This window comes from Acidisarcina polymorpha, from assembly GCF_003330725.1.
Classification (GTDB): Bacteria; Acidobacteriota; Terriglobia; order Terriglobales; family Acidobacteriaceae; genus Acidisarcina; species Acidisarcina polymorpha.
Genome location: NZ_CP030840.1, coordinates 3,336,471 through 3,797,843 on the forward strand (window position 1 = coordinate 3,336,471; position 461,373 = coordinate 3,797,843).

The following is a 461,373-nucleotide window of genomic DNA, read 5'->3' on the forward strand; positions in this document are numbered from 1 at the left end:
TTGCGAGTTGCTGCAGCTTGCGTAGGCGTTTGATCCACGAAGCATACCGACCATTGGCATGTCTGTAGAGAAGTCTGGCTGAGGAGCTTGAACTGCCGAAGCTGACATTCCAAGTCATCCGCAGAACCATCGCGACGCTCGGCAAGACCAAAGGGCACGTGAAGGACATTCAAGGGATGATGCGGCATTCGAAGGCTTCGACCACCACCGACGTCTATATGCAGTCGTTGGAACCGGAGGTGCGAACGGCTATCAACGCGATTCATGACGAGCTGATGGGCAACGGAACGACCGGCTCGTTACCGCAAACGCCACCAGAGACGCCCGCAACACCTCGCGCAGAGAATCAACGAAATACTCCGCAGCGAGCGCAGGCGCCGAAAAAGGCTGATTCCGGACACGGCGATACGCCGGAGAAAAAGCCGGTTCGTGGCGTGGTTTTGGAATTTGCGACAAGGATGCGACAAAGTCGCGGAAGGGAGGTGCTTCTAAATGATTGAAATAATTGGTGGACCTGATCGGGATCGAACCGATGACCTCTTCCATGCCATGGAAGCGCGCTCCCAAGTCCACCCTACCGCGAAAATCGAAACTGCAGAAAGCTGATCGCCTTCAGACTCGGTTTTCTTCCTTAGGAGCTCTCAAACAGCCTCTCCACTTACGATCTTCGCAGCAATCGACTGAGGATCACCTAGCAACACCTGATAGCGCACATTCGGTAATTTTTCAACCTCGCAGAAATCGTGCAGGCTTAAGCCGCTGGACTTTGCCTTTAGTTGAAGGAAAATCTCTTGCGTAGGCCACATCGCCCAATCAAAGACATCACGAAAATTCCTTCCTTTAGCTTCTGCTGCGCGCCTCCGAGCCATACTCCATTCCTGAAATGCATCATCTTTATCAACTTTTGGTTGAAGCTGAACTGCGACATCAACGTCTCCCAGGCGATCGCTCTCACTCAACATGCTGCCAAATAAGACAACGTGCTCGACTCGATAGACGTATTCTTCAGTGCCATTGACGCGTTGCACACGTTCCAAAAACTGTGCCAAGAGCCTCTCGGCAGTTTTTCGGAAAAGCGGTTTTGCAGCAGATGCACTGGCCAAAGCCTGCCCTTTAGCAGTGAGACGAAAAACTCGGCGTCCATCCCATCTGTCCCCGGTCAGTTCCTCAATAAATTCCAGGCCTTTGAGCTTATTCATAAAGATGGTTGCGGTCCTGGGGCTCAGTACGAGAGCATCCTCGGCTGCCTGAATATAAAAATTCGTAAGCCTATATCGTCTTAGAAAATCGCGTACCTCGAGTGCCGAAAATCCCGCGATGATCTCATCAGAAACAATTCGCATCTTCTCCTCCTCTGGCTGGTTATCACGGCGCCCATTTGCTGGGCCCGTGTCAAAATTTGGGAAAGCATGAAACAGAATTGAATTCGGTCAAACGCGCTTCGTAGAGTTGCGATATCGATTGTCGCTTGTCACTGAATTGGTGCGACTTGGTAGCGAAATCGCCAGCATGGAATTCGTAGTGGATTGGTTTCTCAGCCATGTGGCAATATCGTGAGGGTCAAATCGAATCGAACTGGAGATCTTGAGGGAAGGGATCTCGCCCTTTGCTGCCATCCTGTAGATCTTCTTGATCGACACGTCCAGGATTCGAGCGACGTCCGCCACCCGGAGAGCTTCTTTCTTGCCTTCTACTATTTCGGCTAAGAGCATCGGTTCCTCCGTGGTCCCATGAGAAATGGGATTTTGTGAAAGTCACACCGAATGGAATTTCGGTCAAATTGGGGTACACAGGGTGACAGTTGAGACAAGAAAACGCCGGAGAATGTCTTTAGGCGTTTTGATTGGCAGTCAGTACTCTTAAGGGCTAGCGGCGGTTCAGCTATAGACCAGAGCTCATGCAACGACGGAGACGGACTGGAGCTTGAACCGGTTGTAGCTGGCAAAGCTTGAATTAACCTTTTCGATCATGGTCGAGTTTCTCGCCGGCTTGAGGTAGCGAATGATGCTCTCCAGGTTCGCTTGCCCCATCCAAGTCATCACCGTTCTAAGGTCGACACCTGCTTGCAGGTGAGTTGTCGCAAAGGTCGCGCGAAACTTGTGAAGCCAGAACTCATCGGGATTCAACTTGGCCTTCCCAGCGTTGCGCTTGAGGGCGCGCAGCATGTGTTTGTCACGTGTGTTGTTCGCTGTGCTGAAGACCAATGCCTGAGCCGATGAGCGCGATGTTGGCAGCGACCGGCGATGAGCTTCCAGTATCTCGAGCAACTCGTCGGGAACAGGAACCTCCCGTTCTTTATAGGCCTTCGGTGTCCAGTTAAACTGGGGCTTCCAGCGCATCTCGATGATGTTGGCGTTGAAGCGGACGTTGTTCCAAGTGACGTGCATAGCCTCCTGCTCTCGAAAGCCGCTCATTAGGAGGAAGTCGTAGAGCGTGCTGTAGTATCGCGAGCAGACGGCATGGAGCTTCGACAAGTCCTCTTCTTCGTAGATCGAAACTTCCTGCTCGATAAAGCGAGGATGATCGTTCTTGCCGGTCAATTTCGGCACGCCCTGGGCCTGCAGGAAGGTAAGCACATCGGCGAATTTGTTATGGACCGTGCGCGGAGAGAGCTTCTTAGTATCGCGCAGGAAGGCTGCAAGGCGCAGGAGATCTTTCCGCTCCACCTCATCCAGAAATCTCTTGCCACAGGATTCCTGGAAGTATCGTAGGGAGACGATATATCCCATCCAGGTTTTTCTTTGCCGGCTGAGTTGCATCTCTTCAAGGAAGTCTTCTACTGCGGCGCTAATTCTTAGGCGAGAGTCGTCTTCGATGGGATTGGAAACGATGAGACCGGAGGCGAGCGCATCCAACTCTCTTTGCTTTCGAACTCGGCAATTGTAAGCGGCAGTCGCGTCAGTGCCAACTGAAACACGTCTGCGCTTTCCGTCTTCCGTCCAGTCGAGGTAATAGGCGCCTTCGGGATGCTTTTCCTGGCGTCCATCGACCATCACCGAATCGGGCTTGATGCGGCCGTTAGGAGTGATGACGATAGGGCAGTAGCGCTTGCCCTCCGGGGTGTCGATACGTTTGGTGATATTCACCTGCATGGGACCTTCCCACGGCAAAGTTCGTATCACTGTTCGTATCACTCCTCCCACACGTGGTCAAAAGTATTGATAGGGAAAGGGTTAGATGGTCGGGGCGGAGGGATTCGAACCCCCGGCCCTCTGCTCCCAAAGCAGATGCGCTACCAGGCTGCGCTACGCCCCGACTTCCTCATTGTATCGTAGCGTTCGCGCTGCCAAAGTCACCTGAGATGCAAAAGCATACCCCCTCAATTCTTGGTCAGAGGTGATGAAAGAACCAATCCAGCATCCACGCGAGCACGAGCAGGGGCACCAGGAATATGGCAATTATGGCAAGAACCAGGATCCCGAGAAAAAACCAGTCTTTCCAGGCATGGCGTGTCGGCTGTTCGATGTGACGAACCAAGAGCGCGTAATTGCGGCGGTTTGCCTTCCAGGCGATGTCGAAAGCATCCCCAAGGAACGGGATGGCGCCTATCACCACGTCGAGTGCAAGATTGACGAGCATTCTCACCAGGGTGATGTATGGCACCCCGCGCACCCAGGCGGCGAAGATGAGAATGCAGGAGGCGAGCCCAGCGAGCACATCTCCGATGGCTGGGACAAGGCCGACAATGCCGTCCAAACCAAACCGGATCGGCGTGCCCGGAATTCGGAAACAATCGTCCAAGATGTGGGCTAGCCGGTCAAGATTTTGATTGGTGAAGATCCCGGCAGCCGAGCCTAACCGTGACGGCTGTTCCGGTGTGCCGGGAAGGAGGATCTCGGGCTGTTTCGAAGAGGGCATCCGTCCCCGACCTTTCGACGAGCGTACCGCCATGATTGTATTCCGGATAGAGGTACGAACTAAGCAGGGAGCCTTAGCGTCAGAGGCGGGTGCAGTGACGGCCCACCAAATGCTACAATCAGGAGTCGTACGGCGGCTATAGTTCAGTGGCAGAACGCCGGTCTGTGGATCCGGATGTCGTGGGTTCGACCCCCACTAGCCGCCCCAAAAAACTTCCTATCCAAAGTGAACTAGTTAGAGTTTCAGTGCAATTTCTTGGACCAGCTTGGGCCAATGCTTACTGATAAGAGTATTTTCGGTAAGCCACTGTCTCTCTACCAACGCATCGTCAAATCTTAAAGGCGCGCTCGCACAACTCCCACTACATCTGAATACGATGAGCGCAAGAAGCGGTGGCGACGGTAAGCCCAAACTTACTGCGAGGCGATCGTGGGGGAAATGTTCCGACTTGGAAAAATGTGACCTTCAGGTCAGACCGGCATCCGGCATCGCTTCACAACATCTCGAGCCGGATCTTTCGCGGGGGCTATGGAAACACCCGATCAAGCTCTTCGAAATCCCTTTGCGCACGACAATCGCGGCACGGTTCTCGCAGACATGACCTGGCTCGCGTGCGCGAGAGGGTTCGGGTGAATTTGTAGCTGTCATGCCGTAACTTCTGGCGAAACTTCCTCCTTCATTGTGGATTCACTGCAGTAAGCAGATTCCACCACTGATGGTTGTAAACAACATCCGTATACTCCCACCAGAAGACCTGCGCCGGAGCATTCGTAGCCTTCGTCGCACCCTTCAACATGTCCTCAAGTTGAGCGATCGTTGGGAAGGCGCAGCTCGAAGACGGACAACCACCTTCCCAGGAATCGCTCCAGTTATACGCCTGCAAATCCTCGAAAGTCCCCGTCGCCCCATTTCTCGCGGCTACTGTGTCTAGCCAATCACCATTTGCCTGCTGATCAGCCATCAATCGTCCATTTGTCGGGGTGCTGTTCAACGCACCGACCGGATAATAATCGGTGCCGTAATAATTTAAAGTCCCATCGGGGATATAGCTGTAATACGCCGCCAGTTCAGCCTCACTCGCGCTCGGCAGATTGTAGTAGTCCTCCGTGCCATAGATCGGGTGCGTCGAATCCTCCGCGCGAATTACCTCAGCCAGCGAAGCAAGGTCAGTACCATCTGCCGCGGCTGCTTTTTTCCCCGAGGAACTAATAGGAAAGCCATTCGCCGCATCCTGAATTTCCTCGTCATCAATCATGTATCCCGCCGTCGCCGGAAACCTCTTCAAATAAGCAATGAGCGCCGTTACGAAACACGAATTCGTACAACTGCTGCAAAAGCTGGACGGCAATTCTGTGTCATTTGCAATCAGTGAATAGGATTTCGACCGTAAATACACCGAAAAATCAGATCCGAGATACCAAATGATCTTCACCCCCGAGGTATTTGCCTGATTCGCATACGCAGCAATCTCCGCGTCGGTCCCCCACAAATTGCTTGCATTCAGGATGTAGCGGAAATGCCCTGCAGCTATTTCCGCGATCGCCTTCTCAGTGTTGATGGTCGCGCCCGTACTGCAAGTATTCGGACCGTTATCCGGATTGCAATTCAACCAGATTCCCTGAGGAACCGACGTAATCGCCGTTTCGGTCTTCGAAACTTCTCCCGTCGCCTCATCACGTGTCTCTGCCGCCACGTAAACTAGCTTCCGATCCTGGAAGAGGCTTTTACGCGAGCCGGATGCCAACTCAACGGCGTAATGTCCTTCAGCATTCGCAAGCACGGTATGCGTCTCACTCCACAAAGGTGTGCCGCGAAAAGAGGAATCCTCATAAATCGCGAAACTGATCTGGTGCATTCCATGCACTGGTTGACCGTCGGAGCTGTGAAGCTCTCCATGGAAATGGATGGGTTCTGCCGCGTATGCTCGAATCGCAATCAGAAGGACGGCGGTGAGTGGCAAAATCAAATACTGACGTATTCTCATTGTCATAGCTCCTCGAGAGAAATGCAGATGTTTGGTCGTCTGCGACGGACACGCAACCTAGGCTCTTTGAGCGCGTAGTGTTAAGGCTTCGCACCCCGTCGAACCTGTCCACCGGAGAACGCAACTGCGTTTTTGCGCCATGTCGTCGCCCAAAGCGTAGTGAGCTGAGATCACAGTTGATACAACATAAAGGAAGTTACCATATAGTGGCGAACTGACATGACGACTAATATGGGCACCATGGATCGACGGCCATGGGCGATGACTCGGAGGCTCACCCGAACTTCAGCATTCGGTATCTTGGCTCTGCTTTATGGATTTGGGGTCTTCGTTTCGACCAGGGCGTCAATTCTGCTTCTTAAGGGTAAGGAGTCTGGCCCGAACGGCCATCCTTACCCACCATGGACCATCATTCACTTTGCATCAGCGTTGCTGTTCGCCGTGCTCGCCATGATGCAGCTGGTCTCTGTGGTGAGACGTCGTTATCCCTTGCTTCACCGATATTCCGGCCGGATCGCGGTCGTCTCCGGTCTGATCGCCGCGATCACAGGGGTCTGCATTCCCTTCGCCGTCGTCCCGCCGCGGCCTTTGTTGGAACGCCTCTATATCGTTGTCTATTTCGGCGGTGTCGCTTCCTGCCTGCTGCTAGGACTTCGCGCGGCCAGGCGTCATGACTTCGCCATGCACCGTATCTGGATGATTCGTGCGGTTGCGGCTGCAGGGGCTGTAATGACTCAACGGATCACTTTCCCGATTTTTGTGCTCACCTTCGGCATTCATAGCGAGAGGGCTTTCTGGTCCGAATTTGTGGGTGCCTTCGCGCTTGGCTGGGCCATTAACCTCACGCTGGCGGAATGCTGGCTACGCTGGACGCCTTCGGCGGGACCGTATGTCGTCTGAACGCAATCTCCTCCTTCCTGCCGTCTCTGCTGCAGAGCGGCTGCCGTCGCTCTTCCAACCATGCCCGATGGCGGCCGGCGTATTTGGAAGTTTTTGAGGGGTTGGCGCAAAGCCGGGGAGAAGTGACTTTGCGGCGCACGCTGCGATGGCGCTATCGCTGGCTGTTAGGGGTTGGGACGGCGGCGGACGATGGGGTGACGGCGAAATGCGGTCAGTCTTCGATGAGCCATGTTAGAGGAACGGGCCGCGTCAACCACCTCGGTGTCATCGCGTAACTCGATGGTAGGGCGCTTGATTCCTAAGTCAATGCTCGTCGCGCGGGCACACTTTCCTTTGCCAATGCCGGTCTCCTTCGACCGCACGTGCCACGTGGCTCCCTTGCCAGAGAATGTCTCTTCGAATCGGGCGCTTATCTTGGTATACCGGGATCTCACCTCTACATTGAGTGCGTTAGCGGATTGGCACTCGTCCAGACGCATCCATCCGAGAGGTGCGTTAGATTCACCCGCCGAGAATCAGGGGCACATAGCTTCGGACGTCTTGCAGCAGTTGCTCGCGTGCAATACCAACCTTGGCGCGAAGCTGCAAACCCTGCAATAAGTCCACGAGCGCACGGCTTCGTACCTTGGCAGAGGGTGTGCGAGTCAGGCGGCCAGCCTTCATCTCCTTTTCGAAACGCTTCGCGAAAATATCAGCGGTCGCGGTCAGGCCCTTCGCGACATACGAACGGATCTCGGTTACTCGCTCCGACTGTCCCAGCGCAGCGGCGGCCATCATGCAACCGCCGCGAGCCTCATCCGAAGCGGCGTTGACGGTAGCCTCGCAAAAGCCGGTCACGGCCTTGTGGATGTCCGGCTCCGCTTCAAATGCCGCCATCCTGGGAGCTACATAGGTGATTGCATAGCGCTCGACCGCCTTGAGCAGCAGGGTGGATTTGTCTCCAAAGGTCCGGTATATCGCGGGTTTGGTGACGTTCACGGCCCGTGCGATCCGATCTACGTCAACTCCTTCATACCCATGCTCCCAAAACATCTCAACGGCACGGTCGAGTGCTTCGTCGGGGATAAATCCTTTTGGACGTCCAGGGGCGCGCTTCGCGATATTAGTTACCATTGCGTACGAAACTCCTTGCATTCCAGCAGCTCTTATCGTACTCTCGCGTATGTAATGATTCAAGGCAGATAAATACGGGAGACAGCATGGATAGGTTCAAAGGAAAAACAGCACTCATCACAGGCGGAACCACCGGCATAGGCTTGGCGACCGCCAAATTATTCATTAACGAAGGTGCCCGCGTGATCGTGACTGGCCGCGCCGCTGCAACGATCAAGGCAGCCCAGGCTGAGCTTGGCGATAACGCTATCGTAGCCCGCAGCGACGCGACCTCTCTTCCGGATATGGATGCCTTGGCGGCAAAGGTCAAGGAGACGTTCGGCAAGCTCGATGTGCTCTTCGCCAACGCGGGATATGGTCGATTTATCCCATTTGAGGCGGTGACTGAGGAGGTTTACGACGAGATGCTCAACCTGAACGCCAAGGGCCCGTATTTCATCGTCCAGAAACTGGCGCCGCTCATGCCGGAAGGAAGTTCGGTGGTCTTTACCACCTCGATTGCCAACGTGAAAGGAATGCCAACCTTGAGCGCCTATGGCGCCGCCAAAGCAGCGCTTCGCTCACTGACTCGGAGCCTTGCCGCTGAGTTGTTGCCCCGTGGAATACGTGTCAATGCGGTGAGTCCGGGTCCAGTCGTGACGCCCATACTCCAGAAGGTAGGAATGTCGAAGGAGGCGGAAGATCAGGTCTACCTTCAGATGACCCAAAGCGTTCCGATGAAGCGTATGGGCCAGCCAGAGGAAGTTGCCAAAGCCGTAGCATTCCTGGCGATAGACGCAACCTACACGACGGGAACAGAGCTTCCGGTAGACGGAGGATGGTCTCAACTCTAAGGCGTTCACCGTCCAGACGGGTAAGCTGACATGTAGAACGTTCTTCAATGACTCGCATACCAGTTGCGCACTGGATGCAATAGCGAACGCAGTGGCGGCAGCTCGATCGTCGTCACTTTGCGCTTCGCACAAGGGAAACATCCTTTTCGGCATTTTGACGTCATCGTCGCTTTCATATTGCGGAGCTCTCATCCTGATGGAATGCAAGCCATGGACATCTGCCGACTGATGAATGAGCCGCCTGAGATCTCCCCTATCTGGTGAGCACACCACCGATTTTGCGTTTAGCGAAAATCGCTTCCGGCGACGATAGATGGTCCGAATTGAACCGGTGGCAACTCTGCGCAAAGATCGATCACACGTCACCGCACGTCTCGACAAAACACAGTTTTCGCGCAAAGAAAGAGTATGTAGCGCTTGGTTCACATTCACAATATGAGACTATGACTATTCAGTCCGCCCTTAGATCTCTTAATTGTGCGCGGCGCCGCCTACTCTTCCCGCATCAGCCTAGCAGCGTCCACAGTCACGGCACGGCGGGCAGGAATTAGCGTCGCCGTCAATCCAAGTAAAGCCATCGTCGCAATTACACCGCTCACGACCAAAGGATCGCTTGGATCTGCCTGATATACGATTCGTCCAAGCAATCGGCTGGAAAAGAGTCCCGCGACGAGGCCGACTATCGAACCGGATATCAGCAGGGCCAAGGGCCGACCGATGGCCGAGGCGAGAATCTGCGATCGCTGGGCGCCCAGCGCTATGCGGATGCCCAATTCCTTCATCCGCTTGCTGACACTGTAGGCCGCCATGCCGAAGATGCCTGTGACCGCCAGCATCGCCGCCAGCATTCCCATGATGCCGAGAGCTGCCGCGGCTGTCCGCGCCGGGAACAGTACGTTGCTCAATGCATCATCCCAACTGCGGATTGTGATCGGCGCCGTGGGCGCAATGCCGCTCAACATCCGCTGCAACGAAGCCGCCATGTCGCGAGAAGTCAGGCTAGAGCGCACCACCAGGTTAGTGCTGCTCTGCTCCATCTGTGCTGTCGACACGTAGACTGCGCATATCGGGTCTTCGTTCAGATCTACATACTTTCCACTCTCTGCAACGCCAATGACCTCATAGGAGTCTTTCCATAACAAAAAATGGTTTCCCACGGCTGGACGATTCCCAAACATCTTGTGAGCAAAGGTCGCGTTTACAATGGCCACGCGAGGCGAATGGGCCTCGTCGCGCCACGTAAAATTGCGCCCGGTTAGCAGGCGAGTTCCTGCTGCTTTAAGGTAGTCCGGCGATATCGGATAAACGCGTGTATCAAGGACTTGATTCGATAGTGTCTGATCTACAGTTCCGGGCCAATAAACGGGAATGCCGCTCATCCCCGATCCGCTCAGCGGCAAAAAGTTCACAATGCCCGCGGCCTGCACACCAGGTATGCTTTCCGCTGCATCGATGATCTGCTTCTGTTTTTCAAGAGCATTATCTCCATCAATGCCGACCATGCCGAAATTTACTTTTGCCACCGTTGCTCCTGCGGGCTTGATACCGAGTGGGGCGTGGAGTGCCCGCACCATTCCGCGAATAGCGACCAGCGAAGCAGTAACCAGCAGGGTGCAAATTGCAATTTGAGCACCGAGTAACACGTCTCTTATTGCAAATGTGCGGAGACGCGCCGATTCTGCCGGAGCGCTCTTGATCGCCTGTAGGGGACGGCTTTGCCATGCATGCCAGGCCGGGATCATGCCAAAAAGCAGGCCGCTCATCACGGATAATGCGAGGCCTGCAAGATACACCCCGGCATCGACTGCCACCACGAGGTGTTCAGAGCCCGCACCGAATGGTTGCCACCGGCTCAGGGCACCTAACAATGTAGCTGCGCAAAACATCCCAACCGCGCCACCCAGCAGCGAAACGACCAAGGCCTCGGTCAGGAGTTGCCACAATAATCGCTGTCGGCTCGATCCCAGTGCTACGCGCAACGCCAACTCTCGGCCGCGATCAGCCGCGCGGGCGGCAAACAGACTTGCCAGGTTCGCGCAGGCTGCTGTAAGCAAGAGCAGCGCCAGCAGCATCACGCCGAACAGAAACTGATGGATGAGAACTCCGTCATCACCTTCAAGCCCTGGCCGAATGAGGCGTGCTGATTGCTCTAGGTCAGTCGCCGGGTACTCTTTTTGTAGATCGCGAGCAATGGCGTTGAGATTCTCAGTTGCCCGCTCGGCCGTAACGCCCGGCTTCAACCGTCCGATCACAGCCACCGGTTCGTACAGGCGGCTGTGCAGAAAATCCCAACCTTCCACCTGTTCTTCATTCACCATGGGGACAAAATAATCCGGCCAGAAGAACCGCTCCAGACCATGAAAATCGCGCGGGGCGACGCCCACGACGGTGAACGGATGAGTGCTCAGGCTCACCGTTTTGCCAATCACCTCCGGATCCGCACGGAATTCGTGCCTCCATAGTGCGTCACTCAACACCACGTAGGGAGCTGAACCCGGCCCGTGCTCATCGTTCGCATGAAAAAATCGCCCTATTTCGGGCTGCACACCCAGAAGATCGAAATAGTTTCCAGTAACGTCGTAGCCGGAAACTTCCCGCACCTTGTTGTTCCATTCGAGACCGACACTCGATAGTCCATACACTGCCGCCATTCCGGCGAAAGTCGTGTTCCTCCGGCGAAAATCCTCGAACGCAGGATAAGAGGGACCGCCACTCATCCACTCTTTGTGATAAATCTGATGAACGCTTTGCGGGTCGGCAATCTTCAGAGGATGTAGGATCACGGCGTTCAGCACGCCAAAGACAACGATGTTTGCTCCAATTCCCAAAGCCAGCGTCACCATGGCCGTCACTGCGAACCCTGGTGATCTTTTTAGTTGCCGAAGCGCGAATTTTACGTCGAGCCAAAAGCCCTCCAGGCTTAGCGCGGCATCCGCGCCCATCGTCTTCTCCCGCATGGCTACGGGGTTTCCAAACCTCAATCGCGCGGCGCGCCAGGCTTCCGTTTCGCTTAAACCCGCGCAAATACCTTCTTCTACCGCCATATCAATATGCGATCGCAACTCTTCAGCGATATCAGCATCGACAGCGTCCCGTCGGTTCAGATTTCTCAATCGTGACCACAATCCCATTGCACACCTCACAGGCTTCGCCAAGGACGTACTCTGCTCTTAAGTTTCCAAGCCGCCATGCCCCCATCGCGCTGCTTGTTACGCGTATCGCATAATCGCTCGAACGCGCGATATGCTGCACGATTCCATATCCGTGCATGCGACCCAGCTGCGAGAGAGTTTTGAAACCAGCAAGTCAAGAGATCCTTGTAAATCTTTGTTCGCCATTTTCGACCCCTTGATATCTAGGCTTCCCGAAACGATAGCCCTAGATTCCTAGGTATGTCAATCATCCATTATTCTCGGTTGACTTCCTAAACGTGCCCAACCCACCGGCACATTTGCTCCTTGGGCCCGATGCCTTTGAATACGTGACGAAGGAGATGGAAGCACTTCGCTCGGAATTCGCCGAGTGGGAGGGTGCAACAAGGTCGACCAACTTTGAAGGGCTTGGATAGCTCTTTAGCCGATCAAGTCGGGGAAAATATGGCTACTCAGCTCTAGCGATCTGACGTTTCGAATGGCGCGTTCAAGCTGATGCACTGTTGGGGTAGATCATGGTTGGAATAGATCCAAGGGGACGGCGTCGGCCATAGCTCGATAACCCGCCGGCGACGGATGCAGGTGGTCGCCGCTATCATAGTCCGATCGCAAACGGTCGGAATGGCCGGGATCTGCCATGATCTTGTCGAAGTCGATCACCGCGTCGAAATGTCCAGCTGCGCGAATCCAGGCATTGACCATCTGCCGGTCTCGTTCGTTGGCGGGGCCGGGATGATAGTAGGCGGAGCCCGAAAACGGCATGATGGTTCCTCCGAGTACCTTGATGCCGTGGGCGTGCGCGCGCAGGATCATTTGCTCATAGGCTCCAATCATCTCGCGCACCAGATTCTCGTGCTGGCCTTCCGTGGCGTCGCCGGTCCGCGTCAAAGTGCCAAGATCGTTGATCCCTTCGAGAATGATGAGGTAGTGAGCGCCAGTCTGGGCGAGGACATCACGATCAAAACGCGCGAGGGCGTTCGGACCGAGTCCGTCGGCGAGCAGACGATTGCCGCCAATGCCTTGGTTGAGTACGGCAATCCTATTGGTGGCCGGGTTGGTGGCAGCAGGCTGCTGCAAGCGTGCAGAGAGATCGTCGGTCCAGCGGTCGTTCCCGTTGGTGGTCGCGCCGTGTCCGTCTGTTATCGAGTCTCCCAAAACAACAATGGACGCAGACTCGTGGGTAGCAGACACATCGACCCCTGAGAGAAAAAACCAATGATCAGCGGTGTGAGCGGTGGGTAGTTCCACGGCGGATGCCGGCAATCCTGCCGCCAGGTACGAAGTGGCGCGGGAACCGGGATGGCCAGTCTCCTGGCCTGGCGCGGATTCGATCTGCATTGTGATGGCCAGGTCAATCAACGGTAGCACCGGATAGGCGATCGAATCGGAGAGGTACTCTGCACCCATGGGGATTAGAACGTCCGTCCGCTGGTTGAATGTAACCACCCGATCCGAGGCAGGGTCGATCCTGCTCGTACTCGGCGACAAGGGGTGGGCGATGTGTACGGCAGTCAGGTGGAGAGGCGCAGTGCCGAATGCGTTCGAAATGCGCAAGCGGATCAGCGGTCCCCCAATCGAGAGATGCACGATCTGTCGAAGCGTTGCGTCATGCAGGTCTCCAGGAGGCGCTTGATTGCCGGATTCAGGAACTTGCTGCGAAGAAGCCCACGAACCGACCCATGATCCATTGCCGATTGCAGTGGACGCGATAGATGGATTTGACGGAGCTGGAGACTGCGCGTGTGCACCGAAGGTAGCAACAAGAAAAAGCAGGATGGTAGCGAGGTTCTTCTTCACCACGAATGTCATAGTCTCCGATGGGTGTTCAAGTACAAGAACATAGCTTTCCAAGCGAGGACGGTATTAGACCACCAGCGAAAGCGAATAGTGGGGGGAAGGCGAACCTATGGGAGGAACTCGAGAGTATCCGTGCAAGGAGCCCCATCAAACCCATCACTGGTTCACTCCACTCGCGAGGTAACCGCCGTCGACGGCCAAAATATGGCCGGTCACATAGGAGGCGGCTTCCGAAGCCAGGAAAATGGCTGCGCCGATCAGTTCATCCGGATGGGCGAATCTCTTCATCGGGGTCCTCATCTGCAACTCATTGCCTCGTGCCGTTCGATGGAGCAAGTCGCCATTCATCGCGGTGGGCACAATGCCGGGAGCAATGGCATTGACGCACACGCCATGCGGAGCAAGCTCGACTGCCAGCGACTTTGTGAGTGATCCTACAGCGGCCTTGCTGGCGCAGTAAGCCGCGACCTCATAGAAGGCCACGAATGTGCCAAGCGATGCAATGTTGATGATTCGCCCATTGCGCTGGGCCACCATTGACTGCCCGAATATCTGGCAAGCTCTAAGGGTTCCGGTTAAATTTGTCTCGACGATTCTGCTCCAGTCCTCTTCGGCGCATTCTAGCGTAGGAACACGTTGAGTGATGCCGGCACAGTTGACCAGGATGTTGATCTGCCCCAGGCTCGTGCGCACATCATCATGTAAGGTCTGCAGGGAATTGCGATCGCGTACATCGGCGGGCTTCACCAGAGTCCGGCGGTTGAGGGCGGTGATTTCGGCGGCGGTTCGTTCGACCTCATCGGGACGCCGGGAAGTCGCGACGACGTCGGCGCCTGCCCGTGCCAAGCCTAGAGCGATGGCATGACCGATCCCCGATGTCCCTCCGACGACGACAGCTAAGCTGCCGCTAAGATCAAATAAATTCTCAACCATCTAACCTCCCGAACAAGGAATTGCCAAAGACGAAATGAGCGGATTTTGCAGTGACTAGAATGAATATAGACGTCAAAATACATCGTCACGGCGGTTGCGCTTGGCGACGCGCAGGAATCCAGTTCTTCAGACGCCTGCAAAGCCTTGTTCTTCTACTAAGAGTTTCGAAGAGCTCGCGGTAAACTCGTGACATGACCATCCATATCGGAACATCAGGATGGGCGTACCCCAGTTGGAAGCCGGAGTTCTATCCGCCCAAGCTGGCCGCAAAAAAATTCCTGGAGTACTATGCGGCCCAGTTGAACTCGGTTGAGGTGAACTATACGTTCCGGCAGCTGCCTTCGGAGAAGATGCTTTCGGGTTGGATGGCAGCCACCGGGCCGGGCTTCACCTTTTCTTTCAAGGCTCCGCAGCGAATCACCCACTTTGCACGACTAAAGAACTGTAGGGAGGCGCTGGAGCAGTTCTACCTTGCACTTGCGCCGGTCATAGAGGCGAAGCGGCTGGGAATCGTGCTCTTTCAATTGCCGCCGAACTTCAAGGCCAATGCTGAACTGCTGGAGGAATTTTTGTCAGGGGCGCAGCGCGCTCCGCTCCGGCTGGCTTTTGAATTCCGCCACGAATCTTGGTTTCGCGACGAAATCTTCGACATCCTCAAACGGCATCAGGCCGCACTCAGCGGAGCGGAAAGCGACGAGTTAGAGTCTCCGGATGTCTTGACTGCCTCCTTTCGGTGTTATCGCCTGCGAAAATCCGACTACTCGGCAGCCGACCTGGACCGGCTGGTCACCGAAACGAAAGCGCGCGCGCGGGATGGCGATGTGTTCCTGTATTTCAAACACGAAGAGGCGCCGACCGGCGCGCTCAATGCCGTGCGTTTGCTTCGGCGAGTAGAGGAAGATTGAGAATGGCGGACCTACTGGCCTCTTCCCCGGGCATCCCCGTCGGCGCCTTTCAGCCCCGCCGGATTTTGCGCAATGGTCACGTAATGACTATTACCGGCAACTATATTCCACGACAGCACCAACTCCCGCCAGGGGAGCCATGGTTTGTTGAGGTCGAGCCTGCCTCTGAAGAAAGACGCTCGACGGTGGTGCGTTGTGACTGCGATTGGCAGGCGAAAGAGGTCCGCCGGGAGCGGCTGACCCTGGTTCTGGTGCATGGCCTCGAGGGGTCATCGCGTTCGCAATATATCTTGGGCACGGCGTCCCGCGCTTGGGCTGCCGGCTGTAATGTCGTTCGCATGAATATGCGCAGCTGCGGCGGGACTGACGAGCTTTCGCCGGGAATCTACCATTCCGGGCGCTCCGAAGATGTTGCGGCAGTCGTCGACGGGCTCGTCCGGGAACATGGCTTGCAATCGGTCGCGTTGGTCGGGTATTCGATGGGAGGCAACCTCGTCCTCAAATATACGGGTGAGGCGGGCACGGCTGCTCCTGCTCAGCTGCGAGCGGCCGTCGGTATATCGCCGCTGATGGACTTAGCCGCCTCGTCCAAAGCGTTGCACGAGCTGCGAAACCGGGTGTATGAGTGGAAATTTCTACACAACATGCTGCGCCGCTTTCGCAAGAAAGTAGCACTTTTTCCGGAGCTTTATTCCGAGGAAGGTTTAGAGCGGATCCGGTCGATGCGCGATTTCGATCAGAATGTTGTCGCCCGCTACGGCGGTTTCGCCGATGCTGACGACTACTACCAAAGCGTTGCCAGTTCCAGAGTTGCGGATCGATTTGCGGTACCAACCCTGATTATCCATGCGCTCGACGATCCGTTCATTCGGATGCTCGCGTCTACTCGCGAAACGCTACTTGGCAACGAGCTAGTCACCTTCGTCGAAACGCAGTACGGAGGGCATTGTGCCTTCCTGTCTCCCGATTCGGGCAGCGATCGACACTGGGCGGAGAAGACTTTGGTGCAATGGTTGCTCGCCTTGGACGACCCGTCCCGGGGCGACAACGCTACGGCTGTCGCTAACGAGTTGGCAAGCGGAAGACAGAGCGGGCAATGAGAACAGCCCCGGCTCCGGACCGGGGCTGTCCTCTACGCGCTTAGCACGCCTTAGCCTAGAACCAGTTCCAGAGGTATTGGTTGTAGACTTCGTGGTGATACTGGACCTCTGGAGCCTTCACGAAGGTGCCCAGAAGCCGTGGACAGCGGTCGGCGGAACCCTGCTTGAGATCGGCAAACCTGTCCTTGACGTCATCCCCGAGGATTGTCGAAACCCACTTGGACCCTCGAAAGTCTTCAAGCGCCGTGTAGATATTGTCGGGCAGATACCGATTTGCCGAACGCAGGTTCTTGATCGTCGAGATGTCGCCGTCAAGGCCGGTGCGGAACAGCGAATAGAGCGCGAGATAGGGATTGGCGTCGGGTCCCACGGAACGGACTTCGACCCGCATACTCTTCGAATTGCCGATGGGAATACGGACCATTGAACCCCGGTCAGTCGCTGAGGCCTTGATCTGATTCGGTGCTTCAAAGTGGGGATCGAGGCGCCGATAGGCGTTGACGCTCGAGTTAAGCGGGAGGCAGAGATCGCTTCCGCGGGTCAGAATGCGGTCCACAAACTCCCAGCCGAAAGCGCTGAGTTGTTCCTGGCCTTCCGCGTCCCAGAAAAGGTTGATTCCGTCCTTGGTGATCGACATGTTGGTGTGCATGCCGCTGCCGTTGACGCCGACGACCGGTTTCGGCAGGAAGGAGGCGGTAAATCCGAGGCCGGTCGCGATCTGGCGACAAAGCAGTTTGTAGAGCTGGATCTGGTCGGCGGCCGCGACTACTTCGCCATAGCTGTAGTTGATTTCAAATTGCGATGGCGCGACCTCGGGGTGGTCTTTTTCATTCTCGAAGCCGAGTGCGCGTTGCACCTCGGCGGCAGAATCGATGAACGTCCGCAATGGATCGCCAGGCAGCGAATGGTAGTAGCCGCCCGTGTTCACGTAGTCGAACCTTCCGGTCTGATGAAAATGCCGTTCCGCATCCCGTCCCGCAAAGAGAAAACCTTCGATTTCATTGGCCGCGTTAAGGGTGAATCCTTTTTCGGCGTAGAGCTTGTCGGCATACGCCCTCAGGACGCTGCGCAGATCGCCGGAGTAGGGGCCGCCCTGCTTGTCGATCACCTGACCGAAGACGAAGATCTTGCCAGACCCGAGGATGTCGGCAGGAACCCAGTAGAAGGCGCTCCAGTCGATTCCAAGCCGCAGATCGCTTTCTTTCTGCGCGGTGAACCCACGGATCGAGGAACCATCAAAGGTCAGGTTGTCATAGCTCTTCACGAGAAACTTCTTGTCGTAATCGAGCATGTGCAGGCGACCTTCCAGGTCACTAAACAGCACCGTGACCGCCTTGATGCGTTTCTCGTCAGTGAGGTACTTCAGGCGTTCTTCTTGAATTTTGTCCGCGGCAACTCGATTCTTGCGCTGCTCTTTCGCGGCCAGGTTCTTCTCTTCGAGCTCTTCATATGAGAGCGTCAGGAAATTCCGGATTTCGATCGACATGCGTCTCCTGCTGTGGTGGAGTTATGGCTTTCTTGGGAGCCATTTCTTGCCAAGTTATAGGGTAACGTGGGGGGACAAGGGAGCTGAGCGGTATAAAAAGTTCTGATGATCGGGATAGAAGATGATGATAGTTCCGACATCGTCGCGTGAACCCGCGCATTGCCCGCAAGCTTGTGTTTAGATTTCAAGGACGAGCATCTATGAGAGTCCTCAGCCTGCTTCTCCTTGTCGCCGGATGGTTCCTGGTTGTCGCCGCTATTACCCTTCTCAGGCAGGGTTTCGTTGCAGCCTTTGCCATTGCGGGCGTCGCCGTTGAGTTGCTGGGCCTGATCCTGTTCGCTCGGACGCAAATCCCCGCGCCGCGTTCAGTCGACTCGTTTGTGGAGCGGAGATATTGAATTCGTTTCCGCCGTTTGATCCCAGAATGATCCTTTGCCTGACCTCTATCTTCTTGATCCCGCTGGCCATAGTGGGACTGGCGCTCATGAACGCCGGGTTGGGAAGATCGAGGAATGCCGCCCACTTGCTGGTTTCGACGCTCGGGGTGCTCTCAGTCGCGGTAGCCGTCTACTTTGTCTGTGGCTACGCCTTCCAGGGTTCACCAGGTCTGGCATCGTACTGGTTCAAGACGGAAGGAAAGCAATGGGACTGGATCGGCGGCGGGAAGTTCTTCTTCCGCGGTGTGGTCTTCGACGGATCGCTCCGCTCCTTGAACCTCCTCTTTCAACTCTTCTGCGTTGGTCTGGCAGCCATGATCCCACTCGGCTCGGGAGGAGGCCGCTGGAAATTAAGCGCTAGTGCAATCTCCTCGGCAGTGCTTGCGGGCTGGACTTATCCCTTGTTCGCGCATTGGGTCTGGGGCGGGGGATGGCTTGCTCAGCTGGGCACGAACTTCGGTCTCGGCCAGGGTTTCGTGGATGTGGGAGGCTCGACGACCATCCATGCGGTTGGCGGGCTGACCGGGCTTTGCGTTGCCTGGATTCTTGGTCCACGCCTCGGCAAGTACAGTCCGCAAGGCATGCCGGCGGCCATCCCAGGCCACGACATGGTGATGGCTGGGCTGGGGTGTCTCCTCGCTTTCGTCGGCTGGCTCGGATTGAACTCCGCCGGAGCGGTATTGTTCGCGAATATTCCTCTCAGCCAGGTTGTTCTGGTCGGCGTCAACACTGTTTTGAGTACCGCCTTCGCGATTCTTGCTGCTGCCATCTATACCCGGATACGCTTTGGGAAGCCGGACACTTCGCTTTGTATGAATGGCTGTGTCGGCGGCCTGGTAGCGAGCAGCGCCGGGTGCGCCGTATTGGGTCCGCCTACCGCCGCCCTCACTGGCGCTCTTGCCGGGATCCTGGTCGCTGCCTCAGTCGAGTTCCTCGAACTTCGCTTAAAAGTCGACGACCCCGGCGGCTCCATTTCCATGCACGGGGTCTCAGGCCTATGGGGGGCTATCGCAGTAGCCCTGTTTGCTCCGAACCACGCAGGCCAGTGGCTGGCGCAGCTCACGGGCATTGCGACCGTTCTGGGTCTCGTTCTGCCGTTCTCCTATGGAGTTCAGTGGGGAATCGATCGCGTATGGCCAATGCGGGTCTCTCCCGAAGCCGAGCGCCTTGGTCTGGATCTTCACGAACTGGGTGCAGGAGCCTATCCCGAGTTCATGATCCATGGGGACGAGTTCCTCGGCAGCTGAAGCCCCGCCCTAGGGGCTCTTATTTACTTGACATTTCCAACTCTACATATGTAGAGTTGCGGCCATGAAAGCTCGGCTGTCGCCCCAAACGCTGCGCCTCTTCGAAGCTTTCCTCGTCGCTCCGAGCGAGTGGAGGTATGGCTATGACATCAGCCGGAACACGGGTCTGAAGTCTGGCACACTCTACCCGATATTGATGCGGCTTGCAGAACGGGATCTGCTGGAAACCTCCTGGGAAAGCCCGGAGGCGGGCAAGCCGGCTCGACATCTCTACCGGCTGACCCCGAATGGCTTGCAGTTCGCAAGGCAGCATCGCCTCGCTTTCCCCATCGGACATCTCGGTACGGCGGCATTTGGTGAGGGATAGATGTCGGCTATACGGCGAATCACGATCAAGCTCACACGCATCATCCTTCGGCATGCGCCGGCCGATCGCCGTGAGTGGGCGGCCGCAATGGGCGCGGAGGCAGATTCTATCGAAAACGACTTGGCGGCGCTCCTCTGGCTGCTGGGAAGCGCTGTCGCAATTACCAGGATGTCAGGCCACCCTTCTCGGAAGAGATTGAAGGGGATTTCAGACGATATGGAGGGAGCGATGAAAAGCAACCGGCAAAGGGCCTTAGGCATGTTTTCCGGGGTTGGGATCGCGGTGTTGACAGCGCTCTGCGCATTCAGTCTCTTGCAGCTGTTATTCCATTTGATTCCCTCGCTGAATCCGGCGAGTGCTCCCTGGTTAGCGTGGCTGGTCGTCCTCGCTTTGCCGCAGATCGGCTTCTTCGCTGCGGCCACCGCCTTGTGGCAAAAGAGGAGGTCCATGGCACTAGGCATCCTGCTCTCGGCGGTTTTTCTTGGCGCTCACGTTGCGATCCACCTCGCCACGCACGGCGACGGCCAATAAGATCGGGAGGTTCTCATGGCACCTAATTCCGCCCAAACACGGACGAACACCATCGCACCTTGGCTGAATGTCCTCAGAAATGCCAAGGCAGTCGAATTCTACAAGTCGGCTTTCGGCGCCACCGAAGTCTACCGTCACGATGGCGGTGACGGCATCATCGCGCGACTTTCCATTGGGGGAGCAGAGTTCTGGCTCAGTGAGGAAACTTCAGAGGAGGGAAATTCCACACCGGGATCTCCAAACGGCGGCTCGGCCCGAATGATTCTCACGGTAGCCGATCCAGATGCCGTATTTGCCCAAGCTCGTGCGGCCGGGGCGACCGAGGTCTATCCAGTCGGTGAGCAGCACGGCTGGCGAGTTGGACGGCTGGTTGACCCATTCGGTCACCATTGGGAGATTGGCCGACCCTCCGCGTCACAGGACGGAAATCCGAATCAACATTGAGAGGATTCAGAATGACAAAAAACCGTTCTCTCCCCAGTGACACCCTTCTGCCGCACCTTCAATATCGTGATGTTGTCGTAGCGGTTGATTGGCTTGCGCGAACCTTCGGGTTCAGCGAACACTATCGCTATGGTGATCCGGTCAGCGGTGCTCAGATCTTTCTTGGCGATGCGTTCCTCATGTTGAAGAGAGCGCCGGCTGAGGCGCTACCGGCGCAATCCGTCTGTCGAACTCAGAGCCTGACCGTCCTCGTTGACAATGTGGATGATCACTTCGCGCAGACCCAGGCTGCAGGTGGCAATATCGTCGAAGAGTTACACGAGACCATCTACGGAGAGCGGCAATACGGAGTGGTCGACTTCGAAGCTCACCACTGGCTGTTCTCTCAGCACGCCAGCGATCTTAGTCCTGAAGAGTGGGGCGCCACCACGGTGCAAGCTCCTCGCCATACGACCGAAGCGTCGCCGCGCCCCCGGTTTTGCTATATCGAGATCCCGGCAACTCATGTCGCCGAGTCCATGGCGTTCTACGAGAAGCTCTTCGGCTGGAAGATCCGGCGTCGCGATAGCGATCGTCCTACATTCGACGATGCGCCGGGAAACATCAGCGGAACCTGGGTTCTTGGCCGCGAAGTGGCCATGCAGCCCGGTCTACTGCCGTATATCTGGGTAGACAGCATCGACGAAACGCTGGGATTGGCGGTCGCCTCGGGTGGTGAAGTTGTCTCGATACGAGCAGAGGATGCGAGCGGCGGCGTCATGCGGATCGCCACCTTCCGTGATCCGGCAGGCAATGTGGTAGGTCTTTTTCAGGAAGACTCCCGATCCTAAAAGTCGGCTGCGCGGGCTTGACAAGAGTCCAACGGAGTTGGAACGCCGACTATCGCTCGGCCACCCACATCAGAAGACCGAAGATCACGATCGGGATGAGGGCCAGACCGGCATAGAGCATGGCCTTCTTCTGCCATGGTTCGCGACGCTGCTTCCAGTCCTTGAGCGCCGCTCGATCCTCGATGCCGACCTCCTCGGGATGAGCGAGATCATGGGCGAACTCTCGCGCATTGGGATAGCGGTGTTGCGGATCGCGCTCCATTGCGCGATAAACAATCTCCTGCAGCTCCGGAGAGATAGAAGGGTCATGCACCCGGGGCGGGACGGGATTGTTAAGCAGGCGCTCGTTCATGATGGAGAAGGGATTCGGGCCATCAAAGGGCAGCTTCCCCGTTAGCATTTCATACAGCATCACACCCACGGCGTAGAGGTCGCTCCGGGCATCGCCGCGCTTTCCCTTCACCTGTTCCGGGGAGATGTAGTTCGGCGTCCCCATTACCTGGGTCAGCTTGGCGAACGTCAGCCGCCGGACTCCTTCCCGACCGGCAAGTCCGAAGTCAATCAACTTGATCTTGTCTCCAGGATGTTCCGGGTCTCCGGGAACAACCATAATATTTTCCGGCTTCAGGTCGCGATGGATCACGCCGTGACGATGGATGTAGTCGAGCGCGGCGAGGATTTCCCGAGTGATGCTGACTGCGCGCTCTGGGGGCAGTTTGGGGTGTTCGGAGAGGATGTTCCGTAACAAGCGGCCATCGACCCATTCCATCACCATGTAAACCTGGCTGCGCTCGGAATCCGATGCGGGCTTGATTACCTTCATCACCCCAGGATGGTCCATGGTTTGTCCAATCTGCTCTTCCCGCTTGAAGCGGTCGTAGAAGAGCGGGTCAGACTCCATCTCAGGATGGGGAATTTTGATCGCAACTTTACGGCCATCGTTTAAGTCGGTGGCGCGGAAGATGGAAGCCATCCCGCTGCGGGCAACAAGTTCTTCAATCCGGTAATGATCGAGTTGGTCGCCGGCATGAATGGCATTCATGGAATGGGCATTTTCGGCAATTTGTACAGTCTTCCGCGGTACATGCCGACGCTCTCCACGGCGCGAATACGGATCAATTGAACACTGACATTATCGCTGCCGTCCCGAGCGTTCGCAAGCGCCACCAGCTCGGCCGCAGCGCTCTCCAGTTCGACCGACGGGCTTAGTATGCCGGTCATATCGGCAGGCGCGACCGAGCGGTGGAGTCCATCGGAACAGAGCAGAAGGGTATCTCCAGGAATGAGCAGATGATCGCCGGTGTCGACGCTCACAAACATCTCGTTTCCGAGCGAACGGCTCAGTAAGTTCGCCGTAGTCGCGGCCGCAGCCTGCCGGGCGCTCAGGATGCCCCTACCCAGTTGCTCGTTGGCGATTGTGTGGTCGCGGGTGAGCCCAGTGACGCGCCCGCGCCGGATCAAGTAAGCGCGAGAATCACCAACGTGGGCGACCACGGCGCGGTCATAGCGGATTGCGCAGGCGACAATGGTGGTCGCGATGGACCCTGCAGGAAGGCCGGATCCTGCTGCTTCAAAGACGCGCTGGTTTGCTCTTTGGATAAGCCGCGGAAGAGCAACGGTGAGTGCTTCGCTTGAGGAGATTGAGGGTAGGCCGGTAAGCAGGGTCTCGATGGCGATTCGGGAGGCTATTTCTCCGCCGGCTTGTCCACCGACGCCATCGGCTACGGCAAAGCACCAACCTCGCGCTTCTGCTTCCTCGGGAGTCGCCGGCTGATAAGACCCGCAATAGTCTTCGTTTTGGTCGCGGCTGGGGCCGGTGTCCGAAAATTCTGCGAATTCAAGATCGAGCATGGACGCTTAGAGCAGAAGTATATGTGCCGGAATGTGGTGCTGTATGTTTCCTCGGGGAAGGGCACACAGCCCTGAGGGTCCGCATGAGGAGTAGCTGTGCTTCCGCCTAGACGCTGCTGTTGCTCGTAACTCGCTCCTGAATCAAGGTCGATCTGCCCGTCTTCCTGCTTGAGCGGAGGAAGTAGATACCACCATAAATCGCCCAGACTGCCGCTATCCCCAGCGCGTAGAGCGGCTCTCGCTTAGATCCATACCCCATAAACGGCCCGATGAGGTAGAAAGCCATGCAGGCCAGGTTCGCGAACAGGCCAAACAGGGGGATCGCCAAGTGGAGGATGGGATTGAATTTCGGGTGGCGGTGAAAAGCCACCATGCAAGTGATGCAGCTCAACATGTACAGGACGAAGGTTCCGAAATTCGAAGCCAGCGTCACCATCAGCAGGGTGTTCGGCAGAGCAGCGAGCCGGTCATGCGAAAAGTAGCCGAAGCTCGAGAAAATGCCATGAGGAAGCGCCTGAATCGTAGCATCGGTCGGAGCGCTGGCATCGCCAAAGACTACGGCGACGGCAACGCAGCCTACGATCGCGGAGATCGTCGCCAGCGTCCAGATGGCGCGATGAGGCGTGAGGTTCTTGCTGTGCAAGGCGCCCAAATGTCCGGATAATTCCCTATCCTTGCCCATTGCGTAAGTGACTCGCGCGCCCGTATTCATGCAGGAAAGGGTGGTTCCGATAAGGGCGAGGAAGACCGTGAACGCCTCAATCAGCATGAAGGCGCGCCCATGGCCCTGCCCAAACAACGCATCGCCAACCATAATCATCATGTCGCCGATTGGCGCGGCCGAGCTGGTGGCGCTCTGCATCGTATAACCGCTATTCAGAAAATAGTTGGCACAGAAATATTCGATTAGATAGCAAAAGGCCCCTTGGACAAGCAGCGAAGTGACTACGGCAATGGGAACATCCCGCTTGGGATTCTTCGCTTCTCCGCCCATGGCGGTGACCGACTCAAAGCCGACCAGGATCAGGATGGCCACTGTCGCCTGGATGAACGCCCAGGCAACGCTATGAACGGCGATCACGGATGTTGGAGTCGGATGGGTAAGGAAGTTTCCTTTGTCGTCGGTAGTTGGGTAGCTGATATGGTACGGAACGATTTTGCCGGCTCCATCGACTTTCGGCTGCGGTGTTCCTGAGGAGTCACGGACCACAGTCTCTGTAGTCGCGCCATTGACGGTTGCGCTGGTGGTGGCGAACTCGTAGTTGTAGGCCTCGCCCTTGGTCGCATCGAACTGGTAAGCAATGCTTCCTGGAGGGTGATGGAGGCGGTAGCCGAGCGCCATTACCGAGAAGATGATCAGAGCAGCGATCTGAACAAAATTGATGACCACGTTTACCGAAGTCGCGCCTGAAATGCCGCGATGGGCGATGTAGGCGATCAAAAACGAGAACACGACGGCAATGAGCATCATGAACAGCGGACCGGGGTTCGAGGCGCTCATGAGGTCCGGCCGAAGCGTCCCGACCACATAGCCGCAGAGAATTCCCATCGTGGCGACCATGACCCCGGGGTAAATCCAGTAATAAAGATGGGAGCCCCACCCAACAATGAATTTCGAAAGCCGGGCATAGCGCCACGCCCCATGATGGTTCAGGAAGGCTTGCTCGGCGAAATAGTAGGAACTCCCCGTACCGGGATAAATCTTCGCCATCTCGGCGTAGCAAATCGCGGTAGAAAGACAGAGCAGCAAGGCGACGACAATGCCCATCCACATGGAAGGTGCAGTCGAACCGGTTGTGGCCTGGATGTAGAAGGTAAGCCACAGGAAGGCTCCCGGGGCGATGAGCGCCATCGCGTTCATCGTCAATCCGGTAACGCCTAGACTTTTTCTCATCTCAGGCGTTGGGTTCGTTGCCATCTAGGGTCTCCTTGGGTGCAATTTAGCCCTTTGCAATTTAGCGATACGAGCAAGGCACGGGTATGCCCGGGGATGAGGGTCATTCCAGCCAGCAGAGCGCGTGAATTCTGGGTGAATGTAAATGGTATCGCCGTTTGCCGCTACGCACCGTTTCCATAAGACTTTTCTATTGCATCAATCGAGGACATTTATCCGGAAAAGGCCGTTGGGGGCTGTGCTTCATCGAAAAAGCATCTCACTGAGTGCAAGCCAAAAAAGAGCTCGAAAATTTCTGAGATGGTGATGGAATGGCAAATCAATTAGCACTCGTAACAGGCGCTTCGAATGGTATCGGGTACAACCTCGCGAAGGTTTTCGCGGAAAATGGCTTCGATTTGATTATCGCGTCGCATGGAGAGCGACTGGAGAGCGCCGAACAGGACCTCCGCTCCCTGGGCGTGAATGTAACGGCGATTGAAGCAGACCTTGCCACCTATGAAGGGGTGCAAAGCTTCTGGAAGGGCGTTGAAGCCACCGGACGCCCGGTCGACGCTGCAGCGATCAATGCTGGTGTAGGCGTCGGAGGCCTCTTTGCAGAGACTGATCTGGAGGCCGAGATCAATCTGGTCCGGCTCAATGTGGAAGGTACCGTCCACCTCGCAAAGCACGTGGTCCGTCATATGGTTGGACGAGGTCAGGGAAGGATTCTAGTGACCGCCTCGATCGCCAGCGAGATGGTCGCGCCTCGGGAGGCCGTCTACGCGGCTTCGAAGGCATTCGACTTGTCTTTCGCGAAAAGTCTACGGGAGGAGCTGGCAGGTACTGGCGTATCCGTAACGGCTCTACAGCCGGGACCCACCGACACCGACTTCTTTCATCGTGCCGGTATGGACGATACCAAAGTCGGCCAGGAGGGCAAGCACGCAAGCCAGCCGTACGATGTGGCCAGGCAAGGATTCAAGGCGCTCATGGCTGGCGAGCAGCACGTCTACGCCGCCGACCTCAAGACAAAGATCCAGGGAGCCGTGGCTGACTTTGTGCCAGATTCGGTCAAGGCTTCGATGCACGAAAAGCTGGCGGAACCGGTGGGCAGCAAATAGGAGCAGCCCACCTGCCGAAAAATAGCTAAGGCCACCGAACGTCGTCAGTCTCTGGCGTCCGGTGGCCGGCTTCTTATCAAGGAAGCGATCCTACTTAGTGTTAAACGGACGCTACTTGGTGTTCTTCTTGCCTGCACCTGCTTCAAGCAGCGCTGGCTTTGACAATCCCAGCTTGTTGTCGTCGAATTGCTTCGCCGCGGCGAGCACCTTGTCGCGAGCATACGCGGCGTCATGCCAGCCTTTGATCTCCACGCGCTTTCCTTCTAAATCCTTGTAAATAGAGAAGAAGTGGGTCATTTCCCGGAGCATGTGCGGGTAGATCTCCGAGTAATTCCAGACGTCCCTATATCGTGGATTGCCCTTGCCTACCGCCAGCACTTTTTCGTCGAGCACTCCCTGGTCGAGCATCTCGAGCAGGCCGATTGGACGAACCTCCATCACGCAACCCGGAAAGCTGGCGGCATCGACGAGAACCAGAACATCGAGCGGATCTCCGTCGTCGCTCAGCGTGGACGGGATGAACCCGTAATCCCCCGGATAATGGACCGGCGAGTAGAGGTTCCGGTCGAGCCGGAAGACGTGGAGCTTTTTATCGTACTCGTATTTGTTGATTCCCTCGAGCGGAATCTCTATCACTGCATTGACGACCTCAGGGACTTTTTCCCCGATGGGCAGTTCCAGATAGTTGACCATATTCTCCCTGTCTAAAAAGTATAGAAGTCTGAGGACGGAAAACACTGTTGGTCCAAGAAAAGCATCCGCTATGCGGAAAGAGACAATGTCGTTACGAGTCTATAATCGAGCAGAATGAAGGCTTATGTCTACGTTACATTGAAGCGCAGCGTTCTCGACCCTCAGGGTCAGACAATCCAGAGCGCGTTGAAAAAAATGCAGTACCAAGGCGTGGATGACGTCCGGCAGGGCAAGTATTTCATCCTCACCCTGGAAGACGCGCTCGATGCCGCAACTGCCCACACCGAAGTGGAACGGATCGCCCGCGAGGTGCTCACCAACCCGGTCATCGAAGAATTCACCTTCCGGCTGGAAGACTAGCGTCAAGCCTGCGGAGGGCCCAGTATGTGTGGAATCGTGGGTTATGTTGGTCCTCGAGAGGTAGTCCCGGTCATCATCGAGGGATTGCGGCGGCTGGAGTATCGCGGTTACGACTCTGCCGGAATCGCAGTTGGATGCGCCGGGCAGCCGCTTGAATTACGCCGTGCGCCCGGCAAGCTGCGGAACCTTGAAGAAGTCATCCGGGAACATCCGATCTTTCCCGATGCCAAACACGGCTGCGGAGGGACGTGGGGGGTTGGTCACACCCGCTGGGCAACTCACGGGCGGCCGACCGAGGAAAATGCCCACCCGCACCGTGATTGCACGGGCCGGATCGTTGTTGTTCATAACGGCATTGTCGAAAACTATCTCGACCTTAAACGCGAACTGCAGGCCGAAGGTCACGTCTTTGTCACAGAAACCGATACCGAAATCATCGCCCACCTGATTGAAGAGGAGATCAAGTCCGCCGCCGATTCGGGCAAGACTATGCTGCTCGAAGAAGGCGTCCGGCGTAGCGTCGCGCGTTTGACTGGCGCCTTCGCCATCAGCGTCATATCGGCGGACGAGCCGGACAAGATTGTCGCGGCTAGAAATGGTCCGCCGGCCGTGATCGGCCTTGGGGAGGGCGAATATTTTGTCGCCTCGGATGTTCCCGGAATTCTGCACCATACCCGCGATCTTCACTTCCTTGGCGATGGTGAGTTGGCAGTCATCACCCGGGATGGGGTCCACCTGACCGACTTCGAGGGTGACCAGCTTCCACTCAAAATCCAGCGCATTCTCTGGGATCCGATCCAGGCGGAAAAGGGCGGATACAAGCATTTCATGCTCAAGGAGATCTTCGAGCAGCCGCGCGCAGTACGCGATACAACGCTCGGCCGCATTTCGCTGAATACCGGAACGGTTTTCCTCAGCGAGATGAAGATCAGCGATGAGGAGTTCCGCGACGCACCCCGGATCGACATTGCCGCCTGTGGAACGAGCTGGCATGCTGCTTTGGCTGGGAAATACATGATCGAGCGGCTGGCCCGGATACCGGTAGAGGTGGATTATGCCAGCGAGTTTCGCTACCGCGATCCGATCATCGACTCTCGATCGATCGGCATGCTGATTACTCAATCTGGTGAAACTGCCGACACTCTTGCCGCTCAGCGGGAGATGTTAGCCAAAGGTCTGAAGACCATCGCTATCTGTAATGTTGTGGGCGCAATGGTGGCGCGCGAGGCCCATGGCACGATTTATACGCATGCCGGACCGGAGATCGGGGTCGCTTCGACCAAGGCTTTCAGCTCTCAATTGACAGCGTTGTTCCTGTTTGCCCTCTACCTGGCGCAAACACGGAATACGATCACCGGCGACGAGAGCATTGCCCTGGTCGAAGCACTTACCCGGCTGCCGGGCAAGATTGAAGAGGTGCTGCGGACTGCCGACCTAGCCTGCGAGAAGCTGGCGCGGGTTTATTCGACTGCTCGCGACTTCCTTTATCTGGGGCGCGGTATTCACTACCCCATCGCACTGGAAGGAGCACTCAAGCTGAAGGAGATTTCCTACATCCACGCTGAGGGCTACCCTGCCGGAGAGATGAAGCATGGTCCGAATGCGCTCATCGATGGGACGCTTCCAGTCGTGGTGCTTGCGACCAAAGACGGTGCCAATCATGGGTCTAGACTCCGGTATGAGAAGACCTTGTCGAATATTCAGGAGGTGACTGCGCGGTCGGGCAAAGTCATCGCGATTGCGACCGAAGGAGACGAGCAGATCGGCGACCTGGTCGACCAGGTCATCTATATCCCTCAGGCGCCCGAACTCTTGCTTCCGCTACTGGACGTTGTTCCGTTGCAGCTGCTGGCGTACCATATCGCGGTCCGGCGTGGATGCGATGTCGATCAGCCGCGCAATCTGGCCAAGTCGGTTACGGTGGAATAGCCATCGATCTCTAACCCCAAATCGCTAACCAGGCCTGAAACGAGGTGCTTCGATTGCATCCGCGATACTCGCTTGTTGCGGCTATTTTTGTGTTCGGCCTCCTGAAAGTTGCTTTCGCACAGCCGGCAAGCGAGAGCTCTCTACCCTCCGCGGCTCAGTTGCAGGCTTTGGCCGGCGAATACACCGACGATAGCGAGCCCGACACCCCGCTGAGCTTCTATGAAAAAGACGGCCAACTTGTTCGCGAAGGTCCGCGCACCTTTCCCAGTGAACTGACGGCCGTAAATTCAACCGAATTCTCCTCCAGAGACGGAACCGGCGAGCGCTACCAATTTAAGCTGGGCCCATCAGGTCAGGCTTCTAGGGTCACGGTGATTTCAGGAGGAAGCCCGGGTAAGGAAATCATGCGCCGGACCGGTGATGCCGTTCAGCGAGACTTTCCGCCTTATGAACGCCAAGAGGCGATAATTCCGATGCGAGACGGCGTCAAGCTGCACGCCATCATCCTGAAGCCGGCCAACCAGCATGCGCCCTTGCCCATGCTGATGGCCCGTACTCCCTACGGTGCCGGCGAAACCACGATGGCAAGCTTCTACGCTGACCGGCCCGAGCTGGCTCGTGCGCAATACATTTACGTTTGCGAGGATATTCGCGGCCGTTTCGAATCGGAGGGCGAGTTTTTGATGATGCGGCCGTTGGCCGATCCCAGCGATCCGAAAGCGATCGACGAAAGCACCGATGCATACGACACAGTTGCCTGGCTGCTTGTCAATGTGCCCGGGAACAACGGCCGCGTGGGTGTCATTGGCATCAGCTATCCAGGTTTTCTGGCGATGATGTCAGGGATCGGTCCGCATCCCGCGGTGAAGGCGATCTCTCCTCAAGCTCCCATGATTGATGTGTGGAAGGGAGACGATTTTTTCCATAATGGGGCCTTTCGCCAGACCTATGGCTACGATTACGCCCTCGGCATCGAGAGCGGCAAAGAAAATACTGATGTTCAGTACGGTGACAACGTCGACGGGTACGACTTCTTCCTGGAACGCGGTTCGTTCGCTGAGGACGTCAGGCGGGCTGGCGCCCAGACACCGTCGGGAGCGATCCTGCCGACCTGGCGGCTATTCCTCGATCACCCTGCTTACGACAATGTCTGGTACTTGCGCGGAGTCGAACATCATCTGACTGCCGTAGCTGTTCCGACGCTGACCGTAGGCGGCTATTACGACCAGGAAGATATGTGGGGCCCGCAAGAGGAGTACAGTGTCCTCGAACGGCACGACGCAAATCATCAGAATTTTCTGGTCCTCGGGCCGTGGCAGCACGGCTCATGGTCTTCGTCTTCGCGGCATCTCGGCGCGATCCAGTACGGCGAGCCGATCGGCACCGAATACCGAAAGCAGATCGAAGCGTCTTTTTTCGCACGCTTTCTTAAGGACGAGCCCGGCTTCGATCTTGAGGATACGGCGAGCTTTCAGACTGGGTCGAATAAGTGGAAGCGCTATGCCCACTTTCCTCCCGCGGAGTCTACACCGACGAAGCTTTACCTGAATGCGGGCAAGAAGCTAGGCTGGCAACTTGGTAGCAAGCCAACCAAGTCTTCTTACATCTCCGATCCCAGGAATCCAGTGCCTTACCGTCACCGGCCCATTGAGCCGACTTACGCTGAAGGTTCTCATTGGGGTCAATGGATGACTGAAGACCAGCGGTTCGTGACGCGACGCAAGGACGTATCGATCTGGACCCTCGCGGTCGGCAATGACTTGACTCTCACCGGAGAGGTGATCGCCGACCTGTTCACCTCGACGACCGGCAGCGATGGAGATTTGGTGGTAAAGCTCATCGATCGATATCCCGACGACGACGCCGATCCGGCGATGCGCGGCTACGAACTGATGACTAACGAGGAGATCTTTCGTGAACGGTATCTCAACGGCTTCGATCAACCAGCAGCATTGAAGCCCGGCGAAGTCAGGGAAGTGAAGTATAGTCTCCACGCCGTTGACCATGTTTTCAAGAAAGGCCACACCATCATGGTCGAGGTCCAGAGCACCTGGTTCCCGCTCTACGACCGCAATCCGCAGACGTTTGTGCCGAACATCATGAAAGCGGATCCGGGAGATTACAAGAAGGCGAAAGTGACGATTGTCTCCGACCTGAGCCACCCATCCGGCTTAATCCTGCCGGTAGTGAGTCAGTGAGGCTTGAGCCGGACCTTTCACCGTTTAAATTTTCGGCCGCCGTCGCGCTGGGCGGCTCCCGATTGAAATATCAGCAAGGTTGACGGATGAAGAAGGAAGGCTGCTGCGCTGAATGACAGGCGGCAAGCCGGTGCATCCCGCTGCTTTCGATTGTTGTTCATGGTTCTATTCAAGTCTGGCTGCAAGTGCCGGGCCCGCGATCGAAGATCACCCATCTAGGCGGGGGTGCGTTGGCCTTCTATATCCCAAGCGTCTTGGCTTCGATTTCCTCCAGTGTTTGTCCCTTAGTTTCAGGCACGAACTGCAGAACGAAGACGGCGCCCGCAAGGCAGATGCTGCCATAGATGAAAAAGGTTCCCGAGCTACCCAAAGTACGGTTGATAAATGGGAATGAGTAAGTCAACGCGAAGGAAGAGATCCACAGCGCCGATACGGCAAGAGATACGCCGATCGATCGCAACCGGTTGGGATAGATCTCAGCAATGAGCACCCATGTCAGCGGGGCGAGCGTCATCGCATAACAAGCGATCGCGCAGAGGGTGAGGACCAGTACAGCCGTGCCGTGTACGCCGATGCGGTAAGCGAAACCCGCCAATAGATGCGACACCCCGATGCCAAGGCAGCCGAAAAGCATGAGCGGGCGGCGCCCCAAACGATCGACAACCGCCATCGCTGCCATCGTAAAGAGCAAATTAATCGTGCCGGTAATGACGATGTCCAGGAAAATCTGGTTTGTGCCTATTCCGGCCGTACGATAAACTTCTTCGGCGTAGTTGAAGAGAATATTGATGCCGCTCCACTGCTGCAGGACCGCGAGCACAATGCCGATGAGAAGCGCCTTCCGCACTCCTGGTCGCAACAAGCCACGCCAACTTGCTGTCCTGGATTGCTCTTCGCGCAGGGCAGAGGCAATGCCGGCAACTTGCGTGGTTGCGTAACCAGGATCGCCACCGATTTTTCGCAGCACCGTCTCGGCCTCATGCGCACGTCCTCTAGCAAGCAGCCATCGCGGGCTTTCTGGAATGCCAAAGGCCGCCAGCAGGAAAACAACAGCGGGAATTGCTACGGCGGTGAACATCCAACGCCAACCAGTTTGCACATTCCACGACGCGAGCATCGCTTCATGAGTACTGTTCAGCGGTACCGGACGGGCGATTCGCCAATTGGCAATCTGTGCCAGCAGGATACCCACGACAATGGCGAATTGATTGAGACTTACTAACCGTCCACGATGGGCTGCAGGGCTGACTTCAGCGATATAGAGTGGAGAAATGTTGGAACTTAAGCCAATGGCCACCCCGCCGGCGATACGCCACGCTATGAAGACTGCAAACGTGGATGCCCAACCGGTGAGGATCGAGGACGCTGCAAAGAGGATTGCCGAAACGATCAGAACTGGCTTGCGCCCATAGCGATTGCCGAGCGCTCCGGCGGAGAGTGAACCGGCGAAACAGCCTATGAGGGCGCAACTGTTGGCCCAGCCAATGGAAGCTGCGCTGTCCAGATGAAAATAAATCTCGAAGAACTCGCGCGCTCCTCCGATCACTACCCAGTCATAGCCAAAGAGTAAACCTCCCAGAGCCGCAACCACAGCGATGCCCCACACGTACGCAGTCGCAGACGTGGTAAGCAGGCTGAGATCCTTCTTAGCCGAAACGCTTGGTCCCTGCATGGCTACCAGGCCGCCTGATCGGCGAGAAGATCGCAAACGCCGGCATGGGACCGATCCAGATTGGATATTTCTTCGAGCGCCCGCTGGGCGTCAACTCGTCTCCCCATTCCCAGGAGTGCCTGGGCACGAAGAAACGTCGCAGTGATGTGCTGACGCTTTTGCAAGTCTTCCTCAAAGAGAAGCATCGCAGGCAGCGATGTCGCGAAGTAATCGATCTTTGGCCTCTGCTTTTCCAGTGCGTCCGCAAATGAAAGGATGTTCTTGAACAGTGAATTCGCCTCCTCGCTTCGGCCAAGGCGGAGTAATGACATCGCACTCCAGTAAGTCATCTCTGAAACGGAGCGAACCTGCATCTGCTGGAAGTCGCCGCGCTGATGAGCGGCAGCTTCCCAATGTTGGCGCGCACGAAGCGGATTACCCGCAGCCGACCATGCTTCTCCAAGCCAGAATTCGATATTGCTATGATTCGCGAGCAAGTGCCGGGCTTCGCTCAGGCTTCGCGGCGGAAGATCTGCGGCCTTGAAGTGATCCATTGCAGTGCGCGTATTGTTCGCTCTCAGGGCTATACGGCCCAGAAGCAATTGCGCGCGAACGTATTCGCCCAACACCAGGCCTTCGCCGCCTTCCCAGGGCTGAAACTTCCGGGCCAGCAGGAGCGAAAGAGCCGCGTCCGGCCTGCCGACCTGGTTATAAAGCGATGCTAGCTCAACCGTCAGATCATCGCGCAAAGCAATCATCTCAAGGCAATCCTCAAGATCGGTGAGCCTCTCTGCCGGATCATCACCCATTCGTTTTCTGAGCTGATCCTGTTCATAGAGAATGCGCGCATCGTTGGGCGATGCCTCGCGCGCACGACGGAAGGCTTCGCGAGCACGCTGCGGGTCTGATTGCACGTTGTAGTACGAGATACCCAGATTGCGCCATGCGGTCGAGAAACCCGGGTCCAGCTTGACCGCGTTTTCCCACTGGGCGATCGCTTCATGATGTCGACGCCGGTCATAGAAAAAATTGCCGAGATAGTACGGCGCGCGCGCATCGGACGGGTTGACAGCAATCGCTGCCTCGAGGATCCGCATCTCCTCGAGCCGGCTGGGAAAAACATATGCCGGACTTGCGGCAGCAGCGCATTGCATCAATTCCTGGCTTCGCGTTGGCTCATCGCCCATTGCTTGAGTGGTGGCAATTGCATAGAGAGCGATGGCACCCTCATCGGCTGCGAGAATGCGGCGTGCATCCTCAATCAGGCCGGCACGAATGAGATCAAAGGCAAGGTCCAGCGTTTGTCCCTTATTGGAAGGGGGAATGCCGGTTTCCAGAAAACGACTCCAGGTATCGAGCGGATCGAGCGCGCGCACTGCAGCGAGTGGAGACTCAGCCTCAGCGGAACGCTCTAGCTGGCGCAACACCACGACGCGAAGATTCAAGGCGTTCAAGTTGTCGGCATCCGCGCGCAATGAGCGGTCCAGGTGCTCCATCGCTGCAGCGAGTCGTCGATTTCGCACGTCCATCTCGGCCAGCCGATGAAAGGCGGGACCGCGCCACGACGCTGACCACGTAGCTTTGTAGAAGGCATCGTAGGCTTGGTCATGACGATCCTGAAAAAGAAGCGCCATGCCGAGGTTGTAGTAGGCCTCACTGTCATAGGGGTTGGGATTGCGCATGGTGAGGCGCGCGATTGCCTTGCGCAGATAGGTCTCTGCCGCAGCAAACTCGCCGCGCCTCAGGTGCATGCAGCCAAGTGCATGATTCGCGCGGCTGTCACCTGGGTCGCGGCGCACGGCTTCTCGCCAGTAAGGCTCCGGCGATCGGGTCGCGTGCCGGTATTGCTCTAGATGAAGACCGGTCAGATAAAGCTCGTCGTTCGATCCGATGTCTTCGGGTGGCGGAGGCTCCGTAGCCTCATTGGGCGCAGGCGCGGGAGCGATCTCAGCGGGTGCATAGCGCAGAAGAATTTCGCCCGCTGCTTCCAGTTCGACAACCAGATCATCTTCGCCGCGAGCAAGAGGAAACGCCGTATGGAGCGGCTCTTCTGGTCGAAGTCTGCCACGCCAAACCTCCGATTGCCCATTGGCAACAGCCACATGCACAATTGCGTCGTCAATCGCGTACGTCACCAGCAGGTGGATTCGCGCTTCACCTTCTTCGCGCTCGAGTTGCAACGCTGCGTGTAGGTTGGCGACGTCGGGAACGCCGATCTCACGAATGGGATACCAGAACTGGCTGAAGCTCTTTGTCTCTCCCGGCGCAAGAAAAGAAAAGTCGGGCTGGTTGTCCGTGTAAACCCCAGCCATTAATTCAATGTACGGGCCATCGGCATCAGTGAGGCTTCGATCCCACGCATAGCCAAACTCGTGATTGCCCCATGTCCACTGCTTCTTGCCTGGAGCGATATGATGATCTGCTACGTGCACCATGCCGGCGCGCTTCGCATGGTCATATCCTCCGAAGAAATCCTGTTGCGAGTTGGCGATCATATAGCTGGTCGGCACGGGAATGTTGGAATACCAGCTAAGGTCGTTGGCGGGATACGATCCATCCGGCGCAAAATTGCTGGGCGTCTCTTCGAGCGGTACCCCATGCAGTGCACGTTCGCCATACGGAATGCCGTAGTAGGTGCCGAGACTCTGCGGGAATTCCGTCACGGCCCGCTTAGCATGATCGGCGACGAAGCGGACATCGCCAGGGAAGAACGACTGATACTGCTCGTGAACCCGCGTCGCAACATTCGCCCACCACAAAAATGTCTGCGTGTCCCAAGTGCGGTTGTAAAGCCGGACCTTCAATTCCAAGTAAGCGCGCCCCGGACGGAGACAGACCCCATGCATTCCCTTCATGCGCGACATCGGATCATGGTCGCTGCACCACACGGTGACCGACCCATCGTTTTCACGTTCGATTGCCACTTCCACAGGAAGGAAAGTCGCCGGGCGGTGATGCTGCGGCCAGTTGAACTCGACGCCACCCGAGATCCACGGCCCGGCAAGCCCCACCAGGGCCGGCTTGATCACATTCTGACGGTAGAAGAAGTCGTATCCGTTGACCTTGTCATATCCGACATGAATGCGTCCACCAATCTCAGGCAGAATCATCAGCCGCAGGTATTCGTTCTCAAGATGGACCGCCTGCCACGCATGCTCACACGGCACTGTCGATACACGATCAATTACTGGCATTGGATAAACTTTGCCGCTGCTTCCCTGGTACACGCGTTTCTCGAGGAACAAAGGATTCGGATCCGGCGGCGCGGGATGGTAGGTCTTCATCACGACCGGCTCATGCCAGGCCTTCACTGGCCCGGCTTCGCTGGCCGGCGCTGACGGCAAGATTAGCTCTGGACTGGTTGCCGTTGACAGCACGGACGCTATGGATGCTTCGGTCTCGCTTTGAATCGTCGTATCCTCGAGAAATAAGCTCGAGTTAACGTTACCGCTCCTGGTCGCAGGTGGCAAACCTACTCTTTCGACAGAGCGTTGGCGACATTTTCCAGAGGGGTAGTGTACTGCGCAAGGCTGATGTTTCGTTGACGGCCACTCTGCTTAATCCTGGAGTTGAGTGGCAGTATTCTCGGTGGTCATAGAGAGTGCGGACCTCGTTCGGAGTTTCAGCTTGTGCTCGGATCCGAACTAAAGTCGTTCTCTCTGACGTTTCGATGCGACTACAAAACTGGGCAAGCCGAGGTTAAAGGGCTGACGCGGGTCGGGTTTGATTTCGTGGCGGCAAGGGTCTTTCGGATCTCTCGCGATTACCTGCTGATGCAGCTATTGCTTCGAGCGACTGGCGTTCCGCAGCAACTCCCCAACGCGCCTGGGCGAGGCCGGCGGCGATCATGACCGCGGCGCCGAGGACATAACCGGAAAGTAACGGCCCCCGGGATTGGCCGCCGATGAGATGTCCAAAGATAAGTGGGCCGAAGAGGCCTCCGGCAAGCGTTCCAAAGGCGTAGAAAAGGGCAATACAAGATGCCCGGACTTCCTGCGGAAAGACTTCGCTGACGGTGAGATAAGCGGAACTGGCCGCCGACGAAGCGAAGAAGAACGTCAGCGCCCACCAGACTAATTGCGAGATCACGCTAAGTTTGCCCAGGTAGAAGAGCCAGCTGGACCCCAGAAGCGAGAGACCCGAGAAACAATAGGTGGCGGCGATCATTTGACGGCGGCCAATCGTATCGAAAAATCTTCCGAGAACGACCGGACCAAGAAAATTAGTGCAAGCAATGGGAATGAAGCAGTAGCCGATCCGGGCCGTGTCCACACCGTAATAACGCAGCAGAACTAGAGCGAGCGAGAAAAAGACGGAGTTGTAAAAGAAGGCTTGCGCCGCCATGAGGCTAAAGCCCAGCAAAGCGCGACGCCGGTATGGGCCGGACAAGATACGGGCCAACTGGCGCAGGCTTGAAACCCGCTGAATTTGGACTTGCGTCAGTGCGGATGGTAAGGGAGGCGTCTGAGAAGGAAACAGATTGCCTCGGCCTGCGGCAGACGTTGCCACTGAAGATTCGATCTCCGTAACTACCACCTCTGCCTCCTGAAGCGCGCCGCGGCTCAGCAGCCAGCGCGGACTTTCCGGGATGTATCGCCGCATCACTATGACAACAATCCCCAGCGGCACGCCGGAGCAGAAGGCCAGCCGCCAACCGAGTGCGAGACCGAAGACCTTTGGCGACAGGAAAAGGATGGAGACCAGCGATCCGACGATAATGCCAAGCCAGAAGGTCGCGTTGATCCAGAGGTCGACGCGGCCCCGAAGCCGGGCGGGCACTAGCTCGTCGACAGCCGAGTTGATCGCTGCATATTCTCCACCGATCCCGGCGCCGGTAAGTACGCGGCAAATTGTGAAGCTGAGCAGATTCCAGGAAAGGCCGGTGGCAGCGGTCGCGCATAGATAGAGCAACAACGTTCCGCTGAAGAGTTTGCGCCTGCCGTAGCGATCGGCGAGATGGCCGAAGATGAGTGCACCGCCCACTGCTCCCGCCAGATAGAACGAGGAACTGAGACCCAGTTGCGAATCGCTCAGGGAAAGCGTCTGCGAACTCTTGAGCGCCCCGGCCAGCGATCCTCCCAGGCTGCCCTCAAGACCGTCGAGCAGCCAAGTGACTGCGAGCGCAGCGATCACGCGCTGGTGCCAGCGGCTCCATGGCAGGCGATCAAGCCGTGCAGGAATGTCGGATTCGATGACGTCGGATTCGATGACATCCGAGGTTGGGCTGGACGTCGTTTCGAGCCTCACGGACGGTATTTCTGCTAGTTGCTCGCCTCGCGCGTCAGGAGCCTTCATGAGCATTGCCCAGGGGAGCATCTTGAAGATGTCGACACGGAGCTCTGCTCGCAGAAGCGCTTTAACTTTGTTAAAAGGCCGCTTAACTCAAATGCATCGCCGCCGTCGACCTTGCTTGCATTGCCAGTCCGCATCAATGTGGCTCGCTCCTTTGCTCCTCGCCATCTGATGCCTAAGCGGGCTGTCACGGCGGCCGCTCAATCAAGTCGAACCCTCAAGCGCATTAAGTAAATTGGCTCATATCAATCTTCAGGGAGTACTTTTCACCATGCTCCAATTGTTCATCCCAAGTGACTTCGCGCCCGGTTTCGGCAGCCATACGGCCCAACATGCAGCTGAGCGCGCTTTGGACGCCATCGGCGGTCTGGTTGTGGAATTTGCTGTCGGTGATGCTGGCGATAAAGCTCTTGTCTTTTTCGCTATCAGCATGGGCAAGATTGTCGCTGAAGGCTCCGTTGGCGGCGAAGGTCGCGGGCTGGCTGCCCGAGCTTGGGGCACTGGGGTCCGACCATGTCCAGGCATTTTCGCCGACGATACGCACCGCCCCCGAATAGGGCGCCTCGGCGATGCCGGTGGCCCCGAAGATGCTTTCAGAAACATCAAAAAAACCGTTGTTACCGAACTGGGTCGAGGAGAAGCTGACGCGTACATCGCCGGGATAGGTGTAGATCACCTCGTAGTTGTCCCAGGTATCCCCGGCATGAGTGATGATGTTGCGGCCGCCGCGTGCGACGGCTTTCGTCGGGTGGGCCTGAAGAATCAAGTTGCAGAGGTCGATGACGTGGATGTTTTGCTCGACCAGGATGTTACCGGAGAGAACACGATCCCACAGCCAATTGCGCAACCGCAACTCGTCGGCGGACATTGGCGGCCGCTCCGGATACTTAGAGGCGGGAGCATTGTAATGGGCGGCTACCGAGCCAATCTTGCCAATGTGCCCGGCATGTATGCGGCGAATGATCTCGGCGATCGGTGGCGCGCTGCGCACCTGAAATCCCACGTCCAGACTGAGGCGGCCTTCGGCGCGTTTGCCAATCTCCAGCGCTTGTTTGGCTTGGGCTACATCGACTCCCAATGGTTTCTCGCAATAGACATGCTTGCCGGCGGCAACGACCGCCTCGAGATGTTGGACGTGAAACCATGGTGGCGTCGAGATCTGGATGGCATCGACGCCGGATGCGGCGGCCAGTTCCTCGAAAGCCTTGTATCCGCGGAACATTAGCTTGGTGTCTACAGGAGGTATGCCCAGCGAACGGTTCACGTCGTCGAAGTGGGCTTTGCCTTTGGCGAGCTGATCGGGGAAGATATCGGCGAGCGCGACGATGCGGGCCGTAGTGTTCTTGGCGAACGAGGTTGCGACAGTCGTGCCCCGATTGCCGCATCCGAGGAGGCCCAAACGGACAGCGGAGTTTGCTTCATAGCCAAACGCGGTACGGGATTTAAGCAGCAGGAGACTGGATGCGCTGGTAGCGCCACTAATGAATTCTCTTCTATCCATGGGAGACTCTCTCTCGTCGGTGTCGATTTGTGCTCAGGCAGGCTGCTGGATTTTGGCTAGGATCGCTTCGAGGTAAAGCTTCTCTTGCTTCACGTCTTCAATCTGCTGTGGGCCGGAGGTCTCCCGTTCGATGGTGACCGCACCGGTATAACCCAGCTTATGAAGTTTGGCGAATACTTGGGTAAAGTCGACGATGCCGGACCCGATCAGGACTTCTTCCCCTAGCTTCATGGGGTCGGTCGGCCACTTGCCATCTTTCGCATGAATACTCTTCACGTAGGGGCCAATGATGTCCAGGGCGTCGACCGGGTTTGCTTTGCCGTAGAGGATCAGATTGGCGGTATCGAGCCCGACACCGAGGTTGGGCTGATCGACATCCTTAATTGCCCGGAACATGGTGGTAGGAGTCTCCTGGCCGGTCTCCATCAGAAATTCCTGGCCATTCCCGGCACAATGCTTGGCCAGCTCGCGGATGGCGAGGACGGTCGGTTCGTAGAGAGGGTCGCGGGGGTTTTCCGGAATAAAACCGCAGTGCGTTTGCAGATGGGGAATGCCAAGCTGCCTGGCAAAATCAGAGGTCTGCTTGAGAGCGTCAATACGGGCAGCGCGGCTGGAAGGTGGCACGATGCCGATGGTTGAGGGGCCACCGAGAAAGTCCCACTCGAGCTTGCCGGGGCCGACCACTTCGGCGCTGGTCGCGACGAGCTGATACTTGTCGAGCAGGCCAAGAATCTGGCTGACTACCGCGGGAGAAAACTTCCCAATATAGCCGTCGAGCGAGAGGAAACAGTTGGAGAAGCCCATTTCCTTGACCCGCGAGAAGACAGCCTCCGGGCCCTCCGCCGGCTTGACCAACAGGCCGAGTGCCATCGGGGGAAGTGCTCGCTGCTGGCTCGCGGCGGGGGAAGTCCCCGCTGCCTGTGGATTGGAGGAAGCCGCTACTACGCTGGGCTTCCATGCCTGAGCTGCAATCATTGTCGCCGTGCCGGCGAGGAAGTGTCGTCTTTGCATTCGTCCCCTCTGACTCCTGAGAGTGTAACTGATGTGTCTCGCGAGGAAGTTGTTACCGATCATACAGAGGAGTTGTCGTTTCATTCTCGAGATCCGGGTCAGGCAGCAGAAGCCAACGGGCGGGGCGACATGGTAATTTTTGACTGACACGAACCCCAATTCCGCTGTAGTCTCAGCTTTGAACCCTCAACTGAAAGAGCCTACTCCTTGGCGCGACCGCTTTACACCGCGAGACTCGACCGCAAAGATTGCCTGTCCGAACCGGCCCAGTGCTTCCATCTGGAGTTCAGTATCGATGAACTGCCGGAGTTCGATTTCGTGTCGGGACAGTTCGTTTCGATGGTAGCCGACGATCCTGCCGGCAAGACCCAGACGCGGGCCTACTCGATCGCCTCGGCTCCGAGGCGGAATGAGTTCGACCTCTGTGTGAACCGGGTCGAAGGCGGATTTTTTTCGAACCTGCTCTGTGATCTTGAAGCTGGCGAGACGATTAGGTTCCATGGCCCTCATGGGCTGTTCCTGCTTCGCCAACCGCTGACCGATTCTATCTTGATTGCCACCGGAACCGGGATTGCCCCGATGCGCGGCTTCGCGGAGGCGCTGTTTCCAGCGAATGGCGAAGACCGAAGCCATGGCCGCGATATCTGGCTGGTCTATGGAACACGCTACCCGACCGAAATCTACTATCAGCAGTACTTCGAGAAGCTTGCTGCGGAGCGCCATAACTTCCACTATGTCGCCACCTTGAGTCGTCCACAAGAGGACTGGTCAGGGGGGCGCGGGTATGTTCAAGAGTTTGTCGCTCAAATCGCTTCGGAGCACGCCGCCCGAAGCCACGCCTCCGTCGAACCTACAGCGGCCGAAGGCGGATCGGGCTTCAATATTCACGCGTACATTTGCGGACTGAACGAGATGGTTTCCGCCAATCGCGACCGGCTGATGCAACTAGGCTGGCAGCGCAAGCAGATTGTCTTTGAGCGCTACGACTGATGGAACATCACCACGATCAGAGCGGTACGTCGTGAAACGGAATCAGTATGCCGTGAAGGGCAGTACTAGCCCAAGCTGCTTCCTGGCTGGAGTTCAAGGCTGCGCATAGTAGCCCTCGCGAGTCCGGGCGGTAAGACCAGGCTTGGCGACATGCACTTCGATGTGATGATATTCGTCGGCCCGTTCGGCTGGTAAGGCATCGAACGACACCTCATAGTAATTTTTCGTATCGGCAAGACACTGCTGCAACATCCCTGCAATGTCGGTGGAGTTGATCGCCACGCCCCCCGTTTGAGTGGCCAGTACTTGCAGGCTGAGGTCTGCAATTTGAGTCTGGCTCGACTTGCTGACGCCTTTGACATACTGCTGATAGTAGAAGGTGCGTCCTACTCCTTCGGTGGCCCCGAGCGGGTTGACGGCGTAGAGGGTGATGTTCGCCAACCGCAACTGCGTTGACAGGTCGACGATCGTAGAGAAGAGCTGCTGCTGTTGTTTGTTGTCGAGCTGGATGCCGGGCCCTGAAAGAAGCGGCCATCCCGGGGAGGCCCAGAGAACGATCTTCCTGCCTGGGCGGCTCGCCTCCTGCGCGGCAAGCATGCGGAGCGTGCGAAGTGAGATCTGAAAGCGCTCGTCGGCTCCATACACTCCGGCGGATTGACGAATGCTGCGCAGGCCTACGGCAAACTTCTCAAGAGACTCATTCATTGCTTTGCCGTCCTGAGAAAATCCCTCCTGGATCTGTGTGCCGTTATCGGACATGATTGCAAGCGCCGTTGGATACTGCAATTGACCATCGTTCGCGAGCAGGAAAGTCTTCAGCTCTCCACGCTCGTAGGCGATCTCCTGGTAGGAGGTGTTCACAGCATCGATGACCAGGATGACGCTGATAGGAGCTTGGCCGCCTGCGACTTCCTTAAACGAAGTGACTGGTTGGGCGACCTTGTTGTCGAGGATCGTAAAGTCCTGTTGCTGTAGGCCAGTGACCGCCGGTCCGGACTTCGGGGTCACTACGACATCGAGGTTGATGCGGGGAGTGGCGGTTTTGTGAGGTGAAGCGATTTCCTGGGTGAGAGCAGCCGACGAATACAGCCCGATGCACAAGTAGAGAAGGACGAGAGATTTGCCGTTCGACATGAATTGCCCTCTCATGAGCGCTTTGCCTTAAATTTCGGCGATCCGCTCGTAGCCTTCGAGATAGACGTTGTCCGAACCGGGCAAGTTGCCCCAATCGGGAGTTTCGGATCCCCAAGCAGCCAGATGAAAACAATCTGTTTCCCCGGACCGTAGCAGCCAGCGTTTATCCAATCACCGTAAATTGCTTCAGAGATTCTTCATTCACGGTGAGACCGAGCCCCGGTTTGTGCTCATCCAAGTCGATATAACCATCGACTGGCAGCGGCTCTCCGTCGAAGATGTACCAGAAGAGTTCATTGCCCACTTCGACATCCACCTTAGGGAAGAATTCCGCGATCGGCGAATTTAAGCTTGCCATGACTACGTGGTAATTATGCATTTGCCCGGCATGCGGCACTACGGGGACTTGGAAGGATTCGGCCAAGGCTGAAATTTTGCGCGCCTGACTGATGCCTCCGACCCGGTTTGTATCGAATTGGATGTAGTCCACCGCATTGTTCTCAAGGAGTTCGCGAAAGCCAAAGACTGTGAACTCATGCTCGCCACCAGCGATAGGAACGCGGCCATGGCTTTTCAACTCTCTATAGCCTCGGGTGTCATCAGGAATGACCGGCTCTTCAAGCCAGCGAAGGTGAAAGGGCTCAATGAGGGGCAGCATCCGTTTCGCATAATCGAGCGTCCAGCCCATGTAAGCGTCCGCCATGAGGTCGACTTCATTACCTATCACCTCCCGTACCGCCCGCAGCAGTTCGACATTTTTTTGCATACCCATGGCGCCATCGATTGGTCCCCAGCCAAAACGAAGCTTCATGGCTTGATAGCCTTCGTCCTTGTACTTCTGCGCCTCCTTGCGAAGTTCGGGAAGAGGCATAGCATAGAGCCAGCTGGCGTAGACGGGTATCTTGTCCTTGGTTTGCCCTCCCAGCAGGCGGAAGACAGGCTGCCTGGCGTCCTTGCCGAGCAGATCCCACAGCGCGATATCGATAGCAGAAATTCCCGCCATGGCGACGCCCTTTCGCCCAAAGGCCATAGTGCGGCGATACATCTGCTGCCAAAGATATTCAGTGTCCCAAGGATCGGCTCCAATCAAGAGAGGCTCCAGATAAGTGTCGATCAGGGTTTTCGTTACTAGAGGAGAGAGTGCCGCATTTCCCAAGCCGACCAGCCCGTTGTCGGTAAAGATCTCAACCAGCACCCAGCCATGGAAGGCAAAGTTGGCCATCGATGGCTGCCGAAAGGCGATCAGATCGAGGGGATTTGTGCAGAAATGAGGCGGCAAAGGCAGAGTCTCACCTTGCCACTGCACAACCCGAGTGCGCACTTCGGTTATTTTCATGCGTGGCTCTCAATTTCCCGGCATGCTTCGTAGCTTTTGGTTCAAGGGGCGGAGAAAAAGGATGATTCCGCCGGACAGAATAAGTGATATCGACATGAGCAGAAAGCCGGCACGGGAGTTACCAGTCAAAGCCTGCAGCAGTCCGACGACCCAGGAACCCACGAAGGCGCCTAAAGCGCCACAGCAATTGACCAGGGCAAGTACCTCTCCAACCACATTCCTGGGGAGCGTCTCTGGAATGATCGCCCAAAAAGGGCCGTAGGGCGCATACATGCAGCCGCCGGCAAGGATCAGAAAACCATAGGCCCACCAAAAACTGTGCGCGGCGGTCAGGTAGGAGCCGAGCAGCGCGATCCCCGACAGCACCAGGAATGGCCAGACGAAGCGCTTCCGGCTTAGAGTGCGATCGGAAGCATACGATACCACCAGCATGAGGATGATCGCCAGTAAGTAGGGAACGGCGCTGAGCAAGCCAACTGTCTCGATGCCTTGAGACATCCCGGCATGGATGATCGTCGGCAGCCACAATACGAAGCCGTACAGGCCGACGCTCCAGCAGAAAAATTGCAGGCACAACAGCAACACGCTGGGTTTGCGCAAGGCTGCTCCGAGGTTGGAAGTCAGCGGAATTGCCCGCTGCTCCAGCGCCAGTTCCCGCGTGAGCTGGCTGCAGCTGTCTGGGCTCAACCAGGAGACCTGCTCCGGACGATCGCGGGCCACGAGCAGCCAGACAAAAGCCCACACGACCGACGGAAGTCCTTCAATGACAAAGGCCATCTGCCAGCCTACGGCCTTGATTAAGTATCCAGTAGCAGCAGACATCCACAGGACGGTGATGGGGTTGCCAAGGATGAGGATGGTGTTGGCGCGAGAACGCTCTGCGCGGCTAAACCAATTCGTGAGGAGGATCAGCATGGCGGGAAAGATCAGGCTTTCGGCCACGCCTAGAAGCAGGCGATCCAAGGCAAGCAGCCAGAACTCGCGGATGACTCCGGTCAACGCCGCCAGCAAGCCCCAGGCAATCAGTGAATAGAAGACGAGCCGGGTGACGCTTCTGCGCCGCGCGTAGGCCGCGCCCGGCACCTGAAATAAGAAATATCCCAGAAAGAAGAGCGAGCCCAGAAAGGCCGATCGGGAATTACTGATATTGAGCGTCTTGGCCAGCCCGGCCGCGGCTCCAAACCCGTAATTTGCGCGGTCGAGATAGGCAAGACTGTAAGTGACGAAAACGGCGGGCAACAGGTAGAACCACCGCCGCCGCAGCTGTCTGTGGACCAGCTCCGTGTTTTCCACCTGCCGATCCAGCACACAAGAGTTATAGCAGCTTTTTGGCTATCGGACCTTTGGAACGATGCCTGGAACATTGAGTGCGATTCTGTAGACGCTCGAACTCGCGGTGATGTAGAGCGTCTTGGAATCAGCCCCTCCCCACGCGACATTGCCGACTTTTTCTGGAACGTCGATTGTCCCCAGGTGCTTGCCGTCCGGCGAAAAGATCCAGACGCCTCCCGGACCGGCGCTGTAGAGATTCCCTTGCACATCGACCTTCATTCCGTCGGGAGATCCGGGCCGCGGATCGGAACTTGCGTCAAAAAACAACTTGCCGTCCGTCACTGTGCCGTCAGCCTTGAGCGTATAGCGCATCCAAATCTTCTTTGGCTCGGAGTTGTTGACATAAAGATATTTTTCGTCCGGGGAAAAGACGATTCCGTTGGGGCGAGGCAAGTCTTGAATTAGGAGCTGTAGCTTATTCCGGGAGGGGGGAACGCCCGGCTTCTGGTCGGTGGCGCCGGGGATTCGGTAAACGCCGTTCATCTGAAGCTGTTTGGCAGGATCATTGTCTTTTTGCGTGCGAAGCCCGTACGGCGGATCAGTGAAATAGAGCGACCCATCGGACTTGTACACCAGGTCGTTCGGACTGTTCAGTTGTTTGCCCTGATAGTTATCCGCCAGAATCGTGATCTGGGCTTTTGAGTCGATCTGCTCCAGTCTCCACACATTCCGCCGGGCATGGCCTGCTACGGTGAGCCTGCCTCTCTCGTCGAGTGTCATACCATTGGAACCGGGCTCTGGGCCGCCATATGGCGAAGACCCTTTGTATCCGCTTGGCTGCAGAAACAGGCTCACCTCACCGCCTGGCGTCCACTTGCGAATGCTGTTGCTGGGAATTTCGGCGAACAAGAGGTAGCCAGCGGGAATCCAGACCGGTCCTTCCGTCCATGTAAAGCCACCAGCTACTTTTTCAAGAGTTGCTCGATCGGGGACAATCGCTTCGAGGGCAGGATCTAGGCGTTCTACGGTCGGAGCGCTCATGCTGGATGATGAGGCATCGGGCTTTCCCTGGGAATCAGCAGTAGGGCTGGACTTGACTGGTGCCTTGGTGGAGCAACCGAGAGCCAGATACATCCCGACGCTGACAATTGTACTAAGACTGAGCATTTGAAAAGATCTGGATCGTATCACTCCACCTTCTCCTCTTTGCTGACGACAAACGTTTGCCACGCCGGTGTGACCGTCGGCTAGACAAACGACATTCAGAGACATCGGGAACTTTGAACAGCGCCGATTCTACATCAACGGCTGCTCAAGACCCGTTCCTAGTAGACAATCAGTTGCACGAGAATTGCGCACGGATCAAAAGGACTGCTCTACACTGGACAAGTCTGTCGCATCGCCACGGACGGCATCGGGTCGTTGAATCGAGCATGGCTCTTAACTCAAGGCCTGACAAGCCACGCCGCATCTCGAGAATCCAAATTGTCGCCGTCGCCATCTTGTCCCTCGCAGGGGTCGTCAACTACATCGATCGCGGCTCTCTCGCCATTGCGAATACCACCATTCGTGCGGATCTCGGGATCTCTGCTACTCGCATGGGTGCTTTGCTGTCGATCTTCTCGCTGGCTTATGCGATCTCTCAACTCCCAATGGGAGTAATTCTGGATCGTCTCAGCGAGCGCAAGGTGCTGGGCGCCGGCATTTTTCTTTGGTCTTTGACTCAGACGGCGACCGGCTTCGTCCGCGGGTTTAATTCTTTCGTGGCGGCGCGGATAGGCCTGGCGATTGGGGAGTCGCCATTCGTCGTCTCGGCGGTCAAGACGGTGAACGATTGGTTTGATGTCCGAGATCGTGCCACCCCGATGGGGATTGTTAACTCCGCTACCACGATTGGTCAGGCTATTGCTCCGCCGATTCTTACTTCGGCAATGCTGGCGTTTGGCTGGAGGGGTATGTTCATGCTGATTGGGATTCCGGGTCTGCTTCTCTCTGTGGTCTGGTACGTCTTTTACCGCGATCGCAAGGAGGTGGCCTTGAATGATGCCGAAAGAGCATACCTTGAAGCTTCTGGTACGCGGAGTCAGCTCTCTCGCCTCTCCTTGTCCCAATGGCTAGGCCTGTTTCGTTTGCGAACCATGTGGGGGATGATGCTTGGGTTTGGCGGGATCAACTATACAGTCTGGCTTTACATGTCCTGGATGCCAAACTACCTTGAAGCAGAACATCATGTAAGTGTTAAGGCCACCGGCTTCCTTGCAATTATTCCTTTCTCTTGCGGTGCGGTGGGGATGTTACTCAGCGGCATCCTCGCCGACGCGCTGGTGCGCCGGGGTGTCGCTCCCGTCAAGACCCACAAAATCCTGCTTATCTCAGGAATGACTTGCTCTGCGATGTGTACTTTACTTGTGCCCTACCTTGCCGGGGCAACCAGTGCGGCCTTCGGGATCGGGACCGCGCTTTTTTTCATTTATGTTGCAGGAAATTCAGGATGGGGCCTGATCCAGTCCATGGCGCCGGCCGGAATCATGGCTTCGGCAGCATCCATCCAAAATTTTGGTAGCTTCGTGTGCGCTTCCGCTGCACCCCTGCTGACTGGATGGCTGCTCGATCGGACACACTCGTTCCATTTAACACTGGCAATCTGTTCCCTGGTTTCGGTCCTAGGCGCGCTCTCCTACCTCTTCCTTGTCAAGGCTCCTATTGTGGTCTCTGGCCTCGAAGCGGCAGAGTAACATCAGCTTGTTTCATACCTTGGTTGAACTCGGCCATACCTCGTTGGCGTTAACGTCGGGGCATTGACTTACTTGCAATTGCTGTAAGTGGATCATCGACAAAACGCAACAACGGATTACTCCAACGTTGATACAATCAAGTATGCAAACAAACCGAATCATCGCCGAACTCGATGCTGAGATAGCCCGACTCCAGGAAATCAAGAGCGTACTATCTGGGACAACTCCAACCGCCGCGAAGCGCAAGCCAGGAAGGCCGCGCCTTGTGGCTGCACCTGCCGCGAAGACGCGTCAGCTCTCCACCGAGGCGCGCGCGCGAATTGCCGCAGCTCAGAAAGCGCGATGGGCCAAGGCGAGAAAGGCTGCAAAGGCCACGGCATAAAGAATGGCCGCTTGGGGCGGCCATGTCGTATACCAGTCGTTTATGGAAGACCTAGCGAGGGCTGACCTTGGGGCGGCTTTCGCGCGAGTTAAGACCACCGTCTACCTTGCTGCGAGGTGGCTCTCCTCTGGAGGATCAGCCGCGAAGGCTGACCGGCGTATGCGGAACGGACGACAATTCGTGATAGATCGAGTCTGGTAACTGGATCCCGGCAGCAGCAGTGTTTTCTTCCAAATGCTTGATTGATGAAGTGCCAGGGATTGGAAGAATGACCTTCGATCTTTTCAGCAGCCAGGCCAGCGCGACCTGAAGAGGAGTCGCGTTGAGTTCATTGGATGCTTTGCTGATGGCATCGTGAGCTTTCTTCGCCTGACCCAGAGGAGCCCACGGTAGAAACGCGATATTGTTCTCTTCACAGTAATCGACAATGAAGTCCGATTCGCGGTCGGCAAAGCTATAGCGGTTCTGTACAGAGACTATCGGAACGATCTTACGGGCGCGCTCGACATGTTCCCGAGTTACGTTCGAGAGACCGACGTGACGGATCTTTCCCTCCTCTCGGAGCTTGGCCAGAGCTTCGACGGATGCTTCGAATGAGACAGCGTTGTCAGGAGCATGGAGCTGATGAACATCAATCCGGTCGAGACGCAAACGCTTCAAACTCCCCTCCAGAGCTTCGGTGAGATGCTTGGGGCTGGCATTGTGCGTCCATTGGCCGGGGCCGGGTCGCTCCCAACCGCCCTTGGTGGCGATCACCAGGTTTGGTGGATACGGATAGAGCGCCTCGGCAATAAGCTCCTCCGAGGTGCCCGGACCGTACGAGTCAGCTGTATCGATGAGATTAATATCGAGTTCAACAGTCCTGCGCAAGGTAGCAAGAGCTGCCTCTTTGTCTGCCGGCGGTCCCCAAATTCCCTCGCCGGTAATGCGCATTGCGCCATATCCGAGCCGATTGACCACAAGGTCGCCACCGATCGTAAACGTGCCGGCGGCTGCAGCAGACAGAACTTGCTCCGTACTCATTGAATTCTCCTTTGTCGAATGATGGATCTGGTGGTTAGGTGTTTTCCTGCACGGCCAGGTTGCCTTCCGTGAAGTCTACCCATCGGTACCCAAGACCCGCAAGCAGAGGCTTTCCCGGGATGAAGTCTGGACTCATTAACGATCGGACTGAGCAGCATTCGGCTGCAGACAGTGGCCGACGGAACACGCCTCCAGATAGGTACACACGAAGAAGGTGAGTTCTTGCCGCAGTATGTCGAACTGCTCCCCGGGCGCACTGGATTCTAGCAATCTACGACTAACTCCAGCCATGGCGCCTTGCAGCATGGCAGCTACCAATTGCGGCTCTTTGGTCAGCGGCTCGCAGGAACTTTCCAGCATGGCGACGATCGCCCTGTTGGACCGTGCTCCCGTATGCTGCAGGATCTTCGCTCCGTCCACATCGGAACCCACCGAGTAGAGAGCGACACTGGTTTTCACATCCCTCATCTTGGCCTGAAGGAAGGCAGTGACGAGAGCACTTGCCATTTGCCGGAGAGTGTTACCCTGCCGTTCTTGACAGACTGTTTCGACCGCCTCGGTGACCTCGTCGAGGTGGCGCTTCAAAACCGCCCGCAGCAGCGAACTTTTGTTGGGAAAGTACTGATACAACGTTCCTACAGAAACGCCCGCCCGCAGAGCCACTCGGGTTGTGGTCAACCGCTCCTTCCCGACGTCCAATAAAACCTGAATGGTGGCTTCGAGAATGGCATCGACGCTTGCAGCCGACCGCGCCTGCACCGGGGATTTACGCGGTTCCAAGAGTACATGGGCAAGTCGAGGCAAATGCGAACTCCCAACCAGAAGCTTATTTCATCTAATCACAAGCAAGCAGGCTTACGATGAATGATGACAGAACACAGGAGCATAAGATGACGAACCATATAGACCTTGGCGGCGGCTTTACACTTCCCCATACATCGCTGACATTGAATCGCATGGGCTATGGCGCGATGCAGCTTGCCGGTCCGCAGGTGTGGGGACCGCCACGTGACCTCGACAGTGCGGTTGCCGTTCTGCGCGAGGCAGTTGCGTCCGGCGTGAACCACATCGATACCAGCGACTTCTATGGTCCCCATGTTACCAACCAGATCATCAAGCAGGCGCTCCATCCCTACACGGATGGGCTGGTGATTGTCACCAAGGTGGGGGCACGCCGTGGCGAAGACAAATCCTGGATTCATGCTTTATCACCGCAGGAATTGACGGATGCGGTCCACGATAATCTCCGCAACCTTGGCATCGACAAGCTTGATGTTGTCAATCTGAGGGTCGGAGGGGTGATGGGTCCATCGGCCGAATCGATTGAAGCGCCGCTTACTGTGCTGGTCGAGCTTAAGCGGCAGGGTCTGATCTCTCATCTCGGACTCAGCAACATCAGTCCTCAACAGTTAGCTGAGGCGCAGAAGATTACCGAGATTGTCTGCGTACAGAACCTGTATAACATCGCGCAGAGAAGCGACGACGCTTTTATCGATGACCTCGCAGGGCAGGGCATCGCTTACGTGCCGTTCTTCCCTCTGGGAGGCTTCAATCCCTTACAGTCTTTGGCTCTGGACAAGGCCGCGGCTTCGCTCGATATCACACCAATGCAGATCGCGCTCGCGTGGCTGCTTCATCGCTCGCCGAACATTCTCTTAATACCTGGGACCTCTTCTCCCGAACACCTTCGCGAAAATCTCAAAGCCGCAACGATACAGCTTGCCCCCGAGATTCTTGCCGATCTGGATTCGATTGGCAAGGACACCGCGGACGCCCACAATGCTTACGGCAGCCTGAGAACAGCGTAGTGCTCGGAGAGATGTCGGCGAAGATGTCGATCGCGCAGTATCAGAAGTTGGGGATTCTTCGCGATTTCCATAGGGTTGGATCGAGTGACGAGGCGCTTACCGGTTCCATGAGTTGGGAGCGCCTCACTATGCCTCGGCCGGGGGAGCTGACGCCGGCGATCGCGTTGCCGGTATAGTGAGAATCGAAGACGTATCGAGCACGGAAGATTCGGGGACGCTCCTATTGAAGATTGTTGCTGCGCGGTTGATCGTTTGCTCGCCGGGCCGGAACTTTGTCACGCTGCGCGTGGATACGGACGAGGGTGTATCCGGCCTGGGTGATGCTACGCTGAATGGCCGAGAACTCGCGGTCGCGTCGTACCTTGAAGACCACGTTATTCCTTGCCTCATAGGCCGCAACCCGGCGCAGACCGAAGAGGTGTGGCAATACCTGTATCGTGGAGCCTACTGGCGCCGCGGGCCAATCACCATGACGGCCATCGCCGCGGTCGATATGGCCTTGTGGGACATTAAAGGGAAGGCGCTGAATACCCCGGTCTATAACCTTCTCGGCGGTGCGAGCCGCCACGGCTGCCTGGTGTACGCTCATGCCAATGGCGCCGATATTGCCGAGACCATTGACTCCGTGCAAAAGCACGTTGCGGAAGGCTACCTGGCAGTTCGGGCCCAGGCAGGCGTTCCCGGCATCGCCTCCAGTTATGGCGTTCCGAAAGGCGGCAAACCGTATGAACCAGCTGAGCGCGGCCTGCCGAGCGAGAGCCTCTGGTCGACCGAACGCTATTTGAACTTTGCTCCCAAACTATTTGAAGAGTTGCGGAAGGCCGCGGGAGAGAATCTTCACTTGCTGCACGACGTCCATCACCGGCTTACTCCGATCGAGGCGGCGCGGCTCGGCAAATCGCTCGAACCGTACCACCTTTTCTGGATGGAAGACCCAGTGCCGGCAGAGCTTCAGGATGGATTCGCTTTGATTCGCAGTCACACCACCGTTCCGCTCGCGACGGGTGAAGTCTTCAATACGATTTGGGACTGCAAGGAACTCATTGAGAGACAACTCATCGATTACATCCGCATGGCCGTCGTCCATGGCGGCGGCATCACTCCGGCTCGCAAGGTAGCCGACTTCGCTGCTCTCTACCATGTGCGTACTGGATATCATGGTGCTACCGATCTCAGCCCGGTGACGATGGCTGCGGCACTCCACCTGGGGTTGGCTGTTCACAACTTCGGGATCCAGGAGCATATGCCGCATTCTGGGCTCGTCGATGAAGTTTTTCCACACGAGTATCGTTTTGAAGCTGGGTATATGCATCCAGGAGAAAAACCCGGCCTGGGCGTCGAAATCGACGAGTCTCGGGCGGCCCGGTATCCTTACCAGCGCGCCTACCTGCCAATCGCCCGCAAGCTGGACGGGACACTCACAGACTGGTGAGGCGCACCGAGGTATCGACCCAGCGAAGGTGCGAGTAAAGGAGTTTCGATGCGACTTTTTGTTCGCCTCAGCGCACTCGCGATCCTACTTACAGGGTGCGGGGTTTGGGCTGAAGATGGATCTGCCGCGTGGCTTCGGTATGCACCGGTAGAAGCCGCCAAGTACGAGGGAGTACCCTCCCGCATCGTTGTGCTGGGGAACTCTGTTGTTGAGCGCGCCGCCGGGGCCGAACTTGCCAAGGGACTGAGTGCGATGTTGGCGCGTCCCTTTACCTGGAGCGTTCAACCATTCCAGTTCGGCGCCGCGAGTACAAATGCGATTCTGTTAGGTTCTTACCGCTCGCTCGGGGATCACACGATGGACGAGGCATCCTCATCCATGCCCGGCACTGACCGATACAGCATCCGCTTCTCACGCCAGCGAGGCAGTCATCGGGTATTGATCGCCGGCAGCTCTCCTCAAGCCGAGCTTTACGGGGCCTTCCATCTGCTGGAAGAGATCGGCGCCGATCGAGTGATACCAGAGCACGAGACGCAGGTTGCATCCGCCGCAATCCGTTGGACTGATGAGTGGGACAATCTCGACGGAACCATCGAGCGGGGCTATGCTGGTCCTTCATTTTTTTTTAAAGATGGACACGTACTGCAGGACCTAACGCGGGCTTCAGACTATGCTCGCCTCTTATCGTCGGTTGGCATCAATGGATGCAACGTTAACAACGTGAATGCGGATCTTGATCTGCTCAGCTCGGAACACCTGAGGGAATATGCGCGTATTGCCGACGCCTTCCGTCCCTGGGGAGTGAAGCTTGCATTAAGTGTCGACCTCACCGCGCCCCAGATCGTCGGTGGGCTGCCGAGCTTTGATCCTCTCGATCCAACTGTGGTCGCTTGGTGGAAACAAAAGGTGGATGAGATCTACACCCTCATCCCCGACTTCGGAGGGTTTACTGTCAAGGCTGATTCTGAAGGCCGGTTGGGTCCCTCTAAGTATGGACGATCCCCGGCCGATGCGGCCAATGTGCTGGCGCGTGCCTTAGCGCCGCATGGCGGAGTGGTGCTTTACCGAGGCTTCGTTTACAACAACCATCTCGATTGGCGTGATCCAAAAGCCGACCGCGCCCGGGCTGGGGTCGACAATTTTGTTCGCTTCGATGGCCAGTTTGATTCCAATGTCGTGATCCAGATCAAAGAGGGCCCCATCGATTTTCAGGCCCGCGAACCGGTGAGCCCTCTCTTCGCCGCATTGCGCCAGACCAACATGGCAATTGAGCTGCAGACCTCCCAGGAGTACACCGGGCAGCAACGCCACATGATATGGCTGCCGAGCATGTGGAAGTGGGTGCTGGATACGGACCTACAGGCGGACAACCGCCATACTCCAGTTAAGCAGATCGTGGAGGGCCGGAGCTTTCCGCGCCCAGACGGAAAGTCCCGGCTGGGAGGCTTCATCTCCGTCACGAACGCCGGCGCAGAAGCCAATTGGCTGCACCATCCCATGGCCATGGCCAACCTCTATGGATTTGGGAAGCTGGCCTGGAATCCGGACGAGCCGTTAAGCAGCATCATCGACACTTGGACTCGACTAACCTGGGGCAATGATCCACGCGTGGATCAAGTCATCGATGCTTTGCAGTTGCATAGTTGGCAGGTGTATGAGGGCTACACCGGTCCGAATGGAATGGGAACCTTGACCAACATACTTGGCTACCACTTTGGCCCGGGCATTGAATCGGCGGAACGCAATGGATGGGGGCAATGGTTTCGAGGAGAAAAGGATGGAATCGGCATGGATCGTACCGCAGCAGGAACCGGGTTTGCCCAGCAATATCCGCCGTCGCTGGCGGCGAAGTATGACTCCATCGAGAGCTGTCCAGAGAATCTCCTGCTGTTCTTCCATCACGTTCCCTATGACCACAGACTTCGCAGTGGTAAAACTCTGGTGCAGTCGATCTATGACACGCATTATCTGAGCGCCCGTGCGGCCGGGGAGTATGTTCCCCAATGGATGACCTTAAAGGGGCTTGTTGATGATGATCGTTATCAATTGGTGCTGCGGCTCTTCACCTTTCAGGCTGGCCACGCGATTGTTTGGAGAGATGCTATTGACGACTGGTTCTATTGGCGCTCGCAAATTGCCGATGTCCATGGGCGTGTGGGGAACCACTCCGGTCGAATTGAGGCAGAGACCATGGCGACCGAGGGCTATCAACCGGTAGAGGTAACGCCATGGGAAACCGCGTCGGGAGGCAAAGCGGTCGTATGCCGCTTGAATTCAGGATGTTCTCTAAGTGCAGTGATCACTCAACCAGCAGGACGCTACAATGTCGCCGTGCAGTATTTCGATCTCTGGCGCGGTATCTCGAATTATCAGTTGCTTGTCAATGGAAAGGGCGTCTCTCGGTGGGCGGGAGATGATACGCTCCCGCCGGCACAGTTCGACCCTCATCTGGATGGCCAGACCTCGACGCGCTTCACCGTTCAGGATGTCTGGCTCAAGCCAGGCGACACGCTGATGCTGAAGGGTACCCCCGATCTTCGCGACGATCTTAATCGGTCTAGCAAGGAGGCGGCATCTCCAGGCGCCATCGAGGCGCACACGCTCGAGCAGCGAGACTACCGGGAGTTAGCTCCGGTCGACTACATCCAACTTGGGCCAAATGGCGCAATGACACCGCAGGAATAAAGCAAAATCGTAGTGGTCCGCCGGAGACGGCTCGAATTTTTTCCTAGGAAGGCGGCTGGTGAGTGCCGATATACTTGCCGGCCCACTGGATAAAATATTTCATGTTGGGTGCGTCCGTATGGCCTCCATCGTGTTGCCGCCACGCAAGCTCTCCTTCCAGAAGGCCCTGGTTGAAGGGCGGCATCTTCGCCGAGTGATAGTCGCCCCCAACGTCGAGTCCTCTTGCTCCGAGCAGCACAAAAACTCGACTCGCATCGACGGCAGCCATAAAGCTGCCCTCATGATCGAGCCATTTCGCGTCACCCTTTTCAGGAATTCCGTAGCTGATGAATGTAGGACGAGGCGCGCATAGCGCGATCAGTTCGTTGGAGTCAACCGGGATATCTCCAGGGGTGCTGCTCCCGAAAGTAGCCTCCGACGCCCCGTACTTGAGGAAGTTACCTGCCATCCAATAGTATTCGCTGCCGGTGAGGCTCTCGACCGCTTCGCCGAAGTTGCGCCGCAGCAGTGTTGCACCACCCTTTCCCGACGACCCTACCAGAACCATCGCAAACCGCTGATCGAAGGCCATCGTCACGAGCGCCGCTTTGCCATAGCGGGATACCCCTTCAATGCCAACATGTTTTGCATCCACCGCCGGATCAGTCTCCAGGTAATCAAGTCCACGGGCGGCGCCCCATGCCCAGGCGCGCAGAGCGCCCCAGTCCTCTGGCTTGCGAGGCTTGCCCTGATTAACCAGACCGATAATTCCCGCCCTGAGCCCGGCGCCGTCATCTGCCTGCACGCTCGCCGGATCGAACAATACGAAACCCCAGCCTGCCGCGACAAGCTGCCAGGTATTCGGAGGGTCTCCGTCGGCATTCAGCTGCGGGGGTTGGAATGGCGTGGCTTTCACCGCCTGCCACGCGGGATGATTCTCGAAGACTTCTTTGAGCGACGGATCCTGCCGGATCAGCAGCGCCTTCCATGCTGTGTTCACGCGATCCAGTTCATCGCCGGTCGGCTCGTTTGGCGCCGGGAACCCCGCACGGGCAAACATCATCAAAACCGGGACCGAGCCCTTCGCCCGGGTCGGGGTAACCAGCGTCATGTGGATCTTCACCTTGATTGAGGGATCGGATGAGTTATCGACGACGCCGACAATGTCCTTGGCGACCACCGGCGTAAAGCCGATCATCTCTCGGTCTACTGTTGTGACGGTCCACGTCACTTTCGGAGCATTGTTCGGCACTCGGCCGTAGACGTACTTTTCGAACATCTCGACAAGTTCCGGCCGGCGTACTTGCCACCAAACCTTCGCCGTTACCACCTTTGCTCCGTCGTTTCGTGTGAGCGGATCGGGCAGATTAGGATATGGATTGGCTTTGGATTCATCGTAATTGGCATGGTTCGGCGCCTTTTCGTCGCCGCTAGGCCCAGCCCTCAAGGCTTTGATTCCCAGCTGGTCCATCATGTCTTGATGGTCCTGGTCGGCGGAAACAGTAGCTTCTGGACGCTGCGCCAGCGTCGCCCGCGAAGTCATGAGCGAACATGCCACAGATAGCGATAAAAAAAACGCCTTGAGGGAACAGGGCACGCAATTTCTCCTTGGAATATGCTCGCTCACAAATGATTTACTTCAGGCCATAGTAGCTCCTGCCATAGGGATTTCAAACTGTCGCTTCATGCGGCTAGAGATTATCTTCGAAATCCGCTCTCTTTCTTGTACCGGCGATGGAGTGTAGTTGCCGACGCTGCAAGGTTGTGAATATAGCGTAAACAGCCTCCTCAGTGAGGCGTCATCAGATCAAGGTCATAGGGGGCAGTGTTAATTCATAGCGGCGTGCGGGTTCTGTGACAGGCACTGCGTCCGCTCACCGTCAAGTGTCGGGCATTGGTCTTGGATCTGTCACGCAGGGGCTCACGTCCGCCATCCGGCCCGCGCCGTAACGTGCACATGGGTGATCACTTAGGTTATAGGTTCGTTCCTGCCCGGCCTTCGGCTCCGTGGCACACCGCTTGCAACGCATTGGTGATATGGAATCCAAAGACAATAAGGAATTTCAAGCAAACGGTGCACTCCCAAGTCGCGCTTCGGAGCAATACGATCTAGTCATTTTAGGAGACGGAACGGGAGCGACGCTCGCTGCTTGGACATTCGCCAGCCAAGGACAGCGCGTCGCTGTGGTTGAGCGAAAGTACGTTGGGGGCTCATGCCCAAACATTGCCTGTCTTCCGAGCAAAAACATTATTCATAGCGCAAGAGTGTCGTCCTACTTCCGTCGAGGTAGTGAATTCGGTGCAATTGCCGATCGCTTCCACGTCGACATGCTGGCAGTGCGCACCCGAAAGCGGACTATGGTATCCGGCTTGAACGATGTATATCTCGATAACTTCAAGCAGAACGGAGCGGAATTCATTCTCGGGTCAGGACGTTTTGTAGGGCCGAAAACTCTAGAAGTCGCGCTTGGAGACGGTTCGACTCGCCGACTCCGGGGGACGAATGTGATCGTCAGCACGGGTACGAGGTCCGCCTCCAATGCGATACCGGGCCTCGCTGAGGCCCAGCCGTTGACGCACATCGAGGCGCTCGAACTGGATGCGGTGCCTGGACATCTTATTGTGATTGGCGGAGGCTATGTCGGACTGGAACTGTCGCAAGCAATGAGACGGTTCGGCAGCAAGGTAACGGTCGTTGATCGAAATGACCGTTTGTTGCACTCGGAAGACGACGATGTGACGAGTGCTCTTGCCAGCTTGTTCATGCACGAAGGCATCGACACAATTTTGAACGCGAGATTGAAGCATGTCTCTGGTAAATCAGGCACCGCGGTGACAATTGTTCTCGAGCAAGGTGGAATAGAAAAGACGCTAGTAGGCACTCATCTGCTTATTGCCGCAGGCCGACGTCCAAACACAGAAAATATTGGACTAGAGACAGCCGGGGTCGAGTTGAATGATCGCGGCTACATCAAGGTAAACGAGCGGCTCGAGACGACCGCACCGGGCATCTGGGCCATAGGCGAGGTGGCCGGAACTCCACAGTTCACCCATGTCAGCGTTGACGATTTTCGCGTCGTCCGCGACAACCTAGAAGGCGGCAATCACGTTACGACATGGAGAATAATCCCCCGCACTCTTTTTACGGACCCGGAGCTTGCACGGATCGGACTCACAGAGAATGAAGCCAAGGCGCAAAACATTGCTTATCGTTTGTTCAAAATCCCAATGGAGCGAGTCTTGCGTGCCCATACTCTCTCTGAGACCCGCGGATTTTTGAAGGCGCTGGTAGGAGTCGACAACGATTTAATTCTCGGCTTTACCGCCTTCGCTGTGGATGCCGGCGAGGTCATGGCATCTGTACAGACGGCGATGATCGCTGGGCTTCCCTATACCGCACTTCGCGATGCCATATGGTCCCACCCGACGCTTGCCGAGGGATTAAGTCCGCTGTTCTCGTCTGCGCCCACTTTGCCAACATCATCGTAATTGCAGGAATGAATCACTATCAGTAACTATGCCTCACATGATGTTTCAAGCGCGCTCGCCTCAAGCATTGAGCACGCTTAAGGAGAAGACAGTGAACGACCTCAGGGACGTCTTGGAAAAGACGCAAAGCAATGGCACCGCCATCGGCCACTTCAACATTTCCGATTGGATCTTGCTCAAAGCTGTATTTGGGTCTGCTTACGAATTAAAGGTCCCAGTCATTGTCGGGGCATCCGAAGGGGAGCGCGCGTTCTTGGGTGTTGCTCAACTCGCTGCCACGGTCAGAAGTTTGCGAGAGAAGGATGGCTTTCCCATATTCCTCAACGCCGACCATACGCACACCCTAGATAGCGCCATAGCGGCGGCGAAAGCTGGATTCGATTCCGTTGTATATGACTTGTCCGCGTTGCCGTTTGAGGAGAACGTCAAGCAGACCAAACAGGCAGTCGAGGCGTTGAAATCAATCAACCCCAGGATCCTAGTGGAAGGAGAAATTGGAAATATTGGAACGGGTTCTGATATTCATGAATCGCTGCCAGATCGCTCACTGGAACTCTCCAAGCCGGAGGAAGCAATGCAGTTCGTGGAGAGCACAGGAGTCGATGTTCTCGCGCCGGCAGTGGGCAATAGCCACGGCATGCTACAAGCCATGGTGCAAGGAGATGTGAGAAAGCACCTCGACTTGAGTCGCATCGAAGCCATTAAGCGGGCATCCAAGAGCTTCCTTACGTTGCACGGCGGCTCCGCCACAGAAGACAGCGACCTGCGGAGCGCAATCGCTGCCGGAATCAACATCATCCACATCAACACCGAACTTCGGGTTGCATGGCGGAAAGGTTTAGAAGAGGCCCTCGCCCTAATGCCGCGGGAGATTGTTCCCTACAAACTGCTTCCGTTCGTAGAAGAGTCGGTGAAGCAAGTCGTTCTAGCGCGATTGCGACTATTCAATCAACGGCAATCGGCATCAATAGCCCAATAATCAGGGGCCGAGTGGACTACTAAACCCTTTGCATGGAACTTCGGACGGACCATTCTACGAGCAATGATGATGTTCAGCTTTGGTTGATGTCGATCCTCGCGTTCACTATCTTCTACGTCAATTACATGGTCGCGCCCCTGATCCCGGCATTCTTGCGTGAGTTTTCGGCGCCCACCGATCAACTGAGCTGGCTGCTTGCAGGATACCTCGTTGTCTACGGCATTTCGACACTCGTATTCGGAGCATTGTCTGACTGGTGGGGACGCGCTCCCGTGCTGGTGGTACTTTTATGCTTCGCGGCTACGACAATCTTTATGGTTTCATTTGCGGGATCGTGGCACACTCTTGTCGTCGCAAGAGTTCTTTCAGGCGCCGGGTGCGGCGGAATAGTGACAATCGGCCTAGCCACGGTTGGTGATCGCTATCCGTATGCCGTCCAGGGACGCCCCATGGGCAGGATGTTCGGAGCGATTGCCGGCGGTATTGGCTTTGGCTCAACGCTGGGACCTATTCTGAATCCGATCTTTGGTTGGAGAAACGAGTTTCGGGTCCTTGCCAGCGTATGTTGCCTTGGTGCTGTCCTCATCTGCAAGGATGTCCGCTCATCCATTCGCGTGCATAGAAGACCCATTTCTTTGGGGCGAGTACTTCGGGAGTACTTCGCCATCTTGGACACCCCGCGGGGTGGAAGAACCGTGATGTTCATTTTCTGCAACGGAGCCTTCCACGGCGGGATTTTTGCCTGGCTCGGTCTTCTGCTGACACGTCGGTATCATCTGCATGACACCGGCATCGGTTTAGCCCTCGCGGGATATGGCCTACCTGGCATCTTTCTAGGGACGACGATCGGGGGATGGGGTGATAGTTACGGAAGGCGTTATGTTGTCCCCTTCGGGTTCCTATGGGCTGCGGCATGCGCTTTTCTATTGCTTCCTCACAGTCCCCGCTTCATCGTCGCACTTGTCATCACAGCTCTGTCACTCGGGTTCGATGCGACGCATCCTCTCATGTCTAGCATCACGACTTCGTTGGACCCTCAACACCGGGGACAGATTACTGGATTCGCAACCTTCGCGAACTTCCTCGGAATGGGCACAGGAGCACTGTTCTTTCAGCACCTAATCGTCTTCAGCTTCAACATAGCGATAGCCACCTTTGCATCCATTCAAACTGTATTAGGCCTCACAGCTCTCTACGGCTTTAGAGGGGAGCGCCCCAGCCGGATCCGATCTGCAAAATTGACCACTACGTAGTCTCCGTCATTCGTGCTACTCAGTAAGAACAAACCATAAGAGGTTTGGGATTGCTCTAGTCAAATACCTACGGAGTGGGACGACGTACGTCTAAGACAGATCCATTCGCACGGGGTTAGTCGCCAGAGCGGTGGAGGCAACAGCCGTCTGCGGGAGTCACTCGCCCTCCTCCAGATTGTGACTTGATCTCGTCAATGCTCATGCAGTCAGAGGATTCGTATAGGAGGTGGCCCCGACTGAATTGTCCAGGCCGCCTGGCAAGTGGAAAAGTTTGTCCACAGGGCATACGATCTGCTCGCATCAGGTGGCGTCGTTCCCTTGTGGCGGTTTGTCTATCAAGTCGGCGAGCCTGAACGTATCCGACGCCGCGTCATATTCGAACGCACCATACGCGCCTCCACATCCTGGATGTTCTTTGTCAGCATCGGCTGGCTGATGCGCAATCTGCGAGCCTCTCGTGAAATGCAACTCCTCTGCGAGGGCAATCGCCGACTCCATGAGTTTCGTGTCGTTCTTGAACATGCCGCACCCCCATAAACTCCGGAAAAATAGGGATGGGACATGGCCGGGAGATCTCGGTCAACGAGAAATTATTTCCCCTTAGAAAGCACAAAACAGGCTACTCAGTTGTTTCATATTCAACACGAAGACTGACCTGCCCACCAGAGGCATGCCGACGGTGCTTGAGGACGCGATGCGGAACTGAAAAAGATTCGAGCAAGAGGGGTACGTATTTTTTGTCGGCGTTTGCCAATTCGACGTCCAGCGGGGTCATCGGGCTTCATTTGAGCAGTCTGAATGAAGAAGTCTCCGAGCGGCATACGGAAGGTCCCGAGCAGCGGATCGTTCAGTTGTACGACGCCTTGCGTCCGCCGCTCTACCGGTACCTGATCAACGGCGGCCTTTCTCCTCAGGACGCCGAGGAGGTTGTCCAGGAAGCCTTTCTTCGGCTCTATCGCCACATGCGTAGCGGTGGGGGTGAGGAAAATCTCCGTGCCTGGGTCTATCAGGTCGCCCACAACCTGTCCTGTAACTTTCACAAGGGCCGGCGCCGCCTCGTCGAAACAACTCCTGAAATATGGAAGCAGCTCAGCGAATCGGCCTTCGACCGCGCTCCCGGCCCGGAAGAACAGTTGCTCGAAAAAGGAACTTTATCGCCGCATTCACGATGGGCTCGCAAAGCTTACCCAGTTGCAAAGGGATTGCCTCAACCTTCGCCTGGAGGGATTCCGCTATCGCGAGATCGGCGAAATCCTGAGCATTGGCACATCCACCGTTTCTGGCTCGCTCAGAAACGCCATAACCAGACTCTTAAAGGGGAGTGCATGAAGAAGCGGCACAGCAACCCGGGCAGTGCCGCAGTCGGGCTCTTCATCGGGGACCATCTTACGGAGGAAGCCCTCCTGCGTTCGCTGGATGGAGAGCTCTCCGCCAGGGAGGCCGATGATGTCGACGGACACATTCACTCCTGCTGGTCGTGCCGCAGTCGCCGGCAGGCCATGGGAGACGGCATTGCGGAACTGTTCGAGTATCAGAATGCCGTCACGGCTCCGTATCTTCCTCCTCCCGTGGACCAGCGAACCGTTTTTATCGCTCGTCTGGATGCGCTTGCGGACGAAATGGGCCGTCCATCGCGTTTCCGGGAGTGGCTCAGTGGCGCGCGGCGCCTGCTAAGTCCGGGTGAGATGAGCCAGGTTGGCTGGATTGTCGGAATGTTTGCGCTGTTCGCGCTTCTCCCGGTTGCCTACTTTCTGCATTCTCCTGAAGTTGTTAGTGTCAATGATCTTTTGCTTCGCGCAAAGGCATCGGAGATGTCCTCCTTTCAGTCCGCCTCTGAGCCGGTCGTGGTGCAAAAGCTCCGCATCAGCGCCGGGAAGAAATCGCTGACGCGCACCATGTATCGGGATGTGAAGCGTCATCGAACGGCCGGGCGCACCAATTCCGGCGCGGGCGGCGAGGCGCTGGTCAAGGCGGCTTATTCAAAATACTCCCTGGACTGGGACTCTTCGCTGGATGCAGAGGCATATACCCGCCTACGGGCCTCTCTCCCCGTTCAAAGCGACCGCGTGGCGAGGCTCGGCAACGATCAACTTACGTTAGAGACGACGTACGCTAGCGGAGGCATCGCAGAGACCGATCTGACCCTGCGCACCGCCGACTACCATGCGGTGAAAGAGAAAGTCCGCCTGCAGGACAACAGCGAGATTGAGATTGCCGAGCTCTCGTATGATGTCGTTCCTTTCGGCTCTGTGCCGACCGATGTGTTCGGTAGACCGTCACTTCCCGCCGCAATTCTACCCTCGGTGGTTGCCGCGCCGAGGCCGATACCGCCGGACAGGGCGGTGCTCGCGGCGGCAGAGGTCCAGGTTGAAGTCGCGTTGCATGGGCTTGGCGCCGATCTGGGCGAACAGATCAAAATCGGTGATCATACCGGGCATGAGCTTCTGATCGAAGGCGTTGTCGAAGACGACGCCCGCAAGCAACAGCTCATCGCCGCGCTCCAGGAAATCCCCCATACGCGGCTGCGCTTGGTCACCATCGATGAGGCCGCTCAACGGTCTTCGCCGTCGCCAGCCAAAACGGACTCCTCGCCCCCCTTGTCCATTCAGCAAATGGTCGTCACTGCGCCGCTCCTCGACGCTCAGCTCAATGCCCACTTCCCGGACAAAGACCAGAGGATTGCCTATGTGAATCAGACGCTCTCGATGGCCCAGCTAGCGTCGGCGCGTGCATGGGCGCTGGACCGGCTCGCGGCGCGCCACCCGCTGCCGGAGGTGGCCGTGCTCAACGAGGATGCGCGCCGGCAATTGCAGGTGCTGCTGGCAGACCACGTTTCCGCGCTGCGCGAAGACATCAGCTCCCTGCAAAACCAGTTAGGTGCAATTCTTTCTCGCTCTTCGAATACGCCCGCCGCGAACACCTCGGTGCAAGCGCCACTGACACCGGGAGCCGCCGGGGCCCTGGACTCTTCTGACGATTGGAGGGAGCGAATCCGCCGCATTCGCTCATCGACCGAGGCGATCCACGAGGCGGTCGTCGCCCTGCTGAGCAGCTCGCAGCCCAGCGAACAGAAGGATGGAGCTGCCATCGAGGTGAACCTCCGCACTTCTCTAACCCAGCTGCAAACGGAACTACAGACCCTCGACCAAAGGGTGCATGAAACGAATTTGAAATAAGGAGAAAGACTCGTATGAGGCAATTCATGACGCGTTTGTTCCTATACGTACTCTGTATAGGAGCCCTGCTTCTCAATCCCGCCTCTCGCCTGAACGCGCAGGAGTCGGCCGCACAGATCACCGGCGTCGTCACGGATGCCTCGGGCGCGGTGCTGCCCAACGCCAGCGCCTTGATCGCCAACCAGGACACCGGCACCACCCGCCAGGTCAAGACGAACCAGGGCGGGGAATTCATCGCCCCGGCGCTCGAACCGGGCCGCTACCGCATCACGGTCGAATGCTCTGGCTTTGAGACCGTCGTTTCCGAGGGCGTCGTCTTGAGCATCGGGGAAAAGAAGGGTCTCAGTTTCTCCCTGAGTATCGGCGAGTCGAAGCAGACGGTGACGGTTTCCGGAGGCACCGAACTTATTAACACCACCTCCGGAGATGTGAGTGAAGTCATCGACCAGCATGAGATTACCGAGCTTCCCATCAATGGCCGAGACCCATCGAGCCTGATCTTCCTGAGCGCCGGCATCACCAACGTCCTGCAATCCCCGATCGGCCTTCGTCCGGGTGGAACGGCGATTCCTACCGAGATCAATGCGTCGTCGGGCGGCGGCCGTCAGGGAAGCACATTCTTTCTGCTGGATGGCTCCCCGAATATGGATACCTATATGCCGGAGACCGCGCCGTTTCCCAACGCCGACGCGACCGAGCAGTTCCGGGTCAGCACTAACTTCGACGCGCAATATGGATACGCGCCCGGCGCAGTCGTAAGCATCAAGACCAGGTCGGGAAGCAATCAGTTTCACGGGGGAGTCTTCGAGTTCCTCCGCAACAACGATCTCAACGCCGCAGATTACTTTGCTAAGACAGTCGACACTTTGAAACGGAACCAGTTCGGCGGCTATGTCGGCGGCCCTATCATCAGAGACAAGCTCTTCTTCTTCGCCAACTATCAGGGTACCCGGCAACACTACGCTTCTCAATACAATCAATCCTCGACTCCCACTCAGGCTATGTTGAACGGCGATTTCAGCGCGGTGGGCGCGGCTCTGCCGGCGGGACAAGTACTGAGCACGACACCTTATACGAATCGGCCGAACTTATTCACGACGGTCAACGGAATTCCGGACCAGATCGATCCCGCGCTATTCTCTCCCGCCGCGGTCAAACTTGCGACTACAGCGTTGCCTCTGGGTCAGATAGCCGCCACGGGGCAGGTGAATTATGTGAGTCCCGAACAAGTGCAGAACTATGACGAGGGAACAGCGCGACTCGACTACACCCTGAACGACAACCACCGCTTCTATCTGCGCAGCTTTACGTTGTGGGAACAGCAGCCGTCATCTGCCATCAACGGCAATCTGATGGCGATTCAAGATGCGCAGCAGGGCAAAGACTACAACATCGTTTTGGGACATGACTGGATCATCAACGCCTCCACGGTGAATGCGGCCACTCTCTTTTGGACGGAGGACTATGTAGCTTCCTATGCCGAGCCGAGAGATATCAATGGAAATACAATTTGCCTGTCGAAGTACATTGCGGTGAATGATATCCCGGGCCATTGCTACCTGGAGGGTCTGAGTACGAGCGGATTCGGATCTGGATATAACGCGCTACAGGTTGAAAATCGCCACTCCTATGGGTTGAACGATGCGCTTACCAGAACCATAGGGGCGCACACAGTCAGCGTCGGGGGTAATATCTGGAAGCAGTTCGCGCAGGAGAACGCTGATTATCCCGCGGCGCCGATTGCCGGGTTCTCGAACTACACCGGCTTCGGCCTCGCCGACTTCCTGCTGGGTTATCTGAACAATTTCACCCAGGGGGGTGGAGAGATCGCCAGCGTTAAGGGGTGGCAACTCGGTCTCTTTGCCCAGGACCAATACCGGGTTCTGTCTAATCTGACCGTCACCGCCGGCCTGCGCTGGGACCCCAATCTTCCGCCCTCTACGCCGGGAGAAGGCAGAGGGGCCGCGTTTCGACCGGGCCAGCAGAGCCAACGATTCCCCAATGCTCCAGTGGGACTTGTCTTTCCGGGCGATGCGGGCGTCAACTCCGCGCTCATGCCAACCAGCTATGGATACCTTCAGCCGCGATTGGGTTTCAGCTGGCAGCCAAAGAGTCTTCCGAAGACTGCCATACGTGGCGCGTTCGCTATGTTTACCGGTCCTTTGCCCTACTCAACCTATAACCACACCGCCGACATTGCGCCCTTCAGCCCGGTGTACAACATCAACGCGGCACCGGGAGGCGGATTTATGATTCCCTTCGATAACCCCTGGTCGACATACACAACTACCGGAAATGTCACTCCCTTTCCACCGTTCGCCACCACCGGTTATCTGCCTCCAGGCAATTCTCCCTTCTTGCTGCCGGTAAGCGTTGAGGCTGTTTTTTCGAGTAATTTTCGTGCTCTGACGACACAAAGCTGGGATCTGGCTGTCGATCAGGAGCTCTCGAAGACGATCGCTCTGCATATCGCCTATGTGGGGAAAGAGTCTTATCATCTGGGTACCATCCTCGATCGGAATCCTGGAATCTATTCGACCGACGCGGCGCTCACCGGGCAGCGCCTGAACTATCCGAATTTCAACCAGATCGAAGAAGAGACCAGCCTCGGGACTTCTCCCTACCAGTCCCTACAGGTCGGATTGGAGAAGCGAATGTCCCACGGCTTCCAGGCGAGGTCGAACTTTACCTGGTCGAAGGTCATCGATCTGTCGGCTACCGGCAATATCGCCGTTCAGGGCGGTCTGCCGAATCCCTTCGATATCGGATACAACCGGGGCATTTCACAGCTGAATGTTCCGCTCGTCTCCACCAGCTACTTCGTCTACACCGTGCCCTCTTTTCAGGGCTGGAATCCGATCGCGAGAAACCTGCTTGGCGGCTGGGAACTGAGCTGAATCATCAATGCGTACAGCGGCTCACCGTTCGGCATTTGCGGATGTGGTAACGGCCAGAATGCATCGGGCTCCGACCAGTACGGAGATCGGGCCGATGTCGTTCCCGGAGTTTCGCCCTCGGTGCACCAGGGCAGCCAGCAGCACTGGCTCAATCACTATTTGAATCCGGCTGCGTTTGTGACCAATGCTCCGGGCACCTTCGGCAACACTGGGCGCAACCCGTTCATTTCGCCTACCGTCAACTCCACCGACGCCGCAATGATGAAGAATTGGACGTTCAACGAGCGATACGGTATTCAGTTTCGCTGGGAGATGTTCAACGCCTTCAATCATCCGAGTTTCGGGACTCCGAATACCGACCCGACATCAGCGACTTTCGGACAGATCACCAGCACCGGGGTCATTCCTCCGCGAGTCATGCAGGCAGCTCTTAAACTGAAGTTCTGATCGTGCGCGCCCGCTCGTCGCCGCCCGCGCTCCCCCCTGAGGAGTCGCGGGCAGAGCGAGCGGACGTTCGAATCGCGGAGAGGGCACCTGTACAACTCCAATCCTTTGCATAGAATCCGCCACGCCTCTTTGCGGCAGCTTCCTGAACTTGAGACCTCGCCGCTTTGAGGTCGCGTTTGGCACCTACTCATTCCATAATCCCTTGCAAATGTTGACCTGCAAAGGGAACCGAAAGGACGTTCATGGCCAAGAAGCCAGACAGACAGGATCGAACTTTTCTCACCCGGCGTGAGCTGCTGGCAGGCAGTATAACGAGCATGGTCGCTGGGTGGACACTGCCCCCAACGGCGGCAATGGCGTCTCGGGTGAAGCGCGCATTACGCGTCATCAATATCATGAACTTCATCCGCGCGGAGGAGCCGCGGGAGACCATCGACCTGATGCAGCCGGTGCGAGAACAGATGGCCCTCATCAAAGCCCATAAGCTTCCAGCAACCTGGCTGTTGCAGTATGACGCACTGGTCGAGGGCCCATACGTCGAGTTCCTCAAAAAAGAGATGCCTATCGATCACGAGACCGGAATCTGGTTCGAGATGAATCGCAGGATCTGCGACGATGCGGGCATTGCGTGGCGCGGCAACCCCAAGTGGGAGTGGGATTACCACGTCCCCGTTGCCTACGCGATTGGCTACACGCCGGAGGAGCGCCGGAGGCTGGCCGACACCGCGGTCGCGACCTATAAGCGGGTCTTCGGCCGCGATCTCAAGTCCCTGGCCTCCTGGAACCTTGACGCGGTGACGATCGCACATCTTTCCGACCATTACTTCATGGACGCCTTTGGCAATTGCCGGGACCAGCTGGCTACCGATGGCTTCACCATATGGGGAGCGCCGATCGCCGGATACTACCCCAACCGCAAGAATGCCTGGAGCCCGGCGCTGGAGGAGAAGAACCAAATCTCGACTCCGATGTTTCGCCTGCTCGGACAGGATCCGGTCTACTACTACGACAAGAAGTTCCCGTATCCAGATACGGTCGAACCAGTGTGGCCTTCAGGAAGGTCAGAGGTCTTCATCGACCGGTTTCTTCAAATGATCGATGAGAGCCCGACGCAGGCGTTTGCGTATGCGCAGTTCGGCCAGGAGAACAGCTTCGGCTGGGCGGAGATGCAAGAGGCCTATCCGATGCAGATGGAGAAGCTGTCCCGGGCGCGTACCGGCGGTCAGGTCAGCATCGAAACGATGGGCGAATCCGGCCGCCGTTTCAAGCAGCGTTTCAAGTCAACTCCGACGCAGGCCCAGGTGATGCTTGAAGATCCATTTGGAGAGAAGGCTGTTCCGGAACGGACAGTTTGGTACCAGAGCAAGTACCACCGCGCCAATCTACACTTCCGTGGCGAGCAGTTCTATCTCCGCGATCTTCACGTCTATAACGATCAATTTCCGCAGCCATACCTGGAAGAGCCGGTTAGGAAGCACGGCATTGAACAACGCATGCTCGCTGCTCTCGATGGCTACCACTGGAGCGATGATGAGGTTCGGTCGGGCCGCCCGGGCAAGCGCGCTATGGGCCGCTTCGCTGTTGTCGGAGCAAATGGAGAGGAAAGCTTTCCTGGGATGGCCGGCCTGCCAAAGATTAGCGAGGGGAGCACGAGCCTCGATGCCGATGTTCCTCTATCCGGGGGTGGAAGTCTCAGAGTTTCGTTCCGGGACCGGGATATTACATTCACATTGGTCGAGATGCCTGTCCGCTCGGAACTCACTCTTCTCTTGGAGTGGGCTCCAGACCGCGCCGCCCTTCGGAGCGTTGCGTCGAACCGTCTGAACTATAGCTTTCGCGATTTCGATTATGCTGTCGAGGTCGCGAACGGCAACGCGGTGAAGTTAGCTGATGGAGTAAGGATCGTATCTAATGGGCGCGGCGCCTTGCGATTGATTATGGCACCGTAGCGATTGGCAACGCTTTGGAACCATTCCCGTGGCCAAGCCCGGAAAGTTGAGTGTTTTGTGATTAGACGAGAGTTCATACGCTTGACTTCGCTTTCGGTGGGCGCACTCCCCTTTGTTGGCCTGCAAGGCTACGAAGGCATGTCGGGTCTGGCATCCCGGAAATCGATTAAGGATGTCAGTCTCTATGAAATCTTCCGGGAGCCGGCAAATCAATATCGTCCGATGGTCCGGTGGTGGTGGAACGGCGACCGGGTTGTGGGGGAAGAGATTCTGAGAGAACTCGACGTGTTGCAGGCTGCGGGAATCGGAGGGGTCGAGATCAATCTGATCCGCTTTCCGGCGGAAGCCGATCCGATGAACACGAAAGCTCTGACCTGGATGAGCGATGAATGGATACAGGTTTTAAAGGTGGCGTTGAAAGGTACGAAAGAGCGGGGAATGACCTGTGACATGATCGTGGGTTCCGGTTGGCCGTATGGGGGTGAATTCCTATCGAGGGAAGACCAGACCCAGATGGTAGCGCTCGGCACAAAAAACTTCACCGGACCTGCCCAAGTTCGAATGACTCGCGCGGAGTTGCTGGATGGTGTCAATCCAGCTCTGGTGTCGCCCTACAAGGACAGCGAAAAAGAGCTCTTTGGGCTGACCCTGGTTCCATCTCCAATCTCCACGACGGCCGATGGCATCCGTTTGAACGAACAGGTACGCGATGAGAACATTGAGTTCGATGTGCCGGCCGGAGATCACGTACTCTACTTCCTCGTAAAACTTACCGGTTTCATGGCCGTCATCAACGGAGCTCCTGGCGCGACCGGACCGGTCTTAAATCACTACAGTGAACAGGCTGTTGCGAGATATCTGGACCGCTTGTCGACGAGGTTATCGGCAAAGATCGGTCCACTAGGCGATCATTTCCGGGCGTTCTTCACCGACAGTATCGAGTTGGAGGGGGCGAATTGGTGTGACGATATGTTTGCGGAGTTTCGCAAGAGAAGGGGTTATGACCTCTCGCCATGGCTGCCGTTCGTGCTCTTCAAAGTTGGAGAGATGGGGAATGCAGTCACGGAGGAGTATGGGGCGAAATTCTCTGCTGGGTTCAAGGCGCAGACCGATCTGGTGCGATACGACTTTGAAACGACCAAGCACGAGCTTTTTCAGGAAAGGTTTGTGGGGACGTTTGCAGAGTGGTGTAAGAGAAACGGCGTGAAATCACGAATGCAGGCCTATGGCATGGAGCTCGATGCCATAACCGCCGGCATGATGCTCGATATTCCTGAATGTGAAACATGGATTCGATCGGAGAAGATCGAGGACTTTGGCACCGGCGATTATCGGCAAGGTCGCAGCTACACCATGATCAACAAGTTTGTCTCTTCTGCTGCTCATCTGTCTGGCAAGCAGCTCATCAGTTGCGAGGAGATGACGAATACCGACGACCCATTCCATGCTTCGCTCGAGAGGATCAAGCTTGCCGGAGATCAAAGCATGTTGTCCGGAGTGACACAATCCGTTCTGCATGGCTTCAACTACAGCCCCGCCGATGCGCCGTTTCCAGGTTGGGTGCGCTACGGTACTTACTTCAGCGAGCGGAATACATGGTGGCCCTACTTTAAGCTGTGGGTTGACTATAAGTCTCGTCTCTCGGCGCTCTTTCAGCAGTCAGTCATGCAGGCCGATATCGCGATCCTGCCTCCATTCGCCGACCTCGCATCGAAATACGGCTTTCAGCGCGATCCCTTTCCGAAGACAGTCGATCCTCCCTATCTCTATAAGCTCTGGGAGGTCGTTCATCAGAATGGAAGCGGGTGCGACTACCTCACCGAAGACATCATTCATCAATCAACGGTTGGCCGTGGCAGGCTGCTGTTTCGAGACCGGTCTTACAAGGCCATCTTCTTGCCGGATGTCGAGTCGCTTCATCTCATCACTGCAAAACAGTTGAAGAAGTTCGTCGAATCCGGCGGGACCCTGCTGTGTATCGGCAACCTTCCCCGTCAGGCCTCAGGGCTGGTGAATAACGCGTCAGAGAGCTTAGTCGTCCATGAGGTTTTCCAATCTCTCCGGAAAAGCTATCCACTTCGCACCGCTGTCCTGCACATCGACGAACAGAATCTGGTGAATTGGTATCGCGACCTGCAGAAGAATTATGCACTGACGCCGGACGTTTCGATCGACAGACCCACCGACTTCATCAGTCAGTTACATTACGTCAGCGGAAGCCGTGACGTCTTTTTCTTCTCCAACTACGGCCCGGAGGAGACGCACACATTTGAGGCCACCGTGTCTCTCCCCGGCAAGACTCCCTGGCTGTGGAACCCCGAGTCAGGCGAGCGTGCGCCATATCCAACATCCGGTTCAAAGAACGTGTTGAGCATCACGCTGGGCCCATCCGAGTCCAGACTCATCGTCTTCGAGCCATCCTCTATCGCTGCTGACACCGCCGCTTCTGTGGAAATATCAGACCTCTTGCCTGCAGCGACGGCCCACCCGCGCTATGAGCAAATCATACCCGGACCCTGGAATCTCAAGCTGATTCATGTGAACGGGACAACGCAATCTCGCGTTGTGGAGGCTTTAGTCGATCTCAGTCAGCAGGACGACTTGAAGTCTTTTGCGGGCACCATGATCTACAGCAACCGTTTCCAATTCGACCATCACCACCAACGTGTAATCATCGACCTCGGGCACCTCCACAGTGTCTCGCAGTTGGAGATCAATGGCCGTCACCTCGGCACGCGCTGGTACGGCGTGCATACTTATGACGTATCGAATGCGCTGACATCAGGCAGGAACGAGATCACTATCAGAGTCGTGTCGACACTGGGCGATTATATGAAGTTCCTGTTGACCAATAAGACAGCCCAGGTCTGGAGTCGAGACACGCCACTCTACCCTTTAGGATTGACGCAATCTGTGCGCCTGCTTATTCTTCCGTAGCAAGTGGCGCTTTTTCGACCAGCGCGATCCAATCGGGTTTGCTGAGGCAAGAATTCGGTGGGGGATTTTGGCTGTGAGGTTGAGGCCTATCAGCTTGCCAACAGCAACGCGGCCGGGAAATGCTTCGTCGCGGAAGATCGCCGCCGATCCGCGCACGCCCTCATTTTCGGCGCGCTCAACACTCTGGAAGTGTGATGTCCTCGGTCGCCCACATCGCGTCTGCCGCTCTCACTTTGTCTCTACCGGTGGGCGCTTTCCGCGAAACTTGGGAAAAAGGGTTGGAGAAAACTCAAGAGCGAAATCTTTGAATATCCGGGCGATCTTAGGAACAAAACGGTTTCCCACGTGAACAATCGAGAGGGTATACAAGGTGAACTGCCACTCCGGCATTGCCTCGACCAGCTTACCGCTTCGCAGCAGTTCAGGCTGAACGATTGGTGGCAGCTCCCCGATACCCGTGCCTGCAAGCAACGCCGAAGCAAGACCGGAGTACTCATTGATTGAAAGATAAGGTTGAAAAGCCACCCTTTCTTTTATCTTCAATCGGACGTTTGTGAAATTCCACACATTCTGCGGCCTCCAGAAGGAGAACGCCAGTAAACGATGGGAACGTAGGTCACGAGGCGTTTTTGGCCTGCTGTGTTTGGCGAAATAGCTGGGACTGGCCACCAAAATATGTCGATAGGTTAAGAGCTCCAGAACGCTGTGCGAAGGATCATGTCGATTACGAACCACGAAAGCCAGGTCGATACCTTCGGAGATCGGATCGACAATTCGATCTGTGATGAAGATCTGAATCCTTACGTCTGGATATGAATTCTGGAATGCTCCAACGAGTGGAGCGAGGAACGAATCGGAGATGCTGGGCGGGGCCGAAATTCGCAAGGTTCCAGAAAGTTTGTCTGTGTGGCTTGCGGCGATATTTCCTACGGATTCTCTCAACTCGGCACCCTGTCTTGCGAACTCAAGCACCTCCGAACCGACCTCGGTGAGTCGAAGCTGACGAGTCGTCCGAATAATGAGGCTCACGCCGAGTTGTAACTCCAGGTCTGCAATTCTTCGACTGATCGTAGATGTAGGTATATGAAGTCTCCGTGCCGCTTCCGAGAAGCTTTTCGCTGCGATCACTTCGGCGAAGATTGCAGGGTCGTTAAGATCCGGTTCCATTTTCCCATTATTGCAAATATGTTTTGTCGATTAACCCACTAGTCAACGCGGTAGGGATTCACTAGGCTGAATCAAGCCTGATGTGAGCCGCCCTATGAAATTGAGGAATCACCCATGAAGTATCAAATCTCAGCAATTATCTTCTACTTTCAACCAGTGTGTTGTCTTTCATGGCAACACCACAGGCCCACTCGTACGACAAGAACGACCACGTTGTGGAAGAGCAATTCACAAGGAACGACAAGGCGATTCGAGATGTTATCTCGCACTATGAAGAGTCTTTCAATCGAAGTGATCCCGAAGCCTGAGTCGAACTTTATGCCGACGACGCAGTACTCATGACGCCATCACGAAACGTCATGGAGCAGAGTTTCTAATTGCTCGATCCGCAGTGGAGCTTATATGTGGTCAGCAACCATTCGAGCTGAAGACAACGTGCGGTTCCAACCTGAGGGCAAAACAATCGTCATAGCGACCGGAGCGCATTATCGAAACTGACGCATCGACAGCGTCGAGCACTTCGAAGGTATCGGCGTCTGCTCCGGCGCTGGAACCATTGAAGCAACTCTCTGCGAGTCGGTCCGCCTCTGGCGTCGGCGAGGGCTCTCTGGAGATCAGCTTCGTTCACCAGTTCCTGAGTGAATAGGCACCGAACTGTAAGCTAGGCAAGTCAACGATCGCAGAGGAATCAATGCAGAGGAATCAAAAACGATGAGAGCAGCCTGGTATGAAAAGCAGGGACCGGCGCACGACGTACTTACAGTGGGCGAAATGCCCGATCCCGTCCCAGGAGCGGGCGAGGTTCGCATTCGCGTTGTGGCCTCAGGCATTAATCCCGGGGACACCAAAAAACGAGGTGACGTTTTCAGTCTTGGAATGCCTTACCCTCGCGTCATTCCTCACAGCGATGGTGCAGGCACTGTAGACCTCGTCGGCACCGGAATTTCTGAAGAATTAGCCGGTAAACGTGTTTGGTGCTACGGTGCGCAATCCTACAGGCCTTTCGGCACTGCAGCTGAGTTCACAGTGGTCCCAGCGGATCACGTGGTCCCCCTTCCGGACAATGTGTCGTTCGAAATCGGTGCCTGCCTTGGTATTCCTGGCATCACGGGTCATCGGGCAGTACACGCCACTGGACCGGTCAACGGCAAAACCGTACTGGTGCAAGGTGCCGGCGGCGCGGTGGGAGTTTGCGCGGTCCAACTCGCTCGCTTTGCGGGGGCACATGTCATCGGTACGGTCCGATCCGGCCCTGAAGTTGAGACCGCTCGGCGCGCCGGTGCGCATGAAGTCCTCTTCAACGATGACCAACTGATTACGAACGTTCGAAGGGTCGCGCCGGATGGCCTCGACCACATTGTGGAGGTTGCCTTCGCCGCGAATATTGAACGAGACGTAGAGATGCTGAAGCTCGGCGGATCGTTGGCGACCTACGCCACAAACGATGCGACGCACAGCGTCCCGTTCTGGTCTATGGTGTTCAAGAACATTCAAGTCAACTTCCTAGGCAGCGACGATTTTCCCATTGCCGCGAAGATCGCGGCAGCCAAGGAACTGAGTCGCGCGCTGGAGTCGGGTTGGTCCGGTTTCGAGATCGGGGAACGCGTCCCGCTGGCGCAGATCGTCCGGGCACATGAACTTGTTGACCATCCGGCACGTCCCGGACGTGTCGTCATCGTGATCTAGACAATGAAACCGTAAGTGGCCAAGTTGAAAGTTATAGAACTCACCGACCCTGTTCCTGCTTACGGAGAGGTTCTAGTCTGGCTGCAAGGCGCGGCGCTGAACTTCCTCGACTTGGCAGTGGCCACAGGCAAGTACCCTCTTCCCAGTTTCGCAATCGTCCGAGTGACGGATGGCACGAGCCAAGTCGTCGCTCTCGGTCCGGGTGTGTCAATCTCCAGAGTTTCCTATTACCTCTCGGAGATCCGCAGAGATCATGATGTAGTTGCCTTCATTCGAAAGAACGCGCTGCAACTCCTCCGCGACGTCCGGATCTTCTTTCGGTATAAGCAGGGGGCACGCTGAAGGATGGTGACCTTTGATCCGAAGCGGCGTAGGCCTGAGGAAATTCGAGTCCAACGTAGCCACCGCCGATCACGATGAGGTGTTCTGGCACTTAGTCTAGCTCCAGAACCTCAATATGCGTCATGGGTCTGGGACTCTTGCAGGCCCGAACTGGAGGGATTGCTGCGTGTGTACCAGTTTGAGAAAGAGGCGCTTCGCAGTGAGGGTTCTTTGACCGCCCTCGTTAAGTTTGGTCAGTGCCGATTTTTAGGGGGACGAATTTGGCTTCATCCATTACTAGTTCAGTGCCGGTCGCCTTGTAGAAACAGTACCGAAGTCTGCTGCATGACGCGCAAGATATGCCACCTTCGCGCTCCGTATCTCATTCTTAGCGGGAAGGTAGTTAACATTTGGACAAAGAACCACCGATCCAGCGTCCTCCAATGACCATTGTCTGCTCGCCAGACTGCGCAAGATGCCGCGCGAGCTATTTTCCACCCTCACCGCTTCCTATGATCACGTTCTTGCAATGCGCCGCGCTCATAACCCATCCTTCACAATAGGGTTTGCCGCGAAAACAGAAGCCAGCTTCTGAAGCGAACAAAGAAACAAAGCCTACGCGTGATTAGAATTGCGATTTGCATCCATATACGCTGGAACCCAGAGGGCCATCTGCAACTGCATTGATTTGCACCATGCGAGATGCATCCTCTCAACGTCTGCGGCCGAGTGACCCTTGGCGGCGAAATAAGGTTTAATTGTTTCGTTCATGACTGCAACAAATGCGATGATATCGCTTAGTGGCACCTGAGAAGTGGAGTTCACATCGTCGGTCTGATTTTTCTTGACTGCAGTATGGCGAATTGCAATCTCTTGTTGATAGTTGAGCCAATCCTGATCGTACGGCCTCGTGCAGGTATCCAAGATCCACTGTTGAAAGCGAAGGTTGCTCTTCGCCAGATACTCAGGAATTGGATCCCCTTCTGGTGTCCGAGAGTGTCTGGCGAGGTGGGGAATACTAGCGATAATCCCGCTGCGCCACTGATTCACAATCTTCTCAGTCTGATCCGCCAACACCTCTCCAGCGAGACGTAGAAACTGCCAATCTTGTTCGGTGAAACCAGCGCTAGTCTTCAGACTTTCCAACTCTGCTAGCGAAACATTCGACGGAGCAACCGTCGCCTTCCCATAGGCATAGCCAGGAATGTTCTCAGTTATGCTCTGCATGCGGCCTCCTTGCTATTCACACTCTTGATAGATCCAGTCGAGTGATGCATCTACTTGGCAAACATTGTGCACATATTGAATCAACCGCGCCGATATTGTGTTCCGAAAGAAACTGAAGCATCGCGGCGACAATCCCTTCCAGGTGCGTCTCGAGCGCAAAATGGCCAGTGGGCAGAAGCGCGACCGTTGCGTTCGAGATGTCCTTTTTGAAGGCCTTAGCTCGGGCGGCACGAAGTATGGATCAAACTTGCCCCAAATAGCCAGGAGTGGAGGCTTCGCGGCTCGAAAATACTCCTCGCCCATCCCGCCTGCGCCCAGCAAGCCAAGAACCTCATAGTTGTCCAGTCTCGAACCCGGAGGGAGAGCCATAGCAATGTGGATTATACCGAAGCGGGAGACCACTTTCTCATTCCTACGCTGCTCCGAAGAGTGCAGTAATGTCGGGCGTAAGAGGAGGTCTATCTGTGCATCTCCAGATCGCCACGAGGGTAAATCCATGTCGGAGCCCCGTTGAACTACGCGCAGGGAAAACTGTCGGCTGTAACGAAGCCCGCAAGCCTCGCACCGTCTGGGCAGTCGGTTTAGCGAGAATTTGTGATATGAACGGAATTGACTTTGAGCGAAAAGTCGGCAACTCGGACACTTGCCAACTGACGAATGCAGATATACGAGTAGCCGGCTTTAACGACACGTGAAACGAGGATTAGTAAACATATGCCGGCTTACCAGGACTGGATAATTGAGGAACTATAGCGGCGCCAGCGCCAATCTACCGTAGGCAATGAAGGCCATGATGATGCCGAGGACCAAGCTCATGATGATTGGCGTTTTCTCGGTGTACTTCATGTGAACCCATGATGAAGAGCAGGCTTTCGGGCAGGCGCTTAAGGAGTCCAACTGCGGAGCCAGAGCCCACCTCGAAAACCTGCAAAGACACCCAGGCTGCCGGTTCCCGGTTGGCACGTCCAGCGGAGTCGAATCGAAAGATCCCCTTGCGTTGAAATAACTCGAAACGCCACCGAGGTAGTGGCTGTAGGCGACTGCGCGAGCCACCCATATGGTCACCTTGAGAAAGGCTATGGGCGTTTACTAGGTCCTGATAAACGTGCTTAGCGTTCGCTTGGAAGAAAAGTCGACTTCTCGGACAAATGCCTTTCGCCCAATCCGCTGCGATCGTCGTAATCAAGCGCAATTGAGCTTAAAGAAAAGCTGCGGCTCTCAACTCTAATGAGTTGATCCCAACAAGGCCAGTAGAATTCACTTTGCTTAACTGGCGAATTATGAGCCTCTTAGCTGGTCTTTGGTGCCCGGAGGGGGACTTGAACCCCCACGGCCTTGCGGCCTGCGGATTTTAAGTCCGCTGCGTCTGCCGATTTCGCCATCCGGGCTGGACTGCTCTGCTTATTGAGTGACCCACCTGCCAGGCAGATTCTGCAATGCTACGTCAGAAGCTTGGTCGGCCTACCTGGCGGCGTTTCAAAGAGCAAACAAATTTAGTATCCCACAGCCATTGAGAGGTTGTCAGACGGTCGTGTTGTTGAAGGAGCGAGTGGTCGCTCCCGAATAGACAATCGGCGCCCCCAGATGTCCACGCACGGGGGCGATGATCGTTCTCGCTTCGAAGATGATTAAGCCCGGCCAGAAGCTATTCGCGCATAGTACTCAACCGTCATATCGTTTGGAACAAGCGTGACGGGCTTGAATATTTCAGGCAAGTCTGGTTACTCGTCCTAACCTCCTAATCATCCGGTGAGCCGTAGGGCTTAAACAGATAAGCAGGAGGAAGAATTCCGCCAATCGGTGGTGGACAGATGGAATCCGTTATGGGGTTAAGCAGCGGCTATTCTTCAGCCGACGTGACTAAGGTCCGGAAAGCGATGTGTGTCTTCCTCTGCAATTCGAAAACGATCGAGTGGTTATCTTCGAGACAGCGGTGTCCCATTGCAGGGAGGTCGGTAGCCAAGGCTACTGTACGCGCCTGTACTCGATAGCGCCCTCATGCAGGTAGTATTCGGCGGAGCATTGCTGCGAACCGCAGATCATGGATTCGCTTCCGGCGTATTGCCTGCGGGTAATCAAGCCCAAGGCGCCACAGATCGGGCAGGATAGGACTGCCCAATAGGGGTTGGCCGCCTCGCCCATCGTTCCCGCGTTCTCGAGCACGAACAGCATTCCCGGCTCCATCTGTTCGGGTATCCACTCTTCAAGCATCTGCAATTCGGCTATCATGGCGTCCTCCTGCTGGTTTTGCTATTGAGGTTGGCGTTGGCTAAGGCTTCTCGATCAAGCACTTCAACATCGGGGAAGATTAAACTTGGCGTCCTCGTGGAGCTTAAGCACTCCTTTCAGATGCACCTTCCTTTGTCGCCACTTTTCCTGATGGCTTCTTGGGGATAGCCGCATCCGTTTCGCTCACCCTGGCAACCCGCAACTTCTTCACCGCGGTGCTTAGGCTGATGAGGAAGACGGCTTGCTCCGCATTTTTCAGGAGGTCGAATATCTGCTGGGCGTCCGTCTCGAGATAAAGGCGGTTCCCGTCGATCAGCAGGTGATAGTCGGTCAATGGATGTTCTGCTTGGTCGGAAACTAGATCGGCTAATCTGGCATGAAATTGCTTCTTGAGGAAGCGCAAGACCCGACGGATCTGCTGTAGGGAGATATGCCTGCGCCTCAACTCAAGGATGACCAAAATCTCGGCGAGGTCACTTGGCGAATAGAGGCGCTTCCGGCCCCGGCGAAGCGGAACAATGAGGCGATGCTCATCCCACCATTGCAATTGCCGGGCAGTGGCCCCAGTCAAGTGCATTACCTCGATAGTGCTGAAGCTTCCAGTCAGCATGATGGCGGCATTCCAGCAATCGAATCTTCGTCGCGTCCGTTCCAAACATTTTCGTTCAAAACGTTTGAGCTGATTCTTGCCGGGAAGGTCTTACTTGTCAATGCAAAAGTTGAGAAACGCCCCAGTCTAGGTACGCCAGAGCACAATCGTGTCGCGCTCAAACCTGCGAGAGGCATTCAATTTGCCTTAGTTTGAAGTGCTGTTTGGGCAGCGGCTTGATCGATCGATCGGTAGATGTCCTCATTCCTTAGAATGGCCTGAACGTAGTCGCGGGTTTCCGTAAAAGGAATCGATTCAACAAATTCGTCGATACTCTGATCGCCCGCGGCGCTGCGCCAATCAACCACCCGCGCATCCCCCGCATTGTAGGCGGCGAATACCAGTTCCGGTCTCCCACCGAACTTATCCATTGTTTGCCGGAGGTACCGGCAACCCAGTTGAATATTCACATTCGGATCAAGTAGCTGGTTAGCATCGAAGTGCTTCATGCCTTCCGCCTTTGCCATGGTCTTTCCTACCGAAGGCAGCAATTGCATGAGACCGTAAGCGCTCTTATTTGAGATTGCCATCGGGTTAAACTCCGATTCCTGGCGGATCAACGAAGCGACCATATACGGATCGAGCCCATTCGCGGCAGCGGATGTTTTGATCTGCGACCAGTACGGCTGGGGGAAAAGGATGCGCCAGTAAGTGAGCGGCATCGCAGTAATCGGCGCCGAGCTGTAGAACGGGATTGCCCGCTTGAGCACTCGCATGGCGCGGAACGTCTCGCCGTAGGATGTATAGATTTCCGCTTCGGCAAAGGCACCCCACTCTTCGCTGCCATCACCGGCCTGGATCTCGGCGGCGATGTACTCATTCAACCCGGCATTGGCAAGCAGGCGCGCCTTGACGACGTGGGGATCATCTTCGGGCACGTCGTCGCTAAGCTCAGGGATCATCTCCGGGCGCATCGACGTGAGCATGGCGACATATTCCGGCGAAACCGTGCCAAGCGCCATAAGGCGCTGCTTCGCCTCTGCCGCATAATAGTAATGCTGGTAGACGCGAATTACGGTTTGGTAATAGGCTGCCGCCATCGCCGGACGCCGTTCTTGCTGCTCGTACACTCGTGCTCGCCAGTAGAGAGCTCCTGGTATTTCCTTGCCGCCGGGATAGTAGGCGATCTGCTCGTCCATGAGACGCGCTGCCTCGGAGTATTGCTTCAGCCGGTAGTTCAACCAGGCCGCGCGCCAATGGCTGCTGGGCGAATAGTTAGAGCAATTCGCCGTTCGCTCCGGCTCGCACGACTTGGGAAAGCGCCTTGCCAGATCTCCGTAATATTCGATCGCGTGGGCGTAGTCCTTTCTCAACAGATACATGTTGCCGCTGGAATAAAGTGCCTCGGCCAACCAGGGGCTCTCCGCAAAGCGGCTTCTCATCTGCTCGACGATGTTCCGCTGTGCGTCCCCATCGTCCTTGTCGCGCGCCAACTCCATCAACAGGTACATGCGTCGCGCACCAGTTTCGTCCTGGGTATCGGGAATTCGTTCCAACTCCTGCTTGTTTAGCCTCTTCAGCTTCCAGTCACAGTGGGCAGCAGCGACCAGAAGGGCGTTCCGTGCTTGCGAGCCGGCTTCGGCCGGATCGGCGGCGAGCGACCGGTATTCTTCCCCGGCTTCGTTGAAACGACCTGCCTTATAGAGCGCATCGGCATGGTTGCGCCGCTCTTCGGGGCTAAGCGGCGCCGCAGCCCCCACAATCGCCAATTGCGTCTTCGCGACCTGGGCTTCGTTGCTGAGCGGATAACTCAAGAAGACGCGGCGAAAGAGTTTGGCAGCCGAGTCTGGTTGGCCGGCCATCATCTCTGCCTTCGCTTGGGCCAACTGAAAATCGGCGTGGTTCGCGATCGGCTCTCCGAAATGCGGTTTCAGCCTGGCCAGAGCGGTCTGCGGATCGCCTTCTTCAATCAATGCGTTGGCCTCGAGAACCGGAATGCTTTTGACAAAGATGCTATCCGGGTGCCGTGCCGTAAACCCGCTCAGCACCAGCTCTGCCTCCGGCCACTTACCCCCTTGAAGGTAGGCCTGCGCGGATAAATAGTCAGCGTAGTCGCTCAGCGACTGCCCTGCAGTTGAGGATTTCTTTAAACTGGCAACTGCTTCGGGGAACTTGTGATCTTCGAGATAGGCATGACCCAGGGCCAGATAAGCCGCCGAAGATGCCTCTCCGATATGCGACTGGGCATAGGCCGTCACCCCGGCATAGGCCGCCGGCGACCGCATCGCGGTCAACTCCTGCGCCATCGGGCGCAGCTGTGAAGATGCCACGAAGGCCCGTTGCAGGGAATGACTTTTTGCCAGGGCTTTTGGGGAGAGCGGCTTCCGCTTGCTGTGCTTGGATCGAGTGGCGGTGTGAGCCGCAGTCTTCCGGTGCCCGTTCGAATGGCTGCTGGTCGAATGTTTGGTGCTTCCGGAGGAACCTGCCGGATGTCTGGGCTTCGGCTTCGCTGGGTTCGATTGGCCGCTGGCGAGAAACGCGGGGGCCACTCCCATAATCCACAAGGCCAAAAGATAAAGCAGCCAGCTTTGCGAAAGCCGGGAGAGGGTTCTCACTTTTCTTCTTTTCATTTTGACAATTTCCGCCACAGCACAGCATCCCCTACTAAGACTTTAAGCCGAGATCAGCTGGGAAGTTGTACCTCTTACTTGCGGAACCTCAGTCGTTATGCATTTTGCTCCTGCCTGCCCCGAAATGGTCGTTAGCGCATCACCAGAGATCGCATCATGTCCAGCAGCTCCTCGCCGGATTCCGGCGGACTGAGAAAAGCCCGTTCCAGCAACACCTGTAACGAGGCTTTCGGGGCCCCCGTCGGCATCTCGAGCTCAGCCATTGACCAATCTTCGAAGACCCGGTGCGCCACTTCTCTGTTGCTGAGTACGGCCAGATAGTCATGCCGTTTATCAAATTCGATTCTCGACAGGGTACCTTCGATCACGGACCGAGGCCCCTCCAGGACCTGGGCAAAAAAACCGCCATTAAACAGAAGGGCGCCGGTGATGCCGTTCTGGCTATTGCGACACCTTGAAGATTCCAATATCTTTGCGCACTCCACAGACCGATCTACTTCGTCCCCCTCGATCGTGTTTCTGCTAACGTATACGATTCGAATTAAGGCTTCGCTCATATGCATCCTTATGTCAAGGGGATCAGACGCGAAGCAGCTGGCGTCACTTTAGGCACTTATCGGCGAATCGTGAAAGAGCGAGAGCGCCTCGCGTGCAGGAACGATCAGGCCGCCTGAACTCAGACCTTGCGGGAATCCGAATAGCCAGAGGAGGAACAGCTCTGATGGAATTTGCACCTCCAAACCCTCACTTGTACGTCCCTGCTTTGCCGCCTCAACCTATCCCGTTTACTATGAGCAATGGCGGTTATTCCGCCGCAACCTATCGCTCCCCGGTCAATCGCACTAAGAAAAGGTCAAAATTCTGAAGCCTTCAGCCATGGACACTATCCAATCAACAGGGACCGAAGAGGTTCACCCCGATGTGGCGCTAGTAGCCAGGGCGCGCGATGGGGACTTGCAGGCGTTCGAAACGCTTGTCAAACAATATGACCGGCAAGTCTTTCGCATTGCCCAGCACATCACGCAAAACAAAGAAGATGCGGAAGATGTTGTCCAGGATGCGTTCCTCAAGGCGTACGAGAAACTTCATCAGTTCCAGGGCAATTCAAAGTTCTATACCTGGCTCGTGCGGATTGCCGTTAATGAATCGCTCATGCGATTACGGAAGCGGCGTACCGGACGCATGGTTTCAATCGACGAAGACGTCGAAACCGAAGAAGGTTCGATGCCCCGGGATCTCGCTGATTGGGGACCCGATCCGGAGCAGATGTATGGGCAGTCCGAGCTCGCGGACATCCTTCGGAAGACGATTCAAGGCTTACCTCCCGGATTCCGGGTTGTTTTTACCTTGCGGGACGTCGAGGGGCTCTCTACCGACGAAACCGCAGAGGCTCTTGGTTTGAGTGTTCCAGCAGTCAAATCTCGATTATTACGAGCGAGACTTCAGTTGCGGGAACGGCTCAGTCGTTACTTCCGCAAGAAAAATGGAGAGGGAGTTCAGTGACCTGCTCTGAATTTATGGCCCTGCTTGATGACCTGCTCGACGATGACGTCAGCGCCACCCTACGCGCCGACTTGGACGAGCACCTGAGTGGATGTGAGCACTGCTTCATCACCATGAACACGACTCGAAAAACCATCGAGTTTTACGCCAACCGCGAGCTCTATCCGCTTCCGGCCCCGCTGCGCGAGCGGTTACAAAGCGCAATTCTTGAGAAGTGTCGTAAATGTTGAGCTTTGAGCGCCATTCCCGAAAACTAGCCGGAGATTGACGCCCAGATAGACGCCGAACTAATAGACAGACCCGGTGACCTGGATCCCCGTATCCTAGATGCTCCGTGACCCTGGATGAAGACACTCCGCCGAAAAGTAGACATTAACGGTCTGCATACAGCCCCTGTTCAGGCAATGATTGAAGAAGCCGCAAATGTGATCCGGGCTGGCGGCCTCGTTGTTTTTCCTACTGAGACGGTTTACGGTCTTGGCGCGAATGCCTTAAGTGCCTCAAGCGTGGAAAAGATCTTTCACGCTAAACAGCGCCCTTCCTGGGATCCGCTGATCGTTCATATCGCCGATACCGCCATGCTTTCGAAGGTGGTTGCCGCTCCACTGTCCCACTCCGCGCGGCTGCTCGCCGAAGCTTTTTGGCCGGGGCCTTTGACGCTGCTTCTCCCAAAAGCGTCGAGCATCCCGGATGGAGTCACTGCCGGTCGTTCGCTGGTAGGCGTCCGGATCCCTGCTCATCCGGTCGCCCGCGCGCTTATTCTTGCTGCGGGCGTTCCTATCGCGGCGCCAAGCGCCAACAGCTTCGGTCGTATTAGCCCGACGCTGGCCATCCACGTTCTTGAGGATCTGGACGGCCGCATCGATATGCTGCTCGACTCAGGCGAGACCCTGCATGGGGTCGAGTCGACGGTCGTCGATGTGGCCCAGGATCCCGTAGTTCTGTATCGACACGGTGCAATTCCAATCGAGGATCTTCGTCGGGTGTACGGGAAAATCGAGGACGGGAGCAGGGAAGGGAATTCGGCGCGAATGCCGGAGCCTCCTGAGTCATTGCCTTCCCCCGGATTGGGCATCCGACACTACGCGCCCAAAGCTCGCTTGGTTCCCATCGAGGAGGAGTGGGCGGACTTACCGGAGGCCTTGTATCAGGCTGTCCAGGACGCCGCTGCCGTGAACAAAAGGTTGGGTGTTATGCTCCCATCCGGCTTTCTTTCAAGGTCTCTGCCCGCCCTTCCCAATGTTCTGGTCTTCGATTGGGGAGATTGGACGGACCTGCCAATGCTGGCACATCGACTGTTCGCGGGTTTACGCTGCCTGGATGCCGAGGGTGTCGAGATCATACTCTGCCCTGTCCCGCAGGGCGAAGGAATTGGAGCCGCGATTCGGGACCGTCTCTTCAAAGCTTCCCGGAAAACATAGTAGACAGACGCCGACGCACAACCAGCAAGAATGCCGATCCGGACGCCGTCTTCGGCCTTCTCTAGGTCTTCTGGTTTTCGCCGGACTTATAAAGATACTTTATGCAGGATTTGTAGATCAGAGTGCGCCCGCCATGGCGGACTTTGATCACGTCCTGGTCATACCATTCGATCGTGCCCTCGATCGATTCACCATCATCCAGGACAATCGTCATCAGCGTCTGCGTGTGTATTTGCTTCTGGAAGTAAAACACTTCGGCATGCGAACTCTCTTGTCCCGGGTTGGCGGACAGAGGAGCCGCATGGTGGGCAGTCAATGGAGAATCTCTTCGCCGGTTGAAGAGGCGCGCATTCACAGTATTTTCCGAGAGCGGCGGACGAACGAGCTTGCGCGGTCCAGTTACCGCTGGTGTAGGCATAGTGGCAGGAATCTTGCCGACGGCAACTGGTGCAGAAGCCGCGACTCGCAAATGCTTTCCCCCGGGAGCGGGTATCAGCGATCGGTTAGCCATAAAATTATTCCATTAATCTTCTTAATAAGATGCGGCATCAGGTTGCCAGGTTTACCGTCGTGAAACGACCCAAACCCGGAACGAATCCTCGGCAACGTAAATAGCTCGCTGAGGCAAAGTAATCAGACCTGTTGATTGCCAAAATAGTAGCCCAGGATTTAGTTGGAAGCTAGAGGCAAATGTGAAATAGCTCTCATTTCTTACCTGCATAAACACCAAAATGGGAATTATCTCTCGCTATCGAACAAATTCATTCGCAAAAGCATCGAGGGCTAACGAGCGCAGCAGGTTGCGGCGCAGTCCACTTTCGAGCTGGACCACACCCCCGGCGGTCCTTTCAACCCACTGGAGATCGACGGCAGCAGCCAACTTCGCCAGCTCGGCTGTGAGATCGATATTTCGCACTAGCTGGGGCGCACCCGCCAAGAGCAGCATCAAGTCTTCCAGTAAGCTCATCAATGCGCGATTGAGATCAACCATCTTTTCCTGGCCCTCAGCGCCAGAGCGGTAAGTCTCTGTCATGCGGAAGAGTACTGAGTAGTCGGGCCCGGCGATTGCTCCGCGGACCAGGACCAGGGCATCTTGACGGCTGGCCAGATAGCGTTCCAAAGGGAAAGCCAGTGCGCGCCCGATCGCCCCTTCGGCGAGTCTTGCGACCAGGGAGCGTTGCGACGGCTTCCATTCGGCCCGTTGAGCGGCCAAAATGCCTTCCAAAGCTTCCAGCGGCAGGGCCCCCAGCGTGAAGAGGCTGGTGCGTGACCGAATCGTAGGCAGCAATTCGCCTGGATTCTCCGCAAGCAGCACGATCGTCGCGAACTCCGGCGGCTCTTCCAAGACCTTGAGCAGGGAATTCGCCGCCTCCTTCATAAACCGGGTGCTGGTGAAGATATAGAAGGCCCTCTTGGCCTCGGAGGGGAAGCGATACATCTCGTGAATGACCCGGCGCACCTGGCCGAGCTTAATCAATAATTGGGGCGGATCAGGGGGAACCACGAGGACATCGGGATGAGTCTGGATCAGGATGCGAGTCTCTTTTTTGTCCACCTCCCGCAGCTCCTCGCGGGCGGAGACAGCCTCATCGAAGCGCGCGCGCAACGGTGCGGCCGCTCCAATTCGCACACAATTCGGGCAGACGCCACAGAAATCCGGGAGCTCGCCCGGCTGCCGTGCCTCCAACTCTGAAGGATCGGTGCAATTTGCCGCCTGGGCCAACATCACGGCAAGGGTATATTTGCCCGCGCCGCTCGGGCCGGCCAGGATCATCGCCTGCGGCAGCCGCCCCGAAAGGATGCTTCGGCGAAGCTGCTGAACTACTGCTTCATTTCCGAGAAAGTTACTGAAACCCACGCAACGAGCCTAGCAGAACCTTCTGCAGTTCATCTCCGCAGCTCGGGAACGACCCGGATAGGCCCATCCGGCCGCAGCGTGATCTTGGGCGCCAATCCGATCCGCTGACCAGGCGCCAACCGCAATTTCCAGCGCTGTGCGATGGTGGCTAACAACAGGATTCCTTCCATCCAGGCAAAAGCTTCCCCGATGCATTGCCGATTCCCGCCCCCAAAAGGGAAATAGGCAAACTTGGGTCGACCTGCCTTGACTTCGGGAGCAAACCGCTCAGGGTCGAATCGCAGTGGGTCAGGGAATTGCTCTTCACTTCGCTGCATGATGTATTGGCTGAAGAAAAGGTACGTCCCCGTGGGGAACTTATATGGACCGATCTCGATGTCTCTCGTGGCCTGCCGGCCCATCGCCCAGGCCGGCGGATAGAGCCGCATGGATTCGGCGAAGACCATCTCGGTGTATTTCAAGTTGGGCAGATCGTCCAGCTGCGGAGACCTGCCTTCGAGCACCGTGTCGATCTCGGCATGCATCCGCGCCTCGGCCTCGGGATTCTGACCGAGCAACAACCAGGTCCAGGTGAGCGCGTTGGCCACCGTCTCGTATCCGGCCAAGAAGATGGTCAGCACTTCATCGCGTAATTGCTCGTCGGACATTTTGGCGGCATCGCCCTCCTGCTCGCCTTCCTCGTCGCGCGAACTGATGAGCATCGACAGCAAATCGCCGCGGTCGACTCCGTCCTTGCGGTGTTGCTCGATCATGCGATGGACCACCGAGTCCAATCGCTTGCGGGCCTTGCGGAAGCGCATGAGACCAGGAATCGGCCAGTGCAGCATCGCTTCTGCTTTCGGCAAAGCAATCAGGAAATTGTAGAGATCCATGATGACGTTGACCTCGTCATTGATGGCCTGAACGTCACGCGTGACATCGGTGTTGAAGATGGTTCGCGCAACCACTTGAAGCGTCAGCCGCATCATCTCGGCGGCGATGTCGATCTCGATGCCGGGCTTCCATTCTTCGCGCATCGCGGCCGCGCGATCGACCATCATCGAGCCGTAGTTCTGAATGCGTTGCCGATGAAAGGCAGGGGCGGCGATTCTTCGCTGCCGCCGGTGCACTTCGCCGTCGCTGGTAATCAGTCCCTCGCCCAACAGGATTTTCATCCGCCGCTGAGTGCGCTCCTTGATGAAGTTCTGCGGCTGGTTGATCAGGATCTCCCAGATCAGGCCGGGATCGTTGATGAAAACAATATGACTGGCCCCAAGTTTGTAGTGGGAGATACGTCCATAGTTCGCAACAAGATGCTCGAAGAGCAGGATGGGATTCCCTGGCTTGAAGAATTTCCTCACCAGGTAAAAGGGAAGATTCATCTTCAGGCCGGGAGGATAGCGGTAGCCGCCGCGCTCTTCGACAATCCAGTCGCCCGCAGGAGACGGCGCATCCTTCTCTGATTCTTTCTCTCGATCGTCGGGAGCTTGCAGAACTGTTGCCATAGAGGAAGCCTGGTTTTCGAGAGCAACGAAGCGCGAGTTCAACCGGCGGCTGTTACTTTGAGCCTCGCGGAGAGCTTCGCCTCTACCAGTCTTACGACGTTTTGATGGACTTCTTCAATGGGCTGGTCGCCATCGATTACCACCACACGCACAGGTTCCCGCGCGGCAATCTCGTGATACTTGTCGAATACCCGGCGGTAGAAGGCGTTCCCCTCACGTTCGAAGCGGTTTTCATCGACCTCGCCATTGCGGCTGTTGCGGCGGCGGGCACGTTCGAGAGAGGCTTCAAAGTCGGGCAGCAGGAGGATAGTGAGGTCGGGCTGCAGATCCCCGCACATGGTTTGATGGAGCGCGAGGACAATCTCGCTGCCCAGCTCGCGGCCACCACCCTGGTAGGCTTCGGTCGAATCAGTAAAGCGGTCGCAGAGCACGATGTGCCCATTATCGAGCGCGGGCTGAATGACTTCGGCGATCGCCTGGGCACGGTCAGAAAACATCAGACCTAACTCGGTCAGCGGGGCAAGCCCTTCGGTCTTCGAATCGAGCAGCAGCGCGCGGATGCGGTCGCCGGTCTTGGTTCCTCCGGGCTGACGGGTCACCAGTGGATGCTCGCCGTGCGCTTCAAGCCAGGTAGTAAGCCGGCGGAGCTGGGTCGTCTTCCCCGAGCCATCAAGACCTTCAAAGGTCAGAAAGAATCCTGAATTCATTTCCGGAGTCATACGGTAAGTCTATCGCTGACGGGGGAAGTGCGGTTCATTTGCTGCGGCCCAGGGCGTACAGAAGAGCCTAGCTCGTCCGTCTCAGACGTTCGCATCACTGCTTCCCCGCAGGGCTCCAAGAAATAGCAGAATCCCTCCGCAGACGATTGCGGAATCTGCGACGTTGAAGTCGGGCCAGTGGTAGTTCCAGTGACCGAGAATGATGTGGACTTCAAGAAAGTCGATGACGGTTCCGTAGACCAGGCGGTCGTAGACGTTGCCGATGGCGCCCCCAAGGATGAGAGCGAGTGCGACGGTCGTAGCTGTAAGCTGGCGTCCTAGCTTCAGCAGGAATGCGAAGACCGCGAGTGCGGCGATAATCGAGAAAGCGATCAGCATGATGCGCACCAGCTGCGGTCTCGATGAGTAAGAGAAGAGGCTGAAGGCCGCGCCATCGTTCAGCACGTGGGAGATGCTGAAGACGCCGGGGATGATAGTGCGCGCGCTTCCCAGCTCGATATGGTTCGAAACCCAGACCTTCGTGACGCGGTCGAGCAGGATGATGAGGGCGGATAGTCCGAAGAGCAGCGGCAGCTTGCTGGTGCGGCGCGAAGAGACCAGGGCAGCGGTGCTCATTGCGCCACACTCGCGCTTAGTTCCGCATACCCCATTTCGTTCAGAGCATCCTTGCAACGCTCGCACACCGCTGACCAAGGGCCGTACGAAGCAACACCCGGAATGTATCTCCAGCACCTTTCGCATTTAGCATTCAGGGATCGACCGACTGCCACTTCTACAATGTGCGATCCTTCATCTAATTGCTTCAGAGCAATCTCAGATACATTGAAAAGCTCTTCTAACTGACCTTTGTGGTTGCCTACGAAATAGCTCAGCAGTTCGTACTCCTTATCAGAAGCGCTAAGTTCAACCTTCGCTTCAAGAGCCTTCCCGATTTCCTTCTCGCGTCTGGCAACCTCGAGCTCTTTCAAAACGTCGCCCCGCAGCCTTAGGAGACGCGACCAGTCCTCAAGCTTCTCAATGGGCAATCCAAGGTAAGCTTCAGGCACACTGCCTCGAGTAACTTCAGAAGGGTCAGGAAAGTCCGCTAAGTGCACGCTCGCCGGCCTGCCCTCGACCTTAGGCATGTAACTCCAGACCTCATCCGCAGTGAAGCTCAGGATAGGGGCGACTAGCCGGACTAATGCGTCGGTGATCTTATACAGCGCGGTCTGTGCGGAGAGCCGCTCTTTGCTGGTTGGCGCGAAGGTGTACATCCTATCTTTGAGCACATCGAGATAGAGCGCACTTAGATCGGCGTTGCAGAATTCGTTGATGGCGTGGAAGATGCGGTTGAACTCGAATTCTTCATACCACTTCAGCACCTTCTCGGTGAGCTCTCGGGTTTTCGCGAGCATGTATTGATCGAGCGGCTGGAGCTCTTCGAAGGCCAGCGAATCCTTGGCGGGATCGAAGCCGTGCAGGTTCCCGAGCAGGAAGCGGAAGGTGTTGCGCAGCTTGCGGTAGATCTCTTCGGCAAGGCGCTTCATCAGGGGGACGCTGGCGACGACGTCTTCGCGATAATCGACCGAAGCTACCCAGAGACGGATGATCTCCGCGCCGAGTTGGTCGGCGACTTCGCTCGGATAGATGTAGTTGCCGAGCGATTTCGACAAGGCGCGGCCTTGTTCGTCGAGCGTCCAGCCGGGGGTAGTGACCATCTTGTAAGGCGCGGCCTGCTTGAGCGCGACCGAGTTGAGCAGCGACGACATGAACCATCCGCGATATTGGTCGTTGCCTTCGAGATAGAGATCGGCGGGCTGCTGACTCTCGGGCAGCACGGCGTTCCAGCTGCATCCTGACTCGAACCAGACGTCGACGATATCCATCTCTTTGACGAATTCCTCAGCGCCGCAGCTCGCGCACGTTGTGCCTGGAGGAACGAGTTCGCTGGCTTCGTGGGTGTACCAGGCGTCGGCTCCTTCGCGCTCAAAAAGCGCCACTATTTGGCGATTTAAGGCGCGATTTTCGACGATTTTTGCGCATTTTTTGCACGCTAGAACGGCAATTGGGACGCCCCAGATGCGCTGCCGGGAGATGCACCAGTCGGGGCGGCTTTGGACCATGTTCGAAATGCGTTCCTTGCCCCAGGCGGGGTCCCATTTCACTTTGTCGATTTCGGCCAGGGCGAATTGGCGGAAGGTGGCCGGCAACGGGGAATCGAGATCCTTCGCTTCGCTCAGGATGACAGTTTTCTGCTGGTCGACGTTCCGTTGCGGCATCGGAGTGTCCATGTTGATGAACCACTGCTCGGTGGCGCGAAAGATGATGGGATTGTGGCAGCGCCAGCAATGCGGGTAGGAGTGATAGATGTCCGACCGGCCCATGAGCGCGCCTCGCGACCTGACCAGCTCGATGATGGGGGCGTTGGCGGCGAAGACCCTGAGGCCGTCATATTCCGGCAGCCCGTCGAAGATGCGCCCGGCATCGTCAACCTTGGTTGACTGGTCGAGGCCGTAGCGGCCGCCGGTATAGAAATCGTCGGCGCCATGGGCGGGCGCGGTATGGACGGCGCCGGTTCCCTGCTCGGTGGTGACGTAGTCGGCGTTGACGCCAAGGATCTCGCGGTCGAGGAAGGGATGCTGGAAGACGGTCCGATCGAGCTTCGTTCCCTTGAAGCGGGCGATCTCGGTGGCCAGGGGAAGGTTGCAGGCTTCGCGAGTAGCAGCGGCAAGGGCCTCGGCGACGATGTAGACCTGCCCGTCGAATTCGAGCGCCACGTAGTCCAGTTCTGGATGAAAGGCGACGGCGAGCGAGGCGGGGAGGGTCCACGGGGTCGTGGTCCAGATGATGGTATTGACGGATTTTCCAGCTAAAGCCGCGTCGATCGCTGCCGGGTCGCTTTTGAGCCCATAGCGCACGTAGATGCTAGGGCTGGTGTGCATCTCGTACTCGACCTCGGCCTCGGCGAGGGCGGTGCGGTCGTGGATGCACCAGTAGACCGGCTTCAATCCCTTATAAACAAAGCCCTGCTCGAAGAATTCGAAGAAGGTCTCGGCGATCTTGGCCTCGTATTCCTTGGACATGGTCAAGTAAGGCCGATCGAACTGGCCGAAGACGGCGAGGCGCTGGAACTGTTCGCTTTGCAGGTCGACGTATGTCTGGGCGTATTCACGGCAGGCGCGGCGGACCTCGATGGGCGGCATCTCGAGCTTCTTGCGGCCGAGCTGTTCGTCGACTTTGATCTCGATGGGCAGACCGTGGCAATCCCAGCCGGGAACGTAAGGGGCATCGTAGCCGGCCATGGTCTTCGATTTCACGACGAAATCTTTGAGGATCTTGTTCAAGGCGTGGCCGAGATGGATCGCTCCGTTGGCATAGGGCGGCCCGTCGTGGAGGATGTACTGGCCTTTGCTCGAAGCCTTGCGGGCGGCGCGGATTTGTTGGTAGAGGTCCGATTCCTTCCACGCCTCAAGCCGCTTGGGCTCGTTCTGCGGGAGGTTGGCCTTCATGGGGAAATCGGTCTTGGGGAGGGTAAGGGTCGCCTTGAGCTCTGGCGGCGGTGCGGACATTCTATCTCCTAGCTTCAACCACAAACAGCTTCCGGCGGGACATGCAAAAAGCAGTGAAATCCGGTGGAAGCGTCAACATCTATTGTATCTTTGAGTAGCGTTCCTCAAACGCCCGTGACTTCTGGCGGATTGAGGCGTCTATTAGTGCAAGGCAAAGACCGTCCAGAAGATTGGGCTCGAGAGTCTGCCATTTGCATCCCACTTTGAGGTCGCAGATAATGTTCGACGTTGCGTATTCGTTAAGGAATGCGCCGTTTTTGAACGAGTGGATGAACATTTTCGGGCAACGGTATACAGACAATACGGACAGCGGTCGTCCATAATGGAGTGATGCGCGGAGGGCACCGAGGCATCTAGCCTTTCCCCGCCATATCTGTAGATGAGCCATCAGCTTTTGACACCTCCGGAACTCGATCCCCTTCAATCCGGTAACCGAGGACTGTCCGCCGGCGAGGATGAACCCCATCTGCTCGTCGAAGCGGAAGGTTCGATGTGGGCCTCGCTGATTGCGAACCTGCGCGACGTTTTTTCCCCGGTCAAGCAGCCGCCGCTGCAGCTTACCTCGAAACCGATCGAAGACAACCTGATTGTTCGCGAAGAACCGATCTGGAAGACACTCGGCGCGAGCGTACAGGACCTTTTCTTCCCGCGAAAGCTTCCACCGCTTCAACTTACCTCGCAACCGGTTGCGGTCATCGACCCGATGGCCGGGCAACGGCGGATCGGGCCGGGGATCGCGGCCATTATCCTGGTAGTCGGTTCGACGGTGGCGTTACTGTTATGGGTCAACGTCAAAGTCCGAGCGCTGCCTCCCAAGGCGGTGACCAGTGAGGTTGTGGATCTGAAGCCATATACGCCGATTGCGCCTCCAAAGATGGATCGGATGGGCGGCGGCGGTGGCGGCGGCGATCGCGACCTGGTGCAAGTCTCCAAGGGCAAGCTGCCAAAACTGGCTAAAGAGCAAATCACGCCTCCGCAGATTATTCGCAATGATCATCCCAAGCTTGCGGTTGAGCCGACGATCGTTATGCCGGAGAATGTGCCGCTACCGAATGCCAATATGCCGAATCTGGGCTTGCCGACTTCAACCCAGGTGCAATTGGCTTCGAATGGCACGGGAAGCGGCGCCGGCATGGGAAGCGGCAAAAACGGTGGACTGGGCTCGGGGACGGGCGGCGGCTATGGGCCGGGTTCGGGGGGCGGCACCGGTGGCGGCGTCTATCACGTCGGTGGCGGGGTCTCGCCTCCGACGGTGCTCTCTTCGGTCGATCCTGAATATTCCGATGAGGCGCGGCGCGCCAAGTACACCGGTATCGTCGTGGTCTCGCTGATCGTCGACCCTCAGGGCAATCCGCAGCATGTGCGGGTGGTGCGGGCGTTGGGCATGGGGCTGGATGAGAAAGCGGTCGAGGCCGTCCGGCAGTACAAGTTCAAGCCGGCGATGTTCCAGGGCAAGGCGGTTCCGGTCGAAGTGAATATTGAGGTGAACTTCCAGATTTATTGATCTTGGACTTGCCCGTCGTATTCGCGGGTGGAGTTGGGCGTGTGTTCGTCCGCCTGCAATGGCTATCCCATTCAAGCCGATGCGGCTTAATGGGACACCTTCAACTCTAGCCGCTTGGCTTGAATGGGCGTACGCACCCGCTCGGGTGCTTTGGCTGGATTTTCTTTACAGGGGATGGAAGGCCGGGTTAGAGTTTCGGGGCGGTGCCTGGTTCGCCCGGACACGCTGCCAACCCCAAGGAGAAATTCTGATGCCGTTCCGCTCTCTGGCGCGCGCCATTGCCATGTTGTCCCTAGCTGCTTTCGGTAGTTTGGCAGCCCATGCCTATGATTCGATTGTCGTTTTCGGCGACAGTTATAACGATGTTGGGAACATCTATGCGGCCTCTACGGCGCTCCACAACCCGTATCCTCCGGCGCCTTACTATAAGGGCCGCTTTTCGAATGGGCCGATCTGGGTCGAACACATTGCCAGCGATTGGGGCTTGCCGATTACGCCCTCTCTGCTGGGGGGAACAGACTTCGCCTTTGGCGGAGCGGAGTTGCTGAAACCAGTGGTCGTCGAAGGCTTGCCGATCCCGAGTGTTCCGATGCAGGTCGATGCTTACCTGGCTTTGAACCACGGCAAGGCGGATCCGAACGCGCTTTATGTGCTCGAGGGCGGGGGTAATGACATCCTGAACGCGACGGAGTTCGATCCCGGCAAGCTGGGATGCGCGATCGCGACCGGAATCTATGAACTCGAAAAGAAACTGCGCGGGGCGGGGGCGAAGAATTTCCTGGTTCCCGACATGATCAATGTAGGACAGCTTCCGGCGGCGGGTGCGGGGGGCGCTGCTTTCATCAAGTTCGCCAGCGATACTTCGATCCATGTGAACTGGGAGCTTGCCGGGCTTCTCGATGCCGATATGAAGCTGCCGGGAATTCACATCTACCGGCTTCCGGTCTTCCAAACCTTTCTAGCGGTGGGAAATGCGACCACCCACTTCGGCTTTACCAACGTGACGACTCCTTGCTTGAGTGAGACATTGACGGTCTGCAGCGACCCCGACCATACGCTCTGGTGGGACGCTGAACATCCGACCGCGTTTGGCCACGCGTTCTTTGCGGTGCTGGTCGAGGGTCGCGTTCCCAATCAGTAATTGGCCCGGGGAGTTAGGAGAAAGGGTGTGGCGGATCAGTCGGCCGCCACACTCCGATTGCGGAGGGCTGCGTCGATTTCTTCGTAGTTATAGGCTTCGTGGTCGACGGTTGGTATTTCAGTGAAGTTCTCGCGAATCGGCGGGGATGAGGTATGCCACTCGAGACCGGCGGCGTTCCAGGGGTTGTCTCCGGCGATCGAGCCATAGCGGAGCGACCATACGAGATAGATGGCGACGAGGAAGTATCCCAGGCCCATTGTGGTCCTGGGTGAGCAGCCAGCTTTTCAGGCCATATTCGTCGTTGAGGTAGTTGCGAGGAGACGGCTTGGCCGGCGCCTCGATGGTTGCCGGAATAGCGGCGAGGGTGCTCATTGCACCCGGTTCTTACTTGTCTCGGCATGAGTGACGGCGCGGAAGGCGAGCACGATGAGCGGAGGGCAGTGGGCGCGTGAACCATAACCGGGGCAGGGACCGGCGCAGTTTGGTTTGGATGAGGCGCAGGAAAGTCCTGCGGGAACGGAATTCATGGCTTTCTTTCTCCAGAGTCGATTCTGGAGGGTGTCGGGTAATGCTTCTGTGATCTGGGTCACTGGTGTTTAGCGGCTGAACCTTCGATCCGCTTTGATTTCTGGACGCTTCCGTGTCTGGATTGGGCCGCGTCTTTGGTTTGCGGAGACAAACTTCAATCTTCTTTCCTGGAACTGCGAACCGGGAGGCGGTCTCGGCGATTGGCGAACTCTTTATAATGAGAAGAGCAGGTGAATCCCAGCTTTGACCGATCAGATCGTTATCCGCGGTGCGCGGACCCATAACCTCAAGAACATCGACTGCGATATTCCCCACGGGCGACTGACCGTGGTTTCGGGGGTATCGGGATCGGGGAAATCTTCGCTGGCATTCGACACCGTCTATGCCGAGGGGCAGCGGCGTTATGTGGAATCGCTGTCGGCGTATGCGCGGCAGTTTCTGGAGCGGATCGAGAAGCCGGATGTGGACTTGATCGATGGGCTGGCCCCGGCGATCGCGATCAAGCAGAAGAATTCGACGCGGAACCCGCGTTCGACGGTTGCGACGGCGACCGAGATTTACGACTACATGCGGCTGCTTTATGCGCGCTGTGGAACGGTGCACTGCATTGTCTGCGACGGGATAGTAAAGCGGGATTCGGTCGATGAGATCGCCGCGACGGTTCTATCCATGCAGGAAGGAACGCGGCTGCATGCGATCTTCCCGGTAGAGAAGCAGCTACCGCCGCGTCTTCCGGAGGAAGCCTTGCAGGTGGAAGCGGCGCCGAAGCCAGTCCGCCGTCCGGCGAAGAAAGCTGCTTCAGCGGCAAAGGTGGCGGTGAAGGTGGATCCGCTTACGGAGGCCTTGAAGGAGCGGTTGAGCGACCTTCGGCGGCGTGGCTTCAACCGGCTTTATCAAGACGCGAAGATTTACGAATTTTCGACCCCGGAGTCGATCCTGGAGGTTGATTTTTCGCGGCCGGTTTATGTGCTGGTCGACCGGATTGTGGTTTCGGCGGAGAACCGGGCGCGCATCGTCGATGCGGCGGAGATCGGGTATCGCGAGTCGGGGGAGATCCTTTACGAGATTGTGCCGCGCGAGAGTGGCGACGCGGAGGCGGTTCGGGAGAGGCTGCGCTTCTCAAGCGCCTTCGAGTGCAAGAGCTGTCACCGGATTTATCGCGAGCCGGAGCCGCGGTTGTTTTCCTTCAACAATCCATTCGGCGCCTGTCCGCGCTGCCAGGGGTTCGGCAATACGATCGATTTCGACCTGGACCTGATTATTCCCGACAAGTCGAAGACGCTTGACGAGGGGGCGATCGATCCGTGGACGAGGCCGAAGTATCGAACGCATCAGACCGAGCTGAAGAAGGTTGCGAAGCAGCACGGCATTCCGACCGATGTGCCCTGGTATGACCTGCCGCTGGATCAGCAGGAATTCATTTTGAACGGGAGCGGCTCGTTTGCCGGCGTTCACGGTTTCTTTGCGCTGCTCGAGCGCAAGAAATACAAGCTGCATGTACGGGTGATGCTGAGCAAGTATCGCGGTTACGCCACGTGCCCAGAGTGCAAAGGTCAAAGGCTGCGGGCAGAGGCTCGTGCGGTGCGGCTGAGCGGCAAGAATATCTGCGAGACGGCAGCAATGACCATTCGCGGGGCGAACCAGTTCTTTAGCGAACTGAAGCTGAGCCCGGCGCAGCATGAGATTGCGGGGAGCATCCTGGCGGAAGTCTGGCAGCGGCTGCATTTTTTGGATGCGGTGGGGCTCGACTACCTGACGCTTGACCGGCTGGCGTCGACGTTGTCGGGTGGGGAATCGCAGCGGATCCAGTTGGCGACTTCGCTCGGGTCGCGGCTGGTGGGGGCGCTCTATGTTCTGGATGAGCCTTCAATCGGCCTGCATCCGCGGGATACGGCGAAGCTGATTCGCATTCTCGAGGAGCTGCGCGATCTGGGCAACACGATCCTGGTGGTGGAGCATGATCCGGATGTGATCCGGGCGGCGGATTACCTGCTCGATCTGGGGCCGGGGGCCGGGGAATTCGGCGGGAAGCTACTGGCTGCAGGGACGGTTCCGGAGGTTGAAACGAACCCGGAATCGATTACCGGCCGCTATCTGAGCGGGCAGCTTTCGATTCCCATTCCGGCCCGGCGGAGGGAGCCGGGAAAGGAATGGCTGCGGCTGAAGGGCGCACGCATCCACAATTTAAAGGGGGTCGATTGCGAAATCCCGCTAGGGCTGCTGGTGTGTATTACCGGGGTTTCGGGGTCAGGAAAATCGACCCTGGTGCATGACGTTCTCTACCGCGCGGTGGCCCACGCGCTGGGCGAAACCGACGGCGGCGACCCTTCGAATTTGTATCGCGAGTTGAAGGGCGCGGAGCTGCTGAACAACATCGTCCTGGTCGATCAGGCACCGATTGGACGGACGCCGCGGTCGAATCCGGTGACCTATATCAAGGCCTTTGACGCGATCCGGGAGCTGTTTGCAGCGCAGCCGGAAGCGCAGCGGCGGGGATTTGCGGCGGGACATTTCTCGTTCAACGTGCCCGGCGGGCGCTGCGACGTTTGCGATGGCGACGGTACGGTGACGGTCGAGATGCAGTTTCTTGCCGACGTTGAACTGCCTTGCGAAGAATGTAACGGCACTCGTTACAAATCGAGCACGCTTGAAGTCAAATATAAGGGCAAGAACATTCATGAAGTGCTGGCAATGACGGTCAAGGAAGCATTGCGCTTCTTTGTCGGGAATCCAAAGATCCTGGACAAGCTGGCGGTGCTTGAGGAGGTTGGTCTGGGCTATGTGCGGCTAGGGCAGTCGGCGACGACGCTTTCGGGTGGCGAGGCGCAACGGGTCAAGCTGGCCTCGCACCTGGCGTCGGGCAGGGCTACGGTCCGCTCTACGTCTACTGAGGCGAATGGTACAACGACGGTGAAGAAGGCGAAGAGCCGGGTGCTGTATATTCTCGATGAGCCGACCACCGGGTTGCATTTTGACGACGTGGGCAAGCTGCTAACGGCTTTTCGCAAGCTGATCGACGCGGGCGGCTCCCTGGTGGTTATCGAGCATAATCTCGATGTGATCAAGTCGGCCGATTGGGTTATTGATCTTGGCCCAGAAGGTGGCTCGGCGGGCGGCAAAGTAGTGGCGACCGGAACCCCGGAAACGGTAGCGGCCAACCGGGAATCTCACACGGGGCAATGGCTAGCGAAGACATTGGGGCTAGCGACCGGAAAGGGCGAGGCGGCGGCAACGAGGGCGGCGGCTGCGTCCGCGACAGGAATGTTGGTTTGACGATGAAGCGTAGTGTGGTTGTCCTGGCGCTTGCGCTTGGCGGGGCAGTGATGGGGATGGGGGCGCAGCAAACGCCTCTGCCTCCGGGGACGACACCGGTCGATTCACCGGCCCGCAACGCTGGAGTCACTGCTACCACTCCTCTGGCCGAGGCCGAAGGGCAGATGGCGCTGCAGAACTATGAACCGGCGCGTAAGTTGTTGCAGCCCTGGCTGACGGATCATCCCGCGGACGCGCGAGCGCTCTTCGATGTTGGATATATAGAGGATGCCGAGAATCACCCAGACGTTGCGATCGAAGACTACCAGAAGTCCATCGCTGCCGACGCCAAAGCATTCGAGCCCCGGCTCTCCTTGGGCCTGCTTCTGGCCCGGCGAGACCGCTCTCAGGAAGCGATTGAACAGCTGCGGCAAGCGGTAGCGCTCGAGCCGAATCCTCCGAATCCTGGAGCGCAGGCGCAGGCTTTTCGAGCTTTGGCGCGTCTGGAGCGGACGAGCGACCCTGCGTCCGCGAAGGAGCATCTGCTCGAGGCGCTGCGGCTGGGGCCGGAGCAGCCGGACGATGTTTTGCTGACGGCTGAGATCGCTACGGCGAACGACGACGATGTGACGGCCGAGGCGGCTTACCGCCGGGTGTTGGCGAAGCAGCCGGAGTCCTCTGCGGCGACCGCGGGGCTGGTGCATCTGCTGCTAAAACAGAAGAAATATGCCGAGGCGGAGCCGCTGCTGCGTTCGGCGTTGTCCCGGGATCCGCAAGATCCGGCGCTGAATTCTCAGCTGGCCAGCACGCTGACGTATGAGGGCAAGCAGGGGGAGGCGGTAGGGATTCTCGAGCGGCTGCATCAGATGAAGCCGGAGGATGCGTTGATCGGAGGGATGTTGGCGGACGCTTACACCCAGAACGGGAATCCGGAGAAGGCGGAACCCATTTTGACCGACCTGCTGAAGAAGTCTCCGCAAAATGCCGACTTACTGAGTGCCAGAGGTGAGAATCTGTTGCAAGAGCACCGCTATCCGGAGGCGATAGCGGCTTTGCAGGCAGCGTTGAAGGTGGCTCCGGAGAACGCCGATGACTGGATGAGCCTAGCGATTGCGGCGTCTCAGGACAAACAGTACGCGGTCGTTCTGGAGGCGCTTTCGATGCGGGCAAAATATGCCGAGGAAAATGCCGGAAGTCACTTCCTTCGTGCTACGGCGTACGATAATTTGCATCAGAGCAAGCAAGCAGTGGAGTATTATGAGAAGTTCCTGGCTTCCTCGGCAGGAAAGTTTCCGGACCAGGAGTGGGAGGCGCAGCATCGCCTGATCGCTCTGGGTAAGTCAAACTAGCATATCGTTCCCGTGGCACCCAGGAGGTGCATCATGCGGTTCGTTGCAGTATCGGCAAGTGTCCTGACATTCGCATTTCTTCTGCCCACTCCGGGCGCTTTGGCCCTGGACGAGAAAAACGTCGACCAGCAGACTCTCACTGCCCTGGCAGAACGCGCCAGTCAGGCGACTCCTCGCGAACAGTGCTTTCTCTATGCTGAGCTAGTCCATGACATGACCGAACTCGCTGGGCGGCAGCTTTCGGCGGGAGATGTGCAAAATGCTTCGGGAACTCTGCACACCGTCCAGCAATACGCGGCAAAGATCCACATGGGCGTGGCCAACGATAGCAAGAAGCTGAAGAACGCTGAGATTCTTGTTCGCCATACCGCGTTCCGCTTGAAGGACCTTTTGCAGCAGGCTTCGTTGGATGACCGGCCGACGCTCGACGCCACGCTCAAACAGCTCGATCAAGTACAAGCGGAGATGATGCTGCAGGTATTTCGCAGGTGAAGGATGGGCGGCGGTGAGCCCGACGCCAAGGTGGTGGAGATTGTCCCGCTGGCCTAGATTTCCGAGGAAGCAGCCGGTTGGTTTGATGCTGGGGTGCATGCTGGTTCTCACTCCGGTTTTAGCTCACAGCCAGGCGAAGGGCGATCCGCTCAACGACGCCGAAGTCGACCAGGTACGCGAGGTCGCCGACCAGCCGGTCGAGCGAATCAAGCTGTACATGAAGTTCATCTCCCAACGCACTGATGCGATTCAGGAGCTAGTCGGGGACACGAAGACCCAAAACACAGCGACCAAGCTTCACAACCTGCTTGAGGAATATACCCGACTGGTGGATGAACTGCAGGACAATCTGGACTCCTATGACTCTACCCATAGCGACGTGCGCAAGGCGCTGAAAGAGTTGGTTCCGGCAAGCGAGAAATGGCTGATTGCGTTGAGCAAACCTCCTGCTGACCAGAGTTATGATTTTTCCCGCAAGACGGCGATGGAAGCCGGCCAGAGCCTAGCGGAGCAAGCCAAGAAGCTGCAGGCAGACCAAATTAAGTGGTTCGCCGAACATAAGAAAGACAAAGAGAAAGATGGCGGCGAAGCTTCTGCTCCGAAGTAGTACTTGCAAACTCCGTTTCAGGCAAACATTAGCAACTCTATGCAACACGCTGTTGTGTACGTCAACGGGCGCGTCCACACTAACGGACTTGAGGACTGCGGGATTCTCCAAGAGGGGTACCGACGGGACTTGGGTCATTGCTGAACCGCCGACTGCTACCGTGGCCTGACGAGTGGTGAGGCTGCTACCTCGATGAACAATCTTTCCGTACAACACCGCAAGACCTGAACGATCAAACCTGGTTCGAAGCCGCCAAGCGGAAGGTCGCCAACAAGCGTCTAAGCTACAAACAGCGGGGGCAAGGACGGGCATGCACAAACGCTAATCCTTGCTGGCGGTCTTCCGTTGCGCTTTGATTGCGGTTTTAGCTCGTCCTCTCCTTCAGCCGCCACCTTCGGGACGCGAAAGAGGTTCCTCCTTCCCTCTTGGAAACTCACCCATGTCTTCGTGGTATTTCTATTTAGAATCTGTAAGTCCTCTTGCGAAGCGGGTCTATAAGCACTTGTCCAAACACGAAAGGATAGCGGCTCGGCCACCTTGCACCAAGAAGGAGGCATGATCATTTTCGATAAGCCTAAGAGTGAGGAAGAGGTCGCCCGCGAAAAACGCGAGGTTGAGCAGCACGAATTCGCACGATCTCAGGTCAAAACGAACAGGACATTGGCTAGATTCACGCTTGCTCTGGTTCTCGCGACATTCTGCACCATTGGCGTCGGGGTATGGTAGAGGCTTCATTTCGCAGAGAGCTGCTAACGCCGCTAAGGATGCCGCGGTCGCTGCAAGCGGTGCGCTCTGCGTAGCTAAGCAAACCTTGGCCGAGACTGCGATCAGCGACGCGAATCAAGCGAAACTCGCGCAAGACCAAATCGACACCTCCAGGGAACAATTCAGAAGGGATCAGCGACCGTGGGTCGTCGTTAGAGGAATCGACCTCAATTTCCGGATCAGGCACACCCGCGTCTCGTGACAGCGGTGACTATACTTAATAGTGGAAAATCTCAGCTTTTGACATTCACGTAGCGCGTAGTGGGGTTCAAACAAGTTACGGTCCACTAGAGATAGAAAGGGCTATTTCCTCGAGTAAGGAGATTCGGGAACATGTTGCAGCGTCCGCTATATTCGCACCTGGCGATAGCGCTCCGATACCGGCGCAAATTCCTGTTTCCGAAAAGCAGGCTGTGGAGATACAAGCCAAAACTCTGTGGGTCTATGATTTTGGGCAACATTCATTATGTCGATGCGTTCGGCATCAAGCATCTAACCAGATTTTGTGGGCTCTACGATCCCCCTACCAACCGATTTGATTATTGCGGTCAACATACCTGTGTTGATCGGAATCGTTGACTCCGTCACTGCAAGACCAAAGTATCCCAAAAGATATACCTGTCAAAGTAGTGTGATTACTCAGACCTTAATAAGAGCTTTCCCCTTGGGGAGCGAGTCCCATCCCGACAGGAGGGAACTCGCTCGAACCTCTTTGCAGGCTACCAACCGATCGCAACCAGCAGCGTCCTGGGGCTTTGGCAACCAACGTCAGCCGAGTAGCCACCCGCATCGTCAAATGGGAAGGCATACTGCTGGGCGTTGATGGCGTTGGCGTGAAGGAACTGCGCATAGTAGCTCGCCGGCGCCGTCTGATAGAAGGCGCTGGGATTGCCCCACAATGCCTGGTTGTTCAGCGTACCGTTCGCGTTGAAGGTACCCGCGACGCCGCCGACGTGGCGGTAGATCGCAGCTGAGAGATCGGGGTAACTTCCCAATCCGTCGCCGTTGGGAACCGCCAGCGGAATGGTGATGCCGTTGGCTGCCCAGAGCTGTTCGATCCAAGCGTTGTAGTAGGTCTGATATGGACCGCCGGCGTCGAATCCACCCGCCCCGGGAGAGACGATCCGATACGGAGCCTGCAACTCCGCAAGCGTCTGGAAGTTTGCCGGAACGGAGTTAAGATAGCGTTGGAAGAAGCTTGCCCGGTCCTCGGCAAAGACTCCGGCGGTTTCACCGATGGCAATATCGGTTCCATCGCCGCAGCTTAGCTGGAAGGCGTATTTGAGCCCGAAGGCGTCGACCCTGGTGGAGTTCATATTGATAAAGGTTGAGCCCAGCGTGTACTCGAGGAAGTCCCAGTAGTTGTTCGTATTCTGGTTGACGGCGCCGAGATAGAAGTAGACCCGCCCTGACGCATTGGCAGGCATCGAGAGTGTCGGCTGCGCCGCAATCGAGTTTGTCGTGGTGACACCACCAACGTCAACGCTCCAGAAGACCTCGCTGTCTGGGTATTGTCCGTTGGTCCGGTTGAGGAACTTGATGGTAATGACGTCCCCGGCGGGTGTGGCCGGTATGTTGCTGGCATCCCAGAACGGAGGCGTGTTGGGCGGGAGCGGCAGGGTAGTCGCGCTGACCGGGCCGCCCACATTCGTAGTTCCAGCCGAGCTGCTGGCTTGGACAATGTAGTAGTACTCGGTCGATGCGGCAAGCACGACATCGTTGTAGAAATTCGATTTGGTGCTGCCGACCTGATTGCTGCCGGATGGGGTGAAAGGGGATGTGGGGCTTCGGAAGATGTTGTAGATAACCGGGGCCGGAGCACTCGCTGCCGGGAAGGTAAGATCTATTTCGTTGGCAGACGAAGCCGCTGCCGTCAGCGTAGTGGGAGGGGTAAGGGTGGTGGCGCTTCTTACTCCGGATATTTCCGGAGATACACCATCTTCGTCGGCCGCCTGCACCACGTAATAGTAGGTGGATGAAGGCGGCAAGCCGGTATGGAAGAAAGTGGCGACGGTCAATCCTCTCGCGATCTCGTTGCTCGAAGATGGAGTGAAGCCGCCGGCAGAGCTGCCGTATAGGTTATAGGTGATGTTTGAGCAGTTGGCAGGCGGGGTGATGGGCGCCCAGCTTACCTCTATCGCGGTCGAGGTCGATGGAGCCGCTAACAGGCCTCCAGGCGCCGCTGAAGGAATGGCGATGCAAGATGTGGCCGAATGTGTCTCTGCGCTTGCCGGCGCCGAGGGCGCCGATGCGCCTACTGCATCGACCGCCTCCACGATGTAATGGTAGGTCGTCGAGGGAGTGAGGCCGCTATTGGAGTAACTCAGTGTGGTTAAGCCGCTTGCGATCAAGTTTGCCGATGATGGGGTAAAGCCGCTGGTGGTGCTGCGGTAGAGGTTGTAAGTGACAGGGCAATTCGGCTGGGGAGTAACTCCCATCCAACTTAAGCCAATGATACTGGGCGAGGACGCCACGGCGGTGAGGGCGGTGGGTGGGCTAGATGGAAGCAGGGTGCAACCGCTGGGAGCGCCCCGCACCTCGATTCCCATGACGAGCGGTTGATTATCCGCGCCGACCGTGAAGGAGACGACGATATTGCCGCTGCTGTTGGCCGTGGCCGTGAAGATCTCGACCAGCGCTGCGTTTATGCCGACAGTGGCAAAGATGTCGAGGTTGGTCAGGACGGATGCCCCGTTGATGGAGACGTTGAATTGGCGGTCTCCCGTGGCAGTGAAATAGGTTTCTGCGAAGTGGAGCAGAACGGTGTACTGAGCGCCAGGCGCCAGCCCCGGTATGGTGTAGCTAGATGCTCCAACCCTGCCGTTTTGATATACGCCGGTCGGAGCCGCGTTCGCGCCGGGCTGCGTGAGATTGATGGCAGAGGACACGGTGCCGTTGTCGCCGCCACCACTGTAATATTCGTCGGCAACAAAGGGGTCGTCCCCGCCGCTGGCATTACTTTGCGCAGGGCCGCCGGCTGCGATCGCTACGATCTCCGATGTAGTAGAACCTCGGGTAGTAGCCGACGCTTGCGTCGAGGCGACGGATGCGCCAACCGCGTCGAGGGCTTCGACTACGAAGTAATAGGTTGTGGAGGCTGCGAGTCCGGTTGCAGTGTAAGTGGTGCCGGTAATTCCTTGTCCTACCAGATTAGCCGCTGACGGGGTAAATCCACCGACGGTGCTGGCGTAGACACGATATGAAGTTATGCTGCAACTGGATGGAGGAGTTACTGCCGTCCAACTCAAGGCGACGCTCGAAGAGGACGCGCTCGTCACCAGGCCGGCCGGCGCGGAGGGCACGCTAGTGCAGCCTCCGGAGGCACCCGTGTTACGGATTTCAATGCCGCTGACGAGGGGCTGGTTTGCGGCGCCATCGGTGAACGCGATCACGATATCACCGCTACTATTGGCAGTTGCGGTGAACTGCTCGACGAGCGCCGCATTCAAGCCAACGGCCGCATAGATATCAAAATTTGCGAGCACGGTCGTTCCGTTGATGGCGACATTGAAAACGCGGCTGCCAGCCGAGGTGAAATAGGTTTCAGCGAAGTGGAGCAGGACTGAGTATTGATCGCCTGCGGCTAGTCCCGGAATGGTGTAGGTGAAGATCCCAGCGCGCGCGTGCTGATAGACGGCCATTGGTGCTGCATTCGCGCCGGGCTGGGTCAAGTTAATGGCGGCCGCACTGACGGTGTTATCTCCGCCACCAGTGAAGTCTTCGTCGGCGACGAAAGAATCATCGCCGCCTGCCGAGTTGCTTTCGGATGGGCCGCCGGCTGCAATGGCCAGGACCTCGGCGCCGGACGCGGCTGCCTGCGTAGTCGCCGAGGCAGCAGTCGAGGCGGCCGAGTTGCCGTCCGCGTCCACGGCCTCGACGACGTAGTAATAGGTGGTCGAGGCGGATAGGCCGGTAGAGGAGTAAGTCGTCCCGTTGGTGACCCTGGCGATGAGGTTGCTCGCCGATGGTGTGAATCCGCTATTCACGCTGGCGTATAGGGAGTAGGAGCTGATGGCGCAGTTGGCGGGAGGAGTTACCGCGGCCCAGCTTACGCCTATGGTGCTTGCAGAGGAAGCGGTCGCTTTGAGGCCGGTTGGGGCCGAAGGCACGGCTGAGCAGGAGGCAGTAGACGTTTTAGCACTGGCCTGAGTTGAAGCGGTGGATGCGCCGTCAGCATCCAGGGCTTCGACGACGTAGTAGTAGGTTGTCGAAGCTGCTAGCCCGGTGTTGGAGTAACTCGCGGTGGTGATTCCCTTGGCAATCAGGTTGGCTGCCGATGGAGTAAAACCATTGATGGTGCTGCCGTAAAGGCTATAGGAGCCGATGGTGCAATTTGCCGGGGGAGTTACGGGTGTCCACGTTAAATTGATAACGGATAAGGACGATGCGTTCGCGACGAGTCCGGTTGGGGCGGAAGGCACTGCGCCACAGGTGCCGGAAGGGCTGCGGATTTCGATACCGCTGACTATGGGTTGATTTGCAGTACCGTCAGTAAAGGCGATTACGATTTCGCCGCTAGTGTTGGCGGTGGCGTGAAAGGATTTAACGAGAGCGGCATTGATTCCGACGGTCGCGTAGATGTCGAAGCTGCTCAGTACCACGGTCCCATTGATAGCGACGTTAAAGACGCGATCGCCGACAGAGGTAAAATAAGTCTCGGCGAAGTGGAGCAACACAGTATATTGCTTGCCCGCAGTCAGGCCGGGGACGGTATAGGTGAAGATCCCAGCGCGGGCGTGTTGGTAGACGGCCGCTGGCGCCGCATTAACTCCAGGTTGGGCTAAACTGATGGCGGCCACGCCCACTTGATTATCTCCTCCACCGGTAAAGTCTTCGTCGGCAACAAAGGAGTAATCTCCACCGGTTGAGTTACTTTCGGCGGGTCCCCCGGCAGCGATGGCCACGATCTCCTGCGCGATAGCTTTCGGTGTAGCGGTAACATTGAGGGCCCAGACAATGGTCAAGCCGAGGAGTGTCCGCCGGAAAGTCCATCCTAAGGATTTAGCGTGTTGCTTCGACATGATGTTTCTCCTATCGACTGCAGGTTGTGCGCTGATGTCGGGCATGCTGGTTCGTTTTCAGTCCAATCTCTAGACTTGAGTTCTACCGAGTCGTTCTATCGGACCTCAATGCCGCTGACGATTGGCTGGTTGGCGGCCCCGGCGGTGAAGGCGATCACGAGCTGTCCGCTGCTATTGGCGGTCGCCGTAATTTGCTTTACTAATGCCGCGTTTATGCCCACCGCGGCGTAGATGTCGAGGCCAGGCAGGACGGTGGTGCCGTTGATGGCGACGTTAAAGACCCGGTCTCCAGCGGCAGTGAAATAGGTCTCTGCGAAGTGGAGCAAGACGGTGTATTGAGCGCCCGCGGTCAAGCCGGGGATGGTGTAGGTGAAGACACCGGCGCGGGCGTGCTGATAGACCGCCATCGGTGCCGCATTGGCACCCGGCTGGGTCAAATTGATGGTCACGGTACTTACCTGATTGTCGCCACCTCCGCTGAAATCTTCGTCAGCGATGAAGGGATAGTCGCCCCCGCTCGTGTTGCTTTCTGCCGGACCACCAGCGGCGATCGCCAGGATTTCTGAAGTAGAGCCGCTCGACTGCGTTGTAGCTGAAGCTTGTGAAGATGCGGTCGAGTTACCGTCGGCATCGACCGCTTCCACGACGTAAAAGTAAGTGGTCGATGCGGGGAGCCCGGTGTTCGAGTAGCTGGTATTGGTACCAGTGTTGACAAGGAGGGTGCCGGCCGATGGGGTGAAGCCGCTGGTTGTGCCGCGGTAGACATTGTAGGAACTGATGGTGCAGTTCGCGGGAGGAGTTACTGCTCCCCATGTCAAGCTGATCGCGCTCGACGAAGATGCCGTAGCGGCGAAAGTCGATGGTGCTGCAGGAACGGCACTGCAAGCCGGGCTGCCGCCGGCCTTCCTTATCTCGATGCCATCTACCTTGGGTTGATCAGCAGCGCCTGCGGTGAAGGAGATGATTATCTGCCCGCTGGTGTTGGCGGTAGCGTTGAACTGCTCGACGACAGCCTGGTTCGGTCCTCCGGCAGCAGCGATGATATCGAAGTTCTTGAGGACAGATGCGCCATTGATGCTGACGTTAAAGACCCGCTGGCCAGTGGCGGTCCAATAGAACTCGGCGAAATGGAGCAGGATGGGATAACTCACTCCCGCAGTGAGACCGGGAATTATGTAACTGAAGACGCCGTTGCGCTCCGCTTGATAGACGGCTTCGGGGGCAGGGAAGGTGACGCCTGTTGTGCTGATGGTGTTTGTGGTTCCGGCCGTACTGCCGCCGGTATAGTCTTCATCTGCCGCGAAGGTCCCCTCGGTGGTGGTTGCTCCTGCGGCGATGGCGATAACATCGGACGGAGGAGCGGAGAGCGTCAGGGTAGCGGCGTTGCTGGTGACGGTCTCCTTAGTCGGGCCTATCACAACGACGCTATAGAGTGCACCATTTTCACTCGACACAGTTGCTGGGGTGGTGTAGCTCGACGAATAGGCGCCGGTGATCGCGTTGCCGTTCATGTACCACTGGTAGGTGAAGGGCCCGGTACCGCCGGCTACGACGCTGAAGGTCGCACTGGCGCCGACATTGACGGATTGAGATGCTGGCTGGGTCGTGATCGCGGGCGGGGGGACAGTCGTTCCTGAGTTGCATAAGACTGCGCCGGGATAGTTGTTTGCGACTTGCCAGGTAGCCAACCCAGAAGAAGTCACAAATCCTGCGTCGTTGCTGTTCGAGGGGTCGATGGTGGAAGTCCAGGTGTTCCAGGCTTGTGGGAATGCGCATGAAGGTGAGCTTGCACCGCTGATGGCAAGCGCCTCCGGCTGGGTGGGTAAACGCAGGCCCTGACTGCTGCAGTAGGTCTGAGCGATAGGCTGGGTGTACTGGGCCCCACCGCTTGCATAGGTAGTCTCGGCGCGCTGCCAGGTCAAGTGGCTTGCGTTGTCAAGAACGCTAGTTGGACTCAGGACTGTGTAGCGTTCGCTCGAGCCGCCGCATTGCGCGATGTTATAGATTTGGAATTCGTACAGGGAATAACCGTAGGCTGTGGCCCGGGTTTCGCCGTACATCCGAACATAGCGACCTTGCACGGTGGGAAAGGTGAGGTTCTCGATGCCACCGACTCCATTGGTGTTGTTATAGGCGACGCTCCAGGTTGTGCCAGTAGTCGAGTATTGAATTTGATAAGTGGCCGCATAGGCAGCCTCCCAATAGAGGATGACGTTGTCAAAGGGCTGAACGGAGCCAAGGTCGATCTGGATCCAGGATGGATCGGTGGCTGCTACTGAGGCCCAACGAGTGGTGAGGCTGCCATCGTTCGCCAAATTCGGAGTTAGACCAGCACCTTGCGAGCTGCTTGCTGTCGCAGGCTGGCCAAGAGCGAGGTTAACTCCTGGAGGCGCTATCGTGAGGGTGGCTGGGGCGCTGGCTACGCTCCCGACGGCATTGGTCACAATGACCGTGTAAGTGCCCACATTTGTGGACTGAGCCTGGAGAATGGAATAGGTCGAGGTGGTCGCACCAAGCAGATTTTCTCCATTCAGCTGCCATTGATAGGTGAAGGGAGAGGAACCAGCGACTCCGACAGAGAAGGTCGCTGGATTGTTCGCGAGCACAGAGAGACTGGCGGGTTGTTGAGTGATGGATGGGGCAATGGCGGCATTTACGGTGATGACTGCGGCTGCCGATGTTACGGAATCGACCGGATTACTTACAACCACGGTGAAGCTCTCGCCGCTATTGCTGGAGGTAAGCACCGGTACGGTGTAAATCGAGCTAGTTGCGCCGGGGATGGCTGTGCCGTTCAGCTTCCATTGGTATGCCAATGTGGGCGAGCCAGTGGCAACAACTGACAGCGTCACCGTCTGACCGACATACGCGGCCTGGCTTGCGGGTTGAGTGGTGATGGCTACATCGGCTGCCGCATCCACGGTAAGGATAGCGGCACTTGAGGTTGCAGAGCCTTCGCCGTTGGTGACGGTTACGGTGAAGCTCTCATTATTGGCGGCAGAGGTGGTGGCAGGGGTCGTATAGGTGGAGTTGGTGGCTCCGGCTATGGGGCTTCCATTTAACTTCCATTGAAAGGTGAGTGGGGCTGTGCCGGCGGCGGTCACCGAAAAGGATGCGGTGTGGCCTACGGTCACTGCGATGCTTGCAGGCGGCACGATGATAGCTGGAATGGTAGCGGCCGGCGTAACACTTGGGACGGGTTCGATGGTATAGGTTGCAATGCCGGTGCTCAGACCGGGAGCGGTTGCGGTGACGGTCACTGTTCCGGGAGTGAACTGGCTGCGGATCGTGATCCGGGTCATGCCCCCTTCAACCTGTAACTGAGGATCGCCAGGCGCGTGATAATTCAGCTCGGTATGGCCTGAAGACGTTGAGTATGCGTCGGAGGCTGTGGACACATACTGCTGGGAGCCGCCCATGTAGGTAGCAGGCCCGCTCACCGAAAACGTAATTGTGTCAGAGGCGGTCGGTTCCACATTGCCGTTGGTGTCGACGACACTGGCTGTGACGAAGGCAGCGTCGGATCCGTTGGCAGTGACGGCGAAGCTGCTGCCATCGGGTTTGGCCAACTCGGGTGTAACCGATAGGACGATTTTGCTCTCGGGTCCAGCCGTCACCCTGCTATCAGTGGCGACGACATTTCCAAACTGATCGAGGCACTCCGCCTCCACGGTACCGGAGACCCAGTTCACCATCCAGGAAGTTTGAAATGGCATCAGGGTGGTGGTTTGAGTCAGGTTCGACTGGGAGTTCGATTCCCAGCTATTAGGTGTCTCAACCGCACCTTGCTGAGCGCCATTGATCATCAACCGCACCGATGGGCAATTGCTGAAGACGTTCTCCTGTATGGGGCCGGAGTTCTGATAGGCGCGGTTCCAGTGATGAGCGACGTGGATAACTGGTTTGATGGTGAAGGGTGTCCAGGCAGCTTCGTAGACGTAGTACAGTAGCTTCGGAAAGCGGTTCATATCAACCGAAGAGGCCCCGAGCGAACGGACGCTCGACTGGTAGGCTGCCTGCGAGGATGTATTCAGGTATTTCTGATATTCAGCGTAGAGGCTATCTTCACCGGGAGAATCGGCAAAGTACCATTGAGCCATGCCGAAAGCATTTGCCGCTCGACTTTGACGCCAGTTATCAAGGAAGGGCGCGGAAAAGGCCAATTCATAATCCCATGCCAAACCACGCCCGGTGCCATTACCCCAGTATTCGGATCCCCATGCCGGGTTGTTGGGGAACTCGGACTTAACACCTACTTCGCAGCCTTGCAGGGTACAGCCGAGCATGTAGCCATTGACGGGGTCTGGTGTGCGATCGGCGGCGACCCGCGTATTTACCGGGTCCCATAACTCGTTGATGGCTTCGAGAGCTTCACCAACCGTTTCATTCATGGTGCCGTTGTTCGACTCCCAATCGAGAATGGAGGGATGGCTGCGGTCGCGAATGATCATGTCGCGATGTAACTCTTCTTTCAAGGTGACCTGGTCGGCGGTGGGCGAAGAGAACGCGCCCTCTCCGTCTCCGCTAGGCTGATCGATCATGATGCCGTAGGCGTCCGCCGCATTGACGAACTCTTCGCTGGTGGTGGAGTGGCCGGGGCGCCAGATGTTGCCACCCTCGGCGGCTAACTGCGCGAGGTCGCGCCATTGCTGCTCTTCGGGAACGGAAGAGCCCAGCGCGGGATAGTCATAGCGGCCCGATGCACCCCATAGATACATCGGATGGCCGTTGAAGTATGGGAAGTTATGGTCCCAGGTGATGGTGCGGATGCCGAGCGGGCTCTGAGCGGCATCGACGACCACCCCGTTGACACTGACGATGTGGTAGACCTTGTACAAATATGGCTTGCCATACGTGCTGTTGTTGGGATACCACAAGGTGGGGTTGTTCACGGTGATCTGTTGCTCAAACATCGGAGTCGCGGTGGACGGGAACGTACTCGAAGTCATTGGCGGAACGGTCTGAGTCAGGGTCGGCGCGACTGCGACAACGTTTCCGTTCGCGTCTACAATCTGGGTGGTGAGGGTCACTTGTTGAGAGGTCGTGTTTTCGTTGAGTACATTCGTCTGCACCTCGACAATCGCCGAGTTTGCGGTTGCGGTATTTGAAGAAGAGGGGACTTCGGAGAGCGTCGCGACGTAAGTGCCCCACGTCTTCTGATTCGAGTAGACGTTCACTGGGATATGCACCTTGTTGGTGATGAACATATAGGCGGGCCGGAACAAACCCGCATCGGCTTGCCCGAAGCGATAATCCTGGGAGAAGCCCGGTTGTTCGAACCAGGTATCGTTCCGAGAGACGCTCACGGCGAGCACATTTGGTGTGACGCCATCGGTTTTCACATAAGGAGTGAGATCAACGATGAAGGGGATGAAGCCGACGACGTGCGAGGCTTGAGCATTGGCGGCGACGGCGCTAATTCCTCGCAAGAGGGTGCCGTTGATGTAAACCTGGGCACCGGTGTGGGCGCCTTCGAATTCCACTAAGATCTTGCTGTTCGCATACTGCGTGCCGAGGGTGAAATGAAGACGATACCAGTTACTGGTGCCGTTCAAGTCGCCGTCACCGCCGCCCGAGTCCGCGTTCAGAAAAGAGGTCAATAGATTCGCGGAGTAAGGAATGCCGACTGGCATCCAGGCCGAGTCGTTGTATGCCGTTGTGGCGTACGCAGTCGAGTCAGAGTCTTTTATGTAGAGCCATGGGCTTTGTCCGGGCATGCCGGCCGACAAGTTGATGGTGGTTCGCTGCGACGTTGGAAGAGTGGTCTCGACTTGTTGGCTGCGCGCGCTGGTTGATGCGATCGCGGCGAACAGGATGATTAGCAGCATCACAGTTCGGCGAGACCGGGCCAGACTTTGGGAAAGTCCGAAGAAGCAGTTATTAAGAGGGTCCGCGCTGCTGAACCGCTGGCCTTTTGGACTTGTGGCGACGGAGAGATGGATATACATTGGCGCTCCCTTAACTTCGGCTTAATTGTTAGGCGGACCAGTGGGAAGGGAATGCAGTAAGACAAAGAATCCAGTAAAACGGAGTGCAGTAAAGAAGCTGGCTCCGGTTGCCATCGATGCGGTCGTGTCTTCGATCGCGATACGTGGCCGAGTTTCACATACCAAACATCAGCATGTCGGCGCTGGGATGGCGGTTGAGCCGACGACGTTACGTACGCCGGCTCAAGCTGAGTTGACTTACCTGATTTCAATGCCGCTTGATTTAGGTTGGTCCTTAGTACCCGTAGTGTAGGCGATGACGATCTGTCCGCTGCTGTTAGCCGTGGCTGAGAACTGCTCAACCAACGCCTTGTTGGCTCCAGCAGCGGCGTAGATATCAAAGTTGGTAAGCACCGGTGTTCCGTTGATGGCGACATTGAAGACACGCTCTCCGGATGCGGTGAAGTAGTATTCGCAGAAGTGCAGCAGAACAGTATGGGTGCTGCCGGCAACTAGACCGGGGATGGTGTAGGTGAAAGCGCCAGCACGTTCAGATTGATAGACCGCTGCTGGCGCGGCATTGACGACGCCTGCGGTAGTGATGGTGTTGACCGAGGTATCGGTGCCTCCGCCGCTGAAATCTTCGTCAGCGGCAAACGGCGCGTCACCTCCTCCAGAGTTACTAACTGCCGGCCCTCCGGAGTTAATGGCGATGAAATCGCCCGCCGGTTGAGTGGTTGCGCTAACTTGAGTAGACGCTGCAGAATTGCCATCCGCGTCGACGGCTTCTACGACGTAGTAGTAGGTTTTGGAGGCGCTGAGTCCGGTGATGGAGTCGCTGGGGCTTGTAACTGTCGCGATGAGATTCGACGAAGACGGAGTGAAGCCGCTGGTCGCACTTCCGTAGACGTTGTAAGAAGTGATGGTGCAGTTCTCCGGAGCGGTATCGGCCGTCCAGGTCAAGCCTATCGAGCTTGAAGAAGTTGCGGCGGCTGTGAGCCCTGCAGGCGCTGAGGGAAGTGTGCTGCAAGTACTGCCTCCAGAGGTGCTTCGTATCTCGATGCCGCTTGACTTCGGTTGATCGGCGGCTCCCGGCGTGTAGGCAATGTCGATCTGCCCGGTGCTATTCGCAGTGGCGGTGAATTGCTCAACGAGGGCCTTGTTGGCTCCGACAGTGGCGTAGATGTCGAAGTTGCTGAGCACCGGCGTTCCGTTGATCGCCACATTGAAGACGCGCTTACCGGCGGCGGTCCAATAGAACTCCGCGAAGTGAAGGAGCACCGTGTACTGATTGCCGGCAGTCAGACCTGGAATGGTGTAGGTGAAGCTTCCGGCGCGCTCGGATTGATATACGGCTTCAGGGGCGGCGTTGGCCACTCCAGCTGTGGTGATGGTGTTAGCTGAGGTGGCGCCTCCACCGCCGCTAAAGTCTTCATCGGCGACGAAGGATGCATCGCCGCCGCCCGAGTCACTTACCGCTGGACCACCGGAGGCGATGGCTACGATCTCACTACCGGGTGAAGAGGAAGCAGAGGTTTTCGCGCTTGCTTGCGAAGAAGCAACCGAGGTGCCGTCTGAATTGGTGGCTTCAACAACGTAATAGTAGGTGGTGGATGCCAGCAGACCGGTGTTGGTGTAACTCGTACTGGTCACGCTATTCGATAGCAGCGTGGTCGAGGACGGAGTGAAACCGCTCGTCGTGCTGCCATAAACACGGTAGGAGGTGATGGTGCAGTTTGTGGGAGGAGCTACTGCCGTCCAGCTTAGGCCGATCGAGCTTGACGAAGCCGCAGTCGCGGCCAAGCCGGTAGGCGCAGAAGGAGCCACGGAGCAGCTTCCACCACCGGTGGGCTGCGTGGTGGCGCTGGCTTGCGACGATGGTCCAGACGAGCCGTCTGCGTCCAGGGCTTCCACCACATAGTAGTAAGTGGTGCCGGCTGAGAGCCCGGTGCTCGAGTAACTCGTGCCGGAGATCCCCTTGCCAATTAGCGTGGCCGAAGAGGGGGTGAAGCCGCTGGTGGTGCTGCGATATACGTTATAGGAATTGATCGAGCAGTTAGCCGGAGGCGTGACTGCGTTCCAACTTAGACTGATAGCGGTGGAGGAGGATGCGTTTGCTGATAATCCGGCGGGCGCTGAGGGGATGGCACCGCAGGAAGCACCGCCGCTCTGGATGGCCTCGATGCCATTGATGAAGGGCTGATCCGCACCGCCGTAAATGAATTGCACGATGATCTGGCCATACTTATCGGCCTTAGCGGCGAGTGATGGATCGTAGGCAACATTTTCGCCTCCGGCAGTTTTGAAGACATCAAGCCCGGTCAAGGCCGGAGTTCCATTGATGACAACATTGAAGATGCGCTGTCCGGCCGCGGTCCAGTAGGTTTCGGCGAAGTGCAGCTTGACCGTATAGGACGCGTCGGCAATCATTCCGGTCAGCACATAGGTGAAGGGAACGTAGCGTTGATCTTGATAGACCGCCTCTGGAGCTGAGTTGGCGCCGAGAGTGATCGTGTTTGTGTTGGTGGCTACATCTCCGCCGTTGAAGTCTTCATCGGCGACAAAGCTGCCGACCGCGGGACCACCCGAGTTGATCGCAAGGTCGGTGGTGGTTCCGGGGGCGGCGCCTACGGGATTCGAACCGGTGGCGGGGATGATCTCGATCGCGTTGATGGTGGGATTGAGATCTGCAACGGATGTGGTTCCAGGCGCGGTCTGTAACTCGATGATCCCATTCTCATCCGCAGTGGTGTAGAACTCTTCGGCGATCGCGGTATCTGCGGCGCCGGCAGCAGCGAAGATGTCGAAGTTCGTCAACACTTGATCGCTGTTGATCGACACGTTGAAGTTGCGCTGGCCTGCGGCGGTGTGGGCGAACTCGACAAAGTGGAGGCGGACGTTATAGCCAGCGAGTGGAGTGAGGCCGGTGATGGTCCATGCGGCAGCGCCCCAGCGTTCGGTGTTGTAGACGGCCTGCGGCGCGGGGTTGGTCACCTGAGAGGTGTTGACAGCGGTGAGACCGGAGGGAGGCCCGACGTTGTAGTGGTAATTGGTGTTTCCGCCGAGAACGAAGTTGGAGTTCATGTAAGTGCCGACTGCGTATCCTCCGGCGCTTAATTGCATCCCGGTGCTATTACCGGGCGCCTGAGTGGTCACGGTTGCGTTGGTTGCGCTGGATTCTCCGCCGAAGTTAGCTGAGACTACGGTGTAATAGTAGGTCGTGCTGGGCTGCAGACCGGTATGCACATAGGATGTTGTGGTAACATTCTGCGCGACGAGGGTTGCCAGGCTGGGCGCTGCCCCGGCAGTGGTGCTGGCATAAATGTCGTAGTAGACCCCGGAAGTAGAACTGGCATTCCAGCTAAGACTGACTGCGTTGCTGTTGGTAGCCTTGGCGGTAAGGCCAGTGACGGGGCTTGGCGCCCCCGCAGCCCACTGAGAATAATCAACATAATTGACGACCAGGTTCGAAGGGAAGCCCTGGCCGTTTGGCGTTCCGCCATTTCCGCCGATTCCGGAGCTGAGAATGAAGTTGATTGGCTGATTCATCTCCCATTGATCGGTAGCCCCAATGTTCGCGAGGTTATAGGTCGCATATTGCACACCGTCGAGAAGATAGGTCATGGTGTAGGGCGACCACTCTGTCGTAAAGACGTGGAAGCCGTTGTCGAATGTAGCGTTTCCCGTCAGGTTAATCGCCGAGCTAAGACCACCGTACTCATAGCTGGTTTGCGAATCTGTCTCTCCACCGTGGATTGTGGAACCATTGTGATTGGACGTTTTGGCTTGAATCTCCATCATGTCCAACTCGCCGCACCATGGCCAAGGCACGCCGCCACTGGTGCTGGGGTGGGATGAGCCGGGACCGGTGGCTGCTGGATAGGCATCGGCTCCCAGGGCCCAGAAGGCGGCTCCCATGCCGAGCGCGGATGGATTCTGAATTCTGGCATCGATTTTGCCGTAAGGGCCCGCGGCATAGGTGCTGGTCAGTCTTGCCGAGGTGTATGGGACGGCGTTGTTGGGGTTGTAGGTCATGGCGATCACCAGGTCGCCATTGCCGTCGAGATAGACATTGGACAAGCTGTCGCTGGTGTTTTGTATGGTCCCATCACCCCATACTGCTGTGGGCTGAACGTCGTTCCACCATTGGGAGTGGTTATAGGTGGCGCCGGCTGCGCCGGGAAAGTTGCCGCCCCACACCTGGGTCCACTGGGCGTGCAGAGAAGTTGTGCACAGAACACAAGTGGCCGCAAGGACGATAGCTGCATGCTGGCTGCGGGCGACGAATTTGATAAGGCCCGTTACGATCTGTAGCGCCGACTGACCGGAGTATGCCCCGCTGCGACTTTGGAAGATGCGCTGATTCACAAAAAGCTCCTTGAAGTACTGTGCTGAGAAGTGAAGAGGGAATCGTCTCGACGGGATCTCGCCTGGACCGAGAGTTTGTGAGTCGTCGGTCCAGGTGAGTTCAGTAGTCTTAACGAATTTCGATTCCGCTGACGATGGGTTGATTAGCGGTGCCGTTGGTGAAAGCGATCACGATGTCGCCACTGCTGTTGGCGGTGGCGGTAAATTGCTTGACCAGTGCGGCGTTGACGCCAACTGTGGCGTAGATATCGAAGTTACTCAGCACCGAGGTACCATTGATCGCCACATTGAAGACGCGATCTCCTGCCGCAGTGAAATAGGTCTCTGCAAAATGCAGCAGAACGGTGTACTGGGCGCCCGACGTAAGCCCCGGTATCGTGTAGGTTGAGGTCCCGGCGCGCGCGTGTTGATAGACTGCCATCGGCGCTGCGTTAGCGCCCGGCTGGGTCAGGTTGATGGCGGCGGTACTGACTTGATTGTCGCCGCCGCCACTGAAGTCCTGGTCAGCGACAAAGGCGTAGTCTCCGCCAGTTGAGTTGCTTTCTGCAGGCCCGCCGGCGGCGATGGCGACGATCTCCGCGCCGGAGGCAGCCTGGGTCGTCGCGGCAGCCTGCGTCGAGGCGGCGGAAGTGCCGTCGGCGTCGGCTGCGTCTACGACGTAGTAGTAGGTAGTCGAGGCTGCCAGCCCAGTGTTGCTATAACTTGTGCCGGTGACAGTGCCGGACAGCAGATTGCTTGAGGATGGGGTGAATCCGCTGGTGGTGCTGCCGTAGACCTTGTAGGAGCTAACGGAGCAGTTAGCGGGTGGAGTTACGGCTGCCCAACTTAAGCTGATTACGCTCGAGGAGGATGCGGTCGCTGTCAGGCCTGTGGGCGCGGCGGGAACTGCGCTGCAGGTAGCGGCTGCGGTCTTGGCGCTGGCTTGATTTGAGGCGGCGGAAGTGCCGTCGGCGTCGACGGCTTCAACGACGTAGTAGTAAGTAGTCGATGCTGCCAAGCCGGTGTTTGAATAGGCGGTGCCGTTGGATACCGATGCTAAGAGGTTGCTTGTTGACGGAGTGAAACCGCTGGTGGTGCTGCCGTAGACTTTGTAAGCGCTGATGGAGCAGTTGGCGGGAGGGGTTACGGCTGTCCAGGTCAATCCTATGGCGCTAGAGGAGGTTGCTGTTGCTGTAAGCCCGGTTGGCGAGCCGGGAACTGTGCTGCAGGTCGCGGCAGAGGAGCTTTTGATTTCGATGCCGCTCGACTTCGGCTGGTCGGCCGTGCCATTGGTGTAGGCAATGACGATCTGGCCGCTGCTGTTGGCGGTGGCGGTAAACTGCTCGACGAGCGCCTTATTTGGTCCGACGAGAGCATAGATGTCGAAGTTGCTCAAGACGCTGGTGCCATTGATGCTGACATTGAAGACCCGCTTGCCAGCTGCCGTCCAGTAGAACTCGGCGAAGTGCAGCAACACGGTGTAAGAGGCGCCGGCAGTGAGGCCGGGGATGGTATAGGTGATTTGCCCGGAGCGTTCCGTCTGATAGACGGCCGTGGGTGCGGCGTTGGCGACTCCCGCGGTGGTGATGGTGTTGGCGGTGACGGCCGTGCCGCCGCCGGTGAAGTCTTTGTCGGCGACAAAGGAGGCATCGCCGCCGCCGGAGTTGCTGACCACGGGACCCCCGGAGTTGATGGCCACGACCTCGGTTCCGGAGGTTGCCGCCGAGGTCTCGGCACTGGCCTGAGCTGAGGCCGTCGATGTGCCGTCGGCATCGGTGGCCTCGATGACATAGTAGTAGGTGGTCGAAGCAGAAAGTCCGGTGTTCGAGTAACTCGTGCCGGTCACACTATTCGATAGCAGAGTGCTCGACGAAGGCGTGAAACCGCTGGCAGTGCTGCCATAGATGCTGTATGCGCTGATGGAGCAGTTAGCCGGAGGAGTTACTGGTGACCAGGATATTCCGATCGCGCTTGAGGACGAGGCCGCTGCCGTTACTCCTGCTGGCGCGGATGGAACTGCGGAGCACTTGCCGCCTCCGCTGCCTGGAGTGGTGGCGGATGCCTGCGCAGACGCTGTCGAGGCGCCTGCTCCATCCGCGGCTTCGATGACGTAGTGATAGGTAGTCGATGCGGCCAGGCCGGAATCGGCATAGGACGCAGTCGCAAGGTTCGAGGCAATCTGGTTGGCTGACGATGGAGTGAAGCCGGAGGTCGTGCTGCGGTAGACGCTATAGCTCACCGAGCAGGATGATCCTGCCGTGCTCGCGCCCCAGGCCACACTGATCTGGCTTGCGGAGGTGGCGGTGGCGGAGGGATTTCCGGGTACGCTGGGAACGGCCGAGCAACTCCCGGCGGTGCCTCCATAGGAGGTTACATAGCTGATGTAAGAGGCGGAATCCGCCGTGGTTCCGGCATTGTCGACGGTTGGACTGTCTGATGCGATGGTGTAGGTAATCTGACCACTGCCCGAGAGGAAGACGGTCACGGCGTCGTGAAAGGTCACGCCTTCGGAGACGGGGACGGCGATGCCACTGTTGGCGATGATGTTCACGCCCTGGTTGAAGAAGGAGTAGACGCCGAGCCCGTAAGCGGTGTGAGAGGTCACCGACGGAGAGACGTAGTAGGAGGCATAGCCATCGACACTCCCGTCCATCCATGCAGACTGGCTGGGAACGTCGTAGGGCATCTCACTTTGGTAGAAGATGGTCTCGCCACCCTCTCCGTTCCAGACGACCTGATTTTGCTCATAGTGCTCCACGGCGAGACCCAAGGCGGTGACGTTGTCTCCGTTCACCACCAATCCGTGCTCGCCGACGTTGATGGTCCACCCGGTCGGGGCGTTTCCGTGGTCGGCGCGCCATGCCCAGATGTTGTCCAGGATGACGTTGTCGCTGTCGATTTCGAGGCTGGTGGTTGCGGTTCCGGTAACGGCCCCGCCAATTCGAAAGAAGACGTCGCTGATCGAGGTGGGATTGCTGGCGTGGCTTACGCGGGATGCGCCGGCCACACCCGCCTCAAACAAAACAGGCGAGTTGACCGGACCTGCATCGATGAGCAGGCCGGCGATCTGGACTCCATCGACGTCTGCCACGGAAATGGCGGCTGTTCCGGATTGCGGGACAAGATTCGCATAGCCGAGACCGAGCACGACGGTATTGGCATTGGTTACGTTGATTGAACCGCTGTATTGGTAAATTCCCGGAGTCAGGATGAGGTTCTTGCCTGCTGCCAGGGCGGCATTGATCTGGGAGAGGGTGCTTGAGGGCGTGGCGATGAAGAACGAACTGATGGCCAGCGAGGCGCCAGCGCCCAGGCCCCCGCTGGACCAGCTCGTACCGGAGGAACTGGTTCTCGACGAGGGCGAAAACACCCAATAGTTGCCGCTGCTATCCATGTACAAAAAGGGCTTTTCGCGGCTTACCGGAGTTGTGGGCAGCACAGTGTACGAGGTGCCGGAGCCAAATGGGTTGCTCTGTGCCGGAGCGCCGGAGACGCCGGAGAAGACCATGTTCCAGAGATTTCCCGACCAGCTGCCGATTGAACTGTTGCGGGTATACCACTGCTGTTGAGAACAGGAGCCGACGTTTCCGGTGACCTGAGAGTCGCTGATGAACCCGCCGCTGGCCTCCCCGCAGTAGGTGTTGGTGAGCTCCATGCCGCCGTTGACATACATGCGCCGGAAGTCGGCGCCCTGGGAGACTCCCCACTGCAGCAGATCTCCCGATGGAGGGGTGATGGACATGTTCTCGAGGGATCGCCAGAAGTTTGTCGTCAGGTTGCCGTTGGAGTCGGTCTGATTCGAAGTGAGGTAGCCGTTGCTGATGGTGACGGCGCTAGGGGTCTCGCCGAGACCGGCGACCGATTCGTAGAACCCTACCTCGGCTTCAACTCCGGTATAGGTGCCTGGTGCGAAGAGGACGGCGTAGCGATTGGTGCTGAACTGAGTGTTGGCGTTCAGGGTGTTCAGGGTGGCGTTGATCGAGGAGACGGAATCGCTGGGGGTGAAGACGTAGACGTTGGGACCGAAGATCGTGCTGTTTTGTCCGCTGGCGCTGGATGTCCCGGAAAGCAGTCCAACGAGAGCGAAAGCTGCCACGAAGAGCGTCGCAATACCTAAGCGACGCCAGTCAAAGGTGTGTTTCTCCTGCGGCAAGCTCAGGAGGCTGGCATCCTGAGGATTGGGGGTGGCATTGGAAGGCTTTGCGGTGGTTGTGGGGACAATGCTGTCATCGACCGGAATTTCTGAAAAAGACATTGGGCGCTCCATTTTGCAAGCAATCTTGAACTGAGCCCTGCTGAGGGGCGGAGAATGCAATGGCGCGAGACTCGACGCCGGGATGCTTCACTGGCAAGTGAGTGGGCGTTCATTCACCGATAACGGCAGGCGACTCAGGGAGCAGAGAGCGCTCCGGACCGCGCAGCGTGAGGCGCATAATCCTGGGCTATGGAGAGATTAAGTCTTTTGGTCCTAACAACTAAGGGGTTTGAAGGCGTGCCAAAAACCACCGGAGATGGTTTCGGCAGGTTTTCGAGTTTGGCCGGGCATTCACGACCGTTAATGTGTTAACGGAAGCGTTAATAACACTGGATCAGGTTACTTTCGAGGGTGACTTGATCAGTCTTTACAGGGGCGGGCGCGTCCCTGGCCTCGCGAGAAATGTCTTCCTCAAATGCCCATTGCTATATGGCCGAGAAGATGGTGTATTGGCATCGGCCAAGATCTACGTGATGACGCGCGCGGCGGTGGTACTCATCGTTGAGCGGGGGTGCGCAAATCGCCGGGCTGAGGAATCAGAGGTTGCGCATGTCATGGTATGTTGAGGCAAAGGAGCACTTTAACCCATCTATGTTCACCCTAATCAGAGTGTGTCTCTTGTTGGCCCTGACCTCCGGCCTGAGCCTGTTCGGCGCTGACTTTTCCATGAGGGTGAACGACAAGAATTACCTGGATACTCAAGGTTTCAGCGTGTTCCTTTACGACAGCACGTACCATCCGGTTTTCGTAGATCAAAAGAATACGGCCATGGAGATGATTCTCCACGGCCAGCGCATCGCCACGAACGGCGACGTGCGCCTGATGCCGACGCCTGAGCAGTGGGACCTGGTGGCGACCCTCAAGGGGCGCGAGGCCGATAAAACGAACAACCGGCTCACCGCCAACCTGGCTTTTCCGACGTTCGATCTGAGCTACACCCTGGAGGTAGCGGCGGAGCCAGGCGGCGTCAAGGTCAGCATCAATCTCGACAAGCCGCTACCTGAAAAACTGGCCGGGCGAGCTGGCTTCAACCTGGAGTTCCTGCCCTCGATCTATATGGGCAAAGCTTACCTGGTGGACGGAAGCAAAGCCGGGATCTTTCCGCGGACGCCTGACGATCCGATGGTGAAGGTGATGCCGCTGGCGGATGAACCGAAGAAGGCGTATTACCTGGAAGACTGGGACAAGGCCAAGGGATACACTCAGCCGCTGCCGTTCGCCGAGGGCAAGAGCATCACCCTGGGCGTAGACGACGCGCTGGCCCGGGTCAACGTTCAGTCGGAGACAGCTGACCTCATGCTGTTCGATGGACGAGACCGCGCGCAGAACGGCTGGTTTGTGCTGCGTTCGCTGATCCCCGCGGGCAAGACCACTGGGGCCATCGTATGGCACATCCGGCCGGATGTGATTCCGAATTGGACGCGGCCGCCGATGATTGCGCACAGCCAGGTGGGTTATGCGCCGGATTTCTCCAAAGTGGCGGTACTTGAACTCGACCCGAAGTACAACGGCCCGCAGACGGCCAAAGTGTTGCGCCTGATGGAGGACGGATCGTACAAGCAGGTCTTCGAAGGGCCGATCACGCCTTCAACGCCGTGGCTGCGCTACGTGTATTCGAAATTCGATTTCACCCCGGTCAAAGACCCTGGCCTATATGTCATCGAGTACGCTGACCAGCGGACGGCGCCCTTCCCTATCTCCAAGGATGCTTACGCGAACACCTGGCAGGACAGCCTGGACCATCACCTTGCGGAGCAGATGGACCACGTCTCGGTTCGCGAAGCTTACCGCGTGTGGCACGCGGCTTCGCACCTGGATGATGGCCGCCTTGCCCCAGTGGTCGGGGAGCAGTTCGACGGCTGGAACCAGGCTACGGCAACCGACGGGAAGTACAAAGGCGGCGATCACATTCCCGGGATGAATGTGGGCGGCTGGTATGACGCCGGCGACTATGACCTTGAGGAGCCTGCTCAACTGAACGTAATTCAGAGCCTGGCCCTGGCATATCGCGAGTTCAATCTCAAGTATGACGAGCTTACGGTGGATGAAACCACGCGCGAGGTGGAAATGCACCGTCCCGATGGCGTGCCGGATACGGTCGAGCAAGTCAAGCATGGCGCAGTGCTCATCCTGGCGCAGTTCCACAATATAGGCCACTCGATTCGCGGCACTCACGAACCGGACCTGCGCCAATATACGCACCTGGGCGATGCGGCCTCAAAGACCGACGGCCGCATCTATGATCCGAAACTCGGCCCGAACGAAGTGAAGGGCGACTACTCCGGCAAGCCGGATGACCGCTGGATTTTCTCGACCACGAACCCATTTTTTCAATGGAACGCCATCGCGGCGCTGGCTGCGGCGTCCGATGTGCTGAAGGGCTATGACAACGCATTAGCCAAAGATTGCCTGGATACCGCAATCAAGGCGTGGAACGATGAGAAGGCACACCCAACACCGTATCCGGCGAGCGGCTTTGGGGGCGCCCCGGCGGGAGCTACCGGTGGCGTGCTGGCGGCGTCTCAGGGATCGGTGTCGGGCGCTCGAGGCGGTCACAACGGGCAGAGCAACTCCGGCGCGCCGGCAAGTTCGGGTGGGGCAAATTCTGCGGCGCCAAATCCTGCGACGACAAATGCTGCGACGCCTGGCGCACCTGCTGCTCCGCCCGGCTTCGGGCGTTTTGGCGTTGCACCGGAATGGGCTGCGGCTCTGGAATTAACGATTGCCACCAACGGCGCCGAACCCTATAAGTCGCGTTTGAAAGAGTTGTTTCCTCAGATGATCACGCCGCAGCAGATGGACTCGCGAGGTTGGATGGCAGTGAGGGCATTGCCTTACCTGGATGCGGGCGCGAAGGATCAGATGCGGGAGGCGGTGAAGACCTATATGGCGGGTGTGGACAAGCAGCTGGACGCCACTCCGTTCGGCGTGCCACCCAGCCTAGGCACCTGGGGTGGCTCAGGCGCGGTGGTGGACATGGCCATCCGGATGTACTTCCTGCACAAGGCGTTTCCGGATCTTGTGGGTCCCGAATATACGCTTCGCGCCGTGAATTACATTCTCGGCACGCATCCGGTGTCCAGCACTTCGTATGTAGCTGGCGTCGGAACGGTCTCGAAGACGAAGACCTACAGCAACAACCGCGCCGATAACGCCTACATTCCGGGCGCCGTGATTCCGGGCTACATCATCATCAAGCCGGACTTTCCGGAGTGCATCGACGACTTCGGGTTCCTCTGGTTCGAGGATGAAGCTGTGGTTGCGGGGTCGGCAAGCTGGGTCGTGGCCGGCAACGCGGCAGACGCGATCACGAAGGAAGTGCAACAAGGCCAGTAGTGGAGCGCATTCGAAAGCAGCGATGGATGCACTTCCGGGAGTTGAAGGCGCGGGGCCGTTGCTTTGCACGGCCGCTCTGGCCTGATACCTTGCCAGAGCGGCCGGCTTACTCTAACACTCACCGGGGATGGCCAGTCAGGCTCTATGTGCGAATGCGGCGGAGGGACCAGCGCTTGAGGCGGCCTCATCGCCGAGATCCATGGCTGCGATGAGATCGCTCTTCATGGTAAACACGTGAAGAACCTCGCTGTCCGAAAGAACATCCCCCGCGAGGCTCTTGACGAGCTGGTGCACCCGGACGCGGGTCTTGCCTCCGTCTTCCGCGGTCATAGCGAGCGGTTCGACATGGGGATCGAACTCACCCCACTGTCGAGTCCAATAGGCGCGGATCTCTTCTTTTCCGACGACCTTGCCGCCCTCCGAAGCCTTGGGCCAACTCACGTTCTCGGTCATCAGCGCTAGTGCACCGTCGATGTCCCGCTTGTTGAATGCGGAGTACGCCTGCTCAATAATGGCTTTCGGGTCTCGCATTCATCCTCCTAAAACGGTAGCTTCCCAACTATAACGCTCGGTTCCCAGCCATAACGCCTGCTTGCTAGTGGCCGAAGCGCGTTCCGGCCCGCGAAAATCAGCCTTCCGGATCTACTTCTATCGCGTTCACGAGCGGATAGTTCGTGACGGGCGTGAAGTTCAGCTCCAACGTCCCATGCGCGGTTGGTTTCACATGGCGGATGGTCATGGTAATGGTGCCGCTACTCGATTCTTTCGAGATATCGAAATTGGTCAGCAGGGTCATTCCGTTGCAGTAGACATCGAAGACGCGACTGCCGACGCCGCCTGGGCCGCCGTTTTTTGCACCGAACCATTCTTCAAAGAAGTACATGCGAACGGTGTACTCTCTGCCGGGGACGACGGGCAGCATGTAGCGGAAATGTCCATAACGCTCCCAGCCGTAAAGGCCGGCATTGGCGATTTTAGGAAGAGTATCTGAGTGAGAGGCACGTCTTCCGCCGAGGAAGAAACGCTCGGGCAGCCAGACATTACCGCTGTCGTCGTGGAAAACGGCGGGACCAGCGAGCATCCGGAGAGGCGGTCCAACCTCGGAATCGGTCCGGGTGAGCTCGAGGGCGTTGGCAAAAGCGTCTTCCGATCTGAAATCAAGATGGATCGTGCCGTCGCTCATCGGCCGAATGCCCTCGTAGACTTTGCCGAGCGCGATATCGCTACCACCGGCTTCGTCGACGACATCCAAGGCTTCGGAGATGCGGTCATTGATCGTGTAATCCACCTGACCCGCTCCGACTTTATCTCCCGCGGTGTCGGCGAAGAGCAGTTGCAGTTTATAGATTCCTGGCGCAACGGGGATCCTGCATTGGAACTTGCCTTTACGTCCTTCGCGAAAGATGGCCAGGTCGTCGGTGCCTTGGATATCGTGACCGGAGTGATTGAAGGTGGTCCCGCCTTTGCAGTAGTGTTCGTTGATCCATGACTGGCCGGCAGCATCGACGTAGGGGGTGGTGCTGCTGCCAAAGCGGATGCGCATCAGGGAATCCGCTTCACTGACGACTGAGGCGCTGGCGGCTTTCGATGGGGGCAGGGCCTGCCGCTGCTTGAGGAAGAAGATAATGACGGAGCCAGCGAGAAGGACCACCAGAACTATGGCGAAGGCCACCCACACTCCCGATTTGCGATCGGCTACCGGCGCAGTTTCCTGGATGACGTCGGGCGGCCCGAAGGTGACGGATGGCTGCACAATCGGCAGCTCCGGTTCTTTACGCACGAACTGCAGGACGTATTTGCCGGCTGGAAGCTGAATTTGCACTTCGTGAGCGGCCCCATCGGTCGCGTAATACTGCTCCAGCTTTTTTCGCAGCGCATGCGCGGTGACGCGGACAATGGTGTCGGATTGAGGATCGAACTTCTCGGGACGATGAAGGGCCTGCACCGCAATGCTGTACTCCTTCACCTGATCGGCCGTTCCTGCAAAATACTCTTCCGCCACAAATTCTAAAAAATGCTGAAGGTTAGGCGCCCGCTTCAGAATCCCGGATTGTAAAACGGCTTGCAGTTCGCTTCTCTCTTCGTCCTCTTTGACACGAGGTTCTGAATACGTTGAAGACATCTCCGCGATCTCCTAATGGCTGGACGGCCAAATTATAGCGAATGGCTTGCAAGCTGTGCGCCGGCAGAGTTAACGGCAGATTAACGGTTAGTTTTGCCATAACGACCCGCCACGAAGATGATCCAGGTTACAAAGCTTGCGTGGGCGATTTATGCGGCTCGACAACGTCACTTAAGTCACATTCGAGCGAGAGTCATGGGTTGTGCATGGCACGATTTACAGGATTCAAGTGAATTTTGCACGTTAGGGTTCCGTAGCACGGGCGGAAATTAAGATGAGGCGATCTTCGTCAATCCGCTGGACGATTGAAGGTGGTGCCCACTCACGGAGAGCCGGAGGTCATCGAGGGGCGCGAAGATCGACGGCGAATCGTCAGGTTCGGACTGCGCCTCCTATGAATGTTGAAACCGTTCGCAAGTCGCAGGAGTGAGTCGATGTGGGGTCTGGGCGTGCTTTGGCTTTGACGCATGCAAGAGAAAAGCCTGCTATGGACGGATCCATAGCAGGCTCTGCGTTTTGCGTTGGGTACAGGGTCAGAAGGAAAGACGTGCGTTCAACTGCATGGTGCGTCCGCCTACGGTTACCTGTGAAATGCTGGTTCCGGTCTGCGAGAAGGTGGTGATTCCGCCTGGACCCGGGCTGCTGTCGGGAACCAGTGCCTGGTTTGGTGGGCCGAAGCTCGGGTGATTGAAGGCATTGGTGCTGTCAGCGCGAATCTGGAGCTGGACGCCTTCGCGGAGGGTGAAGGTTTTTCCCGCCGAGAGATTGACAACGCTCAGGCCAGGACCCACGAGGCTATTTCTGCGCATGTCACCAAAGGTGCCATTCGCGGGAAGGGCGAAGGCCGAGGGGTCATACCAGTTTTGTATGGTTCGGTGAAGAGGCTGGGGATTGCCGATCACATTTGGATACCAGCTTCCGGCTTGGGAATAGGAGTTGTTGGAGCCACTGATGTAGGGCGTATACGGATTGCCCGAATTGAAGATCATGGTGGCGGAGACCTGCCATCCGCCAACGACCTCATCGATCAGCCCGTCATGGTTGAGAAGCATCTTGCCTTTGCCGATGGGCAGTTGGTAGACGACGTTGCCCTTAAAAGCATTGCGGGCATCGAAGTTCGACGATCCATAGTTTGCGGACGGTTTGTAGGAGTTCTGGTAGATTTGCGTTCCGCCGATTCCGCCTTCTGCGGCGGAATCCTGATCGTCAAGGAAGTGTGACCAGACGTAGTTGAAGTTGAAGCTGAGGCCGGAGGTCAGGCGCTTGGTGATCGCGGCCTGCAGCGAGTTGTAGTTGGAAATGGCATTGTTGGTGCTGCCACTGATGCTCTCGTAAACAGGATAGGGGCGCGAGTTGGGGCTGTCATCGGGCGCCAGCAAATTCTCTGGGACCTGATTGATATCGACCGGGAAGCTGAGGTTGAAGCCATGGCTGCCCACGTAGGCCATTTCCGCTACCATGTTGCTGCCCACCGTACGTTGGATGGCGAAGTTCCACTGATAAATCTTCGGAACCGGAGTGTGATACTGGTTGTAGGTCACGCCCTGCCCATTGAGCGCGGTAGGGTCGGTGGTGGGTGGAACGTAGGGAAGGTTGGTGCCCGTGGATGAAAGGGTCACAACGGGCGTGATGCCATTCGTCTGGTCGGTTGCACTCCCCTGGGTGATGTAGGCGTTGCCAAGACCGCCGCCGTATACGTTGGTGCTCCAGTCATAGGAATAAACACCAAATCCGCCGCGCAGGGTAGTTGAGGGATCAGGCGCCCAGTTGAAGCCGACACGGGGCAGAACGGTTCCGAGGACATCTGCCTGGAGCGACCTGCGCCCATGTGCGCCGGTGGAGGCATACCAGATACCTCCGTTAGTTCCCGACCCAATATTAAAGACCTCAGGATCGAAGGCGGCGATGTTGTTCTTGACTTCGTTCCATCCGTGGAAGATCTGATAGCGGATGCCGAGGTTGAGGGTGAAGTTCGGCCGCACCTTGATATCGTCCTGGATGAACATCTGTGGCATCTTCAACCGCGCGCCGGATTCAGGCTGCACGCTCGCGTTCCAGGCGTTCACCTGGCCGAGGAGAAAGTCCCCGTAGGCCAGGCCCGTCGTGCTGTCGCCGACAGTGGACTGAGTGTAGGCGCCGGTAAAGGTAAAGGAGCCTGGATTGAATTTGTTGCCGTTTGCCTGATTGGCCTGCCACATCAGGAATTCTCCGCCGAAGTGGATGATGTGCTTGCCGCGGATCATGGTGACGACGTCTGACGGATCGTAGACGAATTCTTTTTGGAAGACCTGGAAGCCGGAGTTCAGCCCATAGCAACAAGCCCCGGCGAGGCTGAGGGTCGGGAAGAGGTCGGCTTTGGCAAACTGCCAGCCGAGTTGCTGGGGGATGCCCTTGTTCAGAGACTCAGGGATGTAGTAGTTCAGTTCCGAGGTGAAGCCCATGCGCGCTTCATTGATCGTCGTCGGGCTAATGTTCCAGACGTCGGAGATTTGGGCGGCATTGCTGTCGACGTCGCCATCGACGCAGTCCATCGGGCAGTAGGCAGTGCCAATGCCTGCGTTATAGGTGGGATTGTCACGCTGGGTGTCGGTCATGGTCAGTCGGTTGTTGGAGGTGATGTCGTAATCGAGCCGCCCGAAGTACTTCGTGTAAGGGAGCTTCACCGGAGCGGTGTAGTAGTAGTTCGCGTTCGGCACTCCCTGAGAAAAACTTTGAGGCGTGGCATTCGGCAGCGGGTAGTAGACCTGAAGCGCGTTCGCCACATGATCGATCAGGTTGGCTGGAATGGTGTTCCCGTAGCCTTCCTGGGCGAACGACTTGCGGCTGACGACGCCATTCACGACGGTCTGCGAGGTTGGGTCGTAGAGGGTCGGCATGCCGGTGAAATCGCCGTTACGCATGGCTTGCGTGGGCACGGTGATGAAGCCGTTGTAGGTGGTGTTGTTGTTGGTCTTATCGAAATTGAAGTAGAAGAACATCTTCTTCTTGAGGATGGGACCGCCGATCGAACCCCCGAAATTGTTGTACCGAATGGGAGTGACGGCGATGGGGGTACCGAAGCCATAGTTGGCGGCGTCCAGCGCGTCATTCTGGAAGTATTCATAGGCTGAGCCATGAAACCGGTTCGTGCCGCCCTTGCTGATCTGGTTAAAGACGACTCCGCCGATTCCGTATTGCGCGGAGAAGTTGGAGGTGATGACCTGGAGTTCGGAAACAGTTTCGAAGATGGAGACATCGGCGTTGCCGCTCGATGGTAAGGTCGTCACTGCGCCGTCGGCAAGGATGGCGCTATAGGGAAGGCTTCCATTGACGGAAACGAACTGCTGAGGATTGTTGCTGCCCTGCCAGCCGTTGGAAAGAGAGGTCCCCTGGGTATTGCCCTGGGCGCCGGGCAGCAGGATCGCAAACGTTTCCCAATCGGTGCCTACATTCGGAAGCTGCGACATGGTGAGGGAATCGAGAGTAGTCGATTGCTCACTGGAGTCGGTATTGAGGAGTGGAACGTCGCTGGTGTTGACGACCACCTGCTGCGTGGCTCCGCCTACGCTCAACTGCATGTTGACTGTGGTTGTCCCAACCTGCAAGGTGATGGGACCGCGAATGGTCTTGCTGAAGCCCTCTTTGGAGACGGTGACGGTGTACGAGCCGGTGACGATCGAGGAAGTGTCATAGAGTCCGGCCTGATCGGTGCTGTAATCCTTGGACACGCCGGTGTTGGTATTGAGAACGGTGACGGTGGCGCCGGGAATCACGGCGCCAGAAGAATCGGTCACTGTTCCACGAATGTCACCGGAGTTCGTGCTTTGTGCATAGCTGCTTCCTGGGGAGAAGAGGGCCAGCAGAAAAGCCAATGCAACCGTAAATCTACATGACGTCAGTCGTTTCATTTGAATTACCTCGTTGGAAGGATTGCGACAGCAAAAACGAACGGTCCAGGGGATTTTATAAACTTACTTACTAAGATTTAATAAGCATGTACCCGAAGCGGGGCAACGTGCAACTACTTTTTGAAGGGAACTTTTACCTGGCCGATCGTCGATGCCGAGGGATCAAAAGCACTCATCTTCCATATAAACAGCATGTATGGGCCGGTGCTCCGGGTATAAGTGAGGACGGTTAGGCGTCAGTAGGCGTGGATCAGTTCGACGCTCACGCCGCCGACTTTATCCGTATCCATATAGTTGTACTGCCCCGAGTCATGTTTTCCGATGTCGCCCCATGCGCCGGCCTGCCACACGGGAAAGCCGAGTTTTTCATAGGCGGCAGCTGCTTTGGGAAGATCACCCACAAGCATGCCAATGTGCTGGACGCCTTCGCCATGACGTTTGAGGAAGTCCTCATAGATATTGGCTGGCATGGGGGGCGGCTGGATCCACTCATAGCTGATGGAGCCGATCCGCTGGAAGCCCACGTCAAACGCCAGAAGAAGCGGCTGGCCGCGATAGCGCGAATCGTCGCGGGGCGTAGCGTGCTCCAGGGCGAAGCCGGGAAAGCCGAGCTTCTGCCAGAATGCTGAAACCGCTGCGGCATCGCGAACGACTATACCGACGTGGGAGACGGTTTGTTGCTCCGAAGGCTGGGGCGCTTCGCCAGGCCAGTAGACGAGGCCAAGTACGTATTTGCCCTGAGATTCAGTGTCGAAGTAGGTGTAGGTCACTGGGGTGTGGGCGATTTCAAATGTGACCTGTTGCAGTACACCGATTCCGAGGCTGGCCATCCGTTGAATCTCTTGATCCATCGCCGCCCTGGTGGGGACCTCATGGACAACAGAGAAGATGCCGTCTTGATGTTTTTCCAGGAAATCGTTGTAGGAATTCAGCTGGCCTTCAGCTGGCTGGAGGAAGTTGACGGTCAGGTTGCCGAGCCGTCCAGTGACCTGCCAGGTGTAGATGGTTGCCGGCTTGCCGTGGTCACTGCCAGTGGCCTTGATATTCGCGTACTTGTGGATGTCGGTCATTCCGAGCGCAGTCCACGCAGGCAGAATCGCATCGATATTCTGAGAGACCCACGTGACCCGGTTGATGGTCTGGTAATATTCAGGCACCTGAGCGCGGCAGGTCCCCGTTAGAATGCACATTACCGTGAGACAGTGAAGAAGCTTCATCTGCTGCTCCTTTTAGAAGTTCACAAGCAAATCGGCCACCAGGAAAAATCGCGCCGTCGGTAAATCCTCGAGGTACATTAGAAGCAACATGCTAAACAACCGTTAGGAAGTAAGCAAGTGAAGGATGTAGATGTCCCATTACAGCGCGATCGAACTCATCCGTTGAACTGATGGGATTGAGTGGCAACTTCTATCCATGGAGGTTTATAGAGTCGATGAAGTCCAGAAAGATCCTGGGTATTTTCCTCTGTCTGCTGCTTTGTGCGGCCCTTTCTTCCGCTCAGGACATTTCGTCCAAGCAGGAAGTAAAGTTTCGGGTGGTGGCGATTGCAGAGCCCGGCAACAAAGACCATCAAGGATTTGTGGAGGCGGCAAAGGCTTATTTGAACAGGCTGGCTGTCGAAAACAATTTTGCCGTTGACTACATCGGCGACACAAAACCCATTAACGACGCCTTTCTAGCAAAGTACAAACTGTTCATCCAATTAAACTACCCACCCTATATGTGGTCGCCGACGGCGCAAGAGGCCATCGAAAGCTATCTCACCGAAGGCAAGGGGGGATGGATCGGCTTCCATCACGCGGCGCTGCTCGGTGATTTTGACGGCTACTCGATGTCGCCGTTCTTCTCGAAGTTTATGGGGGACATTCGCTACACGAGCTACATTCCTGATTTCGCAACAGCGACGGTGCGTGTCGAAGACCCGGCGCATCCGGTTTTGAAAGGCATTCCATCGTCTTTCGTTGTGCAGCATGAGGAGTGGTACACGTGGAACCAATCGCCTCGTCCGAATGTGCGCGTGCTGGCCAGCGTGGATGAATCCACTTACCAGCCCGACAGCCTCATCAAGATGGGAGGCGACCATCCGGCAATCTGGTCAAACGAGCATTACAAGGCCCGCAACGTTTACATCTTCATGGGACATCATGCTGACCTCTTCGAGAATCCCAACTTCGTTCAGATCTTTCACAACGCCATCTTCTGGGCAGCGGGACAATGAACGCCATCTGCGTGCCGATACATAGATTGGAGCCGCAAAGTAGGGGCCCGATCCAGGAACGGAACGGGCCACCGAATGGAGCAAGTGCTTATTGTTTGCGAGGAGGAGTCATTTCCATCGCCCAGATGGATGCGGGGCGCATATACATTCCGGCGCGGTAATTTCCGGTGATGTCCCATGCTTCAGGGGTGCGGAACCAATAGCCCTTGTCCTCGTAAATGACGTGGTAGAGGCCGTGGATGGTCTTCCATGACTGATCTTCCAATCCATCGCTTTTGGCGAGCGCGGCGTAGCCGATTGTGGTTCCTACCCAGACCTCCTTGGCTTCGGCGTTGGTCATGATGCTGCCGTCGGCTTCCATGCCGTTGGCTGCGCCCATGTCGCCGCCGCCGAACTTCATCACGTTGTAGTCGAAGATTTTCTTCAGCGTCTTTTGCTGCATGTCGTACGGAACGATGTCTCCCAGACCGGTGAGATTGGCGTACCACTGGCCGGCGAGCTGGTCGGCTTGAATGGCGTTCTTGGACTCACTACTTGTGTCGTAGAGGAAATACTCCCCATTCCATAACTTCGAGATGTAGGTCTTCTGCGCCTTCAAGAACAGATCGTGGTACTCCTTTTCTGCTTTGGTGTCGCCGAGGATCTTTGCTGTCTCTTCGGTAGCGCGAAGGGCGGCGAGCCACAGGTTGCCGGAGTAGGCGCTGACGCCGGTCACGACCCAGTCGTCGTAGGTCTGGTCGGGATAGCCGCTGTTTTCCGGCACTCCACCGCCGTGATCGAACTGGCGCAGGTACTCGATGGCCATCTTTACGGAGGGCCAGGTCTCCTGCAGGAAGGCTTTGTCGGTGCGCCCGGTCAGGACATAGTCGCGGTAGACCATCAACACGAATTTCGAGTTGAGGTCTTTCCAGTCGTTGGTGTCCTGAATGCCCGGCTCGTTGACAGAGATGAATGGATCGCCCTCCGGCACGCCAAGGTCATGCGGCACGGCGCCGATTTTTTTCGCTTGTGGGTGACGGGCTGGCCCTCGAGATCGCTCTTCCATACCCACATGCCCTGCTCGGGCCACTCTTTGGCGACGGTGTCGGAAAACTCCCGCAGCACTTGCTTATCAACATCCGGCCAGAATTTCAGAAGCGGTAGAGACGCGTAGAAGCGGACATCGAGTGTGCCGTAGTAGGCGTAGTCGAAACACTCCAGCAGGGCAAAGGTGGCAGGCGCCTTTGGATCAGAGCCTGGCTGGCGTCCCCAGAAGGTTCCGCCATCGGTGAGGACGTAGAGTTCGTTGAAAAGCATGCCGCGATACCAGAGAGGCTTGCTCTCGTCGTTGACGTAAGGAGCCTGCCATTTGTCGATCGCGTCGCTCCATTCGGAGGCGTGCAGCAGACCGTCTCTGGCGATGGTCCACGCGTTGGTGCCGGAGGTCCCGTAGAAGTCAGTGTAGCGGCGCTCCCATTTGCGGCCCTCGCCAAACTGGACGAGCGGGAAATCCCATGCAACCACCATGGGGATGATTCTGCTTTCGCCGGGCTTGAGGGTGAAGCGGACTGCGATGGCGCCGCCAAGCTTTTCCTTATCACTGACCCAGCTCTTGTCGTTGTTGTCGAGGCGACCGTCCTTGGAGAACGGCGTCCAGATGGCATGGCCGTCGCCTTCCGTCTGGTACGAGTTGTGATAGGTGATCTCGACTCCAGGCGAGTCGATGGAGGCTATGACGAACTGACCGTCCCACTCGTTGGGCGCAGTGCCAGCGCGCAGTCGGTCGAAGACGATGCCTTTCATCTTGCCGGCGCCGGCGACGTCTTCACTTTTGTAGGTATTGAAATTGCCTTGATTGGGAGCGCCTTTAAAGTCGCGGGTAAAGGTGCGGAACCAGCCGGACATATTTGTCCATGATAAAAGTACGGACACGGTTACAGTTTTGTTCGTCGGGTTGTCGGCATGCCAGCGATAGATGGCGACCGGATAGCTGGACTCCTTGTAGTTGCCGGGGAGGACGGGCGAGAACTGTTCGAGCGTCAGGTGGGCGGGGAACTTGTCGTACTTGTAGTCGAACCACGCCTTGGGATTGAGCGCATAGTAGTTGCCTGCGCCGACCGGGTAGTCCCATTTCCACGATGAAAGCTCGTTGCCTTCGGGGTGGCCGTTCAGAAGCGCCTGCGCAACCGGTGGAGTGTCGCTTCCCGCCTGCTCGAAGACGGCGAACTGGTTCGCATAGATCGGCTCATACTTGTGGACCGCGGCTTTGATGTGCCAGCGATTGAAATCGCCTCGATAGCTGCGAGAAAAGGTGCCTGCACCGAAACCGCCAACCGGGACGCCTTGCCAGTAGCCGTCATCGATGTCCCCGTGAGAGCGGGTGACGCCAGGATTAGCGAGCGGCTCGCCGAGTGGGCGTGTCCATGCGGCCTTGGGGATGTTGTCGCCGCCCCATGCTGCGCCGGTGAGTAGAAGAAACAAAGAACACACTGTTGCAGAGAGCGATGCGAGTTTCAATAAACCTCCGAAAAGCGGGTAGTCCGAGGATGAGAGCTGATGAGTCTTAGAAATGCCGCTTGTCAGAGTCGTCCGTTGAGGTCGACAATGGGTGCGCGACACTTATATAACAAAGATTACAAACTGGTGAGGAAAGCGTGTCAACCAAAAAAATAGGCATCATCATGCACGGCATCACAGGACGCATGGGTTACAACCAGCACCTGCTGCAGTCAATTGTGGCGATCCGGGACCAGGGTGGGGTGGCGCTTCCCAACGGTGACCGGGTGGTGCCCGATCCCATTCTTCTAGGCCGCAACGAAGAAAAGGTGCGCACGCTGGCAAACCGCCATGGAGTGACCCGAGTTGCCAAGGATGTCGCTACGGCGCTAGCCAATCCTGAGGACATCATCTTTTTTGACGCCGGCTCAACGCAGATGCGTGCTGCTCTGCTGAAGCAGGCCATCGCGGCGGGCAAGCATGTGTACTGCGAGAAGCCGCTTTCGGAGACGCTGGAAGAATCAGTAGCGCTGGTGCGACTGGCGGATGCCAAGGGTATAAAGAGCGGCATCGTGCAGGACAAACTGTATCTGCCGGGACTGCGCAAGATCCGGATGCTGCGCGATTCAGGTTTCTTCGGGCGCATTCTTTCAGTGCGCGGCGAGTTCGGCTACTGGGTGTTTGAAGGGGACTGGCAGCCAGCGCAGCGTCCGTCATGGAACTATCGCAAGGCCGATGGCGGGGGCATTATTCTCGACATGCTGCCGCATTGGCGCTATGTGATGGACAACCTCTTTGGCGAAGTGAAGGCGGTAAGCTGCCTGGGCGCGACGCATATTCCTGAGCGAGTCGACGAGCATGGCCAAGCGTATAAGGCCGATGCCGACGATGCCGCGTATGCGACCTTCCAGTTGGCAGGCGGCGTGATCGCGCAGATCAACTCTTCGTGGTCGGTGCGGGTGAAGCGCGATGACCTTGTGACCTTCCAGGTGGATGGGACGCTTGGATCTGCGGTCTGCGGATTGACGCACTGTTACACGCAGCACCGTGTGAACACCCCGCGTCCGGTATGGAACCCTGAGCAGCCGCAGACAATCAAGTTTCAAGAGCAGTGGGAGGAAGTCCCCGACAACCAGGTCTACGAGAATGGCTTCAAGCTGCAGTGGGAGGACTTCATCCGCCACGTGGCAGCGGATACGCCATGGAGATATAACCTGCTGGAGGGGGCGAAGGGCGTACAGCTGGCGGAGCTTGGATTGAAGAGCTGGGCCGAGCGGCGCTGGATCGATATTCCTCCGCTGTCGCTGGAGACGGGAAAATAATGCCTCTGACCATCAAGCTGCCTAACAGCAGCGGCGGTATCGAGAATTACACGGTCGCGAACATGCCATTGCCTGCGCCGGATAAGACTGCACCGCGCAGCTTCAACCGGGTGGCGTACTCGGCGGCGCATGTTGTGGTCAATCCGCTGGCAGATGACAATCCGTGGGTCGACCAGAGCTTCGATTGGGAGCGTACGATTGCTTTCCGCCATTACCTGTGGGACCTGGGCCTGGGCGTGGCGGAAGCTATGGACACGGCGCAGCGCGGTATGGGACTGAACTGGGCGGGAGCGAAAGAACTGATCCGCCATTCGCTCGCTGCTGCGAAGAGCAGGCCGGATGCGCTGATTGCCTGCGGCATCGGCACCGACCATCTGGTTCCCGGCGCGGAAGTGACGGTCGATGACGTCATTCAGGCCTACGAGGAACAGGCCGAATTTGTCGAAGGCCTTGGCGGGCGTCTCATCATGATGGCGAGCCGCGCTCTGGTGGCGGCTGCCAAGACTCCGGAAGACTATGTTCGTGTCTACGACCGTATTCTGCGGCAAGCGAAGGAGCCGGTGATTCTGCACTGGCTGGGAGAAATGTTCGACCCGGCACTCGACGGCTACTGGGGCTCGCGAGATCACCTGGCGGCTATGGATGTCTGCGTGGACATCATTAACCTCCATGCGGAAAAGGTGGACGGAGTGAAGATCTCTCTGCTTTCTGCTGAGAAGGAGATCACGATGCGCCGGCGACTCGTACCGGGCGTGCGGATGTATACCGGCGACGACTTCAACTATGCCGAATTGATCGCAGGCGATGAACGGGGCTATTCGCATGCGCTGCTCGGCATCTTCGATGCGATTGCCCCGGCTGCTTCGTTGGCTTTGGCGGAGCTTGGGGCAGGCAATCAGGCGGAATTTTACGAAATCCTCGCACCGACCGTGCCGCTGTCGCGACATATCTTCAAAGCTCCTACACGCTTTTACAAAACAGGAGTCGTATTCCTTTCCTATCTCAACGGGCTGCAAGATCACTTCTTGATGCTCGGCGGCCAGCAGAGCGCCCGGTCGCTGGTTCATCTGGCGGAGCTGTTCCGGCTAGCGGATGCGGCGCGGGTGCTGCATGATCCGGAGGTAGCAGTAGAACGGATGCGGCGCGTGCTTGCCGTTGGCGGCGTCGCGTGAGCCTGGCGGGCTTGTCGATCAATCTGGCCACGGTGCGTCGCCAGTACAATTTTGCGCAGGCGGTGGACGCGTGCCTCATCCAGGGAATTACCAGTATCGCTCCATGGCGCGACCAGGTGGAGGCCATCGGTTTGCAGGAAGCAGTCCGAATTGTGGAAGCGAATAAGCTGCGCGTCACTGGATTGTGCCGGGGCGGCATGTTTCCAGCAGCGGATAAAGAAGGGCTTGCCGCGGCGATTGACGACAACAAGCGCGCCATCGATGAAGCCGCGGCACTCCATGCAGACTGTCTGGTGCTTGTCGTTGGCGGGCTTCCGGCGGGTTCGCGCGACTTGCCATCAGCGCGGCAGATGGTGACGGACGGCATTGCGGCCATTCTGTCGTACGCGCGGGAGCAGAAGATGCCTCTCGCCATCGAGCCGCTGCACCCGATGTATGCGGCAGACCGCGCCTGCATCAACACCCTGGAACAGGCGCTCGACGTATGTGACCTGCTGGGCGAGGGCGTGGGCGTGGTGGTGGATGTTTATCACGTTTGGTGGGACCCGAGGATCTCCGGACAGATTGCCCGTGCCGGCGCGGCAGGGCGGATCCTGGGCCACCACGTCTGCGACTGGCTGGCGCCGACGCGCGACTTATTGCTTGACCGGGGTATGATGGGCGACGGCGTAATCGATCTGAAAGCGATCCGGGCTGCGATTGAAAAGTCTGGGTACCATGGGCCGCAGGAAGTGGAGATTTTCTCGTCCGAAAACTGGTGGAAGCGGCCGGGCGAGGAAGTTCTATCCACCTGCGCTGAGCGTTACCTAACAACATGCAGGCTATAAGAGCCGGCAGGAGAGAAGCCAATATGTCTTTTACATCGATCAACCCGACGACAGGCGAAGTGCTGAACACCTATCCCGAACATAGCCAGGAGGAGGTAGAGACGCGGCTGCAGAGTGCGTGGGATGGCTGGCAGAGGTGGTCAAAGACACCGCTGAGCGAGCGCACCGGGTTTCTGCTGCGCCTCGCCGACTTGCTGGAGCAGCGCGCTGATGAGTATGGCCGCCTGATCACGCTCGAAATGGGCAAGCCCATTGGCGAGGCCGTAAATGAAGTGAAGAAGGCGGCGACGGGGGCCCGTCATTTCGCGCAGGAAGGACCGGCATATCTTGCGCCGGAGCGAATTCCTGGGATGCCGGGACGCATTGAGTATCAATCGTTAGGGCCGATCCTCGCGATCATGCCGTGGAACTTGCCGTTCTGGCAGGTGTTGCGATTCTTCATACCAACCGCGATGGTAGGCAATTCGGTGGTTGTCAAGCATGCGGAGACGGTGCAGGGATGCGCGCTGGCGATCGAAAAGCTGATCAGCGATGCGGGCGCGCCGGAAGGCTTGTATGTGAACCTTTCCGTGCAGCGAGAGGCAGCGCCGAAGGTGATTGCCGATCCTCGCATTCGCGCTGTGACGGTGACGGGCAGCGTGGCTGCCGGCCGTGCGGTAGCAGAGATCGCAGGCCGCTATGGAAAGAAAGTCGTGCTCGAGCTGGGCGGTTCTGATCCGTTCATCGTGCTGGAAGATGCAGACCTCGCAAAGGCAGCGCAGCTCGGTGTCGTGTCGCGCTACTCCAACAACGCGCAAAGCTGCATTGCAGCGAAGCGGTTCTTCATCGCCGAGCAGGTAGCGGAGACGTTCACCAAGGCATTTCTTGGACATGCCGCGGGTCTGAAGGTGGGCGATCCGCTGCTGACGGAGACAAAGCTTGGACCGCTGGCGCGCAAAGACCTGCTTGCAAATACCGAACGGCAAGTGAAGGCCGCGGTGGCTGAGGGAGCGAGTGTGTTGCTTGGCGGCAAGGCTTTGGAAGGGCCGGGATATTTCTACCCGCCGACGGTGCTGAGCGGATTGCCGCATGATGCGGCTGTGGCTGGCGAAGAGTTCTTTGGCCCGGTGGCGCTGTTCTACACCTTCAAGACGGAAGAAGAGGCTATCCAACTGGCAAATGACAGCGAGTTTGGCTTAGGCGCGTCCGTCTGGAGCCAGAATTCGGAGCGTGCGAATGCGGTGGCTTTGCAGCTTGAAGCGGGAGCGGTGTTCCTTAATGATTTCGTGCGCTCCGATCCGCGCGCGCCATTTGGCGGGATGAAGGCTTCCGGCTTTGGACGCGAGCTGGGCGGGCTTGGCGCGCGTGAACTGACCAATGCGAAGTTTGTCTGGGAACAGAAGTAAAAGGGATAACTTCAAGTGGGTTGGGTCGCTATTCGGAAACGCGCTGAGATCGACATCCAGAGAGAAAGGTAGTACAAGCACAACCAACCTGTGAGCTATTAGCGTCGTACCGACCTGTGGATGAGGCGGGACACAAAGTCCCGCCACGCTTTCTGCGCGACGGGACTTCGCTAGGAGAATGAACCAAGGGCTAGGACGAATGAACCAAGGGCTCTTCAAGCTTTACGACGGAGCTGTCTGCGTCCGGTTCTATACCATGGCGTGGTTCAGTGGTGCTGGGGGTGGTCAGGTTTTCAGTTGCTGTCTTGTGTAGGAACAGGGGACGCTTCCGATTTGACAAATGTTTCTGTATGTCGGATTTCTGATTGAAGCGCATGGTGCCCTCCGATCGGTGATGGTCTGTCCTGAAAGGTGCCCGTCTAGAGCAAGCTGCGAACAGCTGGAGGCGAGGAAGAAATTCGAGTACCCACTTGAAATTCGAGTACCCCCTTATTATACGACTCCGTTGGCAATAAGTTCCTGAAACCCTCCAAGGACCTTACCGGTTTCCGCGCCAGCGGTGCCAGCAGCGTGGACGCGGAAACACCACCGGCGATCGTCCAGAGCAGACCGGTGCCTGCCCAAGCCACGCATCCCAGGAAGTTTCACCTCGTCGCCAACTAACCGTCGCCAACAGGCCACGCCTGATTATCTTTCACGACTTCATCTTCTTGAAGGCGAATTCATCTCCATCTCCATCCGGTTTACTTGCCTGCGCCATCGAGAACCAGCAAAATCCGCGATTTATTCACGGCAAAATAAACAAGTGGGCAGATGGAATGAAACCAGCGTGATCTAGTTATGGGAGGTGTGGCTCACTGAAAGGAGCAACGCCGACTCCAAGCGCACCCACGCCGCCGCGCAACTTTGAGGAGCTCTGAACAATGCGCGTCCCCGCCAGTAGCGTGCTCTTCGAACAGCTTGCACTGCCTCTGCTGCCTGCGCTCTACAGCCACGCATTCTGGCTAAGCCGCAATCATGCAGAGGCCGAAGACATCGTGCAGGAGACCATTGCCAAAGCTCTCCGCGCCTTCAGTTCCTTTCAAACCGGCACCAACTTCAAGGCGTGGATCTTCCGTATCTTGCGCAATACGTTCCTCACGTCGCGCACTGGCATCGCGGCTTCGCGCACAGTGTTTCTGGAAGACCTGGCTGATCTGCTCGAAGTTACGGACACCAACCCGTCCCCGGAAGATCACCTGCTCCGTCTGAACAACCAGGCGGCATTGACCGAGGCGTTGGAACGTCTGCATCCTCAACTTCGTGAAGTTCTGCTACTTTGCGAAGTCGAGGAGCTTAAGTACAAGGAAATCGCCATAGTTCTCGACATTCCGGTCGGTACCGTCATGTCGCGCATTTCTCGTGCACGGCGGACGCTTTACGAAGATCTGCGACAACAGCTCGGGGGGTCGGTATGATTCAAGACCACAAACATCTGAGTCACGATGAAGCGAGCGCCTTCATTGACGGTGAGCTCTCTGCGAGCGCTGCGCTTGACCTTGAGCAACACTTGACCACGTGCCATTCGTGCACCATGCTCATTGTTTCTGCCATGCAGCTAAAAGCTGCCACCGCACGTGCCTACGAGCGCGTTGTTGCTCCGCCTGAGGCGCTCAGCCGCCTGGCCGCGCAACTTCGTCCCGACGCGGCGAAGAGGCCGGCGCGTGTCAGTTTTGGTTTATGGGCCTGGGGCGCTCTGGCCGCAAGCGTGATCCTTGTGGCGTCTTTCATCGGGTGGCGACAAACTCGGCAGTCTAACAACCTCGCTGCGGAGCTGCTCGATCAACATCTGGCTGTCTTATCCAGTGGCGCGCCGCCCGAGGTCATCTCAAGCGATCGTCATACAGTCAAACCCTGGTTCCAGGGTAGATTGCCATTCAGCTTCAACCTGCCCGAGGTTTTGCCTGATGGTACTACGCTCAACGGCGGCGATCTCACCTATCTTCACGGACAGCCCGCGGCGCTACTCCTCTTCAACATCGGCAAGCATCGTGCGTCGGTCTTCCTTATCCAGAGATCCCGAAATGGAAGTGCATCGGTGTCGTCAGGATCTCAGTCCGGATTCGTCATTCAGTACGCCAAGACTCAGGACCTGGGTATCACCGCTGTGAGCGACGTGAATCCTTCCGACCTTGCTCTTCTTATGTCCGCCCTGGTGGAGGCACAATCACCTCGCTAGGCGCGCAGGGATATTCTTCTACCATCCCCGAGGCAGGCACATCCATCGTTGTCGAACGCGACAGTCGAGAAGCAAAACGCCGTGCGTTCCATCGGTTATGTCAACTGGTCATATCAGGCCAATGCGCTCGAGCCGGTCGGCGCCGTCGTACTTGGCAAGTAGCCAATAAACCGGCTACTCATAAAGCTACACTCGATAGCCGCATGTGTTCAAGTAGTTGACTATCAGACAAGTGAATTGGTTCATGTGGCTGTGAGTGCATTGGCGAATTATCGCTAACCCAGACGATGAAGGAGGCTCTCATTGAAGATGAGGTGGAGAGAATGCGCTTTCCCCTCGAGATGATCCGCAACAAGTAGACGACCGATTAGATAGGTAGAAAACGATCTTCCCCTGCTCGCCTCCGCAGTTCTTCCTCCAACTGCTTCTGCGTTTCGACATCGTCGGCGCTGCCGTACCAGCGGATGATTTTTCCATCTTTGTCGTGCCGCGGAGCTCCGCGGGAACGGATCCAGCGCCACTCTCCGCTGGCAGCGCGGACGCGGCACTCCACATCGATGGGCTCTCCGGTGCGTAAAGAGTGTTCGATGCTTTCCGTCACGCGCTCCTGATCGTCCGGATGAAGCCCACGAATAAATCCTCGTCCGCGAGAGTCCTCTTCGCTCATCCCCGTGATCTGCTGCCAGCGCGGACTGATCATCGTTGCCATGCCATGTTCGTCGAGCACCCATGGGATCTGCGGGCTCAACTCGACCATATGGCGATAGTGATCTTCGCTCTCCCGCAGCGCCGCTTCCGTTCGCCTGCGGGTAGTGACATCAACGATTGCTACGGAGATGCCCACCACCTCGTTCGCTTCGTCGAAGGCGGGTAGGTAGGAGACCAGGAAGGTCTCCTCGGGCCGTCCGTCATCCGCTTCGCGCGTGATCTCCACTGCATGGACCGGCGCTCCTCCCAAGGCACGCTGCAAGTGGATTTCAAGCTGAGGATATACTCCCGGGATCATTTCACTGACAAGCCGGCCCAAATGACTGTGGACCGGAGCACCGTTCATCGCTGCGAGCTGCTGGTTGATGCTGATGTAGCGCAACTCAGGGCTGAGAAAGGCAAGGCCCACGGGAGCGCCGTCATACAGGGCCTGCAGGTGAGAGAGCCGCTGGCCAGGAGGGGAATTGTAGGAGATATCCCGCCAGACGCTGGAGTTGGGCCGTAACCGAACAGGCGCCCGCATGGTGATTGCGTCGCTCAGCCGTTCCGCCGGAACGGGCTTACCGAAGAGCCAGCCCTGGCCCATCTCGCACCCCAGCAACAGCAGCATTTCAGCCTGTTCCCCGGTTTCCACCCCCTCAGCAACCGTGGTCAAGCCCAGGCTTTGTCCGAGACCGACGACCGCAGAAACAATCTTGCGGCTCTCCCGATTTTCTGTCATCGAGCCTACGAAGCTGCGGTCCACCTTTAATCCGTCGAAGGGCAACGACTGTAGATGAAGCAGGCTGGAGTAGCCCGTACCGAAATCATCAAGCGCTAAGCGGCACCCGTGCGTCTTGAGTTCCATCGAGATGGCCTGCGCATGCTGCAGGTTCTCGAGCAGAGCGCTCTCCGTAATCTCGATGACCACCCGATCGAGAGGAAATGCAACTGCAGTCGCTGCCTCTAGAATCCGTTCCGGGAGTGTGAGATCATGCAGCATGTATGGGGAAACATTAAAGGCGAGCCACTGAGGCTCGGGCAGCAAGGTGGCGGCCCTGAATGCCTTCTGCATCAACATTCCCGTCAGTTCGCCGATCACGCCTGCTTGCTCGGCAACACCGACAAATGCTCCGGGCAGCACGACGCCAAGACTTCCATGCTGCCACCGGGCCAGAACTTCCATCCCAGCAACTTCGCCTGAATGAAGAACCACAACTGGCTGGAAAAACGGCACAAACTCATTGTTCCGTAGCCCTGCTCGAACTTGTTCAGCGTTCATGTGCATGAGAGAACCTCGCCGGACACCGCCGAAAAAGTATCCGCCTGTTCTAGCCCCTTTGTCGAACCGGTCTCGGTCAGCGCAGTCGTATGCCGCCAGCAATCGTTCCGGTTCTTCGGCAAGTTGCATGGAACGGCTGGGAAAATGCACGCCAGCCGCTCCATGCGTTGAGCGTCGAAAGCAATAATTTACGGTCACGCGCAGATTGGATCATGTAGTATCTCAGCAATTCGTTTCAGCTTGCGCGCCCATGCTCCACGAGTCGTCGATGTTTTTGAACATGGCAGCAAAGCAGGTCGTTTGGAGGAGATCGCAAAACAATGGCAATCGTAAATGCGGGCAGCGCGCGGACCGTTTCCGCTCATCCCGCCGACCATACGAACTACGGCGCGATGGCCATGGTCACCACGCTCTTTTTCGCATGGGGCTTTTGCACCGTTCTGAACGATGCTGTTATTCCGCATCTTCAGTCTGTTTTTGATTTGAGCTACGTTCAGGCGTCTCTGATACAACTCGCCTTCTTTAGCTCGTATTTCGTTTTCGCCCTGCCGGCGGGCAAACTGGTCGAGTGGATCGGCTACCAGCGAACCATGGTCGTCGGGCTGGTCCTGATGGCGTCCGGTGCGCTGCTCTTCGTACCGGCCGCAAGCGTTGCCACCTACGCGTTCTTCCTCTGTGCAGAGGTAGTGCTGGCGGCCGGCGTGACCGTCCTGCAGGTCGCGGCGAACCCATATGTCACCATCCTGGGGCCTCCGGAAACAGCTTCAAGCCGGCTGAATCTGACTCAGGCCTTCAATACGCTTGGCGACAGCGTTGCGCCATATATCGGCGGCGTTTTGATTCTTGGCGGAGCCGCCGCCGCCCTGCCGAGGGGCGAGCATCTCCAGGGAGCGGCCCTCACCGCCTATCGCATTCAACAGGCTGCCAGCATCAAGCTGCCATTTATCGCGATTGCCAGCGCAGCGACGGTCCTCGCGCTCGCTGTCGCGCTCTTTCGTTTCCCTCGCATCGCGATCACTCGCGAATTTCGCCCGACAGATCTGGGTGTGAAGCAGGAACACGTGTGGAACCATCCCCACCTCTATCTTGGTGCGATCGGCATTTTTATTTACGTTGGCGCTGAGGTCTCCATCGGTAGCTACATGGTCAAATATTTTGCCGATCCCAAGATAGCCGGACTGCCCCTGGAAAGAGCCGCAAAGCTGGTTACCTTTTACTGGTTCGGCATGATGGTCGGACGATTCATCGGCTCGGCAGCCATGCAGCGCATCGCCGCAAATAAGATGCTTGCCTGGAGCGGCCTTGGAGCGGGCCTGCTGGTGTTGGCCTCGCTGCTTGGTACAGGTTATTTCGCCGTGGTCACGATCCTTGCCGTCGGTCTTTTCAACTCCATCATGTTTCCCACAATCTTCACGCTGGCGGTCGCCGAGTTGGGTCCCCTCACCGGGCGAGGATCAGGCTTGCTGGTACAAGCGATCGTCGGCGGAGCGGTCTTTCCGGTGTTCATGGGATTCCTGGCCGACAAGTTCGGCATCCACCGCTCGCTGCTGATGCCGCTGCTCTGCTATCTATATGTGATTTATTACGGCTGGAGAGGCTACCGTATCCGGCCAACGGAACCGCAAACCCACCTTCAGGCACTCGTTGAGTAGCTACGCCCATTCTTAGGCTAGTGGACGATTTGTTGACTTCCCGGCCAAGTGACCAAAAAGCCGGTGTGAGTTCGCCACAATTCCGGCGGTAGCATTGGATCCTGGCGCGGTGAGCACCAACTCACCTTTGAGAACCATCACTAGAGTGGCATCTCGTTTATCTCGTCAACAGCCTCGTGGCGCAGGACCAGAGTCTTCAGTTAGAAGCGTAAAGCCGCAACCAGAAGCAATTGTTTTATCAGGTGGTGCTGCAACCCCACCGTAAGATACTGTAGATCGGAGCTGCGTCATGACCTCCTCCACGGGAAACCACTCGGAAAACGCCAACAAGCTTCCCTTGCGCTTCTTCGCTCTCGCTGTCGGACTCATAGCGATCTTCTTTATGCAGTGCATGCTCACCGCAAGAAGAGACTCGCTGAACTGGGATGAATCTCAACACCTCTACTCCGGATGGCTCTCCTGGAAGCACGCGGACTTCGGCTTCAACCCCGAGGTCCCCCCACTCATCAAGATGTGGTGTGCAATCCCCCTGCTGCATCGCCAAATTCAACAGCCCGCCTACATCAATGCTCCTTTCAAGCTCGAAGGCTTCGCCCTCGGGCAGAAATTCATGGCGATCAATGGAATCGACCGCACGCTGATACCTGCGCGGTTCATGGCCGCGCTTCTCTCAGTCATGCTCGCGATTCTGCTTTTCATCACCGCAAAGGAGCTGTTCGGCGCAGCGCCTGCCCTCTTTGCACTCGCGCTCTTTACCTTCGACCCGAACTTCCTTGCCCACGACGCATATGTCACCACCGACATCGGCGCCGCGCTCACCACTCTGTTGGCCGTCTACGCCTTTTATCGATTCACTAAGTGTCCCACAGTGCCCAGAATGCTTCTTCTTGCGATCGCCGTGGGATTAGGACTCACCGCCAAATTCACCGGCGTACTCATCGTTCCTATTCTTGTGCTGATTGCGGCTGCCGAGACTTGGCGCTCGCGTACCCCACGTTCTTCAAACCCGAAGACCGCCTCCGCCAGTCAGATGCTTGTTTGCCTGTGCACCGCCACCGCATTCGGACTTTTCTGCATCTGGGCCATCTATGGCTTTCGCTACCAGGCAAGGCCGGCGCCTCTAGAGTTGAACCCTTCCGCAGCATCGTATTTGCAGGGGCTGAGCTCGCCCATCAGCCGTAACGCAATGAGCTTCGGCGCGCGACATCATCTGCTGCCTGAGGCCTATCTTTATGGTCTGGCCGATACCAAAATTTCCGGCGATGATTACCCGTCCTATTTCTTTGGAAAGATGTACCCTCACGCTCCGCACTGGTACTATCCCGCAGCGCTCCTGATCAAATCGACGATTCCATTTCTGGTTCTTTTGTTCCTAACCGTTGCCCTCATCGTGATGGGGCAGTGGCGAGCGGGAAGGGAGATTATCTTCCTCACCATTCCTGCAGTGGTGCTCTTCGCAGTTGCTACGCTTTCCGTTTTCGGGATCGGATTCAGGCACCTTTTCTCGATCTTTCCCCCACTTTACATACTAATCAGCGGAGCCGCTTTTTACCTCGCAAATCGAGACCGCAGGTGGCGCCCCGCGCTTGCCCTTCTGCTCGTCTGGCAGATCGCTACCGCCCTTTTCTCCATACCCGGCGGCGTGGCTTACGCCAACGAGGCATGGGGCGGCTCGAGCCACACTCATCTCTACCTTTCCGACTCCAACACCGATTGGGGACAGCAACTCAAGATGGTGAAAATCTATCTCGATAAGCACCCTGGAAGGCCCTGCTACTTTGCCTACTTCGCCCAGGGCCCGGTGAACTTCACCGATTACGGCATCAAGTGCCAGCAGTTGCCAACCTCTTCAGGTTCATGGCTGGGATTCCCGCCCATGAGCTTCGCCTCAGGCCCGACCGTCTCCGGAACCATCCTCATCAGCGGGGGAAACCTTGACGGCGTCGACCGTCCGGGTAAGCTCAATCCTTATGAGCAATTCCGGATCTTGCAGCCAACAGCAACGATCGATGAAGCGGTCTACGTCTACGAAGGAACCTTCACCTTGCCCCTCGCCGCGGCATTAAGTCATGCCGAGGCATCGCAGAGCCTCATCCGCCAGAAACGCTACGATGGCGCCCTCGCCGAAGCAAAGCTTGCAACTCAGCTAGCGCCAGAGAGCACCGATGCGCTCACCGCGCTGGGTGACGCCTTGGACGGGTTGCATCGAGCACCCGAGGCGAAAGTCGCGTACGCGGCAGCTCTCCAGGCCGCACAAACCATCGAACCGGAGTTCCAGGTCGGCGCAGTCTCGGCGCTTAAAGCTAAAATCAACGGCGCGCAACCATAAGCCAATTCCGATATTTCTCTAACCTCATGAACCGCCACTACGGAGGTGGGAATCATGAGGAAACCGTTTACGAAGAGAACCAAAGGTCAGAAGGCTCGACCGAGACTAAGCCCGGCATTCCAGATTTAGAACTCTCAAAACTTGCAGTACAACGAAGCCGCTGGTTAGAAGATCATGCGGTCGCGCTACTTGCCCTCGACAGTTTGCATGAACACTCGGGACAGACGCTCAGTTCATATCCACAGCGGAACAAACAATTCACGCTGGTCGCTACTTCCCATTCAGCGATGTGCCGTTCGGGATGCCTACCCGATCCACCATCCTCTGGCCGGAGGTTTCGATGATTTTTCCAGATTATTTCGTCATCGGACGGGATCCGATCTGTCTGAGGTAATCGAGATATGCTTTGAACGTCCCGGGTACGATTCGATAAAACACGTTGAGGCCGTCTTTTCGAGAAGCAATCAGGCCGAGCTCTGTCAGGACCTTCAAATGATGCGAGAGCGTAGGCGGAGAGATATGGCTCTTCGCATGCATTTCTCCGCAGAATAGCTCATCATGCTGAGCTATTTGGGTGTAAATGGCGAGCCGGTTGGGATCGCCCAACGCTCTTCCAATCTGAGCGGCTTCGTCGTCGGTGATTCTTTTCTTGCTCATTTCTATATTCCGCAACCGGCAGGTTTTTCGAACAAATGAATCCTAGTATTTTGATCCACATCGAAATAGTACGCTAGCGAAGACGCTGAGTGCCGGAGCGCCCCCATGTGGATTGTACGACTCGCCCTGAATAAGCCCTATACCTTCGTCGTGGCGGCGATCCTGATTGTTGTCCTTGGACTCTCGGCGATCGCAACGACGCCGACCGACATCTTCCCAAATATCGACATTCCTGTGGTGACCGTCATCTGGTCGTACTCCGGGCTCCCCGCGAAAGAGATGGAGCAGAGGGTTACGACTTTCAGCGAGTTTGTGATGGCGGTCGTCAACGATGTGAAATCCATCGACTCGCAGACGACCAGTGGGGCCAGCGTCATCAAGATTTACTTCCAGCCACAGGTGCGGATCGACGCGGCCATGTCTCAGGTGGGCGCTGCTGTAAACTCCATTCGTTTCCGCATGCCCCAGGGGGTCAATCCTCCGTGGATTTTACGATTCAGCGCTTCGACGGTGCCGATCATTCAGCTTTCGCTCTCCAGCGATACGCTTTCAGAATCTGAGATTTACGACTACGGGCTGTTTCGGGTTCGCCAGCAGTTGACGACAGTTCCAGGAACGTTGCTACCAACTCCGTACGGCGGTGTAGCAAGGCAGATTATGGTCGATCTCGATCAGGACGCTCTTCTTGCCAAAGGGATTACTCCGATAGATGTCACCGCCGCGATCAATGCACAAAACGTGACACTCCCTTCCGGTACGGCCAAGGTTGACAGCCGGGAGTATACAGTCAGCACCAACTCCAGTCCGACCGATGCTCTCATGCTGAATGATGTTCCGATCAAGACTGTCAACGGGTCTCTGGTTTACATGAGGGACGTCGCTCACGTCAGAGACGGCTGGTCCGTGCAGCAGAATGTTGCACGCGCAAATGGCAAGCCGGCGGCGCTTCTTGCCATTATGAAGACGGGTTCGGTGTCGACGCTCGATATCGTCAATCAGATCAAGAACGATGTCCTTCCGGCGTCTCGTGCGGCCGCTCCGAAGGGACTGAAGATCACCGAGCTCTTCGATCAATCCATATTTGTGAAGGCCTCTATCGTCGGCGTATTGCGCGAGGGGGTGATCGCCGCATCCCTAACCGCACTCATGATATTGCTCTTCCTCGGCAGCTGGCGGAGCACGTTGATTATTGCTGTCTCCATTCCGCTGTCGATTCTAAGTTCGATCATCCTGCTCAGCGCGATGGGCGAAACGATGAACACGATGACGCTCGGCGGACTTGCGCTGGCTATTGGAATCCTGGTGGACGACGCGACCGTCACGATAGAAAACATTCACCGCCATATGGAAGATCAGCCTCTTCGCGAGGCCGTCCTAATTAGCGCTTCGGAGATTGCGACGCCAACCCTGGTGTCGACGCTCACAATTTGTATCGTATTTGTGTCAGTGGTCTTTCTGACCGGACCGGCAAAGTTCCTATTTACTCCGATGGCGCTCGCGGTCGTCTTCGCCATGCTTGCTTCCTATGTTCTTTCGAGGACGCTGGTCCCCGTCATGGTGAACTTCATGCTTGGGGCGGAGCAGCATGTCGAACCCGGCATCGACGGCGAACCTGTTCACGAGAGGGCGAGAGGACGCTCCATCTTTGGTCGCATCAACCAACGGTTCAATGAGGGATACTTCTGGGTGCAAGAGCGTTATACGCATGCCCTCGAAAGCGTCCTGCATCACCGGAAGCCAGCGCTGATCACTTCAATCGCCATCATGTCGACGGCGTTCCTGCTGCTGCCCTTTGTGGGCAGGGACTTCTTTCCCTCCGTCGACGCGGGACAGATCAAGCTGCATATCCGTGCGCGGCCTGGGACTCGTATCGAAACCACGAAAGTGCTCTTCAGCCAGGTCGAGGACCAAATTCGCAAGACGATCCCCGCGAATGAAACTGACCTCATCATGGATAACATCGGGCTGACGCCGGAGACTTTCAACTATGCGTTTGGCGATGGAGCAACGATCGGGAGCGCCGACGGCGAGGTGCTTATCGCCCTCAACACCAAGCATCATGGCCCGACGCAAAGGTATGTGAGTGAGTTGCGATCGCAGTTACAGCGGCAATTCCCGGATCTCACTTTCTTCTTCCAGCCCGCTGACATGGTCACGCAAATTCTGAACTTCGGACTTCCCGCCCCGATCGACGTGCAGGTGCAGGGTTACGATCCTGGAAACTATGAGATTGCGCGGCGTCTTCGCGCTCGATTGGCTACCGTCCCAGGAGCGGTTGATGTTCACCTGCACCAGGTCGTCGATGCCCCCGATCTTCATCTCGACATCGACCGCGTCCGTGCAGCGCAGTTCGGCCTCACCCAACAGGATGTGGCGAATAGCCTCTACATTTCGCTAAGCTCGAGCGCCGCGGTCCAACCAAACTTCCGGCTGGATCCGAAGATGGGCATCACCTACACCGTCGCTGCGCAAACTCCGCAGTACAGCATCAACTCAATTAACGCGCTCCAGAATACACCGATTCCGATTCACACCATGAATAATCGGACGGAAGTGCTGGGCAACATGGCCACGCTTACACCGGCTGTTCTTCCGGTGGTGATCAACCACCACAACGGAGCGCCAGTCTTCGACATCTTCGCGAACACGCAGTCGAGCGATCTTGGTTCGGTCGCGGCCAAGGTCAATCGCATCGTGAAGGAAGAGAGCAAGAACCTGCCTCCGGGAACCAAGATCGTCGTTCGCGGTCAGGTAGAGAGTATGAACGAGGCCTTCAACCGGCTTGGTCTTGGACTCGCCTTCGCAGCCCTCATGGTTTACCTGCTGATGGTGGTCAACTATCAAAGCTGGCTCGACCCGTTCATCATCATCTGCGCGCTTCCCGGGGCCTTCTGCGGTATCGTATGGGCGCTGTTTCTCACGCAGACTACATTTAATGTTCCGAGTCTGATGGGCGCCATCATGTCGATCGGCGTAGCGACAGCAAACTCGATACTCCTGGTCACCTTTGCGAATGAACTACGCGCACAAGGCGTGGACCCGCTTGAAGCCGCGGTCAAGGCAGGCTTCACGCGCCTACGGCCGATTATCATGACCGCGTTCGCGATGATCATCGGCATGCTGCCGATGGCTCTCGGCATTGGCGAAGGCGGCGAACAGAATGCTCCTCTTGCGCGCGCAGTCATTGGCGGACTCAGCGTGGCAACCTTCGCTACCCTCTTCTTTGTGCCTTTGATGTTTACCTTGATCCACGGACGGAACGGCGGCGGACGCAACGCCGGCAGCCCTCAGGAGGCCGTATGACCCAGCAGAATGCAACCGCCATTGAAGAGCCGCAGATCGGGGAGCCGCAGATCGGCGGCGAATCTTCCTCCGTGGCCATAAGAATTATTGGGGCCATCATCTTGCTAGTGATCCTTGTGGCAGTGGGCATCTTTCCTCGCATCGCACGACACCGGGAGGCGCTCGCGGCTGTGAACGAATCCGCGACGATCCACCCCATCGTCACGCTTGCCCATGCGGTCAAAGGTGAGCCAAGTTCTGAGCTTCTCCTGCCGGGAAATATCCAGCCGCTCTATAGCGCCAATCTCTTTGCGCGTACCGACGGTTATATCGAACGGCGCAATGTCGACATCGGGAGCAAGGTGAAGACGGGGGAAGTACTCGCAATCATTTCCTCACCTGAGATCGACCAGCAGCTCTTGCAGGCCCGCGCCACCGTCGTGCAGTCCGAAGCCTCTCTGCTTCAAGCTCGCGCCGCGCTCGAACAGGCGAAGGCCAACGCGGAGCTGGCGCGCCTCACCAAGGAGCGCGACCTTCCCCTCGGCAATGAGCACGCGATCTCGCAGCAAATTGTAGACTCTGCCGTCCAGGCCAACGACGCGCGGATAGCGGATGTAGCTGCGGCCCAGGCCAATATCACCGCTGCCGAAGCCAATGTCACCGCGAACCAGGCCAACGTCGCCCGGCTCGTGCAGATGCAGAGCTTCGAACGTATTGTCGCTCCCTTCGACGGAGTCATCACTGCACGCAATGTCGAGCGCGGCGACCTCGTGAGTACAGGAAACGCAGCAAAACCGCTCTTCAGCATGGCGCAGAGCGGGACCTTGCGTATCCAGATCGATGTACCGCAGTCAGAAGCGGTCAACATCCAGGACGGACAAAAAGCAGAGATCGATGTTAAGGAACGTCTCGGCCGCGCGTACACGGGTACGGTGACACGGAGCGCCGGTTCGCTCGACAGTGCCGCTCGCACCATGTTGACGGAGGTCCAGATCGACAATCGGGATGGCTCGCTCTTGCCTGGTATGTATGCACAGGTGAAGTTCACGCTGCCGCAACAGCGCGCGTCGCTCATCATCCCAACCAGTTCGCTGGTCGTCGACCGCGCAGGCATGCACGTCGTCACCGTGAACAAAGATCACACCGTTCATTTCAATCCGGTAGTCGTGGGCAAGGACATGGGGACAACGATCGAGATCCGCAGCGGCCTCAACGGTTCCGAGTCCATTGTGGCGAGTCCCAGTGACTTGCTGAGTGAGGGAGAACATGTCGAAGTCCGCTGATCATCTTTTCCACTCACGATCTTCCGACGAGATGGCTGATGACCACAAGGAAATCAGGGCATGGGTGCTCAGGATTTCGCTCGTCGCCATCGTCCTGCTGGTCGCCGGCTGCAATGTTGGCCCTGACTACAAGCGTCCCGTGGTCAACAACCCTCAAAGTTATCGCGGAGCCCTCGCTCCCGATATCGCAGCGACACCTGGTCGTACGAATGCGGCCCCAGCGGTGTCTTTGGCAGATCAGCAATGGTCGACGATTTTCAAAGACCCCGTACTGCAGAGGCTCGTGGAAGAGGCTCTGAAGAACAATCTGGATCTCCGCATCGCGGCACAACGGATCCTCGAAGCACAGGCGCAGGTCGGCATCACCCGGTCGCAACAATTGCCGAGTGTGAATGCCGGCGGCAGCTACTCCGCATTGCAGCTGCCATCGGGGCTTGCCTTCGCTAATACCAGCGGTGCACCCACAAGCTCGTTCATCAGCGGTGGTGGCTTTAGCGCGTCAGGCGCGTGGAACCTCGATTTCTGGGGGCTGTACCGCCGGCAAACGGAGGCCGCACGGGCTGATCTTCTCTCGACGGAGTGGGCCCAAAAGGCGACCCGATCTGCCCTAGTCGAGGGCGTCGCGGAAGCATATTTCCAGCTTCGGAGCCTTGATGCGCAGCTGGAGGTCACGAACCGCACTATCCAGGCACGCAAGGACTCTCTCAAGCTCGTCAGCGAACTCGAAAAATACGGAGCTGGGTCGCTTGAAGACACACGCCAGGCGGAGGAACTGCTCCACTCCGCGCAAGCTGTTCTCCCCCAGATCCGGCAGCAAATCGCCGTAGAAGAAAATACGATCAGTATCCTTCTCGGACACAATCCTGACGCCGTGGATCGTGGCCTGCCGGTGGATCAGCAGCCTCATCCCGAGGAGGTTCCAGCGGGTGTGCCCTCTCAGCTTTTGGAGAGGCGTCCAGACATTCAAGTAGCCGAGGCAAAGTTGATCGCCGCCAATGCTCGCATCGGGGTCGCGAAGGCGCAGTTCTTCCCGAACATATCCCTGAGCAGTCTTGGCGGCTCCGCCAGCAACCAACTGCAATCGGTCTTCTCCGGCAAGAACGCATATTGGTATGCTGCGGCATCGTTATCTGAACCGATCTTCGACGGCGGCCGCATTCGGAGCAACTACCATCTCTCTCAGGCAGAAGAGCAGGAGATGCTTCTCGAATATCAGAAGACAATACTCAACGCTCTGAGGGACGTCTCGAACTCACTGGTCGCCTATAAGGAGACACGGGAGCATCGCGAGGAAAAGGCCGCGCAGGTCACCGCCGCCGCTGACGCAGTGCGGCTCGCCCGGATGCGCTACTCGGGCGGCAATACCAGCTATCTCGAGGTGCTCACCACGGATACCGATCTCTACGACGCTCAGCTGAACCTGGCACTCGCACAGGAGCAGGAAGCCGCTTCACTCGTCCAGCTCTACGCAGCTCTGGGTGGCGGGTGGCAGCAATAGAGACTGTCGACGGAGACGACCTCTGTAGTGAGCTTCTCTGCAAGAGTCCGTAAAAGCGGCTATACGGAAAACTCGTGTGCGGTGATCGACAAGTGTTTGATTTGCTGAATACACGGCAACTTGGAAGTACGGGCCGTCAATGAGTGAATTGGCGATATGGGACCACTCCGGGAGTTAGCGCCTCTGATCGCCGTACAAACGACCCCCGGTGGATCCGCCCGAAATTGCGCTAAAGTGTCACTTGCTTGGCGCCACATCAGAACGACCTGAACAGGGAGGCGGCTTTCTCAACTATCGATTGGTGTCCCGGATCAGCGCGATGGTATATCGAGGACCTCAATGGTGTTTGCAGGGATGGTGTGCGACCACTCGCCTACTTTCACCGGCACAGTAGAAACGACAGGGCGGATGTGGGCAGGGTCGGTAATCGAATTTGTGTCATTCCAGGTGCTTGCGTGCAGACTTGAGATTTCCGCCGTATGCCCTCCGGGAAGACCCGCGATGGCGAGGGTTTCCGGGGTGCTATGGGCGTTGACGAGCTTGAGATGCACTGTGCCCGTGCTGCTCTCTTTCGTCGCCGAGACGAAGATCCGATCGTCCTCGCGAGAGAGTTTGGCCGCGATCGTCGTATCGCCGAGATGGCCGGCGAAGAGGGCCTGGGCATAATAGCTCGGAGAGCCGTACGCGGTGCCGGCATCGTACCCGATGAGGTCGGTGGGCCACAGCATGGCGCCGGGATTCACGTTGGTGAACAAAGGAGCGTAGGCGGCCATCACGATCAGATCGCTGTTACGTTCAAGCGATGTCATCCAGGCGGCATCGCCCAGCGCATCGCCAAAGTTGGGCGTCGGCGAGCCAGAACGCGTCGCCCACTCGCCAACGAAAACCTTCGGGCCGTCGCGAGGAGCGTTATCGTAGTGGTGAACGAGATCCATCATGTCAGACGGCGACTTATAGTAATGCTCGTCCGAGACTTCGGGGCTGACGACTCGAGTGCTGTATTCGGCGTTGCCATCGGTAGCGATGAGCTTGTACTGCGGATATCTCTGGTGGAGCGCTTGGGCAAACTGCGCGTAGCGCGCTGGGTAACTGCCAGACTTGTCGAGGTAGTCTTCGTTGCCGATCTCGATGTAGTGCAGGACGAATGGAGTTGGGTGACCGTCCTTTGCACGAACCGCACCCCAATGGGTCGAGGTGTCGCCGGTAACGTACTCAATTTCATCCAGCGCCGATTGAACCAGTGGCGCGAGGTTTGGCCCCGGAGTGACATGAGTATGGTCGAGCGCGTAGCCGGCGTTCACGGCGAGCACCGGTTCGATGTGCAGATCTTCGCACCAGGTCAGGTAGTCAAGCAGCCCGACGCCGTCGCTGGACCAGTAGAACCATGACCCGTTGTGGCCAGCCCTATCGACGATGGGGCCAATCGTTTTCTTCCAGTCATATGCGTCGGCGAGTGTATTGCCTTCCAGAAAATTGCCACCCGGCATGCGGAGGAATGCAGGATGCATGTCGGCCATCATCCCCATGAGGTCGGGGCGCAGGCCATTTGCACGGTCGTGATAGGTGGGCTGGAAGAGGCTGACGAGTTGGAGCCAAACGGTTCCCGGATGGGCGACGGAGAGTTCGAGATGGTTATCGGTGGAAGGGGCGATCTTCGCGGTCTTGAGTGTGTACTGGTACTGAGCCCATCCGCCCGGCTGCGGGGTGACCGTGCTGCTGGCCTGAACGGCGCCGGTACGGTTGTTGATCAGCCTAATCGTTATGGGGCCCGGACTGTCGCTGGCGACATGTGCATAGAATGAGCCGATGTAGGTGGTTTCGGCCTTGAGGCCAAAGCCCCAATATCCAGGGTTGGTGAGCCCTACTTCATTCTCGGGGGACGCGGAGGTGATCGAGAGTTTCATGCTGCTGGAGAGTGATTGGGATGGGCCGGAGGTGAAATCGAGTTCACTGGTGCCTTGCGAAGAGCCTCGCCGAACCAGATCCCATGGCGTTGTCCCGGACCAGTCATTGTGGAAGGCACGGTTCTGAACCATCTCCGCATAGAGGCCGCCATCAATTGAGTGGTTGATTTCCTCGATCATGAGGCCGTAGAGGGTCGGGCTGACAGGGGTGCCGGCCTTACCTACGTCGAGGGTGAGACGGAGTTGCTGGGCCGAAAGGGAACTTCCAAGAAGCATAATGGCGAGCGGACAGATTTTCGGAAAGCCTCTATCGAGCAAGACAGACTCCAGTCGGAGGTACATCTGCGTTGGCAATACCATTCTGACATATCACCATGGACAGATAGCGTGATGTGCCTAGAAAAACCTTACACAGAAACGGTAACTATCCCTGTCATCGGAAAACAGTTGAAACACCCCTTATAAATAGGATCGTTTGCGAAGCAAAATGCCACGCGTGCTCAACTGACGATAACAGGCCAACTCACTCGTTGAACCGTCCGATAGTCTACACCTCCGGCAAGTTGCCGTATGACCGGCTTGTCGGACGTGTACATCAAGATAGCTGGTCTGTACTGACAAATTGAGCCGGGACAACGGAGTGTCCCAGTGGTGTATGCTCCTTATTCGCAACATACAGGTATCTCAGTAGTCGCTTTTCGTTCGTCAGAAGATGAACACAGGAGAGGAACCGTTGCAGCCCCTCAAAGTTAGCACTGCCTTCGGCAGCGACCAGTTCATCTTCTCTTTTCTTCCGCGCGTCATGCCACCGCTTCGCGATCCGAGCCGCGCTCTCGGTTGTATCTTTTGCGCGGATATCTCGAAACATCGCTCGCTCCATCAGGCGTTCGTTCTCTCCTGGCGGGCTGTACATGTAAAAGCCGATCGAGCTACGCGTAGCGATCTCTTCGTGAGAGACAATTCCTCCGACTACCAGAGCGTCACTGAACAGCACGCGTCCGCCGGGCTTTAGTACGCGAAACATTTCAACCAACACCTCGGGACGTCCCGGAAGATGGCATAGAACGTCATTCGAGAACACAGCGTCAAATGTGTTGTCGTCAAAAGGTAATCTCTTCGAAGCGTCACACAATTCGAAATGCACCCGGGAAGCAAGACCTCTTGACTGCGCGAGCAGGTTCGCATTGCGGACACCCGGTTGGTTAATGTCCACCCCTATGAGCCGGCAGCCTACTGTTTCTCCAAGGTGCAACGTATATCCCCCCGACCCGCACCCCAGCTCGAGCACAAAGGAATCAGATCGCAGTCCCAACAGTCGCGGGATTTCGTTCGATTCTTGCGTTGTGACCCAGCTCGTTTGGCCGAAATCCTCGCCATAGGTCTCAATGCGCACCGCGCGATAGATCGCTGACTCATGATTTCGATACGCATTATCGTAGAGATCGACTTTCGGTGACATACTTGAGGTTCTCCTTGCAGCTTTGCCCGCGAGAATGGTCAATCCAGCTCCAAACCCAGCAATCTCCTCAGATGTTCCAAGCTGCCTAAGACCGGCTTGGCTGGTAAATGTTATCAGATGGTGCTTTCATCCCGGCCATGCCCCCAGTGTGGCCTCGCAGCTGGATATTGTGAATCCCGAAACTCTGAATGATCCTTGTGTGAAAAGCTAAGCGCTTCGATGACTATTAGGCTTTGCAGTGCTGCTCGACATCAAGTGGCAGTAATTGCTTGCGCTCTTGACCGCCATTCGTTGTCCATGCAATCGTTACAATCGACCTGGGACATACCTTCATGCGGATCGCAGATCTTGTCCTCCCTGTATTCGCCGTAATCCTGTCTGGCTGGATCGCCGGTTATTCCGGCTATTTGTCGCGAGCATTGGCTGACGCTCTGATTCACTTCGCATATAACATCGCAATGCCGGCGTTGCTGATAGTCACAATTGCACAAGAACCAAGCCGGTCGCTGATCGATTGGCGCTTCCTCGTTGCGTTCGGCGGCGGCTCCCTCCTCTGTTTCATCCTCGTATTCGGCATCATGAGCATTCGTATTTCCCGAAGTCTTGCGAGCCGGACGATGTATGGCATGGCGGCATCGATGACCAACACCGGCTTTGTCGCCTTACCCGTGTTGCAGGCCATCTATGGCCCGCGTGCCGTGCTGCCGGCAGCGATCGCCACGGCATTCGTCGCCGTTGTGATGTTTCCGGCGGCCGTGATCCTGCTCGAACTCGGTCAGCAGGATGCGCACGACCCACGCAAGAACCCGATGAGCATGGTGAAGCATGTCGTGCTCAACCCGATGGTTTTATCAATCCTGATCGGCATGCTTTGCTCCGTCTTTGATCTGCGCTTGCCTGGGCCGATTACCGGCTACCTTGGCATCCTTGCGGGTGCGCTTACGCCTTGTGCACTGTTCGCCATTGGCTTGGGGCTGTCGATTGATGGGTTACGAGCCAATATCGGGCCAGCCTCTGTTATCGCGGTCATCAAGCTCCTTATCATGCCTCTGATCGTGTACGGATTAAGCGTGTGGCTGGGCCTAGACCCCCTCTACACGATTGCGGCCGTAATCTGCGCCGCCGTGCCTACGGCCAAGACGGTTTACATTCTCGCGGGAGAGTATCACTGCGAGGAGATGATGATCGCGTCCACTGTATCGATGACGACTCTTGTCTCCGTCGTCTCGCTCGCAGCCTGGATCTATGGGCTGTCCGGACTAGCTACACGCATTGTTGTTCGATGAAGTTTTATTTCTCTCAGATTGTCAGTAACCATGACTTACAAGTAAGCAGGACGTGGATGTCTTGGTCGGCGCAGGCATGCGTCCGTAACCGGCTAGTGTCCGAGTCTCTGACTTACCCTCGGGAGCTTCATTTGCGCAGGGAGGGCGGAACAGATCAGCAGTAGAAGTCGATGCTTTTCAAGGATGAAAACGAGAAAGGCGATGGCGGCGAACAAGCCCGCAGCAGCTTCGCTACGGGCGTGCTGGGTCATGACTTCGGGGATGCTGGACCAAACGTGAGCAGGCTTTCGATTTTGCCGGCCGGCGAGAAGCGAATGCAATCATGGCCTTTCACCGTAACCTTTCCCTCCGGCAGAATGAGCACCCACTTGAAGAGCGCAACCGCGTGATGCGTGGAGACGTTTTCGATGTCAAAGTGGGCGCCGGGATACTGCTTCTGGAAGCGTTCCATATCTTCGATTGCTGCACTCGTACCCCCGACGTACTCCGGCACGAGATATTCCACATTCTCGTCGAAGACCTCCGAGAGAATGCTCTTTCGCTGCGCGTCGGAAATCGGCTTCCAAGTTTCCACATATCTTCGGTAGACGTGCAAGGCTTCTAGATTGGTCATGGTGGTTCTCCTTCTGTCCCTAAGGTAGGCTGTGGCTTCTGTACGGTCGATAGCTGAAACCCCAAATTTATTTACTGAAAACCCAAAAATCGCGGCATTCTAGAGGAATGGATCCGTTTCTCGATGTGGTGCAACTGCTTCGACCCCGAGCCACATTGTGGTCGAAAATTGAAGGCTTTGGCCGATGGGGGCTGGCGTTTCGGAAGCGCGACGATTTGCTTTTCTGCCGCGTGGAGCGGGGCGAGTGTCACTTGCTCCGGCCTCAATTTTCACCGGTTCTACTACGGCAGGACGACTTCGTGCTGATTCATACCTCGACGCCGTTTGTGCTTACCTCAGATCCGTTGATGGTGCCGGAAGACAGCGAAGAGTTGGTAGCGGCCGCGAAGAGTGTCTCGCTGCAACTTGGCGAAGGCACGGAGTCGCCGGTTACGCTGCGCGGGGGCCGGTTTGTTTTCGATACGGCGAATGAGAGCTTGCTGTGGGAGCTATTGCCGTCGCTGCTGCACGTTGCGGCGGACGATACTTCGTCGTGGCGCGTGCGCTCGTTGCTGAGATTGAATGAGATGGAGACCTTGCAGCCGGGGCCGGGGAGCGAGTTTCTTATCGCGCGGTTGATGGAGCTGATCCTGGTGGAGATGCTGCGGCGTGAGACGCCGAAGGTGGATGATCGCTCCACAGGGTTGATTGCCGGCCTGCTCGATCCTGCCATTGCAAATGCGCTTCTAGCCATGCATGGCGAGATTGCGCGCGCCTGGAGCGTAGCGGAGCTGGCGCGTTTGTGCGGCGTGTCGAGGTCGGGTTTTGCAACACGCTTCAAGGACGTGTTGGGAGTTGGACCGATTGAATACCTGATGAATTGGCGGATGGCCGTGGCCAAGGATGAACTGCGACGCGGAAGACGAAGCATCGTCGAGATTGCGCTGGCCGTAGGATTTCAGTCGCCGAGCGCGTTCAGCACATCGTTCACCAGAGCGGTGGGCTGTTCTCCGAAACGGTTTGCTGGAAAAGCCGCTTAACGCAGCAGAAGTCGAGCGATTCTGGCGATCCTGCTCGGTTGCCGGCTGCGTCGCCGCGCACTTGCGGAACTCGCCGTCGAAAGCTTGCAGCGTCGCGAGGAACGCTGGGCCAATGTGGACCTGGTCGGCAAAGGAAACCACCTACGGATTGTCCTTCTACCGAATTGGGTGTAGGAATCCCTCGATACCTGGTTAGCGGCGCCCGGCATCGAAAGCGGTCCGCTATTCCGATGTGTCTGTCAGGCGGGTAAACTCTGGGGGCGTACCCGAGAAACGGTCTGGCACGTCGTCAAGAGGGGCGCCGCAGTATGAATATTCCGCGTCTTGCGCCGCACGACCTCCGCCGCTCTTTCCGGCAAATTCGACCGTATCTGGCCCAACCTCAAAATACGATCTCGCGGTCGAGTTCCAAGAGAGCGCGGCGGAGCTGATCCCGTGTCAGAGTTGTCGTGTCGGTCTCTCGCAGTTGCGTTGAAACCTTCGCTTTGCGCGCAGGATCTTTTGAGAGGAAGTCTTGGTCGACCGCCTCAGCAAAGATATCCCGGAGTTAAGCACACATCTGCAACACCCTGTCCCTGGGTCGTGTTGTAGCGAGCTGTTGAGATGAAGCCGCAAGCTGAACTTGTCGAAGTTCGCCAACGGAATCACTCCAAAAGCTCGATGAGATCGCGTTGAATGAGGATCGTCTTCGTCTTTGACGTCTGCTATCAAGGGATTATTCCATCTTCTGCTACTCATTGAGCGTCGTGAGCAGTTTCAACGCAATCGTACGGTTTATTGATGAGGGCAGGTGCAACGCGAAAAACCAATGGGCTGCGCCGTGTGGTGGCGCAGCCCATTTGTTTGACCCATTGACGCATGATTGGTTACCGGCCTAAGGCATATATATTTGCTTCATTCCAGTGATAATCAACGGGAAATTGAATGTTAGATATAGTAGCTAAGCCATGTAACTAAATGCGCGCCGAAAACTCCTATATGGGCGCACCGACAGGCGTAAAGATACTTGGTGGTGTAGCCCTGAACAATAAGGAGTACGACGATGGTTCCTGCATTTCGTGGGTCTTCCCCTAGCGGAAGAGACCTTAATGTGATTGCTCTTCGCTCACGCATCTATTCCTCCACAAAGCTCTTCATTCTGGCCAGCGCCACGATGATGAGCAGCGTTTTATCTCCAACCGTATCGGCGCAGAATGTTGTGGCGGCGAGACCGCCGGTGTCACCGGAGGCGATGGCCGTGCATGTTCTCGCAAAGCGTCCGGTCGCGAACTCGGTTGCGATAGACGTCGTTGAGCCGGCGGATTGGGTCAACTCGGAACAAGGTCCCGGAGCCGGACCGCGCGATCTCGGTCATCCTGGCTGCGACTTGTTCCCCGCGCCCGCATCCGTCGGCACAGACGTGGGGCTCTCTTATTTCGGCCCTTCCCCCTCCACAGTAAACCCAAGCCTTGTCGGCCCCGTGCAACTGCTTAATACCGGACAGGTCGATGCGACAGCTGGAACGATCACCATTCCGCTTTACAAGGGAAAAGTAAAGAGCACCGGCAAGACCGCTTGGTATGTCCTTACGGACGTTTCCGATCAAGGGGTTGCCCAAGAACTCGGTCTGAACTATTCCGCGAAGCTTAACTTCATCAACGCGGCAGCGAGGACCGGCAACTTGGATGCGGAAGGAAACATTGTGTTCGATAAAGGCACTGTCAACTTCGCGCCGGTTCGCAATATCGTGCCCGGACCCGAGGGAGCGGAATTTCCTCCCAAGTCCGCCGTGCCCGGCGAGACCGGGGATGCGAACTATAGCCCTTACGTCAGCATCAGCAATGCCCAGGGCGTAATCTACAACGCTCCTATGGTCGCGTACGACGTCGATGCCAGCCAGATCAACTTCCCCAAGGGCCACGTGGACTATACCAAGGTTCATGACCAGGTTGTGGCCATCGATCCTATTAACATGACCGTTACCCTGAACCTGATTAACGGTTTCAGCTTCGGCCGCCCGGTTTGGTACATCTCCATGGACGCCAGCATCCCGCTAGCTGCCGCGATCGAGCACAACACCTACGCTCCGTTGATGGGTAAACTGCTTCTGGGTAATGACGACAGCTTTGCTAGCCCGATTGAGCGCATCTTCATCGCCACTAACGGCGTTGAAGGGTGCGAAAATCCTCGACGTCAGGGGTTGTCAGCCGACCTGAACGATGGTCACAGACCGAACAACACATTGGGAGGGATTCCGACAATCGCTCTCGATTACAGCCCGGCCTGGGACGCGAACTTGTATACGTGGACTGACGAGGCCATTTCCAAGGGGTATCGCCAGCAACTTCGTGAAGAGTTCCAGATTCTCACCTACGCGCAAGACGGCTTGATCACCGGAGCTTCTGCTACAGCACCGTTCGGCAGCGCGGGTTTCTCCATTAATTGCCCGATCGTCCAAAGGCTAGATTGATCGAAAGACTGCTTCTGGGATTGTTCGAGCCTGACTTCGTTTGAACAATCCCAGCTTCTCATTCAACGGTCGATCTGACGTAGGCTCTTAACCCTTCAAGCTCTTCGATGAGCGTGTGTGGTTTTATTCGCCACAAACCAAATTAAGCACGACGTTGTAACTTGCCGAGCTGGCTTGTCGGATTGTCCTTGTATAAGAGGAGTGTCTCGTCATGTCGGCTTTTGCCCTTTCATCCGTTGAGCCAGAGGGCCCCCAAAATGCGACTGTATCTATGAGAAAGTTTCGGAGACTACCGCCGTCGTCTATGTTTCGCCCTGATAATTGTTGATTCGGGGTCCGTATGTTTCCGCTCTGCTATTAAGACGTCATGGTACCTTGCTCCAGTCAGAGATCGGGATGGTTGTGGTCAATGAGAGTCGTAGTCCGAGAGAAGGTTACCAAAAAGGAGCAATCATTAGAAATCGAGGAGGGCCGTAACCTTTGCAGCCGTTCTGTTGTCTAAATCAACGTGCTTAAGCGGGAATCATCGGTCGACGCAACCCCGCAGGTCACTCACCAGGGTCGTTCCTGGGTTATCGGCGTTACCAGCTTGTTCTTCATCCTGTTGCAAAGTGCTTGCACGGCTGTCACTGCACTTAGCGGCCTTCGTCTCCTGATAGGCATAGGCTCGCTTGCGGCTGCCGCGACTGGAGCTGAGGTTCTGGCCTCCATCCACGGAGATTTCATTCGAATTCCAATGGAATTGCTGGCAATCGCCGGGTCTCTCGTGAACCTCTATGTTATTTGGCGCATTCGCTCGCTGCGTGGCCGGCCTTCATCGCGATGGAGAGTCCGACCCGTCACATCAGCGAAGAAACGAGCTGAAACAATCCAGATCGCGCTTGCGGTTCTCACCCTGCTTCTGGTGTTTGCCGAGTTGACAATCCATTTCCATCTGCATCACTCGATCTGATCGGTTCACTCTTTAATCCAGCCCAGGCCGGGTGGTGATCGCGGCTCTGATTGCTGATAGTGACGCCCGAGGCGCGAGAACCACTCCGTCCGTTCCGGATCGTCGAATTCCCAGCTCCAGCCATAGCTCCTCAAGATCAACTGTGATCGGCCTGTTCTTCCACTGGTTGTACATGTCAACAAGAACCGTTGTTCCCGTCGCCTTGTCGCCGATCCCGAGGACCTTCAACAGAGGCCACTGTTTGTCGATCGTTCCACCAGTGGCGACGATAGCGCGTAGCGCGTTCTGCAGCCCCTTGCGGTTTTCTGTCTTTCGGCGAATCTCAACATCGGCGACGAGGCAAAACATCGCCCCTCCCCAGTAGGTGCGGCCCCAGCTGTGAGTCTGATCCAGACCGAGATCCCCTCGGTGAGGCTGTCCTTGCCACATGCCCAGGATCATGCCCGCCCACACCTGCCGGACGGGTAGTTGTCCGGCTTGAGCGCGCGCGATCGGCTCGACATATGTCGCCAGGCCTTCCTCCATCCAACTCTGGCTGTCTGGCAACGACGAAAGGGCCGTATGGACAAATTCGTGGGTCATGGTCCAGTCGTCGGCCAGATCTCGCTCGGTCACATGGCGACCGATGCGCATGCGTATGAATCCCTGGAAGCCACCGACGTTTCTCCAAGTTGTACCGTGAATAGAGTTCTCCTGACCGGAGTCGGGAATTACTTGAACACACACCCTCTGAACCGGGAATCTACCGTAGTAGACGGTCACCGCGCGGGCACCCCGCTCGATCCAGGAGAGGAGTTGTGACGGCTGGACGTCCATGTTTCCCGGGACGAGATCGACCTCGATCGTCGCGCCACCAATTGACAGGACTTGCGTCACGCCGGTCATTCGATCAGAGCTACGGGAGAAAGGCATTTTCGCCTCTTTAACTTGCTCCTCACCCGTAAAGCTGCGGGGAGCCAATAGCGCTGACAACACCAGAACCAACAGTGATCGTCTTACCATCGCTATCTCTCCCTACAACAATCGCCGTCGGTTCTACCCTAAGATCCAAGATGGCGACAAGGATCGTGTTTGGATCAGATCTCTCCACATCACCAGATTGCTCCTGAACCTCCTTGGGATTACGGTTTAGCTCAGAGACCGGGTGCGCTGTTGCCGTTGTCCCACAGTACGGGAATCAACAGCTATGCTTCTTTCGGGGTGACAAGGAATGATCAGGGTATGTGCGAAGAGACAGCAACAAACGAGATGTCTCGGCTCGGTATCTCTGAATACCGCTCCTGGAACGCTTGAAGAGTGCTGCCTTGCCGGATCGAGATCCGCCTTCGTCATGCCAAACGTTGTATCTCCTCCTCGAGGCGTACGTGCAGCCGCTCCCCGAAACCCAATGGCAGCTCGAAGACTCGTTCGTCAGCGGTGAGGATCAGAATATTTCGAGTGGAATCCAGAACTGCAGAGCAAATCTCACAGTGTTCCAGATGCAGCTGGACTTTGTTTCGTTCTGAAGCTTTCAGGTTATTGTCGAGGTAAGCAGAGATGTATTCCCAGACTTGCTTGCAGGCTATAACCAAGGGAACCACCTCCGCTTAGGATTGACTTGTTTCAAATGTGGTGCAAGTGCTTTTTGTAACATCATTCGGGCGCGGTGAAATCTGACTTTAACGGAGCTGCGGAGATGTCGATAGCCTCTGCCGATTCATTCACACTCAAGTTCTCTACGTCTGCCCAGGTTCCGGAGGCTTTGAGGAATGCCTCCTGCGCGGCATCTTCTGTGTCGGCCTTGTCCTGGAGCATGGAGAATACCATCGCGTAGACACTTCGCTCATAGGGTCGAGTTAGATCTTGAAAGAGGTGGGTCTCTCCACTCACGATGGAAGCTATGATCTGCATGTCGTCAACAACCTGGGCGGTATTAACCATCACTTGGCTGTACCTACGTTCCAACGTTTTGCGAGCAACGCATCGAGAGAAAATATTCCTGCACCAAACACCAGCACCATGGCGGAAGCAAAGAGAAATGTGTATGGATCCGCAACGTAAAACTTTCCGGGGTCGGAAAACACTGAGAGCAATGCCTCCTTGTCCGCGGTCCAATATGCAACCAGCATGTTTACGGTGAGTACGAGTCCGATTAGTCTCGAACCCAATCCTAAAATGAGTAAAATGCCACCGACAAACTCGAGGCCTGATACGAAGTGCGCCGTAAGTCCCGGGGCCGGCAGGTTGAGGCTCGTGAAAAAGTCGGTCACTTTGTCGAGGTGGTGCAACTTCCCCCATCCCGACTGTGCAAACTGCCATCCCCAATAGAGCCGTACAGCCAGGAGAAACGGGGATTGAAGCTTCAAGATCCAGCCCGAAAATCGCAAATACAAATCGAGCAAAGCCTTCATAACTTCCTCTTTCAAATTCGGGCGTTATCGCGTCGAGCGATCTTGAGCTGCCCAACATATACACGGAAGGTGACATCTTCTCGACTTCCTACCGTTACGCTCAGTTAGAGTTCTTGCTTGATGATTTGTTACAGAGGATCTTGATTGTCTTGCCGTCGGCATGAACATTTAGCGTTTCCAACCCGTTTAGAAAGCTCGTCAACTCTGCGCGGGTCGCCTCTAATGAGCGTCTGCGACCGCACTCACGAGCCTGTGGATCGCAATCGCAGCATCGACATGAACTGCGCCTAGGAGACAGTTATAGGTATTTCCCGTCTCTCAGAGTGGCCGTAACCTTTATCCCTTCGAGCACTCCAATGTGCAGCCCACAGGAAAGTACGAGGGTTACGAATGATTGGCTCCCTCGCTCCTAATTGCTTTCCGGTCGCTGCGATTTCAGTCGCAGCCAACCGTCAATGCCCACGCCGGTAGGCGCGGCTCAACCAATGAAAGGATTAACCTCATGAATCACTCAGTGAAATCGCTCGCTTTGGCCGCTGCGTTCGCAGGCTTGATTGGCGGCACCACCGTTCGCTTGAACGCTCAGACGGCCGAGTCTAACGGCAGTTCGGTTCAGTCCACGCACGCCGGCGTTCTGCTGATCCAGGATAAGCCGCTGCCCAAGCATGCGTGCAAAGGACAGAACGACTGTAAGGGGCAGGGCGGCGGCAAGAATGCCGGCAAGAACGATTGCAAGGGCAAGGGCGGCTGCGCCACCGACGGTTCCAAGCCGCCAAAGGCCGCTTAACATGTCGCGTTGTCTGGAGGCTTGGATTCCTATCAAGCCTCCAGGTTTATCCTTCTTTAAGTGTTCGGAGGGGACACATGCCAGCCAACCGCTTCAATGGGTTCACGGACTACGGGGTCGGGATCGGTCTACGCGTTCCGCACTACGAGCACATTTTTTCACACAAGCCCGTCGTCGACTGGTTTGAGATTATCTCCGAGAACTATATGGTCGACGGTGGCAGGGCGCTGCAGGTGCTCGACGACATCCTCGATCAATACAGGGTCGTGCAGCACGGGGTTTCAATGTATTTCGGCTGTGCGCAACCGTTGAACCGGGAGCATCTGAAACGTCTCAAAGAATTGACACGACGGACAAAGACGCCGTGGCTCTCTGACCATCTTTGCTGGGGAAGCGTGGATGGGCGTTATACGCACGACCTCTTACCGATCCCCTACACCTTCGAAGCTGTGAAGATAACCGCGGCAAGGATCAGGCAGGTCCAGGATTTCCTTGAGATTCCAATCGCTGTCGAAAATGTAAGTAGTTATGCGGAGTTCAACGAATCCCAGATGACCGAGTGGGAATTTCTCAACGAGGTAGTCGAGGCAGCCGATTGCGGAATTCTCCTCGATGTCAACAACATCTACGTCTCTTCGCAAAATCATACTTTCAACCCCTTCGATTACGTCAACAGCGTTCCCGTCGAGCGCGTTGCGCAAATCCATATCGCCGGGCATTCCAAGTTTGAAAAGTACATCCTCGACACTCATGATCACCCGGTGCTGGATCCAGTCTGGAGCCTGTACCAACGCACGATCGAGCGTGTGGGGCATACCGCTACTCTGCTCGAGTGGGACGACAATATTCCTTCCTTTGATGAGGTACATGGGGAAGCGTTGAAAGCAAACAGGTATCTGGAACCAACCGAGACCGCTACGCAAGCCGAAGCGCAGATAGTCTATGAGGTGGTCCACTCATGACACTGCTTGAGTTGCAACGCCGGATGGCGGAAGACGTTATGCGGCCTCTGAGTCCTGATTTTCAAATGCAGACGACGACTGAGGATGGACGTTCGATCGCGGCGATCGCCGAAGGTTACATCAAGCCGAACGAGCGCTTGTCCTCGTTCGACCGGCTTGAGATATACAACCGCCAGTACTGGTTTCGGGTCATCACCGCGGTCGCAGAAGACTTCCCGGCTTTGAATGCGGTTCTTGGAAGCGACGCTTTCGATGTGTTGGTGCTTGCGTACCTTCGCGACAACCCTTCGTCCTCTTTTACGCTCCGCGACCTCGGCTCCAGGCTTCCGGAATGGCTTCAGGATCACGCCGAGTTCACCTCCGGCAACCACGATCTGGCAGTGGATATTGCACGGTTGGAGTGGGCCTACGTGGAGGCGTTCGATCGAGCGGCCATCCCCCCGGTAAATGGTGCGGATTTCGCGGGCTTCGACGGCGAGACAAGGCTTAGCCTCCAGCCGCATTTACAACTGCTCAATCTGAAATATCCCGTGGACGAGCTCGTTCTCGCCGTACATAGGGAGAACGCTCTCAGCGACATCATGAGCAACGCAATCTCCAAGCGGCGCCAAACATCGGAGGCTGACCTGCCGGAATTGCCCCGTCAGGACATCTATCTTGCAGTCCACCGTTACGACAACTCCGTCTACTATAGGCGCATTGATCGCGAAGCCTTTCTCTTGCTGTCCTCTCTTCAGTCCGGCAACTCTCTCGGTTCTGCTCTCGAATCAGCCTTTCAGGATGGCACGTATACCGCAGAGGATCAGACCGCTAAAATTCAGGAGTATTTTGCGCACGCCGCCGAGCTGGGATGGTTCTGTATAGCGACTCCGAAGTAACAGGATCACTTCTCGGCCGGCTTACGCATTGATGCCGTGATCGCCTTATTGCACCGGCAGATCGAGTCCTGCAATGGAAAGGTAGGTGGGTGGAAGTCCCCTGAGGATAACGTAGGCTAATTTTTGCCCATTTCGATTTGAGTTTTGGCGATGGAGGTTGGTACAAGCAGGAGGAGCGAGGCCTCTGGGAGGCTTGTGTGATGGAGCCGACAACGCTCAGCATGGCTCCAGACGTAAAAGATTTCTCATACCGCGGCTCTGATCCTGCACGCAGTTGGTTCCGAATATGGGTACGGTTTTAGCACCATGGAGATCACCGGGCCAATCCATTCTGCAAGAGATACGCTTGGCCAAACGGAGACTTGTATAAGATGGCTGAAACCAGCTTCTTTGCGAAGGTCTTCCATGATGGGTCGCCGCCGTGCCGCCGTTTTGCTTTCGCTTTGTCTCGCTTCGTTGTGGGTTGGCGCATTGAGCCTGTTTGCCCAAACCGTTCCGGATATGCGCTGGCGCATGATCGGGCCGTTCCGGGGCGGCCGCACACGCGCTGCTACCGGCGTTCCCGGCGAGCCGAACGTCTTCTATGTCGGGCAGGTGGATGGCGGCGTCTGGAAGTCAACCGACTACGGCCGCACCTGGCAGCCCATCTTCGACGCACAGCCCTCGCAGTCGATCGGCGCCATCGCGGTCGCGCCCTCCAACTCCAACATCGTCTATGTCGGCAGCGGCGAAGGGTTGCAGCGGCCTGACCTCTCAGTCGGCGACGGCATCTACCGTTCGGCGGATGCCGGCATGACCTGGCAGCACCTCGGGCTTCATGAAGGTCAGCAGATTCCCGCGCTAGCCATCGATCCGCGCGATCCCAATCGTGTCTACGCTGCTGTACTCGGGCATCCGTATGGACCCAACGAGGAACGTGGCATCTTCCGTTCCACCGATGGCGGGGCCACCTGGAAGAAGATTCTCTACAAGGACGCAAATACGGGCGGTGACGACATCGTGCTCGACCCGGCGAACCCAAACATCCTCTACGCGTCCTTGTGGGAGTCGCGGCTTGGCCCATGGGAAGACGGCAATCGGTATGAAGGCACCCACGGCGGCTTGTTCAAATCGACTGACGGCGGCGACACCTGGAAGCCGCTGACTAAGGGGCTTCCGGATAACCTGGTGCAGGCTCATATCGCGGTCGCGCCCAGCGACGAGAAGCGCTTGTACGCGACGATCGCAACGGTTAAGCAAGGCGGGTATGCCTCGGGCGCTGGCCTTGGAGTCTATCGCTCAGACGATGCCGGCGAAAACTGGTACAAGGTGACCGACGACCCCCGGCCGGCGATGAAGATCGGCGGTGGCGACCTGCCTGAGCCAGCTGTCGACCCGAAGAACGCCGACGTCGTCTACAGCGCCAGCATCGTCACCGTACGCTCAACCGATGGGGGCCACACCTGGATGAGCCTGCGCGGCGCACCCGGCGGCGACGATTACCAGAACCTGTGGATCAACCCGCTGCATCCGGAAATCGTCCTGCTCGTCAGCGATCAGGGCGCACTCGTCAGCGTCAACCGCGGCGAGAGCTGGAGCTCCTGGTACAACCAGCCGACGGCCCAGCTTTATCATGTCGCGGTGACCAACACCTTTCCCTACCTTGTCTGTGCGGGCCAACAGGAGAGCGGCTCAGTCTGCACCTCCAGCCGCAGCAACGACGGCACCATCACCTTCCGTGACTGGCACCCGGCCGGGGTCATTGAGTACGGCTACGTCGCACCCGACCCGCTGCATCCGGAGATCGTCTACGGGGCTGGGCGAACCGAGGTCTCAAAGTACAACATGATCACCGGCCAAGTGCAGAATGTGACGCCTTTGCCGACGCACGACCCGGAAATTCGCGCCGACCGCACCGAGCCCATCCTGTTCTCGCCCGTCGATCAGCATCTGCTCTTCAGCGCGACTAGTGTGCTCTTCGAGACAAAAGACTACGGGAAGACGTGGCGGAAGATCAGCCCGGATCTGAGCCGTGAACACTCTGGCCAGCCGGCTTCTTTGCCCGCGTTGCCGGAGAAAGATCAAGCCAAGCGCCGCGGCGCCATCTATTCGCTGGCGCCATCGTTCAAGTCCGTCGACGTGCTTTGGGCAGGAACCGACGATGGGCTTGTCTGGTCGACGCATGACCATGGCGCACACTGGAAGAACATCACGCCGCCTTCGCTGGCCGCGTGGAGCAAGGTTACGCAGATCTCGGCATCGCACTTCGACGACGCGACAGCGTATGTGTCGGTCAGCCGTATGCGCGTCGATGACCTGCAACCATACCTCTTCCGCACACACGACGGCGGCGCCACCTGGCAATCCATCGCCGCCGGACTGCCCGATGGCTCACCCGTCGATACGGTGCGAGAGGATCCAATCTGCAAAGGTCTGCTCTTCACCGGAACCGAGACATCGGTCTGGTATTCGATCGACGATGGAGACCACTGGCAGCCGCTGCAACTCAATCTGCCGCACACATCGATGCGCGACTTGGGCGTGAACGGAAACGACCTGATCGTCGCAACACATGGCCGCTCGTTCTGGATCCTCGACGATATCTCCCCGCTGCGGCAGCTTGCCGGCTTCAACCCCGATGCGGTCACGCTCTTCAAGCCCGGTGCGGCGTACCGCGTGCGGCGCAGCACCAATACAGACACACCTTTACCGATCGATGAGCCACAGGGAGAGAATCCTCCAGATGGCGCCGTTATCGACTATTCGCTGCCCACTTCCATTCGCGGAACAGTCACCCTCGAGATTCTTGATAGAGACGGCCAACTGGTGCGTAAATACGCCAGTACCGACGCGCCCTACGCGACGCCCGAGCAACTGGCGAAGCAGCTCATCCCGCTCTACTGGCTGAAGATGCCCGAGGCGCTCCCTGCCTCAGCCGGCATGCATCGCTGGTTGTGGGATATGCGTGCCACCACCCCCACGGCGACCAGCTATGAGTATCCCATCTCTGCCGTGCCGCACCGCACTCCGCGCGAACCGCAGGGAGTGCTGGCGCTGCCCGGCACGTACACCGTTCGTCTCACCGCCGGCGGCAAGGTACTGACGTCCCCCTTCGTTCTCAAGATGGATCCGCGCGTGAAGGCCTCGCCTGCGGACCTCACTGCCGTGCACACAACCGAGTCGAAGCTTGCAGCGTTGACCTCTTCGAGCGCTGAGGCTGCACTCGAAGCGCATTCGTTGCGCGAGCAGATTGCGAAGCTCACGAAAGATGCCCCCGCCCAACTCAAGGAGTCGCTTAAGCAATCAGATCAACAGCTCGAAACGCTGCTCGACGGTAAGCCAATGAAGCCAGCCAGTGAGGAAGTTCCTGGTCTCGACGATATTTCGAGTGAGGACGCTGAACTCTACAACCAGGTGGGACAGGTGGACGCCGCGCCGACAGCCGCACAGCAGAAGGCCGCGGCGCATGCAGGCGAAGAGACCGAAGCGGCCTTGCGTCAGTGGAACAAGTGGAAGCAAGCTTCGCTTACGAAGCTGAACGGCCAACTAACGGCGGCTCATCTCTCGCAGCTCGACCTGCAACAGCGGCCGGAGACCATGCCCCAAAGCGGTGACGAAGACTGAGCAGACGACAATTTTTCGCGGAGAAGACCATGGCACGCAGGAACCTTACATCCTCAAGGCTGCTAAAGACGTTGCTAGCCGGCGCCTCCGTTATCGCGGTCATGCCGGCCCTTGGGCAGACGGTCTCGCCCCAGATGTACAGCGACATGGACTGGCGCCTGATCGGCCCGTTCCGCGGGGGCCGGGCCGTCGCCGTGTCCGGCATTCCGGGCGATGGCGCCACCTTCTATTTCGGCGCAGTCGATGGCGGCATTTGGAAGACAACCAACGCAGGCACCACCTGGAAGCCGATCTTCGACGGGCAGCCCGTTGCCTCGATCGGGGCGCTCGCGATGGCGCCGTCGAACCCGCAGGTCCTCTACGCCGGTACAGGCGAGACGGACATCCGCTCGGACCTCGCCTCTGGGGAGGGCGTTTACAAGTCGATCGACGGCGGCAAAACCTGGAAGTTCATCGGACTCAAAGAGACAAGACAGATCGCGAAGATCGTCGTTGATCCCAACGACCCCGACATCGTCTACGTCGGCGCGCTTGGCCATGTCTACGGCCCGAATCCCGAACGCGGCGTGTACAAATCGACCGATGGGGGTGGGACGTGGCAGCACATTCTGGACAAAGGTCCGGAGCTTGGCGTGGCAGACCTGGCCATTGCTGCGGGTAAACCGAATGAGCTGTTCGCCTCGCTCTGGAACGCGCATCGGCCGCCCTGGAGCACCTACGCCCCACTGGCGGGCGATGGCAGCGGACTCTATCGCTCCATCGACGCCGGACAGACCTGGCAGACTTGCACCGGCAAGGGCTTGCCGGACGGCAAGTGGGGCCGCGTCGGCGTGGCGGTCAGCTCCGATGGCCAGCGCGTCTATGCTCTCATCGAAGCCGCGAAAGCCGGGCTCTACGTCAGCTCCGATGGCGGCGCAAGCTGGACGCTTGCCAGCTCCGACGCTCGCCTGACCAGCCGGGCCTGGTACTTCAATCGCATCACGATCGATCCGAATGACCCCAACACCGTCTACGTTCCTAACGTCGCCTTGATGGGCTCGATCGACGGCGGCAAAACCTTCACCGTGGTTCGCGGGGCTCCCGGCGGGGACGACTACCACGAGCTTTGGGTCGACCCAAAGGACAGCTCGCGGCTCCTGCTCGCCACCGACCAGGGCACCTCCATCAGTGTCGACAAAGGGAACTCGTGGACTACCTGGTACAACCAGCCCACCGCGCAGATGTACCACGTCATCACCGACGACAAGTTCCCCTACACCGTCTACGGCGCGCAGCAGGATAGCGGCGGTGCAGGAGTCCTCAGCCGTACTGACCACGGTCAGATCACACCGCGCGACTGGTTCCCAGCGAGCGGCAGCGAAAGCGGCTACTTCGCCGTCGATCCGAAGAATTCAGACATTATCTACGTCAGCGGGAGCTATGGCACCGTGCAGCGTTGGGACAAGCTCGTCTCGCTCTCGCAGGACGTGTCGCCATGGCCTGTGCCCATCTTCGGCACAGAGATCGACCAGCGCAAATATCGGGACCCGTGGACTCCTCCGCTGGTCTTCTCGCCCGCCGATAAGACCAGCCTCTACCTGGGCGCGCAGTACGTCCTGCGCACTACCGATGGCGGGCTTCACTGGCAGCAGATCAGCCCTGATCTCACTGGCGGCAAGACGACTGTGCGGACTTCGGCGATCGCCGAGCCGGGCAATCCTTCTGCCGGAAACTCCGTCGGATCACCGCCCGCGCCCACGCTCGAAAATGCTATCGCTCTCGGCTACGGCACGCTTGCGACGGTTGCGCCCTCCTATCTCGACAAGAACTTAATCTGGGCCGGCAGCGACACCGGCGTCATCTCGGTCACACGGGATGGCGGCGCATCCTGGAAAGACGTGACTCCCGCGGCCACGAAGACCCCGTCCATGCTGTGGGCGCGCATCTCGCTCATCGAGCCCTCGCACTTCAATCCTGCCGTGGCCTACGCGGCAGTCAACCGCTACCGAGTCGACGACCGCACCCCCTACCTCTTCAAGACCGCCGATTATGGCAAAACCTGGCAGCCCATCACAGCCGGACTCAGCGACCCGGCGTTCGTCATCGCTGTGCGTGAAGATCCGAAGCAGAAGGGCCTGCTCTACGCCGGAACCGAGTTCGGCATCTACGTCTCGTTCGACGACGGTGGCCGTTGGCTGCCGCTGCAGATGAACCTGCCCGTCACCTCCATACGCGACATGGTCATTCACGGCGACGACCTCGTCATCGCGACCCACGGCCGCTCCTTCTGGATTCTCGACGACATCACCCCGCTCCGTCAGGCCGCAGCTCACGCGGCAAGCGCCACACCCTTCCTGTACAAGCCCGAAGTTACCTTCCGCATCGACAACGACGCCTTTCCGGGCACGCCGCTGCCGCCTGAGGAGCCCACGGCTGAGAACCCGCCCGCCGGCGCTATCCTCGACTACTACCTACCCGCCGAGACTAAGTCGCTCGACCTCAACATCTACGACCAGTCGCACAAGCTCGTCCGCCACGTCTCCTCGGCGATCCCGGCGCAGCCCTCGCACATGGATCTCCCGATCGCCGATCGCTGGTTTCCCGTCCCGCAGCGTCTCGAAACCACGCCTGGACATCACCGTTTCATCTGGAATCTCGCCTGGGGCACCTCAGGCGTTCAGGAAAGCGACGAGCCAGACGATGGAGAAGGCAGCATTCCACGTGGGCCCAAAGTCGCGCCAGGCATCTACACAGTGCAACTGAGCGTCGATGGGAAACCGTTGAAGCCTCAACAACTCAACATCACGATGGACCCGCGCATCCAGGCTACGACCGCCGAACTCCAGCAAAACTTGACCACAGCCTACAAGATTTTCTCGACATCACTGCAAACCCGCCGGGCTCTCGCCGAGATCGACTCAGTGAAGACGCAACTTGGAAAGAACTCCTTCATCAATCCGCAACTCGCCCAGATGCAAAAGGCATTGCTCGCCTCCATAGACCAAATCACCGAGGGCGCCGGCGGGAGCCTCGGACTCGAGCAGGCGAACTCCGAGATCACCTCCGCGCTCAACGCCGCCGAAAGCTCCGACCGTCCCATCCCATCGCAGGTCATGCAGGTGTACTCCGAAGCCAACGCCGCCTCTGCGCTTCGGCTCAAGCAATGGGCTGCCCTCAAGCAAGGCGCTCTGGTGCAGTTCAACCAGCAGCTGACTCAGCAGAAGCTCACACCAATCGCTATCTCTGCAATCGAACACGAAGTCTATATCCTGATGACGCAGTAACCGCCTTTCGGAGATACATGCAATCACGTCCCCTCCTCGTTGCGCTCGTGCTCAGCGCGGCGCTCCATATCCATGCCCAGAGCGTCACCGGGGCCATTCGGGGCATGATCGAAGACCCCACCTCCGCCCGCGTCGCGAACGCCACCATTGACCTCCGGCGCGCCGACTCCTCGCTCGTGCGCCACGTCACGGCCGAGGCCAACGGCGAGTTCCGCGTCCAGGGCCTGCAGCCCGGCGCCTGGCAGCTCAGCATCAACGCACCGGGCTTCGCAACCGCATCGTCGGACGTCAACGTCCTTGTTAGCAGCACGCAGGTCGTCACGGTCACCATGCGCCTCGTCTCCGTGCTTCAAAGCGCCGGCGTCAGCGCAACTGCATCGTCGATCACCACGCAGCGCATCGACGCCGACAGCAACGTCCACCAGAGCATCATTACCAGCGCCGATCTCCAGGCTCTCCCGCTGCCCGCGCGCAGCTTCGCCAACATCGCCTACCTCGCTCCCGGCACCGAGCCGGTCGAACCCTCCGACCCCACCAAAGCTCGCATTACGGCTGTCTCCACCGGCGGCAGCTCCGGCCTCAACAACGAGCTCTCCGTTGATGGCGCCGACGACTCTGACGACTACATCGGAGGCTTCCTGCAGAACATCTCCCCCGACGCCATCGCCGGGTTCGCCATACGCACCGCGCAGGAGGACGCGGACAGCGGCAACACTACCGCCGGCTCCGTGGTCATCACCACCAAGAGCGGCAACAACCAGTTCCACGGGGGCGCCGCCTTCTACGAACGCGCCGCTGATCTTAACGCTCGCTATCCAATCGAGAATCCCGCACCCAATCCCAAGCAGCCATTCTCGCGGCAAAACTACGTTGGCACCCTCGGCGGCCCCGTCGTTCGCGACAAGCTCTGGTTCTTCTCCGCCTTCGAACACGTCCACGAGAACGCCAGCATCGCCTACAGCCCGGGCAGCACCACTCAGTTCGACGCTCTTGCTACCCTTGCCGCAGACGGCCTCATTCCCGGGGTGCCCTTTATCGCCGTCCCCACCTTCGTTCCCATTCCTTTTCGCGACTACTTCGGCTCTGGCCGCTTCGACTACACGCAATCCCAGCGTTCGAGCTGGTATCTCCGCGGCACCGTCGACAGATACACCACGCACAACAATCTCGTGCAGCAAGGCACCCTTCCCAGCACTGGCCTGCGCTCGCGCAACAATTACCTCAGCATGGTTGTCGCCAACGAGTTCGTCTTTTCGTCCAACCTGCTTGGCAGCCTTGTTGTTGCGGGCGTCGGCCTGCGCCTCACCCAGGCGCGCAATTCCGATCTCGGCTTCGCCCTCGCGTTCCCGTTCAGTTCCACCTCGCAAACCATCTCAGGCTTTGAAACCTATGGCGACAACCAGTTCGCTACGCCTATCACCTATTTCCCTTCCATCCGCAATCAGGAGAAGTATCAACTCCGCTACGACCTCAGCTACACCCGCGCGCGGCACGCGCTCAAGTTTGGCGTCAACTTCATCCACGAGCCCGTACTCGGCGGCGCCTTCCCCAACAAACCCGAAACCCTCTACACCTTCCCCGAAAACCCCACCTACTATCTTGCGAATCCGGCGCAGTTCGCCGTCGATTACGCCGCGGGCGCTTCAACCTCCGGAGTCGATGGGGGCAGCTTCTCGCAAGACGTTCAACGCCTCGCCCTCTACGCGCAGGACTCCTGGCACGTGCGCAACCTCACCTTCAACTACGGGCTGCACTACTCCACCACCTTCGGCCTCTTCGAGGCCTCCGGCCGCCCGCAGACGGAGAACCCCGGCTACCTCACCCTGCAGTCGCTTGGCATACCGCTCGTTCGGGGCGCGCCGCACGACGACCATGCGCAAATCGCTCCGCGCTTTGGCTTCACCTACGCTCCGCGCGGAAGCCAATCCACCGTGATCCGAGCTGGTTTCGGCCTCTACTTCGACGACCTCGCTCAAAACGGCTGGGCCACCGCATTTCAGGCTGTCAACACGCTACCGGCTCCCTGCGCCGATCCCATCCAGAACCAGGGCTCACCCGGCTGCATACCCGGCGACTCCGCCGGTGGCGTTGCCAATTTGATTGACCCCCGCTACCGCACGCCCTATGCCGTTCACGTCTCCGCTGGCGTTCAGCACAACCTCAACGCCAACTGGTCCATGACGAGCGACTTCATCCACGAGCAGGGAAACCACGGCTACCGCGCGTACAACTATACCGGCGGCACCAGCCTCTTCACTCCGCAGCTTGCGCCCGACGACCCCAACCAGGCCACCTACGTCCCCGACGTCAACGTCTACCACTCCGACAACCGTTCCAGCTACAACGGCCTTCTGCTCCACTTACAGGGAGCCATCGGCCATCGCGCCAACTTCATCGCGAACTACAGCTTCTCCAAGGCACAAACCTGGGGCTGTGTTCTCGGCGAGCTCTTCGACTACGTCAACGGTGTATGTAACCCGCTCAACCCCTTCGGGCCCGGGGACTACGGGCCATCCGGTGAAGATGTCCGGCACCGCTTCGTCCTCGCAGGTACCCTCAAAGCTCCCGCCGGCTTCGAGATCAGCGGCCTCTCTCAGGCCGAAAGCGCGCGGCCGTTCACCATCACCACCCCCGACAATACCCAACGCATTACCGTCAACAATCAGCCCACCTCACTGGACCAGTTTCGCGCCACGCCCTACATCCAAACCGACCTGCGCGTCAGCCGCCCCATCGCGTTCAGCCGTTGGCCGGAGAGTGCCAAGGTGATGCCCTTCATCGAAATGTTCAACCTCTTCAACCGCAACAATCCCGGCGCAAACTACGTAACCAACGCCGCCTCCATCCCCAACTGCACCGTCATCGCGCCCAATTCTGCCAACTGCACCGCCACCAACCTCAAGCAACTCGGCATACCCGCCGGCGCCCTCGGTGACTTCTTTGGCCCGGGCACAACGGTTGGCATTCCCTTCGCCGCGCAACTCGGCGTGCGACTGACCTTCTAGCGCATGCGCAGACGGCAAGCTAAGGCACAGATGCCCAAACGTTCCAAGCGGAAGATGGATGGGTTTTAGCTGGAAAAGAGTGCGACAGCGCTCCGGCGCTTCACCACGCGGCCTTCTCCGCGTGATCCTGAGCGCGGGTTTGGGGCTCTTGTTCGGCCTACTCGCACCAGAAGCGCCGCAAAAATTCGCTTGTTGGCGTTATGGGTTGGCGGCTCTCGTGACACTTCCGAAACACTAGGTACAGCATACGAATCACGACTTCGTTCGGTTGTGCTTGTGAGGGAACTCTGACGGAGCCAACGCCGACTGGTCTCGTACCATTCGATAATTCTCGGTGAAGGTTCATAAAAAAATTGGGGGAAAGATGCAGTCATCGCAAGTTCACTAAAGCATTCGCCACGACTAGAGGTACTTTTCGACTTAGGGTTTCTGAGATGATTCAAAGTGGGCATCACTGCTCAGCTGGGATTCATTGGGAGGCCATTAGAAATGGCAAAACGATTCATGTTAAGAACTTGCGGAGCTCGGCTTTGTTAACGGGCTCATCGCCGAGCCATTCTCTTTTGCCTCTGTTGCTGCAAATGATGAAGAGTATCGGACGGCCGAATTAATTCTCGACTTGACCCTCTTAGAGTGATCTGATCGAGTGTCATGGTCGATGGCAGATTTCCAACCCTGTTGAATCGAGGTTGGACGAACGACAATGTGTAATGTGCTTTGCGCAACGGAATAAGGACTGATGATCCGAAAGAAGAGACCGGTTACTTACAAATGTTAAACGCTTCGAATCTATTGTCTTCTTTTGGTCGTGTAGCAGACTACTGGTCGCCGAAGGTGGTCGGTCACGTGAATGACCAGTACATCAAAGCCGCGAAGTTAAGGGTCGACTAGTCTGGCATACCCACAAAAATGAAGATGAATTGTTCTTGATCGTACAAGGACAACTTGCCATCGAGACGCCGGAGAATCCAAAGCGACAGCAGAATGAATTGACATTTGCGATACTCTGGCGCACTGTGAAGGTGCCTTGAGGGCACTCCGGCTGCGGGGCGCTATTCCGGCCATTAGAGCTGGAGGTCGCCTTGGGCATTCATCCGAGCGGCAGTTGGTACGCCGATTCTGTCCTGCTCCCCAACCTCTTTGGAGTTCAAGATGAAAACCCTCCCCTCTGCCGCAGTCTCCTTCTTGTTTAGTTTCATTGCCGTTTCCGCGCAGGTCACTCCTTCCGCTGGGAGCATTTCGGATGGTCACGACTTAGCATCAGCTTTGCGAGGTGCTTCGCAGGCGGTTGCCGACGAGTATGGCAAGCTGCCCCTCAGCTTTGAAGCCAACCAGGGCCAGAGCGATTCGCAGGTGAAGTTCCTTTCCCACGGTCAGGGTTACTCGCTCTTCCTCACCGGCACATCTGCGGTGCTGACGCTTTCTAAACCTGGCCCGGAGAGGGCAACGCTCCGGAACTTCCCTGCGAAATTGAGAAGCCAACAGACAGATGTGGTGCGCATGGAAGTTGCCGGAGCTTCGCGCGGCCCGGCGATCGAGGGCTTGGAACCGCTGCCAGGCAAGTCGAACTATCTCGTCGGGAGCGACCCGTCCAAGTGGCACACCAACGTCCCTACTTACTCTAAAGTGAGATACAGCAGCGTCTATCCCGGCATCGATCTGGTCTACTATGGGAACCAGCAGCAGCTCGAATACGACTTTGTCATTGCCCCGGATGCCAGTCCCAAGTCAATTCGGCTGCGCTTCGCTGGCGCCGAAAAGCTTCGGCTGGAATCCAATGGCGATCTCAAGGTGGTCGCCAGCAACGGCGAAATCGCCTTTCACAAGCCGGTAGTCTATCAGATGAGGGACGGCCAGAGGCTACGAGTCGGTGGCAGCTTCCAGCTGAAGGCGAGAAATACGGTCGGCTTCCAGATCGGCGACTACGACCATTCCCGCGAGCTGGTTATCGACCCCACCCTTGCCTATTCGACATATCTTGGAGGTAGCAACCAGGACTCTGTCCTTGCCGTCGCCATCGATTCTGCAGGCAACGCCTATGCGACCGGATATACATATTCCAACGACTTTCCCACCAGCGTCGGCGCGTTTCAGAAGTCCGTCGGACACAACACCAACGGAACCTTCGTTTCGAAGATGAATCCGACTGGCACGGGCCTCGTCTACTCGACGATACTCGACGGAACCGCCGCTGCTTCTGGGGGGTTTTGCGCAGCTTTGGGCAACGCGATCGCCGTCGACGCCTCCGGGTATGCGTATGTCGCCGGATCGACTTCCTGCAACGACTACCCTGTCACGCCGGGCGCGTTCCAGAAGAACATCGATGGTGGGCTCTACATCGACCACAGCAATGCTTTTCTTACCAAACTGAACCTCACCGGAACAGGGCTGATCTACTCCACATATCTGGGCGGCACAGTCACTGGCGACCAGGCCGACTCGATCAAAGCCATCGCTCTGAATATCTCCGGCGACGCTTATGTTGCCGGTAGCGCTATGTCGCACGACTTCCCGGTCACCGCGAATGCCTATCAGAAGGTCAACAAAACTCCAGGAGGATCGCCCGAGGATTCGAACGATACGTCCACGGGCTTTGTCACTGAGATGAACAGTGACGGCACTGGGCTGATTTACTCCACCTATCTCGGCGGCAGCGGAGGAGACATCAACGACAGCTTAATAGGCGATGTCATAGAGGCGATCGCGGTGGATAGCTCCGGCGCGGCCTATGTCACCGGATACACGACGTCGACAGATTTTCCGATTACGCCAGGAGCCTTTGAGGCAGAGAATCCAGAGCCGCAACAGAACCGTAGCGCCACCGGATTTGTGGCGAAGCTGGCCCCCGGCGGGTCGGCTTTGGCATACTCTACCTATTTTGGTGGCAGCGGCGGGAACGGAGGCTTTTCCGTGAATGGCGATCTTCCAACCGGGATCGCGCTGGATGCCGCAAATATGGCTTACGTCGTGGGAAGTACCGAATCATCTGATTTTCCCATCACGAAGGGCGTCCTGGAAACGATCCACATCGCCCAATTCCGGACCGGATTTGTAGCCGAGTTTAATCTCGATGGGCCAGGGCTGGTCTATTCAACTTTCCTCGGCGGCGCGCACGACAACGGCGTCAACGGAATCGCGGTCGGGCCGGTCGGCCTTCCCACTGTGACTGGCTTCACCGCCAGCAAGACATTCCGAATCACCCCCGACGCCTACCAAAAGGTAAACCATTACCGTGGTGAGAGTTTTCCCGAATCAAACGCATTTCTCACCCGCTTGAACGCCACCGGCTCGCATCTGGTCTATTCCACTTATCTGGGAGGGTCCGGCCTCCTGGGCCCGGGGGATAGCGGCACGGCCATTGCCCTCGACCCCATGGGCGACGCCTATTTTGTTGGGTTTACTTACTCCTCCGATTTTCCTCTGTCGCCCGCCGCGTATGATAGGACCGATCGCGCGGCGTCCGCGCGGCCATCGACCGGTTTCATGGCGCGGTTCAACTTCCCCGGAGGCACCACCACCGCTCTCTCTTCCAACGCCAACCCACAGGAGGCCGGCGGCAACGTCACCTTCACCGCCGCTGTCCAGCAAATTGCTGGCGGAGCCGCGCCCACGGGATCTGTGGACTTCGCCGTCGATGGCCATTTCGTTGAAAACGTACCTCTCGATGGCACCGCCCACGCAAGCTACACCGCGACCTCGCTCTCCGTCGGGCCGCACACCATCGCAGTTACTTATCTCGGCGAGCCAGACACCTATACCGCCAGCGGCGGCAGCCTCACCCAGCGGATCACGGGCCAGGTCGCCGCCCCAACCTTCCCCCGCCTGGGAGGCACCTACGCCCTGCCGGTGCCAGTCAAGATCGAGACCGCGACGCCTGGAGCCATAATTCACTACACCACCGATGGATCCGCCCCGAACGCCGCGTCGACGACCTACATCACCCCGTTCACCGTCTCCGCTTCAACCACTACCGTGAAGGCGATCGCCATAGAGAGCGGTGATTCGGCGAGCAAACCGAGCACGGCGATTTACACCATCATTCCGACCGCAATCGTCACCAATCTCTCCCTCGTCTCGTCGCTGAACCCCGCATCGCAAGGCGACGCGGTGACCTTTACCGCGACGGTGAAGGCCGTCTCCGGCCCGACTCCTACTGGGAGCGTCGTCTTCAAGAACGGTGCCACGGCACTCATCAGCGCACCACTCATTAAGGGCGTCGCAACTTTCACGACCTCGGATCTCACGCTCTACGTCAACAGCATCAGCGCCGCCTACACCGGCAGCGCGACGAACGCCTCCAGCGCAGCAAGCATCACCCAGGAGGTCACGCCATAACCAAATATTTGGCGATCTGCTGCGCAGGACAATTCGGGTATGACCCAGTTACAAGCACTTATGGTGCTTTTGACATCCTCGCTCGCCAAGCCAACTTTGCGCTGGGATTTGCCCAAGCGGTGAACAGATAGCTACTCGCTTCTTGCACTTGCCGATCGGGTACACGTTAGGGAAAGTCTTTCGAGCGCGCCTTTTTTCGATAGGACGGTCAGCATTTGGCTAAGCGTCCTATGTCAGGCGAACCCGGAGGAGTTTCTTCAACCGGACCTCCACCAGCTCATAGCTGATAAAAGACATGATCGGCACAACGCTGATCGTGTAGATCATAAAGATGATGAAGGTTACCGGTACGCTCACGCCCCAATGAACAAACTTGTGGCCGATCATTTCGCCAGCAAACATGACCAAGGGGTGAACCAGATAGATGCTATAGCTGATCATGCCGAGGAACTGCATCGGCCTGGTGCAGAGGAAGCGGGAAGTATAGGTTCCATCCTGAAGCGCGGCCCGGAAGAGCACGGCGGCAAAGGCCATCGATGCAAGAATGGATACGTACTGCGCTACGTAAAAGTAGAGCACAAGACTAATCGGAACGGCGACAATCTCGAGCCTGCGGCTCATGTAGAGGCTCGGGAGGAAGCGCGCAAACGCGAGGCCCAACAGGAACGGCCAGCAGGCCGGGAAGATGATGCAGAGGCCGATCGCTAGCAGACCAATCAATGCGAGCGCCGAACGGCGACGTTGCGTCCTGCCAACGATCACCCATGCCGCGGCAACACAGAAGTAGAAGGCCCATTCGTAAGTAAGTGTCCAGGAGTTTCGCTGGACAAGCGGCAGGCCGAGAGGAAGCGCAGTGAAGGTCAGATTGGTAAAGAACAACAAAGTGTAATGGAAAAAATCAATGCCGTGGAGCCACTTGTAGCCGACGAAGGGTCCGATAGAAAAAACTAAAAGGTGAAGCGTGACGAAAAGAGGCATGATGCGCAACACGCGATCGATGAAGAAACGCGTCAAGCTGCGATGGCGGAAGAGGCTGGCTGGGATAACGAATCCGCTAATCACGAAGAAGAGGCCGACAGCCTCACCGAGCGTCTTCCAGCCGACCATCAAAGCCGCTGGCATTCTTGGGAAGAAGCCGGAACCATTGGCCATCAGATACGCATGAACCAAGACAACGCTTGCGGCGGCAAAACCGCGCAGACCCTGGATCGATGGATAGAATTTGTCCGCAGTACGTTCGAACCCTCTCCCAACGATCACCGGTTCCGATGCAACTTGGTTGGCCATACCATTAACCCCACGCGAGATCAGTACTCTTATAGGTGTATACCGCGAGCGAGAGGCGGCCTGTGTTTCTTCCGCGAATGCTGTTCTGAACGGCAGTGGAGGAGGCTTTCAATCGAAGGCCAATCTAAAGTCTCGAGGCTGCAGATTAGATCCTTTTGTCGAGGCGCTTGAATTCAAACCATGAAAGTCGGTAGATACCTCGAACGGAATCGTTTTTCACCGGCCGTCGTCAGTTAGTCCCTGATAATTGTGACGGTAAGATGGGGCGGGATGGAGCACGAGGGATATATACCGGAGAGGTAGTATCTATCCGCGGAGAGCATTGTCCATCGCTTAGACTGCTGGAAGCGCATGTCCTTCACTTCGCTCACGACGATGGAACTGTTTCACGAATTTTAAGAGTCAGACACTGGGGGCAGACGTGGACCATTTTCATAATCGATATAGGTCAGAGAGACATGCGTCCTATTTGAATGCGATGCCACCAGACGAGCGCCAGCAGCTGCTCTATGAATGGAACGCCACCGAGACTCCGTTCCCGACTGATAAGTGCGTACATCAGCTATTCGAGGAACAGGTTGAGAAAACGCCGGATGCAGTTGCTGTGGTCTTCGAAGGGCAGCAGCTGACCTACTCCGATTTGAATGACAGAGCCAATCGCCTTGCCCATCACCTCATTGCTCTCGGTGTCACACCGGACACCCATGTGGCTATCGGCATACAGAGGAGTCCCGAGATGGTGATCGGGCTGCTCGCCATTCTCAAGGCCGGTGGGGCGTATGTGCCGCTCGATCCTGCCTCTCCGATGGAACGGCTCGCCTTCATGATCGAAGACAGTGTCCCGTTGGCAGTGCTGACTCAGCAGTCGGTGCTCCCAGCCTTCGGCCGGCTGCCCGAAACCTTACTCGTTGTGAACCTCGAAGAGGACGCAGGGTTTTGGGGAAGTCAGTCTATGAAGAATCCCGATCCGGCCACCCTTGGTCTCACTTCGCGCCATCTCGCCTATGTTATTTACACCTCCGGCTCCACCGGGAAGCCAAAGGGGGTCGTGGTGGAACATAGAAACATTACCAACTATCTTTTCTGGACATTGAGTGCATATTTCCAGGAAAAGGGATCTGGATCACCTGCGATACACTCGATCGGCTTCGATGGATTGGTTACTACTTTCTATGGACCTATCCTCTGCGGACAGCGCCTGACGTTGCTGTCGCCGGGGAGCGAGATGACGTCTATCGCCCAATTTGGCTCATCGGAACATGCTCCATACACGATGGTCAAGGTTACGCCTTCCCATCTAAAGCTCTTAAATCGGGCTTTCTCTTCCAACGACAAAAACGCTCCTACCCGGATTCTGATGATAGGCGGAGAAGCGCTCGTGCCAGCGGATCTCCTCTTTTGGCAGCAACGCTTTCCAGAAGTAAGGATGGTCAATCATTTCGGTCCCACCGAGACAACGGTTGGCTGCTGCACTTTCGATATCGTCGAACCGCTGGACGGGTCGAGTTCAATCCCGATTGGTCGTCCGATCTCCAATATGCGGATCTACATTTTGGACGAGTGCGGCGAGCCAGTCCCGATTGGAGCCATAGGGGAGATTTACGTCAGCGGCGCCGGCGTGGCGCGCGGGTATTGGAATCGGCAAGAGCTAACGGAAGAGAGATTCCTCGACGATCCGTTCGCAGCCGAGGTCGGCGTCCGGATGTACAGGACGGGGGACCTTGGCCGCTATCGCGATGACGGCAATATAGAGTTTTTGGGTCGCAACGACTTTCAGGTTAAGATCCGCGGCTTCCGTATCGAACTCGGAGAGATCGAGGCTTGCCTGGCACAGCATCCGTCAGTCGGCGACGCGGTGGTGCTGGCGCGGGAAGATATTCCCGGCGATAAGCGCCTGGTGGCCTATTACACAAGCGCCGATCCAAAAGAGCCGAGCATCGGCGCGAGGTTGTTACGGGCACACCTCTCCGGGAAGCTGCCTGACTATATGGTGCCGGCGGCCTATGTGGAGCTTAACGCCCTTCCACTCACTGTGAACGGCAAGTTGGATCGCACGGCGCTGTCTGCTCCGGAGACCAAAGCCTACTCTGTCGGCTGCTATGAAGCGCCGATCGGCCAAGTCGAGGAAACTCTGGCCCGACTTTGGGGCGAGACGCTCGAGATCGAGCAGGTCGGCCGGAACGATGATTTCTTTGAACTTGGCGGCCACTCGCTACTGGCTACACGGCTCGTAGGCCAGGTTGCGAATGTCTTTGGCGTGCAGATTAACGTGGAGGCCCTGCTCTTGGCGCCGACCATCCGCGAACTCGCCGTTCGTGTGACCACCGGTGACGAGTCTCCCGACCCATGGGGGATAGTCCCAATTCAGCCCTTCGGCGACAAAACTCCTATCATCGCGATCAATCATCCGATGATGTATCAAAAGCTTTCTCGCAGCATCGGGACGGATCGCCCGTTTCTTGCCGTCCAGGTGTTTGACCCCTACAATCCTCAAGCGCTGCCCAGCCTCAGCCTGGAAGAGATTGCAGGCGAGTACGTGCGACTTATTCGTATGGCAATCCCATCCGGTCCGTACATGTTGATTGGACTTTGCAATGCGGGACTTCTTGCCTATGAAACCGCTCGGCTGCTCAGGCAGGCGGGACAACCCGTTCCACTGGTTGTGATGGCAGACACCTGGTGTCCCGGTCACCGAGTATGCCTCACCATTGTCCAGCGTATCTTAAGGAAACGAATGAACCTCAGCATCAAACTTCGTCACCATTGGCGTCAGCTGAGGCTCGTCCGAACCGCAAAATTGAGGCTTGAAGAATATCTCGCACAAACCCGAGTCTTCAAATGGACCCGATTTCTCAAGTTGTTGTCTCAACTGCGCCTCCTAGAAGACCCTTCGGCACCCATCGAGATCAATTCGCGAGGAGCGTGGTTCTTACCAGCTCTTCGGAACGCTTGTGCCAACTATCAGGTACCTGCGACCACCGATGACGTAGTTTTGCTCGTAAGTGAGACGGTGCCGAATGCCCATTTCGTAAATCCTACGCTGGGTTGGTCTAATTTCGTAAAAGGCAAGCTATCTCACTATCGTCTGCCGGAGTTCCATAACTATATGTTCAAGAACAACGCTACGGTGGCCCAAATCGCCGAACATCTTGAGCCTTTGCTCAAGCAAGTCGATCTGAATATAAGCCAACTCGGCGATTCCGCCGATCGCAAAGGTCGCCAAGATCGTCGGAAGGTCGCCGAGCACCATGGTAAAGATGGCAGGACGGTACGGCCACTTCAGCACCGGTGAGTTGAGAGGAGCGATGGAAACAATCAGTCGCTCAGATGCACATTCCTCGACGGTGTCCCCGGTATTCTCCCCGGCACGTTTAACCCACAGATATCCAACAGGGTCCCCACAAAAGTCCCCACAATTTTCAGGCCACCGGGTTCGGGGTGGGGGGTGCGGCGGCGAACCGATACAGCGCTATCGGTCCGAACTAAAGAATGAAGTGCGCTCACCGACAACCATGATCCAACGGTCATCGCATCTCCGAATACCAGCGGATTGCATTGTCGTGGTACACCTTGCGCAGAATCTCCGGTGGCAGGGCAAGGCCCTGTGCTTGAATATTACGGAAAATAATCGCCGAGTCCGTCGAGAGAAAGCGCCAATCGCGAGCATAGGTGTCCTCGGCCTCGCGAACCAGCCGCTGCGCATCAGCTCCTGGATAGTAGGTATCGTCGGTGCCGTAAATGAGCCGATCTTGATATTTCGTGAAGAACGCGATCGCTTCAGCGCGCGGCAGCTTCATGATGTAGGGCATGCGCGCGGTGAGGTCGATGGCAAAATTTGGGTACCGATCGAGGGTAGCGGCAATCCGTGGGAACTCGCCCTCCATGCTGCCGAGGTGTGCGCCAACGACTTTGAGGTTTGGATTCATCTGGATCACGTGGTCTCTCGCATTAAGAATCTGGTCCTTTGAGGGCGATCCCGAAATCCGGTACATGTACCACTCTGGATGCTGGATGAAATAAGACGCATCCGAGGCATGAGGGTCGGGCGGCAGCCAGGCAGTGTCTGGATCCGCAATATGCATGATCAGCGTTCTGTGATGATTTGCGATGTCGGCATAGATCGGCGCAAACGCAGCATCGTCAGGCAAAACGTACTTGCCTTTCGCGTCCTTGATCTCCATGCCCACGTTTTTCCAAATCTTGACGGCCACCGCGCCTTCATCAAAGGCGTGGTCAATGCCGGTGATGGCCTTCGCGGCAAAATCCGGTTGATTGAAGAGATACGGGTCAAAGGTCGTACATGCGTAGACCCGGTGGCCACTCTTGTTCACTAATTCGAAGACGTCGGCACTCTCTTGACTCAGCACCTTCCGTTCCGGGTCGGCATTGTCTGAAACAACCATGATGTCCAACGTGTGCATGTCTAGCTTTTGCAGCAGCGCGAAATAAGCCGGGGTGTATCGATAGATATGGGTGTGACTATCGATGGGGCGCACGGCCTTGAACTGCTGAAGCTCCGTCTCGCTGAATCCCTTGCCCCCAGTCCCGCCCTGTTGACCGCGCATGGTGGCCGCGGTCATCACGGCCACCAATAATCCACATTTGGTCTTTAGGTTCATATTTCCCTCGGCGGCACGTTGGAACGCTCTCTGCTTAAAAAACGTACTTCAGCGCAAATTGCAGAATACGCGGGTCACTCGCCGAGGTGATCTTCCCGGCGGTCTCGGAAGAGATGGTCGCATTCGGGTTGGAGAAATTGACCCGGTTGAAAAGGTTGAAAGACTCGGCGCGGAACTGCAGGAAGTGACCTTCAGTTACCCGGAGCGGAATTGGAAACGACCGGTTCAAGGAAAAATCGATGTCCGAATAGCCGGGGCCGCTGAGAAGGTTACGTGCCGTGTCGCCATAGGTGCCGAGCGCGTTAGCTTTGAACGCCGATACATTAAAGAACGCCGCGGCCTCCTGGGCGTGGGACCGCGACGAGGGCAACCTAGGATTGCCAGTGATATCCGCGCGGTCTTTGCCGATGCCGCTAGTGGAGTTGTCAACGCCCGACAGGACTGTGAACGGTTGACCGGAGCGAAGCGTGACGATCGCATTGGCTTCCCAACTGGAAAGCACGCCATTGGCGAAAGCGAAGTTGAAGTGGGTGCGCGGAAGTTGCCAGACACCCGACGCCTTCCACTGGTTGCGGGTGTCGTAGGCACAACGGCCATAATCGGCGCTGCGAACCGGCGTGGCATACACGTCTGAGTTGAAACCGCCAGGATCGGCCGTGCTCATGCAACGAGACCAGCGATAGCCGGTCAACAGGGTGAGACCATGACCCACCTGTCGCTGGAGACTCGCCGTCATCGCGTTGTAATTGGAGGTGCCTATATCCTCGTTGAGAGAGAGCCCCTGGTAGAACTCTCCCATCGGTCTGCGGGCGTTGTAGTTCGACACATTTTGCTTTTGGGTGAGCGCCGGATCATAGATCGCGGCGTTACCTTCGATGGCACCCAGAAGGTGAAAGGCATTGGACCCTTGATACCCGAGCCGGAACAGCATGCCCAGAGGGGCCTGTTGCTCCAGCGTGAGGTTCCACTGCTGAATCGTGGGAGGCTTCATGTCCGGCACAAACGGACCGGCTGCCATCGGAATCTGAAATGGTGTCGTGGGCGGCGTCGGCTTGGTGATCGGGAAGGGGTCCACGTGACCGAGATAAGGATTGGCGGTGCTGGCCGGGTTCGTGATGGTCACATTCACATTGAATGGACTGTAGTTCAGGTTGATCATGTTCGCCGTCATCTGGTCCTGATAAAGGCCATAGCCTCCACGGAGACTGGTCCTCGAGTCACCGAAGACGTCCCAGGCAAAGCCGACTCGGGGATCAAATACGTGATAGTTCGTGTCAATAACGCGCCGAGGGACTCCAGGGTCGCCGGCCAGCAGCAGGCCAGGCGACAACGTCGGATATTGCTGCGAGCGAATTCCAGCTGCATAGGCCGCCGCGCTGAAGATGCCCTCCTGTCGGTAAGCCGAATCAAAGACCGGAACGAACGGGTTCCACCGCACTCCAAGGGTAAGCACGAGCCGCTGGTTCGCGCGCCACGTATCGACTGCGATAGGCAGCAGGAAGCATGCGCGTCGGCACGACATAGAAAGACGCCTGCTGGATGAATTGCGAAGGTGCTCCAAGTAGGAAATCGAGTGCATTGTCGCCGGAAAGGGAGTTGCTGAAGGTGTAGGCGCCATTCCCCTCATAGTCCTGCGCTTTAATGACCTTGCTCCAGAGAATGTCACCGCCAAACTCGAAGGTATGGTTGCCGCGCACCCACGTCCACTGGTTCGAGATACCGCCTTCGGTAGCAGGAATGCGATAAACGCCGGTCCAGGAAAGGGAGAAATAATTAGTAATCCCTAGGCTCAACGCCGTATGCCCAGGGGCCACCAGGTTCGGAATCTGCGCCCCCAGCTCACTCCATCCCGGAAATCCCGGCGCGGATGAGGCAAGGTTGGTACGCCGGCTCATTGAGCCGACCAACGCGCTGGTAAGTCTGGGGCTAAAGTTATAAGTCGTATTGAGAACCGCGAACTGGCTCAGCCAATTCGCCACCGGCCCCGAACCTGAAGAAGTCCCCGCGGTAAGAATGTTTCCGGCAACGGCTGTATTCGGCTCGTCGAGCTTGTCGTAGAGATAGCTCGCATACAGATGCAGCTTGTCGGTCGGCGCAACATCGATGCGAGTCACAAACTGATTACTGTTCTGTTCCAGACGCGATGTATAAAACACCAGGCCCGTGCCGGGGGCCCCCACAGGCAGCAGGGCAAGCAGCCCCTGTGCGATCGGATCGAAGGTCGACGGCGAGATCTGGTTCCCGGCATAGGGAACGCCGGTCGTGGGATTTACCAGCTGCTTCGCGCTCCCTGAGAAGTCGCCGTCGCGCTGGTCCTGGGTCAGAACGGTCGTCGAATTGATAGGGTTCTGCCGGACCGTCGTTCGCTGGTACGAAAAAAACGCAAATGCCTTGTCCTTGCGGATCGGACCACCGATAGTTCCGCCAAATTGGTTACGCTTCAGGCCGTCCTGCGCCGGGGCAAAGTAATTCCTTCCGTTCAGCACACTATTGCGCAGAAATTCGAACGCCGTGCCGTGGAATTGATTCCCGCCTCCGCGGGTCACCACGTTCATCACGCCACCTCCCAGACCGGCAAACTTGGCGCTGAACGTGCTCGTATCCAGGCTGAATTCCTGGATTGCGTCTGGATTGGGAAACACGTTCGCAATCTGCGTGAGCACGTCTTCATTCAGCGCCCCGTCCAGATAAAACGCCGTGGAATCGCCACGGCCGCCGCTCACGCCGACGTAGGCATTTGCAAGATCGGGACGCGAAGCAGCCTGGTTATACGGCCCTGGTGAGGTGACGCCCGACTCGGGAGCAAGCTGGGCAAGCTGCAGCACATTTCTCCCGTTCAGCGGCAGCTGCTGCGTCATCTTGTTGTCGATCACCGTGGAGACAGTTGGCGATTGAAGGTTGACCGCGGCCGCGGAAGCCTGCACCACGACATTCTGCTCCATCGATCCCACTCTAAGCGCGACATCGGCGGTTACATGTTGCCCTACGCCGAGGATCAGGTTCTCCTGCGTATTACTTTGGAAGCCCGCCATGGTGACGGTCAAGCGGTAAGTGTCAGGCGCGAGATTGGTGAACACGTAACTTCCGTCGGCAGATGAAGTCACCTTGTAGGTCGCGCCCGTCGCCACGTCGACGGCCACAATCTCAGCCCCTGAAATGACAGATTTCGTGGTGTCCGTGATTTGTCCGCTAATCATGGCTGAGGTCAACTGCGCGCGGAGCTGCAGTCGACATCCGAGAAGAAGAAAGAGCGTCGCGCAGGCGATTCGGCAAGAACGCATGAAGGGTCTCTCCAAGAGTGGACTGGGTCGTTACGCTGTCGGATAGAGCCAATTCGTAAGGAAACGGGCGTCGAGCAAACTTTCGATTCGGGCTGTAATCGATTGTTTATTGTCTTTTTCCACTCACGTCAAGCTTTTTTTACAAATATTTCAGATTTGTATGAGATCACGAGTCTCTTCTAAGCCTCCTGATGGACGCAGGCTTGAGCTATTGAATCAGTCCGCCAAGCCGCTTTTAGGCGGCCATGCACCCTTCGCATGAATAACCGCAGGGTCATAATCCGTTGACTTTCGAATGGTTACGTTATACAAATCTGCGAAATGCCTGCGGACGTTCCGCAGCGAAAATCGGCCGCAAACCCGTGCCATAAGGAAACAGGGAATAAACAAGGAGAGAAATGTCAACAGAACTTCGGCAACTGCTGGCTGAGAGAAAGAAGCCACACAAATGGCGAGGAATCTACTCCGTCTGCTCAGCCCACCCATATGTTCTTCGAGCGGCGATGAAGCTGGCCAAAACGAAAGGCAGCCCACTTCTGATTGAGGCTACTTCGAATCAGGTGAACCAGTTCGGCGGATACACGGGGATGCAACCCACCGGCTTCGTAGATTTTGTTCACCGGCTCGCCGGCCAGGAGGATTTTCCGCAGGGCAAGCTCATCCTAGGCGGAGACCATCTCGGGCCAAATCCCTGGGCAAGTCAGCCGACTGCCGAGGCGATGGACCAGGCAGAGGTCATGGTCTCCGCCTATGCCGCGGCCGGCTTCACCAAGATACATCTCGACGCGAGTATGCCGTGTGCGGGGGATTTGACGCCACTGCCCGACGCCGTTATTGCCCGGCGCGCGGCCCGCCTTTGCCTCGCCGCCGAAAAAGCAGCTGGCGGCCGAGAACCCCTCTACATCATTGGTACAGAAGTCCCCACGCCCGGTGGCGCGCTGGAAGACCTCGGGCACCTGAAGGTCACCACGCGCGAAGCGGCGTTGCAGACCTTGCAAGTTCACCGTCAGATCTTTGCTGAAAGCGGGCTTGAGCATGTATGGCCACGAGTTGTAGGAATGGTGGTCCAGCCGGGCGTCGAGTTCAACCACGACTCGGTGGTCTTCTACGATCCCAAAAAGGCGGCGCCTCTCGTCGAGTGGCTAAGCGATCAGGTAGGGCACATGGTCTTCGAAGCCCATTCCACCGATTATCAGACTCCGGCAGCGTACGAAAATCTCGTCCGAGATGGCTTTGCAATCCTCAAAGTTGGTCCTGCGCTGACTTTCGCCATGCGCGAGGCTCTGTTTGCCCTGGCGGCGATTGAAGCGGAACTGCACCCTTCCGCGATCACCTTATATCTTCCCGATATTGTCGAGAAAGCGATGCTTCGCAGTCCTGGAGCATGGCAAAGTCATTACCTGGGTTCAGAGGACGAAGTGCGCCTCCTGCGGCGCTTCAGTTACAGCGACCGTCTTCGCTATTACTGGGCTGACCCCGCCATCGAACAGGCGGTGGAAGCGCTGATGGCAAGGCTCGTGGAGCAAACTCTTCCTGAAACCTTGATCAGTGCCTATCTTCCGGAACAGTATCGGCGTCTCCGCCTCAATCTCTTCTCCGTCACACCGGAAGCTCTTGTTCTGGACCGTATTGTTCAAGTCCTCGAACCCTACGCAGCTGCCTGCGCTCCGGTGGCGTGAGGAGAAGCGAACCATCCTCAATCCGGGCTTACCCAGGGTGCTTCTGGCCCATACGAGACGAGCATTGCCGCTTCTGAAAAGAGAATGCTTTTGTTGAATGTTTTGACAAGCTAAAAGTCAAGCCATAAAGCTAACTAATCGCAATCCTACGGATATGTAGTTGCTTTTCTCCCACGGGGGGGTGATCGCAACTACCAATACCAAAGCGAGGGTACTGCATGCGCTCTAGCGGATCGTTTTCATCGATCATCTTCGCCGGCGCTACAGCCGTGTCTCCTATCCTCCTCCACGGCCAGGGGGGACAATTACAGCTTCATGCCAATGAAAGCGATGGCAGTTACACCATCGCCGCCCCGGGGGATACAGAACCGATTCTGCGTGCATCGGCGGGGGTCGAGGTGGCTGGCAACTGGCTGAAGGCGTCGGACTATCCACAACACACGGTCGCAAAGCAGGAAGAGAGCGGCGCGCCTCCGGATCGAGCGAAGACAATCCCGTCGTGTCCTATAGCTGGGATTTTGGCGATGGAACTTCCGTTGAAGGTCAGCACGCAGTCCATACCTACACCAGGCCAGGCAACTATGAGGTAACTCTGACCGCTGTCGGTCTTGAGAAATCAACCGCGACCGCTCGTTCATCCATCTCCATTGCTGGTCAGATGCCGACACGCTTCCATCCCGAGACGCAGCGCAGGCTGCCAGTCGAGAGGAAGTAGAAGACTCCAGCCGCATGTCTCCAGCAAGTACGCCCTATCAACCAGGAAAAAGCCGGGATTGCGACCTGACGACGGTCGCTCACCCAGCTTACTCTTCTTAGTCGATTACGATTGGGTCGCGATCTGCGAGGCTGAACGCTTTTGCCAGTTGCCGCGAGTGAAATCAGGAAATTTCTGTGGGGCGCTTCCGTTTTGGACTGACGAGAGGCTCAGCGGCGACGGGGCCGACCAGGCGGCTGCGTCGTACACGTCCATATCCGGAACCAGGCCCTCACGCATGCATTGCAAGAGTCGGTAGAGCAGGATGTAATCCATGCCACCGTGGCCGCCCAGCTTCTTGGCGATCTCGCCCTCTTTGGTCCACAGCGGATGCTGATACTCCTTATATGCATCAATGCCTCCCCACTGCTCTCCGCCAGCTTGCCCGTCAAAATACACGCGTGGTGGATAGTCCGCGAAGACGCCTTTGGTCCCTGCGATGGTGTTCACTCGATCGTAAGGATGGGGATTCGAGACATCATGCATCACGGTGATCGTCAGGCCGTTTGCGGTCTTGATCAGTGAAGTATTCATGTCGCCGGTTACATAGTGCTCACTCCAGCGAGGGTCCGAGGGCGGCACATGCGCTTTGCGGTACACGTCGAGGCCGCGCTGCGGCGTGCTCATCGAGACGAGATAGTCAAAGCGATCGCCTCGTTGAATGCCCATGTAATTGGCCACCGGGCCCAATCCGTGAGTCGGATAAAGATTTCCCTGCCGCTCCGTATGCACCGTGCGCCGCCAGAGACCCTCGCCGTGATCGGAAAAAAGCTCTTCCCGCAGATCATGGATATAAGCGCCCGATCCATAAAGTAGATCGCCGAACAATCCCTGTCGGATCATACGCAGCACCAGAGTCTCGTTGTAGCCGTAACAGCAGTTCTCCAGCATCATGCAGTGCTTGCGCGTCCGTTCCGAGGTATCCACCAGCTTCCAGCAGTCTTCGATCGTGCCGGCGGCTGGCACCTCCACGGCAGCGTGTTTGCCGTGTTCCATCGCGGCCACGGCCATCTCTACGTGCCATTTCCAGGGGGTTGCGATGATTACCAAGTCAAGATCGTCCCGGCTGACCAGCTTCTCGAAGGCATGATCGCCGTCGGTGTAGACTGTCGGCGGTTTCTGACCGGTCTTCGTTACCAGTGCTTGTGCATGCACGGCCTTTTCCTGCACCACATCGCAGATTGCCGTTACATGTGCATCGGCAGCTAACAGATTCGTGAGCAGGCTTGTGCCCCGGCCACCGACGCCAATAATTCCGATTTTTGGATCGACACGGTTGAAGGGTACGTCGATCATGGTCGACTGCGCCGTCTGATTATCCTGCGCCTCGATACTATTGGTGGAAGATGCAAGCCCCACGCTCACTGCGCTCATGGTGCCCAACCGAATAAATCCGCGCCGCGAGATGGCGCTTGTAACATCTTGTATCGCCTGAGTCATTCGTTGTCTCGAATCTCATGAGTTATTTTCAGCAATAAAACTTCAATCCAGTTGGATCTGCTGAGTAGGTTACGACTCGCCCTGTGATGGATGCTGTGTCCTTCTCCGCATGGGCAACAACAGAGCAGAACAAGGAAAAATGCGGCGGTGGCAAGAAGTCGACGGAAGTGTCATCGGGATCGTATTTCCTTTTCGAGAGTTCATCTCAATCCCGCCATCTTTAGTTTGTTTCGAATTATTTCGGTAAATTATGGAGTCTACGGTCAACTTATGGGGGTGTCAACAGGAAATTCAAACCAAGAAATGTCGTTTATCGCCTGCATTTGCTTACCTGATACCCGCCCACGAACAAGCCGCTCCGCCCTGGTTCGGAAGGAATATCTTGGAAAGCCTGGTTTTCATATGCTACGATTCGAAATCCAAAGAGGCGTATCGTAATCAAGCAGAATACGAGACCCGTCTTATCGATGGCAGGTGACCTCCGATGTCGACGACCATCAGCGCCGAATATATCCAGAGCCCTTCGGCAGCTCCCGCTGACAATCCCTCCGTCCTACCGGTAAAGCGCAACGTAGCCGTCGATGCCTACCGCGGCTTCGTGATGCTCCTGATGATGGGTGAAGTGATGAGCTTTGCCGCCGTCTCCCGCGCTTATCCCGGAAGCCTCTTCTGGCGAGTGCTCGCCTACAACCAAACACATGTCGAGTGGGCGGGGCTGGGCCTCCACGATATGATCCAGCCCTCCTTCACCTTTCTTGTCGGGGTAGCGCTTCCATACTCGAATCAAAGTCGGCTGCGCAAGGGACAAAGCTTCGGCAAGCTGCTGCTTCACACCATCTGGCGCAGCTTCTTACTCGTGGCGCTCGGAATTTTTCTCCGGTCGATCCACAGCACGCAGACCTATTTCACCTTTGAAGACACGCTGACCCAGATCGGTCTCGGCTATTCCTTCGCATTTCTGCTCTCCTTCTGCCGCCCAAAGTGGCAATGGGCAGCATTCGCCGGCATCTTGTTCGCCTACTGGTCGGCGTGGGCCTTGTATCCCGCGCCGGGAGCAAACTTCAATTACGCTGCCGTCGGAGTTCCCGCCGACTGGCACCATAACTTTACCGGCTTCGCCTCGCACTGGAACAAGAACAGCAACCTCGGGCAAGCTTTCGATCTCTGGTTCCTCAATCTCTTCCCGCGCAGTTCGCCCTTTCTCTTCAATGACGGCGGCTATCTCACCAGCAGCTTCGTTCCAACACTGGGTACAATGTTGCTGGGTCTCTTCGCCGGTCAATGGTTCCGCAGCTCAAACCCCAAAATACCGTTGCAACGATTTCTCCTAACTGGCTTGGCATTGTTCTGCGCCGGACTCGTTTTGCATTTCACCGGTGTCTGTCCGATCGTAAAGCGAATCTGGACGCCTAGTTGGACGCTCTTCAGCGGCGGCATCTGCTTCTTTTTCCTCGCTGCCTTTTCCTGGATTGTCGATGTGAAGAACCATACCCGCTGGGCTTTTCCCTTGGTCGTCGTCGGAATGAACTCCATGGCCGCCTACCTGATCGCCCACCTGTGGGAAGGTTTCATCATCAGCAGCCTCCACATCAATCTGGGATATCGCATCTTTCAGGTTTTTGGATCGGGCCTCGAACCTTTTGTGCTGGGCACAACGGTGATGGCAATCTACTGGCTGATCCTCTACTGGATGTACCGCAGAAAGCTCTTCCTGCGCATTTGAGTATGCGCCGTCCCTCGATTAGCGCAGCAGACGGAGCGCGTTTTCGCGAAAGACCTTGAGCAGGACCTCGTCCGGCAGATTCAGTCCATAGATGTTCCACCGTCCCCGTGTCGAAGCGTGCGAGGGATACTTGAAATACTCGTCCTCGGTTTCGAGAAAGCGGAAGTAAAGCCGATACATTGTCTCTTGGGGCAGCAGCTCTGCACCAAACAAAATCCGGTCCGGAAAGCGCAGAAAGAGCCGCCGCGCCGAATACGGCTGGCGTCCCAGCTCCGAAGCCCGCGCGCTGATGTCGATCAGCACATTCGGATAAGTCTCGAGCAGCTTCGTCGCGCGGCTGAGGTCCTCGCCGCTCTCCGCAACATGGGCAGCTACAAAAGTCGTCTTTGGATGCCTCGCGAAGACCCGGTCTCTCTGATCGAGCAGTTCCTCTTTCGAATATTGAGAGCCGTGAAAACCCCACTCCGGATGGGCAGCAAGCTCCTCATACCGTTCATTGGAGGCATCGATCGGCAGAAAGAACGCACTGGGGTCAGCAGTGTGAAACATGACCGGGGTCACCAGCTCCGCGGCCTTGTCAAAGATCGGAGCGAGCCTCTCGTCGTCGATCCTAAAAAGCTCGCCATCGTCGTCTCGAACAAGCAGCCCCAGGTCTTTCCAGAATTGATCCCCTGCGCGCCTCGTTCGACCAGCTGTTCCAGGCGGTCGCACGTCACCCTAGCAAAGTGATTTGCTCAATGCCTGACCGATCCATCCAGCCGATGGTCGCAAACCGGTGCGGGTCGGCGGCGTGGAATTATCGATCATCCGCAGCGCCGCCTCGCCGGTCTGCGTCGTAATATTCACGATGCGCTCAACGCCGCAGGCATCCATCACTTCAAGTACGCGGTCAGGCTCCAGGGCATCCAGGTGATTGTGATAGTCAATGACCGGACCTTCGGCTTCTCGATCTCACGTTCTTCCTTACGAGCATCGACCGCGGTTTAAATTTCCCTAAAGGAAGAGAAACCTCCGCTTTGGCCGTAACCACGGCCACAAACTTGTCTTCGTCGTTCGGTAGAGTCATTGCAGGGAGAGCCTCTTGAGAGTGTCCCGCGCGTTTGCCACTCTAGAGGCTGAAAAAGGATCGGTGAATCAGAAACGAAATAAAACAAAATGGCTGACTAACGTTCGTCCCGACGGCGATTCATTGGTCCCGGCTCGTCCAAATTCCTCGCCGAGGTTGCCGAGGGTGCACGTCGGTCGATGAGCATGTAGATGGCGGCGGTTGCCGCCAGAGGCATTAGACCGGCCACAAGAAAGGCCGGCCCATATGAGAAGCGGTCCGCTGTTACGCCAACGATGTATGTAAAGACGGAGCCCGCCAATCCTGCCGCGAGACCGCTTACCCCCGTAACCGTCGCCACGACATCCTGAGGGAAGAGATCCGCAGGGAGCGTCAGGCCCATCGTCGACCAGCTCGCGAATCCCCAAAGTGCGACACAGATCAAAGCCAATGCGAAATAGGAATTATGCACCCTCGCCGCGGGAATGCCGGCAAGCATGGGAACGCAGCTGATGGCGCACACCCAAAGCCGCGCCTCAAGTACGGGCATGCCCCGCCGCACCCAATAGCCGGAGAGCGCGCCCCCCGTAAAGTTTCCAATGTCAGCGGCGACAAACGGGATCCAGGCAAAGAGTGCGATCCGTTGCAGGCTGAAGCCACGAGCATCGCTCAGGTACTGCGGAAGCCAGAACACGTAAAACCACCAGATCGGGTCGGTGAGGGCGCGACCTAGGACAACACCCCATAGATTCCGCTCCCGCAACAGATTCCCCCAGCGGCCCCACCCAGCGGCTATGGATTTTGCGCGCGCCGTCTGTCCCGAACGAATATAGGTGGCCTCGCTCCCGGTTACTCGCGGATGACGGTCGAGTGGGTGATAAACCCGCAACCACACAAAGAGCCAGATGAATCCCAGTGAGCCGGAAAAGATGAACGCCCATCTCCACCCAACCGAGAGTGCGATCCAGGGAATCGCGAGTGCCGCGATCATTCCGCCAACACTTGAGCCGCTGTCAAAGACTGCGACAGCAAGGCTCCTCTCTTGATCGGGAAACCATTCAGCGACGGCCTTCCCGGCTCCCGGCCAGTTGAAGCCTTCTCCGATACCCAGCATGAACCGAAAGGCAGCGAAACCAAAAGCCGAACTCGCCAGACCGGTAATCATGTTGACCGTCGACCAGAGAATGACGGCTGCCGCCAGCCCGATACGCGTGCCGACAATGTCGAGAATAATTCCGCCGATCAGCCAGGTAAACGCATAGGAAACCTGGAACGCGCCCATAATCTTCCCCAGCTGCGTGTGGGTGAGATGGAACTGCGCCGTGATCATGGGAGATAGAACTGAAAAGGTCTGGCGGCTTATGTAGTTGATGACGGTGGAGCAGAAGAGTACCCAGCCAATGCGCCACCGTACATTCCCGCCGGCACTCTTCCCCGATGTCGTGGGTGGTGTATGCTTCGCTTCGATTGGATTGGTCGGCTGCCCCGGCATGATCTTGACTGGCATCCTTCTTTTTTGGAGTTCAACTCAATGGCCAGTGCAAAATGGAGCGCACGGCCGCAGTCTCTCGGATAGCGCTCCGTCGATTTAAAAGTTCAGCTTCACCGCTCCCTGGAAGATCCTGGCTCCATAGTTGTTGGTTGTGGCTGTGATCTGTCCAAATGTTGGTGAGGTCAGGGAGGTAGTCTGTCCAATATAGCCGCCGCTTTCCGGGGTCGCAAAGTTGGGATGATTTAGCAGGTTGAATGCCTCCAGACGAAGCGCAAGATTCAGACGCTCGTGGATGGGTAAGATTCGGCTCAAGGCGCTGTCGACTTGAAGGAACTTCGGGCCGCGGAACTGGTCGCGCGCCACACTCCCGTATGTTCCGATCGCGTTCGGCGCGAAGGCGCCGGGGTTGATGAACTGAGCGTTGATCGATTGTCCGCTCTTGATCTTGTTATGGGTATACAAAGCAGTCGACGGAACCAGATCAGGACGATCGTTCCCGATATCGGTGAGCGAATTGTCCACGCCCGTGATCACCGTAAAAGGCGCTCCATCGGTTGCATGAACAAGCGGAGCGAACTCCCAGTGATTCACGATCAGGCCCGCAGCCCCGGTGAGCGGAAAATGGCTCGTGGCCACTAGTAAGGTATTGAAGACATGGCGGAAGTCAAAGCCACAATTGGCGCGGTCGGCTTTGATATTGGCTGGGTCCTGCACCGTGACGGCTTCTGTATCGCCGACACTGTCGGCGATGTCGATGCAGTGAGACCAGGTGTAATTGGCCATCAATACAAAGCTCGACGACAGGCGGTGTTGAATGGTCGTGATGAGTCCGTTGTAACTTGAGTTGGCTCCCGTAACCACGAAGGTAGAGCCTTGACCGCCCCCCGCGTAGTAGGGGCCCGCCGCTGGATTCGCAAGCGTCAGGGAAAACCGCGACGCCGTATTGCCAAGCGTCGAGCACGGACCGTCGCCGCAATTGCCGGGAATATAAACCGCGGGACTCATCGGCAACGCGTAGCTGTTGTAGTTGGTCCGGTTGCCGATGTAGTCGATCTGGAACTGCCAGCCATGCGCAAACTCCTGCTGTATGCTTACGGTGTATTGGAACATCACCGGCGGCTGGTACTGGCGCGGCAGAACTATGTACTGCGATCCAGGCTGAAACGCTATATCCGGATTAGGCTTGATCGGCGCGGGAAACGGATTGGTCGTGACCGTGCCGTTAGACCACGGGCTCGAGAAGTTTAAGGGCTGATTCACGGGATTATTCGCGATGGACTGTGAAAACGGCGGGTTTACGTTCATGTTCTGGCCCATGAAGAAATTCACCAGGTCATAGACCATGGCTCCGCCGACACGGAAGACAAGCTTGCCGTCTCCCTTCAGATCGATCGTCGCTCCAGCCCGTGGAGAGAACTGCCAGAGAGAGTTTTTCGTCATGGCTTTGGGAACGCCGGCGTCTCCATAGAACAGGCTGCCCGCCGGGGCGTTGGGATAGACGCTGCTCACGGTGCCATTGAGAAAGTTTTTTATGCTGAACGTAGAGCCGCGGCCAAAATAGTCCGTCGGAAAAAACTCCGGCGCCCAGCGAACGCCGCCGGTCAAGACGATCTTATCGTTGAGGTGATAGGTGTCCATGATGTAAAGGCTCGGAATCGGTGCGCGCAACGCATCCAGCTGCGGACTGCTCTGTTCGAAACTGTTCATCGACCCGGTGAGGAAATCCAGATTTGCATCTGCGCCCGTAGCGCCCGGGCTCTGCCCGGCGGGTCCAAACTGGCTGTAAACGCCACTGAAGTTGAAAGACCCATTGCCTTGATAGACGTTGTTCTCGTTGAACTGGGAACGTACGAATTCGCCGCCAAAAGCGATCTGATGCTTGCCATGCACCCAGGTGATATCGTCCGCAAAGGCAAAGGTATTCACATTGAACGTCGCTGGCGCACCCGAATAGATGCTCCACTTATCGGTGACTTGCAGATTGAGGCTGACCGGCGCGGTGCTGTACATGTCGATGCCCAGGGTGGCCGGGTTGATGCCTTCGGGGGCCGGACCTCGATTGATGCGCCGCCGTGATCCCGTCGCGTGGAAGGTATTAACGAGGTGAGGGGTTGGAATATAGGTTTCGCCCAGCGTGATTGACTGCACACGCTCGTAGTTGCCGGTTTGTCCAGTGATAAGAATGTTGGTCGGCGAGAAAAAAGCCGGGTGCTGGTAGTCATCGATCCAATAGCGTCCATACAGGCTGTGTTGCGCATTGATCGACCAATCCCCGCGGGTCACGAATTGGTTCTCAGTCACCTTCGAGGGAATTGCGAAGGTTACAAGACCGCACGCGTTGGTCGGCGCAGGAAGATATTTGTCTAACGCAAGAGCTGTGACATTGAAAAGAGACGGATCGATATGGTTGTTCGGCAGGAGTGCGCCCGTTTGTGGATTGACCAATTGGATAGGGCTCGTCTGGCAGGCTGAGTTCTCGGTTGCAGAGAAGTCGCCGGCCAGGTTGGCGGCCGTCGGAACATAAGCAGGAGTCAACGACTGGCTTTGGCCGCTGTTGAGCCGCTGATATCCGGCAAAGAAAAACAGCTTGTCGCGAATGATCCTGCCGCCGAAGGTGCCGCCAAACTGGTTCTGATGCAAAGTATCTTTCGATGTCGAAAAGAAGTTCGTCGCATCGATGTAGTTATTGCGAATGAACTCAAAGGCCGAGCCATGCCAGTCATTGGATCCGGAGCGAGTAACCACATTGACGAGGCCTCCCGGGTGCAGTCCACTCTGTGCGCCGAGGTCTGTCGTCTCTACGCTGAACTGCGCGACTGCGTCAGGGAACGGGAAGGGAAGATTGATATTGGTCATGTAGTCGTTGTGGTCGCCCCCATCCAGCCGGTAATCGGTGAAGTTCCCTTGTCCGCCGGCAATGGAGATGACCGCTGAGCTATAGAACGTCTTGCTTCCTTGAACATCATTTCCCTCATTGGCATTCACCGCGCCTCCCATAAGCGTGACGAGGTCGGTCATCTGCCTTCCATTGAGGGGCAGCGCGGTGAGCGTCTTTTCATCGACCGTCTGCTTCAGCGAGCTATCTTCGGTCTGGAGTGCAAGACCAGCGGCCCGCACCTCGACCACCTGATTAACGTTTCCTGGCTTCATGCTCACATTGACAGCTATACTGCTGCCCACATCGAGCACAATGTTCGACTGGCGATAGTGCTGGAATCCTGCAGCGTCTGAGTCGACAAGGTAGTTCCCGATGGGAAGACTCGGAAAGCTGTACAGGCCGGTGCTGCTGCTCGTCGCCGCATGCTTAACCTGTGTTGCAACGTCGGTAGCCGTCACCGTCGCGTTCGGAATGGCCGCGCCGGTCTGATCGAGAACACTTCCCTGAATGCTGCCCGTACCCGCCGTCTGCGCCAGGACTGGCGCTGTGAAAGACAGCATGTACAGACCGAGACTCGCCAGAACGGAAATATACAATTTTGTTTTGTGTGTCACTCTAGTTAGGCACATCGGAGTTCCTCCACGAGTGAATGATGTTTCGGTACTGTTTGGCCCTGAAGAAGCCCTAAGCGCGATCGTTGTTTGGCGACACCTCCCCGCTTGATCCGCTGAGCATTCAAGGTGGGCGGACCCAGTGTTATGTGTCTTGTGTCTTCAGGCGCCGTTCTTCGCGCTCATCCCGGCTGCGGAACAGGATGATCGACGATCTCTTCTGCCGTTGGGTCCCAGTAAAGCTTCTTTCCCGTCAAATACGATTGGGCCGCCATGATGATCACGATTGAGTGAGAGAATCCGTGATCGACTGTGGCGCTCGGCTGGCTGCGGTTGCGCATGGCGGCGAACCAATCGACTACATGACTTACATCGTCATCGTCGGGGCCGAGCGAGTTTGGCGCCGCTGCCCCCGGCACCTGGATCAACTCTTCGGCATCGTTGCCGGTTCCAACGATAGGCACTCCTTTGTAGACAGGGCCGCCACCGTAAGGATCATACTCATCTCTGCCGCCCTCTTTGCTCACCGTGAACAGCGAAGCCCCTTCTCCCCCATAGTTGGCGATCGTGCCGTCCCTGCCCTGGATGCGAGAGAAGCTCCGGTAGCTGTTGCTCATGATGGACTTATAGGTGTAAAGAAATCCCTTCGGATAGGTCACCGCCGCCACGCAGGCGTCAGGATTCTCGCGCCCATCGGTCCAGGTGAAGACCCCGCCATTCGCCACCACGCTGACCGGATAAGCTTCGTCGGTCCACAGGTGCACCAGGTCGCAGCCATGACTCATCCATTGATCGAAGAGTCCGGAAGAGAAGTCCTTGTACAGTCTGAACTCCAGATAGACATGCGGGTCAAACGGACGGTCCGGCTTGCCTAACAGCCAGCGCTTCCAGTCGGTGTCTTCTTCCTTGAGTTGCGAGGGGCGATTGAGCCATTCCTTCCACTCCATGTTGCGGTCCTCTAGCATCTCGCGCGAGACGCCGACGTCCCAGGGGACGAAGCGCCAGCGCTCCTCGTTGACATTCCATTCCTGTTCGACGTGCACCACCTTGCCGATGCGTCCTGAGCGAATAATGTCACGCACAGCGATCTGGTATGGCTGGCTGCGGTGCTGCGATCCCATCTGCACGACTTGCTTCGAGTCCTTGGTCACATCGCGCGCTTCCTTGGCCTCTGACAACACGTTGGCAAAAGGCTTTTCAACGTAACAATCCTTGCCCGCCTTCACCACTTCAGTACATAGCTTTGCGTGTTGAAAATCGCCGGTTGCGATCATCACGCCGTCGATGTCCTGGCGCGCCAGCATCTCTTCGGAGTACTTGTAGATCTGAGGTTCGAGATTGAATGCCGCCCGTACCTGGGCGGCCCGCCGATCGCGCGCCTTGTTCCAGATGTCGCAGACTGCAACCGTCTCGACGGGCGTCTGTTTTGAGGCCAGTTGGACCATATGTACATGGCCATGACTGCGGCCGCCGCAGCCCAGTTGTCCCAGACGTATCCGGTCATTGGAGCCGAGAATCCTTGCGTAGGAGCGGGCGCTCACGCTGGCTGCCAGCAAAGTACCGCCCGCCTGTTTGAGAAATGTCCGTCGATCGGTACCTGAATTCGTCTCTTGCGTCATAACGCCCCCATCGGTCCTGTGCACTTTCTTGTACAGTCCTTGCAGTGCCGGCCGCTTCGCTTCCTGGCGAGGTTTAGTTACCGCGCCAAAAGCTGTGAAGCTCTGCGGCTGAATCCTGATCGAGATAGACGGTCGCATCGGGATGCGTCCGTAGAATCGTGGACGGGCACTTCGTCGAGATATCCAAGGTCAAGGTTTGTTTCATGATCTGCGCCTTTCTTTTTCCCGGCACCGAAACAATCAATTTAGGCACTCGAAAGAGCGCGGGCATCGTGACTGTGATCGCACTCTCGGCCGTGTCTTGAAAAGTAGAGAACCAGCCCTCAGCGACCTGCTGGTTGCGCGAAACCGGATCGAGATGGACGACCTTGACGTCCACAACATCAGCAAAGTCCGCGATTCCTGGATCGTTGAACGCCAGGTGGCCATTCTCCCCGATTCCCAGGAAACACAGAGCGGGTGAGGCCGCAGCTAGATCTTCTGCATAAGTACGGCAGACAGCCTCCGTATCCGCGGAGCTCCCGTTGATTTCGTGAAACTGATGCAGGGAAACTTTCTCGGTCAGCCTTTGACGAAGATACTTCCGGAAGGAAGCTGGATGGTCTGCCGGGATACCGACATACTCATCAAGATGAAAGCCGCGGATATGCTTCCAGGGAACATCCTGGATGCGAGTGAGCGAATCGAGCGTCTCCAGTTGCGATGCTCCAGTGGCAAAAATGACGCCGATAGACCTGTTGTGCGCCAGATCGCGTAACGCTCGGGCAGCAGCTTGAGCGGCAGCTTCGCCCGCCGCCGCCCGAGTGGGATAAACCTCAACCTTCAATGTTCCGACTTCAAAACGCTCGATATCCGTGATCGGACTACCCATGACCCCTCGTCTTTTTTGAATGACCGGCGTCGTCTGGCTCTCGGACGATCTGGTGTGATCTGTAGGTGGTGAAGCGACAGCGAGCCTGCGGTACTGAACGATGTAGACAATCGTTAAATGAAGGCAACAAGCGTGTCAAGAAAATTTGCCCATTAAATGAGAATTATTTCTCAAAATAGCGTGCAAGAAACGCTTGGCTAATTGAGTGGATCAGAAAAATTTCTCGCTATGTATACTGTGTGCGAACAGAGCGCACAATGAAGCATTGCCGCCTGTCCCAACGTGCCATGAAAAAAGACGCACCCAAAAAGAAAACAGGACTTCGCGAAATAGCTGCTTTGGCCAAGGTCAGCGTCACCACCGCGTCGCGTGTACTGAATGGAAATAACCGGGTCGATCCAGCCATTCAGCAGAAAGTGCTGCAGGCCGCGGCCAAGCTCGATGTGGACCTCTCCAAGAGAAATAAAACCAAGGCCCTCGCCTTCCTGCTAAGCAATCGCGCCATGCTGCACGCCTTCCACTCGCGAGTGTTGAAGGGGGCTGAAGCATGTTGCGCCGCCCATGGGTGGGACATGGTTTTTCTGTCATTCAGCTACTCCCCCCACATGCCCTGGCAGGAACTGTATCTGCCGAAGGTCGTGCAGCGCAGAGACATGGTGCGCGCCGTAATCCTGGCAGGCACAAACTCTTCGAATCTGCTGGAACTGTTGGAGCACCGCGGAATCCCCTCCGTTGTACTGGGAAATAATCTCATCGGAGAACCGAAGAAAGCCCGTTACGATGTGATCTTCTCCGACGAGACCCAGGGAAGCCACAATATGACCAGGTATCTCATCCAGTTAGGCCATCGCCGTATCGGCTTTGTGGGAAACCTGCAGCTACCGTGGTTTTCGCGCGGCTTTATCGGATATCAGAAGGCCATGGAACGGGCTGGCCTGCGCCCGGCCCACAGCAGCATCGATTCGGAGGATGATACCGAGATTGGCTATCTCGGCACGAAATTCTTGTTGGCCTCAAACGAGCCTCCCACGGCGATCTTCGCGGGAAATGATCAGACCGCATACGGAGTCTATAAAGCGGTCCGGGATAGCGGCCTCAAAATCCCCGACGACATAAGCGTTGCCGGATGCGACGACACCATCGGAGCCTGGCTCTACCCCGGCCTGACGACCATTCGCGAGTTCCCTGAACACATGGGAAAACAGATGGTGGAAATGGCGATAAAACGGATTTCCGATCCCAGCCTTCCGCCCCAGAGCGTGACCGTTCCTACCGAATTCATCCAGCGGGAATCCTGCCGTGCAATCTCGGATCCGGACGCCACGGCTCTCGAAGAAGCTCTGCAAAGGGTGACAATCGGATGATCGAGTAATCCTCTGAGAGGTCGCTCTGACCCTACGCTATGGTCGCCGTCCCAAAAAACGGACCCAACATTGAGAAAATTTTCTCAAATTGTCTCAAATGGGTCATTTCTTCCGGTAGTATGGCTCAGAACTTGGGGAACGAAACCAAATGATGAAGACCTGGCTTCTGTCGGTGCTTCTCCTGTCATCCTCGGCCTTTGCTCAGAATTTTTCCGGTTTATGGGTCGTCAGCGGCGATGTAGATGATGATTCCGTCACCCCTGCCTGCATGCTCGAGCAGAAAGGGCACATCCTCTCGGGAACCTGCAAATTAGATGGAAATCGTACCGCTGCGGCGCAGGGATCGGTCAAGGGAAAGCAAGCGACATGGAGCTATACCACAACCTACCAGAACACCCCGTTCAAGCTCACCTTGTCCGGGATCATCGGCGAAGACAAGCTGATGCAGGGGACAATCTCGATCGATCCTTCCGGAGCTTCGGGCGAATTCACCGCCGAACGGCAAAATCACTAGTCGTCTCTCCATCTCCCCATCTCCAGCCCTTCAGGACGAACAGCGACCCGTCGGACCCGCTATAGGTCGATTCGCTTTAAACCCCTTTCTTCCAGTCAGCATCGCTCGCTTTCTTCAAACGGAGTGTCAACGAGCCATCCGCATTTGTTTTCTCATGGCAAGCCCAGCGAATTGGCCGGCGCACGCCCTTCACCAGCAACTCGGCACGCAGCACAATCTGCTGGCCATCCAGCCCTCTAGGCAGCAGGATCGAGGCCTCGCGCAAACGCCCCGCGTAAGGCTGACCGGCATCGAGGTTCCCGCCAACCTTGATGCCGTCGAGAGTCTCCGCATAGATTCCCAGCACTCCAGGTACGCCGGCAACTCCATCATTCACGATGGCCAGAATAAGCTCCATCGTGTCGTAGCGCTTTCTCTGCCAGATTAGTGACGGACGAACGCGGTAGCCCATTCGCTGCTCCATGGCGCGGAGTGAATCTGGGTATTTCTCATAGTACCGGCGAATATTGTCAGCCTCGGTCCAAAGCCCAAAGTAGTTCGAACCAATGTCGAGCGCATGATAGCCCGCACTCTCGCGATAAGGCAGCGCGATGGGCCCGCCAATCTGCTGCGGATAATCGCCCGCGGGCTGCTGTTCGCTGTCATGGCCAACAAAAGCAAGCTTCGACTCGGGCAACTTCGCGAGGCAGGCTTTCTCCTCGTCCGCGAACCCAGGCAGCACGTGGTGCCGGTTCGCGCCATCTTCGAGAACTGTCGCTATCCACGGTGGCCGGTTGCTAAGTTCCTCAATCTGCACCGGCTCATCCATGATCAGGCTGTCAGAGCGCAGCCAGCAGCCCGCGCGGACGGCTATGTCCCGTATCTGCTGATTGCCGACTGCGCTGATGTCCGGTTCGGTATTGACGGCCAGAGGAGTCGTCTTCCATGTCTCCATCTGCAGCTCGGTCATCTGAACAAAGGTCTTTTCCGCAGTGAGGTAATCGGGAAACGGGTTGGGAAGATCGTTGGTGTGGCCTTCGCCCCAGAACCCATACATCATCAAGTCCATATACTCCAGTTGCGGATGGCCCTCAAAGCGCGCAGCCAGAAGCTCATTCAAATCGGCAAAGGCCTTTTGAAACTCCGGCGAGTCATAGCGTGGCTCATAGAAGTCGTAGCTGGTGCGATGCTCCTTCGACTTATGACCGATGTTGACGATCGGCACTTTGCCATGCAGGAAGTCGGGAAGGGACAGCTTCTGCGGTTCGATGTTCGGACTTGACAGCTGTATGCGGAAGCTCACGCCGAGGTTATGGCGTTTGGCCGCGTCGAAGGTCGCCTCCCACACCGGCGACAGTTCAAGTTTGCCAGGTCCCGTATGAATGTCGCGCCAGTCGCACCGGATATAGAGAACATCGACGAACGGCAACGCGGCCATCTTTTCAACGCTCTGTTCGAGCGTCTCCACTCCGCATTGGACCCGCAGCGCGGGACCATTCTCTTCCCAGGTGTAGCCCACCAATCCCGTGCCAAAGTTCCGAATATGTTCGCGCGAGGCATGGGTGATGAAGATCGTATACCACCCGTCGTCCTGGCTGACGCCGAAAGGTCCCTGGTCCAGCCTGTTCGTCACAGTCGGGCGCCCGAAGTCATAGCCCTCCCATAGATGATCGGGAACGTCGGCCCTCAGTCTCGGAGCGATGACGCTGCCGACCGTACCCAATAACGCTCCCGATTTGAGGAAGTCTCGTCGCCGCATACAAAACCTCGCGAAAAACTACTGTTGGAATAGAGGGAAAGCGCCCGCTCAAACTTCTTGGCGCAGATTCGGCCGCAAGGTCAGGGAACCATCCTCATTGAGCGTCTGGTGGCAGGCCCAGCGCACCGGATAGCTCATCCCCTTGACTTCAATCTCCGCCTTGAGCTTTGCCCCCTGCCACTTGGTGCCCGCGGGCAATACAAACTGCGCCTGCCGGATCTTGCCCGGCAAAGGATAGCCCGCATCGAGACATCCGCTGGCCAGCTTTTTGCCGTCGTCGCCTTCGACCGTCACGCGTAACACACCGGGAACACCGGCGATGCCGTCGTTCGCGAAGCCGACAATCAATCCAACATTGCCAGCGTCTGCATAGCTCCAGATGAAAGACGGTCTCACCTTGTAACCGATGCGACTATTAATGCGATCAAACCACACGGGATAGGCCTCGTAGTAGCTCTCGAGGTTCTTCGCACTGATCTGGTGAAAGTTCCAGAGCGACCAGTAGTTCGCTCCAATATCCATCACGTGCGCGATCATGTTCTCCGCGGGAGAGATTCCTTCGTGCGCGGTGGTTGGCGTGGGCGGCTTACCCGGCAGCGCCTGTTCCAGCAATGCGCCGATCCATGGCGGCCGATTGCTGAGGGCCTCGATCTGCTCGTTCTCGATAAAAATAGTATCGCTGCGGATCCAGTTGTTGCTGCGTACCGTCCGGTCAAGCACTTCAGAGTTTCCGACGCGGCTGTAGTCGGGCTGAGTATTAGTCAGCAGCGGTGTCTTTGTGAAGCTGTCCAGCTGTACTTCCAGCATTTGGACCCACGTGCGTTCGGCCGTCTGATAGTCGGGGAAAGGATTGTTGGCGAAGGGCCATGTATGCCCTTCGCCCCAGAATCCATACATAAACGTATCGATGAACTCGACCTGCAGGTTTCCATTGAACTCCGCTGCCAGCAGGCCGACCAATTCTTTGAAACACTGCTGAAAGTAAGGATCATCAAAGCGCGGCTGATAGCGGGAGTGCGGATTGTCTAAGAATCGCTGTCCCGCCTTGCGGTCCTCTTTTGCGCTCATGACCAGGTCCACCTTCGGGACCTTATTAAGTACGAAGTCAGGCAGCGCGGCTTCGTGAAAATAGTCTGGCGCACTCATTTGCACGCGCAAGCCAACTCGCTTCCTGTTTTTCTTGGCGAGATCAAACGCCAGCTTGAGATACTCAGGCATCTCCAGCCGGCCAGGGCGTGGCTGCACCTCGCGCCACGTCGGCCGAAGATAGATCAGCTCTCCCAGCGGAAACTTCACCAGCCTCTCGATCTCCTGGTTCACGTCTGGGGACTTGATCTCGTCCGTCCCCATATCGGCGGTGACATAGGTGACCAGCCCTCTGCCATAATTTGAGACCACCGCGTCGGTCGGGGTGGTTGTCATCACCACTTCGTCTCCCGGGATAGCAGCGTCGGGCGGATACTGAGGAAAAGGACCCTGATTCAAACGATCTCGAACCTCGGGACCAGAGCCGAAGTCGTACTTCCCCCAGTCGTGGGCCCGCACCATTCCAGGGGCCTGCCCGGTACTTAGACTAAGGGCTCCGGCTGCGGCAATCCCGCTCTTGAGAAAATCTCTGCGCTGCATTGAAATCAGCTCCTCATGGTTGGAATACGGTGCAGCACGGACGCCGCTCTTTCATTGCCGAACGTCAAAATTGCAGCTTGCCTGCAAATTGGATCTGACGTTGTGGAAGCACAGTCGATGTGATGACGCCGGTCTGGCCTGGTCCATCGGTGATAAATGGATCGGGCTGCGAGAAGACGGCATGGTTGAAAGCATTGAAGAACTCTGCGCGAAACTCGAAGCTCACGCGTTCCGTGATGGGGAAAAATTTGCGCGCCGAGAGGTCCAGTGAGCTCTCCCCAGGCCCTTCCAGAATGTTCTTGCCCGCATTACCGAAGCAATTGCAAGTCGGCACCGGGAAATCATTCGGGTTGAACCACAGCGATGGACCGCGATGCGCCAGGTGGCCATCGCCGATGCGGTCCGTGCGCAGCAAGCCCTGAGAGCCGGTATTCGTCGGGTCGTAGCTCATCTCCGGCGAGAAGGCAAAGCCGGAACGGAAGGTGATGATGCCACCCACGTGCCATCCGCCAAAAGCCTCGTCGAGCATCTTGCCGTTATTCAGGAACCGCTGCCCTTTGCCGACGGGCAATGCATAGTCCACGCTCGTGACCCAGCGATGCCGGTTGTCAAAATCGGAGACGCCTTTCTCCGCCGGCAGGTTATAGCTGTTCTGCGGCCAGGGTGCATTGCAGCAGATCTCCGGCTGATCGTTGATCGATTTGCTGAAGGTGTAAGCACTAATGAAATACAGACCGTTATTCGACCGCTTCTCCACCTTGAGCTGAAACGAATGGTAGGTCGAATTGCCCCGGTTCTCGATCGACGCAAACGGGCCGAAGTTCGGATAGGGACGCAGGGATTGATCGAAAATCGTCTGAGGTGTCGGAATCTGGTTGCGGTCGACCAGAACCTGGAGGTGCGTTCCTTTCGTCCCGACATAGGCCGGAGAGATAAGGATGTCGCCCGGAAGCTGGTACTCGACGTTCATGTTCCATTCGTCGTAAACCGCGGTGCGCGGGTTAAAGTCCTGACTGGTAACGCCGGCGTTGACCGCTTCGTCGGCATTGAGAGCGGGAAAGCCGGTCGCCAGGGTCAACGCCGGCGTCAAACCATCACTGATAAACGTAGGCTCATAAAAGAAAGGCAGGTTGTAGTTGATCTGAAGCGGGTCCCCGGTTCGGATTTCCTGGAAGACAAAAAATCTTCCGAAACCGACCCGCACGACAAGTGGACGATCGGGAAGCGGTTTGTAGGTAAAGCCGAAACGTGGAGCAAAATTGTCCTTCGCTGTATTGGCCAGCTTCGAAGGATACCCGGGCGTTCCCGCAGGGATAATGATCCCCTTTGTATAGTCGAAGTTGCTCTGCCGGTTATGCGCTTCATAAGAAGGCGTCGCATAGTCATAGCGCAGCCCGAGGTCCATCGTCAGACTTGGAGCAGCTTTGAAGATGTCTTCAAAGAATGCCCCATAGGAATGCTGGCGATTGCCATAATAAGATACCGTCGAGATCTTCGAGGAGACCGGCAGACCCAGCAGCGTGTCCGCCACCGCATTGCCGCTGCCTTGCTGGTTTACCGGATCAGCCGCCGTAAACTGCCCGCTATACTCCATGTTGCCGCGTGGCTGACCGATCTGTAACAGATTGAATTGGTCCCAATGGATCTGCGGTCCCACTCGGATCTGGTGATTTCCATGCACCCAGTTCAGGGTGTCGTCGATCTGAATGTCCTGGCTAGTGCTCTTGGTCGGGGTGTACAAAGGCTCGCCAAGACCGTTATATCCGTCGATCGAAAACCACGTCAGGCCATTGACTTGAGGATCGTCAGGAACGCCCGGAATCTGGAGATTGACCGGGGGATAATGCTGTCCATAAGACGGCGAGTTCGAAACATAATGAAGGCGGTTGTATCCGACACGCAGCGCATTCACCAGGTCTGAGGTCAGCAGATGCGTATAGCCCAATACCGCGCCGTTTATGTCTGTCGGCCGGTTCCCGGTGTTGTAGCCGCCTCCATCCGCAATGCCTTCAAACACTGGTGCCTGAAAGCGCTGCTGGGTGCCATACGAATATCGCTCGAAGAGCTGGATCTTCGATGTCAGGCTTTCATCGACCCGCGCATCCATTTGGTCACCGTTGTTGTAGCCCGGCGCATTCACGCGATAGTTGTTGGCAAAGCCCGGGAGGTTGGGCGTCGGGTACAGCGCCGCATAATTCGACCCGATCGAGTTAATGCCCTCATTGATGACGTTCGCCTGTCCCGGGATCGGAAGCCCGGTTGCAGGGTCGAATCCAAACCCGTCTCGGACCGTCTGTCCGTTTACGGTGCGAGTAGTGGCCGGGTTATAAATCTCATTCGTATATACCGGACGACCCAATGGGTCTACGCCGGTCTGGGGGCCGAGAATATCACTGAAGTCGCCCTTGGCCTCCGCGGCCGTCGGCACTGTCGCAAAGTCGGTGTCCGCCGATCCGATCCGTGTCCCTTCATAATCAAGGAAGTAGAAAGCTTTGTTCTTCAGAATTGGACCGCCGATGGTCCCCCCAAACTGGTTCTGTCGGTAGGGAGCCTTCTGGTCGTCAGGAGATTCGAAATAACCACGGGCGTCCAGAACGTCGTTACGCAGGAACTCCCACGCGCTCCCATGGATCTGGTTCGTTCCAGACTTGGTCGTGGCGTTGATTACCGCGCCGCCGCTGCGGCCGAATTCTGCGGAGTAGTTCGATGTCTGGATCTTGAATTCGGCGATCGCATCGACACTGCTTACAAAGGACAGGTCGCCGTTGTCATTGGAGTTATTGTCCACGCCATCCAGCACGAAGTTATTCTGGTCCCCGCGAGTTCCATTCACCGAGAAGTCGCCGCCCGCATTCCCGTTGGTCGGCGTCGAGCCACCATTCACCGGGCCTTCGGTGATCTTCGCCACGCCCGCTGTTAGGGTCGCCAGGTCGGTGTAACGCCGCCCGTTGAGGGGTAGCTGTTCCACCTGCTGGCCGGTAATCACATCTCCCAGGGAAACGGTTTCGGTTTCGAGTAGCGGAGGAGCTCCGGTGACAATAGCTGTTTCCCCCTGCGATCCCACGCGCAGAGTGAAGTCGAGGCGAACGTTCTGTTGCACGTTCAGAACAATGTTATTGCGTACCTGCGTCTGGAAGCCGGCCGATTCAATCGAAAGAGAGTAGCGGCCAATTTCGAGCGGAGTGACAACATAACTTCCGCCTGCATCGGTTTTGGTAACCGTCGCGATCCCGGTATCGGAATTAGTCGCCGTTACCGTGGCCTGAGGGAGGACCGCGCCTGTCGAGTCCTTCACCGTGCCCGCGAACGAACCTGTGTCTACCTGCGCCCACCCACTGACCGCAGTTTCCAGGCAACAAAATGCGACAAGAAATAATGCGGCTTTCTTCAAAGGTTGGCCTCCGCATGATAGCGAAATGTATCTTTAGTTTCATTTTTGTATATCGTCTTGTTTCGCTTGTCCAGAAAAAACGCGCTTTGTCCCAAAGTCTTAGCCGTTTCGATGGAGAACAAAAGTTTCGAAACAAGCCGATAGAAAGCGGTTCCCTGAGAGTACAGGGACCAATCATCGAAAGCCGTACGAGTTTTCTGAAGAGAAAACTGGGCTCTACGCGCCGTGCGTGGTTGCCTGCCCAACTCTCCCAGCCGCGCAGCGATGTCTACACTCATGTTAGGAAAGCGGTCGAGGCTCTCCGGGACATTCGTACTACCTCGGCCTCAACGAAGGCGCGCCGCTCAGCAATGCGGCGTGGCAGGCGGAGTATCTCAAGCCCTTCGGCTCTGACATCTTCCACATCGACGAAGGCTATCAATTCGCGCGTGGGGAGTACGGCATCCCCGATGCCTGGGTCTTTCCGAACGGACTCGGCTCCATGGAGCACGAAATCCGGGGCCTTGGGTTGACTCCGGGCATCTGGACCACCTCCTTCGAAGTCTCCGAACGTTCGTCGGTCTACTTGCAACCTCCTGACTGGCTGTTGAAGAACGCGGAGGGCGAGCCGATTCACGCTGGATATGTCGTCGATCAAAAAGACAAACTCTATGTGCTCGATACCACCAATCCCGAGGCACAGCAGTATCTGAGCTCGATCTACCGCCAGCTAGTGTCTTTACTCCCCTGCTTAACAACCGATATGTACCGAAGTAGCGGTTGCGGTTCAGACTTACACGAGGACGACTTCGATGTTTTGGCTGCGGAGCGACTCGGCCGTCTCCGCGGGAAGGTCGCGATCGGTGATCACGCAGTGAATCGCGGAGGGCGGCACGATGCGCGACAGACTGCGGCGCTCGAACTTGGTGGAATCGCAAACCGCCACAACCCGGCGGGATGCCTTAACCATCGCGCGGTTCACACGCGCCTCGAGCAGGTTGGGCGTCGTCAGCCCTACTTCCGTATCGAACCCGTCCACGCCCAGGAAAAGGATATCCGCATGCATCTCCTGCAACACATCCTCAGCAAGCGGTCCAACCAGCGAAAATGAGTTCTTGCGAAAGCTTCCACCTATGAGGATCACTTCCAGGTCGCTACTGGCCAGATCGGTTGCGATATTCACTGCATTCGTAATGACCGTGAGCTGGGAGAATTTCTTCAACTCTTGGGCAATTGCAGAAGTGGTCGTCCCGGAATCGAGAATGACGCACTGCTCCTCTTCGACCATCTTCGCCGCGGCTACCGCGATCCGCTGTTTTTCCTGGGAATGCTGCTGTTGCTTCTCCTGCAGCGAAGGGTCGAACAGCGCACTGGCTTGCATGCGGAGCGCTCCGCCATGGGTCCGGTGGAGTAACCCCTTTGACCGCAGATATTCAAGGTCTTTGCGTATCGTGATCTGCGAGATGCCAAGTTCGCGCGAGAGCTCACCGACCAGAACACGACCTTCATTCTCAATCAAGGAGAGTATATGCTGCCGGCGTTCATCGATCAGAAGCTGAGTGGGTTCCGTAGAGTGATTTTCTGCAGGGCGCGCCATAGGTTTCGGATAATTTCCTTCGGAGCCTACACCAAACCGGACCGCCAGTCACGCACATATTGGTGTCCGGCCAAATCTACGGGAAAGCTGCCCCGAGTCGTATACCTGACCGGCAGCAATCATCCAAAAGGATTCAACTATGTACATTTAGAAATAAATGCTAATAATACGGAAGCCAAAAACTGCTCCAACTTTGAGAGCCTCATGCCTCAGTTTGATATAACCATCGCCGGCGAAGTCAATCTGGATCTCATCCTTTACGGTCTGGAAGAAGACCTGCCGGTCGAACGCGAGCTCCTGGCCTCGAACTTCGAGATGACCCTCGGCAGCTCGTCCGCGATTCTCGCTCACAACCTTTCCACGTCGGCTTCATCACCTGCTACGGGCCCGATTCTATGGGACGGCTCGCCATGGAGCGGCTCACCGACAGTGGGGTCGACGTCTCCCGCTCCCTTTGCGGCGCAGAGAACGCAAAAACTGGCGTGACGGTCCTGTTGCCCCATGGCCGCTCCCGCAGGTTCTCACCTACCCCGGCGTCATGTTCGACATGACAGTCAGAGATTTGGACATCGACTACCTCGCTTCTGCCCGGCATTTCCATTTATCTTCTTTATTTTTGTTGCGTGACCTCCAGCCAGGCCTGCCGGCGCTCTTTCAGAAATTGAAGCGCCGCGGCCTCACCTCGCATGACACCAATGACGATCCTGAGGACCAGTGGAACGGTGTGCTGCAAGAGCTTCTGCCGTATGTGGATCTCCTGCTCCCCAATGGCGACGAAGCGCGCCGCATCGCCAGGCGCGATTCCCTCGACGAGGCGCTCGATGTGCGGGGAGAGGCGGTCCCGGTGATCGCCGTCAAGCGCGGCCCTGAGGGATCAATCGTGCAACAGGGTAAGCACCGGCTCGATCGTATTGGACGATGCGACAAACGATCGTGGCCTGGCGATGACCAGCTCCTTTACCAATATGCTACTGACCGGCCAGATTCTGGCCCACGCCTGGAGCGCCGCCGAATACGAATCTATCCTCCAGACTCTGGTGGCCGCAGGCGAATCATTTCTGCCCAGGGCCGCCGAACTAGCCTTCAAGCTGTCGCAGCACGGCTACAGCAAAGCATGCTTCGTCGGTTCGGGCGTGCTCGCTGGGGCCGCTTTGGAATGCTCGCTGAAGCTGCTTGAACTCACCGCCGGCAAGGTCCAGACCATGACACAATCCACCCTTGCTCTGCGTCACGGACCAATGGCAGCCCTGGATCGCGACACGCTACTCGTGAGTCTGGGTTCGAGCGATCCACGCCGCAGGCAGTATGAACTGGACCTGCTCTGCGAGATCGGCAGCAAGGATTTAGTCTGCACCCGCGTCGCTGTAGCGACCGATGCGAACCTCTTACTCGCCGACGCTGAATACGTGCTCGCTCCAGAGACCGGGGCCGCCATCCCCGACCTGTACCGGCCGGTCCTCGACGTAGTCTTCGGCCAACTGCTCGGGCTCTTTGCCTCCATCCAGTTGGGATCGAAGCCAGACGTTCCCAGCCCCAACGGAGCCATCAGCCGAGTCGTGCAAAACGTCGAGATCCATTAGAGTAGTTCCCGAGGCCAATGGCTGGGCCACCATCGGCATCCTCCTTGATTCGGGAGGCAGCTCCCCTCCGCCGGAATACTCCTCGCAGAAACAACTTTCAAAAGGCAGCCTGCTGCCCGTAGAGGTCTTCCGAAAGGTGTAAACGGAAAAATCCGTCCGCTCTTGGTGCGCCGTCGCAACGATTTATACCCTAACGAGAACACGTTTGCGCTCTTCGCGGTTCTTAGAGGAGGCTAGTCGGGTGTCGTTATCGCTGAGCTGAATTACTCATCTGTTGGAAAGGCTTGCACGCCAGATAGGGTGAGAGTATAGCCGGGGGCGTGATCCGGAAGGCCCATATCGACTGGCCGCCACAGATCCAGACATCGCCGGCCAATGACATTATGAAGCACAACTGCTTCACGGGCGGAGATCTTGATACTGTAGGGGCCGCCGACGGCAGGCGGGTGGATTTGCAACTGCCAGCGGTGGTCGGCCCGCGACCGCTGAAGCGGTGGTTGCGCCGATCTCGACTGTGACCTTGTCTCCCGGTTCCGACCAAACCCATAGAGTGTTGGCCCTGCCGCGTTGCATGACCATGTCGTCGCCAAAGAGCGGGCTGACGAACAGTAACGGCTTAGGCGCGGTTTGCACAGGCGTTTGAGCAACGGCGCCCGAGACTTAAGAGCCATCCGCAAAAATGGCCATCAAAGCCGCGGCGTTACGATCATTGGCGTATTTCCTTGTTGAAGAATCCGGCAGTCCGAAGAAGGACTGTACCAATCGTGTCCAAACAAAAGCCGCAGGGATAAAGCGATTTATTTGGCTTGCGAACGGCGTGATCAAGTGTGTATATTCCGTATGCCAGAGAACGGTAACTAAAACGTGGCTTAGTCTGCAAGTCCGGTGGCCGAGTGCGTTGACGGAAAGATTGCATGATACGGCTGACGAGAATGGCGTCTTCGTTGAAGGAGACGGGCTTACCCGCTGACAGGACTCTTGCTCGCAACGATTCGATGCTCTCTGGGGCGCAGCCGCCGCCTTCCCAGCCGTTGCATGTCATCATCGATGGCGCAAGACCCACGCGCTTATTACGAAGTATCTTTACAGGCGGTTTCTTGAGCAAGCTGGAGCGTTAGTCCATGAAAGCGTCTGGGCGGATACGCCGGACTCACTTGTCATGTCCCGCGGCATCAAGATTTCTTCGTTTTCTGTGCAGTCAGCTAAGTATTCAAGAAAGGACCTTTGTGAAAACCTTGCGACTGAAGTGCATGATGACCGCACTGACAATAGCTCTCACAGTAGCACCCCGGCTTGCGGCTCAGGTGCAGACGATTGTGCCGCCGGTTATTCCGGGAGCAAAACCGGTGATGGTCGAGCACATCAAGGTCCACGGTACGGCACTGGAAGGCAATCTTGAGGGTGATGCCGTCGATCGCGACGTCATCGTCTTTCTGCCGCCCGGCTACCAGAAGGACAAGCACCGCAGGTATCCGGTCGTGTATGCGCTGCATGGCTTCTTCATCGGGGCAGCGCAGTGGACGGGTGAAATCCACGTGCCGCAGACGATCGAAGGAGCATTCGCGCAGGGCGCGAAGGAAATGATCGTTGTGCTTCCGGACTCGAAGACAATCTACAACGGCTCAATGTATTCGAGTTCGCCGACTACGGGAGATTTCGAGAAGTTCATCTTCCATGATGTAGTGGGTTATATCGACGCGCACTACAGGACGATCCCTAATCGCGAGAGCCGGGGACTGGTAGGCCACTCGATGGGTGGCTACGGCGCCTCGCGTATCGGCATGAAGCATCCGGATGTTTTCGGAGCTCTATACATCATGAGTCCCTGCTGCCTGTCGCCGATGGGAGGTGGCGGACCCGGCCCTGCGGACAAGATGAAAGAGATGGCGATCGCCAACGAAAAGATTATTGCAGGACTAAAATCGCCGTCGGACGCGCCCGCCGCATTGCCGGGCTTCGGTATTGCCCAGCTGGCTACAGCGGCGGCCTGGGCCCCCGATCCAAAGAATCCGCCGCTGTATCTCGACCTACCGACGAAGAACGGCGTTCCGGTGCCGGAGGTCCAGGCGAAGTTTGCCGCCAACTCGCCACTTGCTTTCGTGGACCAATATATTGGGAATTTGAAGCAGTATCACGCTATTTCGATGGATGTCGGCGACCAGGATGGTTTGCGCATCGATGCCGGCAAGCTACACGACGTTTTTGATAAGTATGGCATCGTGAACAGCTTCGAGATTTATTCCGGAACCCATACCAGCGCCGTTGCGGATCGCTTCCAGAATCACGTAATGCCGTTTTTCAGCAAGAACTTGTGTTTCGAGGCAAGCTGTAAGTAGCCCGACGAGAGACGTGTCATTACACACGACTGGAAGATTAAACGCTTCAGCAGGGCACGAAGATCCGGCACTTTGTTACAGCAGCAGGATCCAAGCTTGCCCGGAGGACAGAGCCAGCTCATGAAACTTCTTGCGTTCCTAGTGTTAGCGGCAGGAGTTGCACACGGCCAGGCGGGGTCGCCTCTACCCTCGCTCAAGCAGGCCTACCATGGGTTGTTCCGGATCGGTGCGTCCGTGAACGCAGCGCAGTTCGAGGGCCTCGATAAGATCGCGGACCCTATCATTGCTGCGCAATTCAATACGATCAGCCCCGAGAATGCGCTCAAGTGGCAATCCGTACACCCGAGCATCGGCACGTATAACTTCGATCAGGCCGACCAATACGTCGCGTACGGCGAAAAGTACAAGATGTTTATCATGGGGCACTGTCTTGTGTGGCACAGCCAGACCCCCCGGTGGGTTTTTGAGGATTCAGAAGGTAAGCCGCTCACCCGCGAGGCGCTGCTTCAGCGCATGCACGACCATATCCGGACGGTAGTCGGCCGCTACAAAGGACGCATCAACGGATGGGACGTGGTCAACGAAGCGTTGAACGAAGACGGAACCATGCGCCAGTCGCCGTGGTATCGGATCATCGGCGACGACTTTATCGTGAAGGCCTTCCAGTTCGCCCATGAAGCGGACCCGGGCGCACAACTCTACTACAACGACTACTCTCTTGAAAACGAGGCCAAGCGGAAGGGCGCGGCCGAGTTGATGCGCAAACTCAAAGCGGCTGGAGTTCCGATCACTGGGATTGGCCTGCAAGGCCACGTGAAGATCGACGGCCCGGATGCGATACAGGAGGCGGCAACCATCGAAGCGTTTGCCTCGTTGGGACTACAAGTGAATGTCAGCGAATTGGATGTCGACGTTCTTCCGCGGACGACCAAGTCGGATTCGGCGGATATTTCGATGACGGCAGCCGTGACATCGCAATCCAATCCGTATACTCAGGGGCTGCCTGAGGAGATGCAACAGGCGCTGGCCAAACGCTATGCGGAGTTGTTCCGGGTTTTCGTAGAGCACCACGGCTCGATGGGCCGGGTCACCTTGTGGGGGGTAACGGATCGCGAATCGTGGCTCAACAACTTTCCCAGCCGGGGACGAACGAATTATCCCCTACTTTTCGATCGCGAAGGCAAGCCAAAGCCCGCATTTTTCGCGGTCTTGCACGAAGCGACTAACGCGCGATGAACGGTACGTTCCAGCCCGTTCTCGCACGGCGGCCAAAGCGGCCTATCGCCGTTTGCCCGGTCAACATGATCCGTGGAATTGAGTAAGCGTTTTCCCGGTCATCTCGATTGCAAGAATTCCGACCGCGAAACGCGTTTCCGTTGCCATATGCTTTACGGGTTGCTTGAGGTCCGCATTTAGGGCCCTCCGATAGGGACGCCGACTAATTGGACTCGTCAATGACCTCAATGGCGGAGACGGTGGCATAGTTCCTGATTGGCTCAAACGTTAAATTCAGTTTCCCCTGCGCTGTCGGCTTCAAGTCGTGAAATGTTTTTGTAAGCATATGCAGGCTGCCGACTTCCTTATATATGTCGAAAGCATCAAGAAGCGTGTTTCCATTACACATGACCCGGAATACGCGGCTTCCTGCTCCCCCTTCGCCTTCCCCGAAATAGAGTTCCACAAAATGAAGAACGACCGCATACCGGTCTCGCGGATCTACCGGAAATGCATAGGAAAAATGTCCATACCGCTCCGTGGTATACAAGTCTGCGTCCAGAGGTGCATTTGCGGGAAGGTCATGGGACACGTGCCGGCCGCTCATAAAGTAATTGTCCGGATGCCATAACTGCCCTTTGGCATCGGTGAACGACGTGGGTTGCGCGATCACGCGAATGGGAAGTTGTTTATGCGGCGTCCCGCTCAGAAGCTGAATGGCGCTGAGCGAAGGCGTTCCAACTACAGTACTGAGATGAAGGTGCAACACTCCGTCGGAAGTCGGAGAAATGTCGCGAAGCACCCGCTCGTCGGCAATATTACGGCCCATTGCATCGGAGACTATGTCGAGAGCCTCGAGCGCGAGACGGCCGTTGATTGAGACGTTAAAAATGGATTTGTTTGCGGCATCTTCGGACTGATCCGTGTCTGATGGTTGAACGAAATAGAGGTGAAGTTCATAGATTCCAGGCTTCAGCGGAATATTGTAGGAAAAATCCCCAGCTCTACCGTACCGATAGATGAAAGGATCGCTAGTTCGTGGGAGAAAGACGGCCGGTCGACGCAAGGACCAACCCCCCTGGAAAAACTGGTCCGTCTGCCATACGTCTCCGACGCTATCTCTCTGTGGCGGCCCGGTGTATCCCGCAATCAGGCGAAAAGGAATTGCGACCGAGGACGGTACCGGTGTCCTCGAAGAAGAGGCATCGAACGCAGTTGCGGGGCGGCTCAGGGCTGAACTCTTGACAGCTTCTGCGCGCTTGAAGCGTACAGGTGTGTAGATCGCAAGAACGGCAACGAGTACCGCAGCCGCGCACACGGCATATAACCACAGCCGACGAGCGTAGTGCGCCGCGACGCCAGCCCCTTGAGGCGGTTCGGACGGTTCGCGACCGGTCCTTCGAGCACCGAGAGGCGGTTTATTGCTTGGAAGATCCGGTCGCGGTGTCTTGTGCGTCTGCTGCGGGCCGGGCTGGGATGATGGTTCGACCGGCGAACCAATCTCCGTGCTTCGATCCATGAACACCGGGACATACGTTCCCGGGGGAATCAGAATCTGGATGAAATGGTCTTTGCCTTCGGCGTCGTAGTAGGCCTTCAATCGCTTGCGAAGCCTGTGCGTCTCGACGCGGGCGATCGCGTCCTCACTTGCTACAAACTCGCTCTTCTTTCGGCCAAACACCTCGGTCGCTATGTTGTATTCGGTGAGTTGCTCGCCTTCACCCTCTAGAAACCTCTCCGCGAGGTAGCGCAAAAGGTTGGCGAGACGGGGGGTGCGTTCCAAGTGCGATAGAACTGACTCAAGCTCTTTGCGCTCCACGTTGATGGACGTCTGAACGGAGGTTTCTTGCACAAGGGTCCCCTAATCAAGCCACTTTATGGCTCGATTCTACAGAGGGGCGGCGAGGATGTACAAGCGCGCTCGTCGCGCTGAGACACCGAGCTAATTATCGTGGAATCAATAACGTACGTCTATGTTTCACGCGGCCGTACATCTCGGTACACCTTTAACCTTCCCTATTATTCGACTTTGTCATTAGTGTCCTCCCGTCATTGCGAGAGGGTAGTGGACAGTCGCCAAAATTTTGAAGCATTTGCTCGAAATGGAAACCCATCACAGCGACTCGCGGCACAAAGCAGAAGCGAGTCCGAGGGCAGTGTCCGGAGGAAACGTTTACCTCTTTGTGGATTAGTAGCAGATAGTTCGATTAAGAAGCGGACTTTTAAGGAGAAGCCATTGAGGAAACGAAAGATGAACTTCAACTATACGGTTTTCGGGCAGACGCGGGTTGTACCAAGCCTCATCGTGGCCCTGGTCTTCAGCTTGGTCTTCGTCGCGCCGCAGTCCGCGCGGCCGCAGGGCACCACGGCCACCCTAGGTGGCATTGTGGTCGATCCTGCCGGGGCCTCGATCGCAGAGGCGGAGATCAAGCTGACCAATACAGCTACCGGAGACACTCGCCAGACAACGAGCAATAGTTCCGGAGCGTTTTCTTTTTCCGGAGTGCCCAGCGGCGACTACCAAGTCCGGATCGAAGCGAAAGGGTTTGAGAGCTATGAGCAGACCGACGTTCACCTCGATCCAGGGGATCAGCGAACCATCCGGGACATCCACTTAAAGCTCGGCACGGCGAGCGAGAGCGTCACCGTGACAGCCGCGACAAACCAACTCAATTCCGATTCAGGAGAGCTAAGCAGCACGATTTCCGCCGCCGATATTCAGCATCTGGCCGTCGAGGGCAGGGACGTAACGGAACTGCTGAAGATTCTCCCTGGCATGGCGATTCGCAATGGTACGGCAGCCTATAACGTCAATCCTGAAAACAGATCTTACGATCCGTCCATCGTCAACTTCACCGGCGCGCTGGGCGCGTATGCCGGGAACGGCACACCCGTGAACGGGACATCGCTTTTGACTGATGGCGTCGACATTACCGATCCCGGCTCCTATGGAATTGCGATTCAGAATGTTAACTATGACCAGGTAGCCGAGGTCAAGGTCCAGACGGGAAGTTTCACCGCCGACACCGCGCGTGGTCCGGTGGTCATCAATGCGATAGGGAAATCTGGCGGCGACAAGTTTCATGGGGCGCTTTATACTTACGCGCGCACCTCACAGCTCAACTCGATTGACTGGATCGCCGGTGCAACAGGACAGGGAAAACCCCCGGATAGGCAGATCTATCCCGGTGGCAGCCTCGGCGGTCCGATCCGGATTCCTCATACGAATTTCAACCGGAACAACAAGCTCACCTTTTTTGTGGGCGCGGAGGAATACGCCCAGCGGGATATTTACGCCTACGGCAGCGCGTCGAGCGCCACAGTGAGCGCGCTGGTTCCGACTGCGGGAATGCGCAACGGCGACTTCAGCCAAACCCAGATCGAGCAATACCTTGGACCTTTCTACCAAGTTCCTGTGGCGCCCGGCGCGGCGTGCAATGTCAGTATTTATAACAACCTCTGCAACATTCCTCAGACCGCACCCAACGGCCAACCGGTCGTAAATGGCAATATCGGTCCGTATATGGATGCGGAAGCCAAGCTCATCTTGAATAACATGCCTCTTCCGAACCACACGGTGACGGGTACATCGAGTGGAGACTACAACTGGGTCACGACAAACCTGGTGAATAACAATCTGTACCAAGTCCGCGGGCGGGTGGATTATGCCGTCTCGGACAAAAATAAACTCTTCGCTTCGTATAGCGTCGAGCGTGGCAAGGCCTATCAGCCCGCGACCCAGTATGGTCCGAACGCTCAAACCACGATGGGAGGGCTCAATAGCCCTGGCGACGGCCTCGAGAGCCCGCTTTCATCCCACGTCGCAAGCGCAAACCTTACCACCGTCTTCGGGCCCACTCTCACCAATGAGTTATATGTAGCCGGAGCGTATTTTTCACAAGTCTTCAACGCGAGGGAGCCTGCGGCCTACTCAAAGCTTCCGGCCATTCAGGCTTCAGGAAATCCTTATCAAGGCTTGTACAACAACGGATCCGAAGCCCTGCCCTCGCTCACGGATTATGGTACGGACGGGCTGCCCTTTCTCAACCTTTTCGATCCCACCTTTGGCGGGATCTTTACCAAGAAGCAGATCCGGATGGCGGGAGACAATCTTTCGAAATTGATAGGAAGGCATACATTGCGGGCCGGAGTCTTCTATCAATATTCCAGCAACCCCCAGGCGTCGCAGCAGGGGACCAACGGCTCCATCACCATGTACTATCTTCCTGCTAACTGGGTGGATCCGATTTTAGGAACGGTCTACAACACCGATAGTAACTTCCCCGCCGGAAGCACTCAGGTTGGCACTCCCGGCAACTATGTGGCGGATTTCGCAGAGGGCCACGTTTCCGGCTACAGCCAGAGCAATATCCAAGTCGAATCCAACATGTATTTCTGGAATTTCTCCGGCTATATCCAGGACCACTGGCGAGTCACTCCACATCTTTCGGTCGATCTGGGCATTCGCCTAGAACACTTTACGCCCTGGAGCGATGCTCACGGGGTCGGCTTCTCGATCTTTGATCCTCAGGCGTATGCGGCCGGAACACCCTCGACCTCGCCGGGCATTCTTTACCATAAGATCGATCCCACCGTACCGCTCACGGGCGTGTCTGGCCGGGCCGTGTGGCCAGAACCGCGCGTGGGCTATTCGTGGGATCCGTTCGGGCGCGGCACGACCATGCTCCGGAGCGGTTTCGGGATTTACCGTCAGCACGATTCCTTCAATGATGTGAATAACGCCCTCTCAACCGGGCTCGGCCAGCGCAGTTTTAATTCCCCCACCTTTACCTCACTCGCAACCGTCCATGCTTACCAAAGTTTGGCATCCGCTCCCGGCGCGTTTACGCCGGACCAGAACATCAATGGGTCGCTCCTCAAAGGCGACACCCAACAGCCCGAGGTTATGACCTATAACGCCGCCGTCGACCAACAATTCAACCACGGCCTCACCTTTGAGATCGCTTACGCGGGAAATCGAAGCGAACATCTCTTAAATAGCGCGTTTGAGAACGTTAACGCGCTGCCCGCTGGAGCTCTCTTCAGTGCCCAGCCCAATAGCCGTTCTGACACGGCCGCGACCGCGGGCATGGTGTACCCCTTTTTTACGCCTTCCACCAACAGCCCCGCAAATACCAGCTTGCAGAACATCGACCAAGCGCACATCGATTCCTTCAAAAAATATCCGCTGTATAACTCGGTGAGTGCCCAGCAACACAACGCCTACGCCAACTACAACGGACTTCAGACGGTACTGAATATGCAGGGTGCCCATGGTCGTCTCGGAGTCAACTACACATGGTCCAAGGCTCTGGGTGTCGTGTTCGGTGGAGACCCGACCAATTACGCCAACGACTACAACCTCTTGAACCTCAGCCGGAAGCACATTTTCAATGTCACGTACGGTGTCTGGACAGGGGAGTTAGTCAAGGATCGTCGGCTCGGTATCCTCGCTAACGGCTGGGAACTCTCAGGCTATGCCGGCTTCCAGAGTGGCGCAAACATGCCTTCGCTTTATGGGAACAACTTCGGTCTTGGGGGAACGCTGACCGTTCCGACCGGTACCACTGCGACCCTGCCAGGGCGCAGTCCTTCTACCTGCGCTGCCAACCCGTGCGGAGTAGGTGTGAGTCCCACTCTGTGGATTGGAACGCCCGACGTCAACCTGCAGCCTGCCCTGCTGGGCGCGCCACAGGGTCATGGGCCACATCAATACGCCGACCCGAATTCCTTCGGCCTTCCCGCCTTGGGAAGCAATGGTAGCTTCCACTTCGGTTACATGCCAGCGCCGCCCTACTTCGACGCGGATACCTCCGCATCCAAACGGTTTCGGTTGACCGAAGGTAGCGGGATCGTATTCCGGTTTGCGTCTTTCAACGTCCTGAATCGGCCCAATACGAGCTTCTCCGGTTTGGCGAGCCAGGAATACACTCTTCTTTTCAACCAAACGCAGACTGGTGCAGACCTCGGCAACATCATTAGCGGTGCTAAGACCTCCAGTACAAACTTTGGAACGGCGACCTACAAAACAGGTCGTCGCATCATGGAGATGTCGTTACGTTACGAATTTTAATGACGCTTGTACTCCCACGGGACGGGATTAGCAGGCCCGTCCCATCCTTTTGGGTGTAGTACGCATCTGCAACGACCACAGATCGTCTTTCTAAACGAACTATTCCAAAATGGACTGTCCCCGATATGTCGCAATCGCCTTAGAGTTAGTTCTGCCGATCAACCCGCAAAAGACGTAATTCTTTTATACGGATGCGAGAATTACCGAGGAGCCTTAGAGTGCATGGAGCAGCGGTACGCACGGTGATCTTTCGGACCCTCTGCCTATCTGCGGCAATTATCGTCTTAGGCTGCAGCCTCAGGAGTGTCGTGCCGCAGAAGGCTCTTCCAACCAACTTGTCTCCGATGGGGAGATTTCAAAACCCGATCCTATGGGCAGACCTTCCCGATCTAGATACACTGCGCATCAATCGCGTATGGCAACACCAGGCTGAAGCGTAGTAGCTCCCGAACCCGGCGACGTGAAATACCAGTGTCTTTCAGGGGACGCTGGGGGGACTTCAGAGGTGATAAAGAGGTGGGAACCAATGCAAACCCAAGCAAGGTGGGATCCTCAATCATTACAACCGTTTGTGCCGGCAAACAGCGAAGCCTTACCTACTCATGCAAAGTGGTGCAAAGTGCATTAAAACGCCCTCTCACGGCGGAGAGTACGGGTTTGATCCGCGATGACGCTACAAATGAATCAACAACTTACATCGGTGTTAACTCACTTGACTGACTACGAATCTTAGTTCCGGCGCGGCTTCTGTTGGCTTTTGCAGCGGTGGCCATCGCCGTTTTCGCACTAATGGTCTGGTCCGTTCCCCGGATCTGCTGAATCACCACGGGAGGTGGACTTAAAAAGATGAATCTAACGTTGGAACACCGGCTCTTCGGAAAGTGGTACTTCGCGGCCAACCCGCTTCACTCGGTCTCTTTCTGGGTGATCACGGCGTTCGCCGGCATCCTCGTTCCGGTGGCGGCGGCAAGGGCGTATCCCGCCGGACCCGGCCACCTGTTCGCCCGGACCTTTACCATCGGAATCGCGCTCGGCATTTGGCTCATGCACACCCTCTTCTTGAGGAAGATGCGCGAGCTGAGAACCGGGGAACGCGATCCGCTTGCGGAGGGACTTCTCGTCAAGGCGACCGATTATGCCAGCCGGGTCGTCGTAGTCGCGCTGATGGCGATCGTTGTCATTACGCTCAACTCGCGATAGGCTCGCGCTCATTCGGTCCGTAAAGGAATGCCGCTGGAGGGAGGCTGACGGTTCTTCCTGCACGCGGTAAAGTGTTCTTACGCCTCCCACAGAGCTGGAATTCGCCAGCTGTTCCAACCTCAGCCCCCATGGAAATGAGTCTAGCTCCAACATTGGTCACGCTGTTCGATGAACTTGGAGCGCCTACTCAGGTTTCTCCGCGATCTGTCATTTGCGCGAGCTGATGGCGAAAAATCTCGATCTTGCTCATTAAATGGGTTGTTACTACCTAGCACTCAGTGTATCCGCAGTTGTATTGTCGCCACATCTCGAGTGACCAAAGCGGCATATCAACGCGCTCGCTCATAGCAATTCTCTCTTTCCGTTTGTTATCGACGGAACTTCGGCGTAATACCATCAAGCACTAGCTCAACTGCACGAGTCCTTCTGGAACTCAGATTGGACGAAGCGATTGTGCGTTGCTGATGAGCAATGTGAGCACCCTACACGCCAAGAAGTGCAGAATAGTACAGTCATCATCCCTATCCAGTTCTCGCGCCCCGAGCGTGATTCGGGCGATCCGACAAATTTAGATTTCTATTCGCCGGCTTCCGGCACTTACGTCGAGATCAAGCAAGTTCATACTGACCGGATAGCCGCGCAACTTAGCCTCGTTAAAAGGCCGAACGGCTGCGTTGTCTTGGTGGGTGAGGCTGCGCTAAATGCGTTGTTCGAGTTTGCACAGAGAAAGTTTTGAGATGGATCGTTTTCGTAACGACCTGAACGACCTATCCAAGATGTAGTCGCGGTCGCGCAAGCCGAAATGATGGTATTCCAAGCTGATGCAGCTTCCGGGCCAAGGTGCCGAAGAACCATTCAGTGAAACCGGGAACGCTCGCTTGCTGATCGTCTCAAAGCAAAGCGGATCAAGCGGGCCATCGAAGACAAGAATGCTGCGCACCCGGCGTACAAGGTGGCTTGTCGAGCGCACTGGACGGGCGAGCGGGATACGCATCCTTAAGGGTAGTCTCATCAGGAGCGCATATAGTGTAGATTTGATTGCTACATGAGCTGCCGCTTTTCTGCGATGCTGCACATTCCCGGTGATGTTCGTGACGCTATTGCTTTCTACGAGAAAGCGTTTGGCGCGACGACGGGCTGGAGCACGCCTCCGGGCGAGGATATGGTAGCGCAGCTCATGGTGCAAGGCGCTGAATTCTGGGTACATCCGGCTGGAGCGGACATCGGTAATCCGTCGCCTGCTGAGCTTGGTGGTACGGCAGTGCGGCTGATGCTAATCGTAGACGATCCAGATGCAGTGTTCGATCAGGCTGTGGCGGCTGGCGCGGTGGTGCGATCCCCCATGCAGGACCACGACTATGGTTGGCGCGATGGCTCGGTCATGGACCCATCAGGGCATCGGTGGGAGATCGGTAAGCCGCTCTAGCGGCAGTGATACGCTACCTAGCCGCAGTGGAGCGCCGCGCTGTGCGGTACTGTGTGACAGCTATAATTCCTCGCATGGCAAACTCAGATGTTCCAAATGTCGTAGGCACGTGGAAGGGTATGGTGGTGTGGAACGCTAACCCGTCCCATGTGGTCGTTTTCCTCGACGACACGCGCACTGTTGGTAACCTTGGGCAACAGTCGCCCATGCAGGTCATCGAGGATGTGATCCTGACCAATATCCTTCCAGTCAGACCCCGATGTCTCCTACATCTACCTTATACACCGCTATGGGGAAGCCACGATCACGAGGAATATTCAGTACCCGGGCCAAGGCCGTCGCTGTTCGAGGGAGTCGTCAATAGCGAAAATGGGATTACGCTGGTGACAGCAGGAGAGTCTGGCTACACGGCTCGATGAGCGGCCAGTCAATACCGCGCCAGAAGGCCATCAGGGACTCAATGTTTTGATCAGCGGCATTCTTGCGCTCGAGGGCTATGCCGACCAAATCTACTACAGCACGTTCAGTTTTGGCCGGTATGTCGCCGTTCTGCGAGACGGTGTGACCGATTGGCAGTTTTCGGAGACGCTGCTGCCTTGATGCCGAATGGCCGTAGCCTTGGTAAGCACCTAATCTGGAGTTGTCGGAGCGCTGAAACCAGTTCTTATTCAGCGTACGAGCCCGATAAAGGTGTACGCCGTTAGCCAGCCCAAGACAATCGGCACAACAGCGTAGAGAGCCGTGTACCACGGAGCAGTATTGTAAGTGTGAAAAGGCCAGCGCCAGTCGGATTGCTGGATACACCAGTCCGCTACTGAAAGGCCTCTGGTGACAGACTTGATCGATTGCGTTTTCCAATTGGATCATGCAATTGCCACTGACCTGACCCCCTGAATTCGTCCAGTTCGGAATACGATTTGGACGAAGGAAAGGGGAAGTGCGATGAGCAAGAGTCGTCATACGGAGGCGCAGATCATCACCGCGCTGAAGCAGGTTGAGGCGGGGCGCACCGCCGAGGATGTTGCGCGGGAACAAGGTGTGAGTAAGCACACGATCTATGCCTGGAAGGCCAAGTACGGGGGCATGGAGGTGAGCGAGGCGGAAGAGGTCAAGCACCTGCGCGATGAGAACTCGCGGTTGAAGAAGCTGGTCGCCGATCTCAGCCTCGACAAGGACATGCTGCAATCGGTGATAAGAAAAAACTCCCTGGGCTCGTAGAACGAAGGGCAGAAGTGAGGCGCTTGCTGGCAGAGTTCAAGGCCAGCGAGCGCCAGGTCTGCGAGCTGATGGCGGTGCCGAGATCGAGTGGCCGTTATCGAAGCCAGAGAGATGACAGCCCGCTTCAGGAACGGCTGCGGGAACTGGCGCGGGAGCATCCGCGCTTTTGGCTACCGGCGTCTGCATTTGTACTTGCATGAGGAGATGGGCGTGAACCACAAGAAGGTGCAGCGCGTGTATCGCGAGCTGGGTCTTACCGTGAAGCGGACACGGCGCAAGCATCTGCGGCGGACGCTTCAGCCACGGCCCGTGCTGACGGTGCCCAACCAGGAGTGGGCTCTGGACTTTGCCAGCGACGTTACGGCGGCGGGCCAGCGCATCCGCGTCTTGGGTGTCCTCGACAGCTTCACCCGGCAGTGTCTGGCGTTGGAGGTCGCTACCAGCTTCCCCAGCCGGCGCGTCACCCGCGTGCTCGAACGGGCGATCGCGGCATACGGAAAGCCGCAATCGATTCGCAGTGACAATGGACCCGAACTAACCTCTCGCCACTACCTGGCGTGGGCCATCGAATGGAAGATCGATCTGCTGCACATCCAGCCGGGCAAGCCGACGCAGAACGGAGCCATGGAGAGCTTCAACGGAAAGCTGCGCGACGAATGCCTCAACACAAGCTGGTTCTGGAACCTGTTCGATGCCAGGAGGAAGATCACGGCTTGGAGGACGGAATATAACTCGCGCCGCCCCCACAGCTCGCTTGGCTACAGAACGCCGGACGAGTTCGCGCGGCAGTGGCAGGCTGCTTCGCTTTCAGAAGCAAAGAGTATGGCTGTGGACCAGCCGTATCAAGGCGACCCTGACGGGCTCCGCTTCGCTCCGGCCCTGACACGGCTGCTCCACAGCCAAGAGATCTCTACCTAAGAAAGAAAAGCAGAAAAATGTGAGTTATGATTTCGTACACCAAACTGGACGAAGAATGGGGGCAGGTCACCACGCCATTGATCGATGTCATGCGCCTTGGAGCCCCAAATAACCCGAAGAACAGCCAAAATAAGGAAGCTGTAATACCGATACGGTGCCATCCGGCGGAGCAAAGAAACAATAACTGCCTATGTCGACCAATACCCATGGATCTGTATTCGCATATTCTGAAGCTCGGCGAGGCCCCATGGATCGACGAAGTCCGGATTTTCGGTTCGCGTCGTCACTTGTCGAATGCCAGCTAAGGGTCGGATATAGACCTGCTCATCGTCCCTAACCGCCAAGTCGCAATCGATAAATTGCGCGCCATCATTGACGAGCCCTACATCGACGCGTTTTTGCTCGATGGGCAAGTCGCCGTCAGCGCCATCAATGACACCCGGATTAACTTGGGGCAGGCGGGCAGTGTCAACATCGACGCCGTAACACTCTGGTCGAGGACGAAAGGATGGCTCACCGGGCAGGACTACCGCACTCTTGACGTTATATCCGATAGGGTTCCGGCGATGACCCGGCCCAATACATGTACAAACCCCAATTTCCGAGCGTGCCTGTACGGGCGTTCCGGTCTGTTCATATACGACCAAAGCGCTATTCACCGCTATCTCTAGATCTACGACAATGAACTGATTAGAAGGTGGTCGCATGAAACACATAGCAGCTCTTATTCTGTCGAACGGGGAATACGATGCCCGCCAGAATCCTGTTCCGTTCTGCCTTGCGGTAGCAGTAGTCGCCGCAATCATCGTGAGCATCTGCCATTAGCTGCTGATTTGCGCTAAAGAACCCCAGGAAGTTTCCGGCGGCTCGCAGGTAACGGGGCCACTTCTTGGGGAACGCAGGCCACAGACCAAAATTGAGGACAGGATCCGCCATAACCGACATGGCTTTGACTCCGTAGGCGTGAACATAACCGTAACCGGCGTCCGAGTTGTCAGGCGCATACACCTCGTAATAAAGATCATGGCTGGACGGAAGTGCATCCTCGATGCTGAAGCCCAGCTCTATTGCATCACCCGCCGTGAGATCGACAGTCCATAAATCGATCTGCGATGTCCTGGCGAGAGAACCGCTGACTCTGCCCCCATTGCTGATTGATCCGCCTTGCGCACGGGAGGCGACTGTGAGGCAGGTAAATAGAACGCACAGGATTAGAAGCCGAACGCAGGATTGGAGGCGCACAGTATGCATCCCGATGGGCCTTAAATTGGCCCCGCACGGCCCAGTCCGGCGGTTAGCCCGAATACTAACGAGGATTAAAAGAGCGACAACAGGCATGCCTACGGTCGGGACGACTGGATACATGACGAGAAATCTCCTGATGCGGGGCGTCCATCGCGTGAAACGCCACGGGCCAAGGTTGCCCTAGCTTCCAGCCGAAGTCCAATTAAGTCTTCTTAAGACAAATGTGATCTTTGAATTTAGGTAGATAGCGTGATTATCTTCTTGCTGCAATGGCTCTCTCGATGCGCTCCAACGCAGCCTTCTCATAGGGATCAGCATCTTTTGCTTGAAACGTGTCGGCTGTGCGGGAAGCGAATTTGGAAGCGTCGGCCTCATCCTTTCGTAGCAACGCGATGCGAGCATGGGCTAAGTCAATCCTGGCAGCGTAGTCTCCCAATTCACCCAGAGGGTCATTGATCTTCGGATCCACCTTATCGAGCAATGCTTCCGCCTCGTTCAATCGCTCTGGGCTCGGTCGCGTTGAGCCCTCGAGTTCTCCGATCGCGCATTCTGCTATCGTGAACGTCGCCTGAGCCGCGAAAACCGGCATGGCAGCAGGTCCCGAGCTGGTTTCGCGGACCACCTGTCTGGCATAATCATTGCCCTCTTGGAAATGGCCAGCGCGACACTCGAACATCGCTGCATCCGCCAGACTTCCCATCTCAAAACGTCGGGATGGAGAAGGGAGAGCTCTTTCCGCCGTATACAGCTTCAGGTCGTCTCGGGCCGCCGCCTCATACAGACCCAGTTGACCTTCCGAGGCGGCGCGGTTGGCGAGCGTGGCGAGCGTGAGGTTGTGTTCGGGGCCAAGAATCTTAGTAAATTGGGCAAAGTTGGAGTCGGCTTGAGCAATGGCAGCCTTGTATTTGCCCTGAAGATAAAGCCCCTCCTGAATGTACATTTGGAAAGGGGCGATCGAGGGACTGTCCGCTCCATATGTATTAACGACGCTCTGAACCAGTCCCCGTGCGATGCGCTCCACGGCAGCACCGTTTCCCATGCGCAAGTAGATTCCGCAGATCCTTTTTTTCATAGTAATAAGCAGAAGCGGGTCGAAGCCAGGTGTACCTTCTGCTTTTTGAATAGCCTGCTCGAGAGGAGGGAGACCATCTCCGGGTTTGGAACTCAGTCCAGTGATGCTGGCGCCCACCAGAGCCTCCCAGGCTTGTAGTTCAGGGTTAGGGTCTCGCAATTTAGCAATTAGTGGCTGCTGGCGCGCAAAGCCGGCTTTGGCAGAATCGATGGCGCCGGGAGCAAGACTCACCATCTGGGTGTCCTCGCGCTTCAGTTCGGTGAGGATCGCGTCAGGCGAGAGCTCCCCACTGTCTTCACGGAACCTTTGTGCGGCGACTTCATATTCGTTGTCGGCAGCGGGATACTGGGCACGCGCCCGGAACGCATCGCCGATCGTTGCGTGAAGGCGACCGGCGATGGCCGGCTTGCCCGCGAAGCGTTGGTCGATCCGCGGAAGCGCAGTTTGAATCGCGTCAACCAGGGTCTGGCCGGGGACGTTGGCTCCGGGCACGTTGAGAAAAGGATTGGACTGTCCGAGCAGATCTCGCGCCATAAACCCGTACATCTGTTCAAAGCTCGCCAGACGGGCATCTGCCAAATTCTTCTGGCTCAGCGCTCTACGATAAAGGCTCAAGCTAACACAGAGACCTGCGATCAGAGTCGCAAAAGCGAGAATCATCCAGGGCCGTCGCAGCCGGGCGCGCTCCAGAACTCTCTCAGATTCGTGAGCAGGTTGCCGTGCGGCTTCCGATTTCTCCCATTCGCGGCGTCGCACGTCGAGTTGGTGCAGGCGCCATGCGAGTTCGGACGCGCTGACCAGGCGATGGGCGGGGTCCACCTCAGCCGCCTTCGCTATATCCGCTCGCAGCAGCAGGTCCGGAACCCTGACTTCCCACCCAGGGGACAGCTGCTGAGTGAAGTCGCCAATCACAATCTGGTATAGCAGTAAGCCCAGCGAGTAAACGTCGCCTAGCATTGTAGGCGGATTTCCGGCATGAAGTTCCGGCGCACGATACATCGCTGTGCCCACAGGCGTGCTCTGCGTTTCGGCCGCGCTTCCTCCGGCAACCCCGTAGTCGGAGATATCCATTTCCCGAAGCCGTTGATCGTCAAAGATGGACGCTACACCGAAGTCCGCAATCTTCAAATGCCAGCTTGACGGTGCGGCTCCGTTTGTCTCCCACGGCTGTTCGCTCCGGATGAGGAGAATGTTGCTCGGCTTGAGGTCATTGTGCAGGATACCGACCGAGTGGGCGGCGGCTACTCCGTCCGCAATCTCAGCGGCAAGCTGGATTCGCCGCTCCAGTTTCATTTCTCTGAAATGAGGAGTCGTGGACCACTCCAAAAGATCGACGCCAGCATATTCGCTGGCGATGAAGAACGGTGGATCTTCAAACCAGCGATCCAGGATACGCACCGCCCACTTGGGATGGCCTCCCAGAGCTTTCTCGAGGAGACGTGATACAACCACTTCCCGCTGCAGGGCGCGCAGGTGAATCCCGTCGTTCGCAAATTTGAATACTCGTTGCTCTGCCGTATCCTTCTTCTCGGCCAGCCAGACCGGGCTCGTATCATCCCCGCGCCCGAGCCTTTGCACTACCTGCCATTCGGGCCTGCCTGGAACGGTCTGCCCCGGTTCAAGCCATAAGGACAACGGCGCCGGCTGCTGCCATGGAATGCAGACAACCTGGACCGCCATACGGTAGCCCACCCCCGGAACATTCAGGATGATTGCGTCGCGATCTCCGCCAAACGCCTTGCGCAGCTTCGAAATTGCTACTGCCAGGGACTGTTCGGTGGTATTGCCCCAGACCGTATCGAGCAATTCCTCTTTGCTGACCGTCTCGGCAGGGTGTTCCAATAAGTAAGTGAGTACGTCAAGCGGTTTCGCTTCAAGCTTGACCGGCTGCTTGCGCACGGTGAGCGTCCGGCTGATCTCATCAAACTCGCACCAGGCAAATTGCCACCGACGTCCCGTCAGAATGGTCCCTTTGACCTTGGCCATACTTCGACATCACCCAGAGTTTGATCCGTGCACCGATCGCATCGTGTCGGTAATTCTAAGCGAAGTTCAGGTCTTGGCACTGAGTGGAGTTTAGGGCGCACATTCCAATCGAGTTGTCATTCTTAAGAACTCTTAAGGCTTCAGGCCGCTGAATTCGGGTTAGCGTGATTGCAGTTCGCCGATTGGCTCGCGATTCCAAAGCGGACTGACGCTCCACACGGAAACTTGTCAAAACTCTTGGGCCAGTCGACAGGACAATATGGCTCTGGGACTCGCAAGCTCAATCTACTTCAGCGACGGGCTCGATCCCGATCCCGTTATCCTCGGTCCCGGTGCTATCACACGCAAGGGGTCGAGCAACACACAACCGCATCAGGAGGTGCACTATGCCATCCCCATTTCAAATCGGGCAGAAACTCGGCCAGACCAACAAACCGCTGCCGCCCATGAACAACACTCCTACCGCAATCCGCCAGCAGATTCAAACTGGCTACACCTCTGGCAAGAAAAAGTAGAATCCGCTCCGTGGAATCCGGGCGGCGGTTTCATCTGAGGACTGGCTGGACCACCGCTCGCTTCTGATAACACAAACCCCTTGGCTAGTGAAGGTTGGAAACTGCCGCAAGGTTTGCAGGTGGCATGAGTGTTATTGACTGTATGCATCGTGGCTGTAGGCTGCCCGGCGGCTCGTACTCTGCTTTGAGCCAAAGATCTTTCGGGCATATAGGGCTGCTTCGCACGCTGGAGCTAGTAGGGTTCGCTACAGATTCACGCGGGCGATAGATGTCGAGAGCAGTGATGATGGGCATGGATGCTGCCGCACGGCCGCGGTGACATCGTGGGAGAAGTTTATGAGCGAGGGTTTGCGGAACAGGTCTGTTTTACTGTTGATTTTGTTTGCCGTTACTCGTTGTCTTGGCCAAATTCACCTGCCCGGGGGTATCACAGTGACCGATCCCAGGCAGCAGGGCCGCCCGAACCGCCCAGTGAATCCTCGCGGCAATGTGGGGCGTCCTGATCCAGACAAGGTCTGCCCCCAAATGGAGTCCTGGCTTCAAAGCCTCTCCAAGGAATACCCCGGGGTCGACTTAGCCCACACCGTCTCGGACAAAATTCAACAGATGGCAATCCCTCTGTTCGCGGACGACCCGTTTCAAAAGCAATTCGGGGTCTCCTATTCAAAGCTGTCCGATGAAGACCGCAAGCAATTCTTTTCAACCCACGTGATTCCATGCCAAACCTCGCGGCAATACGCACAGCAGACGATTGTGTTGCAGGTATTCGGCTCCGCGTTTCGACCTGCATCGGCAAGCGTGGGTCCGCTGTCGCCCAATCAGCTGGTACCCGCCCTCGATCGTCTCGCCAGTGCTCGGGCTGCCCTTCAGAAGGATGAGCAATTACTGCAGTCGATGCAACCAACCGCAGAGACTTCTGATCAAGCGGCCAGCTTGCAGGAGAAACGCAAAGACGAACTCGCTCGGGTGTGGCCCAGCGAGAAAACCCAGTTTCTGGCTTCCGTGAAGGATGCCATCACGCGTTCCGCTGAGCCAGCTCTTGAGGCGCATCTTAAACCGCTGCTAAGCGCCCCTGCCAGTCCCGAGAGCGCCGGGCAGTTGAAGGATGCGCCCCGTAAGTATGCCGCCCTCTTTCAGGCCGTTCCCGCTGAGCAGCGTAGCGCTCTCGAAGCGAAGCTTGCCGATCGGCGCAGTCAGGTGCTTCGCGAAATGCTTCCTCCTCAGCAAGCGAAGGCCGATAGTTTCCCCGCAACTCGACAGGGACTGGATGATGGGGCGGAATGGTTCTCCGCCTTTCAAAGCGTTTTCCTTGACCCGCCGGCCATTCCTGAAGCTGTCAGTCTTGCGAAAAGCTACATCACGCGGAGGGAGGCGACACTGGCGAAAATGGCTCCCAGGTTTCGGCAAACGATCGAGACCACAGGCGACCCGGAAAGTGTAGCGTTCCTGTTTGATGATGTTTTCCGGCTCCAGGACGACCGTGAAACGGATGTGTACCGTCAACTTGTCGTTGCCAGAACCGCTCGCGCAGAGATTCTGACGCGGAAAGCAGAACTGGCCCGGCGAGCGGAGGAGGAGAAGGCTGAGCAGGCGGCGTTGCGCCGGGGTGACATTGTGGCCTCCAGTCTGAAAACCGCCGACCTTGCTAATGCCGTATTGTTTCGTGCGCTCTACACGGGCGACTTCGCGCACTCCGGCATCGAGCGGGCAAATGTCATCTTTGTGGACATGTTTGCCGGCTATCTGGAGACATACGGCAAGAGCTGCCCTGCCAATTTGCCTGCAGACAAGGTGGAGATGTCCGTGAAGGAATGCGCAAGGTCTCAGCACCTGGTCAACGGGTATGGACTTCAGGTCAGCCCCGACACCTGCATCGAGTGGAGACGCCGGCCCATCGGTGTTTATGCCGATCCACGCGCCTTTGCGGCCAAGGTCGACCTGGAAGATGCGGCGCAGCGAAACGGGATGCGCAGCTTCTTGCAGGTGCTTGGGTCGAAAGATCCAGTCGGAGACACGGCCGGACAGATGAAGGACATGATCGGCTCTAGCATCTCACTCAGCCGGGACATCCCAAAGTTGATTGCGGAAAATGGATGCACAAGCAAAGCGTTGGCGCGTCTGCAGGAAAACCTGACCCGCTTCGCCACGGGTGAGGATCCAGTTCACCTTTCGGGTTACGTTCCGGACGCCAGCAAAGCCACCAGCGCACAAAACTTGGACACACATAGCTTAGCCGACGACCTGATACGAGCAAACGCCGCCGGCTGGCTGATGAACCAGTACCTCGGGCTCGAGAGCGTTAAGGTAGATGATCAACTAGACACACAAGGCAGGCCCCGCCACATCCACGCGACCTATGATCAGAAGGGAGTGACCCGGCAGGGCGCAGTGGAGATTGCATTCGTCGACGGTGTGCCTTCGTGCCTTTACTTCGAGGACGATCCGGACAACTGCAAGGCTCCCAATCCTTCGATCGTCAGACGCTATGAAAATGGCGAATATCGGAAAAAGAGCGGACGATAACCTGGACGAAGAGTCCGTTAACGATCAGAAAAGTCGATTCAGACAACCCTCAAGCGGCCTCATCTAGGCACAACGTACGCCGCCTTTTTCCCCTCATACTCAACCGGATGCGCCGAGGTTGAGTCCACGGCGACGATCTTGAATTTCCTCGACTGCAGCGTTCCAGAGAACCGCCTGCTCCTTGTCCTACCGAAAGCTCCCTCTTGGCATCGTGCCATATTGGAGTTGTAGTATAGGTTCGTTGTGTTTGCCATTAGACTCTCCACGAAGGCATTCGCTGGCTCTCCGAGAACACATACACCGGAGCGCCAAATTGGCTCCCGCACTGGCCACAACGGTAGCTCACAAACAGCTTCTGGATGAAGGTTGAGCCGCATGGATCACACTGCGGGACCAAGTCCGGTAAGGGCGGGGCCGGTTTCGATAAGCCCAGCCACTCCGTCTGGTCCTCGTGCGACGCGCTAGCCAGCTGCTTCATGGCTTCGATCAGACCTTACTGCATTCGACCAGAGGGCTTGCAGCATGAGCTCGGGACAGCTTGTCAGTGTCGACCTTGATCGGCCGGACCGCAAAGCGGGTGCTTTGCTTGATCTCCTGCAGAATTGACTGGCCTGATGCTTTGTCTTCGATCAGGATGATTCCAGGTTTCCACTCTGCAGCCAAGATTGCCACTTGGCGCTTTAACTCAGGGAAATTCAACCCGTTTCTTGTAACGATGAAGGAGGTAAAAGCCGTCTTGAGCTTCTCCCCTGGAGATACCCAAACTCAAACGAGTGATTCAAAGCTGGGACACGGCATATAAGTTGGGCACAGAGAACGATTACACGAACGCTTCCACCTGGCCGACTGATAACAATATGGAAATGACCATGCGCCACAGCTTCCATCCTCTTGAGAATGGCGATCTGGCTTTCAGGATGCTGATGCACGCGTACGCGATCGCATCCTGATCTTCCATCAGTCGCAGCGGTGTACCTCGCGGCCGCGCTCCGTCGTCTCGAGGATCCACGTGGTAACGCACTTCGAGCAAATGCCTGATTCGGATTCTGACGCATGTTGTTCGTCCCTCTCGACTTCAGGGGTCACCTTTGGACGAATCTCTTTCTTGCCCTGCAGGACATTGGCAAATACCTCGCCTATGGGTATATAGGATTCTGCGTGCTCTCTTCTGTAGACCTCTTCCTCGCGGGCGATTGCGGCTTGCTGCAGAGAACGTTTTCGGCTTGTCATCTTCGCCAAGAGCCAATCACCGATTGCTCGTCTCTCTACGGGCTTGGGGAAGAAAATTCCGACACGCGTATGCGCCGCCTCGTAATCCGATAAATGCGATTTGTCTCCTCGAAGCCATCCAGGGAAGGCGACAGAACGATATGGCTTGGACGGAGAGGCCGGCTATCTGAATGGGCACTCGCTCCCTTATCAGATCAATCCTGAAAAGCCGATGGGATCCAGGAAGACAAGTTGGATTGCAGGGAGGAAGGTCGCCGGCGAGACACTCTATCCAGGCGAAGGAAGGGCGCTGGTCTGCCGAACCCATGACCTTAGACACACGGCGATATCTCGAATGCTCGACGCGATTCCGCCGATCGCAAAGGTCGCCAAGATCGTCGGATGGTCGCCGAGCGCCATGGTAAAGATGGCAGCACGGTACGGCCACTTCAGCACCGATGAGTTGAGAGGGGCGATGGAAACAATCAGTCGCTCCAGGGCCGGGGGAGAATACCGGGGACGTTGGATTGATTGGCTCCTCAGGTAGGACTCGAACCTACAACCCTTCGGTTAACAGAAGAAAGGAGCTCAATTGATGTCTGTTGCTACTGAGATATGCTGAGTTATATAAATCATTGATTTACGTCGGGATTACGGCTCCCTCGACTGATGCTGATTACTCCTGATATGTGCTTAGGGTCCCCGCTAAATCCCCCACAGTTTTCAGGCCGCCGGGTTCGGGGTGGGGGGTGTCTCCTCCGTCGAGTTGGGGCGGTTTGATCGAATGGGAATTCCGCTAATAAGGCCCTGATATTCTGTGAGGCGTTTGCCGAGAATCACCACGCCCCTGGACGTGATCTCGTACTCGCGAATATCCTTGGCGTGATTTCCACCCCGCATCTTGATTACCACCATGATCTTGCGCAGTTGACCATCGATGGATACGTACCGCAGTCGAATGATGTCATCAGTGAGGAAAGAAATTGAATAGGTGCTGAAGGGGAATTCCGTGAAAGACTCATCCACTTCAACTGTGCTTAGAATCGTTACCCCGATCCCAGTCAAAGCGAAGATCATACGGTAAAGCGATTCGCGAAAGTCGGCGCGGAAGCCGGGCGACAGAGCCATTTCAAAGCCGGCAAGGGAATCGATTACCAGACGCTTGGCGCCGATCTTCCGCACCGCATCGAGAATCGAGTGCATGGTTTCATCTACAGAGAGATCCAGGGGGCGCAAATAGAGGATTGTCAGTTTCCCGTCTTTCTGCGGCGTCTCCAGATCCAATCCCAGACTGGCGGCCCGCTCCACATATGCTTGGGGGCGCTCTTCGAAGACCGCCACAATTCCCGGTTCTCCCTGCCGTATGCCCTCCGAAATGAATTGGGTTGCGAGGACAGATTTCCCGGTACCCGAAGAACCTGCTACGAGGACGCTGTCGCCTTCGCGCACGCCACCATCCAGCATCGCGTCCAGTTCCGGAACCCCGAAGGAGAGGCGCCGATCGCCGGGCGGATTCCTCTTGCGCGCGGTCAACCCAAAGGTGCGTGAGAAGGCCTGCACCCCGGCATCGGTTATCCGAAAGGTGTGCAGTCCTGGCACGGAATCCTGACCGCGCAGTTTGATGATCTGCAACTTCCGCACAATTGAATTGCGCTCCGGCGTTTGGCGCAGCCAGAACAGACCATCGGCCACGGTGAAGATGGGATTGTCGCGTAGCTCCTCCTCCGCGTATTCACCAATTAGGAAGGTTGTAGCTTGCCAGCTAGCCAGATAAAGGGCCAGCCGTTGGATGAAGGATTGCAGGTCCATGTCGCTTTCCGGCTTCCGCACCATGGTCCGGAACTAGTCTACAACCACGACGGCGGGGTTAGACTTTTCAACTTCCTTGGTAATCTCCTCCAGGACCGCGCCCAGGTCCTTCTCCAGGACAACCTGACTCAGGTTGATAAAGCGAATGGAGCCGGGCAGCATGGCCGGATCGAAGAACGTGTACTGCTGCTGGTATCGCAGCATTTTTATGGCTGATTCGCCTAGTACCGTGAAATAGAGGGCAGGACGTTCAGGGGTGGCGTTGGCAAAGACGAACTGGTGTGCCAGCGTCGTCTTCCCGCTTCCGGGTGCACCCGCGATGATGTTGAATGAAAATTCCGGGAGACCACCACCCACAATCTGGTCGAGGCCCGGAACTCCGGTGGGTAGTTGGTTGATCTTCACTTTGTCTTGGGTATTCACGCTTTTCTCCCGTTCTCGGAATTGCAATCGTCAAGGGCTGTGTCGGGCCAGGTAACCCGGAGAAGGCTTAACGTTAGAGCTTCGCCCAGGAAGATTAGCAGCAAACCGAGCAGGCGGGAGATGAGAATGATTCCTCCCCCGCCAGCCGCACACTCGGCAGCCCGATCCCTGTCGGTGTCTATTTGATGTTCAATCTCGCTTAGGCCCTCTAATGCTCCATCGGCGGAGATCCGAGCTGCAGCAAGACTGGGAGCTTCCATCCTGGCCAACGCCAAGGCACGAGAAGCCAGCGACTGAAAACCCGCAATTCCAGCGAACTCACCGAGGCCCTGGCGCAGCTTTTCATAGACGCGAAGGGTCGGAGACGCGCTTGGCTCGGAGGTCTCGCCCGCACCGGCTTCATACATGAGAAGTCGATGGGCTAAGTCTCGCATTTCTGGGGTAGCCGTCATGTTTAACCAAGCATCGTTCAAATGAGCAGATTGCAATTGCCGTTACACGCTTTGTTAGAGGATCAGGCGGCAATTCTGTCCTTTGGCGAGCGCCCTAGCGGGTGTGATCTTCGACATCCAGAGTCGCGTTGGGGTAGCGCCGGCAGAATCTCAATTCATGTAGCGATCGGTTTGTAGGTCAGGCAACTCGTCCTGGGGACCGCCAGCTTTGCTTCGGATAAGAGTGAAAACGTCGAGAACCGCGGCAATACTGCGAATGTTCCCCGCAACACTCACCAGCCCATCTTCCATGCCTGCATGCTTATCCGCCAGGGTTTCAATACGTGCGCTCACCTTCCGCAGCCGGTCAATCTCCACCAGAAGGTCGTTGAATGCCGCAGCTATTGCTGGTCCGTCGGACTCAAAGTTTGTCGTGGCCGACTCTGTCCCCAGGTCGACCTGAAGGCGTAAATCCTCGATCAAACCTAGCGTTGTTGCCTCGCCAAGGAAGGTCAGAAAGAGCCCGAGCAGCTGCGCAATCAGAATCATTCCGGCTTCGCCATCATCCGCCTCCCCGTGGCCTTCAATCTCGCCGAGACCGCTCAATCCTCCATTCGCCGTTACCTGCACGGTGTTGAGGTCAGGGGACTCCGATCTTGCCAGAGCCAAGGCACGAGAAGCGAGCGCCTGAAAACCATCAACGCCGACGGTTGCGCTGAGTTGCCGGCGCAGCCTCTCATAAACGCGCACGGTGGCGGGTTCAAATTGCAAAATGGATGCACCTGTATCGGCCTCGCAAGCAACGAGGCTGCGGGCCAAATCACGCGTTTTTTGTGGAGAAGGCATCGTTTCGGTTCTTTGTTTACAAGCTACGTTCGCCTTGAGCATAAAGCATTATCCCGACACGGTTCATCGTACTCAATTCAACGTGTTGCAATCCAAAGATAATTGAAACATTTCTGAAGGATGAGCAAACTTGAACGGGTTGTCCCGCTGCCGGGGAATCCGTAGGGTGCAAGGACTGCTCGTTTGAAGGGAGAAGGTCCAGCTTGACCCCGACTGCAACGGATGATTACCCACCTCCTCCTTTACTAAAATGCTTTTTATACCCCCCGCGCAACCCTCACCAATCACCCCTCACGGGCCGCAACAGTAAGTAGGCCTTCTAAGGTTGAACTTGAAAAGCCACGATTCGATGCCGCCGCTTTCCTTGCGAACGCCGGCGTGGGGAGAAGAATCATCCGATTGGGGCCGAAGAAAGCGCTCCTTTCGCAGGGAGAACCCGTGGACTCGCTCTTTTGTCTTCAGAATGGTCGCGCAAAGGTCACTGTAGTTTCTCCAGCGGAATGCTACTCCTCTTTGCCTCCCTCCCCTCTATCAGGAGATGGCAGCGGATTTGCAATTGTTTGTTGTTGAAGGACTGGCGAACGTCACCGCTAGTGAACCATATCTCCACGGTTCTAGATGGGACGACGGCGTCGAATTGCATCGGCGATGTCTGTCAGCATTCGATTGTGCCGGAGAGGGTTCCGAGATGGTTGAGCAGGTCTGCCTTAACCAAGGTGACGCCGGGGTCCTTGAGGTCAAAGCGAACCGGCATGTCTTCGATCATGGTGCTCCGTCCATTTACCGTGATCGAAACATGCTCAGCGATCGCGGCTATCAGGTCGCGTTTGGTCTGCTCCGCGATGTGCTTTGCGCTCTCGGCGGTATAGGCCTCTACTCTGGCGAGGTCTTCCTTGCTCGGCGCCTTCCAAGCGAAGTAAGCCGCGATGATCGCAGCGACCATGGCCACGCCAGCGACAATGAAGTTTGCAATGTCCATGCGGGTAAGATTATCCCATGGCCACCGATCTGGACGCTTCCCAAACGCATGCACAGGACGCCCTGAACCTTGGCAACCCTCGCAAGATCTAGCCACTTGTGGCGGAGCGGATTAGGGGACTCCGGCCCTGATATCGTTTTGGAATGTACGATACGTCGCTACCATCGACCCCAGAGCCGTGGATTACCCATGCGAACTTCTTGATTTCCGCCATACTGCTGATTCCCGCCATTGGGAATTTCCTCATGGCCATCGCCAAGGAACGAGGAAAGGCAGCAAGGGCTGCGAGAATCGTCAAAGACAACAAAATGCGAGCTGACGTCTTGCAGGCGATGCTCTCGATCAGAGAAAAGGTCCTTCAGGGGGATCAGTTGGCCGAAGCAAAGGCAGACGCTCTCGGCAAGGTAGAGGGTATCGAACGACAAATGAGAAATGGTCTATCCGCAAACGCGACTAAGAACTTCTCCGTGCCTGTGATAGGAGTGCCAAAATGGAGGGTCACATTGGCTCTGTATAAGCCGGTCACCGAGGACCGAGCGAAAAGCATAATCATGCGCGTGGTGTTTCTTTATAGCCTTCTGGTTTTGTTTGCGGCAATGTTCATGGCGATATTCTCGTCGCACCCATCGACGATCTCGGCATTCTGGTACTGAACGTCGGTTCAACGGAGCGTTCGGAAAGGCTGCCTATGGCTGGCTTGGCGCGCGCCTTGGTCTTCTCACAACCGTACTAACGACTGAGGTTGGCACGACGGCAGCCATGTTGACGGTGCTAGCCTTGCATCTTGGACCCACCTTGGGGTTGCTGCCGATCTTGGGAGTAATGCTCAACGGTACGTCTTCCGTGCTGTACGGGACCGTCCCTGAACTTATAACCACTAAACGACTCGAGCGAGCCTTCGCGATTTTCTACACGGGCATTCTTGGCTCAAGCGCGCTTTCTCCTGTGCTTTACGGATGGCTCGCTGATGCGGCAGGGCAGGTCAGGGCCACCGCCGCAGCCGCCATAACGGCCCTCGCAGTCGTACCGCTCATGCTCCTCTTGTCACCCCGGCTGGCACGATCCGCGAACCCCCAGAACCCTTAAGATCTCCGCCGAATGTTTAGACCATTGCTGGGCCGCACCATTAAGGAAGGTGAGCGTCTGCGAAGGAAGGTGAGCGTCTGCGCTTGTGCATCGGGACCCGCAGGTGCGCAACCGGACCCATTTAAGTACCGCTAAGCAAAGGCCGTTGCATTGGCGCAGACCGCTTCACCATCAAAATCTGCTTGCAATCAGGCGACAGACCATACATAGTGACCTTTATAAGAAAAGCGTCTAAGAACATATTGGAAAGGAACTTTGTTGCGACAGATACTCCAGGCTGTAATGTTTTCTCTGCTCGGGCTACAGATCGTAGCCATCCTCTGTGCAACTTCCCAACCCGCATATGCATACGTTGACCCGGGTTCCGGACTGCTTGCATTTCAAATGATTGGCACTACATTTGCAGGAGTGATCTTTGTCATTCGCAAGCGGCTTCGGCGTCTGTTACAAACCAGATTCTCGCGGGCTAAGGTTGAGCGCGTTGTACCCAAATGAGCCCCCTCCGGAAAGCTCCGCAGGAACCTTCCGCGATCCTGCAGGTCGACTTTATGAGCATGATGGACGCATTTTGCGCGAGGTCTACGCCCACTGTGCGCCATTGGTGCTGGCGCAGCTCCAATCGCCGCTTGTACAACGCTGGATTGAACAACGCCGCATGGTTGCGACGCGGGTGCTGTCCTTTGAACCCGGCAGATCGGCTTTCCTTGAGCATGACCGTATCTTCTTTCCTTCCTATCCCTGGGAGTGGACTCCTGGCCAATGGATGGAGTCGGCTTCGCTCACACTCGAACTCTGCCAAGAAGCGATCGCCGGCGGTTTGATTCTTAAAGATGCGACGCCACTGAACATTCTTTTCTCCGGTCCGGTCCCAATGCTGGTGGATGTGCTGTCACTTGAAGAGCGCGATCCACAGAACCCGCTTTGGATTGCCTACGGACAGTTCGTAAGGACCTTCCTGCTGCCGCTTTGCGCATACGTTTATCTCGGGTGGCCTTTGTCCGCCACACTGCAGCGTCGCGATGGATACGAGCCGTACGACTTAGCTCCCTTTCTCCCTCGACTCGGTCGTTGGCGTAATCCCCTCCGCTCCCTGGTCACCCTCCCATGCCTGCTGGAGAGAAATGCCAACGCTGGGCGCCCCCAGAAGCAAGTCTCTGGGGAGCTATCAACGTTCGCCCTTCACCGCCTGCTGCGCTCCACGCGCAAGTTACTGCTAGCTTTGACTCCTGTGCCGCGCTCCTCGCGATGGAGTGCTTACACTGAGACAGCTTCGCACTACAGTTTCTCCGATGATGGCGCGAAGCAGGCATTTGTCCGTAGGTCGCTCGACCGCATCCAGCCCGCCCGCGTTCTCGATGTGGGCGCCAATACCGGTGAATATTCGCGCATCGCGGCCGCGAGTGGCGCCGATGTAGTGGCTTGGGACACTGACGTACAAGCTGCCGATTTGAATTGGCAAACTGCGCGTCGCGACAGCTTGCGCATTCTTCCCATCGTTGCCGACTTTGCTCGACCTACCCCAGCGGTTGGTTGGCAAAATCGCGAGTGTCCCAGCCTGCTCGACAGGGCCAAAGGTCGATTCGACTGTGTCCTAATGTTGGGCATACTGCATCATCTTCTACTTGCCGACCAGATTCCGCTTCATGCCATCCTTGAACAGCTCTCAGGTCTTACCAAGCGCTGGGCGATTCTCGAATGGATACCGAAAGAGGACTCGCAATTTGATGGGTTATGCCGTGGGCGCCAGGAACTCTATGCCCACTTGGATGAAGGGTTCTTCATTAAGACACTGTCCAGCAGATTCTCGTTGCGCGATCGTTGTCACCTCCCGAATGGCCGCACGCTGTGGCTGCTGGAGGCGACCGCTTGAACAAACGACGATATTGGAAGGAGTTGGCTTGGTGTTGTTCTTCGCACAGAACAGGACGAGCCATACACCCTGTGGCTCATCAAAAATGAACAAGAAAGTAGAAATACCTGCCGTCGCATTAGGCGCGACGACCATCTTTCTCACGTGGATTTTGGGTCCTCTGCTTTCGGGAGGGCATGACGCGATTTATCGTTGGAATGGTTCCGCTTCGACGCTCTTCGTTCCTGCCGCGCTGGACTTCTCCTTGTTTTGGCTTGTGTTGACTTGTTTTCTTCTGATTGCGTGCAAGCGCGGTCGATTGCGTGTGGCTATATGGTCGGGAATTCTGCTGTTTACGCCGTGGATTGAGATCAAGAATTGGAGTAGCCTCTCGGGGAACACACCTTCCCCAGCCTTGACTCGCACATTACTTGGCGCGGCGATCTTGGGCCTCGCACTTTTGGTATTGCTTTGGCGTCCGTCGTTCGAGATCTGGTTTGAGCGCATTGTGCACTTTGCGTCTGTGCTCCTTGTTTTCGCAGCGGTGCTTGGGGTCTTCTTCCTGGTTGAACTCGGCTGGTTTGGCTGGCAAGCGCGCGCCTTGGATGTCCGGCGGACCATCGATGATTCAGAAATCCGTCATTCTCACTCCGTCGCTCAGAGCGGAGCTGCAAGGCTGCCGAAGGTAGTTTGGATCATCTTCGATGAGCTCTCTTATCGCCAAGTATATGAGCATCGTTTTCCAGGAGTGAAGCTACCGGCATTCGATCGAATTGGCAAACAATCTTCAGTGTTTACCGATGTCATCCCTGCGGGCCTATCAACCGCCCAAGTTATTCCCACTCTTATGACGGGTGTACTTCTGGATAAGATTCGTTCGTCGCCCGACGGCCAATTATCGGTGCATCATCAAGCCTCAGGGGAGTGGAAGCGTTTCAACGAGCATGACACTGTTTTTCAAGATGCGATATACGACGGCTATGGCACTGCTGTAGCGGGCTGGTACAACCCTTACTGCCGCATTTTGCCGGAGGTTTTAGACCAATGCTTCTGGACCTATAACCGGGCGGCGCCCAATGGAATTCTACCGAATCGGACCGCATTCGCAAATTTGTTAGGCCCGTTGCATTATGCAACTGAAGCGGGCAGGACGAAGGAAGAGCTGACCGCCGGGTATGACATCTCGGACTACCGAGAGATTCTTAATGCGGCGGATCGGATGCTCGGCGATCCTTCGATGAGCCTCGTACTCATACACTTGCCTGTTCCGCACCCTCCGGGAAAGTACAATCGACATACGAACCAATTCACAACGACAAACTCAACCTACATCGATAATTTAGCGCTTGCCGACGAATGCCTCGACCACATTCAGTCCGAGCTTGAGCAATCCGGCCATTGGGATTCGTCTAGTGTACTCATTATGGGAGATCATTCCTGGCGTACGATTCTTGAGCATTCGTTGACAAAGGAGGAGCTGGAGGCCAGCGATGGTGGGCACTTTGATACGCGCCCGTTCTATTTAGTTAAATTGCCCTACCAAGTGACCGGAATCACGATTGATACACCTTTCGCCACCGTGAATACGCGCAGGCTTCTGGATCGCCTTCTCACACACAGCCTGTCATCTCCTGAGGACCTGCATAACTGGACGCAACATCTCCAGCCAGCCAAGATCGGGGAATACCAAGGGACAGTTCTTCCATAACGCGAAGTAAGACGGGTGATTGGCTATTTCGTCTGCTAAATGATTAGGTGTTCATCTGCGGAGTGCTCTTCAGAGTCTTTGGTAAACAGCGGATAGAATTCGGGCAAAGCCCGTTCACCTAGGTCGGAGTTACGTACCTACCAAACGTGAAGCTAGCCATAACTCAGACATTGTCTTATTCCCTTTGTCTGTGAAGACCCTTGTAGCTGATTGTCGCGGACACGCTGGCTATTTAGGTGGATTTAGCTCACTTACCCGAGACTAAGAACACCATTCAGTTGGCTTTCACGGGACGTATTTCGTTGACGATAGGCCGTCCAATCTCTTCAGGGAACGCGTTCAACACGAGCAAACATCTAGCTAAGCCTCATGTTTGCTGGTAAAATTCAAAGAGATATAAGTTTGTATGCGTATGAGTGACCAGCCGGATTTCCCACGGAGAAGAAAGTACCTAAACGGTCACTTGCTACACATGTTCCTCGGCTGGATGGAGGAGCGAGCCGCCGAACGGGTGAGGAGTCGCCGTGCCAATTGCCCCTGGTGACAATATCTGGAATGACCGCGCTCACGGAGGTGGTTGTTTCGGCCAAGTCCATGCGCGCTTTCCAGCCGCAAAGCCCGTTTGAGTCGCAGATCACGCTTTGAAGATGCTAGGCAACTCATGGGTTACAGCGGCATTGTGCCCAGTGAGGACTCCAGCGGCGAGCGAACGCAACGCGGGGGTATCACCAAGACGGGCAACGCACACTTGAGACGCATCGCAGTCGAAGCGGCCTGGAGCGACAGGCTCCGACCATGCGTCGGACCGGCGTTGCTCCAGCGGCAATAGGGAGTTGCGGAAGAGATCAAGGAGACAGCCTGGAAGGCACAACACCGGCGGCACAAGCGCTACTGCAAGCTGGCAGCGACCCGAAAGGATCAGAGAAGTCTCTATGCGACAGGCTTAGCCGGACTCGCGACACTAGTCAGAGGCAGCTCCCGACGGATCAAGATTATGCGGTTTCGACGCGCAAATATCAGACTGATCAATCGTCGCTCAAACACGCTTCGACTGCTGCTTGCCCTGTCCTCGAGAAACAGCAAAAGCAACCGCAACGACAAAAAACAACCCACCGATTCGCAGGGATGGACAGGGTCACTCCATATTGGTGATTTGTCACGCATTGAGAAAGGCTGATCGCGCGAAAGATCAAATGTCCGAGAAACCGGTGGTTCGGACATTTGATCTTTTAAGACCCGGCTACTTGCGAATAGCTTTTGGTGTATGCTCGCAGCTGCCATCGCAAGGTACTGTGGATTAGGCATAGACAGCGTAGATGCGATCCTGGAAGAGCTCATTCGTGCCGGTAAAGAGGAACTTGAAATCCGTCCACCCGCCGAAGCCAACGGTAGTCGGAGCCGAGACGTTGCCGGGGAGTCCATTATCGGTGTAGGAAAGCAGTTGACCCTGGTCGTTTACTGCGTAGATACGGTCTTGTCCAAGTTGGTTCTTGCCGGCGAAGAGGAACTTGAACTGCAACCATCCGTCAAAGCCAACGATGACTGGTGCCGAGACATTCCCGGTATTTCCGTTATCGGTGTAGCAAAGCAGTTGACCTTGGTCGTTCACCGCGTAAATGCGGCCTTGCCCGGTTGCGTTTCTGCCGCCGAAGAGAAACTTGAACTGCAACCATCCGCCAAAGCCAACAATCGCTGGAGATGACACATTGCCGATAGATGCGGCGTCCCCATAGGAGAGCAGTTGGCCCTGATCATTTACCGCGTAGATGCGGCCTTGCCCGTCTGTGTTCCAGCCTCCAAAGAGGAACTTGAACTGCAACCATCCGCCAAAGCCAACGACGACTGGAGACGACACATTGCCGATGGTTCCGGCATCTGCGTAGGCGAGCAGTTGACCCTGCCCGTCCACCGCGTAGATGCGGCTCTGGCCGTAGATGTTTTGACCGCCGAAGAGGAGCATGAAGGCCGACCATCCCGCAAAGCCGACGCCTACCGGGTTGGCTACAGCGCCGGGAAGATTGGGATCTCCATAGGAGAGCAACTGGGGGACGTAGACGCTCTGACTCACGGTTGCGCCTGAGGCGGGCGTGATCTCCCGATAGATGGTGTTGGAGGATTCCCCGGTAGGAGTCTGACGGACGCTGGAGCACTGTGTGCTCGCGGCCTGAACTGCAAGTGCACCCTGGGATATGGAGTAGGTCAGAGTTCCAGCGCCGGACGAAAAGGTGCACGGCAAGCCGGGCGCAGAGACGAGGTCGGCCTGAAAGCCGTAGATCGGAAAGAGGGCGTAATCTGCCGGTTCAGACTGGCCGGCGTAGTTCTTCCACGGCTGGGTGCTGGCTGATTGAACCTTACCGCCTGGATCGGTGATGCTGAAGGTCGCCCCGGTCACGTTTCCGTTGCTGTCGGTCGGGAGTTTGATTGTGATCACTGAGCCCGCAACCACCGTATTCGAAGCCGTGGAGCCAACAACAGTGCCGGTTATGGAGGAGTTGGGAAAGACTGGGAGCCATGGACTCGTATTCGCAGGGTTCGGCGTGTACCTTGGGGGCCACCGTATTTCGGGAGGGTTGTTATTCGGCCCCGCTGTTCGATAGGACTGTGCGCTGGCCCAGTATTGAATTTCAAAGGTGACCTGGTTGTTGGCCACGATGATGAGATATTGAAACCAGTTAAGCTGGCCAACGATTTTTCCCGGGAAGGTTGTGTCCTGGGTTGAATTCGGGGTTATCGCTGTAGGCTGCGGATAGGAATTCAACTGCAGTGAGAATCCCTTGTTGTTCACCTCGATCAAATCCTCGGTGACCTGCAGGGTTACCGTCAGATTCTCGAGATTTTTGCAACCGTTCACCAGAATACTGTTGTTGCTGCCGCCGCCCGCGAAGCCCATATTTGTTTCCCTCTGAGGAGGTAGTGACACTTGGGTGCGAAGCGTTTCGCCACGACTTTATGAAAGTTCACGGGCTTGGCTACCCGAACCAAGTGTTAATTTATGGTGGTACTCCTTCTTCTTGAAATCCTCTATTACATCGGTGAAGACCTAATGCAAAACTGATTTGTATTCACCTGGAAGGGTAGTCGGCCCTTAGCTTGACTGACGAACAGTCAATATGTAATCGCCAACACGCGTGTCGAGGGAGGCCGGCGTGGAAACGTGCATAGGCCTGTTCTCGTGACTTGAGTAAATCCTGGGCGGATTGCTTCCGACAAGCCGACTCGAGTGCGGTGGCGATAACGCAGCAATTGAGGAACCGAAACACGGATGAATACTTCATCCCATTAGCAGAGATTCTGCCTTTGCGACCGAGCAAGGCGCCTATATGCGGACGGCGATATTTGTCGGCGGTGCCGGAACACTTTGGCGAGGTGGGCCTGATCTGCGAAGCCGCAGCGCAATGCAACGTCTGCCAGAGCGATGTCCGTTCCGACAAATGCCACTGTTGCGGCGAAGGACAGTAAAATCGTCTTCCATAAGCCATTCGTCGACCAAACCAAAGGCGGTCAACGCGAGTCCGTTCAGGGACGCTTCGCTTTGCTGAGGAACAATACCGTCAGTACGACCACAACCGCGAGCTCGTGATCGACCCTATCCTCGCTTACTTAACCTAACTTGGGGGATCCGCGAACTCTGGCAATATTCGGTGATGAGATCACCGCGGTAGCGGTAGATGCAGCGGGAAACGTCTACGTTACCGGTAAAGACTTTCTCCACCGATTTCCCTCCCACTCCCGGCGTCATCGAGACGAGTCCTTCGCTTCCAGGAGCGTTTCTTACCGAACTCGACCCCACTCTTTCGACGGTGGTTTATTCGATGTACTTCGGGGGTTACCAAACCCGCCCGTCGGGAATAGCGCTCGACAACTCTGGCGCTGCTTATCTCACCGGTTTGCCGGTTTTTCCTGCCGACCTCATCCGGCGCCTACGATACCAATTTGAGTCCTTCACGACCTCCAGCTTGACCCCGCTAGGCCATGACATCACCTCTGTCTACACCGGCAATGCCACTCACGCTGCAAAGTGTTCACCCGTTACTTGTCCAGCAGATCACCCCTTAACACCGTCCTACGAACCTCGATCCAGGGCAGAAAGTAAGGAGAAAACAGGCAGCCGGCGATCTGACCATTTTGTTTACATAATCGTCCCTTTACTCCGCCTCAGTAGAACCTTGATCGATTGTACGGGGTAGCTGAGATGTCGTGTGTCGTGCGCAGCACTGCTCATTTCCCCAGAATGCCGAAGACCGCAACACCGGTCGGAGTGCCTACGTAGACTCTGCCGTTGGCGATGGTGGGCGTGGCGAAATGGGCTGCTGCCCCAAACAGATCACGGCTGCCAGCCTGCCCGCTGTCGTAATACTTATCGGAAAGGTCTTCAGCATTAAACGCGTATAGGATAAACGGAGTGGTATGCGAGATTGCCCATACAATTCCATTCGCATTACCGTTTGACGATATCGAGGGGGTCGATCCTGGGTATACGAAAGTGGCAGCGCTACGGCTTGCAGGCGTATCCACCAGCGTGGCATTCGAGATGCTAAACGCCTTCAGCGTGTCGTTGACTCCACCGTAATATATCTTGTTATCAAAGTAGGCTGGTGCAGAAAACGCCCCATTTGGTAGAGCATTGCTCAGAACCTGATAGATGAACCCCCCGTTCGGATGATACTTACCAAGATTTATCCGGTTGAACAGGTAGATGTTGTGGTCTTTACCAGCACCAACGCCGAGAAAGTGTAGGTTTCCAGCGTTATCGGTCAGAGAAGGCAACAGAAGAACGCCACCGGAGCCAAGATCAATATCAGCATCTGATTGTTGAACTGTGTTGTCGGTGGCGTAATAATCAAACACCCTGATGCCAGAACCGTCCTGGCTTAGAGCGATAAGAGAATTGCCAAAGTCCTGATGGATAGGCATCCCCCCGGCGTCGAGGGTGGTGTCGAAGGTGCCATTGGCATCAAGAAAATACATATACAGTCCATTTGCCGCAAGACCCGCACCGCTCATCCAAACCGATCCCTCGTTGCCGTTTGGTGTGACGTCAAGGACGGCTGATTGTTGCAGAGTGGTTGCGTTGTAGCCGAGGATCCACCCGGTATAGGGTCGCCTGTCGCAATGTGACGTCCATGAGGTGTAAATAGCACCGTTCCATTCGAGCAATGCTGCTCGCTCGGCATACTGGCCCGGATCGAAAGTCACTTGTCCCGAGCTGCTATTATCCCCTGTCCCTATATACCGAGCTGTTATTTCGGTTGGCCCATTGAACAGTTGAGTTCCGGTGACCAGATCGAGAGCACTGATGCGCTGATGGTAATGGCCGGTCCCATCCTTTGACATACTGACGACGTAGATTGCACCATGCGGGCCCTTAGATGGATCTATCACCGGAGTCGAAGTAACGCCGATCTCAGGCGTAATCTGAGAGCAGCCGTGATCATCGCTGGGCGATTCACCCACCTTAAGAAGAGAGCTCTTCCACAAGGTCGCGCCGCTTTGCGCGTCAAATGCGTAGACAGTATCATGTTCAGTGGCCACATAAAGCACGTTGTGGATTTGATTTCCAATCGTTAGCCCCGGAACATGAAGAGGCTCGGCGTCGACTATACCGTCTGTAGCAAAAAAGCCCAGCTTGCCAAACGTGGAGTAATGCACGGTGGAGAAGCTTAGCAACTGCTCATTGTTATTGAGTCCATTGCGATCATTGTTGACATGCCAGGTATAGATTTGGGCATCTTCGGCATTGAGATACGAGCTATGGCTGGACGTAAAGGTGAGAAGTGATACTGTGATTGCGAGATAAAAAGGGCCTTTGATCGTCATGATGTCTCCCTGTGATGCCCATCCTGAAGTGGCTGGTGAATTGCGCTTCATTCGCTCAATCGCCAAGCGACTTAGGTGGTATCGCCACAGCGGATCCATCTGTTGTGCATCAAGCTTCGTCTTGTGACGCCGGGAATACCGGATTGGTTGGATAGTGCCGGTTTCCTGGTTATTTTAACCTCATCATCAAAAGGTTTAGCGTGCCGATAACGTGTACGTCGATGAATGCCTGCGGCCCATTATCGGACGACGTCCGGCTGCTCCGATCGTGCAGCAGGTGGCCCCTGGCGGGCAGCACTTGCCCAGGCAGCAGGTCTGCGTTTCCGGGCAGCATATCGTTTCGAAGGCTCCCCTGACATACGATTTGAGACGGTGGCGGTTGCGCTCGCAATCTCCCGGGTCAGCCCTTTAGGGTTCTAGGGCTAATACTTCCATTACTGTATTTTCTTCTTCGTTGTTTTCGGTTCAACCTCGTTCCGCACCGCGATCGGTACGCGCAGATCTTGCGCCTTCACGTCGACACTTGGACGGTCCGTCGGTCCCTCGGTCTCTACTCCAAGAAATTCAAATGGTTCGCCGCAATCGGCACACCGGATCTTAACATTAGCCATGCGCGGGCCGCCATCAATCCCGCGATGAACGCTCACCTTGGCCGTGGCCCGGTAGTGTTTGCAGTTCTGCTGAGTCATCTTAGGGTGTCGGTCTCCTTCGGTAAGTGATCGACCTAGAGTCGTGTACGCCGGTAAGGGTCTCATCTCAGACGCGCATATAACACCCCGAAAGCCCCAACGGCTCATCCACAGTGCCCCAATTGAAGTACGAAGCTGCTCCAAAAGGTCATTTCTAACGTCGGCGGAAAGAGCCGCAAAGGTGTCTTCGCAAGCTCTTAGATGCATACCTTTGGACGGAGGAGACCGTGTCATGTCTGACCGCCGAAAGCAGGACAAGGAAAAACTTCTTTGTGATCCTTTCCACGATGATTGGGACCACAGAGATTGCCCAGACATTGCCTGACCCTGCCGTGCAGGAACGCATCCTTTCCAGCACGTGTGAGTTCTTGCTTTCGAGCTTCTAGGCCCCTCAAAAATGGTCTTAGGACAGTCGGAGTAGTCAGTCCACGCCATAAGCTTTCATCGCCGAACCGAAAAACATTCAAGTAGTAAGGGAGAAACTATGTCTCATCACCTCGATTCGCCCATTGCTCGCCAGGACCTCCTCCTCCTTTTTGGCTGACGATCGCAATGATTGAGAGCTTTCATGCCTCCCGTATAGCAGCGGCACGAAAGGACGCACGCGGGATTTCGTTACTTCGGGCTTGCCCGCTTTCTCGAACGTCAGGGGCAACGTCCACGGCAAATTGCTATTCCAAGTGGCTGGAGACGACTCAGATGGCCGATGAGCCCGATCTGGCAAAGAGCATCGAGGAAACGCTGCGCGCCGTCATCGAGACACTCATCGATTGCGAGGAAGGTTTCCGCCTAATCGGCCAGGATCTCAAAGATGAAAGTCTCAAGACCTCATTTCTCGCTGAAGCCCAGACACGTGCCGCTTTTCGCCGAACGCTGGAGGAAACGCTTCATCAAATCGGCGTGGCGGATGCGACTGAGACCGGGACTGTAGTTGGAGCAATCCACAGAAGCTGGGGCGACATTAAGGCAAAGCTCGGAAGCACGGATCGCGACCTGCTGGAGACTGCCTGTCAAGGTGAGGAGTCGGCGCTGCAGATCTATAAACTTGCTCTCGACAAAAAGCTTCTTCTGCCGATCCGTCAGGTTCTCGTAAACCAGCAAGCGCACGTCCAGGAAACTTTGGAGTATCTCCAGGTGGCTGCAGAAGGTCTCGTTTAGAGGCCGGGTGCTACTTCGCCTTACTGGCCTTCCGCTTAGGTTTGGGCGTGCTATGCAGTTCGTCTGTGCTCGAAGACTCCGACTGCTTAGACATCATTTCCTTCACAGACTTGCGCGGCGGTTCGGACTTCTTGCCGTAGGAAGGGGCGTCTTCTGCTTCCGCCCTTGGTCATACTCTTCTTCGTTGCCATGGCCAGAAGGATACGCCGTCAGACGAACATTTGCGTCATCCACCAGATGAGAAACAGCGCCACTACTCCGAGGATTGCGTGTGCGATCCAGTCGCCGGCAGATTTGGGTTTGCCGAAGTTGAACATGGGGCAAGGGTAGCACTCCGCCAACAGACATCGCACGCGGCGTTAAGCTGGGTCTGGGTACTCGCTGAATGTGCCGTAGTCAACGGTCAGTTCTTCCCCGGCCGCCATTTGGCGAAGCCGACCGATCCAGAGTAAGTCCAACCTTACCGATATAACATCGGTAGATGTAGGCTTTCGGCCGTAGAGCAGATGGCGCACTTCAAAGGGAAACAGCCTGTTCTCAGGTGCGATGTGGCAACGCTTCGGGGATTCCGTCAGGGAAGCGTGTTCTATGACATGGTGGCAAATTGACATGAACCGGATTGCCATTTACGTTAGCGTTAGAGAATGAAGTGAATACACCCTTCCATTCAGATTTCTGTGCTCTGGGGCCGGCCGGTCCAGACCTATTGACCTGTTGTTGACCCCGACGGCATTCTCAAGCTCTTTTGCCCTTCATTGAACGGGTACCCAATCATCTTCTGAGTTTAATCCGGAATAAACGGATCAACATCGTCTGACCCGGTGCCGGAAACGAAAGATCAGTCACACCCCCGAAAAAGATCGATCAATATGACAACCAGGCGACATGTTTTGAAGTCAGCAGGCGCGTTCGCAATTGGAGGTGCCCTTCCTGCGATCACGGGATTTAATGCCTTCGCTCTGGGCCTTAAGTCTGGAGCTAGCATCCAGATCGGTGCTCAGACAAATGCGTGGGCGATCAACCCGAAGAATTTCGGGTCGTTTCTCGCAGTACTGGGTCAGGTCAAGCAGGTTGGATATGCGGGATTCGAAACCGGATTTGTCAATCTTCTTGCGGAGTTCGATTCGCCCAATGTTGCGCGGCAGAAGATCGCAGACACAGGGCTGACCTTCTTCGGAATTCACATCTTCCTTCCACCAGACAAAGTTGACCAGGCTACCAGGCTTCCAGGGGCGGCGCTTTACGAGAAGGTCGCGCGTGGCGGAGTTGCGCTTGGCCCGCAACACCTCATTCTGAGTGGAGCTCCATCCAGAACCGCGGACGAGTTGAAGGCTAAAATCGAGGCGCTGAATACTGCTGGAAGATTCAGCAAGAGCTTGGGCCTGCCTTTGGCTTATCACAATCATTGGTGGGAGTTCGATTCGAAGGTCGGAGAGATCGACGCGCTCTATTCGCAAACCGACCCCGCGCTCGTTTCGTTCTTGCTCGACGCGGGTCACGCCTATCGAGGAGGGGCGGATGTTCCAGCCTTTCTGCGTTCTCATGCAAAGCGGTTGGTCGGAGTTCACCTGCGCGATTACGAAGACGGAAAACAGGTTCCTTTAGGGCAAGGCAGGTTTCCGCTGTCAGAAGTAGCCGCCACCCTAAAGCAGCTTCAGTGGAAGGGGTGGGTATTAAATGAAGAAGAGCGCGAAGACGGCACGAAGGGTGGCTTGACCGTCATCGAACCAGCGTTTAAAGCGCTGCAAGGAGTCCTGGCTGAATGAACCGGCGTGACTTTCTCTTCACCGCTGCAACGGCGACGGCTGGTATGAGCGCGCGTTCCTATACTCAGGTGCTCGGCGCTAACAATCGCGTTGGACTTGGAGTCATCGGGTTAGGGCGGCGCGGCACGATTGTGAGTGCAGCCTTCGTTCAGGATGATCGCGTCAGTATTCGCGCGGTCTGCGATATCTATGACGCCCAGACGAAGAGTTATGTGTCCCGGGTGATCAAGAGTTCTCCATCGCCTGCAGCATATGTAGCTTATGAGGAGTTGCTCTCGCGAAAAGATGTGGATGCAGTTTTGATATCGACCCCTGACCATCTTCACGTGACGATCGCGAAAGATGCGCTGAGTGCGAGCAAACATATCTTTCTCGAAAAGCCAACGCTACATCATTGGAGCGAGCGCAGTACGCTGGTAGACGCCGCAGCCACGCACAAACTTGTATTGCAATGCGGAATGCAACAGCGAAGCACCGCGCATTATATTCGCGCGAAGCAAGAGATCTTCAGTCAGCAGAAGCTTGGTAAAGTCATCTTCGCGCGTGCGGTGTGGCACAACTTCCCGTGGCAAACGAGAAACATCAAGCCCGAGCCACAGCCCGCTGGCCTCGACTGGACACGCTTCCTCGGACCGGCTCCGCGCGTTCCTTACGAGAAGGTTCGCTACTCGTCGTGGCGCTACTTTCCCGATTACGGCAATGGACTGCTGGCCGACATCCTTACCCACTGGGCGGACGTAGCGCAATGGATGCTCGAGGACGCGCACCCACAAAGTGCGGCGGCATTGGGAGGAATCTACCAGCTTCACGATGGCCGTGAAAACCCGGACACGGTCAGTGCGATCGTCCAGTATAAAGACTGGAATTTGAATTTCGAATCGTCGGTGCTACCGATCCGGAATGACCAGCCGTCGGTATTCTTCGAGGGCATCGAAGGCACGCTCGACTTATCGCGTGACGGTTTCACCTATACTCCAACCCAGGGCGACGCGATCCAGGTGAAGTCAACCGAGAGCCTCGAGCGTGCACACACGAAGAATTTTCTCGATGCGATCGTTACCGGGAGCACCGTTAGTGCGCCGTTGCAGGCGGGCATCGAGGCGTCGCGGCCGGTGCAGATGGCGCTGCAGTCTTACAGAACGCAGAAGATCGTCTCCGAAGCAGACTTTAGTTAAGGACGAGAAATATGCAGATCAACTGGTTTATCCCCACTACCGGCGATGGACGTTATCTCGGCTCCAGCCATCAGTCTCGGCTTACTGATTATGCCTACCTACGCCAGATTGCACAGGCGGTCGATGAGTTGGGATTTCACGCGGTGTTGCTGCCGACGGGCAATTCCTGTGAAGATTCCTGGGTGGTTGCTTCTACCCTGATGCCAAGCACCAGGCGTCTCAAGTTTCTGATCGCTGTCCGCCCTGGCATCATGTCGCCCACGGTAGCGGCGCGCATGACCGCGACCTTCGATCGGCTCTCCGGTGGCCGGCTCTTGATTAACGTTGTTACCGGAGGCGATCCACACGAGGCAGCTGCTGATGGCGTGTTTCTTTCTCATGATGAGCGCTACGAGGTCACTGGCGAATTTTTGACGATCTGGCGAAAAATCCTTGCCGGAGAAAGCTACAGCTTTCATGGCAAGCATTTAAACGTGGAGAACTCGCGCGTGTATTATCCCGCGACCCAGCAGCCGCATCCTCCGCTCTATCTTGGCGGATCTTCTGACGCCGCGATGCAGATTGCAGCCGCGCACATCGACGTCTACTTGACCTGGGGCGAGCCGCCGACGCTGGTTGCGGAAAAGATCGAACGCATGCGGCGCCTGGCCGCGAGCAAGGGCCGAACGATTCGCTTTGGCATTCGCCTTCATGTGATAGTGCGCGAGACCAACGAAGAGGCCTGGCGCGACGCACGCGAACTGATTCGCTACATCGACAAAGAAACGATCGAACGCGCGCACAAAGGACTGGCGAAGTTCGACTCCGAGGGGCAGAGGCGCATGGCGTCGCTGGTTCAGGGAAGTCCCGACAGCCTAGAGATCAGCCCCAATCTGTGGGCGGGCATCGGCCTGGTGCGCAGCGGCGCGGGCACTGCGCTGGTGGGTGACGCCTCGACCGTGGCCGCGCGCATGCTCGAATACGCCGACCTTGGTATTGAGAGCTTTATCCTTTCCGGCTATCCGCATTTGGAAGAGGCGTATCGCGTTGCCGAACTCCTCTTCCCGCTGCTCCCCGTCGATCACTCGAATGGCGGTACGGAGCGGAAGAGTGTGCGTGCAGCGGCGAACTTTGTGGGAAATGAGTTCCGGCCGGTGAAGTAAGCATCACTGTGAGGCCATACCAAAGCTAATGAGCGTAACCTCCGCAGCCATACAGCACTCTCGCGATGAATCGCCACCGACGGTCGCAGCTGACCGTACTGGGCGCGCTCGTTGGATCGTGCTCTTAATGCTGCTCACGATCACAATCATCAACTTCATCGACCGGCAGACCGTATCGGTGCTCGCGCCAGTGTTGCGCCAGCTACTGCATCTCTCGAACGAGCAATATGGCCGCATCGTCTCTGCCTTTCAACTAGGTATGACCGCAGGCGAATTTCCCATGGGTTGGTTGATGGACCGATGGGGCGTACGTGTCGGTCTGGCTGGTGCGGTGTTGTGGTGGTCGGCTGCGACCGGCACCCAGTCGATGACACGCTCTGGATTGCAGCTGGGGCTCACTCGGTTCTGGATGGGCACTGGGGAGTGTGGGAACTACTCCGGCGGGATGAAGGCAATCTTCAGGCTCTTCGCTCCAGGCGAGCGCACGCTGGCGATTGGGATCTTCAACAGCGGTAGCATGGTTGGCGCCACCATCGCTCCTCCGTTAGTCATCTTCCTAGCTCAGCGTTACGGTTTCCGCACCGCGTTCCTGGTTCCGGCGTTGCTCGGCATATTCTGGACGCCCTTCTGGCTGTACCTCTATCGCGACGTAGCGTCGAAGCGGCCCACATTAACTGTCACGACGTCCCTGCGGACGTTACTGACGCGGTCTTCCGCATGGGGGGTCATGCTTTGCCGCTTCTTCATTGGCCCAGTGATGCAGTTTTACTGGTACTGGATTCCAAGCTATCTCTACAGCGTGCGGCATTTGTCACTTGCGCAGATCGGTCTTTTGGGCTGGGTTCCATTTTTACTCGGAGACACTGGCGGCATTGCAGGCGGCTGGGTTGCCGGCTGGCTGCAGAAGCGCGGATTGAGCATCTACTCGGTTCGACGCATCACGATGTACTCAAGCGCGACGCTCTGTCTTGCCAGCCTGGGGGTGCCATATCTCACGAATACGGCGGCAGCTTTCTTCGCCATCGGCATCGCCGTCATGGCTGATAACTTCCTCTCCGCGAACATGTTTGGAGCGGTAACCGATCTCTTTCCTGATCATGCTGTTGGCCGCGCAACTGGACTCACCGGAGTCGCTGGCGGGCTTAGTGGTCTGCTCTTTCCATTACTGACCGGGCATCTCGTCGATCACGTGTCCTATGCGCCGGTTTTTGTCATGGTCGGGTTTATGCCGCTTATCGGTACCGCACTGCTCTTTCTTATCGGCCGGGAATATAGGAGCCTACAGTGATTGGAGATTTGCTTATGTGCGGTTTGCTCAAACGTTGCATGAGCTCGGAGCCAATGGTATCTTGTGGATGTGAGCGCAATGCAGCTTAACTCGTCGCCCCTCCAACAGGGTCCGGTTATGGTTGTGGATGGTGTGCCTTCTTCCGCCGTTCGTTTATGCTCGTGTTGTTGTTGCCTCTAATCCCTCCCTCCTGCTGATTGCGAGAGCTTCGTCGAGTCTCTAAAGAGAAGCCCTGAAGTATCGACTCGGCAGATAACCTTGCTGACACGTTAAACCTCAGGTCTTTTCAAAGTCAGCAGACCATTCTGGTTAGCTCTTCCTCTCGATGGCAATCACTCTTCCTCTCGATCTCATTCCGAGGCTCCTAAGAGCCCGGGAAGATGTCCCTGAAAGGGAATTCATGTTTTCGACCATACGCAGATTTATGATCGCAGGTGCGGCGGCAGCCGTCGTCCTGCTCCCAGCCGCTTCTCCGCTATTGTTCTCCCAGGCAATTGGCAGCATACGCGGCACTGTCTCCGATGGAAGCGGAGCAGTCATCGCCAGCGCGAGCGTGGTTGCGACGAACTTGGACACCTCGGCAACGCGCACCGTGTTTACCAACCAGGAAGGCATCTACGTTTTTCCGGACCTGGCAATTGGAAACTACTCTCTGCAGGTTAGCCACGAAGGCTTCGAGAGCAAAAAGCGCGACGGCATTCAACTGCTTACCGGTCATACCGTCGACCTGAACATCGAGCTTACAATCGGGAGCACTGCCCAGTCGATCGAAGTGACGACCGCCGCACCATTAATCCAGACGGCCTCATCGAGCGTCCAAACGTCGGTGGAGCAGGAACAGATACAGTCGCTGCCGTTGAACGGCCGGAACGCCCTGCAGTTGACCGTGTTAACACCTGGCACTACGCTGACCAGCGTTGGAACTGAGTCTGGCCAGCAAGACAACGTCGGTCTCACGGTAAATGGCCTGCGGGCCACGCAAAATAATATTCAGCTTGACGGCGCAATCTACAACGATCGTTTTTTTGATTCAGTCCCGATTTTGCCAAATCCCGACGCGTTGCAGGAGTTCACGATTCAGTCCTCGAACTACGGCGCCCAATATGGAGGCGCTGGTGCGCTGGTGCAATTATCAACCCGCTCCGGCACCAACCAAATCCACGGATCAGCCTACGAGTTTTTGCGCAATACGGACTTGAACGCGAAGAATTATTTCCAGCAGACGATTCCTCCATTCAAGTTGAACCAGTTTGGCGGAACGGCCGGCGGCCCTATTATCAAGAACCACACCTTCTTCTTCTTTTCGGCCGAGGACCTGCAGCAACGCTCCTCGCCCAACCCGATCTCGATTACCGTTCCAACCGCGCAGGAACTCAGCGGGAACTTCTCTGCGTTGCTTGCCAAAGGGATCGCCATCTTCAACCCTGCTACGGGTCAGCCTTACCCGAACAACATCATTTCAACTCCGATCAATACTTTATCGGGCAAACTGGCGAATACCTATCTCGTGCCGCTGGCCTCGGATCCGTCGACAGGCATCTTCAACTCGACTTCCAACTCCAACGTCGACAGTACGCAGTACCTGGTCAAGATCGACCAGGTAGTGACATCGAACAACCATCTCAGCGGCAGGTATTTCTACAATCAGGACAACTTCCAGCGGGCCTTCAATGCGCCGCTCGGCTTCTACGCAGAGAATCTCTTCCGCAACCAATCGGCGATCATCACCGATACGCAGGTTTTCGGTCCGACGCTCACCGCGACATTTTCGGTGAGCGCCGGACGTTTCGCCCGCACTCAGATCCCCGAGGCTCCCGGGCTGCAGTCTCTGCAGGACCTTGGACAAAACGTACCTCTTGGCACTCCGGGCGAGTCCATCTTTCCGGGTATCCGCGCGAACATATCCGGTTTCGTAGACATCTTCTCTGGTGGCGCCCTGACGCAGGATTCAACCTTGTTCGATTACCAGGCGTCAGTTGTGAAGGTGCTCAGCGCACATACCATCAGCTTCGGCGGTGAGTTTGAGCGCGACCGGATCGACATGGACGATTACTCTTATACGCCGGGCGACAACACCTTCAATGGCGAACGCACAGCAGCGCCGACCGGTGCCATGCTGCCCACTGGAACCAAAACAAGCGGCTCAGCGCTGGCAGATTTTTACCTTGGTCTCGAGTCACAGTTCTACCAAGACAACGGCCGTAAAGCCTATCTCCGCGGAAACCGGCCATCTCTGTATGCGCAGGATGATTGGAAGCTCAACCGCCAACTCACTGTGAATGGCGGCCTGCGTTGGGACCCGTGGCTTCCACCGACTGATCTGAATGAGACATTAGCGGGATTCGTCCCGGGCCAGCAATCTGCCATCGCGCCGGGTGCTCCGCAAGGGCTTATCTTCAAGGGCGACGCGGGGCTCCAGTCCTCGGTCTTCCAACGGAACTGGAAGGATTTCGCGCCTCGCGCCGGCTTCGCGTGGAACATTGGCGGACGTGGCGTCCAGGTGCTCCGCGCCGGTTACGGGATTTTCTATGGCTTTCCCGAGGGGCTTCTTTATCAAAGGACCGACGCGATGCAGCCAGTGGACTTATATCTAAGCTATCCCGCTCCAGCGCCTGCCTGGGACGACATCTATGCGGGATATCCCGGCGGCGATCCATTTCCTCGTGCCCATGTAGGTCCCGACCAATTCGCAAACTACAAGTTTCTGCTTCCGGTTTCAGGAGGAGTGCTCGATCCAAAATCAAAGGTGAGTTACACACAGTCTTGGAATTTGACCTTTGAGCAGCAGCTACCTCATAACACCGCGTTTTCGCTCGCGTATGTTGGCAACCGGGGTGAACACATTATGGGGTCGAGGCAGTTTAACCCTGCAATCTTCGGCCCGGGCGCGACCGTGGGGAACGAGAACTCCCGGCGGCTCTATCCCGGTTTGGGTGCGGTAGAGCTGGCGCAGTCTTATGAGTACTCCATCTACCACGCCTTGCAGGCTAACCTTGTGATTCACAAGCAACACGGACTGTCGGTGCTGACCAATCTCGTTTTTTCCAAGACCATCGACAACACCTCCAGTGCGATCGAAGGCAACACCGGGCCGCCGAATCCGTTCAACTTGCAGAGCGGGCGCGGCCCCGCCGATTTCGACCAGACCATTCGCTATAACCTCGCCCTGGATTACGCCACGCCTCACGTAGACGTCACCGGTTTCAAGAACGCGCTCATCAACAATTGGCAGATCAACGCAATCGCCAGTCTTCAAACCGGCCTTCCTTTTACCGTGCTTAGCGGCACAGACCGCTCTTTATCCGGTATCGGTAATGACTATGCGGATATTGTGGGAAACCCCATTCGCCCCGCCGGCGTGAGCAAGATCAAAGAGTATTTCAACACCGCTGCCTTTGTGCCGGCAGCAACGGGCACCTTCGGCGATATTGGGCGCAACAGCTTGCGGGGTCCGGGTTATGCCGATGTGGACGCCTCTATCTTCAAAGACCTCTTTGAAGAGGAACCTATCCATGCCCAATTCCGGGCTGAAGCGTTTAACACATTAAATCGCGTCAATTTCACTAATCCTGTGTCCACGTATTCTTCGGGCACTTATGGTCAGATCACCAGCGCAAGTAGTCCGCGGGTCTTTCAGTTCGGACTGAAGCTGCTCTTTTGAAGACCAGCGTATAGCGTTGCGCCCGGCATCTGTGGACAGGAAGGCATTCATGCTTCGGCTCGTTTGAGGAATTCAACCCCAGAAAGTCCCTGATTACGCACACGATGTCCGTAACGTTTCCGCGGCGCTAGCCATCAACATTCACGCCTACGGGACGCGAACCCCACCACCTTTTCTTTTGCTTGCGCTGGAGGATCTGGGCAGAGAGCTTGCTCCGGGGAGAACGCTAATCCTGTACCGGGTTGCGTTTATATGGCGGCCGAGCACCACCTACCGGAAAAGGCACTGGTAAAGAGCCTTCTGCCCCGAACCCGGCGGCCATAAAATACCGGGGAATTTACCGGGGACACTCCGCACAAACCACTAGTAATTGGCAGAAGTCTCAGAGTTTCAAGGGGCGGCGGTAAGTTGCTGATTCGCATATCTCTGTACCACACGGTATCGATAGGCTTCTCCCGGCTGTTAAACGATGTGTTGTAGGTTCGAGTCCCTCTGAGGAGCTCCTGTGCTCGTGGAGCGGTATGCATGCGGGCTTCTTTCCCCGCGCTGCCCCTGGTAATCCTGTTGTGCTGCCTCAAGAGATATGCGTTGACGAGTTAGCGTATGTCACGATATGAGACGGTGACGGCTGCGCTCGCAAGTCAGCCTCCAGGGGTTCTTGGGATAATACTTCCACTACTGTATTATCTCCTTCGTTGCTTTCGGTTCAACCTCGCTCCGTACCGCGATCGGCACGCGCAAATCCTGCGCCTTCACGTCCACGCTTGGACGGTCTGCCGGTCCCTCGGTCTGTATTCTCAGGAATTAAACTGTTACAAACGGTTCGCCGCAATCGCCACAATGGATCTTTACATTAGCCATGCGCGGACCGCCATCAATTCCGCGGAAGGACACTCACCTTGGCGGTGGCGCGGATGTGGTTGCAGTCCTGCATCATCTTGAGAATTCGGTACTCCTTTAGTGAGCGATCGACCAGATCACTGTCAAGAAGTCATTGCCGACGGTCCCCTTCTCCGCGGCCGCGAGATCAGGCTGTATCAAAGCAGCAGTGATCGCTCGCCCCGACTAAGCTCCACGTAAACCGAGATTTTTCATCTCAGCGTGTGCAGGGGACACTACCCCAGGAGCTCCTCCACAGTAACCCCAATGCTTTTCACACAATTGTCTGGTGAGGGCTTCCAATCGGGCGATTAGCTCCCCATTTAGTGAACGATGCTCGATATCGGGCACGGGAGGTCAGTTGCCCACCGGGCCGCTTCGCGCATCTGGGAGAGTCTGGCCGTTGAGTAACCCGGAGGCCTACCTGGCGTCGAGAACGAGATCACAGCAGCAATGGGCCCCTGGGCGGTCTGCTTCCATCGTTTAAGCTCAACACATGCCTACACTCGCTGACGTTGCTAAAGTTGCCGGAGTTGCAGTAATGTCAGTCTCGCGGGTGGTCAACGGAAGCCGACGTGTATCTCCAGAGGTGGAGCGAAAAGTCCGCGCCGCAATTGAGAAAATTGGTTACCAGCCGAACGAAGCCGCCCGGGTTCTCAAAGGAACTCGATCCAGTGTGTTGGGCTTGATAGTTCCCGATCTGGCGGATCCCTTTTTTGCAGGTTGTTGTAACGCAATCCAAGAGGCCGCATGGCTTGCGGGATACATGACGCTGATGGTTGCTTCCGCACATCGTGAAGAGTTGGAGCGGCGTGAAACGGAGATGATGGTACAACGCCACGTCGCCGGCCTTATCGTTGTCGCCGTCGGCGCACACAACGACCACTTCGCTGCCGCTCAAAATAAAGGCGTGCCCCTCGTTGCCCTCGATCGGCCAATAGAAAATGTTCAGTCAGATACTATTACGGTCGACAACTTCAAGGCAGCCGTCCGCGCAACCGAGCACCTGATCGGTCATCAACATCGCGAAATTGTCTGCGTCGCCGATGACGAAAGAATTTACACGAAGTTTGAAAGGGTTTCCGGGTACTCCCGTGCCATGAAAGAGGCTAATTTAGCTCCTCGAGTGTGCCTTGTGGGAGCAATGACTGGCTCAGTCGAGGAACAAGTATCGCTACATCTTGGTTCGAAGCATCCTCCCACCGCAATTTTTGCCGCCAGCAATGTCGTATGCACCGAGATTCTTCACTACTTGCGAGAACACTCGATGAGCATTCCTGAAGATTTAGCGCTCATCTGCTTCGACGACTTTAGCGCCGCAACTTTAGTCACTCCCCCGATCACCGTCATCCAACAACCCCTCGCCGAACTCGGCCAAACGGCGACACGCATGATGCTCGACCGACTGCAAAACGCCGGCGGCATGCCTTCAACGACTATTGAACTGAAGACGCGCCTCGTCCTCAGAAATTCTTGCGGATGTAGTGGAGCAAATTTAGAAGCGGAACCCCGTTTTTCAGTGTCCTAGGAGACAAGGCGGATTCATGAGGTGTGGGCAGTTACTCGACTAGCGAAGGCTTGTGCCGGTAGGTGAAGGCTCGGACGGCCACGCATAATGAGGCAACATCCCCGATCTGCTCCCCTAATCCAGCGGAGACAATGCGGCATTTCGCAGCCGAAGATCTGAGGGCTTCTCTCGACACGACGTCGCGCGCTGGTCCCAGCAGGACCTCGCCAAATCTCGTAGCTAAACCTCCAATCACGATGCATTCTGGATTAAGTAAATCAACCAGGATCGCCATGGCCTCGCCCAACCGTTCCCCAGTTGCCCGAACTATTGCCTGCGCGACCGAATCTCCGGCTCTTAAAGCCTCAGCAACGTCAAGGGCAGTCACATTTGCTGGCGATTGTCCGCTGGTGTCCAGCAACAAGCTCGACTCTCCTCGGATCACGGCGGCGTTCAGAAACATCTGCGCCACCTGGGCCATACCACCACCGCTGGCCCAGCCCTCAACTGTTCCGGCTTTGCCGAAGCCAACAGGTCCGTCTTCAGTCAAACGTACATGACCGATCTCGCCCGCGGCGTTCGAAGCTCCGCGATAGAGTTGCCCGTTCAGGATAAGTCCGGCGCCCAGCCCTGTCCCCATGGTCAGGAAAATCAAATTCTCAGATCCTCGCCCGGCGCCAAAGCGGGCCTCGGCTAAAGCGCCTGCATTTGCATCATTCTCTAAGAAACACGGAACTCTGAACTCTTCTTCCAGCAACGCGCAGATAGGCACGTTCTTCCAGGTGCTTAAGTTGGGCGGGCACTGGATGATGCCTCGCGCCGGATCCAGGGGTCCACCGCAACTCACCCCGATTGCAGCCACTTGAGCCATGGTTATGGACTGGGAGGCAAGTGCTTCCCGGAGGCTCGCGATGATCTTACCTACGGCCATGTTGGGACCCTGCTCCGGTCGGGTGGGAAACGAAAGCCGCGCAACCGTCCGAGGCGGCTCGAAAGACAGAACCACGGCGGTCTTCGTCCCACCGATGTCGACACCTGCGAAAACTCTCTGCATTTCACCTTTATCCGCTCACCAGCTCTGACGGGAAAATTGTCGACAATCGCTTGACAATCTTCAAGTGGCATGGATATCGTTACCCCACTCTAGGTTTTGCCTTGTTGCTTGTCAACAGCGGCTTTTTACCCGGTGAGACTTGATCCAGAGCATATTGCTATCCGTGATGCTCACTCGGATTATGGATAACGTTAGCCAGCCCTCCACCTTTGCGCGAAGATGAGGAGCGAGATCGTGAAAGCTGCACGGCGGTCGCACGAAATTGGTCAGTTTGTTCGTGAAGGTCTTAGGAGGCAAACCATGAAGAAGTTAAATAAGATGACACCGGCATTGATCGGTATCTGGTCGCTCGTGGCTTTAGCAATTACCCTCTATCCGGCTCATCCAGCACTGGCACAATCGGTACGGGGGTCTCTGTCGGGAAATGTTCTCGATCCGTCTGGAGCGGCAATCCCGGGAGCCAAGATCACTGTTGTAGACCCCAATACCGGAGTGACGCGAGAAACGTTATCGAGTGCGGAAGGCTCCTATCGCTTGCCCGAGCTGAATCTGGGATCCTACGATGTCACCGCCTCAGCGGCCGGATTCTCAATCCAGGTCCAACATGGCGTTCAGATTACAATCGACAACATCACTTCGCTCGACATGACGCTGCGGACTGGAAATGTTGAATCCGTCGTCAATGTCGACGCGTCCGCGCCAGGTTTAGAGACGCAATCGTCTGAGGTGGGTGGAACTATTCAGGCGCGCCAGATCGTCCAGCTTCCGCTCGCCTTAGGCGGCGTGGGTGCGCTACGTTCTCCGGAAGCCTTCATATTTCTACTACCGGGTACCACGGGACCAGGATCCGCAAATAGCTTCAACGGTATCTACACACTGAAGATCAGCGGTGGTCAGGCTTTTGGCAATGATGATCTGCTTGACGGAGCCAGTCAGACAAGAAGTGAAAATGGCTCGTCCTTTGACGAAGAGTCGCCATCTGTGGAGGCGCTGCAGGAGTTCAAAGTTATCACGGGCGTCCCTGCGGCGGAGTACGGGCGTACGAGTGGAGGAATTGAGAGCTTCGTCACGAAGGGCGGCAGTAACCAATATCACGGTTCCGTTTTTGACATCTTCCGCAACGAAGCTCTTGATGCAAACACGTGGTTCAACAACGGAAACCTGGCTGCAAACTGCGTAGGCGCGAACGACACTCCGCAGTGCACCAACCTATATGGAAGGCCCGATGATAAGCAGAACGATTACGGAGTGAGCCTGGGTGGTCCGGCAACCATCCCACACCTGTTTAACGCGAGTAACAAAGTTTTCTTCTTCTTCGCCTGGGAGCAACTGAAGCGAACGATCGGAGGAACGCAGGTGAGTACTGTGCCCACGGTTGCCGAACGGGGTGGGAATTTCACGGATCTCTACAATCCGGCAGCGCCTCCAGCCACTGGCAGCACCGCCATCAATCCATGTGACGGCTTGCCAGTCTATCCAGGCGAGGTATTTGATCCTGCGACACAACGGGTAGTGAACGGAACGCCATGCCGTTCTGCCTTTGCAGGCAACATGGTTCCGGCGCAACGTTTTAGCGCCGTGGCAAGTAACGTTCTCAATTACATTCCCCTGCCTACGACATCAGGCCTCTTCAATAACTACTTTTATCAAAGCTCGTTCCCGGTCAACAACACAACATACACCATACGAGTCGATATCAATCCTTCGCCCCGGCAAAAGTTCTTTGCGTCTTACTCGACTCGCGACAATCTTAGAACCTGTTGCGCGACTCCCCTTCTTCCATATCCCGAAGATTCGGGTACCTGGCAACAGAACTTCGACACTCACTTCGGTCGTGCGGGTTGGGACTTCATTTTTACTCCAAACCTTTTGAACCACTTCAATTTCGGGTACAACCGCTCAAATAGCGCTAATTTCGCATATCCGACTCTGAACAACATCAACTACACGCAGGTGCTTGGGATTTCAAATGCACCGTTGTCCAAGAATTTTCCTGGCATTGACTTCGACGGCCGTGACCAGTACCGCAACCTAGGCAACGGGTTGAACAACGACTGGATCGACAACGGATTTCGTTTCAATGACAGCGTCAGTCTAGCGAAAGGACGTAACAGCATTAGCTTTGGGGCAGATTTTCGCATACAGCAGTTCTCACCCCTGAGCTACCCGACGAATTCCCTGATCTACGCCCGTGCCCAGACTTCCTCGGACCCCGCTAATTCAGAGCTCGACGGTAATAGTCTGGCGAGTCTGCTGCTTGGTCAAGTCTCAAGCGGTAATTTTGGAGCGGGGGTGCTTTCAACTCAGCCGCGGTGGACGTCGCGCTACTTTGCATTGTTTGCGCAAGACGACTTGAAGGTGAGCGAGAAGCTGATCCTCAACCTTGGCATCCGCTGGGATGTGGATATTCCGCGTACTGCCGCCCACAGTGTTACGTCCAATTTCAGCCCTAATGCGATTGATCCTGAGTACGGCATTCCCGGAGCTCTCGTCTTCGGCACCCAGTACAAGGGCAATACGCGCTGGGCAGACACCTACTACAAAGATGTTGCGCCTCGGGTAGGATTTGCGTTTTCTCCCTATGGGAATGGAAAGACCGTGTTCCGCGGCGCCGGGGGTATCATTTACGGCCCGCTGCAGTATGCCGATGATGGAAATGGAATGATCGCCGGTTACAAGGTTCAGCCAGTGTTCACAAGCGGCGATGGTTTTTCGTCATCGTTCTTGAGTGACACCGGTTTTCCAGGCTACGTTCAACCGCCGAACCTGGATCCTGGTATCTTCAATGGTCAACCTCTCGGCGACACTTATATCGAGCGCTCATTCGGTAAACCGCCGGTGCTCTATGAGTGGAGCTTGCAGTTACAGCAGCAAGTGGCACAGGATTTGATTCTTGAGATTGGATATCTGGGCAACAAGGGGCAAAACCTGCGGTCGAGTGTGCAGAATCTTAACAACATCCCTCTGAACGCGTTGACCCTGGGTAATGAACTGAATGCCAGTGTGTTAGGCAACACTGAGGGTGTGCCTGCCCCGTTTTCAGGCTTCTACTCGTTATGGGGCGCAGGCGCGCCGATCCAACGTGCGCTCCGCCCATTCCCGCAATACTCGGCAATCGACTCAGGCTGCTGCCTTCAGAACGCAGGCATGTCAACCTACAATGCGCTGCTCGTGTCCTTAAGCCGCCGGTTTCGAAGCGGATTGTCTCTGCAGGCCTCTTACACCTGGGAGAAGAACCTGACCGATGCTGACAGCGCCATTCCCGGCAACGTGACTGGCTGGCAGGTACAAAACCCCTTGAATCTTCACCAGGCAAAGGCACTCAGCGCCGAAGATCTGCCACAGACCTTCGTGGTGGCGCCGCTCTATCAGCTACCCTTCGGGGGAGGCAAGACATACCTAAATCATGGCCCGGCGAGCTACGTAGCCGGGGGTTGGGAAGTTGGCGCAGTTCTGCGCTACGAGTCAGGTCAACCAATCTCATTCTGCTGCGCAACCTCGATACCAGGATGGGATAACAATATCTTCTACAGTCGAGATCCAACCCAACCCCTGGCGAGTGCTGCGTATCGCGCAGGCCGGTTGAACCCCTTTGTCGCGGGTGAGAATAGCTATTTCAATCCTGCTGCCTTTATTGATCCCAACAGCACTGCCGTCAGGGGGGCCGGACCCTACACCTTTGGCAATGTGCCTCGGGTTACAGGAGAAGTGAGAGCGCAGAACTTCTACAACGAAGACGTGAGCATATGGAAGACAACGCCGATCCGTGAAGGTGTCAGTGTTGTATTGAAGGCAGAGATGCTGAATGTGTTCAACCGCCATCAATTCGCAGTGCCCGATACAAATCCAACAGATTCTTCTTTCGGTGTCCCAACCTCAACCATTTCACTCCCGCGGAACGTGCAATTCACCGCACGTGTAAGTTTCTGATCGCGGAAGGGGACCTGCCCCATGCAATAGGGCGCCTCGCGTGGCCGGGTTTCCTCGTCATACGAAGACAGATGTCACTGCTTACCCGGGTGGTAACTACCTGGTAGCATCATTCGTCCCCTTCTTTGCACGAAAGAAAATCATTAACATGACGACACCTCACAAGTCGACACCGGAACGCCTCAGGTTTTATTGCTTGCTTTATGTGGCATTCTTGACGATCTCTGCCGCCCGTTCCCAAATGACAGAATCTGCTTCGGAGCCCCAGGAGAAGCCCATTGTGATTCGAGTTAGTCGGCTCAACAAGCCGCAAGACATACCATTTTCTCTTTTTGGGAGCTTTCTTGAGCCCATCGGTCATTCAACTTACGGCGGTCTTTGGGCCAACGTTGTTGAGAATCCCTCCTTCGAAGAAGGGCTCTGGTCTGCGGAGAATCTCGAGACGTTATGGAACTCCCGTGCCGAACTTCGCGCCGCGTCGTCATTCGGCCTGCCAGCACCGTGGGAGCCACTCTATCCAGCTCAGGGCAGCCGTTATGCTCCAATGCGCGGAGATGCGGCGAATTCAGCACAATCTCTGCTCCTGATGTCTTTGCCAGACAAAGAAGTGGGCGTACTTCAACGGGTCTATCTTCCTGTTCATCGCGAACTCGGTTATAGTGGCAGCCTTTGGCTCAAACATATCAAAGGGAACCAGTCGGTGAAGCTCTCCCTGCGGCGCCATGCACATCCCGGGGAAGTGCTGGCCGCCAGCATCGTGCAGGCCCCGTCGTACGCTTGGAGCAAGTACGCATTTCATCTTGAGTTGAATCGCGGCCAATTGGCGCCACTGGAGCCGTCTGACCTGGTGATCTCCCTCGAAGGAGACGCCCGCGTGCTGGTGGATAACGTGGTGCTAAACCCTGATGACGCTGTGGATGGCATGGACCCGGAGGTGCTGACCTTGGCTCGGGAGCTTCATTCCCCAGTAGTTCGATTCGGAGGTAACTTCACCTCCGCCTATAACTGGCGTGACGGTGTCGGGCCGCCGGACACCAGAGTGAGTAAGTTGAACCTGGCCTGGGGTATACCTGAGTACAACACCTTTGGCACAGACGAGTTCTTACGGTTCTGCGAATTTATTCAGGCGAAGCCGCAAATCGCGTTGAATCTGGGAACCGGATCACCGCGCGAATCGGCCTCCTGGGTCGACTACGTCAATACGCGTTGGGCGGACCACCGCGGTGGCCTTACCTGGGAACTGGGGAACGAACTTTGGGGGGCCTACCAGGTGGGATACCCTGCTGCGACTTTAGCTGCAGCTGCCACCTTGGCGAACAGTGAAGCCGTTCGAAAGGTTGACCCGACGGCCCGGTTGATAGCAACCGGAGGGGACGGAGGTCTCTTCCAGGATTGGAACGCGCGGCAGCTCACTAACCCGGTCGACAGCTTTGATTATCTTTCCAGCCACTTCATCGTGAACGAAGACGTGCTTCTTCCCCAGGCATCAAACGACTTTCGCACGATGGCGATGATCGCCGTTCCCTGGGGCTTGTCAGAGCGGATCCATGAGATGAAACAACAGGCTATTGACGCTCATCGACCCAAGATGCAGTTTGCCTTTACGGAGTGGCTGATGATCGCCAACCGTTCGCATAGCGTACCGAACTACGACAACATGGGAGGCGCGCTGTTTGCTGCCGGATTCCTGAACACAATGATGCGCAACTCAGACGCCGTTTCAATTGCGAACATGACGGGCATCCTTGAGTTTGGCGGGATATGGAAGAAGCGAGAACAGGTGTATGCCTCGCCTGCCTATTGGGTACTGCGGGCCTACGCAAGAGCGAAACCCACGACCTTGCTTAAGGTCGAGTCCACTTCACCAACTTTTAACATATCGAAAGGTGTTACCCAACTGCCGGAGATCATCGCTGCACCCTATCTCGATGTGGTTGCGGCATTATCCGAGAACGGAAGCTCTCTGTTGTTGCTGTGCGTGAATCGCCACGTTACGCGTCCGGAATCCGCGACCATCGATTTTAGTTCCATCGGTGCGGAGAGTGGTCCTACACAAGTGACGACCATCGCCGGCGACGGAGTGCTTGCCGAGAACGACGAATACAGTCCCAACCGTGTGACGGCCGTGACACGATCCGAAAGATTAGAAGCCAGAGGTTCCTATACCTTTCCCAGCGCGAGCGTAACCGTCATTGAAATTGAACTCAAGAAATAGCACTGTGCCCGATGGCCACGCGGAGCACCCTTCAGCACACAAGTCCAATAAATGTAAGCGGCGACCGAAGGAGCGAAGTAAGTCTATGCCAACCACTTTCCAGTCAACGTTTCAAAGAATGTTGTCCAGCACAGCGTCGGTGCTATTCGTTGTCACCATCCTATCTAGCGTGCAACTCGGTAGGTGGTAGTCATGGCCCAGGTGACATCTAGTTCAGAACAACTCGACCTTCTCATGCAAAGGAACATCGATCTTGAGGTTTGCGAGCCAGACGTCAAGCGTGCATTTAATACGATTCGGGAAGCTTTTCGGGCTAAGCATAAGCTCCTCATCTGCGGTAATGGGGGAAGCGCAGCAGACGCCGAACATTGGGCCGGAGAACTGTTGAAGGGTTTTCGCCACAAGCGCCCGCTGTCACCGGAAGATCGCGCAAAACTGCCAGAAAAGCTGACAGCGAGCCTTCAAGGCGCGTTGCCGACAATCACTCTCACGGGGTTTCCTTCTTTAACCACAGCTTTCGGGCATGATGTCGATCCGGAACTGACGTTCGCTCAGTTGGTTTGGGGCTTGGCCAGTCAGGGACGTGCTGATCGGCATTACCACGTGCGGCGATGCAGCCAACGTCTGTGCAGCACTTCAGGCGGCGCGCTCTCGGGGCCTCCGAACGCTAGGTCTGGCGGGTGAAATTGGTGGAACGATGAAAACTCTTTGAGATGTCATCATCCTTGACCCCTCACGCGAGACCTAGGTGATCCAGGAGTACCATCTGGCTATCTACCACTCTTTATCAATGATGCTGGAGGAGGAGTTCTTTAGCCATCAGTAGCGGGGTTCTGGTGCAATCAGATGATGACCGGCCCGGCGCATGGAGCTCAACCGCAGGAGAAAATATGGACAAGGGTTCGAAGAGCAAGGATCCTCATGAGGCTAGATCGAGTTGTTCCCGACGGGACTTCGTCAGAACTTCGGCCACTGCAGTGTTAGGCACAAGCCTTTTGTCGCGTGGGGCACTCGCATCTTCCCTGGTGACAGCGGCGGGCGGTGAGCGTCCCGTCTTACATATAATCGGACACTCTCATATCGATGCCGCCTGGCTGTGGCCGTGGACCGACAGCTCCGACGTTGTACTGACGACATTTCGTAGTGCGCTGGATCGAATGCAGGAAACGCCGGGATTCAAATACAGCCACTCGTCAATGATTCATTATCAATGGGTGGAGAAGGCAGACCCTAAGATGTTTGCCGAGATATTAGCTCGCATTCAAGAAGGTAGGTGGGAGGTCGTAGGTGGTTGGCCAGTCGAACCTGACTGTAACATCCCTTCAACGGAAAGCTTCGCCCGGCATTGTCTCTATGGAAAGACTTACGCCTCGAGAAAACTCCAGACGGATGTTAACGTCGGGTTCAATCCGGACTCCTTCGGTCACGCCGCCGGCCTGCCCACAATCTTGAAGAACGCGGGCTACAAGTACTATGTATTTCTACGTCCGCAAGAGCATGAAGGAGTGTTGCCTCGCCTTTTTTGGTGGGAGGGGTCGGATGGATCCAGGATCATGACGTATCGAATTTACGGCTCCTACGATTGGCTCGCAAAGAACCTGACTGATGCAGCCTCGCACTCATTCCCATCAGGTTGCCACCACGGGGCGTTCTTTCTCGGCGTCGGCGATCATGGCGGTGCGGTGACCAAAGCACAATTGCAGGAAATTGTCGCCCGGCAGACTGACTCCACTCTGCCCGAGCTTCGCTGGAGCACCCTGCGCGAGTTTTTTACCTCGGTCGAGCAATCCATATCAGTCGCTGATCTTCCAGTCATGCGCGGCGAGCTTCAGCACCACGCAAGAGGTTGCTACTCGGCCTGCGGGGAAGAAAAGTTTCAGAATCGCCGTGCCGAACATGAGCTCTTTAATGCCGAGTCGGTGGCGCTGATTTCAACCCTCAGCCAAGGCCGATCTTACCCCGGAACCGAGTTAGCGGGCGCATGGGAACGAGTGCTCTTCAATCAGTTCCATGATGTTCTCGCGGGCACGTCTCTCTATTCCGATTATCAGAATGCTCGCGACGGCATAGGGTACGCCTGCCAGATCGCGATGGAGACGAGCCGTCCTGCTTTAGAGGCGCTGGCAAAGCAGGTAGACCTCCACGATGTACCCGAGGGCGCTGTCTTTGCCTATAATCCTTTGCCCTGGCGGCGGAAGGCATTGTTGGAGTTTCACTATCAGACCAACACGACCACGGAGCACTTCAGCTATCTGAAGGCGCGAGATGGTAGCCAGACACCCCTTCAGATGCGCCCGTCCGACAGCATGACAGACTTCTATCCCCGGCTTTCATCGTGGGTCGATCTTCCCGCGTGCGGATATAAAGTCTTTACACTCGAGCGCGGCGCGCAGTCTGTGGCTGCTGCCTATTCGCAATATACGACTGTCTCCGACAACAGCTTTGGGATTAAATCCTTACGTGCTCCGGATGGTACTGAACTGCTTGCAGCCAACCTTGGGCTGGTCGTTATAGGGGATAAGAGCGACACCTGGGCGCATGGTGTGGCGGCATTTCGCCAGGAGTTGGGACGGCCGACCTTCATCTCTTCCAGGATTGTCGAAGACGGTTCGGTCACTCGAGTGACTCGCCAGAAGCTGAAATGGCAGAGCTCGGATATTATGGTCGACATCGCCGAGTTCTCGGCAAACGATGCAATAGAACTTCGATTTGTTATCAATTGGCAGGAGCACGAACAGATTCTGAAGTTGGAAGTGCCAACGGCATTCCATTCACCTAGAGTGTTCGCCAAGGTTCCCGGAGCGGCCCTTGAGCGCACCGCAAACGGTAACGAAGAGCCTTACCAGGATTGGGTCGCGTTGCAAGGGTCACGCAATGAGCAAGACTACGTTCTGGCACTGGCAAATAGTGCTACCTACAGCTACGATTGCCTGGATGGTCTGCTCCGAACCGTTCTCATCCGCTCTGCTCCATACGCCCGGCATTATCCCAACAAAGTGGCTGAGGACGGCATTGCTGCCTGGCAAGATCAGGGTCGCCAGGAGCGAACCTTCTGGCTGTTGCGGGCAAAGGGAATCTACACTGATCTCTTCCTCGATCGCGAAGCCCGAAGTCTGCAGACGCCGGCCGGATATGTGCTTGACTCGCGACACCGCGGCGACCAACCGTGGGAGCGATCGTACCTTGAGGTGAGCCCGAGCCAGGTTGAGGTCCTTGCCATCAAGCAAGCAGAGGGCGGAGGGCCTCCTCTGCTGCGGTTCCAAGAGCGTTCCGGCCAACACACCCTGGTGCGGATCATCAGCCCGCTCTTCAATTTGAGCCAGGGACTGTCCTTGCTGCCGTGGGAATTAAAAACCATTTCACTCTTGCCCAGTCAAGTAAAGACGACAAGTATCATGGAGTCTAATGGAACGGGTTAAGTGGTAACTAGCGCATGTGAATCCACTTTCTCAGTGCGCTTGTACGGGCGCTCCAGCTGTTCGTATACCACCAAAGTGCTATTCACTGACGTGTATAGAATCAACGACAATGCACTGATAAGAAGGGGGTCGCATGAAACACGTAGCAGCTCTTGTTCTGTGGAACGGGGTGTACGGTGCCCGCCGAAACCGCGTTCCGTTCTGCCTTGCGGTAGCAGTATTCACCGCAATCATTGTCAGCATTTGCCACTAGCATGCTTCTCAAGCCGGCGCTCGAGCCTCGTCGATCGCGGACCACGCCTTCGGGACACCTGGCCACAGACCAGAAAATTGAGGATAAGTATCCGCCATGAACCGACGCCAGTTCGCCGCCTGTCTACCCGTCGCCGGACTGTTGGCCGGCTGTGATTCCGATCAAAGACCATCGGCGGCGGCCACGCTTCTGAACAATGGTCGGGTGCAAGATGCAATGAAGGGCGTGGAGTCCTCCCTCGGCGATCTAGAGGTTAACGTGGACAGCTTTGACAATGAGGACTGGCGGGACGTGGTGCCTGAGATTAAGAGCTCAGTGGATGAGGTAAGAGAGGCGTTTGAGCGCCTCAGGCAGGCTCTTGGTGTTTCGAATGCATGAGTCCCTCCTCGGATTTCGCTTGACATAGGGATTTACCAAGCGCAATTTCTTCTCACTGATTCGTTGGGTCGGCGGACCGGAAGCGAAGCCGAACCAGACTTAAGCAGATCAAACGGGCTGAACCCCTGGGAGTGTTTCCCTTATGTCACCCAATGAGCTCCAAGAGCTTATCCCTGTAGCAAAGACCCTCAACGAAGAATCGGATGGCATTAACGCCACAATCACAGATCTGAACCGAAAACTGTCAGCTCTGAACATCGGAATCGAAGTATGGATCGATCCCGAAGAGGCAGGCTCTTTCCAGTTCGGCTACGCGCGAATCGACAGCGGGAAGGATCAGGCATGGGAACTGGCCCTGCGGCACCGTGATTCCCGTAAAGCGAAGGCCAATTTCGAAGCCGTGATCGCCGAGGGTGACGAACTGATGCCTGGTCCGGCGGAGTCTCTCCTTCGTGCTGCTCGAAATGTGCGGATTGAAGCGCTCGAGGTGGTGCCCTTGATCTTGAGAAACCTCAAGCAGGTAGCTGAGCGGAACATCGAGACAATCAAGAGAGCGAAGCAACTCGCTTCTGAACTCTAGTCTGGACTTGAAATACAGCGCCACGCGGCTGTTAGAGCAGTCGTGTGGCGCTAACCGAAGTCGCCCACGGGAGGGCAACATGGCTACCTGTCACACTATCAGTCCGCTCGATTCGCCTCAAGACACATTTTCCCCTGTCCTCACCCCTGATAAGACCAGAGATCCAAAACACGTTCTGGCCGCCGCGATGTTTAAGGCATCCCTCGAGCTTGCACGGTCCCAAGTGACCCTCGACAAAGAGGGCTGGCGCTGCGCGTCCTGCGGGGCGACGTGCGCCAAGCTGCACAGACTGACCCATGCCCCTGACTGCGCAGTCGAACGCGTCACAGAGGCGTGGGACGCGATTAAGCGATTGATCTCCGAACAGTCTTTCACTGCCTAGAAGTTCTCTCTCGTTCCATCCTCCCGGCGAGCTTCTATGGTCTCGATTCAACCTTTCCGCGCACCTACCGCGTGTAAGCAACCTTTACCAATGCATTTGCATCCCTTTGTTTGAGAAAAGGGTCGCACCTCACGCGACTCGGCCACGCAGAATCTAGGGACGCGCCCGCGTCCCTCTTTTTTGTGCTCAAGTAGTTGTCCGCCGTCGACCCTAGCAGGAAAGTTCGCACCGATGTTCATAGTATTTAACCCTCGCCTCTTCGGCGCGCACCCGTCACCCATTCGAGCCATTGCGTCTCCACCCTTGTTTGTTGGAGATGCTTGTCTCAGCGAGACGGTTTTGCCAACGAACTCAAAAAAAATGGGGGACTCTTACGATCAGAGATTGCACCAAATCCGGGCTTAGGATTTCTCCATTTCTTCGCCTGCCATGGGGTGCAAAGTCTAAAGACGCACGCAAAGCGGTGACTATCGATCGTCACCGCACGAGGAAATCAGAACCGATACTCCCTCCGATGCATGATCCTGATCCAAAAGATGCGTGGGAGGCGAATTGTCCGAGCGGGCGTTTTTGTTTGTTCACATAAATGTATCTAGACAGGCTAATAGCGTGATCATTGAAGTAACTAATATTGATCGCCTCGTTCCCATACTCATCTATGACTATCAACGTGCTTGGATTTGGCCTACTCACAGATAACCTTCTACCTACGACAAAGCCGTTTTCGTCAAATCGAGCGATGATCTTGTCATCAGCGTCGCGAATATCCAGTATTGGAGTGATGACGCCCGGCGACACCTGCTTCAGCTGAAATTGCGGGCGACCATTGACCTCAAGAACAGTGTAAGGAAAATGGTCAGCGAATCCAGTGTAGTCGGGATACAAAATTAGGGTCGAACCCGGAGGAGCTTTTCCCTCGCAGCCATTGTGCGGTGTTACCATCTTCCCCGCTGTTATTCTTCCTGAGTATGATTCAGCTAACTGTTCTTCATGTTCAAAGAGTTTCTTGTTTTGTGTCACTAGGGCACGGAAGCGACGGCGTTCTTGGTGGTTTGTCTGGGATAAGTCATCAATCGTCGCCTTGAATTGCTTCTGGCTAAGTTCGTACGCCCGTGTCAGCTCACCTGCAGTGGCTTCAAACTCAGACTTTTGAGTAGAGGCTATATGGCTAAATTCCGAATTCAGTTCGGCCCTCTGCTTGTTATTTTCGAAGTTGCTCTTACCAATGGAGTGGATCTCGGCCGTAGCTAGAACCATGAGGATGAGCATCCAGGAGACTTTCTCCACTATGTGCATGTCTGTACGAATACTCATGATGCCAGCCGCAGTCGCGAGCAAGCCAACTGAGACACCTGGGGATCGCACCGTATATGCAGCCCATACCGCAATCCCGGTAAACACCAGAACCAAGGCATGTCCCACTCGATCGCTTTTCCATACTGTTTCCGCCCAATCTTCTCGTCTCCCCATGACCGCAATGCTCTCACCTGGGGCTGCCAACGTCGAGGGCGCTTCATCACATCCTCCACGAAGGCATCTGCTGAGTTTCCGAGTACACGCATGCCTGCGCGCCGAATTGGTGGCCGCAGTTGCCGCATCGGAAGCCAGCGCGAAGCGTCTGGATGAAGGGGCGCAACGACTCTTCGATGCAATAGACTCGGCATCTCGGAGGCGGCGGTAACTTCTGAGACGCGCGTTTGAACTAAGCCGCTGGCGCGGCGGATGCTGCATTGGTGGCGGCGCTGGCGGCGGCTGGATTTAGGGTTCGGGTCACAAGGAGGATTTCCTGTGACCCATCTTCGCCAGTTGATACTCGACGAACTCGAGCGTCGTAACTACTCTCCGAACACCGCACGGTCTTACCTGCATGCAGTGGAGAAGTTTGCAAGGCACTTGGGTCGTTCTCCCGAGCAGCTTGGCGCCGATCACGTCCGCGAGTACCAGGTCCATCTGTTCCGCGACCGCAAGCTTTCGGCACGCACCATCGCAGGTCAGACGGCGGCGCTGCGCTTCCTGTTCGTCAAGACATTGCGCCGTCCTTACCTGCCCGACGCGCTCCCGTCTCCTGGCTCTGTGGGTCCAGCAAATTTGATCGACCCTAACGCTGTGCTGTTTATGGGTACCCGGCGCGATTCCGAAACCGAACGCAAGCAACGGAAGCAATTCATTCATCACGTCGATCAAGCAGCCGACGAATGTGCGTGAAGACCTGGTGCGCATCGATCAAAATATCAACATTAAGCCGGATCCAGCGGCCATCGGGCAGCCGCTGAGCGACGAAATCCATGCTCCACTTGTGGGTGGGGCGCGCGGCCTGTCCTATTGGGAGCCGCTGTCGCTGGGCTCGCTCCTTGCGCTTCTGAGTCCGCACGATCAGGCCCTCTTCGGCTGCCGGCGAGTCGCGCAATCGCACCCGGGGCGCATCCTGGGGATCGCGATGATGCTCGTAACGCAAAGTCGCCCGGTTCACCGGGATCAGCCCCGCCGCGCGGCGCTGGCTCAGTTGGTGGGCCTCTTCGGCCCACTCCGCCAGCTCGCGCCGCAAGTAGTTTGAGGGCAGAGGTGTGAACATCTCAAGTTGGATCCGCTGAGAAGGAATGTTGATGGTCCACCCGACATGTTCGGCTCCTTGCGTGCCATTGATCCCCGCAGCCACACTAATAGAATTCAAAACTTCAAATCGGGTAATCCTTTCACATTCTCGGCGTCGGTTGAGACGCTAATGTTGTGCCATGCCCTGGCGTCGGATTCTCGCTTTTCCTCGGCAAAGCGGGCATACTGCACTGCGTCGCTGCCAAGCAAAAGGTGTGCAGGGAGCTGCTCCTTGGAGGCTAGTTGCAGAATGACCTGAGCAACTTTTGCTGGAGCGCTCATCTCATGCCCCCAGTGCTCCTGCAACATCTTAAGAAATGTGCCTACTGAGGCCTCATAGTCGGGAAAAAGCTCAGGTGCGCCAGCGGTTGCCCGCTTCCCCCAGTTCGTCCGAATACCACCTGGCTCCACTGCGCAGACTGTAACGCCGAAGGGGGCCAACTCTGGGGCAAGGGCTTCGGTGAAGCCCCCTACAGCCCATTTTGCGGCGTGATACCCCGCGTTCCCAGGGACCCCCAACCGGCCACCCACGGAAGAGATTTGAAGGATGCATCCGCTCTTCTGCGTCCGCATAATCGGGATCGCCGCTCGTGTCATATAGACAACACCGAAGAAATTCGTTTCGATCAAAGCGCGAAAGCTCTCTGAACTTAGCTGCTCAAAGGGGGCAACATCTCCGTACCCTGCATTATTGACGACAACATCCAGCCGTCCAAAGCTATGAACAGTCTTTTCGACCGCTGCCTTTGCCGCCGCCTCATCTGCCACGTCGAGGGCGGCTATTTGCACCTGCTCGCCATACTGCTTCACCAGATTGTTCAACCGGTGTGGATCGCGGGCGGTCGCCATAAGCCGATCACCCGAAGCAAGAACTGCCTCCGCGATATCGCGCCCCAAACCACTCGCGCAACCTGTTACCAACCATACTTTGGACATCACAACCTCCGTTCTACTGTTTAGATGCAGATCCACTACTTCATTCTACCGACTGGTCGTTTTATTGCATCCTGCCATCCTTGAAGACCACCGTACAGGTTGGGGTCGCTCCGGAAGATGCGGTCACGTTAGGTGTGAAACTCCACCGACTCGTTCAACGCGGATGGGTTGAACTCAGAAGTAATTTCTGTTGCGGTGGGGACGGCGGACGTCACGATGCTATCGATCGCGGTGGCTACTGCGCTGGTTGTTTCACCGCTCTTCACGGCGATTGCCTTGATGGTCGATGTGGTCGACAGAGTGATCGGCCCGGTGTACGTTGCCGAGCTTGCTGTTGGGAGCGCCCCATTGGTCGTGTAGTGGATGATCGCCCCAGGTGTGGCGGTTTTCAAGACTACTTTCACCGGGAGGTTGTAGCTGCCTCCAGGCTGAGGGAAGGTAGGCGTCGCGACAACTCTAGAGACACTCACTGTTGTGACACCGCTATCCGACGGCTCATTGAGCGCGCTTCCTCGATAGCTTGCAACGACGCTGTGGCTGGCTACGCTCAGACCAGTTGCGTAGTACACCGCATAGCCGCCAAATCCTAGCGGAACGCTCTTCACGGTCACTCCATCGACCATGAAGTCCACCGTTCCGGTCGGAATACTGCGGTCCTCCAAGATAAGTCGAGTAGTCGAAGGCCGTTCCCTCTGGATTTATCTTGGTGACAAAGGCATAGGATGGTCTGGCCGTATACGCCTTGGATCTGCGAGGTCGCGGGAATTCGGACGGCGAACGCTTCTATGTCGAAGCCTTTGAAGACTACGTGCGTGACGTCGAAGCGGTTACGGCAGATGTAAAGTTGCGCGAACCGGGTCTCCCCATGTTCTTGCTCGGTCATAGCGCTGGCGGCGTTGTTGCATGCCTCTATACTCTCGATCACGAGGCCGAGTTGACGGGGCTAATCTGTGAGAGTTTCGCCCACGAGTTACCCGCTCCTGATTTTGCTCTCGCGGTTTTCAAGGGACTGAGCCATGTCGCGCCACACGCGCATATCCTGCACCTTCCGAATGAGAGATTCTCTCGTGATCCGAAGGTCGTCGAGGCAATGGACAATGATCCATTGATTGCACATGAGACTCAGCCAACCCAAACCATGGCCGCTATGGTCAGGGCTGACGAGCGACTCAAGAAAGAGTTTCCTCTGATCACGCTGCCGGCTCTGATCCTGCATGGCACCCTTGATAAGAATACGAAGCCAAGTGGCAGCCAGCATTTTTACGACATGGCCGGTTCCACCGACAAAACCTTAAAGCTTTACGAAGGCGGCTTTCACGATCTACTCAACGACATCGATAAGGATTCGGTCATCGTGGATATCAAGAGCTGGATCGATCGGCACATTCCTGTCGCGGCCGGACCCCGAGCTTCGACAGTCCGAGTCTGAAAATGAGAACCAGAAGAGACTTCATAGCCATTACGATGGGAGCTGCTGCTGCATCATTGAGCAGCAGTTCCGGTCAAAGTGCGGTTCTCTCGAAGGAGACAGCGTCCGATCTTCTCACCCCAAGAACGAAAGGCCCACAAATGGTGAACCAAGCGGAAGACCCAAGAATTACAAGAGCGCGGCTTTCCGGCCCTAAACAAGTGACCCGGAATGCGACGGTCGCCGAGCTGGGAGCCGACGGGACACTAAACGTTTTGGCTAAAGGAACTAACGAATGGGTTTGTGTGCCTGGCAACGAGAATAAGATCGGCGAACCGCCAATGTGCATGAACCCGATGGGAATGCGATGGATGATGGATGCCATGCAGGGCAAACCGAAGCCGACGAATGAATCTCCAGGCATGATTTACATGCTTTGCGGAGCAACACAGAGGAGCAATACCGATCCGACCGATAAGACGAGTCCCGCTATACCAATCGGGCCTCATTGGATGATTACGTGGCCCTTTGATGCAGCGGAGAGCGGGCTTCCAACTACGGTCCGCGATAAGGGAGCATGGGTAATGTTTGCGGGAACTCCTTTTGCCTAACTACATATTTGCGGCACCCCTTGGCCAAGACAAATTGCCTTTTCATTGCCGGCGAGCGGCGCAACCAATGGGCTTCCGCAAAACAACTGCACCCTGGTCGCCGGCGTTAAGCCATTGCGCACGCGAGCGCTGTAGACCAGCTTCTTTCCCTCGTAATAGCCGATGACCATGCGGCCTTGGTGATCTGGAGGGAACGGAGAGCTATGGTCACTCAGAGGTTCAAAGCAACAGCGTTACCGGATTGGGCGTCGAAGTAAACGCTAGGCGAAAGGTCGAACCATGAAAACGACGAACTGCAAGGATCTAGGCGGCGTTTGCGATCACGAGCTGACGGCGAGCTCTTGGGACGAAATAGTGAAGCTGATGTACAAGCACGTGATGGAGAATCATCCCGAATTGGCGAACGAGATGGAAGCTCAGCACGAAAAAGACCCGCATGCCTGGGGCAATGAGATGAAGCCGAATTGGGATAAGGCCAAGGAGGTTTCGGTCACCGTCAACTAGGGTCCGACGAGAGCTATGCCACCCGACTATGAGAACCTTTGGCAATACAAGGCGCCGTTCAGCTACCCGGATTGTGGCGAGCATACATTCCAGACGGATGCCAAGCTCAACTCGAAATTCTCGTTCATTGAAGCGGAATGCACCAATTGTGGCCACCCACTGACGAGGGAGGAGATCGTAGCGCAAATGCCGGGTATTTCCCCGACTGCTATGCAGGCTGCGCTTGCGCAAAAGGGGGCGTGAGCAGGCGACCTCGGCGGGTCCGACAAAGGACGGGGCAAATCATTATTCGTCATGGAAGACGACTGCGTCGCACTGCAGGCTCTCCATACGAACTTGCGGACTTCTCCCGATAGGGTCTCGCAACAACACAGATATCAAAGGTCTGACGTCAGTTGACCTAGACAAAGAACATTGGTTGATTGGCTACGAATCAATACGACAGGGTTTCTGAGCGATAGTGAATCGATCGTGCGTCGGCTTCCTTTATGATCTGTTTGGCAAAAGGGTCCCTTTTTTTAAAGGCCAAACGCCCGCAGTTCGCGACCGTAGTCCATCCCGGGAGGTTAGCCTGCAAGGCGTGGTAGATGGAGTACTCATAAGACTGCGCCAGCTCTACCGCACCCAAACCGGGATAGAGCCGCCGGGAGTTCTCGTTCCCCACGGTCGCGCCCGGGCCGAAGATTGCAGGGTTAAACTGCCTCGACCCCATAATGTGTTCACCCCGGTTACCAACATACGCGAGCGAAAACGCGGTGTTATGAGGTAGCTGCTGCTCAAAGGTCAAATTCCAAGACTGTGTGTAACTCACCTTTGATTTTGGATTGAGCACTCCTCCTGAAACCGGAAGCAGAAACTTGTAGTTTGCGAATTGGTCGGGACCTACATGCGCACGGGGAAATGGATCGCCGCCGGATATCCCGCATAGATGTCTTCCCAGGCAGGCGCTGGAGCGGGATAGCTTAGATATAAGTTCACTGGCTGCATCGCGTCGGTCCTTTGATAAAGAAGCCCCTCGGGAAAGCCATAGAAAATCCCGTAACCGGCGCGGAGCACCTGGACGCCACGTCCGCCAATGTTCCACGCGAAGCCGGCGCGAGGCGCGAAATCCTTCCAGTTCCGTTGGAACACCGAGGACTGGAGCCCCGCGTCGCCCTTGAAAATAAGCCCTTGCGGAGCACCCGGCGCGATGGCAGATTGCTGGCCCGGGACGAATCCCACTAATGTCTCATTCAGATCAGTCGGTGGAAGCCACGGGTCCCAACGCAGGCCGCCATTCACAGTGAGTTGGCGGTTAAGCTTCCAATCATCCTGCGCATACAGAGATGGCCGGTTTCCGCGGAGATAGGCTTTACGGTTGTTGTCTTGGTAGAACTGTGACTCGAGACCAAGGTAAAGTCTGCCAGCGCTGAGCCGCTTGTTTTGGTTCCAGTGGGCAGCACGGCACCGGTCGGCGCTGCTGTGCGTTCGCCATTGAAGGTGTTGTCGCCCGGCGTATAAGAGTAATCGTCCATGTCGATCCGGTCACGCTCAAACTCACCGCCGAAGCTGATGGTATGTGCGCTGAGCACCTTCACAACTGACGCCTGGTAATCGAACAAGGTTGAATCCTGCGTCAGGGCGCCACCAGAGAAGATGTCTACGAAACCGGATATGTTCGCGCGGATACCCGGAAAGATGGACTCGCCCGGAGTGCCAAGAGGTACGTTTTGTCCAAGGTCCTGCAGAGACTGCAGCCCGGGAGCCTCGGGGATCTGAGTGCGGGCGAAACGTCCGGCGCTCACCGAAAATGTCGCGGTGAGCGTCGGACCGAAAACCTGCGTATCGGTGATGATCGCCGATTGGTTGCGGAAGAGATTCTCCGCGTAAAAGCCGAGCGGTGCGTTGAAAGCACGCTGGAAGTTGTCTTGATTGTAGGAATACCTGCCGTTGAGATGGTTGTTCGATGTCACTACCTGGTCGATCTTGACCAGGTACTGCGTACTGTCTACGTTGGAGTTGGAAGTCGAGTTGAAGATGCCTGTCGACGGATCCGAGGCCAGCGGCACGAGATAGGTATTCGCCAGTTTGCCCGATAAAGTATTGATCGGAGTTGAAACGATGTTGTTCGGGTAAGGCTGACCCGTAGCAGGGTTGAAGATGGCGATCCCTTCGGCAAGCAACGCAGAGAAGTTCCCGCTGAGTTCCTGCGCGGTTGGAACGGTAATCGAGATCGGGTTGGGCGAGGAGCGTTGCTGCAGCAATCTGGCGGACATTTCCTTCAGCGCTTCGATTTCAGCAATGATTGCGTCCCTTTCGTTGTCCGCGACTTGATAGCTTCCACTGAAATGCCGCGTGTCTCGCGCAGCATTGTTCATTTCTCAAGAATGCCAAAGACCGCAACACCGGTCGGAGTGCCTCCGTAGACTCTGCCGTTGGCGATGGTGGGCGCGGCGAAATCGGCTGCTGCCCCAAACAGATCACGGCTGCCAGCCTGCCCGCTGTCGTAATACTTATCGGATAGGTCTTCAGCATTAAACGCGTATAGAACAAACGGACTGGTATGCCAGATTGCCCATGCAATTCCGTTCGCATTACCTAGATGAAACCCCCGTTCGGATGATACTTACCAAGATTTATCCGGTTGAACAGGTAGATGTTGTGGTCTTTGTCAAACCTCATGACAAGGAGCAGCTCCAGTTTGCCTACAGCCGCGCGGAGGTCCTTACTTATTTTGCCGCGCACATGATGCACGCAGGTGGGGAAGCCCGTGAGCGCGTCTTGAATACCGCCGTTTAGCATTTCACCCAAGTTTCAGCAAGGAGAAAGAACCAATGGCAACACTTGCAGTTACACCAGTCACCGAAGAAAACCGCTATCAGGTGGCGTCCTTCGGCAGTTAAATAGGGGGAGCAGGCGATTTCCAGGAATTTCATTTTCACACCCTAAGATACCCGGAAGTAGACGAGGATCGATTCCGGAGTTTCTGCGGGGCGCTATCAACTGTAGACCCGTTCGATTTGCGAGATGGGGCGTAAAGGCTGGCCAGGTGTCGACTGGAGTGACCTGGAAAAGGTGGTGTGAACAACCTTACCACTGGATTTTGAATCTCTCGAGTAGCGCGAGTCCACACCCTTCGAGGCTCGCTCACACACAGCAGGATCCTGGGGATGCGCCCTGCGTCCCCCTTTTTTCGTGTTTCCTAAGTGATGGTCGTTGACCGCTTAGCAGCCATGCTCGCGCCGATACTCATGGAAGTGGAACCGTGCCTCTTCGGCGCGTTCCCGGGCATTCGTGCAGATATCCGTTGCCACCAAGACATCCTCCGGCTCCCCATTCTCTGAGATGAAGGCCAGTTTGGAGATGGCATCATCCAAGAAACATACCGCTTCGCAATATTCATCAAGCAGTTGTAGCCTGGCAGGACACCACGGGACATGCATACCTGTGAAACTACCATTTCTTGCGCGCTGAGGTCTTAAGCCGCCTTCATTTGGCGGGCACAATTGCTTGAGGATGTTGATCGACCAGGCGCCCATTTCCGGCCGAGTAGAACATCCAAACGCCTAAGCCCAGCAGTAGGCCTACCAGGATGACGGTGCTGAGCACCAGCCTAGCTATGTTCGCAGCACAAAACTCGCCTACTCGAGCCATTGCGTTTCCGCCCTTGTTTGTTGGAGATGCTTGTCTCAGTCGTACGGTTTCGTCGCCGGCGTTGATTTCTGTCACTGTTGCCCATGTGCACCAAACTTGGTCACTGGCTTTCTCCTTTCGTTCGCCTACCATCCTGGGAAGTACTCCGTAGCCGCCGTCGTGGCTGTGTAAATGTGGGAGGCGTTGGCCTTCCACATTTTATACTCCTGCCGCCAGTTCGCCAGAGTGTTGCGCACATCGTTCAGGGTGCGGAACCAGCCAGCGATTTTGCTTCCCAATCCCTTCGACACGCTGGTGCTCCATGTAACTCAATCAGCTCTCGATGAGATCGCCTATGCCCACAAGATACCGCGCGTCGATCAATTGGTTTGGCCGCATGGGCATTTGGATCCTGTCGTATACCACCTAGGACAGACTCTCGTTGCCTCGCTCGATCAACCCAATCACACATCGAAGGTTTTCCTGGACCATATTTTGCATGCTCTGAATTGTCATATTGTCAGTTCGTATGGCGGTTTGAGAATATCGACCCCGCGCTCTCGAGGTGGGCTCTCTCCTCTTCAGATGCGAAGAGCGACAGAGTTCCTGGAGGCGCATCTAGACGGCAATATCAACCTCGATCAGGTTGCAAGAGTGTGCAACTTATCGGTAAGTCACTTTGCTCGGGCCTTCAGGCAAACCTTTCGCAGGCCGCCTTACAGGTGGTTGATTGAACGCCGCGTAGCCAGGGCCAAAGACCTTATCGCGACTTCCCACCTGCCCCTTGCCGAGATCGCCATGCAGTCTGGATTTTCAGACCAAGGTGCACTGAACCGCTCGTTCAAACGAATCATCGGGCTACCGCCGGGAAAATGGCGGGGCGAGACGACCCGGGGCCGCCGCGGTTTAGGAAGTTAAGGGGCATCCGGGCGGTTGGGGGTCCGCAGTAGCACCTCAAGTATCGCGTCAGTCGCAGACCGGATGCGTTGACCGATTGGCAATCGACTCTCTTCAATATCCAGAGGCGCGCCAGGGTTGCCGCCTCATCTGTGCGCTTAGTCAGCTACGGAGTCATCTTCTCCGACATCGGCCAGGGATCGAGTCAATTCGCGTTCAATCATTGGGACTGTCACAGCAACCATATTTGAGTATTGGTAAAGAGAACCGATGATTAGGCGGGAACTCTCAGCGATTGCGTCGGCGGTGTAACCCTGAAAGCCGAATCGTGACGAACTGTGAGCAACTGCTTGAGCACAGCATGCATCCTCTCGGTGGCACGCGTGGAGCAGGCAGTCTACGTGGTCCCATACTCTTGCGGTTTGATCAATAAGTTGCTCTTCGTCGTCCGATAGCGGGCACCTGCATAGAGGGCATTCCATCTTTCCGATGTGCCTGACTTCTGCAACAGAAAAGATCAGTTCTTGATCGTTTTCGCCCTTCCCGATGGTCTTCGCCTATATGCGGCTGCGCATCCGCAACTACGCTCAGGGCTAACAGGATGGCGAATGTGACGACGGCCACGAGAGAGTGTCTTTGCTCGCGCTAGATCGGTCAGCACACCGTCAAGCCGTGCGCTGATTCTCACAAACCTAAGGAGGAAGACTATGCAAGCATTCAGGTTTGTTCGGAACGTTGTGGCGACGTGCGCCACACTAATCGCGATCACCGGTCACGCCCTCAAAGCGTCCGCTCAGACCGTCCCTGCAACAGGAATGAAAACCGTACCACTCGTCCATGGAGCATGGGCAGACGGTTCGAGCTGGTCGAAGCTCATTCCATTGCTGGGGGCGAAGGGCCTGAATGTTGTTGCATTCCAGATTCCGCTGACATCATTCGCAGACGATGTTTCAGCAACCCAGCGTGCCATCGCTCTCGAGGATGGGCGTTACTGCTCGTTGGGCACTCGTACGGCGGGGCTGTCATTACCGAAGCTGGCAACGATCCTAGTTCGGTTCCGATCGGCGTAGGAACGCTCGTAATGAGACCGAAAGCACAGATTCTCCTTTATCTGGGGCCAATGCGGACACGTAGACGAGTCCTGCCACCTTATCGGAAGCGCTAAACCATTTGGTCAGTGCTGCCGTAGCGGGGACGAGTGGCACGGCTGGAGGAAGCCATCCTGGAGGCGGTTGAGTTGGCATCACCAGCGCTGCGACAGGTCATCAACGATCTACAGGCACTGCGAGGTATCGCAGACATTTCGGCTGTGACCATTGCGAGCGAGTCAGGCCAGGTATCCCGCTTCGACAGTGCTCGGCAACTGATGGGTTACTGCGGCGTTGTACCAAGCGAGGATTCCAGTGGTAAACGAACGAGACGCGGAGGCATCACCAAGACTGGCAACGCGCACCTGCGACGCATCGTTGTCGAAGCCGCATGGAGCTATCGTCGTCCGCCAGGTATCTTGTACGGTCTGCGAAGACGACAGGAGAGCATCTCGGAAGAGACCAAGGAGATTGCATGGAAGGCGCAACACAGGCTGCACAAGCGATATTTGAAGCTGGGTGCGGCCGGCAAGGACCAGAGGAAGATCGTCACAGCTGTAGCTCGAGAGCTGCTGGGCTTTATCTGGGCTATTGGTAGCAGAGCAGAGACTGTCTCCAGGCAGCAAGTTGCAGCCTGACAACAACGCAGAACAAAAAACCTCCTAAGAAGGAAAAAGATAGGAACACTATCGATGAACGCTGACATCCATCTCGAACACAGAGCCAGCAGCAGCCAGGGCAAGCACGAAGGAGAATCCTCGCTCGGCCTATGCGACAGGCTCAACCGGACTCGCGATAACAGTCAGAGGCAGCTCCCGATGGATCATGATTATGCGGTTCCGACCCGCGAATATCAGATTGATCAATCGTCGCTCAAAACTGCTCCGACTGCGGCGGACGGCGCGACTGAGCGCGTCGTCGATCTAAAGGACTTTCGCTACGCGGGGAACGATGGCGGATGGATGGGCCTCGACCCTACCGGTGCGCCGTTATTTCTCCGCGATCTGAGCACTTCCGACATCTACTCTCTAACTCTCGAAAGAAAGTGACAGCCTACTACCTGGTGGGTAAAAAGAAGTCGTGCTTGTCGCTCTCATCCCAGAGTCGCGGAACGACCGGATTGGCAGGTGTATGAGTTGCCGACTACACAGACGAGTAGATTGCTCTCAATCGTCATTAATTGAGTTGGCGATGATGTTTATAGAAAGGGACGCTCGGGGTTTTGCGAGATGCTCTCTCGAAACCCCGAGGTCTTGTCACACTCGCCAATTCGGAACCCGCTCAGCCTACAAATCCTTTACAAGGATCATCGTCGCTAAGTGAAAGTACCTCCGAAGCGGCTGTCCACTGCTGTTTTGAGGACTCAATCCAATGGGACACTCGGCCGGAAATTGTCCTTTATCTCTAATCGCGCTCTACAAATTGCCTCCGTCCTGTCCGGGTGATGACGGCGCCCGAGTCCTGACAGATGGCTTGAAATCCGGTCCCGTCTGCATCAATCACGAAGTTGAAGTGAGAAGTGATCCCGCCCCCAGTCTCGGTGAACTCGCCCGTGCAATCATCATTCACCGAATACGTGCCCGTTGCGGTCCCGGGGCCTACGTTGCCGTTTTGGCTCGTACTGAAAATGAAGGTAACGCTGCCATTGCCGTTGAAGTGTTGCACTCCAACCTCGGCATACGGCCCCCACGCTACGGGCGGGATCGGGGCAGCAACGAGCGCCCCGGTGGACGTATAAGCGAAGTGGTGGCTGGCCAGGGTGACGTCAGAGCAGGCAGCCTTCGCCGCGGGCGTAATACCCAGGACGAACGCGCCGCCTGCGGCGATGGTAAGGGCCTTTGCAATAATGCTGAGTTTCATGATGATCTCCTTTGAATTCATAAAATTCCGTGGAATCAGATATCAGACCGTTCGGCCGGCCTGATCTCCTCTTCACTGGTACAGGCGGAATTGGGCGGCACGAACGGCCACGTTTTGATATATTTTTTGTGCCCGCAGGGAAAGGGCCATCCATCGACGCACCTTCCGCAGAGATCACCCAGCTGCTAAAGGCCTGGGGCAGTGGTGATAAAGCAGCACTCGGCCAATTGGTCGAGCACGTTTATCCCGAATTGCGCCGCATGGCCCACCGCTATATGAAGAACGAGTGCCGCGGCCACACCCTGCAGTCCACCGCAATCGTCCACGAGCTCTACCTTCGCCTGATCGATGTGACCAGGGTCGATTGGCAGGCGCGCGCCCAGTTCTTTGCAATAACGGCGCAGATGATGCGACGCATTCTGGTTGACGCGGCCCGAGCCCGAGGTTCTCTGAAGCGCGGCGGCATAGTGGTTAGAGTCAACCTCGATGAGACGGCTGTCTTGTCGCCGGCTTTGGACCGGTCGATCCTTGACTTGGACGAAGCATTGACAACCTTCTCGCTGTCGGCTCCTCGGCAGGCCAGGGTTGTCGAGCTGCGTTACTTTGGCGGATTGACCGAAGAGGAAATTGCTACGGCTCTCATCATCTCTCCGCGTACGGTCAGGCGAGATTGGGATTTCGCCAAGGCGTGGCTGCTTCGAGAGTTAAGCCATACTGTAAGTGACGATAAGAACTCCGGACATGACCCAGGAGCGCTTCCGGAAGATTGAAGAGCTGTACCACGCCTGTCGCGAGGCATCCGCGGACAAGCGCGCTGCGCTGTTAGCGCAGGCAGACTCCGAAGTGCGCCACGAAGTTGAATCGCTTCTCGTCGAGCGAACCGATCACGATTTCTTCGACCGGCCCGCCATTCATAACCCCCTGCAACTGCCAAATGAATCAACCGTCGCCCAATTGACATCCGGCGCCACCCTCGGGCCATACCGCATAGAGAGCAAACTCGGCGAGGGGGGCATGGGGCAGGTCTTCCGCGCGGTAGACACGCGCTTAGGCCGCTCCGTGGCGATCAAGATCAGTCATGGAGAGTTTAGCGCTCGCTTCGATCGCGAAGCGCGCGCCATTTCATCGCTCAATCACCCCAATATCTGCACGGTGCATGACGTCGGCCCTAACTATCTGGTGATGGAATTGGTAGAGGGCGAAACGCTTGCAGAGCGGCTGAAACAGGGTCCCATGCCCATCGAAATGGTGTTGCGCTACGGAGGGCAGATTGCTGCGGCGTTGGCGGAAGCGCATGGTAAGGGCGTCGTGCATCGCGATCTCAAGCCGGGAAACATCATGATCGCGAAATCCGGAGTGAAGGTCCTGGATTTTGGCCTGGCGAAGTCAGGCCACGACGAAACGCTCACTGCGAGCCACATGGTGATGGGTACGCCCGCCTATATGTCGCCCGAACAAAGGCAAGGCCAAACCGCCGATGCGCGCTCCGACATCTACTCATTCGGCCGTGTTCTCTACGAAATGCTGACTGGCACGCGAGTCGGGTCGGTGCGAAGACCTATTCCGTCAACAAAAATGGAAAAGATAGTAAGCCGGTGTCTTGAGGAAAATCCAGAACGTCGATGGCAATCCGCCGCCGAGTTGGAGGCAAGTCTCGCGGACGTGACCGCCTCAGGCAGCCGCGGGAGGAGCGCCCTTGCCGCCGGGAGTGGTGTGAGGAGTTTGTCCGCCGCCTGGTTCTACGCGGGGTTGGCATTAGTGGTAGGCGCTATCACTTGCGGCGTGTATCTATATTCGACCCGTAAATCATCCGCACCGATGGCGACTCAGGATGCGTGGACGCCGCTCACCGACCTCGCGGATTCAGCCGTTTCTCCGGCAATCTCTCCGGACGGGCGAATGCTCGCGTTTGTTCGCGGCTCCAACACTTTCTACGGAGAGGGGCAGGTTTATGTCGAGCTTCTGCCCGGCGGCGAACCCGTCCAATTGACACACGACGGCGTGGAAAAGATGAGTCCGGAGTTTTCTCCTGACGGCTCGCGCATCGCGTATACAACGGTGCCCGGTTTTTGGGACACCTGGGTCGTGCCAGTTCTGGGAGGCGAGCCTCGACTCATGTTGGGCAATGCCGAGGGCCTGACCTGGATCGACACGAAGAACATTCTTTTCTCCGAACTGAAGAAAGGGCTGCACATGGTGCTGGTCACAGCCGGCGAAAATCGTGAGAACAGCCGAGATATCTATGTGCCGCCCCGGGAGAGAGGCATGGCCCACCGCTCGGCAATCTCTCCGGACCACAAGTGGGTGCTTCTCACCGAGATGGACAACGGCGGGTGGCTTCCCTGTCGTCTGGTGCCTTTCGACGGCACTTCGCCGGGGCGGACTGTGGGCCCGACAAAGGGTGGGTGCACGTACGTGGGGTGGTCTCCGGATGGGGGCTGGATGTACTTCAGCTCCGATGCCGGCGGCCACTTTCACATCTGGCGGCAGCGGTTTCCCGGCGGCACGCCTCAGCAGGTTACCTCAGGGGCGACGGAGGAGGAAGGCATTGCTATGGCTCCAGACGGAGGATCGCTGATCACATCCGTAGGGCTGGTGCAAAGTACGATCATGCTCCATGATTCGAAAGGAGAACGGCAGCTTTCGTCAGCAAATTACGCGGTGAAACCCCGATTCTCGGCCGACGGGAAATATATCTTCTACCTGGTTCCTCCGCCCGGAACCTCCGGGCAACTGTTCGGGAGTGGGGAGCTCTTTCGTGTAGGTCTGGAAACCGGCGAAAGTCAGCATCTGCTGCCCGGTTTTTTGATGAACGGATATGCCCTGTTTCCCGACGGAAAGCGAGTCGTGTTTTCCGCAGCCGACCCAAAGGTCCACTCCCGCCTTTGGATTGCCGATTTAGATCTTCGTTCTTCGCCTCGGCAGTTCCCCTCAACCGTCGACGAAGATTCGCCTGAGGTCGACCAGAACGGCAACATTTACTTCCGTGCCGCGGAAGGCGGGTCGAATTTCCTCTATCAAATGAAAGAGGACGGAAGCGACCGCCTAAAAGCACTCCCTTCGTCAATCCTCGAATTCGAGAGCGTTTCGCCCGACGGTCGCTGGGCCGTCGTTGGCGCGTCATCCCAGCATCAGGACCCTCCGTTCGCAAACCTAACAGCATTCCCGCTTGGCGGGGCAACTCCAGTAATTATCTGCCGGGAGCATTGCGAGGCGAGGTGGGGTGATCAAGGGAAAACCTTTGCGGTATTCCTCAATGACAGAGAAGCCGGCAAGACTGTTATTTTCCAGCTTGATGCCGAAGATAGTCTCCCCTCGCTGCCACCTGACGGAGTGGGTTCAGTTGATCATCCCGAGACCCTGAAGGGCACCAAAGTTATCAATAAGATGGTTATTCCAGGGCCGAATCCAGGACAATATGCGTACCTGCTCCGAAGCGTGCATAGAAATCTTTACCGCATTCCACTGCCTTAGTCATGGCGGAAATATAAGCAACATCAGACGAGCCGGAAAAGCGCCGATCCGAAAGTTTCATCTGGGAGCAGGCGAAGGCCGAGTGTTCGAGACCGAACTACCGCGGTTAGTCTTCGACGCAATATCGGTTAGCGATACTGGCCGATGCCTTCATTGAGCCGTCCAGATCGGCCTAAGTTCTGCCATGTTGCCGATAAACGTCATACTCTATCGGAGCTGCTCCGCGGGCGCGAGTGTGTGGTGTAGCAGTGGCGTGAGAGGGGAGTAGGTCGGATAGAGCGGTTTGAAGGAAGGCGCTGGTGCGGTCGGGAGAGGATGTTGGCTATGGGTTTTTAATGCCTATGGGCTGGGTCGACGCGATGGATGAGGTCCGGCAAGTGGAGCGAAGCCTTCTCAGTAGCCACCCGCATTTGGATACGGGGAGGATGCAGCGGGGGTCGTAGAGCGAGTAAGAGGCGCTGTTTTGGGCCGTGAGACACACCTCCAGTAAGCATGCTGCGAAGCACACGATGATCGCCGCTTTGACCTGGCGGCTAGGAAGAGTCAAGCTGATATGCCTCCTTTGCTTCCGCGAAGAATATCTGTGCGGCCGAGAGCCGTGCGACAAGGTGCATGCGTCCATGACAGTGCGGACACTCCCATTGTGTGGGCCTTGCGATAACAGGCGTTTCAGTTGGAGGAGGCTGGTTGAGCAGAGCGCGGCAGAGTGGCAGTATGCGGGCTCGTCTTCGGTTGGCGAGGAAGCCGAAGTAGCGGATGCGGGGAAAGCCTCTGGGCAGGACATGCTGTACGAAGCGGCGCAGAAACTCTGCGGAAGCCAGTATCATCGCTGTCGATGTCCTCGACCTTGATCCGCGCCGCTTCGGTCCTGCGTACTCCAGTGGCATAGAGCAGCACAAGGATCATGCGGTACAAACGGTCGGGCGCGGCTTCGATCAGCCGCACGACTTCCTCCTGGCTAAGCACGGTCGGCAGCTTGTGTGGCACCTTGGGGAAGATGAGATCGTCGAAGGCCAGATCACGCCGCTTCAGTGTGCGCTTGTATAGGAACCGCAGTGCCGAGACGCGCATCTCGACGGTGCTGGGCTCAAGCCTCTTCTCCTGCAGCAGGTATCGCTGATAACGCCGCAGGTGCTCAGCGCCCAGTTGCTCCGGCGAGCAATGGAAATGTTCGGCAAACTGTCGCACCGCACCGAGGTAGCCGCGGATCGTAGAAGGTGAATAGTTGCGCCGCTCAAGCTCGTGCAGCATGCGCTCGCGAAGTTGGGTCATAAACAATCTCCTTCCTATGACCCCTCACCCTAACCCTGCAGGACTCCCTTCGCTACACCACGACTCTCAGTCCGCCGCGCCAGCGGCTTCGTTCAAACCGGCTAATCGGACAAAAGCTATTCTGCTCATTTGGTGCACGATCGCCAAAGCACTCATCGACAATAATCACGACGAACACTTCCTTGGGGCGGAGAGGTGGAGGCAGCGAGCGGAAAAGACATGATGCGTCTGTCTGAATGCGGTTGCAGAGCTGGGCTGTCCGTTTGGTCAGGCTCTCTGGCAAGTCCGATGACGATTACGACAACTAGCTCTGAAACACGATGCCACATATCTCTAAGTGACAGGCCATTTACATTGGGGGTGGTTGGGGCAGTGTTCGCGCACCGCCCCCTTTGGCCAACTGCTGATTACACGTAGGTTACCGTGACGTCCTGTGATGTCGCGTCGTCTTCCGGATCTTCGGCCTTGGCCACGCGTTCGATCTGCGAAGCATAGACCTCATACCGAACGAGCTTGAGGGTTTCGCCGCCAATGGTTTTCTCCCATTTGCTGGTTCGCAACTCGCCTTCGAGGTATACGCGATCGCCCTTAAGGATCATGCGGTCATCTTCTGCTATTAGGTACCAAGCGACGCTATTCGCGCGGAGACGCCAGGAATGATACTGGGCGCTTCGTCATGTGCCTTTTTTACTCACAACGGCCGCTAGATTGGCGAAGGCTATAGTCCGCTCGTTCTCCCGAGCTATGAGGGCAGGCCGTTCTTTGAACTTACGGGATTGTCGATAACGATAGGAGAGGGATGGCTCTTCTCAGTGGTAGGAGAGGTCTGCTCGGCAATGGAAAGATTCTCCGCCTTGATCTCAAGCCGCAGGCGATTGAATGCGCTCATGTATACGTTACCCATCCACACAAGCGCAAACTCCGAGATCAGGAAGCCCCGCCATCCCTGGTAAAGCATCTGAAAATGGGTGAAGAAGAGGAACAGCGCCGTCACATAGTGACTAAAGCAATACTCACATGTGAAGAGGTAAAAGAATTTGCGCTGGTAGAGCGGTTTGCAGTTTTGGCTTCTGTCCTTGCAGTATTCCCTTGGCTCGCGAAATACCTCCTCGTGGGTGATCGTCCATGAGACGCAAGCGACCGGAAGCCCGAGCAATATAAGAACGCCGAATTGGTGCGACAGCTGGTCATTAAGAACAAGCGGGTTCATGGTGTGCCCTCCTACCCTCTGCCTTGCAAAGGCTTCGAAATGGCGCCGATGACAGCCCCCGGCGAGAAGGTGGTAAGGGCCGGAACTATGGCCCTGCCGGAAGGTCGCCCAGGCGGATCGCTGTGCTCCGTTCGGCTCCGAGTCCTTTGGCTTCCAGGAGTATCAGAAGCTTTTCAGAGCGTAGAAACAAATGGCTTCTTCTTAAGAAGAATTGCGGGATTTCGGTCGCCCGGCCAACTACGACACTTTCGGAGGTGAGTGAAGCATGCGTAGCTAGTAGCGCCCAATACTCAGTCTGATGCGGATTCTTGAGTCGCAGTGAGAAATCTGCGCGTTGATCTACAGCTTGTGTTTCATCCAGCTGATCTGGGTGGCGCAGCCACGTTTCACACAGAGATCGCTCAAGAGTCCACGCGCCAGGATTATCTGCACTAGGTCGAGCACATGCGGGAGCGGGTCGCACGCCTGGAACAAGCCATCATGGAAGCGGTGAAGCTGGCATCGCCCGCGCTGCAACAAGTCATCAACGATTTACGACCAACTCACCGGCTGACGACTACTTCGCGGCTCGTGACAGCAATGTTAGGTTTCATGTTGTCGGTAGCACACTTGAACTCAATAGTCCTTCCGCCACTTCGAATTTCGCTCAGTATCCCTTGCGTGAGTGGCGCGCATCCCACCCTTGCGCGGTGGTAAGAAAGTCCTATGATCACGTTCAAAGATAAGCTTCCAGGGCGGCACTGGCTGATGCTAGCATTGGCCGTACTTTTATTTGGTCTCGTAGCTATATTTGTCGACCTGAAGCCGCAGGTGACCGAGAACTTCTTTTTCTCTCCGAGTGATTCCGAATATAAAGAGTCGGCAAGGATTGATAAGATATTTCCTTCCGGCAGCCAGCTGATCGTTAGCGTAGCCGCGTCGAGTGTTTCTTCGCAGCACTACCTTCAGCGGCTGGCACAGTTGACGCGGCAATTGCAGGCGGTTGAAACAGTTAATGGTGCCGCAAGCCTGACTGACGGACCGAAAGACTTTGCGGATGCGGAAAAGAGCCCCTTTTGGAAGCGATTGTTGATTGCGGAGAATGGGCGCTCCAGCAACGTGGTCCTTTTTGCTTCCAACAGAGACGGCGAGGGACTGATCCGCCGGGTCGAAGCGATCGTGGACAAATTCAATGCAAAGGATTTTCGCATTAATATTGCCGGGGCCCAGTATGTGGCCGAGATGATCCGACGAAGTCTGAAGCATGATTTCCGTGTCTTTAGCCTTACGTCTGTGCTCCTGTTCGGAGCGGCAGCTTGGCTTCTCTTTCGATCGTTGAAGCTCACTCTTGGAATTCTCGTGACGTGTACCAGCGCCGTGCTGGCGACGCTGCTCGTCCAATCGGCAGTGGGCGAAAAAATCGGGATCCTGACTGCAAACTTGGGAACAATTGTCTTTGTCGTGACCTTGTCTCACCTGGTTTATATGACGTTCAACTGGCAGACACTTGCGCGTCAGGGAGATGAGGAGGAGGTTGATTCGCGCAGCCTGAGTGCGAAGGCGTGGCGTATGACGTTGCCAGCCTCGTTCTGGTCGATGGTGTGTGCATCGCTTGGGTTCGGAAGTCTGTTGCTGGTGCCGGCCAAACCATTGCGTGAGCTAGGCTACGGCGGCGTGGAGGGAACGGTGATCGCGCTCTGTTGCGCATACCTAATGTACCCGTCATTTTTGGAGTGGGCACGGCCCAAAAAGACACAAACACTGCCTGATGAACGCTGGTCTAAATTTTGGACTAGGAAGTTTGCCTGGCCTTCCGTGGCTATCCTGTTGGTCAGCGTCGGCTTGAGTTTTGGCATATCGCGGCTAAATACCGACCCCAGCCTGCTTGATTACTTCAAGAAAGGCAGGGAACCGCGAGACGGACTTCTATATGTCGACCGCAACGGGGGGTCGAATCCGCTGACCCTGGTGATCGCCGCAGCGAATGGCGACAAGCTGGATACGAAAGAAGAGTACGACAAGATGTGGAATCTGCAGGAGGCGCTCGAAGAGCACAAGGGAGTAGGAACCGTGCTCTCGCTGCCAGTATTGATGGACGAGGGGCATCGTCAGCCGTTTGCCTTCCTTTTCGGTTGGGACCGCCTGCTAAAAATCATGAGCGAAGCGAAGCACGATAGGATCGCGAGCACCTTCGTATCGAAAGATCGTAAGCTGGCGGCCTTCTATCTGCGCATGGACGAGCAAAGGCGGGACAAGCCGCGAGTTGAGGTTGTGAACGATCTAAAATCGATTGTTCGGAAGCAAGGCTTCACACCCTATCTCGTTGGGGGCGTGTATCAGTTGCAGGGAGCGCTGGCGAAGCTGGTAGCGTCAAGCCTCAGAACTGGCCTGATTTGGTTACTAGTATTTTTTACGGGCGTGGCCTTGATCGTCGGCCGGAATATCCGGGTAGCGATCGCCATGATTTTCAGCCTCAGCTTGGTGCCCATCTGGATGCTGGGTGGTATTGGTTTGCTTCGTATTCCCGTTGATATCATCTCCGCGCCCGCTACCAACGTCTGCATTGGAATGGCGATCGATTCGATGGTTCACCTGGTGTTTGGGGTGAAGCGTGCGCAGCGCGATGGCAAAGAGGGCTGGAGCGCGTGGGCAGCAGGCCGTCGTGAGCAATGGCGCGGCATCGTCTATTCAGATGTCATCATCGCGGCCGGCTTTGCCATCTTTGCCCTCTCGAATTTTCCTCCTACACAGAGGTTCGGCCTCGTAGTCGTTGCCGGAACGGTCATAGACATTCTCGCTAATCTCTTTTTGCTGCCGCTGTTGGGGGACGCCGATTTGAAAACACGGCATAGCGTTGCAAAATGAACTGTTTAGATTTTCGGCCCAGTCTCGCGAGAAAGGCCGCAACGTCAAACGACTAAAATTGCCAACTTGCATAGGACCGACCCCTTCTTTCTCCGCGAGACGTTGATAAACTAGACCACGCCTTTGTCGCCCACTGACAGAGGTGGGCGGAAAAAGACGGCTAGGCCATTTGCCTAAGGTTTGGGCGCTTGCGATGCCTTGGCTCTCGAATAGAAAGAAGCTCCGTTCCCGCTCCGCTTGATGACGGCTGGCCCACTTGAGTTGGCTAAGCCGCGGGCGAATGGCCGCCCTGTAAGCGGCATACCAAACCCCTAGCTCGAAAGTCAGCGGCCAAAAGTAGGACTGATTTCCTCGATGCGCCAGATCGGGCCACCCTCATAGAGTGGTCCTTCCTCCCGAACGAAAGCCGGAGGTGCGCCGCTCTGTAGCCAGATGTGATAGTCGGCCGGCTGTTTGCCGATCATCGGTGCGACCATCCCAGAAGCCCCACCCAACTCAATGTGAAGGGTAAAGTCGGTCGCTTGCCGCCGTAATCCCCCAACGGTAAAGGCTAGACTGCCTGTCGGTTTAATAGAGACTAGGATCAGACGCGGCTTCTTGCCTGGTACAACGTATGAAATCTTCGTTTCCGCAGTGGATGGAGGAATGTTCAGCAGGAGATTGGGCGGAAGCCCGTTCGACACGTCGGGTGGCAAGTCCATATGTTCCTTGGTTAACGTGCATGGGAAATGAAGGCCCATGCTGAATGTGGTGGTCGCTGACCAGTCGGAAGACCTCGCGTTGCGTGAAGATGGTGGTGTCGTCATCGATTGATCCGTCACGAAATCGAAAAATAAGCCGCGAAGTGACCCGATCGCCATGAACTATTTGGGTTGATTCACCCGTAGCGATGAGCTTGCCGTCAAGCGTCCGGATAGCAAGAAAACCGTGGCTTGATCCCTGGGCGAAGCGAACGTGAATCGGCTCTGCGTCCGCCAAGCCGGTTAGGATTGCTGCCAAAAGAGAGGTGGCGCCAAGGATACGGGTCAATGAAGCGCACATGAGAGCTCCTACCTGGGTAATTTGAAGACGTCATTCCTCGCTCGTGCGACTCGAGAACATGGATTGTGAGTCTTGGCGTCGAAGACAAGCCGCCAAATCGAAAAAAGGAGACGTCATTTCGTATAATCGAGGTCACATGCTCACTCGGATCTATATTCCCAACTTTGGAAGCGTCGGATCGCAGGCAATAAGTCGCAATCACGTCTTGACGGAAGAGGCCTAAATGCCCGTTGGGTGGGTAGGCATTAAGAGGATTACATCCTCAACGCCGCGGCGTCGGAGCGAACTCTTGGCCTCTAGTTTCACCTCCCCGCTGGGCGAAAAAGTGAAATCGTGGGCTGCGTAGCAAAGGCCACAAAGCCAGAAGTGTTCCAATACATCGGTTTCGCCTTTTCGGGTAATCACTCGCACCACCCGACCGTCACGAAGGTAGTGCAACTGCAGTCTGCAATCTGGATTAAAGCAGCGGTCAATCATGATCGTCCTCTTCAGATCTGCGATGCAGGTGATTTCGAACTCAGTTGCTTGTTCAAAGTTTATGCCACCCCCTTAGCGCGGTAAAAAGCCTTTGATTTATGGTTCCTTCCAGCTCGCTTGAAGATTCCTCGCTTGAGCCTTCCGGTTCGAAATTTCCCAAGAGGCCCGCCCCAGTCTTGTGAGCCCGATTAGCACGATCATCAGCCTCAATTGCGTTCTCTGTACCTGTGTCTAGCTCTTGAATTCCTACTCCTATGACCTAGCAGGTGCTTACATCGCCTTAGAAAAGTACGATGCAGATGGCAGCAACTCGGTTTGTCAAAGTCAGTCGGAACTTAGGGTCGTTGTCTGTTCGTCGGTCATGCTGCCTTGTGGACGGCTGCCTCTGAAAGAGCTAAATGAGCAGCTGTTCTTGAAATATTCGTGGCAGGCATGGCCTTTAAGTGCGACTTTGTAGAGGCTTAGAGATTGATTCGAGCGATTTACCTGCTGCCTTCAGGCCGATCACCCACTCGCAGATGGCGGCGAGAACCATCAGCGTGGCACCAATGAGGAATCCAGGCTGCGAAAAGCTTCATAGCTCCTTTGGCTCGAAGTCTTCGAGGAAATGATCCGCTCCGTCACACTTTCAATGCTCAGGGCTGCCTAACGACCACTATCCTGAGATCGGGCCGCATATCGTCAAGCTGGCGGACCAACTCGGCGCATGGCACATCTTGAAGCCCCCGGGTTAAACGATGAAACAAGGCCCGATGTGTTTGTAAGGCATTCTCAATATAAACAACTCGAACAAGGTAGCACATGGGGTATACGCTGATAGATGACAGTCTTTATTGGTACGGCAGGATGGACTGTGCCGAAGCAGCATCTGCCTCTCTTCTCGGAACGCGCGATGGGTTCGCATCTGGAGGGCTATGCAAGCCGACTGCGGTGCGTGGAGATCAACTCCAGCTTTCACCGGCCGCACCGGCGAGCCACCTGGGAGCGGTGGGCGGCAACCACGCCCGCTAACTTCCGCTTCGCCGTGAAGGCGTCCAAGACCGTAACTCACACCGCTAAACTTGTGAACACAGGCGGCGCTCTGCTGGAATTCTTTGATTCGGTGCGTGGTCTTGGCGATAAACTAGGACCAGTGCTCTTCCAGCTTCCCCCGAAGCTCGCCTTCGACGAAGGTGTTGCACAGGAGTTCTTCATTACTTTGCGAGAATTCCATCCGGGCGCGGTGGCTCTGGAGCCTCGTCATCCGAGCTGGTTCCATCCCCAGGTCGACAGCCTCTTGCGAAGCTTCGAAATCGCCCGCGTTGCCGCCGACCCACCCAAAGGATCTGAACTCGCGAGCCTGCCGGGAGGCTGTTCAGGCCTGTTTTATTGGCGTCTTCATGGAACTCCGCGCATTTACTACTCGGAGTATGACGAGCAATGGCTGCAGACCTTTGCGAAGCGACTACAATTGCTTGAGGCCGGACCGAGGCCGAAGGAGACTTGGGTTATCTTTGACAACACCGCGATGGGCCATGCCACCGCCAACGCCGTCTGGCTCAAAGATGCTTTATCCTCCGACCGAACTGACATTCGCTTGAGAAGCCTGAGTCTAAAGGACGGCTTTGCTGACTAACTACGTGGTCTCCGTAGCGCCGACCTACTCTCTTTCGCGTACGGATCGGTTGTCTTGAAGAGAATCCTGGGATACTTCGACGACCGCAGTGATTGTAGGGCGACTTTCCGACCAGGCTCGGCAGGCTTCCGACAGCTTGGATCATCCCGAGCACCTCGTAATCTCGGAGCGATCCGTCAGTTCGTCCGACGCGCTCGCTTTGAAGCTCGCACCGTCCTGGGGGATGGTAGCAGCCATCCTGTCACCCTCCGAGCAGGCCATAGTACTGCCGCGGAAGAACTGCTTGTGCCGGATTCTTCATGAATCCTCTTCCAACGTCTCTCTCACGGTGTACCCTGCAAGCGTAGACTATGTCGGGCACGAAACAAAGCTTTTGCAGCGCTCAAATCAGAGAAGGAATGAAAAATCTGCTTCAACGATTCTTCCTGCACGCGGCTAAACTTTTATTACGCCTGCTCACAGAGCTGGAATTCGCCTGCCGTTCAACCTCAGCCCCCTGGAAATGAGTCTCATTCCAACATTGGTCACGCTGTTCGATGAACTTGGAGCCTGACTCATGTTTCTCCGCAGTTTTACTCGAGCGAGATGACTGCGAAAAACTTGATCTGGCGGAGCAAATAGGTTATTACTATTTTTCACCCAGTGTGTCCGCAGTTGTCTCGTTTCCACATATTGGAGTGACCAAAGGGCCATATCAAGGCGCCCGCTCCTAGCATTTCTTCTCTTTCCGTTTGTTTGTAACTGACGGAACTTCGGCGTAATACCATCAGCACTCGCGCAACCGCATCAGCCCTTATGGAACTCAGATAGGGGCGAAGCCATTTAGGCGTTACCGGGCGTCTTTGGCTATCTCTTCTGGGACCTCGGCTGGTGGACGCCGGTCTATCTCTTCGCCGCCGGACTGCTTGCCGGATGGCTCTGGCGGGCATTCAAGCGCGGGCGGACATCCGGCATCGTCCTTTATCCATGGATGGCCTTCTGGGTGTTGTTCTGGTTCGGCTGGAACTGCCTCTTTGACGCCCGGGGAATCGTGCTGATCGAGGCATGGATCGCGCTCGCGATCTACGACAAGATTTCATCAGAAACGCATCTGTTGCCCAGTGTGCCCAACGCATTGTTTACTACAGTGCTACTTCCTTCTACACGGCCGGCACGAGCGGCGCTGCTAGCGCTTCGCTTCCGCTCGTGCCGACGGTGAATCCCTAAAGAGGAATTTCTATCGGCTCTCTACTTCCAAGCACAAATCGGCCATGTGCGTCGCCCACCCTCTTTCCTTATTATTCGGGCGCAATTTCCTCTGCCTCGAGTCTATCCAGCGAAAATGACGCGAGTTGTTTAGCCGTAAAGATCGCCATGGTGTCATCTGAGAAGTACACTGCGAGCTGACTACAGTTCACATAATCCCTGGCGATCATTTCGAATTTCAGTTCCACTTCCTCCACCATGTGATCGTAAAACTATAAAGATAACGCCACGCGGGCGATAGATCGAGCACACTCCGCGTGGCGTTATCCGAATCTCGGCCCCAGGTCCTTATTCTCTTCACATCCTCCACGAAGGCATCCGCTGACTCTCCGAAAACACGAATGCCGGCGTGCCAAACTGGTGGGCGCACATGCCGCAGCGAAAGCCTGAAGACAGTTTCTGGATGAAGTCTGAGCCGCATCTCTCACACTGCAGGACCGGGTCCGGTACGGGCGCAGCCGGCTTCGATAAGCCCAGCCACTCAGTCTGATCCTCGTGCGACGCGCCGCCCAGCTGCTTCATGGCTTCGATCAGTCCGTGAGCCTGGTTGCTACCGCGCAAGTAGTTCAGCGCTTGCGTTGTCGAATCCACGTCATCATCGTGGGCACCTGCGGGAAATGTCGACATGACGGTCAGGTAGTCTTCCAGCCACGGTGCCGCCTTCGGTAGGAAGACCTTGCCGCATTCGACCAGAGGGCTTGCAGCATGAGCCCGGGACAGCTTGTCGGTGTCTACCTTGATCGGCCGGACCGCGAACCGAGTGCTGTTCTTGATCTCCTGCAGAAGCGACTGGCCTGATGCTTTGTCTTCGATCAGGATGATTCGAGGTTTCCACTCTGCAGCCAAGATTGCCACTTGGCGTTTTAATTCGGGGAATTCAACCCTTCTTTTGTAACGATGAAGGAGGTAAAAGCCATCCTGAGCCTCTCCCCACGTTGTGCAAACAGAGTAATCGTTCTCTGAGCCCGTCTTGAACGCCGTGTCCCACGACTGAACGATGCGACGAAACTTTGGAAACTCCGTGTATCTCTGCCACCAGGACCGCTGGAAGACGGCGCCCTCCTCAGTGGTTGGGCGGCCTTGATAGAGCGCGTCGAATGCTTTACCGCCGAGAATGGAACGTTTGGACTTAAGATCTGCTAAGTCGAATCGGTCAGGCCAGAGCGCTTCCCCTTCGTTGCGACCGTCACCGTCGACTTCAGCGATCGCCGGCATGTTGAGGTAGTCCCAACCTTCGTCCGGATGCTCCCTGAGCAGCCAGCCAATGAGATCGTCATGCGACCAGCGCGTCTGGATGACCACTACGGCTCCATTGGGGGCCAGACGCGTGTACGCGACCGTGGAAAACCAATCGTGCAGCGTGCGCAGCATAACTTCGCTGCGGGCGTCCTCCATGTTGCGGATTGGATCGTCGATGAGGAGCAAGTTTGCTCCCCGGCCAGTGATAGCTGCCCCAACACCAACAGCGAAGTAATTCCCGCCCGCGGTCGTGGTGAATCTCTTCATGGAGTTCGAGTCTTCCGCGATTTTGAGCTCCGGGAAAGCGGCCTGCGTATAACCATCATTCACAAAGTTTCGGACCTGCCGGCCAAAATCGTCCGCAAGGTCCTGGCCGTAACTTGCCGTAATCACCGATTTGCCAGGATTGCGCCCCAGATACCACGCAGGGAAGATCGTAGTAGCCAGCAGTGACTTGCCATGCCGAGGCGGCATGGAGATGAGCAGGCGGCGAAGGCGGCCTGCTTCTACAGCTTCGAGTTTGCGAATGAGCTTTGAATGGTGCTGGGACAGCTGAAATGAAGGGAACATGAGCGGGGCGTAGGCTGCCAGGCTAAGTCGGGCAAGCGCGAAGACTTCCTCACTTTTGACAGACGTCGATGATTGCATGGCTAAGTGCCTCGTGTTTCAAGTAGCTGTTTGCGATCCGTGCCGCGGTCTCTTTGTCCAGAGTTGCAAAGAACGCCGATCTTGGCTTTGGAAGAATCTCGCCGCGGAGATTTGCGATCTCGAGGCCGATCTTGATTCGCTGGCTGAGCGCGGCCACGGCCGATTGCGTGTGCCCGCGAGTGATCGCCATGGTCTGAACAGACGCGAGGTCCCGATCGCGTTCCTCTAGAAATTCAATAGAAGACATCAGCGCAGCCGGGCGGTGCACCAACGAAGTCGCGGCGGCAGTGAGGTGGTCCTTTCGATGTCGATACAGGTTGCTTTCTGGTAGCCCCACCTCCCGTGCGATCGCCGGGATCGACCTCCCCGCAGTCAGTGCCGCGTCGATCTCGTCACGGCGCCGATCGGTACACACTCGACAGGCTCTCGGCATTGTTCCTCGTTTCTGAAGATCGTGGGGAGCTTTGTGAATACCCAGGGAGCACTTGATCATACAAGCCTTGCCAGGCTCCTCTAAGAAAGGAGTTATAAGGTTCTGACATCGAAGTGCATAATCACACCCTGATCGGTCACCGCCGAGACTGCCGCGCCTCGCCTGCACCCCATGGCGCTGAACACGATGCCCGCGTTTGCTTTCTGTTCCGAGGATAAGCTAACAGCTTCAGCAATGCGTCAAGTTCTTCGAGCCTGACGGGGTGCTGCGCAGCATGGATGGCAGCGACGTCCGGCGCCAAATAAATCAGCGATACATGATCGCTGCTATATCGCGAAGCACATGTTCGCGATGTGGGCACTCGAGCTTTTCTGCCCGAGAACAGATCATGCGGTGCTTCTCTCCTCGAAGATGAGGCGTTCGGAGTTATAAAATACGTTGATCGGACCCGTGACCCCGTGCCGCTGCTTAGCGATGATGATCTCGTCGGCGCCAGTAAAATCCTGCCGATCATCGACGGGCCGATGAAGCAGGAAAACGTTGTGGGCGTCCTGCTCAAGGTTTCCAGTTTCCTTCAAGTGAAAAAGCGTCGGTCGTTCATTGAGGTTACGTGAATTCGCACGACTCAACTGCGAAGCCGCCACGACGGGAATTCCTGCACTTTTCGAGAGACTACGAAGGGCAGCCGAGACCTTGTTCATCACATCGCGGGCATCACGGCCAGTCTCGCTCACGATCTGGATGAAGTCGACAAAGACAATTTTGACGCCGGCCTTACGGATCCAAAGGCGTGCCGTCGCTGTGATTTGACGAGGATTCAAGCTGTCCTGATCGCATACATAGATCGGCAGTTCCGCGAGCGCTCCGGCGCATTCCACCACATGGTTAAACTCAGAGGTATTCATCTCGCGAGGCTCGCGGAACTTGCGCGGCCTTAACCTTGATTCAAGAGACATAAGCCGGCGAAGCAGTTCGCCTTTGCGCATCTCGAGCGACAGGATCAGTACCGGGAAGCCCGCCTGCGCGGCTGCCCGCGCCGCCTGCACGATGAATGAGGTCTTGCCGCGACCAGGATAAGCGCCCACCAGCGAGAATTCACTCCTCCAGCCCGTCGTCACCTCGTCGAGTGATGCAATACCCGTTGGTATGCCGAGTACGGCCTTCTTTGTCTGGCGCTCACGGGCGATCGCATCCAGTTCAGGTTGGATTAAATCTTTCAAGGAGAGCACCTCAACCCCGCAACCCGACTGCACCTCCGCGACGTCGTGTTCGATCGAAGCGATTACGTCGTCCGCCGTTTCATTTCCATAAACTCTCGCGAGAGCCCGCTCGAGCGAGGCCGCAAGGGCTCGCTTTGCAGCCATCGCGCGGAGTGTTTCCAAGTGCTGCCTGACGTCGTAAGTCCGAACCGTGCCCGTCGTGAGGTCGGAAATGTATGTGGCGCCGCCTGCGCTCGATAGTTCATCCGACTGGATGAGTTCCGTCTGGACCGCCGTCAAATCGATTGAAGCTCCACGCCCGTTCAGGCGAACCATCGCCCGAAGGATCCGCCGGTTCCCGTCTGTGAAAAATAGGTCGTCGGTCGCGCCTTCGAAAAACTCAGGCTGCTTCACCTCGAAATTTAGGGCGTGCCCGAGGATTGCGCGCTCTTCGTACTCGAGATGCAATGGCTCAGGCACTCGCCGCCTCCAATCTTAGTTTCTCGAGGGCCCCTGGTCGGACCGCGTTGTCGAGCCGCATGAGGGACTCATCGTCATACCTCTCTTGACTAAACCAGGTTGCTGGGAGAGGGATAAATTGTTGATCGGTACCTTTCGCAGTTTCGCGATCACGGTACAGCTTCACGCGGATTAGGAGCCTCTGCAGAGCTGCTTCGAGGGAGATGTTTTCGGCCTTCGCCACCCTCTCCGCAGCGTGCCGGATTGCTTCCTTCGCCGGTCTTTGAGCTACCCGTTTTGGGTAATTGTTGTAAATCTCCGCGACTGCCGCATCAGTCAACTGATTCATCGCGGCTGTATCTCTCTTCATTGAATGGGAAGACGAAGATGAAGGAGAAGGGGACGTCCTTAAGGGTGGCTGCAAGGATGCCTTCCCAGTAAACTCATTCTTCGCTTTCGGCCTCGGGACATTTGGGTGGTCCAAACTCTTAACTCCGCCCGAGGCGCGGACTTGACGCAATTTCTCATCGCGCACCATGCGACGGGAGAAAAGGATATCGTCAGAAGTTCGGCTGAAGACCTTAAACCGCTCCAACTCTGCCAAAAGAGGCACAAGCTCGGACTCGGTCATGCCCAACATGCGGGCATGGACCTCAGGAAGGATGGGTCGAACCACATCCTCCCCGCCTTCCTTCTGCAGCATCGATAAATGTCCGTAGGGAGCTCCTTGGTGGCAGAGGCAGAGGGTTTCAATACACAGCCCACGAGCTCCAATCGAAACAGCGCGCAAGGCCGTGTCGCGATACCAGTCGCCCGGGTAAAATTGGAAGCTCGGGCGAATCATGCGCCCGCCTTCGCGTACCAGCAGCCACACCCATCGATGGTCTCGTGATGGAGGCGCAGGTTCTCAATCGACAGGATTGCCGTCATAATAGGCGCGACCTGAGCGCTTGGCAGCGCACTAGCTAGTTGCGCAAGCGTCTTGCGGTACTTGCGCAATTGGATCGCAGGGAATTCACACCCCTTCGGGGATTGCATGACGTCTTTGGACATAAATTTTCTCGAGTCGGTACTCCAGGGGCCCGTTACGAGCGGGCCTTATGTTGGTCGTTAAAGTTGCCTAAGTGCCGTCGTCGCCACCCGTAGGCGTTGACTTCTACCGCGCGATCGCCGGTACGTATGAATTTTCAAGTGCCTTTTCCACCATCTCCTCAGTGAACCGGATGTTGCGGCCAATTTTCAGATGTTCCTGTTCCCGGCGCCAAATTTTCTGCCGAATTGTTGCAGGTCGCTTCCCGGTTCTCTCGGCAAATTCATCGACGTTCAAAAAACGCTTGGGACTAACTGTCGGCATGTACGCGTCCTCCTTTCTCCTGAAAATTCATGCGAACTTTCGCATGAATGTCATTGCGGAAGTCCTAGTGCTTCACTAGTATGAATCAAGAGGAATGGCGAATGAGCAAGATCGCAGACTTTCGCGAAGATTCGCGGTATGGTCTCCAGTGGTTTCGTCCGGCATGGCAAAAGGGCGAGTTGCTTAAAGTGAAGCAGCTTTTAAGGGGACAGTCTTTCCCAACTGTGGACGCTGCCACCCCCGCTTATCTAGACGAGATCAAGGATGTGGCTCCAGTGATCCGAGTGAACGGACACACGAGACCATCAGTCCGCATCGTTCGCGGAGCTAGCTACAGTGTTGAAAGTCTTGTCACGGATGCAAAGCGGAGTAAAGATCTTAAGGATTCGCCTCAAGTAAGTTTCGTCACGCTTCAGCGTGACGATGATCTCAGTGCGTTGAAGTTCATCGACACGTTCGGCCCCCTATTCTGGCCGCAGAAGATGTTGGCTGTTGCGGACTGGATACATCTCGACGATTTCTGGGCTCGTCACGCTCGCTTCCTCGCAATTTCCAAGCTCTGGCGTTCTCTTAGGGATGGCGAGCAGGCAATCCAAGACGCCTGGAAGTGGATAGAAGAAAACCTTACGGCAACCAGGATTGCTGGTGAGCCGGATCTTGGAAGCGATCCAACGCAAACGATCGGTACAGGCAAGCGCGTGAATTCGATTGCAGTGCCGATGCCTTGGCAAGCAAATAAGCAGATGCTTAAGGTGCTACCCTCTCTTGCTATGGCGGAAGGGCGTTTCAACGATGAGGTTGTTCGCATCAGTTCCAGCGCCATGAATAGAACGCTTGCGATAGCCCTCATCCAACATGAACTCACCCGCCAAACAGAGAGCGCCAAGACGCTCTGGCGCATAGAAGACGGCGTAAAAAATCTGCGTTGCATACCAGAACGGCGGATCGAGAGCTTGTGGTCCGCCATGTGGGAGATCTTCGCAGCCGAGGCAGGAAGTGGACTATCTTGGCGCTTCTGCAAGGCCTGTGGCAAGCCGTTCTACCCAAAGCGTATCGATAGCGATTGCTGTACAACCGCGGAGCAGTCTGCTTGGAGCAAAAGCAACTACGCCGCGCGCTGGGCACAGAAAGGGAGATGATATGTCACTGTATCGCCGCAAGGGAATGAAGACGTGGACCATGGAGTTTCTGTTCAATGGACAGCGCATTCGGGAGTCTACGGGTGTTAGATCGAAAACGTTGGCCGCAGACATTGAAAAGAAGCGTCGACGCGAATTGGAAGAGGGAACCGCGGGCATTATCAAGCGCAAAGCCCCACGCTTATTCTCGGTAGCGACATCGGAATGGCTCGAAATAAAGAAGAAGAAATGGCGACCCAACACCCTCACGGGTGAGCATGCCAACCTCAAGCACCTTCTTCCGGTTTTCGGCCGCAAGTTGGTGGTCGACATAGAAGCGAAGGATGTTCACAAATATCAGGAAGCTCGCCAGGCGGAAGGTTCAGCTCCGAAGACGATCAATAACGAGGTCGGAACACTGCGGTCGATCCTAAGGCGGTCCGGAACGTGGGCTCGAATACAGCCCGATGTGTCTATGCTCGATCCTGGCGAAGACATTGGTAAGTCGCTAACGCGGGCGGATCAACAGGCCCTTATCGAGGCGTGTGCAAGGTCTCGCTCTCGGTCACTGTTGCCGTTCATTGTTCTCACACTCGAAACAGGCGCACGAAAGAACACCGTTCGCATGCTGCAGTGGAAACAAATCGATTTTGCCAACAGCTGTTTGAAGTTTGGGCGTGATAAAACGTCATCTGGCACAGGTCGGATCGTCCCGTTGAACCAGCGAGCAATGGCAACTCTGTCATTTTGGGCGAGCGAATTCCCAAAAAGACAGCCTGACGACTACGTCTTCCCTTCAGAAAGGTACGGGCTGAATGGCGAGCAGGGGCATCAGAGTGGTCTCGCTCTTCCCTACAACGTAGATGCTACCAAGCCGATGGGCTCATGGAAGACGTCTTGGAGGGCTGCGCTGAGACTTGCGGGGGCAATCCGTTCAGGCGATCCAGAGAATGCCAAAGCGGCGCCGCTCGCCTACAGGATCCACGACCTTAGAGTGACTGCGGTGACACGGATGCTGAACGCCGGCGTACCCATCGCGAAGGTCGCCAAAATCGTGGGGTGGAGTCCGTCGACCATGATCGCGATGTCCAAGAAGTATGGCCAGTTCACAACAGACGATCTGAGATCTGCGGTGGAATCAATCAGTGAGGAAAATAATGTTTTGCTGGGGAGTACCCACCATAATCCCCCGCTATCCACCGAAACGCCGCCGGTTGAGAATGCGCAAGTTGTTGGATTGATTGGCTCCTCAGGTAGGACTCGAACCTACAACCCTTCGGTTAACAGCCGAATGCTCTGCCATTGAGCTACTGAGGAGTGTTGTGGCAGGACGCCACTCTGACCCTCTTAGGTATATCAAAAGGCTGGATAGCGCGTCAAAGAGCGCTCTTGAATCCTGTCGGGATGATGTTGGCGGGTGGGCGACTCCAGGCGCAGTCCTATCGCATCGAGAGCGGGGGCTTGGCTGCCTGCGACCGCCCAGATTGCTGTTCGACTCAAGTCGCAAGTGGCTTGAATGGGGCACCGTGTTATCCGCTCAAGCCGTGGAGCGCTCGAACCCGGCTACCCGCTTACCCAATCAAGGCTAGCTTCAATGGAGCACACCGCGAATGATCCGAGTCGCTTCAGCCAAGTGCAATTGCTCGCGCTACTTCATCATCCCGGTCGAGCGAAGAGCGGTCCCAGCCGGCGGCGTTGGCTGCAGCAGAATAGGTCTCTTGCAGGAAGCTCAGGACGGTGTGGGCTGGATCCTGCGAGTTGAGCACTTCTTCATAGTCGAGCAGAAACTCGCCCAGGCCCGGATCAAAGCGACCTGCTGTTTTGAGAATAGTGTTGCTCAAGCCGGTGGGAACGGGTGCGGCATAGGTGTAGAACGCGGCGCGCCCATAGCCTCCATTTCCGGGCCAGAAGCCGGAGCTGATGACTTCATGCGAGTAGGCTTCCGACTGAATAGCATCCGCGCCGTCGCGGGCCGGAGCGCGGCGGCCGTTGAACCGGGTCACGGCCAGATCGAAGGAACCCCAGAAGAAATGAACGGGGCTGATCTTGCCGTAGAAGTTGGTTGAGGCGCGCTTGAAGAGCGTGTCTGCCAGTCGCAGAACATGCCAGAAACGCTGCGCTGCGTCAGCATCGTAGGAGCGATGTACAGTGTCCTGATCAAAGGGGATGGGACCGCTTATCTCAACCGGGAGCGGATCGATGGCGACATCGACGTGGAGGTCGTTGAGAAGCTGCTGGTATTCCGCATAGAAGGCGGCGACGGTTCGAGGTTCGAGCTTTATCGTTCTGGTTATGCCGGTGCTGACTCGAAAAAGGAGCTCATGGGCGAGAAAATCGAACTCGATCTCGAGCAGATGCCCCGCGTCGATTGGCATTGGCGAGGTCCAGAGTCCCCGAGACGTCACGTAGAGGGGAACGTTCCACCAATGGTTTTGGGTCGAAGTCAGTTCGAGCCGAGTCTTGCCGACAATCTGCATCCACATATGCAAGGTTTCGGCGGTGTCCTTCCACTGGCTCCATTCAAGGGCCGGCCACGGACCGAGGGACAATTTTGGGGCGTGATAGCGCAAGGACACCTCCATGAAACATGATGCTCCGGTCTGCGTAATTTCCTCGGCCTGTTAACCAGGTGCGCCTGGTCTCGGTCCGACTGGTTTTCTCCGACTACTCTATCTTCCTCCGGAAGACCCGTGCTAGGCTTCTTCGACTTCAGTTTCAAAACAATCATAAGTTTTGAAGTAAGTACTCGGGCGCAGAGTCGAAATCCAAGCCAATCTGGGCGCTATCTCGATTTGAATCGAAAGGGCGAAAACAATGAACAGCAAAGCTCTGCTGTCCGCGCTGACAATCATTCTCACCGTTGGCACCGGCTGCAAATCGAGCCCCCATGGTGCTGCGGCCGCGGACGCGATTTACTTCGGCGGCCCCATCATCACCGTCAATGACGCGCAACCAAGTGCGGAAGCGATCGCCATAAAAGATGGCAAGATCCTGATGGTAGGAACAAGGTCCGCCATTGAGAAGGAGCACAAGGGCGCAACCACCCAGATGGTTGATCTCGGTGGCAAGACGCTCGTGCCCGGCTTTCTCGATCCCCACAGTCACTACGTCAGCTCGCTGTCGGTAGCCAATCAGGTGAACGTCTACGCTCCTCCAGTAGGCCCCGGCAAAGACATTCCGAGTATCTTGGCGGCTCTCAAGACATTTCGTGAGGACCACAAGATTCCCAGCGGCGTCGTAATCCAGGCATACGGCTATGACGAAAATATGATGCCCAACGGAGTGGGTCTGAACCGTGACGACCTCGATGCGGCCTTCCCGGATAATCCTGTGATGGTCAACCATGTCTCAATGCATGGAGCCGTACTCAATTCGGCGGCCTTCACAAAATACGGCATCTCGGCGAAGACCAAAACGCCAGCGGGCGGTATCATCCTGCGCAAACCCGGATCGAACGAACCTGCGGGTTTGATCATGGAAACAGCCTATCTGCCGGTTTTTTCTGCGCTGCCCCAACCAACCCGCGAGGAGGAGGTGGAGTGGAGCCGAGCCGAACAGATGCTCTATGCTGCCGCCGGAATTACTACTGCCCAGGAGGGGTTGACCCATGCGTCGGACGTGGCCCTTATGCAACGTGTCGCCGGCTCCGGAGTGCATGTGGTTGACGTCGTCGCTTATCCCTTCATCCTCGACCTGGACGCTGTACTTGCGAACAACCCGGCCAGCAGCTTCGGGAAGTATGTTAATCACGTAAAGCTCGGCGGCGTGAAGATCACGATGGATGGTTCTCCCCAAGGCAAGACCGCTTACTTCACTACGCCTTACCTAACCGGGGGCCCGGGCGGCGAAAAGAACTGGCGCGGTCAACCCACGTTTCCTCAGGAGCAGTTGAATACCTGGGTTAAAAAGGTGTATGACCTCGGCATCCCGCTGAATGTCCACGCCAACGGAGATGCGACGATTGATATGCTCCTCAAGGCCCATGAATTTGCCGCAGCCGGCGATCTTGCCAGACAGCGGCACACTACCGTCATCCACTCCCAGTTCGTTCGCGCCGACCAGTTGGACAAGTATGTCGCCTATTCGATCACCCCTTCGCTCTACACGGAACACACCTTCTACTTCGGCGACACGCACGTCCTCAACCGCGGCAAAGAGCAGGCGTTCTACGAGAGCCCTATGCGGGCCGCGATCGACAGGGGCTTGCGTCCCACCAATCACACCGACTTTGTCGTCGCACCGCTCGATCAGATGTTCGTCATCTGGACGGCAGTCAACCGAGTTTCACGAAGCGGTGTAATCATCGGGCCGGATCAGCGTGTCACTCCTATGGAGGCGCTGAAAGCGATCACCATCAACGCTGCATTCCAATACGATGAGGAAGCGTCAAAGGGTTCAATCGAACCGGGCAAGTTGGCGGACCTGGTCATCCTTTCTGGAAATCCGATAACAACCTCACCCGACGCGATCAAGGATATAAAGGTTGTCGAAACGATCAAGGAAGGTAAGTCCATCTACAAAGCCGACTAGAAGCAATGCGCACCCGTCGCCCTCACCGAGCCAGCGAAAGACGAGCTTGCGGATGGTCCGGCACGGCTACCTTGCACGGCTTGATCCGGCCTAGCCGACAGGCCCATGAGACCCTCAAATTACGGCTGTACCGATGTCGCTGAGCTGCCTTGAAGGCAGGTGCTAATTCGTTGGCAGGTGCTAGGTACGTTCGTCTGCGCCGGCCCGGGCTTGCCGCACCATCTCGACGAGTATTTGCCGAGTCTCCTGTGCAGTTGCGACCTCGCGAAGAAAGTTGATGCGAGCGCCTTTCATGCCTTCCGCGGTCTTGAGGCGCAGGGAGAACCCGAGTCGATCGACGGAGGTCATGGTGGCTTCAGTAGCTTCCAGCTGGGAATGGACGCGCGCCAGCAGAATCATTGCGTCGCTATGGTCGGCGTTCATGTGGGCGAGGATGTCGGGAGCGACCAGGGCGAGCGGATCAGGCGAGGCTTGCTGGTAGGCGTCGGGGGTAATCCAGCCCATCACCCCGAAACCGCCGACGTAATACAGATCGAGCGGCTGCAGGCGAAAGAAGCTGAAATCCGGGAAGTCGACCCAGTAGGCGCTGTTCTCGTGTCGCGCCAGGTAGCATTCCCGAGCGGCCGCGACCTCGCTCGCGGGTACTGGCTCGGCGTGGCCCACCAGGGTCGCCCGGGCAGCGCCGAGCGGGTCTCCTTCGACGGGAGGCTGGTTGATGAAGAGGCTGGCGCGCGGATCCTGCTTGAGATTCTGAGTGTGCATGGCCATGCTGCTGATGAGGAAGATCGGCCGCCCCTCGGGATCCAGTGCATAGGGCATCAGAGAGCCAAAGGGAAATCCCGGATGCTTCCGTGACATGGTAGAGAGCATCGCTATCGAGGTCAGGGAGACGAGGGTCCGAACCCGCTCTGCGTGGCTCGGCTCGGGGATGGGCGGCAAGGAGGGCCCGGTATACGCATGTTGGCGCGGCTCGGCGGCATTCGTGGTTGACATCGAAATTCCCTTCGTTCTTGCATCATGTTAGCCCACGCTGTTTGCTTCTACGCCTCGAGCGTGTAGTCGAACTCATAACTGTGCTGGCCGTCGACGATCACGATGCGCATCGTGCCGGTGAGTCCGGTGAGTTCGCCTGTGCCCGAATCGGGAACGACGACGATGCTGAGGTGCGGCGTTCCGCGGTTCATGGTGGCGGAATGTTGGAGGACAAACGAGCCGGAATGGCCGCTGAGCTTGCCGGTTACCTTTTCAAGAGCGACGTATCCGGCCGATCCCTTGACGTCGGTCTGGACCGAGAGCATCTCACCCTGGCTGGTGGCCTCGAGATCGCCCTTAAACTCCTTGTCGATCGTCATTCGACCCAACTTCGTATCGGAGCTTGGGCCGTCCTGTGGGACCAGCTTGACGGTGAATTCCCCACTGGCAAATGTCATGATTCTTCTCCCGGTGAAAGATCTGCTTGCATCGCTGTCCAGTATAGGGCGCTGGGCGAATGTGCATCTGTATGAGAATGGAGAAGTGACGAGCGTGCGAATGGATAAGTGGCTTTGGGCGGCGCGTTTCTTCAAGACCCGCGCGTTGGCGGCGCGAGCGTGCGAGCTGGGCAGGATCACCTCGAACGGCCAGGCGGCCAAGCCGGCGCGGGACGTTCGCGTGGGCGACTTATTGCTGGTGAGGAACGACGGCGGCGACTTCCAGGTGGAAGTCCTGCTGTTGAGCGAGGTACGCGGGCCGGCAGCGGTCGCACAGACGCTTTACCGGGAGACGGACGCGAGCCGCGAACAGCGCCAAAAGCTGGCGGAGGAGCGGAAGGCGATGCCGCACTTCGAAGCGATGCGAGAAGGCCGGCCATCGAAGCGGGACCGGCGGGAGCTGAGCCGGCTTCGCGGACGAGGATGAGCGCCTGATCGGCCTTGCTATGCTATGGCAGGCTATGTTCGGCCTTTTAACCGGCCCCCTCCAGGTGAAATCGATTGCGGCGATTATGCTCCTTCGGTGATCGTGGTTCCGAGCGTTTTGCCTTCAAAGTGTTGTTCGATTTCTTCGAGGGTCTTGCCCTTGGTTTCGGGGACGAAGAATGCCGCGGTGGAGAAATAGAGCAGGGTGCAGATCGCCCAGAAGGCGAACATCGCGTAATAGCCGTACTTGCCGACGACGGGGAGAAAGACGGCGGCGATGAGGGTCGAGACCCCTTGATTCAGGAGCAGGGCGATGCCCATCCCGACCGAGCGAATACGGGTTGGCATAAGTTCAGAGAGCATGAGCCAGACGACCACTCCTGGACCGAGGGCGTACGAGGCGATGAACAGGCAGAGGCATCCAGTCACCAGCCAGCCGGTGGTCTCCGTCGGCACCGGGCCATAGAGAGCGCGCTCGATAACCAGCGGCGCATTCGGCGCGGTGGGGTCGGGTTGAATGTGCAGGACGGGGTCGTTGTCGGAGCTGAGCACGGTCGCCAGCTTGTCGCCTTTTCCGTAGGAATAGAGCACCGTCAGAACGGTTGAGGTCGACGCCTGGGTGGAGGGAAGTGGTGCGTCCAGGGAATTGCCATGAACAGCGCTCTGAATCCGGTCGCGAATATCGACCCGCTGCGATTCCGAGGCGTGAAAGATGATCGCTCCGGCAGCCAGGGCGATGACGATGCCGCCGGTGCCCATTTTCAGCAGGAACCTTCGCCCCTTGCGGTCGACCAGCGCGATACCGACGAGGGTCATCACGCATTGCAGCACCTTGACGACAACGTCGCCCGAGGTTGCATGGGCCGGGCTCATGCCGGCCTGTTTCAGGATGATCACCAGAAAACCGAGGACGGAATTGATGCCCGTGGTCTGATTCAGCCCCAGGATGACGCATGCCAGGATGAAGGGGATGACGTATCTTCGCTGGAGAAGAGAGCCAGTGGTGCGGGCCTCGGCCTGGCGCTGATTTTCGAGGGCAAGGGCCTGCATTTCACGCATCTGCAACTGGGCTTCGTCTTCTGTTGAGGATCTGCGGAGCGCGGCCAGCGCTTGTTCCTGCTTCCCGCGACGGAAGAGCCAGCGGGGAGTTTCGCTCAAGAAGAAGGAGCCGAGAAAGAAGATGATGCCGGGATAAACAATGGCGAGGAACATGCCGCGCCAGGCGTGATTTTCTGCAGCTACGATGAGCGTCGTATTTCCGGCAGCAGCGGCAATGGCGGCTTCGGCCTGCCGGGTGTAGAACCAGCCGACGGTTGCAGCGATGACGATGCCGAAGGTGAGCATGAATTGAAAGATGGCGGTGCCGCGGCCGCGATTGCTGGCGGCGAGGCACTCGGCCAGATAGAGCGGCACCACGACTGCAATGACGCCGCCGCTGATTCCCTGGAGCAGACGGCCTAGGAAGAGGGGCAGAAATCCCTGGGAGACGACGATCAGCCCGACACTCAGGACAAAGAGCAGGCCGCTGATGATCATCATTTTTTTCCGTCCCAGCCAATCGGCGAGGACGCCGGCCACGAGCGACGAACACATGCCTCCACCCAGGACTGCAGCGACGATGACGGAGGTCTGTTCGACGGAGAGATTGATGGTCTTGTTCAAGTAGAGCAAGGCTGCGGCGATGATGCCGACATCGATTCCGTAGAGCAGGCCACCAAGACCAGCGACAAAGATGACGAGACGTCCATAGCGGACGATGTTGGGCGTTGGTGCAGTCAAGGGAGGCATTCTTAGAACTTAACGCGATCCGGGCTTCTTAGGAAGCGCGGCGCTCAGCGAAGGTGGAGATGGACTCCAGAATAATCTCAGCGATTGCGGGGAATGGAGCGAAACCCTGAGGGCTGGTTGACGCGGACTTATCTGGCTTCGCCTATTAGTCTATATAACGTGATCCGCGCAGTAGCTGTTCAAGGTTATCGCTCATTGCGCGAGCTAGTGCTTCCCTTGGGACCTGGCCGTGCGGCAAGGGACGCATGCCGTCGCGGGGTTAGCAAGGCGGAAGGCAGCCAGACTAAAGCTCGGCTTTGGCAGCGATACCTACGGATACAGCACTGACCTGGGCTGCCCTCAAGAGGAATCCTTTTTGTCAATAGGTGTTATAAGGCAGGTGTTATAAGGCTGGCTCGCGGGAAGGGAATTACCGACCATCGCATTGTTACCGTAGGGTCACTGACGGCTGGCGACAAACAGGCACCTTCCCAATTCCAGACAAGCAGTCACGACTTGGAGATAAAGAGGTACCGGCCTGTTACCGCCCCCGGGCGTGCTAATCTGAGCGCGCACTCTTTCCGAGGGTCGCCATGCGTTACAACCGTTCGGTTCCGCCCTGCCCGGTCATTCCTGTACTCATCTACCCCGATCCCGGTTTGGCGGCTGATTGGCTCGTCAAGGCATTCGGTTTTACTGTGCGGTTACGTATCGCCAATCACAGAGTTCAAATGCGCGCCGGCGAGGGTTGCTTTACGATCGCCGAGGGCGACATCGTTCCAAACCGTTCAAGCGTTGTACAGGTACGTGTCGTGAACGTGCTCACCCATTGCGAGCGTGCCCGGAAGGCAGGGGCCAAAATCCTGACGGAGCCGAAGGATCACATGTATGGTGAGCGTCAGTACAACGCCGAAGACTTCTACGGCCACAGATGGGACTTTACTGAGACGTTAGAAGACGTGGACCCGGAGAGCTGGGGTGGCATCTCGGTGAACCTCTGACCATCTAGGGGAAGCCAAAAACACGAAGGGGGACAGCCTTGCAGCGCGCGACGGCAGCGCCCTTAGTTCTATTGATGCGGAAGGTTAATCAATCTCGACGCGCATCGGAATCCGTATGAGGTCCAACGTAGCGTTGCTTCGAATCTCGGCATTCGGCGATGATCGGGACAAAAACTTGGCAAAGGGCGTTCAGGTCATGGCAGAGGTAAACGAATTCGGCTGATCCGTAACAGGCTTACGACAGCGACCTTTCGAAAGCCGCTTGGGCTCACTCGTAAAACCCGCAAAGCGCCCAAGCGCGATACTCTAAGAAAAGATTGCGGCCGCGCCACTGAGTCTCGCCTGGCTGTCGCATCGCTCAATCGAAACGGGAGGACACGTTGAAGCATTTTGTGATTGCAGGGCTGTTCCTGGCCATGGCATCAAGCCACGCATCAGCACAGGTTAACGCGGGCGAGCAGAAGTCTGATCCAAACCTGCCCTTCACCGTGACCCAAGTCACGACGTTGAGTTTGCCCTGGAGGATCGCCTTCCTGCCCGACGGACGGATGCTGATCACCGAGAAGGTCGGCGGTCTGCAACTGGTCACCCAGCAAGGAGCAAAGACGCCGGTGGCGAACGTTCCGGCCGTTCTCTGGAAGGGCCAGGGCGGGATGCTGGGCGTCTATCTTTCGCCGCACTATTCGAAAGACCACAGCGTTTACCTGACCTATTCGGAGCCGGGTGACGGCGGTTCGAGCCTGGCGCTGGCGCGGGCCCAGTTGAAGATCGAGAACGATTCGGCGAGTCTGGAAGGGCTCCAAGTCATCTGGCGCGACGGCGAGCGCGGCGAGGGTGGGCAGTTCGGCGCAGCGGTCGCTTTCTCTCCGGACAGCAAGTATTTGTTCCTCAGCGTTGGCGAAAGGCAGCGATTTACGCCTGCTCAGGACACCAACCAGCCGCTCGGCAAGATCCTGCGCCTGACGCTTGATGGCAAACCGGCTCCAGGCAATCCAATGGCTGGAAAGACAGGTGCGGAGACTGTTCCCGTCATTGACCCGCCTGAAGATACCGAGGCAGCGAAGACGGCCCCAGTCGTAAGGACGTACAAGTTTCCTGGCCCTAACCTGACGCCATCGGAGACCTGGGCTACCGGAGTTCGTACGCCTTACGGCCTGGCCTTCGCGCCGGATGGACGGCTGTGGGAGCTCGAACATGGCCCGCGGGGCGGAGACGAGTTGAACCTGGTCGAGCCCGGCAGAAACTTTGGCTGGCCGCTTGTCTCCTACGGACACAACTATAACGGCGTTCCCATCCCCAGTCCGGATACGCGCCCTGACCTGGCTAAGCCGGTGATTTACTGGGTCCCCGTCATCGCACCGGGCAACCTCATGTTCTATAAAGGCGCCATGTTCCCGCAGTGGAATGGGTCGGCTTTTGTCAGCGGCCTGGCATCGCAAGCGCTCATCCGCATCACCTTCGACGGCAAGGGCGGAGCGCAGACAGCCGAACGCTGGGACGTGGGCCACAGAATCCGGGATGTGGAGGTCGCCCCGGACGGAGCGCTGTGGATGATCGAGGACGCGAAGCCGGGTGGCCTCTTCCGGCTGACGCCATTGGGCATGGCGGTGTCTACCCCAGCCGCCCAGCCGGCAACGGCTGCCCCGGTTAGCTCCGCGACGCCGAGTGGCTCCTCGGGTACGACGGGCTCCAATGCCGACCACGCAAAGAGCATCATTGCGGACAACAGCTGTCTCTCATGCCATCGCATCGGAGCGGACGGCGGGGAGATCGGGCCGTCGCTGAACGGAGTGGGAACGCGGCGCACAGCAGACCAGATACGAGCGGTGATTGTCAGTCCGCCTGCGACTACCAGCACGGGAACTCCCAATCCTATGCCTGCATACGGGAAAAAGATCACGGGAGAAGACCTGAATAGCCTGGTGCGCTACCTCAGCACACTTCCCTTGAAGCCCTGACGGGGAACGGTTTGGAGATCGGCGCATTAGCGCCATAATTCCGGTCGATCTGCCCCGCTTTCGACGATTGCGGGGCATCGATTTGGCTAAGTTTTCTTCGGAACCTCGGCAGGGTGTATGGATCATGGCGCGGCGTGGCTCCTCCCCGGAGCGCCGGTAGCGCCCATCGACGGTCCGGCCATGGGGATCGCTGCCGACCGCTGAAGGTGCGGTTCTGATAGCCTTAAACTTTGAGCCGGAGAAGATTTCGATGCCAGAACAAAGGGCGCGCAAGTACCACCAGGACCGGGTTGCCGGGACCCTGCGCGATGAAATTACGGCGATGATCGAGGGTCAGCTTTCCGACCCGCGAATCGCCTTCGCCTACGTCAGCCAGGTGGCGTTGAACCCCGGGGGCAAGTCGGCGCTCGTCTACATCACCGTGGATGGCGGTCCCAAAGAAGAGGAAGAGACGGTCGCTGCGCTGATGGACGCGCGGGGCTATATTCGCCATGAACTGTTGGAGCGGACCGGAAAGCGGCACGTGCCGGATCTTAGCTTCCATATCGACCGATCGGAAAAGATGAAGGCGCGTATCGATGAGCTGATGGGCAGAAGCCGCGGACGCAAGAAGCCGGGAGCAGCGTCTGGCGCCGCAACCTCTTCGACTCCAACTTCGGAGTCCAAGTAAGGCCGATTTCGTTCGAGTCATTCATTCAATGACGCCTTGGCGCCATGAATCTGTTAGCCTTAAGCCGTTCAAGCGTTTCACTGTGCAGCCGCGTCGGCGGAGAATCGCAGGGTCCCTGGAAGATTCCGGGCACCGGCAACTGTCGCTCGCAAGCTCCACTCGAGGCGGCTTAGCGGACTAAAACGTCCTGGGCCACTATTTCGACGGATCCACTTAAGTATCGGCGCCGATGGTTGCGGAGCCAACCCCAGACACGGTGCGAGGATTCTTCTGAGTGGCTGCTGAGATATATAGGCCAAAGTCTACGAACGGCAAGAGTGAAACCGGTCTGACTAACGTGGGTATTGGTTCCAGAATCCGGGCTGCCTTCAGCCGGGAAAACGATGTCTCCGCGCGATCCGCCCTGCTCAACACCACGCTGGAGGGGGTGACTCTCTTTTGTTTCACAGCGTTCTTCCTGTTTTATGGCCTGGTGCCTATTTTTGGCGGCGCGGTGCTGGGGCTGGTTGGCGCGGATGAACCGCGCTATGCGCAGGTGGCCCGCGAGATGCTGGCGCGCAACGACTTCATTACCCCGATCCTCTATGGGCAGCCATGGCTGGAAAAGCCGGCGCTTTATTATTGGCGCGCAATGTTCGCCTTCCGCGAGTTTGGCATTCATGACTGGTCTGCACGGTTGCCGTCTGCCAGTTTTGCCTTCACTCTGATTGTGCTCATATATCTGCACATGCGGCGCTTCCGGGCGGGAGGTCAGCTGGATGCAGCGATTATTACGGCATCCTGCGCGGGAATTATCGCGTTCGCTAGAGGCGCTTCGACGGACATGCAGCTGGCCGCTCCCTTCTGCATCGGCATGCTGGGCTGGTATGCATGGTACGAGACCGACAGCAAGTTCTGGCTCTTCGATCTGTATTTTTTTGTAGGAGCAGCGACCCTGGCAAAGGGTCCGATTGCCCCATTCATGGCGATCGCCATCATTCTCAGCTTCGCTGCTCTGCGACGGGAGTGGTCGATCCTCCGGCGCAGCATCTGGATCCCTGGGGTCATCCTCTATTTCGCGATGGTGCTCCCGTGGTTTATTGCCGTACAGCGCCGCAACCCGAATTTCCTGCGAATCTTCTTCCTCGAACACAATCTGCAGCGTTTCGCCACCGATCTTTACAAACATGAACAGGCGGCTTGGTATTACGTCCCTACAATGCTGCTTGGGCTGACTCCCTGGGCGGTGATTGCGGGGGCAGCCCTGGTTGATGCGATCCGCGAATCCTTCGCCGAGTGGCGGGCCCGGCGGGTCAAGATCCGCTATATTGGCCATAGTCGGGCGGGCGACGCGTTTCCGGAGTTTCTTTTGCTGTGGGCGCTTTTCCCCATCATTTTCTTTTCCTTCTCGAAATCCAAGCTGCCCGGTTATGTTCTGCCTTCGATCCCTCCGCTGACTATCCTGGCCGGCGACTACCTGAACCGGAAGCGGGAGCAGGGGCTGCGACCCTGGCTGCTGATCTTCCATGCCATTTCAACCGGCGTGCTTACCGCGGTAGTGCTGTTGTTGCCGCGCTATCTGCTGCATCCTGACGCGCTGCCTGCCAGAAATGCCATGATCGCGGCCGGGATGACGGGTTTCGCCGCGGCCCTGCTCATCCTGGTGGTGGTAGCTAGGTTTGGACTGAAACGTCTACGGATTGCGACGATCATTCCGATCATGGTGCTCTTACTGTTTCTCCTGGGCGTTGGTCCGGTCTTCGGAGTTGGCCCAATGCCTGGATCTAAGGCCATTGCTCAGCTACTCGATCAGACCTACTCGGCGCGACCGCTGGCGCGTGTGCTGCTGCCGCTCCTGGAGCCGGGCGAAGTGCTCGCTGTTTACCGAGTCAGGCGCGACGTCGAATACGGATTATCGTTCTATCGAAACAAAGAGGTATATAACTACGAGCAGGACGGCACGCTCTCGATTCCGGCAGAGCGGCACATTCTCGTGGTTCGTGAGTCTTATGCGCAAGACCTGCGTCAGTTACTGCATGGCCGGTCTTATGAGCCATTGTTTACCTATCCGGCCCAGAATCTAGTTATCTATTCTGTATCAGCGCGAGTCAAATAGTGCAGCAGATCGTTTTCCCGGCATCTCGACGACGCATGACACCGGCCTTACAGTTCGAGATACTCGACCTTCGTCATTTTTCGGCGAACTCGCTTCGTCCTGTTCTGGAGCAGGAAGTGCGACTCTGGGACGATCGTCTACGGTGGGATTATCGCGCCTCTGCCGATCTGCTGCTGCAGTATCTTGATTCCCGGGTTCTGCCCGGCTATGTCGCCATCGAGGATGGCCGGATCTCCGGCTATGTTTTCTGCATTTATGAGGAGAACAAGGCGGTGATCGGCGATGCTTTCGCCGTCCAGGTCCGGAATGCAACGTATTCAGCGACCGAGGTGGAGGTCCGCTTGCTCGATCATCTGGTCGAGTTGCTGATGAACTCCCCGGGCATTGATCGGATTGAATCCCAGTTGCTGATTCATCCCCACGGAGTGCATGCCGAGGTTTTTGAGCGGGCGGGATTTCAGATCTATCCTCGTCTTTTTATGGAGCTCGACCTGGAGTCGCTTCTTGCGATGCAGGCGGCCGATAGCGATAGTTCGATCAAGCCGCTGCCGGCCGGCTTCGAGATCCGGGGTTGGCGCGATGAAGACTTCAGCGGCGCTGGCCGGCTCATTGCTGCGTGCTACGAAGGTCATCTGGATAGCTACATCAATGATCAATACCGGTCGGTCGCAGGTTCATTGCGTTTTCTGCACAATGTGGTGAGGTTTCCTGGCTGCGGAACCTTCGATATCTCCGCCTCCAAAGTCGTTGTCCACTCGAGCACCAAAGCGCTGGCGGCGATTCTGTTGTGCTCGCGGGTAAGAAGCGACACTGCCCATATTACGCAGATCTGCGTTGACCGGCAGCACCGCGGTCTGGGTCTGGGAACCTTACTGTTGAGAAGCTGTGCGGCTGAACTGAGGAAGCGTAACTTTTCGACCCTGACACTTACCGTGACGGAAGGGAACAGCGAAGCAGTGTCGTTGTATCAGACGCAGCACTTCCACACCAAACACGTCTTCGACGCGATGGTCTGGAATCAGCGGAAGATTTAGCGGAAGCTGCGTCTATTTGCATGGCGGGCCCGGCGCCGGAAGCGCTTCGGCCTTCTGCTTCGCTTGCAGGTCGGCGATCAGGTCAGAGATGTAGCGTGTGCAGCGCGGAGAGACGTTCATGAATTCAAGGCCGACATGCCGCGCGGCCCGATTGCATCGAACTCCCCCGGCGACGCGGAAGCGCACACCGTTGACGATCATCACGATCTCGACCTGAGTGCCGCGCTCGAGTGTGAACACGATATCGGTCTTCAAGCAACAGCCACTGGAGCTGAGGTTCTGTACTTCCCCGGTAAAGCATAAGGCGCCTCCGAGAACAATGACCTGAGCGGTTCCGGAACAGGAGAAGCGCGGTGTTCGCCGGCGATCGGCTGCAGCAACGGGCGCCCCCGAGCCGGGAGTGGGGACGATTGCCTGCACGGGCGCAGGTTTCGCTGCGATGTCTGACTTCAGCCGGCCAGTTTCCCTCGGTCGAGGTCGGCTGGCATCGTTTGCGGCAACTTGAGCTCGTCGTTCCATCAACGGTACTATCGGAAACATCAGGCCACATGATGAGTCGTTGAGAAGAATATTGCCTTTCACGACGTGGAATTACGGGAAGGGGACGCTTTGGGCGAGCTTCATTCAGTCCCGGGGGCTTTCTGAGTGACTCGAGCGGCGGCGATTCACTTTCGGCTTTTCAGCGCCGCCTTTCGCCGGCGAATTGGCTGCGGAATGCTTTACTCCGACCGGAGTGCTGTGAGAGGGTTGACCCCGGCCGCCCGCCGCGCCGGAACGATGCTGGCCGCGACCGCCACCAGAGCTACGCACAGAGCCGCCAGGATCATATTGGCAGCGTCATAAGGCTGGACACCATAGAGGGTGGATGCGAGCGCCCTTCCCACTGCCGCCGCTGCCGGAATTCCCAGGGCGATGCCCGCCGCCGTCAACCACAGGCTATCGCGCAGCACCATCCACACCAGCTGTCCGCGCCGCGCCCCAAGCGCCATGCGGACCCCAATTTCGACCGTGCGGTTGTTGATCCTGTAGGCCAACGTTCCATAGAGGCCGGTCGCGACCAGGATTACCGCCAATACTCCAAAGAAGCCGGCAAGGCGGGCAAACAGCAACTGGTGAGAGATAGTCTCCTCATACTGGGCGCGCTGTGTAATGGGCTCGAGCAAAGGCAGATTCGGATCCATCTGCTGCACTACCTTGCGGGCAGCCGGCAGAATGGCGAGCGGATCGCCATGCACCCGCATTTCCATCTGCATTTCGCCGATGACTGGAATTTGCGCATACATATACCAGGCCATCGGGGTCGGTGATTCATCGATGCTGGTGTATTTGTGGTCTTTGACCACGCCGACAACCGTCATCTCGAATTTGCCATTATCGGTGCCGATGTGATGACCGATCGGATTCTGGCCCCGGAAAAAACGTCTTGCGAACTGCTCGTTGATGATGCCGACGGGCGGGGATGCGGCGGTGTCGGAATCGGTAAAATCCCGGCCCTCCAGCACCGGAACGCCCAGCGTATGAAAGAAGTCCGGTCCTGCCACATTGCTGCGTACCGACCTCGATGTCCCGTTCTCCACCTCTGGAACCCTGCCGTCCACGGTCATGTCGCTGTTATTGGACCACCATGAACCAAGGCGCTCCTCCATGATGGTCACGGATTCCACTCCCGGCAGTACTCGCAGTTTGTCCATCAATCGCCGATAGAAGGCGATCCCTTGAGGGACAGACTTGATGTTTGGATTGACGCCGAAGACGACCAGTCCATCGGTCTTGAAGCCTAAGGGAAGATTCTCGAGGTTGCGCAGGGTGCGGATCAGCAATCCTCCCCCGACCAGCAGCACCAGGCATAGCGCCATCTCCAGAGCGACGACCACCCGGCCGGCGCGCGTCTTGCCGGCATCCAAATTCGACGTCGCCACGGAAGTCTTCAAGGCGAGGCGGGGTCCTGCAGCAAGCGCCGCGCGCAGCGGAGCCAGCCCGAAGAGCAGTGCCGCCACCACCAATACACTCAAGGTGAACAGCAGGACGGTCTTGTCGGGCGTCAAACTTGATTCGATCTGCGCCCATGCCGCCAGCGCCTTCACCGCGAAGACCGCAAAGAGCCAGGCCAGCATGCCACCGATCGCTACCAGCAGAAGGCTTTCCGTCATCAATTGCCGGAACAGCTCTCTGCGTTTTGCTCCAAGCGCCAGGCGTAAGGAGAATTCGCGCTGGCGGGTCGCGTTGCGCGCCATCAATAGCATCGCGACGTTGCTCAGGGCGATCAATAGAACAAGTCCCACCATGGCCATCAACATGCGCAGCGGCTTGCCATATTGCTGGTCGTAGCCGGGAAAACCTTCGGCCGCGACCAGACTGAGAGTAGGGCTTTTTTCGCCCGGTTGCGGATTGCCCAACCCCACGTAAGCCGCGGTTTGAAAGGCCGACTGAAGCTGCGCCGCGGCCTGCGCTTTCGTTGCCTGTGGAGCAAGACGCCCGGCCAGTCGGAGACACCACCAGGTAGGATTCGCGATATAGGTTTTGCCATCCTCAGGAGGATTTCCCCAAGCATTTAGCTCAGGACGGCTCTGCAGGGGAATCCAAAAGTCGGTCGACTCTCCCGGTTCGAGTCCTTCAAAGCCCTCCGCCGCAACACCGACGATGGTGATTGCCACGCCGTTGACGGAGAGCGTCTTCCCCAGGATTTCCGGGCTTTGAGCAAAGCGCCGGATCCAATATCCGTAGCTGATCACGGCGACCGGTGCGTGGCTGGTCTCATCCTGTTCGCTAAAGCCCCGCCCGCGCGCCGGTTTCACGCCCAATCCGGAGAAGAAGTTGCCGCTTACCATATCGCCTTCGGCCTCCTCCGGCTGAGTCTCGTAGCGAACGGCGACTTTGCCGGCAGACAAGGGCACGTATGCGATCACCGCCGATAGTCCCCGACCCTGCCGTCGCAAGGCATCGTAGACGGGATAGGAAAATGTCTCGACGGAGTCGATCGTACCTGTCCCTCGCGGCGCGTTTGACGTCCTGAGATACACGACCCGGCCTGGATCGGCGACGGGCAGCGACCGGAGCAGCACCGCGTTCATTACGCTGAAGACAGCGGTATTCGCGCCGACGCCCATGGCCAGCGTCAACACGCAGACGAGCGTGAACCCCGGGGTCTTTCTTAGTTGGCGTAGCGCATAACGCAGGTCATGGAAGATCGTAAACACTTGTGCCTCCGGCGAGTTGGCTAAGAACTACTGAGAGAGCACTTCGCAGGCCAATCGCCAGCAGACAAATTCGTAACTAACCGTCAGATATTTAGATCATGCGGCGCATGTGAGCCGTCTTTGTCTGTTCAAGCGTGAACAATTCCGTTCAATTCTGGACAGCATCTTTGACAAGCTGTGTTCGGTTGCTAGGCGCGAGCACCGTACCGTTATTCGGCGAAGCGGCTGACCGTGGGCGGCAATGGAATTGTCGATTCGGAGGACTTTTCGCCCTCCGCGGCACGCTCTTTGCCATCTCGCCTGCGGCGCACCTCGCGCAGCGCCACCAGGATCAGCCCGGTAAACGTGAATACCAACAAGCCGATTGCCAGGTATCCGTGCAGCTGTGTCATCTCTCCATAAAGCAGGGCGAGTCCGAAAAAGACGAAGAAAACATGCGCGCAAAAGACTTCCAGGGAAGCCTTTCCGAGCGTGAGGAAGGGCTCGACCGCGACCAGGCGCAGGACCGGCTTGCGGAGCCAGTAGAGAACAATCGTGAACGCGACGAGATTGAGCAGGCGCAGCGGACCAATGCTCCATTTGTCCAGCATCGTGCTCAGAGTCTGCTGGGTGAGCCGGCTGCCGAACCACTCGTGGCGTACTCCGATAAAAAACGCGCAGACGACCGCGCAGAGGGCGACGACCTTGCCCGGAACCCGGCTGATCGGCAAGGGCCCCTGGGCGGATTTGGCGCCCAACCACATTCCCGCAATCCAGATCCATTGCCATGCAAACAGGTTGAACGCGCCTGTCTCTTGTAGCGGAATAGGCAGGTGGGTGATGTGTATGACCGCATTGTGGACGGCATCGCGCAATCCGAACTGGGCCAGCAGCCAAACCGCAAGACTCATGGCGATAATGCGGTTCCATCCCCAGCGAACCGCAGCGGAGAGCACCAGCGGCGTACCCGCGAGGAAGATGACGTACATCGGCAGAATGTCCAGCAGAGGAGGACAGTAGAGCAGCAGCACCGAGCCGACGACGGCGACCACCGGATGAGCAATGTAGAAATTCAGGAGGTTGTAGATTGCCGTCCTGTGGGTCGTCACCGCAAGCCCGGCAGCCACAGTAAAGGCGAGGCTTAGCATCAGCAGGTGATAGCCATAGATCTTGAGCGCCCGACGCCAAAGCTTGCTGCGCAGACCGGCCTCGTCGAGCGCGGCCTGGTGGATATAGAGACGGGCCACCAGGAGCGCCGAGAGAAAAACAAAACCTTCGGCGGAAGAGACAAATCCGAACGGCTGATTCACCAGATCGCTGAAATGCGTGGGCAGATGAGTCAGGGTCATCCAGACGAGGAATAAACCTCGAAGGGCGTCCAATTCGGGCTTGCGGGGCAGCTTCGGAAACTTCATTGTCTATGGAGTGGATGCTTCTTAGTGGTTTAGACGATTCACCATCTGAGCGGGTTGCGTGGGCAGGCCCGCGAGATCAATGCGGGTAAGTTCAAAAGAGTTCGCGGGAGAGCACCTGCCTGGCTGCGCGTAAACCGGATCGTATGGCTCCATGGACGGTTCCCCAATGCCCGGTCGTGTCGGTGTGCTCTCCCGCGAAGAACAGTGTCTCGCCGGTCGGCTGGGCCATGACCTCTGAACATTCGAGCGCGCCCGCGGGCGCATAGCTGTAAGCGCCCAAGCTGAACGGGTCGGCTTGCCAATCATGCAGATGCCAGCTTCGCAGCTGGCGGTCGAGAGAGTTCAGAGGCAGCGAGAAGATCTGTTCGAGCGAGCGCATTGCCTGCTCCAGCAGCGCCGCAGGCTCGTTTGCAGGCGGGGCCAAGGCCCGCGGACCGCCAATCCAGCCGATCAACACCGGCGTCGTCAGCGGATACTGGGTCCACCAGGTACTGGGCGTCGTCCGCTCGGCGAAGAGGAATCGCATCTGCGACATAGCCGTCGCCCAGAAGCGGGAGTGGAAGATCAGCACCAAGCGCTGCACTGAACCGAAGGCCAGTTGATCTGCCGCCGCGAGCACGGCATGCGGTACTGGATCGAAGGCCACGGAGCGAGCCTGCAGAACGCCAAGCGGAAGCGTGAGGATGGCCTTTGCTCCCCGCACGGTGGCTTGCGATGCGAGTTGCGCCTCGACCTGGCCTGAGCTCCAACGGATCACCGTCACCGGCGAGTTCAACAAAATATGGGCTCCCGCTTGCTCCGCGGATTCAGCCAGAAACTTTGGAAGCAGATCGTAGCCACCGGGAGCGCGCCACGAGCGACTGCCTTCGATCGCATCCTCTGCCTTCTGCTGGGCGGCCAGTGCCGCGATCCCGATCCGGCTGGCATCGGCGGCGTTAAAGCCCTCGACATAAGACCGTGCGCCTTCAGCCTCTTCCTCAGCAACTTTGTGGCTGGCAAGGTAGGCATCAAAGCTCATGTCTCCTTCCCTCGCCACAGTTGTTTCGAGATCGTCGAGCAAACTCAGGTCATGGTCATCTTCGCATGCAGATAAGTTGCCGCGATGAAAACAGGCATCGACTCCATCGTTCTCTAAGAGGGCGATCTTGGCCTCGTTCAGCAGCCTCAGCAATTCCGGTGGATTCCCGTGAATGAACTCGGCGCCCAGTTCAACCGCCGCTTCGGTCCCTTCCGGATGTAATGTCAGAATGCGCCCGCCGATCCGCTCTCGACCTTCTACCACCGTAACGCGTAGCCCGGCGACGGCTAATTCCCTCGCTGCCGCCAGCCCGGCTACTCCTGCCCCTACAATCAAGATATCGTCCATTGCCATACATTCCAGTATCTGATGCGTTTGGCTCCAGGGCGAATTCGGTAATCCGGGAGTCGCTCGGGGAAAAGTTGCATCGTATAAGTACCGCACCAGAAGCTGCTTTTTCGAATCAGTCTTGAACCTCCGAATACCCAACGATTGCCGGCCACAGGGGGAACCATGGTTGTTCATCGTGCAGAAGAGGCTTCTTTGGGAAAGATTGCGATGGAGAAGGCTCGCTCACGCTGGGCGCAATCGTCATGGAATTTGCAGCGGCTGGGGATCAAGCTCATCGCGCAGCGAACCTGGGAATCCATGACCAAGGACGACCTGACGGGAAGATCCGCGCAGCTGGCTTATTACTTTTTCTTCTCGCTCTTCCCGGGCCTGGTCGCAGCGTCGGCGGTCCTGGGCATGGTGGCAACATCCGGAAGGGCCTTCTCCGACCGGCTTATCGACTATCTAGCGACGGTGATCCCGCCGGCGGCGTTCGATATTGTGTTATCGACCTTCAACCAGACAACGCATGCCAGCAGCGGAGGGAAAGTCGTCGTGGGCTTGCTCGTCGCCCTGTGGTCGGCGAGTGCAGGGACATCGGCGATTCAGGACGCCCTCAACTCCGTCCACAAGGTGAAAGAGCGGCGTCCCTTCTGGAAGGCCCGCCTGGAGGCGGTGCTGCTCACGATCTTTATGGCGATCCTCTTTACCATGGCGCTGACCGTTCTGCTGGGAGGCGACATCGTGGCCGGCTATCTGAGCCATATCGTGAATCTGCCGTTGTTCTTCAGGGTCTTAACCCGCATGCTTACGTGGCCGATTGCCTTTGCAATCTCGGCGGTCGCGTTCGCCTTGGTCTATTACGTTGCCCCTGACGTCGAGCACGCCGAGTGGCGGTGGATTACGCCTGGCGCGACCATCGGCATCGTTTTATGGCTCTTGGTTTCGACGGGGTTGAGAATCTATCTTCATTTTTTCAATAGCTACTCGGTCACCTACGGTTCGTTGGGGGCCGTCATCGTTCTGTTGACCTGGTTTTATTTGAGCGGATTAGCGGTGCTGATGGGCGCTGAAATCAATATGGTGATTGAAGACCTGGCGGCGCGGCAAGGTGAACGGGGCGCCAAAAAAGAGGGCGAAAAAGTACCTCAATCCGAAAACGCTTAGTCTTGGGTCTGAAGTTCCGTCAAGAGCGGACGGAAGGTGAGCGTCGCGCACATCGCTGAGAACGCGGATTCTTCGCTCGCACAGGATGACAAATGCATTGAACGCTCAGGAAGACGAATGCCGCGTTCGTGAATTGGTGTAGTGGATTCACCAGACTCACCCACGGGAGGGTATTTGGTAGAAGGCCCTTTTCGCGATACAGGCAGGTCCCTGCGATGCTACTCGGCGGCGTGCACCTTCAGGATGATTCTTCGATAGGTTGTTAGTCGCGGCGAGCCTTCGTCGGTGACTGCCAAGATGATGTGGGCGATTCCATCTCCCGTACACTTGACCATATTAGGGAGCCAAGGCTCTCGGCAGACCGCGGTGGGGGTGGCGATGGCTTTTGCGCTTGAGCCGCCGGTGATCTGGATCGCTGCGAGGTTGGCGCCGGTTGATCCGGCTTCAGGGTAGTGGAACCACGTGTAGTGGAGTGGCTGGCCATCCGGATCGCGGCTTGCACTTGCATCGAGTTCGACAGGTTTGCCTAAAAATGCGTCGATCAGGAGCGGAGCCGTGCCCGCCTGCCCGTTCACGACCACAACTGGATTGTGATTGGCGTGAGCATAGTCTTTGACGGTCCAATCCATGCGCGCGGCAAAATCATTCTGGAAGGCTTCGCGCCAGCGCCAGATGGTGGCCTGGTCGGAGACGTGTTGCTTTCCATCGACGCCGGCGACCGTGTCCTGTGAGGTGACCCGGAAGAACTCGTCGCCACCCTGTGTCCAGATGGGATGCGTCTCTCCATAGGGCTGGCGGTAAATGTAGCGGCCTCCCCAGCCGCCCCAGTCCGGCCTGCGGTAGGCATTCAAACCATTGTCGATGAGGTTCATGAACGAAGGGGTATCGCCTTCCATGATGAACAGGAAGCGCGGATAGAATTTGCCTAACGGTCCCTTGCTGCGGATGTTGGTTTCGAGCCACTCATTGGTCACGGTCGTCGAATTCGCGCCATCGCCATTGCGGTAGTAGACATCGCCGCTGATCCCCGTCCAGGTCGCATCATAGTATTCCCCGCTGGTGGGAGTCGTTGGCTGAACGATGTAATACAGGTTCGGGAACTCGCGGCGGATCCATGGACCGGCATCGTCCTGGTCGGAGATCGAATAGACACGCAGCTTCGCAACCAGTCGGTCGACCTCTTCAGACGAGCGCTGCGAGCGCAGGTCCTGGAGCGCCTGCGCTAAGGTACCGGCACCACCCCAGATGCAGATCCAGAGCGGCTGCGGGTCGTCGCGGTCGAGAGCGCGAAGGATGGCCTTCGATCCTTCAGAAGACTTACCAGGCCCCGTGGCCGCCAGCCCATAGGCGGGCTGTCCCGGAAAGACGTGTGCATCCAGATAGGCCGCCTCGGGCCAGCCTTGCGCATGCAGAAGCAAATTTGCGCGTACTTCCCCATAGGCCGCGATCAGGGCATGCATCGTTTCGGGATGGGCCGCGGCTTTCTGCCAGGTTGACGTCGTGGGAATCAGGCCTTCGATGTCGAGCTCATTCGAGTAGATCAGTAGACGAACCAGCGACATCTGATCGTCGGGCTCATTGCCGATGTCGCTAATGACGATAACTCTAGGATGTCCAGTGAAGTCGTCGATGTGGGTGGATGGGATCGGCTGGGCGCCGGCCAGGTTCGCGGCAAGCGTTGAACTCATGACGAGCAGGGCGGCTAATCGACCCAACTTCTTGCAGTAACGCGGCACTTGGTTCCTGCTAATCTGCTTGCCTTGCTTCATCGATCACTTTCCGTTACGACGTAGAGCACATCGCTGGAACGAGGGTCCTTCGCTTTAGTCTGGATGACGAGAAGTTGTTTCAAGTAATCCAAACTCGGACATTAGTATGCCGGAACTCCGGTGATACTTTGCCCGATGATGAGCGCGTGAATATCGTGGGTACCTTCATAGGTCTTCACCGACTCGAGATTCATCATGTGACGCATGATTGGGTAGTCGTCGGTGATGCCGTTGCCGCCGAGAATATCACGCGCCATGCGGGCGCATTCGAGCGCCATCCAGACGTTGTTCCGCTTGGCTAGCGAGATGTGTTGATGACCCACCTTGCCCTGGTCCTTGAGCCGGCCAACATGCAAGGCAAGCAATTGCGCCTTGCTGATCTCGGAGATCATCCAGGTCAGCTTCTCCTGCACCAGTTGATGGCTGGCGATTGGCTCGTCGCGGAATTGCTTGCGTAGCAGGGAATATTGGAGCGCGGTGTCGTAGCATGCCATCGCCGCGCCAATCGCTCCCCACGAGATCCCATAGCGCGCCTGGTTGAGGCACATCAGCGGCGACTTCAAGCCACCGGTGTAAGGCAGCAGGTTCGATGCGGGGATATGAACATCCTGCAGGGACAACCCCGAGGTAATGGATGCCCGCAGCGACCACTTCCCATGAACGTCATAAGCAGAGAAGCCGGGGCGATCGGTTTCCACCAGGAAGCCTCGCACCTGGGCGTCCTTGGCGCCGTCTTCGCCCGTCGCCTCTTCTTCCACCTTTGCCCAGATCACCGCCACGTCGGCGATCGAGCCGGAGGTGATCCACATCTTTTCGCCGTTGAGCACGTACTCATCCCCGACCTTGCGGGCGCGGGTGCGCATGCCTCCAGGATTCGAACCAAAATCAGGCTCAGTCAGACCGAAGCAGCCTAATTTTTCACCGGTCGCGAGTTGTGGCAGCCAATAATTCTTCTGTTCATCGGAGCCGAAGGCGTTGATGGGATACATGACCAGCGCCGATTGCACGCTGACAAAGCTGCGCACTCCCGAATCACCGCGTTCAAGCTCCTGAGTCACCAGGCCGTATTCGACGTTTGAAAGACCGGCGCAGCCATAGCCTTCAATGGTCGCGCCGAAGAAGCCCAGTTCTCCCATGGGCTTGATCAGTTCCCGGGGAAAGCGGCCGTCCCGGTTACATTGTTCGATGATCGGGATGAGATTGTCTTCAATGAACTCGCGCGCCGTCTCGCGAGTGAGCAATTCGTCTTCGCTAAGCAGGCTGTCGAAGCTGAGGAAGTCGACGCCTTTGAACTTGAATGCCATCTCTTGCTGACTCCATGGGTAGACCCGGAGTGATCAGCCTAAAGCATTTCCACGTCCACTGCATAGCGAGGCACTGAGGGCGTGGTGTTGATCACTGTGGTCAGCTAGTATGAGAAGACTCACCCTGTCACCCGATCCGGAACTTGGCTATTCCAGATTATCCTTAGCTATTCCAGATAATCTTTGATGAATGGGTCGGTCGAATGCACCAGTTCTTCGGTTGTTCCGTCGAAGACCAGCTTGCGGTCGTGGAGCATGAGGAAACTGGTCTGCGGGTCGAGTTGGCCATCGGGCAAGGGGACCATCTTGTTCTGCTGCTGGTCAAAGTAGTGGGTCGCCATAGTGAAGGCGTCCTGCAGCCGGTGGGTCACCAGCAGAGAACTGGTGTGGGAGACATCACGCTGCTTCACCACGAGCTCGATAATCGTGGTCGAGGTAATCGGATCAAGGCCGCCGGTCGGCGAGTCGTAGAGCAGCAGGTCGGGCTTGCTGACGATCGCCCTGGCAATCGCGACGCGCCGTCGCATGCCGCCGGAGAGTTCTGAAGGATACTTGTCGATGGTGTGCTCGAGTTCCACGAAACGCAGCACTTCGAGAACGCGACGGTTGATGTCTTCCGCCGAGGCATGCTCCTCAATCAGACGGTAGGCGACGTTGTCGCGAACCGTCATGGAATCGAAGAGAGCTCCCTCCTGAAAGACCATTCCGATGCGATCGCGAAGTTTGAAGAGCTCTTCTTCCGGCATCACGTCAATTTCATTGCCGAAGACAAAGATGCGTCCGCTATCGGGACGAAGCAGCCCATTGGCCAGTTTCAGCAGAACGCTCTTCCCGCAACCGGCTGGGCCGAGAACGATCCGCGACTCGCCCGGCATCACTTTGAAGGAGATATCGCGCAGAACTTCGTTCCGATCGAAGCTGATCGATACGTTCTCAAAGACGACGACCGGCTGCTTCGGGTCCTCCGAAGGAGCGGCGGGTCGAGTTAGCTCAGCGGTGGCCATGATCGAAAAAAGAACCATCCGGAACAAACGAAGCTGGTGTCCCGAATCTGAAGTCCATTCAACAAATTAATCCATTCAAGCACTACAAGAAGACAGCAGCGCGTTGCACATGACTGTACCCACTTCGCTCGAAACCCAGATCCTTCGCTTCGCTCAGGATGACGAGCGTTGTGTAGTGAATGAAGGACTCACCACACTAGCGCCCAAAGATGCCGATCATGAACCGGCTGATTACGAAATCCGAAGCGATGATGAGCACCGATGAGACCACCACGGCTTGGGTCGTCGAGCGTCCCACGCCTTGCGTGCCTCCCTTGGTATTCATTCCATAGAAACACCCGATGGTCGCGATGATGAAACCAAAGAATATCGGCTTAACCAAACCCTGCAGGATGTCGGCGTAACGCAACGACTGGTAGGCGGTATGAAAATACTGCGAGCCATCCTGGCCCAGCATGAAGATCGAGACCGCGGCCCCGCCGAGGGTACCGACCGCATCGGAAATGATGGTCAGGAAGAAGAGGACAACGACTGTGGCCACGATGCGCGGACCGACCAGCTTGCGTACCGGGTCGGTGCCCAGGGCGCGCATCGCGTCCAGTTGCTCGGTGACTCGCATGGAGCCGAGCTCCGAAGCCATTCCGGATGCATTCCGTCCGGAGACCATGAGGCTGGTCAACACCGGTCCCAACTCTTTAATCATGGAGAAGCTGACCAGCTGGCCGGTGATTGCGGCCGCTCCGAACTGCGCAAGGGTGGAGGCGGATTGCAGAGCCAGCACTCCCCCGGTGAAGAAACCGGTAAGCAGCACGATGGGCAGCGAGCCCACGCCAATACTGTCGGCCTGGGTAATGAAGTCGGCCAGGTAGCGCGGCCGATTGAGGAACGTGCCTAGCGCACGGGCCGACAGGGTCGCATAGTTCTGGACAGACAGGACCGATTGTTTGGCGACTTCGTCGAGTCTATTTGCAGGCATGGCGATTCAACATGGAGGCGCTCGAACGTTTCTGAGTGCTAGAGCCGAGGTTAACACATGCGCTACGCCGAACTTCCAAGGCTGCGCAGGCGAGCATTTCCCGACGGGGGCTTTCACGAGAAGGCTTGTGAATTGCTCTCGTACAGGACGAACCATTGCTATGTCACGAGAAATTATGGGAAAAGTGTTGCTGGAGGCGAGATTGATCTTGCAACACAATCTGTCTATGGTTACTCTATTGCCAATAAGGAACTAGTAGCAGTCAAGAATGATTCTCCGGCGACGTGGTTGGTTGGCCTTTTATCTGCCGGAAGTCCCGATTGTCTGATTACGCATTTTGGCGGTAGCAATGACAAGAACTGAGCGTCAATGAACGCGCTTCTTGTGTGGTTTTCTGTTTGCCTTTAAGCATCAATTCTCCAAGTTTCTCTCCAGTTTCTTAAGACGGTTGTTCGCACCGCTATGGCCTGCTTAGGCAGGTTCACGCCATAGCTGTGCCGTGGTCCCTCTTTTCAATTCTTCGGACTATTTGTCCGAACTATTTGTTTGTTATGCGGAGCTGAGATCGTGATGAAAATCGTATCGCGGAGTAGTGTCTGTCACGTCCAAAAATCGACGAAGTCATTCCACCAGTTTGTTGGCCCGTGCTTGGCGTTGCTCGCACTTTTCCTCTGGCAGGAAAGCTTCGCTCGAGCGCAAGTCAATGTGTTAACCCAGCACAATGACATCTCAAGATCGGGACAGAATCTCAATGAGACGATCCTTACTCCCAACAACGTGAATGCCACTCTTTTCGGCAAGCTCTTTTCCCAGCCGGTGAATGGCCAAGTTCGCGCGCAACCACTCTTTGTCTCCCGATTGGCGATTCCTAATAAAGGCACTCATAACGTCGTCTACGTTGCGACTGCGAACGACTACGTCTATGCCTTCGATGCCGACAATAATGGCGGAGGGAATGCGAGACCTCTATGGAGTGTGTCGCTGTTGACGAACACCACTCCAGCGGGTACTTATACGTCTGAGTTCGGTGTCATTGGCACGCCCTCCATCAACCTTACGACCAAGACCATCTACCTCGTAAGCTCTGAAGCCAGAGGCAGCACTTTTCTCTTCCGCCTGCATGCGCTCGACCTTTCGACGGGAGCGGAGAAATTTGGCGGTCCCGTCCCGATCGAGGGAACGATCGAGGGGACGGGCAATGGGAGCACGGGAGGGAAATTAACCTTCGATCCTGGATCGCAGTATCAGAGGGCTGGCCTGTTGCTTCTTAACGGAGTGGTTTACATAAGCTTCTGCTCCCAGAACGATGCGGGCACCTGGCACGGCTGGATTTTTTCCTACAATGAACAGGACCTGAACCAAATCAATATCTTCTCGACGACCCGCAATGGTACCGGAGGGGGTATATGGATGAGCGGCGCTGGCCTGGCGGCCGAAGTCAACGCCCCGGACAAGCCATTTGGAAGGATGTTCCTTGCGACCGGCAACGGTAGTTTTACAGCGACCAAGCCCTACTCGAACTCCATGGGCTACTCCATGAGCGTCCTGAATCTCGATCTCAGCAATGGCGTGATGACGGTGAAGGACGAGTTCACGCCGCACGATTGGTCGGTCCGCGAAGCCCAGGACGGCGATGTCGGCTCGGGCGCCCCGATCCTACTGCCCAACCAAACAACCGCTTCGGGAAAGACCTTCAGCCCACTCGTCCAGATGGGCAAGTCGGGCACGATGTACCTTCTGGATCGAAACCAGTTGGGCGGATTCGACGCAAACTCTGATCAGATCGTTCAGGAGATTCAAACTCCCGAGTTCGGTCCGAACAAATGGGGTACCGGCATTTGGGGTGCGCCTGCGTACTGGAATGGCAACCTCTATTTCGGAGGAGCCCAGTATGATCCGGTCGGTTCGCGGGTGGGTGCGAGCCTTGCCGCTTATTCCATCGTGAAGGGACGGATTTCGACCGCTGCCACCAGTCAGAGTGCCGAGTTGTTTTCCTTTCCTGGGCCGACGCCCTCGGTCTCCGCCAACGGCAAGAACGATGGCATTGTGTGGGTGCTGAAGACAGATACGTATACCACCGGCGGGAATGAGGTCTTATTTGCCTACAACGCAAACGATCTTGCCGACCTGCTTTATTCGTCCAACACCCATGCGAGCCGGGACAATGCGGGGCCAGCCGAAAAATTCGTCGTGCCGACGGTCGCCAATGGAAAAGTCTTTGTTGGGGCATCCGATCAGGTCAGCGTTTATGGGTTGTTAAACGATACGCCTACGGCTCCTCCACCCATATTCGTTCCGGACTCAAAGACCTTCCACGGTTCACTTTCGGTTGCCATCGAAGACTCGATCGCCAACTCGACGATCTTCTACACCACCGATGGGACCACGCCGACTACTTCGTCGACGGTTTACCGCGGCGCGTTCACGATCAACTCCAATGAGACCATCACCGCCATCGCGAGTGCTGCTGACTACCTCCAGAGCGCACCGTCCAGTGCGACCTACACCGATTCGGCTGATACCGCCAACCCGGTCTTTTCGTTGTCCTCGGGCGCTTATACCGGCACCCAGAGCTTGAAGATCACCGATAGCACGAAGGGCGCAAGGATCTACTACACCATCGATGGGTCGACTCCCACGACCTCCTCTAACCTTTACTCCCAGCCTTTGAGTGTCTCGGTCTCTGCGAGCGTCCGCGCCTTCGCAGTGGCGCCGGGTCTGAATGCAAGCCCCGTCGTGCTCGCGACCTACACGATCGAACCCCCGTATACGTTCAACTACAACCAGGGATTTAGCGGGAGCCAAAGTACGATTCAGTACAACGGCACCGCCGGGCTCGATGATTTTCGGCTGCAGTTGACTGATGGCGGACAAAACGAGGCGGGGAGCGTCTTTTACAAAAAGAAGGTGAATATTCAGTCCTTCACCACTGCCTTTACCTTCCAGCTCTCAAATCCCCTTGGCGATGGCTTCACCTTTTCTATTCAGAATGAGAGTGCGACCGCGCGCGGCAGCGACGGAGGAGGACTAGGGTACCAGGGCATGGGGAAAAGTCTGGCAATTAAGTTTGATTTGTTCAGCAATGCCGGGGAAGGCCCGGACTCCACAGGCCTCTACCTGAACGGTGCAACACCTACCTTGCCAGCTATTAACCTCAGCGGCACCGGAATCAATCTCCATAGCGGCGACTACATTGATGCCTACATCACCTACGATGGCACCGACCTGACGATGACGCTTACCGACCAAGTGACGCTGGCCTCCTGGTCGCATGCGTTTGCGGTGAATATTCCTTCTGTGGTCGGAGGCGACACTGCCTATGTCGGATTCACCGGCGGGACCGGCGGTTCGTCTTCCAGTCAAAAGCTGACTGCGTGGACCTATCTCACCGGGCCGCTCACTCTGCCCAATTATGCTGCCGGCTTCGACCCGGCAAATCTGACCCTAAATCGGGCAAAGCTCTCGGGAGCAGCTTTGGAGCTAACCAATGGCTATCCGAATGAAACCGCCAGCGCCTATTTCTCGAAGCCGGTGAATATCACTGCCTTCACCGTCGATTTTGAGTTTGAAGTCAGCAAGGGATCCGTACCGCCGTTTGGCGATGGCGCCACTTTTGTCATCCAGAACTCTGAGCTGGTGGCGCGCGGCGGCACCGGCGGCGGACTTGGGTACAGTGGCATTCCCAAGAGCCTCGCGATCAAGCTCGACCTGTATAGCAATGCGGGAGAAGGAAGCGACTCCACCGGCCTTTACACGGGTGGGGCCACCCCTACGGTCCCCACGGTGAATCTCACCCCAAGCCGTGTCGTGCTGAGCAGTGGACATCCCATCCACGCGCACATCACCTACAACGGAACCACGCTTACCTGGACGCTTCGGGACATGACCTCCGGGGCGAAGTTTACCAGTAGCCCTCAGAAGATCAACATTCCTGAAACCGTGGATGGGAACACTGCCTACGTTGGATTCACGGCTGCCTCCGGGGGGGCTACCGCCGTGCAGAAAATCTTGAATTGGACGGTGACCAACCCCTAAGCAAAAGTCCAGTTGGCGGGATGTGGCGGAACTTGGCTGTGAAGGTCCTTCCCTCGGGGAAAGGCCTGCCAGGTTGAGTGGTTTGCAAACACGCAGGTCTCAGATCGGAACGGGCAGCCACATCTGTGGCAACTCTAACGAACTCAGTGCGTCCCGACACCGGTTGGGAGGGGCAGTCACAAGCAGGCGAAGGGTGAGCGACTTGCTTCGGTCCTAGTCCTTGATCCGCTTCTTAATTTCGATGTTCAGACGCTTGATCTTCTGATTCAGCGTGGACAGAGGAATACGGAACTGCTCGGATGTATCGGTTTGGTTCCAGTGGCAGCGTTCCAGCTTGTCGATGATGATGCGGCGTTCGATGTCTTCCAGGATGTCGAACAGGGAGGCATCGCCGTTTTGCTCAAGCAGGCTGGAAGAGTAGCTCCGGCCGGTGAGGTGCCCCGGAAGCAGGTCCGAGGTGATCACTGGTCCGGAGGAGAGCACCACGCCGCGCTCAATGACATTCTCCAGTTCGCGGACGTTCCCGGGCCAATCGTAGTCGAGCAGGGCGCGGATTGCATCGGGGGCGAGAGTGCGGAGGGGCAGCTCGTTTTCCTCGGAGAAGCGCTTGAGGAAATGCGCGGCTAATAAGGGAATATCCTCTCGCCGGGCACGCAAGGGCGGCAGATCGATCGAGATGACATTCAAGCGGTAGTAGAGGTCTTCGCGGAACTTGCCGTCCCGGACTGCCTGGCGGAGGTCGACGTTGGTGGCGGCGATGATGCGCACGTCAACCTGAATTTCGTGGACCCCTCCCAGATGCATAAAGCGTTTGTCCTGGATCACCCGCAGGATCTTCGCCTGAGTGTCCATACTCATATTCCCGATCTCATCCAGGAAGAGCGTCCCGCCGTTCGCGATCTCGAAATATCCCTTTTTCGCCGCGATGGCGGAGGTGAAGGCGCCCTTCACATGTCCAAACAGAGTCGATTCGAGCAGGTCGGTTGGCATCGAACCGGTGTTGACGGGAACGAAGTTCTTATCCCGGCGGGGGGAGTTGGCATGAATGGCCTTGGCGATGAGTTCCTTGCCGGTGCCGCTCTCGCCTAGGATCAGGATGGTTGAGCGGCTGGGCGCCACCTGGGCAACCAGGTCGAAGATCGTCCGCATAGATTCGCTTTTGCCGACGATATTTTCGAAGTTGTAGCGCTGCTTGAGGGCGCGCTTTAACTGGATGTTTTCTTCTTCGGCGCGATACCGGGCGATCGCCGCCCGAATGTCGGCGAGCAACTTCTCGTTGTCCCATGGCTTCTGGACGAAGTTCTGCGCGCCGGCCCGAATCGCGTCCACGACGTTGTTTACCGTACCGTAGGCGGTGATCATGATGACCGGCAGATCCGGGTAACGCTCCCGAATGTGGCCGAGGATCTCGATTCCATTCTGACCGGGCAGGGCCAGATCGAGGAGGACGAGATCGTAGGAGCGCTGGCCGATCGTATTCAGTCCAGCTTCGCCATCGTTGGCGGTATCGACGGTATAGCCTTCCAGCCCCAGCAAGGTCTCGAGAGACTCCCGAATGCCGGCTTCATCATCGATGATGAGGATGCGCTGGGCGGTAGAGCCGCCTGCCGCGGAAGACCCGGACCCGTTCTTCAACTCATCCTGGGGGCCATTGTTTATGTCGGGAACAGTCAGGGTCGCTTCAGGCATTTACTGGTTTCCTTACTAATGGAAATTCTAGATAGAACGTCGTTCCGCGCCCGGCCTGGCTCTGGACGTCGATCTTTCCGGCATGCTCTTGTATGATGCCGTACGTGACCGCCAGTCCCAGCCCGGTGCCGCGTCGCTGGCCTTCTCGAGGCGCACTTTTGGTGGTGAAAAAGGGATCGTAGATCCGCTTCACGTGCTCGGGAGAGATGCCTGAACCGGTATCGGAGATCGATACGCTAATGTGGCCGTTCACCTCGGTGGCGACCCGCAGCGTACCGCCGCCGGCCATGGCGTCCTTGGCGTTCAGGAAGAGGTTGAGAAAGACCTGCTGCAATTTGCCGGGGTTGCCGAGGATGGTCGGCAAAGAACCGTCAAGCGCTGACTCCAGACGTACATTGGATGTTTTGAATTGGTGCTCGAGCAGGTTCAGCGTGTCTTGGATCACGGTGTTGATGTTGATCTCCGTAAAGGCAGTGCCGCTGGTCCTGGAGAAGTTGAGCAGTCCGTTGACGATTTCTGACGCGCGGAAGGTCTGTTGAGTAATTTTATCGAGAAGCGGACCGACTCGCTCGTCGCCCCGCACCTGCTTGGCCAGCATTTGTGCGTAGGACGAGATCACCGCCAGGGGGGTATTCACCTCATGAGCGACGCCCGCAGCCAACAACCCGATCGAAGACAACTTCTCCGCCTGGGTCAACTGGGTTTCCAATTCGACCCGGTCGGTGATGTCGTCCACCAGAACGATCCGGCCGACGGTCGCGAAGTTGCGTGAGACGAGCGGGGCGATAGCGATATTGGCGGTGCGCTGCTCTCCCGCCCGGGTCTCGATCCGGAACTTGTAAAGGTTGTGGACCCCCTGGACCGTTCCCTCTTCGCCTTTGGCGCGGTGGAATTCGGTCACAAAGGACTCCGGAAAGACGTCGCTCAGGAACTTACCCAGCGCTTCGGCTCGAGGCAGGGCGTAGAGCACTTCCATCTGTGCGTTCCAGCTCTCAATCCGCTCTTCAAGGTCGACGGCCAGGATACCGACATTGATCGACTCTACGATATTTTCGTTAAACTCCTTGAGCCGCTCGTATTCGGAGGCCTTCTGTTCGAGACTTGCGTAGAGGCGGGCATTCTGGAGAGCGATGCCGATGTAGCTCGCCAGGGATTCCAGGACCTCGACATCTTCGCTCGACAAGAAATCCGCATCGGCGGTCCGGCCGAGGCCGATGACGGCGATGGTTCGCTGCTGGAGCCGGCAGGGAAGGTAGTAATTCAGGTCCAGCGCTGCTACTGTCCGGCGTTGCGGCTCGGGAAGATTCAGCGCCTGCTGGGTATTCTCGAGGAAGATGTGAGAACCGGAGCCGGGCTGATCGAAATCCAGGAAACCAAGGTCGAGTTCCCGATCTTGCCCTGCCAAGGATGGGGGCAATCCCCGCGCAGCGGTCAGTGTATAGGCGCCGGACTCGTCGGCCAAAAAGACGGCGACCTGGGTGACCAGCAAGGTGCGGGAGAGCCGGTCGACGATCGAGTTCAAAAGCGCGGCCAGATCGGTCTCAGAGCTCAAGCCGCGGCCAAACTCGATCAGCGTCTGGCGGTAGTCATACCGCTTGCGGTCGAATACCTTGTCGATCCGTCCCTGGATGGCGCGCTTGAGCGGATCGAAGAGCTGCGACGCTAGGATGATTGCCGCAATCAGGCCCCAGGAGCCAAACGCCGGCAGCTTGTTGTGGACGAACTCGCCGGCGATGGAGACCAGCAGGAAATACAGGCCGACCACAGCAGCCGTCGCCAGCGTATAGGTGACGCCACGTTTGAAGATCAAATCGACATCCATCAGCCGGTAGCGGATGATCGCCCAGCTAAAGGTCAGCGGCAGGACCACCAGCGAAATGGCCGCCAGCTTCCCAAAAAGGGCAGGAACGGGGATGTCGGTGAGATAAGGAATGATGTAAAGCAGGGTGAACGGCGCAATCGCCAGGACCGTCCCGCGGGTCAGCCACTTCAACTGCTGACGGCGCAGCGGCATGTCAGTTCGCCGGTAACTTATATAGAAAACGCCGCTCGCTAAGACCCAGCAAGTGGCCAGATAAGCGTAGGCGAACTTGTTCAAGCGGTCATCGAGAAGCGCCGTCGCCGACCAGAGGTTGATCGCGGTGATCCGCAGACCGACAATCGCCACCGCCGGAACATAGGTGAGCGCGATCAGCCAGCGGCGGTTTTTGTCGAGCCGCTTGTCCTCGGGAAATGCAAGCGCAAAGTGAAGAAAAAGCGCCGGTTGCAGCGCCGTCGCCAGCACATTGCCCCAATAGATGACCCAGTCAAAGTCGGTAAAGCGGTCGCTGTATTTAAACGAGTACAGAACAAACGAGGCGAGGCAAAAGATATAGAAGTGAGTCGAACGCGGGGCGGTCCAGCGTCGAAACAAGACATAAAGGCCAATTCCCAGATAGACCAGGGCGATAAACCGAAAACCCTGATTTAAGCTGCGGTCAGCGGCCTCGAGGATGACTGCCAGCTCGACCCGGTACCCATCCCGGATCACCGTATAGGTGGCAGTTCCATAAGGCTTGGTGTGGAACATCTGCCGTTCCAGGCTGGCAACGTGCGGCGTGGGATGACCGTTGGCCTCGACCAGCAGGTCGCCGGGCTTGATCCCCGCTCGCTCTCCAGGTCCACCTGAAAAGACCCGGTGAGCCCGTAAACCTCCTGCGGCCTCAAACCATGTGACTCCATCGAAGGGAGTCTGCTCCTGGGCTTCCTGATAAAAGTTGAAACACGCACAAATGACCGCTGACAAGGTGAAGAACGCCAGCAGGACGACAGAGACCCGGATTTGAAAGGACTTCTGCATAACGGGCTCGACGAGGAGAACTCCAAACCAGCTAGAGCATCTTGGCAATCACCGTAGAATTTGCTGGCAGACGCCACATTGGCCTCTTCCATTTGGAAAAGGCCACCTAAGCTTATTCCTTCGGTCGGTAACCTATTGCAAATGCTCTAATGCAACTTGGCTGCCATGATGAAAGAGGGCCGGAGCCGGGTCTCCATTCGAGAGTATACCCTCTAAAATGCAGAGGATCGCAGGCCTTCAAGGCACCAGACACAGTGAGAACCAATTCGGGTGGCAGGCGGAATGAACCGTCTACGGAACTGTTTATCAATATAGTTACCAAGGATCATAGGGTAATATCCTATTTTCCGTAGGGCAAGATTGAGCGAAAGTTTCGTAAACTCGTTCTCAGCGGAGTAGATTTCATGATCGTTCCTTATTGGATCGACGCAACCGGTTTGGCCACTACCGAAGCGGGAACGCCCCCCCGGCTGGCAATCGTTCCATGCCCTCCTGGAGGAGAGCAGCTGCCTGCGTCGATCCAGTCACTCCACAATCAAGGGATTGACACTCTCGTCTCCTTGCTGCGGGCCGACGAAGGGCGGGTCCTCCGGCTCGAGGCGGAGGGTCGAGTCTGTCGCGAGCTGGGAGTGGACTATAAATGGCTGCCGGTTCAGGACCACTCCATCCCTGAGTCGATGGACGAATTCCGGCTGGTCGTTGAACAGATGCAGAACGACTTGAGAGCAGGTCGCGGCGTTGGCGCCCATTGTTATGCCGGCATTGGCCGTTCCTGCCTGTTAATGGCGTGCCTTCTTTGTAGTGAAGGGTTGACTCCGGAAGAGGCCTTTTCCCGGTTGAGCGCGGCCCGGGGGCTGCGAGTTCCCGACACCTGGTTGCAAATCCAATGGGTGGAGCACTTTGCCGAGTCTCTGGCGGGAAAGAGCAAGCAACCCTAGCAAGGGCAGTCCACTTAAGAAATACGTCGGGCGTAAGACCCGGCGCGAACAGACCCGCCCACAATGAGCGCCTCTAAAACTGCGAATCAGCTCGGATTTTTGGGTGGATTGCTGCCGGGATCTGGATTGGCCCGTTCCTTGGCGTAAATGGTATGAGTGATGCGCGGTGGCTCCGGGCCTTTGTGAAAGCTGACGACACGGTCGCGGATGGTGCGATCGGAGGCGGTGAAGCGTTCGCGTTGGCGGAGGTAGTCGATCCAGGATTCCATTACAAATGTCTCATTCAGATGTCGGGGGTCGTCGGCGTCCTGAAAAATACCCCAGCGCATCGCGCCATCGCGCAGGCGGACGTCACGAAGTTTATGGATGGCCTGGACGAAGTCGTTGTAGTCCTCGGGTTCGATGTAGTAGTCGAACATGATGCGAACCGGGCCGTCCGACATTTCCGGTTCCATGACCAGCTGTGGAACCAGGAACTTCGAGCGAAACGGCCGCAGGTCGGGCAGCTCGCCGTGGAGCACGTGCAGACGCAGGCTGAAGGGCAAGGTCAGCAACAAGCCTACGGCGGCAGTGGCGAGCGAGATTGGCGTCGAGGCATGCTCGGCGATCAGACCCCAGACCACGCTGCCGAGGGCCATGCCCCCGGAGAAGACCATTTGGTAGGTTCCGAGGGCGCGGGCCTGGACCCAACCCGGTGCGGAGACCTGCACCGCAAGGTTGAGCGTTGACATGGTGCTGGTCCAGGCAAAACCGGCCATCAGCAGAACCGGAATAATGACCAGCGGAAGACGAACGAAGGCGAGAATCATGAGCGTGAATACGAAGACGGCAGTAGAGACGGCAATAATCATGTCGGCCGAAAACTTCCGCCGGACGCGGGGAAGACTGGTGGCGCCGATCACCGCGCCTAGTCCCATGCTGCCGTTGAGGATTCCGTAGCCGAAGGCGCCCTGGTGCAGGTCGCGAGCGGCGACCACGGCAAGCAATGACCAGACCGCGCTGACGAAGACGGTAAAGATGAACGCCCGGCCGAGTGCCGCCTTCAATGGTGGCGCGTACTGGATGTAGCGAATGCCCGCGCGCATCGAGCCGTAGATTCGTTCCGCCGGAAGCGCGCTCTTGAAGATCGGATTTCGCTTCCATTGATAGAGGACCAGAATGACGCCGACGAAAGAAAGCGAGTTGAGCAGGAAGGTCCAACCCGCGCCGGTGATTGGATGGAGGAACGCGGCCACGGCGAGGCCGCCGAGGGCGGGCCCGAGCGCGCGGGCGAGGTTGAATCCAGCGCTGTTGAGCGCCACCGAGTCGGCGAGCTGTTCTCGGGGCACCAGCTCAGGCATGATCGCCTGCCAGGCGGGGCTGTTCATGGCCGTACCGATGTTCAGCAGGAAGGTGAGGATCAAAAGCACCCAGGGCGAGATGATGTTGAAGAAGGTGAGCACTGAAAGCAGACCGACGGCGGCCAGCATCCATGCCTGCCAGAAGAGCAGCAAGCGGCGTCGATCAAAGATGTCGGCAGTCGCCCCGGCGAGCAGGCCGAGGATGACGACGGGAAGGCTGGCCGCAGTCTGCATCAGCGCGATCAACAAGGGCGAGGTGGTAAGCACGGTCATCAGCCAGGTGCCGGCGGTGTCCTGCATCCAGCCGCCCAGGTTCGAGACCGTCGAGGCGATCCATAGCTTGCGAAAGAGCGGCGACTTGAGCGGCTCGAATCCAGTCGGGTGGGCTTCGGGGACCGGCGGCGGGATGGTAGGCGTGGTTGGAAGAGGCATGAAACAGCGTAACCAGCGCAGGTTCAGGGCAGAAGGACGATTGATGTCATGTGTCGGAGGCCGACCTTAGAAGGCTTTCTCTTCAGGTAAAAGCCTGCCGTGACGGACGCTTCGCCTTACAGTAGCGTACTTCTGCCGGAACAGGATTTTTTATCATGATACCTAGCAATGATGTATTTTCGTTTTAACCCCCTCCGAAACCGCCGGCGGTGCTGGCGTCGCAACCAGCGGTTCGCTCACCGTAATTTCTGATTTCAAAATTGCAACCGAGGTACTGGCCGCTTGCCTAATTCCCCACCCGCTACCATGCGCGACACGCTGATCGGGAGGATCGAGAACTACTTCGAGTTCTCCGTGCTCGGTACCAACTGGCGCACCGAGGTATTGGCCGGCTTCACGACGTTCATCACGATGGCGTACATCGTGGTGGTGAATCCGGCGATCCTGCACGAGGCGGGCATGCCCCTGGCCGCCGTTACCGCGGCGACCTGCCTGTCGGCGGCGATTGGCAGCATCCTGATGGGGGTAATGGCGCGCTACCCGATTGCGCTGGCGCCAGGTATGGGGCTCAATGCCTACTTCACCTATTCGGTCGTCAAAGGATTGGGAATCCCATGGCAGACGGCGCTGGGTGCAGTCTTTCTTTCGGGGGTGGTCTTCGTCCTGCTGACGGTCACCGGCCTTCGGCAAAAGATCCTGCGCAGCATTCCGCATGAACTTTATCCGGCTGTAGCTGGCGGCATCGGCTTGTTTATCGCCTTTATCGGGCTTAAGAACTCCGGCATTATTGTGGCGAACAGCTCAACGATGATTTCGCTCGGCAACGTGCGCAGCCCGGAGACGGCGCTGGCGCTCTTTGGCGTGCTGCTGGTGGCCGCGCTGCAGGTCTGGCAGGTGAGGGGAGGGATGCTGATCGGGATTGTCGGGACGGCGCTCAGCGGCTGGACGCTGGGGCTCGTTCATTGGCAACCGACCCCCTACAATCTCTCCGCCATTACGGCGACAGCCTTCAAGCTGGACCTGAGGGGAGCCTTGCGCTTCGGCATCTTCGAAATCGTCTTCATCTTTCTGTTTGTCGACCTTTTCGACAACCTGGGGACCCTGGTTGCGGTGACCAAGAAGGCGGGATTGATCGGCAGCGATCACGAGATTCCCCGCGTGGACCGGATTCTGCTGGCGGACGCGACCGCGACGATTTGCGGGTCGCTGGCAGGCACCAGCACGGTGACGAGCTACGTGGAAAGCGCTGCCGGAGTGGCTGCGGGCGGCCGCTCCGGAGTAACCGCGATCGTCACTGGACTCCTGTTCCTGGTGGCCTTGTTCGTCGCTCCGTTCCTGGGGGTCCTCCCCTCCGCGGCGACTGCTCCGGCGCTGATTGTGGTGGGCTCGCTGATGCTTTCGACGATTAGCGAAATTCCCTGGCAGGATCCGCTGGTCGCATTTCCGGCGTTTTTGACGCTGATCATGATCCCGCTGACCTACTCAATTGCAAGCGGACTGGGTTTCGGAATGATCGCGTATGCAGGATTGCGGTTGATCCGCGGACGCTTCCGCCGGGAAGATTGGCTTCTTTATGTGCTGGCGATTTTGTTTCTGCTGCGCTTTGTCTATATGGGAAAGGCTTGAGGCCGGGTTTCGAGCTTTATTTCCGCTTCAGTGCTTCGAGGGCGTCGAGAGTGCGCGGCCAGTCTGCTCCCAAGAGCCGGGACAAACTGCGGTCGGCAAGGACTTTCCCGGCGGTTTGGCATTGTGCGCAGTAGTTGGTTTCGTTGTCCGCGTAGCGAATTCGTTGGATCGGTTGGCCGCATCTTGGGCAAGGCTCTCCAAATCGGCCGTGGACGGCCATGTCCTTGCGGAAGGCTGTGACTTTTTCCGGGAAGGCGGTCTGGGCTTCGGAGCGCAGGCGCTCAATCCATAGGCGAAGGGTCTGGCGGGTTGCGGCGAAGAGCCCCTCCCACTCCTCCGGCTTCAGCTTGTGAGTGAAGGCGATCGGCGATAGCTTTGCCGCATGCAGGATCTCGTCGGAGTAAGCATTGCCGATTCCACTCAACAGGCGCGGATCGGTAAGCGCGCGTTTGAGGGTGTGGTTCTCGGTGGAGAGCGCTGCGCGGAACGAGTCGAGATCGCTGGAGAGTACATCGATGCCACCCGGATCGAGCGCCTGAAGCGCCTCGGTGCTGCCGACCACGTGGAGCGAGGCGCGGCGTTTAGAGCCGGCCTCGGTGAGCACGAGCGAGCCATTCGGGAAATCGAAGGCGGCGAGGTTCTGACGCCCAGCGAGTTTTGCACCTCTGGCTCGCCAGTGCAACCGTCCGGCGATCATCAGGTGAAGCACGAGCCATAGATCGCCATCGACGCCGATGGCGATGCGCTTGCCCAGCCGCCGCAGCTCGTGCACGACTCGGCCTTCCGCGGAAGAAATCGGCGGCTGCGCGGTCCTGAGCAGAAATGCGCTGGCGATGCGAACCTGTTCGAGTGGCTGACCGACGATACGCGGCTCGAGAGCGCTGAGGTAGGCGGAAATATCTGGCAGTTCCGGCATGTCGGCAACGATTTCACCGTTACTATACCTCGCGGCGCGAAACTCCGGGTCTGAAGCTGGCTGGCTTCAAGACCCGGCGCGTTGCGGAAGGACGAGTTAGTCCTAGTCTCCGGCCGCGAGTGGTGCCGGAATTGGAACGATCACAGCGGCTGCGGGCACGACGGCGATCGTCTGGCCGTAGACCTCCCAGCTGGAGTGCAGGATCGGACGGACCGCGACCGGCTCCCGCAGGGTGCGGATGTAGATTTTGTCGTAGATGTAGAGCAGCACGGCCGCTTGAAACAAGGCGATGCCCCGGGCGTCGAAGAGCAGGTTCCATCCAAACCAGAACAGAATCCAAAAGCACACCCATGGATAGAGAACAATGCCGATCGTCTTCCCGGACTTGAAGCAGTACCAGGCGTAACCAGCCAGCATGCCAATGGCGAAGGTGTAGACCGGCGTCCACCAGCCGAGATCCGAATAGAGATAGCCAAAGACACCAGCCCAATTGAAACTGTGGTTGAGGCCGGCTTCCTCGAGCGCCGGAAATTCGGAGGTCCAAAGCCCGAAGGAGGTTGGAAGCTGCAGGGTGTGGCGCAGGCCGGCAAATCTCCCATTCTGTAGCAGGAAGGCGAACACGTAGGCTCCGCGGCCCTCATAGGCGCTATGAAGGGAACCGTCCACGAAAGCCGCCAAGCGGTTGAAGGAGACGATTGTATAGCCAAGCATGCTGGTCACAAAGGCATCGAAGTGAGACGCGCCTCGAGCGAACTGCAAGGCAAGGAACGAACCAATCACCGCTCCGGCAGAGATCAGCGTAGTGACTATGAGTTTGCCGGGTCGCGCATCGGATGCCCTGGTCTTCAAGAAGAGGGCGGTGATGCTGAGGCCGGCGATATAGGGCATAAGGTTGGTCCGATCGACAGTGGCGAGGCAAGTGAATAGATCGATGAGACAGCAGATGATAAAGAGGACGTTGAAAGCCCTCTTTGAAGCCTTGCGGAGATTCAATTGACTGGCGCGATACCAGGCCCACCAGAGGACGCCGGTCAACAAGAACAACGATGCGCCCCATCGTCCGTTGGCGTCCGGTCCGTTGGCTGCGGAAATATGTGCTTGCTTCATGACGTTGCCTTGCTGAGAGAGCAGCAGGCTGATGAAGTTGAACTTCGCTCCGATCAGGAGCATATAGAAAAAACAAGCTGAACCGGTGACGAAAAGAGGTTTGGCCAAGTAGGACAGGGGTGAGCTGGTGCGAAGCTTGATTTTCTCAAGGGATCCTCTCGGGCCCTGGAAGCCGAGGATACTGACCGCCTTGACACCCGCGAGAAATGCGATGAGGCACAGGATGAAGTACACCAGGGCCCCGGGGTTGAGGTACATCAGATCGGGCTCGCGGATGTAGTGGGTGTACAGACTCGGAGGAAATACCCATGCGAAGAGAAACAGGAGAAAAGGCGGGATTGCCAAAGCATAAGGGGAGAGTCCATTACGGACGATGGACGACTTCAGAGTGGCCACGGCGTTGTACTTCCTTTGGGAGGAGTACCGACCGTTTCAACGAGTGAGCAGGCGCAAGTTGATCAATGCAGTGCAACAGCGGTCTGATTCATCAATCTGAGTGTTGATAGGACTGATAGTAACCTGAATTGCTTTCGCGGTGGTTCCCGACTGCGGAGTTTTCATGCTGCTTCGTCCCATTTCGGGAGGCTCTCGCTCGCTTTCCTCTGGACTGCCCCGTGTGCTATGCTTCACGTCTTTCAGGGAATCTCCTTGGCGCGGGCGTGGGTCGTTGGTTCGAGCGCTGACGTGGGAGGCTGGATGAACATCTTCTCCGGAACCAATATTCGCAACATTGCGGTCACGGGACACTCGCACTGCGGCAAGACCACGCTTATCTCAGCGATGCTGGCGACCGCCGGGGCGGTTTCTGCCCTCGGTCGCGTTGAGGATGGGACAGCGGTAACGGCCTACGACGAGGAAGAGATTTCGCGCCACATGACGCTCTCAAACGCGGTTGCGTGGTGCGAATGGAACGGCGTCAAGGTGAACTGCATCGATACGCCCGGGTTCAGCATGTTCGTGCATGAAGCCAAGGCGGCGATGCTGCCGGTGGAGTCAGCGGTAGTGCTGGTTGACGCGTGCGCCGGGGTTGAGCCGATGACGACCCGCGTGTGGGGCTATGCGGAGGAGTTCTCTCTGCCGCGCATCCTGGTCGTCAATAAGCTCGACCGCGACACAGGGAAGAGGGCGAGCAGCGGCAGCGACTGTCTGGACGAAGCCCTGGCGCTGCTCGACGGGCTGAGAAATTCGTTTGGCCGCAATGTTGTTCCAGTGCAATTACCGATCGGCATGGGCGGCGCCGGTTCAGGTGCCCCATTTACCGGGGTGATCGATCTGGTCTCGATGAAGGCTTTCCTTTACCCGGCCGGCGGCAACGGGAAGGGCACACTGGGAGAGATTCCTCCTGAGTTGCTGGAAACTGCCAAGTCTGCTCATGAGGCATTGGTGGAGTTGGTCGCTGAGGGAAAGGATGAGCTCATGGAAGAGTTCTTCGCCGAGGGGACGATCCCGGAAGAGCATCTGATCTCCGCCTTGCATGAAGCGATTCGCGAAGACCGTATCTTTCCCGTGTTGTTCACTGCAGCACTACCAAATATTGGCACCGACCGGCTGCTGGAATTTCTGCGTGTGTATGCGCCGGCGCCGGTGGAGCGCGCACCCATCGCGGCACGGTCGAACGCCAGTCAATCCAGGACGGTCGGGAATGGTCATGCGTCCAATGAGTGGACCAACGCGGTGACCGAGATGGTCACTCGACCAGTTGCGGATGATCAGCCGCTTTCGCTTTATATCTTCAAAACCATCTCCGATCCTTTCGCCGGCCATATTTCGTTCTTCAAGGTATTTTCCGGAGTGGTTCGCAACGATGCGGCCATTCAGAACTACAACCGGAACACCATCGAAAGATTTGGGCACCTGGCGATCATGGAAGGCAAAGTGGCTACCAGCGTCACTGAACTTCATGCCGGCGATATCGGCGCCGTCGCCAAGCTGAAATCCACCTTCACTGGCGACACGCTGGGCGACAAAGCGCACGCGATCTTCTTCGAACCGGCGGCGCTTCCCGAGCCGGCGATCGCGTTTGCCATTGAACCGAAGACCCGCGCCGACGAAGACAAACTCGCCACCGGTTTGCACCGGCTCATGGAAGAAGACACCTTAATCCGGTTCTATCGCGATCCGCAGACGCATGAATTCCTGATTGCCGGCACCGGTCAGCAGCATATTGAAGTGGTCGTCTCGAAGCTACGGAAGCGCTACCACACTGAGGTGACGCTGCAAGCGCCGAAGGTACCGTATCGAGAGACGATTCGCGCTGCCGTCGAGGCGCGAGGACGACATAAGAAACAGTCCGGCGGCCATGGCCAGTTCGGCGATTGCGTCATTCGCATCGAGCCGCTTCCGCGCGGCGCCGGCTTCGAATTTGTCAACGACATCTTCGGCGGCGCAGTTCCGAAAAACTACATTCCAGCCATTGAAAAGGGCATTCAAGAGGCAGCCTTGCGCGGCTACCTTGCCGGGTACCCGGTGGTCGACTTCCGAGTCATTCTCAAGGACGGTTCCTACCATGACGTGGACTCAAACGAACTCAGCTTCCGCATGGCGGGCAGGATCGCCTTTCGCAAGTGCATCGAGCAGGCCCGGGCGGCGATCATCGAGCCAATCATGCGGGGGGAAATCGACGCTCCGGAAGTGGCAGCCGGCGTATTGATGGGCGATTTGAATGGGCGCCGCGGCAAGGTGCAGGGAATGGAATCACGCGCCGGCGCTCTGACGCTTCGAGCCGAGGTGCCGATGGCGGAGATGTTGACCTATGGAGCCGATCTCACCGCGATGACCCAAGGACTGGGGAGCTTCCACATGGAGCTGGATCACTACGAGTGCGTTCCGGCCGCGCAGCAAGAAAAGATCATAGCGGCTTCAACCCAGCGACTTCATGCCGATGAGGAGGATGAATAGCAGAAGTAGAAATGGCCTATGGCCAGGAATCAGTCGCCAGAATTCAGTCGTCAGAAATCAGTTCTGCGGCCTTATGGAAAGGCTATCTGGTTAGGGTTTCGCATTGCAGTGACCGGAGAGCAAGCTAGAGACGGGCGAGCAGGTCACTTGTTCTGGCCTCTAATTCGGTCGCGTCTGCTTTGCGTTGTGCGGGCCAACTGCTCCTCCTGCTTTTCGATTTCTGCGACTTCCTCGGGCTGTAGGGTGCGAAGGGTCTCGAGCAGAACTCTGGGATCAAAACTTTCCAGATGATAGTCGGCCCCTTCACAGACGCTGCCCCGCGGACCGGAGATGGCCACCACCCGTATTCTGGGCTGCAATTCCTTGAGGCGGTCAATCAGCTCGTCGCAAGGGACACCATGGATATCTGCATCCATGACAACGCCGTGGATGGCTGGGAATGCGGCCAGTGTCTCTACGGCCTCCTCGGCGGAGTAGGCGGTGATCACATTGAACTTCGCGGTCTCTATGACGAGCTTGCGGGTGGAGATACTGCCGGGGAATTCGCGATCCAGGACGAGAAAACATGGCCTCAACATAGTAGACAGGCTAGCATCCCTCTACGCTGCGGGCGAGTTCTAGCGCAGAATTACCGCCGGCTTTCTCCTGTAGCGCCGTGGCGGCTCAACTCCCCAGAAGCTCAAACAGCTTGGCTACAGTGTCCCAGTTCCGAGCCGTGCTGATGGTTTTCAGCTTCGAATCGAAGTATGCGTTCGTCAGCTTAGTCTTCGCCATGGTGTTAGCCAGGTTGACGTAAATGTCTCGACCTGCCACCACGAAGGTATCGGGCGCCGACCGAGTGGCATCCAGGGACGCCAATGCTGAGTCGGCCGGAGTGTCTCTCAGGAAATAGACATGAAGGCTTCTTGTCTCGCGATCTTTTGAGTCCAAGGGATTCTTGGCCGACGCCATGGAATTGTTGGCCGAGTAGAAGGGATTGTTGGCGAGAACGGTCCCCAATTCTTTTCGTGTCCTCAAAACGACGGGAATGCGAAAGCCCCAGCGAGCTTCTATCTTGCGGCTGATATCGGCGCTTAGTTCCGATTCGTTACTAGCAGTGCCGGTAAACAGAACGTTGCCACTCTGGATGAACGTGCTGACGCCGGTATAACCCAACTGCTCGAAGAGAGTGACCAGCTCTGGCATCGGAATTCTATTCTTGGCGCCGAGGTTGATTCCTCTCAGCAGGGCAACGTACCTCTGGGGGCTTGCCGCTTTACTTTTGGAGGATTCGACCATGGGCGACTCCGATCCAAACGTCTTCGACCTGCCGGTCTCGTCGTTCAGCGGTCGGCTTGCTGACGTTCGGATTGTAGTCTATCGAGGATCCATCAGCACCAGGGCCCGTCAGCAGCAAGCATTCCTGGATTCAGAATCCATGACGCGTCGAAAGCTTGACATGTCGAGCCCAGCAATTCAAGAAGGCGTTGCCATGCCACCGCAGGAAAGGGAAAGCATAATCGCTCCTAACTCAAGGAGACCAATCCGACGCCTAACGACTTCGGCTTCGGCTCCCAGGTGGGGCCGACCAACTCTGGCATCGGCTTTGCCTGAAAGATCTTTCGCGTCTGCCGGGCCATCCATCGTGCCGAACTCTTCGCCTTCTGACGGCGGGCGCTATCGGAGGAAATTCCGGTGCTTGCATACATCTGGCGATAAAGTTTGGAGAGCAGCACGAATGCTACTCGTGCCCGGAGTGTCGGAGTGCAGGCCGAGCGCTTCCAGACCGAACTCCAATCATAAAAGCGGTCCCATACGGCTTGCGTCCGCTCACGGATTTCTTCCGAACTCATCGACGGATGAGGAGTGAACATCTTTGGTCGAATGTGCGGAGGGATGAGCCAGTAGCGGGTGATCGGCGTTCCCTCGACCAGTGTCGGATCGGCGGCCTGCTCTTTTTCCCAACGAAGGAAATCGACGGTTCCAGGAAACGGAGTCATCATGACGAACTGCGCAAAGGTGACACCCGCCTTGAGCGCCATGTCTACGGTCGCCTGGAAGGTGCCCGGCTGGTCGGTGGGCAGACCGAAGATAAACGATCCGAGCACGTGTACTCCGTGCTTTTTGAAGGTTTGAAGCTGATTGGCCAGGTCATCGCCAGAGTAATTGAAGTCTTTGAATACCGACTTTAGTCCCTCCGGGGTCACTGCCTCAACGCCGACGAGAGCACCTTTGATATTTGCTTTACGCATCGCGTCCAGATAGTCCGTGTCCTCGGCTGCTTCCATGGTGATTTGAGTGAAGAAGACCATATCTTTCGGAAGCTTGGCGAGTTCCGTCATTAAAGCGAAACGCTCATCGCGAACCTGCTGCAGCGATTCCAACTTGATAAGGTCGTTTTGCTGGCGAGCGAGGCGGAGATCGGTGAGGGTGACGGGGTAGAAATTATCATCGGCCAGGGCAATGAAGCGAAAGCCTTTGCGGCGCAGGTCGACAATTTCATCGACCACGCTTTGATAGCCGCGCTGCCGCGGCTTCTGTCCATCGGTGCGCCAGACAGAGCAGAAGGAGCAATGCTTGGGGCAGCCGCGAATCGTCTGCACGGAGGCCCACATATACTTACCGGCATCCATCAGATCCCATCGGGCGGCAAGGAACTGGTCGCCCTCGATTTTGCCGCCGTCATAAATGCGTCTGGGATTGCCGGCGAGACATTCATTAACAACTTTTCCCCAAACGACATCCCCATCGCCTTTGACCACGCAATCGGCGGAACCGCGCTCGAAGGGCTCCTCGGGAAAGAGGGTGGCGTGGATGCCGCCGTAGACGACGATGGCTCCGCGTTCTTTCGCCAGACGGCCGACCTCGTACCCGCGGAGGGCATTTCCGGTATGAACGCTGATACCGACGATGTCACCGAGCTTGATGGTTGCGGGATCGATTTGTTCGATGGATTCATCGACAAGGATCGGATCCCCAACATGGCGCGGGGTAGCCGCAGCGAGTACGAAGAGCCACCGCGGCGTTATGACGGCAGTACCGAAGGAATTGTCACTTGGATTGACGAGGTGCACACTCATGGATGGGCCGGTTTACCTTCTCTGCGCTCGCGCGCATTGCACCTGGACGGACGGCGCATCTCAACTAGAGCCTCAATACCTATACAAAACTGTGCAATAAGAGACAGACACGCCGTCGATTGTCGATGGGAATGTGTGCCCTGATCATACAGGCTTCTCAGGAAAATGCTCTGGGATTAAGAAGAAGGCTGACAGGGCGACTATCTGGAGGGTGATTAAGCCGTTTGATCCGGCAGCAGAAACTGCAGCAATGCGGAGTTAAAAGCCGGCGCAGCTTCTACATTCGAGAGGTGGGCGGCAGCCAGTTCGACATAGCTGGCACCAGGGATGTTTTCGGCAAGGTACTTCCCCTCCGCGGGAGGAGTCACGGCGTCATCAGCGCCGGAGATGATCAGGGTAGGTCCTTGTATATTGCGTACATCTTCACGCAGGTCCATGTCGCGGATGGCAGCGCATCCAGCGACGTACCCTTCCGGGTCGGTGGCCAGAAACATCGTGCGGATGCGGGCCACTGTCTCGGGCGCTCGCTTTTGGAAATCTGCGGTGAACCAACGATCGAGCACTAAAGGAATCGCCGCCGCGACGCCGCTTTGACGGACCAGATTGATGCGCGCGTTCCAACTCTGCTCGGTGCCGATCTTTGCGGCAGTGTTCGATAGAACAAGTTTCTGAATGCGCCGGGGAGCATTGATCCCGAGCCATTGGCCGACAGTTCCACCCATGGAAAGGCCACAAAAAGAACAGCTTTGGACCTCGAGCGCATCGAGCAGACCCAGGACATCTCGCCCGGTTTGCTCGATGCTGTAAGGGCCGGGTGGCACGGATGACTGGCCATGGCCACGCTGGTCATAGCGCAACAACCGTAAATGATTTGCCAATCCGGAGACTTGCTCATCCCACATCGTCAGATTGGTTCCCAGACCATTCGAGAGCAGCAAGACCGGAAGGCCCTCCTCGCCATCCCAGCGGAAGAGGATGCGAACGTCTGGGAGATCAAGGAAAGCTTCGGTCGCGCTCACAAAGTAACTCCTCTCATGGTTGCAAAGCACCATCGGGCGCAACAAGACTGCAAAGAAGTTGCCGCTAGTCTTCGTGGTAGAACTGAATGTCCAGTGTTCGTAGATAGGTGTGCAGGCCGGCATCCTGAATCGGCATAACGAAGGCGTCTTCACTCGATTCGTTGACATGTTCATGCCACAGTCCTGGTGGCGTCACGAACGCAGAACCAGTCATCCAATCGACCCGAATGGGATCCTTAATCGTGCCGTCAGCGTCGATCTCCGGGCCGACGAGGGTGTACACACCCGGCTGCGCCTTAACGACAAAATCGAGGGCCACGGACTGATGGCGGTGAGGCAGCTGTCGCGTCCCGGGAGCGATGGTCCCGAACATCGTCCACAGGGTGTGGGTGATGGTCATCGTTTGCTCGAATTGCTTATTTGCCAGCAGCACACTCACCCGGCTGCGCGTGGACGCCGCCGGGTCGTTGCAGGCCGCGTCGAGCTCGGCCATCACGGATTCCCTTGTATAGAGCGTCGGCGCGAACCGAGGATGCGACTGCCGGGCCCCCAGGTAAGAGAAGAGCGGAGAATCGTTCACCATATAAAGGGCAGCTTCATCGACCGCAAAGTGAGTAGCTTCAATGGCCGGCAGGGCAAGAAAGTCTCCAGCCTTCCATTCAATGGAGCCTTCGGAGGTCTCTGAGTACCCTTTGCCGCGAATGACGAAGTAGAATTCGCTGCTGGCGGTACTATGCGTCTTCAAGCGATCGCCGGCCTCAATGCGAAGGAAATGGGCAAGCAGGCTTGGCCCGGTCGCCGGATACGGGGTGTGCAGGTCGGCGCTCAGATCGAGCGGAACGATCCGGCTTGGTCCGGATGAGTAAAGATCTGCCGAGAACTTCTTGATCGGGATGCGGGGAGTAGCGCCGGACTCGATCGGATTGGCTGCCTTGCTGTACTCGAAGATTTGAGCATTCTGGGCCAGCGAGGCAGGGGAAATCTGGGACACTTCTGTGGCGAGAGTCATAAACATCTCCTCCACGCCAGTGTAAACCTGAAGCAATGTCTCCGGGACGTGACCGGATGCGGTTTGAAGTTCACTCCTGGTTCAGGTATCGCTTCGCGGAGCTTCTCGAAGGCGGACTACCTAACTTCTCTCATTCGAAGATCGCCGAGGCTCGGACCCCTTAGGGCATCCTGGTCTCGACATTGCACCCGCACGACTGCCGGATGACAAGCTCGACCGGCAGGACAACTTGCTCTTTCGAGCGAGCCACCTTCTTTCGGGCTAACTGCTCGAACAATAGTTCGGCCGCGACGCGCCCCAGCTCTTGAGCGGGATGACGGACAACGGTGATCGCTGGAACGAAGATATCGGCCATATCGAAATCGTCAAAGCCAATGATGGCGACATCGTCAGAGATCTTGATTTTCAGCTGTGAAAAGGCATGAAGCGCATTCCGGGTAACCAGATTATTGCCCAGGAAGAATGCTGTGGGCGGCTGTCGCCCAGAGATCGCTTTTCGGATGAGGATACAGGTTTCTTCCATGGTGCGGCAGGTGAAGTGCTCACTGGGCGTGAGGCCGGCCTCGCACATAGCGCTCGCATAGCCCCGGTAACGCTCGTTGAGCGTGTAGAGCTTTTCCGATAGGCCGAGAAACTGGATCACCTTGTGTCCATGATCGAGGAGATGCTTGACGGCGGCATGCGACCCGGACCGGTTTTCGACCAGGACGCTGGAAAAGCGTTGCCCCTCGATGGGACGGTCGAGCATGACGATACGGGTCGTACGGAACTCAGGGCGATGCAACTGATTTTTGCCCATGGCTGCGGGGATTACCGCCAGTCCCGCGACACGGTTGAGAACCATCAAGGTAGCCTCGGTGAACTCGAACTGCGCATCCTCATCGGATGTCGCCACGGTCACCGTATAATCGCGCTGCTTTGCGACCAGGCTGATCGCGTGCGCGCAGGTGGCGAAGAAAGGGTCGTAGAAGTTCGGTACGATGATTCCGATCGAATTCGATCTGGCCTGGCGCAGCGAACGGGCAAAGGGATTCGGGCGATAGTTCAGCTTCTTGATGGCCTGCTGAACCCGTTCCCTGGTCTGCGGACTTACAGGCGCACTGTTATTCAGAACGCGAGAGACGGTCATGGTGCCGACTCCGGCGAGTCTGGCGACATCGAGCATTCTCGCCTTGCCTGCTAGCAATTTTCACCTTCCAAGGAGCAATCCATACTAACTCGGATCTCCTTGGCGCCACCCAAAGCTGACGAAACATTTTCTTGACAAGCCTCGCTGCGATTGCTTATCGTCATCCCCACTCGCGATAACGATATCATCGCGATAAAAAAGAGGCGTACACAAAGACCTTTACCGGTTTAGAACAGCGCCGGTCCGCTCTATCGCACGCAGTGCATTCTGTGGAGGAGACGTATGAAAAACATAAGCTTGAGAAGCAAGAATGGCGATTGTGCTCAATGGGCGAGGGACTTCGAACCCAATAGCGAAAGAAAAGCTGGACACTCCAGCAGCACACCGCCAGGCGTTCCCGACATTCGACTGAGCTTGTCTTCGTTGCTTCGATGGGCGAGCGTAGCGTTGTTGGTAGCCTTCTTTGCCGCTCCTCATCTTCATGCGCAGACCGGCCAGATTACCGGCACCATTTCGGATCCATCCGGCGCGTCCATTCCAGGTGCAGACGTCCAGATCATCAATCAGGCAACCGGCGATCTGACTCGCGATGCGGTTGCCGACAGCACCGGCACGTTTCGCGCATTGAACATCCCCGCCGGTACTTACAGGCTAAGAATCAGCGCGAACGGCATGGAGGAATTGGTCCGGACTGGGATCGTTCTCGACGAAGAGCAGACTCTCGGTCTCGGCCAGTTACAGATGACGATTGGGCAGGCTTCGCAGACCGTTACTGTCACCACTGAAACCCCGTTGATTGATACCGCCACCTCCAATAACTCGGCAGTTGTCGACGAGCGGCAAGTGACCGAGCAGCCGTTGAACGGACGCGACTTCGAACAGCTATTGACGGTGCTGCCCGGGGTGGTGACTAACAACAACTCGCAATTCCGGCTGGTCTTCAACCAGACCGATGACTTCTATGTAAATGGGATGCGCGGTACTGCTAACAACTTTTTTCTCGACGGCGTGATCAATACTGACGTAGGTGCGAATGATGGCGAATACACCAACCTCAGCATCGATGCAGTAGGCGAGTTTAAAACGCTGACGGGAAATTTTAATGCGGAATATGGCCGCAGTCCGGGTGTGATGATCCTGGTGAACACAAAGAGCGGCGGCTCGCGCTTTCATGGGACCGTATGGGAGTTCAACCGCAACACCGATTACAACGCAAATGACTGGTTCAGCAATCATCAAGGGTCGGCGCGGCCGCAATTGAAATACAACAACTTCGGCGGGAATATCGGCGGCTATATTCCGATTCCCAAGATCTCTCCCCGAACGAACAAGAAAGCCTTCTTCTTCTTCAACTATGAGGGAACGCGCGCCAACCGGCCGAACGGCGGCACTTATTACACCATGCCGCAGCCATCGATGCTGGGCATCGGAACGCCCAATGGTGAAGCGGAGTTGTCGCCTCTTTACCGCACCGGTTCAATCTGCGATTTCAATGGTGGCAAGACTTGCACACCGATCACGGATACCAACGGGAATATACCGCAGAATGGGCAGGTGTTTGTGCCTGGAACCATCAAGTACAACTCCTTTGGCGAAATCGTAACCGGCACCCCTTACATCAACAATGTAATCCCGGCGAGCGACTTCAATAGCCAGTATGGGGCCATGATCAAGTATTTTACCCCTGGTTACCGGGGTAGCTTCAATCATCCGACCTACACTGGAAACTCCTTTGGGGATGAGCAACAGATCAATTTTCAAGACACCTACACCTTCTATAAAAATCAGTATGTCGTCAGGGTCGATTACAACTTCGGGCCAAAGGCAAACGCCTTCTTCCGGTACGTGGACGACCGCCAGCAAGAGAGCCAGGGTTTCGGCATCTTCTCTGGAAACAGCTTTCCCGTGCTCCCGCAGTTTCGCGAGAAGCCCGGCAAGAGCTATGCCTGGAGCTTAGTGAACGTTATCTCTCCGTCACTGACCAATGAGGTTAGCGTAGGCTGGCTGCACCTGAATCAAGTGGTCGATATTGTGCCGGGAACTTCGAAGTCGCTTTATGACAAAGCAACCCTCGGATTTAATTTCAGCGATATCTATCCGTCCACGAACACCCACGATCTCGCGCCGAATATTAACACTGGTGATGGCTATATTAATATCAGCCCCTTTCCATCTGGATGGACCTCCACCGGCAATACCGTAGTGGTTACAGATGACGTCACCAAGATTCTTGGTCGACATGTCATTAAGTTTGGCATATTCGGTGACCTCAACGAGAACGGGCAAGAGGGAAGCTGGCAGGAAAATCCGTCGCTCAATTTCGGCGCGAGCAACCAAAACCCGAATAACAGCAACTCTGGTATCGCGAATACGCTTTTAGGGAACTACACGACGGTCAGCCAATCGAATATCTATGCGTTCGGCCATTTTCACTTCTTCCAATACGAGGGATATGCCCAGGACACATGGAAGGCGACGCCTCGACTTACTTTGGATTATGGCGTGCGCTATGAATTCATAGGGCCAACTTACACAGTGGCTCCCTTTCACCAGTACTACTTTGAGCCTGACTTCTATAATCCCGCTTCTGCGGTCCAAATCAACACTGCGCCAAATATTCCGGGACAAATACCCACCCAGAATACAATCCTTCCCGGCACTGGCAATCCGTACAACGGTATGGTTCAGGAAGGCACGAATGGATTACCGAAGGGCGGCCTTAACTTCCGGTGGAATAATTTCGGTCCGCGCCTGGGCTTCGCCTATGACGTTTTCGGCGATGGAAAGACTGCCTTCCGCGGCGGCTTCGGCGTGTTTTTCGAGCGCTACCAACAGAATTCCTTTAACTTCGGCGGCATCAGCAATCCCCCTCTGGTCTACACACCAACCTTGTATGGCGGTAACATCGGCAACATTTCGCCATCCTTAGTGAACGGAGCGCCGCTAACTCCATCAGGCGGAATTTTATCAGCAGATCGGGCGGGTCAGATTCCGACCACCTATGGGTACAACCTCGGAATACAGCGGCAGATGCCCTATAAACTTGTATTTGACATGGGCTATGTCGGTAACGTCAGCCGTCACCAAATGTATGATCAGGAGCTGGAGCAGTTACCTCTAGGACTTACGACGAGTACGGACGTCCTCTCAACGGTTAACAATGTGACAGCCGCAATTTTGCCCTATCGGGGTTACACCTCGATCCACTACAACAGATTTGGTGCGAGCAGCGCATATAATGCCCTACAGATCAAAGTCGCGCGCCGGTTTAGCGACCGGCTCACCTTCAACGCGGACTATACGTGGTCGAAGGCGATCGATCTGGATGATGTCGACTATGACGCCGATGTCTTCCCCGACTACACTCAACTCAAGAGGTTCTATGCCCCTGCCGGCTTTGACCGGCGAAATGTGTTTAACTTCCAATACGTCTACAATCTTCCTGATTTCAAGGGACAGAACAAGCTTGTACAGCTTACCGCCGGCGGCTGGGAGTGGTCTGGGGTGACTCAATTCTGGGGCGGTTCTCCTTGCTTGTCTGGTAACAGTCCCACGAACGATGCATGCGACCTTAGTTCGAGCGGTAACCTGGGGAACGGCGGGTTTGGGCACATCCGCCCCGACTACAATGGCGGCGCTATCGTAACTGGTCATGGCCACAATGTTCCTGCTAATCAACTTCCCATGTGGTTTAATCCGGGAGTCTTTTCCTCCCCACCAAACGGCAGCTTCGGTAACTTCCATCGCAACTCCATCTATGGCCCAGGAGTGGAAAACTGGAACATGTCCTTGTTCAAGAACTTCAACTTCACCGAGAGCACCCGGGTGCAATTGAGGTTTGAGGCATATAACGTCTTTAACCATACGCAATGGGGAAATGTGAATGTTGGCCTCTCCGCCCCGACACCTGGAACTCCCTTCACCGGCAGCAACGCCGGTAACGCCGGCCAGATTACAACAGCGCGCGATCCCCGCGTTCTGCAACTGGGAGGCAAGTTCTACTTCTAACCGCACATAATCGTGAAGCTGGCCGGGCTCAGATACACGAGCCCGGCTAGAGTGTTTTATGACAAACTAGGGGTGACATCGGAAGTCACTATGCTCATCAGTCCTGCAAGGATGCGGAAGCGCGCCGCTCATTCCGTGAAACTTCTGGTCGCGCTGGGTTTCGCTGCGCTGCTCGCTAGCGGCCCGGTAGTCCTATCAGCTGCTGACCTAGCAAAGCAGACCTTTGACTCCGCGATGCAGGCACTGCAATCGGGAAAATACCTGGAGGCAGAGGCCGGTTTTCACAAGGTACTGGAGCTCGATTCTCGCAACGTCAGCGCACTAGCGAACCTCGGCATTCTCTATGCGAAGACTCATCGCTATGCGAAAGCGATCGATGCCTATCAGAAGGCGCTACGAGTGAGCCCACAGTTGCGGGAGGTGCAACTTGATCTTGGCTTGGCCTACCTCAAGGAGGGAAGTTATGATCATGCACTTCCGTTCTTTAAACAGCTGCACGATCGTGATCCCAACGACCAGCGAACAGCCATGCTCATGGCTACTTGTTTAGCCTCTGGCAGTCATCCAGGGGATGCTATCGGTCCACTGAAGGTAATGACAGATGCGCCGAATGCGGATCCAGCAGCCATGTATCTTCTCGGCATCGCCTATGCTCGTGCGGGACAGGCTAACGAGGCACAAGATGTCTTCAGCAAGTTATTCGCCAGCAGTGCGACTCCTGCTCAATCCAACTTTCTGCTTGGCAAGGCTTATTATGAGGCTACCAAATTCCGGGATTCAGAAAAGGCGTTCGAGGCAGTGTTACAGGCGGATCCCGCCTTTCCCGGCGCCCACCGCGAGCTTGGCAAGGCATACATAGGACTGTTGCAGAACGCAGATGCCGAGAGGGAGCTAAGACAGGCGATTCAACTGGATCCCAACGATGGCGATGCTTACTATTTTCTGGGCGCGCTCCTCGTTCAGTCCTCTCGCTATGAGGACGGTCTTGTCTATCTAGCTAAGGCGCAGAGTCTTACTCCTGACTCCTGGGCGACGTATTTTTATATGGGGAAAGCCCAGTATGAGCTCAAGCGCAACGCCGCCGCTGTTCCACTGCTACGCCAGGCATCGGAGATGAACCCGGACGATTCAAGTTCGCTCTATCTGCTTGCAAAGGCGCTCCGAGCGGAGGGCCAGGTACAAGATGCGGACGCAACAATGCGCCGGGTTGCTGAACTCCACACCACCGCGATCGAGGCAGAACGCCGGGCTTTGAAGGATGCCGGTATCGTCAATGAACACTGAAGCGCAGTCATATACAGTGATTAATGGGATCCTTCCGTTTGGGCTGCCATCCGATTCAGTCTTTCTGTTACATTCATCAGCGCTCTTCCATCATGATAGGCGCCCTTCCAGATGCTTCCTTTGTCAGTAGTGAGGGGTTTACCATCAGTGTCTATAAGGTTGTAATAGCCGTGATAGGTAGGATCTTCCTGGTAGTTGCGGATGAACTGCAATTGCTTTTGAAATGCCTGCCAATAGACACTGGTATTGCTGCCGTACTTAGAGTGAAGTAGTAGGAGAGTGTTCAATCCCTCCATCTGCACCCACCACTCCTTGAATTTGTCTTCGGGCCGGCCGTCGAATGTTCCATCTCGAAAAAACCCTCCATGGGCGTCGTCCCAGCCATACGCCAGAGCATGGTCGGTGAGCATGCGGGCGATGCGTTCGGTGGTTGGGTCGTTGGTCTCGCCGAGGGCTTCCGCGGCTTCCAGCAATAAGTAGGTCGCTTCAACATCATGACCGTACGAGTCGTGATCAGGTACGGGCCGCCAGTCGCTGGTGAAGAAGAGATTCATGGCGCCTGGCTGCACGGTAACCTTATCGCGCACGATTCCGAGCAGCTCTTGCAGTCGGCGGCGGAGCGTCTCATCCTTCCATACCGAATAAAGCTCGGTATAGGACTCTAATAAGTGGATGTGAGTATTCATGGACTTATAGCCAACGGGGAAGCCCCCGGCCTGCTCGACGCGAACGGCGCTGGGATCTACGAGGATCGGGTTGCCCTCACGGGTTAGCCATTCAAAGTAGCCACCGTTCCGATCGTCATGGGCGTGCTCCTCGACCCAGCGGAAACTACGCTTGGCCTGTTCCAGGGTTTCAGGATCGTGCGTAGCCGCATAAGCCCCAGACAGGCCGTATATGCAGAAGCTGATGCCATACATCTGTTTGCGGTCGCCGAAGCGGGGCGAAATCGTGCCATCATCGGCTAGCCCCCAATAGTAGCCTCCATATTGTTTATCCCACATCACATCGCGGAGAAAAGTCACGCCATGCTGAACGATGGGGAGATAAGCAGCCTTCGTCCGTGGCTCTCTTAACACTGCTTGCGCAGCGATCCAGGTCATTCTGCCTTGCATGACGGAGAATTTTCCTTCGCTCGGCGCCTTCATCCAATCTCGCGTCCAATCGGAATAGAAGCCGCCATGCTGGCTGTCAACCGCACGCGGAAACCAGACATCAAGGACGTCGGTGCGCAACATCTCATGTACCTGCTCGGAGAGAGCGTGATAGCTGGCCGGGGTTGCCGGCAAATAGGTGATCGGGTCGGGGGCCACCGGCGGAGTGTGGCTTTGCGTCTGTGATATCAAACCATTCCAACCAGTCAAACCGACGGCTAGAGCCAACGTGGGATCTAAGAGTCTGCGGAAGGAATGTCTCACGCCGTAGTCTCCTTCGGAGGCTCTCTCAGGAGCTCCAACATCTGGCGATCGAGCTTATGTCCTTGGTAGTCCTCGTATGCGACGTCAGCTCTTCCACTGTCCATGACTCCGAAGTCGCCGCGCAAGTTCCAGAGCGCCCAGCCCCATCCAGCCTGGTTCCAGCACGAGATACAGTCGCGCATCCAGGCCAGGGCAACCTCGTGCGGGGTCTTGTTGTAACATCCCCATTCGCCGACATGCACTAATACGTTACGGTCGGTCAGCGGCTTATACTTGTCGATATATTCCTGCTTGAGCTTGGCGCGATCCCACACAACACCCTTGTCGTCAGTAAGCGGCCAGGTGGGCGTTTTGAATGTTTCAAACTCGTCTTTCGGCACCCAGGTCGCGGTATAGTGACTAACTGCTTTGGGCTGGTAGCCCCGCGTGCTTTGGATGAGGTTCAAATCCGCAAGTTCGATCACCGGACTCTGTCCGATGTTGATGCCGTCCGCAAAGATCATGCGGTCCGAATCTTCCTCGCGTATCGCCTTCACTAAAGCCTGGACGATCTCAACATAACGTTCCTGGAACGCACCTTCATAGGAGCGCATTTTTGGCGGTTCGTTGATGAGGTCAAAGCTCAGGTTTCTGCTCGAAACACTCTTGAAGCGCTTCGCGAAGTATCGCCAGTGATATACGGCCGCCTGGAGAGCGCGATCTCGTTCCGCGGCACGGCCAGTGAAGAGGTCAGCTGGCTCCAGTTCGCGGCCATTGATGCAGTAGCCGGGAATGCGGTGGAAGTTAAGATTGATGTGAATGTTCCATTGGCGTCCGAGGTCGACGGCGCGGTCGAGTCGTTTTAGCGGTTCGGGATCGATGTAGGTCCAATCGGTAGGCTTACCCCAGATCCAATAGGAAAGAGGAAGCCGGGCGAACGTGAATCCCCAATTCGACATGTTCTGAAAGTCGGATTCCTCGTACGCTGGCTTCGTGGACGGATCCGTCTTACGCTGTTGCCATTGAAGATTGAAGCCTTTCCACCGAATTGTGGAACGCGACGCTTGAGTCGAACCGGCTTGTCCCTGGGTTTGACCCATGGTAACGCTATCAGCAGATGCAGCTAGAATACACGCCGCCGTCGCCCCTTTGACGAACGATCTCCTATCCATCGACATCCTTCCTTGATTGGGATCCTGCAGCTTGGCTATTTCGAACGTCTGCGCTGGCGTCAGCACGCGTCGATGCGAAGCGTAAACCAAGCAGTGGCGATGTGCAAGGATTTACCGCGGAGGATTAATTAGTTGCCGTGAGCCAGTAGGTTAGAAGAAGGTTTGTATCACATCGATGACATCGTAGTTGGCATTCAAAACCGGCAAGGACCGCCATTTATCAAAGGTCAAACAAGGATGAGATATGTCGAAGCCAATCATATCTCCGACTTGAAGATCATCCTGGGCGGCAATTTGCAGGTAAGCATGTTGGTCCATCATTTTGGTAAGGGTCCAATGGCTTGGGGCCTGGCGCGGCGCAGCGCAGCCGGGCCTGAAGTGAAGAGCGGCCATTGGCAGGCCGGCATCGAACGCGGCATCTCGCTTGCCCATGGCGACGATCGCCCGGGTGGCTTCCGGCACCGATTGCACATAGGCCCATACTTGAAGCGCGGGAATCAGGCCTGCGCGCATCTGGTGAGCGATTGGATTGCGCTCCTGTATCTTCGCCTGAGCTTCACGATAGACGCCGATGTCGTGAGTCAAATAGCATCCGGGCCTCAAGACGATCTCGGTCGCCGCACCGAGATGGGCGGCGGAGAAGACTTCTGCGACTATGTCGTACCAGGCCGAACCCGCTCCGGAGAGCAAGTGTGGCTTGCGTGCAAAGCGGGCTTCACTGTCGAGCCGCCGGGTGACGTTTACTGCGCGTTCGAGAAAGCTGCGAATAGCCGCTTCGTCCTCGAGGACACCTTCATATATCTCGACGCCGCAGAGGGCGATGGCGCCGCGCCAGCGTGACAGCGCGGTAAGCACCGATATCATTTGCTGCTCGTTGCGCACCCCGGTACGGCCGCCTTCCACTCCCAGTTCGAGCAATACGTTCAGGCGCTGCGCGCGTTCGGAATAAAAAGCACCAAGCTGATCGACCTGCGCCGCTGAATCGACGAGGCAGTAGTATTCAAAGGCGGAGTCCTGTAAGAGGCGAGAGATGATGGCCATGTTTTCTTTGCCAATCAACTGGTTCGCCATCAGTACTCGCCGCACTCCATGATGGAATGCAACCGCAGTCTGATGGGCGGTCGCCAAGGTGATTCCCCACGCGCCTTTCTGTAGTTGCATGTCAAAGAGTTTAGGCGCCATCGTCGTTTTGCCGTGGGGGGCAAGGTTGAGACCATAGGCAGCGATGAATTGGCTCATCCATTCGAGGTTGTGCAACAGCCGGTCTTCATAAAGAACAGCGGAGGGTAGGCTGAGATCTTCGCGCAGCAGATTCCAATTGAGTTCAAGACTGCTGGATGATTCGAGCGCTTTCTCGAAGAAACCCAGTCCTTTGTCGAGTGTCTGGTTTTGTGTTGTCAACGTGAACGGGTAGCCCATCAAGAATAATCTCCAACCGTGATCGCCATAAAATTAAAAAACTTGCGAAACTTCAACCAATCCAGCCTATATCCTGGAAGAGCTTCGATGCAGACTTGCGACACTCTTCTACGAAATGCAAGCGTTCTTGATGGCAGCGGCTCTCCTGCCGAGGCGCTCGATGTGGCCATTCAAGGTGACCGCATCGTGCAGATCGGCGCATCGCTCAAGTTCAAGGCGGTTAAGGAACTGGATGTAGAAGGGCTCGCGCTCACGCCGGGATTTATCGATGTTCATACCCATGATGACTGCGTTGTGATCAGCTCTCCATCGATGCTGCCCAAGCTCTCGCAAGGAGTGACCACGGTGATCGTCGGCAACTGTGGAATCAGTGCTGCTCCTGTGTGCCTACGGGGCGAGCCGACCGATCCGATGTACCTTCTCGGTGACGCAGCCGCCTTCCGCTATGCGACTTTCTCGGAGTATGTCGATGCGGTCCGCCGCGCACGGCCAGCGGTGAATGTGGGCGCACTGGTCGGCCACACTTCTCTGCGCAACAACCACCTGCAGCGGCTAGATCGTTCGGCAACCGAAGCAGAGATCGCGGCGATGCAGAGTCAGGTCCAAGAGGCGCTGGATGGCGGGGCCCTGGGACTAAGCTCCGGGCTAGCTTATCTCTCGGCAAATTCGGCCTCGACTGAAGAGGTGCTGGCATTGGCTAAGCCGCTGGCGGCGGCGAGTGCGATCTACACCACCCACATGCGTTCTGAGACTGAGGCTATCCTCGACGCGATGAATGAGGCGTTCGAGATCGGGCGGCTCGCTCGCGTCCCGGTCGTGATCTCCCATTTGAAGTGCGCAGGCGTTGATAACTGGGGACGCAGCGCAGAGGTTTTGCGAACTCTGGAAATAGCTCGATCCACCCAGAATGCGGGGTGCGACTGTTATCCATACGCGGCTGGTTCCAGTACCCTGGATCTCCGGCAGGTGGATGAGCGCGTCAAGATCACGATTACCTGGAGCACTCCTCATCCGGAGGTTTCAGGCCAGACCCTCGAGAAAATAGCAGCGGTCTGGGGAATCGACCAGCGGCAAGCGGCGCGGCGACTGCAGCCGGCCGGGGCCATCTATCACAGCATCTCCGAAGACGATATGCGTACGATTCTGCGCCACCCAGCTACTATGGTCGGTTCGGATGGGCTGCCGAACGATCCCTTGCCGCATCCCCGCCTGTGGGGCACGTTCCCGCGGGTGCTTGGTCGTTACTGCCGGGAAGAAAAGTTGTTATCCCTGGCTGAGGCCGTGCACAAGATGACGGGCATGCCGGCGCAGCGATTTGGCCTTGAGCAGCGCGGGCTTTTGCGCGAGGGGTACCACGCCGACCTGGTGTTGTTCAATCCTGAAAAGATCGCCGACACGGCCACGTTTTCGGATCCGGTGCGCGCGGCGGTGGGTATTGAAAGTGTCTGGGTGAATGGCGTGCTCTCTTATACTGCTCTAGGCGCTACAGGAGATCGAGCCGGGCGCTTCCTGCCTCGCGGCAAAACTGCGTGGATCCAATAAAGAGACACCGTAACGAAGGACAAAAGAATAAAGAACGCTAGGAGCGTCTATGAGCATCAAGCGATATGGAGTGGCGGGCGGTACGGGTGCGGGCGGACAGCACCTTCCTTTTGCTCGCGCAGTCGAAGCGGATGGCTGGCTTTACGTTTCGGGACAAGTGCCGATGGTAAATGGCGAAGTGATCTCGGGGAATATTGTGGCGCAAACACGACAGGCGATCGCTAATCTGTTGTCGATCCTTCAGGAAGCGGGTTACGGAACCGAACACGTGGTTCGCTGCGGAGTCTGGCTCGAAGATCCACGCGATTTCGCCGCGTTCAATGCGGTATTCAAAGAATACTTCGGCGAACACCCCCCGGCCCGCGCCTGCGTCGTCTCGAACATGGTTGTCGACTGCAAGGTGGAGATTGAGTGCGTGGCCTATAAGGCTCCGGCCGCATGACTGGTAGCTTCTTTATCTCGCGCCGTTCAATCCTCACGGCCTACCGCGGAGGCACGATGCCTGGTTGGCGTCGGCGGCTTGCCGTGTCCTCAGCAGGCCGTCAATTTTCGGCAATGCCCAAACCACTATGATCGATCATCACAGCATCTTCCTACTGGTCTCTGCCGTGATTGCTGTGATCGCTTTGATCCTGCTGATCGCGGTGGTGAAACTGAATCCGTTCATCACCTTGTTCCTCACGGCGCTTTCATTGGCCATGGTGACGGGGATGCCGCTCTCGAAGATCGTGCACTCCTTTGAGACCGGAGTTGGAGGGACGCTCGGACACATAGCGATCGTCGTGGCGCTAGGCACCATGCTAGGCAAGATGATGGCGGAGTCGGGCGGCGCCGACCAAATCGCCTACACCCTCATTAAGCTATTCGGCGAGAGGCGGATTCATTGGGCGATGGTCGTCATCGGCCTGGTGGTTGGTCTTCCGGCCTTCTTTGAAGTCGGCTTTGTGCTCTTGATCCCGATCGTCTTCACGGTGGCCCGGCGTACGCGGACTTCGCTGATCCTGGTCGGCCTGCCCATGGTTGCCGGATTGTCGGTGGTCCATGGATTGGTTCCTCCGCATCCAGCAGCGCTGATGGCAGTGACCATCTTCAAGGCCGACGTGGGGAGGACGATTCTTTATGCATTGATCGTCGGGCTTCCTTCTGCCGTCCTGGCCGGGCCGGTCTATGCGAAGCTGATTGCGCCACATGTCCAGCTTCCTGACGAGAACTCGATGGCTGCACAGTTTGTCGACCATGGCGACGAGCGAAGTCTGCCCGGATTCTGGCTCACCTTGTTCACCATCCTGCTGCCGGTTCTGTTGATGCTGACTGGAAGTTGGGCGGACGTTCTGTCCACGCCGAAGAGCGCCCTGAATGAAGGATTGCGGCTGATCGGGAATGACGATTTGGCGCTGCTGATCGGGGCGCTGCTGAGTTTCTTTACTCTAGGCACTCTACGAGGCTTCTCGCGAGAGACTATCCTGCGTTTCAGCAACGAGTGCATTGCGCCTACCGCAACCATCACTATCCTGGTCGGAGCCGGTGCTGGGTTTGGGCGAATTCTACAGGACAGCGGTGTTTCGGATGCGATTATCGTGGTGGCCATGCACTTCCACGTGCCGATGCTGCTGCTCGCTTGGTTGCTGGCGGCAATGATGCGGCTTGCGACCGGTTCGTCGACCGTGGCCATGACGACGGCCGCCGGGATCGTCGCGCCACTTGCGCTGCACAGCACCGGCGTACGCCCTGAACTGCTCGCCATTTCTACTGGCGCGGGCTCGCTGATCTTTTCGCACGTTAATGATGGCGGCTTCTGGTTAGTCAAGGAGTATTTCGGCATGAGTGTGGCGCAGACGCTGAAGAGCTGGTCGGTTTGCGAAACCATCATCTCGGTCACCGCGCTCATTCTTACCGTCGCCTTGTCGTTGGTGGTTTGAAGAAGAATCGACTACGTTGAAAAGGACGAAGAATGACGGTCAAGAAACCGCAAGAAACATACTCCCGCCGGCGTTTCCTGGCGACGACTGCCGCTCTGGCTATGGCAACCTATGCGCATGGCGAGGAGCAGCCTTCCGCGAACCCTGCTTCTCGAAGAAGAGCAGTCGCGTATGTCGGCACCTACACCGGGGCGGTAGGTAACGGCAGCAACGGTGAGGGTATTTACCTCGTGGAGATGGATCCCCAGACCGGTGCCCTGTCTCCTGCGAGACTGGCCGCGAAGACTCCTAATCCTTCCTGGATCGCCATTCATCCATCGAAAAAGTACCTCTACGCCGTGAACGAGATCGATGACTTTCGCGGCAACAGTGGTTCGGTGACTGCCTTTGCGATGCAGGATGACGGTGATTTGCGGCAGCTGAATGTTGTCAGTTCCGCGGGAGCGGGCCCAGCATATCTCAGCCTCGATGCTACCGGGAGCTATGCGTTCGTCGCGAACTATGGCGGCGGAAGTGTCGCTGTGCTGCCGGTCTCGAAGGACGGGTCGCTTCAGCCGGCGGTCGATGTGCATCGCGATAGCATGGCCCTGGGCAGCACGAAGGCGGCCGATGCGCCGCCTGGCAGCTTTGCCATAAGCGGGCATGACGCCCCACATGCGCACATGATCGCCGCCGATCCGCAAAACAAGTTCGTGCTCGCAACGGATTTGGGTCAGGACAGGATCTACATTTACCGGCTGGATTTGGGAAGCGGGAAGTTGACGCCGCACGAAACCGCGCCGTATGCGATGCTGCCGTCGGGCGACGGTCCTCGTCATTTTACGTTTCATCCAAATGGCCGCTGGTTGTATTCGATACAGGAAGAATCCTCGACCATCGTGTTTTTTGACTATGCTCCGGGGAAGGGGACGCTTGCTGTGCAGCAGACACTCTCGGCGCTCCCGGCCGGTTTTGCGGGATCGAGTTTTGCCTCGGAGATTCTGGTGTCGCCGGAAGGAAAATTTCTGTATGCCGCGAACCGGCTGCATGACACCATCGCGGCTTTCGCAATCGGTGCGGACGGCAAGCTCACTCTCCTGGGGGAGAGCTCGACCCTCGGCGATTATCCCGGCCAATGCAGGATCGAACCCAACGGTAATTTTCTGTATGTATGTAACCGGCGAAGCGACAGTATCACTTCGTTCTGGATGAATCACGACTCGGGTCTGCTCACATTTAGCGGCCAGTACGCCTCCATAGGCAGCCCTGCAAGCATTACTTTCCTGCCGTAGACTGCTAGGTAGCTATGCGACCTACCCATATCGATCAACTCGTTGACCGACTTCCGGCATTAGACAGCCAGCACGTGGATTCGCTTACCCGGCGGTCTTTTGTTAGAGCTGGGGTTGCCGCTATCGGCGGCACTGCATTAGGTCTCGGAGCATCTATGCCCATTGCAGGAGCGGAGGTGAGGGCGCTTAAGACTTCCGGCGAAGAGGGCTCGGCCAAGCGATCGCAAAGGCAGCCATCTTTTATCGATATTCTAAGGCCTCCGGACTCGGTGACGGTTTATAGCGGCTTCGTGAAGACGCTGCCCACGGGCATGATTTCCTTGCAGGGACAGGGACAGAGATGGGTGGCCGGAGGTGTGACGGTCGAAAGCAATCTGGAGAGCGACGGGCTCATCCTGACACTCCAAGCGCCTTCTGCTGCTGTCGCTGCAGTCCATGTACGATGGCTGGCACAGATCAAGTCCAACCTGCTGGTTCTAGGGGACGCGTGGGAGCGAAGCTATGGAGATCTTGGATGGCGGAACGTTATTCCAGAGCGCGTGATGCCCTGGTACTTCGCGACCCACGAAGAGGGCGCGTGTCATGGCTACGGGGTGAAGACCGATGCTCGCGCACTCTGTTTCTGGCAGCTCGATCCAGAGGGAGTGTCGCTGTGGTTGAACGTGACCAACGGAGGCAATGGGGTCGAGCTCGGCGAGCGGCAGTTGACGATGGCTACCGTGGTCACCCGCCGAGGTTCAGAGAGCGAGGACCCGATCGACGCGATTGCCAGCCTTTGCCGGGCCATGTGTGCGCGGACATCCCGGCGAGCTTCTCCAATTTACGGCACAAATGATTGGTGCTATAGCTATGGGCATAGCACGGCAGAGACAATTCTTCGAGATACGGAATTCATCGTTGAGCTTTCACCCACCGGTGGAGTCCGTCCTTTCTCGGTGATCGACGGCGGATGGGAGAACGGCACGCCAGCGTGGCCGGATATGGGCAGACTTGCTTCTGACATCAAACAGAGGCACGCGCGCCCGGGCCTCTGGATTCGGCCGCTTGAGGCGCCGGCAGATTCCGCCCCCCACCTCCTGCTTCCGGATCTTCGCTTCGGCGACAAGCAAGAGCGGGCGCGTGAGTATGCGTACGATCCTACTGTCCCCGAGGCGCTCGAAAAGATTGCCGCCAAGTTGCGACAAGCTGCGTCCTGGGGGTACGAGATGGTCAAGCATGACTTCTCGACCTATGACCTGCTTGGGCAATGGGGGTTCGAGATGGGGCCGCAGCCCACACTGCCGGGATGGTCGCTTCATGACCGAAGCCGAACGAACGCCGAAGTCATCGCCTCGCTCTATGCTCTGATTCGCGAGACAGCCGGAGACCAGATTCTGCTGGATGGATGCAACACCGTAGGCCATCTCGGCCAGGGAGTGTTTGAACTTCAGCGCGTTGGCGACGATACCAGCGGGCACCAATGGGAGCGCACGCGGCGGATGGGAGTGAACACGGCTGCGTTTCGGCTGCCCCAGAATCATGTTTTCTTCACCATTGATCCGGATCTGGTTGGCATCACCGACGCCATCCCGTGGGAGTTCAACCGGCAGTGGCTCGACCTGCTGGCGCGCAGCGGGGCGGCAACACTCGTCTCTCCAGGACCGCCGGCGCGCGGCGTCGAAGAGAGGGCTGCGATCCGATCCGCCTTTCAGATTGCAGCGTCAGGAGGTGTCGGCGCCAAGCCGCTCGACTGGATGAAAACGGGCACGCCGGAGGATTGGGGTTCGAGCCAGCGCGAAAAATCGGACAGGGAGCGCCATTACCGCTGGAGCGATGGTGCAGGGGCGTCCCCCTTTCTGGGGCCGTAGATGGTGCGGTCGAAGGGAAGCTGCTCATACAACTCGCTCATGAGACTCCTGACAGGCGAGCTCCACTGCGCCGTAGAGCGCCGTGTGCTTTCCGAGCGCGGCGGGCACCACGTCCACTCGCGCCTCAAACTCACTCCTGGCAATTAACAGGTGTTCTATGCCGTGGATGCGCTCTCGCCGGCGACCACGCCTCTCAGGTATTTCAGGCTCTCGGCGACGCTGACGGCCGAAGGAATTTCGATCGCTTCGAATTTGATGTCCTGTTCCACAACACACCAGCCACGATAATCATTCTTTGCCAGTGTGTTGAAGAAGACAGGGAAGTCCACATCTCCATGGCCGATGATTGTAAAGATTTTCCGCTCAATGGCCTGATCAAAGGTGAGTTCATCTTTGCGCGCCTGCTGCAGGATATCGAACTCCAGGTCCTTGATGTGGACATGGCGCAGAATGTGCCGGTATTTCTCTGCTTCGCGAGCCGGATCGCCACCTGCGTAGACACAGTGGCCAGTGTCAAGGCACAAGCCCACGTTCGACCCAGAGGCCGCATCAAAAAAAATCGCCGTCTCTTCCGGAGTTTCGACGTAGGTGGCAACGCGCGGATGAAAAACCAGGTCTAAGCCATAGTCGTTGACGAGCTTGGCCAACTCGGCGACGATGCTGCCGACGTGCTTCCACTGGGCAGCGGAAAGGCCTGCGCTTCCGTCGGCGGGCACACGCCCAGAGATTTTGTCTCGCGCCGGCGATTGCTCATCGGCGATGACGAGAAATGGGGCGCCCAGTGCTGACAGCAGATCGACAACCTTGCGTACGTGGTCGATCACTGTGGAAGCCGAGGCTGGATCACTAAGCCGTACCCCCGTGAAGCAACCTATCAATTGCAAGTTGCGCTGCTCTAGCTCAGGCAGCAACAATTCTTCTATTGGAAAGAAACCGTAAGGTCCTAGTTCGATTCCCTCATATCCGGCCCACACCATCTGGTCCAACATTGTTCGATACGACTGTTCCCAGGACGGACCTGGATAATCGAGCACGCCCCAGCTATTCGGAGCACAACCAAACTTAAAGCGAGACTCACCATTCAGTGTCATGTTTCCCCGGAATTCCAAGTGTCCTTGAAGCAAAACAAACCAGTGCTCCGTGCCAGCAAGTTAGAGAGCAAGCTTGAGAGACATCTGGCCGCAACGAGGTGTGGCGGCAGTTGTGGTTCTGGATAAAGATCTGTAGCTATGGCGACTTACTGCTGCGAACTGCGGTTGATTGAGGGCACCGAGTATTCAGCGCGTAATCGCAGGTTCAGGTTTGAGGGAGTTGCGTATTTCCAATGCCTGCCTTCATGTAGAGCTTATCTTTTCGAAGGTCTTCGACAGAGTGAGTGTGATCGGCGGATCCGTCTATTGAGACGACGGCACCAATAGTACCTGCATAACAGCTCATCTGGGCTCCCGGGATAGGAAATCGAAGTTCTCGTGCGAACTTAGCGCCTGGAGTCATACATCGGATTGCAGTTTTTCTTGATTGCAGGTTTGAAGCTAGCGTGAAGGTGGAACATCATTAGAAAAGCGGCTACTAACGGCTTATAAAATCAAGCGAAGGTACAAGTCAAGAAAAATCACGTGGGAGGCAGGGCCTTTCGGGGGCTAACTCGGCAAAATCCCGTATTTCTCCGCAAGGAAGGCTTGCTGTTTTCGCGAAAGCGCTCGTGCAATCTCCTGCCAGGTCAGGACTTTGAGCTGACTTCGGATTGCGGCGCTCGGTATCGCTCGCATGATGCGATACCATTCCTCTATCAGGTCTGGGCGCCTTTGGTCGCACAAGACACAATAGGAGCAGTTCAGTGCTACCGCCGCAAGCACGCCGCGAACGAGTTGGTACGAGGCGACCATTCCTCTCCGAACGGAGAGCGACTCGACGTCGAAGACACTTTCGAAGTCCCGGTATCGCTGCAGCAACGGTAGTTGCGCGCTCTGAAAATCGGCTTCGATCAACTTCGCTTCGATGAGCACATCTCCAATTCGCAGATCGATCTCGGTGCGGTCGATGCCGTTTCTATTGAGTGGCGTATAAGGGCGGAAGCCGAACTCCATGATCGCACGCCGATCAACACCCAGAATGGAGCGAACCGAGTTGCGGGCCAATACACCTGGATAGCAAAACACGTTCATCAGCAATGCGTCGGAGCTGTTGCAACAATCCAACTCCGCGCGGCGCCGCTCCATCTGCCGAGGCACAAACCTTGATCCCGTATACACTTTGTCGAGCCTCTTCCTCCACGCCGGTGTCGCGCAGATTCTCCGATAGGACTCGCGGAGGAAGTTCCCGTGGCAGTCGTTTTCACCCTCGTTATAAATCACGCTGGGAATTTCCCCATACGTCAGCTCGCTGGCATGCTCCTTTGCTCTCAGGAGGTTTCTTGCGCTCAGCTCGCGACGGAGACGAGCCGAGCTGCAAACGAAGTTGAAGTCATTGCTCATCAGTCTTTGTGGCAGCACTGCTGCGGCACGATTTGCCAGCCTGGGCCATGCTCGCTGGGCACAAACCCACACCAAGTTTAGGCGAAGATTCGGCGAATATCAAGCATTTGTCTGGTTTGCTGGCGAGCTCTACTATGGCGCCGATGTTCAAGGCGCGCGATGGATCGCCAATGCAAGTGGTCTGCCGTCTGTATACAGGTGGGTCCAGCATATTGTGTGCGGGCGACGGTGACAAATTCAGCCAACGGGGCTTTTGCTTGCGATTGTTCCTCGGTGAGCCTCCCTATGGGAGCCGGAGACGCACGAGTCCGGGGGAGAAATAGTTTGCCTTGGCATCGCGCCTGCGACTTACCATTGTCAGTGCGCCGTGCGCCCTCGCTACCGGAAACGGACGTAGCCGTCGTGTGTGTCGATCTGCACTGCTTCGTTTGTACTGGGTGGGGAGCAAGAATGGAGGAGGAAATGAATTCGGGGCACTTTAAAATGTCGTTAACGGGAGAAGCGCCAGACAGCGATCTACCGGCTCCGATTGAAGCTTTGTGGTGGGATGCGAAGGGCGACTGGGTTCGCGCCCATGCTCTGGTTGATGAACTCGAAACTACGGATGGCATGGCCGTCCACGCCTATCTGCACCGCAAGGAAGGCTCAGACTGGAACGCAAATTATTGGTATCAACGCGCAGGACGCACCTTTCACCGGCCGTCGCTTGCTGCTGAATGGGAGGCGTTGGTAGACGGGCTGCTGGCTGGCTCGGAGCGCTCGTGATTCGGATTTCCCGGACACGCCATTGCCTCCTAGGAGGGCGCGCATTCCGGAATGTTATGATCCGTCTACGTTGCTATGTTTGGCCGCAGGAACGGCGTAATGGCCTCAAAATGATTCGACGTCGAGCAGAGAGATGTGCCCTCCTTCCCATCCTGCTGGCGACGGGACTGGCCTGCGCACAGACGGCGCCATTGTCCCCGGAGCGGCCTTGGGATGTTGCTCCAGGGCAGGTCCTTGCCGCCCCGCCCCGAACCCCTCCCGCTTTGATTCCGGATCCGTCCAAAACCTACTCATTATCAGAGCTCGTTGACTTTGCTGAGCACAATAATCCCGAGACCCGGGTGGCCTGGGAGAACGCTAAGGCGCGTGCCGCCGATCTGGGTATCTCGAAGGCGAGTCTTTACCCCACTATCGCCGCGGTTGCGCTTGCTGAGACCAATAGGACTGACATCTTTTTTTCTCCCGATTTCATTCGTCAAACGACGGGCACTTTCGCTCCGGGAATCACTCTCAACTACATCATCTTCGATTTTGGCCGCCGGTTGCAGGACGTAGCGATCAGCCGCAGCGGTCTTCTCTCAGCAAATTTTCTATTCAATGATACCCACCGCAGGATCATCTTCGACGTAATGCAAGCGTACTATCGATTGCTCAACGGTAAAGGCCAGGAGGACGCGGCAGAGGCGAATCTCAACAATGCCCAGACCGTCGAGCGGGCAGCTGAGGCAAGACTTGAACAAGGGCTGGCGACGCTACCCGATGTTCTCGAAGCGCGCAGCGCCGCCGCACAGGCGGACTACGATCTGCAGGCGGCGATTGGCGCGACCGAGATAGCGCATGGGGACTTGGCGACCTCGCTTGGCATCTCTCCGACCGCACAGTTCAAGGTCGAGAGCATTCGGGATCTGCCGATACCGACCGAGCTTCCCGACACCGTAGAGGCTTCGATCGATCGCGCGCTCGCGCAGCGGCCGGATCTGTTGCAGCGGGTAGCCGACCTTCGGGCTGCCGGTTCGGAGATCAGGGCTGCCCGTACTGCCTATCTGCCCACCTTGAGCTTCGATGGCAATGGCGGGATTGCAAGGTCCTATGCTCAGCAATTGCAGCAAGCGGGCCTCTATTCGCCAAATCAGGAGTATTGGGATGCAAGGCTTTCCTTGAGCTGGAACGTCTTTGATGGCTTTGCCCGCGAGAACAGGCTAGCGCGCGCGAAGGCCGACCAGAAGCAAGCGAGCGCGGAGCTCAATGCAATGCGTGATCAGGTTGAGAATCAGGTTTGGTCCGCCTACTCCACCGCTAAGACGGCGCTCCGGCAGCAGCGGGCGGCTGCCGCACTACTGGCTGCTGCGAGCGAATCCTACGATGCCGCATTACAGTCGTACAACTTCGGAGTGCGCAGCCAGATCGACGTGGTTTCCGCGCAGCGCGCACTGGCTTCGGCGCGAACTGCCGATGTGAGCGCGCGCACACAATTGTTGACCGGAGTGGCGGCGCTAGCTTTTCAAACGAGCGATTTACTTCATGCAAAAAGGCCATAACATGACAGAAAATCGGGCGCTAAGTCAGCATGCGCGGACGGCGCGCAGGGCCGCCATCGGACCGCTGTCCGTGGTGATGTTGATCCTCTGCGGCTGCTCTCGGGCGCCTTCTTTCAATATCCTTGGATCTTTCTTTCCTGCCTGGATCGTGTGCGGTCTGGCCGGTATTCTGCTCACGGTCGCGGTTCGTTGGCTGTTTGTGCGTTTCAAGTTCGAACAGGATCTATCGCCGCTGATCGTTGTCTATCCGTGCCTGGCAGCATTTTTCACATTTACCCTCTGGCTGTTGTTCTTCAGCTGAGAACGGAGAGGAGGTACGATGCCCGAAGTCGAAGTTGCCGCCAAGCGTCCCCGCCTGGGCAGGATCGTCAGCTTATCGATCATTGCTGCCGCGTTGGTTACGGGGCTGCTCGTGATCGGCGAAACAAACCGAAATCCGCGTACCGACGATGCAGAGGTCTTTGCCAACTTCATCGGCATTGCTCCGCAGGTCGACGGACCAATCCAGCAACTCGCCGTTCGCGACAACGCCTTCATCAAGCAAGGGGAGCTCCTCTTCGAGATAGATTCGCGGCCATACGAATATGCGCTGCAGCGAGCCAAGTCCGACTTCAATGTGCTGGAAGGACAGATCGTCGATCAACGTAGAACGATTGCTTCGCAGGTGAGCGCGGTTGGAGCAGCCGAGGCCAACACGATGAGCGCCGCGGCCAACATCGATCGCGCGGCAGCAGCGGTCAACGAAGCCAAAGCGAACGTCGCGAATGCGAAGGCCGGGCTCGACAGCGCGAGTGCCGAGTTACTCTACACCACCAACAACTTTCACCGGATTGAGCCGTTGCTGGCGAAGCAGTTCGTCACCGTAGATCAGGTGGATCAGGCCCGGACGGCAGTGACCGCCCGCGAACAAGCGGTGCATCAACAACGTTCTCAGGTCGTCCTGGCCGAAGCTCAGGTGCAATCGGCGGAGGCCCAATACGAGCAGGCAAGGGCAGCGGCGCAACAAAGCCACGCCCAACTCAACCAATCTCAACACAGCGTACTCACCATCGATCCGCTCACCGCTCAGCGCGAGGGGCGCGCTTCGGCGATTCGCACGGCAGCGTATAACCTCAACAACTGCAAGGTCTACGCGCCCTTTGATGCGCGGGTCACGAATCTCACCATCTCGCAAGGCGCCTACGCTCACACCGGTCAGCAGGTATTTACCCTGATCGACACCCGGACATGGTGGGCGGTAGCGAATTTCCGCGAAACGCAGATCCGTCATATCGTTCCCGGAATGCACGCCGACGTCTACATCCTTTCGCGGCCGACGATCAAGTATGACGGAGTGGTCGACAGCGTTGGCTTTGGCGTCCAGCCTGATACGACGCTGGTCGGCACATTCTCGTCAAATGGATTGCCCGATGTCCAGCGTTCGCTGAACTGGGTCCACCTGGCCACTCGCTATCCGGTCCGCGTGCGCATCAACGCGCCTGAGTCTGAGCCTTTTCGCGTCAGCGAGTCTGCCGTCGTGATCATTCGCGGAGACGGGAAGACGAGGTAGCGATGCGTAGCGGGGGGAAAGCTCTACCGGTTGCGCCTCAGCCGGCCACGATCGATCAGATAGGAAAGTGGTTTAAGAACTTTCTGGAGAAGGAGTTGTCCCCCTATCCAGGCAGGGGGTGGGTGGTCGCGCGGGTCACCATATCCGCCACGATCGTAATGCTGCTGGTGATGACGTTTCGTTTGCCGAGCGGTTTTCTGGGCGCAATCTTCACTCTGTTCTTGAGCCGGGAGAATCTTGCAGCGACTTTTCGGTCGGGTTTTCGGACAGTCATCGCTTTCCTGCTGGCCACGGCGTATACGGCGGTCAGCGTAGTCATGTTCATCGACGATCCGCTGACTCATTTTCTTTGGGTCGCCGTCAGCCTCTTTCTTTCCTTCTATCTCATCCACATCTTCTCCGACTATGGCACAGCGGCGGCATTTGGATTCATGATCGCGGGCGCAATTCCGTTATGGGATGAGACCACCATCAATGTGAACGAGCGGTTTGAGAACACGCTGTGGCTCTGCTTTGTGGTCGCTATTGGAGTGGTCGTTACGATCGTCGTCGAATACGTCTTTCGGAGCATTCACCCCACTACTGATCTCACCGAAGGCATCGAAGCGCGATTGCAGACCGTGGAAGACGTTCTGAGGAGCGCGGGTGAAGGGCGGCCCCTCCCGGATGAGTCGGAGAAGCGGCTTTCACTCTATACGACTGTGGGCATATCCCGGCTTCGAAGGCTGATGTACCGGTCCGACTATGGCGCGCACTTCAAGGCGCAGATGACCGCTGCCATTGCTCTGCTGGGCCGGCTCGTCGATATCGCCGGCAGCTTCCAACTGGCACTCCACGAACGGACGAGTCCAGTCGAGCCCTCCGACGGCCAGCGCTGCTTACGGTTGGCCGAGGTGTTGGCCGGGTTCCGTGAAGACCTGGTTCGTAGGCAACTTCCCCGCGATAGCCAGCTGCCGGCCGAAGAAGAACCCTCCAACATTCCTTTCCTGGCGACGATGGAAGCTACGGCGGCGCTGATCCCTAAGGCTTATTCGGGTTCCGTATCCATGCAGGAGTTCGTGGTCGCGCCGCTCGATGAGGAGGGCCCCACACGGCTGTTCCTTGCCGATGCCTTTTCGAATCCAGCGCATGCACAATTTGCGTTGCGCGGTACGCTCGCGGCGACGGCCTGCTATGTCACCTACACGGCGATTGCGTGGCCGGGCTTAAGCACCTCGGTCGCGACGTGCTTTATTACTGCCCTTTCGACGATCGGCTCCTCGCGTCAGAAGCAGATTTTGCGGCTGGGGGGCGCCTTCCTGGGCGGATTTGTTTTCGGCATGGGCGCCCAGGTACTCATCCTGCCTTATCTGAATTCCATTGCAGGATTCACCCTGCTGTTTGCCACTGTGACTGCAATCTCGGCATGGATTTCGACTGCGTCCGCCAGGCTCTCCTACCTCGGTGTCCAGGTCGCGCTGGCCTTCTACCTGATCAACTTGCAGGAGTTTACGATCCAGATCTCTCTAGCCATAGCCCGCGACCGGGTCTTCGGAGTGCTACTCGGACTGATCTCTATGTGGCTGCTCTACGATCGTCTATGGGTGAGGAACGCCCTGGATGAAATGCAAACCGTCTTCGCGCGCAATCTGGAACTCTTCGCGCAAGTGGCGGAACAGCTGATCGAAAGCGACCAGGTCAAGGCGATCCTGAAGATCCGTCAGCTTCGCGATCAGATCAACGCCGGTTTTCAGGCAGTTACCGCGCAGTCCGATGCAGTGCTGTTTGAATTTGGCCCCAGCCGCGAGCGCAAGATGCAAATTCGCGAAGATGTGCGGCGTTGGCAACCGACCATCCGGACTTTGTTGCAAGTGCAAATTGCGGCGGCCCAATATCGTACGCAACGGCCGCTGGTGGCGTTGCCCGAGGCGATCGCCGGGGCTCTGGTCGCTTTTCAGAAGGATGTCGCTCGCATGATGCGGATCATGGCAAACGAAGTGAGCGAAAAGCCAGCCGAACCGGCGCCCGAAATTCAAGCCTCCGCCGCCCGGGTGCAGGAGGAGATCCGCAGATATTATGAAGGATCTGGGGAGGAAATCTCCCCAGAGGCGTCGGACGTGATCCGCCTGATCCAGACTTTGGCCGCAATTCTTTCGCCACTGTACCAAGACATCCATGCAACTTTTGCCGTTCCTCGAGAGGCCGGCAATGCTCTACCTCAGACAACTTGAAGAGGGGATGTTCGCATGAGGCGAATGGTAGTGTTGGTCTTCGTCAGCCTCGCTGTGACGCTATTGGGCACTGCTCAGCCTGGGCCAGCCGCGAAGCCATCTGGCGATCGTCAGTTTGATCGTGGCTCTGGACTCGTGCTCTCCAGTCTGACGTCAGTCCAAATCGATAACCTGGTGTTACTGGGAAAGGTGTGGGGCTTTCTGAAGTATCACCATCCCACAGTCACCTCCGGTGAGCTTCAATGGGACTACGAGCTCTTTCGCATCCTGCCGGAGATCCTTGCTGCCCCCGATCAGGCCGCCGCACAGACGTCCATGATCCACTGGATTGGCGGTCTTGGTCCCGTACAGCCTTGTGGCAATTCCTGCGCTACCGGAGATAAGGATGGACCACGCATAGGACACGTCTTGACGCCTGTCCCCATGCTTGCACTTCGTCCTGAAATCGCATGGATCGCGGACGAGGCGCTCCTGGGAAAAGAGCTCGCCCGAGCATTGCAATATCTTCAACAGAATCGTACTGCCGGTAAACAGTTTTACATCTCGCTCGCTCCCGGGATAGGGAATCCGTCGTTCGATCATGAACGTGACTATGTGGGCGTTAAGTTCCCCGATGCTGGCTTTCAAATACTCGCGCTTTATCGCTTTTGGAACATCATCGAGTATTGGTCGCCCAATCGAAATATCGTCGGGGAAGATTGGGATGGCGTACTTCGCGAATTCTTGCCGCGACTCGCGTTAGCTAAGTCTTCCGAGGAGTATCAACTCGAAATGATGGAGCTCATCGCTCAAGTTCATGATACTCATGCCAACCTTTGGAGCTCGCTTTCTCTTCGGCCGCCGGTAGGCGAGTGCAGGCTTCCACTGAGTCTGCGTTTCCTTGGCCAGAGCGCCGTCATCACCGCCGTTGCCTCTCAGGATCTGTCTGCTGTCGGCGGTTTCAAAGTTGGCGATGTGCTTACCGATCTTGACGGGAAGCCTGTCGAAAACCTGCTTCAATCATGGTCGCCTTATTATGCCGATTCAAACGATGCCGCTCGACTCCGGGATATCGCGCGGGCAATGACGAACGGCCCATGCGGTCCGGTCACCGTACGGATTCGGCGAGGGCCCGATCTTCTCACCGTTGCAACGAAGCGGCTCCCAAGCGCCGGCATGACCGCAATCACCAACACGCATGACTTGCCTGGCGATACTTTTCGGCTACTCTCCGATCAAGTGGCTTACCTGAAGCTGTCTTCAGTCAAAGCTGGGGATGCCGTCAGTTACATACAGCGCGCTAGAGATACAAAAGGTCTTATCGTGGACATCCGCAATTACCCTTCGGAATTCGTGGTTTTCGCTCTCGGCTCCCGCTTGGTTAAATGGTCGACGCCGTTTGTCGAATTTACACAAGCAGAATTATCGAATCCCGGGGCGTTTCATTGGACTAAGGGCCCGCTCCTGCAACCAGCAGAACCGCACTATTCGGGGAAAGTCATTATTCTGGTCGATGAGGTGACCCAGAGCCAGGCCGAATACACAGCGATGGCTTTCCGCTCCTCGCCGCATGCCATGGTGATTGGCAGTACGACGGCCGGCGCCGATGGCGATGTGTCAAAGCTTTCCCTTCCTGGCGGATTGAGGACCATGATCAGCGGCATCGGGATCTTCTATCCATACGGTAAACAAACTCAGCGGGTGGGCATTATTCCCGACAAGATCGTAGTGCCCACCATTGAAGGCATAGGCGCCGGTCGAGATGAAGTGTTGGAAGAGGCCGTGCGGCAAATTCTAGGTGCTGAAACTTCGATCGAGACGATAAAGGCGCTTGCAAAGCCTGGGCGCTGAGCGGACGGCCACCTGACAGAGACTAACGTCATCATCAACATACCTGCCCCCCTAAATGGGTAAGAGGAATTACCCCGAGAGTGTCTTTCGAGGAAATCGGTGTTGGGGAACAATCCTATTGCAGCCAGGGAACGGAAATGCTAAGTGCCGAGCCGCATTCTGTGGACTCAAGGGTGACCGCAGTCTGCGAATTCACGGGTGACCTGTATGAAGGATCATGAAGATCGAAGAGTGAAGAACATCGTTCTTGTTCGTGGCGTCTTCGCCGATGGCTCAAGCTGGTCGAAAGTGATTCCGTTATTGCAAGCGCAGGGCTACCAAGCGGTCGCTGTCCAGAATTCATTGACTTCGTTAAAGGACGAAGTGGCCGCTACAAAGAGAATCATTGCACTGCAGGACGGGCCGGTGATCCTTGTCGGCCATTCCTGGGGAGGCACTGTCATCAGCGAGGCTGGCGATGACCCTAAAGTTGCGGCCCTGGTGTGCGGCGCGGCCTATGCTCCGGAGGCCGGAGAGTCGGCAAACGATGCCAGCCAACCATTCGGCTGGACGGACGGGCAAAAACAGATTCGTTTGGACAGCGAGAAATTTGCCGTGCTTACTTCCGAAGGCATGCTGGAGTATGTCACCCAGGGGCTTCCGCTGGCCGAACGTGAGCTTGCCTTTGCGGTTCAGGGACAGAGTTACGGGCCTATGTTCGACGAGAAACTGAAGCTTGCCGCATGGAAGACGAAACCGACCTGGGCGGTCATTTCGACAAACGACCGAATGCTTCCACCGGCGATGGAAGAATCGAGCGCGAAGAAGATGAAGGCGGCGACAACAACCCTGCCGACGTGTCGCATGGTCATCCTCGAAGAGCCGGAGAAGGTCGCAGCCGTGATCGACGAGGCTGCGAAAGAAGCGCTGACGAAGTAGCGAACCAGAGTGTTTGGCTGCGAACGCCTGCTTTGAACGCGTTGTTATCGATCAACCCAATTCGTGAACTCTGCAACCCCGTTCCTAACAAGGAAATAGAATCCACCCCGACGACGCCAAGGAGAACACATGAGCACCATCACAGTAAAAGACGGAACAACGATCTACTACAAGGATTGGGGCAAAGGGCAGCCCATAGTTTTCTCGCATGGCTGGCCTCTCAATGCGGATGCATGGGATACACAAATGATGTTTTTCGGCGAGCGAGGCTTCCGGGTCATCGCGCACGATCGTCGCAGCCATGGCCGCTCCGCGCAGTCCTGGGATGGCAACGAGATGGACACCTATGCCGACGATCTTGCGGCGCTTTTTGAGGCGCTGGACCTCGACAATGCAATCATCGCGGGTCACTCGACCGGCGGTGGAGAAGTAGCCCACTACATCGGCCGCCACGGTTCGCGAAGAATCGCGAAGGCGGTACTGATCAGTGCCGTCCCACCGGTGATGCTTAAGTCGGAGAAGAACCCCGGCGGCTTGCCCAAGGACGTCTTCGACGGCATTCGTACCGGCCTGTTAGACGACCGGTCGCAATTCTTCAAGGACCTGAGCTTGCCCTTCTTCGGCTATAACCGGCAAGGAGCAAAGATCTCTGAGGGGGTCCGCGAAAATTTCTGGTTCCAAAGCATGCAAGGCGGGGTCAAGGGCGAATATGACTGCATCAAGGCCTTCTCCGAGACCGACTTTACCGAGGACCTGAAAAAGATCGATGTTCCCACCCTCGTGATGCACGGCGACGATGATCAGATCGTGCCCTACCTTGACTCTGGAGCGCTCTCGGCAAAGCTGGTGAAAGATGCAAAGCTGAAAGTTTATCCGGGTTTTCCGCATGGAATGCCGATCATCCATGCAGAGCAGATCAATCAGGATCTGCTGGAGTTTATCAAGTCCTAACTTTACGTGAGGGGAGAACTGACAGCTCTCCCCTCACCTAGCACGGTCTAGCCGCTCCTGGCACCGGACGAAGCGCTTGGCTGCTCCCGGGCCTGCCCCGCTCTTCTCCCCAATGCGACACAGCCATCACTTGCACGATTGATGAGCAAATCAGCTCAGACCGTTGATATAAAGTCTATATACTGACAGAAAGTGCCAACGTACGATCAATGGAAGACAAGGAGCTATTTCTGAGCAGACGGAAAGCGTCTTCTACTCCGACTTAGTTCAGCTCGAAGCCTGCACCACATTCTCCCTCTGCGCCAAAGGTCCAGCCCTCGAAATACCCACGCATTGAGTGGAACTCCAGGAACTCAATCAGTCTTAGCCAGTAGTTCACCAGGCCAGTAGTTCACTGCGCCAATAGTTCGCCGCCCGTCCAGCTCCCTATGGTGCTGTCATTCTGTGTGCGAGGTGACGTAATGTCCGGCATCACTTGCTTGATTCTCTTCATCGCAGGAACCGTTAGCCTTGCCCAAAACGTACTTACCCGCAACTACGACAATGCTCGTAGTGGCGCTAACCTGAATGAGACAATCCTCACTCCCGCGAATGTCAGCGGCCTCAAAAAACTCTTCACCGTGAACGTTGACGGCGAGGTCTATGCCCAGCCGCTCTACATGGCTAACCTGACAATTGCGGAGGTCACGCAGAATGTCGTCTTTATCGCAACCATGAACAATAGCGTCTACGCCTTGAATGCCGACACCGGGGCCGAGCTTTGGCACGTACGTTACGGCACCCCAATTAAAACAAAGGACGTCCAGTACCCCAAGAACCCGAATATCAACCCCGCGTCGCCCACCGGGATACTCTCAACGCCGGTGATCGATCCGGCCTCGGGTATTCTTTACTACGATCACGGTGAGGAACTGACTTCAGGGTCCACAAAGGCGTACAGCCATCACCTGGAGGCGATCGACATATATTCCGGCAATAAGCTATTAAACTCGCCGGTGACTATCAGCGAGCCCTTCACGACGGCAGACGGTACCTACAATTTCCTCGCCAAAAGCGAGAACCAACGGTCCAGCTTAGCGCTTGCCAGCGGCAACATCTATGTTATGTTCGCGAGCCACAACGACCAGAGCAATGGCTATCACGGATGGGTCTACGCCTACTCCGCGAGTGATCTTGGCTTCGTTGCCAGCTACATGACCACTACAACTGGAGTCAAGGGCGGCATTTGGCAGGCTGGCTCGGCGCCGGCAATCGATACGGCAGGGAACCTCTACATCTCAGTTGGGAATGGCGACTACGATGTCAGCCCTAAAGGCGTCCAACAGACTGGCGAAAGTTTCATCAAACTGAGTCCGACACTCACGCTGCTCGACTGGTTCACGCCACATAATGCCGAAAACCTGAACTCAGGAGATATGGATCTTGGCTCGTCCGGCATTCTGCTGGTCGGCGACGAATACGTCGTCGGCGGTGGCAAGGCTGGGGTGATCTATGTGGACAACGTCGACAACCTCGGAAAGTTCAACTCGTCTGAGGACCAGGTTCTGCAAGAGTTTCAGGCAGTGTATGGCATGGGCTCAAGTCACATCCACGGGACGCCTGTCTATTTCAACGGCAACATCTACGTTTGGGGCGAAAATGATTATCTTCGCGGCTTCCATTTCTCGAACGGCCTGTTCAACACAAGTCCGTTCGCCGAAAGCAGCATGACAGCGCCCGTCACCCATGACAATGGCGCGATGCCCGGCGGTTTCTTGTCCGTCTCCGCGAACGGCACGACAAACGCGATTATCTGGGCATCGACGCCATACAACGCGAATGCCAGCCAGGCCACAGTCCAGGGAGTGCTCTATGCTCTGGATCCAAATACTCTCAAAGTGCTCTGGAGCGATAAAACCAATGCTTCAAGGGACGACATTGGGATGTTTGCCAAGTTCGTTCCACTGACGATTGCGAATGGGAAGGTCTACGCAGTCAACTTCGGTCCAAAAGGGACGACAGGTGCTGCAGGGCAGTTGGTTGTCTATGGGTTGGCGAATGTTTTGGCCAAAACAGAATAGCAGCCGATCGCGTACAGGTGGGTCCGAACGACGCGGTCCTTCGGCTCATCCTGTATTTGTGGAACTTCGTGTGAAGCCAGATGCTCAGATGGCGCAGTGGCGATTAGATCGTCGCGCAAGCTTTCGTTCACTCGAGTATTCGGCATCCGCTTGAAGCCTACTAATCGCGAAAGCTGATGTCCGGGCAACACATCCCCCGCAGTTGCGACGCTCCGCGTACCGCCTCCTTAGCCTGCCTGAAAGCAAAGAGACGATACGGCTGCTCGAGTATGCACAAGGACAACTGGTTCCATGACCGGTTTTTGATGTCACCTTTGGGTAAGCTCCGGCCTCCCGACGTAGGTGAGATCTTGGTGGATTTGCACTAGCTAACCCATAAATAGTATGAATGCACAAGAGATGCCTAGCTGGTTCGAACGCTTGAGGTAGAAGCGGTCTTTTACAGCCCAACACAGGCGGCTGCTGAGTTATCTGAGTGCGGGGGGAAAAGGAAGTAAGTTGCAGGACAACACACGGGAAGATCGCGATCGTTCGAGGAACATCTTCATGAACATCTGCAGGTCGATCCATCATCAATTGCAAAACACACCGCCCTTTACTACTGTCCTGCTGTTTTGCATGGTCTTTGGCTGTAGCAATCCTGCATCGGCGCCCGGAACTGTATCCTTTCTGGATCAGGAGTGGTCGCAGCCGGATGAATTGTCCAGTGCGGCGCGCGAATCTCAGGAGTTCACCAGGGAAACGGGAATCGCCATTCGGCAGTCGCCGGTTCCCAACACCTTATTCTCTTCGCTCCCGCCTCAGGCCCAACTGGGCCTCTTGCGTAGGTCGCTCCAGGAACGGGGCCCTATTCCGGATGTCCTGGGAATCGATGTCATCTGGCCCGGTATCCTCTCCGACGATTTGATCGATGTGGGGCATGATTTTGCCACCGAACTTTCAACGATGGACCCCCAATTAGTCTCCAGCTACACGGTGCATGGCAAGGTAGTGGCCGTACCCTATCATGCGCACGTCGGCGTTCTCGCCTTTCGAAGCGATCTGCTTCTGCAATATGGGTATAGCCGACCTCCAGAGACCTGGGATGAGCTGGAACAGATGGCCGCCAGAATTCAGGCGGGTGAGCGCGCTAAGGGCAAAAAAGATTTCTGGGGTTATGTCTGGCAAGGTGCGGCCACCGAGGGCTTGACCTGTAACGCCCTTGAATGGCAGGTCTCTGAAGGAGGAGGCCGCATCATCGAAGATGATGGGACGATTAGCGTCAACAATCCTGCTGCAATCCGTTCCTGGCAGCGAGCCGCCCGCTGGATCGGCAGAATCTCGCCGCCTGGTGTCGTGGCGTACCAGGAAGTGGATTCGCTGAGCGCCTGGGACGCCGGGAATGCTGCCTTTATGCGCAGCTGGCAGTGGGGTTACCGTCTTACGCATCCCAGGGATTCGCCTCTACGGGACAGAACCGGTTATACAAGCATGCCTGGAGGATCCGTGGGCCGTGTGGGTACCTTGGGAGGCGTCGGTTTGGCTGTTCCCCGATCTTCAACTCATCCTCGGGAAGCACTCGCGCTCATCCGTTTTCTCATCGCTAAGGAGCAGGAGTCGAAAGTGGATCCGGCTCACTTCGTGCCGATCCCCCCAACCCAACTCTACGACCTGCCACAGATACTGCAGGCCTATGCCCCCTCGACTAGACTGAATCAACAAAACAGCTGGCTGGTTAGCCGGCCTTCGAATGTCACCGGTCGCGCTTATGAAAATGTCACCCAGGCTTACACCCAATCGGTGCATTCGGTTTTGACCGGCCAGAAATCGGCGCCCGAGGCGGCAGCAGAATTGGAGAAGCAATTGATTCGAATAACCGGTTTCCGTCCTGGGCCGCCCAAGATGTGAAAACCATGCCACTATCTCGGTCGGGTGTGTCGGTGGGGCAAGCGCTACCATTGGGCGGAAGACATGGCGCCGGGATGATCCTCAGGAAGCGGGACTGAATGAAATCTTCAGATTATTTCAAAGTTGGTCCTCGGCTGACGCTTGCCTTTGCGCTGCTCATGGCCTTGATTCTGGCAGGGAATGGCTTTGTCATCTGGCAATTTCATGTAGCGAGCATCCAAATCGATCGTCTCACCGCGGCAAATCGACGACTGATTGCGGTAATGCAGCTCCAAGTGGGCCTTCTCTCATTCCACCAGCGGCTGGACGATCTCGCACGGTCAGGCGACGCACACCAGTTGGCCGATGAAAGCGGGGCGTTACGCTTAGCCCTCCAGGAACAGGCTCAACGAGCGGGAATGACCGCCGCCAACCTCGGAACCCAAGTAGATCCGGCTTTCCTGCCAACTCTGAAAACGATCGAAGTCGCTTTGTCAGCACAACTGGACGCCATTAACGACTTAGCGAAATCAGGTGATTGGGGAACTGTGCAGCGCCGTCTAGACAACGAACTAAAACCGATTGAAAGTCAGACTTCAGTATTAGTCGGGAACTTTCAACAACAAGCCAACGCTGAATTGACACAGGCGGTCTGGAGAATGGGAAGCGTGCAGCGGCGGATTTTTTTGGTCGTGCCGATCACGGCAGTCTCGACGTTTTTCATTGCGGCCTTCTTTGGCTGGGCAATGACGCGACGCATAGTTGAACTTCGCCTAGAAGAACGTGTCAGCGAACGAACACGGATCGCGCGGGAACTGCACGATACTCTGCTACAGAGTTTGCATGGATTGATGTTCGAGTTTCAGGCAGCGCGCAATATGTTCCGGAAGCGGCCAGAAGAGGCGTTGCAAGCCCTCGACAGCGCCATTGTCGGAACCGAACGAGCGATCATCGAGAGTCAGGAAGCCATTGAAGATCTGCGCAGCACTGCGACAGCCGAGGATGATCTGGCTCAGTTGATAAAGTTAACAGGAGAGAACTTCGCTACCCCGCGAAGTGAGGACTATGATCCTCCGGCATTTGGACTCACCGTTGAGGGTCAACAACGGGCATTAAGTCCGGTGATCCGAGATGAAGTGTACGGAATCGCGCGTGAACTATTACGGAACGCCTTCAGGCACGCTCAAGCGCGACGCATCGAAGCTGAGATCCTCTACGACGAATACCAGCTCCGGGTGCGTGTCCGCGACGATGGGAGAGGCATGGACCCACAAGTGCTCGAGCAAGGGATGCGTCCTGGGCACTGGGGTTTACCCGGAGTTCGAGAACGAGCACAGCAAATTGGCGGGAAACTCGATGTTTGGAGCGAAGCGGGAGCAGGAACAGAAGTTCAACTGAGTGTTACTGCTTTGGTAGCCTATGAAAAAGCATCGATCCGCTCCAGATTCGAAGGATCGCAAGGGGCTGAAAATCATGAGCATCGATCCTAGCCTGATTCGAATTCTTACGGTGGACGACCATCCTCTTCTTCGTAAAGGGATCGCCGCCCTGGTTAACGCTGAAGACGACATGAAGCTGGTTGCGGAAGCGTCCAGCGGAGAGCAAGCCATCGAGAAGTTCCGAGCCCATCGACCCGATGTGACTTTGATGGATATCCAGCTGCCTGGCGTAAACGGGATCGAGTGCATCATTCAAATTCAGAAAGAGTTCCCGAATGCGCGGATCATCGTTTTGACTACCTATAGTGGCGATGTTCAAGTGGTGCGGGCCATCAAGGCAGGAGCGCGAGCTTATTTGCTAAAAAGACAGGTGCATCGGGAACTCCTTGAGACGATTCGAGCCGTCCATGCCGGACAGCGCCGCATACCTCAGGAGATTGCCGTGGAGCTCGTGGATCGGTCCTGGGATGACCTCACCCCGCGCGAAATTGACGTCTTGCGACTAATCGCCTGCGGGAACACCAATAAAGAGATCGCAGATCAGCTTTCAATCGGGGAAGCAAGCGTGAAAAGCTACATCGCCAACATATTCTCGAAGCTCGACGCCAAGGACCGGGCTCATGCGGTCACCATCGGGTTGAAGCGAGGAATTATCGAGCTCTAGATCCCCCGAAAGACGGAGGCAGAGGCATCCGATTGGGCCTTTTGAAGTTGCCGCCAACATCATAAAGTCAAGACCGGAAAAGGGGTGTTCGTGCAACGTCTTTTCTCCGGGTTTCCCAATGGTTGGCCGGGAAGTGGCCTCCTTTTGCATCGCGTGATCACTGCGGGATTTCTCTTTTATTTGGGCTTTGGTCACATGAATGATGCCGCCGAGTTCGCACTAGTCTTTCCGCGTGTGATCGGAGGATGTGCGGGTTTTCTTTTGCTCCTCGGGCTATGGACCCCCATCTGTGGAACCTCGATCGCGGTCGCTGAGGTATGGATCGCTCTTGCGTTGTCGGACCACAGCGGGGTTCCGATCTTGTTGGCAGCATCAGGCGCCACGCTGGCGATGATCGGGCCTGGAGCATGGTCCGTTGATGCGCGTCTCTTCGGAAGGAAGCATTTCGAAATTCAGCAGCGATGAAGCTTCATCTCCCGCTTAAAACGGTAGCCTCCCCCTGTAAATGGTAGCGTCCTGCCCATTCCTATGGCGGTCCGGCAAGAGTCGATTTGTGGTTGTATATGGCCGGAAGGTCATTCCATACTCACTTCGAACTAAAGAATCCGATTGCCCCCCTCGATCCAACACCGGTTACAGGCGAAGGTGGTTTGTGACCATCAACTCGTGGAAAGGACCCGACTATGACTTCGCCTGCCGAATCGATCCCGAACGTTGAGGGGTTTCATGTTCACCTCGGAACACCGGACGAGCTTCCTGTATCCAGAGAAACGCACGCAGAGGTCCGCTCATCCTCCAGGCAACCGCAGTCACTCTGCTCGCGAGGATATTTGGACCACGTCGCGCGCGCGAAATTCGGAGACATCATCGGCGACAGTCCCGCGCTAAAGATTGCGTTGAACCTGGTGTCCCTCGTGGCGCCTACGAATTCGAGCGTGATGATCCTGGGTGAGACGGGTACCGGTAAAGAGCTTATCGCGCGCGCCATCCACAATCTGAGCGGCCGCCGAGAGCGGGCCTTTGTCAAGTTGAATTGCGCCGCAATCCCACTTGGGCTCCTCGAGAGCGAGCTGTTCGGGCATGAGAAAGGGGCATTCACTGGCGCCGTCGCACAGAAGACCGGACGCTTCGAGCTCGCGCACAAAGGCACCCTCTTCCTTGACGAAGTGGGTGATATCCCTTTGGAACTCCAGGCAAAACTACTTCGCGTCCTGCAGGAGCAGGAATTCGAGAGGCTGGGCAGCAACCGCACCAACAAGGTAGACGTGCGGCTGATCGCAGCCACTCATCGCGATTTAGCCGCCATGGTAAAGCAAAATTCGTTTCGTGAAGATCTCTATTATCGGCTGAAAGTGTTCCCGATCACCGTTCCCGCCCTGCGGCGGCGTGCTGAAGACATCCCAAAACTGGTGTGGCACTTCACCAAGCTCTATGGGCAGAGAATGAACAAGAGCATCGACGCAATACCCACTGAGACTATGGATGCGCTGGTGAAATATCGTTGGCCTGGAAATATTCGTGAGCTGCAAAACTTCATTGAGCGGGCGGTGATTCTCTCCCCTCACACGGTGCTGCGCGCACCCACTAGCGAGCTCGAGCAATTCGGTGTTCACGAAGGATCAAGTTTACCGATGACCTTACTTAACGAGGTGGAACGAGATCATATTGTCCGTGCTCTTGAAGCGAGCAATTGGGTAGTGGGCGGCCGGAATGGCGCCGCAGAGAGGCTGGGAATGAAGCGAACATCGCTGGTTTATCGAATGCGGAAGCTCCGAATTTACCGCCCGATTTCCATCCCCAAAACAAGTGCTTTCGAAGGTTGTGCTTCTTAGGATGAACTCTCTTCTCGCTGCCATGTGAATAGCATGGCCGCAACAGGAACCCGCCACTAAGTGGACATCGATCGCATGTCTGTCAACGAACAACCCTGCCACCGCTTCGCTCTCGAAACTGAGGTTCAGAGATCCATCCATATGCGACGGATAGGAGCCACGGGAAACGCGCGTGTAGTGGCGTGCCGATGAACTCACTTCGTGTCTTCTCCTCCAGGCCTGCATGATCCGCATGAGGCCGGCCAGAGCGCCTTTGCGACCTTAGCTCATTTAATGATAACGTTATCTATATTCAACGTTTTGGTGTTCTTGATCTCTAGACTACGCATGATTTTGTCAGAAACGCTGAATCCCATCCTTGATTCAAAAGCATTCGATCCTATTTACCGGAGATTTCCAAATTCCATGCGTCATTATTCCTTCAGGTCTGTGCTCACAGGCGCCGTCGCCTTTGTGGTCACAGCTGCGACTCTATTTGCTCAAACCATTACCGGCTCAATCAGTGGGAACGTCACCGATCAAAGTGGGGCGGTGATTGCAAATGCCACAGTGACTATTACGAATCTGGCGACTGGCGTGACCACCCGCAGTGTCACCAACGGAGCCGGCGATTACAACGTGCGATTTCTGCAGATCGGCCAATACACCATAACCTTGCATCAAGATGGTTTCGCGGATCAGAAGGTCGGTCCGATCACGTTGGAAGTGGATCAGATAGCCAAGGTCAACGTTCACCTGGGCCTCAGCAATTCAACAGAGCAGGTCAACGTCAGCGCCGACCTTCAGCCTATTCTCGATACGGACAACTCCCGCGTCGCTACCACCTTTACCGCAAGCACGATCGAGAACATTCCGCTCAACGGGCGAAACTTCTCAGCGGTCACCCAGTTTCTGCCGGGCTCGATCAACACTCAGCCACAACAGATGAGCGGAGTCAATGCCATCGAGCGGGACACCAATCAGGGTGGTCAGGTCTCCGTCAACGGCAACCGCGGACAGGCGAACAATTACCGGCTTGACGGCATTGAAATCAACGAGACGATCAACAATACTATCGGTTATAACCCTGCTCCGGAGGCGATCGGCAACCTCACGGTCATCACTTCAAATGCCGACGCCGAATTCGGTAACGTGAATGGCGGCGACATCGATGCAGTGCTGAAGAGCGGCACCAATCACCTGCATGGGGGGGCATTCGGCTACTTGCAGAACGACACTCTAGATGCCAACACCTGGTCGAACAATCTCGCTGGAGTTCCGAAACAGCCCTACACGCAAACAATCTTCGGCGGCACCCTCGGCGGACCGATCAAGCGCGATAAACTATTTTTCTTCGCCGACTATGAAGGCATCCGCTACCACCAGGGCGGTACGCAGGCGGCAAGCGTCATCCCTGCAGCGATGCGCAACGGAGACTTCTCCGCGTTGCTCCCGGATATTCAGCTCTACCATTTTGTTCCCGGTGTTGGCCAGGTAGCATACGCCAACAACCAGGTGCCAATCCTCAGCCCGGCGGCCAAATTTCTATTTGCTCATCCGGAACTCTATCCATTGCCCAATCAGAATGCAGTCGCTGGGACCTTCGGTGTCCTAGATAACTACCAGGGATCGTACCGGAACATCGTTTACAACAACCAGGGCGACCTTAAAATCGATTACACGGTGGGCCCGCACGACACTATCATGGGACGCTACTCCCAGTCGGATGCCGGAGACCAACAGACGCAGGCCCCATTGTTGATTACCTTCCCGACCGCCAGCCAGTATCCCTTCAAGGGCCTGGCGTTCAATTGGGTACACACCTTCTCGCCCTCCATCGTGAACGAGGCGCGCGCCGGTTATTCGCGGGTCCGCTGGATACAGGGTCTTCCCGAGGATCTGACTGGCGCCTTCGGATTGAACGGCAACAGCCTGCTGGGTATCAACGCTGCGCAACCATACCCTGGATTCGCCGATCTCGCGTTCAACGCGCAAACCTCCGGCAGTTCGAATGCGGCAAACGTGCCAACAACGATCGGCACTTCCGGGCTGGCCAGCAATCTACTCGATAACACCTTTACATACGGGGACAACCTGACTATCGAACGCGGCAAGCACACCTTCAAGATGGGTGTGGAGATACTGCGTTATCAGCAGAATGACTTCTATCCAGGAAACAATGGCGCGATGGGCAGCTTCGGCTACTCTGGCAACTTTACGTCGAACGCGACGAATCCCGGCTATTCTGTAGCTGACTTTGTTACTGATCAGGCATTGGTCGCAGGTGTAGGCCAGGTGACCGGCCGCACTGGACAGCGCCAATTCCGCGACGCCGGTTTCTTCCAGGATGACTGGAAGCTGACGCCAACACTAACCGTCAACCTGGGCCTCCGCTATGAATACGATCAACCCATCTATGAAGTGAACAACAAGCAGGCGAACGTCGACCTGGACACGGGAGCGGTGTACACCGCGGGCGAGCAGGGTGCAGGCAAGGTGTTTGGCGACAGCCGCGCTCTTTACAGCCCCACCTATACCAATTTCATGCCGCGTTTAGGATTTGCGTGGCAGATGAATCCACGGATCGTTTTTCGCGGCGGCTATGGGATCACCAACTACCTGGAAGGCACGGGAGCAGCACTGCGCCTGAATTACAATCCGCCGTTCCACGGGTCGTTCTCGGAGACAGCGCAGACGCCGACAACAAATTCTCCGGGGACGCCCATTACCGTCGAGTCCGGTCTGCCGGTCGGCGAATCGGCGCCACCCACCAGCTACAACGCCTGGGACAAAAACCTGAAGCCAGCGTTCATTCAGGAGTTCACCTTTGGCAATGAGATCCAACTCGACAATCAGACCTCGATCGCAATGACGTATCTCGGGCAAATTGGCGATCACCTGGTCGATCCGCGCGCAGCCAACCAGCTTGCCGCCCCGGGGGCTATCGCGCCCTATGCTACTCTCGTCGGGCAGCAAGGGTCGATCGTCGAGACCCAGTCGGAAAGCGTCATGAGCTATAACGCCCTGCAGATTCAGGCCCGCCATCGTCAGAGCAATGGACTTGAGTATCAGGTGAACTACACCTGGTCGCATTCCTTGACTAACAATGCCGGCTTCTTCGGGGTCTCCGATGTGAACGGCGCCAGCCCTTACTGGCAGGATGCCAATAACGGCCGTGCCGATTACGGCAACGCAGGCTTCGATGTTCGGCAGAATCTTTCCGCCACCGGGGTATACCAGCTTCCATTCGGTCGCGGGCGGCGATTTGGCAGCAGCATGAATCGCTGGGTGGATGAAGGACTTGGAGGCTGGAAGCTGGCCGGAGACGCGATCGTCTTCTCCGGTTTACCAGTGACGATCAATGGGCCGAACAACACCAACGTCTTCAATCGGGCGGAGCGAGCAAATCAATATAGGACGCTGCGGATTAGCAATCGCTCACTGAGCAATTGGTTTGGCACCGATCCTTCCGCGACGCCTTGCCTTGGGCTTGGGATCGACAACGGGCAATGCGCGTACGGTGCGGCTGGTCCTGGCCAATTTGGCACGGCGGCCAACAACACCGAACGGGCACCCGGCTATGAACAGGTCGATCTCGCGGCATCCAAGTCGTTTGCGATCTCAGAATCGCAGCACCTGGAGTTTCGCACCGATTTCTTCAACGCCTTCAACATCGCCAGCTATGACAACCCTGACAACAGCATCCAGGACAAGAGCTTCGGCAAGATCACGAACGTCCGCTCGCTGCCGCGTCAGATTCAGATGTCCCTGCACTACTCTTTCTAACCATCCGCCTCATGCGGCAGTCACGATTGCATTAACCTGAGTGATCTTCGAACCAAGTGTTGATTCTTAGAAGTTAATGCAATCGTGTTAGTTATTCTCTGGTGCCGACCAGCGAAAACATAGCGCCTTGAGGGTCCTGACCGTTAATAATCCAGCCGCCACCGGGAACCTGCATGGGACCGTTAACAACCTTGCCGCCGCCGGACTTGACTCGCTCGATGGCTCCGCCGATGGAATCGACGCAAAGGTAGAAGTTCCAGCATGAGACCGGGATATAGGGAGCTTTGGTCATCATTCCGCCGTCTCCCATTTCTTTGTGGTCGCCCTGGTCGAAGATGCGATAGACACCCATCTCCCCCATATCCATATCCATCATTTTGGTCCAGCCAAAGAGCTTGCTATAGAAGTCAAATGCGCCGTCGAGGTCAGTCGTGTAGAGTTCGTGCCAGCCGATCGTGCCCGGTGTAGGCGGTGCGGGACGTTCCGGCGAGGGCATGGCTGGGTTGGGGGTAAAGATCACAATGGCAGCGCCCTGAGGATCGGACATGACGGCGAAGCGAAGCATCCCGGGAACATCAGCGGCGGGCCTCAACAGCTTGCCTCCCGCTTCGACGACTTTTTCTATGTGGGCGTCCACATCGTCGACGGCGATGTAGCCGACCCAAGCGGTGTGCCCTGGTATGTTCAACATACCGGCGATGCCGACCTTGCCGAGATTGAAGATGGTGTACGGCATGCCCTCGCTGGGCATCTCCTGGGTCGTCCAGCCGACCACCTCAGAGTAAAACTTTCCTGCGGCCTGTGTGTCGCTGGTCATGAGTTCGTACCAGCCGAATTTTCCTTTGGGTGTAAACATGGCGGAAGTCTTCCTTGTCGAGTAGACGTGGTAGAACTGCGGGCATTTTGCTAACTGGCTACGGTGACATCCCAGCTTGACCTATGTCAACTTGGTTCAAGATTAATTTTGGTGCACGTTTGGCGGCAGAGGCCAGTCAGCGTGAGAGGGTGGCGGGATTGATCGCGCCCGTTGGCTCTCCGTTACTTCCGGCCAATTGTCCGTTTGGACTGATGGTCCGCGCTTCGTTATCAAGCGAACCGCTACATCAGGCTCAGAGCTTAATGCGTCTTCACGGCAACCAAAGTTTCGATCAATCACTTGATTGATCAATCGGATGATGATATTGTCTCCCCATGAAGTCTGAAACCGCCGAAAACATCATCCCCGCCATCACCGAGCAGATCGATCGGCGCAAAAGCTTGCTCCAGGCGGCGTTTGACGTGATTGCGGCGTCGGGGTTTGAAGGCCTCCGCACCCGCGCTGTCGCCGAGCGGGCCGGCGTCAATATCGCCACTCTCCACTACTACTTCCCCACCAAGCAGCTGCTGATCGAGGGTCTTGCGCAGTTTCTCACCGGCATCTTTATGACGCTGCACGCGCCCCCTCTCCCACTCACCGGTTACAAGGCCCTCGACCAACTCCGACAGGAGTTCCTCGACACCCGCTTCTACAACGACCGCTACCCCGAGCTGCAGATCGTTATGGAGGAGCTCTCGCTGCGGGCAAAGCGCGACCCAGGTGTTCAACAAGCCCTAGGAGTCATGTTGCAAAGTTGGCGCGCATGGATCGCGACCATCGTCCAGGGCGGCATAGCCGAACGAGCATTTCGTCGCGACCTCGATCCCGAAGATACGGTCGCCACGCTGATGGCGGTGATGGCGGGAAAGTCTGTCGCGGGCTCCGACGAGCTTAACAGAATTCAACGCGGGGTCGAGTCCTGGCTGCTCGCGCCCGAAGTGAAGAAAAAGTTAAAGGAGTCGAATCATGATTGATCCCACAAGGAACAACGACTTGGAAGTGCTCATCGTCGGCGGCGGCATAGGCGGCCTCTGCCTTGCTCAAGGTCTGAAGAAGGCTGGAGTCGACGTCCACGTCTACGAACGCGACCTCACGCCAACGTCGCGCCTTCAGGGTTTCCGGATCCACATCGATCCTGACGGCAGCGGGGCGCTTCATGAATGCCTGCCCGGCCATCTCTGGGAGATTTTCGTCTCCACCTGCGGCGACTTTTCACAGGGGTTCACCATGCTCAACCAGCGGCTCGAAGAGCTGATAAAGTTCCGCGATCAGCCTCAGGCCAGCGATCTCGTCGCGCAGCACCGCTCGGTCAGCCGAATGACCCTTCGCCAAATCCTACTCTCCGGACTTGGCGATGCGGTTCACTTCGGCAAACGCTTCGAACGTTATGAGCAGCGAGAGGACGGCCGGATCATCGTTTTCTTTGACGATGGCTCAAGGGCGCAATGCAATGTGCTTGTCGCCGCCGACGGAGTGAACTCCCGCGTCCGTCAGCAGTACCTTCCCGGCAACGACCCCTTCGATACCGGCGTGATCAGCCTCGGCGGCAAGATCCCCCTGACCGATGGCGTGATGGCCATGATCCCTCCGTCCCTGCTCGATGGCCCCGCCATCGTCCTGCCTGCGGAACCTGCCAACCTCTTTCTCGCGGCATGGAGGCGGTCTTCCCATGCAAGCGAGCAGGTGAAGTTGCTGAGCGCAGCGAATGCCGCCGGCGAAGCCGCCCAAGACGAAGGAGACTATGTCGTCCTCGCGCTTGCCGCAAAGCGCGAATTCTTCGGTTTCGACACCGAAATCCCGGAGAGCACTCCAGGAGAAATGCGTGCCATCCTCCGCCGCAAGATGCTCAACTGGCACCCAAACCTGCGTAAGCTCGCCGAGATGACCGGCGACGAACTAGGCTTTCTCCGCATCCGCAGCTCGCAGCCAACCCCGCCCTGGACGCCATCGAACGTCACCCTGCTGGGCGACGCCATCCACAGCATGACTCCGTTTCGCGGCATCGGTGCGAATGTGGCGCTGAGAGACGCGGCGCTGCTGTGCTCCAAACTGGTTGGGGCGCAAAGGTCGGGCGTGCCCGCGGCGAGCAGGATTGGAGAGTATGAGGCGGAGATGCGGATCTATGGCTTCAAGGCCGTTGCTGAATCCCTCAAATCGATGGAGCAGGCGGTCGCACCAAAGAAGCTTGGATTCAAACTGGGGATGTCCGCAATGCGGGTTGCGCACCGAGTTCCTGCGCTCCGTCGCCGGATCATGGAGCAGCGCGTCACCCGCCCCAAATCTCGATTGGTAAATCAGGTTCAACCCTGATTTCTAAGCATCGCTAGACAACTATGAAGTAGGATCCATGGCAATCTCAACCAGCGCACCTAAATCAAGAGCGCGCTGTTCCCGGGACCATAGCTCGCCGTCCGCCACCTTCAAGCCGGGCAACGGCGCGGTGAGCTGCAGGGCGGGCGTGGCCGTCGGTCGAGACGCAGGCGTAGCCGTTTTTGATGCCAATTATGACCCCGACTTTTGACCCGCACAAATTGTTGAAAACAGGAAAGGGAAGTCGTGGGTCAAAACTTACCCTTTGCGACACGGAGGGTCTTTCGATCTGAAGTTCCAATAACCCGATTTTCAGGAATTACACTGAACGCGAGATGGGCGCGGATGCCGGGAGATCCGATTGCACGGTGATTCGTAGGATCGCTCCATTCGCAGGATCCAAGTACAACAGACCGTGGTACGCTGGGGTCCCGTGATAGGCATTTGAATCTTGCTCTGCACCCGGGGTGTAGCCGGCGGCGTCTTCGGTGCTCCGAACGCAACAACAATTGACCGCGAAATGCGAGCCCTCGTGGGCCTTTCGCAGTGCTCTTAATGCGTTCTTCCGGCTCATCGCTAATAACTTCCCGGCCCTTTTGATAAGTGATGGTCAGGCGGAATATTCCGCCCGAGTGGAGCTGACCTGCCGGGGACCGGCCGCTGTGGGTTACAACCGACGGACTGTCATCGAAGCTTTGCGTCTGACGCGTCGCCAGGAAGTCCGGCAGTTGTCGAAGCGTCACAGCGACAAACTGGACTGCCTGATTCAGCATCATCTGTTGATCTGAGATCGAAGGCGCCGATCTTGAAACTGTTTGGGATGCTGGTGGATCCAAAAAGGTCGACGTGTCTTACAGCAGTTCCAACTCCTCCAAGGTTTGTGGCCCGGGCTTGAACTCCTTGGTCAGGGAGGTGAGTACACTTTGGGTTAACCGCTCAGTTAGATCAATTGAAGCAAGCTTCTGAGCCACATCAGCGTCGGCCGTCTTCTTTGCACTTTCGAGCGACATTATTTCGCGCAACCCTTGAACCGTCCCGCGTGTGGCTGCGGATGCAGGGAAAACGAACATCGTAATCAACGCCACTCGAAGTGCGTTTCGCACTAGTCCCCCAAGTCAACGGAAGAGGAGCAAAGGTGTACTATGAACATCATTTTTCTGACGACCGCGGCTGCATTCCCGCGATCCTGAGTGCAAGCGAACACGGCACTTGTCGACGCCGCACTCCAGTCACACAAGCACCTAGAGAATGGCGCTTTAGAAGAGCGTTCGCCACTCGGCCGGGGACATCGATTTCAGAGAAGACTACCAATGGAGGGCTTGAGGCTGAATCCGTGCCAGGTCGCCTTACTGACGCCTTACTGATTTGAACCGGCTGGTTCTTCTAAATAGGCGTTTGGTTCATCAATGAATCCAGGTAACCCGAAACGCAGCAACGTGCTGCAATCCGCTACGGGCAGAGGAGGGCTATAGAGAAATCCCTGGACTTCTGAGCACTGTTGCTCTCGGAGGTAGTCGAGTTGCTGACGCGTTTCGACGCCCTCACCGATGCAGTCGAGATGAAGACTCCTACCTAGATTTATGATGCCTCCAACAACAGCGCGAGCAGCCGGTCGCGACGCAATGTCGCGCATGAAGGACCGATCAATTTTTAGTCGATCGAGTGGGAACCGGCTCAAATAAGACAAGGACGACCATCCCGTGCCGAAATCATCCAACGAGAGGCTGACCCCAAGACTCTTCAGGTCTTGCATAATCGCGACCGTATTTTCCGAGGCGTCCAGGGTCAGGGTTTCTGTTAGCTCAAGCTCCAAGTACTTGGCGTCCAATTCAGTCTCACGCAAGACTTGATCTACCGCATCGACGATGTCGCCCCCATAAAATTGTTGCGCAGAAACGTTGACTGCCACTCTAACGGGTGAGAGCCTCTCCTTTTGCCACATCACGTTCTGCATACATGCCGTTCGTAAGACCCACTTTCCCACCTCGACCATCAATCCCATTTCCTCAAGTTGCGGAATAAATTGGCCGGGAGGAGTCAAACCATAGATTGGGTGATCCCAACGCAGCAACGCCTCGACCCCGGTTATAACGCCTCTGACGGTTGATACCAAGGGCTGATAGTAGAGTACAAACTCGCCCCTAGCGCACGCCTGGAGAAGGTCGTTCTCGAGATTCCGCCGAGTCCGAGCCGTGTCAGTGAGGTCGCTCGCAAAGGAGCGATACGCGCCGCGGCCCAGCTTCTTTGCCTCATACATGGCGGCGTCCGCGGACCGAAGCAGAGCCTGGGGATTTTCGCCATCGGTCGGGTATGCGCAAATACCGACGCTCCCACTGATGCGCAGGTCGCGGCCTTCGATCTGGAACGGTTCAATCAAAGCGGCCAGTATCTTCTGCGCGACGCGTTCCCCGCCTTTATCATCGCTAGACATGGGTGCGGCGATAATGAATTCATCTCCGCCTAACCGTGCTACGATGTCGCTGTCGCGCAGACAGGCTCTGAGGCGCTTTGATACTGCCTCGAGCAGGCGATCGCCAACTCGGTGACCAAAACTGTCGTTAACGTTCTTGAAGCGATCCAGATCAAGCATCAGCACCGAGAGTCGCGTCTGATCGCGTGCAGCTTGGACCGTTGCCTGCGTGAGGCGATCCTCCAGGAGAATGCGATTGGGAAGTCCAGTCAGTGCATCGTGCAGGGCCATATGGTGGATCTTTGCTTCCGCCAGCTTTCGGTCCGTGATGTTGTGGGCTATCCCCATTGTGCCGATGATCTGGCCGCGCCGATCTTTCAGCGGGACCTTGGTGGTGAGGACCCAGCTCTCATGACCGTCGGGCCAAGTCTCCTTCTCCTCGACGCCGATGACGGGCTCGCCGGTAAGGATAATTTCTTGCTCGTCTGCAAGTGCCCGCGCAGCATGTTCGGAGCTGAAAATGTCGGAGTCGGTCTTGTTCACGGCCTGCGACGGATGGGCCAATCCGCAGTAATCTGCCATTGCCCGGCTGATTCTTATGAATCGGCTGTTGCGGTCCTTGAAGAATACGTTGTCCGGAATATGTTCAAGGAAAGCTTCCAGCAGATCGCGGTCGGTCTGATAACGCCGATTAGCGATCGATTTGAGGGCGACCAACCCAATCACTACAAGTGTAAATGTGCCAATCCAGGCGGCGTCACGGGGAGCCGAGCCCGTTATCTTCGCGCGAACCCAGTGATTCGATACTCCGGCCAGGAGTTGAATGGCGATCATGGGCGCCAACGCTGTTCGAGTGGAGTAATCCTGGTGCCAGGAGCTTCCGGAATGTATCCCTGCCTTTTCATGTTAGACGATCTCTTCAGGTAATTTGCCTGGCATTCCATGCTTTCCATCGATCGTCTTTCCACTCCTGTTTGGTGTGCAACCAGTCCCTATGGTTAACCACGCACATAGGTTTGTTGCATGCGCAAGACGCTCCGCGGTGGAAATCAGGAGGCCATCAACCATCTACAAGTTACTAAAGTGTGGTTAGCCGCACACAGCAGAGTTCTTAAAGTGAGGAAGCAGGGCCAGGGCCTCGCTACCTATAGCGTCACTTTATGTCCGCCGAGCGGGGGATAGGACGATTTGGCCAAGGCTGGTAATTAATAGCAAAATGCATCAACGCAAGTAGTAAACTGGCGGCAAATACAACGTTTGTGAGGTATGAGTATCACTACTTTTCCGGGTACATTTGCCATGCTCAGCAGCTTGTCTGAGTAATACAGCAAGACAGTTGGCAAGCCTCCGTGTGTTTAGGAGGAACTTAGGCGCACGTCAGGATCAATCGCGGAGCGGTTTGGCTTCGATCAAATTGCTCAATCATCTGGAGCGGATTAAGGCCACTCCCCGGTACTCATAGTTGATTCGCAGGGGGGATAGAAAATATAGATGATATGCACTGCACCAATAGGAAGGATATTGGGCGGTATAAGCGATAGGGTTAATACTGACGATCAATGTATTCCTTATCGAACAGGCAAGGCCTGAAGTTAAGACTTAGCACTCTATGTCAGGTTCTCAGTGGTGATGATTTCTCAGGCCTCCTCAGAGATTGACGGATAACAGGTGAACTCCTCGGAAGAAATCTGCCAGTAAGGCATGAACTTCTCCCCAGGGTTACCACGCACCGTGAAATGCAAAGGCGACTGGGCGTCCGCCTGCAGATGATCTTTGAGAGACTCCGGCCCATTCCCTTTTCCTACCTTTAGCCGGGCCGTGGGAGCGCCGACAGCGGCGAGAAGAATGGGGCCGTATTCAACCGAATACCTCGTCTCGCCCGCGATCTGGTCGGCTCCACGGTATGGTTTCACACGGATGGACGCCGGCAGGGTAAATTCAATAGTGTCTCCAGTGGCCCAATTGCGATCGAGCACTACATAGGAGCCGGGCTTGCCGGTTCCAGCGTTCTCGCCGTTCACCGCAATGGCCATTGGGCTGCTCGCCCATGACGGCACCCTGATACGGATCTTCGCCTGCGTCGCTGTTTCGGCACTCACCGTTGCCTTCACCCCGGTTTCATAGGGGAACCGTGTCTTCATTGCCAGCGAAAGTGATTGTCCGTTTTGTTCCCAGCGGACCGTGGACGGTTCATACATGTGGACGTAAATGCCGTCCGGAGCAATGGAGTAGATATGTTCGGGGAGCGACCCAAGCAGTCTCGTGCCCTGGCCTTCGCAGCAGGTATTCTCGTGCGTAGATTTTTCCTTCTTGCCCTGTAAGATGGTGTGGTAGCGAAGACCGGCGCTGCCGTCCTGGTTGGCCATCCCCACGTTGTAAATGGATTTCTCGATCTCCGCCGCAAAGCGTTCGTCATCCGGATGGAGCATCTGAAAACGCTGGCTTAAAAAGACCCAGAAAGAGCTTCCGCATAACTCGCCGAGTTCCTGGTGAAGATAGTTGCTATCCGGCGGATCCTTCTGGAACTCAATGATGGAGATACTGCCTCCGGCCTGCTGCCAGTGAGCGCGGTATAACTCCCAGGCTCCAAGTACGGCGTCGTGGTAACGTTCATCGCCGGTGGCGAGGTAGAGATCGAGATAAGCCTCAAGATTGGTCAGCAGATAGCAGTGCGGGCGATCGTATGGATACTGCCATACCTGATCTTCCTCCCGCGCGGCCAGGCCGGTGAGCCATCCATCTTCCTGATAATAACGCTGGATCACTTGCACATCGGCCGGCTTTCCTACCGGGCTCAGGCTCACGCGCGTGTTGGCGATCATTCCCTGTCCGCCTTGAATTGCTCCGCGCAGCATATCGGGGAGGAACGGCTGATCATTGAACCAGTCGTAGTACCCGCGCAACATGGGAAGCGGCTTCGGATTGCCCGCATAAGCCGCCTCCAATAGCCCATGGGTGAGCCACGCGCGGGTGTAGGCGGCCCGCTCCGAGTAGGAGATCGTATCTTCGGGATAGGCCATGATGTACCCGTTCGGCTGACGGCATTCTTCAATGCCATCCACCACCTGATTCAGCCGCCTCCGCAACTCAGGGTCATCAATCCACCGGACGGTATTGCCTGCGCCCATGAGGAAGCGCCCGGCGTTCGAACCGGCGAGGTCTTCTTCCCAAAAGATCTGGGAGCCTGTCGGTTTGAAATCCTTTACCTTTCCGGTCCTTTCATAAAACTGCCGCAGCAGGTCAGCCACAGTGAAGGAGTTCAAGAGGTATTGAATATTGTTCTCCATCGCAGTCTGCAACACACCGCCTTCGAGCGTCACACCGCCCCGCGGCGCCGCAGCCATCGGTTGAGGCCGCTTCCACGTCGAAGCGTCGGTAACCCGGTGGGGATTGTCCATGCGAATACCCTCGCCGTCCTGCCGGGGCGCGCGGGTCAGTTGCTTCAACTCTTCCGGCGTATTTCCGTACACAGGGTCAGCGGTGGCGTTGCAGCCAACCGCAATGTCGTGTCCACCCGATAGCACTCCGATCTTGGCGATGACAAGGCTGTAGTCCTTGCTCTCCACTGGCTTAGCGCCTAACGGGGCAAACTCTTTGGCGGGAGGAATCATGACCGGACGCAGCTTTGTCGCGGTCAGGCGGACATAGCGCGCCTGCACCGCTCTTGCTGGATATTGGGTGATGTTGTCCTTGGGATCGGGGAAGTCTGCCTGGCTGAAATCGGCAATGATCTGGGGATGACTGAACCCTTCATCTTCGGCTGCCTCAAGTCGAAAGCACAGTGGAAAGCCTTCGCCGCCGTAATACTGATCGCGGCCTGGGAACATCTTTTCCGAGGCAGGAAAGAGCTGAATTGCTTCGATCGCCACGGACTTGGTCAAATCGATCTGCACCCAGGTCGTGATAGCGGGCGTCTGCACGACCTTGGAGCGGTAGGCGCGGTAAGCTGTCGCCGGAGTCGCCGCCATCCTCATGCCCGTCAGGTATGGGGCCAGTTGCGCAGATGCGGTGTCGGCAAAGACCCAGGTCGACGGCCGTAAACCTGCAGTGAACGCAAGTCCCGTGCCGCACGCGCTGCCGATCAGAAAAGTACGACGTGTCACACTCATCGATGCTGCTCCCTGTTGGCTACTACTCGTCTGGTGAAATGAAGCGCGGCCGCCATGGTTATCCTCTTCAAACGTTCGTATTGCCATGACGGCCCACGGTTAGAACGAATACCGCAGGGCGACTTGGAGCACCCGCTGCCCGGCCGATTCGAAGGTGAGCAGGCCGGACCCCGGATTGTTTACGGCATAGCTTCCTGATCCGAAGTGGGATGATTGAAGACGCTGAATGCCTCGGCCCGGAATTGTAGTTGATGCGACTCGGTGATAGCGAAAGCCTTCTGCAGACTCAAATCCGTCGTGTTTAGCCCGGGCTGGCGGGGACCGCTTCTGGCTGTGCCGTACTGCCCGGTAGCCGGCTGCACATAACAGGCCGGATCGTAGAACTGGAGCCTCGGGTGCCCCGAGGGTAATGTCCCCGCGCAAATCTTGTCTGCAAAAACGCTGTGCACTGAACTGGTGTCCGCGTTGTTGTTAGCCGTGATCTGGATCGGCTGGCCGGTGGCAGACTGCTGAATCCCAGACAACTGCCATCCTCCAAAAACCTCGCGATCGATAAAGGAACCGGAGTTAAGAAACTTCTTGCCCGGGCCGAACGGCAACTGGTACACCGCGCTCAAGATGAAATTGTTGGTCCGGTCGAAACCCGCGGGTCCATACGTCAAGTGAGGGTTGTACAAATCCTGGATATCCGAGTTATCGCCATCCAGAATATCCATCGCCTTCGAAAAGGTATAGCTGGCCAGAAACTGAAATCCGTTGTCGAAAGAACGCTCCACCTTTGTGATGAGACCGTTGTAGTTTGCCGGCAGTATGTTGAGCTGTCCGTCGGTCGTACCGACCGCGGGGTTGGGCCTTAGATCTAGAATGCCGCTGGTATTTCCGGGCGATAGTCCGAGGGGCTGGTTGAGATCGGCGCGCGCGGACTGGTGGCGAGTCGTGTTTCCGATATAACCCAGGGTGAAGAGCGTCTTCGAATCCAACGATTGCTCAATGTTCAAGGTCCACTCTTGTACGGATGTGTCTTTGAGCGTCTTGGTCAGCGTGTAATTCTGCTGACCGGCGGTCAATCCGCCGGACGCGAACAGTTGCTGAATATCCCCCGGGGCGGCGACGTCGAAGCTATACGACTGATTGACGAAGTTCGGCGAGTAGAGCAACTCAAATTGCAGGTTGTTGTAAAGAATGGGGGCGTAGTACATCCCGTATCCTCCACGAAGCACCGTCTTCGGGGAGACCGAGTAAGCAAAACCTACCCTTGGCCCCCAATCGTTGTAATTGGTGTTCCAGGTGCCAGGGATGACCGCATTGAGCGGAACATTGAAGAGACCGCCGTGCCCGTTCTTGTCACTTGGCGGATTGTTGAAGTCGTACCGCAATCCCAGGATCAGGGTGAGCTTCGGCGTTAATTTCAGATCGTCCTGCACGTACCCGGCGAAGTCGTATCCTCGAAAAGCGCCAAGAGAGATGCCCGTCGCTGCGTTGGCAGTCCGCGGAAAGCCCAACTCCAGGTCGGCCAGGGCATTGCCCTGATCGGTCGCGCTGCGCACCCCGCCGACGTATGCCGAGGTCGCACTGCCGTCGAAGTTGTAAATTCCGTTGTTGCCAACCACCCAGTTGCCGTCGAACTGCGTCCGGACAAACTCTCCGCCGAAAGTCACGGTATGCCTTCCGATCTTCCAGGTCACCTCGTCTCCGTATTGAAAGCGGTTCTGGATTGCGCCTTGCGGCGAGTACGGGTCGCCCAGCGAGGTGTAGTTGTTCAGGTTGATCTGTGGCGGCGTGTATTGCTGCGGCTCGGGATTCACGTTCACGAGCCCGTATTTGGCTGCGTAGTCGACTACTCCTTGACCCTGCTGCGTACGGAAGAGATTGCTCCGGTTATAACCGGCTTTGATCACATTGACTATGTTTGAATTGAAGACATGGGTCTCGGCGATGGAGATGTTCGTCCCTTTCAGCGCGTTGAAGATGCCGAAGAGCCCGGGTGTGATGCTGTTGCTGCCGACATTGTTTTGCAGCCTGGACACTGTACCGAAGAGTTGGTCGTTGCCGGAGATGTTGTAGTCGATCCGGCCAAGATATTCGTCGTAGTTACTGATATTCGGCAGATTCACTACGTAGTTGACGTTGTCAGCGCCAAGAGGTCTATTTGGCGCGGGATAGTTGGCCAGCCACAGTTGAGCAAAGGGACTGAGGGCAGGCAGCGCATTGTTTGGGAACGGCAGATCAGTTCCAGTAGCGGGATTGTAAGTGGAGGGATCGTACAGAGTGACGTTGTCTGCGGAAAAGTCTCCCGCGCGCTCGGCGAGGGTCGGTACGCGGTCCCGGTTCACCGAAGCAGTCCTGCTTCTCAATCCGGAGTAATCGAAGAACGCGAAAACCTTGTTCTTCAAAATCGGGCCGCCCACATTACCCCCGAACTGGTTATAGCGCTTCGCAGGCTTGCTGGTCGCGAACCAGTTGGTGGCATCGAAGTCGTCATTTTGAAGAAAGTCGTAAGCGGTGCCGTGGAAGCTGTTCGAGCCTCCTTTGGTGATCACATCGATGACCGACGGCTGGCTGAATCGCGCCGGGGCGCCGTTCAACAGCGTAGTCACCTCTTGCGTAGCCTCCACCGAGGCCAAGATGTTTGCCGTCTGCGTAAGCAGGTTGGTATTGGCGACGCCATCCTGCAGAAACGCCGCGTGAGCGTTGCCAAGGCCGGAGATGATGACCGATGCCGAAGTCTGGTTGTAAAAGCCTTCGTCTCCCACGTCCACGCCGACATCAGTACCCGGCTGCGAAGCAGGCCCCAGAGTGGCAATGTTTAGAATGCTACGGCCATTGTTGGGCAGATTTACCAGTTGGGCAGGCGAAACTGTCGTGGCAACATCATGGCTGTCGGTCTGCAGCGCAATTGATCCGGAAGACTCCGTGATCATTACCTGTTGCTGTACGCTGCCGACTGTCAGTTGAATATCTCCGTTGGCGCCGCTCGTGGTTAATTCAATCGATTTGGCAGCGCGCTGAAAACCGGTGACGGTTGCGGTGATCTGATAGGGGCCGACGGTGAGCGACGGAACCGTATAGAAACCATTTTGATCGGTCTTGACTGTGCGGACCGCTGAGGTATTCAGGTTCTTGATCTGCACTTCGCAATTGGGAATCGCGGCGCCGGTGTTGTCCTGGACGGTTCCGGTAATGCCGCCCAGATCTGTCTGCGCAAATCCCTGCTCCATCAGCAACCCTTCTACGGCGACAAGCGCGAGAACGCTGAAGAGCACTGACGTAGCAGGACGGAGACCGGCAAGCCTTCTAACCAGCCAGCCTGCAATGTTTGTTGACATATCGCTGCCTCTCAAATCTGGGTGGTGGTTCTTCGAAATTTCTTCTTGTAAGCCTGTAAAAGGGAACAAAGCCGTACCAGAGCCATCAAGCAGGCTGCAAACCGACAAGGAGCCACGTCTGAAATCTCCTGGCTTCTAGCTGCAAGGATTTCGGCAAGAGACGACATCCCTCAAGGACCGCCGCCGGCCGCCCGCTTCTTTGCGTGAACAAAAGTAGGGAAACATGATTCCTTATTGCCGCAACAGATTGGCGACAGTCCCCCTTGACCGAAGACATTTCAATCAGCAAACTATGTTGCACTGGAAACACTAGTTGCTGCGCCGCTCCATCGTCAACTAGTCGCCCATCCAAATGATGAATAGTTTCGCGTAATGGAATCGGAGGGAAGACCGCAGGTAGTAGAGCCTGTCCGTGAAGGGAACTTGTGTGTGCACCTTAACGACGAACCCAAATAGATTGACAAGCGATTTCGATAGATGAAATTGTGCTATTGTGAAGCGCCCTTCGATCGCCGATGAAAAGCAAAAAGAGGATGTTCCGTATCAGATCGAAGCCGTGGCCCGCGCCTGCCGCATTTTGCGCATTCTTCAGGGCCAGCAGAACTTGCCTTTGTTTGAGCTTTCCGAGATGGTCGGCCTGAGCAGGCCAACCGTCTTCCGGTTGCTTGCTACCCTGCAGGCAAACGGCATCGTCGTAAAAGATGACGCTCGCAGATACCGGCTCGCAGGTGGTCTAATGCAAGGGCAAAACTACAGAATTGGCTATATAGCCGAGACGAGTGCGGACTCCTTTTACCGGGCAGTCTCGCGAGGGCTTGTGGAGAGTGCCGCCCAAGCTGGCATCGACCTTATCGCGCTCGACAGCCACAACAGTCCCGAGATCGCGTTGGCGAACGCGAAAAGACTGCTGGCGGAAAAGATCGATCTTGCCATCGAATTTCACGCATACGGGCAGGTCGCGTCCGTGATTTCAGCCCGTGGGAATCGCCGCACCGTGCCGCTCATTGCTGTCGAGATTCCTCATCCCAACGCGATTTATTTTGGGGTTGATAATTGTCAGGCCGGGCTTGTTGCCGGCCGCTACCTTGCCCGCTGGGCCGAACAAAATTTCAACGGACAAACCGACGAGATTCTGTTGATCGGCGCTACTCGGGCCGGCGCGCTCCCTCAGGCGAGACTGACAGGAAGTCTTCTCGGCATTCACCAGGTCCTGCCAGACTCAGCAAATGCTCGGATCACAATGATCGATGGGGACTGGCGCCGCGACATGAGCCACGATGCGGTGAAATCCTATCTCAAGACCTCCACTGCAAGCAGAATCCTGGTCAGTGCGATCAATGATCCGAGCGCGATCGGAGCGCTGGAGGCTTTCAAAGACGCAGGACGTCTTCATAATTGTGCGATCGTCGGTCAAAACGGCTCGATTGAGGCTCGTCTCGAGATGCATCACGCCAGCTCTCGCCTGATTGGGTCAGTCGCCTATTTTCCCGAGCGATACGGTGAACAACTCATACGCCTTGTCGTCGAGTTACTCAGCCAGCGGAATCCGGCCCCTCGCGCGGTTTTCATCAAACACCTTTTGCTGACTCCAGCCAACCTCAAACAGCATTACGGTCGCGAGCTCCAGGCAGCCAGCCTAACTGGAGAAGGCTGGTAGTCTCTTTTGTTGAGGATTGAAGCAATGGAACGCCGCGAGATCCCGACCACCACGAGATGCGGCTTTGGAACGCCCGGAGCAAAGCGCTTCTCAAGGGGGCGACTATCTCATGAGCGTGCACAAGCAGAGTCGTTCAAGACCGAGGGAACGCCACCGACCAATTGGAGGCCATTCGCGGATCCCGGTTGGCGCTAGCGAAAAGCAAGTAAGCGCCGGGCGATAAAACGTCGAGTCTGTTCGTGGGGAGCGGTGAAGTCTAAGAAGTGGTGGGCCCACCAGGACTCGAACCTGGAACCAAAGCATTATGAGTGCTCTGCTCTAACCATTGAGCTATAGGCCCTACAAATCTCTTCGCGAGCAGAGATAACCCAAACCGAATCTGACGGCACCCCGCGCACTCAACAGCAATTAAGAGCAGGGGTTATGAGTCCGCTGCTCTAACCAGTTGAGCTATAAGCCGGCAACTTGAGGTGCGGAAAGAGCCGACGTTTCAGCCTGGTGGGATTCATTCAGCATGACTGAGGCTAAAGGATTCCGCCAGACAGGAATTCTGCAGCTTTTAGTGTTGCACAGCCACGCTGAGAGCGCCAAGGGGCCTCATTTCCGGCTCGCTAAAACAGTCGCAGCACAATACGTTTTCGGCGGCGGGAGTAGTGCAAGGGTATCAACTACCTGAGCAGCGGGATTGGCATGTGGCCTCTCGCCAGTGTGATGCACTCAATGGAGGATAGCCAAAGCCCTTCCGCCGGATCGAACTCCGCATGTAGGCCCCGAGATCCGAATGAAATATGCCCTTATCTTCAATTGTGTAAATTTGATCCCCGGGTTTACCCGATATTAACCAGTCTGGCGAAGACTAAAGGGAAGCGGGTTCAACCCTCTTCCAGAGTTGATATTGCCTCAGTCTTGCTTTGCGCGCCCTCCAATGCCGAATGTGTCTTCGATTGTAGTTGCGGGTCTGTGCCTTCTCTTCTCCTCCTCATTACGGGCCCAGGCTTCGGCTAAGGGTGTTTGCCCACGGCCTTCAGTGGGCAGCATCGTCCAGGAGCCGGAGGACCTGCGGAGTCGTAAAGGCGTGCTTGAGGCAGATCTCATCGCGAGTGACGTTGCGGAGGCAGATGGCTCCGTGCTCTACTGCTTCACCGATGCTGAAGGGCGTGAGTCACCCAATCTACGCGTGAATCCTGGCGACTTGGTGGTCCTTCATCTGAAGAATGCGCTGACCGATTTAAGTCCGGATAGAACTGGCCCCGACAAAACTAGCCCCGACAAAACTAGCCCAGACAAAGCTGGTCCCGGTAAAGCTTCAGATCATGCTCATGCTCATATGCCATCTCAAACCTCGGAGAATCCATGCACCAGCGGCATGATGAGTCCGGTGTCGACAAACCTGCATTTTCATGGATTGACGATCCCTCCGGTTTGCCATCAGGACGATGTCATGAAGACTTCGGTGCAGCCCGGCGATGCTCCCTTCGAATACCGTTTTCGCATTCCGGACGATGAGCCTCCGGGCCTCTACTGGTATCACCCCCATATTCACGGCTTCGCCAAACAGCAGCTTCTCGGCGGAGCCTCCGGCGCCCTGATCGTCGAGGGCGCCGAACGCGCCAAAAAGGTGGTGGTGGGACTGCCGGAGCGGGTCTTTATCATTCGCGACCAGGACCTCGTCAATCCCAACGCCTCCCCGGCCAAATCCGAGCCGGTTGTGCCGAAGTTCATGATCGACCGCGATGGAGACGCCGCGAATAATGGTACCGGCTTCGGCAAACCGGCCAAAGACTTGTCGATCAACTACGTTCCCGTGCCTTATCCCGATTACACGCCGGCGGTGATCGAGATGAAGCCGGGCGAGCGTCAACTATGGCGGGTGCTGAATGCCTCGGCCATCACCTACCTTAATCTGGCGGTCCTGGTGAACCGTGCCCCTCAACAACTAGGACTCGTGGCCATGGACGGCGTACCGATGAGTCATGGTGACCCGCTTGGAGAAGCTGTGAATTGGCAGACCCATATCGGCCTGCCGCCGGGTGCGCGAGTGGAGTTTATCGTGTCCGGCCCGGCCGATGGGGAGACCGGTTTGCTGGTTACACGCACCGTCGACACCGGTCCGGGTGGGGAAAATGATCCGAATCGGGCGCTGGCAAAGATCGTGACTTCAGCGGATGCCCCCGAGCCCCGCTCGAGGCTGGCAAGTTCTCCGGAGATTCTCCCAGCTCCCTCTCAGGCATGGATTGGTACTGTTGCGCCGGTGCGAGTGCGTCGCCTCTATTTTTCTGAAAAGTTGATCGATCCGAACGATCCGACCAGCGCCGTCGAATTTTACCTCACCATGGATGGGCAGGAACCCAAGATGTTCGACATGAGCTCGGATGTTCCGAACATCGTCGCCCAGCAGGGAACTGTTGAGGACTGGATCATCGAAAACCGTTCGCAGGAATTGCATGCCTTTCACATTCATCAACTCCACTTCCTGCTCCTCGACTACATGGGCAGGCAAGTCAATGAGAACTTTGTTCGCGACACCGTGAATGTGCCCTATTACGACGGGCATTCGCTTGCCTACCCGAGCGTACGGTTGCGCATGGACTTTCGCGACCCGAATATTGTGGGAACCTTCGTCTATCATTGCCACCTTCTCGAGCATGAAGACAAGGGCATGATGGGGTCGATCCGCGTGGATCCGGCCCCGCGTCCCTGGGAGCAGAACGCTGAGAGTTCGTGTGGCAAGGCGTTACCTTGCAAAAACATTCAGGCTTCGGATCAAAGTTCCCGCTGATCCTCGCCCTTCGATAAGTCGAAATCAGGGCGAGGATTTACCTCGTCCCCGTTCGAGAAAATCAGGCGGTCCTCGATAAACCAATCCTCCAATTAATATTCCCCATATCAAACGAAATTCACGGCTTGTTCAAGAAACGAACACTCGTCATTCATTTGGAAAAGATATTCCTCAACAGGTTGAGGTTAGATGCCCCAACTCAGGAGGAAGTATGACTGTAAAGCAATACGCGTCCGCTGCCTTGAGGACTGTGCGCGCGGGATTAGTATCCGCCGCCGTTCTCCAGCTTGCCGTCGGCAACGCGTTCGCCGCTGAACCGCTATCCCCACGGGACACCGAGACCACCTCGCCCATCAAGCACGTGATCGTAATCATCGGCGAAAATCGCAGTTTTGACCATGTATTCGCCACCTATGTGCCACACAAGAAGGCCGAAACGGTCTTCAACCTCCTGTCGGAAGGCATTGTGAACGCCGACGGAACCCCCGGTCCCAACTTTGCCAAGGCCAATCAGAGAGCGGCAGAGGATAAGGCCCCTGACGCCTTTGAACTGAATCCTGCTAATGCGTCGTTCCCCGGCAATGTTCTGCCTGCCCCCCTGGTCGGCGGACCCACCGATTCCTACGTGCCGAACGATAGCCTCCAAACTGCTATCCAGTCTGAAAACGGTCTGCCCTCCAGCTACTACGGCTTCCTCGTGACCGGCGGTACGGGTCAGAAGAGCCACACTCCGGACGCCCGCATCACGAATGTAAACGCGCTTCCCACCGGACCGTTCCAGCTGACCAACGGCAGCACCTTCTCCTATAACGATTACGCCGCCAGCCCTGTGCACCGCTTCTATCAGATGTGGCAGCAGCTTGATTGCAGCGTCACCCACTCCACCGCCGACAATCCTTCCGGTTGCAACTCCCGCCTCTTCTCCTGGGTTGAAACGACCGTGGGCGCCGGCGCCAACGGCATCAAGCAGCCCGCCAACTTCAGCACCGAGTATTCGCCCACCGCCGTCACCACCGGTGAAGGCTCGACCGCTCTGGGCTTCTACAACGTCCAGAAGGGCGACGCTCCTTACTTCAAGTACCTCGCCGACACTTATGCGATGAGCGACAACTTTCACCAGTCCGTCAATGGCGGCACTGGCGCCAACCACATCATGTTCGGCCATGCCGACGCGATCTGGTTCAGCGACGGCAAGGGTCACGCGATCCCTCCGCCGCACAACACTCTGGTCGCTAAAGGCACGGCCAATGCTGGTGTTGTTGACGAAGTCGAGAACCCCAACCCAGCCGCCGGTACCAATAACTGGTACTCGGAGGATGGTTATGGTGGCGGCAGCTTTGGTTCGGCCTCCTATGGTGGCGGTTCCTATAGCAACTGCTCCGATACCGCGCAGCCAGGTGTCTCCCCCATCGTCAGCTACCTGAAGCACCTTACCCCGGCCATCGATGCACGGTGCCAAGAGGGTCACTATTACCTGCTGAATAACTACAATCCCGGCTACTTCGGCGACGGCAGCAACGCCTACACCGATACCAACCCGGCCAACACCGTCTTCACCATTCCTCCCTCGGTGACCAGAAGCATCGGCGACAACCTGATCTCCAATGGCGTCTCCTGGAAGTACTATGGCGACCAGTGGAACAACTACGTAGGTGACAAGTATCAGCTCAACTACGGAGCCGTCGGCGCGAAGAGCGATGAGTACTGCAACATCTGCAACACCTTCCAATACGACACCTCGATCATGGCCGATGCCGCCGTCCGCACCGCTCATATCCAGGACACCGCCAACCTCTATAGCGACATCGCCAACGGAACCCTTCCGGCCGTTTCCATCGTCAAGCCCAGCGGCCTGGTCGACGGTCACCCCTCTTCTTCCAAGCTGAACCTGTTCGAAGGCTTCTCCAAGAAGATCGTCGATGCCGTCAAGGACAATCCTTCCTTGTGGAAAGACACCGCGATCTTCATCACCTTCGACGAGGGCGGCGGCTACTACGACTCCGGCTATGTCCAGCCTGTCGACTTCTTTGGCGACGGTACCCGTATCCCGCTGATCGTTGTCTCCCCTTACGCCAAGCCCAGCCATATCTCGCACGATTATTCCGACCACGTTTCGATCGACAAGTTCATCGAGCGGAACTGGTCAGTCGGCCCGATCACCAAGCGCAGCCGCGACAACTTCCCCGACCCGGTCACTTCCGGAAACCCCTATGTGCCGGTCAACAGCCCGGCGCTCGGCGATCTCTGGGATCTCTTTACCTTCAGCGAGTAATAGTTGAAGGGATCTAGAACTGAGGCCGGAGCTGGTCACCAGCTCCGGCTTTTTTTTGCCCGATTCTGTTCTCAGGCTCGAACTCCAACGAGAAGAGGGTTGGTCATAGCGAACGAGCATCCCAGCTAGACCTATTGCGCAGGTCCCGCGGATTCAGCCTGTAAACTGGTCTTATCCTCAATGGCCGAAGACCCCAGCGCAGCGTCCTCATCTTCCTGGTCAGGTGTGCTGCGGGTCTTCCGACCTTCGCACAAACACACCGCCTTCACCGCGACTCTGCTGTTAATGCTGTCGGCCTTCCTCTCTCGGATCATCGGTCTGGTGCGAGTGAAGTACATCGCCTATCTTTTCGGGGCGGGTTCGCAGACGGATGCCTTCAACTCAGCCTTTCAGCTGCCCGACATGCTTGCTTATTTCCTCGTCGGCGGCGCGGCCTCGGTCACCTTTGTGACCATGCTCAGCCGTTATCGCGAAACCGGCAGGGAAGAGGACGGCACCCGGGCCATGTCGGTCATCCTGACCTCGATGCTCTTGGTGCTCGGAGGCGCGATCCTGCTCGCCGAACTCCTCGCGCCCGTTTATGTCCGCTGGTGGTTCAAAGGCTTTACGCCGGAGCAGGCTGCACTCTGCACCTCCATGACTCGCATCCTGCTTCCCGGCCAATTGCTCTTCTTTGCGGGCGGAGTATTCGGGTCGGTCCTTCTCGTTCGGAAGCAATTTGCGCTCCAGGCGATTACCCCGCTCGTCTATAACCTGGGCATCATCTTCGGAGGCGTGCTGCTCGCCCGGACGGTCGGAATTCGTTCTCTCGCCTGGGGAGCAATGGCGGGCATCTTCATTGGCCCCTTTCTTATGAACGCCATCGGCGCTCATCGTTCCGGAGTCGTCTACCGCCCTCTGCTCGACTGGACAAACCCCGGTCTGCGCGAGTGGATCCGGCTCTCCGTGCCGCTCATGCTGGGGGTCTCGCTGGTCTCCTTCGATAGCTGGATCATGAACTACTTCGCCTCCGCTGACCACGGCGCCATCACCTTGCTTACCTATGCGAAGAACCTTTTCACTGCGCCCGTCGCCCTTGGACAGGCCGCCGGCGCCGCCTCGTTGCCCTTCCTCGCCTCGCTCGCTACCCGGGTCCAGGAAAATGGCGAGCCCGATCTCGCCGCCTTCGCGAGAAATGTAAATGCCTCCGTCTCGCGCATCCTCGCCTTTTCGTTTCTGCTTACCGCCTGGATGCTCGGTCTCGCCTTTCCGGCTGTCGACCTGATCTTTCGTGGAGGCCTCTTTCATCGCAACAGCGCCTCGGAGATGGCTGCCTATTTCGCTATCTTCTCCATCTCGCTCTGTTTCTGGTCGGCGCAAACGCTTTACGCGCGCGCCTTCTACGCCGCCGGCAATACCCTTGCGCCGATGGTCGCTGGCACCCTGGTGGTGCTGGTCTCGCTTCCCATCTATTGGTCGCTCTACCGGACTCACGGAGCCACCGGCCTCGCCATTGCCTCAGACATCGGCATTGCCATTCAGACCGTCACCTTGGGCGTGATGCTCGACCGCCGCAAAATGGTTAAGCTCTCCGGACTGGAGTTCCCCGAACTGGCGCGGTCTTTGCTCGCCACGGTCATCAGCTACGCCGCCATCTGCCTCCTGAGAAAGGTCATGCCCCTCTCCGGCAGATGGGGTGACCTGCTGCTGCTCCTCGTTGCTACCGCACTCTGGGCGGCCGTCGCCTTCTCTGTCCTCAAAGTTACCGGCTCTCAACTTCCTAACCAGGTATTGGCAAGGATTCGGAACAAGCCCATTTCTGCCTAGTGTGGACCGCTTGTCTGGATCCGTTCTTGTGGGCGGGTTGGCACAAAGCTGTTCGCGGAAGACCTCAACCCGATTTTTAACTAATTCATTAGTTGACATGCTAACCCTAGCTTATTAGCATCGTCCTATCAGTGCTGGAACGTTCAGCCAGCTGCTGACACAAGGATTGTGACAATGCCCCCGAAGAAGTCCACGACTCTCACCGAAGCTGAATTGCGATTGATGAAGATGCTCTGGGAGCGTGGGGAATCCGCGGTCGGCGATCTGGTCGCCGCCATGCCGGACCACGATTCCCTGGCCTACAATTCGGTCCTGACGACGATTCGGATTCTGGAGCGAAAGGGTTATGTTCGCCACCGGCAAGAGGGCCGGGCCTATATCTATTCCGCCTGCGTCGCCGAAGACGATGCGAGCAAAGTCGAGGTTCGCCATGTGCTAAGCCGATTCTTCGGGAACTCGCGGGAGAAACTCCTGCTCTCCTTGATCGGCGACGAAGAGATCACCCCAGCGGAGTTGCAGCGTCTAAGAAGCGCAATCGGCGCTGCTGAAGGTGACGCAAGCCGAGCGAACAGCGGTCCCAGCGTCGAAAGCGATGCGGAGGGTGAAGGGCGATGGAACTGAACTCGATCGTTCAACTTGTCTGCCACGTCACCGCGGGCATGGTCATTGCCAGCGCCTGGCAAGGTCTGCTGCTGGCAGCCGCGATCTGGATGTGCTTGAAGCTCGCGCCCACACTGTCCGCCAGCCTTCGCTTCGCTATCTGGGCCTCTGTCTTCGCGACGGTTCTGCTGCTGCCTGGCCTCTACGTCAGTCGTCTTTTGAGCTCGGGTCCGGTGTCGCCAACCAGCCCGTCTCCGAGCCACACGATTTTTGAATTGGACTCCCGCTGGGCGCTGGTAATTGCGGCCTTGTGGATCGGCCTGGCGCTGGTTCAAGCCGCCGTTTTGGTGCGCGGGGCGCTAAGAATCCGGAGTTTGTGGAATCACGCGCTTGCCATCCCGACCGATCCGGCCTGGCAGCCGTCGCAGTCTATATCGGCTATGACTCGCTCAGCGCAGGTCTATAGCTCGACAGCCGTCGACCAACCCTGCGTGATTGGCTTCTGGAAGCCTCGCGTTCTCATTCCAGAGTGGCTTCTGGCGAAGGCCACCCCTGCTGAGTTAAGGCAGGTTGTGCTGCATGAAGTCGCTCACTTGAAGCGCTTCGACGACTGGACGAATGTCCTGCAGAAGCTGAGCTTGGTGTTGTTTCCTTTAAATCCGGCCTTGTACTGGATCGAGCGTCAACTCTGCTCAACCCGGGAAGAAGCCTGCGATGAGCGGGTTATCCGCGAGACGCAGTCGCCGCGCGAATACGCCACATGTCTCGCTAACCTCGCTGAAGCGCAGATGGTACGGCGCATGAGGGCCACTTCCGCGGCGTTATCGCTGGGTGCCTGGGAGCACCGTTCAGCTCTGGCCTGCCGCATTTATAAGATTCTGCGCGGAGGCAGCCGGATTAGCCCGATGAAAGCGCGTCTTGTCATGGCTGCCCTTGTGCTTGCCACGGCCTCGGGCGCTCTGGAGCTGGGCCGCTCCGGGGAACTCGTCGCGTTTACGTATCCGGCGGTCGACCGGGCACATTTGGCGAATCATCCTTCTCTGGCGCAATCGGCAAGTCCGTCGCCGAAGGTCTCCTATCACGACGTGGTCTTTCATGAGCCGGCCCCTCGAGCGCGTACCTCTTTTTCCCGGGATTCGTCATCCCTGAGTGATTCTGGGGCAGTCCTGAAGTCGGCGAAGCAGTTGCTTCCAGCGCATACCGCGCACACGCCCGCAATTCGTCGCGTCACTGCGCCGTCAACGCCAGCCGTTCAGTCGTGGATTGTAGTCACGCGCTGGGAGACTTCCGCAGGGCCACAGACTACCGTGACCTTGATTGACAGCGTCTTCCGCATCTCTGCTCTCTCAGCCGGACCGTCCTCGTCCGGCTGGTACGTCGTCCAACTCTAAACGTCTTTGAAATTCTACTGAGGTGATTCCACATGTCTGCATCAACTAATCAATTAAGAGGTAGAGTGAAGCGAACTCTCCTGCCTATCAGTTCGGTCGCTGCTCTCGCCTTCGCCACCACATTGCTTTGGAACCATCACGGTGTCCATGCAGCAGGCGGCTACTCCGCACCTATGGAGGGTAACAGCGTCTCCGCGCTGACCTCCCTTGACACCGCCATGGAGGCGGTTGCCTCTCACGTAACTCCAGCAGTAGTGAACGTGGCCGTCACCTCCCGCTCCACCGAGCACCAGGCGATGGACGATCAGGAACAGCAAATTCCGCCCGAGTTCAGACGATTCTTTGGAAACCAGATGCCCCAGGGCCAACAGGCTCCGCAGCTTGAACACGGTATCGGCAGCGGCGTCATCATCTCTCCGGATGGTTACATCGTGACCAACAACCACGTTGTCGATGGAGCCACCGAGATCCGGGTCACTCTCCATGACCGCCGGATTCTCAACGCGAAGCTGATTGGGCGGGACAAGTTGACCGATCTGGCGGTGATTAAGGTCAATGCCAATGACCTGCCGAGCCTGGGCTGGGGTGATTCGAGTGAGTTGAAGCCAGGCCAGACGGTGTTAGCATTCGGCAGCCCATTCGGTTACCTCCAATTCTCGGTGACGCGCGGCATCATCAGCGCTCTGGATCGGCCGAATCCCTTCCGCGACGATGCACGGAAACCAGGAGGCTTTATCCAGACCGATGCGGCGATTAATCCCGGCAACTCCGGAGGACCGCTGGTCGACGCGCACGGACAGGTGATCGGCATCAACACCTTTATCATCTCGGGGAGCGATTCCTTTGCAGGAGCAGGTTTCGCGATACCGGCACAACTCGCTCATACAACCGTCGACCAGATCATCAAGAGCGGTTCAGCGCATCATGGATATCTGGGGATCGGCATTGAAGATGTCACTCCGGAGAACTCCAAGTTCTTCAACCTGCAAGATGCGGATGGCGCGATCGTGACCCAGGTTACCCCCGATGCTCCCGGCGGCCGCGCTGGCCTGAAGACCGGAGACGTCATCCGTAAATTGGATGGCAAGCCGGTTTCTAACTCAAGCGCTCTGCAACTCGCTGTCAGCGAGCACGCGCCCGGCACGAGCATGTCGATCGACATTTTGCGTGACGGCAAACCGCAGTCGCTCAGCGTGAAACTTGGCGAATATCACGCCAACACTGAAGTCGCGGAGGATTCTTCCTCATCAGCCCAGCAAAAGGGCAAGTTGGGCCTGGCGGTGAACGATCTCACCCCGGATGTCCGGCAGCAGCTGTCGGTGCCTTCCAGTGTGCAAGGTGTCGCCGTGGAGAACGTCCGTCCGGAGAGCCCTGCCGACGAAGCTGGCCTGCAGCCGGGAGATGTGATTTTGCAGGTCAATCGCCAGCCCGTGCAGTCGGCGGAGAACTTCGTCAGCCAGGTACACGCCGCTCCTGCAGGCAACGATCTGCTGCTGCTCATCTGGTCGAAGGGCAACTCCACCTATCGCGTCATTCACCCTGAACAATCCAATCAGACGGGCATGTAATTTGTTCGGTTGGAGCTCACAGGAACACAATGGCCGATGCGAAGTTTCGCATCGGCCATTCGAACAGCACAACAGCTACTAGATTGCGAACCACTCCAGTTGGCAAACCGTTGTCTTGAAGAGAAGGGAACCAACTTCGAAGACATCGCACATCTGTATTTCTGCTCGAAGTGAATCCAAATCAGCTAACAGACGGCAATAGGTTGCGTGGTGCTTGATTACGTGTGCCGCCCGCGGCATTACATCACGTAGGCCACTGTTTCGAGGACTTCCTGCATGATGTCCATCGCATCCATCGATGCGCTGAAAGGGTCAAGCCGGGTGACGACGTCGCGAACGGTAATGGTGTTCACTCCGTAGCCGCGCCCAACCAGAAAGGCTGATACAACATCCGCCGCTTGCCACGAGTCGATACCCGATTGCATCAATTCGCTGCGAAGACTCGAGAGCTCGCTCATCGAAAACTTCTCTACCTTGGATTGCTCTGCCATCTGAATCACCTCGTAGTTTGCTGGATGGCAGTTTGAAGAAAGCTTCCATCCCGGCATTCATTCGCTTAGCGGGACCAGCGCAAAGCAGAGCAAGTGTCCTAGAAAGTCGCTACACTCGACGGTCGGTTAGAGGTCGATTGTCATACATCGCTTCACACGGCAGTTCATCGGAAGCCTGTGCGTTTTGGCCAGCGTGACCAATCAACCCTTGGTAACCGAATAGACGAAACGAAGAGCAAATCGGTAGCTCATGCAGAATACTTCAGTTCAAGTGTAGGTTTTCTGCACTCGTCCATGAGGAGACTGGGCCTATGATGGCGTCCACTTGCCGGTACACTGAAAGAAGGGTTGTTCTTTAAAGACGAGAGCCATTCGTTAATTCAGAGATGGCCCTTGGAGGAGAAAGGATGTAATGAAACACAGCCAATCGTCCATTTCTTGGGGAACGATGTTGTGGCTGGTTCTAGGGGCGATCATGGTTGCGGCGTTCTTCGCTTACCTGTTGGTCTATCCATTCTTCCATCAGCCACATCGCTGATCGACCTCATTCGCCACGCATGCGCTAAGCAATCATTGCTTGCCGCGGTCCATGAGCAAAATGGGAATTCCATCCACAATCGGATATTGAAGCCCGCATCCGGTGCATCGAAGCGATACAGGTACGTCTGCCGATGGAAGAGCAACGAGAGATTGGTGACAGCGCGGGCACACGACCATCTGTAACAGCTCAGTCGAATGTGAGAGCTTTCCCATAGTTGAAGTCTATCCCGGTCCGTACCATCACAAACAAACGGCAACCGCTTCCTTTACGATAATGTCGGGTCCTGCGAAACTATGCGACCCGCAAAATAAGAGTCAAGGAGTAAAGAGTGGAAGGGCGATGACAAAAGCACGGATTCTAGACGGAACCACAATTGCCAATGAGATCAAGGCCGAGATTGCCGCGGAAGTTAGCGCGCTGGCGCTTCAAGGAATCAAGCCGGGGCTGGCGGCGGTTCTCGTCGGCAGTGTCCCGGCTTCGCAGATTTATGTGCGCAGCAAGGTCAAGACCTGCGCCGAGCTTGGCCTCTTCAGCGAGCTGATCACTCCACCCGACACGGTGACCACCGAAGAGATGTTGGGGTTGGTGGCGACCCTCAACGCCCGTGAGGATATCGACGGCATCCTCATCCAACTCCCCCTGCCTGCCCAGGTGAACGCCAAGCTGCTGCTCGAGGCGGTCAGCCCGGCGAAGGATGTCGATGGCTTTCACCCGGTCAATGTAGGTAAAGTGCAATCCGGGCAGCCCGCTTTGGCGCCGTGTACCCCGGCGGGCATGATCCAGATCCTCAAGCGCAGTGGCCTGCCAATCTCCGGCCAGAATGCTGTCATTATCGGGCGCAGCGACATAGTCGGGAAGCCGGCGGCCATGCTGCTGCTCCAGGAAAATGCGACCATCACCATTTGTCACAGCAAGACGCACGATCTCGCGGCGCATTGCCGCAACGCGGATATCCTGATTGCTGCGATCGGCCGGCCCGGCTTTGTCACTCCGGACATGGTCAAGCCTGGCGCGACCATTCTCGATGTCGGCATCAACCGTATCAACGATCGGGAAGAGTTCGACCGCTTCTTCGCCGGCGATGTGCGGCGCGAAGAACTTTTTCTGCTTAAAGGATCGACCCTGATCGGTGACGTCCATCCCGCAGCTTATGAAGTGAGTGGCGCGTATACGCCCGTGCCCGGCGGCGTGGGTCCCTTGACGATTGCGATGTTGATGGCCAATACCGTCCGCGCGGCGAAGCTCCGCCGCGGTCTGCTTGCCTGATATGGAGAAGCAGGGGCTTCGGGTCGGACTCACCGGAGGTCTCGGCAGCGGCAAATCTACCGTGGGCCGCATGTTTGCCGACCTGGGGGTAGCCGTGATTGACGCTGACGAGGTAGGCCGCAGGCTGATGCAACCCGGCCAGCCGGTCTATGACGCCATCGTCCAGCAGTTTGGCAGCGGGGTCGTTCGCGAAGATGGCAGCCTCGATCGCCGGGCACTTGCCCAGCTGGCCTTTCAGCGTGGCCGCGTCGAAGAGCTCAATCACATAGTGCATCCGGCCGTCGTCGCAGCCCAGGAACAATGGATGGGCGATCTTTTTGCGGCAGACCCCCGACAGATTGCCATGATCGAATCGGCCCTCATCTTTGAGGCTGGGCGATCCGGATTTGTGGCCGGCTGGCGCGATCGCTTCGACCGGATCATCCTGGTGACCGCTCCTGAGGAAGTCAAGGTACGGCGCTATGTCGAGCGTTCTCACGACGGTGATCCCGAAGCCCTGGCCGCCGATGCGCGGAAGCGGCTTGCCGCGCAGATTCCCGATGCCGACAAGATTGCGCATTGCGATTGGGTGATCGATAACTCGGGAGATATTAAGGTCACTGGCGCGGCAGTTGCAAAAATCTACGCTGCCTTGCGCGCCGAAGCGGCAGAACTTGCCACCTTATAAAATAAAGTGTTAGAGCTTCGATGATTGAGGCTGAATAGCGGGGTTCGCGTCGGCGGGTTGGCCGTCCAGCGAAACCCACGCGGGGTTGAAAGTCATGAGATTTCGTCAGATAGTTTTGATCGTTTTTCTAGTTGGCGCCTTCTGGTATTTCACCAGCCACCGCTCTCCGGCCCGGCTGGCATTATCCGGGGCAGATCCGGTGGTCGACCATTCACCCTTGGCATTGACCGAAGCGCACGCCGCCCCGGCATACGACTCCGAAGAGTTGGCGAATATCTCGGTCTACAAAAAGGCTCTCGCTTCGGTGGTCAACGTCACCTCGTCGGTTGTCGCCTATGACTTCTTCTACGGCGCGGTACCGCAGCAGGGGCAGGGTTCGGGTTTCATCCTGGATCCGCAGGGACGAATCCTGACCAACTACCACGTCGTCGCGAATGCGCGCCAGATCGAAGTTACCCTCGACAATAAGCACACCTACAAGGCAAAGCTGCTAGGCAGCGATCAGGCCCATGATCTCGCACTGCTTCAGATCAACGCGCCTGACCTGGTCCCGGCGACGCTCTCCGACTCACGCGGCCTGATTGTGGGGCAGAAGGTCTATGCCATCGGCAATCCTTTCGGACTGAACGGGACCATGACCACCGGAATCATCAGCTCCATTCGGTCGGTGAAAGGTCCGCAGGGGGCGCTCATCGAGAATGCGATTCAAACCGACGCCGCCATCAATCCGGGCAATTCTGGAGGGCCGCTGCTGAACTCCCGCGGGGAAGTGATCGGCATTACCTCGATGATTGCGACCGGCGGCGGAGCCGATCAAAATGCCGGCATCGGTTTCGCAATCCCGATCAATACTGCCAAGGCGGTGCTTGAAGACTTCTCGAAGTATGGCCATGTGCGGCGGCCTTCCCTGGGCATTATGCCGCTGGCCATTGGCCCCGATCTGGCCGAGCAAATGGGGTTGGCGGCCGACTCCGGTGTGCTCATCCTGCGCACCGTTCCAGGCGGAGCGGCCGACCGCGCCGGGCTGCGCGGCGGTAAGGAACGCGCGTACTTAGGCAACACCGAGATCTTCCTCGGGGGGGACTTGATCCTCGGCATCGACGATCAACCGGTCACCAATACGCAAGAACTCAGCGAAGTCATGAACCGCCACGAGGTGGGAGATTCCGTGGTCGTGACCTTCCTGCGCGGACAGCGCAAGCTAACCGCACGCGTCGTCCTCGGCGAAGCCGGCGGGTCGCAGACCTAAACTTTATCACTCGGATATGTGAGAGTACTCGGGGATGTGGGAGCCCCAGGTCTCGCGTTTGAGATAGAGTTGATTGCGTCTCTGAGTCAGGAACCCGCAGTAATCCGTTCCGTCGCCGCTGACATCTTCGCGGTTCGGTCGAGTTTATCCCAACTGAAGGGCCGCCCATCGATCGCCCGCTTGATGGTCTTGAAGATCACGATAGAAAATACCTGCCGGTAGGCAAATCTCTGCAGCCAGATGTGGAAGAGCAGCCAGCCATCACCCTTGTTGGCTTCGTGCCGGGGTTCGAGCGAAAACGCCAGGCTTGAAGTCAAGAAGTCAATCACCAGAAAGCCCAGGAAGTAGACGAGCAGCTTTTCGAAATTCGCAGCGCTCGCTGCCGCCGGATGGAAATACCGGTCGATGAGGTATTGCAGCGTACCGACGACAAAGGTCAGATCGATCAGTGGCGAGACCAGCGGCAGCAGCAGCTGGAAGATCAGGATGTTCGGCAGTGCGAAAAATCCCATCGCCTTGTTCCTTGTGAATGCGCCGCGATGTTTGAAAATGGCCTGCAGCGTCCCGAAAGACCAACGGAAGCGCTGCTTCATCAAACCGCGCATATCGATTGGCGCTTCGGTGAACGCCAGCGAGCGGTCCTCGTAGATGACGCGATAACCCTGCTCGAGCAGACTCATGGTCAGGTCGGCGTCCTCGGCGACGGTATTGACCGGATAGCCGCCCGCCCGCCGCACGCCTTCCGTCCGCCACGCGCCGATGGCTCCTGGGACCACTGTGACCACTCCAAAAAGATCGAGCGCGCGCCGCTCAAAGTTCTGGCTGGTGATGTATTCAAGCGCTTGCCAACGGGTCCATAGGTTCACCCGGTTACCGACCTTGGCATTGCCTGCGACTGCTCCAATCTCCGGATCGGCGAAATGCCGGATCAGCTTTGAAACTGCATCCGCTGCAATGACCGTGTCCGCATCGATGCCAACATAGAACTCCTCATCGAGATGCTCGATGCCGAAGTTGAGCGCTTCAGCCTTGCCCCCATTCGGCTTGGTGAGCACAGTGACCCGGCCTTCGGCGATCTCTCGCGAGAAAGCTTCTCGCGCAATCTCAAAAGTGCGGTCTTTGGAGCCGTCGTCAATCACAATGACCCGCATATTCGGATAATCCGAATTGAGCACCGAACGCACCGTGCGGACGATCACTTTCTCTTCGTTGTAGCCGGGCACCAGCACCGCGACTCTTGGCAGAAAATTCGGATCGGGTACTTTGCGCGGCCGAAGCCGATCGATGAGGGCAAAGATGCCCACGATAATCAAGCGGCCACTCATCAAGACATCGCCAAAGAAGAAGACAAACACGCCAAACTTGACGAAAGCGCCATACACAAAAAACGCCAGGGAATCGAGTCGCGCCTGCCACTGCATCTTCGGAGTAATCGGGGGCATGACCTCCGCCGTTGTCTTTCCCATCAACTCCGAGACCGGAACAATCTCATAGCCCTTCGATCGCAGGGTATCGATCAAGAGCGGGAGCGCTGCCACCGTAGCCGAGCGATCGCCACCGCCATCGTGCATCAGGATGATGCTTCCGCGGAACCATGGACGGTCCTTCATCGCCTCCAGTTGCTGCAGGACCCCATTGGTGATCTCTTGCGGAGATTTCCTCGGATGCTCGTTCCAATCATCGGTATCGATCTTGTTCCCGACGATGATGTATCCCATCTGCTCCACGCGATCGATCGGCGCCGCCTGATCGTTGGTGTCCGGCTCCTGGTCGATAGAGTAAGGCGGCCGGAAGTACAGCGGCTGCAACCCAAGTTTGCTGGCGAAAAGCCGTTCCGTCAGGTTGAGTTCAAGTTCCAATTGCCTCGGCGAGATTTCACTGATGTCCGGATGAGTAAAAGTGTGATTGCCGATCTCATGGCCTTCCTGGATGTAGCGGCGAAGCAGACCCACATTGTTCTCCGCTTCGTCGCCGATCACCATGAACGTGGCTTTGACCTTCTCTTGCTTCAGGATATCCAGGATCTTCGGGGTCCACTTAGGGTCCGGCCCATCGTCGAAGGTGATGGCCAGCTTCTTTGGCTGGTAACCGTAAAGCTGCAGCGTATAAGAGCGCGGATAGACCGGCATCCGTTCGTCGGTGATGGTAAAGTCGTCCGCGTCCATCGACAACGTCCTCGAGCCATTCGCCGGACGCCCGATGACCTTAAGAATGTCTCCCTCGCCCTCCTCGTTGACGTCCTGACCGGGCGGCACTACCTTCAAGGCATTTTGCGCGTCTTTGGCGCTGGGACGGTCCCAGATCGACCAGATGGTCGGATCTTCCTTGCCTAGCCTCCAGAACACAAAAGTTCGCAGCCCCATCTGCCGGGCGGCGCGCATTTCGTTCAGCGCGGTCACGCCATCGAGGAACCAGACCTGGTGGCGTTGATGACTGTCTTCATCGTCATAGGCAAAGTGGGCATTGAGTTCGTCGCCTTCCAGATGAACGTCAGCATCGGAGTCGGCTGCTTCCTGCCACGCCTCCTGTACCGTGAGGTCGCGGGCTTCGACCACCTTCAGCTTGCCGGTCTTCTTTGCCCCCTGCGCGGGCAGCTGCTCCGTCCAGTCATATCCGTAATTGCCCATCGCGCAGATGATCTTTTCTTTCGGAACCAGCTTCAGCACCCGGCGAAGATTGCCTTCAAACCAATCTTGCGAGGCGATCGGTCCCGGGTCACTCCCGGTCTCATGCTCGTCGTAATCCATCAGGATGATGCCGTCGGTTGTCTTGCCCAGGGCGCGAATTTCATCATCGTCCGCACTCACCTGCACGTTGACATACAGACGAAGATTCTTCGCGCGAAAATCCGAATAAAGCTGCGCTATGAATGCGAGATAGGCGTCTTCGGCATCATCGGGCACCTCTTCGAAATCAAGCGTGATGCCGTGGTAGGAAGGACTTCCAGCCAGGAAGGTATTGATCTGTTCCCGCAGATGCTCGACCGCCTGTGGGTTTTTCAACAACGTGCCGACATTCTCGCCCCATTTGTCGGTGACCAGGTTATAGTCGTTCACCATCGGGAAGATTTCCGTGTCTTCCTTTGTCGACTCGATGACCCGGTGGACTTTGTTTTCGGGGTCAATTCCGTGCACGCCGGCCGCATCGACCACATCGTAGATATGCACCGGGAACAAGGAGGTCGTCGCCTGCAGCCGCCCTTCCGGGGTAATTACATGCAGCCAATCGGGAAACAACAGGTCGATCTGATGAATGTGTTGCTTCAGCGAAGAGTAGCTGGCTTCATCATCGACATAGAATGCCGCGCGCACCCCTTCATCGGTATTCAGCGGGATGTCAGAAGGTTTGCGCTGCGATTTGCGCCGGGCCGGCCGCGCTGCTTTCCCCTTGAACGAAAGCGGACTCTCTTTGAGCGCCTTATAGTTGCGTTTCTGTGCAGGCAGCAATAGCTCCGGCAATGCCTGCCTGCGGATCACGCTGAAGAAGAAGGTCACCAGCACCAATGTCGACAAGACCGCGACTACGTCGAAGATGCGCCGGAGACGCTTCCACCGCTTGCGGTCGGGATCGAGGAAAATCTGCTGGCTCATGTTGCCCACTACGAGACTATAGGAACCCGCGTCCCGGTAAAAGGCTGCGTTGAACAGCGGATTGGCTCATCGTTCGCTGCATCGTTCACCGACTCGTGTTTGCTTTGATGCTCCCCTTGCTATGATTCCCTTTCATGCTGTCCTCGCGCGCCCGGCATTGGATCTTCGTTGTTCTCGCCCTCGCTTGTGGCGCGGCCCTGCGCCTGTGGTTCATTCACGCCTATCCGGAGGTGGACGGCGACCCGCTGATCTACGGCGACATCGCCAAGAACTGGCTCCAGCACGGAATCTACGGCCTCACGACCGATCACGGAATCCGTCCAACCCTGATCCGGCTGCCCGGCTATCCCGCCTTTCTCGCTCTCTGCTTCACCCTCTTCGGCATGGAACATTACCACGCCGTGATGTTCTTCCAGACCGCCATCGATCTCGGAACCTGTCTGCTGATCGCGGCCCTCGTCCGCCGCCTCTGGAGCCGCCGCGCGGCCATGGTCGCTCTGTGGCTCGCCGCTCTCTGCCCCTTTACCGCGAACTATGCCGCGACACCCCTCGCTGAGACCCTCTCCATCTTCTGTGTCGCCCTCGGCTTCTACGCGCTGGTACGGCTGCTCGAAAACCCCTATCTTCGCTGGCTCTTGCTGCTTTCTTTTTCGATGAGCTACGCCACCCTGCTGCGTCCCGATGGCGCGCTCCTCGCAGTGGCCCTTTGTCCCGCAATCGTCCTCTGTAGCCTTCGTCGTAGCTCCATTTCCAGGCTCGCAACTGGCCGGGCGCTCAAGTTGGCCATCCTCGCTGGCATCCTTTCGGTGCTCCCATTTGTTCCCTGGGCCGCCCGCAACTGGCGTACCTTCCACATCTTCCAACCGCTGGCCCCGCGGTATGCCATGGATCCCGGTGACTTCACCTACCCGGGGTTCAACCGCTGGGTGAAGACCTGGTGTGTTGATCTGGTTTCGACCTCGGAAGTCTATTGGAACGGCAACAGCGACAAGATCGACATTGGCAAGCTCCCTTCCCGGGCATTCGACAGCCCTGCGCAATACCAGCAAACCAAGCAGTTGCTGGATGACTACAACGAAACCACCACCCTCTCGCCCGAGATCGATGTCCGCTTCGAAGAACTGGCCCAGCAGCGCACCCAAGGCCACGCAATCCGCTCCTACCTGGTGTTGCCGCTGATGCGCCTCGCCGACATGTGGCTGCGCCCTCGCACCGAACTCCTATGGATCGAGATGCGTTGGTGGGACCATTACCATCATCCCGAAGAATCCGACTTCGTCTTCGTCTATGCGGCCCTGAATTTGGGATATCTAGTAGCCGCCGTTGCCGGCTTTGTCCGGCGGCCTCCACTGGCCGCGGTCATGCTGGCTTTTGTCTTGCTCCGCTGTGCGTTGCTGTTCACCCTGGAAGCCCCCGAACCCCGCTACACCCTGGAATGTTTCCCTGTCGTCATCGCGCTCGCCGCCATCGCTTTCGGTGGCCGCCGAGACGTGCCCGCTTCAGCATCCGTGTAGACTTTTCCTGTGACCGCTTCTCCGCAGCCCGGCCAACTTGGCTTTAGCTTCGAAGCTCCCAAGGCTGCCCCAAGACGCATTTGGACGGTAGGTGAGCTGGTCGGAGAGGTGCGCGAATCCATCGAGCGGGAGTATGCCGATCTCTGGGTAGAAGGCGAAATCTCGAACCTCCGCTCTGCCCCGTCCGGACACGTTTACTTCACGCTCAAAGATGGCGACTCTCAACTGCCTGTTGTGCTTTTCCGCCGCCAGGCCTCTCTGCTGCGCTTTCGCCCGGAAGACGGCCTGCACGCGCTCGTGCGCGGCAAGGTTTCCGTCTACGAACAGCGCGGACAAATGCAGTTGATCGCCGAGTTCATGGAGCCGGTCGGCGCCGGCTCGCTCCAAATCGCCTTCGAACAGCTGAAGGCCAGGCTTCAGGTAGAAGGCCTCTTCGACGCCCAGCGCAAGAAGCCGCTGCCCGCCTTTCCGCACTGCGTCGGGATCATCACCTCGCCCTCGGGAGCGGTCATCCGCGACTTCCTCAACGTCGGTAGCCGCCGTCACGAAGCCCTCAATGTGCTCCTCTATCCGGTGGTCGTGCAGGGTGCCACCGCCGCGATGGAAGTCAAAGCAGGTATCGAATATTTCAATCGCGCCCACACCGTCGACGTCATCGTCATCGCCCGCGGCGGTGGTTCGCTTGAAGATCTCGCGCCCTTTAACAGCGAACTGCTCGCCCGCGCCATCGCCGCTTCCGAGTTGCCCGTAGTTTCCGCCATCGGGCATGAGACCGATTTCACCATCGCCGACTTTACCGCTGATCTTCGCGCGCCTACTCCTTCCGCTGCGGCCGAGCTCATTACCGAAGCTCAGCACAAAGTCGCCGGCTACGTCGAAACCATGTGGCATCGGCTCCAGCGCGCCTGCCGCTTTCAGTTAATCCAGTCGCGCGAACGCTTCTCCCGAGTCCAGATCGACGCTTCCTCCGCCAGTCTGCGCGACGCCTTCGGACGTCGCCAGCAGCGGATCGATGAGCTGCGTTTTCGCATGGAAGCCGCCTGGCGGGCCAAGGTGCGCCAATCCTCCGATCATGTCAACTCATGCACCCTGCGCCTGCTTCGCCAGGACACCAGTCATCGTCTGCGCCTTTTACAGGAACGCCTGGCCGCGCTCGACGCCCGGCTCGCCCACACCAGCCGCGTCCGCTTTCAATCCGGCCGCACCCAGTTGAAGAGCTTCGACGACCGGCTCGCCGGCCTCTCGCCGCTGGCTGTGCTCAATCGCGGCTACGCTCTCGTCTACGGCGAATCAGGCAACCTGATCAGGACCTCCGACGCCGCACACGAGGGAGAATCCATTACCACCCGCCTCGCCTACGGCACGCTGAAGAGCCGGGTGTTCGCTATCGAAAGGTCGACAGATACATCTTCATGAACGAAGAACGAGCCCTCTTTGGAACTGATGGAATTCGCGGCATCGCGGGCGAGTACCCGCTTGATCCGAAAACGATCTATGCCACCGGCATGGCCCTCGCACACTTTCTCCGCGCCCAGGTCTCGGCTCCACGTGTCATCCTCGGCGCGGACACCCGCGAGTCTAGTCCCCACATTGCCGCCGTCATCTCCCAGGGACTCGAAGCCGGAGGAGCAGCCGTCCTGAACGCTGGCGTGATCACCACTCCCGGAATTGCCTTCCTCGCCCGGAAACATGGCCTCGCCGCCGGCATCGTGGCGGTCTACAGAAGATGTTTTGGCGATCCGCAAGCAGTGGCACGAACGCCGCCTCGCATAATCCCTGTTTTGCCACGCAGGACAACGGCATCAAGGTCTTCGGCAGCGATGGCTATAAATTAGCTGACGCCATCGAACTCGGGATCGAGCAAGAAATATTCAGGTACATCCAGCGCGACATAACTCCGAAAAGCGATACTCTGCCCCCAGTCGTCCAGCCGGAATTCGTTGCCGAGTACGAAGAGTTTCTCCGCCAGGCCGTCTCCCCGCTCGACCTTACCGGTCTGCGCATCCTGCTCGATTGCGCCAATGGAGCTTCCTCCGCCATTGCTCCCGATATCTTCACCCAGCTCGGCGCGCAGGTTGTTCTCAGCCATGCTCAGCCCGATGGACGCAACATCAACCGCGATTGCGGCGCGCTCCACCCCGAGATCGTCGCCGCGGCCACCAGAGAGCAGGGAGCGGACTTAGGCATTACCTTCGACGGCGATGCCGACCGCGCGCTCTTCGCCGACGCGAATGGCAATGTGGTCAATGGAGATGGAGTTCTTCTGCTGGCTGCCCGCGACCTTCAACGCCGCGGCGAGCTCAACGGCAATCTCGTCATCGGCACCACCATGGCGAATATGGGACTGGAAGCCGCCTTGCGCGCCGACGGCATCCGAATGCTGCGCGCCCCGGTAGGCGACAAATATGTTCTCGAATGGATGCAGCGCTACCAGGCGTCGCTCGGCGGCGAACAATCCGGGCATATTCTTTTTCCCGCGCTCAGCACCACCGGGGATGGCCTTTTAACCGGGCTGGTGGTGCTCGATATTCTCCGCCGCTCCGGCAAGCCGCTCCACGAGCTCACTGCCGACCTGAAGGTGTATCCCCAAGTCATCGTCAACGTGAAAGTGAAGGAGAAGCGGCCGCTGGAGCAGTTCGCCAAGGTGGTTCAGACGATCCAGCAAGCCGAGTCGGAATTGAACGGCAACGGCCGGGTAGTAGTGCGTTACTCGGGGACCGAGGCTTTGGCGCGCGTCATGATCGAGGCTGAATCAAGGACGGCCATGCAGTTCCACGCCGATCGCATAGCCACAGCGATCCGCGCAGAACTAGGAATCTGAAAAGGTATCCAGTTCAGCTAACGGGCGGCTACGCCTGCAGATGCTTAGGCAGCGGGGGCGATCAGCAATGGATCCATTGAAGGCTGGATCACGACAGCCGGCATTTTGACGTCGGTGAAGCGGCCGCTGGCCACATCGGCGAAGACTCGGTTGGCGGTGTCTTCGGTACGGGTGCTGGTGATATGCAGGCTTTGAACAGCCTTGATGGTGAGAGTAGTCAATAGGAAGCGATTGGGAATACGGATCCCGGCAGAGTAAACCAGTTCAGAACGCATTTTTGCCTCTTGTGTGGTGCTGTTAACGTGATCCCTGGGAAGCCCAGTATTTCGTTCCTACCGGGCCCAGCGGCGGTCCAAGAGGATAACCGGAGGGCAGATGGGATAATGACGCGACAGTTCCCAGAATACGCTGCTTCGAGCCCTGCGCCTAATAATTTTGAAGAAAGGTCATCGTCGAACCCTTTTGGTACTGAATGACGAGAATAAAAGCTGGCGGCGATCTTTATCGCGGGTGTTCGCTGCCATCGAGGGCTCGCCGATGATAGCCAAGCCAGACCGCCCGGCAAAAGCGGTAGAAATAAAAGGCGACGATCAATAATCCCAGCAGCCGAAGCATTCCGGATTATGCGTCCGGCTCGGCTGCGGATGGCTCCCAAAGCTCCACCCGGTTGCCTTCTGGATCGGTAAACCAGCCAAACTTCCCGAAGTCGTAGCTCTGTCGCTCGGGATCCACATTCACCCCCGAGGCGAGTAGGGAACTGAGAATCGTGTCCAGGTCATCCACGCGAAAGTTCAGCATCGTTCGTTGGCCACTCGGCCCGAAATAGGGTGTTTCTTCCGGGAAAAACGCCAGGACTGTATCGCCAGTCACCTCGGACTTAGGGAATGAGAAGGAGCCATGTTCCGCGCGCTGAATGCCGAGATGCTGCTCGTACCACGCATAGAGCGCTTTCGGGTCTTTCGCTTTCAGGAACGCGCCACCTAATCCGGTCAATTTCCCCATCCTGTGCCTCCCAGTTGTTCAATCTGTCGGCCGTGTGGCCGAACCTTATTCCGGCTCGTGATTCAGAATATCGGCAAGCTTCTCCTTGTGCTTGGTTTTTCTCGAATCTTCACGCGGCTTTTCGACGATCGCCCGCTCTGCCTTGGGCTGGCCAAGGCGCTCCCGGGCATTCGCCTTCACCGCTTTGGTGACCGAAAACTTTGCCGCCTTCTTCTTTGCCGCCACCGACGTTCCTCCCGCACCCATATCCATCGATGATACTTTTGCGCGGTCTAGTGATGGTTCAGTAACCTCCCGTAGTACGATAAGCAAGCGAGGAAAAGGGCCACCAGCATGGAAGAACGCGATTTTTTCGACGAGAAGCCTGAACAGCGGACCCATACACTCACCTGTCCGCACTGCGGCAAGGCCGAAGAGTACCAGATCGGCTGGCTGGTTCGGCGCAAAAAAGCCGCGTTGCCCCGCAACGCCGATGATCGCGACCGCGCCCGCTTCGCCAAGGCCCAGTCTTACATGGTGCGCAAGGACGACTTGATGGCTTGCAAGAACATTCGCTGTCGCAAGCGTTTCGACGTTGCCGGAATTCAGACCGTCGCCTTTCTCTAATTCATAAGGGCTCTAACTAGAAACGGCTTCTACGGCGCGGCAGCCAGGTCTTTCAAATAGGCAGCGCTGAGCGTCTTCTTCGCCTGGGCCACCGGTAAAAGCGTTGGATAGAACTGCACAAACGTCGTCTGAACGGCTGCATGCTGTTCATGGCAGGAGTAACAGACGGCCGCCGCTGGAATTTGCTCCGCAGGCTTCTCGTTATCGAATTCATAGAAGGCCCAGCCGCCGGGCGTTCTAGCCTCATCGCGGACATGCACCTCGAATCCCACCATTTGAGTACTCTCGAAGTTTCCGCCCTGGTTGATTGAAGCGCGGCTCTTCGCCCCTCGCTGTTCGAGCACCATCACCGTCTTGTCCGGCCAGGTGCCGGTAGAGAGAAATGACCGGTAGGCGGCTGGATTCACAAAGACATTATCGAATACCGATATCCCTTCCATCTCCGGTTTCGGGGTATAGCTCATCCCGATTCCCGAACTGAGATACACCCATTCCCGATACTGGAACGGCAGCTGCAACCGTCCCTGCGCGTCATACGCGGGCTCAACGGCCGCATCCCGTCGGCTCGGGACGCTGCGCGTCAAGCCTGTGTTCTGGCCGATCGCAGCAGGAAGGAGTAACGACATCGCTATCAACGTGAAAGCTTTCATCCGTTCACCTCCGCATTGCTACGGGGTGCTGGGACGGAAAGTTCCTGCTTTCATCTTTTCAACGAATTCATCCAACGCGGACTATCCGCAGCGGGATGCTGGATGGGACGCCGATTTCAGGGCTGCCACAGACAGCAAGGCCTCCCCAGAGAGGAACGGCCTTGCTGCGAAGACACCATTTGGGAGCGGTTTGCCGATCAGTGACGGGAGAAGTCTACAACGATGGCAAGTAGCCATACCGCAGTGACGAGCCACCAGAGCCTTCTCTTGGACCCTCCACCGCGTAAGAGCAAGCCTCCCCATACAAGATCGGCCACGAAAAAAACTCCCAGCACCGGCAGAGCTAGAGCCCAGACGAAGGGCTCCCCGGCGACAGGAACCATCCGCTCCTGCGGTATTCGCCAGCCGCGAGATGCAAGTCATGAAGGTAAAGCCCGATGCCGACTACGTTGGCGGCCATGAACGCGAAGGCGCCGTAATCGGCGAGACTCCGAACGACGCCCTGCACGACATCGCCTTCGCGGACCTCGGAGTAGCGGCGTTCTTTCGTGACGCGCTCTTCAGCACGCGGCGATCGACCACCACGTCTTCTTCGGCGACCTCGAGCTCCTTGAACGTAGGCTCCTACCGCGACATTGGCTACCGGTGTGTATCCAGAGAAAAATTGTGTGACAGAACCTACCTGGAAACGCTGGAAGTCGTAGTATCCGCGTTGCCCAACAGCGGCTCCCGCCCCTGACAGCCCATTGGTCGCTCCGTTTGCAGCTATATTGCTAACGCTAAATCCCGGCGGAGCGGGGAAGCTAGCCCCAGTGCTCGTGGTGCAATTCAGATGGTTTGCGGGAAGCGGCATTCGCTGGAAGTTACTTGGGGCAATACCAAATGCACAAGCGGCGAACCTCGTCGTACATGTAATCTCCTCCGTCATAGCTATGGCTGTGAATCTGCTGTCCCAGGGGGAAAGCCTTGGCAAACGATTTTGGTAGAACCTACGTGATCCAGCTTCTTTGAGATGTCGATGGGTTTAAGACCACAGGAATCACAAACCACCAACAAAGTGTCAGCGCCCTGCCACCGAAGCTGCACTTTGCTGGCCCAGATAGCCACGAGAGCCGACGAATCGCCGATATGTCTCATATTGATTGCTTCATTAGCGTCTTGGCCGCTGGGAATGACGATCAAGAAAAATTCATCGGGCACTCTGGCTGCCTGATAATAACGATCAACCAAGATAGCCGAAGACTTCCTGTCAGGACTCTCCGCCTTCACAACCACGGTGTTTTTCATCGGAGCAGGCTTGCAGCCCAACAGACAGACTAGAAGGAACAGACAAATGCTGAGAACTCGCATCTAGCAACCTCCTTTCTTGGCGATTGCTAGTCCTTGGCGAATTTGCTGATTGTCAGATGGAATATCACCATGCGAAGCGGAAAAGAACGATGAGCCGTAAACGCCGCTCAGCTTTCCATAAAGGCCAGCTCCATATTGGCAGACCTGGCCTCCCAACCAAGTGTTTCCGCCAAATTGCGAACAGGTAGCGCCGAAGTTTATATTCCCAGCCGCGACGTTTTCCGGCGTCATCCCCATCGTCGTCTTTGGGTCCCACGGGCCACCCGTTTGGACTAAACCGATATAAGCACCCGCCGCGCCCCCAGCGGATGCTGCTCCTCCTGGCGACCCGGCATTGAGAAAGCCAGACCAAAACTGCCCCGCCAGACTCTTCGCAACCTGTATGTTTTGGCTAAGATTCAGCGGTCCAGCTTGGCAGTTTTATTTGGGGCAGAACCGCTTCCGGAGCCGCCGTGGCCACTAGCTCCACCATCTCCGCCATCTCCGCCGCCATAGAAGCCACCACCCCCATTAACGCAAACGGTGTCATCGTCATTACAGTTCGGGTGACGTGGACCGTCGTCTTGCAGGCCGGTTGGATCAAAGAAGCTCAGCGGATTATTCAGCACATAGGCATATCGGTTAAGGCTTGGCGGATTGGTGATATCGTACGACGTGTCCGAGTACCGCCGCCGGATGCGCTGATCGACTAGGGCACCGGCGAGGATGGCGAGCCAGTACGCTACGATGTCCCAGCCGGAGAACACCCGGCCCAGCAGCAGAACGCGCGGGAGCGTCAGCCGGAAGGCGTCCAGCCCTGGCGAGTGGCAGAGCTTGACGAACTCCGCCGCCGTCGCCAGAACTCCGGTGAGCAGGGCAACGGCGGGGAGACGCCACGAGGGAAGCAGGGTCGAGACGATCCAGTAGACCATCAACGCCCAGAGGGTCGATCCGCCGTACTTGACCAAGAACGACGGCAAGCCCGCATGGGCGAACCGGACCGCCAGACCAGCGGCGACGGTGCCGAGCATGAGCGCCAGAGAAAGCCCGAACGGGCGGGAACGCATCGGCTATAGCCCAGCCTTGTCGCAGCGATGACCTGCGGTTGGTTCACTTTGCCGGAAAACCATCGTGGCTAACCGTGATGCCATGCCAACTCGACTTGGAGGTGTTCATATATTCACTCCGGATGTCACAACCGCGGCAGCTTAGAATCAGGCCGTTGCTGTTCGACCATGACATTTTGAGCGCCTCGGCATTGTTCGTGTTAAGGACTTCTTCTCTGGAGCTCTCGAAGAACTGTCTGTCTTGCCTCGGTAGTTTGTAAATAATGACTCTGTACCTGGAACTACCAGAAAAGCGGACGCACTCGTCCCGCGCCAAAACTGCCTGATGAGCGTTATCGGGCGACGTGGCTGATCGTAAAACAACCATCTCGTTGCACTGACCGCAACCAGTCGTGACCATTAGGCACATCAACCAAGCTGTCATCACTGAGAAGTTCCGCATTTAGCCTCCCGGGGTCCAGCCTGTGCATCCGCTGCCATTCGCGATGTCAACGCCACCCATGACGTTCGGAGCGTCGATGGCCTGATCTCCGTACGGGTAATTCACTAGCGGTAGCCCCGGCCCTCCAAAGTTATGAGGGGAAGGTATGAGAGTCGCTGCACCTGCTGCAGAACCGCACCCATACTTTCCGAAACCAAACTGAGCACAGTTTGCACCATAGTTCACGTTGCCGAAGTTGGCTCCGGCTTGATCAGTTGGGCCAGACTTGTAGTCCCAAGCTGACTGGTCGTTAAGGCCTATGGTCGAGAAAGCTGCAAACGGGTTATACGATCCCGTGGGCCAGGAACGGCTCGCGAAATTGACAAGTGCCTGAACCGTACCGTTGTTCTTGATATCGTTTTTTGTTGTAGCAACGTTGTTGGCTATAGTTGCGCAGGTCTTTTTACTTGGGGCAGAACCGCTTCCGGAGCCGCCATGGCCACTAGCTCCACCATCTCCGCCATCGCCACCGCCATAGAAGCCACCACCCCCATTAACGCAAACGGTGTCATCGTCATTACAGTTCGGGTGACTTGGATCGTCGTCTTGCAGGCCGGTTGGATCAAAGAAGCTCAGCGGATTATTCAGCACATAGGCATATCGGTTAAGGCTTTGCGGATTGGTGATATCGTACGACCCTTCGTAAGGATCAGGCGAGAGCCAGCGTCCCTGGTAGAAGGAGTAGTTACGGAACTGAGCGTGTTCGGACATAGGTGCGCCGGCGTCGTTGCCGTCCTGCTCCATGTCGGCGAAGTGGAAGTTGTCTACATCGGCCTCGGTATTGAGGATACTGGCTACGTAGCCATCACCCCAGGGCAGGGACTTGTAGGTTGCAGACGTCGTGCCGTTATGGTCAGTCCGTATGCGCTCGGTGCCGATATAATCCTGGTTCTCGAAGTAGGTGGCGGTGTCGGAGGAACGAAAGGCGATCTGCTGCCCGTCCCAATACATGCGGCCATCGGTACCATTGTTCGTGGCTGCATTCCAGGTGGAGATGCGCCTTCCCGCATAGTCGTAGGAGTACTCGCTGGTCCCTGTCGGCTTCGCCACGCTCACCCGCCGGTTCAGTGCGTCGTAAACGTAGGACGCCGTCGCGCCGCCATCGACCGTCAACCCCTCCTGCCCTTCTTCCGCTTAGGCTTAAGCTTCTTGGCCTTGGGCGGCTTGTAGGCTGGCCTTCCGGAGGATTTAGCCTCCTTCGGCTTAGCTGCCTTCGCCTTCTTCGCTTGACCTCCCTTAGCTTGCCCCGCCTTCGCCGGACGCTTCCCCGCCGTCTCCTCCTCGATCAGCGCAAACTGCAGCCGTTTCTGGATCGCATCGATCCGCTCTAGAATCACCCGCACCCTCTGCCCCATGAAGTACTTGCGATGATTGCGGCTGCCAATGATCTCGCGCGTGTTTTCGCGATAGGTGTAGTGGTCATCGCGGAGGCTGTCGATCGGCACCAGCCCCTCCACAAAGAGATTGTCGAGCTCGACGAAGAGCCCGTATTTCGTCGCGTTGAGGATCAGCGCGTCGAAGTCTTCGCCGACCCGGTCGCGCATGAACTTGATCTTCTTCCACTCGATCAGTTCGCGTTCGGCTTCCGCGGCCCGTCTCTCCGTCTGGCTCGTCTCCTGGGCGATGGCCGCCAGTTCAGATTCGGGAATGGGAATCAACGCCGGATCAGAGGGAGCAGCCGCCCTAGGCTTCGGACGGAAGGCCGCATGTTTGCCCGGAGCATGCGGTTCGCCGGGAGCGAGCGCTCCTTGAGGATTGACCCCCTCGGCCAGCAATGCCTTAACGATGCGGTGAACGACCAGGTCGGGATAGCGGCGAATCGGGGAAGTGAAATGCGTATAGCTCGGAGCAGCCAAGGCGAAATGGCCTTCGTTCTTCTCGCTATAGCGGGCCTGCTTGAGCGAACGCAGCATGAGGTAGGCGAGGATGCGTTCTTCCGGCTTGCCGACAATCTTCGCGGTCAGCCGCTGATACATCTGCGGAGTTACCGGGATCTCCTGCGCAATCTCATGCTGCTGCGGCGTCCTGTGACCTTGATGGCCGCCGCGATGGTCCCTGCCTCGGCTTCCGCGCTGCTGCTCGCGGCGGTCGGACTTCATTTGCACGCGCTTCACCGGCAGTGCGCCAATGCCCAGGGAGTAGCCGAAATGCGCGGCAGTATCTTCGACTTCAATGACCCGCTTCGCCTCGGGCATCTCGTGAATCCGGTAAATCGAGGGCACGCCAAGCTGCTCGATCCAAGAAGCGACGCACTCATTCGCGGCCAGCATGAACTCTTCAATCAACCGGTTGGCCCAGTTGCGGACTGAGCGGACCACATTGAGCATTGCCCCGGATGCGTCGAATTCAATCACCGGCTCGGGAAGATCGAAATCGATCGAGCCGCGCCGCTGACGCTTCTTGTTAAGCAGCAAAGCCAGCGCATACATACGTTCGAAGGCCGGAACCAGATCGTTGAACCGGGTGCGGGTGGATCCATGATCGTCTCGTCCCGGATCGATAATCGCCGCAACCTGGGTATAGGTCATCCGCCGTGCCGAACGGATCACACCTTCGCAGATCTCATAGTCGAGGACCTCGCCATGAACATCGATCCGCATCAGGCAAGAGAGCACGAGGCGATCTTCGCCCGGGCGCAGGCTGCAGATGTTGGTCGAGAGTTCTTGCGGAAGCATCGGGACTGCGCGGTCGGGAAAGTAAACGGAGTTGCCGCGCAGCCGGGCTTCAAGATCCAGGTCGGTGCCGGTGAGTACGTATTCGGCGACGTCCGCAATATGTACCTGAAGCTGATACGTGCCGTCCGCATTCTCCTCGACCAGAACCGCATCGTCGAAGTCTTTCGCGGTCTCTCCGTCAATGGTGACAATGGGCAGATCGCGAAAATCGCGTCGCTCGGCGACCGTTTCCGGATCGAGATGCGCCACCTCGCGGGCCTCCGCCAACACCTGCTCGGGAAAGACATGCGGCAAATGATGTTTCCGGATCATCATCTCGACATCGACGCCAAAGGCATCCGGATCGCCAAGGATTTCGATCACCCGCCCACGGGCCGCACGATTAGGGCCTGGGAAGTCGGTGATCTCAATGTCCACCACCAGGCCCTCGAGCGGCGTTGGAGAGGTGTCATTAAAATCGATCGCTCCAGCGGCGGCAACAGCTTCGTCACCCAGGACACGATTGGCATTCGACTTCGGCAGCGTGGCGGAGATCTCCATGCCGTCGGGAATCACGATCGGCTGGGTCATGCGATCATCGAAGGGCGTGACCGTGTTCTCCGGAAACCGCTGGTTGCGCGAGTAATGAAAGATGCCGACCACGGTCGGGTTGCGGCGGGTGAGCACGCGCACGATGCGGCCCAGCTTCCGGCCATCCGCCCGGTTCGGCAACAGCTCGACCAGCACCTGATCGCCTTGCATGGCAGAGTTGATCTCATTCGGCGGAATGAAAATGTCTTCCTGGCCCGAGGCTTGTCGAGCATCGGGCCGGACAAATCCATAGCCGTCGCGATGCAGGTCAAGGCGGCCGGCCGCAAGATTGTCGCGCGTCGCGACTGACTTCGCCATCGCCCAATGGTCGCGGTCCAGTTTGACCAATTTGCCTGCTGCGGTCAGCCGTGCGAGGTGCTCGACCAGCAGTCGCCGCTCTCGTCCTCCAGGAAGCGAGAGTTCGCGCACCAACTGCTTGTAACCAGCGCGCTGGCCAGGGGAGCGTTCAATGCGGCGGAGCAAGTCACGGTCGGTCATCAATGAAGGCATTCCGTCGAGTAGAAAGGGAACGGTCGAGTGTAAGAGCTTCCCTATTCAGAGTAGAGCAAGTGATGAATGTGATTCCGACCTCGTTTCCCACATCGGAAAAGACTCGCCATCAGTGCAAAATGGGAAAGCAGATGTTTAAGATTTAGTGAGTAGTTTCAATTAAAGTCAGCTTGGCGCATAGGATTCGAGCAGGGAACACCATTTCTAGCGGAAGAGCACCCATACGAAGCATTCATACCGGCATAGTAACGGCGATATCGCACTTCGAGTCTATTCGCTTCTAGAACAATTCAGGACGGCATAGCACGACCGGGACGAACAGTCTTCAGCCTAAAAGCTCAACGATCAACGTCCAACGCAGAACGACCAGCAACGAACGACCAGCTTTAGCAGGAAAGGACCAAGAAATCCGATGTGGAAACCTAATCAACCCGCAAACGCCTCCTCCACCCCCAACAACGAGCCGATCCGGCCCGTAACCTCGACGCCCCCGCCGTTCGAACCTACCCCCGCCGCTCGTCCGAGCGTCGCTGCCGCGAGCAGCCCTGCGTCCCAGGTCTCGACCGATCAGGCGACTATCGGCAAGAGTCTCGTCGTGAAGGGGGAAGTCACGGGTTCGGAGTCGCTCTATATCGATGGCAAAGTCGAAGGCGCCATCAATCTGCCGGGGAATCGCGTCACCGTTGGGCGCAACGGCCAGGTGTCAGCCAACATCTCCGCCCGCGAAGTTGTCGTGCTCGGCAAAGTCAAGGGCAACATCAATGCCAGCGACCGAGTCGACATCCGTAGCGAAGGCGCCCTCACCGGCGACGTGATCGCTCAGCGGATCAGCATCGAAGACGGTGCTTTCTTTAAGGGCGGCATCGACATTCGCAAGCCTGGACAAGAAAAGCCCACCTTGGAAACTAAGACCACCAATTCGGTGGCTTCAACGAATTCCGTTGACGCTGCACGGGTCGTTGCGGTCTAGCTAGTCAAGCAAGATCTAGACAGGCACCTTCGTTTTACGCCAGCGCGGCGCGACATCAACTGCCTCGCCGCGCTCGCCACAGGGCGCCTTGTACCGGATCCGTCGCTGTCTCGGAGATCACAATTCCTGGATAGCGGGCTCCCAAAGCTTCGGCCAACGCCTGGCGAGCGAGCGCGACCTTGGTCAAAATGCTGCCCGCTAATGCAACGGGCGGCACTACGAAGTCTTCTTGTCGACTGCCTTCCACCCTGCGTAAACGCTCAATCATCAACGTGGCTAGCTCGGCCAGGTGTCTGCCCCCGTCGCGCACTACTTCAGCTGCAACCGCATCCCCGCTGACCGCGCACTCCACGACCAACGGCGCTAACTGCGAAAAGTCCGGTGCCAGGTTCTGGCTTGCAAACTCAACCACTTCCTCAGGGGAGCTCAACTTCCAGTGCCTGCGAATGGAATCCAGCAGCTGCGTGGGGCGCTCTTCATCGATTGCCCGAAACGATCTCCTCAGTCCTTCCACGCCAAGAAAATGCCCTGAACCTTCATCAGAGAGGATCGGGCCGTAACCCCCCACCGTCCTGAAGACGCCATCGTTCCCTCGTCCCGCGATCTGCGATCCCGTGCCGGCTAGGATCAGCACTCCGCGTTGGCCGCGGAACGCCGCATCGAGGGCGATCTCCACATCGCCGACCAGCATCAGTTCACCCCCGATAAGCTCCGCGAAAGTGCTCCGGATCCACGCCGCGGCTGTTGGTACCGCCACTCCCCCCGCTCCGATGCAGCAGCGTGTCACCTTCCGCATCGATACCCCGGTCAGCGAAGTCAGCTCGTTGAGCGCACTATAGAGGTTTCGTCCCGTCGTCGCTGCATCCAGGCGAAGCACCTTGATGCTGCCCGTCCTGACTCGGCCAAGCTCCCGGTCTTCCTCCGCCAGCAAAAAGTCGGTCTTGGTCCCGCCTCCGTCAATGCCTAGGTAATATGCCATGGTCGTCGGGCTCCGTCTTGCCCAGCCCATCCTATCGCAAACGATCCCGGCGGCTGGCTGCAGGACCAAGCTGCCTCGCTTTATGCCACAATCAAGAGCGACATGCCTGATTCCAACGTTCCCGAACTCTCCGCCCCTGATTTGGCCGCGGTCGAACCCGTAGAATCCTTCAGCGACATCCTCTCGCAATTCGAAAAAAACCAGGTCCGCAAGTCCGACGACGGCAGCCGTCAAATCGACGCTACGCTTGTCGCTCTAACCGCGGAATCGGCCCTCTTCGATATCGGGTTCAAGACCGAAGGCATCCTGCCGCTGGCCGCGTTTGCCGGCAAAGAGATCAAGGTCGGCGATCATTTTCAGGTCTCGGTCAAAGGCCGCGACGCCGAAGGCTACTACGAGCTCTCACTGCTTAAAGTCGTCCAACCAAAAGATTGGTCGCTGCTCGAGCAAGCCTTCAACGACAAGGAAGCGGTGCTCGGCACTATCACCGCCGTCGTGAAAGGCGGCTTGACCGTCGACATCGGAACTCGCGCCTTCATGCCCGCTTCGCGAAGCGGCGCCCGCGATGCAGCAGAGATGGCCAAGCTGATCGGCCAACAGGTGCGCGTCCGCATCATTAAGCTCGAGGTCGCCGAAGAAGACGTGGTGGTCGATCGCCGCGTGCTCGCCGAAGAGGAAGAGCGCGTCACGAAAGAACGCCGCTACTCCGAGGTCCGCGAAGGCGATGTCGTGCAGGGCGTCGTTCGGAGTCTCGCCGATTACGGCGCCTTCGTCGACCTTGGCGGCGTCGATGGTCTTCTTCATGTCTCCGATATCGCCTGGAGCCGCGTCGCCAATCCGGCCGACGTGCTTGCCGTCGGGCAGACGGTTGAAGTCAAAGTCCTGAAGATCGACCCAGAAAAGAAACGCATCTCTCTCGGGCTGAAACAGCTCCAGCCCCAGCCGTGGGACTCCGTTCCCGACAAGTACAAGACCGGCGAGCGGGTGCGCGGGCCGGTGACTCGGCTGACTGAGTTTGGCGCCTTCGTCGAACTCGAGCCCGGCGTCGAAGGGCTGATCCATCTCTCGGAAATGTCCTGGGCGAAAAAGGTCCACAAGCCCGGCGATATCTTCAAGCAAGGGGAGATCGTCGAGGCCGTCATCCTCGGCATCAAGCTTGAAGAGCGCCGCATCTCGCTCGGCTTCAAGCAGCTCCTGACCGATCCATGGGCTGAAGCAGCACAGAGATTGGGACCTGGCTCTGTTGTGGAGGGACCGGTGACCAGCTTCACCAAGTTTGGCGCCTTCATTCAGGTCGCTGAGGGCCTCGAAGGTATGGTCCACATCAGCGAGATCACTGCTGAAATGCGCCTGCATCATCCTCAGGAGGCATTAAAGGTCGGCGAAGTGGTCAAAGCACAGGTGCTTGAACTTGATAAGGAGAAGCGTCAACTCAAGCTCAGCATCAAGCAGCTCACACCCATCAGCGTTGATGAGTATTTCGCCGAACACAAGTCGGGTGACATCGTGACTGGACGCGTGATTGAAATAGCGGACGGTTTGGCGCGTGTGGAACTAGGCGAGGGCATTTACGGCGAAAGTACAGTTCCGCAGACCAGTCAATCAGCGCTGTCAGTAACCGCGGGTGCCAAGGCGGATTTGTCCTCCTTGACCTCCATGCTGCAGGCTCGCTGGAAGGGCAGTTCACCCGCAGCCACTCCTGTACCTAAGCTTGCCGAAGGCCACATTCGGAGTTTTCGCATCAAAACTCTCGACGCATCAACCCGGATCATTCAATTGACATTAAACTGAAGCCACTGCACGAGACGAGTAGACGCGCTACTGCATTCTTCGCAAGTTCTACAAAAATCGGGAATGCTGTTCCGCTCAACGGAAACCTTTCGGCCTTCTTGGAGTCCTTGGGCATCTGTTCTTCGTCTACAACATCTCATGGGAAAAACCCTTAATTGTGAGATGAGTATCCTGAGACGATGCCTGAAGACGATTTGAACCACGAAAGCCCTGGTGCTCCGCCACCGAATCATCCGGTCACTCGCCCCGCTCCTCCGGAACATACAAGTCCCCCTCGACGCAAGTCCCGACAGGCAATCGCCTGGATCATCGTGCTGCTGCTCTTCGCATTGGCTTTCTATCTTGTTCTTCGCCATCACGGCGATACCGCGCAAAAGGCGGCTGCAGGGTCGCGACGCGGTGGATTCGGTCCGGTCACCCTCACGGTGGCTACCGCGTCTAAGGGCAGCATTGGCGTGTACCTCGACGCCATCGGCACCGTTACTCCTGTCTACACCTCTTCGATTACCGCACAGGCCGCAGGCGTCGTCACTGCAGTTCACTATCATGAAGGCCAACTGGTTCACAAAGGCGACTCCCTGATCGACATCGATCCTCGTACCTATCAGGCGCAGGTGGTCGAAGCCCAGGGCGCACTCGATCGCGACACCAACCTGCTCGCTCAGGCGAAGATGGATCTTGCACGCTATCAAGCTGCGTGGGCCCGTAACGCAATCCCCAAACAGACGTTGGACGATCAAGAGAAACTTGTGCTGCAGGACGAGGGCACGGTTAAGAACGACGAGGGCACGCTGCAATTCAATCAAGTGCAGTTGAGCTATTGCCACATCGTGTCGCCGATTACTGGAAGAGTCGGCCTCCGGCTCCTCGACCCCGGCAACGTGGTCACCGCCGGAGGTACGACGGTGCTCGTAGTCATTACCCAGGTCGATCCGACGACAGTGATCTTTACCATTCCTGAAGACAACCTTGGCCAGGTACAGAGCCAGATGCGGCACGGAAAGTCCTTGCTTGTCGACGCACTGGATCGCAATCAGCAGACCAAGATTGCCTCTGGCAAATTGATGACGATCGACAACCAGATCGATACCACCACCGGTACGGTCAAACTTCGCGCGCTCTTCAATAACAAGACCGGAGCCCTCTTCGCCAATCAGTTCGTGAATACAAAGCTGCTCGTGAACACCATCGACGGCGTCACCCTCATTCCGACTGGAGCCATCCAGCATAACGGTCAAGTCTCTTTTGTCTATGCGATTGAGAACAACACCGCCAAGGTCAAAAACGTGAAACCCGGAGTCTCGGACCAAGGGATAACCGCGGTGCAGGGAATTGACCCGGGTACCGTGGTCGCCACCAGCAGCTTTGAAAAGTTGCAGGATGGGGTCAAGACCGTGGTTTCCAAGGAGCCGATTCCGGCGAATACGACCGAGAGCAACACTCCGTGAGTCCGTCCCGCCCATTCATCCTGCGGCCGGTCGCGACTTCGCTGCTGATGGCCGCCATCCTGCTTGTAGGCATCGTTGCTTATACGCAGCTGCCGGTCTCTGCCTTGCCCGAAGTAGACTACCCCACCATCCAGGTGCTCACGTTTTATCCCGGCGCGAGCCCCAATGTCATGGCGACGACCGTCACCGCGCCGTTGGAGCGGCAGTTCGGCCAGCTTCAGGGCCTCAGTCAAATGACCTCGACAAGCGCGGGCGGAACCTCGGTCATCGTGCTGCAGTTCTCGCTCAGCTTGAACATCGATGTCGCTGAAGAAGAGGTCCAGTCGGCCATCAACGCGGCGCAGAGCTATTTGCCCTCGAATCTGCCTACGCCGCCCGTCTACAGCAAGACCAATCCTGCCGATGCGCCCGTTTTGACTCTGGCCATCACTTCGCAGTCGATGCCGCTCTCGCAGGTGGAAGACCTGGTCGATACCCGTCTCGCGCCTAAGCTCTCACAGCTAAACGGCGTTGGCCTGGTGAGTATCAGCGGCGGCCAGAAGCCAGCAGTCCGGATTCAGGCGAACCCGGTGGCGCTCTCATCCTACGGGCTGGGATTGGAAGACCTGCGCACCGCGCTGACCCAAACCAGCGTCAATGCTGCCAAAGGCAACTTCGATGGTCCGCATCAGGATTATCAGATCAACGCAAACGATCAGCTGACGACCAGCGACGATTATCGCAACATCGTTGTTGCCTACCGTAACAACGCCCCGGTGATGCTGAAAGACGTTGCCGTGGTGGTCGACGGCATCGAGAACAACAACCTCGCCGCCTGGGAGGATGAGACGCCCGCCGTCATCCTGAATATCCAGCGTCAGCCGGGCGCGAATACCATCGCCGTGGTCAGGAGCATCAAGGCGCTGCTGCCTCAGCTTGAAACCACCTTGCCGGTCTCGATCAAGGTGACGCAGCTCACCGATTTGACCACTGCCATTCAAGCGTCGGTCGACGATGTTGAATTCGAACTGATGCTCACCATCGCGCTGGTGGTGATGGTGATCTTCCTCTTTCTGCGCAATCTCTACGCCACCATCATTCCCAGCGTCGCCGTGCCGCTCTCGCTGGTCGGCACCTTTGGCGCGATGTACGCGCTGGGGTATTCGCTCGACAATCTCTCGCTCATGGCGCTGACCATCTCGACCGGGTTCGTCGTCGATGACGCGATCGTGATGATCGAAAACATCGCCCGCTACCTCGAAGCCGGAGACAGTCCGATGGAAGCCGCGCTTAAGGGTGCGGAGCAGATCGGGTTCACCATCGTCTCGCTGACCGTCTCGCTGATCGCGGTGCTGATTCCGCTCCTGTTCATGGGCGACGTGGTGGGCCGGTTATTCCGGGAATTCGCCGTAACTCTTGCCGTCACCATCATCCTTTCGGCGGTGGTCTCGCTCACCTTGACGCCGATGATGGCGTCGCGCATTTTAAAGCACACCCCGGAAGACCAGCAGGGGCGTTTCTATCAGGCCTCCGAGCGCGTCTTTGAGAACATGATCGCCTTCTACGGGCGGACATTGAAGGTCGTTCTTCGCTTTCAGCCTCTGACTCTCCTGGTCGCGGTCGCGACCCTGGCCCTCACCGTCTTCCTGTACATCATCATCCCCAAGGGTTTTTTCCCGGTGCAGGATACGGGCGTTATACAGGGTATTTCGCAGGCGCCGGAGACCATCTCCTTCAAGGCGATGGCCCAGAAGCAGCAGCAGCTGGCCCAGATCATCCTCCAGGACCCCGCCGTTGAGAGCCTCTCCTCCTTCATCGGAGCGGATGGCACCAACACGACGCTCAACAGCGGCCGGATGTCGATCAACCTGAAGCCGCTCGATCAACGACATATCAGCGCTGCCGATGTCATTCGCCGTCTGCAGAAGAGCCTGCCGCAAGTGCAGGGCATCACCCTGTTCATGCAGCCGGTCCAAAACATCACCGTCGATGACCGGGTCAGCCGAACACAATATCAATACACCCTTGAAGATCCGGACCAGGCCGAGTTAAATCTGTGGACCAGCCGCTTCGTCGACAAGCTCAAGCAGCTCCCGGAGATCACTGACGTCGCGACCGATCAACAAACCGGAGGCCTCACTACTTCGCTGGTCATTGATCGGGTTACCGCGTCGCGGCTTGGCATTGCGCCTACCACTATCGACAACACCCTCTATGACGCCTTCGGTCAGCGC

328 protein-coding genes, 5 tRNA genes and 8 pseudogenes (1 of these 341 cut by a window edge) are annotated in these 461,373 nt (G+C 56.9%); 181 read left to right on the plus strand and 160 right to left on the minus strand.

Features of this window, described 5'->3' with window-relative positions; translation table 11 throughout:
- The first annotated feature begins 158 nt into the window (after positions 1-158).
- On the plus strand, positions 159-500 hold the full coding sequence (locus ACPOL_RS14485; RefSeq protein ID WP_236657475.1) for a hypothetical protein: 342 nt from the start codon (positions 159-161) through the stop codon (positions 498-500).
- Positions 501-641: 141 nt separating this feature from the next.
- Here ACPOL_RS14485 and ACPOL_RS14490 read toward each other — a convergent pair whose 3' ends face one another.
- The 5 genes from ACPOL_RS14490 to ACPOL_RS14510 all read right to left on the minus strand — a co-directional run bounded on the left by ACPOL_RS14490 (position 642) and on the right by ACPOL_RS14510 (position 3,891).
- Positions 642-1,343: a hypothetical protein gene (locus ACPOL_RS14490; RefSeq protein ID WP_114207683.1), complete on the minus strand. Its 702-nt coding sequence runs from the start codon at positions 1,341-1,343 to the stop codon at positions 642-644.
- A gap of 87 nt (positions 1,344-1,430) precedes the next feature.
- A complete protein-coding gene (locus ACPOL_RS14495; RefSeq protein ID WP_114207684.1) occupies positions 1,431-1,712 on the minus strand; it encodes a helix-turn-helix domain-containing protein in 282 nt (93 codons plus the stop codon).
- 183 nt (positions 1,713-1,895) lie between these two features.
- Positions 1,896-3,092 carry a tyrosine-type recombinase/integrase gene (locus tag ACPOL_RS14500; protein WP_114207685.1) on the minus strand — a complete coding sequence of 399 codons (1,197 nt, stop codon included), beginning with the start codon at positions 3,090-3,092 and terminating at the stop codon, positions 1,896-1,898.
- A gap of 86 nt (positions 3,093-3,178) precedes the next feature.
- A tRNA-Pro gene (locus tag ACPOL_RS14505) sits at positions 3,179-3,255 on the minus strand.
- 75 nt (positions 3,256-3,330) lie between these two features.
- A complete protein-coding gene (locus ACPOL_RS14510; protein ID WP_236657476.1) occupies positions 3,331-3,891 on the minus strand; it encodes a DUF4112 domain-containing protein in 561 nt (186 codons plus the stop codon).
- 99 nt (positions 3,892-3,990) lie between these two features.
- Here ACPOL_RS14510 and ACPOL_RS14515 point away from each other — a divergent pair.
- Positions 3,991-4,065, plus strand: a tRNA-His gene (locus ACPOL_RS14515).
- 469 nt (positions 4,066-4,534) lie between these two features.
- Here ACPOL_RS14515 and ACPOL_RS14520 read toward each other — a convergent pair.
- On the minus strand, positions 4,535-5,842 hold the full coding sequence (locus ACPOL_RS14520; RefSeq protein ID WP_114207687.1) for a hypothetical protein: 1,308 nt from the start codon (positions 5,840-5,842) through the stop codon (positions 4,535-4,537).
- A 219-nt stretch (positions 5,843-6,061) separates the two neighbouring features.
- Between ACPOL_RS14520 and ACPOL_RS14525 the strand changes: the two genes are divergently transcribed.
- Both ACPOL_RS14525 and ACPOL_RS33170 read left to right on the plus strand, forming a co-directional pair.
- The gene (locus ACPOL_RS14525; protein WP_114207688.1) at positions 6,062-6,742 is read left to right on the plus strand and encodes a DUF2306 domain-containing protein; all 681 of its coding nucleotides are present in this window, start codon (positions 6,062-6,064) and stop codon (positions 6,740-6,742) included.
- 122 nt (positions 6,743-6,864) lie between these two features.
- Entirely contained in the window at positions 6,865-7,017 is a 153-nt protein-coding gene (locus tag ACPOL_RS33170) for a hypothetical protein (RefSeq protein WP_236657477.1), read from the plus strand.
- Positions 7,018-7,243: 226 nt separating this feature from the next.
- Here ACPOL_RS33170 and ACPOL_RS14530 read toward each other — a convergent pair whose 3' ends face one another.
- Positions 7,244-7,855 carry a TetR/AcrR family transcriptional regulator gene (locus tag ACPOL_RS14530; RefSeq protein WP_161557364.1) on the minus strand — a complete coding sequence of 204 codons (612 nt, stop codon included), beginning with the start codon at positions 7,853-7,855 and terminating at the stop codon, positions 7,244-7,246.
- Between the two features lie 86 nt (positions 7,856-7,941).
- Between ACPOL_RS14530 and ACPOL_RS14535 the strand changes: the two genes are divergently transcribed.
- On the plus strand, positions 7,942-8,688 hold the full coding sequence (locus ACPOL_RS14535; protein WP_114207690.1) for a glucose 1-dehydrogenase: 747 nt from the start codon (positions 7,942-7,944) through the stop codon (positions 8,686-8,688).
- Positions 8,689-9,179: 491 nt separating this feature from the next.
- Here the strand turns inward: ACPOL_RS14535 and ACPOL_RS14540 are convergent, their stop codons facing one another.
- The 3 genes from ACPOL_RS14540 to ACPOL_RS14555 all read right to left on the minus strand — a co-directional run bounded on the left by ACPOL_RS14540 (position 9,180) and on the right by ACPOL_RS14555 (position 14,570).
- On the minus strand, positions 9,180-11,819 hold the full coding sequence (locus tag ACPOL_RS14540; RefSeq protein WP_114207691.1) for an ABC transporter permease: 2,640 nt from the start codon (positions 11,817-11,819) through the stop codon (positions 9,180-9,182).
- 534 nt (positions 11,820-12,353) lie between these two features.
- Positions 12,354-13,649 (minus strand): SGNH/GDSL hydrolase family protein, encoded by a 1,296-nt coding sequence (locus tag ACPOL_RS14550; protein WP_114207692.1) that lies wholly within the window; start codon positions 13,647-13,649, stop codon positions 12,354-12,356.
- A gap of 144 nt (positions 13,650-13,793) precedes the next feature.
- Positions 13,794-14,570, minus strand: coding sequence for an SDR family NAD(P)-dependent oxidoreductase (locus ACPOL_RS14555; RefSeq protein ID WP_114207693.1), 777 nt, complete (start codon positions 14,568-14,570; stop codon positions 13,794-13,796).
- 191 nt (positions 14,571-14,761) lie between these two features.
- Here ACPOL_RS14555 and ACPOL_RS14560 point away from each other — a divergent pair, with 191 nt between their 5' ends.
- Both ACPOL_RS14560 and ACPOL_RS14565 read left to right on the plus strand, forming a co-directional pair.
- A complete protein-coding gene (locus tag ACPOL_RS14560; RefSeq protein WP_114207694.1) occupies positions 14,762-15,475 on the plus strand; it encodes a DUF72 domain-containing protein in 714 nt (237 codons plus the stop codon).
- 2 nt (positions 15,476-15,477) lie between these two features.
- Complete coding sequence (locus ACPOL_RS14565; RefSeq protein ID WP_114207695.1) at positions 15,478-16,575, plus strand: YheT family hydrolase; 1,098 nt, start codon at positions 15,478-15,480, stop codon at positions 16,573-16,575.
- Between the two features lie 55 nt (positions 16,576-16,630).
- On the opposite strand, the gene ACPOL_RS14570 is transcribed toward ACPOL_RS14565, so the two are convergent.
- Positions 16,631-18,061, minus strand: coding sequence for a glutamine synthetase family protein (locus ACPOL_RS14570; protein ID WP_114207696.1), 1,431 nt, complete (start codon positions 18,059-18,061; stop codon positions 16,631-16,633).
- A gap of 200 nt (positions 18,062-18,261) precedes the next feature.
- Here ACPOL_RS14570 and ACPOL_RS14575 point away from each other — a divergent pair, with 200 nt between their 5' ends.
- The 6 genes from ACPOL_RS14575 to ACPOL_RS14600 all read left to right on the plus strand — a co-directional run bounded on the left by ACPOL_RS14575 (position 18,262) and on the right by ACPOL_RS14600 (position 21,917).
- On the plus strand, positions 18,262-18,459 hold the full coding sequence (locus tag ACPOL_RS14575) for a hypothetical protein (protein ID WP_114207697.1): 198 nt from the start codon (positions 18,262-18,264) through the stop codon (positions 18,457-18,459).
- Positions 18,456-19,745, plus strand: coding sequence for an ammonium transporter (locus ACPOL_RS14580; RefSeq protein ID WP_114207698.1), 1,290 nt, complete (start codon positions 18,456-18,458; stop codon positions 19,743-19,745). The genes ACPOL_RS14575 and ACPOL_RS14580 overlap by 4 nt, the downstream gene beginning before the upstream one ends.
- 64 nt (positions 19,746-19,809) lie before the next feature.
- The gene (locus ACPOL_RS14585) at positions 19,810-20,112 is read left to right on the plus strand and encodes a PadR family transcriptional regulator (protein WP_114207699.1); all 303 of its coding nucleotides are present in this window, start codon (positions 19,810-19,812) and stop codon (positions 20,110-20,112) included.
- Positions 20,113-20,643, plus strand: a complete 531-nt coding sequence (locus ACPOL_RS14590; protein ID WP_114207700.1) for a hypothetical protein — start codon at positions 20,113-20,115, stop codon at positions 20,641-20,643. It begins immediately after the preceding gene.
- A gap of 15 nt (positions 20,644-20,658) precedes the next feature.
- A complete protein-coding gene (locus ACPOL_RS14595) occupies positions 20,659-21,087 on the plus strand; it encodes a VOC family protein (protein ID WP_114207701.1) in 429 nt (142 codons plus the stop codon).
- An 11-nt stretch (positions 21,088-21,098) separates the two neighbouring features.
- Positions 21,099-21,917, plus strand: coding sequence for a VOC family protein (locus ACPOL_RS14600; RefSeq protein WP_114207702.1), 819 nt, complete (start codon positions 21,099-21,101; stop codon positions 21,915-21,917).
- A gap of 49 nt (positions 21,918-21,966) precedes the next feature.
- Here ACPOL_RS14600 and ACPOL_RS14605 read toward each other — a convergent pair whose 3' ends face one another.
- The 3 genes from ACPOL_RS14605 to ACPOL_RS14615 all read right to left on the minus strand — a co-directional run bounded on the left by ACPOL_RS14605 (position 21,967) and on the right by ACPOL_RS14615 (position 25,686).
- Complete coding sequence (locus ACPOL_RS14605; RefSeq protein ID WP_114207703.1) at positions 21,967-22,959, minus strand: serine/threonine-protein kinase; 993 nt, start codon at positions 22,957-22,959, stop codon at positions 21,967-21,969.
- Positions 22,956-23,768, minus strand: a complete 813-nt coding sequence (locus tag ACPOL_RS14610; RefSeq protein ID WP_114207704.1) for a PP2C family protein-serine/threonine phosphatase — start codon at positions 23,766-23,768, stop codon at positions 22,956-22,958. The genes ACPOL_RS14605 and ACPOL_RS14610 overlap by 4 nt, the downstream gene beginning before the upstream one ends.
- Positions 23,769-23,874: 106 nt before the next feature.
- Entirely contained in the window at positions 23,875-25,686 is a 1,812-nt protein-coding gene (locus ACPOL_RS14615; RefSeq protein ID WP_114207705.1) for an APC family permease, read from the minus strand.
- A 287-nt stretch (positions 25,687-25,973) separates the two neighbouring features.
- Between ACPOL_RS14615 and ACPOL_RS14620 the strand changes: the two genes are divergently transcribed.
- A complete protein-coding gene (locus ACPOL_RS14620) occupies positions 25,974-26,765 on the plus strand; it encodes an SDR family NAD(P)-dependent oxidoreductase (protein WP_114207706.1) in 792 nt (263 codons plus the stop codon).
- A 111-nt stretch (positions 26,766-26,876) separates the two neighbouring features.
- On the opposite strand, the gene ACPOL_RS14625 is transcribed toward ACPOL_RS14620, so the two are convergent.
- Positions 26,877-27,458 (minus strand): inorganic diphosphatase, encoded by a 582-nt coding sequence (locus tag ACPOL_RS14625; RefSeq protein WP_114207707.1) that lies wholly within the window; start codon positions 27,456-27,458, stop codon positions 26,877-26,879.
- A 114-nt stretch (positions 27,459-27,572) separates the two neighbouring features.
- On the opposite strand from ACPOL_RS14625, the gene purS reads away from it, so the two are divergent.
- From purS to ACPOL_RS14640, 3 genes are read left to right on the plus strand one after another with little or no spacing between them, the layout of a single operon-like run.
- Positions 27,573-27,818: a phosphoribosylformylglycinamidine synthase subunit PurS gene (gene purS / locus ACPOL_RS14630; RefSeq protein ID WP_114207708.1), complete on the plus strand. Its 246-nt coding sequence runs from the start codon at positions 27,573-27,575 to the stop codon at positions 27,816-27,818.
- Positions 27,819-27,842: 24 nt separating this feature from the next.
- Entirely contained in the window at positions 27,843-29,747 is a 1,905-nt protein-coding gene (gene glmS / locus ACPOL_RS14635; RefSeq protein ID WP_114207709.1) for a glutamine--fructose-6-phosphate transaminase (isomerizing), read from the plus strand.
- 53 nt (positions 29,748-29,800) lie between these two features.
- Entirely contained in the window at positions 29,801-31,945 is a 2,145-nt protein-coding gene (locus ACPOL_RS14640) for a CocE/NonD family hydrolase (protein WP_114207710.1), read from the plus strand.
- A gap of 238 nt (positions 31,946-32,183) precedes the next feature.
- Here the strand turns inward: ACPOL_RS14640 and ACPOL_RS14645 are convergent, their stop codons facing one another.
- The 5 genes from ACPOL_RS14645 to ACPOL_RS14665 form a co-directional block, all read right to left on the minus strand.
- A complete protein-coding gene (locus ACPOL_RS14645) occupies positions 32,184-33,617 on the minus strand; it encodes a sugar porter family MFS transporter (protein WP_114207711.1) in 1,434 nt (477 codons plus the stop codon).
- A 2-nt stretch (positions 33,618-33,619) separates the two neighbouring features.
- Entirely contained in the window at positions 33,620-36,940 is a 3,321-nt protein-coding gene (locus ACPOL_RS14650; protein WP_236657478.1) for a DUF5107 domain-containing protein, read from the minus strand.
- Positions 36,941-37,295: 355 nt separating this feature from the next.
- Positions 37,296-38,843, minus strand: a complete 1,548-nt coding sequence (locus tag ACPOL_RS14655) for an MFS transporter (protein ID WP_236657479.1) — start codon at positions 38,841-38,843, stop codon at positions 37,296-37,298.
- A 271-nt stretch (positions 38,844-39,114) separates the two neighbouring features.
- Entirely contained in the window at positions 39,115-40,389 is a 1,275-nt protein-coding gene (locus ACPOL_RS14660; protein WP_114207712.1) for a Gfo/Idh/MocA family protein, read from the minus strand.
- Between the two features lie 33 nt (positions 40,390-40,422).
- On the minus strand, positions 40,423-41,400 hold the full coding sequence (locus tag ACPOL_RS14665) for a sugar phosphate isomerase/epimerase family protein (RefSeq protein ID WP_236657480.1): 978 nt from the start codon (positions 41,398-41,400) through the stop codon (positions 40,423-40,425).
- Positions 41,401-41,607: 207 nt separating this feature from the next.
- On the opposite strand from ACPOL_RS14665, the gene ACPOL_RS14670 reads away from it, so the two are divergent.
- On the plus strand, positions 41,608-42,390 hold the full coding sequence (locus ACPOL_RS14670; protein ID WP_114207713.1) for a ferredoxin--NADP reductase: 783 nt from the start codon (positions 41,608-41,610) through the stop codon (positions 42,388-42,390).
- 93 nt (positions 42,391-42,483) lie between these two features.
- Here ACPOL_RS14670 and ACPOL_RS14675 read toward each other — a convergent pair whose 3' ends face one another.
- The 4 genes from ACPOL_RS14675 to ACPOL_RS14690 all read right to left on the minus strand — a co-directional run bounded on the left by ACPOL_RS14675 (position 42,484) and on the right by ACPOL_RS14690 (position 47,299).
- Complete coding sequence (locus ACPOL_RS14675; RefSeq protein ID WP_161557365.1) at positions 42,484-43,524, minus strand: VWA domain-containing protein; 1,041 nt, start codon at positions 43,522-43,524, stop codon at positions 42,484-42,486.
- A 163-nt stretch (positions 43,525-43,687) separates the two neighbouring features.
- Entirely contained in the window at positions 43,688-44,860 is a 1,173-nt protein-coding gene (locus tag ACPOL_RS14680) for an L-rhamnonate dehydratase (protein ID WP_114207715.1), read from the minus strand.
- A gap of 9 nt (positions 44,861-44,869) precedes the next feature.
- Positions 44,870-46,153, minus strand: a complete 1,284-nt coding sequence (locus tag ACPOL_RS14685; protein WP_236657481.1) for an MFS transporter — start codon at positions 46,151-46,153, stop codon at positions 44,870-44,872.
- Between the two features lie 39 nt (positions 46,154-46,192).
- A complete protein-coding gene (locus ACPOL_RS14690; protein WP_236657482.1) occupies positions 46,193-47,299 on the minus strand; it encodes an SMP-30/gluconolactonase/LRE family protein in 1,107 nt (368 codons plus the stop codon).
- 266 nt (positions 47,300-47,565) lie between these two features.
- On the opposite strand from ACPOL_RS14690, the gene ACPOL_RS14695 reads away from it, so the two are divergent.
- Positions 47,566-48,867: an MFS transporter gene (locus tag ACPOL_RS14695; protein ID WP_114207716.1), complete on the plus strand. Its 1,302-nt coding sequence runs from the start codon at positions 47,566-47,568 to the stop codon at positions 48,865-48,867.
- A gap of 142 nt (positions 48,868-49,009) precedes the next feature.
- Positions 49,010-49,249, plus strand: coding sequence for a hypothetical protein (locus tag ACPOL_RS14700; protein WP_114207717.1), 240 nt, complete (start codon positions 49,010-49,012; stop codon positions 49,247-49,249).
- A 135-nt stretch (positions 49,250-49,384) separates the two neighbouring features.
- Here the strand turns inward: ACPOL_RS14700 and ACPOL_RS14705 are convergent, their stop codons facing one another.
- Together ACPOL_RS14705 and ACPOL_RS14710 are read right to left on the minus strand one after the other, a co-directional pair.
- Entirely contained in the window at positions 49,385-50,272 is an 888-nt protein-coding gene (locus ACPOL_RS14705) for an aldo/keto reductase (protein WP_114207718.1), read from the minus strand.
- Positions 50,273-50,407: 135 nt separating this feature from the next.
- A complete protein-coding gene (locus tag ACPOL_RS14710; RefSeq protein ID WP_114207719.1) occupies positions 50,408-51,076 on the minus strand; it encodes a TetR/AcrR family transcriptional regulator in 669 nt (222 codons plus the stop codon).
- A gap of 86 nt (positions 51,077-51,162) precedes the next feature.
- Between ACPOL_RS14710 and ACPOL_RS14715 the strand changes: the two genes are divergently transcribed.
- Genes ACPOL_RS14715 through ACPOL_RS14725 form a run of 4 tightly spaced genes read left to right on the plus strand, consistent with a single transcriptional unit; the run spans position 51,163 to position 56,197 of the window.
- The gene (locus tag ACPOL_RS14715) at positions 51,163-52,080 is read left to right on the plus strand and encodes an aldo/keto reductase family oxidoreductase (RefSeq protein ID WP_114207720.1); all 918 of its coding nucleotides are present in this window, start codon (positions 51,163-51,165) and stop codon (positions 52,078-52,080) included.
- Between the two features lie 11 nt (positions 52,081-52,091).
- On the plus strand, positions 52,092-52,256 hold the full coding sequence (locus ACPOL_RS33565) for a hypothetical protein (protein WP_161557366.1): 165 nt from the start codon (positions 52,092-52,094) through the stop codon (positions 52,254-52,256).
- A gap of 47 nt (positions 52,257-52,303) precedes the next feature.
- Positions 52,304-53,512: a D-mannonate dehydratase ManD gene (gene manD, locus ACPOL_RS14720; RefSeq protein ID WP_114210836.1), complete on the plus strand. Its 1,209-nt coding sequence runs from the start codon at positions 52,304-52,306 to the stop codon at positions 53,510-53,512.
- Between the two features lie 48 nt (positions 53,513-53,560).
- On the plus strand, positions 53,561-56,197 hold the full coding sequence (locus ACPOL_RS14725) for an alpha-glucuronidase family glycosyl hydrolase (protein ID WP_114207721.1): 2,637 nt from the start codon (positions 53,561-53,563) through the stop codon (positions 56,195-56,197).
- 43 nt (positions 56,198-56,240) lie between these two features.
- On the opposite strand, the gene ACPOL_RS14730 is transcribed toward ACPOL_RS14725, so the two are convergent.
- Positions 56,241-57,773, minus strand: coding sequence for a glucuronyl esterase domain-containing protein (locus tag ACPOL_RS14730; RefSeq protein WP_236657483.1), 1,533 nt, complete (start codon positions 57,771-57,773; stop codon positions 56,241-56,243).
- Positions 57,774-58,213: 440 nt separating this feature from the next.
- On the opposite strand from ACPOL_RS14730, the gene ACPOL_RS14735 reads away from it, so the two are divergent.
- The 3 genes from ACPOL_RS14735 to ACPOL_RS14745 all read left to right on the plus strand — a co-directional run bounded on the left by ACPOL_RS14735 (position 58,214) and on the right by ACPOL_RS14745 (position 61,897).
- Positions 58,214-59,665, plus strand: a complete 1,452-nt coding sequence (locus tag ACPOL_RS14735) for a dihydrolipoyl dehydrogenase family protein (protein ID WP_114207722.1) — start codon at positions 58,214-58,216, stop codon at positions 59,663-59,665.
- A gap of 91 nt (positions 59,666-59,756) precedes the next feature.
- A complete protein-coding gene (locus ACPOL_RS14740; RefSeq protein WP_114210838.1) occupies positions 59,757-60,644 on the plus strand; it encodes a class II fructose-bisphosphate aldolase in 888 nt (295 codons plus the stop codon).
- Between the two features lie 86 nt (positions 60,645-60,730).
- Complete coding sequence (locus tag ACPOL_RS14745; protein ID WP_161557367.1) at positions 60,731-61,897, plus strand: MFS transporter; 1,167 nt, start codon at positions 60,731-60,733, stop codon at positions 61,895-61,897.
- Between the two features lie 300 nt (positions 61,898-62,197).
- Here the strand turns inward: ACPOL_RS14745 and ACPOL_RS34150 are convergent, their stop codons facing one another.
- A complete protein-coding gene (locus ACPOL_RS34150) occupies positions 62,198-62,419 on the minus strand; it encodes a hypothetical protein (RefSeq protein WP_201759235.1) in 222 nt (73 codons plus the stop codon).
- Positions 62,420-62,634: 215 nt separating this feature from the next.
- Here ACPOL_RS34150 and ACPOL_RS36795 point away from each other — a divergent pair, with 215 nt between their 5' ends.
- The 4 genes and pseudogenes from ACPOL_RS36795 to ACPOL_RS14775 all read left to right on the plus strand — a co-directional run bounded on the left by ACPOL_RS36795 (position 62,635) and on the right by ACPOL_RS14775 (position 73,303).
- Positions 62,635-65,073 carry a sigma factor gene (locus tag ACPOL_RS36795; protein ID WP_161557368.1) on the plus strand — a complete coding sequence of 813 codons (2,439 nt, stop codon included), beginning with the start codon at positions 62,635-62,637 and terminating at the stop codon, positions 65,071-65,073.
- A gap of 26 nt (positions 65,074-65,099) precedes the next feature.
- Positions 65,100-68,417, plus strand: a pseudogene (locus tag ACPOL_RS14760) (TonB-dependent receptor).
- Between the two features lie 242 nt (positions 68,418-68,659).
- The gene (locus ACPOL_RS14770) at positions 68,660-70,366 is read left to right on the plus strand and encodes a hypothetical protein (RefSeq protein ID WP_114207727.1); all 1,707 of its coding nucleotides are present in this window, start codon (positions 68,660-68,662) and stop codon (positions 70,364-70,366) included.
- Between the two features lie 57 nt (positions 70,367-70,423).
- On the plus strand, positions 70,424-73,303 hold the full coding sequence (locus tag ACPOL_RS14775; RefSeq protein WP_150133009.1) for a glycosyl hydrolase: 2,880 nt from the start codon (positions 70,424-70,426) through the stop codon (positions 73,301-73,303).
- Positions 73,304-73,531: 228 nt separating this feature from the next.
- Here the strand turns inward: ACPOL_RS14775 and ACPOL_RS14780 are convergent, their stop codons facing one another.
- Positions 73,532-74,470, minus strand: a complete 939-nt coding sequence (locus ACPOL_RS14780; protein WP_114207729.1) for a LysR family transcriptional regulator — start codon at positions 74,468-74,470, stop codon at positions 73,532-73,534.
- Between the two features lie 711 nt (positions 74,471-75,181).
- Here ACPOL_RS14780 and ACPOL_RS14785 point away from each other — a divergent pair.
- Together ACPOL_RS14785 and ACPOL_RS14790 are read left to right on the plus strand one after the other, a co-directional pair.
- A complete protein-coding gene (locus ACPOL_RS14785; RefSeq protein WP_114207730.1) occupies positions 75,182-76,156 on the plus strand; it encodes an NADPH:quinone reductase in 975 nt (324 codons plus the stop codon).
- A gap of 15 nt (positions 76,157-76,171) precedes the next feature.
- On the plus strand, positions 76,172-76,498 hold the full coding sequence (locus ACPOL_RS14790) for a hypothetical protein (protein ID WP_114207731.1): 327 nt from the start codon (positions 76,172-76,174) through the stop codon (positions 76,496-76,498).
- A 594-nt stretch (positions 76,499-77,092) separates the two neighbouring features.
- Here the strand turns inward: ACPOL_RS14790 and ACPOL_RS14795 are convergent.
- The 6 genes from ACPOL_RS14795 to ACPOL_RS14820 form a co-directional block, all read right to left on the minus strand.
- Positions 77,093-77,704, minus strand: a complete 612-nt coding sequence (locus ACPOL_RS14795) for a protoglobin domain-containing protein (RefSeq protein ID WP_114207732.1) — start codon at positions 77,702-77,704, stop codon at positions 77,093-77,095.
- A 1,301-nt stretch (positions 77,705-79,005) separates the two neighbouring features.
- Positions 79,006-79,092: transfer RNA gene (locus ACPOL_RS14800), tRNA-Leu, on the minus strand.
- A 577-nt stretch (positions 79,093-79,669) separates the two neighbouring features.
- Entirely contained in the window at positions 79,670-79,933 is a 264-nt protein-coding gene (locus ACPOL_RS14805; RefSeq protein ID WP_114207733.1) for a hypothetical protein, read from the minus strand.
- A gap of 103 nt (positions 79,934-80,036) precedes the next feature.
- Positions 80,037-80,543 carry a MerR family transcriptional regulator gene (locus ACPOL_RS14810; protein WP_114207734.1) on the minus strand — a complete coding sequence of 169 codons (507 nt, stop codon included), beginning with the start codon at positions 80,541-80,543 and terminating at the stop codon, positions 80,037-80,039.
- A 176-nt stretch (positions 80,544-80,719) separates the two neighbouring features.
- Positions 80,720-83,152 carry a lytic transglycosylase domain-containing protein gene (locus ACPOL_RS14815; RefSeq protein WP_114207735.1) on the minus strand — a complete coding sequence of 811 codons (2,433 nt, stop codon included), beginning with the start codon at positions 83,150-83,152 and terminating at the stop codon, positions 80,720-80,722.
- A gap of 131 nt (positions 83,153-83,283) precedes the next feature.
- A complete protein-coding gene (locus ACPOL_RS14820) occupies positions 83,284-83,715 on the minus strand; it encodes a BLUF domain-containing protein (protein WP_114207736.1) in 432 nt (143 codons plus the stop codon).
- Positions 83,716-84,028: 313 nt separating this feature from the next.
- Here ACPOL_RS14820 and ACPOL_RS14825 point away from each other — a divergent pair, with 313 nt between their 5' ends.
- The 3 genes from ACPOL_RS14825 (at position 84,029) to ACPOL_RS14835 (ending at position 86,076) form a co-directional block, all read left to right on the plus strand.
- A complete protein-coding gene (locus ACPOL_RS14825; protein ID WP_114207737.1) occupies positions 84,029-84,655 on the plus strand; it encodes a sigma-70 family RNA polymerase sigma factor in 627 nt (208 codons plus the stop codon).
- Complete coding sequence (locus ACPOL_RS14830) at positions 84,652-84,885, plus strand: zf-HC2 domain-containing protein (RefSeq protein WP_114207738.1); 234 nt, start codon at positions 84,652-84,654, stop codon at positions 84,883-84,885. The genes ACPOL_RS14825 and ACPOL_RS14830 overlap by 4 nt, the downstream gene beginning before the upstream one ends.
- Positions 84,886-84,999: 114 nt before the next feature.
- Positions 85,000-86,076 carry an L-threonylcarbamoyladenylate synthase gene (locus ACPOL_RS14835; RefSeq protein ID WP_114207739.1) on the plus strand — a complete coding sequence of 359 codons (1,077 nt, stop codon included), beginning with the start codon at positions 85,000-85,002 and terminating at the stop codon, positions 86,074-86,076.
- Positions 86,077-86,137: 61 nt separating this feature from the next.
- Here the strand turns inward: ACPOL_RS14835 and ACPOL_RS14840 are convergent, their stop codons facing one another.
- From ACPOL_RS14840 to ileS, 6 genes are all read right to left on the minus strand, one after another.
- Entirely contained in the window at positions 86,138-86,587 is a 450-nt protein-coding gene (locus ACPOL_RS14840) for an RNA chaperone Hfq (protein WP_114207740.1), read from the minus strand.
- A gap of 237 nt (positions 86,588-86,824) precedes the next feature.
- The gene (locus ACPOL_RS14845) at positions 86,825-87,934 is read right to left on the minus strand and encodes a DNA polymerase III subunit (protein ID WP_114207741.1); all 1,110 of its coding nucleotides are present in this window, start codon (positions 87,932-87,934) and stop codon (positions 86,825-86,827) included.
- A gap of 29 nt (positions 87,935-87,963) precedes the next feature.
- Complete coding sequence (locus ACPOL_RS14850; protein WP_114210839.1) at positions 87,964-89,418, minus strand: cytochrome P450; 1,455 nt, start codon at positions 89,416-89,418, stop codon at positions 87,964-87,966.
- A 38-nt stretch (positions 89,419-89,456) separates the two neighbouring features.
- Positions 89,457-90,125 (minus strand): dTMP kinase, encoded by a 669-nt coding sequence (gene tmk / locus ACPOL_RS14855; RefSeq protein WP_114210840.1) that lies wholly within the window; start codon positions 90,123-90,125, stop codon positions 89,457-89,459.
- 93 nt (positions 90,126-90,218) lie between these two features.
- Positions 90,219-90,752: a signal peptidase II gene (lspA, locus tag ACPOL_RS14860; protein WP_114207742.1), complete on the minus strand. Its 534-nt coding sequence runs from the start codon at positions 90,750-90,752 to the stop codon at positions 90,219-90,221.
- Positions 90,749-93,685, minus strand: a complete 2,937-nt coding sequence (ileS, locus tag ACPOL_RS14865) for an isoleucine--tRNA ligase (protein WP_114207743.1) — start codon at positions 93,683-93,685, stop codon at positions 90,749-90,751. The genes lspA and ileS overlap by 4 nt, the downstream gene beginning before the upstream one ends.
- A gap of 394 nt (positions 93,686-94,079) precedes the next feature.
- Between ileS and ACPOL_RS14875 the strand changes: the two genes are divergently transcribed.
- Positions 94,080-95,189 (plus strand): energy transducer TonB, encoded by a 1,110-nt coding sequence (locus tag ACPOL_RS14875; RefSeq protein WP_236657484.1) that lies wholly within the window; start codon positions 94,080-94,082, stop codon positions 95,187-95,189.
- Positions 95,190-95,439: 250 nt separating this feature from the next.
- Complete coding sequence (locus ACPOL_RS14880) at positions 95,440-96,330, plus strand: SGNH/GDSL hydrolase family protein (RefSeq protein ID WP_114207745.1); 891 nt, start codon at positions 95,440-95,442, stop codon at positions 96,328-96,330.
- Positions 96,331-96,365: 35 nt separating this feature from the next.
- On the opposite strand, the gene ACPOL_RS14885 is transcribed toward ACPOL_RS14880, so the two are convergent.
- The gene (locus ACPOL_RS14885; RefSeq protein ID WP_114207746.1) at positions 96,366-96,587 is read right to left on the minus strand and encodes a hypothetical protein; all 222 of its coding nucleotides are present in this window, start codon (positions 96,585-96,587) and stop codon (positions 96,366-96,368) included.
- Between the two features lie 111 nt (positions 96,588-96,698).
- Entirely contained in the window at positions 96,699-96,857 is a 159-nt protein-coding gene (locus ACPOL_RS33570; protein ID WP_161557371.1) for a hypothetical protein, read from the minus strand.
- A gap of 244 nt (positions 96,858-97,101) precedes the next feature.
- Between ACPOL_RS33570 and uvrA the strand changes: the two genes are divergently transcribed.
- The 5 genes from uvrA to ACPOL_RS33575 all read left to right on the plus strand — a co-directional run bounded on the left by uvrA (position 97,102) and on the right by ACPOL_RS33575 (position 103,284).
- Positions 97,102-100,131 carry an excinuclease ABC subunit UvrA gene (gene uvrA, locus ACPOL_RS14890; protein WP_114207747.1) on the plus strand — a complete coding sequence of 1,010 codons (3,030 nt, stop codon included), beginning with the start codon at positions 97,102-97,104 and terminating at the stop codon, positions 100,129-100,131.
- A 2-nt stretch (positions 100,132-100,133) separates the two neighbouring features.
- Positions 100,134-101,459 carry a tetratricopeptide repeat protein gene (locus tag ACPOL_RS14895; RefSeq protein WP_161557372.1) on the plus strand — a complete coding sequence of 442 codons (1,326 nt, stop codon included), beginning with the start codon at positions 100,134-100,136 and terminating at the stop codon, positions 101,457-101,459.
- A gap of 33 nt (positions 101,460-101,492) precedes the next feature.
- On the plus strand, positions 101,493-101,951 hold the full coding sequence (locus ACPOL_RS14900; protein WP_114207749.1) for a hypothetical protein: 459 nt from the start codon (positions 101,493-101,495) through the stop codon (positions 101,949-101,951).
- Positions 101,952-102,048: 97 nt separating this feature from the next.
- Entirely contained in the window at positions 102,049-102,558 is a 510-nt protein-coding gene (locus ACPOL_RS14905; protein WP_114207750.1) for a hypothetical protein, read from the plus strand.
- A gap of 555 nt (positions 102,559-103,113) precedes the next feature.
- Positions 103,114-103,284 (plus strand): hypothetical protein, encoded by a 171-nt coding sequence (locus tag ACPOL_RS33575; RefSeq protein WP_161557373.1) that lies wholly within the window; start codon positions 103,114-103,116, stop codon positions 103,282-103,284.
- A 758-nt stretch (positions 103,285-104,042) separates the two neighbouring features.
- Here the strand turns inward: ACPOL_RS33575 and ACPOL_RS14915 are convergent.
- From ACPOL_RS14915 to ACPOL_RS14930, 4 genes are all read right to left on the minus strand, one after another.
- Positions 104,043-108,344 carry a malectin domain-containing carbohydrate-binding protein gene (locus tag ACPOL_RS14915; protein ID WP_161557374.1) on the minus strand — a complete coding sequence of 1,434 codons (4,302 nt, stop codon included), beginning with the start codon at positions 108,342-108,344 and terminating at the stop codon, positions 104,043-104,045.
- Between the two features lie 95 nt (positions 108,345-108,439).
- Complete coding sequence (locus tag ACPOL_RS14920) at positions 108,440-114,292, minus strand: malectin domain-containing carbohydrate-binding protein (protein WP_114207753.1); 5,853 nt, start codon at positions 114,290-114,292, stop codon at positions 108,440-108,442.
- A gap of 237 nt (positions 114,293-114,529) precedes the next feature.
- Positions 114,530-118,639, minus strand: coding sequence for a malectin domain-containing carbohydrate-binding protein (locus ACPOL_RS14925; protein WP_114207754.1), 4,110 nt, complete (start codon positions 118,637-118,639; stop codon positions 114,530-114,532).
- 109 nt (positions 118,640-118,748) lie between these two features.
- Positions 118,749-122,873 carry a malectin domain-containing carbohydrate-binding protein gene (locus ACPOL_RS14930; RefSeq protein WP_161557375.1) on the minus strand — a complete coding sequence of 1,375 codons (4,125 nt, stop codon included), beginning with the start codon at positions 122,871-122,873 and terminating at the stop codon, positions 118,749-118,751.
- Positions 122,874-123,422: 549 nt separating this feature from the next.
- Here ACPOL_RS14930 and ACPOL_RS14940 point away from each other — a divergent pair.
- Positions 123,423-126,209: a glycoside hydrolase family 9 protein gene (locus ACPOL_RS14940; protein WP_236657485.1), complete on the plus strand. Its 2,787-nt coding sequence runs from the start codon at positions 123,423-123,425 to the stop codon at positions 126,207-126,209.
- Positions 126,210-126,344: 135 nt separating this feature from the next.
- Here ACPOL_RS14940 and ACPOL_RS14945 read toward each other — a convergent pair whose 3' ends face one another.
- The 4 genes from ACPOL_RS14945 to ACPOL_RS14960 all read right to left on the minus strand — a co-directional run bounded on the left by ACPOL_RS14945 (position 126,345) and on the right by ACPOL_RS14960 (position 133,435).
- Positions 126,345-126,740 carry a nuclear transport factor 2 family protein gene (locus tag ACPOL_RS14945; protein WP_114207758.1) on the minus strand — a complete coding sequence of 132 codons (396 nt, stop codon included), beginning with the start codon at positions 126,738-126,740 and terminating at the stop codon, positions 126,345-126,347.
- Positions 126,741-126,837: 97 nt separating this feature from the next.
- Positions 126,838-128,331 (minus strand): malectin domain-containing carbohydrate-binding protein, encoded by a 1,494-nt coding sequence (locus ACPOL_RS14950; protein ID WP_114207759.1) that lies wholly within the window; start codon positions 128,329-128,331, stop codon positions 126,838-126,840.
- Positions 128,332-128,864: 533 nt separating this feature from the next.
- Positions 128,865-132,218, minus strand: a complete 3,354-nt coding sequence (locus ACPOL_RS14955) for a TonB-dependent receptor (RefSeq protein WP_114207760.1) — start codon at positions 132,216-132,218, stop codon at positions 128,865-128,867.
- 236 nt (positions 132,219-132,454) lie between these two features.
- Positions 132,455-133,435 carry a VOC family protein gene (locus ACPOL_RS14960; RefSeq protein ID WP_114207761.1) on the minus strand — a complete coding sequence of 327 codons (981 nt, stop codon included), beginning with the start codon at positions 133,433-133,435 and terminating at the stop codon, positions 132,455-132,457.
- A 215-nt stretch (positions 133,436-133,650) separates the two neighbouring features.
- Between ACPOL_RS14960 and ACPOL_RS14965 the strand changes: the two genes are divergently transcribed.
- Complete coding sequence (locus tag ACPOL_RS14965) at positions 133,651-134,436, plus strand: ThuA domain-containing protein (protein WP_114207762.1); 786 nt, start codon at positions 133,651-133,653, stop codon at positions 134,434-134,436.
- A gap of 88 nt (positions 134,437-134,524) precedes the next feature.
- On the opposite strand, the gene ACPOL_RS34800 is transcribed toward ACPOL_RS14965, so the two are convergent.
- Both ACPOL_RS34800 and ACPOL_RS34805 read right to left on the minus strand, forming a co-directional pair.
- Complete coding sequence (locus tag ACPOL_RS34800) at positions 134,525-135,424, minus strand: glycoside hydrolase family 116 protein (RefSeq protein ID WP_236657486.1); 900 nt, start codon at positions 135,422-135,424, stop codon at positions 134,525-134,527.
- Positions 135,316-136,932, minus strand: coding sequence for a GH116 family glycosyl-hydrolase (locus ACPOL_RS34805; protein ID WP_236657487.1), 1,617 nt, complete (start codon positions 136,930-136,932; stop codon positions 135,316-135,318). Before ACPOL_RS34805 ends, ACPOL_RS34800 begins: the two co-directional genes overlap by 109 nt.
- 137 nt (positions 136,933-137,069) lie before the next feature.
- Here ACPOL_RS34805 and ACPOL_RS14975 point away from each other — a divergent pair, with 137 nt between their 5' ends.
- The 6 genes from ACPOL_RS14975 to ACPOL_RS15000 all read left to right on the plus strand — a co-directional run bounded on the left by ACPOL_RS14975 (position 137,070) and on the right by ACPOL_RS15000 (position 143,835).
- Complete coding sequence (locus ACPOL_RS14975; protein ID WP_201759237.1) at positions 137,070-138,233, plus strand: Gfo/Idh/MocA family protein; 1,164 nt, start codon at positions 137,070-137,072, stop codon at positions 138,231-138,233.
- Positions 138,233-139,405 carry a dihydrodipicolinate synthase family protein gene (locus tag ACPOL_RS14980; RefSeq protein ID WP_114207764.1) on the plus strand — a complete coding sequence of 391 codons (1,173 nt, stop codon included), beginning with the start codon at positions 138,233-138,235 and terminating at the stop codon, positions 139,403-139,405. Before ACPOL_RS14975 ends, ACPOL_RS14980 begins: the two co-directional genes overlap by 1 nt.
- Positions 139,406-139,416: 11 nt before the next feature.
- Entirely contained in the window at positions 139,417-140,232 is an 816-nt protein-coding gene (locus ACPOL_RS14985) for a sugar phosphate isomerase/epimerase family protein (protein ID WP_201759239.1), read from the plus strand.
- A 23-nt stretch (positions 140,233-140,255) separates the two neighbouring features.
- On the plus strand, positions 140,256-141,617 hold the full coding sequence (locus ACPOL_RS14990; protein WP_114207766.1) for an NAD-dependent succinate-semialdehyde dehydrogenase: 1,362 nt from the start codon (positions 140,256-140,258) through the stop codon (positions 141,615-141,617).
- A 923-nt stretch (positions 141,618-142,540) separates the two neighbouring features.
- Entirely contained in the window at positions 142,541-143,074 is a 534-nt protein-coding gene (locus ACPOL_RS14995) for an RNA polymerase sigma factor (RefSeq protein ID WP_114207767.1), read from the plus strand.
- The gene (locus ACPOL_RS15000; RefSeq protein WP_114207768.1) at positions 143,071-143,835 is read left to right on the plus strand and encodes an anti-sigma factor family protein; all 765 of its coding nucleotides are present in this window, start codon (positions 143,071-143,073) and stop codon (positions 143,833-143,835) included. The genes ACPOL_RS14995 and ACPOL_RS15000 overlap by 4 nt, the downstream gene beginning before the upstream one ends.
- Before the next feature lie 367 nt (positions 143,836-144,202).
- On the opposite strand, the gene ACPOL_RS15005 is transcribed toward ACPOL_RS15000, so the two are convergent.
- Positions 144,203-145,804 (minus strand): sensor domain-containing phosphodiesterase, encoded by a 1,602-nt coding sequence (locus ACPOL_RS15005; RefSeq protein ID WP_236657488.1) that lies wholly within the window; start codon positions 145,802-145,804, stop codon positions 144,203-144,205.
- A gap of 320 nt (positions 145,805-146,124) precedes the next feature.
- Between ACPOL_RS15005 and ACPOL_RS15010 the strand changes: the two genes are divergently transcribed.
- Together ACPOL_RS15010 and ACPOL_RS15015 are read left to right on the plus strand one after the other, a co-directional pair.
- Complete coding sequence (locus ACPOL_RS15010) at positions 146,125-147,456, plus strand: sugar MFS transporter (protein WP_114207770.1); 1,332 nt, start codon at positions 146,125-146,127, stop codon at positions 147,454-147,456.
- A gap of 289 nt (positions 147,457-147,745) precedes the next feature.
- Positions 147,746-149,785 carry an ArnT family glycosyltransferase gene (locus ACPOL_RS15015; protein WP_114207771.1) on the plus strand — a complete coding sequence of 680 codons (2,040 nt, stop codon included), beginning with the start codon at positions 147,746-147,748 and terminating at the stop codon, positions 149,783-149,785.
- A gap of 354 nt (positions 149,786-150,139) precedes the next feature.
- Here the strand turns inward: ACPOL_RS15015 and ACPOL_RS15020 are convergent, their stop codons facing one another.
- A complete protein-coding gene (locus ACPOL_RS15020; protein WP_114207772.1) occupies positions 150,140-150,442 on the minus strand; it encodes an ArsR/SmtB family transcription factor in 303 nt (100 codons plus the stop codon).
- A 105-nt stretch (positions 150,443-150,547) separates the two neighbouring features.
- Here ACPOL_RS15020 and ACPOL_RS15025 point away from each other — a divergent pair, with 105 nt between their 5' ends.
- From ACPOL_RS15025 to ACPOL_RS15035, 3 genes are read left to right on the plus strand one after another with little or no spacing between them, the layout of a single operon-like run.
- Positions 150,548-153,745, plus strand: coding sequence for an efflux RND transporter permease subunit (locus tag ACPOL_RS15025; RefSeq protein WP_114207773.1), 3,198 nt, complete (start codon positions 150,548-150,550; stop codon positions 153,743-153,745).
- A complete protein-coding gene (locus ACPOL_RS15030) occupies positions 153,742-155,007 on the plus strand; it encodes an efflux RND transporter periplasmic adaptor subunit (RefSeq protein ID WP_114207774.1) in 1,266 nt (421 codons plus the stop codon). The genes ACPOL_RS15025 and ACPOL_RS15030 overlap by 4 nt, the downstream gene beginning before the upstream one ends.
- Entirely contained in the window at positions 154,991-156,505 is a 1,515-nt protein-coding gene (locus tag ACPOL_RS15035) for an efflux transporter outer membrane subunit (protein WP_236657489.1), read from the plus strand. Before ACPOL_RS15030 ends, ACPOL_RS15035 begins: the two co-directional genes overlap by 17 nt.
- A gap of 311 nt (positions 156,506-156,816) precedes the next feature.
- On the opposite strand, the gene ACPOL_RS15040 is transcribed toward ACPOL_RS15035, so the two are convergent.
- Both ACPOL_RS15040 and ACPOL_RS15045 read right to left on the minus strand, forming a co-directional pair.
- The gene (locus tag ACPOL_RS15040) at positions 156,817-158,769 is read right to left on the minus strand and encodes an alpha-L-arabinofuranosidase C-terminal domain-containing protein (RefSeq protein ID WP_236657490.1); all 1,953 of its coding nucleotides are present in this window, start codon (positions 158,767-158,769) and stop codon (positions 156,817-156,819) included.
- A 235-nt stretch (positions 158,770-159,004) separates the two neighbouring features.
- Positions 159,005-159,868 (minus strand): class I SAM-dependent methyltransferase, encoded by an 864-nt coding sequence (locus tag ACPOL_RS15045; RefSeq protein WP_114207775.1) that lies wholly within the window; start codon positions 159,866-159,868, stop codon positions 159,005-159,007.
- A gap of 332 nt (positions 159,869-160,200) precedes the next feature.
- Between ACPOL_RS15045 and ACPOL_RS15050 the strand changes: the two genes are divergently transcribed.
- Positions 160,201-161,154: an AEC family transporter gene (locus tag ACPOL_RS15050; RefSeq protein ID WP_114207776.1), complete on the plus strand. Its 954-nt coding sequence runs from the start codon at positions 160,201-160,203 to the stop codon at positions 161,152-161,154.
- 247 nt (positions 161,155-161,401) lie between these two features.
- On the opposite strand, the gene ACPOL_RS15055 is transcribed toward ACPOL_RS15050, so the two are convergent.
- Positions 161,402-161,767 carry a hypothetical protein gene (locus ACPOL_RS15055; RefSeq protein ID WP_114207777.1) on the minus strand — a complete coding sequence of 122 codons (366 nt, stop codon included), beginning with the start codon at positions 161,765-161,767 and terminating at the stop codon, positions 161,402-161,404.
- Between the two features lie 107 nt (positions 161,768-161,874).
- On the opposite strand from ACPOL_RS15055, the gene ACPOL_RS15060 reads away from it, so the two are divergent.
- The 3 genes from ACPOL_RS15060 to ACPOL_RS15070 all read left to right on the plus strand — a co-directional run bounded on the left by ACPOL_RS15060 (position 161,875) and on the right by ACPOL_RS15070 (position 166,187).
- The gene (locus ACPOL_RS15060) at positions 161,875-162,786 is read left to right on the plus strand and encodes a helix-turn-helix transcriptional regulator (RefSeq protein WP_114207778.1); all 912 of its coding nucleotides are present in this window, start codon (positions 161,875-161,877) and stop codon (positions 162,784-162,786) included.
- Between the two features lie 1,042 nt (positions 162,787-163,828).
- Entirely contained in the window at positions 163,829-165,235 is a 1,407-nt protein-coding gene (locus ACPOL_RS15065; protein ID WP_201759241.1) for a DUF7482 domain-containing protein, read from the plus strand.
- Positions 165,236-165,743: 508 nt separating this feature from the next.
- Positions 165,744-166,187: a hypothetical protein gene (locus ACPOL_RS15070; protein WP_114207779.1), complete on the plus strand. Its 444-nt coding sequence runs from the start codon at positions 165,744-165,746 to the stop codon at positions 166,185-166,187.
- A gap of 12 nt (positions 166,188-166,199) precedes the next feature.
- On the opposite strand, the gene ACPOL_RS15075 is transcribed toward ACPOL_RS15070, so the two are convergent.
- The 4 genes from ACPOL_RS15075 to ACPOL_RS15090 form a co-directional block, all read right to left on the minus strand.
- Entirely contained in the window at positions 166,200-167,189 is a 990-nt protein-coding gene (locus tag ACPOL_RS15075; RefSeq protein ID WP_114207780.1) for a hypothetical protein, read from the minus strand.
- A gap of 326 nt (positions 167,190-167,515) precedes the next feature.
- Positions 167,516-167,767 (minus strand): anti-sigma factor family protein, encoded by a 252-nt coding sequence (locus ACPOL_RS15080; RefSeq protein WP_236657491.1) that lies wholly within the window; start codon positions 167,765-167,767, stop codon positions 167,516-167,518.
- Between the two features lie 52 nt (positions 167,768-167,819).
- Positions 167,820-168,110, minus strand: coding sequence for an RNA polymerase sigma factor (locus ACPOL_RS15085; RefSeq protein ID WP_236657492.1), 291 nt, complete (start codon positions 168,108-168,110; stop codon positions 167,820-167,822).
- On the minus strand, positions 168,107-168,577 hold the full coding sequence (locus tag ACPOL_RS15090; protein ID WP_114207782.1) for a DoxX family protein: 471 nt from the start codon (positions 168,575-168,577) through the stop codon (positions 168,107-168,109). Before ACPOL_RS15090 ends, ACPOL_RS15085 begins: the two co-directional genes overlap by 4 nt.
- Before the next feature lie 502 nt (positions 168,578-169,079).
- Here ACPOL_RS15090 and ACPOL_RS15095 point away from each other — a divergent pair.
- The 7 genes from ACPOL_RS15095 to ACPOL_RS15120 all read left to right on the plus strand — a co-directional run bounded on the left by ACPOL_RS15095 (position 169,080) and on the right by ACPOL_RS15120 (position 185,410).
- Positions 169,080-169,364, plus strand: a complete 285-nt coding sequence (locus tag ACPOL_RS15095; protein WP_114210845.1) for a hypothetical protein — start codon at positions 169,080-169,082, stop codon at positions 169,362-169,364.
- 77 nt (positions 169,365-169,441) lie between these two features.
- The gene (gene bufB, locus ACPOL_RS15100; protein ID WP_114207783.1) at positions 169,442-170,326 is read left to right on the plus strand and encodes an MNIO family bufferin maturase; all 885 of its coding nucleotides are present in this window, start codon (positions 169,442-169,444) and stop codon (positions 170,324-170,326) included.
- Positions 170,323-171,204, plus strand: a complete 882-nt coding sequence (locus ACPOL_RS15105; protein ID WP_114207784.1) for an HvfC/BufC N-terminal domain-containing protein — start codon at positions 170,323-170,325, stop codon at positions 171,202-171,204. The genes bufB and ACPOL_RS15105 overlap by 4 nt, the downstream gene beginning before the upstream one ends.
- A gap of 405 nt (positions 171,205-171,609) precedes the next feature.
- On the plus strand, positions 171,610-174,807 hold the full coding sequence (locus ACPOL_RS15110; protein WP_114207785.1) for a WD40/YVTN/BNR-like repeat-containing protein: 3,198 nt from the start codon (positions 171,610-171,612) through the stop codon (positions 174,805-174,807).
- A 29-nt stretch (positions 174,808-174,836) separates the two neighbouring features.
- Entirely contained in the window at positions 174,837-178,070 is a 3,234-nt protein-coding gene (locus tag ACPOL_RS33580) for a hypothetical protein (RefSeq protein WP_161557376.1), read from the plus strand.
- Positions 178,071-178,087: 17 nt separating this feature from the next.
- On the plus strand, positions 178,088-181,075 hold the full coding sequence (locus ACPOL_RS15115; protein WP_161557377.1) for a TonB-dependent receptor: 2,988 nt from the start codon (positions 178,088-178,090) through the stop codon (positions 181,073-181,075).
- A 1,152-nt stretch (positions 181,076-182,227) separates the two neighbouring features.
- Positions 182,228-185,410, plus strand: coding sequence for a DUF7948 domain-containing protein (locus ACPOL_RS15120; protein ID WP_114207787.1), 3,183 nt, complete (start codon positions 182,228-182,230; stop codon positions 185,408-185,410).
- A 228-nt stretch (positions 185,411-185,638) separates the two neighbouring features.
- Here the strand turns inward: ACPOL_RS15120 and ACPOL_RS15125 are convergent, their stop codons facing one another.
- On the minus strand, positions 185,639-186,697 hold the full coding sequence (locus tag ACPOL_RS15125) for an acyltransferase family protein (protein WP_114207788.1): 1,059 nt from the start codon (positions 186,695-186,697) through the stop codon (positions 185,639-185,641).
- 478 nt (positions 186,698-187,175) lie between these two features.
- Here ACPOL_RS15125 and ACPOL_RS15130 point away from each other — a divergent pair, with 478 nt between their 5' ends.
- Complete coding sequence (locus tag ACPOL_RS15130; RefSeq protein ID WP_114207789.1) at positions 187,176-189,989, plus strand: non-ribosomal peptide synthetase; 2,814 nt, start codon at positions 187,176-187,178, stop codon at positions 189,987-189,989.
- Between the two features lie 232 nt (positions 189,990-190,221).
- On the opposite strand, the gene ACPOL_RS15135 is transcribed toward ACPOL_RS15130, so the two are convergent.
- Genes ACPOL_RS15135 through ACPOL_RS15145 form a run of 3 tightly spaced genes read right to left on the minus strand, consistent with a single transcriptional unit; the run spans position 190,222 to position 194,597 of the window.
- Positions 190,222-191,316, minus strand: coding sequence for an amidohydrolase family protein (locus tag ACPOL_RS15135; protein WP_236657493.1), 1,095 nt, complete (start codon positions 191,314-191,316; stop codon positions 190,222-190,224).
- Between the two features lie 34 nt (positions 191,317-191,350).
- Positions 191,351-192,769: an outer membrane beta-barrel protein gene (locus tag ACPOL_RS15140; RefSeq protein WP_161557378.1), complete on the minus strand. Its 1,419-nt coding sequence runs from the start codon at positions 192,767-192,769 to the stop codon at positions 191,351-191,353.
- Positions 192,723-194,597, minus strand: a complete 1,875-nt coding sequence (locus ACPOL_RS15145; protein WP_114207791.1) for a TonB-dependent receptor — start codon at positions 194,595-194,597, stop codon at positions 192,723-192,725. Before ACPOL_RS15145 ends, ACPOL_RS15140 begins: the two co-directional genes overlap by 47 nt.
- Before the next feature lie 398 nt (positions 194,598-194,995).
- Here ACPOL_RS15145 and ACPOL_RS15150 point away from each other — a divergent pair, with 398 nt between their 5' ends.
- From ACPOL_RS15150 to ACPOL_RS36295, 3 genes are all read left to right on the plus strand, one after another.
- A complete protein-coding gene (locus ACPOL_RS15150; protein ID WP_114207792.1) occupies positions 194,996-196,276 on the plus strand; it encodes a D-tagatose-bisphosphate aldolase, class II, non-catalytic subunit in 1,281 nt (426 codons plus the stop codon).
- A gap of 218 nt (positions 196,277-196,494) precedes the next feature.
- Positions 196,495-196,866, plus strand: coding sequence for a hypothetical protein (locus ACPOL_RS34810; protein WP_236657494.1), 372 nt, complete (start codon positions 196,495-196,497; stop codon positions 196,864-196,866).
- Positions 196,776-196,991 (plus strand): PKD domain-containing protein, encoded by a 216-nt coding sequence (locus ACPOL_RS36295; RefSeq protein WP_414633352.1) that lies wholly within the window; start codon positions 196,776-196,778, stop codon positions 196,989-196,991. The genes ACPOL_RS34810 and ACPOL_RS36295 overlap by 91 nt, the downstream gene beginning before the upstream one ends.
- Positions 196,992-197,096: 105 nt before the next feature.
- On the opposite strand, the gene ACPOL_RS15160 is transcribed toward ACPOL_RS36295, so the two are convergent.
- On the minus strand, positions 197,097-198,470 hold the full coding sequence (locus tag ACPOL_RS15160) for a Gfo/Idh/MocA family protein (protein WP_114207794.1): 1,374 nt from the start codon (positions 198,468-198,470) through the stop codon (positions 197,097-197,099).
- 484 nt (positions 198,471-198,954) lie between these two features.
- On the opposite strand from ACPOL_RS15160, the gene ACPOL_RS15165 reads away from it, so the two are divergent.
- Positions 198,955-200,193, plus strand: coding sequence for an acyltransferase family protein (locus ACPOL_RS15165; protein ID WP_114207795.1), 1,239 nt, complete (start codon positions 198,955-198,957; stop codon positions 200,191-200,193).
- Positions 200,194-200,211: 18 nt separating this feature from the next.
- On the opposite strand, the gene ACPOL_RS15170 is transcribed toward ACPOL_RS15165, so the two are convergent.
- The 6 genes from ACPOL_RS15170 to ACPOL_RS15190 form a co-directional block, all read right to left on the minus strand.
- The gene (locus ACPOL_RS15170; RefSeq protein WP_236657495.1) at positions 200,212-200,904 is read right to left on the minus strand and encodes an amidohydrolase family protein; all 693 of its coding nucleotides are present in this window, start codon (positions 200,902-200,904) and stop codon (positions 200,212-200,214) included.
- Positions 200,905-200,910: 6 nt separating this feature from the next.
- Entirely contained in the window at positions 200,911-201,039 is a 129-nt protein-coding gene (locus ACPOL_RS35495) for a hypothetical protein (protein ID WP_275066517.1), read from the minus strand.
- A gap of 317 nt (positions 201,040-201,356) precedes the next feature.
- On the minus strand, positions 201,357-202,745 hold the full coding sequence (locus ACPOL_RS15175) for an MFS transporter (protein WP_236657496.1): 1,389 nt from the start codon (positions 202,743-202,745) through the stop codon (positions 201,357-201,359).
- A gap of 81 nt (positions 202,746-202,826) precedes the next feature.
- Positions 202,827-206,237, minus strand: a complete 3,411-nt coding sequence (locus tag ACPOL_RS15180) for a carboxypeptidase-like regulatory domain-containing protein (protein WP_114207796.1) — start codon at positions 206,235-206,237, stop codon at positions 202,827-202,829.
- A gap of 164 nt (positions 206,238-206,401) precedes the next feature.
- On the minus strand, positions 206,402-207,838 hold the full coding sequence (locus ACPOL_RS15185; protein WP_114207797.1) for a Gfo/Idh/MocA family protein: 1,437 nt from the start codon (positions 207,836-207,838) through the stop codon (positions 206,402-206,404).
- A gap of 73 nt (positions 207,839-207,911) precedes the next feature.
- Positions 207,912-208,709 carry a 6-phosphogluconolactonase gene (locus ACPOL_RS15190; protein ID WP_201759243.1) on the minus strand — a complete coding sequence of 266 codons (798 nt, stop codon included), beginning with the start codon at positions 208,707-208,709 and terminating at the stop codon, positions 207,912-207,914.
- 257 nt (positions 208,710-208,966) lie between these two features.
- Here ACPOL_RS15190 and ACPOL_RS15195 point away from each other — a divergent pair, with 257 nt between their 5' ends.
- Positions 208,967-210,073: a LacI family DNA-binding transcriptional regulator gene (locus tag ACPOL_RS15195; protein WP_114207798.1), complete on the plus strand. Its 1,107-nt coding sequence runs from the start codon at positions 208,967-208,969 to the stop codon at positions 210,071-210,073.
- Positions 210,074-210,221: 148 nt separating this feature from the next.
- Positions 210,222-210,587 (plus strand): hypothetical protein, encoded by a 366-nt coding sequence (locus tag ACPOL_RS15200; RefSeq protein ID WP_114207799.1) that lies wholly within the window; start codon positions 210,222-210,224, stop codon positions 210,585-210,587.
- Positions 210,588-210,663: 76 nt separating this feature from the next.
- Here ACPOL_RS15200 and ACPOL_RS15205 read toward each other — a convergent pair whose 3' ends face one another.
- From ACPOL_RS15205 to ACPOL_RS15215, 3 genes are all read right to left on the minus strand, one after another.
- Entirely contained in the window at positions 210,664-212,325 is a 1,662-nt protein-coding gene (locus ACPOL_RS15205; RefSeq protein WP_150133013.1) for a hypothetical protein, read from the minus strand.
- A gap of 48 nt (positions 212,326-212,373) precedes the next feature.
- A complete protein-coding gene (locus tag ACPOL_RS15210; protein ID WP_114207801.1) occupies positions 212,374-213,951 on the minus strand; it encodes a hypothetical protein in 1,578 nt (525 codons plus the stop codon).
- A 64-nt stretch (positions 213,952-214,015) separates the two neighbouring features.
- A complete protein-coding gene (locus ACPOL_RS15215; RefSeq protein ID WP_114207802.1) occupies positions 214,016-217,342 on the minus strand; it encodes a TonB-dependent receptor in 3,327 nt (1,108 codons plus the stop codon).
- A gap of 442 nt (positions 217,343-217,784) precedes the next feature.
- Between ACPOL_RS15215 and ACPOL_RS34815 the strand changes: the two are divergent.
- Positions 217,785-218,048: pseudogene (locus ACPOL_RS34815) on the plus strand (alpha-galactosidase); the annotation flags it as partial.
- Positions 218,049-218,114: 66 nt separating this feature from the next.
- On the opposite strand, the gene agaR reads toward ACPOL_RS34815, so the two are convergent.
- Positions 218,115-218,918 (minus strand): transcriptional repressor AgaR, encoded by an 804-nt coding sequence (gene agaR, locus ACPOL_RS15230; protein WP_114207804.1) that lies wholly within the window; start codon positions 218,916-218,918, stop codon positions 218,115-218,117.
- A 204-nt stretch (positions 218,919-219,122) separates the two neighbouring features.
- Here agaR and ACPOL_RS34820 point away from each other — a divergent pair, with 204 nt between their 5' ends.
- The 5 genes from ACPOL_RS34820 to ACPOL_RS15255 all read left to right on the plus strand — a co-directional run bounded on the left by ACPOL_RS34820 (position 219,123) and on the right by ACPOL_RS15255 (position 224,070).
- Positions 219,123-219,404: a hypothetical protein gene (locus ACPOL_RS34820; protein WP_236657497.1), complete on the plus strand. Its 282-nt coding sequence runs from the start codon at positions 219,123-219,125 to the stop codon at positions 219,402-219,404.
- A 61-nt stretch (positions 219,405-219,465) separates the two neighbouring features.
- A complete protein-coding gene (locus ACPOL_RS34825) occupies positions 219,466-220,095 on the plus strand; it encodes a carbohydrate kinase family protein (protein ID WP_236657498.1) in 630 nt (209 codons plus the stop codon).
- Between the two features lie 25 nt (positions 220,096-220,120).
- Positions 220,121-220,498 (plus strand): phosphoheptose isomerase family protein, encoded by a 378-nt coding sequence (locus tag ACPOL_RS15240; RefSeq protein ID WP_236656812.1) that lies wholly within the window; start codon positions 220,121-220,123, stop codon positions 220,496-220,498.
- A gap of 1,226 nt (positions 220,499-221,724) precedes the next feature.
- On the plus strand, positions 221,725-222,834 hold the full coding sequence (locus ACPOL_RS15250) for an alpha/beta hydrolase (RefSeq protein WP_236656813.1): 1,110 nt from the start codon (positions 221,725-221,727) through the stop codon (positions 222,832-222,834).
- A gap of 120 nt (positions 222,835-222,954) precedes the next feature.
- Positions 222,955-224,070, plus strand: coding sequence for an endo-1,4-beta-xylanase (locus tag ACPOL_RS15255; protein ID WP_114210849.1), 1,116 nt, complete (start codon positions 222,955-222,957; stop codon positions 224,068-224,070).
- Between the two features lie 202 nt (positions 224,071-224,272).
- On the opposite strand, the gene ACPOL_RS15260 is transcribed toward ACPOL_RS15255, so the two are convergent.
- Entirely contained in the window at positions 224,273-225,901 is a 1,629-nt protein-coding gene (locus ACPOL_RS15260; protein ID WP_114207808.1) for a malectin domain-containing carbohydrate-binding protein, read from the minus strand.
- Between the two features lie 384 nt (positions 225,902-226,285).
- Here ACPOL_RS15260 and ACPOL_RS15265 point away from each other — a divergent pair, with 384 nt between their 5' ends.
- The 6 genes and pseudogenes from ACPOL_RS15265 to ACPOL_RS15290 all read left to right on the plus strand — a co-directional run bounded on the left by ACPOL_RS15265 (position 226,286) and on the right by ACPOL_RS15290 (position 234,884).
- Positions 226,286-230,122 (plus strand): TonB-dependent receptor, encoded by a 3,837-nt coding sequence (locus ACPOL_RS15265; protein ID WP_150133015.1) that lies wholly within the window; start codon positions 226,286-226,288, stop codon positions 230,120-230,122.
- Positions 230,123-230,968: 846 nt separating this feature from the next.
- Positions 230,969-231,322, plus strand: coding sequence for a hypothetical protein (locus ACPOL_RS15270; RefSeq protein WP_114207810.1), 354 nt, complete (start codon positions 230,969-230,971; stop codon positions 231,320-231,322).
- Between the two features lie 1,045 nt (positions 231,323-232,367).
- Positions 232,368-232,748 carry a VOC family protein gene (locus ACPOL_RS15280; protein WP_114207812.1) on the plus strand — a complete coding sequence of 127 codons (381 nt, stop codon included), beginning with the start codon at positions 232,368-232,370 and terminating at the stop codon, positions 232,746-232,748.
- A gap of 74 nt (positions 232,749-232,822) precedes the next feature.
- On the plus strand, positions 232,823-233,167 hold the full coding sequence (locus tag ACPOL_RS15285) for a hypothetical protein (RefSeq protein WP_150133016.1): 345 nt from the start codon (positions 232,823-232,825) through the stop codon (positions 233,165-233,167).
- 46 nt (positions 233,168-233,213) lie between these two features.
- Positions 233,214-233,348 carry a hypothetical protein gene (locus ACPOL_RS35500; RefSeq protein WP_275066487.1) on the plus strand — a complete coding sequence of 45 codons (135 nt, stop codon included), beginning with the start codon at positions 233,214-233,216 and terminating at the stop codon, positions 233,346-233,348.
- 342 nt (positions 233,349-233,690) lie between these two features.
- A pseudogene (locus tag ACPOL_RS15290) lies at positions 233,691-234,884 on the plus strand (IS3 family transposase).
- A 188-nt stretch (positions 234,885-235,072) separates the two neighbouring features.
- Here the strand turns inward: ACPOL_RS15290 and ACPOL_RS33175 are convergent.
- The 3 genes from ACPOL_RS33175 to ACPOL_RS15305 form a co-directional block, all read right to left on the minus strand.
- Positions 235,073-235,591: a hypothetical protein gene (locus tag ACPOL_RS33175; RefSeq protein WP_150133017.1), complete on the minus strand. Its 519-nt coding sequence runs from the start codon at positions 235,589-235,591 to the stop codon at positions 235,073-235,075.
- Positions 235,575-236,249 carry a hypothetical protein gene (locus ACPOL_RS15300; RefSeq protein WP_114207815.1) on the minus strand — a complete coding sequence of 225 codons (675 nt, stop codon included), beginning with the start codon at positions 236,247-236,249 and terminating at the stop codon, positions 235,575-235,577. Before ACPOL_RS15300 ends, ACPOL_RS33175 begins: the two co-directional genes overlap by 17 nt.
- A gap of 133 nt (positions 236,250-236,382) precedes the next feature.
- Positions 236,383-239,187 carry a protein kinase domain-containing protein gene (locus tag ACPOL_RS15305; protein WP_114207816.1) on the minus strand — a complete coding sequence of 935 codons (2,805 nt, stop codon included), beginning with the start codon at positions 239,185-239,187 and terminating at the stop codon, positions 236,383-236,385.
- A gap of 386 nt (positions 239,188-239,573) precedes the next feature.
- Between ACPOL_RS15305 and ACPOL_RS35505 the strand changes: the two genes are divergently transcribed.
- Both ACPOL_RS35505 and ACPOL_RS15310 read left to right on the plus strand, forming a co-directional pair.
- Positions 239,574-239,702, plus strand: a complete 129-nt coding sequence (locus ACPOL_RS35505; protein WP_275066488.1) for a hypothetical protein — start codon at positions 239,574-239,576, stop codon at positions 239,700-239,702.
- Positions 239,703-240,038: 336 nt separating this feature from the next.
- Positions 240,039-242,225: a hypothetical protein gene (locus tag ACPOL_RS15310; protein WP_150133018.1), complete on the plus strand. Its 2,187-nt coding sequence runs from the start codon at positions 240,039-240,041 to the stop codon at positions 242,223-242,225.
- 486 nt (positions 242,226-242,711) lie between these two features.
- Here ACPOL_RS15310 and ACPOL_RS15325 read toward each other — a convergent pair whose 3' ends face one another.
- Positions 242,712-242,942, minus strand: a complete 231-nt coding sequence (locus tag ACPOL_RS15325) for a phage terminase large subunit family protein (protein WP_414633374.1) — start codon at positions 242,940-242,942, stop codon at positions 242,712-242,714.
- Between the two features lie 240 nt (positions 242,943-243,182).
- The gene (locus tag ACPOL_RS15330) at positions 243,183-243,455 is read right to left on the minus strand and encodes a hypothetical protein (protein WP_114207821.1); all 273 of its coding nucleotides are present in this window, start codon (positions 243,453-243,455) and stop codon (positions 243,183-243,185) included.
- A 100-nt stretch (positions 243,456-243,555) separates the two neighbouring features.
- On the opposite strand from ACPOL_RS15330, the gene ACPOL_RS15335 reads away from it, so the two are divergent.
- Complete coding sequence (locus ACPOL_RS15335; protein ID WP_236656814.1) at positions 243,556-243,981, plus strand: hypothetical protein; 426 nt, start codon at positions 243,556-243,558, stop codon at positions 243,979-243,981.
- Between the two features lie 176 nt (positions 243,982-244,157).
- Here the strand turns inward: ACPOL_RS15335 and ACPOL_RS15340 are convergent, their stop codons facing one another.
- The 5 genes and pseudogenes from ACPOL_RS15340 to ACPOL_RS15355 all read right to left on the minus strand — a co-directional run bounded on the left by ACPOL_RS15340 (position 244,158) and on the right by ACPOL_RS15355 (position 247,922).
- Complete coding sequence (locus tag ACPOL_RS15340; RefSeq protein ID WP_414633375.1) at positions 244,158-244,994, minus strand: RAD55 family ATPase; 837 nt, start codon at positions 244,992-244,994, stop codon at positions 244,158-244,160.
- A pseudogene (locus tag ACPOL_RS34830) lies at positions 244,995-245,666 on the minus strand (RAD55 family ATPase); the annotation flags it as partial.
- On the minus strand, positions 245,663-246,118 hold the full coding sequence (locus tag ACPOL_RS15345; protein ID WP_150133019.1) for a hypothetical protein: 456 nt from the start codon (positions 246,116-246,118) through the stop codon (positions 245,663-245,665). The gene ACPOL_RS15345 and the pseudogene ACPOL_RS34830, both read right to left, overlap by 4 nt.
- Positions 246,119-246,268: 150 nt before the next feature.
- Positions 246,269-246,868 carry a hypothetical protein gene (locus ACPOL_RS15350; RefSeq protein WP_150133020.1) on the minus strand — a complete coding sequence of 200 codons (600 nt, stop codon included), beginning with the start codon at positions 246,866-246,868 and terminating at the stop codon, positions 246,269-246,271.
- A gap of 730 nt (positions 246,869-247,598) precedes the next feature.
- Positions 247,599-247,922, minus strand: coding sequence for a hypothetical protein (locus ACPOL_RS15355; protein ID WP_114207825.1), 324 nt, complete (start codon positions 247,920-247,922; stop codon positions 247,599-247,601).
- 143 nt (positions 247,923-248,065) lie between these two features.
- Between ACPOL_RS15355 and ACPOL_RS15360 the strand changes: the two genes are divergently transcribed.
- The 5 genes from ACPOL_RS15360 to ACPOL_RS36300 all read left to right on the plus strand — a co-directional run bounded on the left by ACPOL_RS15360 (position 248,066) and on the right by ACPOL_RS36300 (position 253,394).
- On the plus strand, positions 248,066-248,575 hold the full coding sequence (locus ACPOL_RS15360; RefSeq protein WP_114207826.1) for a hypothetical protein: 510 nt from the start codon (positions 248,066-248,068) through the stop codon (positions 248,573-248,575).
- Positions 248,576-248,681: 106 nt separating this feature from the next.
- The gene (locus ACPOL_RS15365; protein WP_114207827.1) at positions 248,682-249,008 is read left to right on the plus strand and encodes an MFS transporter; all 327 of its coding nucleotides are present in this window, start codon (positions 248,682-248,684) and stop codon (positions 249,006-249,008) included.
- 415 nt (positions 249,009-249,423) lie between these two features.
- The gene (locus ACPOL_RS33590) at positions 249,424-250,878 is read left to right on the plus strand and encodes a class I SAM-dependent methyltransferase (protein WP_161557381.1); all 1,455 of its coding nucleotides are present in this window, start codon (positions 249,424-249,426) and stop codon (positions 250,876-250,878) included.
- Positions 250,879-250,963: 85 nt separating this feature from the next.
- Positions 250,964-252,565, plus strand: coding sequence for a sulfatase-like hydrolase/transferase (locus tag ACPOL_RS15380; RefSeq protein ID WP_161557382.1), 1,602 nt, complete (start codon positions 250,964-250,966; stop codon positions 252,563-252,565).
- Positions 252,566-253,187: 622 nt separating this feature from the next.
- The gene (locus ACPOL_RS36300; RefSeq protein WP_414633301.1) at positions 253,188-253,394 is read left to right on the plus strand and encodes a transposase; all 207 of its coding nucleotides are present in this window, start codon (positions 253,188-253,190) and stop codon (positions 253,392-253,394) included.
- Between the two features lie 468 nt (positions 253,395-253,862).
- Here the strand turns inward: ACPOL_RS36300 and ACPOL_RS15390 are convergent, their stop codons facing one another.
- Together ACPOL_RS15390 and ACPOL_RS36305 are read right to left on the minus strand one after the other, a co-directional pair.
- A complete protein-coding gene (locus ACPOL_RS15390) occupies positions 253,863-255,455 on the minus strand; it encodes a tachylectin-related carbohydrate-binding protein (RefSeq protein ID WP_114207831.1) in 1,593 nt (530 codons plus the stop codon).
- Positions 255,456-255,844: 389 nt separating this feature from the next.
- Positions 255,845-256,003: an AraC family transcriptional regulator gene (locus ACPOL_RS36305; RefSeq protein WP_414633376.1), complete on the minus strand. Its 159-nt coding sequence runs from the start codon at positions 256,001-256,003 to the stop codon at positions 255,845-255,847.
- Between ACPOL_RS36305 and ACPOL_RS34835 the strand changes: the two genes are divergently transcribed.
- Positions 255,981-256,145: a hypothetical protein gene (locus ACPOL_RS34835; protein WP_236656815.1), complete on the plus strand. Its 165-nt coding sequence runs from the start codon at positions 255,981-255,983 to the stop codon at positions 256,143-256,145. The two genes, ACPOL_RS36305 and ACPOL_RS34835, sit on opposite strands and share 23 nt — an antisense overlap.
- A 638-nt stretch (positions 256,146-256,783) precedes the next feature.
- Here ACPOL_RS34835 and ACPOL_RS15400 read toward each other — a convergent pair.
- Positions 256,784-258,382, minus strand: a complete 1,599-nt coding sequence (locus tag ACPOL_RS15400; RefSeq protein WP_201758845.1) for a pyrrolo-quinoline quinone — start codon at positions 258,380-258,382, stop codon at positions 256,784-256,786.
- A gap of 434 nt (positions 258,383-258,816) precedes the next feature.
- A complete protein-coding gene (locus tag ACPOL_RS15405) occupies positions 258,817-259,071 on the minus strand; it encodes a hypothetical protein (RefSeq protein WP_114207833.1) in 255 nt (84 codons plus the stop codon).
- A 699-nt stretch (positions 259,072-259,770) separates the two neighbouring features.
- On the opposite strand from ACPOL_RS15405, the gene ACPOL_RS15410 reads away from it, so the two are divergent.
- From ACPOL_RS15410 to ACPOL_RS15445, 7 genes are all read left to right on the plus strand, one after another.
- Positions 259,771-260,229, plus strand: a complete 459-nt coding sequence (locus ACPOL_RS15410) for a PA2169 family four-helix-bundle protein (protein ID WP_114207834.1) — start codon at positions 259,771-259,773, stop codon at positions 260,227-260,229.
- 869 nt (positions 260,230-261,098) lie between these two features.
- The gene (locus tag ACPOL_RS15420; protein ID WP_114207836.1) at positions 261,099-261,995 is read left to right on the plus strand and encodes a sugar phosphate isomerase/epimerase family protein; all 897 of its coding nucleotides are present in this window, start codon (positions 261,099-261,101) and stop codon (positions 261,993-261,995) included.
- Positions 261,992-263,170: a Gfo/Idh/MocA family protein gene (locus ACPOL_RS15425; protein ID WP_114207837.1), complete on the plus strand. Its 1,179-nt coding sequence runs from the start codon at positions 261,992-261,994 to the stop codon at positions 263,168-263,170. Before ACPOL_RS15420 ends, ACPOL_RS15425 begins: the two co-directional genes overlap by 4 nt.
- Positions 263,171-263,181: 11 nt before the next feature.
- The gene (gene ssuD, locus ACPOL_RS15430; protein ID WP_114207838.1) at positions 263,182-264,312 is read left to right on the plus strand and encodes an FMNH2-dependent alkanesulfonate monooxygenase; all 1,131 of its coding nucleotides are present in this window, start codon (positions 263,182-263,184) and stop codon (positions 264,310-264,312) included.
- A gap of 28 nt (positions 264,313-264,340) precedes the next feature.
- Positions 264,341-265,600: an MFS transporter gene (locus ACPOL_RS15435; RefSeq protein ID WP_114207839.1), complete on the plus strand. Its 1,260-nt coding sequence runs from the start codon at positions 264,341-264,343 to the stop codon at positions 265,598-265,600.
- A gap of 400 nt (positions 265,601-266,000) precedes the next feature.
- Positions 266,001-269,261, plus strand: coding sequence for a TonB-dependent receptor (locus ACPOL_RS15440; RefSeq protein ID WP_161557383.1), 3,261 nt, complete (start codon positions 266,001-266,003; stop codon positions 269,259-269,261).
- 1,375 nt (positions 269,262-270,636) lie between these two features.
- On the plus strand, positions 270,637-271,668 hold the full coding sequence (locus ACPOL_RS15445) for a LacI family DNA-binding transcriptional regulator (RefSeq protein ID WP_114207841.1): 1,032 nt from the start codon (positions 270,637-270,639) through the stop codon (positions 271,666-271,668).
- Positions 271,669-271,699: 31 nt separating this feature from the next.
- Here ACPOL_RS15445 and ACPOL_RS15450 read toward each other — a convergent pair whose 3' ends face one another.
- On the minus strand, positions 271,700-272,701 hold the full coding sequence (locus ACPOL_RS15450) for an ROK family protein (RefSeq protein ID WP_114207842.1): 1,002 nt from the start codon (positions 272,699-272,701) through the stop codon (positions 271,700-271,702).
- 300 nt (positions 272,702-273,001) lie between these two features.
- Between ACPOL_RS15450 and ACPOL_RS15455 the strand changes: the two genes are divergently transcribed.
- The 7 genes from ACPOL_RS15455 to ACPOL_RS15485 all read left to right on the plus strand — a co-directional run bounded on the left by ACPOL_RS15455 (position 273,002) and on the right by ACPOL_RS15485 (position 283,858).
- Complete coding sequence (locus ACPOL_RS15455) at positions 273,002-276,631, plus strand: TonB-dependent receptor (protein WP_161557384.1); 3,630 nt, start codon at positions 273,002-273,004, stop codon at positions 276,629-276,631.
- A 280-nt stretch (positions 276,632-276,911) separates the two neighbouring features.
- The gene (locus ACPOL_RS15460) at positions 276,912-278,846 is read left to right on the plus strand and encodes an alpha-L-arabinofuranosidase C-terminal domain-containing protein (protein ID WP_161557385.1); all 1,935 of its coding nucleotides are present in this window, start codon (positions 276,912-276,914) and stop codon (positions 278,844-278,846) included.
- Positions 278,847-279,080: 234 nt separating this feature from the next.
- Positions 279,081-279,530 (plus strand): SIS domain-containing protein, encoded by a 450-nt coding sequence (locus ACPOL_RS35875; protein WP_114207845.1) that lies wholly within the window; start codon positions 279,081-279,083, stop codon positions 279,528-279,530.
- 206 nt (positions 279,531-279,736) lie between these two features.
- Positions 279,737-282,265, plus strand: coding sequence for a glycoside hydrolase family 38 N-terminal domain-containing protein (locus ACPOL_RS15470; protein ID WP_114207846.1), 2,529 nt, complete (start codon positions 279,737-279,739; stop codon positions 282,263-282,265).
- 349 nt (positions 282,266-282,614) lie between these two features.
- Positions 282,615-282,896 carry a hypothetical protein gene (locus tag ACPOL_RS15475; RefSeq protein ID WP_114207847.1) on the plus strand — a complete coding sequence of 94 codons (282 nt, stop codon included), beginning with the start codon at positions 282,615-282,617 and terminating at the stop codon, positions 282,894-282,896.
- A gap of 142 nt (positions 282,897-283,038) precedes the next feature.
- Positions 283,039-283,476, plus strand: coding sequence for a hypothetical protein (locus ACPOL_RS15480; RefSeq protein WP_114207848.1), 438 nt, complete (start codon positions 283,039-283,041; stop codon positions 283,474-283,476).
- A 79-nt stretch (positions 283,477-283,555) separates the two neighbouring features.
- Positions 283,556-283,858 carry a hypothetical protein gene (locus ACPOL_RS15485; protein WP_114207849.1) on the plus strand — a complete coding sequence of 101 codons (303 nt, stop codon included), beginning with the start codon at positions 283,556-283,558 and terminating at the stop codon, positions 283,856-283,858.
- A gap of 477 nt (positions 283,859-284,335) precedes the next feature.
- Here ACPOL_RS15485 and ACPOL_RS15490 read toward each other — a convergent pair whose 3' ends face one another.
- Complete coding sequence (locus ACPOL_RS15490; RefSeq protein WP_114207850.1) at positions 284,336-285,358, minus strand: hypothetical protein; 1,023 nt, start codon at positions 285,356-285,358, stop codon at positions 284,336-284,338.
- A 288-nt stretch (positions 285,359-285,646) separates the two neighbouring features.
- Between ACPOL_RS15490 and ACPOL_RS15495 the strand changes: the two genes are divergently transcribed.
- A complete protein-coding gene (locus ACPOL_RS15495) occupies positions 285,647-286,063 on the plus strand; it encodes a site-specific integrase (protein WP_161557386.1) in 417 nt (138 codons plus the stop codon).
- Here ACPOL_RS15495 and ACPOL_RS33180 read toward each other — a convergent pair.
- From ACPOL_RS33180 to ACPOL_RS15510, 3 genes are all read right to left on the minus strand, one after another.
- Positions 286,023-286,529, minus strand: a complete 507-nt coding sequence (locus ACPOL_RS33180) for a hypothetical protein (protein WP_150133021.1) — start codon at positions 286,527-286,529, stop codon at positions 286,023-286,025. The genes ACPOL_RS15495 and ACPOL_RS33180 overlap by 41 nt on opposite strands.
- Entirely contained in the window at positions 286,526-287,386 is an 861-nt protein-coding gene (locus ACPOL_RS15505) for an SDR family NAD(P)-dependent oxidoreductase (protein ID WP_114207853.1), read from the minus strand. Before ACPOL_RS15505 ends, ACPOL_RS33180 begins: the two co-directional genes overlap by 4 nt.
- A gap of 128 nt (positions 287,387-287,514) precedes the next feature.
- Positions 287,515-288,048: a chitobiase/beta-hexosaminidase C-terminal domain-containing protein gene (locus ACPOL_RS15510; protein ID WP_150133022.1), complete on the minus strand. Its 534-nt coding sequence runs from the start codon at positions 288,046-288,048 to the stop codon at positions 287,515-287,517.
- 65 nt (positions 288,049-288,113) lie between these two features.
- Here ACPOL_RS15510 and ACPOL_RS15515 point away from each other — a divergent pair, with 65 nt between their 5' ends.
- The 3 genes from ACPOL_RS15515 (at position 288,114) to ACPOL_RS15525 (ending at position 289,909) form a co-directional block, all read left to right on the plus strand.
- The gene (locus ACPOL_RS15515) at positions 288,114-288,815 is read left to right on the plus strand and encodes an alpha/beta hydrolase (protein ID WP_114207855.1); all 702 of its coding nucleotides are present in this window, start codon (positions 288,114-288,116) and stop codon (positions 288,813-288,815) included.
- 2 nt (positions 288,816-288,817) lie between these two features.
- Positions 288,818-289,405, plus strand: coding sequence for a hypothetical protein (locus ACPOL_RS15520; RefSeq protein ID WP_150133023.1), 588 nt, complete (start codon positions 288,818-288,820; stop codon positions 289,403-289,405).
- A gap of 279 nt (positions 289,406-289,684) precedes the next feature.
- Positions 289,685-289,909 (plus strand): DUF1059 domain-containing protein, encoded by a 225-nt coding sequence (locus ACPOL_RS15525; protein WP_114207857.1) that lies wholly within the window; start codon positions 289,685-289,687, stop codon positions 289,907-289,909.
- Between the two features lie 433 nt (positions 289,910-290,342).
- Here the strand turns inward: ACPOL_RS15525 and ACPOL_RS15535 are convergent, their stop codons facing one another.
- Both ACPOL_RS15535 and ACPOL_RS34840 read right to left on the minus strand, forming a co-directional pair.
- Positions 290,343-290,879 carry an outer membrane beta-barrel protein gene (locus ACPOL_RS15535; RefSeq protein WP_479686129.1) on the minus strand — a complete coding sequence of 179 codons (537 nt, stop codon included), beginning with the start codon at positions 290,877-290,879 and terminating at the stop codon, positions 290,343-290,345.
- Positions 290,792-292,266, minus strand: a pseudogene (locus ACPOL_RS34840) (outer membrane beta-barrel protein). Before ACPOL_RS34840 ends, ACPOL_RS15535 begins: the two are co-directional and overlap by 88 nt.
- 241 nt (positions 292,267-292,507) lie before the next feature.
- On the opposite strand from ACPOL_RS34840, the gene ACPOL_RS15550 reads away from it, so the two are divergent.
- Positions 292,508-292,687 (plus strand): hypothetical protein, encoded by a 180-nt coding sequence (locus tag ACPOL_RS15550; RefSeq protein WP_114207862.1) that lies wholly within the window; start codon positions 292,508-292,510, stop codon positions 292,685-292,687.
- A gap of 690 nt (positions 292,688-293,377) precedes the next feature.
- Here the strand turns inward: ACPOL_RS15550 and ACPOL_RS33600 are convergent.
- Positions 293,378-293,542, minus strand: coding sequence for a hypothetical protein (locus ACPOL_RS33600; protein ID WP_161557387.1), 165 nt, complete (start codon positions 293,540-293,542; stop codon positions 293,378-293,380).
- Between the two features lie 183 nt (positions 293,543-293,725).
- On the opposite strand from ACPOL_RS33600, the gene ACPOL_RS15565 reads away from it, so the two are divergent.
- The 4 genes from ACPOL_RS15565 (at position 293,726) to ACPOL_RS15580 (ending at position 296,555) form a co-directional block, all read left to right on the plus strand.
- On the plus strand, positions 293,726-294,439 hold the full coding sequence (locus ACPOL_RS15565; protein WP_236656816.1) for a helix-turn-helix domain-containing protein: 714 nt from the start codon (positions 293,726-293,728) through the stop codon (positions 294,437-294,439).
- A 686-nt stretch (positions 294,440-295,125) separates the two neighbouring features.
- Positions 295,126-295,488 (plus strand): lipase family protein, encoded by a 363-nt coding sequence (locus ACPOL_RS15570; RefSeq protein ID WP_236656817.1) that lies wholly within the window; start codon positions 295,126-295,128, stop codon positions 295,486-295,488.
- 128 nt (positions 295,489-295,616) lie between these two features.
- Positions 295,617-296,144, plus strand: a complete 528-nt coding sequence (locus ACPOL_RS15575; RefSeq protein ID WP_236656818.1) for a transposase — start codon at positions 295,617-295,619, stop codon at positions 296,142-296,144.
- 54 nt (positions 296,145-296,198) lie between these two features.
- On the plus strand, positions 296,199-296,555 hold the full coding sequence (locus ACPOL_RS15580; RefSeq protein WP_114207866.1) for a hypothetical protein: 357 nt from the start codon (positions 296,199-296,201) through the stop codon (positions 296,553-296,555).
- A gap of 355 nt (positions 296,556-296,910) precedes the next feature.
- Here ACPOL_RS15580 and ACPOL_RS15585 read toward each other — a convergent pair whose 3' ends face one another.
- Positions 296,911-297,366, minus strand: coding sequence for a hypothetical protein (locus ACPOL_RS15585; protein ID WP_150133026.1), 456 nt, complete (start codon positions 297,364-297,366; stop codon positions 296,911-296,913).
- 128 nt (positions 297,367-297,494) lie between these two features.
- On the opposite strand from ACPOL_RS15585, the gene ACPOL_RS15590 reads away from it, so the two are divergent.
- Both ACPOL_RS15590 and ACPOL_RS15595 read left to right on the plus strand, forming a co-directional pair.
- Positions 297,495-298,136 carry a sigma-70 family RNA polymerase sigma factor gene (locus ACPOL_RS15590; RefSeq protein ID WP_236656819.1) on the plus strand — a complete coding sequence of 214 codons (642 nt, stop codon included), beginning with the start codon at positions 297,495-297,497 and terminating at the stop codon, positions 298,134-298,136.
- On the plus strand, positions 298,087-300,840 hold the full coding sequence (locus ACPOL_RS15595) for a protein kinase domain-containing protein (RefSeq protein ID WP_236656820.1): 2,754 nt from the start codon (positions 298,087-298,089) through the stop codon (positions 300,838-300,840). The genes ACPOL_RS15590 and ACPOL_RS15595 overlap by 50 nt, the downstream gene beginning before the upstream one ends.
- Positions 300,841-301,383: 543 nt before the next feature.
- On the opposite strand, the pseudogene ACPOL_RS36310 reads toward ACPOL_RS15595, so the two are convergent.
- The 4 genes and pseudogenes from ACPOL_RS36310 to ACPOL_RS15610 form a co-directional block, all read right to left on the minus strand.
- Positions 301,384-301,691, minus strand: a pseudogene (locus tag ACPOL_RS36310) (transposase); the annotation flags it as partial.
- Between the two features lie 184 nt (positions 301,692-301,875).
- Positions 301,876-302,112: pseudogene (locus tag ACPOL_RS35740) on the minus strand (site-specific integrase); the annotation flags it as partial.
- Positions 302,113-302,519: 407 nt separating this feature from the next.
- Positions 302,520-302,711 carry a single stranded DNA-binding domain-containing protein gene (locus ACPOL_RS15605; RefSeq protein WP_114207870.1) on the minus strand — a complete coding sequence of 64 codons (192 nt, stop codon included), beginning with the start codon at positions 302,709-302,711 and terminating at the stop codon, positions 302,520-302,522.
- Positions 302,712-302,854: 143 nt separating this feature from the next.
- Positions 302,855-303,322, minus strand: coding sequence for a hypothetical protein (locus ACPOL_RS15610; RefSeq protein ID WP_236656821.1), 468 nt, complete (start codon positions 303,320-303,322; stop codon positions 302,855-302,857).
- A gap of 705 nt (positions 303,323-304,027) precedes the next feature.
- Between ACPOL_RS15610 and ACPOL_RS15615 the strand changes: the two genes are divergently transcribed.
- Positions 304,028-306,166: an efflux RND transporter permease subunit gene (locus ACPOL_RS15615; RefSeq protein ID WP_114207871.1), complete on the plus strand. Its 2,139-nt coding sequence runs from the start codon at positions 304,028-304,030 to the stop codon at positions 306,164-306,166.
- A 323-nt stretch (positions 306,167-306,489) separates the two neighbouring features.
- Here ACPOL_RS15615 and ACPOL_RS34855 read toward each other — a convergent pair whose 3' ends face one another.
- Together ACPOL_RS34855 and ACPOL_RS33185 are read right to left on the minus strand one after the other, a co-directional pair.
- Positions 306,490-306,867 (minus strand): hypothetical protein, encoded by a 378-nt coding sequence (locus tag ACPOL_RS34855; protein ID WP_236656822.1) that lies wholly within the window; start codon positions 306,865-306,867, stop codon positions 306,490-306,492.
- 559 nt (positions 306,868-307,426) lie between these two features.
- A complete protein-coding gene (locus tag ACPOL_RS33185; RefSeq protein ID WP_150133027.1) occupies positions 307,427-307,684 on the minus strand; it encodes a hypothetical protein in 258 nt (85 codons plus the stop codon).
- A gap of 820 nt (positions 307,685-308,504) precedes the next feature.
- Here ACPOL_RS33185 and ACPOL_RS15630 point away from each other — a divergent pair.
- Positions 308,505-309,299 (plus strand): DUF72 domain-containing protein, encoded by a 795-nt coding sequence (locus tag ACPOL_RS15630; RefSeq protein ID WP_114207873.1) that lies wholly within the window; start codon positions 308,505-308,507, stop codon positions 309,297-309,299.
- 1,542 nt (positions 309,300-310,841) lie between these two features.
- On the opposite strand, the gene terL is transcribed toward ACPOL_RS15630, so the two are convergent.
- From terL to ACPOL_RS15670, 6 genes are all read right to left on the minus strand, one after another.
- The gene (gene terL / locus ACPOL_RS15645; protein ID WP_114207876.1) at positions 310,842-312,431 is read right to left on the minus strand and encodes a phage terminase large subunit; all 1,590 of its coding nucleotides are present in this window, start codon (positions 312,429-312,431) and stop codon (positions 310,842-310,844) included.
- Positions 312,403-312,864 carry a hypothetical protein gene (locus ACPOL_RS15650; RefSeq protein ID WP_150133028.1) on the minus strand — a complete coding sequence of 154 codons (462 nt, stop codon included), beginning with the start codon at positions 312,862-312,864 and terminating at the stop codon, positions 312,403-312,405. Before ACPOL_RS15650 ends, terL begins: the two co-directional genes overlap by 29 nt.
- Before the next feature lie 386 nt (positions 312,865-313,250).
- Positions 313,251-314,543, minus strand: a complete 1,293-nt coding sequence (locus tag ACPOL_RS15655; RefSeq protein ID WP_114207878.1) for a replicative DNA helicase — start codon at positions 314,541-314,543, stop codon at positions 313,251-313,253.
- Complete coding sequence (locus ACPOL_RS34860) at positions 314,536-315,366, minus strand: hypothetical protein (protein WP_150133029.1); 831 nt, start codon at positions 315,364-315,366, stop codon at positions 314,536-314,538. Before ACPOL_RS34860 ends, ACPOL_RS15655 begins: the two co-directional genes overlap by 8 nt.
- On the minus strand, positions 315,363-315,575 hold the full coding sequence (locus ACPOL_RS15665; protein WP_114207880.1) for a hypothetical protein: 213 nt from the start codon (positions 315,573-315,575) through the stop codon (positions 315,363-315,365). The genes ACPOL_RS34860 and ACPOL_RS15665 overlap by 4 nt, the downstream gene beginning before the upstream one ends.
- Before the next feature lie 103 nt (positions 315,576-315,678).
- Positions 315,679-315,876, minus strand: a complete 198-nt coding sequence (locus tag ACPOL_RS15670; protein ID WP_114207881.1) for a MerR family transcriptional regulator — start codon at positions 315,874-315,876, stop codon at positions 315,679-315,681.
- A 101-nt stretch (positions 315,877-315,977) separates the two neighbouring features.
- Between ACPOL_RS15670 and ACPOL_RS15675 the strand changes: the two genes are divergently transcribed.
- Positions 315,978-317,015 carry a hypothetical protein gene (locus tag ACPOL_RS15675; RefSeq protein WP_114207882.1) on the plus strand — a complete coding sequence of 346 codons (1,038 nt, stop codon included), beginning with the start codon at positions 315,978-315,980 and terminating at the stop codon, positions 317,013-317,015.
- Between the two features lie 40 nt (positions 317,016-317,055).
- A pseudogene (locus ACPOL_RS36315) lies at positions 317,056-318,063 on the plus strand (tyrosine-type recombinase/integrase); the annotation flags it as partial.
- Positions 318,064-318,236: 173 nt separating this feature from the next.
- On the opposite strand, the gene ACPOL_RS15690 reads toward ACPOL_RS36315, so the two are convergent.
- Positions 318,237-318,311, minus strand: a tRNA-Asn gene (locus tag ACPOL_RS15690).
- A 308-nt stretch (positions 318,312-318,619) separates the two neighbouring features.
- Complete coding sequence (locus tag ACPOL_RS15695; protein WP_236656823.1) at positions 318,620-319,564, minus strand: DUF5996 family protein; 945 nt, start codon at positions 319,562-319,564, stop codon at positions 318,620-318,622.
- Positions 319,565-319,808: 244 nt separating this feature from the next.
- Between ACPOL_RS15695 and ACPOL_RS15700 the strand changes: the two genes are divergently transcribed.
- Positions 319,809-321,524: an amidohydrolase gene (locus ACPOL_RS15700; protein ID WP_114207884.1), complete on the plus strand. Its 1,716-nt coding sequence runs from the start codon at positions 319,809-319,811 to the stop codon at positions 321,522-321,524.
- A 180-nt stretch (positions 321,525-321,704) separates the two neighbouring features.
- Here ACPOL_RS15700 and ACPOL_RS15705 read toward each other — a convergent pair whose 3' ends face one another.
- Together ACPOL_RS15705 and ACPOL_RS15710 are read right to left on the minus strand one after the other, a co-directional pair.
- Complete coding sequence (locus ACPOL_RS15705; RefSeq protein WP_114207885.1) at positions 321,705-322,517, minus strand: HugZ family pyridoxamine 5'-phosphate oxidase; 813 nt, start codon at positions 322,515-322,517, stop codon at positions 321,705-321,707.
- Between the two features lie 47 nt (positions 322,518-322,564).
- Positions 322,565-322,954 carry a DUF3224 domain-containing protein gene (locus ACPOL_RS15710; protein WP_114207886.1) on the minus strand — a complete coding sequence of 130 codons (390 nt, stop codon included), beginning with the start codon at positions 322,952-322,954 and terminating at the stop codon, positions 322,565-322,567.
- Here ACPOL_RS15710 and ACPOL_RS15715 point away from each other — a divergent pair.
- Positions 322,953-323,420 carry an RNA-binding S4 domain-containing protein gene (locus tag ACPOL_RS15715; RefSeq protein WP_338026647.1) on the plus strand — a complete coding sequence of 156 codons (468 nt, stop codon included), beginning with the start codon at positions 322,953-322,955 and terminating at the stop codon, positions 323,418-323,420. The two genes, ACPOL_RS15710 and ACPOL_RS15715, sit on opposite strands and share 2 nt — an antisense overlap.
- 83 nt (positions 323,421-323,503) lie before the next feature.
- On the opposite strand, the gene ACPOL_RS15720 is transcribed toward ACPOL_RS15715, so the two are convergent.
- On the minus strand, positions 323,504-325,198 hold the full coding sequence (locus ACPOL_RS15720) for an MFS transporter (RefSeq protein WP_414633303.1): 1,695 nt from the start codon (positions 325,196-325,198) through the stop codon (positions 323,504-323,506).
- A gap of 581 nt (positions 325,199-325,779) precedes the next feature.
- On the opposite strand from ACPOL_RS15720, the gene ACPOL_RS15725 reads away from it, so the two are divergent.
- From ACPOL_RS15725 to ACPOL_RS15745, 5 genes are all read left to right on the plus strand, one after another.
- On the plus strand, positions 325,780-326,187 hold the full coding sequence (locus ACPOL_RS15725; RefSeq protein WP_114207888.1) for a VOC family protein: 408 nt from the start codon (positions 325,780-325,782) through the stop codon (positions 326,185-326,187).
- 380 nt (positions 326,188-326,567) lie between these two features.
- A complete protein-coding gene (locus tag ACPOL_RS15730) occupies positions 326,568-328,145 on the plus strand; it encodes a PQQ-dependent sugar dehydrogenase (RefSeq protein ID WP_161557389.1) in 1,578 nt (525 codons plus the stop codon).
- Between the two features lie 250 nt (positions 328,146-328,395).
- Complete coding sequence (rbfA, locus tag ACPOL_RS15735) at positions 328,396-328,815, plus strand: 30S ribosome-binding factor RbfA (protein ID WP_114207889.1); 420 nt, start codon at positions 328,396-328,398, stop codon at positions 328,813-328,815.
- Positions 328,816-329,089: 274 nt separating this feature from the next.
- Positions 329,090-330,910 (plus strand): ArnT family glycosyltransferase, encoded by a 1,821-nt coding sequence (locus ACPOL_RS15740; protein ID WP_236656824.1) that lies wholly within the window; start codon positions 329,090-329,092, stop codon positions 330,908-330,910.
- A 35-nt stretch (positions 330,911-330,945) separates the two neighbouring features.
- Positions 330,946-331,944: a GNAT family N-acetyltransferase gene (locus ACPOL_RS15745; RefSeq protein ID WP_114210854.1), complete on the plus strand. Its 999-nt coding sequence runs from the start codon at positions 330,946-330,948 to the stop codon at positions 331,942-331,944.
- A gap of 12 nt (positions 331,945-331,956) precedes the next feature.
- Here the strand turns inward: ACPOL_RS15745 and ACPOL_RS15750 are convergent, their stop codons facing one another.
- From ACPOL_RS15750 to ACPOL_RS15765, 4 genes are all read right to left on the minus strand, one after another.
- Positions 331,957-332,484: a PilZ domain-containing protein gene (locus tag ACPOL_RS15750; protein WP_114207890.1), complete on the minus strand. Its 528-nt coding sequence runs from the start codon at positions 332,482-332,484 to the stop codon at positions 331,957-331,959.
- A gap of 179 nt (positions 332,485-332,663) precedes the next feature.
- The gene (locus tag ACPOL_RS15755; protein WP_114207891.1) at positions 332,664-335,141 is read right to left on the minus strand and encodes an ABC transporter permease; all 2,478 of its coding nucleotides are present in this window, start codon (positions 335,139-335,141) and stop codon (positions 332,664-332,666) included.
- A gap of 209 nt (positions 335,142-335,350) precedes the next feature.
- Positions 335,351-336,535 (minus strand): OpgC family protein, encoded by a 1,185-nt coding sequence (locus ACPOL_RS15760; protein WP_114207892.1) that lies wholly within the window; start codon positions 336,533-336,535, stop codon positions 335,351-335,353.
- Between the two features lie 91 nt (positions 336,536-336,626).
- Positions 336,627-337,901, minus strand: a complete 1,275-nt coding sequence (locus ACPOL_RS15765; RefSeq protein WP_161557390.1) for a flavin monoamine oxidase family protein — start codon at positions 337,899-337,901, stop codon at positions 336,627-336,629.
- A gap of 165 nt (positions 337,902-338,066) precedes the next feature.
- Here ACPOL_RS15765 and ACPOL_RS15770 point away from each other — a divergent pair, with 165 nt between their 5' ends.
- On the plus strand, positions 338,067-339,050 hold the full coding sequence (locus ACPOL_RS15770) for a YihY/virulence factor BrkB family protein (RefSeq protein WP_114207894.1): 984 nt from the start codon (positions 338,067-338,069) through the stop codon (positions 339,048-339,050).
- Positions 339,051-339,268: 218 nt separating this feature from the next.
- On the opposite strand, the gene ACPOL_RS15775 is transcribed toward ACPOL_RS15770, so the two are convergent.
- From ACPOL_RS15775 to ACPOL_RS15790, 4 genes are all read right to left on the minus strand, one after another.
- Positions 339,269-340,819, minus strand: coding sequence for a nucleoside hydrolase-like domain-containing protein (locus ACPOL_RS15775; protein WP_114207895.1), 1,551 nt, complete (start codon positions 340,817-340,819; stop codon positions 339,269-339,271).
- 101 nt (positions 340,820-340,920) lie between these two features.
- Entirely contained in the window at positions 340,921-342,123 is a 1,203-nt protein-coding gene (locus ACPOL_RS15780) for an acyl-CoA dehydrogenase family protein (protein WP_114207896.1), read from the minus strand.
- A 167-nt stretch (positions 342,124-342,290) separates the two neighbouring features.
- Positions 342,291-343,127 (minus strand): ABC transporter ATP-binding protein, encoded by an 837-nt coding sequence (locus ACPOL_RS15785; RefSeq protein WP_114210855.1) that lies wholly within the window; start codon positions 343,125-343,127, stop codon positions 342,291-342,293.
- A gap of 196 nt (positions 343,128-343,323) precedes the next feature.
- Complete coding sequence (locus ACPOL_RS15790; RefSeq protein ID WP_114207897.1) at positions 343,324-344,103, minus strand: MlaE family ABC transporter permease; 780 nt, start codon at positions 344,101-344,103, stop codon at positions 343,324-343,326.
- A gap of 570 nt (positions 344,104-344,673) precedes the next feature.
- Here ACPOL_RS15790 and ACPOL_RS15800 point away from each other — a divergent pair.
- Positions 344,674-348,138 (plus strand): chitobiase/beta-hexosaminidase C-terminal domain-containing protein, encoded by a 3,465-nt coding sequence (locus ACPOL_RS15800; protein ID WP_114207899.1) that lies wholly within the window; start codon positions 344,674-344,676, stop codon positions 348,136-348,138.
- Between the two features lie 213 nt (positions 348,139-348,351).
- Here the strand turns inward: ACPOL_RS15800 and ACPOL_RS15805 are convergent, their stop codons facing one another.
- Both ACPOL_RS15805 and ACPOL_RS15810 read right to left on the minus strand, forming a co-directional pair.
- The gene (locus ACPOL_RS15805; protein ID WP_114207900.1) at positions 348,352-349,827 is read right to left on the minus strand and encodes a sigma-54-dependent transcriptional regulator; all 1,476 of its coding nucleotides are present in this window, start codon (positions 349,825-349,827) and stop codon (positions 348,352-348,354) included.
- A complete protein-coding gene (locus ACPOL_RS15810; RefSeq protein WP_114207901.1) occupies positions 349,820-352,666 on the minus strand; it encodes an ATP-binding protein in 2,847 nt (948 codons plus the stop codon). Before ACPOL_RS15810 ends, ACPOL_RS15805 begins: the two co-directional genes overlap by 8 nt.
- Positions 352,667-353,070: 404 nt before the next feature.
- On the opposite strand from ACPOL_RS15810, the gene ACPOL_RS15815 reads away from it, so the two are divergent.
- Positions 353,071-353,604, plus strand: a complete 534-nt coding sequence (locus ACPOL_RS15815; RefSeq protein ID WP_114207902.1) for a protein-tyrosine phosphatase family protein — start codon at positions 353,071-353,073, stop codon at positions 353,602-353,604.
- Positions 353,605-353,690: 86 nt separating this feature from the next.
- On the opposite strand, the gene ACPOL_RS15820 is transcribed toward ACPOL_RS15815, so the two are convergent.
- On the minus strand, positions 353,691-355,376 hold the full coding sequence (locus ACPOL_RS15820; RefSeq protein ID WP_114207903.1) for an MFS transporter: 1,686 nt from the start codon (positions 355,374-355,376) through the stop codon (positions 353,691-353,693).
- A gap of 282 nt (positions 355,377-355,658) precedes the next feature.
- Between ACPOL_RS15820 and ACPOL_RS15825 the strand changes: the two genes are divergently transcribed.
- Entirely contained in the window at positions 355,659-357,002 is a 1,344-nt protein-coding gene (locus ACPOL_RS15825; RefSeq protein ID WP_236656825.1) for an NCS2 family permease, read from the plus strand.
- 16 nt (positions 357,003-357,018) lie between these two features.
- Here ACPOL_RS15825 and ACPOL_RS15830 read toward each other — a convergent pair whose 3' ends face one another.
- Together ACPOL_RS15830 and ACPOL_RS15835 are read right to left on the minus strand one after the other, a co-directional pair.
- Positions 357,019-357,918 (minus strand): Fpg/Nei family DNA glycosylase, encoded by a 900-nt coding sequence (locus ACPOL_RS15830; RefSeq protein WP_114207905.1) that lies wholly within the window; start codon positions 357,916-357,918, stop codon positions 357,019-357,021.
- A gap of 102 nt (positions 357,919-358,020) precedes the next feature.
- On the minus strand, positions 358,021-359,421 hold the full coding sequence (locus tag ACPOL_RS15835; protein ID WP_114207906.1) for a hypothetical protein: 1,401 nt from the start codon (positions 359,419-359,421) through the stop codon (positions 358,021-358,023).
- 300 nt (positions 359,422-359,721) lie between these two features.
- Between ACPOL_RS15835 and ACPOL_RS15840 the strand changes: the two genes are divergently transcribed.
- Positions 359,722-361,923 (plus strand): elongation factor G, encoded by a 2,202-nt coding sequence (locus ACPOL_RS15840; RefSeq protein WP_114207907.1) that lies wholly within the window; start codon positions 359,722-359,724, stop codon positions 361,921-361,923.
- Positions 361,924-362,066: 143 nt separating this feature from the next.
- On the opposite strand, the gene ACPOL_RS15845 is transcribed toward ACPOL_RS15840, so the two are convergent.
- The 6 genes from ACPOL_RS15845 to ACPOL_RS15870 form a co-directional block, all read right to left on the minus strand.
- The gene (locus tag ACPOL_RS15845; protein ID WP_114207908.1) at positions 362,067-362,501 is read right to left on the minus strand and encodes a DNA-binding transcriptional response regulator; all 435 of its coding nucleotides are present in this window, start codon (positions 362,499-362,501) and stop codon (positions 362,067-362,069) included.
- Positions 362,502-362,586: 85 nt separating this feature from the next.
- Complete coding sequence (locus tag ACPOL_RS15850) at positions 362,587-363,201, minus strand: DUF1697 domain-containing protein (protein WP_114207909.1); 615 nt, start codon at positions 363,199-363,201, stop codon at positions 362,587-362,589.
- A gap of 227 nt (positions 363,202-363,428) precedes the next feature.
- A complete protein-coding gene (locus tag ACPOL_RS15855; protein ID WP_114207910.1) occupies positions 363,429-364,982 on the minus strand; it encodes a B12-binding domain-containing radical SAM protein in 1,554 nt (517 codons plus the stop codon).
- Positions 364,983-365,197: 215 nt separating this feature from the next.
- Positions 365,198-366,001, minus strand: a complete 804-nt coding sequence (gene pcaD, locus ACPOL_RS15860; RefSeq protein ID WP_201758848.1) for a 3-oxoadipate enol-lactonase — start codon at positions 365,999-366,001, stop codon at positions 365,198-365,200.
- 64 nt (positions 366,002-366,065) lie between these two features.
- Positions 366,066-367,010, minus strand: coding sequence for a cupin domain-containing protein (locus tag ACPOL_RS15865; protein ID WP_114207911.1), 945 nt, complete (start codon positions 367,008-367,010; stop codon positions 366,066-366,068).
- A 160-nt stretch (positions 367,011-367,170) separates the two neighbouring features.
- Positions 367,171-368,196: a LacI family DNA-binding transcriptional regulator gene (locus ACPOL_RS15870; protein WP_150133030.1), complete on the minus strand. Its 1,026-nt coding sequence runs from the start codon at positions 368,194-368,196 to the stop codon at positions 367,171-367,173.
- Positions 368,197-368,421: 225 nt separating this feature from the next.
- On the opposite strand from ACPOL_RS15870, the gene ACPOL_RS15875 reads away from it, so the two are divergent.
- Complete coding sequence (locus tag ACPOL_RS15875; RefSeq protein WP_114207913.1) at positions 368,422-372,147, plus strand: TonB-dependent receptor; 3,726 nt, start codon at positions 368,422-368,424, stop codon at positions 372,145-372,147.
- A gap of 90 nt (positions 372,148-372,237) precedes the next feature.
- Positions 372,238-373,431 carry a tetratricopeptide repeat protein gene (locus ACPOL_RS15880; protein ID WP_114207914.1) on the plus strand — a complete coding sequence of 398 codons (1,194 nt, stop codon included), beginning with the start codon at positions 372,238-372,240 and terminating at the stop codon, positions 373,429-373,431.
- A gap of 20 nt (positions 373,432-373,451) precedes the next feature.
- On the opposite strand, the gene ACPOL_RS15885 is transcribed toward ACPOL_RS15880, so the two are convergent.
- The 3 genes from ACPOL_RS15885 to ACPOL_RS15895 form a co-directional block, all read right to left on the minus strand.
- Positions 373,452-374,849 carry an AGE family epimerase/isomerase gene (locus tag ACPOL_RS15885; RefSeq protein ID WP_114207915.1) on the minus strand — a complete coding sequence of 466 codons (1,398 nt, stop codon included), beginning with the start codon at positions 374,847-374,849 and terminating at the stop codon, positions 373,452-373,454.
- Complete coding sequence (locus ACPOL_RS15890) at positions 374,846-376,000, minus strand: glycoside hydrolase family 5 protein (protein ID WP_201758849.1); 1,155 nt, start codon at positions 375,998-376,000, stop codon at positions 374,846-374,848. The genes ACPOL_RS15885 and ACPOL_RS15890 overlap by 4 nt, the downstream gene beginning before the upstream one ends.
- A 150-nt stretch (positions 376,001-376,150) precedes the next feature.
- Positions 376,151-377,419: an amino acid deaminase gene (locus tag ACPOL_RS15895; protein ID WP_114207916.1), complete on the minus strand. Its 1,269-nt coding sequence runs from the start codon at positions 377,417-377,419 to the stop codon at positions 376,151-376,153.
- Between the two features lie 87 nt (positions 377,420-377,506).
- Between ACPOL_RS15895 and ACPOL_RS15900 the strand changes: the two genes are divergently transcribed.
- From ACPOL_RS15900 to ACPOL_RS15920, 5 genes are all read left to right on the plus strand, one after another.
- Positions 377,507-378,961, plus strand: a complete 1,455-nt coding sequence (locus tag ACPOL_RS15900; protein ID WP_114207917.1) for an N-acyl-D-amino-acid deacylase family protein — start codon at positions 377,507-377,509, stop codon at positions 378,959-378,961.
- Between the two features lie 49 nt (positions 378,962-379,010).
- Positions 379,011-379,403 carry a RidA family protein gene (locus tag ACPOL_RS15905; RefSeq protein ID WP_114207918.1) on the plus strand — a complete coding sequence of 131 codons (393 nt, stop codon included), beginning with the start codon at positions 379,011-379,013 and terminating at the stop codon, positions 379,401-379,403.
- A gap of 64 nt (positions 379,404-379,467) precedes the next feature.
- Positions 379,468-380,880, plus strand: a complete 1,413-nt coding sequence (locus ACPOL_RS15910; protein ID WP_236656826.1) for a GntT/GntP/DsdX family permease — start codon at positions 379,468-379,470, stop codon at positions 380,878-380,880.
- A 32-nt stretch (positions 380,881-380,912) separates the two neighbouring features.
- Positions 380,913-382,151, plus strand: coding sequence for a lactonase family protein (locus ACPOL_RS15915; protein ID WP_114207920.1), 1,239 nt, complete (start codon positions 380,913-380,915; stop codon positions 382,149-382,151).
- Positions 382,152-382,306: 155 nt separating this feature from the next.
- Positions 382,307-383,998: an alpha-amylase family protein gene (locus ACPOL_RS15920; RefSeq protein ID WP_114207921.1), complete on the plus strand. Its 1,692-nt coding sequence runs from the start codon at positions 382,307-382,309 to the stop codon at positions 383,996-383,998.
- Positions 383,999-384,153: 155 nt separating this feature from the next.
- Here ACPOL_RS15920 and ACPOL_RS15925 read toward each other — a convergent pair whose 3' ends face one another.
- Entirely contained in the window at positions 384,154-385,089 is a 936-nt protein-coding gene (locus tag ACPOL_RS15925; protein WP_114207922.1) for a TIM barrel protein, read from the minus strand.
- Between the two features lie 549 nt (positions 385,090-385,638).
- Positions 385,639-386,352 (minus strand): PGN_0703 family putative restriction endonuclease, encoded by a 714-nt coding sequence (locus ACPOL_RS15935; RefSeq protein WP_236656827.1) that lies wholly within the window; start codon positions 386,350-386,352, stop codon positions 385,639-385,641.
- A 582-nt stretch (positions 386,353-386,934) separates the two neighbouring features.
- Between ACPOL_RS15935 and ACPOL_RS15940 the strand changes: the two genes are divergently transcribed.
- From ACPOL_RS15940 to ACPOL_RS16010, 15 genes are all read left to right on the plus strand, one after another.
- Entirely contained in the window at positions 386,935-387,237 is a 303-nt protein-coding gene (locus ACPOL_RS15940) for a hypothetical protein (RefSeq protein ID WP_114207925.1), read from the plus strand.
- Positions 387,238-387,347: 110 nt separating this feature from the next.
- Positions 387,348-388,775 (plus strand): TolC family protein, encoded by a 1,428-nt coding sequence (locus ACPOL_RS15945; protein WP_114210858.1) that lies wholly within the window; start codon positions 387,348-387,350, stop codon positions 388,773-388,775.
- 1 nt (position 388,776) lies between these two features.
- Positions 388,777-389,076 (plus strand): YtcA family lipoprotein, encoded by a 300-nt coding sequence (locus ACPOL_RS15950; RefSeq protein ID WP_114207926.1) that lies wholly within the window; start codon positions 388,777-388,779, stop codon positions 389,074-389,076.
- Positions 389,077-389,094: 18 nt separating this feature from the next.
- Positions 389,095-390,324, plus strand: coding sequence for an efflux RND transporter periplasmic adaptor subunit (locus tag ACPOL_RS15955; RefSeq protein ID WP_114207927.1), 1,230 nt, complete (start codon positions 389,095-389,097; stop codon positions 390,322-390,324).
- Positions 390,325-390,326: 2 nt separating this feature from the next.
- On the plus strand, positions 390,327-392,534 hold the full coding sequence (locus tag ACPOL_RS15960; protein WP_114207928.1) for an FUSC family protein: 2,208 nt from the start codon (positions 390,327-390,329) through the stop codon (positions 392,532-392,534).
- A gap of 15 nt (positions 392,535-392,549) precedes the next feature.
- Positions 392,550-394,364, plus strand: a complete 1,815-nt coding sequence (locus tag ACPOL_RS15965) for a S41 family peptidase (RefSeq protein WP_114207929.1) — start codon at positions 392,550-392,552, stop codon at positions 394,362-394,364.
- Positions 394,365-394,595: 231 nt separating this feature from the next.
- Positions 394,596-395,282 carry an alpha/beta fold hydrolase gene (locus ACPOL_RS15970; RefSeq protein WP_161557391.1) on the plus strand — a complete coding sequence of 229 codons (687 nt, stop codon included), beginning with the start codon at positions 394,596-394,598 and terminating at the stop codon, positions 395,280-395,282.
- Positions 395,283-395,411: 129 nt separating this feature from the next.
- Positions 395,412-396,233, plus strand: coding sequence for an alpha/beta fold hydrolase (locus ACPOL_RS15975; protein ID WP_114207931.1), 822 nt, complete (start codon positions 395,412-395,414; stop codon positions 396,231-396,233).
- Positions 396,234-396,694: 461 nt separating this feature from the next.
- The gene (locus tag ACPOL_RS15980) at positions 396,695-398,293 is read left to right on the plus strand and encodes a PQQ-binding-like beta-propeller repeat protein (RefSeq protein WP_161557392.1); all 1,599 of its coding nucleotides are present in this window, start codon (positions 396,695-396,697) and stop codon (positions 398,291-398,293) included.
- A 546-nt stretch (positions 398,294-398,839) separates the two neighbouring features.
- Positions 398,840-400,180: an extracellular solute-binding protein gene (locus ACPOL_RS15985; RefSeq protein WP_150133031.1), complete on the plus strand. Its 1,341-nt coding sequence runs from the start codon at positions 398,840-398,842 to the stop codon at positions 400,178-400,180.
- A gap of 98 nt (positions 400,181-400,278) precedes the next feature.
- Positions 400,279-401,649 (plus strand): sensor histidine kinase, encoded by a 1,371-nt coding sequence (locus ACPOL_RS15990; protein ID WP_114207934.1) that lies wholly within the window; start codon positions 400,279-400,281, stop codon positions 401,647-401,649.
- Entirely contained in the window at positions 401,633-402,262 is a 630-nt protein-coding gene (locus ACPOL_RS15995) for a response regulator (protein ID WP_114207935.1), read from the plus strand. The genes ACPOL_RS15990 and ACPOL_RS15995 overlap by 17 nt, the downstream gene beginning before the upstream one ends.
- Positions 402,263-402,352: 90 nt before the next feature.
- Positions 402,353-402,727: a hypothetical protein gene (locus tag ACPOL_RS16000; protein ID WP_114210859.1), complete on the plus strand. Its 375-nt coding sequence runs from the start codon at positions 402,353-402,355 to the stop codon at positions 402,725-402,727.
- A gap of 365 nt (positions 402,728-403,092) precedes the next feature.
- Positions 403,093-404,094 carry a sigma-54 interaction domain-containing protein gene (locus ACPOL_RS16005; protein ID WP_236656828.1) on the plus strand — a complete coding sequence of 334 codons (1,002 nt, stop codon included), beginning with the start codon at positions 403,093-403,095 and terminating at the stop codon, positions 404,092-404,094.
- Positions 404,095-404,499: 405 nt separating this feature from the next.
- Positions 404,500-407,859 carry a TonB-dependent receptor gene (locus ACPOL_RS16010; RefSeq protein WP_114207937.1) on the plus strand — a complete coding sequence of 1,120 codons (3,360 nt, stop codon included), beginning with the start codon at positions 404,500-404,502 and terminating at the stop codon, positions 407,857-407,859.
- Positions 407,860-407,950: 91 nt separating this feature from the next.
- Here the strand turns inward: ACPOL_RS16010 and ACPOL_RS16015 are convergent, their stop codons facing one another.
- Entirely contained in the window at positions 407,951-408,715 is a 765-nt protein-coding gene (locus ACPOL_RS16015) for a VOC family protein (RefSeq protein WP_114207938.1), read from the minus strand.
- A gap of 335 nt (positions 408,716-409,050) precedes the next feature.
- On the opposite strand from ACPOL_RS16015, the gene ACPOL_RS16020 reads away from it, so the two are divergent.
- Both ACPOL_RS16020 and ACPOL_RS16025 read left to right on the plus strand, forming a co-directional pair.
- Positions 409,051-409,689, plus strand: a complete 639-nt coding sequence (locus tag ACPOL_RS16020; protein WP_114207939.1) for a TetR/AcrR family transcriptional regulator — start codon at positions 409,051-409,053, stop codon at positions 409,687-409,689.
- Positions 409,682-411,025, plus strand: a complete 1,344-nt coding sequence (locus tag ACPOL_RS16025) for an FAD-dependent oxidoreductase (protein ID WP_114207940.1) — start codon at positions 409,682-409,684, stop codon at positions 411,023-411,025. Before ACPOL_RS16020 ends, ACPOL_RS16025 begins: the two co-directional genes overlap by 8 nt.
- A 21-nt stretch (positions 411,026-411,046) precedes the next feature.
- Here ACPOL_RS16025 and ACPOL_RS33610 read toward each other — a convergent pair whose 3' ends face one another.
- From ACPOL_RS33610 to ACPOL_RS16050, 4 genes are all read right to left on the minus strand, one after another.
- Positions 411,047-411,217: a hypothetical protein gene (locus ACPOL_RS33610; protein WP_161557393.1), complete on the minus strand. Its 171-nt coding sequence runs from the start codon at positions 411,215-411,217 to the stop codon at positions 411,047-411,049.
- A 1,165-nt stretch (positions 411,218-412,382) separates the two neighbouring features.
- On the minus strand, positions 412,383-414,269 hold the full coding sequence (locus tag ACPOL_RS16040) for a putative bifunctional diguanylate cyclase/phosphodiesterase (protein WP_150133032.1): 1,887 nt from the start codon (positions 414,267-414,269) through the stop codon (positions 412,383-412,385).
- 803 nt (positions 414,270-415,072) lie between these two features.
- Positions 415,073-417,544 carry a beta-L-arabinofuranosidase domain-containing protein gene (locus tag ACPOL_RS16045; protein ID WP_161557394.1) on the minus strand — a complete coding sequence of 824 codons (2,472 nt, stop codon included), beginning with the start codon at positions 417,542-417,544 and terminating at the stop codon, positions 415,073-415,075.
- Between the two features lie 179 nt (positions 417,545-417,723).
- A complete protein-coding gene (locus ACPOL_RS16050; protein WP_114207945.1) occupies positions 417,724-420,870 on the minus strand; it encodes a TonB-dependent receptor domain-containing protein in 3,147 nt (1,048 codons plus the stop codon).
- A gap of 493 nt (positions 420,871-421,363) precedes the next feature.
- Between ACPOL_RS16050 and ACPOL_RS16055 the strand changes: the two genes are divergently transcribed.
- On the plus strand, positions 421,364-422,527 hold the full coding sequence (locus ACPOL_RS16055) for a substrate-binding domain-containing protein (protein WP_114207946.1): 1,164 nt from the start codon (positions 421,364-421,366) through the stop codon (positions 422,525-422,527).
- Positions 422,528-422,791: 264 nt separating this feature from the next.
- On the opposite strand, the gene ACPOL_RS16060 is transcribed toward ACPOL_RS16055, so the two are convergent.
- Positions 422,792-422,867 (minus strand) — tRNA-Ile (locus ACPOL_RS16060).
- Between the two features lie 735 nt (positions 422,868-423,602).
- Between ACPOL_RS16060 and ACPOL_RS16065 the strand changes: the two genes are divergently transcribed.
- The 6 genes from ACPOL_RS16065 to ACPOL_RS16090 all read left to right on the plus strand — a co-directional run bounded on the left by ACPOL_RS16065 (position 423,603) and on the right by ACPOL_RS16090 (position 432,943).
- Positions 423,603-425,306, plus strand: coding sequence for a multicopper oxidase family protein (locus ACPOL_RS16065; protein ID WP_236656829.1), 1,704 nt, complete (start codon positions 423,603-423,605; stop codon positions 425,304-425,306).
- 211 nt (positions 425,307-425,517) lie between these two features.
- Positions 425,518-427,578 carry an alkaline phosphatase family protein gene (locus ACPOL_RS16070; RefSeq protein ID WP_114207948.1) on the plus strand — a complete coding sequence of 687 codons (2,061 nt, stop codon included), beginning with the start codon at positions 425,518-425,520 and terminating at the stop codon, positions 427,576-427,578.
- A gap of 180 nt (positions 427,579-427,758) precedes the next feature.
- Positions 427,759-429,384, plus strand: coding sequence for a murein biosynthesis integral membrane protein MurJ (gene murJ, locus ACPOL_RS16075; RefSeq protein ID WP_114207949.1), 1,626 nt, complete (start codon positions 427,759-427,761; stop codon positions 429,382-429,384).
- 174 nt (positions 429,385-429,558) lie between these two features.
- Complete coding sequence (locus ACPOL_RS16080; RefSeq protein ID WP_114207950.1) at positions 429,559-430,005, plus strand: BlaI/MecI/CopY family transcriptional regulator; 447 nt, start codon at positions 429,559-429,561, stop codon at positions 430,003-430,005.
- Positions 429,996-431,375, plus strand: coding sequence for a M56 family metallopeptidase (locus ACPOL_RS16085; protein ID WP_114207951.1), 1,380 nt, complete (start codon positions 429,996-429,998; stop codon positions 431,373-431,375). Before ACPOL_RS16080 ends, ACPOL_RS16085 begins: the two co-directional genes overlap by 10 nt.
- A 65-nt stretch (positions 431,376-431,440) precedes the next feature.
- Positions 431,441-432,943: a Do family serine endopeptidase gene (locus ACPOL_RS16090; protein ID WP_236656830.1), complete on the plus strand. Its 1,503-nt coding sequence runs from the start codon at positions 431,441-431,443 to the stop codon at positions 432,941-432,943.
- A gap of 239 nt (positions 432,944-433,182) precedes the next feature.
- Here ACPOL_RS16090 and ACPOL_RS16095 read toward each other — a convergent pair whose 3' ends face one another.
- Positions 433,183-433,434 carry a hypothetical protein gene (locus ACPOL_RS16095; protein WP_150133033.1) on the minus strand — a complete coding sequence of 84 codons (252 nt, stop codon included), beginning with the start codon at positions 433,432-433,434 and terminating at the stop codon, positions 433,183-433,185.
- 412 nt (positions 433,435-433,846) lie between these two features.
- Between ACPOL_RS16095 and ACPOL_RS35510 the strand changes: the two genes are divergently transcribed.
- Complete coding sequence (locus ACPOL_RS35510) at positions 433,847-433,972, plus strand: hypothetical protein (protein ID WP_275066489.1); 126 nt, start codon at positions 433,847-433,849, stop codon at positions 433,970-433,972.
- A gap of 32 nt (positions 433,973-434,004) precedes the next feature.
- Here ACPOL_RS35510 and ACPOL_RS36320 read toward each other — a convergent pair whose 3' ends face one another.
- Positions 434,005-434,187 (minus strand): Trm112 family protein, encoded by a 183-nt coding sequence (locus tag ACPOL_RS36320; RefSeq protein WP_114207954.1) that lies wholly within the window; start codon positions 434,185-434,187, stop codon positions 434,005-434,007.
- Positions 434,188-434,314: 127 nt separating this feature from the next.
- Here ACPOL_RS36320 and ACPOL_RS16105 point away from each other — a divergent pair, with 127 nt between their 5' ends.
- The 3 genes from ACPOL_RS16105 to ACPOL_RS16115 all read left to right on the plus strand — a co-directional run bounded on the left by ACPOL_RS16105 (position 434,315) and on the right by ACPOL_RS16115 (position 437,157).
- On the plus strand, positions 434,315-435,241 hold the full coding sequence (locus ACPOL_RS16105; RefSeq protein WP_114207955.1) for a bifunctional 5,10-methylenetetrahydrofolate dehydrogenase/5,10-methenyltetrahydrofolate cyclohydrolase: 927 nt from the start codon (positions 434,315-434,317) through the stop codon (positions 435,239-435,241).
- A 1-nt stretch (position 435,242) separates the two neighbouring features.
- A complete protein-coding gene (coaE, locus tag ACPOL_RS16110) occupies positions 435,243-435,908 on the plus strand; it encodes a dephospho-CoA kinase (protein WP_114207956.1) in 666 nt (221 codons plus the stop codon).
- 94 nt (positions 435,909-436,002) lie between these two features.
- A complete protein-coding gene (locus ACPOL_RS16115; RefSeq protein ID WP_114207957.1) occupies positions 436,003-437,157 on the plus strand; it encodes a S1C family serine protease in 1,155 nt (384 codons plus the stop codon).
- An 86-nt stretch (positions 437,158-437,243) separates the two neighbouring features.
- On the opposite strand, the gene ACPOL_RS16120 is transcribed toward ACPOL_RS16115, so the two are convergent.
- Positions 437,244-440,747 (minus strand): trifunctional glycoside hydrolase family 18/polysaccharide deacetylase/glycosyltransferase family 2 protein, encoded by a 3,504-nt coding sequence (locus tag ACPOL_RS16120; RefSeq protein ID WP_114207958.1) that lies wholly within the window; start codon positions 440,745-440,747, stop codon positions 437,244-437,246.
- Positions 440,748-440,881: 134 nt separating this feature from the next.
- On the opposite strand from ACPOL_RS16120, the gene ACPOL_RS16125 reads away from it, so the two are divergent.
- The 4 genes from ACPOL_RS16125 to ACPOL_RS16135 are packed head-to-tail and all read left to right on the plus strand — an operon-like array spanning position 440,882 to position 445,082.
- Positions 440,882-442,261, plus strand: a complete 1,380-nt coding sequence (locus ACPOL_RS16125; RefSeq protein WP_114207959.1) for an ArnT family glycosyltransferase — start codon at positions 440,882-440,884, stop codon at positions 442,259-442,261.
- 9 nt (positions 442,262-442,270) lie between these two features.
- The gene (gene xseA, locus ACPOL_RS16130; protein WP_114207960.1) at positions 442,271-443,677 is read left to right on the plus strand and encodes an exodeoxyribonuclease VII large subunit; all 1,407 of its coding nucleotides are present in this window, start codon (positions 442,271-442,273) and stop codon (positions 443,675-443,677) included.
- Positions 443,674-444,096 (plus strand): phosphohexomutase domain-containing protein, encoded by a 423-nt coding sequence (locus ACPOL_RS35745; protein WP_338026656.1) that lies wholly within the window; start codon positions 443,674-443,676, stop codon positions 444,094-444,096. Before xseA ends, ACPOL_RS35745 begins: the two co-directional genes overlap by 4 nt.
- Positions 443,988-445,082 carry a phosphohexomutase domain-containing protein gene (locus ACPOL_RS16135; RefSeq protein WP_338026657.1) on the plus strand — a complete coding sequence of 365 codons (1,095 nt, stop codon included), beginning with the start codon at positions 443,988-443,990 and terminating at the stop codon, positions 445,080-445,082. Before ACPOL_RS35745 ends, ACPOL_RS16135 begins: the two co-directional genes overlap by 109 nt.
- A gap of 44 nt (positions 445,083-445,126) precedes the next feature.
- Here the strand turns inward: ACPOL_RS16135 and ACPOL_RS16140 are convergent, their stop codons facing one another.
- The 3 genes from ACPOL_RS16140 to ACPOL_RS16150 all read right to left on the minus strand — a co-directional run bounded on the left by ACPOL_RS16140 (position 445,127) and on the right by ACPOL_RS16150 (position 446,309).
- On the minus strand, positions 445,127-445,357 hold the full coding sequence (locus ACPOL_RS16140) for a hypothetical protein (RefSeq protein ID WP_114207961.1): 231 nt from the start codon (positions 445,355-445,357) through the stop codon (positions 445,127-445,129).
- A gap of 346 nt (positions 445,358-445,703) precedes the next feature.
- Positions 445,704-446,084, minus strand: a complete 381-nt coding sequence (locus ACPOL_RS16145; protein WP_114207962.1) for a VOC family protein — start codon at positions 446,082-446,084, stop codon at positions 445,704-445,706.
- A 45-nt stretch (positions 446,085-446,129) separates the two neighbouring features.
- Entirely contained in the window at positions 446,130-446,309 is a 180-nt protein-coding gene (locus tag ACPOL_RS16150) for a hypothetical protein (protein WP_236656831.1), read from the minus strand.
- A 108-nt stretch (positions 446,310-446,417) separates the two neighbouring features.
- Here ACPOL_RS16150 and ACPOL_RS16155 point away from each other — a divergent pair, with 108 nt between their 5' ends.
- Entirely contained in the window at positions 446,418-446,690 is a 273-nt protein-coding gene (locus ACPOL_RS16155) for a hypothetical protein (RefSeq protein WP_114207963.1), read from the plus strand.
- Positions 446,691-446,719: 29 nt separating this feature from the next.
- On the opposite strand, the gene ACPOL_RS16160 is transcribed toward ACPOL_RS16155, so the two are convergent.
- Positions 446,720-447,340, minus strand: coding sequence for a cytochrome P460 family protein (locus ACPOL_RS16160; protein ID WP_114207964.1), 621 nt, complete (start codon positions 447,338-447,340; stop codon positions 446,720-446,722).
- A 421-nt stretch (positions 447,341-447,761) separates the two neighbouring features.
- Here ACPOL_RS16160 and ACPOL_RS34865 point away from each other — a divergent pair, with 421 nt between their 5' ends.
- Positions 447,762-448,079: a hypothetical protein gene (locus tag ACPOL_RS34865; protein ID WP_236656832.1), complete on the plus strand. Its 318-nt coding sequence runs from the start codon at positions 447,762-447,764 to the stop codon at positions 448,077-448,079.
- Positions 448,080-448,270: 191 nt separating this feature from the next.
- On the opposite strand, the gene ACPOL_RS16175 is transcribed toward ACPOL_RS34865, so the two are convergent.
- The 4 genes from ACPOL_RS16175 to ACPOL_RS16200 all read right to left on the minus strand — a co-directional run bounded on the left by ACPOL_RS16175 (position 448,271) and on the right by ACPOL_RS16200 (position 453,960).
- Positions 448,271-448,627: a hypothetical protein gene (locus ACPOL_RS16175; protein ID WP_236656833.1), complete on the minus strand. Its 357-nt coding sequence runs from the start codon at positions 448,625-448,627 to the stop codon at positions 448,271-448,273.
- Positions 448,628-449,088: 461 nt separating this feature from the next.
- Positions 449,089-449,736 carry a DUF2809 domain-containing protein gene (locus tag ACPOL_RS33195; RefSeq protein WP_150133035.1) on the minus strand — a complete coding sequence of 216 codons (648 nt, stop codon included), beginning with the start codon at positions 449,734-449,736 and terminating at the stop codon, positions 449,089-449,091.
- A 442-nt stretch (positions 449,737-450,178) separates the two neighbouring features.
- Positions 450,179-451,330: an RHS repeat-associated core domain-containing protein gene (locus ACPOL_RS16195; protein WP_114207970.1), complete on the minus strand. Its 1,152-nt coding sequence runs from the start codon at positions 451,328-451,330 to the stop codon at positions 450,179-450,181.
- A complete protein-coding gene (locus ACPOL_RS16200; RefSeq protein WP_114207971.1) occupies positions 451,327-453,960 on the minus strand; it encodes a ribonuclease R family protein in 2,634 nt (877 codons plus the stop codon). Before ACPOL_RS16200 ends, ACPOL_RS16195 begins: the two co-directional genes overlap by 4 nt.
- Positions 453,961-454,384: 424 nt before the next feature.
- Here ACPOL_RS16200 and ACPOL_RS16205 point away from each other — a divergent pair, with 424 nt between their 5' ends.
- On the plus strand, positions 454,385-454,942 hold the full coding sequence (locus ACPOL_RS16205; protein WP_114207972.1) for a bactofilin family protein: 558 nt from the start codon (positions 454,385-454,387) through the stop codon (positions 454,940-454,942).
- Positions 454,943-454,997: 55 nt separating this feature from the next.
- Here the strand turns inward: ACPOL_RS16205 and ACPOL_RS16210 are convergent, their stop codons facing one another.
- A complete protein-coding gene (locus ACPOL_RS16210) occupies positions 454,998-455,921 on the minus strand; it encodes an N-acetylglucosamine kinase (protein ID WP_114207973.1) in 924 nt (307 codons plus the stop codon).
- Positions 455,922-456,023: 102 nt separating this feature from the next.
- Here ACPOL_RS16210 and ACPOL_RS16215 point away from each other — a divergent pair, with 102 nt between their 5' ends.
- The 3 genes from ACPOL_RS16215 to ACPOL_RS16225 all read left to right on the plus strand — a co-directional run.
- Complete coding sequence (locus ACPOL_RS16215) at positions 456,024-457,712, plus strand: S1 RNA-binding domain-containing protein (protein ID WP_114207974.1); 1,689 nt, start codon at positions 456,024-456,026, stop codon at positions 457,710-457,712.
- Positions 457,713-457,891: 179 nt separating this feature from the next.
- Positions 457,892-459,160 carry an efflux RND transporter periplasmic adaptor subunit gene (locus ACPOL_RS16220; RefSeq protein ID WP_114207975.1) on the plus strand — a complete coding sequence of 423 codons (1,269 nt, stop codon included), beginning with the start codon at positions 457,892-457,894 and terminating at the stop codon, positions 459,158-459,160.
- A protein-coding gene (locus ACPOL_RS16225; protein ID WP_114207976.1) for an efflux RND transporter permease subunit crosses the window boundary here: on the plus strand, positions 459,157-461,373 show its 5' portion. Its footprint extends 1,137 nt past the window's final position; the window shows 2,217 of its 3,354 coding nt (coding positions 1-2,217); the start codon lies at positions 459,157-459,159; the stop codon falls past the right edge of the window. The genes ACPOL_RS16220 and ACPOL_RS16225 overlap by 4 nt, the downstream gene beginning before the upstream one ends.

Bases quoted from the DNA above. Each gene is read 5' to 3' on its own strand.
- ACPOL_RS14490 (WP_114207683.1), bottom strand. From the start codon at position 1,343: ATGCGAATTGTTTCTGATGAGATCATCGCGGGATTTTCGGCACTCGAG.
- ACPOL_RS14495 (WP_114207684.1), bottom strand. From the start codon at position 1,712: ATGCTCTTAGCCGAAATAGTAGAAGGCAAGAAAGAAGCTCTCCGGGTG.
- ACPOL_RS14500 (WP_114207685.1), bottom strand. From the start codon at position 3,092: ATGCAGGTGAATATCACCAAACGTATCGACACCCCGGAGGGCAAGCGC.
- ACPOL_RS14510 (WP_236657476.1), bottom strand. From the start codon at position 3,891: ATGGCGGTACGCTCGTCGAAAGGTCGGGGACGGATGCCCTCTTCGAAA.
- ACPOL_RS14520 (WP_114207687.1), bottom strand. From the start codon at position 5,842: ATGAGAATACGTCAGTATTTGATTTTGCCACTCACCGCCGTCCTTCTG.
- ACPOL_RS14525 (WP_114207688.1), top strand. From the start codon at position 6,062: ATGACGACTAATATGGGCACCATGGATCGACGGCCATGGGCGATGACT.
- ACPOL_RS14530 (WP_161557364.1), bottom strand. From the start codon at position 7,855: ATGGTAACTAATATCGCGAAGCGCGCCCCTGGACGTCCAAAAGGATTT.
- ACPOL_RS14535 (WP_114207690.1), top strand. From the start codon at position 7,942: ATGGATAGGTTCAAAGGAAAAACAGCACTCATCACAGGCGGAACCACC.
- ACPOL_RS14540 (WP_114207691.1), bottom strand. From the start codon at position 11,819: ATGGGATTGTGGTCACGATTGAGAAATCTGAACCGACGGGACGCTGTC.
- ACPOL_RS14550 (WP_114207692.1), bottom strand. From the start codon at position 13,649: ATGACATTCGTGGTGAAGAAGAACCTCGCTACCATCCTGCTTTTTCTT.
- ACPOL_RS14555 (WP_114207693.1), bottom strand. From the start codon at position 14,570: ATGGTTGAGAATTTATTTGATCTTAGCGGCAGCTTAGCTGTCGTCGTC.
- ACPOL_RS14560 (WP_114207694.1), top strand. From the start codon at position 14,762: ATGACCATCCATATCGGAACATCAGGATGGGCGTACCCCAGTTGGAAG.
- ACPOL_RS14565 (WP_114207695.1), top strand. From the start codon at position 15,478: ATGGCGGACCTACTGGCCTCTTCCCCGGGCATCCCCGTCGGCGCCTTT.
- ACPOL_RS14570 (WP_114207696.1), bottom strand. From the start codon at position 18,061: ATGTCGATCGAAATCCGGAATTTCCTGACGCTCTCATATGAAGAGCTC.
- ACPOL_RS14575 (WP_114207697.1), top strand. From the start codon at position 18,262: ATGAGAGTCCTCAGCCTGCTTCTCCTTGTCGCCGGATGGTTCCTGGTT.
- ACPOL_RS14585 (WP_114207699.1), top strand. From the start codon at position 19,810: ATGAAAGCTCGGCTGTCGCCCCAAACGCTGCGCCTCTTCGAAGCTTTC.
- ACPOL_RS14590 (WP_114207700.1), top strand. From the start codon at position 20,113: ATGTCGGCTATACGGCGAATCACGATCAAGCTCACACGCATCATCCTT.
- ACPOL_RS14595 (WP_114207701.1), top strand. From the start codon at position 20,659: ATGGCACCTAATTCCGCCCAAACACGGACGAACACCATCGCACCTTGG.
- ACPOL_RS14600 (WP_114207702.1), top strand. From the start codon at position 21,099: ATGACAAAAAACCGTTCTCTCCCCAGTGACACCCTTCTGCCGCACCTT.
- ACPOL_RS14605 (WP_114207703.1), bottom strand. From the start codon at position 22,959: ATGAATGCCATTCATGCCGGCGACCAACTCGATCATTACCGGATTGAA.
- ACPOL_RS14610 (WP_114207704.1), bottom strand. From the start codon at position 23,768: ATGCTCGATCTTGAATTCGCAGAATTTTCGGACACCGGCCCCAGCCGC.
- ACPOL_RS14615 (WP_114207705.1), bottom strand. From the start codon at position 25,686: ATGGCAACGAACCCAACGCCTGAGATGAGAAAAAGTCTAGGCGTTACC.
- ACPOL_RS14620 (WP_114207706.1), top strand. From the start codon at position 25,974: ATGGCAAATCAATTAGCACTCGTAACAGGCGCTTCGAATGGTATCGGG.
- ACPOL_RS14625 (WP_114207707.1), bottom strand. From the start codon at position 27,458: ATGGTCAACTATCTGGAACTGCCCATCGGGGAAAAAGTCCCTGAGGTC.
- purS (WP_114207708.1), top strand. From the start codon at position 27,573: ATGAAGGCTTATGTCTACGTTACATTGAAGCGCAGCGTTCTCGACCCT.
- glmS (WP_114207709.1), top strand. From the start codon at position 27,843: ATGTGTGGAATCGTGGGTTATGTTGGTCCTCGAGAGGTAGTCCCGGTC.
- ACPOL_RS14645 (WP_114207711.1), bottom strand. From the start codon at position 33,617: ATGCAGGGACCAAGCGTTTCGGCTAAGAAGGATCTCAGCCTGCTTACC.
- ACPOL_RS14660 (WP_114207712.1), bottom strand. From the start codon at position 40,389: ATGGATAGAAGAGAATTCATTAGTGGCGCTACCAGCGCATCCAGTCTC.
- ACPOL_RS14665 (WP_236657480.1), bottom strand. From the start codon at position 41,400: ATGCAAAGACGACACTTCCTCGCCGGCACGGCGACAATGATTGCAGCT.
- ACPOL_RS14675 (WP_161557365.1), bottom strand. From the start codon at position 43,524: ATGTCGAACGGCAAATCTCTCGTCCTTCTCTACTTGTGCATCGGGCTG.
- ACPOL_RS14680 (WP_114207715.1), bottom strand. From the start codon at position 44,860: ATGAAAATAACCGAAGTGCGCACTCGGGTTGTGCAGTGGCAAGGTGAG.
- ACPOL_RS14690 (WP_236657482.1), bottom strand. From the start codon at position 47,299: ATGCTCAGTCTTAGTACAATTGTCAGCGTCGGGATGTATCTGGCTCTC.
- ACPOL_RS14695 (WP_114207716.1), top strand. From the start codon at position 47,566: ATGGCTCTTAACTCAAGGCCTGACAAGCCACGCCGCATCTCGAGAATC.
- ACPOL_RS14700 (WP_114207717.1), top strand. From the start codon at position 49,010: ATGCAAACAAACCGAATCATCGCCGAACTCGATGCTGAGATAGCCCGA.
- ACPOL_RS14705 (WP_114207718.1), bottom strand. From the start codon at position 50,272: ATGAGTACGGAGCAAGTTCTGTCTGCTGCAGCCGCCGGCACGTTTACG.
- ACPOL_RS14715 (WP_114207720.1), top strand. From the start codon at position 51,163: ATGACGAACCATATAGACCTTGGCGGCGGCTTTACACTTCCCCATACA.
- ACPOL_RS33565 (WP_161557366.1), top strand. From the start codon at position 52,092: ATGTCGGCGAAGATGTCGATCGCGCAGTATCAGAAGTTGGGGATTCTT.
- ACPOL_RS14725 (WP_114207721.1), top strand. From the start codon at position 53,561: ATGCGACTTTTTGTTCGCCTCAGCGCACTCGCGATCCTACTTACAGGG.
- ACPOL_RS14735 (WP_114207722.1), top strand. From the start codon at position 58,214: ATGGAATCCAAAGACAATAAGGAATTTCAAGCAAACGGTGCACTCCCA.
- ACPOL_RS14745 (WP_161557367.1), top strand. From the start codon at position 60,731: ATGTCGATCCTCGCGTTCACTATCTTCTACGTCAATTACATGGTCGCG.
- ACPOL_RS34150 (WP_201759235.1), bottom strand. From the start codon at position 62,419: ATGTTCAAGAACGACACGAAACTCATGGAGTCGGCGATTGCCCTCGCA.
- ACPOL_RS14770 (WP_114207727.1), top strand. From the start codon at position 68,660: ATGGCCAAGAAGCCAGACAGACAGGATCGAACTTTTCTCACCCGGCGT.
- ACPOL_RS14780 (WP_114207729.1), bottom strand. From the start codon at position 74,470: ATGGAACCGGATCTTAACGACCCTGCAATCTTCGCCGAAGTGATCGCA.
- ACPOL_RS14785 (WP_114207730.1), top strand. From the start codon at position 75,182: ATGAGAGCAGCCTGGTATGAAAAGCAGGGACCGGCGCACGACGTACTT.
- ACPOL_RS14795 (WP_114207732.1), bottom strand. From the start codon at position 77,704: ATGCAGAGCATAACTGAGAACATTCCTGGCTATGCCTATGGGAAGGCG.
- ACPOL_RS14805 (WP_114207733.1), bottom strand. From the start codon at position 79,933: ATGATAGCCGAATTGCAGATGCTTGAAGAGTGGATACCCGAACAGATG.
- ACPOL_RS14810 (WP_114207734.1), bottom strand. From the start codon at position 80,543: ATGCTGACTGGAAGCTTCAGCACTATCGAGGTAATGCACTTGACTGGG.
- ACPOL_RS14815 (WP_114207735.1), bottom strand. From the start codon at position 83,152: ATGAAAAGAAGAAAAGTGAGAACCCTCTCCCGGCTTTCGCAAAGCTGG.
- ACPOL_RS14820 (WP_114207736.1), bottom strand. From the start codon at position 83,715: ATGCATATGAGCGAAGCCTTAATTCGAATCGTATACGTTAGCAGAAAC.
- ACPOL_RS14825 (WP_114207737.1), top strand. From the start codon at position 84,029: ATGGACACTATCCAATCAACAGGGACCGAAGAGGTTCACCCCGATGTG.
- ACPOL_RS14835 (WP_114207739.1), top strand. From the start codon at position 85,000: ATGAAGACACTCCGCCGAAAAGTAGACATTAACGGTCTGCATACAGCC.
- ACPOL_RS14840 (WP_114207740.1), bottom strand. From the start codon at position 86,587: ATGGCTAACCGATCGCTGATACCCGCTCCCGGGGGAAAGCATTTGCGA.
- ACPOL_RS14850 (WP_114210839.1), bottom strand. From the start codon at position 89,418: ATGGCAACAGTTCTGCAAGCTCCCGACGATCGAGAGAAAGAATCAGAG.
- tmk (WP_114210840.1), bottom strand. From the start codon at position 90,125: ATGAATTCAGGATTCTTTCTGACCTTTGAAGGTCTTGATGGCTCGGGG.
- lspA (WP_114207742.1), bottom strand. From the start codon at position 90,752: ATGAGCACCGCTGCCCTGGTCTCTTCGCGCCGCACCAGCAAGCTGCCG.
- ileS (WP_114207743.1), bottom strand. From the start codon at position 93,685: ATGTCCGCACCGCCGCCAGAGCTCAAGGCGACCCTTACCCTCCCCAAG.
- ACPOL_RS14880 (WP_114207745.1), top strand. From the start codon at position 95,440: ATGCCGTTCCGCTCTCTGGCGCGCGCCATTGCCATGTTGTCCCTAGCT.
- ACPOL_RS14885 (WP_114207746.1), bottom strand. From the start codon at position 96,587: ATGGGCCTGGGATACTTCCTCGTCGCCATCTATCTCGTATGGTCGCTC.
- ACPOL_RS33570 (WP_161557371.1), bottom strand. From the start codon at position 96,857: ATGAATTCCGTTCCCGCAGGACTTTCCTGCGCCTCATCCAAACCAAAC.
- ACPOL_RS14895 (WP_161557372.1), top strand. From the start codon at position 100,134: ATGAAGCGTAGTGTGGTTGTCCTGGCGCTTGCGCTTGGCGGGGCAGTG.
- ACPOL_RS14900 (WP_114207749.1), top strand. From the start codon at position 101,493: ATGCGGTTCGTTGCAGTATCGGCAAGTGTCCTGACATTCGCATTTCTT.
- ACPOL_RS14905 (WP_114207750.1), top strand. From the start codon at position 102,049: ATGCTGGTTCTCACTCCGGTTTTAGCTCACAGCCAGGCGAAGGGCGAT.
- ACPOL_RS33575 (WP_161557373.1), top strand. From the start codon at position 103,114: ATGATCATTTTCGATAAGCCTAAGAGTGAGGAAGAGGTCGCCCGCGAA.
- ACPOL_RS14915 (WP_161557374.1), bottom strand. From the start codon at position 108,344: ATGTCGAAGCAACACGCTAAATCCTTAGGATGGACTTTCCGGCGGACA.
- ACPOL_RS14920 (WP_114207753.1), bottom strand. From the start codon at position 114,292: ATGTATATCCATCTCTCCGTCGCCACAAGTCCAAAAGGCCAGCGGTTC.
- ACPOL_RS14930 (WP_161557375.1), bottom strand. From the start codon at position 122,873: ATGTCTTTTTCAGAAATTCCGGTCGATGACAGCATTGTCCCCACAACC.
- ACPOL_RS14940 (WP_236657485.1), top strand. From the start codon at position 123,423: ATGTCATGGTATGTTGAGGCAAAGGAGCACTTTAACCCATCTATGTTC.
- ACPOL_RS14945 (WP_114207758.1), bottom strand. From the start codon at position 126,740: ATGCGAGACCCGAAAGCCATTATTGAGCAGGCGTACTCCGCATTCAAC.
- ACPOL_RS14950 (WP_114207759.1), bottom strand. From the start codon at position 128,331: ATGTCTTCAACGTATTCAGAACCTCGTGTCAAAGAGGACGAAGAGAGA.
- ACPOL_RS14955 (WP_114207760.1), bottom strand. From the start codon at position 132,218: ATGAAACGACTGACGTCATGTAGATTTACGGTTGCATTGGCTTTTCTG.
- ACPOL_RS14960 (WP_114207761.1), bottom strand. From the start codon at position 133,435: ATGAAGCTTCTTCACTGTCTCACGGTAATGTGCATTCTAACGGGGACC.
- ACPOL_RS14965 (WP_114207762.1), top strand. From the start codon at position 133,651: ATGAAGTCCAGAAAGATCCTGGGTATTTTCCTCTGTCTGCTGCTTTGT.
- ACPOL_RS14980 (WP_114207764.1), top strand. From the start codon at position 138,233: ATGCCTCTGACCATCAAGCTGCCTAACAGCAGCGGCGGTATCGAGAAT.
- ACPOL_RS14990 (WP_114207766.1), top strand. From the start codon at position 140,256: ATGTCTTTTACATCGATCAACCCGACGACAGGCGAAGTGCTGAACACC.
- ACPOL_RS14995 (WP_114207767.1), top strand. From the start codon at position 142,541: ATGCGCGTCCCCGCCAGTAGCGTGCTCTTCGAACAGCTTGCACTGCCT.
- ACPOL_RS15000 (WP_114207768.1), top strand. From the start codon at position 143,071: ATGATTCAAGACCACAAACATCTGAGTCACGATGAAGCGAGCGCCTTC.
- ACPOL_RS15005 (WP_236657488.1), bottom strand. From the start codon at position 145,804: ATGAACGCTGAACAAGTTCGAGCAGGGCTACGGAACAATGAGTTTGTG.
- ACPOL_RS15010 (WP_114207770.1), top strand. From the start codon at position 146,125: ATGGCAATCGTAAATGCGGGCAGCGCGCGGACCGTTTCCGCTCATCCC.
- ACPOL_RS15015 (WP_114207771.1), top strand. From the start codon at position 147,746: ATGACCTCCTCCACGGGAAACCACTCGGAAAACGCCAACAAGCTTCCC.
- ACPOL_RS15020 (WP_114207772.1), bottom strand. From the start codon at position 150,442: ATGAGCAAGAAAAGAATCACCGACGACGAAGCCGCTCAGATTGGAAGA.
- ACPOL_RS15025 (WP_114207773.1), top strand. From the start codon at position 150,548: ATGTGGATTGTACGACTCGCCCTGAATAAGCCCTATACCTTCGTCGTG.
- ACPOL_RS15030 (WP_114207774.1), top strand. From the start codon at position 153,742: ATGACCCAGCAGAATGCAACCGCCATTGAAGAGCCGCAGATCGGGGAG.
- ACPOL_RS15035 (WP_236657489.1), top strand. From the start codon at position 154,991: ATGTCGAAGTCCGCTGATCATCTTTTCCACTCACGATCTTCCGACGAG.
- ACPOL_RS15040 (WP_236657490.1), bottom strand. From the start codon at position 158,769: ATGGTATTGCCAACGCAGATGTACCTCCGACTGGAGTCTGTCTTGCTC.
- ACPOL_RS15045 (WP_114207775.1), bottom strand. From the start codon at position 159,868: ATGTCACCGAAAGTCGATCTCTACGATAATGCGTATCGAAATCATGAG.
- ACPOL_RS15050 (WP_114207776.1), top strand. From the start codon at position 160,201: ATGCGGATCGCAGATCTTGTCCTCCCTGTATTCGCCGTAATCCTGTCT.
- ACPOL_RS15055 (WP_114207777.1), bottom strand. From the start codon at position 161,767: ATGACCAATCTAGAAGCCTTGCACGTCTACCGAAGATATGTGGAAACT.
- ACPOL_RS15060 (WP_114207778.1), top strand. From the start codon at position 161,875: ATGGATCCGTTTCTCGATGTGGTGCAACTGCTTCGACCCCGAGCCACA.
- ACPOL_RS15065 (WP_201759241.1), top strand. From the start codon at position 163,829: ATGGTTCCTGCATTTCGTGGGTCTTCCCCTAGCGGAAGAGACCTTAAT.
- ACPOL_RS15075 (WP_114207780.1), bottom strand. From the start codon at position 167,189: ATGGTAAGACGATCACTGTTGGTTCTGGTGTTGTCAGCGCTATTGGCT.
- ACPOL_RS15090 (WP_114207782.1), bottom strand. From the start codon at position 168,577: ATGAAGGCTTTGCTCGATTTGTATTTGCGATTTTCGGGCTGGATCTTG.
- ACPOL_RS15095 (WP_114210845.1), top strand. From the start codon at position 169,080: ATGAATCACTCAGTGAAATCGCTCGCTTTGGCCGCTGCGTTCGCAGGC.
- bufB (WP_114207783.1), top strand. From the start codon at position 169,442: ATGCCAGCCAACCGCTTCAATGGGTTCACGGACTACGGGGTCGGGATC.
- ACPOL_RS15105 (WP_114207784.1), top strand. From the start codon at position 170,323: ATGACACTGCTTGAGTTGCAACGCCGGATGGCGGAAGACGTTATGCGG.
- ACPOL_RS15110 (WP_114207785.1), top strand. From the start codon at position 171,610: ATGATGGGTCGCCGCCGTGCCGCCGTTTTGCTTTCGCTTTGTCTCGCT.
- ACPOL_RS33580 (WP_161557376.1), top strand. From the start codon at position 174,837: ATGGCACGCAGGAACCTTACATCCTCAAGGCTGCTAAAGACGTTGCTA.
- ACPOL_RS15115 (WP_161557377.1), top strand. From the start codon at position 178,088: ATGCAATCACGTCCCCTCCTCGTTGCGCTCGTGCTCAGCGCGGCGCTC.
- ACPOL_RS15120 (WP_114207787.1), top strand. From the start codon at position 182,228: ATGAAAACCCTCCCCTCTGCCGCAGTCTCCTTCTTGTTTAGTTTCATT.
- ACPOL_RS15125 (WP_114207788.1), bottom strand. From the start codon at position 186,697: ATGGCCAACCAAGTTGCATCGGAACCGGTGATCGTTGGGAGAGGGTTC.
- ACPOL_RS15130 (WP_114207789.1), top strand. From the start codon at position 187,176: ATGCCACCAGACGAGCGCCAGCAGCTGCTCTATGAATGGAACGCCACC.
- ACPOL_RS15135 (WP_236657493.1), bottom strand. From the start codon at position 191,316: ATGAACCTAAAGACCAAATGTGGATTATTGGTGGCCGTGATGACCGCG.
- ACPOL_RS15145 (WP_114207791.1), bottom strand. From the start codon at position 194,597: ATGCGTTCTTGCCGAATCGCCTGCGCGACGCTCTTTCTTCTTCTCGGA.
- ACPOL_RS15150 (WP_114207792.1), top strand. From the start codon at position 194,996: ATGTCAACAGAACTTCGGCAACTGCTGGCTGAGAGAAAGAAGCCACAC.
- ACPOL_RS34810 (WP_236657494.1), top strand. From the start codon at position 196,495: ATGCGCTCTAGCGGATCGTTTTCATCGATCATCTTCGCCGGCGCTACA.
- ACPOL_RS15160 (WP_114207794.1), bottom strand. From the start codon at position 198,470: ATGACTCAGGCGATACAAGATGTTACAAGCGCCATCTCGCGGCGCGGA.
- ACPOL_RS15165 (WP_114207795.1), top strand. From the start codon at position 198,955: ATGTCGACGACCATCAGCGCCGAATATATCCAGAGCCCTTCGGCAGCT.
- ACPOL_RS15175 (WP_236657496.1), bottom strand. From the start codon at position 202,745: ATGCCAGTCAAGATCATGCCGGGGCAGCCGACCAATCCAATCGAAGCG.
- ACPOL_RS15180 (WP_114207796.1), bottom strand. From the start codon at position 206,237: ATGTGCCTAACTAGAGTGACACACAAAACAAAATTGTATATTTCCGTT.
- ACPOL_RS15185 (WP_114207797.1), bottom strand. From the start codon at position 207,838: ATGACGCAAGAGACGAATTCAGGTACCGATCGACGGACATTTCTCAAA.
- ACPOL_RS15190 (WP_201759243.1), bottom strand. From the start codon at position 208,709: ATGGGTAGTCCGATCACGGATATCGAGCGTTTTGAAGTCGGAACATTG.
- ACPOL_RS15195 (WP_114207798.1), top strand. From the start codon at position 208,967: ATGAAGCATTGCCGCCTGTCCCAACGTGCCATGAAAAAAGACGCACCC.
- ACPOL_RS15200 (WP_114207799.1), top strand. From the start codon at position 210,222: ATGATGAAGACCTGGCTTCTGTCGGTGCTTCTCCTGTCATCCTCGGCC.
- ACPOL_RS15205 (WP_150133013.1), bottom strand. From the start codon at position 212,325: ATGCGGCGACGAGACTTCCTCAAATCGGGAGCGTTATTGGGTACGGTC.
- ACPOL_RS15210 (WP_114207801.1), bottom strand. From the start codon at position 213,951: ATGCAGCGCAGAGATTTTCTCAAGAGCGGGATTGCCGCAGCCGGAGCC.
- agaR (WP_114207804.1), bottom strand. From the start codon at position 218,918: ATGGCGCGCCCTGCAGAAAATCACTCTACGGAACCCACTCAGCTTCTG.
- ACPOL_RS34820 (WP_236657497.1), top strand. From the start codon at position 219,123: ATGCCTCAGTTTGATATAACCATCGCCGGCGAAGTCAATCTGGATCTC.
- ACPOL_RS34825 (WP_236657498.1), top strand. From the start codon at position 219,466: ATGACAGTCAGAGATTTGGACATCGACTACCTCGCTTCTGCCCGGCAT.
- ACPOL_RS15240 (WP_236656812.1), top strand. From the start codon at position 220,121: ATGACACAATCCACCCTTGCTCTGCGTCACGGACCAATGGCAGCCCTG.
- ACPOL_RS15255 (WP_114210849.1), top strand. From the start codon at position 222,955: ATGAAACTTCTTGCGTTCCTAGTGTTAGCGGCAGGAGTTGCACACGGC.
- ACPOL_RS15270 (WP_114207810.1), top strand. From the start codon at position 230,969: ATGAATCTAACGTTGGAACACCGGCTCTTCGGAAAGTGGTACTTCGCG.
- ACPOL_RS15280 (WP_114207812.1), top strand. From the start codon at position 232,368: ATGAGCTGCCGCTTTTCTGCGATGCTGCACATTCCCGGTGATGTTCGT.
- ACPOL_RS15285 (WP_150133016.1), top strand. From the start codon at position 232,823: ATGGCAAACTCAGATGTTCCAAATGTCGTAGGCACGTGGAAGGGTATG.
- ACPOL_RS33175 (WP_150133017.1), bottom strand. From the start codon at position 235,591: ATGCGACCACCTTCTAATCAGTTCATTGTCGTAGATCTAGAGATAGCG.
- ACPOL_RS15300 (WP_114207815.1), bottom strand. From the start codon at position 236,249: ATGTATCCAGTCGTCCCGACCGTAGGCATGCCTGTTGTCGCTCTTTTA.
- ACPOL_RS15305 (WP_114207816.1), bottom strand. From the start codon at position 239,187: ATGGCCAAGGTCAAAGGGACCATTCTGACGGGACGTCGGTGGCAATTT.
- ACPOL_RS35505 (WP_275066488.1), top strand. From the start codon at position 239,574: ATGCCATCCCCATTTCAAATCGGGCAGAAACTCGGCCAGACCAACAAA.
- ACPOL_RS15310 (WP_150133018.1), top strand. From the start codon at position 240,039: ATGAGCGAGGGTTTGCGGAACAGGTCTGTTTTACTGTTGATTTTGTTT.
- ACPOL_RS15330 (WP_114207821.1), bottom strand. From the start codon at position 243,455: ATGACAAGCCGAAAACGTTCTCTGCAGCAAGCCGCAATCGCCCGCGAG.
- ACPOL_RS15345 (WP_150133019.1), bottom strand. From the start codon at position 246,118: ATGACGGCTACCCCAGAAATGCGAGACTTAGCCCATCGACTTCTCATG.
- ACPOL_RS15355 (WP_114207825.1), bottom strand. From the start codon at position 247,922: ATGGACATTGCAAACTTCATTGTCGCTGGCGTGGCCATGGTCGCTGCG.
- ACPOL_RS15360 (WP_114207826.1), top strand. From the start codon at position 248,066: ATGTACGATACGTCGCTACCATCGACCCCAGAGCCGTGGATTACCCAT.
- ACPOL_RS15365 (WP_114207827.1), top strand. From the start codon at position 248,682: ATGTTGACGGTGCTAGCCTTGCATCTTGGACCCACCTTGGGGTTGCTG.
- ACPOL_RS15380 (WP_161557382.1), top strand. From the start codon at position 250,964: ATGAACAAGAAAGTAGAAATACCTGCCGTCGCATTAGGCGCGACGACC.
- ACPOL_RS15390 (WP_114207831.1), bottom strand. From the start codon at position 255,455: ATGGGCTTCGCGGGCGGCGGCAGCAACAACAGTATTCTGGTGAACGGT.
- ACPOL_RS34835 (WP_236656815.1), top strand. From the start codon at position 255,981: ATGTCCGTTCCGACAAATGCCACTGTTGCGGCGAAGGACAGTAAAATC.
- ACPOL_RS15400 (WP_201758845.1), bottom strand. From the start codon at position 258,382: ATGACGATCAAAGGCCCTTTTTATCTCGCAATCACAGTATCACTTCTC.
- ACPOL_RS15405 (WP_114207833.1), bottom strand. From the start codon at position 259,071: ATGACTCAGCAGAACTGCAAACACTACCGGGCCACGGCCAAGGTGAGC.
- ACPOL_RS15410 (WP_114207834.1), top strand. From the start codon at position 259,771: ATGGCCGATGAGCCCGATCTGGCAAAGAGCATCGAGGAAACGCTGCGC.
- ACPOL_RS15420 (WP_114207836.1), top strand. From the start codon at position 261,099: ATGACAACCAGGCGACATGTTTTGAAGTCAGCAGGCGCGTTCGCAATT.
- ACPOL_RS15425 (WP_114207837.1), top strand. From the start codon at position 261,992: ATGAACCGGCGTGACTTTCTCTTCACCGCTGCAACGGCGACGGCTGGT.
- ssuD (WP_114207838.1), top strand. From the start codon at position 263,182: ATGCAGATCAACTGGTTTATCCCCACTACCGGCGATGGACGTTATCTC.
- ACPOL_RS15435 (WP_114207839.1), top strand. From the start codon at position 264,341: ATGAGCGTAACCTCCGCAGCCATACAGCACTCTCGCGATGAATCGCCA.
- ACPOL_RS15440 (WP_161557383.1), top strand. From the start codon at position 266,001: ATGTTTTCGACCATACGCAGATTTATGATCGCAGGTGCGGCGGCAGCC.
- ACPOL_RS15445 (WP_114207841.1), top strand. From the start codon at position 270,637: ATGCCTACACTCGCTGACGTTGCTAAAGTTGCCGGAGTTGCAGTAATG.
- ACPOL_RS15450 (WP_114207842.1), bottom strand. From the start codon at position 272,701: ATGCAGAGAGTTTTCGCAGGTGTCGACATCGGTGGGACGAAGACCGCC.
- ACPOL_RS15455 (WP_161557384.1), top strand. From the start codon at position 273,002: ATGAAGAAGTTAAATAAGATGACACCGGCATTGATCGGTATCTGGTCG.
- ACPOL_RS35875 (WP_114207845.1), top strand. From the start codon at position 279,081: ATGCAAAGGAACATCGATCTTGAGGTTTGCGAGCCAGACGTCAAGCGT.
- ACPOL_RS15470 (WP_114207846.1), top strand. From the start codon at position 279,737: ATGGACAAGGGTTCGAAGAGCAAGGATCCTCATGAGGCTAGATCGAGT.
- ACPOL_RS15475 (WP_114207847.1), top strand. From the start codon at position 282,615: ATGAACCGACGCCAGTTCGCCGCCTGTCTACCCGTCGCCGGACTGTTG.
- ACPOL_RS15480 (WP_114207848.1), top strand. From the start codon at position 283,039: ATGTCACCCAATGAGCTCCAAGAGCTTATCCCTGTAGCAAAGACCCTC.
- ACPOL_RS15485 (WP_114207849.1), top strand. From the start codon at position 283,556: ATGGCTACCTGTCACACTATCAGTCCGCTCGATTCGCCTCAAGACACA.
- ACPOL_RS15505 (WP_114207853.1), bottom strand. From the start codon at position 287,386: ATGTCCAAAGTATGGTTGGTAACAGGTTGCGCGAGTGGTTTGGGGCGC.
- ACPOL_RS15520 (WP_150133023.1), top strand. From the start codon at position 288,818: ATGAGAACCAGAAGAGACTTCATAGCCATTACGATGGGAGCTGCTGCT.
- ACPOL_RS15525 (WP_114207857.1), top strand. From the start codon at position 289,685: ATGAAAACGACGAACTGCAAGGATCTAGGCGGCGTTTGCGATCACGAG.
- ACPOL_RS15550 (WP_114207862.1), top strand. From the start codon at position 292,508: ATGATACTTACCAAGATTTATCCGGTTGAACAGGTAGATGTTGTGGTC.
- ACPOL_RS33600 (WP_161557387.1), bottom strand. From the start codon at position 293,542: ATGGCTCGAGTAGGCGAGTTTTGTGCTGCGAACATAGCTAGGCTGGTG.
- ACPOL_RS15570 (WP_236656817.1), top strand. From the start codon at position 295,126: ATGCAAGCATTCAGGTTTGTTCGGAACGTTGTGGCGACGTGCGCCACA.
- ACPOL_RS15580 (WP_114207866.1), top strand. From the start codon at position 296,199: ATGAACGCTGACATCCATCTCGAACACAGAGCCAGCAGCAGCCAGGGC.
- ACPOL_RS15585 (WP_150133026.1), bottom strand. From the start codon at position 297,366: ATGAAACTCAGCATTATTGCAAAGGCCCTTACCATCGCCGCAGGCGGC.
- ACPOL_RS15605 (WP_114207870.1), bottom strand. From the start codon at position 302,711: ATGATCCTTAAGGGCGATCGCGTATACCTCGAAGGCGAGTTGCGAACC.
- ACPOL_RS15610 (WP_236656821.1), bottom strand. From the start codon at position 303,322: ATGAACCCGCTTGTTCTTAATGACCAGCTGTCGCACCAATTCGGCGTT.
- ACPOL_RS15615 (WP_114207871.1), top strand. From the start codon at position 304,028: ATGATCACGTTCAAAGATAAGCTTCCAGGGCGGCACTGGCTGATGCTA.
- ACPOL_RS34855 (WP_236656822.1), bottom strand. From the start codon at position 306,867: ATGGACTTGCCACCCGACGTGTCGAACGGGCTTCCGCCCAATCTCCTG.
- ACPOL_RS33185 (WP_150133027.1), bottom strand. From the start codon at position 307,684: ATGATTGACCGCTGCTTTAATCCAGATTGCAGACTGCAGTTGCACTAC.
- ACPOL_RS15630 (WP_114207873.1), top strand. From the start codon at position 308,505: ATGACAGTCTTTATTGGTACGGCAGGATGGACTGTGCCGAAGCAGCAT.
- terL (WP_114207876.1), bottom strand. From the start codon at position 312,431: ATGCAATCATCGACGTCTGTCAAAAGTGAGGAAGTCTTCGCGCTTGCC.
- ACPOL_RS15650 (WP_150133028.1), bottom strand. From the start codon at position 312,864: ATGCCGAGAGCCTGTCGAGTGTGTACCGATCGGCGCCGTGACGAGATC.
- ACPOL_RS34860 (WP_150133029.1), bottom strand. From the start codon at position 315,366: ATGATTCGCCCGAGCTTCCAATTTTACCCGGGCGACTGGTATCGCGAC.
- ACPOL_RS15665 (WP_114207880.1), bottom strand. From the start codon at position 315,575: ATGTCCAAAGACGTCATGCAATCCCCGAAGGGGTGTGAATTCCCTGCG.
- ACPOL_RS15670 (WP_114207881.1), bottom strand. From the start codon at position 315,876: ATGCCGACAGTTAGTCCCAAGCGTTTTTTGAACGTCGATGAATTTGCC.
- ACPOL_RS15675 (WP_114207882.1), top strand. From the start codon at position 315,978: ATGAGCAAGATCGCAGACTTTCGCGAAGATTCGCGGTATGGTCTCCAG.
- ACPOL_RS15700 (WP_114207884.1), top strand. From the start codon at position 319,809: ATGAACAGCAAAGCTCTGCTGTCCGCGCTGACAATCATTCTCACCGTT.
- ACPOL_RS15705 (WP_114207885.1), bottom strand. From the start codon at position 322,517: ATGTCAACCACGAATGCCGCCGAGCCGCGCCAACATGCGTATACCGGG.
- ACPOL_RS15715 (WP_338026647.1), top strand. From the start codon at position 322,953: ATGATTCTTCTCCCGGTGAAAGATCTGCTTGCATCGCTGTCCAGTATA.
- ACPOL_RS15710 (WP_114207886.1), bottom strand. From the start codon at position 322,954: ATGACATTTGCCAGTGGGGAATTCACCGTCAAGCTGGTCCCACAGGAC.
- ACPOL_RS15725 (WP_114207888.1), top strand. From the start codon at position 325,780: ATGCGTTACAACCGTTCGGTTCCGCCCTGCCCGGTCATTCCTGTACTC.
- rbfA (WP_114207889.1), top strand. From the start codon at position 328,396: ATGCCAGAACAAAGGGCGCGCAAGTACCACCAGGACCGGGTTGCCGGG.
- ACPOL_RS15745 (WP_114210854.1), top strand. From the start codon at position 330,946: ATGACACCGGCCTTACAGTTCGAGATACTCGACCTTCGTCATTTTTCG.
- ACPOL_RS15750 (WP_114207890.1), bottom strand. From the start codon at position 332,484: ATGTTTCCGATAGTACCGTTGATGGAACGACGAGCTCAAGTTGCCGCA.
- ACPOL_RS15760 (WP_114207892.1), bottom strand. From the start codon at position 336,535: ATGAAGTTTCCGAAGCTGCCCCGCAAGCCCGAATTGGACGCCCTTCGA.
- ACPOL_RS15765 (WP_161557390.1), bottom strand. From the start codon at position 337,901: ATGGACGATATCTTGATTGTAGGGGCAGGAGTAGCCGGGCTGGCGGCA.
- ACPOL_RS15770 (WP_114207894.1), top strand. From the start codon at position 338,067: ATGGTTGTTCATCGTGCAGAAGAGGCTTCTTTGGGAAAGATTGCGATG.
- ACPOL_RS15775 (WP_114207895.1), bottom strand. From the start codon at position 340,819: ATGAAGCAAGGCAAGCAGATTAGCAGGAACCAAGTGCCGCGTTACTGC.
- ACPOL_RS15780 (WP_114207896.1), bottom strand. From the start codon at position 342,123: ATGGCATTCAAGTTCAAAGGCGTCGACTTCCTCAGCTTCGACAGCCTG.
- ACPOL_RS15785 (WP_114210855.1), bottom strand. From the start codon at position 343,127: ATGGCCACCGCTGAGCTAACTCGACCCGCCGCTCCTTCGGAGGACCCG.
- ACPOL_RS15790 (WP_114207897.1), bottom strand. From the start codon at position 344,103: ATGCCTGCAAATAGACTCGACGAAGTCGCCAAACAATCGGTCCTGTCT.
- ACPOL_RS15800 (WP_114207899.1), top strand. From the start codon at position 344,674: ATGAAAATCGTATCGCGGAGTAGTGTCTGTCACGTCCAAAAATCGACG.
- ACPOL_RS15805 (WP_114207900.1), bottom strand. From the start codon at position 349,827: ATGCCTGAAGCGACCCTGACTGTTCCCGACATAAACAATGGCCCCCAG.
- ACPOL_RS15810 (WP_114207901.1), bottom strand. From the start codon at position 352,666: ATGCAGAAGTCCTTTCAAATCCGGGTCTCTGTCGTCCTGCTGGCGTTC.
- ACPOL_RS15815 (WP_114207902.1), top strand. From the start codon at position 353,071: ATGATCGTTCCTTATTGGATCGACGCAACCGGTTTGGCCACTACCGAA.
- ACPOL_RS15820 (WP_114207903.1), bottom strand. From the start codon at position 355,376: ATGCCTCTTCCAACCACGCCTACCATCCCGCCGCCGGTCCCCGAAGCC.
- ACPOL_RS15830 (WP_114207905.1), bottom strand. From the start codon at position 357,918: ATGCCGGAACTGCCAGATATTTCCGCCTACCTCAGCGCTCTCGAGCCG.
- ACPOL_RS15840 (WP_114207907.1), top strand. From the start codon at position 359,722: ATGAACATCTTCTCCGGAACCAATATTCGCAACATTGCGGTCACGGGA.
- ACPOL_RS15845 (WP_114207908.1), bottom strand. From the start codon at position 362,501: ATGTTGAGGCCATGTTTTCTCGTCCTGGATCGCGAATTCCCCGGCAGT.
- ACPOL_RS15850 (WP_114207909.1), bottom strand. From the start codon at position 363,201: ATGGTCGAATCCTCCAAAAGTAAAGCGGCAAGCCCCCAGAGGTACGTT.
- ACPOL_RS15855 (WP_114207910.1), bottom strand. From the start codon at position 364,982: ATGAGTGTGCACCTCGTCAATCCAAGTGACAATTCCTTCGGTACTGCC.
- ACPOL_RS15865 (WP_114207911.1), bottom strand. From the start codon at position 367,010: ATGACTCTCGCCACAGAAGTGTCCCAGATTTCCCCTGCCTCGCTGGCC.
- ACPOL_RS15875 (WP_114207913.1), top strand. From the start codon at position 368,422: ATGAAAAACATAAGCTTGAGAAGCAAGAATGGCGATTGTGCTCAATGG.
- ACPOL_RS15880 (WP_114207914.1), top strand. From the start codon at position 372,238: ATGCTCATCAGTCCTGCAAGGATGCGGAAGCGCGCCGCTCATTCCGTG.
- ACPOL_RS15890 (WP_201758849.1), bottom strand. From the start codon at position 376,000: ATGGATAGGAGATCGTTCGTCAAAGGGGCGACGGCGGCGTGTATTCTA.
- ACPOL_RS15895 (WP_114207916.1), bottom strand. From the start codon at position 377,419: ATGGGCTACCCGTTCACGTTGACAACACAAAACCAGACACTCGACAAA.
- ACPOL_RS15900 (WP_114207917.1), top strand. From the start codon at position 377,507: ATGCAGACTTGCGACACTCTTCTACGAAATGCAAGCGTTCTTGATGGC.
- ACPOL_RS15905 (WP_114207918.1), top strand. From the start codon at position 379,011: ATGAGCATCAAGCGATATGGAGTGGCGGGCGGTACGGGTGCGGGCGGA.
- ACPOL_RS15915 (WP_114207920.1), top strand. From the start codon at position 380,913: ATGACGGTCAAGAAACCGCAAGAAACATACTCCCGCCGGCGTTTCCTG.
- ACPOL_RS15920 (WP_114207921.1), top strand. From the start codon at position 382,307: ATGCCCATTGCAGGAGCGGAGGTGAGGGCGCTTAAGACTTCCGGCGAA.
- ACPOL_RS15925 (WP_114207922.1), bottom strand. From the start codon at position 385,089: ATGACACTGAATGGTGAGTCTCGCTTTAAGTTTGGTTGTGCTCCGAAT.
- ACPOL_RS15940 (WP_114207925.1), top strand. From the start codon at position 386,935: ATGAATTCGGGGCACTTTAAAATGTCGTTAACGGGAGAAGCGCCAGAC.
- ACPOL_RS15945 (WP_114210858.1), top strand. From the start codon at position 387,348: ATGATTCGACGTCGAGCAGAGAGATGTGCCCTCCTTCCCATCCTGCTG.
- ACPOL_RS15950 (WP_114207926.1), top strand. From the start codon at position 388,777: ATGACAGAAAATCGGGCGCTAAGTCAGCATGCGCGGACGGCGCGCAGG.
- ACPOL_RS15955 (WP_114207927.1), top strand. From the start codon at position 389,095: ATGCCCGAAGTCGAAGTTGCCGCCAAGCGTCCCCGCCTGGGCAGGATC.
- ACPOL_RS15960 (WP_114207928.1), top strand. From the start codon at position 390,327: ATGCGTAGCGGGGGGAAAGCTCTACCGGTTGCGCCTCAGCCGGCCACG.
- ACPOL_RS15965 (WP_114207929.1), top strand. From the start codon at position 392,550: ATGAGGCGAATGGTAGTGTTGGTCTTCGTCAGCCTCGCTGTGACGCTA.
- ACPOL_RS15975 (WP_114207931.1), top strand. From the start codon at position 395,412: ATGAGCACCATCACAGTAAAAGACGGAACAACGATCTACTACAAGGAT.
- ACPOL_RS15980 (WP_161557392.1), top strand. From the start codon at position 396,695: ATGTCCGGCATCACTTGCTTGATTCTCTTCATCGCAGGAACCGTTAGC.
- ACPOL_RS15985 (WP_150133031.1), top strand. From the start codon at position 398,840: ATGAACATCTGCAGGTCGATCCATCATCAATTGCAAAACACACCGCCC.
- ACPOL_RS15990 (WP_114207934.1), top strand. From the start codon at position 400,279: ATGAAATCTTCAGATTATTTCAAAGTTGGTCCTCGGCTGACGCTTGCC.
- ACPOL_RS15995 (WP_114207935.1), top strand. From the start codon at position 401,633: ATGAGCATCGATCCTAGCCTGATTCGAATTCTTACGGTGGACGACCAT.
- ACPOL_RS16010 (WP_114207937.1), top strand. From the start codon at position 404,500: ATGCGTCATTATTCCTTCAGGTCTGTGCTCACAGGCGCCGTCGCCTTT.
- ACPOL_RS16015 (WP_114207938.1), bottom strand. From the start codon at position 408,715: ATGTTTACACCCAAAGGAAAATTCGGCTGGTACGAACTCATGACCAGC.
- ACPOL_RS16020 (WP_114207939.1), top strand. From the start codon at position 409,051: ATGAAGTCTGAAACCGCCGAAAACATCATCCCCGCCATCACCGAGCAG.
- ACPOL_RS16025 (WP_114207940.1), top strand. From the start codon at position 409,682: ATGATTGATCCCACAAGGAACAACGACTTGGAAGTGCTCATCGTCGGC.
- ACPOL_RS16040 (WP_150133032.1), bottom strand. From the start codon at position 414,269: ATGATCGCCATTCAACTCCTGGCCGGAGTATCGAATCACTGGGTTCGC.
- ACPOL_RS16045 (WP_161557394.1), bottom strand. From the start codon at position 417,544: ATGAGTGTGACACGTCGTACTTTTCTGATCGGCAGCGCGTGCGGCACG.
- ACPOL_RS16050 (WP_114207945.1), bottom strand. From the start codon at position 420,870: ATGTCAACAAACATTGCAGGCTGGCTGGTTAGAAGGCTTGCCGGTCTC.
- ACPOL_RS16070 (WP_114207948.1), top strand. From the start codon at position 425,518: ATGACTGTAAAGCAATACGCGTCCGCTGCCTTGAGGACTGTGCGCGCG.
- murJ (WP_114207949.1), top strand. From the start codon at position 427,759: ATGGCCGAAGACCCCAGCGCAGCGTCCTCATCTTCCTGGTCAGGTGTG.
- ACPOL_RS16080 (WP_114207950.1), top strand. From the start codon at position 429,559: ATGCCCCCGAAGAAGTCCACGACTCTCACCGAAGCTGAATTGCGATTG.
- ACPOL_RS16085 (WP_114207951.1), top strand. From the start codon at position 429,996: ATGGAACTGAACTCGATCGTTCAACTTGTCTGCCACGTCACCGCGGGC.
- ACPOL_RS16095 (WP_150133033.1), bottom strand. From the start codon at position 433,434: ATGGCAGAGCAATCCAAGGTAGAGAAGTTTTCGATGAGCGAGCTCTCG.
- ACPOL_RS35510 (WP_275066489.1), top strand. From the start codon at position 433,847: ATGAAACACAGCCAATCGTCCATTTCTTGGGGAACGATGTTGTGGCTG.
- ACPOL_RS36320 (WP_114207954.1), bottom strand. From the start codon at position 434,187: ATGGGAAAGCTCTCACATTCGACTGAGCTGTTACAGATGGTCGTGTGC.
- ACPOL_RS16105 (WP_114207955.1), top strand. From the start codon at position 434,315: ATGACAAAAGCACGGATTCTAGACGGAACCACAATTGCCAATGAGATC.
- coaE (WP_114207956.1), top strand. From the start codon at position 435,243: ATGGAGAAGCAGGGGCTTCGGGTCGGACTCACCGGAGGTCTCGGCAGC.
- ACPOL_RS16115 (WP_114207957.1), top strand. From the start codon at position 436,003: ATGAGATTTCGTCAGATAGTTTTGATCGTTTTTCTAGTTGGCGCCTTC.
- ACPOL_RS16120 (WP_114207958.1), bottom strand. From the start codon at position 440,747: ATGAGCCAGCAGATTTTCCTCGATCCCGACCGCAAGCGGTGGAAGCGT.
- ACPOL_RS16125 (WP_114207959.1), top strand. From the start codon at position 440,882: ATGCTGTCCTCGCGCGCCCGGCATTGGATCTTCGTTGTTCTCGCCCTC.
- ACPOL_RS35745 (WP_338026656.1), top strand. From the start codon at position 443,674: ATGAACGAAGAACGAGCCCTCTTTGGAACTGATGGAATTCGCGGCATC.
- ACPOL_RS16135 (WP_338026657.1), top strand. From the start codon at position 443,988: ATGTTTTGGCGATCCGCAAGCAGTGGCACGAACGCCGCCTCGCATAAT.
- ACPOL_RS16140 (WP_114207961.1), bottom strand. From the start codon at position 445,357: ATGCGTTCTGAACTGGTTTACTCTGCCGGGATCCGTATTCCCAATCGC.
- ACPOL_RS16145 (WP_114207962.1), bottom strand. From the start codon at position 446,084: ATGGGGAAATTGACCGGATTAGGTGGCGCGTTCCTGAAAGCGAAAGAC.
- ACPOL_RS16155 (WP_114207963.1), top strand. From the start codon at position 446,418: ATGGAAGAACGCGATTTTTTCGACGAGAAGCCTGAACAGCGGACCCAT.
- ACPOL_RS16160 (WP_114207964.1), bottom strand. From the start codon at position 447,340: ATGAAAGCTTTCACGTTGATAGCGATGTCGTTACTCCTTCCTGCTGCG.
- ACPOL_RS34865 (WP_236656832.1), top strand. From the start codon at position 447,762: ATGAAGGTAAAGCCCGATGCCGACTACGTTGGCGGCCATGAACGCGAA.
- ACPOL_RS16175 (WP_236656833.1), bottom strand. From the start codon at position 448,627: ATGAAAAACACCGTGGTTGTGAAGGCGGAGAGTCCTGACAGGAAGTCT.
- ACPOL_RS33195 (WP_150133035.1), bottom strand. From the start codon at position 449,736: ATGCGTTCCCGCCCGTTCGGGCTTTCTCTGGCGCTCATGCTCGGCACC.
- ACPOL_RS16200 (WP_114207971.1), bottom strand. From the start codon at position 453,960: ATGACCGACCGTGACTTGCTCCGCCGCATTGAACGCTCCCCTGGCCAG.
- ACPOL_RS16205 (WP_114207972.1), top strand. From the start codon at position 454,385: ATGTGGAAACCTAATCAACCCGCAAACGCCTCCTCCACCCCCAACAAC.
- ACPOL_RS16210 (WP_114207973.1), bottom strand. From the start codon at position 455,921: ATGGCATATTACCTAGGCATTGACGGAGGCGGGACCAAGACCGACTTT.
- ACPOL_RS16215 (WP_114207974.1), top strand. From the start codon at position 456,024: ATGCCTGATTCCAACGTTCCCGAACTCTCCGCCCCTGATTTGGCCGCG.
- ACPOL_RS16220 (WP_114207975.1), top strand. From the start codon at position 457,892: ATGCCTGAAGACGATTTGAACCACGAAAGCCCTGGTGCTCCGCCACCG.